At 44.2% G+C, this 461,373-nt stretch carries 400 protein-coding genes, 12 tRNA genes, 5 rRNA genes, 6 pseudogenes, 2 CRISPR repeat arrays, 10 riboswitches and 2 other annotated features (2 of these 437 only partly in view); of the genes and pseudogenes, 330 read left to right on the plus strand and 93 right to left on the minus strand.

The genetic code is table 11. The features are described from left to right. The 32 genes from carB to CHL1_RS01005 form a co-directional block, all read left to right on the plus strand. Positions 1-1,203, plus strand: partial view of a carbamoyl-phosphate synthase large subunit gene (gene carB, locus CHL1_RS00850; protein WP_250934370.1) — the 3' portion only. The gene continues 1,998 nt to the left of window position 1, outside the view; 1,203 of the gene's 3,201 nt are visible here — the last part of the coding sequence; its start codon lies off the left edge, out of view; the stop codon is at positions 1,201-1,203. A gap of 100 nt (positions 1,204-1,303) precedes the next feature. Beyond that, positions 1,304-3,526: a bifunctional diguanylate cyclase/phosphodiesterase gene (locus tag CHL1_RS00855; RefSeq protein WP_250934371.1), complete on the plus strand. Its 2,223-nt coding sequence runs from the start codon at positions 1,304-1,306 to the stop codon at positions 3,524-3,526. A 30-nt stretch (positions 3,527-3,556) separates the two neighbouring features. After that, entirely contained in the window at positions 3,557-5,239 is a 1,683-nt protein-coding gene (locus CHL1_RS00860) for a GspE/PulE family protein (protein WP_250934372.1), read from the plus strand. 14 nt (positions 5,240-5,253) lie between these two features. Next, positions 5,254-6,306, plus strand: a complete 1,053-nt coding sequence (locus CHL1_RS00865) for a type IV pilus twitching motility protein PilT (protein WP_250934373.1) — start codon at positions 5,254-5,256, stop codon at positions 6,304-6,306. Between the two features lie 406 nt (positions 6,307-6,712). After that, positions 6,713-6,816, plus strand: a riboswitch (cyclic di-GMP riboswitch). Positions 6,817-6,990: 174 nt separating this feature from the next. Next, entirely contained in the window at positions 6,991-7,503 is a 513-nt protein-coding gene (locus tag CHL1_RS00870; protein WP_250934374.1) for a type II secretion system protein, read from the plus strand. 339 nt (positions 7,504-7,842) lie between these two features. Next, complete coding sequence (locus CHL1_RS00875; protein WP_250934375.1) at positions 7,843-8,241, plus strand: hypothetical protein; 399 nt, start codon at positions 7,843-7,845, stop codon at positions 8,239-8,241. A gap of 18 nt (positions 8,242-8,259) precedes the next feature. Beyond that, positions 8,260-9,024 (plus strand): prepilin peptidase, encoded by a 765-nt coding sequence (locus tag CHL1_RS00880; protein ID WP_250934376.1) that lies wholly within the window; start codon positions 8,260-8,262, stop codon positions 9,022-9,024. Between the two features lie 30 nt (positions 9,025-9,054). Continuing rightward, entirely contained in the window at positions 9,055-10,239 is a 1,185-nt protein-coding gene (locus CHL1_RS00885; protein WP_250934377.1) for a type II secretion system F family protein, read from the plus strand. Between the two features lie 11 nt (positions 10,240-10,250). After that, complete coding sequence (pilM, locus tag CHL1_RS00890; protein WP_250934378.1) at positions 10,251-11,750, plus strand: type IV pilus biogenesis protein PilM; 1,500 nt, start codon at positions 10,251-10,253, stop codon at positions 11,748-11,750. Next, positions 11,747-12,550, plus strand: coding sequence for a hypothetical protein (locus tag CHL1_RS00895; protein ID WP_250934379.1), 804 nt, complete (start codon positions 11,747-11,749; stop codon positions 12,548-12,550). The genes pilM and CHL1_RS00895 overlap by 4 nt, the downstream gene beginning before the upstream one ends. 104 nt (positions 12,551-12,654) lie before the next feature. Further along, entirely contained in the window at positions 12,655-14,943 is a 2,289-nt protein-coding gene (locus CHL1_RS00900; RefSeq protein WP_250934380.1) for a hypothetical protein, read from the plus strand. Positions 14,944-14,952: 9 nt separating this feature from the next. Further along, the gene (locus CHL1_RS00905; protein ID WP_250934381.1) at positions 14,953-15,369 is read left to right on the plus strand and encodes a type IV pilus modification PilV family protein; all 417 of its coding nucleotides are present in this window, start codon (positions 14,953-14,955) and stop codon (positions 15,367-15,369) included. Further along, entirely contained in the window at positions 15,366-15,878 is a 513-nt protein-coding gene (locus CHL1_RS00910; RefSeq protein WP_250934382.1) for a PilW family protein, read from the plus strand. The genes CHL1_RS00905 and CHL1_RS00910 overlap by 4 nt, the downstream gene beginning before the upstream one ends. A 119-nt stretch (positions 15,879-15,997) precedes the next feature. Further along, entirely contained in the window at positions 15,998-16,429 is a 432-nt protein-coding gene (locus CHL1_RS00915) for an arsenic metallochaperone ArsD family protein (RefSeq protein WP_070371635.1), read from the plus strand. Positions 16,430-16,683: 254 nt separating this feature from the next. After that, on the plus strand, positions 16,684-18,117 hold the full coding sequence (locus CHL1_RS00920; protein WP_148636772.1) for a nicotinate phosphoribosyltransferase: 1,434 nt from the start codon (positions 16,684-16,686) through the stop codon (positions 18,115-18,117). Positions 18,118-18,159: 42 nt separating this feature from the next. Continuing rightward, positions 18,160-19,206, plus strand: coding sequence for an L-threonylcarbamoyladenylate synthase (locus CHL1_RS00925; RefSeq protein ID WP_250934383.1), 1,047 nt, complete (start codon positions 18,160-18,162; stop codon positions 19,204-19,206). Positions 19,207-19,224: 18 nt separating this feature from the next. Then, positions 19,225-19,674 (plus strand): ribose 5-phosphate isomerase B, encoded by a 450-nt coding sequence (gene rpiB, locus CHL1_RS00930; protein WP_228877819.1) that lies wholly within the window; start codon positions 19,225-19,227, stop codon positions 19,672-19,674. Positions 19,675-19,853: 179 nt separating this feature from the next. Further along, positions 19,854-20,195, plus strand: a complete 342-nt coding sequence (locus CHL1_RS00935; RefSeq protein ID WP_228877817.1) for an AtpZ/AtpI family protein — start codon at positions 19,854-19,856, stop codon at positions 20,193-20,195. Continuing rightward, on the plus strand, positions 20,173-20,559 hold the full coding sequence (locus CHL1_RS00940) for an ATP synthase subunit I (protein ID WP_250934384.1): 387 nt from the start codon (positions 20,173-20,175) through the stop codon (positions 20,557-20,559). Before CHL1_RS00935 ends, CHL1_RS00940 begins: the two co-directional genes overlap by 23 nt. Before the next feature lie 77 nt (positions 20,560-20,636). After that, positions 20,637-21,299, plus strand: coding sequence for a F0F1 ATP synthase subunit A (atpB, locus tag CHL1_RS00945; protein WP_148636762.1), 663 nt, complete (start codon positions 20,637-20,639; stop codon positions 21,297-21,299). Positions 21,300-21,323: 24 nt separating this feature from the next. Next, a complete protein-coding gene (atpE, locus tag CHL1_RS00950) occupies positions 21,324-21,626 on the plus strand; it encodes an ATP synthase F0 subunit C (protein WP_026393411.1) in 303 nt (100 codons plus the stop codon). A 72-nt stretch (positions 21,627-21,698) separates the two neighbouring features. Next, positions 21,699-21,950 carry an ATP synthase F0 subunit C gene (gene atpE, locus CHL1_RS00955; protein ID WP_026393412.1) on the plus strand — a complete coding sequence of 84 codons (252 nt, stop codon included), beginning with the start codon at positions 21,699-21,701 and terminating at the stop codon, positions 21,948-21,950. A 48-nt stretch (positions 21,951-21,998) separates the two neighbouring features. Next, positions 21,999-22,250, plus strand: a complete 252-nt coding sequence (gene atpE / locus CHL1_RS00960) for an ATP synthase F0 subunit C (protein WP_026393412.1) — start codon at positions 21,999-22,001, stop codon at positions 22,248-22,250. 60 nt (positions 22,251-22,310) lie between these two features. Continuing rightward, a complete protein-coding gene (atpF, locus tag CHL1_RS00965; RefSeq protein ID WP_250934385.1) occupies positions 22,311-22,817 on the plus strand; it encodes a F0F1 ATP synthase subunit B in 507 nt (168 codons plus the stop codon). After that, a complete protein-coding gene (locus CHL1_RS00970) occupies positions 22,814-23,356 on the plus strand; it encodes a F0F1 ATP synthase subunit delta (protein ID WP_070371627.1) in 543 nt (180 codons plus the stop codon). The genes atpF and CHL1_RS00970 overlap by 4 nt, the downstream gene beginning before the upstream one ends. A gap of 16 nt (positions 23,357-23,372) precedes the next feature. Then, positions 23,373-24,881, plus strand: a complete 1,509-nt coding sequence (atpA, locus tag CHL1_RS00975; RefSeq protein ID WP_070371626.1) for a F0F1 ATP synthase subunit alpha — start codon at positions 23,373-23,375, stop codon at positions 24,879-24,881. 23 nt (positions 24,882-24,904) lie between these two features. Next, positions 24,905-25,795 carry an ATP synthase F1 subunit gamma gene (atpG, locus tag CHL1_RS00980; protein ID WP_250934386.1) on the plus strand — a complete coding sequence of 297 codons (891 nt, stop codon included), beginning with the start codon at positions 24,905-24,907 and terminating at the stop codon, positions 25,793-25,795. Positions 25,796-25,882: 87 nt separating this feature from the next. Continuing rightward, positions 25,883-27,286, plus strand: a complete 1,404-nt coding sequence (gene atpD, locus CHL1_RS00985) for a F0F1 ATP synthase subunit beta (RefSeq protein WP_250934387.1) — start codon at positions 25,883-25,885, stop codon at positions 27,284-27,286. 11 nt (positions 27,287-27,297) lie between these two features. Next, a complete protein-coding gene (gene atpC, locus CHL1_RS00990; protein WP_070371623.1) occupies positions 27,298-27,699 on the plus strand; it encodes an ATP synthase F1 subunit epsilon in 402 nt (133 codons plus the stop codon). A gap of 217 nt (positions 27,700-27,916) precedes the next feature. Beyond that, positions 27,917-29,248 (plus strand): UDP-glucose dehydrogenase family protein, encoded by a 1,332-nt coding sequence (locus CHL1_RS00995; RefSeq protein WP_148636760.1) that lies wholly within the window; start codon positions 27,917-27,919, stop codon positions 29,246-29,248. Position 29,249: 1 nt separating this feature from the next. Then, the gene (gene galU / locus CHL1_RS01000; RefSeq protein WP_250934388.1) at positions 29,250-30,125 is read left to right on the plus strand and encodes a UTP--glucose-1-phosphate uridylyltransferase GalU; all 876 of its coding nucleotides are present in this window, start codon (positions 29,250-29,252) and stop codon (positions 30,123-30,125) included. An 84-nt stretch (positions 30,126-30,209) separates the two neighbouring features. Further along, complete coding sequence (locus CHL1_RS01005) at positions 30,210-31,907, plus strand: phospho-sugar mutase (protein WP_250934389.1); 1,698 nt, start codon at positions 30,210-30,212, stop codon at positions 31,905-31,907. Positions 31,908-32,036: 129 nt separating this feature from the next. Here CHL1_RS01005 and CHL1_RS01010 read toward each other — a convergent pair whose 3' ends face one another. Then, the gene (locus tag CHL1_RS01010) at positions 32,037-33,560 is read right to left on the minus strand and encodes an LCP family protein (RefSeq protein WP_250934390.1); all 1,524 of its coding nucleotides are present in this window, start codon (positions 33,558-33,560) and stop codon (positions 32,037-32,039) included. 283 nt (positions 33,561-33,843) lie between these two features. Between CHL1_RS01010 and rfbD the strand changes: the two genes are divergently transcribed. The 20 genes from rfbD (at position 33,844) to CHL1_RS01110 (ending at position 58,595) form a co-directional block, all read left to right on the plus strand. After that, positions 33,844-34,704 carry a dTDP-4-dehydrorhamnose reductase gene (gene rfbD / locus CHL1_RS01015; RefSeq protein ID WP_070371618.1) on the plus strand — a complete coding sequence of 287 codons (861 nt, stop codon included), beginning with the start codon at positions 33,844-33,846 and terminating at the stop codon, positions 34,702-34,704. A gap of 98 nt (positions 34,705-34,802) precedes the next feature. Beyond that, entirely contained in the window at positions 34,803-35,672 is an 870-nt protein-coding gene (rfbA, locus tag CHL1_RS01020) for a glucose-1-phosphate thymidylyltransferase RfbA (protein ID WP_070371617.1), read from the plus strand. Positions 35,673-35,680: 8 nt separating this feature from the next. Continuing rightward, on the plus strand, positions 35,681-36,247 hold the full coding sequence (gene rfbC, locus CHL1_RS01025; RefSeq protein ID WP_070371616.1) for a dTDP-4-dehydrorhamnose 3,5-epimerase: 567 nt from the start codon (positions 35,681-35,683) through the stop codon (positions 36,245-36,247). A 33-nt stretch (positions 36,248-36,280) separates the two neighbouring features. After that, positions 36,281-37,384 carry a dTDP-glucose 4,6-dehydratase gene (gene rfbB / locus CHL1_RS01030; protein WP_250934391.1) on the plus strand — a complete coding sequence of 368 codons (1,104 nt, stop codon included), beginning with the start codon at positions 36,281-36,283 and terminating at the stop codon, positions 37,382-37,384. Positions 37,385-37,466: 82 nt separating this feature from the next. Further along, a complete protein-coding gene (locus tag CHL1_RS01035) occupies positions 37,467-38,276 on the plus strand; it encodes an ABC transporter permease (protein ID WP_139142364.1) in 810 nt (269 codons plus the stop codon). Between the two features lie 32 nt (positions 38,277-38,308). Next, positions 38,309-39,505 (plus strand): ABC transporter ATP-binding protein, encoded by a 1,197-nt coding sequence (locus CHL1_RS01040; protein WP_228877806.1) that lies wholly within the window; start codon positions 38,309-38,311, stop codon positions 39,503-39,505. A gap of 21 nt (positions 39,506-39,526) precedes the next feature. Then, positions 39,527-41,737 carry a glycosyltransferase family 2 protein gene (locus tag CHL1_RS01045; RefSeq protein ID WP_250934392.1) on the plus strand — a complete coding sequence of 737 codons (2,211 nt, stop codon included), beginning with the start codon at positions 39,527-39,529 and terminating at the stop codon, positions 41,735-41,737. A gap of 116 nt (positions 41,738-41,853) precedes the next feature. Next, positions 41,854-44,679 carry a GBS Bsp-like repeat-containing protein gene (locus CHL1_RS01050; protein WP_250934393.1) on the plus strand — a complete coding sequence of 942 codons (2,826 nt, stop codon included), beginning with the start codon at positions 41,854-41,856 and terminating at the stop codon, positions 44,677-44,679. A 176-nt stretch (positions 44,680-44,855) separates the two neighbouring features. After that, the gene (locus CHL1_RS01055; RefSeq protein WP_250934394.1) at positions 44,856-46,802 is read left to right on the plus strand and encodes a GBS Bsp-like repeat-containing protein; all 1,947 of its coding nucleotides are present in this window, start codon (positions 44,856-44,858) and stop codon (positions 46,800-46,802) included. Positions 46,803-46,912: 110 nt separating this feature from the next. Then, positions 46,913-47,896, plus strand: coding sequence for a glycosyltransferase family 2 protein (locus CHL1_RS01060; RefSeq protein ID WP_070371610.1), 984 nt, complete (start codon positions 46,913-46,915; stop codon positions 47,894-47,896). A gap of 92 nt (positions 47,897-47,988) precedes the next feature. Then, entirely contained in the window at positions 47,989-48,855 is an 867-nt protein-coding gene (locus CHL1_RS01065; RefSeq protein ID WP_250934395.1) for a glycosyltransferase family 2 protein, read from the plus strand. Positions 48,856-48,876: 21 nt separating this feature from the next. Then, on the plus strand, positions 48,877-50,274 hold the full coding sequence (locus CHL1_RS01070; protein WP_070371608.1) for an undecaprenyl-phosphate glucose phosphotransferase: 1,398 nt from the start codon (positions 48,877-48,879) through the stop codon (positions 50,272-50,274). Between the two features lie 190 nt (positions 50,275-50,464). After that, positions 50,465-52,441: a DUF7657 domain-containing protein gene (locus CHL1_RS01075; RefSeq protein WP_250934396.1), complete on the plus strand. Its 1,977-nt coding sequence runs from the start codon at positions 50,465-50,467 to the stop codon at positions 52,439-52,441. A 10-nt stretch (positions 52,442-52,451) separates the two neighbouring features. Continuing rightward, a complete protein-coding gene (locus CHL1_RS01080; protein ID WP_139142362.1) occupies positions 52,452-53,396 on the plus strand; it encodes a glycosyltransferase family 2 protein in 945 nt (314 codons plus the stop codon). 84 nt (positions 53,397-53,480) lie between these two features. After that, positions 53,481-54,056: a glycosyltransferase family 2 protein gene (locus CHL1_RS01085; protein ID WP_250934397.1), complete on the plus strand. Its 576-nt coding sequence runs from the start codon at positions 53,481-53,483 to the stop codon at positions 54,054-54,056. Next, entirely contained in the window at positions 53,998-54,642 is a 645-nt protein-coding gene (locus CHL1_RS01090; protein ID WP_250934398.1) for a hypothetical protein, read from the plus strand. Before CHL1_RS01085 ends, CHL1_RS01090 begins: the two co-directional genes overlap by 59 nt. An 87-nt stretch (positions 54,643-54,729) precedes the next feature. Continuing rightward, positions 54,730-56,433: a hypothetical protein gene (locus CHL1_RS01095; protein WP_070371605.1), complete on the plus strand. Its 1,704-nt coding sequence runs from the start codon at positions 54,730-54,732 to the stop codon at positions 56,431-56,433. Further along, complete coding sequence (locus CHL1_RS01100) at positions 56,430-56,798, plus strand: EamA family transporter (protein WP_070371604.1); 369 nt, start codon at positions 56,430-56,432, stop codon at positions 56,796-56,798. Before CHL1_RS01095 ends, CHL1_RS01100 begins: the two co-directional genes overlap by 4 nt. Beyond that, the gene (locus tag CHL1_RS01105) at positions 56,788-57,138 is read left to right on the plus strand and encodes an EamA family transporter (protein WP_070371603.1); all 351 of its coding nucleotides are present in this window, start codon (positions 56,788-56,790) and stop codon (positions 57,136-57,138) included. Before CHL1_RS01100 ends, CHL1_RS01105 begins: the two co-directional genes overlap by 11 nt. A 71-nt stretch (positions 57,139-57,209) precedes the next feature. Next, the gene (locus CHL1_RS01110; protein ID WP_250934399.1) at positions 57,210-58,595 is read left to right on the plus strand and encodes a DUF3329 domain-containing protein; all 1,386 of its coding nucleotides are present in this window, start codon (positions 57,210-57,212) and stop codon (positions 58,593-58,595) included. Between the two features lie 91 nt (positions 58,596-58,686). Here the strand turns inward: CHL1_RS01110 and CHL1_RS01115 are convergent, their stop codons facing one another. Next, complete coding sequence (locus CHL1_RS01115; protein WP_250934400.1) at positions 58,687-59,697, minus strand: LCP family protein; 1,011 nt, start codon at positions 59,695-59,697, stop codon at positions 58,687-58,689. Beyond that, positions 59,675-59,947 (minus strand): hypothetical protein, encoded by a 273-nt coding sequence (locus tag CHL1_RS01120; RefSeq protein WP_250934401.1) that lies wholly within the window; start codon positions 59,945-59,947, stop codon positions 59,675-59,677. The genes CHL1_RS01115 and CHL1_RS01120 overlap by 23 nt, the downstream gene beginning before the upstream one ends. A gap of 273 nt (positions 59,948-60,220) precedes the next feature. Between CHL1_RS01120 and CHL1_RS01125 the strand changes: the two genes are divergently transcribed. The 7 genes from CHL1_RS01125 (at position 60,221) to CHL1_RS01155 (ending at position 66,185) form a co-directional block, all read left to right on the plus strand. Beyond that, on the plus strand, positions 60,221-60,790 hold the full coding sequence (locus tag CHL1_RS01125; RefSeq protein WP_070371600.1) for a hypothetical protein: 570 nt from the start codon (positions 60,221-60,223) through the stop codon (positions 60,788-60,790). 4 nt (positions 60,791-60,794) lie between these two features. After that, positions 60,795-61,289 carry a hypothetical protein gene (locus CHL1_RS01130; RefSeq protein WP_250934402.1) on the plus strand — a complete coding sequence of 165 codons (495 nt, stop codon included), beginning with the start codon at positions 60,795-60,797 and terminating at the stop codon, positions 61,287-61,289. Between the two features lie 2 nt (positions 61,290-61,291). Beyond that, positions 61,292-62,362, plus strand: a complete 1,071-nt coding sequence (locus tag CHL1_RS01135) for a hypothetical protein (protein WP_250934403.1) — start codon at positions 61,292-61,294, stop codon at positions 62,360-62,362. Between the two features lie 209 nt (positions 62,363-62,571). Beyond that, entirely contained in the window at positions 62,572-63,378 is an 807-nt protein-coding gene (locus CHL1_RS01140) for a transporter substrate-binding domain-containing protein (protein ID WP_338076041.1), read from the plus strand. Between the two features lie 160 nt (positions 63,379-63,538). Further along, positions 63,539-64,204 (plus strand): amino acid ABC transporter permease, encoded by a 666-nt coding sequence (locus CHL1_RS01145; RefSeq protein WP_070371597.1) that lies wholly within the window; start codon positions 63,539-63,541, stop codon positions 64,202-64,204. Next, positions 64,185-64,913, plus strand: coding sequence for an amino acid ABC transporter ATP-binding protein (locus CHL1_RS01150; RefSeq protein ID WP_070371596.1), 729 nt, complete (start codon positions 64,185-64,187; stop codon positions 64,911-64,913). Before CHL1_RS01145 ends, CHL1_RS01150 begins: the two co-directional genes overlap by 20 nt. Before the next feature lie 126 nt (positions 64,914-65,039). Next, positions 65,040-66,185, plus strand: coding sequence for a hypothetical protein (locus tag CHL1_RS01155; protein WP_250934404.1), 1,146 nt, complete (start codon positions 65,040-65,042; stop codon positions 66,183-66,185). Positions 66,186-66,235: 50 nt separating this feature from the next. Here CHL1_RS01155 and CHL1_RS01160 read toward each other — a convergent pair. The 3 genes and pseudogenes from CHL1_RS01160 to CHL1_RS01170 form a co-directional block, all read right to left on the minus strand. After that, positions 66,236-67,303 (minus strand): annotated as a pseudogene (locus CHL1_RS01160) (glycosyltransferase family 2 protein); the annotation flags it as partial. 12 nt (positions 67,304-67,315) lie between these two features. Beyond that, positions 67,316-67,474 carry a hypothetical protein gene (locus CHL1_RS01165; RefSeq protein WP_250934405.1) on the minus strand — a complete coding sequence of 53 codons (159 nt, stop codon included), beginning with the start codon at positions 67,472-67,474 and terminating at the stop codon, positions 67,316-67,318. 289 nt (positions 67,475-67,763) lie between these two features. Beyond that, the gene (locus CHL1_RS01170; RefSeq protein WP_070371593.1) at positions 67,764-67,976 is read right to left on the minus strand and encodes a hypothetical protein; all 213 of its coding nucleotides are present in this window, start codon (positions 67,974-67,976) and stop codon (positions 67,764-67,766) included. Between the two features lie 151 nt (positions 67,977-68,127). On the opposite strand from CHL1_RS01170, the gene CHL1_RS01175 reads away from it, so the two are divergent. From CHL1_RS01175 to CHL1_RS01200, 6 genes are all read left to right on the plus strand, one after another. Further along, entirely contained in the window at positions 68,128-69,003 is an 876-nt protein-coding gene (locus CHL1_RS01175; protein ID WP_250934406.1) for an efflux RND transporter periplasmic adaptor subunit, read from the plus strand. Then, positions 69,003-69,692, plus strand: coding sequence for an ABC transporter ATP-binding protein (locus CHL1_RS01180; RefSeq protein WP_070371591.1), 690 nt, complete (start codon positions 69,003-69,005; stop codon positions 69,690-69,692). The genes CHL1_RS01175 and CHL1_RS01180 overlap by 1 nt, the downstream gene beginning before the upstream one ends. Continuing rightward, complete coding sequence (locus CHL1_RS01185; RefSeq protein ID WP_148636926.1) at positions 69,685-70,857, plus strand: ABC transporter permease; 1,173 nt, start codon at positions 69,685-69,687, stop codon at positions 70,855-70,857. The genes CHL1_RS01180 and CHL1_RS01185 overlap by 8 nt, the downstream gene beginning before the upstream one ends. A 20-nt stretch (positions 70,858-70,877) precedes the next feature. After that, positions 70,878-71,549, plus strand: coding sequence for a response regulator transcription factor (locus tag CHL1_RS01190; RefSeq protein WP_250934407.1), 672 nt, complete (start codon positions 70,878-70,880; stop codon positions 71,547-71,549). An 18-nt stretch (positions 71,550-71,567) separates the two neighbouring features. Further along, positions 71,568-72,881, plus strand: coding sequence for a sensor histidine kinase (locus CHL1_RS01195; protein ID WP_250934408.1), 1,314 nt, complete (start codon positions 71,568-71,570; stop codon positions 72,879-72,881). 244 nt (positions 72,882-73,125) lie between these two features. Further along, positions 73,126-74,814: an HD domain-containing phosphohydrolase gene (locus CHL1_RS01200; RefSeq protein ID WP_250934409.1), complete on the plus strand. Its 1,689-nt coding sequence runs from the start codon at positions 73,126-73,128 to the stop codon at positions 74,812-74,814. Positions 74,815-74,901: 87 nt separating this feature from the next. Here the strand turns inward: CHL1_RS01200 and CHL1_RS01205 are convergent, their stop codons facing one another. Genes CHL1_RS01205 through CHL1_RS01215 form a run of 3 tightly spaced genes read right to left on the minus strand, consistent with a single transcriptional unit; the run spans position 74,902 to position 79,588 of the window. Next, complete coding sequence (locus CHL1_RS01205) at positions 74,902-76,833, minus strand: ABC transporter ATP-binding protein (RefSeq protein WP_250934410.1); 1,932 nt, start codon at positions 76,831-76,833, stop codon at positions 74,902-74,904. Continuing rightward, positions 76,830-79,064 carry an ABC transporter ATP-binding protein gene (locus tag CHL1_RS01210; RefSeq protein WP_250934411.1) on the minus strand — a complete coding sequence of 745 codons (2,235 nt, stop codon included), beginning with the start codon at positions 79,062-79,064 and terminating at the stop codon, positions 76,830-76,832. Before CHL1_RS01210 ends, CHL1_RS01205 begins: the two co-directional genes overlap by 4 nt. Next, the gene (locus tag CHL1_RS01215; protein ID WP_148636931.1) at positions 79,061-79,588 is read right to left on the minus strand and encodes a MarR family winged helix-turn-helix transcriptional regulator; all 528 of its coding nucleotides are present in this window, start codon (positions 79,586-79,588) and stop codon (positions 79,061-79,063) included. The genes CHL1_RS01210 and CHL1_RS01215 overlap by 4 nt, the downstream gene beginning before the upstream one ends. Positions 79,589-79,783: 195 nt before the next feature. On the opposite strand from CHL1_RS01215, the gene CHL1_RS01220 reads away from it, so the two are divergent. The 3 genes and pseudogenes from CHL1_RS01220 to CHL1_RS01230 form a co-directional block, all read left to right on the plus strand. After that, positions 79,784-80,512 (plus strand): AzlC family ABC transporter permease, encoded by a 729-nt coding sequence (locus tag CHL1_RS01220; protein WP_250934412.1) that lies wholly within the window; start codon positions 79,784-79,786, stop codon positions 80,510-80,512. Continuing rightward, complete coding sequence (locus tag CHL1_RS01225; protein ID WP_070371582.1) at positions 80,509-80,844, plus strand: branched-chain amino acid transporter permease; 336 nt, start codon at positions 80,509-80,511, stop codon at positions 80,842-80,844. The genes CHL1_RS01220 and CHL1_RS01225 overlap by 4 nt, the downstream gene beginning before the upstream one ends. Before the next feature lie 38 nt (positions 80,845-80,882). Next, a pseudogene (locus CHL1_RS01230) lies at positions 80,883-81,020 on the plus strand (MerR family DNA-binding transcriptional regulator); the annotation flags it as partial. A gap of 203 nt (positions 81,021-81,223) precedes the next feature. Here CHL1_RS01230 and CHL1_RS01235 read toward each other — a convergent pair. Then, positions 81,224-81,580: a winged helix-turn-helix transcriptional regulator gene (locus CHL1_RS01235; RefSeq protein ID WP_148636934.1), complete on the minus strand. Its 357-nt coding sequence runs from the start codon at positions 81,578-81,580 to the stop codon at positions 81,224-81,226. A 138-nt stretch (positions 81,581-81,718) separates the two neighbouring features. On the opposite strand from CHL1_RS01235, the gene CHL1_RS01240 reads away from it, so the two are divergent. Beyond that, positions 81,719-82,027: a pyridoxamine 5'-phosphate oxidase family protein gene (locus CHL1_RS01240; RefSeq protein WP_148636935.1), complete on the plus strand. Its 309-nt coding sequence runs from the start codon at positions 81,719-81,721 to the stop codon at positions 82,025-82,027. A 236-nt stretch (positions 82,028-82,263) separates the two neighbouring features. Next, positions 82,264-82,740, plus strand: coding sequence for a tRNA (N6-threonylcarbamoyladenosine(37)-N6)-methyltransferase TrmO (tsaA, locus tag CHL1_RS01245; protein ID WP_250934413.1), 477 nt, complete (start codon positions 82,264-82,266; stop codon positions 82,738-82,740). A gap of 2 nt (positions 82,741-82,742) precedes the next feature. On the opposite strand, the gene trmB is transcribed toward tsaA, so the two are convergent. The 3 genes from trmB to CHL1_RS01260 form a co-directional block, all read right to left on the minus strand. Beyond that, entirely contained in the window at positions 82,743-83,405 is a 663-nt protein-coding gene (trmB, locus tag CHL1_RS01250) for a tRNA (guanosine(46)-N7)-methyltransferase TrmB (protein ID WP_250934414.1), read from the minus strand. Between the two features lie 24 nt (positions 83,406-83,429). Continuing rightward, positions 83,430-84,908: a ribosomal protection-like ABC-F family protein gene (gene abc-f / locus CHL1_RS01255; protein WP_250936207.1), complete on the minus strand. Its 1,479-nt coding sequence runs from the start codon at positions 84,906-84,908 to the stop codon at positions 83,430-83,432. Between the two features lie 335 nt (positions 84,909-85,243). Then, the gene (locus CHL1_RS01260) at positions 85,244-86,146 is read right to left on the minus strand and encodes an SPL family radical SAM protein (RefSeq protein ID WP_250934415.1); all 903 of its coding nucleotides are present in this window, start codon (positions 86,144-86,146) and stop codon (positions 85,244-85,246) included. Between the two features lie 177 nt (positions 86,147-86,323). On the opposite strand from CHL1_RS01260, the gene CHL1_RS01265 reads away from it, so the two are divergent. Beyond that, a complete protein-coding gene (locus CHL1_RS01265; protein ID WP_250934416.1) occupies positions 86,324-87,469 on the plus strand; it encodes a transglutaminase domain-containing protein in 1,146 nt (381 codons plus the stop codon). A gap of 194 nt (positions 87,470-87,663) precedes the next feature. Here the strand turns inward: CHL1_RS01265 and CHL1_RS01270 are convergent, their stop codons facing one another. From CHL1_RS01270 to thrC, 3 genes are read right to left on the minus strand one after another with little or no spacing between them, the layout of a single operon-like run. Next, positions 87,664-88,098, minus strand: a complete 435-nt coding sequence (locus CHL1_RS01270; RefSeq protein WP_070371574.1) for an ACT domain-containing protein — start codon at positions 88,096-88,098, stop codon at positions 87,664-87,666. Between the two features lie 4 nt (positions 88,099-88,102). After that, positions 88,103-88,993, minus strand: coding sequence for a homoserine kinase (thrB, locus tag CHL1_RS01275; RefSeq protein ID WP_070371573.1), 891 nt, complete (start codon positions 88,991-88,993; stop codon positions 88,103-88,105). Beyond that, positions 88,986-90,491: a threonine synthase gene (thrC, locus tag CHL1_RS01280; RefSeq protein ID WP_250934417.1), complete on the minus strand. Its 1,506-nt coding sequence runs from the start codon at positions 90,489-90,491 to the stop codon at positions 88,986-88,988. Before thrC ends, thrB begins: the two co-directional genes overlap by 8 nt. Before the next feature lie 149 nt (positions 90,492-90,640). Between thrC and CHL1_RS01285 the strand changes: the two genes are divergently transcribed. Then, positions 90,641-91,894 carry a homoserine dehydrogenase gene (locus tag CHL1_RS01285; RefSeq protein WP_250934418.1) on the plus strand — a complete coding sequence of 418 codons (1,254 nt, stop codon included), beginning with the start codon at positions 90,641-90,643 and terminating at the stop codon, positions 91,892-91,894. Between the two features lie 20 nt (positions 91,895-91,914). After that, positions 91,915-93,123 (plus strand): aspartate kinase, encoded by a 1,209-nt coding sequence (locus tag CHL1_RS01290; protein WP_250934419.1) that lies wholly within the window; start codon positions 91,915-91,917, stop codon positions 93,121-93,123. Between the two features lie 63 nt (positions 93,124-93,186). Here CHL1_RS01290 and CHL1_RS01295 read toward each other — a convergent pair whose 3' ends face one another. Both CHL1_RS01295 and trkA read right to left on the minus strand, forming a co-directional pair. After that, complete coding sequence (locus CHL1_RS01295; RefSeq protein WP_250934420.1) at positions 93,187-94,635, minus strand: TrkH family potassium uptake protein; 1,449 nt, start codon at positions 94,633-94,635, stop codon at positions 93,187-93,189. After that, positions 94,635-96,005 (minus strand): Trk system potassium transporter TrkA, encoded by a 1,371-nt coding sequence (gene trkA / locus CHL1_RS01300; protein ID WP_250934421.1) that lies wholly within the window; start codon positions 96,003-96,005, stop codon positions 94,635-94,637. Before trkA ends, CHL1_RS01295 begins: the two co-directional genes overlap by 1 nt. A gap of 238 nt (positions 96,006-96,243) precedes the next feature. On the opposite strand from trkA, the gene CHL1_RS01305 reads away from it, so the two are divergent. After that, positions 96,244-97,908 carry a GspE/PulE family protein gene (locus tag CHL1_RS01305; protein ID WP_250934422.1) on the plus strand — a complete coding sequence of 555 codons (1,665 nt, stop codon included), beginning with the start codon at positions 96,244-96,246 and terminating at the stop codon, positions 97,906-97,908. A gap of 9 nt (positions 97,909-97,917) precedes the next feature. Next, positions 97,918-99,144, plus strand: coding sequence for a type II secretion system F family protein (locus tag CHL1_RS01310; protein ID WP_250934423.1), 1,227 nt, complete (start codon positions 97,918-97,920; stop codon positions 99,142-99,144). 150 nt (positions 99,145-99,294) lie between these two features. On the opposite strand, the gene CHL1_RS01315 is transcribed toward CHL1_RS01310, so the two are convergent. Continuing rightward, positions 99,295-99,579 (minus strand): hypothetical protein, encoded by a 285-nt coding sequence (locus tag CHL1_RS01315; protein ID WP_070371565.1) that lies wholly within the window; start codon positions 99,577-99,579, stop codon positions 99,295-99,297. Positions 99,580-100,007: 428 nt separating this feature from the next. On the opposite strand from CHL1_RS01315, the gene CHL1_RS01320 reads away from it, so the two are divergent. The 28 genes from CHL1_RS01320 (at position 100,008) to CHL1_RS01455 (ending at position 126,256) form a co-directional block, all read left to right on the plus strand. Beyond that, a complete protein-coding gene (locus tag CHL1_RS01320) occupies positions 100,008-101,198 on the plus strand; it encodes an FprA family A-type flavoprotein (RefSeq protein ID WP_070371564.1) in 1,191 nt (396 codons plus the stop codon). A gap of 45 nt (positions 101,199-101,243) precedes the next feature. Next, on the plus strand, positions 101,244-102,320 hold the full coding sequence (mnmA, locus tag CHL1_RS01325; protein WP_250934424.1) for a tRNA 2-thiouridine(34) synthase MnmA: 1,077 nt from the start codon (positions 101,244-101,246) through the stop codon (positions 102,318-102,320). A 192-nt stretch (positions 102,321-102,512) separates the two neighbouring features. After that, positions 102,513-104,573 (plus strand): hypothetical protein, encoded by a 2,061-nt coding sequence (locus CHL1_RS01330; protein ID WP_070371562.1) that lies wholly within the window; start codon positions 102,513-102,515, stop codon positions 104,571-104,573. Positions 104,574-104,584: 11 nt separating this feature from the next. After that, a complete protein-coding gene (locus CHL1_RS01335; protein WP_070371561.1) occupies positions 104,585-105,268 on the plus strand; it encodes a response regulator transcription factor in 684 nt (227 codons plus the stop codon). Beyond that, positions 105,255-106,538 carry a sensor histidine kinase gene (locus CHL1_RS01340; RefSeq protein WP_250934425.1) on the plus strand — a complete coding sequence of 428 codons (1,284 nt, stop codon included), beginning with the start codon at positions 105,255-105,257 and terminating at the stop codon, positions 106,536-106,538. The genes CHL1_RS01335 and CHL1_RS01340 overlap by 14 nt, the downstream gene beginning before the upstream one ends. A gap of 25 nt (positions 106,539-106,563) precedes the next feature. Beyond that, positions 106,564-107,703, plus strand: a complete 1,140-nt coding sequence (locus tag CHL1_RS01345) for an iron-containing alcohol dehydrogenase (RefSeq protein ID WP_250934426.1) — start codon at positions 106,564-106,566, stop codon at positions 107,701-107,703. A 198-nt stretch (positions 107,704-107,901) separates the two neighbouring features. Continuing rightward, positions 107,902-110,109 (plus strand): DNA helicase PcrA, encoded by a 2,208-nt coding sequence (gene pcrA, locus CHL1_RS01350; RefSeq protein WP_070371558.1) that lies wholly within the window; start codon positions 107,902-107,904, stop codon positions 110,107-110,109. A 30-nt stretch (positions 110,110-110,139) separates the two neighbouring features. Then, positions 110,140-112,128, plus strand: coding sequence for an NAD-dependent DNA ligase LigA (gene ligA, locus CHL1_RS01355; RefSeq protein ID WP_420840483.1), 1,989 nt, complete (start codon positions 110,140-110,142; stop codon positions 112,126-112,128). Between the two features lie 138 nt (positions 112,129-112,266). Then, positions 112,267-112,554, plus strand: coding sequence for an Asp-tRNA(Asn)/Glu-tRNA(Gln) amidotransferase subunit GatC (gene gatC, locus CHL1_RS01360; protein ID WP_148636950.1), 288 nt, complete (start codon positions 112,267-112,269; stop codon positions 112,552-112,554). A gap of 9 nt (positions 112,555-112,563) precedes the next feature. Next, positions 112,564-114,036 (plus strand): Asp-tRNA(Asn)/Glu-tRNA(Gln) amidotransferase subunit GatA, encoded by a 1,473-nt coding sequence (gatA, locus tag CHL1_RS01365; protein ID WP_250934428.1) that lies wholly within the window; start codon positions 112,564-112,566, stop codon positions 114,034-114,036. A 3-nt stretch (positions 114,037-114,039) separates the two neighbouring features. Beyond that, on the plus strand, positions 114,040-115,476 hold the full coding sequence (gene gatB / locus CHL1_RS01370) for an Asp-tRNA(Asn)/Glu-tRNA(Gln) amidotransferase subunit GatB (protein ID WP_148636952.1): 1,437 nt from the start codon (positions 114,040-114,042) through the stop codon (positions 115,474-115,476). Between the two features lie 127 nt (positions 115,477-115,603). After that, positions 115,604-116,329 carry a ribonuclease PH gene (gene rph, locus CHL1_RS01375; RefSeq protein WP_420840484.1) on the plus strand — a complete coding sequence of 242 codons (726 nt, stop codon included), beginning with the start codon at positions 115,604-115,606 and terminating at the stop codon, positions 116,327-116,329. Positions 116,330-116,342: 13 nt separating this feature from the next. Continuing rightward, positions 116,343-116,942: an RdgB/HAM1 family non-canonical purine NTP pyrophosphatase gene (rdgB, locus tag CHL1_RS01380; protein ID WP_070371552.1), complete on the plus strand. Its 600-nt coding sequence runs from the start codon at positions 116,343-116,345 to the stop codon at positions 116,940-116,942. Positions 116,943-116,998: 56 nt separating this feature from the next. Then, positions 116,999-117,484: a metallophosphoesterase family protein gene (locus CHL1_RS01385; RefSeq protein WP_070371551.1), complete on the plus strand. Its 486-nt coding sequence runs from the start codon at positions 116,999-117,001 to the stop codon at positions 117,482-117,484. 26 nt (positions 117,485-117,510) lie between these two features. Continuing rightward, the gene (locus tag CHL1_RS01390; RefSeq protein ID WP_250934429.1) at positions 117,511-118,347 is read left to right on the plus strand and encodes an ABC transporter ATP-binding protein; all 837 of its coding nucleotides are present in this window, start codon (positions 117,511-117,513) and stop codon (positions 118,345-118,347) included. A gap of 76 nt (positions 118,348-118,423) precedes the next feature. Further along, complete coding sequence (locus tag CHL1_RS01395) at positions 118,424-119,206, plus strand: ABC transporter permease (RefSeq protein WP_070371549.1); 783 nt, start codon at positions 118,424-118,426, stop codon at positions 119,204-119,206. Positions 119,207-119,327: 121 nt separating this feature from the next. Further along, positions 119,328-119,401 (plus strand) — tRNA-Gly (locus CHL1_RS01400). 19 nt (positions 119,402-119,420) lie between these two features. Next, positions 119,421-119,497: transfer RNA gene (locus CHL1_RS01405), tRNA-Arg, on the plus strand. A 25-nt stretch (positions 119,498-119,522) separates the two neighbouring features. After that, positions 119,523-119,599, plus strand: a tRNA-His gene (locus CHL1_RS01410). Between the two features lie 26 nt (positions 119,600-119,625). Continuing rightward, positions 119,626-119,702 (plus strand) — tRNA-Gln (locus CHL1_RS01415). Between the two features lie 85 nt (positions 119,703-119,787). After that, positions 119,788-119,863, plus strand: a tRNA-Lys gene (locus CHL1_RS01420). 135 nt (positions 119,864-119,998) lie between these two features. Further along, positions 119,999-120,739: an alpha/beta fold hydrolase gene (locus CHL1_RS01425; protein WP_250934430.1), complete on the plus strand. Its 741-nt coding sequence runs from the start codon at positions 119,999-120,001 to the stop codon at positions 120,737-120,739. Between the two features lies 1 nt (position 120,740). Then, a complete protein-coding gene (gene msrA / locus CHL1_RS01430) occupies positions 120,741-121,283 on the plus strand; it encodes a peptide-methionine (S)-S-oxide reductase MsrA (protein ID WP_175440947.1) in 543 nt (180 codons plus the stop codon). A gap of 19 nt (positions 121,284-121,302) precedes the next feature. After that, positions 121,303-121,671 carry a YccF domain-containing protein gene (locus tag CHL1_RS01435; protein WP_070371547.1) on the plus strand — a complete coding sequence of 123 codons (369 nt, stop codon included), beginning with the start codon at positions 121,303-121,305 and terminating at the stop codon, positions 121,669-121,671. Between the two features lie 362 nt (positions 121,672-122,033). Continuing rightward, positions 122,034-122,975 carry a methionine ABC transporter ATP-binding protein gene (locus tag CHL1_RS01440; protein WP_410171686.1) on the plus strand — a complete coding sequence of 314 codons (942 nt, stop codon included), beginning with the start codon at positions 122,034-122,036 and terminating at the stop codon, positions 122,973-122,975. Next, positions 122,965-123,624 carry a methionine ABC transporter permease gene (locus tag CHL1_RS01445; protein WP_070371545.1) on the plus strand — a complete coding sequence of 220 codons (660 nt, stop codon included), beginning with the start codon at positions 122,965-122,967 and terminating at the stop codon, positions 123,622-123,624. The genes CHL1_RS01440 and CHL1_RS01445 overlap by 11 nt, the downstream gene beginning before the upstream one ends. Before the next feature lie 109 nt (positions 123,625-123,733). Then, positions 123,734-124,546, plus strand: a complete 813-nt coding sequence (locus tag CHL1_RS01450) for a MetQ/NlpA family ABC transporter substrate-binding protein (RefSeq protein WP_148636957.1) — start codon at positions 123,734-123,736, stop codon at positions 124,544-124,546. Between the two features lie 132 nt (positions 124,547-124,678). Next, positions 124,679-124,796: riboswitch (glycine riboswitch) on the plus strand. A 44-nt stretch (positions 124,797-124,840) separates the two neighbouring features. Beyond that, on the plus strand, positions 124,841-126,256 hold the full coding sequence (locus CHL1_RS01455; RefSeq protein WP_250934431.1) for an alanine/glycine:cation symporter family protein: 1,416 nt from the start codon (positions 124,841-124,843) through the stop codon (positions 126,254-126,256). A 60-nt stretch (positions 126,257-126,316) separates the two neighbouring features. Here the strand turns inward: CHL1_RS01455 and CHL1_RS01460 are convergent, their stop codons facing one another. Then, complete coding sequence (locus tag CHL1_RS01460; protein ID WP_250934432.1) at positions 126,317-126,607, minus strand: hypothetical protein; 291 nt, start codon at positions 126,605-126,607, stop codon at positions 126,317-126,319. Positions 126,608-126,795: 188 nt separating this feature from the next. Here CHL1_RS01460 and CHL1_RS01465 point away from each other — a divergent pair, with 188 nt between their 5' ends. From CHL1_RS01465 to cobT, 3 genes are all read left to right on the plus strand, one after another. Beyond that, entirely contained in the window at positions 126,796-127,467 is a 672-nt protein-coding gene (locus tag CHL1_RS01465; protein ID WP_250934433.1) for a response regulator transcription factor, read from the plus strand. Then, positions 127,464-129,089 (plus strand): sensor histidine kinase, encoded by a 1,626-nt coding sequence (locus CHL1_RS01470; RefSeq protein ID WP_228880800.1) that lies wholly within the window; start codon positions 127,464-127,466, stop codon positions 129,087-129,089. Before CHL1_RS01465 ends, CHL1_RS01470 begins: the two co-directional genes overlap by 4 nt. 78 nt (positions 129,090-129,167) lie before the next feature. Next, the gene (gene cobT / locus CHL1_RS01475; RefSeq protein WP_250934434.1) at positions 129,168-130,220 is read left to right on the plus strand and encodes a nicotinate-nucleotide--dimethylbenzimidazole phosphoribosyltransferase; all 1,053 of its coding nucleotides are present in this window, start codon (positions 129,168-129,170) and stop codon (positions 130,218-130,220) included. 102 nt (positions 130,221-130,322) lie between these two features. On the opposite strand, the gene CHL1_RS01480 is transcribed toward cobT, so the two are convergent. Both CHL1_RS01480 and CHL1_RS01485 read right to left on the minus strand, forming a co-directional pair. Further along, positions 130,323-131,042, minus strand: a complete 720-nt coding sequence (locus CHL1_RS01480; protein WP_228880797.1) for a hypothetical protein — start codon at positions 131,040-131,042, stop codon at positions 130,323-130,325. Further along, entirely contained in the window at positions 131,039-131,875 is an 837-nt protein-coding gene (locus tag CHL1_RS01485; RefSeq protein ID WP_070371537.1) for an ATP-binding cassette domain-containing protein, read from the minus strand. Before CHL1_RS01485 ends, CHL1_RS01480 begins: the two co-directional genes overlap by 4 nt. A 200-nt stretch (positions 131,876-132,075) precedes the next feature. Beyond that, positions 132,076-132,349, plus strand: a binding site (T-box leader). 170 nt (positions 132,350-132,519) lie between these two features. Between CHL1_RS01485 and CHL1_RS01490 the strand changes: the two genes are divergently transcribed. The 15 genes from CHL1_RS01490 to rrf all read left to right on the plus strand — a co-directional run bounded on the left by CHL1_RS01490 (position 132,520) and on the right by rrf (position 152,793). Continuing rightward, the gene (locus tag CHL1_RS01490; RefSeq protein WP_070371536.1) at positions 132,520-133,818 is read left to right on the plus strand and encodes a phenylacetate--CoA ligase family protein; all 1,299 of its coding nucleotides are present in this window, start codon (positions 132,520-132,522) and stop codon (positions 133,816-133,818) included. An 11-nt stretch (positions 133,819-133,829) separates the two neighbouring features. After that, positions 133,830-134,267 (plus strand): ACT domain-containing protein, encoded by a 438-nt coding sequence (locus CHL1_RS01495; protein ID WP_070371535.1) that lies wholly within the window; start codon positions 133,830-133,832, stop codon positions 134,265-134,267. A 127-nt stretch (positions 134,268-134,394) separates the two neighbouring features. Beyond that, on the plus strand, positions 134,395-135,042 hold the full coding sequence (locus tag CHL1_RS01500; RefSeq protein ID WP_070371534.1) for a TetR/AcrR family transcriptional regulator: 648 nt from the start codon (positions 134,395-134,397) through the stop codon (positions 135,040-135,042). Positions 135,043-135,213: 171 nt separating this feature from the next. After that, positions 135,214-135,906: a response regulator transcription factor gene (locus tag CHL1_RS01505; protein ID WP_070371533.1), complete on the plus strand. Its 693-nt coding sequence runs from the start codon at positions 135,214-135,216 to the stop codon at positions 135,904-135,906. Next, positions 135,875-137,983: a sensor histidine kinase gene (locus CHL1_RS01510; protein WP_250934435.1), complete on the plus strand. Its 2,109-nt coding sequence runs from the start codon at positions 135,875-135,877 to the stop codon at positions 137,981-137,983. Before CHL1_RS01505 ends, CHL1_RS01510 begins: the two co-directional genes overlap by 32 nt. A 214-nt stretch (positions 137,984-138,197) precedes the next feature. Beyond that, positions 138,198-138,950 carry a DeoR/GlpR family DNA-binding transcription regulator gene (locus tag CHL1_RS01515; RefSeq protein ID WP_070371531.1) on the plus strand — a complete coding sequence of 251 codons (753 nt, stop codon included), beginning with the start codon at positions 138,198-138,200 and terminating at the stop codon, positions 138,948-138,950. Then, positions 138,947-139,888 (plus strand): 1-phosphofructokinase, encoded by a 942-nt coding sequence (gene pfkB / locus CHL1_RS01520; RefSeq protein WP_250934436.1) that lies wholly within the window; start codon positions 138,947-138,949, stop codon positions 139,886-139,888. Before CHL1_RS01515 ends, pfkB begins: the two co-directional genes overlap by 4 nt. Next, on the plus strand, positions 139,875-141,785 hold the full coding sequence (locus tag CHL1_RS01525; protein WP_228880883.1) for a PTS fructose transporter subunit IIABC: 1,911 nt from the start codon (positions 139,875-139,877) through the stop codon (positions 141,783-141,785). The genes pfkB and CHL1_RS01525 overlap by 14 nt, the downstream gene beginning before the upstream one ends. 195 nt (positions 141,786-141,980) lie before the next feature. Further along, entirely contained in the window at positions 141,981-143,417 is a 1,437-nt protein-coding gene (locus CHL1_RS01530; RefSeq protein ID WP_250934437.1) for a YDG domain-containing protein, read from the plus strand. Between the two features lie 191 nt (positions 143,418-143,608). After that, the gene (locus CHL1_RS01535) at positions 143,609-145,162 is read left to right on the plus strand and encodes a hypothetical protein (RefSeq protein ID WP_250934438.1); all 1,554 of its coding nucleotides are present in this window, start codon (positions 143,609-143,611) and stop codon (positions 145,160-145,162) included. A 177-nt stretch (positions 145,163-145,339) separates the two neighbouring features. Continuing rightward, positions 145,340-145,503: riboswitch (M-box (ykoK) riboswitch) on the plus strand. Between the two features lie 232 nt (positions 145,504-145,735). Next, complete coding sequence (locus tag CHL1_RS01540) at positions 145,736-146,665, plus strand: magnesium transporter CorA family protein (RefSeq protein WP_070371526.1); 930 nt, start codon at positions 145,736-145,738, stop codon at positions 146,663-146,665. Positions 146,666-146,727: 62 nt separating this feature from the next. Next, positions 146,728-146,856: riboswitch (FMN riboswitch) on the plus strand. A gap of 83 nt (positions 146,857-146,939) precedes the next feature. Then, on the plus strand, positions 146,940-147,509 hold the full coding sequence (locus CHL1_RS01545) for an ECF transporter S component (RefSeq protein WP_070371525.1): 570 nt from the start codon (positions 146,940-146,942) through the stop codon (positions 147,507-147,509). 483 nt (positions 147,510-147,992) lie between these two features. Further along, a 16S ribosomal RNA gene (locus tag CHL1_RS01550) occupies positions 147,993-149,516 on the plus strand. A 208-nt stretch (positions 149,517-149,724) separates the two neighbouring features. Continuing rightward, a 23S ribosomal RNA gene (locus CHL1_RS01555) occupies positions 149,725-152,588 on the plus strand. A gap of 88 nt (positions 152,589-152,676) precedes the next feature. Then, positions 152,677-152,793, plus strand: a 5S ribosomal RNA gene (rrf, locus tag CHL1_RS01560). Together the 16S, 23S and 5S rRNA genes form the textbook arrangement of a ribosomal RNA operon. 624 nt (positions 152,794-153,417) lie before the next feature. On the opposite strand, the gene CHL1_RS01565 is transcribed toward rrf, so the two are convergent. The 10 genes from CHL1_RS01565 to CHL1_RS01610 all read right to left on the minus strand — a co-directional run bounded on the left by CHL1_RS01565 (position 153,418) and on the right by CHL1_RS01610 (position 167,759). Beyond that, positions 153,418-155,844, minus strand: a complete 2,427-nt coding sequence (locus tag CHL1_RS01565; RefSeq protein WP_250934439.1) for a glycogen/starch/alpha-glucan phosphorylase — start codon at positions 155,842-155,844, stop codon at positions 153,418-153,420. Positions 155,845-155,990: 146 nt separating this feature from the next. After that, the gene (locus CHL1_RS01570; RefSeq protein WP_250934440.1) at positions 155,991-157,400 is read right to left on the minus strand and encodes a glycoside hydrolase family 13 protein; all 1,410 of its coding nucleotides are present in this window, start codon (positions 157,398-157,400) and stop codon (positions 155,991-155,993) included. Then, positions 157,286-157,873, minus strand: a complete 588-nt coding sequence (locus tag CHL1_RS01575) for a hypothetical protein (protein WP_250934441.1) — start codon at positions 157,871-157,873, stop codon at positions 157,286-157,288. Before CHL1_RS01575 ends, CHL1_RS01570 begins: the two co-directional genes overlap by 115 nt. A gap of 7 nt (positions 157,874-157,880) precedes the next feature. Further along, positions 157,881-159,296 carry a glycogen synthase GlgA gene (gene glgA, locus CHL1_RS01580; protein WP_070369676.1) on the minus strand — a complete coding sequence of 472 codons (1,416 nt, stop codon included), beginning with the start codon at positions 159,294-159,296 and terminating at the stop codon, positions 157,881-157,883. Next, positions 159,297-160,409: a glucose-1-phosphate adenylyltransferase subunit GlgD gene (gene glgD / locus CHL1_RS01585; RefSeq protein ID WP_250934442.1), complete on the minus strand. Its 1,113-nt coding sequence runs from the start codon at positions 160,407-160,409 to the stop codon at positions 159,297-159,299. A 15-nt stretch (positions 160,410-160,424) separates the two neighbouring features. Continuing rightward, positions 160,425-161,549, minus strand: a complete 1,125-nt coding sequence (locus CHL1_RS01590) for a glucose-1-phosphate adenylyltransferase (RefSeq protein ID WP_276520467.1) — start codon at positions 161,547-161,549, stop codon at positions 160,425-160,427. Positions 161,550-161,561: 12 nt separating this feature from the next. Continuing rightward, positions 161,562-163,988 carry a glycogen/starch/alpha-glucan phosphorylase gene (locus tag CHL1_RS01595; protein ID WP_250934443.1) on the minus strand — a complete coding sequence of 809 codons (2,427 nt, stop codon included), beginning with the start codon at positions 163,986-163,988 and terminating at the stop codon, positions 161,562-161,564. Between the two features lie 27 nt (positions 163,989-164,015). Further along, complete coding sequence (glgB, locus tag CHL1_RS01600; protein ID WP_250934444.1) at positions 164,016-165,926, minus strand: 1,4-alpha-glucan branching protein GlgB; 1,911 nt, start codon at positions 165,924-165,926, stop codon at positions 164,016-164,018. A gap of 136 nt (positions 165,927-166,062) precedes the next feature. Then, a complete protein-coding gene (locus CHL1_RS01605; protein WP_250934445.1) occupies positions 166,063-166,917 on the minus strand; it encodes a YihY/virulence factor BrkB family protein in 855 nt (284 codons plus the stop codon). After that, on the minus strand, positions 166,914-167,759 hold the full coding sequence (locus CHL1_RS01610; RefSeq protein WP_250934446.1) for a YihY/virulence factor BrkB family protein: 846 nt from the start codon (positions 167,757-167,759) through the stop codon (positions 166,914-166,916). The genes CHL1_RS01605 and CHL1_RS01610 overlap by 4 nt, the downstream gene beginning before the upstream one ends. Positions 167,760-167,962: 203 nt before the next feature. On the opposite strand from CHL1_RS01610, the gene CHL1_RS01615 reads away from it, so the two are divergent. Both CHL1_RS01615 and CHL1_RS01620 read left to right on the plus strand, forming a co-directional pair. Next, entirely contained in the window at positions 167,963-169,885 is a 1,923-nt protein-coding gene (locus CHL1_RS01615) for an aconitate hydratase (protein ID WP_070369669.1), read from the plus strand. Between the two features lie 97 nt (positions 169,886-169,982). Then, positions 169,983-170,663 (plus strand): TIGR00266 family protein, encoded by a 681-nt coding sequence (locus CHL1_RS01620; RefSeq protein ID WP_070369668.1) that lies wholly within the window; start codon positions 169,983-169,985, stop codon positions 170,661-170,663. 82 nt (positions 170,664-170,745) lie between these two features. Here CHL1_RS01620 and CHL1_RS01625 read toward each other — a convergent pair whose 3' ends face one another. Then, positions 170,746-171,633, minus strand: coding sequence for a DegV family protein (locus CHL1_RS01625; RefSeq protein ID WP_070369667.1), 888 nt, complete (start codon positions 171,631-171,633; stop codon positions 170,746-170,748). Positions 171,634-171,837: 204 nt separating this feature from the next. On the opposite strand from CHL1_RS01625, the gene CHL1_RS01630 reads away from it, so the two are divergent. The 16 genes from CHL1_RS01630 to CHL1_RS01705 all read left to right on the plus strand — a co-directional run bounded on the left by CHL1_RS01630 (position 171,838) and on the right by CHL1_RS01705 (position 187,697). Next, entirely contained in the window at positions 171,838-173,979 is a 2,142-nt protein-coding gene (locus tag CHL1_RS01630) for a Tex family protein (protein WP_250934447.1), read from the plus strand. 98 nt (positions 173,980-174,077) lie between these two features. After that, positions 174,078-174,563, plus strand: a complete 486-nt coding sequence (locus tag CHL1_RS01635) for a CarD family transcriptional regulator (protein ID WP_070369665.1) — start codon at positions 174,078-174,080, stop codon at positions 174,561-174,563. Between the two features lie 89 nt (positions 174,564-174,652). Further along, a complete protein-coding gene (locus tag CHL1_RS01640) occupies positions 174,653-175,765 on the plus strand; it encodes a PIN/TRAM domain-containing protein (RefSeq protein ID WP_070369664.1) in 1,113 nt (370 codons plus the stop codon). Positions 175,766-175,949: 184 nt separating this feature from the next. Further along, positions 175,950-177,350 (plus strand): RsmF rRNA methyltransferase first C-terminal domain-containing protein, encoded by a 1,401-nt coding sequence (locus CHL1_RS01645; protein ID WP_250934448.1) that lies wholly within the window; start codon positions 175,950-175,952, stop codon positions 177,348-177,350. Positions 177,351-177,360: 10 nt separating this feature from the next. After that, complete coding sequence (locus CHL1_RS01650; RefSeq protein WP_070369662.1) at positions 177,361-177,765, plus strand: DapH/DapD/GlmU-related protein; 405 nt, start codon at positions 177,361-177,363, stop codon at positions 177,763-177,765. 8 nt (positions 177,766-177,773) lie between these two features. Beyond that, positions 177,774-178,265, plus strand: a complete 492-nt coding sequence (locus CHL1_RS01655) for a 2-thiouracil desulfurase family protein (RefSeq protein ID WP_250934449.1) — start codon at positions 177,774-177,776, stop codon at positions 178,263-178,265. 96 nt (positions 178,266-178,361) lie between these two features. Next, entirely contained in the window at positions 178,362-179,414 is a 1,053-nt protein-coding gene (locus CHL1_RS01660; protein WP_250934450.1) for a D-alanine--D-alanine ligase family protein, read from the plus strand. Between the two features lie 120 nt (positions 179,415-179,534). Then, the gene (locus CHL1_RS01665) at positions 179,535-179,966 is read left to right on the plus strand and encodes a YwiB family protein (protein WP_250934451.1); all 432 of its coding nucleotides are present in this window, start codon (positions 179,535-179,537) and stop codon (positions 179,964-179,966) included. 127 nt (positions 179,967-180,093) lie between these two features. After that, positions 180,094-181,770, plus strand: a complete 1,677-nt coding sequence (gene argS, locus CHL1_RS01670; protein WP_250934452.1) for an arginine--tRNA ligase — start codon at positions 180,094-180,096, stop codon at positions 181,768-181,770. Between the two features lie 2 nt (positions 181,771-181,772). After that, positions 181,773-182,480, plus strand: a complete 708-nt coding sequence (locus tag CHL1_RS01675) for a tRNA threonylcarbamoyladenosine dehydratase (protein ID WP_070369657.1) — start codon at positions 181,773-181,775, stop codon at positions 182,478-182,480. A gap of 356 nt (positions 182,481-182,836) precedes the next feature. After that, the gene (ispF, locus tag CHL1_RS01680) at positions 182,837-183,322 is read left to right on the plus strand and encodes a 2-C-methyl-D-erythritol 2,4-cyclodiphosphate synthase (protein ID WP_070369698.1); all 486 of its coding nucleotides are present in this window, start codon (positions 182,837-182,839) and stop codon (positions 183,320-183,322) included. After that, positions 183,319-184,014 carry a 5'-methylthioadenosine/adenosylhomocysteine nucleosidase gene (locus tag CHL1_RS01685; protein ID WP_148638042.1) on the plus strand — a complete coding sequence of 232 codons (696 nt, stop codon included), beginning with the start codon at positions 183,319-183,321 and terminating at the stop codon, positions 184,012-184,014. Before ispF ends, CHL1_RS01685 begins: the two co-directional genes overlap by 4 nt. After that, positions 184,011-185,198, plus strand: a complete 1,188-nt coding sequence (gene alr, locus CHL1_RS01690) for an alanine racemase (RefSeq protein ID WP_250934453.1) — start codon at positions 184,011-184,013, stop codon at positions 185,196-185,198. Before CHL1_RS01685 ends, alr begins: the two co-directional genes overlap by 4 nt. 14 nt (positions 185,199-185,212) lie before the next feature. Then, positions 185,213-186,022, plus strand: a complete 810-nt coding sequence (locus CHL1_RS01695; protein ID WP_250934454.1) for a transketolase — start codon at positions 185,213-185,215, stop codon at positions 186,020-186,022. 2 nt (positions 186,023-186,024) lie between these two features. Beyond that, positions 186,025-186,963: a transketolase family protein gene (locus CHL1_RS01700; protein WP_250934455.1), complete on the plus strand. Its 939-nt coding sequence runs from the start codon at positions 186,025-186,027 to the stop codon at positions 186,961-186,963. A gap of 134 nt (positions 186,964-187,097) precedes the next feature. Next, positions 187,098-187,697 carry a nitroreductase family protein gene (locus CHL1_RS01705; RefSeq protein ID WP_250934456.1) on the plus strand — a complete coding sequence of 200 codons (600 nt, stop codon included), beginning with the start codon at positions 187,098-187,100 and terminating at the stop codon, positions 187,695-187,697. A gap of 50 nt (positions 187,698-187,747) precedes the next feature. Here the strand turns inward: CHL1_RS01705 and CHL1_RS01710 are convergent, their stop codons facing one another. Beyond that, complete coding sequence (locus CHL1_RS01710; protein ID WP_070369651.1) at positions 187,748-189,238, minus strand: DUF2284 domain-containing protein; 1,491 nt, start codon at positions 189,236-189,238, stop codon at positions 187,748-187,750. A 142-nt stretch (positions 189,239-189,380) separates the two neighbouring features. After that, positions 189,381-189,550, plus strand: a riboswitch (cobalamin riboswitch). Positions 189,551-189,640: 90 nt separating this feature from the next. Here CHL1_RS01710 and CHL1_RS01715 point away from each other — a divergent pair. The 19 genes from CHL1_RS01715 (at position 189,641) to CHL1_RS01805 (ending at position 208,538) form a co-directional block, all read left to right on the plus strand. Further along, a complete protein-coding gene (locus tag CHL1_RS01715; protein WP_070369650.1) occupies positions 189,641-191,128 on the plus strand; it encodes an ABC transporter ATP-binding protein in 1,488 nt (495 codons plus the stop codon). After that, positions 191,129-191,860, plus strand: coding sequence for an energy-coupling factor transporter transmembrane component T family protein (locus CHL1_RS01720; protein ID WP_228879044.1), 732 nt, complete (start codon positions 191,129-191,131; stop codon positions 191,858-191,860). Positions 191,861-191,914: 54 nt separating this feature from the next. Continuing rightward, positions 191,915-192,472, plus strand: a complete 558-nt coding sequence (locus tag CHL1_RS01725; protein WP_070369648.1) for a hypothetical protein — start codon at positions 191,915-191,917, stop codon at positions 192,470-192,472. A 129-nt stretch (positions 192,473-192,601) separates the two neighbouring features. Next, the gene (locus tag CHL1_RS01730; protein WP_070369647.1) at positions 192,602-193,963 is read left to right on the plus strand and encodes a UbiD family decarboxylase; all 1,362 of its coding nucleotides are present in this window, start codon (positions 192,602-192,604) and stop codon (positions 193,961-193,963) included. Positions 193,964-193,976: 13 nt separating this feature from the next. Further along, positions 193,977-195,464 (plus strand): hydantoinase/oxoprolinase family protein, encoded by a 1,488-nt coding sequence (locus CHL1_RS01735; RefSeq protein WP_250934457.1) that lies wholly within the window; start codon positions 193,977-193,979, stop codon positions 195,462-195,464. A gap of 19 nt (positions 195,465-195,483) precedes the next feature. Further along, positions 195,484-196,053: a hydantoinase/oxoprolinase family protein gene (locus CHL1_RS01740; protein WP_250934458.1), complete on the plus strand. Its 570-nt coding sequence runs from the start codon at positions 195,484-195,486 to the stop codon at positions 196,051-196,053. Then, positions 196,037-197,767 carry a hydantoinase B/oxoprolinase family protein gene (locus CHL1_RS01745; RefSeq protein WP_250934459.1) on the plus strand — a complete coding sequence of 577 codons (1,731 nt, stop codon included), beginning with the start codon at positions 196,037-196,039 and terminating at the stop codon, positions 197,765-197,767. Before CHL1_RS01740 ends, CHL1_RS01745 begins: the two co-directional genes overlap by 17 nt. Next, on the plus strand, positions 197,764-198,336 hold the full coding sequence (locus CHL1_RS01750; protein ID WP_250934460.1) for a UbiX family flavin prenyltransferase: 573 nt from the start codon (positions 197,764-197,766) through the stop codon (positions 198,334-198,336). The genes CHL1_RS01745 and CHL1_RS01750 overlap by 4 nt, the downstream gene beginning before the upstream one ends. Continuing rightward, entirely contained in the window at positions 198,329-198,676 is a 348-nt protein-coding gene (gene lpdD / locus CHL1_RS01755) for a prenylated flavin chaperone LpdD (protein ID WP_250934461.1), read from the plus strand. Before CHL1_RS01750 ends, lpdD begins: the two co-directional genes overlap by 8 nt. A 240-nt stretch (positions 198,677-198,916) precedes the next feature. Next, complete coding sequence (locus CHL1_RS01760; RefSeq protein WP_070369642.1) at positions 198,917-199,837, plus strand: AAA family ATPase; 921 nt, start codon at positions 198,917-198,919, stop codon at positions 199,835-199,837. A gap of 33 nt (positions 199,838-199,870) precedes the next feature. Next, positions 199,871-201,637, plus strand: coding sequence for a cobaltochelatase CobT-related protein (locus CHL1_RS01765; protein ID WP_228879010.1), 1,767 nt, complete (start codon positions 199,871-199,873; stop codon positions 201,635-201,637). A gap of 423 nt (positions 201,638-202,060) precedes the next feature. Next, entirely contained in the window at positions 202,061-202,963 is a 903-nt protein-coding gene (locus CHL1_RS01770; RefSeq protein ID WP_228879009.1) for a helix-turn-helix transcriptional regulator, read from the plus strand. A 68-nt stretch (positions 202,964-203,031) separates the two neighbouring features. After that, complete coding sequence (locus CHL1_RS01775; RefSeq protein WP_070369640.1) at positions 203,032-203,490, plus strand: GyrI-like domain-containing protein; 459 nt, start codon at positions 203,032-203,034, stop codon at positions 203,488-203,490. A 14-nt stretch (positions 203,491-203,504) separates the two neighbouring features. Beyond that, on the plus strand, positions 203,505-204,131 hold the full coding sequence (locus CHL1_RS01780) for a GyrI-like domain-containing protein (protein ID WP_070369639.1): 627 nt from the start codon (positions 203,505-203,507) through the stop codon (positions 204,129-204,131). Positions 204,132-204,266: 135 nt separating this feature from the next. Then, a complete protein-coding gene (locus tag CHL1_RS01785) occupies positions 204,267-204,980 on the plus strand; it encodes a lantibiotic protection ABC transporter ATP-binding protein (RefSeq protein ID WP_070369638.1) in 714 nt (237 codons plus the stop codon). A gap of 1 nt (position 204,981) precedes the next feature. Continuing rightward, positions 204,982-205,707 (plus strand): lantibiotic immunity ABC transporter MutE/EpiE family permease subunit, encoded by a 726-nt coding sequence (locus CHL1_RS01790; protein ID WP_250934462.1) that lies wholly within the window; start codon positions 204,982-204,984, stop codon positions 205,705-205,707. A 1-nt stretch (position 205,708) separates the two neighbouring features. Then, complete coding sequence (locus CHL1_RS01795) at positions 205,709-206,461, plus strand: lantibiotic immunity ABC transporter MutG family permease subunit (RefSeq protein WP_250934463.1); 753 nt, start codon at positions 205,709-205,711, stop codon at positions 206,459-206,461. Positions 206,462-206,520: 59 nt separating this feature from the next. Then, positions 206,521-207,198 (plus strand): response regulator transcription factor, encoded by a 678-nt coding sequence (locus tag CHL1_RS01800; protein ID WP_070369635.1) that lies wholly within the window; start codon positions 206,521-206,523, stop codon positions 207,196-207,198. Continuing rightward, positions 207,171-208,538, plus strand: coding sequence for a sensor histidine kinase (locus tag CHL1_RS01805; protein ID WP_250934464.1), 1,368 nt, complete (start codon positions 207,171-207,173; stop codon positions 208,536-208,538). Before CHL1_RS01800 ends, CHL1_RS01805 begins: the two co-directional genes overlap by 28 nt. Before the next feature lie 316 nt (positions 208,539-208,854). Here CHL1_RS01805 and CHL1_RS01810 read toward each other — a convergent pair whose 3' ends face one another. Beyond that, positions 208,855-212,154, minus strand: a complete 3,300-nt coding sequence (locus CHL1_RS01810; protein ID WP_250934465.1) for a YDG domain-containing protein — start codon at positions 212,152-212,154, stop codon at positions 208,855-208,857. Positions 212,155-212,207: 53 nt separating this feature from the next. Beyond that, the gene (locus tag CHL1_RS01815) at positions 212,208-213,215 is read right to left on the minus strand and encodes a hypothetical protein (protein ID WP_250934466.1); all 1,008 of its coding nucleotides are present in this window, start codon (positions 213,213-213,215) and stop codon (positions 212,208-212,210) included. Between the two features lie 307 nt (positions 213,216-213,522). Continuing rightward, positions 213,523-213,628: riboswitch (glycine riboswitch) on the plus strand. Between the two features lie 3 nt (positions 213,629-213,631). Further along, positions 213,632-213,698: riboswitch (glycine riboswitch) on the plus strand. A gap of 65 nt (positions 213,699-213,763) precedes the next feature. Between CHL1_RS01815 and gcvH the strand changes: the two genes are divergently transcribed. The 9 genes from gcvH to CHL1_RS01860 all read left to right on the plus strand — a co-directional run bounded on the left by gcvH (position 213,764) and on the right by CHL1_RS01860 (position 223,799). Further along, complete coding sequence (gene gcvH, locus CHL1_RS01820; protein WP_070369632.1) at positions 213,764-214,141, plus strand: glycine cleavage system protein GcvH; 378 nt, start codon at positions 213,764-213,766, stop codon at positions 214,139-214,141. Between the two features lie 20 nt (positions 214,142-214,161). Further along, entirely contained in the window at positions 214,162-216,804 is a 2,643-nt protein-coding gene (gene gcvT / locus CHL1_RS01825; protein ID WP_250934467.1) for a glycine cleavage system aminomethyltransferase GcvT, read from the plus strand. A gap of 15 nt (positions 216,805-216,819) precedes the next feature. Next, entirely contained in the window at positions 216,820-218,166 is a 1,347-nt protein-coding gene (gcvPA, locus tag CHL1_RS01830; protein WP_250934468.1) for an aminomethyl-transferring glycine dehydrogenase subunit GcvPA, read from the plus strand. Next, positions 218,159-219,625, plus strand: coding sequence for an aminomethyl-transferring glycine dehydrogenase subunit GcvPB (gene gcvPB / locus CHL1_RS01835; protein WP_276520468.1), 1,467 nt, complete (start codon positions 218,159-218,161; stop codon positions 219,623-219,625). The genes gcvPA and gcvPB overlap by 8 nt, the downstream gene beginning before the upstream one ends. 92 nt (positions 219,626-219,717) lie before the next feature. Beyond that, on the plus strand, positions 219,718-220,380 hold the full coding sequence (gene sdaAB, locus CHL1_RS01840; protein WP_148638003.1) for an L-serine ammonia-lyase, iron-sulfur-dependent subunit beta: 663 nt from the start codon (positions 219,718-219,720) through the stop codon (positions 220,378-220,380). Between the two features lie 8 nt (positions 220,381-220,388). Beyond that, positions 220,389-221,267, plus strand: a complete 879-nt coding sequence (gene sdaAA / locus CHL1_RS01845; RefSeq protein WP_250934469.1) for an L-serine ammonia-lyase, iron-sulfur-dependent, subunit alpha — start codon at positions 220,389-220,391, stop codon at positions 221,265-221,267. Between the two features lie 316 nt (positions 221,268-221,583). Further along, positions 221,584-221,966: a binding site (T-box leader), on the plus strand. A 311-nt stretch (positions 221,967-222,277) separates the two neighbouring features. Next, a complete protein-coding gene (locus CHL1_RS01850) occupies positions 222,278-223,366 on the plus strand; it encodes a 2-isopropylmalate synthase (RefSeq protein WP_250934470.1) in 1,089 nt (362 codons plus the stop codon). Further along, a complete protein-coding gene (locus CHL1_RS01855) occupies positions 223,339-223,512 on the plus strand; it encodes a hypothetical protein (RefSeq protein ID WP_250934471.1) in 174 nt (57 codons plus the stop codon). The genes CHL1_RS01850 and CHL1_RS01855 overlap by 28 nt, the downstream gene beginning before the upstream one ends. Before the next feature lie 35 nt (positions 223,513-223,547). Beyond that, positions 223,548-223,799: an alpha-isopropylmalate synthase regulatory domain-containing protein gene (locus CHL1_RS01860; RefSeq protein WP_250934472.1), complete on the plus strand. Its 252-nt coding sequence runs from the start codon at positions 223,548-223,550 to the stop codon at positions 223,797-223,799. A 98-nt stretch (positions 223,800-223,897) separates the two neighbouring features. On the opposite strand, the gene CHL1_RS01865 is transcribed toward CHL1_RS01860, so the two are convergent. Beyond that, complete coding sequence (locus CHL1_RS01865; protein WP_338078308.1) at positions 223,898-224,338, minus strand: Lrp/AsnC family transcriptional regulator; 441 nt, start codon at positions 224,336-224,338, stop codon at positions 223,898-223,900. A 265-nt stretch (positions 224,339-224,603) separates the two neighbouring features. Here CHL1_RS01865 and CHL1_RS01870 point away from each other — a divergent pair, with 265 nt between their 5' ends. Together CHL1_RS01870 and CHL1_RS01875 are read left to right on the plus strand one after the other, a co-directional pair. Then, positions 224,604-225,863, plus strand: coding sequence for a Glu/Leu/Phe/Val family dehydrogenase (locus CHL1_RS01870; protein WP_250934474.1), 1,260 nt, complete (start codon positions 224,604-224,606; stop codon positions 225,861-225,863). Positions 225,864-226,333: 470 nt separating this feature from the next. After that, a complete protein-coding gene (locus tag CHL1_RS01875) occupies positions 226,334-226,966 on the plus strand; it encodes a DUF3786 domain-containing protein (RefSeq protein ID WP_250934475.1) in 633 nt (210 codons plus the stop codon). Between the two features lie 39 nt (positions 226,967-227,005). Here CHL1_RS01875 and CHL1_RS01880 read toward each other — a convergent pair whose 3' ends face one another. After that, the gene (locus tag CHL1_RS01880; protein WP_250934476.1) at positions 227,006-227,581 is read right to left on the minus strand and encodes a TetR/AcrR family transcriptional regulator; all 576 of its coding nucleotides are present in this window, start codon (positions 227,579-227,581) and stop codon (positions 227,006-227,008) included. 250 nt (positions 227,582-227,831) lie between these two features. After that, positions 227,832-230,141 carry a methyl-accepting chemotaxis protein gene (locus tag CHL1_RS01885; protein ID WP_250934477.1) on the minus strand — a complete coding sequence of 770 codons (2,310 nt, stop codon included), beginning with the start codon at positions 230,139-230,141 and terminating at the stop codon, positions 227,832-227,834. Positions 230,142-230,570: 429 nt separating this feature from the next. Here CHL1_RS01885 and CHL1_RS01890 point away from each other — a divergent pair, with 429 nt between their 5' ends. The 4 genes from CHL1_RS01890 (at position 230,571) to CHL1_RS01905 (ending at position 236,680) form a co-directional block, all read left to right on the plus strand. Then, on the plus strand, positions 230,571-231,014 hold the full coding sequence (locus CHL1_RS01890) for a MarR family winged helix-turn-helix transcriptional regulator (RefSeq protein ID WP_070369621.1): 444 nt from the start codon (positions 230,571-230,573) through the stop codon (positions 231,012-231,014). Beyond that, a complete protein-coding gene (locus tag CHL1_RS01895; RefSeq protein ID WP_070369620.1) occupies positions 231,015-232,478 on the plus strand; it encodes an MFS transporter in 1,464 nt (487 codons plus the stop codon). 209 nt (positions 232,479-232,687) lie between these two features. Beyond that, the gene (locus CHL1_RS01900; RefSeq protein ID WP_250934478.1) at positions 232,688-234,220 is read left to right on the plus strand and encodes a histidine kinase N-terminal 7TM domain-containing diguanylate cyclase; all 1,533 of its coding nucleotides are present in this window, start codon (positions 232,688-232,690) and stop codon (positions 234,218-234,220) included. Positions 234,221-234,310: 90 nt separating this feature from the next. Beyond that, positions 234,311-236,680 carry an ABC transporter substrate-binding protein gene (locus tag CHL1_RS01905; protein ID WP_250934479.1) on the plus strand — a complete coding sequence of 790 codons (2,370 nt, stop codon included), beginning with the start codon at positions 234,311-234,313 and terminating at the stop codon, positions 236,678-236,680. Between the two features lie 217 nt (positions 236,681-236,897). Here the strand turns inward: CHL1_RS01905 and mutM are convergent, their stop codons facing one another. Then, a complete protein-coding gene (gene mutM / locus CHL1_RS01910; RefSeq protein WP_070369617.1) occupies positions 236,898-237,710 on the minus strand; it encodes a DNA-formamidopyrimidine glycosylase in 813 nt (270 codons plus the stop codon). Positions 237,711-237,910: 200 nt separating this feature from the next. Between mutM and CHL1_RS01915 the strand changes: the two genes are divergently transcribed. The 3 genes from CHL1_RS01915 (at position 237,911) to CHL1_RS01925 (ending at position 242,303) form a co-directional block, all read left to right on the plus strand. Continuing rightward, on the plus strand, positions 237,911-238,531 hold the full coding sequence (locus CHL1_RS01915) for a TetR/AcrR family transcriptional regulator (RefSeq protein WP_250934480.1): 621 nt from the start codon (positions 237,911-237,913) through the stop codon (positions 238,529-238,531). A 175-nt stretch (positions 238,532-238,706) separates the two neighbouring features. Continuing rightward, positions 238,707-239,405 carry an ABC transporter ATP-binding protein gene (locus CHL1_RS01920; RefSeq protein ID WP_250934481.1) on the plus strand — a complete coding sequence of 233 codons (699 nt, stop codon included), beginning with the start codon at positions 238,707-238,709 and terminating at the stop codon, positions 239,403-239,405. Positions 239,406-239,414: 9 nt separating this feature from the next. Continuing rightward, positions 239,415-242,303, plus strand: a complete 2,889-nt coding sequence (locus tag CHL1_RS01925) for an ABC transporter permease (RefSeq protein ID WP_250934482.1) — start codon at positions 239,415-239,417, stop codon at positions 242,301-242,303. Between the two features lie 29 nt (positions 242,304-242,332). On the opposite strand, the gene CHL1_RS01930 is transcribed toward CHL1_RS01925, so the two are convergent. Next, positions 242,333-242,773 carry a MarR family winged helix-turn-helix transcriptional regulator gene (locus tag CHL1_RS01930; protein WP_250934483.1) on the minus strand — a complete coding sequence of 147 codons (441 nt, stop codon included), beginning with the start codon at positions 242,771-242,773 and terminating at the stop codon, positions 242,333-242,335. 142 nt (positions 242,774-242,915) lie between these two features. Here CHL1_RS01930 and CHL1_RS01935 point away from each other — a divergent pair, with 142 nt between their 5' ends. The 3 genes from CHL1_RS01935 to CHL1_RS01945 all read left to right on the plus strand — a co-directional run bounded on the left by CHL1_RS01935 (position 242,916) and on the right by CHL1_RS01945 (position 245,228). After that, positions 242,916-244,094, plus strand: a complete 1,179-nt coding sequence (locus CHL1_RS01935) for an aspartate aminotransferase family protein (RefSeq protein WP_250934484.1) — start codon at positions 242,916-242,918, stop codon at positions 244,092-244,094. A 127-nt stretch (positions 244,095-244,221) separates the two neighbouring features. Continuing rightward, positions 244,222-244,638 (plus strand): secondary thiamine-phosphate synthase enzyme YjbQ, encoded by a 417-nt coding sequence (locus CHL1_RS01940; RefSeq protein WP_070369611.1) that lies wholly within the window; start codon positions 244,222-244,224, stop codon positions 244,636-244,638. 50 nt (positions 244,639-244,688) lie between these two features. Next, positions 244,689-245,228 carry a cysteine hydrolase family protein gene (locus CHL1_RS01945; RefSeq protein ID WP_250934485.1) on the plus strand — a complete coding sequence of 180 codons (540 nt, stop codon included), beginning with the start codon at positions 244,689-244,691 and terminating at the stop codon, positions 245,226-245,228. Positions 245,229-245,423: 195 nt separating this feature from the next. Here the strand turns inward: CHL1_RS01945 and CHL1_RS01950 are convergent, their stop codons facing one another. Together CHL1_RS01950 and CHL1_RS01955 are read right to left on the minus strand one after the other, a co-directional pair. Beyond that, positions 245,424-245,975, minus strand: coding sequence for a cysteine hydrolase family protein (locus CHL1_RS01950; RefSeq protein ID WP_148637986.1), 552 nt, complete (start codon positions 245,973-245,975; stop codon positions 245,424-245,426). 95 nt (positions 245,976-246,070) lie between these two features. Continuing rightward, on the minus strand, positions 246,071-246,436 hold the full coding sequence (locus CHL1_RS01955) for a winged helix-turn-helix transcriptional regulator (RefSeq protein WP_250934486.1): 366 nt from the start codon (positions 246,434-246,436) through the stop codon (positions 246,071-246,073). A 212-nt stretch (positions 246,437-246,648) separates the two neighbouring features. Between CHL1_RS01955 and CHL1_RS01960 the strand changes: the two genes are divergently transcribed. Continuing rightward, positions 246,649-247,188, plus strand: coding sequence for a nitroreductase family protein (locus tag CHL1_RS01960; RefSeq protein ID WP_250934487.1), 540 nt, complete (start codon positions 246,649-246,651; stop codon positions 247,186-247,188). Here CHL1_RS01960 and CHL1_RS01965 read toward each other — a convergent pair. Beyond that, a complete protein-coding gene (locus tag CHL1_RS01965; protein WP_070369606.1) occupies positions 247,175-247,405 on the minus strand; it encodes a hypothetical protein in 231 nt (76 codons plus the stop codon). The genes CHL1_RS01960 and CHL1_RS01965 overlap by 14 nt on opposite strands. Before the next feature lie 248 nt (positions 247,406-247,653). Here CHL1_RS01965 and CHL1_RS01970 point away from each other — a divergent pair, with 248 nt between their 5' ends. Beyond that, entirely contained in the window at positions 247,654-248,271 is a 618-nt protein-coding gene (locus CHL1_RS01970; protein ID WP_250934488.1) for a TetR/AcrR family transcriptional regulator, read from the plus strand. A 597-nt stretch (positions 248,272-248,868) separates the two neighbouring features. Here the strand turns inward: CHL1_RS01970 and CHL1_RS01975 are convergent. After that, positions 248,869-249,246 carry a TnpV protein gene (locus CHL1_RS01975; protein WP_070369604.1) on the minus strand — a complete coding sequence of 126 codons (378 nt, stop codon included), beginning with the start codon at positions 249,244-249,246 and terminating at the stop codon, positions 248,869-248,871. Positions 249,247-249,574: 328 nt separating this feature from the next. Next, positions 249,575-250,213 (minus strand): type 1 glutamine amidotransferase family protein, encoded by a 639-nt coding sequence (locus tag CHL1_RS01980; protein ID WP_070369603.1) that lies wholly within the window; start codon positions 250,211-250,213, stop codon positions 249,575-249,577. Positions 250,214-250,359: 146 nt separating this feature from the next. Here CHL1_RS01980 and CHL1_RS01985 point away from each other — a divergent pair, with 146 nt between their 5' ends. Next, on the plus strand, positions 250,360-251,340 hold the full coding sequence (locus tag CHL1_RS01985) for a helix-turn-helix transcriptional regulator (RefSeq protein ID WP_250934489.1): 981 nt from the start codon (positions 250,360-250,362) through the stop codon (positions 251,338-251,340). Between the two features lie 117 nt (positions 251,341-251,457). Here CHL1_RS01985 and CHL1_RS01990 read toward each other — a convergent pair whose 3' ends face one another. After that, on the minus strand, positions 251,458-252,237 hold the full coding sequence (locus CHL1_RS01990) for a hypothetical protein (RefSeq protein WP_070369602.1): 780 nt from the start codon (positions 252,235-252,237) through the stop codon (positions 251,458-251,460). A 167-nt stretch (positions 252,238-252,404) separates the two neighbouring features. Between CHL1_RS01990 and CHL1_RS01995 the strand changes: the two genes are divergently transcribed. The 4 genes from CHL1_RS01995 (at position 252,405) to CHL1_RS02010 (ending at position 254,329) form a co-directional block, all read left to right on the plus strand. After that, a complete protein-coding gene (locus CHL1_RS01995; RefSeq protein WP_338076077.1) occupies positions 252,405-252,644 on the plus strand; it encodes a 4Fe-4S dicluster domain-containing protein in 240 nt (79 codons plus the stop codon). Positions 252,645-252,734: 90 nt separating this feature from the next. Beyond that, complete coding sequence (locus CHL1_RS02000; RefSeq protein ID WP_228878932.1) at positions 252,735-253,082, plus strand: hypothetical protein; 348 nt, start codon at positions 252,735-252,737, stop codon at positions 253,080-253,082. A gap of 462 nt (positions 253,083-253,544) precedes the next feature. Further along, complete coding sequence (locus CHL1_RS02005) at positions 253,545-253,880, plus strand: TfoX/Sxy family protein (RefSeq protein ID WP_070369601.1); 336 nt, start codon at positions 253,545-253,547, stop codon at positions 253,878-253,880. Further along, positions 253,808-254,329 (plus strand): hypothetical protein, encoded by a 522-nt coding sequence (locus CHL1_RS02010; RefSeq protein WP_250934490.1) that lies wholly within the window; start codon positions 253,808-253,810, stop codon positions 254,327-254,329. The genes CHL1_RS02005 and CHL1_RS02010 overlap by 73 nt, the downstream gene beginning before the upstream one ends. Before the next feature lie 222 nt (positions 254,330-254,551). Here CHL1_RS02010 and CHL1_RS02015 read toward each other — a convergent pair whose 3' ends face one another. The 4 genes from CHL1_RS02015 to CHL1_RS02030 all read right to left on the minus strand — a co-directional run bounded on the left by CHL1_RS02015 (position 254,552) and on the right by CHL1_RS02030 (position 256,748). Next, positions 254,552-254,818, minus strand: a complete 267-nt coding sequence (locus CHL1_RS02015; protein ID WP_250934491.1) for a glutaredoxin domain-containing protein — start codon at positions 254,816-254,818, stop codon at positions 254,552-254,554. 239 nt (positions 254,819-255,057) lie between these two features. Further along, positions 255,058-255,762: a hypothetical protein gene (locus CHL1_RS02020; RefSeq protein WP_070369598.1), complete on the minus strand. Its 705-nt coding sequence runs from the start codon at positions 255,760-255,762 to the stop codon at positions 255,058-255,060. Between the two features lie 243 nt (positions 255,763-256,005). Further along, positions 256,006-256,569, minus strand: a complete 564-nt coding sequence (locus CHL1_RS02025) for a hypothetical protein (protein WP_070369597.1) — start codon at positions 256,567-256,569, stop codon at positions 256,006-256,008. Next, a complete protein-coding gene (locus CHL1_RS02030; RefSeq protein WP_070369596.1) occupies positions 256,566-256,748 on the minus strand; it encodes a hypothetical protein in 183 nt (60 codons plus the stop codon). The genes CHL1_RS02025 and CHL1_RS02030 overlap by 4 nt, the downstream gene beginning before the upstream one ends. Before the next feature lie 415 nt (positions 256,749-257,163). Here CHL1_RS02030 and CHL1_RS02035 point away from each other — a divergent pair, with 415 nt between their 5' ends. Continuing rightward, positions 257,164-257,535 (plus strand): hypothetical protein, encoded by a 372-nt coding sequence (locus CHL1_RS02035; protein ID WP_250934492.1) that lies wholly within the window; start codon positions 257,164-257,166, stop codon positions 257,533-257,535. Positions 257,536-257,717: 182 nt separating this feature from the next. Here CHL1_RS02035 and CHL1_RS02040 read toward each other — a convergent pair whose 3' ends face one another. The 4 genes from CHL1_RS02040 to CHL1_RS02055 all read right to left on the minus strand — a co-directional run bounded on the left by CHL1_RS02040 (position 257,718) and on the right by CHL1_RS02055 (position 261,642). After that, on the minus strand, positions 257,718-258,881 hold the full coding sequence (locus CHL1_RS02040) for an aldo/keto reductase (RefSeq protein ID WP_250934493.1): 1,164 nt from the start codon (positions 258,879-258,881) through the stop codon (positions 257,718-257,720). A 123-nt stretch (positions 258,882-259,004) separates the two neighbouring features. Continuing rightward, positions 259,005-259,565, minus strand: a complete 561-nt coding sequence (locus tag CHL1_RS02045) for a TetR/AcrR family transcriptional regulator (protein ID WP_187389291.1) — start codon at positions 259,563-259,565, stop codon at positions 259,005-259,007. Positions 259,566-260,132: 567 nt separating this feature from the next. Then, complete coding sequence (locus tag CHL1_RS02050) at positions 260,133-261,017, minus strand: EFR1 family ferrodoxin (RefSeq protein WP_250934494.1); 885 nt, start codon at positions 261,015-261,017, stop codon at positions 260,133-260,135. Positions 261,018-261,045: 28 nt separating this feature from the next. Then, entirely contained in the window at positions 261,046-261,642 is a 597-nt protein-coding gene (locus CHL1_RS02055; RefSeq protein WP_250934495.1) for a TetR/AcrR family transcriptional regulator, read from the minus strand. Between the two features lie 380 nt (positions 261,643-262,022). On the opposite strand from CHL1_RS02055, the gene CHL1_RS02060 reads away from it, so the two are divergent. Then, complete coding sequence (locus CHL1_RS02060) at positions 262,023-262,292, plus strand: type II toxin-antitoxin system RelB/DinJ family antitoxin (protein ID WP_070369589.1); 270 nt, start codon at positions 262,023-262,025, stop codon at positions 262,290-262,292. After that, positions 262,285-262,542: a Txe/YoeB family addiction module toxin gene (locus CHL1_RS02065; protein ID WP_250934496.1), complete on the plus strand. Its 258-nt coding sequence runs from the start codon at positions 262,285-262,287 to the stop codon at positions 262,540-262,542. Before CHL1_RS02060 ends, CHL1_RS02065 begins: the two co-directional genes overlap by 8 nt. An 88-nt stretch (positions 262,543-262,630) precedes the next feature. On the opposite strand, the gene CHL1_RS02070 is transcribed toward CHL1_RS02065, so the two are convergent. Next, positions 262,631-263,143, minus strand: coding sequence for an SOUL family heme-binding protein (locus tag CHL1_RS02070; protein ID WP_250934497.1), 513 nt, complete (start codon positions 263,141-263,143; stop codon positions 262,631-262,633). Between the two features lie 364 nt (positions 263,144-263,507). On the opposite strand from CHL1_RS02070, the gene CHL1_RS02075 reads away from it, so the two are divergent. From CHL1_RS02075 to CHL1_RS02085, 3 genes are all read left to right on the plus strand, one after another. Then, complete coding sequence (locus CHL1_RS02075; protein WP_250934498.1) at positions 263,508-263,897, plus strand: hypothetical protein; 390 nt, start codon at positions 263,508-263,510, stop codon at positions 263,895-263,897. Between the two features lie 581 nt (positions 263,898-264,478). Next, positions 264,479-265,948, plus strand: coding sequence for an AAA family ATPase (locus CHL1_RS02080; RefSeq protein WP_250934499.1), 1,470 nt, complete (start codon positions 264,479-264,481; stop codon positions 265,946-265,948). Further along, positions 265,948-266,829 carry a hypothetical protein gene (locus tag CHL1_RS02085; RefSeq protein ID WP_250934500.1) on the plus strand — a complete coding sequence of 294 codons (882 nt, stop codon included), beginning with the start codon at positions 265,948-265,950 and terminating at the stop codon, positions 266,827-266,829. Before CHL1_RS02080 ends, CHL1_RS02085 begins: the two co-directional genes overlap by 1 nt. A 516-nt stretch (positions 266,830-267,345) precedes the next feature. Here the strand turns inward: CHL1_RS02085 and CHL1_RS02090 are convergent. Beyond that, entirely contained in the window at positions 267,346-268,344 is a 999-nt protein-coding gene (locus tag CHL1_RS02090; protein ID WP_228878906.1) for a GGGtGRT protein, read from the minus strand. Between the two features lie 11 nt (positions 268,345-268,355). Then, positions 268,356-269,048, minus strand: a complete 693-nt coding sequence (locus tag CHL1_RS02095) for an iron-sulfur cluster assembly scaffold protein (protein ID WP_250934501.1) — start codon at positions 269,046-269,048, stop codon at positions 268,356-268,358. Between the two features lie 278 nt (positions 269,049-269,326). Between CHL1_RS02095 and CHL1_RS02100 the strand changes: the two genes are divergently transcribed. The 8 genes from CHL1_RS02100 (at position 269,327) to CHL1_RS02135 (ending at position 276,611) form a co-directional block, all read left to right on the plus strand. Beyond that, positions 269,327-270,724 (plus strand): DUF2284 domain-containing protein, encoded by a 1,398-nt coding sequence (locus tag CHL1_RS02100; RefSeq protein WP_250934502.1) that lies wholly within the window; start codon positions 269,327-269,329, stop codon positions 270,722-270,724. Between the two features lie 116 nt (positions 270,725-270,840). Continuing rightward, positions 270,841-271,596, plus strand: coding sequence for an MTAP family purine nucleoside phosphorylase (locus CHL1_RS02105; protein WP_070369582.1), 756 nt, complete (start codon positions 270,841-270,843; stop codon positions 271,594-271,596). Between the two features lie 2 nt (positions 271,597-271,598). After that, the gene (mtnA, locus tag CHL1_RS02110) at positions 271,599-272,630 is read left to right on the plus strand and encodes an S-methyl-5-thioribose-1-phosphate isomerase (protein ID WP_250934503.1); all 1,032 of its coding nucleotides are present in this window, start codon (positions 271,599-271,601) and stop codon (positions 272,628-272,630) included. A gap of 18 nt (positions 272,631-272,648) precedes the next feature. Further along, entirely contained in the window at positions 272,649-273,380 is a 732-nt protein-coding gene (locus tag CHL1_RS02115) for a glycosyltransferase (RefSeq protein WP_250934504.1), read from the plus strand. Positions 273,381-273,395: 15 nt separating this feature from the next. Further along, a complete protein-coding gene (locus tag CHL1_RS02120) occupies positions 273,396-274,508 on the plus strand; it encodes a DegT/DnrJ/EryC1/StrS family aminotransferase (protein ID WP_070369579.1) in 1,113 nt (370 codons plus the stop codon). Position 274,509: 1 nt separating this feature from the next. Next, the gene (locus tag CHL1_RS02125; RefSeq protein ID WP_228878898.1) at positions 274,510-275,649 is read left to right on the plus strand and encodes an NAD(P)/FAD-dependent oxidoreductase; all 1,140 of its coding nucleotides are present in this window, start codon (positions 274,510-274,512) and stop codon (positions 275,647-275,649) included. Continuing rightward, on the plus strand, positions 275,642-276,106 hold the full coding sequence (locus CHL1_RS02130; RefSeq protein WP_250934505.1) for a glycosyltransferase: 465 nt from the start codon (positions 275,642-275,644) through the stop codon (positions 276,104-276,106). The genes CHL1_RS02125 and CHL1_RS02130 overlap by 8 nt, the downstream gene beginning before the upstream one ends. After that, a complete protein-coding gene (locus CHL1_RS02135; protein ID WP_250934506.1) occupies positions 276,048-276,611 on the plus strand; it encodes a glycosyltransferase family protein in 564 nt (187 codons plus the stop codon). The genes CHL1_RS02130 and CHL1_RS02135 overlap by 59 nt, the downstream gene beginning before the upstream one ends. A gap of 174 nt (positions 276,612-276,785) precedes the next feature. On the opposite strand, the gene CHL1_RS02140 is transcribed toward CHL1_RS02135, so the two are convergent. After that, the gene (locus tag CHL1_RS02140) at positions 276,786-277,526 is read right to left on the minus strand and encodes a hypothetical protein (protein WP_250934507.1); all 741 of its coding nucleotides are present in this window, start codon (positions 277,524-277,526) and stop codon (positions 276,786-276,788) included. 129 nt (positions 277,527-277,655) lie between these two features. Here CHL1_RS02140 and CHL1_RS02145 point away from each other — a divergent pair, with 129 nt between their 5' ends. The 16 genes and pseudogenes from CHL1_RS02145 to CHL1_RS02220 all read left to right on the plus strand — a co-directional run bounded on the left by CHL1_RS02145 (position 277,656) and on the right by CHL1_RS02220 (position 291,598). After that, the gene (locus CHL1_RS02145; RefSeq protein WP_250934508.1) at positions 277,656-278,450 is read left to right on the plus strand and encodes a sugar phosphate isomerase/epimerase family protein; all 795 of its coding nucleotides are present in this window, start codon (positions 277,656-277,658) and stop codon (positions 278,448-278,450) included. Between the two features lie 5 nt (positions 278,451-278,455). After that, positions 278,456-278,648: riboswitch (cobalamin riboswitch) on the plus strand. Positions 278,649-278,755: 107 nt separating this feature from the next. Then, a complete protein-coding gene (locus CHL1_RS02150) occupies positions 278,756-279,712 on the plus strand; it encodes an ABC transporter substrate-binding protein (protein ID WP_228879300.1) in 957 nt (318 codons plus the stop codon). A gap of 94 nt (positions 279,713-279,806) precedes the next feature. Then, positions 279,807-280,838: a FecCD family ABC transporter permease gene (locus CHL1_RS02155; protein WP_228879290.1), complete on the plus strand. Its 1,032-nt coding sequence runs from the start codon at positions 279,807-279,809 to the stop codon at positions 280,836-280,838. A 1-nt stretch (position 280,839) separates the two neighbouring features. Further along, positions 280,840-282,117: a heme ABC transporter ATP-binding protein gene (locus CHL1_RS02160; protein ID WP_250934509.1), complete on the plus strand. Its 1,278-nt coding sequence runs from the start codon at positions 280,840-280,842 to the stop codon at positions 282,115-282,117. A gap of 79 nt (positions 282,118-282,196) precedes the next feature. Next, a complete protein-coding gene (locus tag CHL1_RS02165) occupies positions 282,197-283,558 on the plus strand; it encodes a cobyrinic acid a,c-diamide synthase CobB (RefSeq protein ID WP_250934510.1) in 1,362 nt (453 codons plus the stop codon). Positions 283,559-283,766: 208 nt separating this feature from the next. Continuing rightward, positions 283,767-284,441: a GHMP family kinase ATP-binding protein gene (locus tag CHL1_RS02170; protein ID WP_420840485.1), complete on the plus strand. Its 675-nt coding sequence runs from the start codon at positions 283,767-283,769 to the stop codon at positions 284,439-284,441. 58 nt (positions 284,442-284,499) lie between these two features. After that, positions 284,500-285,129, plus strand: a complete 630-nt coding sequence (locus CHL1_RS02175; RefSeq protein WP_228879276.1) for a precorrin-8X methylmutase — start codon at positions 284,500-284,502, stop codon at positions 285,127-285,129. Then, the gene (cobI, locus tag CHL1_RS02180) at positions 285,123-285,863 is read left to right on the plus strand and encodes a precorrin-2 C(20)-methyltransferase (RefSeq protein ID WP_250934512.1); all 741 of its coding nucleotides are present in this window, start codon (positions 285,123-285,125) and stop codon (positions 285,861-285,863) included. The genes CHL1_RS02175 and cobI overlap by 7 nt, the downstream gene beginning before the upstream one ends. 12 nt (positions 285,864-285,875) lie before the next feature. Continuing rightward, complete coding sequence (gene cbiD / locus CHL1_RS02185) at positions 285,876-287,021, plus strand: cobalt-precorrin-5B (C(1))-methyltransferase CbiD (RefSeq protein WP_250934513.1); 1,146 nt, start codon at positions 285,876-285,878, stop codon at positions 287,019-287,021. Beyond that, a complete protein-coding gene (cbiE, locus tag CHL1_RS02190) occupies positions 287,009-287,635 on the plus strand; it encodes a precorrin-6y C5,15-methyltransferase (decarboxylating) subunit CbiE (protein ID WP_148637940.1) in 627 nt (208 codons plus the stop codon). The genes cbiD and cbiE overlap by 13 nt, the downstream gene beginning before the upstream one ends. Beyond that, entirely contained in the window at positions 287,628-287,879 is a 252-nt protein-coding gene (locus CHL1_RS02195; protein WP_250934514.1) for a hypothetical protein, read from the plus strand. The genes cbiE and CHL1_RS02195 overlap by 8 nt, the downstream gene beginning before the upstream one ends. After that, positions 287,824-288,207: a bifunctional cobalt-precorrin-7 (C(5))-methyltransferase/cobalt-precorrin-6B (C(15))-methyltransferase gene (locus tag CHL1_RS02200; RefSeq protein WP_250934515.1), complete on the plus strand. Its 384-nt coding sequence runs from the start codon at positions 287,824-287,826 to the stop codon at positions 288,205-288,207. The genes CHL1_RS02195 and CHL1_RS02200 overlap by 56 nt, the downstream gene beginning before the upstream one ends. An 89-nt stretch (positions 288,208-288,296) precedes the next feature. After that, positions 288,297-288,485: riboswitch (cobalamin riboswitch) on the plus strand. Positions 288,486-288,963: 478 nt separating this feature from the next. Then, a pseudogene (locus CHL1_RS18615) lies at positions 288,964-289,233 on the plus strand (type 1 glutamine amidotransferase); the annotation flags it as partial. Positions 289,234-289,292: 59 nt separating this feature from the next. Beyond that, positions 289,293-289,676 (plus strand): type 1 glutamine amidotransferase, encoded by a 384-nt coding sequence (locus CHL1_RS02210; protein WP_250936321.1) that lies wholly within the window; start codon positions 289,293-289,295, stop codon positions 289,674-289,676. A gap of 264 nt (positions 289,677-289,940) precedes the next feature. Next, positions 289,941-290,702: a creatininase family protein gene (locus tag CHL1_RS02215; RefSeq protein WP_070369564.1), complete on the plus strand. Its 762-nt coding sequence runs from the start codon at positions 289,941-289,943 to the stop codon at positions 290,700-290,702. A 53-nt stretch (positions 290,703-290,755) separates the two neighbouring features. Further along, positions 290,756-291,598: an MORN repeat-containing protein gene (locus tag CHL1_RS02220; protein ID WP_070369563.1), complete on the plus strand. Its 843-nt coding sequence runs from the start codon at positions 290,756-290,758 to the stop codon at positions 291,596-291,598. Positions 291,599-291,669: 71 nt separating this feature from the next. On the opposite strand, the gene CHL1_RS02225 is transcribed toward CHL1_RS02220, so the two are convergent. Both CHL1_RS02225 and CHL1_RS02230 read right to left on the minus strand, forming a co-directional pair. Next, entirely contained in the window at positions 291,670-292,584 is a 915-nt protein-coding gene (locus CHL1_RS02225) for a chitobiase/beta-hexosaminidase C-terminal domain-containing protein (RefSeq protein WP_250934516.1), read from the minus strand. Further along, entirely contained in the window at positions 292,581-292,733 is a 153-nt protein-coding gene (locus tag CHL1_RS02230) for a hypothetical protein (RefSeq protein ID WP_250934517.1), read from the minus strand. The genes CHL1_RS02225 and CHL1_RS02230 overlap by 4 nt, the downstream gene beginning before the upstream one ends. A gap of 306 nt (positions 292,734-293,039) precedes the next feature. Between CHL1_RS02230 and CHL1_RS02235 the strand changes: the two genes are divergently transcribed. The 4 genes from CHL1_RS02235 to CHL1_RS02250 all read left to right on the plus strand — a co-directional run bounded on the left by CHL1_RS02235 (position 293,040) and on the right by CHL1_RS02250 (position 297,592). Beyond that, entirely contained in the window at positions 293,040-293,714 is a 675-nt protein-coding gene (locus CHL1_RS02235) for a response regulator transcription factor (protein ID WP_250934518.1), read from the plus strand. Between the two features lies 1 nt (position 293,715). Next, positions 293,716-294,726 carry a sensor histidine kinase gene (locus tag CHL1_RS02240; protein WP_250934519.1) on the plus strand — a complete coding sequence of 337 codons (1,011 nt, stop codon included), beginning with the start codon at positions 293,716-293,718 and terminating at the stop codon, positions 294,724-294,726. Between the two features lie 120 nt (positions 294,727-294,846). Then, positions 294,847-295,614 carry an ABC transporter ATP-binding protein gene (locus CHL1_RS02245; RefSeq protein ID WP_250934520.1) on the plus strand — a complete coding sequence of 256 codons (768 nt, stop codon included), beginning with the start codon at positions 294,847-294,849 and terminating at the stop codon, positions 295,612-295,614. Beyond that, complete coding sequence (locus CHL1_RS02250) at positions 295,607-297,592, plus strand: FtsX-like permease family protein (RefSeq protein WP_250934521.1); 1,986 nt, start codon at positions 295,607-295,609, stop codon at positions 297,590-297,592. Before CHL1_RS02245 ends, CHL1_RS02250 begins: the two co-directional genes overlap by 8 nt. 201 nt (positions 297,593-297,793) lie before the next feature. On the opposite strand, the gene CHL1_RS02255 is transcribed toward CHL1_RS02250, so the two are convergent. After that, the gene (locus CHL1_RS02255; RefSeq protein ID WP_250934522.1) at positions 297,794-299,830 is read right to left on the minus strand and encodes a putative bifunctional diguanylate cyclase/phosphodiesterase; all 2,037 of its coding nucleotides are present in this window, start codon (positions 299,828-299,830) and stop codon (positions 297,794-297,796) included. Positions 299,831-300,028: 198 nt separating this feature from the next. Continuing rightward, positions 300,029-300,206: riboswitch (cobalamin riboswitch) on the plus strand. A 184-nt stretch (positions 300,207-300,390) separates the two neighbouring features. Between CHL1_RS02255 and CHL1_RS02260 the strand changes: the two genes are divergently transcribed. The 19 genes from CHL1_RS02260 to CHL1_RS02350 all read left to right on the plus strand — a co-directional run bounded on the left by CHL1_RS02260 (position 300,391) and on the right by CHL1_RS02350 (position 319,470). Beyond that, positions 300,391-301,137: an energy-coupling factor ABC transporter permease gene (locus tag CHL1_RS02260; protein WP_070369556.1), complete on the plus strand. Its 747-nt coding sequence runs from the start codon at positions 300,391-300,393 to the stop codon at positions 301,135-301,137. Then, positions 301,115-301,414 (plus strand): energy-coupling factor ABC transporter substrate-binding protein, encoded by a 300-nt coding sequence (locus CHL1_RS02265; protein WP_250934523.1) that lies wholly within the window; start codon positions 301,115-301,117, stop codon positions 301,412-301,414. Before CHL1_RS02260 ends, CHL1_RS02265 begins: the two co-directional genes overlap by 23 nt. A gap of 35 nt (positions 301,415-301,449) precedes the next feature. Continuing rightward, entirely contained in the window at positions 301,450-302,151 is a 702-nt protein-coding gene (cbiQ, locus tag CHL1_RS02270; RefSeq protein WP_070369554.1) for a cobalt ECF transporter T component CbiQ, read from the plus strand. Then, a complete protein-coding gene (locus tag CHL1_RS02275; protein WP_070369553.1) occupies positions 302,144-302,986 on the plus strand; it encodes an energy-coupling factor ABC transporter ATP-binding protein in 843 nt (280 codons plus the stop codon). Before cbiQ ends, CHL1_RS02275 begins: the two co-directional genes overlap by 8 nt. Then, positions 302,961-304,253: a glutamyl-tRNA reductase gene (gene hemA / locus CHL1_RS02280; RefSeq protein ID WP_070369552.1), complete on the plus strand. Its 1,293-nt coding sequence runs from the start codon at positions 302,961-302,963 to the stop codon at positions 304,251-304,253. Before CHL1_RS02275 ends, hemA begins: the two co-directional genes overlap by 26 nt. Beyond that, on the plus strand, positions 304,231-304,815 hold the full coding sequence (locus tag CHL1_RS02285; protein ID WP_148637929.1) for a precorrin-2 dehydrogenase/sirohydrochlorin ferrochelatase family protein: 585 nt from the start codon (positions 304,231-304,233) through the stop codon (positions 304,813-304,815). The genes hemA and CHL1_RS02285 overlap by 23 nt, the downstream gene beginning before the upstream one ends. 267 nt (positions 304,816-305,082) lie before the next feature. Then, positions 305,083-307,500 carry a hydroxymethylbilane synthase gene (hemC, locus tag CHL1_RS02290; RefSeq protein WP_250934524.1) on the plus strand — a complete coding sequence of 806 codons (2,418 nt, stop codon included), beginning with the start codon at positions 305,083-305,085 and terminating at the stop codon, positions 307,498-307,500. A gap of 165 nt (positions 307,501-307,665) precedes the next feature. Beyond that, on the plus strand, positions 307,666-308,631 hold the full coding sequence (gene hemB / locus CHL1_RS02295) for a porphobilinogen synthase (protein ID WP_250934525.1): 966 nt from the start codon (positions 307,666-307,668) through the stop codon (positions 308,629-308,631). A 309-nt stretch (positions 308,632-308,940) separates the two neighbouring features. Next, positions 308,941-310,239: a glutamate-1-semialdehyde 2,1-aminomutase gene (hemL, locus tag CHL1_RS02300; RefSeq protein ID WP_070369548.1), complete on the plus strand. Its 1,299-nt coding sequence runs from the start codon at positions 308,941-308,943 to the stop codon at positions 310,237-310,239. A 30-nt stretch (positions 310,240-310,269) separates the two neighbouring features. Continuing rightward, a complete protein-coding gene (locus CHL1_RS02305) occupies positions 310,270-311,061 on the plus strand; it encodes a sirohydrochlorin cobaltochelatase (RefSeq protein WP_148637926.1) in 792 nt (263 codons plus the stop codon). Between the two features lie 30 nt (positions 311,062-311,091). Beyond that, positions 311,092-311,850 (plus strand): precorrin-4 C(11)-methyltransferase, encoded by a 759-nt coding sequence (gene cobM / locus CHL1_RS02310; protein ID WP_070369546.1) that lies wholly within the window; start codon positions 311,092-311,094, stop codon positions 311,848-311,850. Positions 311,851-311,854: 4 nt separating this feature from the next. Further along, positions 311,855-312,910 (plus strand): cobalt-precorrin 5A hydrolase, encoded by a 1,056-nt coding sequence (locus tag CHL1_RS02315; protein ID WP_070369693.1) that lies wholly within the window; start codon positions 311,855-311,857, stop codon positions 312,908-312,910. A 26-nt stretch (positions 312,911-312,936) separates the two neighbouring features. Beyond that, on the plus strand, positions 312,937-313,674 hold the full coding sequence (cobJ, locus tag CHL1_RS02320; protein ID WP_070369545.1) for a precorrin-3B C(17)-methyltransferase: 738 nt from the start codon (positions 312,937-312,939) through the stop codon (positions 313,672-313,674). After that, complete coding sequence (gene cobK / locus CHL1_RS02325) at positions 313,671-314,435, plus strand: precorrin-6A reductase (protein WP_250934526.1); 765 nt, start codon at positions 313,671-313,673, stop codon at positions 314,433-314,435. Before cobJ ends, cobK begins: the two co-directional genes overlap by 4 nt. Positions 314,436-314,530: 95 nt before the next feature. Further along, a complete protein-coding gene (locus CHL1_RS02330) occupies positions 314,531-316,033 on the plus strand; it encodes a cobyric acid synthase (RefSeq protein ID WP_250934527.1) in 1,503 nt (500 codons plus the stop codon). Next, complete coding sequence (cbiB, locus tag CHL1_RS02335) at positions 316,030-317,043, plus strand: adenosylcobinamide-phosphate synthase CbiB (protein ID WP_323396009.1); 1,014 nt, start codon at positions 316,030-316,032, stop codon at positions 317,041-317,043. Before CHL1_RS02330 ends, cbiB begins: the two co-directional genes overlap by 4 nt. A gap of 45 nt (positions 317,044-317,088) precedes the next feature. After that, a complete protein-coding gene (locus CHL1_RS02340; protein ID WP_070369542.1) occupies positions 317,089-318,135 on the plus strand; it encodes a pyridoxal phosphate-dependent aminotransferase in 1,047 nt (348 codons plus the stop codon). Then, entirely contained in the window at positions 318,135-318,689 is a 555-nt protein-coding gene (gene cobU / locus CHL1_RS02345; protein WP_070369541.1) for a bifunctional adenosylcobinamide kinase/adenosylcobinamide-phosphate guanylyltransferase, read from the plus strand. Before CHL1_RS02340 ends, cobU begins: the two co-directional genes overlap by 1 nt. Before the next feature lie 88 nt (positions 318,690-318,777). Further along, positions 318,778-319,470: a DNA alkylation repair protein gene (locus CHL1_RS02350; protein WP_070369540.1), complete on the plus strand. Its 693-nt coding sequence runs from the start codon at positions 318,778-318,780 to the stop codon at positions 319,468-319,470. 13 nt (positions 319,471-319,483) lie between these two features. Here the strand turns inward: CHL1_RS02350 and CHL1_RS02355 are convergent, their stop codons facing one another. Beyond that, positions 319,484-321,307 carry an oxidoreductase gene (locus CHL1_RS02355; RefSeq protein WP_250934528.1) on the minus strand — a complete coding sequence of 608 codons (1,824 nt, stop codon included), beginning with the start codon at positions 321,305-321,307 and terminating at the stop codon, positions 319,484-319,486. 283 nt (positions 321,308-321,590) lie between these two features. Between CHL1_RS02355 and CHL1_RS02360 the strand changes: the two genes are divergently transcribed. The 6 genes and pseudogenes from CHL1_RS02360 to CHL1_RS02380 all read left to right on the plus strand — a co-directional run bounded on the left by CHL1_RS02360 (position 321,591) and on the right by CHL1_RS02380 (position 326,410). Next, positions 321,591-322,934 carry a helix-turn-helix domain-containing protein gene (locus CHL1_RS02360; protein WP_250934529.1) on the plus strand — a complete coding sequence of 448 codons (1,344 nt, stop codon included), beginning with the start codon at positions 321,591-321,593 and terminating at the stop codon, positions 322,932-322,934. A 215-nt stretch (positions 322,935-323,149) separates the two neighbouring features. Then, positions 323,150-323,686, plus strand: a complete 537-nt coding sequence (locus tag CHL1_RS02365) for a DUF1697 domain-containing protein (protein ID WP_250934530.1) — start codon at positions 323,150-323,152, stop codon at positions 323,684-323,686. A 99-nt stretch (positions 323,687-323,785) separates the two neighbouring features. Beyond that, positions 323,786-325,177, plus strand: a pseudogene (locus CHL1_RS02370) (tetratricopeptide repeat protein); the annotation flags it as partial. A 134-nt stretch (positions 325,178-325,311) separates the two neighbouring features. Beyond that, a complete protein-coding gene (locus CHL1_RS18460; RefSeq protein WP_420840489.1) occupies positions 325,312-325,755 on the plus strand; it encodes a tetratricopeptide repeat protein in 444 nt (147 codons plus the stop codon). Continuing rightward, positions 325,756-326,202 carry a hypothetical protein gene (locus tag CHL1_RS02375; protein ID WP_250934532.1) on the plus strand — a complete coding sequence of 149 codons (447 nt, stop codon included), beginning with the start codon at positions 325,756-325,758 and terminating at the stop codon, positions 326,200-326,202. Between the two features lie 22 nt (positions 326,203-326,224). Further along, the gene (locus CHL1_RS02380) at positions 326,225-326,410 is read left to right on the plus strand and encodes a hypothetical protein (RefSeq protein WP_250934533.1); all 186 of its coding nucleotides are present in this window, start codon (positions 326,225-326,227) and stop codon (positions 326,408-326,410) included. 117 nt (positions 326,411-326,527) lie between these two features. Here the strand turns inward: CHL1_RS02380 and CHL1_RS02385 are convergent, their stop codons facing one another. The 4 genes from CHL1_RS02385 to CHL1_RS02400 all read right to left on the minus strand — a co-directional run bounded on the left by CHL1_RS02385 (position 326,528) and on the right by CHL1_RS02400 (position 330,752). Beyond that, positions 326,528-327,778 carry an ABC transporter permease gene (locus CHL1_RS02385; protein WP_250934534.1) on the minus strand — a complete coding sequence of 417 codons (1,251 nt, stop codon included), beginning with the start codon at positions 327,776-327,778 and terminating at the stop codon, positions 326,528-326,530. After that, positions 327,765-328,493, minus strand: a complete 729-nt coding sequence (locus CHL1_RS02390; protein ID WP_276520469.1) for an ABC transporter ATP-binding protein — start codon at positions 328,491-328,493, stop codon at positions 327,765-327,767. The genes CHL1_RS02385 and CHL1_RS02390 overlap by 14 nt, the downstream gene beginning before the upstream one ends. Before the next feature lie 3 nt (positions 328,494-328,496). Next, positions 328,497-329,414, minus strand: coding sequence for an efflux RND transporter periplasmic adaptor subunit (locus CHL1_RS02395; RefSeq protein WP_148637913.1), 918 nt, complete (start codon positions 329,412-329,414; stop codon positions 328,497-328,499). 285 nt (positions 329,415-329,699) lie between these two features. Further along, positions 329,700-330,752, minus strand: a complete 1,053-nt coding sequence (locus tag CHL1_RS02400) for a sensor histidine kinase (RefSeq protein ID WP_148637912.1) — start codon at positions 330,750-330,752, stop codon at positions 329,700-329,702. A 138-nt stretch (positions 330,753-330,890) separates the two neighbouring features. On the opposite strand from CHL1_RS02400, the gene CHL1_RS02405 reads away from it, so the two are divergent. Continuing rightward, positions 330,891-331,217 carry a hypothetical protein gene (locus CHL1_RS02405; RefSeq protein ID WP_070369530.1) on the plus strand — a complete coding sequence of 109 codons (327 nt, stop codon included), beginning with the start codon at positions 330,891-330,893 and terminating at the stop codon, positions 331,215-331,217. 81 nt (positions 331,218-331,298) lie between these two features. Next, positions 331,299-331,799, plus strand: coding sequence for an SEC-C metal-binding domain-containing protein (locus CHL1_RS02410; RefSeq protein WP_070369529.1), 501 nt, complete (start codon positions 331,299-331,301; stop codon positions 331,797-331,799). A gap of 189 nt (positions 331,800-331,988) precedes the next feature. Here CHL1_RS02410 and CHL1_RS02415 read toward each other — a convergent pair whose 3' ends face one another. Genes CHL1_RS02415 through murC form a run of 5 tightly spaced genes read right to left on the minus strand, consistent with a single transcriptional unit; the run spans position 331,989 to position 336,876 of the window. Then, a complete protein-coding gene (locus tag CHL1_RS02415) occupies positions 331,989-333,314 on the minus strand; it encodes a patatin-like phospholipase family protein (protein ID WP_250934535.1) in 1,326 nt (441 codons plus the stop codon). 52 nt (positions 333,315-333,366) lie between these two features. Further along, entirely contained in the window at positions 333,367-334,224 is an 858-nt protein-coding gene (locus tag CHL1_RS02420; protein WP_250934536.1) for a DUF4190 domain-containing protein, read from the minus strand. Between the two features lie 57 nt (positions 334,225-334,281). Continuing rightward, on the minus strand, positions 334,282-335,052 hold the full coding sequence (locus CHL1_RS02425; RefSeq protein WP_250934537.1) for a prolipoprotein diacylglyceryl transferase: 771 nt from the start codon (positions 335,050-335,052) through the stop codon (positions 334,282-334,284). Positions 335,053-335,110: 58 nt separating this feature from the next. After that, a complete protein-coding gene (locus CHL1_RS02430) occupies positions 335,111-335,398 on the minus strand; it encodes a DUF4190 domain-containing protein (protein ID WP_070369526.1) in 288 nt (95 codons plus the stop codon). Positions 335,399-335,457: 59 nt separating this feature from the next. After that, positions 335,458-336,876, minus strand: coding sequence for a UDP-N-acetylmuramate--L-alanine ligase (gene murC / locus CHL1_RS02435; RefSeq protein ID WP_228879181.1), 1,419 nt, complete (start codon positions 336,874-336,876; stop codon positions 335,458-335,460). Between the two features lie 263 nt (positions 336,877-337,139). On the opposite strand from murC, the gene purR reads away from it, so the two are divergent. From purR to dusB, 24 genes are all read left to right on the plus strand, one after another. Beyond that, positions 337,140-337,943 (plus strand): pur operon repressor, encoded by an 804-nt coding sequence (gene purR / locus CHL1_RS02440; RefSeq protein ID WP_070369524.1) that lies wholly within the window; start codon positions 337,140-337,142, stop codon positions 337,941-337,943. 200 nt (positions 337,944-338,143) lie between these two features. Next, complete coding sequence (gene spoVG / locus CHL1_RS02445) at positions 338,144-338,467, plus strand: septation regulator SpoVG (protein ID WP_026394661.1); 324 nt, start codon at positions 338,144-338,146, stop codon at positions 338,465-338,467. 80 nt (positions 338,468-338,547) lie between these two features. Next, complete coding sequence (glmU, locus tag CHL1_RS02450) at positions 338,548-339,906, plus strand: bifunctional UDP-N-acetylglucosamine diphosphorylase/glucosamine-1-phosphate N-acetyltransferase GlmU (RefSeq protein ID WP_250934538.1); 1,359 nt, start codon at positions 338,548-338,550, stop codon at positions 339,904-339,906. Between the two features lie 57 nt (positions 339,907-339,963). Beyond that, positions 339,964-340,923, plus strand: a complete 960-nt coding sequence (locus CHL1_RS02455; RefSeq protein WP_070369522.1) for a ribose-phosphate diphosphokinase — start codon at positions 339,964-339,966, stop codon at positions 340,921-340,923. An 8-nt stretch (positions 340,924-340,931) separates the two neighbouring features. Then, positions 340,932-341,558 carry an aminoacyl-tRNA hydrolase gene (pth, locus tag CHL1_RS02460; RefSeq protein ID WP_250934539.1) on the plus strand — a complete coding sequence of 209 codons (627 nt, stop codon included), beginning with the start codon at positions 340,932-340,934 and terminating at the stop codon, positions 341,556-341,558. Positions 341,559-341,661: 103 nt separating this feature from the next. Further along, complete coding sequence (mfd, locus tag CHL1_RS02465; protein ID WP_250934540.1) at positions 341,662-345,093, plus strand: transcription-repair coupling factor; 3,432 nt, start codon at positions 341,662-341,664, stop codon at positions 345,091-345,093. Positions 345,094-345,174: 81 nt separating this feature from the next. Next, the gene (locus tag CHL1_RS02470; RefSeq protein WP_148637904.1) at positions 345,175-346,662 is read left to right on the plus strand and encodes a peptidyl-prolyl cis-trans isomerase; all 1,488 of its coding nucleotides are present in this window, start codon (positions 345,175-345,177) and stop codon (positions 346,660-346,662) included. Positions 346,663-346,908: 246 nt separating this feature from the next. Beyond that, positions 346,909-348,438, plus strand: a complete 1,530-nt coding sequence (locus tag CHL1_RS02475) for a putative polysaccharide biosynthesis protein (protein WP_250934541.1) — start codon at positions 346,909-346,911, stop codon at positions 348,436-348,438. Positions 348,439-348,462: 24 nt separating this feature from the next. Further along, complete coding sequence (yabN, locus tag CHL1_RS02480) at positions 348,463-349,935, plus strand: bifunctional methyltransferase/pyrophosphohydrolase YabN (protein WP_070369517.1); 1,473 nt, start codon at positions 348,463-348,465, stop codon at positions 349,933-349,935. 90 nt (positions 349,936-350,025) lie between these two features. Then, the gene (locus tag CHL1_RS02485) at positions 350,026-350,313 is read left to right on the plus strand and encodes an HU family DNA-binding protein (protein WP_014357319.1); all 288 of its coding nucleotides are present in this window, start codon (positions 350,026-350,028) and stop codon (positions 350,311-350,313) included. Between the two features lie 92 nt (positions 350,314-350,405). Beyond that, positions 350,406-350,645, plus strand: coding sequence for an RNA-binding S4 domain-containing protein (locus CHL1_RS02490; RefSeq protein ID WP_070369516.1), 240 nt, complete (start codon positions 350,406-350,408; stop codon positions 350,643-350,645). Between the two features lie 30 nt (positions 350,646-350,675). Beyond that, positions 350,676-351,008, plus strand: a complete 333-nt coding sequence (locus tag CHL1_RS02495) for an FtsB family cell division protein (RefSeq protein WP_070369515.1) — start codon at positions 350,676-350,678, stop codon at positions 351,006-351,008. Next, the gene (locus CHL1_RS02500; RefSeq protein WP_250934542.1) at positions 350,971-351,984 is read left to right on the plus strand and encodes a Ppx/GppA phosphatase family protein; all 1,014 of its coding nucleotides are present in this window, start codon (positions 350,971-350,973) and stop codon (positions 351,982-351,984) included. Before CHL1_RS02495 ends, CHL1_RS02500 begins: the two co-directional genes overlap by 38 nt. 88 nt (positions 351,985-352,072) lie before the next feature. After that, positions 352,073-352,160 (plus strand) — tRNA-Leu (locus tag CHL1_RS02505). A gap of 44 nt (positions 352,161-352,204) precedes the next feature. Then, positions 352,205-352,281, plus strand: a tRNA-Met gene (locus tag CHL1_RS02510). 23 nt (positions 352,282-352,304) lie between these two features. Continuing rightward, positions 352,305-352,381 (plus strand) — tRNA-Met (locus tag CHL1_RS02515). Positions 352,382-352,399: 18 nt separating this feature from the next. Beyond that, positions 352,400-352,474, plus strand: a tRNA-Glu gene (locus CHL1_RS02520). A 45-nt stretch (positions 352,475-352,519) separates the two neighbouring features. Next, a tRNA-Val gene (locus tag CHL1_RS02525) sits at positions 352,520-352,595 on the plus strand. Between the two features lie 61 nt (positions 352,596-352,656). After that, positions 352,657-354,099, plus strand: coding sequence for a tRNA lysidine(34) synthetase TilS (tilS, locus tag CHL1_RS02530; RefSeq protein ID WP_250934543.1), 1,443 nt, complete (start codon positions 352,657-352,659; stop codon positions 354,097-354,099). Then, positions 354,068-354,604: a hypoxanthine phosphoribosyltransferase gene (gene hpt, locus CHL1_RS02535; RefSeq protein WP_148637901.1), complete on the plus strand. Its 537-nt coding sequence runs from the start codon at positions 354,068-354,070 to the stop codon at positions 354,602-354,604. Before tilS ends, hpt begins: the two co-directional genes overlap by 32 nt. Positions 354,605-354,669: 65 nt before the next feature. Further along, a complete protein-coding gene (gene ftsH / locus CHL1_RS02540; protein ID WP_228879353.1) occupies positions 354,670-356,496 on the plus strand; it encodes an ATP-dependent zinc metalloprotease FtsH in 1,827 nt (608 codons plus the stop codon). Positions 356,497-356,602: 106 nt separating this feature from the next. After that, the gene (locus CHL1_RS02545) at positions 356,603-357,004 is read left to right on the plus strand and encodes a thioesterase family protein (protein ID WP_250934544.1); all 402 of its coding nucleotides are present in this window, start codon (positions 356,603-356,605) and stop codon (positions 357,002-357,004) included. A gap of 8 nt (positions 357,005-357,012) precedes the next feature. Next, a complete protein-coding gene (locus tag CHL1_RS02550; protein WP_148637899.1) occupies positions 357,013-357,783 on the plus strand; it encodes a type III pantothenate kinase in 771 nt (256 codons plus the stop codon). Positions 357,784-357,795: 12 nt separating this feature from the next. Next, a complete protein-coding gene (gene dusB, locus CHL1_RS02555) occupies positions 357,796-358,794 on the plus strand; it encodes a tRNA dihydrouridine synthase DusB (protein ID WP_250934545.1) in 999 nt (332 codons plus the stop codon). Between the two features lie 83 nt (positions 358,795-358,877). Here dusB and CHL1_RS02560 read toward each other — a convergent pair whose 3' ends face one another. Both CHL1_RS02560 and CHL1_RS02565 read right to left on the minus strand, forming a co-directional pair. Beyond that, on the minus strand, positions 358,878-360,182 hold the full coding sequence (locus tag CHL1_RS02560; protein WP_250934546.1) for a bifunctional folylpolyglutamate synthase/dihydrofolate synthase: 1,305 nt from the start codon (positions 360,180-360,182) through the stop codon (positions 358,878-358,880). A gap of 6 nt (positions 360,183-360,188) precedes the next feature. Then, positions 360,189-360,761 carry a 5-formyltetrahydrofolate cyclo-ligase gene (locus tag CHL1_RS02565; protein ID WP_250934547.1) on the minus strand — a complete coding sequence of 191 codons (573 nt, stop codon included), beginning with the start codon at positions 360,759-360,761 and terminating at the stop codon, positions 360,189-360,191. Between the two features lie 201 nt (positions 360,762-360,962). Between CHL1_RS02565 and CHL1_RS02570 the strand changes: the two genes are divergently transcribed. From CHL1_RS02570 to CHL1_RS02585, 4 genes are all read left to right on the plus strand, one after another. Continuing rightward, complete coding sequence (locus CHL1_RS02570; RefSeq protein ID WP_250934548.1) at positions 360,963-361,634, plus strand: DUF1638 domain-containing protein; 672 nt, start codon at positions 360,963-360,965, stop codon at positions 361,632-361,634. 149 nt (positions 361,635-361,783) lie between these two features. Further along, positions 361,784-362,428: a PAQR family membrane homeostasis protein TrhA gene (gene trhA / locus CHL1_RS02575; RefSeq protein ID WP_250934549.1), complete on the plus strand. Its 645-nt coding sequence runs from the start codon at positions 361,784-361,786 to the stop codon at positions 362,426-362,428. A gap of 181 nt (positions 362,429-362,609) precedes the next feature. After that, entirely contained in the window at positions 362,610-364,214 is a 1,605-nt protein-coding gene (locus tag CHL1_RS02580; protein ID WP_250934550.1) for a CTP synthase, read from the plus strand. A 355-nt stretch (positions 364,215-364,569) separates the two neighbouring features. Then, positions 364,570-366,516 carry an NAD(+) synthase gene (locus CHL1_RS02585; protein ID WP_250934551.1) on the plus strand — a complete coding sequence of 649 codons (1,947 nt, stop codon included), beginning with the start codon at positions 364,570-364,572 and terminating at the stop codon, positions 366,514-366,516. A gap of 318 nt (positions 366,517-366,834) precedes the next feature. Here CHL1_RS02585 and CHL1_RS18295 read toward each other — a convergent pair. Then, positions 366,835-366,987, minus strand: a pseudogene (locus tag CHL1_RS18295) (helix-turn-helix domain-containing protein); the annotation flags it as partial. A gap of 226 nt (positions 366,988-367,213) precedes the next feature. Here CHL1_RS18295 and CHL1_RS02595 point away from each other — a divergent pair. Both CHL1_RS02595 and CHL1_RS02600 read left to right on the plus strand, forming a co-directional pair. Next, positions 367,214-368,884, plus strand: a complete 1,671-nt coding sequence (locus CHL1_RS02595; protein ID WP_070369505.1) for a DEAD/DEAH box helicase — start codon at positions 367,214-367,216, stop codon at positions 368,882-368,884. A 95-nt stretch (positions 368,885-368,979) separates the two neighbouring features. Continuing rightward, positions 368,980-370,371: an MATE family efflux transporter gene (locus CHL1_RS02600; RefSeq protein WP_250934552.1), complete on the plus strand. Its 1,392-nt coding sequence runs from the start codon at positions 368,980-368,982 to the stop codon at positions 370,369-370,371. Positions 370,372-370,425: 54 nt separating this feature from the next. Here the strand turns inward: CHL1_RS02600 and CHL1_RS02605 are convergent, their stop codons facing one another. Then, entirely contained in the window at positions 370,426-370,893 is a 468-nt protein-coding gene (locus CHL1_RS02605) for a Mini-ribonuclease 3 (protein WP_250934553.1), read from the minus strand. After that, positions 370,878-372,275, minus strand: coding sequence for a cysteine--tRNA ligase (cysS, locus tag CHL1_RS02610; RefSeq protein ID WP_250934554.1), 1,398 nt, complete (start codon positions 372,273-372,275; stop codon positions 370,878-370,880). Before cysS ends, CHL1_RS02605 begins: the two co-directional genes overlap by 16 nt. 155 nt (positions 372,276-372,430) lie before the next feature. Here cysS and CHL1_RS02615 point away from each other — a divergent pair, with 155 nt between their 5' ends. The 22 genes from CHL1_RS02615 (at position 372,431) to cas2 (ending at position 403,219) form a co-directional block, all read left to right on the plus strand. Next, entirely contained in the window at positions 372,431-372,721 is a 291-nt protein-coding gene (locus tag CHL1_RS02615) for a YerC/YecD family TrpR-related protein (RefSeq protein WP_070369502.1), read from the plus strand. Positions 372,722-372,761: 40 nt separating this feature from the next. Further along, positions 372,762-373,979 carry a pyridoxal phosphate-dependent aminotransferase gene (locus CHL1_RS02620; protein WP_070369501.1) on the plus strand — a complete coding sequence of 406 codons (1,218 nt, stop codon included), beginning with the start codon at positions 372,762-372,764 and terminating at the stop codon, positions 373,977-373,979. A gap of 20 nt (positions 373,980-373,999) precedes the next feature. Beyond that, entirely contained in the window at positions 374,000-374,311 is a 312-nt protein-coding gene (locus CHL1_RS02625) for a PspC domain-containing protein (RefSeq protein ID WP_070369500.1), read from the plus strand. A gap of 1 nt (position 374,312) precedes the next feature. Continuing rightward, on the plus strand, positions 374,313-374,774 hold the full coding sequence (gene tsaE / locus CHL1_RS02630; protein WP_250934555.1) for a tRNA (adenosine(37)-N6)-threonylcarbamoyltransferase complex ATPase subunit type 1 TsaE: 462 nt from the start codon (positions 374,313-374,315) through the stop codon (positions 374,772-374,774). 99 nt (positions 374,775-374,873) lie between these two features. Next, positions 374,874-375,578: a 2-C-methyl-D-erythritol 4-phosphate cytidylyltransferase gene (gene ispD / locus CHL1_RS02635; protein WP_250934556.1), complete on the plus strand. Its 705-nt coding sequence runs from the start codon at positions 374,874-374,876 to the stop codon at positions 375,576-375,578. A 188-nt stretch (positions 375,579-375,766) separates the two neighbouring features. Continuing rightward, positions 375,767-376,729: a thiamine pyrophosphate-dependent dehydrogenase E1 component subunit alpha gene (locus tag CHL1_RS02640; RefSeq protein WP_250934557.1), complete on the plus strand. Its 963-nt coding sequence runs from the start codon at positions 375,767-375,769 to the stop codon at positions 376,727-376,729. A gap of 26 nt (positions 376,730-376,755) precedes the next feature. After that, positions 376,756-377,742 (plus strand): alpha-ketoacid dehydrogenase subunit beta, encoded by a 987-nt coding sequence (locus CHL1_RS02645; RefSeq protein WP_420840490.1) that lies wholly within the window; start codon positions 376,756-376,758, stop codon positions 377,740-377,742. Between the two features lie 12 nt (positions 377,743-377,754). Beyond that, positions 377,755-378,645 carry an E3 binding domain-containing protein gene (locus CHL1_RS02650; RefSeq protein ID WP_250934559.1) on the plus strand — a complete coding sequence of 297 codons (891 nt, stop codon included), beginning with the start codon at positions 377,755-377,757 and terminating at the stop codon, positions 378,643-378,645. Next, positions 378,575-379,657 (plus strand): 2-oxo acid dehydrogenase subunit E2, encoded by a 1,083-nt coding sequence (locus CHL1_RS02655; RefSeq protein WP_250934560.1) that lies wholly within the window; start codon positions 378,575-378,577, stop codon positions 379,655-379,657. The genes CHL1_RS02650 and CHL1_RS02655 overlap by 71 nt, the downstream gene beginning before the upstream one ends. Positions 379,658-379,850: 193 nt before the next feature. After that, on the plus strand, positions 379,851-381,308 hold the full coding sequence (gene guaB, locus CHL1_RS02660) for an IMP dehydrogenase (RefSeq protein ID WP_070369496.1): 1,458 nt from the start codon (positions 379,851-379,853) through the stop codon (positions 381,306-381,308). A gap of 8 nt (positions 381,309-381,316) precedes the next feature. After that, positions 381,317-382,864: a glutamine-hydrolyzing GMP synthase gene (gene guaA / locus CHL1_RS02665; protein WP_250934561.1), complete on the plus strand. Its 1,548-nt coding sequence runs from the start codon at positions 381,317-381,319 to the stop codon at positions 382,862-382,864. 197 nt (positions 382,865-383,061) lie between these two features. Next, positions 383,062-383,655 (plus strand): DUF1819 family protein, encoded by a 594-nt coding sequence (locus CHL1_RS02670; RefSeq protein WP_250934562.1) that lies wholly within the window; start codon positions 383,062-383,064, stop codon positions 383,653-383,655. 1 nt (position 383,656) lies between these two features. Beyond that, on the plus strand, positions 383,657-384,232 hold the full coding sequence (locus tag CHL1_RS02675; RefSeq protein ID WP_250934563.1) for a DUF1788 domain-containing protein: 576 nt from the start codon (positions 383,657-383,659) through the stop codon (positions 384,230-384,232). A gap of 56 nt (positions 384,233-384,288) precedes the next feature. Further along, positions 384,289-387,852: a BREX system P-loop protein BrxC gene (gene brxC / locus CHL1_RS02680; RefSeq protein WP_250934564.1), complete on the plus strand. Its 3,564-nt coding sequence runs from the start codon at positions 384,289-384,291 to the stop codon at positions 387,850-387,852. Positions 387,853-387,865: 13 nt separating this feature from the next. Further along, positions 387,866-391,480 carry a BREX-1 system adenine-specific DNA-methyltransferase PglX gene (gene pglX, locus CHL1_RS02685; RefSeq protein WP_250934565.1) on the plus strand — a complete coding sequence of 1,205 codons (3,615 nt, stop codon included), beginning with the start codon at positions 387,866-387,868 and terminating at the stop codon, positions 391,478-391,480. 148 nt (positions 391,481-391,628) lie between these two features. Then, positions 391,629-392,960 (plus strand): AAA family ATPase, encoded by a 1,332-nt coding sequence (locus CHL1_RS02690; protein ID WP_250934566.1) that lies wholly within the window; start codon positions 391,629-391,631, stop codon positions 392,958-392,960. After that, positions 392,961-393,584: a hypothetical protein gene (locus CHL1_RS02695; protein WP_250934567.1), complete on the plus strand. Its 624-nt coding sequence runs from the start codon at positions 392,961-392,963 to the stop codon at positions 393,582-393,584. Between the two features lie 34 nt (positions 393,585-393,618). Continuing rightward, positions 393,619-396,147: a BREX-1 system phosphatase PglZ type A gene (gene pglZ, locus CHL1_RS02700; RefSeq protein WP_250934568.1), complete on the plus strand. Its 2,529-nt coding sequence runs from the start codon at positions 393,619-393,621 to the stop codon at positions 396,145-396,147. Between the two features lie 17 nt (positions 396,148-396,164). Continuing rightward, entirely contained in the window at positions 396,165-398,195 is a 2,031-nt protein-coding gene (gene brxL, locus CHL1_RS02705) for a protease Lon-related BREX system protein BrxL (protein WP_250934569.1), read from the plus strand. 470 nt (positions 398,196-398,665) lie between these two features. Continuing rightward, positions 398,666-402,022, plus strand: a complete 3,357-nt coding sequence (gene cas9 / locus CHL1_RS02710) for a type II CRISPR RNA-guided endonuclease Cas9 (RefSeq protein WP_250934570.1) — start codon at positions 398,666-398,668, stop codon at positions 402,020-402,022. Next, positions 401,983-402,903 (plus strand): type II CRISPR-associated endonuclease Cas1, encoded by a 921-nt coding sequence (gene cas1 / locus CHL1_RS02715; protein WP_250934571.1) that lies wholly within the window; start codon positions 401,983-401,985, stop codon positions 402,901-402,903. The genes cas9 and cas1 overlap by 40 nt, the downstream gene beginning before the upstream one ends. 7 nt (positions 402,904-402,910) lie before the next feature. After that, complete coding sequence (cas2, locus tag CHL1_RS02720; RefSeq protein WP_250934572.1) at positions 402,911-403,219, plus strand: CRISPR-associated endonuclease Cas2; 309 nt, start codon at positions 402,911-402,913, stop codon at positions 403,217-403,219. A gap of 90 nt (positions 403,220-403,309) precedes the next feature. Next, positions 403,310-404,863: a CRISPR direct-repeat array (repeat unit 36 nt; unit sequence GTTTTGGTTCTCTGATGGATATTGATAAACTTACAC). Positions 404,864-404,912: 49 nt separating this feature from the next. On the opposite strand, the gene CHL1_RS02725 is transcribed toward cas2, so the two are convergent. The 5 genes from CHL1_RS02725 to CHL1_RS02745 form a co-directional block, all read right to left on the minus strand. Continuing rightward, on the minus strand, positions 404,913-405,866 hold the full coding sequence (locus CHL1_RS02725; RefSeq protein WP_338076062.1) for an IS3 family transposase: 954 nt from the start codon (positions 405,864-405,866) through the stop codon (positions 404,913-404,915). Continuing rightward, positions 405,824-406,108 (minus strand): transposase, encoded by a 285-nt coding sequence (locus tag CHL1_RS02730; RefSeq protein WP_070370063.1) that lies wholly within the window; start codon positions 406,106-406,108, stop codon positions 405,824-405,826. The genes CHL1_RS02725 and CHL1_RS02730 overlap by 43 nt, the downstream gene beginning before the upstream one ends. Positions 406,109-406,243: 135 nt before the next feature. Further along, positions 406,244-406,740: a CRISPR direct-repeat array (repeat unit 36 nt; unit sequence GTTTTGGTTCTCTGATGGATATTGATAAACTTACAC). Positions 406,741-406,879: 139 nt separating this feature from the next. After that, complete coding sequence (locus tag CHL1_RS02735) at positions 406,880-407,545, minus strand: hypothetical protein (protein ID WP_250934573.1); 666 nt, start codon at positions 407,543-407,545, stop codon at positions 406,880-406,882. A 171-nt stretch (positions 407,546-407,716) separates the two neighbouring features. Continuing rightward, positions 407,717-409,024 carry a flotillin family protein gene (locus tag CHL1_RS02740; protein ID WP_250934574.1) on the minus strand — a complete coding sequence of 436 codons (1,308 nt, stop codon included), beginning with the start codon at positions 409,022-409,024 and terminating at the stop codon, positions 407,717-407,719. Positions 409,025-409,612: 588 nt separating this feature from the next. Next, on the minus strand, positions 409,613-410,041 hold the full coding sequence (locus CHL1_RS02745) for a helix-turn-helix domain-containing protein (protein ID WP_250934575.1): 429 nt from the start codon (positions 410,039-410,041) through the stop codon (positions 409,613-409,615). 610 nt (positions 410,042-410,651) lie between these two features. Here CHL1_RS02745 and CHL1_RS02750 point away from each other — a divergent pair. The 19 genes and pseudogenes from CHL1_RS02750 to CHL1_RS02840 all read left to right on the plus strand — a co-directional run bounded on the left by CHL1_RS02750 (position 410,652) and on the right by CHL1_RS02840 (position 438,308). Then, complete coding sequence (locus CHL1_RS02750) at positions 410,652-411,896, plus strand: hypothetical protein (RefSeq protein WP_250934576.1); 1,245 nt, start codon at positions 410,652-410,654, stop codon at positions 411,894-411,896. A 43-nt stretch (positions 411,897-411,939) separates the two neighbouring features. Then, a complete protein-coding gene (locus CHL1_RS02755; RefSeq protein WP_250934577.1) occupies positions 411,940-412,149 on the plus strand; it encodes a hypothetical protein in 210 nt (69 codons plus the stop codon). A gap of 105 nt (positions 412,150-412,254) precedes the next feature. After that, on the plus strand, positions 412,255-412,497 hold the full coding sequence (locus tag CHL1_RS18465; protein ID WP_420840491.1) for a helix-turn-helix domain-containing protein: 243 nt from the start codon (positions 412,255-412,257) through the stop codon (positions 412,495-412,497). Between the two features lie 24 nt (positions 412,498-412,521). Next, entirely contained in the window at positions 412,522-412,806 is a 285-nt protein-coding gene (locus CHL1_RS02760) for an STAS-like domain-containing protein (protein WP_250934578.1), read from the plus strand. 716 nt (positions 412,807-413,522) lie between these two features. Then, positions 413,523-413,714, plus strand: coding sequence for a helix-turn-helix domain-containing protein (locus CHL1_RS02765; protein WP_026395803.1), 192 nt, complete (start codon positions 413,523-413,525; stop codon positions 413,712-413,714). Positions 413,715-413,764: 50 nt separating this feature from the next. Next, positions 413,765-414,370, plus strand: coding sequence for a DUF1819 family protein (locus CHL1_RS02770; RefSeq protein ID WP_250934579.1), 606 nt, complete (start codon positions 413,765-413,767; stop codon positions 414,368-414,370). 11 nt (positions 414,371-414,381) lie between these two features. Further along, positions 414,382-414,729: a hypothetical protein gene (locus CHL1_RS02775; protein ID WP_250936323.1), complete on the plus strand. Its 348-nt coding sequence runs from the start codon at positions 414,382-414,384 to the stop codon at positions 414,727-414,729. After that, the gene (locus tag CHL1_RS02780; RefSeq protein WP_250936216.1) at positions 414,617-414,940 is read left to right on the plus strand and encodes a DUF1788 domain-containing protein; all 324 of its coding nucleotides are present in this window, start codon (positions 414,617-414,619) and stop codon (positions 414,938-414,940) included. Before CHL1_RS02775 ends, CHL1_RS02780 begins: the two co-directional genes overlap by 113 nt. A gap of 13 nt (positions 414,941-414,953) precedes the next feature. After that, positions 414,954-416,924 (plus strand): BREX system P-loop protein BrxC, encoded by a 1,971-nt coding sequence (gene brxC / locus CHL1_RS02785; RefSeq protein ID WP_250934580.1) that lies wholly within the window; start codon positions 414,954-414,956, stop codon positions 416,922-416,924. A gap of 19 nt (positions 416,925-416,943) precedes the next feature. Beyond that, positions 416,944-418,479 carry a hypothetical protein gene (locus CHL1_RS02790; RefSeq protein WP_250934581.1) on the plus strand — a complete coding sequence of 512 codons (1,536 nt, stop codon included), beginning with the start codon at positions 416,944-416,946 and terminating at the stop codon, positions 418,477-418,479. A gap of 14 nt (positions 418,480-418,493) precedes the next feature. Next, positions 418,494-422,000 carry a BREX-1 system adenine-specific DNA-methyltransferase PglX gene (gene pglX, locus CHL1_RS02795; RefSeq protein ID WP_250934582.1) on the plus strand — a complete coding sequence of 1,169 codons (3,507 nt, stop codon included), beginning with the start codon at positions 418,494-418,496 and terminating at the stop codon, positions 421,998-422,000. An 11-nt stretch (positions 422,001-422,011) separates the two neighbouring features. After that, positions 422,012-424,603, plus strand: a complete 2,592-nt coding sequence (gene pglZ / locus CHL1_RS02800) for a BREX-1 system phosphatase PglZ type A (RefSeq protein WP_250934583.1) — start codon at positions 422,012-422,014, stop codon at positions 424,601-424,603. 15 nt (positions 424,604-424,618) lie between these two features. Continuing rightward, entirely contained in the window at positions 424,619-426,694 is a 2,076-nt protein-coding gene (gene brxL, locus CHL1_RS02805; protein WP_250934584.1) for a protease Lon-related BREX system protein BrxL, read from the plus strand. A gap of 40 nt (positions 426,695-426,734) precedes the next feature. Next, positions 426,735-427,796, plus strand: a complete 1,062-nt coding sequence (locus CHL1_RS02810) for a CHAT domain-containing protein (RefSeq protein WP_250934585.1) — start codon at positions 426,735-426,737, stop codon at positions 427,794-427,796. A 464-nt stretch (positions 427,797-428,260) separates the two neighbouring features. After that, on the plus strand, positions 428,261-429,283 hold the full coding sequence (locus CHL1_RS02815; RefSeq protein ID WP_250934586.1) for an ATP-binding protein: 1,023 nt from the start codon (positions 428,261-428,263) through the stop codon (positions 429,281-429,283). A 180-nt stretch (positions 429,284-429,463) separates the two neighbouring features. Continuing rightward, on the plus strand, positions 429,464-434,044 hold the full coding sequence (locus CHL1_RS02820) for a protein NO VEIN domain-containing protein (protein ID WP_250934587.1): 4,581 nt from the start codon (positions 429,464-429,466) through the stop codon (positions 434,042-434,044). A 647-nt stretch (positions 434,045-434,691) separates the two neighbouring features. Continuing rightward, entirely contained in the window at positions 434,692-435,993 is a 1,302-nt protein-coding gene (locus CHL1_RS02830; protein ID WP_250934588.1) for a topoisomerase IV, read from the plus strand. A 128-nt stretch (positions 435,994-436,121) separates the two neighbouring features. Next, complete coding sequence (locus CHL1_RS02835) at positions 436,122-436,847, plus strand: hypothetical protein (RefSeq protein WP_250934589.1); 726 nt, start codon at positions 436,122-436,124, stop codon at positions 436,845-436,847. A 261-nt stretch (positions 436,848-437,108) separates the two neighbouring features. Beyond that, a pseudogene (locus CHL1_RS02840) lies at positions 437,109-438,308 on the plus strand (IS256 family transposase). A gap of 227 nt (positions 438,309-438,535) precedes the next feature. On the opposite strand, the gene CHL1_RS02845 reads toward CHL1_RS02840, so the two are convergent. The 5 genes from CHL1_RS02845 to CHL1_RS02865 all read right to left on the minus strand — a co-directional run bounded on the left by CHL1_RS02845 (position 438,536) and on the right by CHL1_RS02865 (position 444,395). Further along, positions 438,536-438,907, minus strand: coding sequence for a DUF6262 family protein (locus CHL1_RS02845; RefSeq protein ID WP_250934590.1), 372 nt, complete (start codon positions 438,905-438,907; stop codon positions 438,536-438,538). Continuing rightward, the gene (locus CHL1_RS02850; protein WP_250934591.1) at positions 438,904-440,880 is read right to left on the minus strand and encodes a tyrosine-type recombinase/integrase; all 1,977 of its coding nucleotides are present in this window, start codon (positions 440,878-440,880) and stop codon (positions 438,904-438,906) included. Before CHL1_RS02850 ends, CHL1_RS02845 begins: the two co-directional genes overlap by 4 nt. A 14-nt stretch (positions 440,881-440,894) precedes the next feature. Further along, the gene (locus CHL1_RS02855) at positions 440,895-442,871 is read right to left on the minus strand and encodes a tyrosine-type recombinase/integrase (RefSeq protein ID WP_250934592.1); all 1,977 of its coding nucleotides are present in this window, start codon (positions 442,869-442,871) and stop codon (positions 440,895-440,897) included. Continuing rightward, entirely contained in the window at positions 442,871-443,995 is a 1,125-nt protein-coding gene (locus CHL1_RS02860; protein ID WP_338078277.1) for a tyrosine-type recombinase/integrase, read from the minus strand. Before CHL1_RS02860 ends, CHL1_RS02855 begins: the two co-directional genes overlap by 1 nt. Before the next feature lie 76 nt (positions 443,996-444,071). After that, positions 444,072-444,395, minus strand: a complete 324-nt coding sequence (locus tag CHL1_RS02865) for a hypothetical protein (RefSeq protein ID WP_250934593.1) — start codon at positions 444,393-444,395, stop codon at positions 444,072-444,074. Between the two features lie 338 nt (positions 444,396-444,733). Here CHL1_RS02865 and CHL1_RS02870 point away from each other — a divergent pair, with 338 nt between their 5' ends. Then, positions 444,734-445,909 (plus strand): NAD(P)-dependent malic enzyme, encoded by a 1,176-nt coding sequence (locus CHL1_RS02870; protein WP_250934594.1) that lies wholly within the window; start codon positions 444,734-444,736, stop codon positions 445,907-445,909. 187 nt (positions 445,910-446,096) lie between these two features. Here the strand turns inward: CHL1_RS02870 and CHL1_RS02875 are convergent, their stop codons facing one another. Continuing rightward, on the minus strand, positions 446,097-447,050 hold the full coding sequence (locus tag CHL1_RS02875) for a GIY-YIG nuclease family protein (protein WP_250934595.1): 954 nt from the start codon (positions 447,048-447,050) through the stop codon (positions 446,097-446,099). Positions 447,051-447,258: 208 nt separating this feature from the next. Here CHL1_RS02875 and CHL1_RS02880 point away from each other — a divergent pair, with 208 nt between their 5' ends. Together CHL1_RS02880 and CHL1_RS02885 are read left to right on the plus strand one after the other, a co-directional pair. Further along, positions 447,259-447,837 (plus strand): TetR/AcrR family transcriptional regulator, encoded by a 579-nt coding sequence (locus CHL1_RS02880; RefSeq protein ID WP_228882190.1) that lies wholly within the window; start codon positions 447,259-447,261, stop codon positions 447,835-447,837. A 13-nt stretch (positions 447,838-447,850) separates the two neighbouring features. Further along, entirely contained in the window at positions 447,851-448,093 is a 243-nt protein-coding gene (locus CHL1_RS02885; protein ID WP_070369488.1) for a zinc ribbon domain-containing protein, read from the plus strand. Between the two features lie 77 nt (positions 448,094-448,170). Here CHL1_RS02885 and CHL1_RS02890 read toward each other — a convergent pair whose 3' ends face one another. The 3 genes from CHL1_RS02890 to CHL1_RS02900 are packed head-to-tail and all read right to left on the minus strand — an operon-like array spanning position 448,171 to position 450,159. After that, complete coding sequence (locus CHL1_RS02890; RefSeq protein ID WP_228882192.1) at positions 448,171-448,935, minus strand: hypothetical protein; 765 nt, start codon at positions 448,933-448,935, stop codon at positions 448,171-448,173. Positions 448,936-448,939: 4 nt separating this feature from the next. Next, complete coding sequence (locus CHL1_RS02895) at positions 448,940-449,794, minus strand: ATP-binding cassette domain-containing protein (protein ID WP_250934596.1); 855 nt, start codon at positions 449,792-449,794, stop codon at positions 448,940-448,942. Then, a complete protein-coding gene (locus CHL1_RS02900) occupies positions 449,791-450,159 on the minus strand; it encodes a GntR family transcriptional regulator (protein WP_026396224.1) in 369 nt (122 codons plus the stop codon). The genes CHL1_RS02895 and CHL1_RS02900 overlap by 4 nt, the downstream gene beginning before the upstream one ends. A 254-nt stretch (positions 450,160-450,413) precedes the next feature. Between CHL1_RS02900 and CHL1_RS02905 the strand changes: the two genes are divergently transcribed. Beyond that, entirely contained in the window at positions 450,414-450,914 is a 501-nt protein-coding gene (locus CHL1_RS02905; protein ID WP_148637878.1) for a leucine-rich repeat domain-containing protein, read from the plus strand. Positions 450,915-451,173: 259 nt separating this feature from the next. Then, positions 451,174-451,584, plus strand: a complete 411-nt coding sequence (locus CHL1_RS02910) for a GlcG/HbpS family heme-binding protein (RefSeq protein WP_250934597.1) — start codon at positions 451,174-451,176, stop codon at positions 451,582-451,584. 195 nt (positions 451,585-451,779) lie between these two features. On the opposite strand, the gene CHL1_RS02915 is transcribed toward CHL1_RS02910, so the two are convergent. Continuing rightward, entirely contained in the window at positions 451,780-453,135 is a 1,356-nt protein-coding gene (locus tag CHL1_RS02915) for a permease prefix domain 1-containing protein (protein WP_228882195.1), read from the minus strand. Beyond that, entirely contained in the window at positions 453,123-453,485 is a 363-nt protein-coding gene (locus CHL1_RS02920; protein ID WP_148637876.1) for a PadR family transcriptional regulator, read from the minus strand. The genes CHL1_RS02915 and CHL1_RS02920 overlap by 13 nt, the downstream gene beginning before the upstream one ends. 213 nt (positions 453,486-453,698) lie before the next feature. Here CHL1_RS02920 and CHL1_RS02925 point away from each other — a divergent pair, with 213 nt between their 5' ends. The 7 genes from CHL1_RS02925 to CHL1_RS02955 form a co-directional block, all read left to right on the plus strand. Next, positions 453,699-454,319, plus strand: coding sequence for an NUDIX hydrolase (locus CHL1_RS02925; RefSeq protein WP_084633412.1), 621 nt, complete (start codon positions 453,699-453,701; stop codon positions 454,317-454,319). 11 nt (positions 454,320-454,330) lie between these two features. Further along, the gene (locus CHL1_RS02930) at positions 454,331-455,407 is read left to right on the plus strand and encodes a hypothetical protein (RefSeq protein WP_250934598.1); all 1,077 of its coding nucleotides are present in this window, start codon (positions 454,331-454,333) and stop codon (positions 455,405-455,407) included. A gap of 62 nt (positions 455,408-455,469) precedes the next feature. After that, positions 455,470-456,387: a DMT family transporter gene (locus tag CHL1_RS02935; protein ID WP_070369481.1), complete on the plus strand. Its 918-nt coding sequence runs from the start codon at positions 455,470-455,472 to the stop codon at positions 456,385-456,387. 396 nt (positions 456,388-456,783) lie between these two features. Next, positions 456,784-458,307: ribosomal RNA gene (locus CHL1_RS02940) — 16S ribosomal RNA — on the plus strand. Between the two features lie 101 nt (positions 458,308-458,408). Next, positions 458,409-458,484: transfer RNA gene (locus CHL1_RS02945), tRNA-Ala, on the plus strand. A 19-nt stretch (positions 458,485-458,503) separates the two neighbouring features. Next, positions 458,504-458,580, plus strand: a tRNA-Ile gene (locus tag CHL1_RS02950). Positions 458,581-458,804: 224 nt separating this feature from the next. Beyond that, positions 458,805-461,373, plus strand: a 23S ribosomal RNA gene (locus tag CHL1_RS02955); it runs 295 nt beyond the window's last position.

The raw sequence follows: 461,373 nt of genomic DNA on the forward strand, positions 1-461,373 counted from the left end.
CGGGAGGTTTTTGATCAGTTGCTGGAATCCTGCCAGATTCCCCGGCCCCAGGGCGAAACCGTCTATACCACGGCTGAAGCGGTGGCCGTGGCTGAAGGCTTGGGCTTCCCGGTACTGCTGCGACCATCCTATGTCCTCGGCGGCCAGAATATGATCATCGCCTACGAACCGGAAGACGTGGTGGAGTACATGGATATTATCACCGCTGTGGAACTGGAAAACCCGGTATTGATTGACAAGTACCTGATGGGCAAAGAGGTCGAAGTCGATGCCATTTGCGATGGCGAGAGCTATTTGATTCCCGGGATCATGGAACATATTGAACGGGCCGGGGTCCATTCCGGTGATTCGATTTCGGTTTATCCGCCCCAAACCCTGGATGCCCGCACCCGGGAGACCATCATTGACTACACTGGCCGTCTGGTCAAGGCCCTGGATATTGTCGGAATGGTCAATATTCAATATGTCATTTATGAAGATGAAGTCTATGTGATCGAGGTCAATCCCCGATCCTCCCGAACGGTGCCCTATATTTCCAAGGTCACCGATATTCCGATGGTTAACATTGCCACCAAGATGATGCTCGGCGACAAGCTGGCCGATCTCGGTTATGCGCCGGGGCTGCAACCAGAAGGCGACTACGTGGCCGTGAAGGTGCCGGTCTTCAGTTTTTCCAAGTTGCAGGATGTTGATACCCAACTGGGACCAGAAATGAAATCCACCGGCGAAGTTTTGGGGGTCGCCAAAACCTTTGCTGATGCCCTGTATAAAGGTCTGGTGGCTTCCGGCCGGAATATGGAGCGTTCCGGCGGCGTGCTGCTGACCGTTAAAGACCGGGATAAAGAAGCAATTGTCGAAATTGGCCGCCAGTTCCATGAAATGGGCTTTACCATCTACGGAACGGTCGGTACCGCCCTGATTCTCAACGAAAACAATATCCCCACCAAGGTGGTTCGCCGACTAGCCGAAAGCAAACCCAATATCGGCGATCTGATTGAGAGTGGCAAGCTCAACTATGTTATTTCGACCTCCAGCAAGGGTCGGATGCCCCATCATGACGACGTCCGGATGCGTCGCAAATGTGTGGAAACCTCCATTGCCCTGCTGACCTCCCTCGATACCGCCCAGGCGCTGCTGGATTGTTTAAAATCCAACCGCACCATGGCCGAAATCGAACTGGTGGATATTAAAGACATTCGCTAAAAAAGCGCTATTCTTAACAAAAGAACTTATTCAATCGCATTGAATAAGTTCTTTTTATTTGGTAGAATGGAAAGAACGATACAAAAAGAAAGGATAACAGATGATTGCTAAATCGAAAAAGATTAAAGCCAGTTTTATTGCGATTGTAACTGTTGTTCTTTTTTTTGCGCTGAGCTGGTATTATGTTACTCTGATCGATAACGCCTTAAAGGCGCAGACCTTTTTATATCTTTCCGAAGTTGGCACCCGGGGGGCGGCTCTGGTTGAGAGCAAGGTCGATAATGAGCTGGAAAATATGGAGACCACCGCCCGACTGATCGAAGCCCATGGCGACTATGATCAAAATGCCATGCTGAAGCTGATCACGCTGCAGGCGACAAAAGGACACTATAAACGGATGGGGATTGCGTTGCCGGATGGTACATCACTGACAACCGATGGTTTGTCAGTGAATGTGGCAGAACGGGATTATTTTAAGGAAGCCATCAATGGCAAAGCAACTGTTTCTGATACTATCAACGATTACACTGATAACGAGCCCATCAATGTTTATGCCGTCCCGATTTTTAAAGAAAATCAGGTGGTGGGACTGGTACTGGCATCGGTCAACACCGAAGATTTAAAAAAATATCTGGAAGTGGAAAGCTTCACTGGGCAGGGGTATTCCTATATTGTTAAGGCCAATGGCGATGCAGTGGTCACCTCGACCCATGCCAATAGTCCCGGTGACTTTGAGAATATTTTAGAGCTGTTAAAAAAAGCCGATCTGCGGGATGGCGACACTTTCGAGACCATTGCAGTCAACATGGCCGCCGGTAAAAGTGGCAGCTTTACCAGTTTTTATGGGGGAATGGAACGGCATACTATTTATAAACCGTTGGCTATCAATGACTGGTATATGATGACTGTGGTACCAACCCAGGTGGTCAGCACCCAAACCCAGCAGATCAGCTGGTATTCCTTTTCGCTGATTGTTGCGGCGCTGCTGGCGATGACCTTGTTGTTTGTGATCATTCTGATTTTTCAATACCGCTCCAAGCGACGGCTAGAGCGGGTTGCCTATGTCGACGAGGTCACCGGTGGTAACAACTGGCAGAAATTTAAACAGGAAGCTACGGAAATTCTGGAATCAAAAAACTGCAATCAATGTGCCTTGTTAACCTTCGATATTGACCGCTTCCGTTTTATTAATGAAGAGTATGGCCATGAAAAGGGCGATCAGGTGTTGCGACTGGTGGTTGGGATTCTGGAAAAGCGGATGGCCAAGCAGGAAACCTATGCCCGGGTTTCGGGCGATCATTTTGCGATTCTTTGCGTCTGTGACGATCAGGATAAAATAACCCGACGGATTAAAGAATTTATCCAGATTTTAAATGACAGGCGAGAGACTATCGGGATTAAGGAAAAGCTGTCCTGTCATTTTGGTATTTATATCATTGAAGATAAAACCGGGAATCTGGAAAAAATCCGAGAAAAGGCCAACATGGCCCGGATTGCTGCCAAGACGGCGGAGAACCAGCGTTGGTTTTTCTATTCCGATGCTTTCCGGAAAAAAATTGGCGAAGAAAAAGAAATTATCGATCAGATGGAAGATGCCCTGGAAAACCAGGAGTTTGAAATGTATCTGCAGCCCAAGTACAATCTCCACACCAACCGCTATTGTGGTTGTGAAGCCCTGGTACGCTGGCGAAACCCCCACAAAGGGCTGATCTCACCCGGGGAGTTTATTCCCATTTTTGAACAAACCGGGTTTATTAAAAAGCTGGATATGTTTATGCTGGAAGAAGTATGTCGCATTCTGAAACGCTGGGAAACAGACGGTTATCCGGAAATTTCCATTTCTGTTAATCTTTCCCGTAAGAATCTTAAACAGAGCGATTTTGTTGAACGGGTTTTAAACATTACCAATCAGTATCGGATCAAGCGCAGCAATCTGGAAATCGAGCTGACCGAATCCAGCATCTTTGAAAATGTTGATCGAATGATTGAGATCGGCGAAGCTTTTCGTCTTTACGGTTTTAAAATGGCCATGGATGATTTTGGCTCCGGTTACTCCTCCATCAATCTGCTGGGTAATTTACCCCTGGATGTCATTAAAATGGATCAGGGTTTTTTCAACAGTCATCTCAAGCGGGAGCAGAATCTGATTGTGGTGGAGTCTGTCATTAAGATGATAAAAAAACTGGGGATGACGGTGGTGGCCGAAGGGATTGAAACCGAAGCCGAGGTCGATCTGCTGCGGTCTTTGGGCTGCGATATTATCCAGGGCTATTATTTTGGCAAGCCGATGACGGTTTTTGAATTTGAAGAACAGATTTTTTAAAATGCCAGAAGGTATTGGAAAAGGAAGATAATGGAAACTAAGAACATTCGTATTGGTGATATCTTAATTAACGCCGGCTTTATCCGGGAAGAACAGCTTCAGGAAGCCCTGGCCTACCAGAAGGTCGATAAAAGCAAGCGACTGGGAGCGATCCTGGTTGAATATGGTTATGTCACCGAGGATCAGCTGCTGACGGCTCTGTCCAAACGGCTGAATGTACTGGTGCTGGATTTAAATGATACTCCCATCGATCTGGAAGCCGCCGCAAAAATTCCCCAGAATATTGCCTTTAAATATACCCTGATTCCCATTGGCGAAGAAAATAACCACCTGGTGGTGGCCATGAATGATCCCCTCGATTTTTATGCCATTGAGGATCTGCGGCTGATTACCAATATGAACATCGATGTGGTGCTGGCCACCCGGGAAGTGATTCTCGAGACCATCCGCAAAACCTATACCGAAATTGAAGCCAAAAAAGCTGCCAAAGCTGCCAACAAAACCGTCGAGGGCAGCAGCCTGTCTTTTGTTGAGGATATCCTCACCAATGAGGGCGACGCCCCGATTGTCAATCTGGTTAATTCGGTCTTGTTAAAAGGCCATAATGCCGGGGCCAGTGACATTCATATTGAGCCCTTTGAAAAAGAAACCATTATCCGGTTGCGGATCGATGGCCTGATTGTTGATTATTTGACCCTGGCCAATAATCTTCATCAGTCGCTGATTGCCCGAATCAAGATTCTTTCCAATTTGGATATTGCCGAGCGCCGGGTACCCCAGGATGGCCATTTCCGGATCCGCATCGATGGGGTTGAAATGAATGTCCGCAGCTCCAGTATTCCCACCGTCTACGGCGAAAAAATGGTCATGCGGTTTTTAAGCATGAACGTCCCCCTGGATCATGCCGGTCAATTCGGGATGAACGATGGGGATTATCAGAAAATCCTCCAGATGCTGCAAAGCCCCCATGGGGTGGTCTATATTACCGGCCCCACCGGTAGTGGCAAAACCACCACCCTTTATATGATTTTGGAAATGCTCAGTCAGCGAAATGTCAATATTGCCACCATCGAAGATCCGGTGGAACGAAACCTGCCCAAGATCAATCAGACCCAGGTCAATATTCTGGCCGGGCTGACCTTTGATGTGGGACTCCGCTCGATCCTGCGGCAGGACCCTGACATTATCATGGTCGGTGAAACTCGGGACACCGAAACCGCCTCGATTGCTGTCCGTTCGGCCATTACCGGCCATCTGGTGCTGTCCACCCTCCATACCAACGACGCCGTGTCGGCGGTAGTTCGGCTCCAGGACATGGGCGTCGAACCCTATCTGGTGGCCAACTCCCTGACCGGGGTGGTGGCCCAACGATTGGTCAAGAAAATCTGTCCCAATTGTCGGGAAGCCTATGTTGCTTCAGAAATTGAAAGAGAGCTGCTGGGAGAACCCCGGCTCACCACCCTCTACCGGGGCCGGGGCTGCCATATTTGTAATAATACCGGCTATAAAGGCAGAACTGCCATCCATGAAATTTTGGCGATTGATAAAACCATCCGCAATCTGATTTCCCGAAAAGAACCGATTGAGGATATTTATAACTATGTGGAACAAACTGGTAAGCTGATTCCGCTTAGAAAAAGTGTTGCCAATCTGACCATCCGAGGAATCACCTCAATGGAAGAATTTCTTAAATTATCATACTATGTAGAATAAGGAGGAGCCTGAGAATGCGTTTTTTAGATCTGGTCAACTATGGTCGCCGCAACGATTGTTCAGACATTCATTTATCCCGGGACCTGCCCCCGGTTTTTAGAAAAAACGGTCGCCTCTATCAGAGCGATTTTGAGCACAACCCGCAGCTGATCGAACAGCTGATTTTCAGCATTCTGACCCCGGCGGAGCGCAAAAAGCTGGAAGATGGAAGTGACCTGGATTTTTGCCATGTTACCCCGGAAGGGCTGCGGCAACGGGTCAACATCTATAAACAGCAGGGCAGCTATGCCGCCGCCATCCGCCTCCTTAACGATACCATCCCCAGCTTTGAGGAACTCAAGCTGCCACCGATTATCCGCAAGCTGGCATCGGAGCCCCGGGGCCTGATTCTGATTACCGGGCCCACTGGCAGCGGGAAATCCACCACCCTGGCTTCGATGATTGACTATATCAATGTCAACCGGGCGGTTCATATCTTAACCATAGAAGATCCGGTGGAGTATAAGCATACCCACAAGCACAGCATTGTTCATCAGCGGGAAATCGGGGTCGATGCCAACTCCTTTGCCGCCGCTTTGCGCTCGTCCCTGCGGGAAGACCCGGATGTTATTCTGGTGGGCGAAATGCGGGACTACGAAACGGTATCGGCCGCCGTCACCGCGGCCGAAACCGGCCATCTGGTGCTGTCGACCCTCCATACCATCGGCGCTGCCAATACCATCGACCGGATCATTGATGTCTTCTCCCCCCACAGCCAGCAGCAGATCCGCACCCAGCTGTCCAGCATTTTAAAAGGGGTTGTCACCCAGCAGCTGGTGCCCCTGGCCGATGGTTCTGGTCGGATGGCCGCTCTGGAAGTCCTAATCGGTACCGATGCGGTGCTGAACTTGATCCGTGAAAATAAAACCCACCAGCTGGCCTCGGTGATGCAAACCGGTGGCCGCGATGGCATGAAAACCCTCAATGCGGACCTGGCCATGCTGGTTCGGGATCAGAAAATCAGCTACGAGGTCGGCCTTGAGTGGGCCAGTGATAAGCAGGAGTTTAATCAGTATTTTGGACGATAGCCGGGCCATTACGATAACTTGGGCATCAAATGCGTAGGGGCGGCTATCAACCGCCCGAACAAAGTTATGTTGCAGCCAAACTCAAGTTTACTCGACGATATTACCAAAAGCACAATAGCTGTATATGCATTCCCCGCAATTCCTTTACAAAAGAACGGTTTATAAACGCTGTAATTCAGGGTGGGTTGCTAAAAAAACAGATGTAAGTCTAAGACGCAAAGCTTCAAGGTCGACGTTATGATGGTGGTTGAAACGCCAGCAAATAGGACAGCAGTTGTTAGTGTTGGATTTTTTTTATGCCTGTTAAGAGTCCCTTTATGCAGAGACTGGGGTAAGAATTGTCACAAATTTGTAAACTTTAACTTGACTTTTTAATGGGTATCAACTAAGATTAAACCTAAGTAAAATCAGAAAAAGGCAAAACAGGGGAAACCCTGGGACGCAAAGCTACAGGGTCTACAGCCGTGGTTAGTCCAATTAACCGCCACGCTACGACAGCCAGCTGCCGCACGGTATCAGTGCGGTTTTTTTTGAGCCCAAAATTGACAATAGGGGAGCAGGATTAAGGCAAAAAACAAGAGAGTGTGAGATAATCATTCTTAGCTGATAACAAGTATCGTATAGAAGTCATCGCCGGCGCAGATGATCATATAAAGCAAAAACGAAGTGTAAGGAGAAATGCAAATGGAGTTAATTAACAAGATACGGAAAAGCAGAAAAGGGTTTACCCTAGTGGAAATTATTGTGGTATTGGTGATTTTGGCGATCTTGGCGGCATTTACGATTCCGGCAATGTTGGGATTTGTGAATGATGCAAAGAAAAAAGCGGCAATAGCGGAACAGCGGGAGATTTACGTGGCAGCACAGGCAATCGCTACAGAGCATTTTGCAAAAGAAGGTTTGAAGGCGGGTGGAACTGCATTGGGTATGACTATAACGAGCGATTTACCTGTAGAATCAGAAGCTACTAATCTTGGTTCAGCGGCTGTTAGCGCTTCTGGGGCAACTGGCGTTGCTTTAGAATTGAAAAACTACTTAAATGGCGATATAGTTGCGAACACAACTGGAACTGGTGCTACAACAAATAATTCAACATGGACTGTCAAAGTTGATGCGAATGGACGTGTTTCAGAAGTTACATACACAAAAGATGGTGTAACGTTAGATCCACTAAAACCAAGTTCCGCTGTTAAATAAATTTAACGTGAGTCCTATGCGCCATAGGATATTTTCTCTCCCTCCCAGGCGCAAGCCCGTCATCGGGTTTGCGGGGGATGGGGAGATTTTTTATTTGTGATTTCCGGCTTAAGAGATTTCAAGCCAGTCATTGACTTGCTTAAAAAGAGTTATAACCGAACGGCACTAACAGCATCGTCAATTGGTGAGTTCTTTACCAACTCCCGCTAAAAAAGCCAAATTTTTACATTCCTTTAAGCCAATCCGGCGGATCACATGGTAAAATTAACCAACGTTTTGTCGTCAATCATCGCTGTCAAATTTTACGATTGGCAGCTTCACATCTCCGGGAGGTAAACCGTGAACCCAATTGCCAAATATCAGTTTCCTCCTGCCAAAAACGAGCTGGTTGCCTTTGATCGGGGGTTTCCCCTGGCGGCGGTCAGCATCCTGTTTTTTGTGGTGGTGATTATTGCGGGTTTGGTGCTGAGTAGCCAGCACAGCACTGATGCCGCCAATGCCCGGCTGGTCTATCTGGCCGCCCAGGCCAGAGCCATTGAGTCGGCGGCGACTGGTCACTACCAGGTGCCGGTGCAGGCTGATCTGCTTGATTATATTGGCGTTGAGGTCAATCAGGATGCGATCATCACCGTAGTCGATGAAAACCGGGATGCCACCATTGATCATATTATCTATCGCCGGGGCGGTCGGGTCACCAGCTATGCTCCCGGAAACCTCGAAGTTACTAAAGAAAATTAATGCGAAAGGAAAACGCCGATGGTTTTACTGATTCAATTTATTCTTTATCTCTATATTTTTGTCATCGGCATCGTTATCGGTAGTTTTCTTAACGTCGTCATTTACCGCTTACCCCGGGAGGTTTCAGTGGCCAAAGGTCGCTCCTTTTGCCCGAATTGTAATGCTCCAATCAAGGGCTATCACAATATTCCGGTCTTTAGCTATCTCTGGCTGCGGGGTAAATGTGCCGATTGTGGCGGGCCTATATCCATCCGCTATCCCCTGGTGGAACTGTTTAGCGGGCTGCTGGCAGTGCTGGTTTTTGCGGTCTACGGTTTTTCCTTTGCGTGGCTGGTGGTGTTTTCCGCCGGGGCGATTTTAATCTGCATTACGATGATCGACTTTGATACCATGACCATCCCCAATGGTTTGATTATCGCCCTGATGGCCCCGGCGTTACTCAGTTTTTTTGTTTTCCCGCAGGTTGGGCTCTTGTCCCGGGTCATTGGCATCTTTATCATCAGTCTGCCAATGTTGGCGCTGGCACTCTTTATCCCTGACGCCTTTGGTGGCGGTGACATCAAGTTGATGGCGGTGGCCGGCTTTATGCTGGGCTGGGGCAACACGCTGCTGGCGGCCTTTATTGGTGTCGTCCTGGGTGGGGTGGTGGCCGTTTATCTGCTGGTTAAAAAAACGGCCGACAAACATATGGCCTTCGGCCCTTATTTATCCATTGGTATTATGACAGCATTATTATTTGGTGATATAATAATAGGATGGTATCTTAATCTGTTTGGGTTATAATAACAAATTTTAGTCAATTTCGGAGGGGCTATGCCTGTTTATAAATATACAGCCAAAAATTTACAGTCCCAGCGTATCAAGGGCACCATGGAAGCCGCATCGCCGGAGACGGTGCGGCGCACCCTGCGGCAAAATAATGAGTTTGCCCTGAAGATTAATGAGGTGCATGAGCACCATAAGGTCTACAAACTCAAACCGATGGAGCTGTCGGATTTTTCCCGCCAGATTGCCAGCATGCTGGGGTCGGGCATCACGATGATCCGGGCCATCAAAATTATGGAAGAGCGGGACATTAAACCAGCCATCAAAAAGGTTTATGGGCTTTTGTATCAGGAGATCCAACGGGGCAATACCCTCTCGTATGCCATGGAGTTAACCGACGGTTCGTTTCCGGAGCTTTTGATTAACATGTATAAATCTGGTGAGGCCAGTGGCCAGATGGAGGGTACCGCCCGGAAAATGGCCGATCATTATGAAAAGGAACACAAACTCCGGGGCAAAATTAAAAGCGCCATGACCTACCCGGTGATTCTCTTTTTTATCACCGTGGCGGTGGTGGTACTGATTTTCACCCTGATTCTGCCCCAGTTTTTTACCCTTTTTGAAGGGATTGAACTGCCAGTGATTACCCAGCTGATGATTTCAATCAGTAATTCCATGACGACCTACTGGTATATCTATATTATCGGATTATTGGTCATTATTGCCTTGAGTGGTTTTTTAGTAACGATTCCCCAGGTCAAAAAAGCTCTGGATCATTTCAAACTAAAAATCCCCAAGATTGGCAAGCTGTTAAAAATCATTTATACCGCCCGTTTTGCCCGAACCCTCAGTTCGCTTTACTCCAGCGGTCTGGCGATGATCAATGCCCTGACCATCAGCGGGGCGACCATTGGGAACAGCTATTTGCAGGGGCAGTTTCCCGAGGCCATCGAACAGGTGCGCAATGGCGAACCACTGTCGGCCTCAATCCAGACCATTGACGGTTTTGATGCCAAGCTGGTGGCGACCATTTATATCGGCGAGGAATCCGGGAATCTCGACAGTATGCTGGAATCGGTGGCCGATTCCTTTGATTACGAGGCTGAAATGGCCACCACCCGGCTGGTCACCTTTATTGAACCGGTGATGATCATCATCATGGCGGTTATCGTTGGTGGGATCATGTTGTCCGTCATGCTCCCAATTATGACCTTATACCAAAATATCGGATAGGAAGGCTCTATATGCAGACACTCGTCTATTTTTCCAATGATGGCATTCAGATCCTCCAGGGGATCGTCAAGAAAGACCGATTGACCATCACCAACTATAAAACATTACCGGTTGAGGCCGGGGCCCTGATTAATGGGGTCATTACCAATGAAGAAGTGTTCAGAGAAACGATCATCGAAGCGCTTAAGGAAAGTCCGAAACTTTTTAAAAATATGAAACTGATCATTGACAGCAGCCTGATCCTCACCAAAACCGTGGAGGTGCCAAAGCTTAAACCCCGGGAACTGGAAGTTCTGGCGGCTGAATTTGATGAATCGGCAGGAAATTATGATGAGTTGGTGGTGGACTATACTCCGATTTCTGGATCAAGCAGCAATCGCATCTTTTGTTGCGGAATTGAAAAGCGGGTCATTGAATCCTATGTGACGCTTTTTGGTAGCCTGAAAATTCAAATTCAGAGCATTGATGTAGGGCTTAACACGATGATTCAGTATGTCACAGCCACCCGGGATTTTCGGGGAATGACTTTTGCCCTCAATATTCTGGATGGGAAAAATCTGGTTTCGCTCTTATTTGAAAATGGCATTTTTATTTTTTCGACCCGTTCCCGTCTGCTGGCCGAGCGGGGTACCGAAGCCTTTGCCCAGGAACTTACCGGAAAACTGTCGTCGTTGATCCAGTTCAACAAATCCCAAAAATCCGAACACCCTTTAAATATGAGTCTCTATGCTGGGCTGGATGAATTTGAACTGGAGGGGCTTAAGGCGTTAAACTTTGATCCAGATCTGAATGTGTTTGCTTTGCCCCAGACACCTAACATAAAGACGGGTTTTGTCATGGACGAGGCGTTTGATTTTGGCAGTTTCATTTATCCCAGTGCCGGATTTTTTTCGGGATCCAGACCGCTCAACCTTTTTGCCAGCTACCGCAAAAGCAATGCCGCAAAAAAAGCCCTGCCGTTTGAATATAAGGTGTTGATTCTTCCCGCCGCCATGATTTTTGTTTTTTTGATCACGTTTGGGGTTTTCTTTGGTTTGAAATACAGTGCCGGGAAACGGTTAGAAGAGATGAATGCCTATATCAGTGATGCCAACAATCAGGCTAAGTATCTCCAGGCCAAGCAGCTAACTGATGAGGTTAACAGCATTCAGGTCGAGATCGCCAACATTGAAACGATTAATGCGGCGATTAACAGTAATCCCGATCTGGGATCAGCGATGATGAACAGCCTGGCAACCCAGGGTAACGGGGTAATAACCCTAAATGCGCTGGCATATGATGGCACTACCGGAGCCATCCATATTGAAGCCACTGCCAATAACGAAAAGGAAGCTGCCCGCTATATCGAACGCTTAAAAAGTACCGCATACTTTACTCAGGTTGATTATACCGGCTATGCCCAGGTCAGCGGAACCCAAACAACCACAACGACAAGTTCCAGCACAACGAACACCATTCTTGGCTATGGTTTTTCGGCTGACGCCTATCTGAAAGCAGGTACGGCCCAATGAAAAAGCTGACGAAGCGAGAAAAGCTGCTACTTTACATTTTAGGTTGTTTTCTGATCGGTTTTTTTGGGATTTATTTTGTGGTCTTGCCAAGTATTCAAAGCTTTCAGGTGGTTAACGATCAGGCTGCCGAGGCCCAGTTTACCAAAGAATCGATGGAAATGGCAATTGATGCCATCCCGTCTACCATGGAGGCCAGGGACGCGGCAACCGTGACAGTGAACAGTATGAAAGCGGGCTTTCCGCAGCAGTTGACCAATGAAGGGCTGGATATGCTGTTGACCCAGTTGTGTCTGGACTACAGTTTATCGCCCCGGGTATTGTCGATTGCCAGTAATGGCATGGCAGATGTGCTGACCTTTATTCCTTATACCTCCGAAGATTCCGCATCAGCAGCAGTGGGAACAGAAAGTACTACCAATACGGCAACAGAGACCAGCACCGAAGATACCACCACCAATAGCACCACAGATGATACCACGAATACAACGAGTACCGAAAGCACTGAGAGCGCAGAAGTCACTGAGGGTGTGGAAAGTAATGAAACTGTCGCTGGGGTTCAAACCCTGATCGGAGTCGTCAACATGGAGCTGACCGGTACCCAGGCAAATTTTTACCGGTTACTTGATGCCGTGGCAACCCGACCGGATATGGTGATTACTGCTTTTGAGATTAGACCAGAAACAACGGGGTCAACCAATACGTCGGGCACATCAGGATCAACAACTGCTGGCATTGCAAAACTTGACGGTGGCAAAGTGGCGATTAATGTGACCTTTGAGGTTTACATGATGGAAAAATAAAGAACGTTAAGTATCGAGTATGAGAAAAAAAGAGTGCAATGGCGATCTGCTTGCAGGTGAAGCGGTTTTTTAGCGAGTGGCGCAAAATAAGGTGGAGGTTTACCATGGCCGATAAAATAAAAGACATTTTAAAAAACCAAAAAGGCAGTTCGTTGGCATTTGTGATCATTATTGGTGTAATTATTATGATCATGGTTGTCTCGTTGCTGTCGGTGGCCAACAGTGACTTTACCTTTACCCAGCAAACGCTCGAGAGTCGACAGGCTTATATTGATGCCAAGTCGGTGATTGAGTTTGGGAAGATTTTTATTAATAATGACATGTCGGAATTAAATGATTATCAACTGGAAAAAACAGAAAAACAAAATCAATTGAATGCCTTAGATTCTTCAGATCCCAATAATCAGGCGCTAATTGCTTCATTGCAAATGCGTATTTCACAGTTAAATAATCTCATTAGCGGAAAAGAAAACGAGTATCCCAAGCAGATTTTTGGAACTAAAAATAGTGTGACAGGGAATATTGACGATATGGATTCATTGATAGCCCGAAGCAACGGTGATACAACACCATTAGCGACCGAAAAAGTAATTCTGGGGGAATGTCATTTAACGGCAAGTGGTGATGGTGCTTCGCGCGTGTATACATTTAATCTTGATGTTCAAGGTTTGCGGCGAGAGCTTAATTATAAGGTTGATATACCGGTGCAAGCTGATGCGGGAACTGGCGGCATTTCAGGACCACCGGTGGAGGACACTGGCGCTCGCAATACGCATATCCATGCGACCGGAAATAAAGTCAAAATTAATATTCAGGGTGAGGGGAACGAAAAAGAGGATTCTGGGGGAGTGCTCAAAGTTGAAAATTATAATCTAAGTTTAGATATTGGAAGAAATAAAGATAATAACAGTAAATTTGAATGGATGAATGGAAAAACACTGGATATGAAGGCCAAAAATATCTATGTCACAGCGCCAATGCCAACAACTGGTGTGTGGCAGGCTGAATTCAATTTGGGGGACAGAAATAAAACAGAGACAATTTGGTTCAAAGAAAATTATGTTCAGAATAACGGTTCAGGAAAAACAAATACGTTTAAAGCCAAAACAATTATTTTCGATAAAAATCTGACAATAAATGATAATACCAATCTAAATATCGAATGTGATACCCTTTGGGTTAAGGGGGATATTCTTATCAATGCTTCTGGTGGAACGAAATCTTCTTTAATTATTAATGCAAAGAATATTATCATTGGGGATTATACCAATAATCTAAATGGCAATGTTAAGGTGGGAGATCGATCGAAAATTGTCTGGTCTTGTAGTGATAATATCTGGATTCGCGGTAATTTAGATCTGCTGACAAATTCGACGGATTTTTCAAATCCGGATAATAGCCTGACAGCAAAAAATATTGCGATTGGACGAGCAACTAATCCAAGCAATGTTACGGTAAAAAATGGGACAAGAGTTATTTGGGATTGCGAAAATTTCTGGCTTCACGGTGATATGACGACGATCACATCAGGCTCATATCAGGAGTTTAAAAATATTGTGTATTTCTATTCAGGAAAAATAAACTTATCCAATAATTGTCAGATATCAGTAACAGGAAAACAAAACTCGAAAAATCAAATTTTTGTGAGCGGAATTATTCCGTTAGAATCAATTGCCTATAATGTTAAGATTAAAAACGTTGAACTCTTTCAGTGCAATGGTGATTTTGGACTTAAACAAAATTCGGTGCTGGAATTAGATGCTCAAAATGTTCTTGTTAAAGGGAATCTAACCGTTAATCGAACCGGAACCTTGAATATTAACACCCAATATCTTGATGTTGCCGGGAAGACCTATGCGGATAATTCATTAATGAATATCAGTGGTAATGGTACACTAAAAGCTCGGTTTAACGGCTATGAACAGTATAATTCAACAGTTAATATGACTGGCGCCGAAAAAATTATCTTAGGAAGCCCGGTAATTTTAAAGTATGATAATCCACCAACTTTAACGCTCAATGTAAAGGCAGACAGTATCTATTTAAACAGTAGCGGCGGAGACATCAAAAAGAAAACGCAATTAAAATATTCAGGAAATAATGATGGAAGTGCTACTGATTTTTATTTCTATCCTGATCCGTTAGTATTTAAAGACTGGGAGACGGATCGAACCATTAAGCCGGGAAAATATCAAGCCGTGACAGGTAATAAACTGGAAGATCTTCCACTGGAACCATTAACATATAACAGTTCTCCAGAATGGCTTCCTTTGGCGGTGACCTTATTAAATCCGACGGAACCAAGTGTCTCAAATGTGTGGTCTTCTGACGACCCAGTTGACCCTGGCGATCCAACAGGGATAAATAAACAGGGAACTGAGAAATATTATTAAGGGGGCGTCATGAATAAGGTTTTGAAGAATAATGGTGGAATTACCCTGATCGAAACAGTTGTTTCAACAGCGATCATTATGATAATTCTCGTTTCAGTTGTTGGCGCCTTGATGTACGGACAAAAGATGATATTCTTTACGGATAGTAAAAACAATGCAGCGGCAATCGGGCAAGATCAGATTGATAAAATGATTGCAGCCTTTGAAGCAGGAGAAACGCCGGGAAGTTATCCCGATTCAATTGATGGACATGCGGTTGACATCGTTGTAAATAGTAATACAATAGATGAAAAGATAGTATATAATATCAGCGTAAGAGTGTATTACAATAGTGGAAATTCTTACGTTGACCTTGTCGCATTGGCCAAGTTTTATAATAACAAGAATAAAGATAAACCCTTTTCAGAGGGCGGTGATTTTGTATGAAGATGCAGTTTAGCAAGCACTATAATAATGGTTTCACGCTGGTGGAGTTGCTTGTCTCGCTGCTTATCTCGGGAGTATTGATATTTACAGTGATAACGGTTTTTTTGATGTCGCAAAAGCTTTATATTCAAGGTGAGGGAGTTTCATATAAACAAAAGAGTATCACCAACGTAGAAACGGAACTCCAAAATTCACTGTCTAAAGCAATTGAAATCAGAGTAGCTCAAACAACTGGTGGTGATTATAGTATCGGTTTCAATGAAATCGGTGATTGTAACATTGGTCCTGGGGAATACGTTTCAGACCAAGTCAAGGATATTCAATTGGAAATAGTTGGAGATACCATGTCTTACAAACTGATCCCGAAGAACAACACCATGTCAACTTTAAGTGGAGGGATTGTTTTAAATAATTTTGATAACCCGGATTTTGAGCATGATGAATTTGTGAATGGATCGTTAAATGAAAACCTACCTAAATATCTAGTTGTGACATTTGCGACACCCTAAATTCAAAGAAAAAGGTCAAAACGCAAAGATTATTTGTATAATAAAATTTGAATTTACAAGCATGTGTTCTCATGCAAAACGAAAAAAAATAAGAAAGTCAAAGCACTTCAGGAGGAAATATGAAAAAAGTAGAATTTTACGAACCAGCTGGCTGTGCCAGCGGCATTTGTGACCCGATGATCGAGGCCGATCTGCTTCGTATTGAGCATATGGTAAAGGATTTAAGAGAACGGGGTGTTTCGGTAACCCGCTACAATGTGATGGATGATATGCCGTCCTTTATGGAAAGCTTTATTGTCAAAGAAGCCATTGCCACCAAGGGGATTGAGTGTTTGCCGTTGACCATTGTTGATGGAAAAATCGAAATGATGGGAAAATACCCCACTGATTTTGCTCTGGCAAAATGGGCGGGATTGCCCTGGAGCGATCTTGAAATTTATGCGGAACGGGAAAAGCGGGGAAAAACTGTGTTTTTGGGCTTTGGTGAGGAAGTGAAAGGGAACGACTGCGATGATAGCGATTGTAGCGGCGATTGTGATAGTTGTGGCTGATTGGTAAAATAATTCGTAAAAAAAATGAAATGCGAGAGCATTTCTTTTTTTTTGCCAAAAATTACCACAAGAATTTATTATCGCAATTGTATATTTATTAACAAGGAGAATATTAGCAAAGGATTTCAGCGAAAACGTGGAAAAATCGGGCAAAAATCGAGATTGACCTGCAAATATTTATATTGAAAAAGTTTGTATTTTACCCTAATAAAGTGGTAGAATAATATGCAATGTGAAAAGAAGGAGAATTTAGTATGCAATTTGACCGAAAGCTTCAGCTTGCAACGGACTTATACCAATTTACCATGGGAAATGTATACGTTCAGGATGGTAAAGAAAAAGAAGAAGCAGTCTTTGACGTTTTTATTAGAAACAACCCATTTGCTGGGGGTTACACTGTTGTAGCCGGATTAGAGCAGGTGATTGAATACATCAAGGGCATCCGGTTTACCAGTGAAGACACGGCATTACTGAAAAAAAATCATCCTGAATTTTCACCCGCTTTTTTAGCTTATCTGGAGAACTTTAAATTCGAAGGGGAAATTTTTGCCATTCCGGAAGGGAGTATTATTTTTCCGATGGAACCGATTATTCGGGTCAAAGCGCCGCTGATTCAAGCCCAGATTGTTGAAACCACGATTTTGAGCATTGTCAATCATCAGACCCTGATTGCCACCAAGGCCGCCCGGATCATTGAAGAAGCCCGGGGCGATGTGGTAATGGAGTTTGGGTTACGCCGAGCCCACGGAACCGAAGCCGGTTTTTATGGCGCCCGGGCCGCCGTTATTGGTGGCTGTGCCGGAACCAGTGTGGTGGAAACCGAAGCAATGCTTAATCGGCCGGCGATGGGAACCATGAGCCACAGTTTTATTCTCAGCTACGACACCGAGCTGGAAGCATTTGAAAAATATGTTAAATATAATCCCGATAATGCCACCCTGTTGGTGGATACCTACAATACCCTGGAAAAGGGAGTGCCCAACGCCATCAAGGTTTTTAAAAAAGCCCTGGCTGAAGGGGCGATTACTGGTCGCTATGGAATTCGGATCGATTCCGGGGATTTGGCATATTTCAGTATTGAAGCCCGAAAAATGCTCGATGAAGCCGGACTTCACGATGCCGGGATTGTGGCTTCATCAGATCTGGATGAACATCTGATCAAAGATTTAAAAAGCCAGGGGGCAAAAATCAATTCTTGGGGTGTTGGCACCAAGTTGATTACCGCCTATGATTGTCCAGCTTTGGGTGGTGTGTATAAACTGTCGGTGATTTCCGGCAAAGCAAAACTGAAGGTTTCCAACGATCCCGAAAAGATCACCAATCCCGGATACAAAAAAATCTATCGTATCTATGGGAAGAGTAATGGGATGGCCCTGGCGGATCTGATTACCCTGGAAGATGAAACCATCAATGAAGATGAACCACTGACTATTTTTCATCCGGTGCATACCTGGAAAAAACGAATCATCAATGATTATTATATCCGGGAACTGCTGGTGCCGGTTTTTATCAATGGAAACTGTGTTTATCAATCGCCGACGATTGCAGAGATTCAACAGCACTTAAAAGATGAAAAAAATAGTTTATGGCCAGCGTTTAAGCGGATGGTCAATCCCCATGTTTATCATGTCGATTTATCTGAGAAGCTTTGGGCGCTGAAACAAAAGCTGTTAAGTGAGGCTGAATAAAATTTAATTTGTGATGATGACTTAAGAAAAATGGATACAATCATGAAAACAAAAATAATAAATATAGAAGTGCTTGATGAGTCGACTTTAGCGGACTTGGAAGCGGTCGCCAGTCTAATCAGAGCTGGGGGCACAGTGGTATTTCCCACCGAAACAGTTTATGGCCTGGGTGCCGATGCATTAAATCCCCAGGCGATTAAAAAGATCTTTGCGGCCAAGAGCAGGCCGGATGATAATCCGTTGATTGTTCATATCGCCAGCCTGGATGAGGTGAAGCCATTGGTTGCCAATATTCCAGCAAAGGCGGAAACACTGATGAAGGTGTTTTGGCCAGGTCCTTTGACAATTATTATGGAAAAAGCGGTCACCATTCCAACCGAGGTAACCGGTGGATTGAATACGGTGGGGGTTCGCTTTCCGGATCATCCGATTGCCCAAGCCTTTATCAAAATGGCTGGCTGCCCGATTGCTGCACCCAGTGCCAATCGTTCAGGTCGCCCCAGTCCAACCCAGGGAAAGCATGTCCTGGAAGATCTGGATGGTCGGGTTGATGGCATGATTCTATCTGCAGATACGGAGCTGGGTTTGGAATCCACGGTGATTGATATGACAGTGGAGCCGCCAGTAGTGTTGCGGCCAGGGGATATTACTCTGGCAGAACTACGAGAAATTTTAGGTGAGGTGGCGGTTTCTGCCAATGTAACCGAAAATGTGGTGCCGGAAAAGATTTCATCCCCAGGGATGAAATACACCCACTATTCACCCAAGGGTGAACTGGTTGTGGTTAAGGGAAGTCCGGAAGAAATCCGGGACAAGATTAACCGGGCGCTTTCGCATCACAAAGGAAAGGCGATGACCATTGGGGTGCTGGCCAGCGATGAAACCATGGGCTTTTATCGGGAAGGCCTGATTATTTCCCTGGGCAGCCGAAATGATCCCAAAGAGATGGCCAAGAACCTTTTTTCACGTCTTCGTACCTTTGATGAATTGGGTGTTGAAAAAATATTTGCCGAAGATATTCCCTTGAACAATGAAACATTGGCATTAATTAATCGGCTGTATAAGGCGGCTGGCTATGCCTTTATATAAATAGGAAGGAAAATAAGAATGAAACTTGCAATTGGATCAGATCATGGGGGACTGGCATTAAAAGCGGTCATTAAACCATTTTTAATCGAACAGGGACACGAGGTGGTTGATTTCGGAACCGAAACAGCCGATTCTTGTGACTACCCCATTTACGGGCAACGGGTTGGCGAAGCAGTCAGCTTTGGAGACTGTGATCGGGGCATCGCAATTTGCGGAACAGGTCTGGGGATCTCCATGGCGGTTAACAAGGTGCCTGGTATCCGGGGTGCTTTGTGTACCAATGAGTTTATGGCTGAAATGTCAAGAGAACACAATGACGCCAACGTCCTGGTGTTGGGAGCCCGAGTTTTGGGCGAGGGTCTGGCATTGCGGATTGTCAAAGTCTGGCTGGAAACGGAGTTTGGTGGAGACCGTCATCAACGACGGATCGATGGAATTACAGCCATCGAAAAAAAATATTCAAAATAACAAAAAAATAGATTTGCTGTATATACAAGTCTATAAAATTGTGATACTATATGTAAAAGATTTCACGGAAAAGGATAAATATTAGCTTTTTCTTTTAGTTTGTAGATTAATTAACAAATGAGATGGCAAAAAATAACAGGAATGTAGCGAAATATTACTGCAAAGGTTTGGAGTGTTGAATGAAGCGGGAAAAAGAGAAACCTTATAAATACCTGGCGATGATCTCACAGATTGGGATATCAGTCCTTGTCCCGGTCGGCATTATGATTTTTATCGGCAAGGTTCTGGATTTCTATTTTCATACTGGCAACATGGTGGTGATTATTTTAGCGGTGCTGGGAGTCATGGCTGGTTTGCGAAACATGTATGTAATCCCCCTGCGGATGAGCGAAAAGGCTCAGAAAATAGCTGAGGAAAATGAGACGGATGAAGAACGGGCCGCCAGAAAAAAGCGTGCCCAAGACTATCGGGATCAGATAAAGAAGGAAGATGCAAACGATGAAAACGATACAGAGTTTTAACAAATTATCTTTAGAAACACGAATAATGATTGAAAGCGGATTGGTCAGTCTTGGTTTGATGCTGTTTAGTTTTCTCACCAAAGATCCCCTGGCATTTGCCCTGGGTGTTCTCTTTGGTGGCGCTTACAGTATTCTCAATTTTCGACTCATGCAATTAACCTTTGACAAGGCAATGAAAATGCCATCGGCGAGGGCTCAAAAATATGTTCAGACCAGATATTTTTTGAGATACCTGATAACCGGTGTTGTTATATATGTGGCAATTATTAATCCCTGGGTAAACATCATTGGTGTGCTGCTCGGGTTGGTTGCCGTAAAAATTTCAGTTTTAATCAATTCAACAGTATCAAAAAAAACGTCTTGATCAATGAGGCGTAAAAATCCAAAAACACAATAGACGTTTTAAATTTTAAAACGTCTGGACAATGAGGTGAAAAAACAATGGAAGGCCCAAAAATTTACGGGTATATCTACGGATTCCCAATCACACAAACACTTGTGAACACCTGGATAATCATGGTGATGATTCTGGTTGTGTGTGCTATTTTGACAAAAAATATGCAAAAGCGTCCAGGAAAAGCCCAAGTCATTGCTGAAACCATTGTCACGGTTATGGATGGTTTAGTCGGCCAAACGATGGGAAAAGATAAGATGAAGTTTGCTCCTTGGATGCTTGCTTTAATCATGTTTCTTGCGTTTTCGAACACGTCTGGAATCTATGGTCTGAGATCTCCGACAGCCGATTTAAACTGTACAGTTGGCCTGGCTTTGATGACATTCTTTATGACCCAGTTCTTTGGTTTAAAATCAAAGGGGTTGGGAGGCTACCTCAAGGGTTTCCTTGAGCCAATGCCGTTCTTACTGCCAATTAATATCATTGGCGAATTTGCCAATCCGGTTTCCCTGTCGTTCCGTCTTTTCGGAAACTTGCTGGGGGGCGGGATTATCATGGCGCTACTGTATTCAGCGTTAGCAGGACTTATGTTCTTCCCGATCGTAATTCCTGTACCATTCCATTTCTATTTTGATATCTTCTCAGGATTATTGCAAAGCTTTATCTTTACAATGCTATCCATGGTGTTTATTTCTGGGGCTATGGATTAATGGGAGAGAAAGGGAGGAAACGGTATGATTGGTGATGCGAATATTGTAGATTTTTTATTGCAGTTTCTCGGCCAGTTTGATGGCATTGATGTGATCAAAGCATTTTCAGCCATTGGCGCAGGGACTGCCATGATTGCTGGGGTAGGACCTGGTATTGGCCAGGGATTTGCCGCCGGTAAAGGTGCAGAAGCAGTGGGAATTCGGCCCGATTCCCAAAGTGATATTATTCGAACAATGCTACTTGGTGCAGCAGTTGCTGAAACCACAGGTATTTATGGGCTCATCGTCGCATTGATTCTGCTCTTTGCGAATCCCTTTATGGGTTAATCGTCGTACTGATTTTAATCACTACGAATCCCTTTTAGAAGGGAAGGAAATTTTTAGGAGGAACGTTTAATTATGGAAGGTTTAGATTTTATTAAAGCGTGTTCAGCCATTGGTGCTGGTATTGCGATGATCGCTGGGGTAGGACCTGGTATTGGTCAGGGATTTGCCGCTGGTAAAGGTGCTGAAGCGGTTGGTCGTCAGCCAGAAGCACAAAGTGACATCGTCAGAACCATGCTTCTTGGTGCAGCGGTTGCTGAAACCACTGGTATTTATGGGTTGATTGTTGCATTGATCTTATTATTTGCAAACCCATTTCTTGGTTAATTAATATTAATTTTAAATTTCGGTTGAAATTAGGAGGAAGAAACACAAATGGAAGGTTTAGATTTTATTAAAGCATGCTCAGCTATTGGTGCCGGTATTGCCATGATCGCTGGAGTAGGACCTGGTATTGGTCAGGGTTTTGCCGCTGGTAAAGGTGCTGAAGCGGTTGGTCGTCAGCCGGAAGCACAAAGTGACATCGTCAGAACCATGCTTCTTGGTGCAGCGGTTGCTGAAACCACTGGTATCTATGGGTTGATTGTTGCACTGATTTTACTTTTTGCCAATCCTTTTCTTGGTTAATAGGTGATTCTGTAATGAAATACGTTAATGCTTATGAATTAGAAAGGGGGCTATAACATTATGGTTGAATACGCAGGCTTAGTTGGAATTGACTTAAAACTCTTGGCGGCAACGATCGTTAACTTTATCATTTTCTTTTTGCTATTAAAAAAATTCTTTTACGAAAAAGTTAAAGATATTATTGCAAAAAGACAAGAGGATGTTTCGGCTGAAATAGTAGGTGCTACCGAAAAGAACGCCGCAGCAGCGAAATTAAAACAGGAATATGAAACCTTATTGGCAGATATCCGGTCAAAAGAACGTGAAATTATTCGTGATGCAAATGTAGAAGCACAGGCTCAAAAACACGATATTATCGAAAAGGCTCATGCTGATGCAAAATTGATCATGGAAAAAGCCATGGCTGAAATTGAAGTTGAAAAACGTAAAGCGATGAATGAGGTTAAATCAAACATCGTGGATCTGTCACTCTTTGCAGCTGAAAAAATTATCCACAAATCCATGGATCAGAAACAGCATGAAAAAATGATTCTGGACTTTATCGATAAGGTAGGGGATGCTAAATGAGTTTAGTAGCGAAAAGATATGCCCAGGCCTTATTCGACACTGCCGTCGATAAAAACATTGTTGATGGAATGTATGATGAGTTTTCTTCGGTCATTGATCTTTTCAAGTCTGAAGCCGGATTAATGAATCTGATGTTAACCCCTTCAATGAATACTTCTGAAAAGAAAGGTGTTCTTGGCCGGGTTTTTGGAGACTCATATAATCAGTACTTGAGAAATTTTTTAAACATTCTTTTGGATAAAAATCGTTTTGAATTTTTGTTAGAAATCCACGATACATTCAAACAGTTGGTGTTACCCTACAAAAACACAGTGGAAGCCCGGGTTCTAACCGTGGTACCCCTGGACGAAGCCCTTCGGGTCGCTTTGGAAGCCAACCTGGCCAAACGTTTTGATAAAAAGGTGATTCTTGAAAATGTCATCGATGATTCAATTCTTGGTGGTGCGGTGGTTTATGTTGGGGATCAGGTAATTGATGGGAGCATCAAAAATCAGTTAAGTCAAATGAAAACGCAAATGAACAGTCTAAGACTACATTAAAAAGAGGTGAGTAAAGTTGAATCTCCGACCAGAGGAAATAAGTCAAATTATTAAAAATGAAATAGAGCGTTATCAAGATAAGCTTGAAGTCGTCGATGTCGGTACGGTCATTCAAGTTGGAGACGGGGTTGCCCGTGTTCATGGTCTTGAAAATGCTATGGCAGGTGAGCTTTTAGCTTTCCCGAACGAGGTTTACGGGATGGTATTAAATCTTGAAGAAGATAACGTCGGTTGTGTTCTTTTAGGTTATGATGATAACATCGTTGAAGGTGACATTGTTCGTTGTACCGGTCGTATTGTGGAAGTGCCAGTTGGTGACGCCATGATTGGCCGTGTTGTTAATGCTTTGGGTTTCCCCATTGATGGAAAAGGCCCAATTGCCACTGACCACCATCGTCCCGTTGAGGTTAAAGCACCTGGGGTAATCGAACGTGAATCAGTAAATCAACCGATCCAAACCGGATATAAAGCGATTGACTCGATGATTCCCATCGGCCGTGGTCAACGTGAGTTAATCATTGGTGACAGACAAACCGGTAAAACCGCACTGGCGATTGATACCATCATCAACCAGAAAGGTGAAGATGTTATCTGTATCTATGTTGCCATCGGCCAGAAAGAATCAACCGTTGCCCAGATCGTGGGACAATTGGAAGAAAACAACGCCATGGATTATACCATCGTTGTTTCAGCCAGTGCTTCACAATTGGCACCACTGCAATACCTGGCACCATACGCTGGGGTTACCATGGCGGAATATTTCATGAATGAAGAACAAAAAGATGTTCTGATCATTTATGATGATTTATCAAAACATGCGGTTGCTTACCGAGCCATGTCCCTGATTCTCCGTCGTCCACCAGGACGTGAAGCCTATCCAGGGGATGTATTTTACCTCCATTCACGGCTTCTTGAACGAGCTGCCAAGCTTAAAGCGGGCGGATCGATCACTGCTCTGCCAATTATTGAAACCCAGGCAGGTGACGTTTCGGCCTATATCCCAACCAATGTAATTTCGATTACAGATGGTCAGATCTTCCTGGAAGCTGAACTGTTCCGTTCCGGTATTCGTCCAGCCGTTAACCCGGGGATTTCGGTATCGCGAGTTGGGGGGTCTGCTCAGATTAAATCCATGAAAAAGGTTGCCGGACCACTGCGAATTGAGTACGCTCAATATCGTGAGTTGGCATCATTTGCCCAGTTTGGATCAGATCTGGACGAAGCGACCAAGGCTCAGCTGGCAAAAGGGGAACGAATCGTTGAGATCCTGAAACAGGATCAATATGATCCAATGAATGTTGAAGATCAGGTTCTGATTCTTTATGCAGCAACCAATGGTTTCCTTTTAGATATTGAAGTTAAAAATATTCGTGAGTTTGAAAAAGGTCTGATTGCATACGCCCAGAAGAATTATGCACAAATCATGGCTAAAGCAAAAGGTAAGGATGGCCTTTCGGATGAGGTTGTTGCAGGTTTTGCTGAATGTATTGAGGCTTATAAAAAAGTTTTCAGTAAATCTGTATAGATTGTCAGCGGAGGTGATTCTGAGTGGCAGAAAATGTACAAGATATTAAACGTCGGATAAAAAGTGTAAACAGTACAAAGCAAATCACCCATGCCATGGAACTGGTGGCTTCGGCTAAACTGCGAAAAAGCCGTGAACTGGCCGAAGGTCGTCGCCCTTATTTTGAGGCCATGATTGAAAGTATGGGACGCATTGTTGAAAAAAGTGGAAGCACCCGAAATGTTTTCATGAACCAGCGTGACGTTAAAAAAGTTGCCTATATTGTCCTGACTGGCGATAAGGGTCTGGCTGGTGGTTACAATGCCAATGTTTGCAAACTGGTTGAGGATCACATAACAAACAAAGAAGATGCTTATATTTATGCCGTTGGATCTCGTGGTCGGGATCATTTCAGAAACCGCGACTACACGATTCAGGGTGAATATCTCGGAATTTCCGAACGACCAAACTTTTTTAATGCCCGGGAAGTGGCGGCAGTAGTGATGGAAGGATTTAAAAAAGGTGACTATGACGAAGTTTATGTTGTCTACACCAAATTTATCTCTACCATTTCACAACATGCCAGCCTCATGAAATTACTTCCTCTCAGCGTGGAAGATCTCAAACCGGCAAAAAAAGTGGAAGCGGTCGAAAATGAAGGAAAAAGCAAAGATCTTACCGTCATGCTCTATGAGCCCGATCCGGAAGAGCTGCTAAATCAGCTGATTCCGAACTTTGTCAGTAGCACCGTCTATGGCGCAATGATCGAAAGTGCCGCCAGTGAACAAGGCGCCCGTCGAACCGCCATGGAATCGGCAACAACCAACGCCAATGAGATGATCGATGGTTTGACACTGAAATACAACCGTGTCCGTCAGGCAGCAATTACTCAGGAAATTTCTGAAATTGTTGGTGGGGCGGAAGCATTGAAATAATAACAATTTGCATAGGGCAGGATCACAATTCCTGCCAGACAGAAAATTATTAAGTGCAAATTAATTTGCACAAGGAGGTTATAGGGAATGGCCCAAAATATAGGGAAGGTTGTTCAGGTTATTGGACCAGTTGTCGATATCAAGTTTCAAAAAGATCAACTGCCAAAATTGAACAACGCAGTAAATATTGAACTCAATGGACACACCCTGGTTGTTGAGGTAGCTCAACAACTTGGAGATGACATTGTCAGATGTATTGCAATGGACTCTACAGATGGTCTGGTCAGAAATCAGGAAGCTGTAGATACTGGAGCATCAATTGCCGTGCCAGTAGGGAAAGCAACCCTTGGCAGAATGTTTAACGTTTTGGGTGAACCAATCGATGGAAAACCCTTTGATACGACTGGCGTGACGATGCACCCAATCCATCGTCATCCACCCAGCTTTGAAGAGCAACAAACCCAACCAGAAATGTTTGAAACCGGCATCAAGGTTGTTGACCTGATCTGTCCTTACGTTCGAGGTGGTAAAATTGGTCTGTTCGGTGGTGCTGGTGTTGGTAAAACCGTACTGATCCAGGAACTAATTAACAATATTGCAACCCAGCATGGTGGTTTATCCGTTTTTGCCGGTGTTGGTGAACGTACCCGTGAAGGAAATGACCTTTACTACGAAATGATGGAATCTGGGGTTATTGATAAAACATCCCTCTGCTTTGGTCAGATGAATGAGCCACCAGGAGCCAGAATGCGTATTGCCTTAACTGGTCTGACCATGGCAGAATATTTCCGTGATCAGGAAGGTCAGGACGTACTGCTGTTCATCGATAATATCTTTAGATTTACCCAGGCGGGTTCAGAAGTATCGGCGCTTTTAGGTCGGATGCCAAGTGCGGTTGGTTACCAGCCAACTCTGGCAACTGAAATGGGTGCCTTACAGGAACGAATTACCTCTACCAGCAAGGGCTCAATTACATCGGTTCAGGCTGTTTACGTACCTGCCGATGACTTAACTGACCCGGCACCAGCGACTACCTTTGCCCATCTGGATGCCACCACGGTACTTAACCGGGCCATCACCGAAAAAGGTATTTACCCAGCAGTAGATCCATTGGATTCCACTTCTCGTATTCTTGATCCCAAAATTGTTGGACAGGATCACTACGACACGGCTCGTGAAGTACAGGAAATTTTACAACGTTATAAAGAACTGCAGGATATTATCGCAATCTTGGGGATGGATGAATTATCAGACGCTGATAAAATTACCGTATCCCGAGCGCGAAAAATTGAGCGTTTCCTTTCTCAACCATTTAACGTTGCGGAACAGTTTACCGGTACTCCAGGGGTTTATGTAACCATTGGCGAAACAATCAAGGGCTTCAAAGAAATCCTTGAAGGAAAACATGATGATTTACCAGAAAGTGCCTTCCTGATGGTTGGGACGATCGAAGACGCAGTTGCAAAAGCAAAAAAATCAAAGGTTAGTTGAGGTGAGTTTTAATGGCTGAAACGTTCAGATTAAAAATCATTGCTCCAACCGGTATCTTTTTTGACGATGATATCGAGCGTATTGTCATCCGGGGAACAGAAGGGGAGTTTGCCGTGCTTGCAGAGCATACACCGCTGACAACCTCAGTAGCCATTGGTACCTTTAATATTATTTTTGGCGATAAAAAAAGTAAAAGCGGCACCCTTTTAGGGGGCGTTGCCACCATTAATCCCAGAGAAACCATTATTTTAACCGATGCAGCTGAATGGCCGGAAGAAATTGATCTTAAACGGGCTCAGGAAGCAAAAGAGCGGGCACTACAACGTCTTAAGGACGACAAGTATGATGCGGCTCGGGCTCAGGCAGCTTTGGAAAGAGCAATTGCTCGTATCAATTCAAAAGAAGGTTTATAATTAAACAATTTATAATAAAAAGACCATCGGGATTCGATCAGGGATCCCGGCGGTCTTTTTTTATTGGGGCAAGTATTTTAATGCGCTTTTTTTTGTGCTATAATTCAAGTTGAAAGTTAAGACCATTGGGTGTCAATCGAGGAATGGTTAAAGTGAGAATGAACAAGGCTGCAATGGAGAGAAAACTTAAGCGATCATGGCAAACGGAGGATAAAGAATGAATATTTGTATTATTGGTTTGGGTATTTTAGGAATAACCTACGGCTCGATTCTGTCCGACTCGGACGTCAATGTCATCTGTGTTGATACCGATGAGGAAACAATCGATATGTTATCCGAAGGCGAATTGCCAATTTATGAACCGGGCTTAAAAGCATTGGTGTCAACCTCAGTATCAACTGGCCGCTTGTACTTCAGTTCGAATATTCAAAGCGCTATCAAAAAAAGTGAGATTATTTTTATTACCTGTGAAGTGCCAACCAATGATCATGATTTTCCAGATCTGCGCTTTATGAAGCCGATTGCCCAGAGCATTGGCAACCATATGGAAACCCCGATAACGGTGGTGATTAAATCCACCGTTCCCCCGGGTACCTGTCAGATCATAAAACAGACCATTCAAAAAACGCTGGATGAACGGGAAGCAGATATTGCCTTTGATGTGATCAGCAATCCTGATTTTGCCCGGAAAGGTTCGATGATCAAGGATTGTCTGGTACCGGATATGGTGGTGATCGGATCGGATTCAAAAGCAGCAGTGGAACGGTTAAAAAGTGTTTATGACAGTCTTCACGTCCGGGAAGAGAATTATGTGATTACGGATCCCCAGAGCGCAGAAATGATCAAATATGGGGTCAACGCCTTTCTGGCCACCAAACTCTCGTTTATTAACGAGATGGCTTTGCTGTGTGAAAATGCCAATGCCAATATTCTCGATGTTTCCAATGGCATGGGTCGGGATGAGCGAATTGGTAAAGGCTTTCTGGAAGCCGGTCCGGGCTATGGTGGCAGCGATCTGCCTAAGGACTCCAAGGCCCTAGTGGAAATCGCTAAAGCCTATGGCGAAGATTTTATGGTGCTTAAAGGTGCCATTAAAGCCAATGAAAAACAGAAAAACAAGATGGTGGAAAAAATTAAGCGGACAATGGGCAATCTGGACGGAAAAACCATTGGCATTTTAGGTTTGTCCTACAAACCGGAAACGACTGACATGCGGGAAGCGCCCTCGATTAATATTGTTAAGGGTTTAGTTGCCGCTGGGGCCAGGATCCAGATTTATTGTCCGGAAGGAAATCAGGAAGCCAAATGGCGGTTACATAACGAAAAAGATGAGATTAGCTATTGTCATAATGTTTATGAAGCGGCTCAAGATGCCGATGCCCTGGTGCTGATTACCAGTTGGCGGGAGTTTAAAGGGATGGATCAGGAGCGGGTTCGCACGGTGATGAAAGATCGCTTTTTCTTTGACTTCAGAAATTTGTTTGGCGATGAACCGCCTAGAGGCTTTATATATTCAGGCTTGGGGATTCCAGAAAGGGAGATAAATTAGCATGAAAAAAGTACGCAAAGCGGTGATTCCAGCAGCAGGATTGGGTACCCGGTTTTTACCAATTACCAAGTCAGTGCCAAAAGAAATGCTGCCAATTGTGGATAAACCAACGATTCAGTATATCATTGAAGAGATTGTGGCATCGGGAATTGAAGAGATACTGATAATCAATGGCCGCAATAAAGACAGCATCATCAACCACTTCGATAAGGTGCCAGAACTGGAAGCCCTGTTAAAAGCCGGTGGCAAAACTGCGGCGCTGGAGCAGGTGGAAGCCATTACCAACATGGCAAAAATCTTTTCAGTGCGGCAGAAAGAAGCCAAAGGTCTGGGGCATGCAGTCCTTTGTGCTAAAGAATTTGTGGGCGATGAACCCTTTGCGGTGGTTTTGGGGGATGATATTGTCTATAACGATGAAAACCCAGCCCTGAAGCAAATGGTCGATGTTTACAATGCCTATGGAGCCTCAGTTATCGGGGTACAGCAGGTGGCACCGGATCAGGTCGACAAGTATGGAATCGTATCCGGTGAGGCGGTCGGTGACCGGGTCTTTCAGGTTAAAGATCTGGTTGAGAAACCGGCCATCGGCACGGCACCATCAACCCTGGCAATCCTGGGACGGTATATTATCACCCCGGGGATCTTTGAGGTGCTGGAGCACACTGGTAAGGGGGCTGGCGGTGAAATTCAACTCACCGATGGACTAAAAACCCTGGCCACCATGGAAAAAATGTTTGCCTACGACTTTGCTGGCAAACGCTATGATGTGGGTGACAAGCTGGGTTTTCTCCAGGCCACGGTGGAATATGGTTTAAGAGACGGTAAACTGGGTAAAGATTTTAAAAGGTATTTAGAAACCCTGTTAAACGACAAATAAACAGCCGATTCCGACTGGCATGAAAACGGGCCGATGCCCCGATTCAGAGACATTCATCCGTAATGGATTGGAGAAAGGAACACGATGGACTATAAAAAAGCGTATCAAAACTGGTTAGATCAGTTGGAACTCAGTGAAGAACTCCGGCAGGAATTGGAAGCCATCACCGATGAAAAAGAAATTGAAGATCGCTTCTATACCGATCTGGAATTTGGCACCGGTGGCATGCGGGGGAAAATGGGTGCTGGCACGAACCGCATGAATATTTACACCGTCGCCAAGGTGACGTATGGCTTAGGAAAGTACTTGTTGCGGCAGGATATTCAGAACTGGGAAAAGGGGGTCGTCATTGCCTATGATTCCCGTCACAACTCCCGAAAATTTGCGGAAGCTACCGCTGGGGTGCTGGGTAAAATGGGCGTTACCGCCTACCTTTTTGAAGAACTGCGGCCCACTCCGGAACTGTCATTTGCTGTCCGCGAGCTGGGAGCCGCTGGCGGGATTGTGATTACAGCGTCCCATAATCCCAAGGAATATAATGGGTACAAGGTCTATGGGCCCGATGGCGGTCAGATGGTAACCGCTTCGGCGGATGCCCTGATTGCCGAAATCGCCAAGATACCGGATGTTTTTGGCATTCCGATGATGACATTGGCAGAAGGCCGTAATCAAAAGGTCATCAAAATGGTTGGTGAAAATATGGATAATGCCTTCACGAAAGCGGTTACCGCTATTTGCAAGCCCAATCCCAACAGTGAATTGAAAGTTGTTTACACGCCACTGCATGGATCTGGTAATCAGCCGGTGCGTCGGGTGTTGGCAGAACTCGGTTATCGGCATGTGACGGTGGTACCAGAACAGGAATTGCCGGATGGCGATTTTACGACCGCGCCCTATCCCAACCCGGAAGACCGATCTGTCTTTACCTTGGCTATGGCGTTGGCCGATGAATGTGGTGCCGATATTATTATTGGCACCGATCCCGACTGTGATCGGGTTGGTGTGGTAGGCCGAAATCAAAAAGGGGAGTTTGAAGTCTTTACTGGCAACCAAACCGGGGCCCTTTTGGTTGATTATTATCTTAAAACCCGCATCGATCTGCCGGATAACAAGGTGGTGATTAAAACGATCGTTACCAGTGAACTGGGTGGGCTTGTGGCCAAATCGCATGGTGCTGGCGTTTTAGATGTTCTGACCGGTTTTAAATACATCGGTGAATGCATGACTGATTTTGAACAAACCGGCGATTATACCTTTGCCTTTGGTTACGAAGAAAGTTATGGTTACCTGGCGGGCAATTATGCCCGGGATAAGGATGCCGTGGTTGCTTCAGCCCTGGTTTGTGAAATGACCGATTATTATAAGAAACAGGGTAAGACTCTTTACGAAGCCCTGATTGAGTTATATGAACAACATGGTTATTTTATCGAAGATGTGGTGGCCTTGACCCTTGAGGGAATCGAGGGGAAAATAAAGATTAATCAAATTATGGAAAAATTCAGACAAGTCAGCTTTCCAGGTTTTGCCGATGCCAAACTGATTTGTTTTAACGATTATGAAGCAGGCATCAGCACGGACATGGTTTCGGGAGTGAAAACAACAATTGATCTGCCCCGATCAAATGTTCTGAAATTTGTTTTTGATGACTATTCCTGGTTTGCCCTGCGGCCATCAGGAACTGAGCCAAAACTAAAGATTTATTTCTCGGTAACCGGGAAGACCAAAGAAGAAGCTGGAGAAAAGAAGGATCTGCTTAAACAGCAGGTAACGGATTTAATCTAAGCGTTACAATCACAGGTGTTAGCAGAGTAAAAGAAGAAAAGAAAGGCGTTATCCCGATGCTTGGGATAACGCCTTTATACGTTTAGGTTTGATAAGTTTTTATAATTAGATTTAGTAAAATAATCTGCACTAATTACTGCTCTCTGAAGACGTGTCATCGCTGCCGCTGCTATTGTCGGTGGTACCTGAATCCGTTGAGCCTGAATCATTGCCTGAATTGGAGCCCGATCCAGAGTCAGTACCAGTACCAGTACCAGAAGCAGAGTCACCTGAACTGGAATCAGATCCTGAAGAACTGCCGCCTGAACTGGAAGCGCCCGAACCGCTGGAGCTTCCCGACGAACCGGACCCTGAGGACTCAGTGTTGGAATAGGATGATCCCGAACTGCTGGAGTTGGAATAGTCACTGCTGCTGTCACTGGAACTGGAATCAGTGTAGGATGAGGATGAGCCGGTACCTGCGAAGTAGGCAATGGCATCACTGATTTCCTTGACCCGGGCTGATGGCACATAAGCTGTATAGTTACTAGAACCCGAGCTGGTGCCTGATGAAACGCTGGTGTTTGAACTGGTGGTGGGAGCGCTGACGTTGGTTCGATTACCAGTACTGGCGGAGGTGCTGTCAGCGCTGGCGTTTTGTGTTGCGGTGGTAGAACTGCCGCTGGTTGATGCGGTGTCCGTTGTGGTGGTCGTCTGAACGGGTCCATAAATAAAGGCATGGAGGGCAATGACGTTATCCACCAGACTGGTTGGTACCACATAAGAAACACTGCTGATCATGGCGGTGGTGGCATGGGCGTCAGTAGGCAATCGGAACTCCAGAAATTGCTTGTCCGGAGAGTCTAAAAAGGCCTTGGCATAGGTTGTGATTTCGCTAATCGAAAGGGTGGTTTTGATGTAGGGATAGACCTTGCTTAATAGACTGAGGCCGGTGGTCATATCGATATTGAAGGCTTTGTCAGCAATTTGTCCGACAACTTCCCGCTGTCGTTCGGTTCGATGGAAATCATCGTCACTAAAGCGGTTTCTGGCATAGGCCAGGGCCTGAACCCCAGTGATGGTTTGAACACCCGTTGTTTCCAAATAGGGGTCAGCCTTGCCAACTTTGTCGTTGACATCGTCAATATATTTATTGGTCCATTCCAATACGTCTTCGTTCTGAACATTGACTTCGACCCCGCCCAGGGCATCAACGGTATCGACCATCGCATCGAAATTAACAATGACATAATCTTTAATGTTTAAATCAAAATTCTCGTTGAGGGTTTTAACAGCCAGTTCCGGTCCGCCATAGGCATAAGCAGCATTAATTTTATCAAGACTTTCATAGGTGTCTTTGGTTTCCGGTATCTGAACCAATAAGTCACGCATTACTGAGGTGACCTTGATGTTGCCGTTGCGGAAATCCATGGAGACGATCATAATCGTATCGGTACGATCCCCTTCAATGTCGCTGCGTCCGTCAACGCCAAAAACAGCAATATTGACGGTATCGATATCGAGGTCGTTATTGACGGCCAATTCGGTTTCATCCATCTTGGGTTCGGCGACCATTTCATTTATCTGGCTGATGGTATTAAAGCCATATACTAGTCCAGTGCCTATTAATGAGACGATCAAAAACAGGATGACTAAAATTATTTTCTTTTTCATGAAGGTTCCTTTCAAATTAGCGAACTAAAATCATATCAACCAATAATACCATAAATTTGCTTAAAAAAACATTGAATATTATTAAGGAAATAATAAATTGTGGGAAAAACAGGATTATGTGGGTAACGGAATAATCTTAAATACCTGAAAGAATCTAGAAAAAAATAGACTTTTATGGGGATATCAAGTATAATGACAATGAATTTTTATGGCTTAACTGCATAAAAACAGCGAAAAATCAGAAAAAAATAACAGTAAAAAGAATGATGAAATAAGGTGAAATATGAAAATTTTATTAACCGGTTCCAATGGACAGCTGGGTCGGGAGTTAACCCGGCAACTCGCGAAAAAAAAGATTGACTTTGTTGGATATGATATTCCCGAGTTTGATATTACTGATAAAGAAAAAATGACGGCCATTATTACCAGTGAACAGCCAACCGTGATCATCAATTGTGGGGCACTGACCAATGTGGACGGCTGTGAAACCCAAAAAGAATTGGCCATGGCCATTAATGCGACTGGCCCCCAATATTTAGCAGAAATCGCCCGGGATCGGGATATTGTGTTGGTTCAGGTTTCGACCGATTATGTTTTTGATGGGAGTGGGATTATTGAAGCAGGTGCGGTACGGCCTTATCGGGAAACCGATCCCACTGATCCCAAAACGGTCTATGGCGAAAGCAAAGCGGCTGGAGAAAAAGCCGTTTCTGAAATAGCGCCCAAGTATTTTATTGTCCGCACCGCCTGGCTGTATGGAGACGGCAACAACTTTGTTAAAACGATGCTGGAGCTGGCTTCAAAACATCCAAAATTGACGGTGGTCAATGACCAGATCGGTTCGCCGACCAGCACCGTTGATCTGGCGGCAGCGATTATTGATTTAATCCATACCGATCATTACGGCATTTATCACGGCACCTGTGAAGGACAATGCAGCTGGTACGATTTTGCCATCGAGATCTTCCGCTTATCAGGGATTGACATCCCGGTGGAGCCGGTAACCTCCGAGCAGTTTGTCCGGCCAGCGCCCCGACCTAAATACTCGGTGTTGGAGAACAAAGCGCTAAACGACCTGCAGCTGAACCAGTTCAGACCCTGGCAGATTTCCTTGGTCGAATATCTGGATAATTTAACGAAGTAAGCATTTAAAAGCGTACCCTTCATGGTTTTGCGGCAACCCGCCTCAGAACTTACGGTACGCCAGGAATCTGAAAATAATTTACAAGAGAAGAGGTTATTATGAAAGGTATTATATTAGCCGGAGGTTCCGGCACCCGACTTTATCCCATCACCCGGGCAGTGTCCAAACAATTATTGCCCATCTATGATAAACCAATGATTTACTACCCCCTGGCAACCTTGATGTTGGCGGGGATTAAAGATATTTTAATTATTTCCACACCCCACGATCTCCCGATGTTTGAACGACTTTTTGGTTCCGGGGAGGAATTGGGGTTGAATTTTGCCTATGAAGTCCAGGAAGCTCCCAATGGTTTGGCCGAGGCTTTTATTATCGGTGAAAAATTTATTGGGGACGATAGTGTTGCCTTGGTTTTAGGGGATAATATTTTCTATGGTCATGGCTTTACGGATACCATCAGAAAAGCGGCAGAGTTGCAAAGTGGGGCAGTTATCTTCGGATACCCGGTAACCGATCCGGAACGTTATGGGGTGGTTGAGTTTGCTAAAGATGGAACCGTCCTCTCCATTGAAGAAAAGCCGGCAAATCCAAAATCCAATTTTGCGGTGCCGGGGCTTTATTTTTATGATAATAAAGTAGTAGAGATTGCCAAAAATATCAAACCCTCGGAACGCGGGGAACTGGAAATTACCACAGTTAATGAAACCTATTTAAAACAGGGGAATTTAAAAGTGGAACTGTTTGGTCGTGGTATGGCCTGGCTCGATACCGGTACCCACGATAGTTTAATTGAAGCCTCCAATTTTGTTGAAACGATCCAGAAAAGACAGGGGCTTTATGTATGCTGTGTCGAAGAAATTGCCTACTTACGAAATTTTATTGATAAAGAACAGTTGTTAAAACTGGCAGAACCGCTGAAGAAAACAGCCTACGGTCAGTATCTGATTCAGCGTGCGACAGGCAAGTAGGTGGACTGATGGCAAAGATAAATGTAATTAAGACAAAAATTGACGGACTGGTGATCATTGAACCATCGGTTTTTGGCGACCATCGTGGTTATTTCATGGAAACCTACAATGAAGAAGAATTTCACAAAGCCGGTTTAACGATGCGCTTTGTTCAGGATAATGAATCTAAATCCGGTAAAGGCGTCTTACGGGGGCTGCATTTTCAGACCAAATTCTCCCAGGGAAAACTGGTACGGGTGACCCGGGGCGAGGTTTATGATGTCGCCGTCGATCTGCGAAATGGCTCACCCACCTATGGGCAATGGGCCGGGGTGTTGCTGACTGAAGCCAACAAGACCATGTTTTATATCCCGGAAGGCTTTGCCCATGGCTTTTTAGTGGTTTCTGACGAAGCCGTGTTTAACTATAAGTGCACTAATTTATATGCCCCGGAATATGATGGCGGAATTCGCTGGAATGATCCGGAAGTAGGGATCCAGTGGCCGCTTGATACAATCGATGAGGTGCTGCTTTCAGAAAAAGACGGACAGCTGCCCTTCTTAAGCGAGATCCGAGATAGCTTAAGATTTGAATAGATTGAATTTGATAGAGATAGAAATGGAGTAATCATGAAAACAGTATTAGTCACCGGTGGTGCCGGATTTATTGGCTCAAACTTTGTAAAATACATGCTCGATCAGCACCCGGATTATAAAATCGTTAATGTCGATGCGTTAACCTATGCTGGAAATCTGGAAAACTTAACGGATATTGAAAAGAATCCCAATTATGTTTTTGAACGTGGGGATATTGTCGACCGGCCGTTTATTCAGAATCTTTTTAACACCTATAATTTTGATACGGTCGTGAATTTTGCTGCCGAATCCCATGTTGACCGCAGCATTGAAGATCCGGAGATCTTTATTAAAACCAATGTGATGGGAACCCTGGTGCTTTTGGATGAAGCCAAAAATCACTGGCAAACCGGAAAAGATGACTGCGGCTACCCGACCTATCGGGACGGTGTTCGCTATCATCAGGTTTCCACCGATGAGGTTTATGGGGCCCTGGGAAAAACCGGGATGTTTACCGAAACCACCCCGATTGCGCCCAACAGTCCTTACTCGGCATCCAAGGCCAGTGCTGATTTGGTGGTCCGATCCTATGGACAGACCTTTAAGCTGCCAATCACCATCAGTCGTTGTTCCAATAATTATGGACCCTATCATTTTCCGGAAAAATTGATTCCGTTGATGATTTCTAACGTGGTGGCCTTAAAAAGCCTGCCGGTTTATGGCGATGGCATGCAGATCAGAGACTGGCTCCACGTTAAAGATCATTGCAGTGGCATCGATACCATTCTTCAAAAAGGGGTGGCTGGGGAAGTCTATAATATCGGCGGCAATAACGAGAAAGCCAATCTGGAGATTGTTAATTTAATTATCGAGAATGTCGGCGAAATGCTCCGCTCGGGAAAATACCCGATTGATAATGATGGGTCAAAAATCAGCAAAGAACTGATTACCTATGTTGAGGATCGTCTGGGACATGACCGTCGGTACGCCATTGATAACACCAAAATCACCACCGAACTGGGCTGGGAACCTTCCTACACCTTCGAACAGGGAATTGTTGAGACCATTGAATGGTATCTAAACAATCAGGAATGGCTGGAACAGGTGAAGTCGGGTGACTACCAGCAGTATTATCAAAATATGTACGGAAAAAAATAAAACTAAGAAAAAGTAGAATAGATGTAAATGAAAAAGCACAGTTTTTGTGCTTTTTCATTTAAAATAAGAATGAGGTGTCAGTTTGTATTTGTTTAAAGATTTAATGGATTATATCAGAGATTTGGTTGCAAATCGGAAACTGATTCAGAAATTTTCCATCAATGATTTTAAGTCCCGGTACGCCGGTTCGTTTTTGGGCATTATGTGGGCCTTTATTCAGCCGACGGTCACCATTGCCGTCTACTGGTTTGTTTTTGATATCGGTCTGAAATCGGCTCCGGCTGGCGGGATGCCGTTTATTTTGTTTTTAATCACCGGGATTATCGTCTGGTTTTTCTTTTCGGAATGTCTGGTTAATGGCACCAATTGTTTCAGGGAATACAGTTATCTGGTAAAAAAGGTAACCTTCAATATTAAAATATTGCCGACGGTAAAAATCATCTCCTCTCTTTATACCCACATCTTTTTTATTGCCTTTGCAGTGGTGATGCTGTTGTTATACAGTCAACCAATCAGCCTGCACTTTATTCAGATCCTTTATTATCTGATCTGTCTGATTGTCTTTTTAACCGGTTTGACCTGGGTAACCGCCTCGCTTCAACCCTTTTTCACGGATATTCTGCAATTTATCAATGTGGGCATGCAGGTATTGTTCTGGGGAACGCCGATTCTTTGGGATGTAAACATCTTTCCGGCAAACTTGCTGTGGATTCTAAAACTGAATCCTTTGTACTACATTGTCCAGGGCTATCGGGAAAGCTTTTTTGGAACCGGCTGGTTTTGGGAACATCCCGTGATGACAGCCTACTTCTGGGGCTTTAGCTTTGTATTGCTGCTAGTCGGAATCGCAGTGTATCGAAAATTAAGACCGCATTTTGCTGATGTCTTATAGAAAATATTGATCACGGATCAGTGGAGGAAATTATGTCAGATGTGGCAATAAAAATAGAAGACGTTACAAAAATATATCAGCTCTATCAACGGCCGATGGATCGCTTAAAAGAATCCATGAGCCTGTTTAAGAAAAAAGAATACCATCATAAATTTTACGCTCTGAATAATATCAATCTGGAAATTAAAAAGGGTGAATCGATTGGGATTGTGGGTAAGAATGGATCAGGAAAGTCGACCCTACTGAAGATTATATCCAGCGTTTTGACCCAGAGCAAGGGTAATGTGTATGTGGACGGCAAGGTATCCGCCCTGTTGGAACTGGGAACCGGATTTAATCCCGAATATACCGGCATTGAAAACATCTATTCCAATGGGCTGATCATGGGTTACAGCAAAGAAGAAATGGATGAACGGTTGGATGATATTGTCAATTTTGCGCAAATTGGCGAATACATTTATCAGCCGGTTAAAACTTATTCCAGCGGTATGTTTGCCCGGTTGGCCTTTGCTACCGCCATTAATGTTGATCCGGAAATACTGATTGTCGATGAGGTATTAGCGGTTGGTGATGCAAAATTCCAGATCAAGTGCATCAATAAAATGGAAGAATTCAAGGCCTCGGGAAAAACAGTGCTTTTTGTATCCCACACCCTGGAACAGATCAAACGTTTCTGTACCAAAGCGGTGTGGATTGATCAGGGTGAAATGCGGATGTTTGATGAGGTCACCCATGTCATTGATATGTACGAAAGTGAAATGCTGAGAGAATCGATGGAACAGAAGGCTCTTGAAGAGGGCAAACAGCTACAGGATAACTACGAAATTGAAGCCCATCTGGGAAAAATCACGGCCATGCATTGTAATAAAGAAACCATAAATACCTTTGATGATTTCATCGTGGACATTGAATATGAGCTATATGATGATCTTTCCAGTGAACCACTAGTAGGGGTGGCCTTTTACACCATCGACCGCCAATATATTTTTGGTCCAAACACCCATTTGGATGGGGTGACGATCCCAAAAACAAAAGGAATCCATCATGTCCGTTATGTCGTGCCCAAGCTGCCACTGCTGGGTGGGAAATACGAGGTCGATATTGGACTTTTTGCCAACAAGAGCATTGTTAATCTGGACTATGAAACAGCGGCCTTTGTAATTGCGGTAGTAGCCGATTATTTTACCGAGGGTCTGGTTCATATGGAACATCAATGGGAAATCATTTAGTTTAAAAGAAAGGCTATGGGAATGAGAAAGAAAACAGTTATCGAACAGGAAGAAATTAAATATTTTATCGACAAAATTGTTAAGGATGAAGTGAGTCAATGTGCCACGGTTCAGGGCTGGGCCTTTAATACCAAGACCAAAGAGCCGGTCGAACTTTATTTATTGGGAAGAGAAGCCGTCGGGGTTCAATTCAAACGGGATTTCAGAATCGACGTCAATAACAAGTATGCCTTACCGGATGATGCCAAGGTTGGCTTTATTATCGAGTTTGATAAAAACACTTATGGTGAAAAACTAAAACTTAAACTAACAGATGACACGAATATTCGCATTGTGCCGATTAACTTGAAAAAGAATTATGATTATCTAAAAAAGCCGAATCTGTTTAATGCCAAACGATTGGCTGGTGTGACAACCCGAACCGTCGGCTATCTCAGTCGCAACGGCTTAAAAAATACGATCCGAAAAATCAAGTTTGAACTGAAATATAAGAATCAGGAAAACTATGATTTTTGGATTGACGTTCATGAAGATTATGACAGGAAAAAAGTTTTGGCAGAAATCAGTGGTTTTTCATATAAACCTAAGGTTTCCATTGTTATGCCGGTGTATAATGTAGAAGAACAATGGCTCAGGGCCTGCGTTGATTCGGTTTTAAATCAATATTACGAAAATTGGGAGTTGTGCATTGCCGATGACAATTCGACGGATGCCCATATAAAACCATTACTGGAAGAGTTTAAAATGCTGAATTCTCGCATCAAGGTGGTTTACCGGGAAGAAAATGGCCACATTTCAGAGGCCTCCAACTCAGCCCTGGCGATCGCCACCGGCGAGTTTGTGGGTCTGTTGGATAATGACGATACCCTGGCCGAATTTGCCCTCTACGAAGTGGTTAAACTATTAAATGAGCACCCGGAAGCCGATCTGATTTACAGTGATGAAGATAAGCTAAGTGAGGACAATAAACGCAGCCAGCCGTTTTTTAAAACCGATTGGGCACCCGACATTCTGCTGGCGACCAATTACATTTGCCATTTTGGGGTCTACCGCAAAACCATCATCGATGAGATCGGCGGCTTTAGAAAAGGCTATGAAGGGGCTCAGGATTACGATCTGGTGCTGCGTTTCACCGAAAAAACGAATCAGATCTTCCATATTCAAAAGATTTTGTATCACTGGCGGATGATCAGTAATTCCACCGCCGTCAACCCGGATTCAAAAGGTTATGCCTTCGAAGCTGGCCTTAAGTCTCTGGAAGATGCTCTGGACAGACGGGGAATAAAAGGGACGGTCAGTCATGGAGCCTTCCCAGGCGTCTATAACATTGAGTATGAAATTGTCAATGCAGGCCTGGTATCGGTGATTATTCCCACCCGGGATAATGCTGCTGACTTAAAAGCCTGTATTGATTCCATCTATGAAAAAACGATCTATGAGAATTTTGAAATTATCGTCGCCGATAACGGCAGTGAAAAAGAAGACACCTTCAAACTGTTTGAGTATTATACCAGAAAATATCCGCAGCAGTTTAAGGTTGTGCGAATTGATATTCCGTTTAACTTTTCAAAAATAAATAACCTGGCGGTTAAGGAATCGAAAGGCGAATATCTACTGTTTTTAAATAATGACATCACCGTGATCACCAAAGGCTGGATGAAACGAATGGTCAGTTATGCGCAGCAGGAACATGTTGGGGCAGTCGGGGCAAAACTTTATTATCCCGACAACACCATTCAGCACGCAGGCGTTCTATTGGGAATGGGCGGCGTTGCCGGTCATGGACATGTGGGATTCCCCCGGGGGGATTATGGTTATTTTGGAAAACTGGTCACCACCAATAACTATACCTCCGTGACGGCCGCCTGTATGATGGTGAAACGGGAAGATTTTGACCGGGTCAATGGATTCGAAGAAAAATTGACGGTTGCTTTCAACGACGTGGATTTCTGTCTCAAACTTTACGAAGCCGGAAAATTCAATGTCTGGCTGCATGATGTAGAGCTTTATCACTATGAATCAAAATCCCGAGGGGCTGAAGATACCTATTCAAAATACAAGCGTTTTAACAGTGAAATCAAATACATGAAAGATCACTGGTTGAACTATATCAAGAATGATCCTTACTACAACCGGAATTTAACCCGGGTTGACGGAAATTACGCCATTTGTGTGGATATTGTGGGTTATGTAAAAGGTAAAACAATTGAAGATGAAGAAAATGAGATTTAACTTAAGTACGCAAAAGATGTAACGAATAAATTGACGATGTAAAATTTTTATGCTATTATCGTTACAACTATCAATATAATGACAACAGGAAAAATTTAAAAGAAAGGAGGAAAAGAATGACGCAGATAAAAAATTTAAGAAAGCAGATTGCGCTGGGAGTGGTGATGGTTCTGGCCTTGCTGACCTTTTTTTCGTATTTTAGTCTGAGCGTGGAGGCAGCAAGCACCACCATCGTGGTTAATCCGGGACATCAGTCAGGAACCGATACCGGGGCCGTTAATAAAACAACCGGTATTAAGGAAGTGGATCTCAATAATGCCTTGGCCATTAAAATTGTCACAACCTTGCGAAATAGCGGTTATAATGCCATATTGAGTCATCAGATTCCCGGAAATCCTGGCTTGCCAACCATGCTGGCGACGACTACAAATAATTCGACAACGGTATGCAGTGCGGCCAACAGCTTAGGAGCAGATTTATTTCTCAGTGTACATCATAATTCCGGGGCGGCGACAGCCAGCGGTTATGAATTCTATTGGAGTAGCTATCATCCATCAGTCGACAACAATGGGATTTATCAGAAAGCCGGTTTATGGAGTGATGGGTCGTTGGCGGATCTCGATGCGACTCCACCGACCATCGCCTTAAAATCCAAAGAGCTGGCCAACCTGATGAATTCAAATTTCAGTAAGAATTTAACCTATGTTCCCAGTCGTAATAAAATTGTGGAACGGGATGATGCCTATACCCGAAAAACAAGTATGCCGTCAGTTTTGATTGAAGCGGGATTTGTGTCAAACAACGCTGAATCGCAGAAATTGGCCGACGGAACCAATCAGCAAAAAATGGCGGATCAGGTTTTAGCCAGCGTCAGTGAGATTTTTGGCGCCGCAACCGCACCAATGACAGCCAGCGGTTTTACAACCACGGTGAGTGGTGATAAAATTACAGCGACGGTTAAGGGCGTTTCGGCACCCAACGGATTGCAGGTTATTTATATCCCGACCTGGAGTGATGATTGTGGTCAGGATGATCTGAAGTGGTATACGGCCACAAAACAAAGCGATGGATCTTACAGTGTGACCATTGATGTAAAAGATCATGGTTATACCAGCGGTGATTACCAATTGCATTGTTATGGTGTGGATTCCTATGGGAAGTATACCTTATTAGGTGAAAGTACAGCGACTGTTAATGCATCTGTGCAGGAAAAAATGAGTGCCAGCAGTGTGACAGCAAGCGTGACAGGGAACACCATTACCGTTAGCGTTAAAGGGATCAAGGCGCCAGGTGGTATCACCGATTTATTTATCCCAATTTGGAGTGAAACCGGCGGTCAGGATGATTTGAAATGGTACACTGCGACTAAACAAAGTGATGGTAGTTATAAGATCACCGTTGATATTAAAGATCACAAATATGATGGCGGAACCTATAATATTCATGCTTATGGAAAAGATAACACGGGATTAATGACATTTTTGGGTAGCACGACGACAACCGTGAAGGTTGATTCAATGACAGCGACCAGTGTCACCGCGGTGGTATCAAACGGAAAAATTACCGCAACCATAAAAGGCATTACAGCTCCTTATGGCATTACCGAAATGTTAATTCCTGTCTGGAGCGAAACCGGTGGTCAGGATGATATTAAATGGTACACAGCAACAAAGCAAAGCGATGGCAGCTATAAGTTGACGCTGGATATCAAAGATCACAATTATGATACAGGAGATTATATTCTTCATGCTTATGGTAAAGACAGTAATGGCAAAATGACCTTTGTCGGAGCGGCAAAAGCTAGTGTTGTGATTGAACCGATGACGGCAACCAGTGTTACCGCCAGTGTTTCGGGTAATAAGATTACAGCAACGATAAAAGGAATTAACGCCCCAGGTGGTATCAAACAAATTTCGGTACCGGTTTGGAGTGATGCTGACGGTCAGGACGATCTGGTTTGGTACCTTGCTGAAAAACAAAGTGATGGCAGCTACATGGTCACAGTCGACATTAAAGATCACAAGTATGTTGGCGGTACTTACAGTATTCATGCTTATGGAACCGAGTTTAGCGGAAGAATGACCTTATTAGGGAATACCTCAGCGAATATTACGGCGACAAAACCGATGACCGCATCAACCGTGAAAGCAGTTGTTAATGAGAATATTATTACAGCAACAGTGAGCGGTATCACCGCACCGAATGGAATTAAAAGTATTTTGATTCCAACCTGGAGTGACATAAATGGTCAGGATGATATTAAATGGTATACAGCCACCAAACAAAGCGATGGCAGCTTTCAGGTGGTAATTGATACCAAGAATCACAATGGTAACAGTGGTACTTATTCGATTCATGCCTATGGTGTTGAATCAGATGGACGATCGGTATTTCTGGGCAATACGTCAGTGAGTGTCCGTTATGTAGAAACCCCGATCATGGGGGCTTCGACAGTGACTGCGGCACAACTTGTAGCCTATTATAAAGGAACTGGAAGTGTCTATCCACAGCTTTACAATGATCTTGGTGTTAATTTAGAAAGATTTGCAGAGCTTTATGTGCAGGAGTGTAATGCCGAAGGCGTTCGGGCGGAGGTTGCCTTTGCCCAGGCAATGCTGGAAACTGGAAATCTTCAGTTTGGTGGGGATGTCAAAGTTTCCCAATTCAATTTTGCCGGGCTGGGAGCCACTGGCGGCGTACCGGGATTTGATTTCGCAGCAGTATACGGAAGTAGCAGTACAGGTCTCCAAACTGGAATTCGAGGACATGTACAGCATCTAAAATGTTATGCCAGCAGTGCAGCGCTCAATCAAACCAAGGTTGATCCACGCTGGAATGATTCCCTGCGATTGCGCGCCGTTTCTGTTGAAGAACTGGCCGGAACCTGGGCAGCTGATACCACCTATGCAGGTAAGGTTAAGGCGATTATGAAAAAGTTTTAGTTGATTAAAAGACGGAGCTGAAGAAATTCAGCTCTGTTTTTTTATATCTTAGACTTGACGCCGACAATGGTTCAATGATAGGGTAGTGAAAAGTCCGGGATTAATTTAAGGTGAGGGGAAATGAAAAAAAGAAGTGCAATTCGATAAAATCGTTGGTGATCTGTTGGGCATTGATTATGTTTGTTTCAGCAGGTCAAATCCTGGCACAGGATGAAATGGAATTTGCTGTTCAGGAAAATGCGTTATCAGAAAAAACGGAAGTACGGACAGACACAAAACCGGCATTGCAACCGGAAAACCCGGAAACAACTAAAGATACTGCAGGCAGTGATAATGCAGATGTAAAGGTTGATGAAGTGGATGCGGTAACAACGAACGATCAAAATCCGGATGAAGAATTGAGTGAAACAGTAAAAACAACAACTGGGGTTAGTGATCTGAGAATCATCATTTCACAAGCGGCAGAGAATAAGACTCAGTTTACGGTCAGTACCATCGGTTGTGCTGGAAAAGCTGAGATTGGCAGGGTTTTGTTTCCAACCTGGACAGCACGGAATGGCCAGGATGACTTGCATTGGTATGAGGGAACCCGGGATAAAAATGGGGAGTTTTGCATCACCATCGATAGTAAAGACCATGGATACGAGACAGGATCTTACTTGATCCATACCTACATCCATGGACAGCAGGGTGAAATACTAAAAGTTGTTGGAAGTAGTTATAATCTTGAAGAATCTCAGCCTGTTATTTCGATGACAGAAGTATTGAATAACTGTTTTAAGGTTCGTATTTCAGGGATAAGCAACCGCAATGGTGTCAGTGATGTTGTTGTACCAACCTGGACACAGATCAACGGTCATGACGATCTGCGTTGGGAAAAAGCTACCTATGTAGGAAATGATACCTGGGAAGCGGTGATAAATATCGCTGATTATAAACAAAGCTATGATACCTTTATCAGCCACGTCTATGTTACCGATAAAAATGGACAACAGAAGTATTTAGGAGCGACAACGAAAATCATTGATAATCCATTTGCGAAAGATCCGTTGGAAGTTACGGCACAACAGCAGGAAAATGATGGATCGAAGTTTGTCATCAGCACTCAAAACTGCAGCAAAAAGCCTGGGATCAAGCAGGTCGATTTTGCGGTATGGTCAAATCGCAATGGCCAGGATGAGATAAGATGGTATCAAGGGGTGCTTGGCGCAAATGGAGAATACCTTGCCTCGGTGGATATTGAAAACCATGGATTTGAAACCGGCCCATTTATTATCCATACTTATATCAAGGGAAATAATGGAGAGACTATTTCTTTTGAAAGCGTTAACTTTACATTGGCAAAGCTTAATCCCATCATCGAGTATGATAAGGCGGTGCTGAATAATACCTTCAAAATCCGGATCAGGAATGTGGGAAGTGAAAACGGTGTGACCGCCATCATGATGCCAACCTGGAGCCGTTCAAATGGTCAGGATGATCTGCGTTGGGAGCCGGCAACCTATATTGGCAATCACACATGGGAAGCCAACATTAATCTGCGAAACTATAACATTATTGTTGATGCGTTTATTTCGCATGCTTACCTGGTTGATAAAAACGGAAAAATGGTTTTTGTTAAGGACTCCAGTAAAACGATTTTACAGAATACGGCAACAGTATATGGTTTTTATAATTATCCGCTGGATAAAAATTATAAACCCAATCCCAGCGATCCCACCGATTGGTTTGGACCACGCTGGGGTGATATTCACGAAGGGGTTGATATCCCGGCACCCTATTATGCCTCCTGCTATGCGGTTGGCAATGGTATTGTCGAAAAAGCCGGTTTTTTTATGGGCTATGGTCGCTACGTCCGAATCCGCACCACTGATCGCTACGGTGAAAGTGTTTCCTTCTTTTATGGACATCTGCAGGAAATTAACGTGGGTGTGGGACAGTCGGTAAGTAAGGGCCAAAAAATTGGCTCAGTCGGGGGCTCTGGTTATAACGCCCAACGAACCTATATCGATAATGCCTATGGACCGCATCTGCATTTTGGAGCAATCGCCAATGCTGATGATGCCTGTGTCGATCCGGAAATATGGATTGACTTTCACAACCCTTACAGCAATGCAAATTGAGATAGTGCCCAAAAGAGAGACTGGGAAAAGTTCCTGGTCTCTTTTTGTTTAGTAAAGGAAGATCCTATGTTATAATAAAACGGATTATGGACAGAATAAAGGAAGGTTTTATGAAGTGTGATGTTTCAGTAATTATACCAAATTTCAATGGGGAGAATTTTATCGCCAATTGTCTGGATAGTATGATGGTACAAAGTTTTAGTACATTCGGACACATGGAAATCATAGTTGTCGACGATTGCTCCAGTGACGGGAGTGTTGATATCATAAAGAATTATGAAAATGTAATGTTATTGGAAAATCCCGTTAATTCGGGTTTTGATAAGTCGGTTAACCAGGGGATTCTGGCCAGTCGTGGAAAATACTGTTTGCTTTTAAATAATGATGTGGTGGCGGATCCTGATTTTGTGAAATATTTATATTTGCATATTGATGATAATCCCCGAACCTTTTCGGTGAGTTCAAAAATGATTCGTTTTTATGAACGGGATAAGCTCGATGATACCGGCGATTTTTATAATATTCTGGGCTGGGGATACAAACGGGGCGATGGCCAATCGGTCAACGCTCATAATAAGCCAACAGCAATTTTTAGTAGTTGTGCCGGGGCGGGGATTTACCGCCGATCGATTCTAAATGAGATTGGCTTGTTTGACGAAGCTTTTTTTGCCTATATGGAGGACGTTGATATCGGATACCGTGCATTGATCAATGGTTATAAAAATCGATATGAACCCAAAGCGATCTGCTACCATATTGGCAGCGCAACCACAGCAGAAGGCCAAAAGTACAGTCCCTTCAAGGTTCAGATTTCAGCCCGCAATAATATTTATGTCGCATATAAAAACATGCCATTTGTTCAATTACTGGTTAACAGCCCGTTTTTATTGTTGGGGTTTATCGTTAAATACATAACGTTTGCCAAAAGGGGCTTTGGCCAGGATTATCGAGCTGGGATTAAAGAAGGTCTGAAAAAGCATCGAATCATGACGAAGGTTCCTTTTCAGTTTCGAAATCTGAAGCATTATTTTTTTATTGAAGTCCAATTGATAGTGAATGTATTTAGACAAGTTGAAAATAAAATAGGCAAGTAAAACAGTTTTTAGATCGGCCCTTCCATATTTGTGGGGGGTATGGTAAAATATAATGTCTTTTGAAAGACAAAATGGCTTAAGAAAGGCTGAAAATGGATTTATCGATTATTATTGTTAATTATAAAACAGAAGAATTGACATCAAATTGTATTGATTCAATTATAAAAAGTAATACCAGAGGATTGTGCTATGAAATTATTCTGGTCGATAATGCTTCTGATGATGGCAGCATCGAAGCCATTGAAAAGCAGTTTCCAGAAATAACGATTATCAAAAACAGCGAAAACCTGGGCTTTTCAAAGGCCAATAACATCGGTATGGCGGTGGCAAAGGGCGACTATATACTCTTGCTCAATTCCGATACCATTGTTGATCTGGATACCTTAAAAGGTGCCCTGGCTTTTATTAAAGATCACAAACATATCGGGGCATTGGGTTGTAAGGTATTGCTGCCATCAGGAAAACTGGATCCGGCCTGTAAACGAAGCTTTCCGACACCGATGAACGGACTTTATCACAGTCTCAATCTGGACCTGACCTTTCCCGAAAGCACCCGTTTTGGGGCCTATAATCTGACCTATGTGGATGAAAATAAAACCTGTTCCATTGATTGTATTATGGGGGCGTTTATGTTGGTTCCCAGAGCCGTAGTCGATACGGTAGGGATGCTGGATGAGGATTTTTTTATGTATGGGGAAGACGTCGATTGGTGTTATCGGATCAAACAGGCCGGGTATCAGGTCATGTATTATCCGGAAGTTCGAATTTTTCATCACAAAAAAGCCAGTGGCATCGGCAAACGAAATCCCAAAGTGATTGCCGCATTTTATGATTCGATGATCATTTTTTATAATAAACATTATCAGAATAAATATAATCGGTTTACCCGGTGGTGCGTGATTACAGGAACGACAATCATGAAAAAAATGGCCTTAGCAAAAAATAATCGCAGAAAATAAAAACAGGGAAGGGAGACAGGCATGATAAAAAGCAATCAGCGTTTTTTTAATTTTATATTGGTGTTGTTTGATTTGTGTGTGGTGACAGCGTCTCTTTTATTTGCCTGGTATATTCGGTTTGTCTCACCTTTCTTTGATGATGGCGTGCGGACCATGAACCTGAGGGCTTATATTGATTTGCTGGCAATCATTATCCCCCTCTATCTTGTTCTTTTTCTGTTCTTTGGCCTCTACAAACCATATCGCAAACAGCGTTTTTTTAAAGAATGCCGGGAAATCGTCTTTGCCAACATTATTGGCATTGCGATTTTAATGTCGGCCTTATTTACCATGAAAAGCATCCATTTTTCACGGTATATGCTGGGGATTTTCTTTATTACCTCTACGGTGATGATGATTTTGGAGCGGGGATCGATTCGCAAAATTCTCCGAATGGCCCGGGAACGGGGTTTTAACATCAAGTATATTATTATTGTTGGTGCTGGTAGTATTGGTCAAACCTTTGCTGCAAAAGTCGCTGGAGATCGTCAGCTGGGTTATAAGGTAACCGGGTATGTTGATGATTATTATCACAAAAGCGATAAAGATGGGATCCCGATCCTGGGAAAAACCCGGGAAATGAATGAAATTCTGGAAGAATATCAGGTGGATGAGGTCATTATTGCCTTGCCGAATACCAGTTTTAAACGAATCGATGAAGTCATTGATATCTGTGAATACCAGGGTGTTAAAACCCAGATTATTCCAGATTATTTTCACTTGATTCAGGGAACAACAGCTTATTTTGATGAACTGGATGGTATTCCATTGATCAATACCCGTTACATCCCCCTGGATCAGCCCTTGAATAAATGGATCAAGCGAGCAATTGATATTATTCTTTCAATTCTGATTTTAATTCTGGTTTCACCAATTATGTTGGTTACGGCAATTCTGGTTAAAGTAACCTCACCTGGGCCGATTATCTATAAGCAAATTCGGGTGGGGATGGGCCGAAGGGAATTCTGGATTTACAAATTCAGATCGATGCGTTGTGATGCCGCCATTCCTGGGGAAATCGGCTGGACCACTGAGAACGACCCGCGTAAAACGAAATTTGGTGCATTTATCCGAAAAACCAGCATTGATGAACTGCCACAGTTCTACAATGTACTTAAAGGGGATATGAGTATTGTTGGACCCCGACCCGAGAGACCCCATTATGTCACCCAGTTTCAACACGAAATTCCTAAGTATATGATCAAACACCATGTTCGGCCGGGGATCACCGGTTGGGCTCAGGTTCAAGGCTGGCGTGGGGATACTTCGATTCATAAACGGATCGAGTGTGATATCGAGTATATCGAAAAATGGACGCTGTGGTTTGATATCAAAGTATTTTTTATGACATTTAAAGCGGTGTTTGAGAGTGGGTATTAAGTTGAATGGAATATTAACAAATAGAAAGATCAATATTTTCATTTTAATAATTTTGTCATTAATATTAGCCGGTTTCAGTGAATTGTTTTTTTTAATGATTGAAAACAAAATTGCGATTGAATCGTTCCAATCATGGTCAGGAATTGCCCAGATTATTCAGACTTTCGATTTTGTCAGGTTATTCTTTTTTATGAGTATTGGAATTGGCTTGAGCATTTTGGTGAATCATTACGGAATGGAAAAATTGGCCGACCGTGCCTATCGATATCGTTTTTGGATTTCGGCGATATTGGGGATTTTCCTTGTTTTTTTTGAAATTCATGGCTCATCAATCTTGTATTGGCAGAATTATTTAACTAATTTAACCAATATTTCACAACCATTGATTGGCATATCAAGAGCAATCCGTAGTGACGAGTGGGCGGTCAATACACCGATGATGCTGTCGCAGTATTATAATCATTCGGGTTTGTTTCCTTATTTCAGTGAAACCATTCGGGGGGCACTAACCGACACCTTTATCATATATGGTCAACCGGTAAGAGATATTGCGATATTTTTTCGACCATTTCATTGGGGTTATTTACTGTTGGCTCCGGCAAAAGGGCTGTCATTTTTTTGGATCGGTCGAACCATTGCCTTGTTTTTAGTATCCTTTGAATTTGGGATGATCCTCACGAATAAGAGTAAATTGCTGGCCTTGATTTATACCCTGATGGTTACCTGGTCTCCCGTTGTGCAGTGGTGGTTTGCCATCAACGGTCTGGTTGAAATGCTGGTTTTTGGTCAACTGGCGTTGATCATGATCACCCTGTATATGAATAATCAGAATTACTATCGACGGTCACTGTATGCCTTGGTGATGTTAATTTGTGCCGGTGGATATATTTTAACCTTTTATCCAGCCTGGCAAGTACCAATGGTATATGTATTTCTGGCATTATTCATTGGCGTTGTGCTGGAAAATCGGAAGCATTTTGTCTGGAATAAAAAAGATATTGGAATTGGCGTTGGTTTGATTCTATTATTGAGTTTGGGCATGATTTATATTTTGTCTAAATCTGGAGGAACAATTGACTCGGTGATGAATACGGTTTATCCGGGAGGAAGTGCTGAAACCGGGGGAAACCAGGGGTTGCGATTGTTTTTATATCCGGGCAACCTGTTTTTTGCTTTTTCACGGGAACTGACGTATGCAAATCCCTGTGAGCTGGCAGTTTATTTTGATTTCTTTCCGTTGGGAATTGTTTTGTCTGCGTGGGTAGTGATAAAACAAAAGCAGCAGGATAAATTCTTGATCCCGCTGCTTTTAATAAATGCCATGATGATAGTATGGTGTTTGTTTCCGTGGCCGGAATGGTTGGCAAAAATCACCTTGCTCAGTTATTCAAAGCCGGTTCGAGCTTTTTTGGCAGTAGGATTCATAAATATTTTATTGTTGATCCGGGCCCTTGCTTTATTTGACGGTGCGTTTTCAAAATGGTTTAAAGTGGGTAGTGCACTGCTCATGAGCCTCGGAATCACGCTATTGGCGTTTAAAACATATGACGGTTATCTTGATCTGAAAATGAGTATGATTAGTTTACTTCTTTTGTTTGGATCATTTTACGTCATCTTAAGTGGAAACAAGGAGTGGGCCCGTAAGACGTTATTGGTGATTGTCTTTGGTATCATTTTTATTGCAGGATTATTTGTGAATCCAGTTGTTAATGGACTGGATGCGATTTACCAGACGAATTTAATCAATAGAATTCAACAGATCAATACGACGGAAAACGGATTATGGATTGTCGATTCGGGAGCGGAAATTGGTTTTCCAGTGATTAATTTTCCATTAATGGCTGGCGCACCAACAATAAACTCCACAAATGTGTATCCGAATCTGGAAAGATGGCATCTACTGGATCCGGATGGATCAGCAGAGGAAATATATAACCGTTATGCCCATATCAGTGTCAATCTGATTAACACAAGTAATGAAACACACTTTGAACTGAAATCGCCAGATCTTTTTGAAGTGAATTTAAATATTATGGATCTGGAAAAACTAGAGGTAACCTATGTTTTCTCAAAACGGGATTTATCGATACTTTCAAATGAGGCTGTAAGCTTTACGGAGTTAGCAGATGAAAACGGATTTAAGATATATATAGTAAATTATAATTAAAGGAGTAATGATGGAAAAAGGACAAAAAACAGCGATTTTAATCCCCTGTTATAACGAATCTAAAACCATTGAAAAAGTAATCAAAGATCATCAGGCAGTCATGCCTCATGCTGATATCTATGTATATGACAACAATTCCAGTGATGGGACTGATGAAATTGCCAGAAAGGCTGGCGCCATTGTGCGCTACGAATATCGACAGGGGAAAGGTAATGTGGTTCGATCGATGTTTCGGGATATTGATGCCGACTGTTATATTATGACGGATGGAGATGATACCTACCCGGCTGAATTTGCGTTGGAATTGGAACAACAAATTTATCAAAAACGGGCCGATATGGCCATCGGCGATCGGCTGTCCTCGACCTATTTCACGGAAAACAAGCGCCCTTTCCATAACATAGGGAATGTTCTGGTACGAAAATTAATCAATGTTTTGTTTAAGGCTGAAGTAAAAGATATCATGACCGGAGCTCGGGGCTTCACCCGAGAGTTTGTAAAATCCTTTCCGGTTACATCAAAGGGATTTGAAATTGAAACGGAGATGACAATTTTTGCCCTGGACAACAATTTTAAAATAGTTGAAGTGCCGATTGACTATCGGGACCGACCAGAAGGTAGTGTCTCAAAACTCAATACCTATTCAGATGGGTATAAAGTGTTGATGACAATTGGAACCTTATTTAGAGATACCAAACCCTATTTGTTTTTCTCGATGCTTTCATTAGTGTTGTTGATTATCAGCGGGATCTTTTTTACGCCCATTTTAATTAATTATTTTGAAACCGGTCTGGTCGACAAATATCCGACCTTGATTGTCATTTCGGCCTTGTGGATCATCGCCATTATCAGTTTTTTCAGTGGTGTTATTCTGCAGGTGTTAAAAAAGCAACATCGTCATAATTTTGAAAGGCATTTGAATCTATTGAATGAGATTTGGAGAAAAGAAGCCTAAGCAGATCGTGTTGACGGCGGTCTTCCCAACGTTGGAATAAGCGAACGTGAGTAATAAAATATAAAGTATAAAGAGGAAAAGCGATTGGAAGAGAGAGAAATCGAATTAACGATATTAATGCCGTGCCTGAATGAAGCGGAAACATTGGAGATTTGCATAAAAAAAGCGATGTCCTTCTTAGAAGATAACAATGTCGATGGCGAAGTGCTCATTGCCGATAATGGCAGTACCGATGGATCTCAGGAAATAGCCATCAGAAACGGGGCTCGGGTTGTCAATATCGAACAGAAGGGGTACGGGAGCGCACTAAGAGGTGGGAGTGAAAACGCCCGAGGTCGATATGTTATCATGGGCGATGCAGACGATAGTTATAATTTTTTAAACCTGATGCCGTTTCTTGAAAAACTGAGAGAAGGCTATGAACTGGTAATGGGAAACCGCTTCAAAGGAGGAATTGAAAAAGGGGCGATGCCGCCGTTGCACAAGTATTTGGGAAATCCGGTCTTATCATTTATCGGGCGGATTTTTTATCCCAGTGACATTAAAGACTTCCATTGTGGGCTTCGGGGCTATAACCGAGCTGGCGATTCAGAGTCTTCAGTTGCAAACGACAGGAATGGAGTATGCCAGCGAAATGGTTGTTCAGGCGACCTTGCATAAGTTAAGAATGATAGAGGTGCCAACGACCTTATCACCGGATGGTCGGTCACGTCCCCCGCACTTAAGAAGTTGGCGGGATGGTTGGCGGCATCTTAAATTTTTGATGATGTACAGTCCCAATTGGACATTTTTGTATCCTGGCATTATTTTATCAGTCATTGGATTGGTGATGATGGTGGCCATTGGCGTCGGGCCCACAAAAATCGGTAATGTGAATTTTGGAATCAATACCATGATGTATGGATCGGCAGCATTGCTGGTTGGGGTTAATATCAGTTTATTTTCAATGTTTACCAAAGCCTATGCATTAAGCTCAGGATTTATACCCAATAGTCCGAAAACCATTGGTATCCTGGAAAAGTTTACCGTTGAAAAAGGCGTTGTAATTGGGGTTTTGTTAACCTTACTGGGGATTGTGGCGACGATTATTGCCTTTGTTATTTGGGGCAACAATTCGTTTGGCAATCTACAGCCAGAATCAATAATGAAAATAACAATTCCGGCGGCTACGCTGATTGCCATTGGTATTGAATTGATTTTTGCCAGTTTCTTTCTGGGGATTTTGGAAATTGAACGAAAAAAATAGGATGGTTTCAGACAGGCTAGAGAAAAGATCTAGGTTGTCTGTTATTTTGTATTGAAAATAATAAGTAATTGAGGAGGTGAAAAGAGGATGTCAAAAAGTTCAGGAAACCTAAAGAATCGACTGTGGTTATTGATCGAAAAATACCGGTTGGTCATTTTCATGATTGGTTTTATTCTGGTCAAACAACTGCTGGTCATTGGCATACCTCTTTTTGCCCATGCCGGAGCCGGACACGATGATCGCTTAATGATCAATATGGCCAATTCGTTAATTCAGGGAGAGTGGTTAGGTTCATACTCGGAAAAGACGTTGGTCAAGGGGCTGTTTTTTCCGCTTTTTTTAGTTGCAAATGATTGGTTTGGAATCCCCTATTCGTTGTCAATTCCAGGAATCTATTCCATCGCATGCGTAATTTTTGTTTTTGGGATCAAACGACTGTTTAAAACTGAATTTCCGCTTTATTTAATTTTTTTGGCGTTGCTGTTTAATCCGATCTCATTTGCCGATGAAACCTTTCTCCGGGTCTATCGAAATAGCTTAACTGCCGCTCAGGTTCTCGTCATCAGTGGCGGGATGTTTGCCGTTTATTTAAACCGCTTTGAAAAAACGGCAGTTCAGCTGGTCTGGGCAGTTATTGCCGGACTGGGTTTGGCCGCTTTATGGCATACCCGGGAAGATGGGATCTGGATTATTCCATTGGTGCTGGGCGTCATTATTATTACCGGCATAACGATTATTCTAAAAAAAGAATTATCAATAAAAGAAAAACTGAAAAAAGGAATGACTACAGTAGTTCCGCTGGGAATTCTAATCGTGTCGACGATTATTATTTCCAGTATTAATTATGCGTATTATGGAATTTACACCACGAATGAGCTCAATGACAGCAATTTTACGAAGGCAATAAAACTCATTTATGCAGTGCAACCGAGTGAAGAAATTGAGCGGGCTTCAGTTCCCAGAAGTACAATGACTAAAATTTATGCGGTATCCCCATCGTTAAAAAGTATAAAAAATGAGTTGGAATCAAGTCTGGATCGATGGTCCTGGTACGAAAAAGATGCTAGTGTAAGACAGGTAGAGGACGGTTTTTTCTTTTGGGCGTTGCGGGAAGCGGTTTCCAACTCAGGGTACTATGATGATGCCGAAACGGCCAATGGTTTTTATGAAGCGGTGACCAATGAATTGGAGGCGGCTTTTAACAGTGGCCAGCTTATGCGTCGACCAACCATGCCATCTGCTTTGATGTCTCCCTGGCGGGATGAATATGGCGAAAAACTGGCCAGCGCTTTTTTAAAAACAACTCAGTATGTCACCGGGTTTAAAGCAGTCAAAACCAGTATGGTTGACAGTATTGATGATGGACAGAATGGGATCTTACTTTTTGAAGACATTACAAATAATGCGGCCCGAATAGAGGGTGAACCAATTCCATTGAATGTAAAAGTCAGACTTGTATTAATGAACAGTATTACTGCGATTTATCAGAGTCTGGGCGAAGTGGTCTTTATGGTGGCTCTGGTAGTCTATGGCCTGCTTTCGTTTTTTGTACTGATAAAAAAAATGCGTGACAAGTATCAGCTAATGGACTGCTGGCTGGTTTTATCGGCCTTGCTCTTTAGTGCGGCTGTACTGGCTGGTGGTGTCGCCTATACCGATATTTCGGCTTATGTAGCCATTTCATATTGGTATCTGGCAGGGGCCTACCCATTGGTTATCGCATTTAATGTTATCGCACTCTATAAAATGATGGAAGTATTTGTAAAAATGAGGTATGAGAGAGAAAAATGAGTAAATCGGATGAGAACAGAGGAACACTAAGATTAAAAAACTATTTGTTTTTACATGCAAGTTTATTATTATATTCAATCGGATCGGTTTTTTCAAAAATGGCCAGCAAAGAAGTATTTCTTTCCTGGGCGTTTATACTTTATTATGGGTTGTTTTTACTGATATTGTTTGTTTATGCCATTCTCTGGCAGCAGATACTCAAACGCTTTCCCTTAACGGTGGCTTTTGCCAACAAAGCGATAACCATTTTGTGGGGAATTGTCTGGGGATATCTGTTTTTTGGAGAAGCGCTGCGCTGGGGGATGCTGTTGGGTTCGGTGATTATTGTTTCAGGAATATATTTGGTGGTAAGTGATGACAAATAACGAATGGATTTATTATGCGCTCTATTTGTTTTCGGTTTTAGTGGCTTCCCTTTCGCAAGTTATTCTCAAAAAAAGTGCCATGATTCATTATGAAAGTCGCATCCGAGAGTATTTAAACCCCTATGTGATCGGGGCTTATTTTTTCTTTTTCGGATCATCGTTGTTAACCACCTTTGCGTATCGCGGGGTGCCATTAACAATGGGACCGGTTTTAGAATCAACCGGCTATATTTATGTTGGGATTCTGGGGATGCTGATTCTAAAAGAAAAACTCAGTCGGCGTAAAATTATTGGCAATGTGTTGATTGTCGGGGGGATTTTTGTTTATGCGTTTATCTAAGGGCGTTGTTTCGAGTGATCATAAACGGATCAAGTGCATGGCGCAAATCGGTGTTTAGAAGGTAGAGTGAAATGATGAATAGTGACCGTTTTGGAAAAAAATATGGAAATCGAGCGATTCAAAATTTAATCGAATCCCGAAAAACGAATCTGATTCTCTTTTGGGTAATAGTAGCAGTTACATTTGCTTACATGGTGTTTTTAAACAGCAAAACCCCTTTGATTGCTGATGATTTTGTCTATACATTTATTTTTGCTACATCAACGCCGGTAATGAGTTTTGGGGATATCGTTACCTCGCAGATTTCCTATTACATGACCTGGGGAGGGCGGGTGGTGGCTGAAACATTGACACAACTCTTCATGTTTTTAGGAAAAGATGTTTTTGATGTGGCCAATAGCCTCTGCTATATTGTCTTTTGTCTGACAGTTTATTTTTTGGCGGTGGGTCGAAGAATCCGCTTTGAATTATTGTTATTGACGACAATATTAGTCTGGTTTTTTATCCCGATGTTTGGTCAGACGGTGATGTGGCTAACGGGATCCTGTAATTATTTATGGTGTGGTACAATTATTTTATTGGCAATCCTGCCATTTCGGCTATATGAAGAAAAACAGACCAAGCTGTTAAACAGCATCTGGTTTGCCTTGCTGATGATACCCTTATTTTTCATCAGTGGGATTACCAATGAAAATACGGCAGGCGGGATGATTCTAATTATGCTGCTGTACTGTGGCGTTAACATTAAACGCAAAATTCGGATTCCTGCATTTGCGTATACCGGGTTATTGTTTTCGATCGCTGGCTTTTTATGTATGCTTTTTGCACCAGGAAACAGTTTGCGGGTAGCAAATGAATCGGCCGTTGCTGAGGTCACCATGATGGTGGGATCAAACCCGCTGATCACCCGGCTTTCATATTTTGCCTATAATCTTTATGCGCTAATGCCGCTGGTGATTTTGGCGGCGATTGCTTTTGTCATGTTAAGAAATGAAAAAGATCGAAAAGCATGGGTGAATTTTGGGATTTTTACTGTGGCAGCTGCAGCAGCGATGTTTGTGATGCTGGCACCACCTAAGTTTCCGCCTCGGGCGATGTTTGGATTGGCGGCATTTCTGATTATTGCTGTGGTATATGCTTTTGGGCAACTCGAAATGACCGAAGAACGGATCAGGAAATTTGTAATCATTCCCGGTTTGGCAGTGTTGTTATTTTACATCATGTCCTGGGGGTACGTGGGCATCGATGCCATTACAGTTAATAAACAATATGTCGCTCGGGTTCAAATCATTGAAGAACACCAAAATGAAGCTCTGATTCAGGTGCCGGAAATTGTACCCCTGTCCAGCCACAATGGGATGTATGGATTAAAGGATGTCCAATTGGATCCCAATCATTGGGTAAACCGTGCCCTGGCTGATTATTTTGGTGTTCCCAATATCGTTCGCCAGCCATAACCCGGAAAAATCAAAGATAATTCATCGCAAAGTAAGCGCAGCAAAATAATAAGCCACCCGTTGTCAAAGACAGCAGGTGGCTTTTATGATTCTAATAGGATAGTTCTTCTTTATCAGATCCGGATGCGTTTGAGCTGCCCTTGACAGCGGTTTTGATCTCATCGCTAATCTCCATGGCAGTATCCGAAGGTGTATAATCGGTTTCGTAGATAAACTGATAAAAAGCTTCAATGTTTTCGGCTAAGGTATTGGGGACAACATAGGACACCCCGTCGAGCATATCCAGGGAAATCAGGTCATCGGTGGGGAAACGACTTTGCTCGATATCTTTTGAAGGCATTAAAGCCAAATTGGCACCATATTTGAGCATCTCGAGGGTGCTTAATGAAGTTTCCACATAGGGTAAGGTCGCCATTACCAGATTATATTGTTCTTGAAGATCCAGATCAAGAGCTTTTGACAAGACCTGCTCAAAAACAACCCGTTGTCGCAGGGTTCGATCAAAGTCGCCATCGCCGACATACCGAACTCGACAGTAGGCCAGGGCTTGGGAGCCATCAACGGTTTGGGGTCCAGTTTCTTCCAGAAAGGGGGAACCGGTTTCTACTTTTTCATTGACATCCATCAGATATTCATTGACCCATTCCAGCTCTTCGTCGGTTTCAATATCGATGGTGACCCCACCGACGGCGTTGACCATTGAAACCATGGCGTTAAAATCAATGGTGACATAATCGGTGATGGTGGTATCAAAATTCTGATTGATCGTCTTAAGGGCTAAATCCGGTCCGCCATAGGCGTAGGCGGCATTGAGTTTATCATATTCGTATTTTTTGTCGATATAAACATAGGTATCACGCATCAGCGAGGCCACCTTGACCTTGCTATGTTCATAATCGGCAGTTGCTATCATGATGGTATCCGTTCGGTCACCTTCAACATCATCACGACCGTCGACGCCGAAAACGGCAACATTAACAATTTTATGCTGTTTGGCAAAGTTAGCCGCTTCACTGCTGATTCCATACTTGCTTAAATTTCCTTTCAGGTCGCTGGTGACATTCCCTAAGAAAAAGGCGTTAACGGCAAAAGCGGTGGCCATCAGAAAAATAATGATCAGCAGAATAGTACGGAAAAACTTTTTTACAAAGCCATTGGATTTTTTCTTTTTTTGGTAATGGATTGGGTAAGATTACCGGCTTTGTTTTTGACTGCTTTGATTTGGGTTTCGCTTTTGTTTCTGATTTAATAGTCTTAAGGGGACGGGTATCAGGCCTTGGATTCGTGTTGGATGTCTTTTTTAAGCCTGGATTTCGTCTGTTTTTAATCACACTCTTTTTTTTATCGTTCAAATTTTTACCTCGTTGGGAAAGAACTCTGTTTGCAGATCGTTTTACAGACGCATCGGTGCCGGTAATTTGCAAAGTGTTTTCCCATCTTTTACTTAAAAATAAATTCTGATTACGCCAATTTACGACTACTGGTAGGCTATTATATCATAAATGTAAATATTTGTAAAAATAATATAAATAGAAAAAACAAACATTAAATCTTATTATACATTTTAGGAAAACTTTGTTATAATAGATGCAAAGATTGATAGCGAATATAGGAGTAGGGTTAATATGGCAAACGAACAGGAACTCAATGAAAAGAATGAGTACTTTGAATATGTAGAATCGCGCATTGAAAATTTAGAAAAACTGATTTTAAAAAAAGATGAAGAGTTAAAATCACTAATCCTCAAAACGGTTCAAAATGGCCCAGCACAACCTGAGAAAAGCGCAGCTGGGGCTACCGCTCTGCGCCCAGAAGCCAACCATTTCGAGCGGGTCTTCGATGATTTGAAGGAAGAAGAATCCCGCTTTTTGAAAAGTGAAGGTGAAATTCCCAATTATAAAGCCGATGAGTTGAATATCCAGCTGGCCAATATTGAAAAGCGGGAAAAAATGGTTCAGGATATGCTGGATTCCTTAGGGACGGCTCTGGCTATTTTGAAAAAGCGACACGAAGAAGTGAATCGAAAAGAAGAGACACTCAATCGTGAATATCAGAAGCTTCAGGAAATTGAAGCTTTGTATCGCAACACAGAAGGTTTGGATGCGCTGACGTCGACCTTTGGAAAAGTAACGATTGATAAGGGTAGTTCACGAGAAAACGATGGAACAATCTTTATAAATGACAGCAAGGAGTGATTTGATGAAATTAAGTTTTGGTAAATGCTGGGGTTTGTTAATTTTTGATATCATTGGCTTGGCAATCGCTGGCTATGCTTTTTTATTGGGTTATCAGGTTTTAATGACACTTGAAAACGCCAATGCTTATATTATTCTGATGGGTTTCTTTGTCGGGATTAAGACAATTGTGCTGGCTTTGTACGATTTAAACAGAAACTTATTGCGAAAGAATATTCCCTTCATCGGCGGCGGGATTACAATTCTTGGCAACGGAATTATTTTTACGATGTGCTTTTTTCTTATTCCAGATGTACCGACAACATTTTTTATTGGTTTGGCTGCGGCGGACTTCTTAATGATAACGCTGTGTCATCTGTTATGGTGGGTTCTGATTGGTAAAGATGATGATTATACCCGAGAACAGAGTGTATCTTCAGATGAAGCACGAATGCCTAAGAAAGAAAAAAGAAGACGGCTAAAAAAGACCGGAGTAATGATCAAAAACAGGAACCGGTAAAAATGGATAAAAATTCAGGGAAAAAAGTGAAAAGCGATAAAAAAACCTGGTTATCCCGAAATGATGAAGAAGAGTCAGAGTACGACAGCATCTTTACCAGTTTGCTGGAAAATGAAAAAAGAGGACAGCAACGCTATGTGGAGTCCCCCAGAGCTGATGAGCCGAGGGCTGTTGCAGAGGAAAAACGCTATCAGACCAGTGATTTTCTCAATGAAATCAAAGAAAATTTAAAAAAAGAAAACAAACCGCCATTAAGTCAAACTGAGGCTATGAGTGGAACCCGACAAAAACAAGTAAGCCAGGACCAATCGTCACAAAAAATGCCAGCAGGATTACCCCCAATGGAATCAGACGGGAAAAAAGCAGTGGGGATTGAGGCAAACTCGCCGATGGGTAATCAAGCACCGGAAGCGACCATGATACTGTCAACTCAGAAGCCGTTAATCGAAGTTCCTAAAAACAGCAGCACGGAGCTGTTTGGTGATTTACCATCAGTTAAAGAAAAAAAATCTGATCTTCAAAAAATGGCAGTCAATAATTTAGGTGCTGCCGGAATTAAAACAACAGAAGTGGATGATAACGAAGAGGGCTTTCTTTCCATTGAACGGCGACTGGGCTATTTGTTTCATGAGATCGAAAAATCAATGAAGGAAACCCAGTATCTCCAGGGGGCTATCAGTGATTTTCAGAAAGAAGTGGAAAACTATGAACCCATTGCCGGGGATGAAAAAATTGTGGCCGCCGGTAATCTGATTCGCGAAAAGTTGAAAATGATTATTGATAAACAATTCGTTGTTGATGAGGTTCTGGATGATCTGATTCGGCTATCCAAACTGATTAATAAACGGATCAATGATTTGGATATCATTGAAGCGGGCCTGAACCAGCGCAAGATTGCATTGGATCAAAAAGATTTTCTTTTGGTTGAAGCCCGAAACCGAGCGCCAGTGGAGAAAGAGGTTGAGATTCTCCCGGAAGAAGTAGTGCTGGAAAATCTGGAGGCCGAATTCATCGTGGCTGAAGGGGACTACGAGTCGATCCGCAAATATCTGACTGAGAATCCGGAAGAATAAACACAATAAGCTGATGAAAAGAGATGATCTGATTGTACGCTGAGCGTGTACGAGCTTGGCGTACAAATGAAGTTAAGCAGTCGTCTCCATATTGATACTAAAGAATAGATTAAACCATCCTTTACTATAATCGATGGTTTTTTTTATTGCGAAGTTTTTATAAAAATGATATACTGCTACCTGTATGAAAGTGGGTGTATTGGCTAAAGATGCACCAAAACTTATTATTATTAGGAGGAAAAGAAATGAAAAGAATCGCAAAGCTTGGTGTTTTGGTAATGGTAGCGGCAATGGTATTTTCATTAGCTGCTTGTTCCAGCGGAACAAAAACTGGCAGTGATACGAAGACATATGTAATCGCTACAGACACAACCTTTAAACCATTTGAGTATGAAAATGAAAAGGGTGAACGGGTCGGAATTGATATCGATCTTTTAGCAGCAATTGCTGAAGATCAGGGTTTCGAATATGAATTAAAGGCCGTTGGGTTTGATGCTGCTCTGGGTGAAGTATCAACAGGTCAATCGGATGGGATGATCGCCGGTATGAGTATTACCGATGAACGGAAAAAAACCTTTGATTTTTCCGAACCATACTTTGACTCAGGTGTCGTAATGGCAGTATCTGCTTCAAATGACACAATTAAGTCTTATGCAGATTTAAAAGGACAAAAAGTAGCAGTTAAAACCGGAACGGAAGGGGCAACCTTTGCTGAGTCAATCAAAGATCAATATGGATTTACAACTGTTTCTTTCCCGGATTCAGCCAACATGTATGAAGATGTAAAAGCTGGAAATTCAGTTGCCTTGTTTGAAGATTATCCAGTTGTCGGCGATGCCATTGCCAGTGGTGTACCACTTAAAATGGTTACTGACATGGAAAAAGGAAGTTCTTATGGTTTCGCTGTGAAAAAAGGTCAAAATCCAGAGTTGATTGAGATGTTTAATACTGGATTGGCTAACTTGAAGGCTAATGGAAAGTATCAGGAAATCCTGGACACCTATATCAAAAAATAATCTGTTAGAAAAAACTTAACACATTATTAATTTGAAATCATCTGTCAGCATACACTTCTGGCAGATGATTTCTCTAAGTTATCTAAAAGTGTTTACTTGCGTGACTTCTTGCGTGTGAGTAAAGACTGTTGGACAACTCAAACTATTGAAGGAGGTTGACGTGAGTATTCCAGAATTAATTGTACAGTATTGGCCCCGCCTGATGGCAGGATTGGTATTAACGGTTGAAATAACAATTATTTCGCTATTTTTTGCAGGTATTTTAGGCCTTGTTTTTGGTCTCTTGTCAGTATCAAAGAAAAAAGGTTTGAGAGCAATTGCTCTGGTATATGTGGATATTGTTCGGGGAACGCCATTATTGGTACAGGCGTTTTTTATCTACTTTGGGATTCCACAGGTTTTGGGAATTCAATCAGATCCGGTAATTTCTGGGATTATCACCCTTAGCCTGAACGCTGGCGGTTATCTCGCCGAAATTTTCCGGGGCGGGATCGAGTCCATCAGCAGAGGGCAGATGGAAGCTGCCCGGAGCCTGGGTTTACCCTACGGAATGGCGATGCGGAGTGTCATTCTGCCTCAGGCAGTCAAAACGATGACACCAGCACTGATCAATCAATGCATTATTACCTTGAAAGATACATCACTCCTTTCGGTCATCGGGGTAACCGAATTAACCCAGACCGGGCGACTGATTATTGCCAATAACTTCCAATCCTTTGAGGTATGGGCGATCGTTGCGGTGATGTATTTTGTGATCATTATGATCTTATCAAAGATCTCAAAACGACTTGAAAGGAAAATGTCTTATGGGAAAAGTAAAAATTAAGAATCTCAAAAAAAGTTTTGGCGATTTAGAAGTCCTGAAGGATATTAACCTGGAAGTTAAAGAGCAGGAAGTGATTTGTATTATTGGTGCGTCTGGTTCGGGAAAGAGCACCTTATTGCGGTGTATTAATGCCCTGGAAGAAGCTAGCAGTGGAACTATTGAGGTCGATGGGAATGATATCACCAGGGCCGATGGTAATATCAACAAATATCGGCAGGATATTGGAATGGTCTTTCAGCAATTTAATCTCTTCCCGCATATGACAGTTTTGAAAAACATTACCTTTGCGCCAGTGGCCCTTAAACTTAAAACCAAAGAAGAAGCTGAAGAAACGGCACGAAAACTACTAAGAAGCGTTGATCTGGAAGAGAAGGCCAATGTTTATCCGGAACAGTTATCCGGGGGACAACAGCAACGGGTAGCGATTGCCCGGGCCTTGGCCATGAATCCGGATGTTATGCTCTTCGATGAACCCACCTCGGCCCTCGATCCTGAAATGGTTGGGGAAGTTTTAAATGTTATGAAACAGCTGGCAAAAGATGGGATGACCATGATCGTCGTTACCCATGAAATGGGCTTTGCCCGAGAAGTTGCCGATCGGGTGATCTTTATTGACGAAGGCTTTATTGTTGAGGAAGGCCCACCCAGCGAAATCTTCGGGAATCCTAAAAATCAGAGAACCATCAATTTCCTGAACAAGGTCTTGTAATGGCAATTGCAAAAACCATTAAAATAGAGTTTAAAAAACCATCTCTTTGAGGTGGTTTTTATATTTCGATGATAACGCTTTAAAATTAAGGGTATAATTGAAAAAAACGATCAGGAGGGGTAAAAAGTGATAGTAAAAGAGTGGTTTATGAATGGGTTTGACTGGATCAAAACAAAGATTATGGAGAATAAGCTGCGAACCGGAGCCTTGCTGTGCCTACTGTTGGCTCTGGCTGGCTTTTTCTTGCCATTTATGAGTGCAAAGATGAGTGCTTCTGTCACCGGGATCATGACTAATACCTTGGAAGTCATTAGTCCGGAGTATGATATGATCAATTTTTCGCTGAGTGACTTTGTACTGCAGGAACCCATTGACGAATTTGAGATCTATGGAGTGCCCCTCGGAAATATCAAAGTATTGGATCATTCGGTGCTTGATATTTTAAGAAGTCCACTGCCTGATAAAGGCTATGTCAGTAGCATCAACGAAGCCTTAGCAAGTCCGGCGTTGGACTACCTGGTAGATCCTCAGGTTCAACAGATTGTGATAACCCGTTTTAATAATGGCGAGGCGATCAATGGGATTCTCAAAGATTTATGGAATGTCATCCAAAGTGCCCGAAACATTGCCAGCCAGGTTAATGATATCACCATTTCGGCCCGGCAGTCCATGGATCAGGTCAATGCGACCATGGCCACCATCGATTCCTATAAAGCCACAGCTAATGGCGGAATCTTGATTCTTTTCCTTGTTGTCATTGGTTTAATGGCACTGATTCTGTATAAACGGGCCAGTATTAAACTGTCAATTTTTATATCCGGGGTTCTGTCAGTGTTGTTTTTAGGAGTTGGAATTGGTACGGCTGTTGCCAATAACCGCATTAATGAACAGCTCAGTAGTCTGGCCAGTCAGGTAAATAGTGGTATTATGGAGACTTTACGGGCGATACTGACGGGTACCTTTGGCGATGTGGGAACTTTTATTGCAAACTATATCAGTGGTCAGGCAAATTTTGTGGCCCTGGCATTTACCCTGCAGTTAGAAGTCGGCTATTGGATTATTCTGCTGGGATTGTTGGGAGCTTTGGTACTATTGATTGTGCTTGCGAAAAAAGAACGGATAATCAAAGATGAAACGGAAATAGAGATAGTCCTTGATGAATCAGCACTAGCAGAAGAAATTGATGAAGCCATTGAAGCCCAGAATGATGAGCAGGTAAGAGTCGTGTTAGATGAAACAACAAAAGGAGCTGCAGCGAAGGACGAAGCATAAATTAATTATCAGCAAAAAAACAAGGATGATCCGAAGATCATCCTTGTTTTTTATTCGACTAATTGTGAGATTTTAATACTTTTGGTATGTTCGATGGGTTCCCAGATTTCGATTGGTTTGATAAAACATAAAACATTAATGGGAATCCAGGAAGCCAGATATAACCAGAAAGAAAAAACCGAAACATTATTAATCTGACGAATCTTTTTACCTTCCAGCCATAATACCATGGCGGTAAAGACCACACTGAAGATGACACCACCAACTGAAAAGAGGATGGCAAAGGTTAAAGCGTTGGACCAGACAGAGGTGGTGACAAAGAGCATACCCAGGATGATAAATGAACAAATGGTATAGATACAGGTCAGCACCTGCATAAAGGGGGAAACCAGAAACATTAGCATATCCAGGGCACAACGGTTTTTATCGTTGATCACGGCATCGATGAGCTGTTGGGAATACTGGTTAAAACATTGAATGGTACCAGTCGACCAACGCTTACGCTGGGACCAGGATTGATCAAAGGCAATCGGGTGCTCGTCATAGGTAATGGCTTCAGGTACCCAGGCAACCCGGTAGCCCTTAATAATGCACTGGGTGGTAAATTCGATATCTTCAGTCAGACTGAACGTTTTAAATCCTTCTTTTTTGATGACATCAGCATGCATCATAAATCCGGTACCATTTAAGGTGGCTGACCAGCCGAGTTTGTGACGGGCCAGGTTCATAAAGCGGTTTAAGGTCCAGTAAAACACGGACTGACAACCAGAAATCCAGGAATCATCCGGGTTCTTGCTGTCCCGGTAGCCTTGGGCAATTTTTTCACCTGATTCAAGAACATTATTCATGGTCGAAACAAAGTGCTTATCGACCAGATTATCAGCATCGAAAACGCAGAAAGCATCATAGATGTCATTTTCGGCAAAAATATAATCAAAAAACTGGGAAAGGGCAGCTCCTTTTGATTTGACTTCTGCTGTACAGGTCATGATTTTAGCACCATGTTCAAGGGCCACTTCTCTGGTATTGTCAGTGCAGTTATTGGGAATCACATAGACATCCATCAGTTCTTTGGGATAATCCTGCTGATGCAGACTTTCGATGAGGTTTCCAATAACCGCAGCCTCATTTCAGGCGGCAACCACCACAGCAATGCGGTTTTTGGGAGGGGAGAGGGTATATTTATTGTGTTTGGTATATCCAAATAAGCCAATTCCGAGATAATAGATACCATAAATAAAAAACGGGATACCTAAAATAAATAACAGAGTAAAAATTTGTGAAACCATCTCTCTTTAATTTCTCCTTTATATTCAGTTACATCGATCGTTTTGAGAACCGAAAACAAGTTGTGTTGTTCGGTTCAAATAACTACCTGATATAGTATAAATGCTTTTTTATCATGACACAACCACCAGGAATGATTATTCATGGTGGTTGTGTGAGTTTATGTTCGTCGCATTTAAGTTGTCTCATTTTAACATGAAACAGACTTTTTATCAAGGATAGGGACTACTTCCTGAAAACGAGATCATCAATATTTTAAGGTTATTCAAAGGTTTGTATCGGTTATTCGGCTTATATATCCTCTAAATTATCTTTGATCAGTCGAGTTCGGGGCATTTCATTTTTATGCATGTTGGCGTAATAGCCCCAAACCATTAGCAATCCAATTGGCCAAAGCAGAAGGCACCACAATAACAACCACCACTTAGAGTAATAAAAGGGTTTTTTTTCTGTGTTATCATCGGGTATCTTTTCTTCCATCATATCTAATTTATCATCTAACATTGTCACATCCTCCTTTAATTTCTTTTATTAACATATAGATACCCAAAAACTGTAATAAACAACAAAAAATAAAATCAATGGGTTCATTTTTAATTCATATTGATTGGTTAGAATGCCGATACTAAATAAATTCAGTAAGTGGAGGATCGACGTGAAAAAAGGAAGTACAAAGAAAATTGTGATTGGTAGTATCATTGGGGTGTTGATGATTGGCGGAGGATTTTTGGGCTATCAGGTACTGGCAGATTCGGCAACGACTCAGTACACAAAAACCACCGTTACAGTGGGTAATATTATTAATGACAACCGTTTTACAGGGGTCATTGAGAGTCAGTCCCGGGAAGCGATTGTTGCGACCAGTACCCTGGAAATAAGTGAGCTATATGTCAGCGAAGGCGAACTGATTGCTGAAGACACTGATCTTTATGAACCCGTCACTGGGGATATCGTCACATCATCTGTGGCTGGAGAAGTCGCCGATATTTTTTATGAGGTCGATGATACGGTGGCTGCCGGGGAGAAAATTATGGAAATCGTTGATTTTAATAACCTTCAGTTAAGCATCAAAGTCGACGAGTATCAGTTGTCAACGCTGAGCGTTGGGGCTCCGGTTACCATTAATATTGACAGCATCGGGCGTAGTGTTCCGGGCACTGTCAGTGAAATAAGCCGGGAAGCTAAAAATGAAAATGGGGTCGCTTATTTTACTGCGATTGTAGATTTTTTAGGGGATCCGCAAATTCGCATTGGCATGAATGCAGAGGTGGTTATTGTAAAAGAGCAGGTCGAAAATGCCGTGATGGTTCCGGTGACGGCTATTTTATTTGGGGAGGATAATATGACTTATGTGCTGGTCAAGGGCGAGTCAACGGATCCCGAGCAGCGCCCGGTAACTACCGGGATTACCGATGGCATTAACATTCAAATCATCACCGGTTTAAGCGAGAATGAGGTGGTTTGTGTGCCCATCCTGGACGTCACCGAGGCAACAACCTTCCAGCGACCAGAAAGCGACGGTGGAATCTGATGAAAGAAAAAATTCTGGAAATGAAAAATCTCGTTAAAACGTATACCATGGGTGATGAGGAGCAGGTGGTTCTAAAAGGCATTGATCTAAAAATCAATCGGGGTGATTTTTTATCGGTGCTGGGCCCATCGGGCTCGGGCAAATCCACCTTGATGAACATTATTGGTTGTCTGGATGTACCCACCAGTGGCAGCTATTATCTGTCCGGAGAACGGATTGAGGATCTGCCGGAGACGGCGCTTTCGCATATCCGTAACCGGGAAATCGGCTTTATCTTTCAGCAGTTCCAACTATTGCCCCGACTATCAGCCCAGAAAAATGTCGAGCTGCCATTGATTTATGCTGGTGTCCCGGAGAAAGAACGACAGCTCCGCAGTGCCGATATTTTAAAACGGGTGGGACTGGCCGAAAAAATGAAAAACCGGCCCAATCAGTTATCCGGCGGTCAGCAGCAGCGGGTGGCCATTGCCCGGGCGCTGGTGACTGAACCAACCATTTTGCTGGCCGATGAACCCACCGGCGCCCTGGATCAACAGACCGGTCATCAGATTATGGAACTGTTTAAAGAACTGTATCAGGAAGGAAAAACCATTGTGATGATTACCCATGATGGCGATGTCGCTAAAAATGGTAGCCGGATTGTGCGGATTGTTGATGGGAATCTCAGCGAGGGGGTATACAATGCTTAAGGAAAGTATTAAAATGGCGTTAGAAAATATCATCAGCAATAAAATGCGCTCCTTTCTCACCATGCTGGGGATTATTATCGGGGTGGGATCGGTGATTGCCCTGATTACCATTGTCTCGGGAGCGACCAGCACCGTTACCGATCAGGTGGCCTCAATGGGGGCTAATACGGTGACCATTCAGGTTCAGGGAACACCGCTGAAACAGGGACTGACCCAGGGGGATGTCACTAAAATTTCTGAGCTTTCAAATATTGAAGGAATTGCCCCGACCATTTCCGGCCAAACGACGGTGGCTTTCGACGGCAAGACCATGGATGAGATCAGCCTCCAGGGAAAAAATGATGTTTACTTTCAAAACACTGAAGATGTCATTTCGGCTGGGCGAATCATTAATCCTGTTGACACTGAAAATAAAAGCCGGGTGGCTTTAATTGGAAATGATATTGCCAACGAACTTTATGTCGGGAAAAACCCCATTGGCCAGGAAATAAAAATCGGCGGCATTACCTATCAGGTCATTGGCATCTTACAGGAATCGGACAGCTTTGCTCAGGCGGATACCAATAAGGCAGTGATGATTCCCTACACCACCGCTATGGGGGTCGTTGGCGCCAAGTACATTAACAGCTTGACTGTTTACATTGCTGATGAGGCTCTGGCGGACACGACCACCCGGCAAATTGAAGGGGTTTTAACCAAAGCTTTTAACGGTGATGATGATGGCTACTCGATTGTAAACATGCAGAGTATTCTAGAGACCATAGCAGAAATGACCAGTATTCTGTCGATGATGCTGGGTGGCATCGCCTCAATTTCGCTGGTCGTCGGGGGGATTGGAATTATGAACATGATGCTGGTTTCGGTCACTGAACGAACCAGCGAAATCGGCTTGCGCAAGGCCCTGGGAGCAGAGCCGAAGCAGATTCAGCTCCAGTTTCTAATTGAATCAGTGGTGCTTTGTCTGATTGGTGGCATCATCGGCTTTGGGCTGGGGGTCATTCTGGCCTGGGTCGTGGCCAACCTGATTGGAACCAGTTTTGCTCTGACGGCTTCCACCGTTTTATTGGCAATCGGCTTTTCCGCTGCCATCGGCGTTGTTTTTGGCTTCATGCCAGCCCGCAAGGCGTCCCGACTCAACCCGATTGATGCCCTGCGCAGTATTTAGGAGAAAAACAGGAGAAAGAAATGTTTCGTATTTTGATTTGTGAGGATGATAACCATATTCGCCGACTGTTTCGGGATGTTCTGGAGAAAGAAGGTTATTCGGTGTTTGAAGCGATTGATGGAGTTATGGCCTTGGATGCACTGGAAAAAAACCACATTGATCTGCTGATCACCGATGTGATGATGCCCCACATGGATGGTCATGCCTTAACCAAAACCCTGCGGGACGGCGGCCTGGAGCTGCCGATCCTGATGATCACCGCCCGGGAAAGCATCGATGATAAAAAATCCGGTTTTAAAGCCGGAACTGATGATTATATGGTTAAGCCGGTGGACATGGATGAAATGCTGCTGCGGGTCTTTGCCTTATTACGGCGAGCCAAAATTGCCAATGAACAGCGGCTGGTGGTGGGAAAAACAGTTCTGGATTATGAAGCCTTGACCTTAAGCATCGGGGATGAAACCATCACCCTCCCTAAAAAAGAGTTTCTGTTGCTGTTTAAACTATTATCGGCACCGAACCGGATTTTTACCCGGGCTCAGATTATGGATGAAATATGGGGCTATGAAAGTGAAAGTGATCACCGCACGGTGGATGTTCATATCAAACGGTTATGGGAAAAACTGGAACACAATCAGGATTTCGAAATCATCACCGTTAAGGGCCTGGGATATAAGTCCCGGGTTTTATAGTGGAGACTAAGGAGTTATATGAAAAATAAAATTTTTCATTCAATTTATACAAAATTTCTGGTGACCTTTTTAGGGGTGCTTTTTTTCTCCTCGACCCTCACCTTTGGCGTGATTTACTGGTCACAACTGGGCAATATTCTCGAACAGCTCCGGGTAGAACTGGTCAATCAGGCCCAGGCAGTTCAGATTCTTAATCAGGAAAAGTTGGGGGATGATGTCATTGTCAATTTATATAGCCAGGGCATTGTGGTGTCCCGGATTGTTGCCAGCTTGGATGAAGTGGGGGTAACCTTAACCGATGCGGAGCAAAAAAAAATCGAAGCCGGGGAGATCGTCTATCTGAATACCCACCAGGCCCAGGATTTACCAATGGCATTGGGAAAACTGGCGGATGGCTATGTGGTCAGTCGGCCGAATCTGGAAAAAAATCAAATTGCTGGCTTTATGGAACTTCAGCGCACCACCATGCTGGTCACCTTGTTGATCGGATCGGTGCTGATTGTCATTGCGGTTGCGATGATTGCCAGACCGATTAAAGCGGTTTCTGAGGCTACAAAAAAAGTAGCCAATGGTGACTTTGATGTCAGGCTAACGGTTAGAGGAAAGGATGAACTGGCCGTGCTGGCGCAAAATTTTAATATCATGACGGCTGCCCTTTCCCGTAATGACTATATCCATCGAGATTTTGTCAGTAACGTGTCCCATGAGTTTAAAACCCCCATCGCTTCGATTAAAGGCTTTGGCAAGCTTTTAAAAGATCCCGATCTTTTGGAAACCCAGCGGCAGGAATATATTGATATTATTGTCGACGAAAGTGACCGGCTATGGAAACTATCAGCTAATGTGTTAAAACTCTCGGAGCTGGAGAATGGGGTTCTGGGTTTGAGAAAAGAAGCCTTTGCCCTGGATGAAGCCATCCGGCGGGTGATCTTGCTGCTACAGGAAAAGTGGGAAGCTAAAAATATCGATTTGGATATCCAGTTGGATGATACAATCTACCAGGGTGATCCCGAGCTGATGGCGATGGTTATTATCAATCTGTTGACCAATGCCATTAACCATGGCCCGACAGCTGGTCACATCAGCATTGCGCTGCACAAAACCGCCAAAGAAGTGGTTATCGAAATAGCCGATACCGGAAAGGGTATCGCTAAGGAAGACCAGAAAAAGATCTTTGATCGCTTTTATAAGGCCGATCAATCCCGCAGTACGCCTGGAACCGGTCTGGGACTCACCATTTCCCAGCGGATTGTGACGCTTCACGGGGGCACCATCGGGGTGGAGAGTGAGCCGGGAAAAGGCAGTCGTTTTTTGGTCAGACTGCCTCAATAAACAGTCACATATCAGTCAGTCCTCGATGCCTAAGTAGACGTTCCAACGGCTTTGCTGTTGAAACAGTTTGCTTAAAGGTCGGAGACTGGCTTTTTTACGTTGTCAGCAGCAGCAAAAAAGGTCAGAAAGACAGCTCTTTTTAAGATGCGCAGGGATTTAGTAATAAATTCTATTGAAGTTCACAAAAAAATAATATATCATGAAATTAGTTTTATTTCGATTACAATAAAGGATGTTGGCTGATATGACAATCTATGATTCGCTGTTTCTTTTATATTCCATTGGACTGGTTATTTCAATCATCTGTATTATCGGTGTGGCGCTTCAAAAACCGTCCGATGAGCAGAAGCTGATGCTCCTGATTGCTTTTTTTGCGTTTTTAATATCGCTGGGATATTGGTTGGGGATTCAGGCCAATTCGGCCGAAGCCATCATAATTGCTGACAAACTGATGTATTTGGGTGGCTGTAGTCTTTATTTTCTGTTCGTCCTGTTTTTTGTCCGTTATTATAAGATTAAGGCACCAATCCTTTTTTTTCCGCTCTTTGGCCTGCTTTGTCTGCTGTTAATTGGGGCGACCCTGACGATGGATCTGCACCACTGGTTTTATCAGAGCTATGCCTTTGTTTATAAAACCGGTGTGCCGGTGCTGCTTAAAGAATATGGCATTCTTCATACCATCTACATGATCATGGAAGCAGCTGTGGTCGTGGGGCTGATTGTGGTGGTGATCGATCAAAGTCGCAAACGGAAAGACAAGGAATGGTGGGAGCCATTGCTTCTGGTGGCGGTACCTTTAATTCCGGCAGCTATTCATCTGAGCAAATTATATCTGCCAATTCAAATTGAGATAGCAGCCATTGGCATTTTGATTTCCGAGCTCTTATTGATTGTGCTGATCTATCGACTCAAGATTTATGATATCAACGATACCGCCAAACAATTGATCATTGATTCGATGGATGATGCCATCATCGTGGTTGATCACAATTACCAGTACAAAGAAGTCAATGAACAGGCCATTGTACTGTTTCCGGATTTTGCCAAAGCCAAAAAAGACACCGGTCTGGCGGAGATCTCCCCGGATCTCGATCAGATCCTCAGAGCGCAAGAAACCAGTTTATGCTATCGTGAAAGCCGGATTTATGAACCGCGGATCAGAACGATCCGCCGCAACAGCCAGATCCGCGGCTATGTGATCTGGTATCAGGATGTCACGGAAGCGGAAAAACGCAAAGAACTGATCCTTAATTACCAACAAGATCTACAGCAGGAAGTGGTGCAGAAAACCGCCCAAATAAAAGAGATTCAGGAACAGGTCATCATCAGTTTTGCCAATATTATCGAAATCCGGGATACCATCACCGGGGAACATGTCCGCCGAACCAGTCTTTACGCCGAAAAAATTGCGGCAGTACTGCTTCAAAATGGCGATTATCCGGAGACCGTTAATGAACACTTTATCCGGCTGCTCTATGCGGCGGCACCGCTGCATGATGTGGGGAAAATTATGGTTTCTGACAGTATCTTGAATAAGCCGGGAAAACTGACAGAAGCAGAATGGATACTGATGAAAAAACATGCCGAAAATGGACAGAAGATTTTAGAAAATGCCCTGTCAAAAATTGAGGATGTAGATTATTATAAGATGGTTTGCGAGGTTGCCAGGTATCATCATGAGCGCTGGATTGGCGGGGGCTATCCGGATGCTTTATCGGGCGAAGCGATTCCTCTGAGCGCCCGGATTATGGCCATTGCCGATGTCTTTGATGCCCTGACGTCGGCTCGGCCCTATAAAGAGATCTATGATTTTGATACGGCCTTTGACATTATCAAAAACGAACGGGGCCTGCAATTTGATCCGATCCTGGTTGATGCCTTTTTGTCAATTCGCAAAGAAATCGAAGCGATTGCGATTGATCAGGGAAACTAAAAAACGTTACATTAAAACAGGGAGCTGTTCGGATCGGTATGTCGACCCGGACAGCTCCCTGTTATTTGAAAGAATCGGTGAGATGAATTAGCTAAGTAGCGGATTAACCGCCAATAAATCTTCGGCCAATTCGTTTTCCAGCTCTTCGGCTTTTTCAAACTGCGAATTATAAAGCTTGGCATAAAAGCCATTTTCAGCCAGCAGATCGTAATGGTTGCCCTGTTCCACGATATCACCTTCATTCATTACCAGAATCAGATCGGCATTTTTAATGGTCGATAAGCGGTGGGCGATGACAAAGCTGGTTCGCCCTTCCATCAGGTTATCCATGGCTTTCTGAATCAGCACTTCAGTACGGGTATCCACCGAGCTGGTGGCTTCATCAAGAATCAGGATTTTCGGATCAGCTAAAATGGCCCGGGCAATGGTCAAAAGCTGTTTCTGACCCTGAGAGACATTGCTGGCTTCTTCATTTAAGCACATGTTATAGCCATCCGGTAGAGTGTGGACAAAATAATCCACCTGGGCGGCTTTGGCTGCCGCTTCCACCTCGGTATCTGTGGCATCGAGACGACCGTATTTGATATTGTCCCGGATGCTGGCATTGTAAAGCCAGGTATCCTGAAGGACCATCCCAAAGAGGCTGCGCAGATCACCCCGGCTGAAGTCTACAATATTGTGGCCGTCCACCAGGATGGCCCCGGATTCGACATCGTAAAAACGCATCAGCAGTTTGACAATGGTGGTTTTGCCAGCGCCGGTAGGGCCAACAATGGCGACCTTCTGACCCTCTTTAATGTGGGCCGAAAAGTCTTTGATAACTGGTTTTTCGGGATGATAACCAAAGTTCACGTGGTCGAAGTCGACCTGACCAGAAACGCTTGCCAGATCAAAAGCCGTAGTGCTTTCTTCCACTTCTTCCGCTTCATCCAGAAAGGCGAAGACCCGTTCGGCGGCAGCGGTGGTTTGTTGCAGAATGTTTGAGATATTGGCAATCTGCATAATTGGCTGGGTAAACTGGCGGACATATTGGATAAAAGCCTGGATATCACCAACGCTTAAGCGACCATTCACGGCCAGATAACCGCCGAGGATACAAACCGCCACATAGCCCAGGTTACCAATAAAATTCATCATTGGCATCATCAGTCCCGATAAAAACTGGGACTTCCAGGCTGAGCTGTAAAGGGTGGTGTTATAATGGTCAAATGTTTCAAAAGAAGCTTCTTCACCGTTAAAAGCCTTAACGACGTTGTGGCCACCGTACATTTCTTCGACATGGCCGTTAATGTGGCCCAGATAGGTTTGCTGTTCACTGAAATGAGGCTGGGATTTTTTAACAATGTTTACCACCACCACAAATGAGATCGGTACGATCAGCAGCGCCACAATGGTCATTTGCCAGCTGATTGAAAACATCATGATCAGTATACCCACCAGAGTCGCCACGGAGGTAATGATCTGGGTGACGCTCTGGTTCAGGGTCTGATTGACCGTTTCAATATCGTTGGTCAGAAAGGAGAGCACTTCGCCATAGCTGGTTTTGTCAAAATATTTAAAGGGCAGACGATTAATTTTGGCAAAAATATTGCGTCGCAATTCATAGGTGACTTTCATCGAAATGCCGGTCATGATATAGCCCTGTATATAGGAAAACAGCGCCGCAATGACGTAGAGACCAAGGAGCAGCAGCAGAATCTGACTGATATAGCCAAAGTCAATGCCCTTGCCATTATCGGCAATCAGATTCATAACCCCTTCAAAAAGAGCCGTGGTGGCATTACCCAGAATTTTTGGTCCAACAATCATAAAGACCGTCGAGGCAACGGCGAAGATCAGCACAAAGAAGAGTCTGATTTTATAGACCGACAGATAACGGGCCAGTTTTTTAAGGCTACCCTTAAAATCCTTGGCTTTTTCGCCGGGCATCATGCCAGCGGGGCCACCGGGGCCCCGGCCCATTCCGCCGCCGCCCATGGGGCCGCGTTTTGGTGTTTTGAGATTATTTTGATCGCTCATATGTTTAGTTCCTCCTCTGATAATTGTGAGGATGCAATTTCCTGGTAGGTGGCACAGCTTTTTAAAAGTTCATGATGGGTGCCCTTGCCAACGATTCGGCCATGATCCAGAACGATGATCTGCTCCGCATGCATAATGGTGTTGATTCGTTGGGCGACAATCAGCACCGTACTGTTACCGGTGTATTCTTTTAAAGCCCGGCGCAGAGCCACATCGGTTTTATAATCCAAAGCCGAGAAGCTATCATCAAAAATATAGATATCCGGTTTGCGCACCAGCGCCCGGGCAATTGATAATCGTTGCTTCTGACCGCCGGAAACATTGCTGCCACCCTGGGCGATTTCCCGCTCGAAACCATCAGGACTGCCTTCGATAAAGTCGGAGGCCTGAGCAACCTGAGCCGCAAGGGCCAGATCGTCATCACTGGCATTTTGATTGCCATAGCGCAGATTAGAAGCGATCGTACCCGAAAAAAGCACCCCTTTTTGGGGAATGTAACCAATCTTTTCCCGCAGATCATGTTGGGTAACTTCCCGGATGTCCAGACCATCAATTTTGACTGCACCAGCAGTCACATCAAAGAAGCGGGGAATCAGATTGATCAGGGTTGATTTACCCGAACCGGTAGACCCGATAAAGGCCGTGGTTTCGCCGGGCTTAGCTGCAAAGCTGATATCATGAAGGACATCTTCCTCAGCGCCTTCATAGCGGAAAGAGACGTGGTCAAATTCGAGGGTGGTCTGGGCGTTCATCGGCAGTTCTTTGGGGGTAGCCGGATCGACAATGCTGGGTTTAACCGCCAGCACTTCCTGAATCCGATCGCCGGAAACGGCCGCCCGGGGAATCATGATAAACATCATTGACATCATCAGGAAGGAGAAGATAATCTGCATGGTGTACTGCATAAAGGCCATCATATCACCAACCTGCATGGCGGCATCAGCGATTTGCTGGGCACCGACCCAGACAACCAGGAGGGTCACACCATTCATGATAAACATCATCGTTGGCATCATAAAGACCATCACCCGGTTGACAAAGAGATTATTGGCAGTGGTGTCCTTATTGACCGCATCAAAACGGTTTTCTTCAAATTTCTGGTTGCCGAAAGCGCGGACGACCATCAAGCCGGTCAGGCTTTCCCGGGTGACCAGATTCAGTTTATCAACCAGTTTCTGAATCAGTTTGAAACGGGGCATGGCGACGGTAAAAACGACCCCAATAAGTAGCATAATCGCCACGACAGCGACAACGATAATCCAACCCATCGAGGTGGTTCGGCGCAGTGCCATAATAATTCCGCCAATGGCCAAAATCGGTGAATAGATGAGAATCCGGATGCCCATAATCAGCATCGTCTGGATTTGGGTGATGTCATTGGTGTTTCGGGTGATTAGTGAGGCGGTTGAGAATTTATCAAATTCGGTATTCGAGAAGCACTGAACTTTTCTAAAAACATCCTGGCGGAGGTTTTGGGAAACCCCGGCAGCGATGCGGGCTGAAAAGAAGCCGATTAAAATTGATGCCAGAGCGGCAATTAACGATAACAGCAGCATCAGTGCACCAATTTTTAAGATATAAAGATTTTGTATGGCACCAACATCGACACCCAGTTCAATATAGAATTGTTTGGTGAATTGAACGGCGGTTTGAATCTGCATCGATTCTGGAGTTTGGGCAGCTTGTTCCCGGGCCTCATCAAAGGTTGATGAAGGCAACTGCGTCAGCATTGGCAGAGCTGCATAAATCTGGGTAAAATCCAGGTCTGTCATGCTTTCGGAGGCGCTGGCATCGGCGGCTCCGGTATCCAGCGAACGCATGTAATTAATAAATGTCCAGGTAGCTTCGCCAAAAATGGGGTCTAGCGTGTCAAAGGTTTCCGCAGTCGGATCGGTCAGCACATAGATACTCTCGGTTTCCAATGCCGGAAATTTTTCCAGGGTGCTCTCATAATTGGGATTACTGGTATCCTCCGGGCTCATCAGCAGATAGTTATCGGCTACCGTTTGCTGATCATCCGCAGTCATAAAGGTTGTCATCAGGGTATAGCCGTCTTCACTGATGGCTTCTGGGGTGGCATGCTCGATCCCGTTTTGCTGGATGCCGACATTGACAATATCGGACATGTAGTTGGGCAGATTCAAATCGGATATCGCTTGCACAAAAAGCAGCACCAGGGTAATGAACAGTACCCCCAGATAGGGTTTTAAATAGCGTGAAAGCTTGATCATGTTGTTTTCCTTTCTGCTTGGTCTTTTTGTTTCAGGCCGCATTGTTTTTGATCAATCTGATCAAAGGCGACCGCTAATTTGTCTAATAAAAGCACCAGCGCCTGGGCATCTTCTTCGCCCAGTAAGGTGGCGGCTTCGTCATAGATTTGGAAGCAGGATTTTGATACATCGGTTTCCAACTGACGGCCAGCGGCAGTGAGGTTTACATAAACCAGGCGGCGATCCTTGCTGGAGGCAATCCGCTCCACATAGCCATGTTTTTCCAACGTCGAGATGGTTTGAGAAACGCCAGGCATGGAAATGGCGGTTTCTCGACTGAGCTGGGAAATTTTAACCCCGGGGGCCAGCGGAAGATTATTAGTCAGGGCTGTTTTTTGTTCCTCGTCATACATTTTTTTAAGGGTTTTTAACATAAAAAACTCATGGGGTTTGAGATCCTGCATAAATTCTTTATGAATCCGCCCCATGCTTGATTTTTTAATGCGATGAAATGCCTTAAAAAGATCGTGTCCATTTAAATTCAATGATAACTCCTTTCGCAGATTAATGATTAACTGAGATAACAGTTAATCACCATAATAGTTAATTTACTTAAGTAAACATATTATAAACAAAGAGCAGAATTATGCAAGGTAAAAAACTTTTGAAAAGCATTAACACAAAAATTTATGCTATAATAGTTCAGTAACTTAAGGAAAATTAAGATAAGGAGCAGAAAATTGAATACAACCAAGAAAAAAGAAGCATTTAAAGAGACCTTAAAATATGCATTTATTCAAACCCTGCCAGTTCTTTTCGGCTATGTTTTCATGGGCATCGCCTTCGGCATTCTGCTGGAAAAAGCCGGATACAATTTCATCTGGGCATTCTTTATCAGTCTGATTATATACGCTGGTTCGATGCAATTTGTGTTGATCGGAATGCTGGGCGGCGGCATGGGCTTGTTGTCGATGATCGTCCTGACCCTGTCGGTGCAGAGCCGTCATATTTTTTATGGATTATCCTTTATTGAGAAATTCAAAGCAATGGGAAAATGGGGCTGGTATATGATTTTTTCGCTGACTGACGAAACCTATTCGCTACTTTGTGGGATGAATATTCCCAAGGAACTGAATGAAAAACAGGTGTTTTTTACGGTAGCGGCCCTGGATCAGAGCTACTGGATTATTGGCTGTACCCTTGGGGCAGTCATCGGCAGCTTCATCGGCTTTGATACTACCGGCATTGATTTTGCCATGACGGCTCTGTTTGTGGTAATTTTTATTGAGCAGTGGTACAGTTATCAATCCCATTTACCGGCCCTGCTGGGGACGATTTGTGGGGTGGCATCGCTTGTTATCTTTGGACCTGGCGCTTTTATTCTGCCAGCGCTGATTGCGGCGGTATGCTTGTTGCTGGTTTTTAAAAACAGCATTAAAATCGGCGAGAATCAGGAGGTGTGTCAATGAGTACAGAATTTTTAACGCCGTTATTGGTAATTCTGGTGGTGGCCGCATGCACCTTCCTGACCCGCTTTCTGCCCTTTGCCCTGTTTGGCGGCGGAAAGGAAGTACCAGCCCTGGTTAAAACCCTGGGCGATCTGCTGCCGCCAGCGGTTATTGCCATTCTGGTGGTTTATTGTTTAAAAGGAGTCAGTGTGATGGTGGCACCACATGGTTTTCCCGAGTTTATAGCAGTTGCCATTGTGGCGCTGTTGCACATTTGGAAGCGTAATAATCTGCTTAGTATCGGCGGGGGAACGCTGGTCTACATGGTGTTGATCCAAATGGTGTTTGTATAGATAGTCACCAGAATCAAAGCAGATGATAAGAGGTAGAAATGTTTAAAATTGGTGAGTTTTCTAAGCTAACCCAGGTATCGATTCGGATGCTCCGTTATTATGACGAAAACAACTTGTTAAAACCGGCGAAGACAGATCCTTTTACTGGCTATCGCCTGTATTCGGTGGAGCAAATTCCGCCGAAAATATTGCCGGGGTCTATCGTTCACTGGCCTATTGGCTGACTGAGCATGGTGGGTTTAGAATGAAAGGAAATAACCGACAGATTTGTCACCGGGGGCCCTGGAATGAGGAAAACCCGGCTCATTACCTGACCGAAATTCAGATTGGATTGGAAAAAGCAAATTAAAACATGGGAGATAGTATTATAGATTTTTAATCAGTTTTTTATGTCCTTGCCCCATGCAGAAAGACTTCCCAGAATCGGAATAAGACGATTCGTGTTTTTGGTTAATTCATACTCGACTCTTAAGGGCATTTCGTTGTATTGTGTGCGGAGGATGAGACCATCCGCTTCGAGTTCCTTCAGTGAGGAAGCGAGCATGGTGTTGGTTACGCCTTTAATTTTTTTTCTTAACGCATTATAACGTGTCGGCCCGTCGTTATACAGTGCACACAGGATGGGAATCTTCCATTTACCTCCAATGATTTCAAGAGCAGCTGAAAGTGGGCATTTTTCTTGGCATGGGCAGATGTTTCCGGAACATAAGGAAGTTGTGTTTTCAGAGATAGTCATTTTTTTCTTATCTACTTTCTATTTTCGTATTTGATCATATTTTTTTGCGTAGTTTACAAGCTATTTAAGTTAGTATTATAATTGTATCAGGTAGTAATTACGGAGTCAATTGCTATACTAAACTTTGGAGGAATTGAAATGGTTATTAATGAAGAAATGAAAAGTGTTATCGAAAACTCGGCGTTCCTGACAATTGTAACAATGTGTCCCGATGGTAGCCCACACCCAATTATTGTTGGAGGTGGTACAGTTGAAGGGGACACTGTTTCGGTGGGCGTCTATGCAATGAAGGTTACGCAGGAAAATATCAAGAAAAACGACTGTGCGATGTTGCTGGCAGCTCAAAAATTTGAAGGTGGAGCCAAAGGTTGTCGTTTTACTGGCAGTGCAAAAGTTATTGACGGGAAATTTGTATTTACGGCAACAAAGGCTGAAGCCCTTATTTAAATCAATAAGAATAATACCGCTATTAAAAAACCACTGATTATGTGAGACCTTGAGAGTCTTTGTAATCAGTGGTTTTTAATTGGACACTAATATTAATGCATTTTTCAGGATTAAAGAGATTTCGATTAAGTTTAGTAGAGGTGCTTTCTTTCAATTATATAATTATGATTCTTATTGACTCTCACATGGTGTCAGGGTCTAGAATAAGAATATAATAAAGTTATGGAGGTAAACAAATGAAACAAGGTTACGTAAAACCAATTGGCACCATTCGTGTTCAGGGGGAGGAGATCTTTATTGAACTGGAAGAAGCCTATCGGGAAGGGCTGGAAGGACTGAACGGGTTCTCGCACATCAATGTTTTCTGGTGGTTCAGTGAGTTTGATAATGAAGCGGCCAGGAAGGTTCTTTCCGGCCCCCAGCCCTATAAACAGGCCCCGGCGGTGATGGGCGTATTTGCCACCCGATCACCAATTCGGCCCAATCCCATTGCCTTGACCCCGGTTTCGGTGTTGGAAATCGACGATCAAAAAGGGATTATCAAAATTCCCTACATTGATGCCAATGACGGCACCCCGGTGTTGGATATTAAACCCTATACCCCCAGTCTGGATCGGGTACAAAATCCTTTAGTGCCACATTGGTGTGAACATTGGCCTAAAAGTGTGGAAGCATCTGGTGATTTTGATTGGGCGACGGAGTTTAATTTTTAAGTTCAAAACGAAGCTAAGCTGGCAATTAAGAACTTTATCTTAATCCCCTGGTCACTAAACATTCTTTCATGCTCGGTTTCAATATTGTCCGGATAGTCCGAGGCGTGAAGATCATTAATCAGGGTGGTGATGGTAAAACCAGATGATTCAAAATACTTTATGGAATCGCGAAACAACTCTTCGCTGTCGGTTTTAAAATAAATCTCGCCATTTTCAGCTAAGAGTTTTTTATACTTTTCCAGTTGTTTAGTGTGCGTCAGCCGCTTTTTATGAAAGCGGCGGCGAGGCCAGGGATTACAAAAATTAATGTAAATCCGCTCGACCCCATCCTCGGGAGCGAGGATCATATCAATCCGTTCAATATCCCAGGACATGATCTGGACATTGTCAATGGCTTGGTTTGTGTCAGCGTAGGCTGCTTGGATGTTGCGTTTTGTCAAACCTAGAACGGCGTCAATCAGATCAATGGCCAGATAGTTGGTTTCGGGATGGCGGCTGGCCAGTTCGGCAATAAAGGTTCCTTTTCCGCAGCCCAATTCAATATGAAGGGGCTGCTTTTTCTTAAATAAGTGGTGCCATTGGCCGCGATGAACCGGCGGTGTGGCCTGAAAAAAGCCACAAGCTTCCAGCTCCGGGCGGGCCCAGGGTTTTGGTCGTAGATGCATGGGTTACTCCTTTGGTAAATTGTTTTATAGTTCTATAATTTTTGTCGCAATATGGTCAATGAAGGATCGGTCATGTTCCACAAAGATCATCGTTGGCGGGGTCTGTAGCAAAAGCTCCTCAATCTGCAACCGGGAGAGGACGTCGATATAATTAAGCGGTTCGTCCCATAAATATAAGTGGACCGATTGACAAAGGCTGCGGGCTAAATAGACTTTCTTTTTTTGCCCCTCACTAAAGCTAGTCAGGTTTTTCTCAAATTGCTCCCGGTTAAATCCCAGCTTTCGCAAAATGGTTTTAAAGAGACTTTCGTCAATCCCTTGGCAGCGGGAAAAATCACGAAGATCACCGGTTGGTAAGTCGGTGTCTTGCGGAATATGCGATAGCTGCAGCTGACTGCCCAGCTCCAGATTGCCGGAAAAGCTGATTGGCTGGCCCAGTAGCAGTTTAAGCAAACTGGATTTACCCGAGCCATTCGGACCGACGATGGCAATCCGGTCGCCCTGGTTGATCGTAAAATTTAAATCGTTCAGAATGGGGCGGTCATCATAGTAAAGGGACAGGTGGTTGGCCGAAATCAGCCGCTCTTTTTGATAAGCCCGGGGCCGTATCTTGAGACTGTCGTTCCAGTCGATATTTTTCATTAACTTTTCTTTTGACTCAATATTCTTTTGCTGACGCTTTTCCAGCGATTTGGAGCGTTTCATCATTTTCGCAGACTGATGACCAATATGGCCCCGATCCGGGCGAAGGCCGGAAACCCGTTGTCCGTTTTTTGACTTCTCAACGGCATTCGACCAATTTTCGGTGCGTTTGGCAGCGGTTTTTAATTGATCGATTTCCTGTTTGAGTTTTTTATTTTGATTGCATTCAAACTGATCCTGACGCTGTTTATTAAGAAGCCAGCTGGAATAGTTGCCTTTTTGAATCTCAATGTTCATTTTGTTAATCGACAAGACGTGATCGACGCAATTATCCAGGAAGGTGCGGTCGTGGGAAACCAGAATAAAACCCGGTTTCTTTTTCAAATACTGACTGACAACACGTCGACCTTCCAGATCGAGATGATTGGTCGGCTCATCAATTAAGAGAAATTGATTTGGTTTTAAAAATAAGGCCGCCAGTAATACCTTGGTTTGCTCGCCCCGGCTCAGGCTGCTAAATGGCCGCTCCAGCAGCGCTGCATCCAGGTTCAGTAGCGACAGCTCCCGCTGCAGTTCCCAGAGCGGGTAATCAGGATAAATCTCATCGACAAGAGTGCGAGTCAGTTGGGAAGGGTTCTTGATTGCAAAAGGAAAATATTCAAAATCGACCGCTGCGGCGATCACGCCGCTATAGTCATAAAGACCCATCAGAAGTTTTAAAAAGGTCGTTTTGCCGCGACCATTACGGCCGATAAAACCCAGTTTCCAGTTTGTGTCGATGGTAAAGGAAACATCTTCAAAAATATTTTCGCAACTGCTTTCGTAGTTAAAGCTTAAATGTGATATGGAAATTTGTGACATCATTGTACCTCTCTTGCCAAGCCAGATAACAGTAGCTTGGACACATAAAAAACCGCAAGAAAATTATCCTGCGGCTCAATGATGGGCAGCCCAAAAAATCCATAAATAAGGAGTTGATGGTGCTAGAGAGGCAGTGCTTTTCTTGTAATTCTCTTGCTTAAGCGCACCAAAACAAGCGGTTTAACCGCAGGTTTTGAAAACACTTTCCAATTGTTTCTTAGCAAGATAAATTACGCATCCTCTTTACTCCTTTTTGTAGTCTGATTACAGTCTAACATCTTTTTTAAAAGAATTCAATCCCAAACCGGGTGATTAGTATCTATTGCTGGATATAATTAGGGCGTTAAAAAGGAAACCTGTTCTTCTGATGGCGGATAGACCTTCAGCTTTTCTTTAATCGGTTTGCTGTAGCTATTGGATAGACCAAAGGACTGACGCAGGGGATTGAGTCGGCCATAGAGTTCGTCTTTATATTCTTTGGGAGCGCCGCCTTTTTTGTAGAGCTTCCACAGGGTATCGTATTTTTCGGGATAGTTGGTTTTAATGAAGTCAAAAAAGGCTGGCTTGGTGGCTCCCCGCAGATACAGGGCGCCGGGCAGCACATAATCGATACCGGCATCCTGGCCGGCGGCAAACAAAGCCGAAAGGGTCTCGGAATCATCGGTCAGCGTGGGAATAATCGGCATCAGATGGTGACCGATGGAGGCATTGGTTTTTCGAAATTGTTTGAGCATTGCAAAACGGGCAGAACTGGAGACAGCGCCGGGCTCGATTTTTTTTCGGACAGCTTCATCTAAAGTCGTCACCGTGGCGGCAACATTGATATAGGTAATCCGGGACAATTGGTCAATCAGGTCATAATCCCGGAGCACCAGGTCTGATTTGGTGGAGATAATCGCCGGGGTCTTATATTTGATCAGGAGCTTTAGTATTTCCGGCATCAGCTGATACTGGGCTTCCGCTGGCTGATAGCTGTCAGTAACGCCACCAATATTGATGATTTCCCGTTTCCAGTTTGGCGAGGCGAGTTGTTTTTCCAGTACGTCGACGATATTGGTCTTGACCGAAATGTTGGTTGTGAAATCAGCAAGGCCGCTAAAACCATGGGTTCCCATGGCATAGCAGTAGCGGCAGCCATGGCTGCAGCCCTTAAAAATATTTAAATCCCAGCCATAGGGAGTTTTTCGCTTCAATTCATGCAGAGCCGTTGTGCAGGTGATTGGGTGATACGTTGGCATAGTAGCCTCCTTAAGATTTCTTTATCCTTACTTAAGTATAGGTCATAAAAGTTTAGGGTGTCCATAAGAATTTGTGGTAAAATTATTTACTGTTTGGCATAAATCTCGGGATAATAAATGCAGATGTTTAAAATAAAGGGTAATAAAGAAAAGAGATCACACAAGGGGGCAACAGGCATGAGCAATCATAACGGAAGAAAAGTAGTTGCAGTCATCATTATTTCAATGCTGATTATTTTACTGGTAGCAGCCGGGGCCTATCTGGCTTTGGAAGATCTGGTTGGCGGCATGGATATCCAGTCATTTTTTGAGGATAGTCAAGCTCAGCAGAATGAAGAAATCGCCGCCAGTCAGCAGCAGGCCTTTGATGGCTATGCCTTTCTTGAGGATAATGAAAAACAGGCCTATGCCAGAGTGGTTGGTATGCTCACCGATTTTGATACCGAGGTGAAAGTCAGTGGAGTCGATACTGAAGAAATCGAGCGGGTTCTGGCGGCCATCGATTATGACTATCCGGAAATATTTTGGGCCGGGGAGTTTTCCTATTATTTTGATGAGGGCAATCAGAAGGTCAGCAAGGTGATGGTTGAATATCCCTACGATGAAGCCGAGAAAGAAAGACGGCAGACCGAAATTGAAGCGGCTTTTCAGGAATACAGCAGGGGTATAAAAAGCGGCATGAGCGACTATGACAAAGTCAAATATGCCTATGAATATGTAATCAAAAACACCATCTATCAGGAAGACCTTGAGGATGATCAAAACATCTACAGCGTCTTCGGGAAAAAGGGCTCAGTCTGTGCGGGTTATTCCAAAGCGATACAATATCTGTTAAAGCGAACTGGGATTGAGTGCTCCTATGTGGCCGGTGAGGCCATTGGCCAGGGGGCCCATGCCTGGAACCTGGTGCGGGTTGATGGGGAGTATTATTATCTGGATGCCACCTGGGGGGAGTTTAACATTGCTGATAACGCTGAGCCGGAAAAGAGCATCTTCTATGACTATTTCTGTGTCACCACGGCGGAATTGCTTAAATCGCATCATCCCGATCAGACCTTGATTGCCTACCCGGAGTTTACCGCTACGGCAGCCAATTATTTTGTCAAAGAAAATAAGCTCTATGACCTCAACAAAAAAAGCGAGGAAAACCGTTTTGTCGGCGATCTGGAAGTAGCCCTGGATACCGGAGAAAAATATTTTCATTATGCCATAACCGATGCCAATACCATCGGCGTTGCTGAAGATCTGATGGATGATGTGCTGGGATCCTATTACTGGTTTTCCAGTGAGGACAGTTTATCAAACACGATCGAGCTTTATTAAAGTGGAAATAAAATTCAAAGTTATCAAAAAAGATAACCTAGTACCGACGATTGTTACATCATGTTGTACGCATCGGAGCGGACACGGCAGAGCCTGTCCGATTCCGCAGCGAACAACAGATTAACAATTGGTCGGTACGGTAGTTTATCGACAACCAAAAGCCCCATTCTGATTTTTCAGAATGGGGCTTTTGTTTATTCCATCGCAATCAGATGAACACCGTGAACGCCGTCCAGAGCTTCCAGTATGGCCATCAATTCATCGATAGTCAAGATCAGATCTTTGCCGTCCAGAGTCACAATCACAATGGCGGCCTGGTTAATGGGGATATCCTGATGAATGGTGATGATACTGGTCTGGTGGTCCCGAAGAATGTTTAAAATATTGGACAGGATTCCGGGCTGGTCATCCAACTTAAACGACAGGGTGAACTTCCGGCCATAGTTTTCCGAAGGCGTAAAAATATAGTCCTTATACTTATAATAGGTGCTGCGGCTGATACCCACCTTTTTGACCGCATCACTGACAGATTTACACTGAGAGGACTCCATGAGGATCCGGGCTTCCACCACCTTGGAATAATAATCGGGGAGGATTTTTTTATTGACAATCAGATAATCTTTGATCATTGGCTTAACCTCCCAAAATCTGGACACCAGTATGATCGGGCGTCAGGGAAATGAGCTGCCAACCTGGTGCTTTTTCTGCTAGATAGGCCTGCATATCCGGCTTAAAACCACGGTTATCCACTGAATTAATAGCCAGAATGGTGGGCCCGGCCCCGCTGATGCAGGTGTTGAGGCAACCCATTTCCCTGGCTTTTTTGGTAATCACGTCGTAATGGGCAATCAGCTTTTTGCGATAGGGCTGGTGCAGGCGGTCCTTCATGCACAGCTTTAAAATATCCTCAGCACCGTTGGCCAAGGCCAGATAGGTCATGGTGGCCCGGGGCAGATTATGGGTGGCATCGGCAAAACTGATTTTTTTAGGCAAAACCTGACGGGCATCGGATGTCGATAATGGAAAGTCCGGCACCAGGGCATAAAATTCATAACAGGGATGCACCAAACTCTTGATATAGGTGTTTTTGCCGTGATCGTTCATCGATACCACCAGGCCGCCAAAAATGGCCGGGGCGACGTTGTCCGGGTGGCCTTCCAGCTCCACCGCTATGTCAAACAGTTCATCCGCTTTCAAGGGCGAGCCAATCAGGGCATTGGCACCAAACAAGCCGCCGACAATGCAGGTGGCTGAACTGCCCAGACCCCGGCTGATGGGGATATCGACAGCGGTATGGATATAAAGGCCCCGGGGACGGTAGCCCACTTTTTTAAAGACCTTCTGCATCGACCGGTAAACCAGATTGGTATCACTCTGATATTTTCGTTCCACCCCCCGGATCGTCAGCTTGCCGTCATTCTTTTCTTCAAAACTGAAAGTATTATAAATCGACAGTGCCAGGCCAAAGGCATCAAAGCCCGGGCCGATGTTGGCACTGGTTCCCGGTACCTGAACCTTAATCATTTTTGTCCACCTGATCGTTTAAAAAATCAAGAACAGCCTGGGACATATCGGTTTTATCGCATTGACCCTGATGCTGATTGGCTTTTTTATCCAGATCCTTTAAAGGCTTGGGAATGGTGGTGCCGGGTTTTTGTGCCAGAATATTTAACAGCTCATAATCGTTGCAGTCACAGTCACCGAAGATGCTTTCATAAACCGAACGTCCGAACTTGTAGGGGCTGGCGGTGGAGACAATCACCGTTTTGGTGGTATCTCCGGTTTCATTGAGATAGTCGTCATAAACCTTGTTGGCAACGGCCGTGTGGGGATCCATCAAATAATGACTGTCGTCAAAAATGGCTTTAATGGCCTGGGCGGTTTCGGTTTCATTGGCAGTACCGGCATAGAAAAGACCGGTTTTTTCCATCAGGGCTTTTGAAGCCTGGTAAGCACCCTGATTTTTAAGCTGGGCCATCAAATCACTGACGGCATCGGGATCGGCACCGGAGACATCGTAAAGTAGCCGCTCCAGATTGCTGGAAATCAGAATATCCATGGATGGTGACGAGGTTTTATAAAAATCGCGATTGCGGTTGTAGTTGCCGGTTTCAAAAAAGTCGGTTAAAACCTTGTTGGCATTGGAGGCACAGATCAGCTTGTTAATTGGTAAGCCCAGTAGCGCAGCATAGTAACCGGCCAGGATGTTGCCGAAATTCCCAGTCGGGACGACAAAATTTATTTTTTCATCCGGCTGGATTTCACCCCGCTTAAGCAGTTCATAATAGCTGTAAAAATAATAAACCACCTGAGGCAGCAGCCGGCCGATATTAATGGAATTGGCTGAGGAAAAGATCACATTGGCTTTAGCCAGTTCGGCCGCCAGTTGGGGATCGTTGAGGATCACTTTAACACCATTTTGGGTATCGTCAAAATTGCCGTCGACACCAACCACACAGGTGTTAGCACCGATTTGAGTCAGCATTTGTTTCTCCTGAACGGTGCTGACCCCATCCTTGGGGTAAAAAACAATGATGCTGATATCCGGAACATTGGCAAAACCTTCCAGGGCGGCCTTGCCGGTATCACCCGAAGTTGCTGTTAAGATCATAATTTTCTGCTGGTTGTTGACGTTTTTCATGGACTCCACCATCAGATATGGTAAAATAGTCAGAGCCATATCTTTAAAGGCACAGGTGGGCCCGTGAAAGAGTTCCAGAAAATAACGGTCGTTGACTTTTTTTAAAGCAACCGGTTCTTGTTCTTCGAATTTACCGGAGTAATAAGCGCCCTGAATCGAATCTTCAATTTGTTTGGCGCTGAAATCATCAAGAAAAGCGCAAAAGATCGCCTTAGCCATCTCGCCATAGCTTTTTCCGATAAATTGGGTTGGGTCTAAATTAATCTGATCAATAAAGTTGGGGACAAAGAGTCCACCATCCGGAGCCAATCCTTGCAGGATGCCCTGGGATGCAGTAACGTTGATGTCTTTGGATCGCGTGCTGTTATAGCCTTTTTTCATGTAATTCCTCCAAAAAATATGGTGTGCCGAGAAAAATCGGAAAAATTTATTCCCGGGAGGGTATTGAATAACCCCTAGCTATATGATAGAATGTTTTCACTGAAAAAACAAGTGTTTTTAGAATAAATACATATACGAGGTGAATTTTATTGAATATCGCACTTTTAGGCTTTGGGACCATTGGTTCTGGTGTCTATGAACTCATCAATTTAAATAAAGGCAAGTTTGCTGGTAATTTTACCGATGTGGAGTCACGCAGGTCAAGTCCGGTCATTACCAAGGTACTGGAACGGGATGCATCCAAAGATTTGGGCGATACCGTCGGAAAAATTGTGACCCACCCCAGTGAAATCCTGGAAGACGAAAGTATTGGTCTGGTGATTGCCCTGATGGGTGGCATGGACTTTGAATATGAAATGATCAAGGAATGTCTCCGGGCGGGAAAACATGTCGTGACCGCCAATAAGGCTGTCATCTCCGAGTACTTTCAGGAATTGTTGACGTTAGCCGAAGAAAATGGCGTGGTCCTGCGTTACGAGGCATCTGTTGGCGGCGGGATTCCGATCATCGGCAGTTTAAAAGAAGAAATGAAAATCAATCGGGTGACCGAAATCAAAGGGATTCTAAACGGAACCACCAACTTTATTTTGTCCAAAATGACCGAAGAAGGAGCCGATTTTGGCGATACCCTGGCCCTCGCCCAGTCGATTGGTTTTGCTGAAGCGGATCCGACGGCCGATGTGGAAGGGTACGATGTCTCCCGGAAGCTCTCGATTCTCTCATCGATGGCCTATGAAAGCATCATTCGCGATGAAGATGTATATAAGCGGGGGATCACCGATATTCGGGCTGCTGATATCGAGATGATCGGATCGATGGGTTACGTGGTCAAGTATCTGGGACACTCCATTTTGGATGAAAAAAATGTCTATACCACCGTGGAGCCGGTGCTGTTTAAGGAAGCTTCGATTATGAGTAACGTCAACAGTGAGTTTAATATCATCTCGATTACCGGGGATATCATCGGCGAGCTGCAGTTTTATGGCAAAGGTGCCGGGAAAGACGCCACTGCCAATGCCGTTGTTGGCGATGTCCTCTATATCCTCAATATTGTCGGGGAACAGAATTTGCCCAAACCGCTGCGGCTTAACCGCCATCTCAATAAAATGGGTACTGACATTTTTAAAGGTAAATATTATTTACGAGCAAATCTGGGTGATAAAGAAATGCTTGATCAGGTGCTGACCGCCGTGGAGACGGTGGTCGCCCGAAAAACCGTCATTGTTAATGATAATCAGGTCTATGTGGTGACAAACGCCATTGCCGCCAATGATTTTAATAAAATGGCAGAAAAATTAAAAGAAACGGTGCCTGAATGTTTTTATGCCCGGATCTATGAATAAGGAAAGAGTGACTGAGGTAAATGCAAGATCTAATCGTACAGAAATATGGTGGCTCCAGTGTCGCCAATGTGGAAAGAATAAAGCGCGTAGCAAGTCGGATTATTGAGACCAAGGAAAAAGGAAAAAAGGTAGTGGTGGTGGTCTCAGCCATGGGCGATACCACTGATGACCTGATCGAATTGGCAAAAAAATCAATGATCATCCCCCCAGCCCGGGAAATGGATATGCTGCTGGCTACCGGTGAGCAGGTTTCGATATCGCTGCTGGCGATGGCGATTCAGGCGACGGGCCACGATGTGGTCAGCTTAACCGGCGCCCAGTGCGGGATTGTTACATCCAATGTTCATAAACGGGCCCGGATTAATGATATTCACACCCATCGGATTGAAAAGGAACTGGCCGCCGGTAAGATTGTCATCGTCGCCGGTTTTCAGGGGATCAACGAAAACAAGGATATTACCACCCTGGGCCGTGGCGGTTCCGACACTTCGGCGGTGGCGGTGGCAGCGGCCTTAAAAGCCGAGCTGTGTGAAATCTATACCGATGTTGATGGGGTCTATACTGCCGATCCCCGGATCGTTGAAGAGGCCTCGAAAATTGATGAAATCTCCTATGAAGAGGTGTTGGAAATGGCCAGTACCGGGGCCAAGGTATTGCATCCCCGGTCGGTCGAAATGGCCGAAAAATTCAAGGTGCCGCTGGTGGTACGATCAAGCTATAATCATAACGAAGGAACCATTATTAAGGAGGAAGTTATTATGGAAAAAGTATTAGTTCGAGGGGTATCTCTTGATGAAAATATCGCAAAAATATCAATCTTTGAAGTGCCGGACCAACCGGGGATTGCCTTTAGACTGTTTTCTGCCCTGGCAAAAGCTAATATTCATGTGGATATGATTGTGCAGAATGTCAACCGGACAGCGGTTAACGATATTTCCTTTACCATCGATGTGGATGAGCTTCAGGAAGCCGTTTCGGTGGCCCAGAAATTTGCCTTTGAGGTCAATGCCCAAAAAGTCGAATACGATCAGGGCGTTGCCAAACTTTCCGTGATCGGCACCGGCATCGTCGCCAATGCCGAAATTGCCTCCAAGTTTTTTGAAGCACTGTTTGAACTGGGCATCAACATCCAGACCATCAGCACTTCGGAAATCAAAATTTCCTGTCTGATTGACAAGGAGCGGGGCAAAGAAGCAATGGTTCATATCCACAAGAAATTCGATATGTAGCAGGCAACAAAAAACCTGAAGCCACAATTGGTTTCAGGTTTTTTTATTTGAATTTGTAGCGAGCTACCCCCGGCGCCAGGTGCGGGGACTAAGCAGAACCAGAATCGGGAATAATTCCAGACGGCCCATGATCATGGCCAGACTCAGGGTGAATTTGGTCAGATTATTAAAGCCAGCATAGTTTCCCATCGGGCCGACCATATCCAGACCGGGACCGATATTGTTAAAGGTGGCTGCAACGGCACTAAAGGCAGTAAGAAAATTAGGGGCTGATAAAGCGGTGATCATCAGAAAAATCACAAACATAAAGGCATAGGTAATCAGATAAACACTGGTCTGGCGGCTGAGCAGGGCACTGATTGGTTTGCCCTCAAAAAGAATCGGCAGTCGCCGGTTGGGGCTGACATTAACCCGGATTTCCTGGATCGTCGTTTTAATGTAAATAGCAATCCGGCTGACCTTAATCCCACCGGCGGTGGAACCGGCCATCCCGCCCACAAACATCAGAAAGATGAGAATAACATGAGAAAATACCGGCCAGGTATCAAAATTGGCGGTAGCATAACCGGTGGTGGTTATGATCGATGAAACCGTAAAAAAGACATCCCGCAACAGCAGGGCAACCGAGCTGTAAAGGGGGCTGACATTGATACAGATCAACACCACAGCTGCCGCAATAAAACCCAGATACCAGCGCAATTCCTCGTTTTTAAAAATATTTTTCATCCGCATAAATAGAACGGCGTAATAGAGATTAAAATTAACGCCAAAAAGAATCATGCTGATGGCCAGCAGATAATCAATGTAGGCGCTGTTGTAGTAGGCGACTGAGTTCGCTTTAATCCCAAATCCGCCCGTGCCGGCGGCCCCAAACGCGTGCAAAAAGCTGTCGAAGATGGGCATTCCGCCCAGAGCCAGCAAGACAACCAGAATACCGGTCATCGACAAATAGATAACATAAAGGATCCGGGCCGAACTTCGCAGTTTAGTCCGGACTTTACCAAAGGTTGGGCCGGGAACCTCGGCGCGCATGATAAAGACATCGCCCGATTCAATTTTGGGCATGACTGCCAGAGCCAGGACCAGCACCCCCATTCCGCCAATCAGATGGGTAAAGCTGCGCCACCACAGCAGTGAGTGGGGCAGGGCTTCAACATCGGTTAAGATGCTGGCCCCGGTGGTTGAAAAACCACTGGCCGTTTCAAAAAAGGCATCAATGGGATTGGGGATGGCCCCGCTCAAGATAAAAGGCAGGCTTCCGAAAAATGACAAAGCCAGCCACGACAGCGCCACGGCCACAAAGCCTTCACGGGCAAAAAAATCCGATCGGGTCGGCTTTTTCAGGCTAATCAACAGGCCGATGGCACAAGTAATCCCGATGCTCAGAAGGAAAGGCCATAAGCCCTGCCAGCCTTCCCGGTAAATCAGTGCCACGACCAGAGATGGGACCATCAGGACTCCGGTAATAAACAATATTCGTCCGAGGATATAACTGACCATTTTATGATTCATTATTGGCCTCGGTTCTTCTCAAAAATATCGTCGATATCCTGAAAATTCTTGTGCTTGGTGGTGACAACAATCACATCATCTTCCGGTAAAATCTGAATGGCACCATGGGGATAGATGATCTTGCCATCACGGACGATACAGGCGATCAGAAGCCCTGGTTTTGTTTTGAGATCAATCAGAGGAATATTCACCTCACAACAGTTGCCCTTGACTTTAAACTGCAAAACTTCGACCCGGCCGTCCAGCAGCCGATAGAAGGCGCTGACATTGGAACCCTGGGAGTTCTCAATTGATCGGATAAAGCGAATAATGTGGTTGGCGATCAGTCGCTGGGGGGTGATAATCGACTGCAATCCAACGTTGTCGAGAATCTTTAGCAAATCAGTTCGATTAACCTTGGTAATGGTTTTTTTGACCCCGCTGCGGTAAGCGTAAATGGCAATCAGAATATTTTCTTCATCGACTCCGGTTAGAGGAATGACGGCATCATAGTCTGAAAAATGCTCTTCATTTAAAAAAGACTGCTTGGTACCGTCGCCAAAAATAATTTCGGTTTGGGGGTATTTGATGGCGAGCCGATCAGCATTTTCGGTGTCAATTTCGATCACTTTTAGCTTCATGCGCATTTTGACCAACCGGGCTAATAAATAGTCGGTCAGCTTGCCGCCACCGATGATGACCGCAGAGTTAATCTTATCGAGATCAGGCTGGCAGAGCTTGCTGAAGCTGCGGACTTCGCCCGGACTGCCGGTCACCATCACATGGTCGCCAGCCCGCAGAATCGTTTCGCCGTCGGGGATCATCACCCGGTCATCGCGGATGACGATACAAATGACCACATCACCAAAGCGGCCTTTGTGGTCTTTGAGTTTGACATCAACCGGGGCGGTGTTTTTTTGCAGGACCACCTCAATCATATTAACCCGGCCGTGCACAAAAGACTCGACTTGAAGGGCCGAGGGGAAAATCAGGGTTCGGGCAATTTCCTGGGCTGCTTCCAGTTCGGGGTTGATAATCAGGGTGATCCCCAGACTTTCTCGCAGAAAGCTCATTTGTTTGGAATACTCCGGATCGCGAACCCGGGCAATGGTAAATTTTGCCCCCAGCTTTCGGGCAGTGATGGCAGCGATGAGGTTGGTTTCATCGTTACGAGTGACCGCTATAAAAACGTCACAGGTATCGACACCGGCTTCGGTTTGAATATCAAACATGGCGCCATTACCGTGAATACCGCTGATATCATAGAGATTAATAAACTGATCCAGCCGGGATTCATTTGGCTCAATCAACATAATATTATGGTTTTCACTGGCCAGATCACGGCACAGAACTTCACCAACTTTGCCAGCTCCGGCGATTACGATGTTCATAGTGGGACTCCTAAGATTAATATGTTTGCAGCGATGCATTGTCTCTCATTATATAGAATCGGCCAGTGATTTGCAATATAAGGTTAAATCAGGAACAATAAGCGGTGCAGGTGCTATCAATTTAGTGAAACAACGGTAAAAATTCCGGCTATGGTTGATTTGTATGGATATTTATGGGCAAATCAGCTATACTGCAAGTATTGAAATGAACGAATAAGCTCTGACATGAGGAGGCGAAATGAAGGAAAATAAATTGGTTTTGGAAATGCTTCTCAGAAACCAGATAATTACCCGAAAAAACATAGCTGAACGAATTGATGAAGCAGAGCGATCCGGGAATTCAGTTTTAGATATATTGATTAAGGATCGGATAGTTGCCCAGGAGCGTTTAGTGACTATTTTTCACAATGAATGGGGATTTGAGTTATATAATCCACAAAAAGATCGATTGGAGCTTCGGGCAATAAAATTCTTTTCAAAAGAACAGGCTAAAAAATATTTGGTTTTTCCTCTGAATCAGGAGGATGAAGATCAGTTGACGGTGCTGATGGCCGATCCTACCGATGAGGAAATCCTGCGCCAGGTGAAACGAATCGCTGATAAACGGCTCAAACTATTAGTCGCCACCCGGGATTGCATCCTGGGTTTGATTGGCAAATACTATCATCAAACGCATGTTTATCGGGACAACATGGATTTAATGAATGCGGGGGGAAATAAAGAAACGGCCCCGGAACCCACTGTCGTCACCTTAGTTAATGATCTGATCGATGAAGGTGTTTCCCGAGGTGCCAGTGATATTCATATGGAAGTCTTTCCTCAGAAAATTCAGGTGCGTTTTCGAATTGACGGCGTCTTAATACCGGTTGGGCTACTTAGCAAAGAAACCTGGAAGGGTGTAATTACCCGGCTGAAAATAATGGCTGGTTGCGATATTGCCGAGCAACGTCAGCCTCAGGATGGTGCTTTCACTACCACATATGAACATCGGCAAATCGATGTGCGACTATCGATTATTCCGACCATTCACGGGGAGAAAATTGTTCTGCGGCTGCTGGATCAAAAGAATTTTCTTGTTTCAGTTGATGATCTGGGTTTTTCCAGTGAACAAAAACGTTTATTAAAGGAATTATTGGAAGCCCCCCATGGCATGATTCTGGTTTGTGGACCCACCGGAAGCGGAAAGTCAACCACACTGTACAGTCTGCTAAATGGGATGGATCCCCGAACACAGAATATTATTACCATCGAAGACCCGGTGGAGTTCCAGATGGACGAAATCAACCAGATTCAGGTGAACGAAAAAATCGGCCTGAACTTTGCCAATGGCCTGCGGGCGATTCTGAGACAGGATCCCAATGTGATTATGGTCGGCGAAATTCGTGATGAAGACACCGCAGAAACGGCTATCCGGGCGGCGATTACCGGACATCTGGTATTATCGACTATCCATACAAATAACGCCATTGCGTCCATCAATCGGTTGATGGATATGAAGATCCCCCTTTACCTGTTGTCGGCAGCGCTCCGAGGGGTAATTTCCCAAAAATTGATCAAGCGCCTATGTCCAAACTGCCGGAAAAAAGCGCTGGCAGGTGAAGCAGAAAAAAAGCTGTTGGGCATTGGGAATCAGGATGTTGCGCTTTTCTATCCAGTGGGCTGTTCACTTTGTCATGGGTCTGGGTATCAGGGGCGCATCGCGGTACAGGAAGTGTTGAAAATCACCAGAAGAATCCGGGAAGTAATTGGTCAAGGAGCGGACTATGATACAATTCGTAAAGTAGCCATTGAAGAAGGGCTTCAGCCCATTGAAGAATCCTTAAAGCGCCATCTCCTGTTGGGAAATACATCCATCAACCAGGGGTTGGAGATTTTATCATTCGAAAATGCGTGGCATCGTTAGGGTGGAGCGATGGAAAAATGGTATTTTTATAAAGCAAAAGATGGGCAGGGTGCGGACGTCAGTGGAACAGTAACCGGTTCAAACCGGCGGGAGGCGGCCCGGGTTCTTCAGGCTCAAAATCTGATTGTGCTGGAAATCAGAGAAAAAAAGAAATGGGATGAATTATTTAATAAAGAGTTCAATATTCGGGTTCGCTCAGTAACCGGCAGTGACTTTAGCCGTTTCTGCCGACAGTTTCATATCATGTTAAATGCCGGAATTCCAATTTTGACATGTTTGGAACTCATTGGTGGTGAGACTCCAAATCCCGGCTTTTCTCGGGACATTTTTGGAGTCCGCCAACGCATTCAATCAGGAGAAAACCTCTCCCAGGCGATGGTCGCCTTTCCCAAGTCATTTCCGTCGTTATTTATTTTTATGGTGGAAGCAGGAGAAACGAGTGGACATCTTAATGAGATCCTGTTAAAAATGGCAGAGCATTACGACACGGAAGAAAAAAATCGGCGTCAGCTCCAACAGACGCTTTTCTATCCAATGGTTCTGAGTATGGTATTTGTATTGGTGCTGATCTTTCTGATCACCATGGTACTGCCAACCTTTGCGGATATGTTTACAGTAATGAATGCCGAACTGCCAGGTCCAACCCGGTTTTTGATGGGACTGAGTCACAGTTTAAGTGCCCGGTGGCCAATCATTCTATTAAGTCTGATGGGGCTGGCAGGCGGTTTTGCGTTCTTTTGCGAAATTGATATGGTGGCAAAGCTTAGGGATCGTTTAAAGATAAGAATACCGCTTGTGGGAGTCTTGAATCATAAAGTCTGTCTGGCCCGGATGGCGACAATCCTGGGTATGTTTCTGGAAAGTGGAATTGATTTGCTGGTAGCATTATCGCGATTGGAAGGTGTAGCGGATAATCGATACATTAAAACAGAGCTGAGTCAACTGCGCAATAAGGTAACGAATGGCGTAAGTTTGAGCCAGGGAATGGCCGAAAGCGATGTTTTCCCCAGACTTTTTTGTCAATTGGTGGCCACCGGGGAAGCATCAGGGTCTTTGCCTGAAGTGCTGGATACCTTGAACCGCATTTATGCTGATGAGGTTCGATCACGAATTCAGCTCCTTCATACATCATTGGAGCCGCTTATTCTGCTGGTGTTCGGAGGATTGGTGCTGTTCATTCTGGCTGCCATTATGTTGCCAGTATTTGATATATATTCGGCGTATTCCAGTATGTAGGTAAAACGTGTTAAAATATTTAAATATGGCAAAAAAAGCTTGAAAAACCTCAAAGTTGTTCGAATATGGTTCATGTTGGACTTGTTATTAACAGTATCAAAAAAGGGCTTTCTCTGTAAGCAGGAGAAAGCCCTTTAAACAAGGTACTAATTAAATATGATTGCGCCCGGATAAAATGGCGTGACATTCGTTGTAATAGAATTTTTTTGCATCGCTGACGGTCAATTCATCGAACAGATGATAAAGGGTGATCGCCAGGGTTTGGGTCGTTTTGATGTCCAGATTGGTGCGTTGGCAGGTTTTTAAAAAGTATCCCATGCAAGCTTCCTTACTCCAGTCATCGCCCCCCAGAAATAAACGACGTAACTCTTCTTTGATTTCTTTTTCGGTCCATTGTGAATCAGTTGAAGAGACGGAATCTCGTGTTTCAGTCATTTAACCAGCTCCTTTCACTTCAGATAAATGCTTGATCGAATTCATTATAGCACAGCTTCAAAAAAACTGTAATGAGAATGGAGGATAAAAATTTTTCTAAGTTTTTGTTAAGCAACGAAGGCAGTAAATGAAAAAAAAATTAAAATAATGCATAAAAAAATTAAAAAAGCACTGGATTTTTAAAATGTAATCGGTTATAATAAATCCATGGTGTGAAAACGTTTTAATTTCCTTTCTTAATTTTCTTGAAAAAGAGGTGTGCATGCATCTCTTTTTTATTTTTTGCCACGTGTTCATTCATATCGTCCAAGCTTAATTTTGGCTTATTCTCTAGATCCATTCCGGTTTATCTGTTTTTTTCTCTTGAAATATTTTCTATTTAAGGTTATATTTAATTTCGAGAGAACATCAGGAAAGTGGGGAATAAAATGAATGCAGTAAAAATTAAAGACGATATTTTTTGGGTCGGTGTGAATGATTATCAAACAACACTTTTCGAGGGGCTTTGGCCAATTGATCAGGAAGGGGTTTCCTATAATGCTTTCGTGATCAACGATGAAAAAGTCGCCATTATCGATACGGTAAAAACCATCAAAGCTGATGAATACATAAAAAAAATCAAATCCCTGATTGGCGATAAAAAGGTAGATTACCTGATTGTTAATCATATGGAGCCGGATCATTCCAGTGGGATTACTGATCTGTTGGCTGAGTATCCGGAGATGGTCATCGTTGGGAATAAAAAAACCTTCCCGATTATGAACAATTTTTATAAAATAACGAAAAACCTTCACGAGGTTGGTGAAGGTGATACCCTTTGTCTGGGAAAACACACCCTTCAGTTTTTCATGACACCGATGGTTCATTGGCCGGAATCGATGGTTACTTACGATGTCACGGATAAGGTGCTCTTTTCCATGGATGTCTTTGGTAGCTTTAAGGCGCCAGTCGGCAGTATTTTTGACGGAGAAAATGATCTGGACGCGTTTGAAGAGCCAACCCGTCGTTACTATGCCTGTATTGTGGGCAAGGTGGCTGGACAGGCCTTAAAAGCACTCAATAAGCTGGGTGGCATTGAAATCAACACGATCTGTCCTTCACATGGATTGATCTGGCGGGATAATCCTAAACATATTTTGGATATGTACATAAAAATGAGCGCCAAAGAAACTGATCCTGGGGTTGTCATCGCCTATGGTTCGATGTATGGCTGTACCCAGAAGGCGGCAGAGACTTTAGCGATTGCCTTAAAGAATGAAGGGGTCAAAGAGGTGAAGCTCTATGATGTGGCTAAAACCGATATTTCTTTTATCGTTTCGGATATCTGGAAATATAAAGGTCTGTTTTTAGGTGCCCCATCTTATTACGGACAGATTTTCCCCAAAATGGCCAATCTGCTTTATAAATTGGGCGAAATTAGAGTTGATAATCACAAAGTCGGTTTTTTTGCCGATTACAGCTGGAGCGGTGGTGCCGATAAAAGCTTTAATGAATTTATTGAGCATGCCAAGGTGGATACCCTTGATGAAATCTTGATGATTAAGGGCACCCCAGACGAACAGGATGTCGCAGATTTAAATGAATTAGCCAAAAAAATGGCAAAAGAAATAATCCAGTAGAATAAAGCGTGAATTCGGTAGAAAAAACGGAGGGGGAAAACATAAATGAAAATCGTTGTGGGCATGTCAGGCGGGGTTGATTCATCGGTTGCAGCATTATTGTTAAAAGAACGTGGTTACGAGGTCATCGGGGTCTTCATGAAAAATTGGGAAGAACAGGATGAATCGGGAGTATGTACGGCCACAGAAGATTATGATGATGTGCGACGGGTGTGTGATGCCATTGACATTCCCTACTATACAGTGAATTTTGCCAAAGAATATTACGACTCTGTTTTTTCTTATTTTCTGGAAGAGTATAAAAAAGGGAGAACGCCCAATCCGGATGTTCTCTGTAACCGAGAAATAAAATTCAAACGCTTTTTGGATTATGCGCTGAAGGTTGTTGGCGGTGATTATCTGGCCACCGGTCACTATTCGCAAATTGATTTTGTCAATGAACAGTACCGGTTAAAAAGAGCTTTTGATCATAACAAGGATCAAACCTACTTTCTTTGCCAACTGGGACAAAAAGAGCTGGCTGATGTGATGTTTCCGATTGGACATCTTTCAAAAGAAGAAGTACGGCATATCGCCGAAAAAAATAATCTGGCTACGGCCGAGAAAAAAGATTCCACCGGCATCTGCTTTATTGGTGAACGCAATTTCACCCAGTTTCTTAGTCAGTACCTGCCCGCTCAGCCAGGCCAAATCGTGGATCTGGCTGGCAATGTGAAGGGGACGCATCAGGGGCTTATGTATTATACCCTGGGTCAACGAAAAGGTCTGGGAATTGGCGGCGAAGGAAGTGGTGAACCATGGTTTGTAGTCAGTAAAGATCTGGAGCGGAACGAATTGGTGGTCGTCCAGGGAGAAAGCCATACGGCCCTGTATTCAAAGTCGCTGGAAGCTACCGAAATGAATTGGGTGGGGGGCTATCCGCCTGCCAAAGAGTTTAAATGCACGGCTAAATTCCGCTATCGCCAGGCTGACCAGGACGTAATGGTTCGGGTAGCTCCGGATCGGATCTACGTTAAATTTGATCAACCTCAAAAAGCGGTAACCCCGGGACAGGTTGTGGTTTTATACCAGGATAATATCTGTCTTGGAGGCGGAACCATTGAATCAATCGAAATGGTTTAAACAGTCAAATTAAATCGATAAAAGAGCAATCTTAAATTAGCTTGCTCTTTTATTTTTTTTGAGTAAAAACCACGGTTTTATGGTAAACTATATTCAGTGATATTCGTATAATGGGTGAAGCTTGTTAAAAAACAAGTGAAATTTGTGAATATAGAGAAAAGATAGCAGGACGACAGGGAAGGATTGTAGAAAATGAAAACGCCGTGTAATAAGTGTGGGAAAACAATCGGTTTTTTTGATAGAAGTTATAAGATAGAAAATGAAAAGTTAAACATAAAGTATGAAGGCCTTTGTAGTGATTGCAATAATGTTTTGAAAAAGGGCATTGAAAAACTGGATGACATGTATCAATGGATGATGAACAACCTTAAAAAAAACAAGGATGTTCAAAAAAATGGATTGGTTTCTGTCGAGGCAGATCTGCTGATCTTACTGGCAGTTGAAGCACTCTTTTCGGTGGCACCAGACTATTATCAATTAGACTCGCCCCTCAATCAAACTTTTATTCGAGCCAAAGAAAGCCGGGGCGTTGATCGGCAACGGGACATTGTCCGGATCGTCCACATATTGTTGCTTTATGGCTTTGAAGCCAATTTAAAAGAGCAGGGTTTGGACACCACCCGAAATTTTATTGCCTACATGATTCAGAACGAGCAATTTTTAGAAGAAGTGGAAGTCAATTGCGGTGTTGAGGAAGAACTGATTAAAGCGAATGTCTTTTTAAGCCGTCGGGGTTTGATCATTGATACGCTTGACAACCCCAAGTTGATCTATATTTCGATCCCCAGTGATTTATTGGTGGATTATCAGGTGCAATCTTCGGAAATTATCAATGAAGTGATTCTCAAAAATGTTTTCTACCCCTGGGATCGGAAGAAAAAGGTCGTTTTGACCCTTGTTTCCGAAAGTGTATTGTTTTCCGTGGCTAACGCCATTGATCGTTTTAACCAGAAGACCAGTAAGCTTCAGGATAAGCTGAAAAAAGACAGTCTGGAGTATTTTAATGACCGGGTTGTGGAGGATCTGGAAAAAATAAAACCCGGCGAATTCATTGAGGCAATCCATTTGGATTGTTTGCTTTTGTGTATCGTCAAAAATCTAAAAAGTCAAAAAATGTTCTCGATGGAAGCGCTGTTTGATCCTAAAGGTACCGCCATTGAGTTGCTATGGGCTTACTATCGACAGAACCTGCGAAATATGGGGATCGACAATAACGAAAAGATTGTCACCTATCTGTTGAAGAACTGTCTGTATGCCGAAGGCTTTAATATCAAACACGGCAATAAACCAAGTGACAAAGGCTGGGGGTTTTTCACTACCAAGGGTTATATTATTTATTTCCGACGTAGCCGGCAGGTGTTTTTCATTTACACGGAAACCTTCCCCAATCCCCTCTATCATCCCTGTAACCGGGTGACTTATGAAAATAAGCAATATTTGCAACTGATTATGAATAATGGCCGCAGTCTCGGGGAAGAACAGCGTGAACTGGATGAACTGATCTTTTACAGCGACGAACCGGAAACCATCACCCAGATGGAACGTTTTTTTGAACGCCATAACCTCTATTATCAGATGGAGACCTTTCTTAAAAAACAGAAAGAAGTACAGCGCAAACGGGAGAAGTATCTGCAGGTACAGCGGATTATCAACCATATTTTCAATGATTTTGGATTTCTTCCCTACTGCATCTATGATGAGTGGTATGTCATTCAAAACGAGCTGAAAAAGGATGATATTCTACTCAATAAGCTTATCGATACGGATGCCGGTCTGAGAAAAAATTACACCCTGGGACAGATTACCTACGCGCCCAAAATCATCGAAGCCTTTAATCGGGGGGCGGAAGCTGTTCAAAGTTCACTCAATATTGTTGAGGATTCAGTGGCCCGGGCAATCCTTTGGGTGGCCTTCAAGGAGGCTGTTACCGAGACATTGTCTCAAGAGTGGGTGCGAATCGCTGGAGAAATTCTGGATAAAGATGATAATGCCCTGTCAGCCTTTTTTAAATACGTAAATCTTAAAAATATCGAGCCGGATAAGGTTTATTTTATGGGATTGTTTATCTACCATCTGATGGATCGGGAAATCCTGCAAGCGGATAATTTTCTGGAGAACTATGAGGGGGCCGTCCGGATTTTCCTGGAATGTCGCCGGGTTATTGAAGAACCCCAGTTAGCTGGGGATATTTTGCCGATGGACGAACTGTTGGAAGAGGTGTTCCCGGAGAAGAAGAACGAGAGCAATCTATAAGGAGAAAAACCATGCGTGTTCTTTTAGTTGAGGATGAAAAACCTCTGGCGGCGGCATTAGGAAAGATATTTGAGAAAAACAAAATCCTGGTTGATGTTGTCAATGATGGGATTGAAGGGAAGCTGCTCAGCGAGAACGATGTCTATGATGTGATTATTCTGGATATTATGCTGCCGGGAATGACCGGTCTGGAAATTTTGCGTTCGATCCGGGAGGCGGGCAAAAATGTTCCGATTCTTTTATTGACCGCTAAAGACGATACCAAGGATAAGGTGAATGGACTGAATATGGGCGCCGATGATTACCTGGTTAAACCCTTCGTTACGGAAGAGTTAATTGCCCGGGTAAGGGCTTTGGGCCGACGACCCTGGGAGGTTTATCAGGACAATGTGATCCACTTTTCAAATATTTCGCTGAACATTAATTCCGGGGAACTGTATGTCGATGAAGTCTTAAACCGACTCACTGCCAAGGAAGCCCAATTACTGGAAATGTTTATCCGAAATCCCGGCATGACCATCTCCAAAGAGCAGATTCTGGACCGAATCTGGGGAATTGAGAGCATGGCGATGGAAAACAGTGTGGAGATTTATGTCCACTATCTGCGAAAAAAGCTGGATAACTCTAAGGCTTATATCAAAACCATTCGGGGCTTGGGTTATGTTTTAAAGGAGAAGGAGAATGTTAAGTCTTAACAAGCTTCGGATCAACCTTACCCTGATGAATACAGGAGTCCTGATCGGACTCCTATTATTTATTTCCATTTTTCTGTATGTCGTTTTGAGTATGGATGTGGAGACAAATGTCAATAACAATCTTAAAATATATTGTTCCCAACTGGCCAATGAAATTGAATATCTGGAACGGCAGGAAGCAGGAGAAGCAGTTACCGAGGAAGAAAAGCAGGGTTATTTTGAATATACCCGCAGTCTCGTCCAGAATAATATCGCTTATGTCATTTTTGACCAACAGTTTGGCGTTCTGGATCAGTCTTATTCGCTGCCGCTTGAAGAGGCCAAACTGGTGGAGATATCGAAACATTATTTTGCTGGTAACAAAGAAAAATATCTGATCAGCAATTATAAACAGGGTGACAAAGACTATAAAATTTGCACCTATGCGGTAGTCAATAAAAATGGCGAATTAAAAATTGTCCAAGCGATGAAAAATATGGCATCGGAACGGTCGCTATTGGGAAATGCTCAGGAAATGGTGGGATTTACAATCCTGATTGGGGCATCACTATCCTTTTTAGGTGGTTATTTTTTGTCTGGCCGATCCCTGATTCCGATAAAAAAGAGTGTTGAACGACAGCAGGAATTTTTAGCGGATGCTTCTCATGAGCTGCGGACCCCAATTGCGGTGATTCAGACAAATCTGGAAGTGGTTAAGGCCAGCACCGATGAAAGTGTGGAAAGCCAGCTGACCTGGATCAATAACGCCTATGATGAAATCCAGTGGATGCAGCACATCGTTGAAGATTTGATGTTTCTGGCCCGGGCCGATTCCGGGGACATGGTGGTACAGCAGGAGCCGGTGGATTTAACCTATGCAATCAAGGTGGTTTGCGAAAAAATGGCGCCCATAGCCGGGAAAAAGGGAATTGCTTTGATCAATAAGCTGGAGGATGATCTGATTATCACCGGGGATGAAAAACAGATTACCCAGTTGCTGGTGATTTTGTTGGATAATGCCATCAAATACAGCGGTGAAAATACCATTATTCGGATCATCGGAAAGCAGACCCTCCAGGGCGTAGCGGTGGAAGTCATCGATCAGGGGATTGGGATTCCCAAAGATGAGATCAATAAGGTAACTCAGCGGTTTTATCGGGTTGACAAAGCCCGGTCCCGAACGGAGGGGGGCACCGGTCTGGGGCTATCGATTGCCAATTGGATTGTGGACGAGCACCATGCTGGCATGATAATCGAAAGTGAAGAAAAAAAGGAACCAGGATTATTTTGAATTTTGATAAGGGGGTAGAGAAAAAATGAGCAGTTTAAAATTTTGCGGCGATGAGATTATCACCGGGCCAGGAACACTGGATGCCATAAAAAAGGTCGATGGACAGCGGTTCTTTTTTGTAACCGGAAAGTCGGCCTTATTCAGAAATGGAACGATCAAGCGGGCCGAAGGGCTTCTAAAAGAAAGTAACAAGGATTATGATATCCTCAGCGGGATCGGAGCCAATCCCAGTGTTTTAGATGTGGAAGCGGGTCTGATTAAGATGAAAGACTTCAATCCGGACGTGGTCATTGCCATTGGCGGCGGTTCGGTACTTGATGCCGCCAAGGTGATGACCCTGATGTGCGAATACCCGGGATTAACGATTGAGGCAATCAAAAATGGTCAGGCACCGGAAAAACGGGAGCGGATAAAACTGGTCGCCATCCCTACGACCTCGGGGACGGCCTCGGAAGTCACCCGGGCAGCGGTGATTACCTTCCCGGAAGAGAAGATCAAAATCGGGCTAAAGACCAAGGCCTTTATACCGGATCTGGCGATTCTGGATGGGGAGCTGGCGCTGTCAATGCCGAACGGTGTGATGGTGGAATCCGGGATGGATGCCCTGACCCATGGTCTGGAAGCCTATATTAATAAGAATGCCGATGACTTTACCAAAACCATGGCTAGAGGGGCAGTGGAGGGTCTGCTTAGGCACCTGCGTCCGTCTTTTGAAAAAGGGGACATCGAAAGCCGCCAACATGTCCATAATTTTTCCTGTCTGGCCGGGTTTGCCTTTCAAAATGCCGGTTTGGGAATGGATCATGGGATTGCCCATGCCTTTGGGGGCCGTTTTGGAACCAGTCACGGGCTCCTCAATGCAATTGCCCTGCCCTTTGTGTTGGAATATAATCAGCGGGATCTCCAGGTAGCTGAGGATCTGGAGAAGTTATCCCGGTTAATCGGCAAAAACATCATTGACGAAATCAAAGCGCTAAATCAAAGCTTTGGTATCCCTGATTCGTTTCAGGCCGCGGGAATCCCGGAAGAACACTTTAAAGCCCACTACGAGGAGTTATTAAAAAATTCACTGCTGGGCTCCACTCAGCGAAATCCCGTGAAGATGGATGCTGCACAAATGGATAAGGTCTTACTTAGCATCTATTATGGGGAAAAGAAATTTTAATAAGGAAACAAATGCGGTAGTTGGAAAACTTGTTAAGGCCCAATCAAGGCAGCAGAGCTTTCTTACCTACCGGTGAAATAAATTAGGTAATTGCAAAATGAAAAAACATCGAACAATCATCGAACAATCATTGCTTTGGGCGCAAAGCTCATGGCAGTTTCGCAATTATCTAGATGAAATAAATATTTAGGAGAATACATGAGTTTATTAGACGGGTTAAACGCTCGACAACGAGAAGCAGCAGAAACCATCGATGGGCCGCTATTAATACTGGCCGGGGCCGGATCGGGAAAAACACGAACCATTATCCATCGCATTGCCCATATTATTGAAACCGGACAGGCATGGCCTTCGCAGATTCTGGCCATCACCTTTACCAATAAAGCCGCCGGTGAAATGCGGGAACGAATTGCCAAAATGAATATCGAGGACAGTAAACGGATCTGGATGTCGACCTTCCATGCCATGTGCGCCCGGATCATGCGAAGTCATGCCCAATGGCTGGGTTATGATGATAATTTTGTTATTTATGATATGGACGATCAGAAACGATTGTACAAGAGCCTGATTAAAGAGTTGGGTCTCAACGACAAATATTTTACCAATCAGTTTTTAAGTGGTGAAATCTCCACTGCCAAGAATAATTTTGTCAGTCCTGACGCCTATTTGAAAGAAAATTCTGGAGATTTCCGAAAAGAAAAGGTTGCTGTTTATTATAAACGCTACCAGGAAAGCCTCAAAGCCAACAATGCGATGGACTTTGATGATCTGATCTACAATACCCTGGTATTATTTAAAGGCTTTCCCGAAATTCTGGAACAATACCAGAATCGCTTTAAATACATCATGGTTGATGAATATCAGGATACCAATCACAGCCAATACGAGTTGGTCAATATGCTGGCCGCCAAATATAAAAATATTTGCGTCTGCGGCGATGATGACCAGAGTATTTATGGCTGGCGGGGCGCAGATATCAATAATATTCTGGACTTTGAAAAAGACTATGCCAGTGCCCGGGTAGTTAAACTGGAAGAAAACTACCGCTCCACCCAAACCATCCTGGATTGTGCCAACAGTGTCATCGCCAGAAACACCGGTCGCAAGGAAAAGGCGCTGTGGACCAATAATGACGGCGATGAAAAAATTATGATTGCCTCTTTTAACCAGGGTTATGATGAAGCCCGGTTTATTGTGGATGAGATTAATGACACGATCAATAAAGGCCAAGGTATCTATGGCGATTTTGCCATCCTTTATCGAACCAATGCCCAGTCCCGGCTGTTTGAAGAAGCCCTGATGCGGGCCGGTCTACCCTATCAGCTAATCGGCGGAACCGGATTCTACTCCCGAACCGAAATCAAGGACATTATTGCTTATTTAAATGTCCTTAGCAATCCCAAAGACAATATGGGCTTTATGCGGATTGTCAATGTGCCGAAGCGGGGGATCGGTTCGGCAACCATTGAAAAGATTGCCGAATATGCCAATTTTAAAAGCTTCAGCCTGATGCAGGCCTTCCATCACGTTGAAGAAATTCCAGAGCTGAGCCCCAGTGTCAAAAATAAGGTTCGGGCCTTTAGTGAACTGATGAAAGAACTGGCAGCGATCCAGGAGACGGCCAGCTTAAGTGAGCTGATCGCAGCAGTGATTGAAAAAACCGGTTATCTGGAAATGCTGGAAACCGGAAAAATGGATAAGGGTGAAAGTCGACTGGAAAATCTTCAGGAACTGGTCTCGTCAGCCACCGACTTTGAGAAAAACAGTGATGACCAAAGCCTCAGCGCCTATCTGGAAACGGTGGCCTTATCGTCAGAAACCGATAAATACGATGGCGATCAGGGCAAGGTGCTATTGATGACTTTGCATAACGCCAAGGGTCTGGAATTCCCGATTGTCTTTATCCCCGGCCTCGAAGAGGGGATTTTTCCCCATGGTCGAGCGATGGATTCGCCGGAGGATATTGAAGAAGAACGGCGCATCTGTTATGTGGGTATTACCCGGGCCATGAAACGGCTCTATATTTCCTGGGCCGCCGAAAGAACCCTCTATGGTCGCCGTCAATTGCAAACCCCGTCCCGGTTTTTAAAAGAAATGCCGGATGCGGTGTGTGTGGAGAATAAACAGCGTTACGAGCGCAAGCCGGAGATTGACATTGAAATGAAGAAAAATAAGACCTTTTCCGAACGGGTGACCCAGTCGAAGGTGGCGATTCGCAGAAATAATGCCAATGCCGTTAACCTGAACAACAGCCCCTCAGAAAATAATTTTGGACTGACCGATAAGGTTAAGCATAAAAAATTTGGCATTGGCACTGTGGTTGAGGTAAAAAGCAATATGATTTCGGTGGCCTTTCCGGGGGTCGGGATCAAAAAAATGGATCCGACCTTTGTGGAAAAAGCATAGTTAATAAGCAGTTAAGGATAGGAAATGCGTATGAGTAAAACCCGAATTGAAGACTTAAAGAAAGAAATTGAAGCTCATAACCGGGCCTACTATCTTGATGATGCCCCCCTGATTTCAGACTACGACTATGATCAGCTGATTAAGGAACTGATTGACTTAGAAACCCAAAACCCAGAGTTGATTACGCCGGATTCCCCGACCCAGCGGGTTGGTGGCAGTCCTTCTGAGGGCTTCGAGAAGGTGGTTTATAGTCGTCCCAAGCTGAGTCTCAGCAATGCCTTTGATGCGGCAGATCTCCGGGATTTCGACCGCCGGGTGCGGCAAACCTGTCCCGAAGCCACCTATGTGGTGGAATACAAGTTTGATGGGTTAACGGTTGTGCTAAATTATGAAAAGGGTCTGTTTGTCCAGGGGGCCACCCGGGGCGATGGGGTGGAAGGAGAGAATGTCACTACTAACCTCAAAACGATCCGGTCGGTTCCGCTGCGTCTTTTGGAACCGAGAACCCTGGAAGTCCGGGGTGAGGTGTTTATGGGCAAGGCTGATTTTGAAAAGCTGAATCAGCGGCGCCTGGCTGAAGCGGAAAGCCCTTTCGCCAACCCCAGAAATGCCGCCGGTTCATTGCGGCAACTGGATCCCAGGCTAACAGCTTCCCGGCCGCTGGATATTTTTATCTTTAATCTGGAAGGGCGGCAGGGTTTGAACCCAAAATCGCATCAGGAGACGTTGAACTATTTAAAAAAGCTGGGTTTTAAAACCAGTGCGGTTAAAACCTTTAGCGATATCGAAGCGATTATTGACTATTGTAGCGAGATGGAAGTGGAACGTCGAGAGTTACCCTTTGAGATTGATGGTTTGGTGATAAAAGTGGATCAATTAACCTATCGGGAGCAGTTGGGTAACACTTCAAAGAGCCCCCGTTGGGCGATTGCCTATAAATTTGCCCCGGATCAGGCACTTACCACCGTTGATGCCATCACCGTTCAGGTTGGCCGTACCGGCGCCCTGACCCCGGTGGCTGAACTTAGACCGGTATCACTGGCCGGGTCGGTGATTGCTCGGGCCACCCTCCATAATGAAGACAATATCCGTAATAAAGATATTCGCATTGGCGATCATGTGGTGATCCAGAAAGCCGGTGATGTAATTCCGGAAGTGGATCATGTGGTGTTTGAAAAGCGATCGGGCAACGAGGTGGTTTTTCAAATGCCAAAACGCTGTCCGGTATGTGACGAACCGACCTTCCGAATTGACGGAGAAGCGGTGACCCGATGCCTGAACATGGCGTGTCCGGCCCAGGTGTTTCGCAAACTGGTGCATTTTACCTCCCGGGATGCGATGAATATCGAAGGATTGGGGCCGGGGGTGCTGCGATTGTTGATGGACGAGCAGCTGGTGAGTAACCCGGTCGATATCTATCATCTCGATCACAAGAGAGCGCAGCTGGTCACCCTGGAAAAGCTGGGTGAAAAATCAGTTGACAATCTTCTGGCCGGGATTGAAGCCTCTAAAAAACGGGATCTATCACGACTGATTTTTGGGTTGGGGATTCCCCTGGTGGGTGCCAGAGGGGCGAAAATTCTGGCAGAGCATTTTAAGACAATGGACAGTTTGATCCTGGCCCAGGCAGACGATCTCAAAGCGATTTTTGAGATCGGTGAAAAAATGGCTGCCGAAATCGTCGATTTTTTTCAGACCCCCACCAATCTTGAAATTATCAGCGGGCTTTCAGCGGCGGGAATCAATATGGTTCAGGAAACCGGTCAGGAGTCCCAGACCCTGGTTGGCAAGACCTTTGTACTCACCGGCACCCTGCCCACCCTCGACCGCCGGGAGGCCAAAGCCCTGATCGAAGCAAACGGTGGCAAGGTCGCTGGCAGCGTCAGCAAAAAAACCGACTTTCTTCTATCCGGAGAAAAATCCGGGTCAAAATACACCAAAGCACAGGAGTTGGGAATTGCAATAATTGATGAAGATGCGTTTTTAGCTCTTGTCACAGGTGGTGGGTTTGATCTATAATGAAGGGTGATTTTTAGAATCAGACTGACAGCTTTGGCTGTTAACATAGCAAATCAGTGCATTTATAGTAAATAAAGTGCGTAAACAGTGACCAAAAGAATAAGATCGAAAGTCAGCAGCAAAGAAAGGATAAGAACTATGAGTTTAACACGAGAAGATGTCACCTACGTGGCCAATCTTGCCCGTTTGGAATTTTCCGAGGATGAAGTGACCGCTCTGGCCGACCAACTGGGAGCCGTGCTGGATTATGCCGAAACCCTCAGCGGACTCGACACCTCCCAAATTAAAGCCACTGAACATGTGTTGGCCGTCCAGAATGTGTTTCGGGAGGACGAAATCAAGTCCTGTCTGAGCAATGAAGATGCGTTGGCCAATGCGCCGGAGAGCGAAGCCGGGTGCTTTAAGGTTCCCCGGGTTATGGAATAGGAGGCAATAATGGAATTATATCAAAAAACCATACATGAAATAAATGACCTTCTGGATAAAAAAGAAGTGACGGTTACGGAGGTAACCCAGGCGGTGGTTAACCGCATTAACGCCGTTGAAAAAAGTACCGATGCCTATCTCAGTCTCCAGACCGAAGTAGCATTGGAAATGGCTCAGGGGTTGGATGCCGAGCTGTCCGTGCGAGCCCAAGGGACCCCGCTGGAAGGGATTCCTTACGGACTCAAAGACAATATGTGCACCAAAGGGATCTTAACCACCTGTGCGTCAAAAATGCTGTATAACTTCAATCCGCCTTATAATGCCGAGGTTTACGACCGGCTTAGCGAAGCGGGGGGGATTTTGCTTGGAAAAACCAATATGGATGAGTTTGCCATGGGTTCTTCCACCGAAAACTCAGCTTACAAAAAGACCCGTAATCCCTGGGATTTAAACAAGGTGCCCGGCGGTTCCAGCGGCGGATCAGCCGTTGCCGTGGCAGCCGACACAGCCTTTTACACATTGGGATCAGACACCGGTGGATCGATCCGTCAGCCAGCAGCTTTTTGCGGAGTAGTGGGGATGAAACCAACCTATGGTCTGGTCTCCCGTTATGGTCTGGTAGCCTTTGCCTCATCACTGGATCAAATTGGACCGTTCACCAAGGATGTCGAAGACTGCGCCCTGGTGCTGAACGCCATTGTTGGTCATGATGCCAAGGATTCCACCTCTCTCAATCTGGGAAAAATCGATTATACCCAAAACCTCAAACAAGGGGTTAAGGGGTTAAAAATTGGCGTGGCCAAAGAATTTTTCGGCGAAGGTCTGCAACCGGAAGTCCGCAAAAGTCTGGAAGAGGCCATTGCCATCTATAAAACCCTGGGGGCCGAAATTGTCGATGTGTCTTTTCAGCATCTGGACTATGCCTTGTCCGCCTACTATATGATTTCCTCGGCTGAAGCCAGCTCCAACCTGGCTCGTTATGACGGTATTCGTTATGGTTTCCGGGCCGAAGAATACAGCGATCTGGTTGATCTTTACAAAAAAACCCGAAGCCAGGGTTTTGGCGACGAGGTAAAACGACGGATCATGCTGGGGACCTATGCCCTCAGTTCTGGTTATTATGACGCCTATTATAAAAAAGCCATGCAGGTGCGAACCATCATCAAAGCTGACTTTGATCAGGTCTTTGGTGGTTGCGATGTGCTGCTGACCCCAACTGCTCCGACCACTGCTTTTGGTATTGGCGAAAAAACCAGCAATCCGCTGGAGATGTATCTGACCGATATTTATACCGTACCGGTTAATATTGCCGGGATTCCCGGGGTTTCAATTCCCTGTGGCCTGGACAATAACGGGATGCCGATTGGGATGCAGCTGTTGGGGCCGATTTTAAGCGAAGAGACGCTGTTAAAAGCCGCATGGGCCTTTGAGCAGGAATCCGGTCTGACGAATTTAAAAGCACCATTGGGAACGGAGGTCTAAATCATGGAATATGAAATTGTCATTGGAATGGAAATCCATGTGGAGTTGGGCACAAAAACAAAGATATTCTGTTCGTGTCCAACCGAGTTTGGCCAGGATGAAAATACCCATACCTGTCCGGTGTGTTTGGGGATGCCGGGAGTCTTGCCGGTACTCAATGAAAAAGTGGTCGAATATGCGACCCGGGCCGGTCTGGCGCTTAATTGCGAAATTGCTCATTTTAGCAAGATGGACCGAAAAAACTATTTCTATCCGGATTTGCCCAAAGCCTATCAAACCTCGCAATTTGATTTACCGATCTGTACTGGTGGTGCAGTCGGCATTGAGGTAGACGGGGTTAAAAAAGATATCGGCATTACCCGCATCCATATCGAAGAAGATGCCGGTAAGCTGCTGCACGAATCGGCCGATGGAACCCTGTTGGATGTCAACCGTTGTGGCGTCCCACTGATTGAGATCGTCACCGAGCCGGATTTGCGCAGTGCCGAGGAAGCCCGGGCCTTTGCCGAAAAGGTTCGGAATATTCTGGAATATACCGGCGTTTCTGACTGTAAGATGGAACAGGGCTCGATGCGTTTTGACGTGAATTTGTCAATTCGGGAAAAAGGCTCCGAAGTGTTGGGAACCCGAACCGAAATGAAAAACCTCAACTCCTTCCGGGCACTGATTCGAGCGGTTCAATATGAAAGCAAACGCCAGATCATCGAGCTCAAAAAAGGTCGGGAAATCATCCAGGAAACCCGTAAATGGGATGATGCCAAAGGGGTTTCCTCATCGCTTCGAAGCAAGGAAGAAGCGCACGATTATCGCTATTTTCCGGAACCGGATCTGGTCCCGATTGTGCTGGAACCGTCATATATCGAAAAAATTAAAAGTGAACTGCCGGAATTGCCGGAAGCTAAAAAACAGCGTTATGTAGAAGAATATAAACTGCCGGAATACGATGCCGGGGTATTGACAACCACTGGTGTTACCGCCCGCTTCTTTGAAGAAGCGGTGGCGCTATATAACGAACCCAAACAGATTTCCAACTGGATGATGGTGGAAATTCCGCCGCTTTTAAAAGAAAATGAACAAAGCATGGAAACTATCACCATTACCCCGGCGCAACTGGTGGAACTTTTGAAACTGGTTAAGGATAAGGTCATCAGCGGAACCAGCGGCAAGGAAGTTTTAAAAGAAATGTTTGTTTCCGGTAAAAACGCCGGAGATATCGTCAAAGAACAGGGTTTGGCGCAGATGAGTGATACCGGCGAACTGGAAGCCATCATCGAAAAAATTGTTGCGGATAACCCCAAATCGGTTGAAGATATCGGGGCTGGTAATGAAAAAGCGTATGGTTTCTTAACCGGACAGGTGATGAAGGCCACTAAGGGAAAAGCCAATGCCCAGGTTGCCAACGAAATTATTCGGGCGGTCGTGGCCAGACATCTGGCTTAAGATGCGATAACGGGAAGCGTATAAAAAACAGAAATTTTGACTAAGGGATTATTGCATCGTTGCAGTAATCCCTTAAAAAATAATTAACGAAAAAAGGAATAATATGGACAATAGTGAGATAATAAAAGTGGAACAACAACGAATCGACGGTCGGGCGGCCCATCAATTACGACCGATGCGGGTGACCCGCAACTTTATTAAACATGCCCAGGGATCAGTGCTGATTGAAGTCGGCGATACCAAGGTCATATGCACTGCGATGGTTGAAGACAAGGTGCCGCCGTTTTTAAAAGGCCAGAAGAAAGGCTGGGTCACCGCCGAGTATGAAATGATTCCGGCATCAACCAACAATCGAAAAAGCCGGGATCGGAATCGCGGTAAAATCGATGGCCGAACCATGGAAATTCAGCGCTTAATCGGGCGGAGTCTGCGATCCGTCATCGATCAGACGATGCTCGGGGAACGAACCATCTGGATCGACTGTGATGTGATCCAGGCCGACGGCGGAACTCGAACGGCAGCAATTACCGGCTCATTTCTGGCTCTTCATGATGCCTTGTCAGGGTTGATCGAAGCCGGAAAAATTGCCGAAATGCCGATTACCAATTATGTCGCGGCCACCAGTGTCGGAATTTATCAGGGCGAAGCCATTGTTGATCTGTGTTATGAAGAAGATTCACATGCCGAGGTCGATATGAATATGGTGATGACTGAAGCGGGTGAAATCATCGAAATACAGGGCACCGGTGAAGAACGGCCCTTTAAAAAGGAAGAACTGCAAAAACTATTGGAACTGGGCGAAGCGAGTATCAAAGAAATTATCGCTTTCCAGAAAGATACATTACAGGATTAACGGGTAAATAATCATGAGAACGATACTGTTAGCGACTGGAAATCAGGATAAGGCCAATGAGTTGAAAGCAATGCTGGGCGATGATTTTGAAGTCATGACGATGAAGGATTTAGATATTGATCTGGATATTATTGAAGATGGCCGGACCTTTGAAGCGAATGCGCTGATCAAGGTACGGGCCTTGCAGCCCTATGTCCAGGGCAAAGATCTGATCATTATGGGAGACGACTCCGGTTTGTCAGTCGATTGCCTTGGTGGGGCTCCGGGAATCTATTCGGCCCGTTATGCTGGCGACAATGTCAGTTATGGCGACAATAATAAGAAGCTTTTAAAAGAAATGGCCAATGTTCCGGAAGGGCAGCGGGGCGCTGCCTTTATTACGGCCATTGCGATGATTTTGCCGGATGGTCGGGAGTTGACCTGTGAAGGACTGGTTCGGGGAAAAATTGCCAGTGACTATTGCGGCAGCGGGGGATTTGGCTATGATCCGCTGTTCATTCATGAAGCATCCGGACGTTGCTACGGTGACATGAGCAAGGAAGAAAAAAACCGCCTCAGTCATCGTGCCCTTGCCATTCAAAAGGCCCGGGAACTGCTGAATCAGGCACGATAAAAAACGGGCAATGGGGATTTTTATTTGTACGAAAAGACTAAGGGATGGGGGATAAAATGAAAATTGGCGTAATGAGCGATAGCCACGGCAATCTGAAAGCTGTAAAACAGGCTGTTGAGGAAATGGGTCCGGTGGATGTGATTATCCATTTGGGGGATTATGTGGAAGATGCGCTGTATCTGCGAACGATCACGAACGCCCCCGTTCACATCTTAAAGGGCAACTTGGACTCGTTTGCTGATCAGGGTAGTATGTCACTGGAAACCACATTAGGTGGGTTTAGAGTGTTTGCCTGTCATGGTCATAAACACGGGGTCAAGAATGATCTGCATCATCTTTACTATGCCGGGTTGGAAAAGAGTGCGCAAGTGATTCTCTATGGACATACCCACCACGCTTACATTGAAGATGATGGCCAGGTGTTGCTGATGAACCCCGGTTCGGTAGGGGCACCCCGCTTGGATGATCCCGCAAGCTATGGGCTGATTACCATAGAAAAAGGGGAAATCGAGGCAAAAATCATCCCGCTTTGGAATGATTGATTGTAGCAGGGAAAAGGAGGCAAGCGATGCTCAGTGTAAGAGATGTATCAATGATCTATCAAAAGGGAAAAAAAGAGGCTTTAAAAAACATCAATTTAGAAATTGCTGAAGGGGAATTCACCGCCCTGCTGGGACAAAATGGGGCGGGTAAAAGCACCTTGATCAATATCCTGGCCGGTAATGTGAAAAAGACCCAGGGGAGTGTCAGCATCGGTGGTTACGATCTTGATAAGAAGGAACTGGAAACAAAAAAAATTATCGGCATCGTCCCCCAGGATACGGGCTATGATTTTGTATTTACTGTTGATGAAGCCTTAAAAAAACAATCCGGTTACTTTGGGATCAAAAACAACAAGGCCTATATTGATGAAGTTCTGGAGGCCTTGTACTTAACCGAAAAACGTAGTGCCCGCATTCGGGATCTGTCCGGGGGAATGCGCAGACGGTTTCTGATTGCCAAGGCGCTGGTTCATAAGCCCAAAATCCTGATTCTCGATGAGCCAACAGCGGGTGTTGATATTGAAATGCGCCATACCTTATATGATTTTCTGGTTAAGCTGCATCAGTCCGGAACCACGATCATCCTGACCACCCACTATATTGAAGAAGCTGAAAAGCTGTGCAAGCGGATTGTGATTATTGATGGCGGGAAAATTATTGCTGATGAACCCAAAGAAGAACTGATGGATGCCTTTTCCCGGGAGTCAATCATCGAGGTTCACTTTGATCAGGCGCTTAATCTGGCTGACTTTGATTTTTTAAGTGACTATCATCCGCGTATTGAAGATAAAACCAGGCTGCAGCTGAAAGCCTCAAAAAAGACTTGTCCAAAGTCTTTAGGCAACTATCGGAGAAAAACTTAGAATTCACCAATCTGGTGGTCGAAAGACCAAAACTGGAAGATATTTATTTAAATATCATTAAACATTAGGAGAGCAAATGAAAAGTAGAGTTTTTTATAACAGAGTTGGATTTGCAACCCTCTTAAATAAAGAAATCCATCGGTTTATGAAGGTTCCGGTACAGACAGTACTGGCGCCACTGATTTCGAATATATTATATATGCTGATCTTCGGGGGAATGCTGCAAACCAGAGAAGTCGGGATTGATGGAATTAGCTATCTCAATTTTCTGGTTCCCGGTTTAGCGACGATGGGAGCAATTTTTGCGGCCTTTCAAAATCCCGCTTTTTCAATGATCTCACAGAAATTTCAAAACACCATTCAGGATCTAAACAGCTATCCCATCTCACTGGCAGAAAAAATTCTGGCTTTTGTCTTTGGTGGAATGTTTCGCGGGGTGCTGGTTGGCATTTTGACTTATGTGGCGACGATATTTTTCGTGGGCTATGAAGTTGCATATCCAATCTTTTTTGTCCTCTCACTGACGGCAACGTCCTTTGTTTTTGCCTCCGTGGGTTTAATTGCCGGTCTGGTACTGGACAATTTTGAAAAGATGAATTTTGCTTTGGCAATTATTATCACGCCACTTACCTATTTAGGAGGGGTCTTTTTTGAGGTTTCCAAACTACCGGGATTTCTGGCCAATCTAATCTATCTCAACCCGATCTTTCCGCTGGTTAATGTTTCCCGATACGCCTATATCGGCGTCTGCGAGGGCAATATTGTGATACACGTTCTTTTGACAATGGGATTGCTGATCAGTTCATTTTTGATTGCGGCCTATATCTTCAAAAAAGGTGTTGGAATTAAAATAGTCTAAGCCTTGTTGCGGTTCAGACTGACCGAGTTTTGAGCGCCCATAAAAAGAAAAAATAATTAAAAAAGAGTTGACAACACTGCCTATTTCAAGTATACTAACACTTGTCTCTAAGAGAGGCAATGCGGGTGTAGCTCAGTGGTAGAGCCCTGGCCTTCCAAGCCAGTCGCGAGGGTTCGATTCCCTTCACCCGCTCCATTTTTGCGAAAAGGATTGAGCGCCTGTAGCTCAGTAGGATAGAGCAACGGCCTTCTAAGCCGTGTGCCAGGGGTTCGAATCCCTTCAGGCGCACCATTTTTTAGTTTGTTTTTATATCGTGGTGGGTATAGTTCAATCGGTTAGAGCGCCAGATTGTGGTTCTGGATGTTGTGGGTTCGAGTCCCATTATCCACCCCATTTTTTTATATCGTTATTATTTTTATAGGGGTATAGCCAAGTTGGTAAGGCACCAGATTTTGATTCTGGCATTTCGTAGGTTCGAGTCCTGCTACCCCTGCCATTTTTATTAAGCAGAGAAAAGAAAAACAGCATCTGACCCATTAACTCAGTCGTTTTAAGACAAATAAATATTAATTAATCTATCTGACCCATTAGCTCAGTTGGTAGAGCATCTGACTTTTAATCAGGGTGTCGGGCGTTCAAGTCGCCCATGGGTCACCATTTAAAAAACAGAACCGCAGCGATTGCGGTTTTTTTATTTTTTGAAAAATTAAAATGACGAAATGGTTGTTTTATAATGGGTTGGGGTATAAAAGTGAGATCAGAAGCAACCGCCCACATCACTAAGGAGCAGCGATGAAAGAAAGAAAAACCGCAAAAAAAATTGTAAAAATACTTGGTATCGTATTGGTAGCTTTGGTTATTGGGATATTGACGTATTTGGGGGATTACTATCATGCCGATCAAACGGCTCATGATGCCCTGATTTCAAGTGATCAGGTGAATGTTCGAGAGGAAGGTAATCTGACGATATTTACGCCAACAGCAGGTCAGGATGAAACAGGCTTTATTTTTTATCCCGGCGGGAAGGTGGAAGACATCGCCTATGCTCCGTTAGTACAGGCACTAGCAGAACAAGGCTATCCGGCAGTGATTGTCGGCATGCCCTTTAATCTGGCGGTGTTTAATATAAATGGAGCTGATGCGGTAATCGAAACCATACCGGAGATTGAGAATTGGGTGATGGTTGGGCACTCCCTGGGTGGGGCGATGGCCTCGGACTATCTGGCTGGACATGAAGATCAGGTATCCGGGTTGGTGCTCTTAGGTGCATATCCCAATGAATCGCTGACTCAAAGCAGTCATCCGGTACTAAGTCTCTATGGCAGTGCCGATCAGATTATTGATCAGCAGGGTCTGGCTAAAGGCCGGGATAAGATGCCGCGGGAAGCCAGCTATTATGAAATTGCTGGGGGCAATCACAGTGGCTTTGGCAATTATGGATTGCAGGCTGGCGATGGTACAGCATCGATCACCCAGGCTGAACAGCAAGTGATCACGGTCGAAAAAATTATGGAAATCTGGAAAGGAAACTGATATGATAAGAGAAAATTTGAATAATAATGTCAGAGAAATCACCTTGGCTGGCGGCTGTTTCTGGGGAACGGAAATGTATTTTAAAGCCATTAGGGGAGTCATCAAAACCGAGGTCGGTTATGCCAATGGCAAAACCCAAAATCCCACCTACGAGGATGTCTGTCATCACAACACCGGGCATGCTGAGGTAGTTAAGGTCACCTATGACAATCAGGTGATCAGCCTACCATTTTTGTTGAGTATGTATTTTGAAGTCATCGATCCGGTTGCCGTGAATCGTCAGGGGAACGATGTGGGAATTCAGTATCGTACGGGTATTTATTATTCGGATCCTGCCGATGAAGCGGTGATCTTAGCGTCGGTTCAGGCATTAAGGATGGAATATGGGGTGCCGCTGGCCATCGAAGTGCTGCCGCTGGAGAACTATAGCGCAGCAGAAGGCTATCACCAGGAGTATCTAATAAAGAATCCCGGCGGGTATTGTCATATTGGCAATCGTGAGTTTAAAAAGGCTGCAGTCGCTCGGGATCCATCCATAAAATAAAAAATGAAAAGAGACTAGTATGAGTATTATTGGGAATATTATCTGGATTATTTTTGGGGGCCTGATTATGGCAATTGGTTGGTTTTTAGCCGGAATTCTTTGCTGCATCACGATTATTGGGATTCCTCTGGGGTTGCAAGCCTTTAAAATGGCGCAGTTGGTATTCTGGCCATTTGGAAAAACGGTCGATTATTCACAGATGGGAACGGGTTCGGTGATCCTGAATATTTTATGGATATTGATTTTTGGTTGGGGGCTGGCAGCGGCATCGGCGATTCTGGGGATTATCTATTGCATTACCCTGATTGGGATCCCGTTTGGACTACAGTGGTTTAAGTTTGCCAAACTGGCATTGTTTCCCTTTGGCGCACAAATTACCGATATTTAAGGTAGGGATTGCGCTATTTGGCTTGACAAGAAAATCAAATCGAGACTATAATAAACGGTGGGTGTGTTTTAACCCACTGTTTTTAATAGGACTTATGTCATTGTGAAGATCGGCAACGGCAATGTGTATTAGACAAAATGATTGATGGGATTACTGTCAGATAGTGGCGGACAGTTTGAAACGTTGTCAAATAGCTAAACAAAGCGGGAATGCCTGATTGGTGTTAAGTTCATTAAAACAATAAATTTATTGAGTGTAGGAGGGTAAGGAACATCGAAACAGAAAAGACGTCTCTGAAACCCATCATTGAAATAAAGGATCTGGGGAAAACCTTTCGTCCCAAAAGTGGCGAAGTAAAGGCTTTGGATGGTATCAATCTAAGCATTAACCAGGGCGATATTTATGGGATTATTGGTATGAGTGGGGCTGGCAAAAGCACCCTGGTTCGTTGTATCAATCTTCTTGAAAAGCCCACCAGTGGTAGCGTTTTCATTGATGGACAGGATATTTCGAAAATAACTGAAAAAGAACTAAGAACGGTGCGTTATTCAGTGGGCATGATTTTTCAGCAATTTAATTTGCTGATGCAACGCACTGCCGAGAAAAACATTCTTTTTCCCCTGGAAATTGCCGGAGTGGATAAAGAAACGGCAAAAAAAAGAGCGGCTGAATTGTTAGAACTGGTGGGCCTGCCCGATAAAGCCAAGGCCTATCCGGCGCAGTTGTCCGGAGGTCAAAAGCAACGGATTGCCATCGCCCGGGCGTTGGCCAATAATCCCAAAATTTTGCTGTGTGATGAGGCCACCTCGGCTCTGGATCCCTCGACCACCAATTCAATTCTTAAGCTGTTAAAAGAAATTAATCATAAATTGGGGATCACGATTGTGATCATCACCCATGAAATGAGTGTGGTGGAGCAGATCTGTAGCCATGTGGCGATCATCGATAAAAGTCAGATTGCCGAAGATGGCGAAGTTGAAGACATTTTCCGGAATCCGAAAACCGATATTGCAAAAAAAATGATTTTTTCCGAGGGCGATCAGGGTTCGGTAGTAATGGGTAAGAACACCTATCGGGTCGTATTTGACGAAAAATCATCCAGTGACTCGGTGATGGCAAAAATGGTTCTGGAAACAAAATGCCTGGTGAATATTCTCCATGCTGATATGAAAAATATCGATGGCTTCGCTTTTGGACAAATGGTTATTCAATTGCCTGAGGATGAGCTGAGTGCGGCCCGGGCCATTAATTATCTGCGTTCACATCAAATTACTGTTGAGGAGGTGAGCGCTCATGTGGGATAGTTCAATGACTGGCCTCATTGCTCAGGGAACGTTGGAAACCCTCTATATGACCTTGGCCTCAACACTCTTGGCCTATCTAATCGGATTACCCATGGGTGTTTTGCTGGTCACCAGCGATTCCGAGGGGATTGTGCCGATGAAGGTAGTCAACCAGGTGCTTAATATTGTTGTTAATATTACTCGATCGATTCCGTTTTTGATTTTACTGATAGCGGTGATTCCCCTGACTCGGATGATCACCGGAACCACTATCGGATCTACGGCTACGATTGTCCCGCTGGTGATTGCCGCAGCTCCGTTTATTGCCCGGCTAGTGGAGTCGTCCATTAAAGAGGTGGATTATGGCATTATTGAGGCCTCTTTGTCAATGGGGGCCAGCCCGATACAAGTGGTGACCAAGGTGATGATCCCCGAAGCAAAACCTTCCTTGATTATTGGGGCGGCGATTGCTACGACCACTATTTTAGGCTATTCAGCGATGGCTGGGATTGTTGGTGGCGGCGGTCTGGGGGACATCGCCATTCGTTTTGGTTACTATCGCTATGAAACCGGGATGATGGTGATTACCGTGGTGCTGCTGGTTTTAATTGTTCAGCTGTTCCAGGAAGTGGGGATGAAAATTGCCCAGAAACAGGATCGCCGAAAATAACGCGTTCGATGATCAGCAGCTGATTATGGTTGACAGCGGAGGAACTTCGTGCTATATTACATATTAATCAACTAGGGATTATATGAAAAGAAATGAAAAGGAGAAGATCATGAAGAAATTAGGTTCAGTATTATTAATTAGTGTTCTTGGTTTGGCCCTATTTACCGGCTGTTCAGCAAAGGGAACAGATGAAAAAACCATCGTTGTTGGGGCCAGTCCAGCACCCCATGCAGAAATTCTGGCGATTGCCAGCGACGTGTTAAAAGAAGATGGGTATACTCTTGAAATCAAAGAATTTACCGATTATGTCCAACCCAATTTAACACTACAGAATAAAGAGTTGGATGCCAACTTTTTCCAACACCTCCCCTACCTGGAAGACTTTAATGTAAAAAACAACACCAAACTGGTGAGTGCAGGCGTGGTTCACTATGAGCCATTGGGTTTATACCCGGGTAAAATTAAGACTCTGGATGCAATTGCCAGCGGTGCGACCATTGCCATTCCCAATGATACCACTAACGAAGCCCGGGCGCTGCTGTTGCTGGAAACCATTGGTTTGATCAAGGTTGATCCCAATGCTGGCCTGGAAGCAACACCAAAAGATGTTATCGAAAACCCGAAAAACATTGTCTTTAAAGAACTGGAAGCAGCACAGCTGGCCCGATCACTGCCAGATGTTGATTTAGCCGTCATTAATGGCAATTACGCCATTGAAGCTGGATTAAACGCCGGTACCGATGCCATTGCCAAAGAAGAAAAAGATTCCCTGGCAGCTCAGACCTATGCAAATATTGTTGCCGTTCGAGCCGGCGATGAAAAAAGTGAAAAAACGTTGGCACTGATGAAAGCACTGCAAAGCGAAAAAGTCATCAGCTTTATCGAAAGCAATTATCAGGGTGCCGTGGTACCAATGTCTTAAGTCAAAATATCCGGGAAGCGTCTCAATTTGAGGCGTTTCTTTTTTTGTTTAAAAACCAGGATGGGATTGATTTTTAAAATAATCTTGCACTCGTTAAATGAATTGTGATATTATTTTAACGCTGCTGTAAAATCGCAGCACTCTGGAGAGTCTCAAAGATGAGCGCCGAAGGTGTACCCCTGGAAAGATCAGTCTGGCAACGACTGAACATTTCAGGCTATCTCTCAGGCAAAAGGACAGAGCAACCCATTGGTGTTGTTCTCCCTCTTCACAATTAAGAGAAGGAGGAACAAAATGTTTCAACAATTGAATGAATTTTTAGTATGGTTTGACGACCTCGTATGGGGTGTGCCATTGATTGTGCTGATTCTGGCGGTGGGGATTTTTTTGACCATCCGCCTGCACGGACTTCAGATCCGCTATTTACCCAAAGCGCTGAAGTACATGGTGAAGAATGAAGAAGGGGGCGAAGGCGAGGTAACCAGTTTTGGAGCCCTGTGTACAGCCCTCTCAGCAACCGTTGGAACCGGAAATATTGTAGGTGTTGCCACTGCGATTGTCGCCGGAGGACCGGGAGCCTTGTTTTGGATGTGGATTGCCGCCTTGTTTGGGATGGCGACCAAATTCGCCGAAGGAGTTCTGGCCATTAAATATCGGGTTATTGAACCGGATGGACATGTCCTGGGCGGACCTTTTTATTATATCGAAAATGGGATGGGCATAAAATGGCGCTGGTTGGCAAAAGTCTTTGCCTTTTTTGGTGCCGGGGTTGGTCTTTTGGGAATTGGAACCTTCACTCAGGTGAATGGGATTGCCAGTGCGGCCAATAATTTTTTTGATCCCAATAATCAATGGACAGTCAACCTTCTAGGCATGGAATATTCCTGGAGTGTGGTGATTACCGGAACCATTGTTACGATTTTTGTGGGACTGGTGGTAATTGGGGGGCTTAAGCGGATTGCCAATGTTTCTCAGATTATTGTCCCCTTTATGATTGTTATTTATGTATTGTGTTGTGCGATTATTTTAATTACTAATGCCGGATTGATACCGGCGGCCATTACTGAAATTGTCGCCAGTGCCTTTGGTTTCCGGGCAGTGGCCGGTGGGGCCTTAGGCGCCGTGCTGGTTGCTATGCAAAAAGGGATTGCTCGGGGGATCTTCTCGAATGAGGCGGGTCTTGGTAGCGCTCCGATTGCCGCTGCTGCAGCAAAAACCAATGAACCGGTGCGGCAGGGGCTGGTTTCGATGACCGGAACCTTTTTAGATACCATCGTGGTTTGTACCATGACGGGATTGGCGATTGTCTTAACTGGATCATGGAACATCGGGCTGGAAGGGGTGGCGGTGACAACCAATGCGTTTCAGGTAGGATTGCCTTTTGCTCCGGAAGTTAGCTCGTTTTTGCTGATGATCTGTCTGGTATTCTTTGCTTTTACCACCATTTTGGGCTGGAATTATTACGGCGAACGTTGTCTGGAATATCTGTCAAATGGAAAAATGAAGGCTGTGTTAACCTATCGCTATTTGTATATTCTGGCGGTCTTTATCGGACCGTTTATGACCGTTTCAGCGGTTTGGACGATTGCAGACATTTTTAATGGGTTGATGGCATTGCCCAATCTGATTGCCTTGATGGCATTAAGTGGGGTGGTTGTTGCCGAAACCCGGGTCTATGTTAAAAAGCTTAAGAACAAAGAAGTGGAATAGTATAACCTAAAAAATGCCCAATGAAAGCGCGCTTTCATTGGGCATTTTAAAATGGGCTTATTAGCGGGTTCTGCCGCCATGATGCATGCCAGTGCCGTCTTGAGGTTGGGTGCCGTCACAGGTGCCATCACCATTGCCGTATTGGTGGGCCGTGCCGTCCTGGGTGCAATTTTCGTTGTCGCAGATGCCGTCGCCATTGGTATCATGGCTGGCTTGACGTCCAATCCGTTGCTGTTCGGTCAAACCATTGCAGGCACCAGTACCAGCGCCGTGGTTTGGAGCTGCCAGAGCGCTACCAGCGGTAGCCAGCATTAAGGCCAGGGATCCGACTAAAATAAGTTTTGTTTTCATTGAAATTCCTCCGTTTTTTTAGTGTGTTCTGTTGTTGTTTGTATTATATGACGGATATATGTCAATACTGTGTCAAAAATAAAATTCATGTGATAAAATAAAAATAATTAAATGGTTCATACTGACACAGTATTGTCATAGTAATTGGGTAAACTTTTATAAATAAATAGAAAAGGGAGGGCATGTGAATGAAGGGGATTCGCATTCTGGTGGCAGAAGATGAAGATAAGCTACGGGAAATCGTTTTGAAATATTTAAATAAAGAAGGCTATCAAGGCTTCGGTGCAGCCGATGGAGAAGAAGCTCTGGATTTATGGGCTGAAAAAAAACCGGATTGCATCATTCTGGATGTGACCATGCCCAAGCTTGACGGTTTTGAGGTGCTGGCAGAAATCAGAGAAACCGATAATGTCCCGGTAATCATGCTGACGGCCCGTAGAGAAGAGGATGATAAAATCCAGGGCTTTGAAGTCGGTGCCGATGACTATGTGACGAAACCGTTTAGTCCCCGGGAGTTGATGGTGCGCATCAAAGCCTTATTAAAACGCAGTGGAGTCGTCACTACCGACAACCAGCTCGATGTCTGCGGAGTGCATTTAAATGCAGAAGAACGGCAACTGATCATTGATGATGAAATCATTAACCTGACTCAGAAAGAATTTGAGGTGCTGACCTTTTTTATCAATCATCATCAGCTGGTCTTATCCCGGGAACAGATTCTGGATCGGGTTTGGGGCTATGATTACGAAGGTGATATCCGGGTAGTTGATACCACCATTAAGCGGTTGCGTAAAAAAATGAATAAAAAAGGAGAATGTATTCAAACCGTCAGAGGGTTGGGATACAAGTTTAAGGAATGAGATCTTCGATATTTTCACGATTGATGCTCTATCTGGGGGCTTTTTTTCTGGTCTTGTGTTTGCTGACCTATTATGTGCTTGGTTCCTATTTTGAAGTCTATTATACCGAGAAAAGAACGGCGGTTTTAATTGACAAAACGAGTCAGGCTGCTGCAATGTACAACCAAGGGGGGTTAACCCCGGAACTGCAAGCGTATATTGATGTCGCCGAAGAAGAAGGAATTGTCATTCAGATTATTAAACAACAAACCGTGACAGAAGAAACGTCTTTGGGAAATGTTTCGCCGGAAAATGGGAGCATCGAAATAGTGGCGATACGTCAAGCATTGGATGGCATGGATCAAAGCGAAGGCTCAGGGCTGACTGTTGTTGAAACGAAACGTCTGGCCGCTGGTGGCGAACACAAGGGTGAGGGCAATGAAGCAGGCGAAGGTGCTGGTGGCGGATCCGGGAATGGCTCAGGATCTGGGAGTGGTGCTGGCAGCGGTGCAGAACATGGGGCCGGAGCTGGGCAACAGAACAGTGTCGAAAACCAGGTCAACGCACATCAGCATGAGGAAAGCTTTGTCATCGTGTTGGGAAGTGATGAGCATCAGGTGGAGTGGCTGACCCATAAGATTGTCGCCAATGACGGTGCCCAGATCATTGGCCGAATTCCCCTTTATTCGGTTCATGAGGTCATTGAGATTGTGGAAAATTTTCTGCTGGTATTTTTAATGATTATTTTCGGCTGTTCGTTGCTTTTCGCCTACTTTTTCTCTCGGGGTATTTCCCGCCCGATTATTTCATTAAATCAGCTTTCCCGGGAAATGGGTAATCTTAATTTTACAAAAAAATATCAGGGTACCAGGAAGGATGAGATTGGCCAGTTGGGTAAAACCTTGAATCATATCTCGGATGAACTGGAAGAGGCAATTCTAAAGCTCCAGGAAGAACTCAATAAGGAGCGAACCTTTGAAAAAATGCGACAGCGTTTTACTGCCCAAGTGTCCCATGAGATCCAAACCCCTCTGGCAGTGATCAAAAGCTATGCCGAAGCTCTGGAAGACGGGATTCTGGAGAATCGTGAGGAAGAACAGGAATATTTTGTGACGATTCAGAAGGAAGCCGATAAAATCAGCGGTATCGCCAGCGATCTGCTGGATCTGGCCCAAATTGAGTCCGGTGCCTATCAGCTCAAGAAGGAAGCGGTGTTCGGAGGTGAGGTCATCGCTTCGGTCGTTCAGCGATTTGTAAACACCTATCCGGAAAAAAATATCGTCTTTAATAATCGCTGTGAACCCCAACAAAAACTTAGCATCGATCGTAAACGGATGGAGCAGGTTTTTTACAATCTTTTGAACAATGCCATTAAACATGTCAGTCCGGCCGATGGGTTGATTCAAGTAAGTTGCGAAACCCAGGGAAATGAGTGGATTGTTTCTGTTTATAATGTGGGTAAGTCGATTCCACAAAATGAGATCAATCAGATCTGGGAGTACTTTTATAAGGCGCAGTCGGATAAAAAAGGCACTGGTTTGGGTCTGGCTATCGTCAAAGGCATCATAATCTGTCATGGTGGCAAGGTGGCTGTGGATAACCGGGATAAGGGGGTGTGGTTTGAAGTGCGGCTGCCACTATAAAAACTTCAAAAATAGAATTTTCAAAAGCGGGAGATGTGATATAATGAGAAAAAACAGTCGAATTGACAGGAGATAAGAATGAGTTTGTTAAATGAAACATTGGAAAAAATCCAACCACTCAATGAAGAAATGATGAAAACAGCCAAGGATCGGGTCGATTTTTTGCTTAAACCAGTGGGCAGTTTGGGAACCCTGGAAGAGATCGCCGTTCAGTTGGCCGGTATCACCGGGGAAATGTATCCGGATGTCAGCAAAAAAGCGATGCTGGTTTTTGCTGCTGATCATGGTGTCTTTGAAGAAGGCGTTGCTGCGGCACCTCAGGAAGTCACCGGTTTGATGGCGCAAATGGTTATGGCCGGAAAAAGTGGCGTGGCTGCTTTAAGTAAACAGGCAGGTGCCGATATTTTTGTTTGTGATGTGGGCATGAATGCTGATTTGGAGCCGAAATCAAAAATTCTCGATAAAAAAATCAGAAAAGCCACCTCAAATATGCGAAAAGGTCCGGCGATGACCCGGGAAGAAGCGATTCAATCCCTGGAAGTCGGCATTGATGTGGCCCAACGGGCGATTAACAACGGCTATAATATTTTAGGTACTGGAGAAGTGGGGATCTCCAACACCACCGCCAGTGCGGCTATTATTTCAGCACTTAGCGGTGTTGATGCCGGTGAGTTGACCGGTGCTGGAGCCAACCTGTCAGAAGAAAAGCAGGTGGTGAAAGCCCAGGTAATTCGGGATGCTATTGCCCTGAACCAACCGGATAAAGATGACGCCATTGATGTGCTGGCAAAGGTGGGCGGATTCGAAATCGGTGCCATGGCGGGAGCGATGCTGGCCGGAGCTACCAATCACATTCCTGTATTAATCGATGGTTTTATCTCAACCACTGCCGCGGCCATTGCCATTGGGATTAATCCGGATGTCAAAGGTTATTTGATTTGTTCCCATGCGTCAGCTGAAAAAGGCGCCGCCTATGCTTCCGAATTTATTGGCGCTAAACCATTCCTGAATATGGGGATGCGTTTGGGTGAAGGCAGCGGTGCGGCCATTGCCTTTAATATTGTCGAAGCAGCCCTGTATATGAATCGTGAAATGGCTACTTACGGTGATGTCGGCCTGGGTGTTGTTTAAAAATTGAAGCAATAATATTAAAGCCCTTCAAAAGTGAAATCTTTTGAAGGGCTTTTTTCAGGCTTGACTGGGATAACATCAGGGATCAAGATAAGATAAGTTTTAGAATTTTGTATGTTTTAACAATTGAATTTGACCAATCATTAAAACTAAACCATAACCAATGGTCAGTGTAACCGGTAATGCCATGGCCGGGAGAGCAAAATATTCCAGCTTTGTAAATGAGGCGAGGATCTCAAAAACAGGTGGAAAAACCCAGGTGATTAAGCGGGTTTGTGGGAAATAGCCAGCCAGGGCACCTTTTGATATGCCCATGACGGTGACAAAGAATAGCAGCAGCACAGCCATTTTCCGGTTTTTGATAATCCGGGGATGAAAAAAAGCACCGGTCATAGCGCCTAAAAAGGCCAATGAACAATGCAGACCAAACCCGATTGCGATATCATCAAACTGTAAACTACGGGTGAATAAGTGACCGTTGTTGACGCTATTTAAGATCATCGGATAGAGGATGCCAATGACACTCATGACAAGGCCGATGATCAGGAGCACCAACAGTCGGCTCAGATAATAACGGGTGTCGTTATTAACCCTGAGTAAAACCAGCTGTTCGGTAACTTGGTTTTCAAGTTCAGCATAACTAAAACCGACAGTGGCCATTATAAAGAAAAGTACGCCAGCCGACTCAGAAAAGCTCGAAACAATCGCAAAAGGCATGATGCCGTAGGCGGCAAACAAATAAATCAGATAGACTAAAAAGGGCAGCAAAAATTTATAAGATTTGAGATAGCATTTGAAATGATAGATTAACAGATTTTTCATTGCTTCATCCCTTCCATCGTGCGCAGTCTGAATTCATCTTTTAACAGCTTCTTGAGAACAGCATGACTGTGATCACTTTGAACAATCAGTTTTAGGCGGTTATGATCCCATTCAGCTCGCTCGATTAAATCCTGAAGACTTGAATCAATTTTCGTCCCAGGCGGGGCTTCGAAAATCAAGATATCATATTTAATTTCCTTTAGGTCGGATAAATCGAGGGGCAGTAACTGGTGATCAGAAATTTCATAAGCATGGTCTGCCAGTTGACTCACGAGAAATCGTTCGTGACAGGACATAATTGTGGCAAGGCCCTGTTGCTGCAGTTCCTGAACCATCTGGATAAATAACTTTTGAGATTGGGTGTCCTGGCCGGATAACGGCTCATCCAGCAGCAAAACATCAGGAGGATCCAGTAAGGCTTGGATAACTGCCACCTTTTGGATCGTACCTTTGGAAAGATGTTTGATCGGAACATCAATCATGTCAGCCATCTCAAAGGCCTGAAACAATTCAAACATTCGGGTGCTGATTTTCTTTTGAGACAGTCCGCCAATCAAACCCATGTATTTAACAAATTCACTGGCTGTCAGATCGATTTTAGGGAAATTCTCGGGGATGTAAGCAAGCTTAACTTGGGGCGCATAGTCAATAGTACCGGCAGAAATTTTAGACAAACCAGCAATTATTTTGAGCAGGGTACTTTTGCCACTGCCGTTATGACCCAGCAAAGCAATGGTGGATTCTTTTGTGATGGTCAGATCGATATTTTTCAGGATTAGTTTTTTCCCGAAATATTTAGAAATGCTATTGAGTGAAATAAGAATATGATCCATGGTAAACTCCTTATCGGTCATTGTTCAGATTAAAACGACGAAAATATAACTAAACAAGTTAATCCTATCACATGTATTTTTAAACGGCAATGATCATACGTTTCAGGATCGCTAAATAGACTGCAAATATAGGCCTGAACAGACGGATCTAAAAAATTCTTGACATTATTTTAAGGTTAGTAATATAATAATTGAAATAATTAAAAACTGTGATTGAGGAAAGTAATTTTCATTAGAGTCTTCAGAGAGTTGGTAGCGCTGGAAACCAATGGCAATGATGTTGATGAAGTTCCCTCAGGAGTTGATTGGCTGAACATTCATGAGTGAAGTAATTTATTCGTATCACCATTAGGCGAATCCGGTGTCCCTCATCGTTAAAATAGGAAGAACGGGGCTAATGTTGGTCGTGTTCTAAAAAGGTGGATTAGTTAATAATCAAATTAGGTGGTACCGCGAGTCAGACTCGTCCTTTTCAATAAGGATGGGTCTTTTTATTTTACAAAGGCTGGAATGATGACTTTGTTTACAGGTAAACAGTAAGGCACTCCCTAATCATAAAGATGCCACAGCACGTGCATCTTGAATTTCACACCCATAACCACAAGCGTTCCGATTTTAAATTAAAGAGAATTTTGGAGGAAAAAATGTATTGGAATAAGAGCTACGAATGCATGCCAAGAGAAAAACTGCAGGAGCTGCAGTTGGAACGATTAAAGCGAATGGTCAATCGGATTTATCACGATGTCCCGTTTTATCGCAATAAATTTCAGGAAAAAGGTCTGATGCCAGAGGATGTCAGCTCCCTGGATGATCTTAAAAAGCTGCCTTTTACAACCAAGGTTGATTTGCGGGATAATTACCCGTATGGGCTTTTCACCGTCCCTCTGGAACAGATCGTCCGAATCCATGCATCATCCGGCACCACCGGTAAACCGACGGTGGTTGGTTATACCCGGAATGACATCGCGATGTGGTCGGAGTTGATGGCTCGCTGTCTGGTGGCAGCTGGAGCTGGTCCGCACTCGGTGATCCAGAATGCCTATGGCTATGGGCTGTTTACCGGTGGTTTGGGTGTTCATTATGGGGCCGAACGACTGGGTGCCTCAATTATTCCGATCTCCGGCGGGAACACCGCCAAGCAAATTATGATTATGCAGGATTTTGGTTCCACCGTCTTGACATGTACCCCGTCCTATGCTATTTATTTATCAGAGGTGCTGGCGGAGTCGGGGATTGATCCGGAAACTTTAAAAATCAAAGCCGGTATTTTTGGTGCCGAACCCTGGTCAGAAAACATCCGCAAAGATATTGAGAAAAAACTCAAAATCAAAGCCTATGACATTTATGGTTTATCGGAAATCATGGGACCGGGAGTGGCCATCGAATGCGAATGTCAGGAAGGGCTGCACGTCTGGGAAGATCACTTTATTCCGGAAATCATTGATCCCAATACCTTGGAAGTACTGCCCTATGGCGAACAGGGGGAATTGGTGATCACCACTATTACCAAAGAAGGGATTCCGATTCTTAGGTATCGTACCCGGGATATTACCCGGATTATTGCCGAACCCTGCAGTTGTGGCCGAACTCATCTGCGGATCAACCGCCTCCAGGGGCGCAGCGATGACATGTTGATTATCCGTGGGGTGAATGTTTTCCCAACTCAGATTGAAAGTGTCTTGCTGGAAATTGGGGAAGTCGAACCCCATTATCAATTGGTGGTGCGTCGGGATGGTTCTCTGGACACCCTGGAAGTTAAGGTTGAACTCAGTGAAGCGCTGTTTTCGGATCGGATCAGTAATCTGGAGAACCTGGAAAAACGGATCCGGGATCGGATTCAATCGACCATTGGCGTGAGTACCAAGGTGGCTTTGGTCGAACCGAAAAGCCTGCCCCGTAGCGAAGGGAAAAGCCAACGGGTTGTGGATCTTAGAAAAATTTAGGAGGAGAAAAAATGATACGACAAGTTTCTATTTTCATCGAAAACCATGAAGGCCGACTGAATCATATATTGAAAATTCTGGCCGAAAATAAGATCAATATCCGGTCTCTGAATATTGCCGATGCCACCGATTTTGGGATCGTCCGACTGATTTTACAGGAAACCGAAAAAGGGATTGAGGTGCTTAAGAAAAATGATATCATTAGCACGGTGACCCCGGTTCTGGCGGCGGAGATTTCTGATGATCCCGGCGGATTAAGCACCCTGGTGAATGCCCTGACTGAAGCAAAAATAAATATTGTTTACGCCTATTCGTTTCTGCCGAAAAAAACCGACAATGCCATAATCATCATCCGGGTGGATGATGATGTGCAGCAAAAGGCCATCGAAACTCTGGAAAAGGTTGCCGAGGTAAATCTGTTGGATCGGGAAACGCTGTTGCTGAAATAATTTAACGGGTGAGGGTAAATTAGAAATATTTATAAATTTCCTATTGACATTCCGCAAAACTTTTCGTAAGATCAAAGGTATGAATTAAATGTAACTAAGAAAATGATTGATACAGGAAAGGCAAACCATGGCAACGTCAAGAAAAGGAACCCAAACAAAGAGTAATATTATTACAACCGCAAAGATTTTATTTTATGAGAATGGTTATAACAAAACCGGTATTCAGGACATCGCCGATCGCGCCGATGTCAAGCTGGGAACCATTACCTATTATTATAAAAAGAAAGATGATATGATCACCGATATCTACAATGTCTTCTTTTTAGCACTGTATGATTATGTTTCATCGGTTTCGGAGAATCTCAACCTTTATACCAAGTATTGTTATGCCCTGGTGCTGTATTATGAAGCGATATTAAATGATGAGCATAACAAAACGTTGTATTATGAAGTACTGGTAAAAAATGTCAATCCTCATGGACGAACCAACATTACCAACACTCTCAATCGCTCCTGTCTGGATTTTCTCAATAAGAATTATATCGAGGCCGATCTGGAAGTTATCGCCCGTTCCGAATATGGGGCCCGCAAAGAATTGTTTATTGATTTTTATGAAAAGAACATCAAATTTACCAGCCGAGCGATGATTTACTTTTTTATCCGGAATTTGTTCCGACTGATGAATTTAGATGGTGAAATGATTGAAAATACCATTCAGCAGGGCTTTGAGTTTTCCAACAAGAACAAACCAGAAGGCATTAAATTTTTAATCTAAAACATTTTTAAGGGCAGCAATCCATTGGAATGCTGCCCTTTTTGCGGTTTGATTGGGGAAACGTTGAGTCGGGTTTGATCGTAAGAATTTGTTAAGGAAATTCAGCGTTTTTTTGACAGAAGTTTGTGTTAAAGTTAGACCAAGATGAAACAGAAAGGCGGAAGCTTGCAAATGAGTATTTTAATCTGCGACGATGAAAAAGAAATCGTTGAAGCCCTGGAGCTCTATTTAAAAAACGAAGGCTATGCGATTTTAAAAGCCTATACGGGAAGAGAAGCCATCGCACTGGTGGAAAAAGAAGATATTGAGTTAATTATTATGGATGTGATGATGCCGGAGATGGATGGGCTACGGGCAACGATGAAAATAAGAGAAACCAAAAATATCCCAATTATCTTTTTATCGGCTAAAACTGAAGATAATGACAAGATCATGGGTTTGACCATGGGTGGTGATGATTACATAACCAAACCCTTTAACCCCATGGAGGTCATCGCCCGGGTCAAGTCGCAATTACGACGCTACAACACCCTCGGTGGTTGCCCCGAAAAAGTGGGAACCTACCGTACCGGCGGCCTGGTGCTGGAGGATGACTATAAACGACTGACAGTGGATGGTGAAGAGGTGAAACTAACGCCGGTAGAATACAAGATCATGCATTTTTTGATGTCGGAAAAAGGCAAGGTCTTTTCGATTGATCAGATCTACGAGAATGCCTGGGAAGAACCCGCTTACAATTCGGACAATACGGTGGCGGTGCATATTCGGCGGATTCGGGAAAAAATCGAGATAAATCCCAAAGAACCAAAATATCTAAAGGTGGTGTGGGGCATTGGCTACAAAATTGAAAACTATCTGGACTGATCAGAAATTTAAAATCACCTGTTCATTTTTGACGGTCGTATTGGTCACCATCAGTTTTGGTGCACTATTTGAAGCCTACTGGTTTAATTGGGATTATCTGGCCAATACCAATAATTATTTGGAGAGTGCAGAACTGCAAAATAAAGTTCTGACCGCCTACGATCATATCGATCAGGTTTATAATTTCTATCAGAGCGAAGAAAATATCCGGGCTGGAAATGCCATTGATCCTGCAGCGATGGAAGCCTATAAATGGGATATCTTAGCGGAGTTGGATCTTAATGATCCGGACGAAATGGGTGTCTCAACCGAATCGGAGATGCTCACTGATCCTGATTTCTGGGAACCTTACGCCGATGAGCTCGAGGCCCAAAAAAAACAACTGATTAACGAGGGGCTGTTTCAGTATGAACGACTAAAAAAAGAATTGGAGCAAACCCAGGGGTTATCCTACGTTATTAACAGCAAAGGGGTCACAAACAGTCAGCCTAAAGACGCTAATCCGGATGATTTGCTTAAACGACGGGTGAATTTCACCTATAACAAGGGGGCGATTTCCTCGACACTGCCTAAGATGGATCAATTCGAACCATTAGACTACGCTGTTGAACCGGATTTTCAGGTCATCATTGGATTTGATGATGCCTATATTGCGGAGCGGGAAGTATTGTATCAGGCTGAACGTCAAGAATTTCTGTGGCTAATGAGTATCTTTGTCGTGTCGCTAATTCTTGCGGCGATCGGTATGCTGCTTTCCTGTATTTCGGCCGGCCGCAAAAAAGACAACGAGGGAGTCCAGCTATTGCCGATTGATGCGTTCTGGATTGACGCCCACTTTTTATTATTGCTGGTGGTGGAAACCCTGGTCGTTGCCGCAATTGTCTTTTTCTATGATCAGAATTTTCCGCGGGTGGTTATGCTGATGCTCTTTGCTGTCGGGGCAGCGTTGGGGTTAAACTTTCTACTGTCATTGGTGCGAATTTTAAAAGATCGCCGTTTTGGGGAGCGATTGTTATTTTTGAAACTGATCAAAAAGGGATGGGGATTTATTAAAAACCAGTTCAAGAAACTGGCTGTCTATTACAATGATGTCATGAAAGGCTCGCCGACAGTTAAACGGTTGATGTTCTGGGCAATTCTGCTGGTGGTTCTGGCACTGTCGGTTCAGGTGCCGATTCTTGGTGTCTGCTCCTTTATTTGCATTATATATCTGCTTTATTTGGGTGGAATAAAAGCAAAAAAATATGATGGGATTCTGGAAGGGTTGGAACGCATAAAAAATGGTGAGGTTGACTATAAACTGATTGGCTATGATGGTGCTTTAGGTGAACTGGCGGATGGGATTAATGCCATTGGCGATGGCATTTCATTGGCAGTGTCTGAAGAAGTAAAAAGCCAGCGGTTAAAAACCGAGCTGCTGACCAATGTGTCCCACGATATCCGGACCCCACTGACCTCGATTATTACCTCCATCGATTTGTTAAAAAATGGAAACCTCGATCCAGAGGCAAAGCAGAAGTACTTGGAGATTCTGGAAAACAAGGCGCACCGACTCAAGGTGCTGACAGATGATTTGTTTGAAGCTGCTAAAGCGTCATCGGGTAACATTGAAGTGGAGTTCCAGGCGGTTGATCTGGAAATGCTGATGACCCAGGGTTTGGGTGAAATGGAAGAAGAACTTGGCAATTCCCAACTGGAGTTTATTACCCAATATCCTAAGGATCTTTTTGTGGTAACGGCAGATGGCCGCCTGCTCTGGCGGGTGATTGAAAACTTGCTTTTTAATATCCTAAAATATGCTCAAAAAGAATCCCGGGTGTATATTGAATTTTCAAAATGTGATGCCGACAAAACTGGAATAGTGGTCTTTAAAAATGTCTCGGCACAACCGCTCAATATCTCTCCCGAGGAACTGATGGAACGATTTAAACGGGGTGATGAAACCAGAAACAGTGAAGGCAGCGGTTTGGGACTTGCCATTGCCAAAGACCTGATGACGATCCAGCAGGGTGAGCTGAGACTGGAAATCGATGGTGACCTATTTAAAGCCGCCATCATCTTACCAATGGCAGAATAGGTCCGACGATAAAAAGTTCACAAAGATAGTATCAGAATCTGATGCTATCTTTTTTTAGTATTGAGAAAAAATGGGTAAGTAATAAACAAAAGCAAAATAGATGACAAAAAATGGATATCATGCACAAATATGATTTATTTTGACTAAAACTGATTTATTATGATTGACAATGGCTGAAAATGGTGATAAGCTTCAGAAAAAGAGGTGATTAAGGATGATTATTGAAGAACGACTGGCAAAAATCCTGCAAATGGTTGAAGAAAAAGGCGTGGTTACAGTTTTAGAATTGTCGGAGACCCTAAAGATTTCGGAATCAACAATCCGCCGGGATCTGACCACCCTTGACAACAAGAAAAAGCTACGAAAGGTTCATGGCGGGGCGGCGGTGATAAACGGCAGTTTTGCAGCCGCTGATTTTGACCTTCAACTCCGGGAAGACCATCATCGCGATGAAAAACAAGCAATTGGCAAATTCAGTGCGGGACTGATTGAAAAAAATGATTTTGTTTATATCGATGCCGGAACATCAACGGAAGCCATGGTTGATTTTATCAATGAAAGCGGCGCTGTATATGTCACGAATGGGATGGTTATTGCGGCAAAACTTGTTAAAAAGGGGTGTCGGACAATTATCGTCGGTGGTGAAATAAAACCCATCACTGACGCCGTGGTGGGAAGTGAGGCCCTTCATTGTCTGGGCAAATATAATTTTTCAAAAGGTTTTTTTGGCACCAATGGGATTGATCGGAAAGCTGGTTACAGCACCCCAGACCCGACCGAGGCCCAGGTTAAAAGGGAAGCTTTCAGCCGCTGTAAGACAGCCTATGTACTGGCAGATCCGTCGAAATTTAATCTGATTGCGCCAGTGAGTTTTGGTAAACTGGAACAAGCCGAAATTATCACAACCAGGCTGGGGAGTGAGAGCTATAAAAAATACACAAAGGTTTGGGAGGTGGATGGCAGATGATTTTTACGGTAACCTTTAACCCGTCTCTGGATTACATTGTGGGGTTGGACGCCTTTCGGGAAGGGGAGGTCAACCGCAGTGAATGGGAGCAACTCTATCCGGGCGGAAAAGGGATCAACGTGTCGATGGTTTTAAAAAACCTGGAGATCAGAAATATCGCCTTGGGTTTTATTGGCGGTTTTACCGGCAAAGAAATTCAACGGCGGATCAAAGATTTTGGATGCTATACCGATTTTGTGAAAATAAAATCAGGTATATCCAGAATCAACGTGAAAATAAAAGCCGACCAGGAAAGTGAAATCAACGGGCAGGGACCCGACATCAGTAAGAAAGAACTTGGGGAGCTGTTTAAAAAGCTGGAATCCATTGAAAAAGGTGATATTCTGGTTTTGGCAGGCAGTATTCCCGCCGCTTTGCCTGAAGATACCTACGAAAGCATCATGAAATTATTAGAAAACCGTGGGGTCAAAATCGTCGTGGATGCTACCGGTGAACTGCTACTTCGGGTGGTTAAATACCAGCCATTTTTGATTAAACCGAACAACCACGAGTTGGGGGAAATGTTTGGGGTTGTTTTGAACAAACGAGAAGATATTATTCTTTACGCTAAACGATTGCAGCAAATGGGTGCACAAAATGTGTTGGTATCGATGGCTGGAGAAGGTGCCATTCTTGTGGATGAAAGCGGCAAGGTTCATGAAATGAAGCCGCCCAAAGGGATTGTCAAAAACTCCGTTGGTGCAGGCGATTCGATGGTGGCTGGGTTTATTGCCGGTTATCTTAAAAGTCAGGATCTGCAGGACGCCTTCCGGATGGGCGTGGTAACCGGAAGTGCATCGGCATTTTCAGAAACCTTGGCGACCAAAGCAGAAGTCATGAAGTTGTTGGATGAATTATCACATAAAAACGAAGGGGCAAGAAAAAATGCGGATTATTGATTTATTAAAAGAAAAGGGTATTGATCTGGCCGGAAAACCAGCCAGCAAGGAAGAAACCATCCAAAAGTTAGTGCAACTAATGGCAAATACCGGAAATATTGCCGATCCAGAGGTCTTTAGAAAAGCGGTAATGGCCCGGGAGACAGAAGGATCTACCGGTATTGGGGAAGGAGTTGCAATTCCTCATGGTAAATCGCCGGTGGTGAAGGATGCCGGTTTGTCCGCCATGGTTGTTCGGGATGGAACTGATTTTGAGGCATTAGATGGTGAACCAGCCTATCTCTTCTTCATGATTGCGGCTCCGGAGGCGGCAAACACCCTGCATCTGGAAGTCCTCAGTCGGCTATCCACCATTTTGATGGATGAAGAATTCCGAACGAAGCTGATTGCATCAGCGGATGTGAAAACATTTTTAAAACTCATCGATGAAAAGGAACAGGAAAAGTATGGTGCGCCAGCAGCGGCCAAAACCCCGGAAATGACCAAAAACTATCAGCTCCTGGCAGTTACCGCTTGTCCCACGGGAATCGCCCACACCTATATGGCAGCAGAAAGCCTGGAAAATAAGGCCAAACAGATGGGGGTTACCATTAAGGTGGAAACCAACGGTTCCGGTGGCGTCAAAAATCAGCTGACCGCCGAGGAAATCAAAGCGGCCGATTGCATCATTATTGCTGCCGATACAAATGTCGAAATGGGCCGTTTCAATGGCAAACCAGTGATTCAAACCAATGTTGCCCGGGGAATCCATAAACCCCAGGAGCTTATTGAAGAAGCTCTGGCAGGAAAGGTGCCAGTCTATTCAGGTGGTGTCCAGAGTGTTGAAGATACTGGTGGGAGTGGCGAAAAAGAAAGTGTCGGCCGGAAAATTTACAAAGATTTGATGAATGGCGTTTCCCATATGCTGCCCTTTGTTATCGGTGGCGGGATTCTAATTGCATTGGCCTTTTTGTTCGATGACTACAGCATTGATCCGTCAAAATTCGGAAGCAATACCCCATTTGCCGCCTTCCTGATGCAGGTGGGAGGGACGGCTTTTGCTTTCATGTTGCCGGTTTTAGCGGGTTACATCGCCATGAGTATCGGTGATCGACCGGCTCTGGCTGTTGGTTTTGTCGGGGGAATGTTGGCGAACACTGGCGGTGCCGGTTTTCTGGGGGCCTTATTGGCGGGTTTTGCCGCTGGCTATCTGGTATTGGGACTCAAAAAAGTGTTCGCTAAACTGCCAGCCAGCCTCGAAGGGATTAAGCCGATATTGATTTATCCCTTCTTTGGTATTCTACTGATTGGCGCCTTGATGGTCTTTATCATCAACCCACCAGTGGCGGCCCTGAATGCGGCGCTCAGTGCGGGGTTAAACAGCATGGGTACATCCAGCAAAGTTATCTTGGGTATTGTCCTTGGGGGGATGATGGCCGTTGATATGGGGGGGCCGGTTAACAAAGCGGCTTATACCTTTGGTTTGGCATCGTTGGCTACTGGTCAGTTTGATATTATGGCAGCGGTGATGGTAGGTGGTATGGTTCCGCCACTGGGGATTGCCCTGGCTACCACCATTTTTAAAAATCGTTTCACTAAAAAAGAGCGGGAAGCGGGCCTGGCAAACTATGTCATGGGTCTATCCTTTATCACCGAGGGTGCGATACCTTTTGCCTCAGAAGATCCCCTCCGGGTGATTCCTTCCTGTATTGTCGGTTCGGCTCTGGCCGGAGGATTATCAATGTTCTTTGGCTGTACGCTAATGGCCCCTCACGGCGGAATCTTTGTCTTTCCGCTGGTGGGAAACCCGTTTGGTTACGTCATTGCCCTGGTGGCCGGATCGGTAGCCTGTATGCTGATGCTCAGGATCTTAAAAAAACCGAAAACCAGCGACAGTGATGAACTGGAAATTGCATAGACAACCCAAATTAAAACCTGCTGTAAAGGTGGGTTTTAATTTGTTCTTTTTATGTAATGATTGTAAACAAATAACAACAAAGTAAATTCTAAACGAACAATGATCGGGTTTCGTTGTGAACAGTGCTGCAAATCGGTATAATTGGAAATGAGTATCTAAGATATTGAGATAATTTATAATACAAGGAAGTATCCAATGAAAAAGACCAAAAGAATCAGGCTGTTTATATGCCTAGTCTTGACGATCATTTTGAATGGTGCGTGCTTTCCAATCGGCATTCTGGCGGAAGACCAAACTGAGCAAGGCCCATTAACGCCAGTGATTGTCTTCTCTACCGATGTTGTTTATACTGGAAATCCCCAGGTTTTGGCAGCTGTTAATCCAGCACCCGATGGGCCTGAGCTTGATTTTGAACGAATCGAGATCACTTACAAAGGGATTTTGTCAAATGGCGAAGCATATCCATTATCAACGATTCCACCGTCAGAGTCAGGTACCTATATGGTATTTGCGGCATATCGGGGCGATGAAAACTATCAAAAAATTGATAATCAAAAAGAAATTAAAATAAAGCCCATTGAGCTTAAAACGTCACAATTCTTCACCGAAAAGCCGATTACCAAGATTTATGACGGCAATACCAGTGTGCCCGAAGTTGCGCTGAAGGGTTTAGGGAATAGTGGCGTTGTTGATGCAGATAAAAATAAGGTGGCATTTAATTATCGAACTGCCAATTTTTTATTTAAAGATGTTAAACCGGCGACTGCCAATCTGGTTATTTTAAAAGAAATCACAATCGCTGGCAACAAGGCCAAAAATTATATTATTGTTGATGAAAATCAGGGAACAAAGCCACTATCAAGCATTGATATATCTTTGGTAGCAGGTATTTTACCAAAACCGGTGGAGGTTTTCCTTGTCGGTCAGGATAAGGTTTATGATGGGACGCCAAACCTTCATGATTATAAACTGACTGTCAACAAAACGGATCTGATCCGGGGGGAGGATTTGGGCGCCTTTGGAGCTGAAAATTTTTATCCCTATTACGGGGACGTGAATACTCAGCAAAAAGACGTGGGCAATTATTATGTCTGGGCAACCGGAGGATTTTACTTATCAGGAATAAACGGAACGAATTCCGACAACTATACAATTTATAGTCAAACGATTATTTCCAAGAGTAAATATGCTATTACCCCAGCCTCAGTAACAGTGATTCCAAATTATGTTTCAAAAATTCAGGGCGAAGCAGATCCGGCACTAACGTATACGGTTTGGCAGGATGATTCAGGTGATGGTTTTGTTAAAGGTTTATATGGGAATGATGTGATGTATGGCGCATTAGAACGGGAAGCCGGAGAGGCGGTTGGCACCTACGATGTTTTGCTGGGAAGCTTGAATAATTCCAACTATCGCATTCGTTTGGCCGATAATGCAGATAAATTTGAAATTATTAAGAAAGAAGATGTGGTTGCGGTCTATGGGGGTAATGATTACAGCAATGGCGGGAATAGTGTGGTAGAAAAAGAAGAAGAATCGCCGGTACCCTATATGGGTATTGCGCTACTGTTACTTTTACTGATTGCTGGAGCCATTTTCTTTGGCAAGAATCGGCTGACAAAAATGGATTAGTGTAAAATAGAATGTAAAGAAAGAGATCTGTTGGAGAGGGCAGATCTTTTTTTGTGTCATGAATTGAATAAAGCCAGAAAAGAAAGTGAATCAGACAGAAAAAAGAAACGTTTACAGCAATTATGTGATAAAATAAATGGTAATAAAACAATAAACGAAACGAATTTTAATCAGTTGGAAAGGAAACGAAAATGAATAATGAAAAATCAGGCAGACGGTTTTGGCGAACCGGATTGATGGCAGTATTGGTTCTGCTCTTGCTGCCCATGGGCATTTGGGCGGAGGTTGATGGAAAAATGGCGACGACCGTATCGATAGCCAGTTCGCCCTCCTCGGTGACGTTTAACACGAATGCTGATGAGCTGGATAAGGCGGTATACAAAGCGATGAACATCGTGGTTGTCGATGGTGATTCGAATAAAATCGCTTTTACTGCCGATGATATCAGTCTTGATTACAATCGACAGGTTGGAACACAAAAAATAACGGTTACCTATAAGGGGAATGATCAGTACGAAACCAGCAATGCAACGGGGACGATTGTTATCAATGATGTGCCCAAAAAAGATACCCGGCTAGTGCTCAAAGCTAATCCACCAGCAGTGGGATATTCCGCAGATACGGCAACCTTGGATAAGGCAGTATATGATGATCTGGTTATCCAAGTGGTAGATGGGGATTCCAATAAGGTAAACTTCTCCCCCAGTGATATTACCCTGACCTACAATCATGCGGTGGGAACCCAGAATGTAGTCGTTGCCTATAAAGGAAACTCACAATACAATCCGAGCCAGGTTAATGCCACAGTTCAGATCACCGGAAAACAGGATAGTAAGGTATCCGTTGCTGCGAAGCCCCCAGCGGTCGCTTATACCAGCGATTCGGCAAAACTGGATTTAGCTGTCTATCAGGCCTTGAGTATCGTGGTTGTTGATGCGGGGAACAACAAAATCAGTTTTACGGCAGCTGACATTGATTTGAGCTACAACCGGGCTCCGGGAAAACAGGATGTAACCGTAAAATATAAGGGCAACGATCAGTTTTCGCCAAGCACTGCCACCGGAAATGTTGAAATTACCGGGAAGGTGGATCCACCAGCACCAACTAAAGAAAACACCTCTATTAATTTGGCCAAACCGCCGATTGAAGCGGCCTATACCACTGATTCAGGAAAATTGGATGCTACTGTTTATCAAGCATTGACCATTCAGGTCGTTGACAGCAAAGGTAAGGCAATTAATTTTACAACCACCGACATCGAACTGAGCTATAACCGGGTGCCCGGTGAGCAGCCGGTGACGGTAAAATATAAGGGGACGGATCAGTTTAACAGCAGTACGGCTACTCAAACAGTAACCATCACCAGTAAAGATGACAGTTCGCTGATTGTTTCCCAAAATCCGCCCAGTGTAGAATACGATGATAATACCAAAAATCTCGATGATGCGGTATATCAGGATCTGTGCGTTGCAGTAGTGGATGATAACAATAATAAAATTGAGTTCAATCGGGATGATATCGAGCTTGATTATACCAGAGCAGTTGGTGAGCAGGAAGTTATTGTCAAATATAAAGGCAATAATTATTTCAAAAGTGCAGTGGCCACCGTTCGGGTAAATATTGTTCAACCGGATTCGCCCAATCCCTGGTTAATCGCCGGTGTAGCCGGAATAATTGGGGCTATTGTGGTTGTTTTGGTGATTATTGGCGTGGTCGTTTATCGAAAAAAGCATAGTGCTTCTTAATTAATTTAGATAGAATGATCGGTTAAAAGGATCTGTTTAATACAGATTCTTTTTTTTGCAGAGTCAGCTATAATTGGCAACATGGTCAAAGGGTTAATTTATAGCGGCTTATCTTAAAAATCATTGACAACGGTGAGATAAAAAGATATAGTTAATTTGGAATAATAATAAATAAAATGTTTCTTTTGTTAGGTGAGGCTCCTATACAGATATGGCTGCTGCCCGGAAACATCGAAAGATGCCAATGGGTCAACAGGTACTATCGAATTAAGGTTTTACTTAATGCAGTTGGGCAATGCCCTATGCTGTATAGTGCCAAAACTCAACGAATGGAGGAATCATTATTTTTGCTGTGCGAAAATCTCCTCCATTAAAGAGGAGTTTTTTATTTTTTAACCAAAGAACCACAGGTAAAGTTGACAAATGGTTTATCATTGGTGCAAATTCGAAAAAAGGAGTGAGATAGGATGGACGCAGACCCTGGAGAGAAGCGTATAAAACAGAATGAACAAAAACTGAGCGCCCAAAATATCTTACGGATCATGGGCTGCTCTTAATAAAAGGAGGAAAGCAATGATCAAAATCTACAAAACAATTGATGGTAAGATTCAAGAAATTGAAACCATTGAAAAGAACAGCTGGATCAACATGGTTAATCCAACTGAAGAAGAATTGCAGTTTATTACCAGAGAATTAGCAGTGGAACCAGATTTTCTGCGAGCTGCCCTGGATGAAGAAGAGATTTCCCGGGTGGAGCTGGAAGATAATAATCAGGCACTAATCACCATTGACGTTCCAGTCATTGAAAAAGATACCAAATTGGTGCTTTACACCACCATCCCAGTTGGGATCATTCAAACCGCTGATAATATTATTACGGTCTGCTTAAGAGGAAACACCCTTATTGATGATTTTACCAAAGGCCGAGTAAAAAATGTCCACACTAATTTGAAAACCCGTTTTATCTTCCAAATCCTCTACCGAGTGGCCAGTCGGTTTTTGATTTACCTGCGCCACATTAATCGGATGAGTACCGATATTGAGCGGCAATTGCACATATCCATGAAAAACAAAGAACTGATTCAACTTCTTGATCTAGAAAAGAGTCTGGTGTTTTTCTCGACATCCCTGAAAGCCAACCAGGGGGTTTTGGAAAAACTGGAACGGGGTCGGATTATTAAGCTTTACGAAGAAGATAAAGAACTGTTAGAAGACGTGCTGATTGAAGTCCAGCAGGCTATTGAGATGTCCAATATTTATGCCAACATTCTCAGCGGAACCATGGACGCCTTTGCATCGATTATTTCAAACAATTTAAATATTGTGATGAAGATATTAACCTCATTAACAATCTTAATGGCGATACCAACGATGATTGCCAGTTTTTTCGGAATGAACGTTGAAGGGTTGCCAATTCCCAACTTCTGGAGTGTGGTATTGATTTCGATTGCCTGTACCGGAGTAGCCGCCTTTGTGCTATTCAAGAAAAAGATGTTTAGTTAGTGCGGGCTAAAAATTATCATTGACAAAGAAATTCAAGCGGGTATATAATTAAATAAATAAATAGTCTGTTTCAGGGCGAGGTGTAAGTCCTCACCGGTGGTGATGCGTAAAAGCGATAAGTCCACGAGCCGAAAGGCCGATCTGGTTAGAATCCAGAACCGACGGTATAGTCCGGATGAAAGAAATGGCGTACAATTTTACGCGCAAAGCCCTTGAAAAGAAATTTTCAAGGGCTTTTTAAGTTGACTGGACAGACAATTGAAGGAGGATTTTTATGAAAATCAAGACAAAACAATTGACCCAGATGGCAGTATTGGCGGCAATGTCCATACTATTGGTTTACCTGATTCATTTTCCGATTTTTCCGGCGGCGCCATTTTTGGAGTACGATCCAGCCGATATTCCTATTTTTATCGGTGCATTTATGTTTGGCCCTTTAGGTGGTCTAATTCTAACTGCTGTTGTTTGTGTTTTGCAGGGAGTGACCGTTAGTTCGGCTAGCGGGATTATTGGAATTCTGATGCATTTTTTCGCAACTGGATCCTTTGTATTGGTAGCCGGAAATATTTACAAAAGAAACAGAACCAGAAAAGGTGCAATCATCGGTTTGGCATTGGGTACGGTCACGATGACAATAACCATGGCGTTATGGAACATTGCCATCACACCGATATTTTTGGGAATTCCGGTGGAGGCAGTTTTACCAATGATTATCCCAGTCATTATTCCCTTTAATCTGATCAAAGCTGGAATCAATTCAGTCATTACCTTTGTTGTTTACAAATCCGTCAGCAAGGTGTTGGGTCTGGAGATTCAAGAAGCAAAGGTCGCAGAAAGTAAATAGTTAAAACTTCATTATACTAAGGAACCTGAAATCAATTGATTTCAGGTTCCTTTTTTGAATTCCCAATAACTGTGAGTAGGACATAACAGAGAACATGAAAAAACTTTCAAAAACTAGTTGACAGGAGGGTGAAAAGAGCGTATACTAATGAAGTTGTCTCGAGTGAGGCAGCGGACACAGCTGAAACATTGAAATGAACTTAAAAGAATTTCAAAAAACAGCTTGACAATCACAAGAAACGACGATATAATAGAAAAGCTTCTTCAGTCGGAAACACTGAAAAAACGACGGAGTGGCAACGGTCATAGAAAAGAGAATAGTACCATAAAACCTGTAAAACAGCCAAAACATCCGCGAGGGTGAATGAGGCTAAATAGAAACAGAGAGATGAACTCTATAAAACATTAACTCGGTAGAGTATAAAATACGCTTTATTCAAAATGAGACAGCATTTAAAAGCCTAACGGCTTTAAATACAAACTTTTTATTGAGAGTTTGATCCTGGCTCAGGACGAACGCTGGCGGTATGCTTAACACATGCAAGTCGAACGAGACGAGATGGAATGACCCTTCGGGGGAATGAAATCTTAGAAAGTGGCGAACGGGTGAGTAACGCGTGGGTAACCTGCCCTATGGAAAGGAATAGCCTCGGGAAACTGGGAGTAATGCCTTATAATACAGTGAAGTCGCATGGCTTTGCTGTTAAACGCTCCGGTGCCATAGGATGGACCCGCGTCCCATTAGCTAGTTGGTGAGATAACAGCCCACCAAGGCGACGATGGGTAACCGGTCTGAGAGGGCGAACGGTCACACTGGAACTGAGACACGGTCCAGACTCCTACGGGAGGCAGCAGTGGGGAATATTGCGCAATGGGGGCAACCCTGACGCAGCAATACCGCGTGAGTGAAGAAGGTTTTCGGATCGTAAAGCTCTGTTATTGGGGAAGAAAAAAGACGGTACCCAAGAAGAAAGTCCCGGCTAACTACGTGCCAGCAGCCGCGGTAATACGTAGGGGACAAGCGTTGTCCGGATTTACTGGGCGTAAAGGGCACGCAGGCGGTTTTTTAAGTCAGATGTGAAAGGTACCGGCTCAACCGGTGACATGCATTTGAAACTGAAAGACTTGAGTATTGGAGAGGCAAGTGGAATTCCTAGTGTAGCGGTGAAATGCGTAGATATTAGGAGGAACACCGGTGGCGAAGGCGGCTTGCTGGACAAATACTGACGCTGAGGTGCGAAAGCGTGGGGAGCAAACAGGATTAGATACCCTGGTAGTCCACGCCGTAAACGATGAGTGCTAGGTGTTGGGGAGACTCAGTGCCGCAGCTAACGCAATAAGCACTCCGCCTGGGGAGTACGACCGCAAGGTTGAAACTCAAAGGAATTGACGGGGACCCGCACAAGCAGCGGAGCATGTGGTTTAATTCGAAGCAACGCGAAGAACCTTACCAGGTCTTGACATCCTCTGACAATCTGAGAGATCAGACTTTCCCTTCGGGGACAGAGAGACAGGTGGTGCATGGTTGTCGTCAGCTCGTGTCGTGAGATGTTGGGTTAAGTCCCGCAACGAGCGCAACCCCTGTGGTTAGTTGCCATCATTTAGTTGGGCACTCTAAGCAGACTGCCGTGGATAACACGGAGGAAGGTGGGGACGACGTCAAATCATCATGCCCCTTATGACCTGGGCTACACACGTGCTACAATGGTCTGAACAGAGGGCTGCGAAACCGCGAGGTGAAGCTAATCCCTTAAAACAGATCTCAGTTCGGATTGCAGGCTGCAACTCGCCTGCATGAAGTTGGAGTTGCTAGTAATCGCAGATCAGAATGCTGCGGTGAATGCGTTCCCGGGTCTTGTACACACCGCCCGTCACACCACGAGAGTTGGCAACACCCGAAGTCAGTGAGGCAACCGCAAGGAGCCAGCTGCCGAAGGTGGGGTCAGTAATTGGGGTGAAGTCGTAACAAGGTAGCCGTATCGGAAGGTGCGGCTGGATCACCTCCTTTCTAGGGAATACAGGAAGTCATGGTACTATTTTCTTTTGTATGACTGGTTCATACAAAAAAGCTTAAGAAGGCATCCTCGGATGCATTTTTTAGCGGGATAAATACCCAAACAGTGGTAGGCGTCCAAACGATCATTGAAAACAGCATAGTGTATAAATAAATGAAATACAATTTCAAAATGTTAACAACATTAGAAACGTAATTTTAGGATCAAGAAGAAAAGAGCACAGGGTGAATGCCTTGGCAATCAGAGCCGATGAAGGACGCGACAAGCTGCGAAAAGCTGCGAGAAGGTGCACATAACCGTTGATCCGCAGATATCCGAATGGGGAAACCCGGCTGGTAGAAGACCAGTCACTGTAACGTGAATACATAGCGTTATGGAGGGAACCTGGGGAACTGAAACATCTTAGTACCCGGAGGAAAAGAAAGAAACATCGATTCCTTGAGTAGCGGCGAGCGAAAGAGGAAGAGCCCGGATTACAACAAATTTACTTTATTAGCTGAACGGCATGGGAAGGCCGGACGAAGAGGGTGAGATCCCCGTAAGTGAAAATAGAGTGAGTGGGTAATCGACGAGTACCACGGGACACGTGAAACCCTGTGGGAAGATGGGGGGCCCACCCCCCAAGGCTAAATACTACTGATTGACCGATAGCGGAAAGTACCGTGAGGGAAAGGTGAAAAGAACCCCGGAAGGGGAGTGAAATAGAAACTGAAACCCTGTGCTTACAAGCAGCCGGAGCGCAAGTGACGGTGTGCTTTTTGTAGAACGGGCCAACGAGTTACGGTATGTAGCAAGGTTAAGTACTTCAGGTACGGAGCCGCAGGGAAACCGAGTCTGAATAGGGCGACAAGTTGCATGCTGTAGACCCGAAACCGTGTGATCTATCCATGACCAGGATGAAGCTTGGGTAAAACCAAGTGGAGGTCCGAACCAGTGTCTGTTGAAAAAGGCTTGGATGAGTTGTGGATAGGGGTGAAATTCCAATCGAACACGGAGATAGCTGGTTCTCCCCGAAATAGCTTTAGGGCTAGCGTTGTAAAGAAGAGTGATGGAGGTAGAGCACTGAATCGGCTAGGGGGCGTAAAGCTTACTGAACCGTATCAAACTCCGAATGCCATACACTTATATACAGCAGTCAGACTGTGTGAGATAAGTCTCATAGTCAAAAGGGAAACAGCCCAGACCATCCGCTAAGGTCCCCAAGTCCAGATTAAGTGGGAAAGGATGTGCAACTGCACAAACAACCAGGATGTTGGCTTAGAAGCAGCCACACATTTAAAGAGTGCGTAATAGCTCACTGGTCGAGTGGTTGTGCGCCGAAGATGAACGGGGCTAAAATCTGGCACCGAAGCGATGGATTATGGTACTACCATAGTGGTAGGGGAGCAATGTCTTGAGGGCGAAGCTTAATCGTAAGGTTAGGTGGACACAAGACAAGAGAGAATGTTGGCATGAGTAGCGAAAGTGAAGTGAGAATCTTCACCATCGAAAGCCCAAGGTTTCCTGAGGAAGGTTCGTCCGCTCAGGGTAAGTCGGGGCCTAAGCCGAGGCGAGAAGCGTAGGCGATGGACAACAGGTTGAAATTCCTGTACCACCTTTAATTGTTTGAGAGATGGAGTGACACAGAAGGATAAGCGAACCCAGCGGTTGGAAAAGCTGGGCCAAGCGTCAAGGCTGAATTGGGAGGCAAATCCCCCGGTTCTTAAGGCCAAGGCGTGACGGGGAACGAAAAATAAGTAGGGAAGTCGCTGATTTCACGCTGTCAAGAAAAGCTTCTATTGAGAGAGAGGGTGCCCGTACCGTAAACCGACACAGGTAGGCGAGGAGAGAATCCTAAGATGAGCGGGAGAAGTGTTGTTAAGGAACTCGGCAAAATGACTCCGTAACTTCGGGAGAAGGAGTGCCCCTTAAGGGGGGCCGCAGAGAAGAGGCTCAAGCGACTGTTTAGCAAAAACATAGGTCTCTGCTAAATCGAAAGATGATGTATAGGGGCTGACGCCTGCCCGGTGCTGGAAGGTTAAGAGGAGTGCTTAGCGCAAGCGAAGGTGCGAATTTAAGCCCCAGTAAACGGCGGCCGTAACTATAACGGTCCTAAGGTAGCGAAATTCCTTGTCAGGTAAGTTCTGACCCGCACGAAAGGCGTAACGATTTGAGCGCTGTCTCGACAACACACCCGGTGAAATTGTAGTACTCGTGAAGATGCGAGTTACCCGCGACAGGACGGAAAGACCCCGTAGAGCTTTACTGCAATCTGGCATTGAGTTTTGGTAGTACACGTACAGGATAGGTGGGAGGCAAAGAATTTGGGACGCTAGTTTCGAAGGAGCCATCCTTGGGATACCACCCTTGTACTATTGGAATTCTAACGAGTGGCCGTAATCCGGTCATCGGACAGTGTCAGACGGGCAGTTTGACTGGGGCGGTCGCCTCCTAAAAAGTATCGGAGGCGCCCAAAGTTACCCTCAGGATGGTTGGAAACCATCTTTTAGAGTGCAAAGGCAAAAGGGTGATTGACTGCGAGAGAGACATCTCGAGCAGAGACGAAAGTCGGGCTTAGTGATCCGGTGGTTCCGAGTGGAAGGGCCATCGCTCAACGGATAAAAGCTACCTCGGGGATAACAGGCTTATCTCCCCCAAGAGTCCACATCGACGGGGAGGTTTGGCACCTCGATGTCGGCTCGTCTCATCCTGGGGCTGAAGCAGGTCCCAAGGGTTGGGCTGTTCGCCCATTAAAGAGGCACGCGAGCTGGGTTCAGAACGTCGTGAGACAGTTCGGTCCCTATCCGTCGTGGGCGTTAGATATTTGAGAGGAGCTGTTCCTAGTACGAGAGGACCGGAACGGACAAACCACTGGTGCACCAGTTGTTCCGCCAGGAGCATAGCTGGGTAGCTAAGTTTGGAAGGGATAAGTGCTGAAGGCATCTAAGCACGAAGCCCCCCTCAAGATAAGATATCTCACCAGAAATGGTTAAGGTTCCTGATAGACGATCAGGTAGATAGGCTGGATGTGGAAGTATGGCAACATATGGAGCTGACCAGTACTAATCGACCGAGGTCTTGATCCAAGAATTTATACACTGTGCTGTTTTGAATGATCACTGCGTGATCATAAAAGACACTTGAAAATGCAATAATAATTAAATAGTTAATTAATCTCGCGACGATGGCGGAAGGGCCACACCTGTTCCCATACCGAACACAGAAGTAAAGTCTTCCAGCGCCGAAAGTACTTGGTGGGCAACTGCCTGGGAGGATAGGACGTTGCGGGATTTTTTTTTAATGAAGTCGTGCAAAAATACAGACATAAATATTGATTCAAGTTCACTTGGAAATCAATGTTTATGTCTGTATTTTTTTATGGGGCGAAGCCCCAAACGGAGGCGCAGCGATAGCTGCGACGGAGTTGCACGGATTCATTAGACGGCAGTAACTTTAAGAGCCGTTTGAGATGAAAGTTTTTTATATTTTCAGGAAGGAGCCATCTGGCGACTGACGCGACGAAGGCGCAGCGCTAGCTACGCCTTCGTCGCATGAGCGAGTAAACGGCAGTAAAGTTATGAGAAAGATATAAGGATACTTAATATCTTTCATTATGAATCTATTTTTTTATGGGGCGAAGACCCAAACGGAGGCGCAGCGATAGCTGCGACGGAGTTGCACGGATTCATTAGATGGCAGTAACTTTAGGAGCCGTTTGAGACGAAGGCTCTTTTTATATTTTTAAGGAAGGAGCCATCTGGCGACTGACGCGACGAAGGCGCAGCACAGCGGAGCCTTAGGAACCGTTTAAGACGAATGTATTTTAGAAAGAAAAATGGCAGACCATAAAGAAACCCCAACCAGATTAAAATCCGGTCGGGGTTTCTTTAAAAAAGGGAAAGGAGGGGGCATAATCTACAGTGTCTTCCAAATATTCTTCTGGTATTCCAGGATTGCGCGATCGCTGGAAAATAGGCCGGAGTATGCTACGTTGCAAAGAGACATTTCAAACCATTTGTTTTTATCCTGATAGAGCTTATTGATTTGATCCTGAGCATTGGCATAAGAGTCAAAGTCTTTTAGAACAAAATAGGTGTCATTATACAAGAGCAGGGAATCGTAAATGCTTTGGAAACTAGCCAGGTGACCAAAGGTACCGTCAATCAGTTGATGCATGATTTTTTGAATTCGCTCATCATTCTCATAAATTTGGACTGAACTGTAACCGCCGTTCTTTTGATAATGAGAAACCTCATCAGCGGACAAGCCAAAGGTGATAATATTGTCATCACCGACGGCCTCATGAATTTCAATGTTGGCACCATCCATGGTACCCAAGGTAACAGCGCCATTCATCATAAATTTCATATTGCCGGTGCCAGATGCTTCTTTTCCAGCGGTCGATATCTGCTCGGAAATATTGGCGGCAGGATAAATAATTTCACCTAAAGAAACGTTGAAATTTGCCAGAAAGACAACTTTGATCTGATCCCGGATATCTTTATCATTATTGACAAGGCTGGCAATGGCGTTAATCAGTTTGATAACTTCCTTGGCAAAATAGTATCCCGGGGCTGCTTTGCCAGCAAAGATAAAGGTACGGGGGACGATTTCCAAATAGGGGTTTGCTTTTAAATGATTATACAAATGGAGGATCTGTAAAGCATTCAGAAGCTGTCGTTTGTATTCATGAATGCGCTTGACCTGGATGTCAAAAATCGATTCGGGGTTTACATCAATATGATTGTTCTTTTTGATATGGTTGGATAAATGAATTTTATTTTCCAGTTTGATGTGATTGAACCGCTCAACAAACGAGGCATCGTTTTTAAAATTCATCAGATTTTCAAGGGCATAAAGATTATTGATCCAGTCGGTACCAATGGATTCAGTAATCAAATCCCGCAGACCCGTGTTACTGTTGATCAGGAAACGACGGGGCGTAACCCCGTTGGTAACAGAACGGAAACGTTCGGGAAAGAGCTTGTAATAACCGTTAAAGGTTTCCTCTTTTAAAATTTTACTGTGAAGGGCTGCAACACCATTCACGGAGTGGCAACAAATTATGGCCAGATTAGCCATGTTGACTTGACCGTCCTGAATGATTGATAATGAACTGATTTGCAGTTCATTAAGTCCCGATTTTATTCTTAAATCTTCCTGGAATTGGCGGTTAATTTCTTCAATAATCATATAGATCCGCGGCAGTAGAAACTTCATCATGTCCACCGGCCATTTTTCCAGGGCTTCAGGCAGCACGGTGTGATTGGTGAAGGTCAGTGAGTTGACCGTAATCTTCCAGGCATCGTCCCAGCTTAATCCTTCTTCGTCCATAAAAATGCGCATCATTTCAGGGCCGCAGAGGGCGGGATGGGTATCATTGATGTGTATACAGATTTTTTCGGCAAAATCATCCAAACAATTGTTGTTATATCGTTTAAAACGTGTAATCATCCGTTTTAAACCGGCACAGACAAAAAAGTACTCCTGTTTCAAACGCAATTGTTTACCATCAAACTTGTTATCATTGGGGTACAAAATTTGAGTAATTGCCTCAGCCTCGGATTTATGACGGACGGCATCAAGGAATTGCCCCTCGTTGAAACTGGGCAGGTCGAACTCTTCAATCGGTTCTGCACTCCACAACCGTAACGAATTGACGGTATTATTGTGGTATCCTTTAATGGGGATGTCGTAGGGGACGGCTAAGATTGGTTCGTAGTTTTCATGCACAAAGGTCAGCACCCCATTGACTTTTTCAGAATGAAGATTACCATAGAACTTTACAACAACGGACTCATTGGGTTTTCTGATTTCAAAGGGATAACCGTGTCGTAGCCAGTTATCGGCCACTTCAACCTGTTCACCATTGATAATTTTCTGTTCGAAAAGACCGTGCTTATAATGGATGCCATTGCCATGAAAGGGAAATCCCAGGGTGGCCGAAGACTCTAAAAAGCAGGCCATTAATCGTCCCAATCCACCATTTCCTAAACCCGGATCAGTTTCCTGACTAAGAATCGTTTCATAATCAAGGCCCAGTTCAGCCATGGCAGTTTTGACCGTATACTCCATGTCCAGACTGTTGACATAGGCTTTGAGTAGCCGGCCAATCAAAAATTCGATGGAAAAGAGATAGACCCGCTTGTGGGGGATCTCATCGTATTGAGATCTCGTTTTTGCCCACTGGGATGCTATTTTATCCATGACAATTTCGGCTAAAGCCTGGTACTGGTCAAGGACTGATGACTCGGAAAGATATTCGCCGGATACTTCTTCAATCTTTTTTTTATAGGCAGATTTAAAGGCTGCGATTTCTTCAAGGCATTGTGATGGTTTCATGAGTATTCCTTTCCTGTAATAAACTAGTATTTTAAAGTTCGCAATTTAATCGATTTTATTTATGGAGAAGGTAAATCTTTATTTTAATACCCTTTATCATCAGAAAAAAACAAAAAAAGATTACGGCTACCCGCAATCTTTTTTGTTTATATGAGCTGACAGGAGTGGGGTGTGACCATTACAATGACAGATGAAAGTGGCTGGAGGACGATGGGGTTCAATGCAACGGCCTCGCCGGAAATCAGGTCTAAACCTTCGCAGCCAGCAAAATCCGGGTGTTTGAACAAGTGAACGGCTCGCGTGTTGCGGTTAAATAGGCAAAAACAGAGGGCATCTTCATTCCGTCGTTCAAAAACGAAAAGATCGTCACTGGCCTCATAGGGTTTCCAGGTGCCGTTTTGAAAGACCGAATGTTCGGTTCGCAGCTTGGTGATCATTCGATACCAAGCGAGGAGATCGGGGTCCTCATTCCCCCAGGGGTAGGTACGTCGGTTATAGGGATCTTCAAAGCCTTGAACCCCGGCTTCATCTCCATAATACAAACAGGGAACCCCCGGAAAGGTAAATTGGATCAAACTGAGTAGTTTTAAGCGTTTTACGGCCAAAGCATACTGGGTATCGTCCAGACGATAGGTTTTATGGCAATGGTTTCCTAAAAATTTATAGGCTTCGCCGAGGACGTTAAGGATTCGTCGTCGGTCATGGCTACCAATCAGGTTCATATTCCCCATAAATTGATCCCGGGGATAGTGTTCATAGAGGGACATCATAATCCGGGCGGCGAGTCCGGAGCTTTTATCCCCAAGGACGAAGTCGATAAAGGTCTCCCGGAATGGATAGTTCATGACAGCATCCAATTCATAACCGGAAAAATAGGTGCGCAGCTCATCATAAGCGACTTTGCGGGAGGCATCCTCCCAGACTTCACCAATCAGAATGCTGTCAGGGTTTTCCTCCAGCATGGCAGCTTTGAGACCCTTGATAAACGGATCCGGCAGTTCATCAGCCACATCCAACCGCCAACCAGAAGCGCCGGCAGTCATCCAGTGACGGATCACACTATCCTTGTTCTTATAGATAAAGGCCTGAAAATTGGGATGCATTTCGTCAGTATTTGGCATCGCATCAACGCCCCACCAGCATGAGTAGGTATCGGGATAATCAGAAAAGATATACCAGGGATAGTAATCAGATTCTTTTGATTGATAGGCACCAACCCCAGGATAATTCCCATAACGATTGAAGTATAGGCTGTCATCACCGGTATGGCTGAAAACCCCATCCAGAATGATGGCGATACCCCGTTTTTGACACTCGGAAGCCAGCCTTTCAAAGCTTTCCTGGGTGCCTAAAGCGGGATCAATGGTCATATAATCACCAGTGTCATAACGGTGATTACTACGGGATTTAAAAATAGGATTCAAATACAAAATGGTGATGTTCAAGCTTTGCAGATAGTCCAGTTTTTCGGTGATCCCTTCCAGGGTGCCGCCAAAAAATCCCAGTATTTGATACCACCGTCTTTTTCCCGGAAATAGTGGGGGGTATCGCTCCAATTGGGATGGAGAATCGCATCCCGATGGAAATTGTTCAGATCAAAGTCGGCACCTCGATGGAAACGATCCGGAAAAATCTGGTACATGATACCTTGGGTATACCAGGCTGGAGACTGTCGCTGCGGGTCATAAACCGTAATTTGAAAAGACGGCGGTTTTGTTTCATAAATCCGCCCTTCACCCCCCAAGTGATCGTGTTGGGTGCCATAGGCATAGGCTCGGCCCCGGGATTCAAAGCTGAAGTCATACCAGAAGATGCCGGGAATTGTGGGCATATCCAGAGTGATCTCCCAATAATTGATATCCCGGGATTTGATCATCGGGTGGGTTACTTCCTGGTTATCAAAAAAGGTTCGCAGTTTTAATTTTTCAATTTCAGTGGCATAAACCCGCAGTGTGACGGCATTGCCAATTGGCAGTGCGCCAAAGGGCGATCGAAAGGCCAGTTCCCATGAATGATGACGAAATTTCATAATCTTATCACTCCATTAATTTATTATAATATGAAAGATAAATATCAGCTGATTGTTTCCAGTCAAAATGGGTGTTATAGGCATTTTTTACCAGTTTTTTATAAGCTGCGGGAGAATTATGATATAGGGATACGGCATGTTGAATGGTAAAAAGCATGTCGTGGGCGTTGTAGGTTGCAAAGCTGAAACCATTACCTTTCTTTGTCTTGGCGTTAAAATAGGTGACGGTATCTTTAAGGCCGCCAGTTTCACGAACGATGGGGACAGCGCCATAACGCATGGCAATCATCTGGGAGAGTCCGCAGGGCTCAAATTTGGAGGGCATCAGGAAGAAATCACTGGCGGCATAGATTTTACGGGACAGCGCTTCATCAAAATCAATGATGGTGACCATTTTATCAGGGTAGTTGTAGGCGATGCTACGGAACAAATTTTCATAAATGGCATCACCAGTTCCCAGAATCACCAGCTGGAGATCCAGCTGCAAAATTTCATGAATAACGTTAGATACCAGATCCAGTCCTTTTTGTTCAACCAGCCGGGTGATCATTGAGACCATTGGGACATCCCCCCGGACGGGCAGATCGAAATACTCCTGTAGGGCTTTCTTGTTTTCCACTTTCTTTTTTTCCGGGTTATCATAGGGAACAAATAAAGCCGGATCGGTCTTGGAATCGTAAATGGATTCGTCAATGCCATTGAGAATCCCGACAACCTGCTGGTCGAGGTGACGAATCACGCCATCCAGTCCTTCACCATAATAAGGGTCTTTCAGTTCAGCAGCATAGGTAGGACTGACGGTGGTGATCAGATCGGCGGCGTACAGCGCCCCCTTCATCAGATTGATTTTTCCATAAAACTCCAAATCTGAGGGTAAGAAGCCCAGGTGGAGATAGGGGCTGATATCATGAAAGCCGTAAACACCCTGATAACGGATATTATGAATCGTAAAAACCACCTTTGTATCGGGAAAAGCCCGGCGGTACTGATGTTTGAGCAGGTAGGCCACAGCAGCAGTCTGCCAGTCATTGCAGTGAACTATATCCGGAGTAAAATCAAGCAGTGGTAGGGAGTCCAGCACCGCTCGGCAAAAAAAGCTGAATCGTTCACCGTCGTCATAATAACCGTAAAGCGAGGGTCGCTTGAAAAAGGCTTCATTATCGATAAAATAAAAGGTCACGCCCTCGTGCTCAGCAGTCAAAAGCCCGCAATAGTGTAGGGTGTCGGACATCCACATCTGAAAGTGTTTGAGGGGCTTTATTTTTTGACGCAGTTCTTCGGGAATGGTGCTGTAATATGGCAGGATTACCTGGGTTTTAACATCGTCAGGAAATGATTTTGGCAGAGCGCCCAGCACATCTCCCAAGCCACCACTTTTTGAAAAAGGGTAAGCTTCTGAAGTGACAAATAGGACGTTTAACATTTAAATTACCGTGCCTTTCTTTAAAACAATGGGCGCATGGGGTTTGCCAACTAAGGTGGTGTGATCGCTGATTCTGCTGTCCTTATCCATAACCACATAATTCAAATTAACATTTCTCCCGATTTCGCATCGTTGCATGATGATACTATTTTGGATATGTGAACCAGCATTCATTTTGGTATCCCGGAAGATAATGCTGTGAGTAATGTTTCCTTCAATGATGCAGCCGCTGCCCACAATCGAATTGGATACCTGGGCCGGATCTTCATAAAGGGTAGGGTGGTTATCTTTGATCTTGGTATGGATGGAATTTTTGCCCAGGAAAAGCTCCTGCATGATCTCATATTCCAGCAGATCCATACTGGTTTTCATATAGTTTTCCAGACAGTTCACCCGTTTGATATAACCGGTATGCTGAGCACCAAAGACTTGCAGGGTGTCAATATTGTATTTGATCATATCAATTAAATCCCAGTCACCCGTGCGTTCACTAAGATCCAGCAACTCCATCAGAATTGATTTTTTGATAAAAAACATTTCCGTAAAAAAATGGCCAGTCGTGCGTTCCCGCTTATAATGAAGACCGCTGACTCGATTTTTTGTAAATTCCAGATAGAGATCATTATCCTTAAGATGATAAAGAGGATCGTCTTTCTTAAAAATCAGGGTAATGTCACTGTCATTTTTTATATGGATATCATAAGCGTTTTTGAAATCAAAGGTAGTGACCAGGTTGGGTGTGGCAATCAGCACATGCTTGGCCCCAGTGGCATCCAGAAAGCCCCGGTTATTTTGAAGATTACGGAGATTAACCTTAATCAGACGTCCGATATGGTAGTTATTTGATCCCGAAAGAATCGAGAGATCCTGAGTTTTTCGGCTCAGAGACCACTCCTTGCCGGTTCCCAGATGATCCACCAGGGAACTGTATTTATGGGAGCCGATGACGCCAATATGGGATAAACCGGAATTGACCATATTGGAAAGGGTAAAGTCAATGAGGCGATAACGTCCGCCGAAAGGCAAGGTGCTCAGGCTGCGATGGGAAAGAAAATCCTTTAGGGAGTCATCCTCGCCATCGACATTTAAGATAAGTCCAGCAACATTTTTCATTTGTTCTCAATCCTTTCAGTTATTGATGACATGTATTTCCGGAGCGGGTTCGGTGGGGTCCGTAATATAGCGGGCATCGCCTTTAATTCTAGCCCGGGCCCCAACGATGCAATTCTCTAAAATGGCACCATCCTCAATGATGGCTCCGGTATGCACAATGACATTTTTCAAGCTGGTTTTTTTATGAATCACCACATCATGGGACAAAATGGAGTTCTCAACTTTTCCAAAAATAATGCATCCATCACAGATCAGACTGTTGCTGATCTTGGCTTGAGGGCCAATAAATTGGGGATGGCGACTGGTGTTATTGGAGAAGATCCGAAAATTACGATCGCTGAGATCAAAATCGCAGTTGCAATCCAAAAGATCCATATTGGCATCATAATAGCTTTGGACGGTGCCCACATCCCGCCAGTAACCGGAGTAAGGGTAGGCAAAAATCTGTTTGCCACTTTCGTGGAGCATGGGAATTACGTTATGGCCAAAGTCGTGCTCCGATTCCCGGTTTCCGGCATCGTCAAGCAGCGCTTTTTTTAATTCTTTCCAGGTAAAAATATAGATGCCCATGGAGGCTTTGTTACTTTTAGGACGTTCTGGTTTTTCCTGAAACTCCTTAATGCAATGATCCTCATCGGTGTTGACAATACCGAAGCGGTGAGCATCTTCCCAGGGAACGTCCATCACGGCAATGGTCAGGTCGGCTTCTTTCTGTTTGTGAAAGGCCAGCATCTTGGAATAGTCCATCTTGTAAATATGATCACCGGACAGAATCAGCACATATTCGGGATCGAAGCGGTCAATAAAATCCAGATTTTGATAAATGGCATCGGCGGTTCCTGAATACCAACGGCCCCCTTTCTGCCCCATATAGGGGGGCAGGATGTGGACGCCACCCTGAACCTGATCCAGGGCCCAGGCTGAGCCATCACCAATATAATTATTGAGGATATAGGGGCGGTACTGGGTCAAAACACCGACCACATCGATATCCGAATTCATACAGTTGCTAAGCGGAAAATCAATAATTCGATATTTTCCGCCGAATAAAACAGCAGGTTTGGCGTTATTAAAAGTCAGTGAGCCGAGGCGGCTGCCTTGACCGCCCGCCAGGAGCATTGCGACACATTCAGTATTCAAAGTGATACCTCCTTAAATGATTTTCCAGATTTCTCGTTGATAGTCGGCAATTGAACGATCGCTTGAGAAAATCCCGGAATTTGCTACGTTGCTGATAGACATTTTAGTCCAAATGGTCGGATTGCGGAAGAGGTGATCGACCTGATTTTGGGCATCGGCGTAGGCACTGAAATCTTTTAGAACAAAGTAGCCATCGTTGTACAACAGCAGTGAATCATAGATCGCCTGGAAGCTGAGCCCATGTCCCAGGGTGCCGTCAATCAGTTGGTGCAGAACCTGCTGAATCCGGGGATCCTGTTCAAAGATGTCGATGGAGCGATAACCGCCGTACTTTTGATAGTGATGTACCTCATCGGCAGACAGACCAAAGGTGACAATATTACTGGGACCAACGGCTTCAAGAATTTCGATATTGGCGCCATCCATCGTACCCAGCGTGATGGCGCCATTCATCATAAATTTCATATTTCCGGTGCCGGAGGCTTCTTTGCCAGCTGTTGAAATCTGTTCGGAAATATTGGCCGCCGGATAGATGATCTCGGCCAGGGAAACATTGAAGTTGGCCAGGAATACGACCTTCAATTTGTCATGGAGCGTCGGATCGGCATTGACCAGCTCGGCAATGGCGGTGATCAGTTTTATCACTTCTTTGGCATAGTAATAGCCGGGGGCCGCTTTGCCGGCAAAGATAAAGGTTCGGGGGGCCATTTCCAGGTTGGGGTTTTCCTTGAGTCGATTATACAGATAGAGGACATGGAGGGTGTTTAACAATTGTCGCTTATATTCATGAATTCGCTTAACCTGGATGTCAAAAATTGAGTGGGGATCGACGTTGACATTGTTGTGGCTGGTCATATAATTGGCCAGCCGGATCTTATTAGCCAATTTGACATCCTCAAACTTTTCATAAAAAACCGGATCGCTTATATAGTTGAGCAGTTTCTTCAGATGGAAGAGGTTATGTTCCCAGGCTGAGCCAATCGATTCAGTAATCAGCGTTTTCAGTTCCGGATTGCTGTTCATTAGAAAGCGTCGGGGTGAGACGCCATTGGTGACCGAGTAGAACCGGTTGGGAAAAACCTGGTAATAACCGTTGAAGGTTTCTTCCCGGAGGATTTTACTGTGCAGGGCGGCCACACCATTTACCGAATGACTCGATACGATCGCCAGACTGGCCATATGAACATAGTTATCCCGAATAATGGAAAGGCTGTGGTTACGCTCCAGATCGTAGGGGAATTCGCTATCCAGCTCCAGCAGAAAGCGGCGGTTGATTTCTTCTATGATCATATAAATCCGCGGCAGTAGATCCTTCATCATATCCACCGGCCATTTTTCAAGAGCTTCCGGTAGGACGGTGTGGTTGGTGAAGCTCAAGGCGGCGACGGTGGTTTTCCAGGAGTCATCCCAACCCAGGCCTTCTTCATCCATTAGTACCCGCATTAGTTCGGGGCCGCATAGTGCCGGGTGGGTATCATTAATGTGAATACAAATTTTATCGCTGAAGCCATCCATCGAATTATTATTGGAACGTTTGAAATCCACAACAATTCGCTTGATTCCGGCGCAGACAAAAAAGTATTCCTGTTTGAGACGCAGTAGTTTGCCGTCAAAGCCATTGTCATTGGGATAGAGGATCTGGCTGATCGCTTCGGCTTCCGATTTGTGTCGGACGGCATTTAAAAAATGGCCCTGATTAAAGCAGGGGAGGTCAAAGGCTTCCAGCGACTCAGCGCTCCACAATCGCAGCGAATTAACCGTTTCATTGCGGTAGCCCTTAATCGGAACATCATAGGGAACAGCCATAATCGGTTCGTAGTTTTCGTGGACAAAGGTCAGATTGCCATTGATGTTTTCGGAATGAATCTGGCCGTAGTATTTAACAATCACCGACTTATCGGGATTGCGGATTTCAAAGGGATAACCGTTTTTAAGCCAGTTATCGGCCACTTCAATCTGTTCGCCATTGATAATACGTTGTTCAAACAGCCCGTATTTATAACGGATGCCATTACCGTGAGCAGGCATTCCCATGGCTGAAGAAGAATCCAGATAGCAGGCCATTAATCGTCCCAGACCGCCATTGCCCAACCCGGGGTCAGACTCCTGGGCAAGAATGGCTTCATAATCCAGCCCCATTTCCACAGAGCACTCCTGAACCAGGTCTTCCACGCCTAAATTACTGAGATAGGACTTCATCAGGCGTCCAATCAAAAATTCGATGGAAAAAAAGTAAACTTGCTTGGATTCATTTTTGTTATAGAGGGAGTTGGTTTTAGCCCATTGCGAGGTGATGCTTTCCATTACCATTTCAGCCAGGGCCTGGTATTGTTTAAGTAGGGACGCTTCAGCCAGACAATTTCCCGAAACTTCTTCGATTTTCTTGGTAAAGGTGGCCTTATAAGCGGCTTTTATTTTTTCTCGTTCTGAAGAATTCATGGTTGTTCCTTTCAATAAAGAGTGTCTTTATTTTTTAGTTTTTGTTTTTTTATTCGGTACCGGTTTGTTTTTGGCGCTTGTCCGGGGGACAACCGCTTTTAAAACGACCATGGCGGAGGGGGGGATATTGATGGAAACCGAATAATCCTGACCATGAAGCGGGATAGGCTGGGCCTTCACGTTTTTTTTCACTTTAAAACCAGTCCCGCCATAGTTGCTGTCATCGGAATTAAAGGCCAGTCGATAATTACTGCCAGTCGGAACGCCAATTTGATAATCGGTATAGCTTAGCGGACAGAAGTTGATAATGGTGATCAGTGTATCTTTGTCCTCGGCACCCATTCGTTTAAAAATAAGAATGCTTTGTTCGCTGTTGTTGGGTTCCAACCACTCAAAGCCTTCCCAACTGTGGTCATCAGTCCAGAGGGCTTTTTCTTTGCGATAAAACTTATTGAGCTCTTTGATGTAGGTATGAACTTCCCGGTGTTTGGGATAATCCAGGAGGAACCATTCCAGGGATTCATCCACTCGCCATTCCAGGAAGGGGGCAAACTCGTTCCCCATAAAGGACAGTTTTTTGCCTGGATGGGTTATTAAATAACCGAAGAGGAGGCGAAACTGGTCGAACTTTTGATTGTAATCCCCAAACATTTTATCAAGGATGGTTCGTTTGCTGTGAACCACTTCATCGTGAGAAAGGGGGAGGATGAAGTTTTCATTAAAAGCATAGGCCATCGAAAAGGTCAACAGATTATGGAAGCGATTCCGAAACATTGGATCAGTTTTCATATAATCCAGGGTATCATGCATCCAGCCCATGTCCCATTTCAAATTGAAGCCCAGGCCACCTTTATCCACTGGCCAGGTGACCATCGGATAGGCAGTGGAGTCTTCGGCCGACATGATGGCAAAGGGAAAATCCCTAAAAATTATGGTGTTCAGTTCCCGGAGAAAGGACAGGGCTTCCAGGCGATCCGTGCCGCCCTGAGCATTGCGGTAAGGTTCGCCATCAAGGCCGTGGTTTAATTCAATCATGCTGGCAACGCCATCGATGCGCAGTCCATCGACATGATAACGGTCAAACCAGAAATAGGCATTGGAGATGAGAAAATCGAGGACTTCCGGTTTGCCGTAATCAAAGACCATCGTTCCCCATTGCTGGTGTTCGGAAAATTCGTATTGACAGGTACCGTCAAAATGCCGCAGGCCTTGATCATCTTTGCAGAAGTGACCGGGCACCCAATCCAGAATGACCCCGATGCCAGCCTGGTGGCAGCTATCAATGAAGTGCATCAGTCCCTGGGGATCGCCATAGCGGCTGGTCGCAGCATAATAACCGGTCAGTTGATAACCCCATGAACCATCAAAGGGATGTTCCATAATTGGCATCAACTCAATATGGGTATAATGCATTTCTACCAGATAGGGAACCAGCTGTTCGGCCAGCTCATGGTAGGTCAGATAGTCGCCGGTGTCACTGCGTTTCCAGCTGCCCAGATGGGCTTCGTAAATATTGATCGGCATTTTGAGCCAATTGGTTTGCATTCTTTTTTGGCACCAGGCGTCATCCTGCCAAGTATAACCGTCGAGTTCCCAGATAATCGAGGCGGTTTTGGGTTTAACCTCACTACAGAAGCCGTAAGGATCAGCTTTATAGGCCAGTTCACCATCTTTTTGGCGAACTGCATATTTATAAAGCAGACCTTGCGAAAGCTCCGGAATAAACAGTTCCCAAATTCCATGGGCGCCGGAAACAGGTTTCATGAGATGCTCAGTGATGTTCCAGTGGTTAAAATCGCCAACAACCGAAACACTCTGAGCTTGGGGGGCCCAAACCCGAAAAGTGACCCCTTTTTCATTCAGGTGGGCACCAAAATAGCGGTAACTGAGAAAACGCCGGTTAATGGCTGAATCTGCATGGGCATCGGTTTTTTTCATGGTATGTGTGTCCTTTCGTTAGTGGTTGGAATCGGGTGAATTAAACACCTGTTATTTTATCACAAGTCCTAGTATTGATCGGGTATCTTTTTAAACAAATAAAATCTTTTTGACAGTCGCATACCCAAAGTCATGGCTAAAAAGGGAAAGACAATTCATTGTTTTGATATAAGGACCAGTACAAATTGATTTTCCCCCCCAGATTCAAAATGACACAAATAAAGTAGATGGCCACCATCAGGGCAAAAAGTCCGCCCAGACTGCCATAGAGCGTACTGTATTTGGTTGAATGATTAATAAATAAGGTAAAAATACGAAAAGCGATATTAAGTCCCAGCGTGGCAAATAGGGCTCCGGGAAGACCATTTTTAATTTTCAAGGGCTGAGCGGGGGCCATGACATAGATCATATTAAAAATAAAGGTTGAAACGATCCAGGAAAAAGCAACCGCAAAAAAACTCAGAACCGGATAATAATAAGTATATAACCCAATTTTCTCAAAAATAACAGCACCGACGTCCGCACTGAAAATATAGGCCACCGCAATCAATAAAATGGCCAGCGTGAAAAGAATCGTAAACAGAAACGAATAGAGCCAGATTTCTCTGAGGTTTCGAGTTTCTTCCCGGCCATAGGTTTGATTGATCCCGATCATGACTGCTCGGGTGGCCAGGGATGAAAAGAAGAAAGCCAGAAGAATCAGACTGTACTGGGAACCGGAAACCTGACTGATCAGGCTGTCTAGTAAACCAGTTACATATTCATAGGAAAGCTCTGGCAAAAATGTTTTTAAAATTTCATAGAGATAGGTTTCGAAGGGTTTGATAAAATTTCCGATAAATGAAATCAGAAAAAGCAGGAGAGGGAAAAAAGCTAACAACAGGTAAAATGACATTTGCGTGCAGATTCCTGAAAAATCGGTTTTTTCGAAATCCTCCCGGATGAAGTTGATCAGTTTCACAAGTTTTAAATTCATGATCCGTTTGATCATTTGGCGGCCTCCGTTTCACAAAATAATGACTGTTTTGTTCCGTAAAGATTCACAACGCCGCCTAAGGTAAGGCTGAAACAGATCAGGTAGACAACAAAAAACAAGGAGAAGGGTCCTTGGAGATTAAAGAAAAAACTGTTGAAATCAAGGACGGTATCGGCAAACAGGGCATAGAGCAAAAGAATGATAAACCAACTGATGCTGACAAAAGCGCCACCTGGCAGGGCTTCCCAAAAACCAAGATGGTTTTTGGGGGCATACATATAAATCAGTGTAAAGATCAGGGTCGGCACAATGAGCAGATAAAGCAGCGTAAAGAGAACAATAAAAACTGCGAAAAATTGCGACAAATTCAGAGCATGAAAAATAAAAGAAAGCAGTTTTTCACCGAATAGATAGAAAAAAACCGTGAAAAAGATAATCAGCAGAAATAAAAACAGATATAGAATCGATTGGATCCAGAGCGCAACAGTGCCCCGGGTTTCTTTTTGGCCAAAGATCCGATTTAAAGAAGTGATCAGGGAATGCATGGCTGAAACGGAAACATATAAAATGAAAAATCCCAGGATCAGATTGGTACCCAATGAAAACGAAATGGTGTTGGCATTCTCCATGGCCAGATTAACATAATTCATTATCGATTGTGGTAGTATTTTTGAAAAGGCAAAAATCAGGGTTTCGTTGACACTGGCGGAAAGCCAGTTGATGAAACTGTAGAGCAGCATCAAAAAAGGAACAAATGCCGACAGGGTTCGGTAGGACATCTGAGCTGAAAGGTTGATAATATTATTCTTTCTTCCCTGGACAAATAAAAAGCGGCTGAAGCATTTAAGAAACGTCATGAGCTCCTCCAAATCCACTTATAAACTTGAATTGATTGAACCACAGTATAACATAGTTTCGATTTAAATTGAAGTCAAACCGCTAAAGTAAAAAATGGAAAGTTGGAAAAAAAGATGGTATAATAAAAATCGATAGTATAGAACAAGCACATCACACCGAAAAATTCAGAAAATAGCAGTATGGAAAGGAAATAGTAAATTAAATGGGAAAAACGTTAACAGAGAAAATTATTGCGGCGCACCTTGTAGTGGGAGAAATGATCAAAGGTGAAGAAATTGGAATTCGGATTGATCAGACCCTGACTCAGGATTCCACCGGAACAATGGCCTATTTGCAGTTTGAAGCCATGGAGGTGCCCCGGGTTAAAACCAAAAAATCCTTGGCCTATATTGATCACAACATGCTCCAGGAAGGCCCGGAAAACATGGATGATCACCGCTATATTCAGAGCGTGGCCAAAAAACATGGCGTTTATTATTCAAAACCGGGCAACGGCATTTGCCACCAGGTTCAGATTGAACGCTTTGGAGTACCGGGCGATACGCTGTTAGGATCGGATAGTCATACGCCCACCGGTGGCGGCATCGGGATGCTGGCCATTGGGGCTGGTGGTCTGGATGTGGCTGTGGCCATGGCTGGCGACCCTTATTATATCACCATGCCCAAAGTGGTTAAGGTGGAATTAATCGGCAAGCTGCGCACCGGTGTATCCTCCAAGGATGTGATCCTGGAAGTGTTACGTCAATGTACCGTTAAAGGCGGGGTCAATAAGGTGTTTGAATACACAGGAGACGGGGTAAAGACCCTGACCGTACCGGAACGGGCCACAATTACCAACATGGGCGCCGAATTGGGGGCAACCACCTCGGTATTTCCATCCGATGAAATGACCCGGGTATTTTTAGAAGCTCAGGGCCGTGGCGGGGATTATATTGAACTATCCGCTGATGCCGATGCCATCTATGATGAAGTCGTCACGGTTGATATGGATGCCTTAGAACCACTGACTGCCTGTCCGCACAGTCCCGACAAGGTGGTTAAAATTTCGGAAATTGAAGGTTTGGCGGTTAATCAGGTGGCGATTGGCAGCTGTACCAACTCATCCTGGTTGGATTTGATGAAGGTGGCTGCCATTGTTAAAGGCAAAACCGTGGCTGAGAATGTTTCGCTGGTGATTGCGCCAGGCTCAAAACAAGTATTGACCATGTTGGCCGAAAACGGCGCTTTGGCCGATCTGCTAAATGCTGGCGCCCGGGTGCTGGAATGCGGCTGCGGACCCTGTATTGGGATGGGCCAGGCACCATCGACGAATGCTGTGTCGCTGCGAACCTTCAACCGGAACTTCTTTGGTCGCTCGGGTACGCCTTCTGCCGATGTCTACCTGTTAAGCCCTGAAGCAGCAGCGATATCCGCCCTGGAAGGGGTGCTGACCAATCCTTTGGGAAAAATTGATTTGCCGGAAATTGCGATGCCGGATCACTTTTTACTGAACGATACTATGGTGATGGCACCGGCACCGGAAGGTGTTGATGTGGAAGTCATCAAAGGGCCAAACATCAAACCCTTCCCAGCCACCCAGCCGCTTAAAAATACGGTTGCTGGAAAAGCCCTAATTGTGGTCGAAGATAATATCACCACGGATCATATCATGCCTTCCAATGCCAAATTACTGCCCTATCGCTCCAACATTCCCTATCTGTCAAACTATTGTCTGGCCCCTTGTGATGCCGAATTCCCACAGCGAGCCCTGGATAATGGCGGCGGTTTTATAGTTGGCGGCTCCAACTATGGGCAGGGTTCCAGCCGGGAGCATGCGGCTTTAGCACCGGTTTATTTGGGGATTAAAGGGGTGGCAGTTAAATCCTTTGCCCGGATTCATAAAAACAATCTCATCAATAACGGCATTCTGCCACTGGTATTTGAAAACGAAGCCGATTATGATACCATTGAACTAAATGACGAACTGGTCATTGAAAATGCTCTGGAGGCAGTTAAATCAGGACGGGCCAACCTGATTAATAAAACCAAAGGGTTAACCTATGTAATGCTGCTGGAAGTTTCAGAGCGCCAAAAAGAAATGCTGTTGGCCGGTGGGTTGATCAACCTGATTAAATTAAAAAAATAATCTAAAATAGTCAGATATAACAAAATAAATCGTCAATTTTGGGGTAAATATCCACTAATTGGCGATTTTTTTATAGTCACAAAACGAGGAGGAAAAAATGAATTATGAAATTAAGGGAGGCAATCTCCCGGTCGTTACGGTTACGCTGGATCATGGGGAATCGATGTTTACGGAATCTGGGGGAATGTCCTGGATGTCAGAGCATATTCGGATGGATACCAATACCAAGGGGGGCCTGATGAAAGGTCTCAGACGGACATTGGCCGGAGACTCTTTGTTTATGACCACTTATACCGCTGAGCAGGGGAACAGTAAAATTTCTTTCACATCCAGTTACCCGGGCGAGATCAAAGCGCTGTCGCTTCAGCCGGGACAGTCGATCATCTGTCAGAAACACAGTTTTCTGGCCGGCGAATCAACTCTCGATGTGGATATGTATTTTAAAAAGAATCTTGGGGTGGGCCTTTTTGGTGGTGAAGGTTTTATTCTGCAAAAACTTTCAGGACCGGGAACGGCCTTTATCGAAATGGATGGCGCAGTGGTTGAATATGATCTGGCACCAGGAGAAGTGATGAAAATTGATCAGGGACATATTGGTATGTTTGAAGAATCAGTGAGCTTTGACATTCAGGCGGTCAAAGGGATGAAAAATGTCTTTTTAAGCGGCGAAGGATTGTTTCTGGCAACGTTAAAAGGGCCGGGAAAAGTCTGGCTGCAAACCATGCCGCTGAGCCGACTGGTTCAGATGGTGGCGTCAAGCTTACCGCCAAGAGGTTAGGCGGTCAATAAATTTTTTAAAACCAAATAAGCGCCATGCCGATACGGTTGTATCCGGCATGGCGCTTATTTGGTGCAATGTTTTATGGAGTCACATTGACATAATTATCCGGCAATTCATCAAAAAACATAATCCCCAGACAATTGGTGCCAATATGAACGGTCAGGGTGGAACCGGCTTTTTCAGGCAGCAAAAAGTTTTTAATCCCCAATTCTTTTTCAAAATATTTACGGGCCTTATCCTGGAGATCGGTCGCCGTACTCTGGATCATCCCGAGGATCTGATTCTTATTTGTCATTTTTTCTTCAACAATGGCAAACAGGGTCTTTAAGGCTTTTTTCTGGCCGCGGATTTTTTCATAGACCAGAATCTCGCCGTCTTTAAAGTATAGGATTGGGACGATTTTAAGCATATCGCCAAGCATCGCTGCATTTCGGCTGATTCGACCGCCCTGAGCCAGCCATTTGATATCGCCGACCATAAAAAAGATCTGAGCGTGGTGGGCCAGAAAGGTCATCGTTTCAACAATTTCGTCATAGGGGCGGTTGAGTTTGTTCAGCTTCAAGCCCTGATAAAGAATCAATGCCGAACCAGTGGTGGCCGAAAGAGAATCGACAATGGCGACTTTGCGCTCTGGATATTTTTCCTGTAAATCTTTAGCCAGCAGCCGGGCGGTCTGGTAGGTGCCAGAAAGCTTTGAGGAGAGTACCAGATAGATGACATCATCACCGTTCTTAAGGTGTTTTTCAATTGTGTTGGTAATATCCAGCGGTTGAATTTGAGCGGTTTTTGGAAAGAGTTTACTATTATTGTTGACAAAATCCACGACCATTTCCGGGGTAATGTTTATGCCATCGAAATACGTTTTATCATCCAGGGTTACGGGAAAGGGTAATATATCAAAATCATAGCGATTCAGAATGTCGCTGTTGGTATCACACATGGAATCCACAATAAATTTTATAGCCATAAAGGTGATGCTCCTTTTCGTTTAGTACAGAATATTTTATCATGAACCTGTTTTCATTACAATGCGCCGATAGGCAGTTTAAACAGTCATTCGGTTATTTTATGGAAGATTTGTGATTATACCAAAAAAATGTTAAACTATTCTTTGATATTCACACCAACTAATAAAAACCTGGAATTAAGAAATTTAGAAATGGAGTATTTTGTGGAACATATTATTAACCAACTGGCAAAAGAATTTTCAATACGCCCCCAGCAGGTGGAAGATACCATCAATTTAATCGATGGGGGGAATACCATTCCCTTTATCGCCCGTTATCGAAAAGAGGTCACCGGAAATTTAAGTGATGCACTATTGCGGGATCTGGATGTGCGGTTAACATATTTAAGAAAATTGGAAAAACGAAAAGAAGAGGTTACCGGTAGCATTTTGGAACAGGGCAAGCTGACCCTGGAACTTAAAAGCGCCATTTTAAAAAGCCAAACCCTTCAGGAAGTGGAAGACCTCTACCTGCCTTATAAACAGAAAAAGAAAACTAGGGCATCGGTGGCCCGGGAAAAAGGACTGGAGCCATTGGCGCTGCAAATACTTGAGCAAAAACTGATTGAAAGCGAGTTGGCCAAAGCCGCTCTTAGTTATATTGATGTCGAAAAAGAAATTGACACCGCCGACGAAGCGCTGCAACTGGCCATGGATATTATCGCCGAAGTAATTTCGGATACAGCTGCTTACCGGGGCGTGATAAGGAAGTGTACCTTTGACAAGGGCCAGATCAAATCCACCGTGGTTAAGGGAAAAGAAGCGGAAAACCCGGAGCTGGAAATGTATTTTGATCATACGGAAGCCATAAAAACCATTAAGGATCACCGCATTTTGGCAATTAACCGGGGCGAAAAGAAAAAAGCCCTGTCGGTTAAACTGCTGGCACCTGGCGAGGAAATTCTTGCTTACCTGAAGAAGGAATTGCTTAAAGCCCAGCCCTCAAGCTATCTGTTAAATGCCATTGATGACAGTTATACCCGGCTGATTGCGCCGGCCATTGAGCGGGAAATCCGGACGGCACTAAAAGAGCGGGCGGAAGAAGGGGCCATCAAGATGTTTGCGCTAAACCTTAAAAAGCTGCTGCTCCAGCCACCCTTTAAAGAAAAAGTCACAATGGGCTTTGACCCGGCCTTCCGAACCGGTTGCAAGATTGCCATTCTTGATGCGGTCGGAAAGGTGCTGGACTATACCACCATCTATCCCACCTTTGGCAAAGGGCAGGCCGAAAAAGCGGAAAAAGAGTTGATCGAGCTGATTGAACGCCATCAGGTCGATATTATTGCCATCGGCAACGGTACTGCTTCCCGGGAGTCAGAGCAGTTTGTGGCTGAAACCATCAAAAAAACCGCAGTGCCAGTCCAATACATTGTGGTCAATGAAGCTGGGGCTTCAGTTTATTCGGCTTCGGAACTTGGCACCGAAGAGTACCCGGATATCAATGTCTCTATCCGGGGGGCCATCTCGATTGGTGGACGACTTCAGGATCCGTTGTCGGAGCTGGTTAAAATTGACCCGAAACACATCGGGGTGGGGCAGTATCAGCACGACGTCAATCAGAAAGAGCTGGAGCGGGTATTGGAAGCAACGGTTGAAGATGCTGTTAATAATGTCGGGGTTAACGTCAACCGGGCTTCGGTAGCGCTGCTCAAGTACGTAGCCGGGGTCAACAAAACCATTGCCAATAATATTTTGGATTATCGCAACAGCGTTGGACCGATCAAGAATAGAAAAGAATTGATGAAGGTCAAAGGGCTGGGCGCCAAAGCCTATGAGCAATGCGCCGGATTTTTGCGGATTGATGACGGTGATAACATCCTCGATAATACTGGAGTTCACCCGGAGGCTTATAAAAGTGTCGAAAAACTCTTGAAATTAAAAGGGATTAAAAAAGAAAAGCTCGGTACCCGGGAACAACAGGATTTGTTTAATGACATGAATTATTCGGAAATGGCGGCCCAGCTCGAAATCGGGATTCCAACCCTATATGACATTGTCAAGGAACTTAAAAAACCGGGACGGGATCCCCGGGAGAATGCACCCAAGCCCCATTTGCGGTCTGATGTTTTATCGATGAGTGATCTGGAAGTGGATATGGAACTGACGGGTACAGTCAGAAATGTCATCGATTTTGGCGCTTTTGTCGATATTGGTGTTCATCAGGATGGTCTGGTGCATATCTCTCAAATCACTGATCGTTATATTAAACACCCGTCCGAAGCAGTTTCTCTGGGGGATGTGGTAACTGTAAAGGTGCTGGCGGTGGATCTGAAACGAAAACGGATCAGTTTAACCATGATTATTTAAAAAAATATTGACAGCGGGATAAGTTTTTTATAAAATAAAAGGCTTCTCCCTTTTTTTGTGTTATAATAACTCCAGAATCGATGATAGGAGTGGTTAAAATGTACAAGATTGGGGATAAAATTGTTTATCCAATGCACGGAGCGGGTATCATTGAAGCAATCGAAGAACGAGAAATATTTGAAGAAACGAAACCTTACTACATCATGCAGATCGTGTCCGAAGGTTTGCAGATTTTAATTCCGGTTGATAAAGTCGATGATATTGGGGTAAGAACCATCGTAAACCAGTCAGTAATTGATGAAATGATCGAGTCGCTAAAATTACCAATGGATGTGATGGAAAAAAACTGGAACCGACGATATCGGGAACATCTCGAACGTTTAAAAACCGGTGATATTTTTGAAGTCGCCAAGGTCGTTAAGAATCTTATCTTACTGGATCGATTAAAAGGCCTTTCAACCGGGGAAAAGAAAATGCTCAATAATGCCCGGAATTTCATCGTCAGCGAAATGGTCTTGATTCAAGATAAGGATAAAGAAGAAATCCTGGATTTGATCAATAGTTCGGTACAAAGTGAGGCGTGAATTTCGCGCCTTTTGTTGTATTTAATAGTTTAATCTTAAGAATTAGGTGCTATAATTTATGGTAATGTTTTAGAAAGGAGGTGAAGATAGTGATACAAAAGATACTTCGCGTGTCATTTGGAATTATTGGAATTCTGGTTGGGATAGCCCTGGCCAACGTATTGATAACCAATTCGTGGATCTTGAAAACCATGCAAATTAATCTTACCCCTGAATTGGAAATTATTTTTTATGCGGCTTTCATCGTTCTATTCGGACTTATATTTTTCATTCTATTTCCACTAATGCTAAAAGGCGTAAAAAAGTTGACGAAAATTGTTGAGGCCAGCATGGAAAATGTCCGTCTCATTGACATTGGCCTGGGCATAGGTGGTTTGGTGATCGGTTTAGTAATTGCCATGCTGATTAGTTTTGCTTTTTCGCAGATTCCCATTCCCTGGATTGGCGGACTCTTAACCATCAGCATTTATATTGTGCTGGGTTATATTGGATTTTCCTTACCGATCAAAAAACGGGAAGATATTCTCCAGGCATTTCAGAGTGCCAAGCGGGAAAAGGACGCCAATGTAACGTTGGGCCAAAAGCGCCCGGCTAAAAAGAAAGGCGCAGCGATTCCCAAACTGTTGGATACCAGCGTGATCATTGATGGACGGATCTTTGATATCTGTAAAACCGGTTTTATTGAGGGACCTCTGGTAATTCCGGTATTTGTGCTCAATGAACTCCAACTGATTTCGGATTCGGCCGATGAACTCAAACGAAATCGGGGCCGTCGGGGTTTGGATATTTTAAATAAAATTCAGACGGATCTGGAAATCGAAGTGCAAATTACTGAAGAGGATTTTGAAGACACCCATGAGGTCGATTCAAAACTGGTTAAACTGGGTAAATCAACCAAAGGCAAGATTTTGACCAACGACTATAATTTGAACAAGGTTGCCACGGTTCAAGGGGTGGACGTGCTCAATATTAATGAACTGGCCAATGCTGTCAAACCGATTGTTTTGCCCGGGGAAGAGATGAAGGTTCTTCTGGTTAAAGGGGGAAAAGAAAACGGTCAGGCGGTAGCTTATCTGGATGATGGAACCATGATCGTTGTTGAAAATGGCAAAAAATATATTGGCTCCTCCACGGCAGTTATTGTTACCAGTATTCTGCAAACAGCAGCCGGTCGAATGATTTTTGCAAAACCCAAAAAATAATGTCATGCAATTATAATTTAAAGTAAACACCAGCGTTTGGGCTGGTGTTTTTATTTGTGTGTTTTTTGACAAATTTATTGTAATTGATCAGGGCTTTACGTATAATGAAATAAGTATTGTTAATAATCAGGGCGGTGCCAGAAAAGGAATTGTCTGAAATAAAGTAGTAAAAATGGGGATCACAATGCAATTACCTGAAGCGTTTAAGGAAAAAATGAAAAATCTGATGGGCGCATCCTATCAGAGTCTGCTGGATTCCTATGACCAGCCAGAGAGCAAGGGGATTCGCGCCAATACCCTGAAGCTTACGCCTGGTGAACTGGCCGATAAATTACCATTTAAGACCCAGGGTGTGAACTGGTGTAAAGATGGATTCTATATTGATCATACGGTGCGGCCGGGCAAAAATCCCTATTATTACGCCGGGCTTTATTACGTTCAGGAACCGACAGCCATGGCGGCGGTCGGAGTGCTTGACCCTCAGCCGGGGGATTGGGTGCTGGATCTTTGTGCGGCACCGGGAGGGAAATCCACCCAAATCGGAGCCCGACTTCAAGGGGTGGGGGTGCTGGTTGCCAATGAGCTGGTTAATTCTCGGGCTGGCGTTCTTTCTACCAATATCGAACGGATGGGGATCACCAATGCCCTTGTGACCAATGAATTTCCGGAACGGCTGGTGGACTCTTTTTATGAGAGCTTTGATAAGATATTAGTCGATGCCCCCTGCTCTGGCGAGGGGATGTTCCGTAAAGATCCTGGTGCTCTGGCTGACTGGAGTCTGGAACGGGTTGACCGTTGTCGGGGAAAGCAAGAAAAGATACTGGAAAGTGCCCATCGTCTGCTAAAACCTGGCGGGGTTCTGGTTTATTCAACCTGTACCTTTTCACCGGAAGAAAATGAACAAATGATCGAAGCGTTTATCGAAAAATATCCGTATGAAGTGGAAACGGTTGAGTTACCCGGGATTACTGATCATGGCCGGGTTGCCTGGACTCGAAAGCAGCAGGAGGCCATTGCAAAAACGCTGCGGATTATGCCCATGACAGTTAAAGGTGAGGGGCATTTTATTGCCAAACTAAAAAAATTGCCAGGCCAGGCGGAAAACCTTGAAGTCAAACAGGGATATGCCAAATCCCGGTTGAAAAAGGCGACGCGTATGGAGTTGCAGGACTATTGTGATTTTGCCAAAAACAATCTCGATCCGGAATTTTATCAAAAAATTGCAGATCGTCTTTATCTTTTGGGGGAACACCTTTATGCCATCCCGACAGGGATTTTACTTGAGCGAATTGCCAATTTAAAACTTTTGCGTCCCGGGCTTCACCTAGGCACCTTTAAGAAAAATCGCTTTGAGCCCAGCTATGCGCTGGCCATGGCGCTTGGCTTGTCTCAGGCCAAAAATAGCTGCAATCTATCTGATGAAGAGTTGGCTTATCAGTATTTAAAAGGTGAGGCATTAAACCTCGCGGCTTCCAAAGGGTGGATTCTGATTGGCTACAATGGCTACCCGCTGGGGTTTGGTAAAGCCAGCGAAGGGTTGATCAAGAACCACTACCCCAAGGGGTTGAGAATCAGAAAAAAATAGGAGAAAGCAGATGAAACACCAGGTGAACGAAAGAAATGTTCACCCCAGTGCGGTGATTGCCGAAGCGGTTACGATCGGAAATGAAACCACCATTGGTGCCGGGGCAATTGTTGGCGCCGGGGTTTCCATTGGAGAAAATTGTCAGATTGGTACCGGTGTGATCATTGAAGCAAACACCAGGGTTGAAGATAACTGTGTTTTAGAGCCCGGAGTGATTATTGGAAAAGATGTGACCATTGGTCATCATACCAAAATAGGAATGGGCGCTAGAGTTACCAACAAGGTAACGATTGGTTCCGGTTCGATTATAAAAATTGGTGAAATTATCTTAAAAGATATGATTTATAAAATGGTATTTAAGCGGGGCGCCTGGATTTACCGGGAGGACAGTTTGGATCACAAAAACGAAGAATGAGGGGAAAAATGAATCAGAAAGACTTTACTTGTTTAAAAGAAGCGTTGGAAAAGAAAAAGAAGATTTTAGTATCCAGCTGTTTGCTGGGAATGAAGATTAATTATGAGGGCAAAGCCCATCCGGTGGATGAATTGCGTCAACTCTTTTTACAGGGACAGGCCATTCCAGTTTGTCCGGAGGTGTTGGCAACCATGCCGATCCCCCGGGATCCGGCGGAAATAGTCGTGGTCAATGGGGAGCGGAAAGTGTATAATAATAAAAAAATAGATGTGACTGAAGAATATCTTCTGGGAGCGCAACGGACTTTAGACACAGCCCGAACATCAGGCGCTAAAATTGCCATTATGAAAAGCAAGAGCCCTTCTTGTGGCTGTGGAAAAATTTATGATGGCACGTTCAGTGAGAATCTGGTTAGTGGGGATGGTATCACCGTCGCCCTATTAAAAGAAAATGGTATTCGGGTTATTTCTGAAGAAGATTTTTTAGAGTGTCTGAAATAACCAGGTCTTTGCGAAGAGGTCGCAAAGCGTTCTGCTAGTTGTTAGCATTGATACAATCATAATAACGAGATCTCGAAAGAAAAGTGAGGAAAAGATATGAAAAACAAACTCAATATCGGCGTGGTTTTTGGAGGCCAGTCGGGCGAGCATGAGGTTTCCAGAGTCTCTGCTTACAATGTTTTAGGGGTTATCGATCGGAGTAAGTATAACATTGTTACCATCGGGATCTCAAAGCAGGGGAAATGGTATTTATATTCAGGTGATACAAAGAAAATCAAGGACGGTTCCTGGGAGCAGGATCAAGACAACCTGATTGCTGATTTTTCAATTTTCTCGCATCCGGAAATCGCTAAAATTGATGTTTTTTTTCCTGTTCTTCACGGACCAATGGGAGAAGATGGCACCATCCAGGGTGTTTTTGAAATGCTCAACAAACCCTATGTGGGGTGTGGGGTGTTAAGCTCAGCGGTGGGAATGGATAAGGTCTTCTCCAAGATTATGTTCCAAAGCGTGGGAATCCCCACCGGCAAATACATCTATTTTCGGGAAAATGAGTGGAAAAGAGATACCGAAAGCAAAATTGCCGAGATCGAAGCGGATCTGGGCTATCCGATTTTTGTTAAACCGGCCAATATGGGCTCCAGCGTGGGGATCAGCAAAGCGCATGACCGAAACGAGCTGGTTGCTGCCATTAATGAAGCATTTATCTATGACAATAAATTGATTCTGGAAGACTTTGTCAAAGGAAGAGAAATCGAATGTGCTGTTTTAGAAGTCGGAGACGTTATTCGGGCCTCAATTCCCGGAGAGGTCATTCCTTCAAAAGAGTTCTATGATTATGAAGCCAAATACTCAGCGACCGAAGATTCCAAGGTGGTCATTCCGGCTGAGCTATCGCAGGAAGTTACCGAAAAAGTCAGAGCCTATGCCATTAAGGCTTTTGAAGCCATTGAAGGTTCCGGCTTGACTCGGGTCGATTTTTTTGTCACTGATGATGAACGTATTTTAATCAATGAAGTAAACACCCTGCCGGGATTTACCAACATCAGTATGTATCCAAAAATGTGGGAAGCCACCGGAATTGGGTATATAGAACTTGTAGATCTGATTATTGCGTCAGCGAAGCGGAAACGCACCACGACCAACTAGGTTGTCCGATTTCTTTATGATGCGTAATCCTAATAAAAACTTAAACGGATAATTTTTCTTGATAAAAAAACCCAACAATGGTTTAATAGTGGGAGAAATTATACCTCTAGGAGGAGACCAATGACTGAAGAAAGAAAAAAAGTGTGGTTATCCATTTCGGGAACCGTCAAAAACGAAGAAGAAAAGGATACCCTGGAGTTCCTGACCGAAGGAGATTTATATAAAGAAGCGAATCGCTCCTGTGTGACTTATCACGAATCGGAAGTTTCCGGGATGGAAGGAACAATCACCACCGTTTGTGTTGATGCGCAAAAAGTATCAGTCATTCGTCTGGGAACCACCAATTCCATTATGGAATTTGAGCGGGGAAAGCGAAACCTGACCTGGTATTCCACCCCTTACGGGGATGTGACCATGGGGATTTTAACCAAGGATGTATTTGTCAATTATAATGAGGATAAAGAGCCCACAAAGGTGTCCATCGATTATGACATCGAAATCGAAGGGATTACCAATTCTCAGAATATTCTAAACATCAAAATCACCCAATAAAAATGGCAGCAATGTCAATCACAGGAGAAGCGCCAGTTGCGCTTCTCCTTTAAATTTCACCTGACCAGGAAAAAAGAGAAAGACTCGATTTATTGATAATAAAAAGAAAAGTGAGAGGAAACAAAGGATGTACATACGTGAAAAGATCACCAAACAGATTAAAACAATCATTGGCGATGCGCTGAATCAAACGGTTGAATCAGGAGCATTAACCATTGAAACGATGCCGGATCTTTTTCTGGAGATTCCCAGAGAAAAAGAACATGGTGAGTATTCGACCAATATCGCCATGCAGTTACCCAAACAGACGAAAAAAGCGCCCCGTTTTATTGCCGAAACCTTGGTTGCCAACATGAAAACGGCAGATTCCTATATTGAGTCAATTGAAATAGCTGGACCGGGCTTTATTAATTTTAAACTCAAACCCTACTGGCAGTATGCGGTTTTAGCCGAAGTGGCAGACTTGAAAGCCGATTATGGGCGAAGTCAAAAAAATACCGGAAAGAAATTTAACCTGGAGTTTATTTCGGCCAATCCCACCGGACCAATGCATATGGGAAATGCCAGAGGCGGAGCCATCGGCGATATCTTAGCGGCAGTGGCCGACTGGACTGGTTACGCCGTCACCCGGGAATTCTATATTAATGATGCCGGAAACCAGATTGTTAAATTTGGTGATTCTTTGGATGCCCGCTACCGGCAATTGATGGGCGAGGATATTCCCTTTCCTGAAGATGGATATCAGGGAGAAGATATTACCGACCATATGAAAGCTTTTATTGCAGCCAATGGTGATGTCCACCAATCGCTGACACCGGAAGAACGCAAACCGATTTTGATTGATTATGCGCTGAACAAAAACCTCAGCCAGATGAGAAGTGATCTCGAAGCCTATGGAATCCGCTATGACGTCTGGTTTTCGGAACAGAGCCTTTATGACAGCGGCGCCATTGAGAAGACCATTGAACTGTTGGGAAAAGGGGGTTTTACCTACGAACAGGAAGGTGCCTTATGGTTTAAAGCCACTGAATTCGGTTCCGATAAGGATGATGTGTTAATCCGGGCCAATGGACTGCCCACCTATTTTATGGCGGATATCGCCTATCACATGGATAAGTTTATTAACCGCGGCTTTAATCGTTGCATCAATGTCTGGGGCGCTGATCATCACGGCCATGTGGCCCGACTCAAAGGCGCATTAACAGCGGTGGGAATTGATGCTGGTAATTTTGACGTGGTCATCATGCAACTGGTCCGCTTGCTTCGAAATGGTGAAGTGGCAAGAATGTCCAAACGCCAGGGAAAAGCCATTGCCCTGACTGATCTCATCGATGAAGTGGGTGTTGATGCCACCCGCTTTTTCTTCAATCTGCGCTCGCCGGACAGTCACTTTGACTTTGATCTGGATTTGGCAATTGAGCAGTCCAATGACAATCCGGTGTTTTATGTGCAGTATGCCCATGCCCGAATCTGTAGCATTATTCGCCAGATGACCGAAGAACTGGATCAGACGATTCCCCTGGATTACAGCCGCCTGGTTGAAAAAGAAGAATTGAATCTGATGGAAATCCTTGCTAATTTCCCGGATGAAATTTTGACTGCTGAAGATAAATTGGATCCCAGCCGAATTACCCGCTATGCGATTGATCTGGCCGCAGCCTTCCACAGTTTTTATAATGCCTGCCACGTTCGGGTTGACGACAAGGCTTTAATGAAGGCCCGAGTTGCGCTGATTGAGGCAACAAAGCAGGTTATTCAAAATGCTCTGGGTATTTTGGGAGTATCGGCTCCGGAAAGAATGTAAAAATGAAAACAGAATCAGGAATCTTTGACCGAACCGAAAAACTGATTGGAAAACCCGGTTTGGAGATTCTAAAAAATTCAAGAATCATCCTGTTCGGGGTTGGTGGTGTTGGTTCTTTTGTGGCCGAAGCTTTAATTCGCAGTGGGGTTGGTTTTTTAACAATTGTGGATAAAGACATCATCGATCCCAGTAATCTGAATCGTCAGATTATGGCCAATGTTAAAACCATCGGTAAGAAAAAAGTGGATGTCATGGCCAGAAGACTGATTGCCATTAATCCGCTTTCGATTGTTCATCCGATGCATAAATGCTATACCCCTGAGAATTATCAGGAATTTCATCTTCAGGACTATGATTATATCATCGATGCGGTGGATATGGTGACGGCAAAAATCGATCTGGTCATTAAAAGTCAGCAAAACAAGGTGCCGATTATCAGTTGTATGGGAACGGGAAATAAGCTCGATGCTAGCCGCTTTAATATTACTGACATCTATGAAACTTCGGTTTGTCCGCTGGCCAAAGTGATGCGAAAAGAACTGCGGGAACGGGGGGTAAAATCACTAAAAGTGCTTTATTCCACTGAAGAACCGATTATCCGAGAAACCCCGCCCGGCAGCATTGCCTTTGTCCCATCGGTAGCCGGTCTTTTGATTGCCGGAGAAGTGGTCCGGGATCTGTTAAAAACTAACAGCGGACATGAGGATTAATATTTTGACAATAGTCACCAGATCAAATAGCTTAAAAGCCATTTAAGTTATTTATTTGGTGGCGTTTTTTTGTTTGCTTTATGTTATAATTTTTAATGAAAATTCAAGTTCAGAGAAATTCACAGGATCGGCCTCGAAGCATACAGCCGGAAAAACAATTTAACCTCTGAATTGAGACAAAAGTTTTCGAAAAAAGATATTATTTTATCATTTGCAAAAATAAAAGTGCTGTTTGGATGGATTCTCAGCGCATTTTGGGATCACCAGATGTAAATTTGTGGAAACGAAAAAAATCTGTACAAATGGCTAAAAATGTGGTTAAATTTATTTGGAAACGAGCTGGAAGGAGTAAAATGATACGGATCGGAATTGGTTATGATGTCCATCGTTTAGTAAAAAATCGATCACTCATTTTAGGCGGTGTAAAAATAGATCATTCTTTGGGGCTAAAGGGCCATTCGGATGCGGACGTATTGGTGCATGCCATTATGGATGCCTTGTTAGGCGCCCTGGCATTGGGCGATATCGGCAAACATTTTCCGGATGCTGATGCCGCCTACAAAGATTGCGACAGTTTGCTGCTACTTAAAAAAGTGGGACAATTGGTGGCAGAAAATGGATATATAATTAACAACATCGATTCAACGATTATTGCACAAGCCCCAAAGCTTGCGCCGTATATTGAAATGATGGTGGAAAATATCAGAATTACTCTGGATTTATCCAGAGGTTGTGTTAGTGTAAAAGCGACAACCGAAGAAGGTCTGGGTTTTACTGGAAGTGAACAGGGAATCGCTGCCAATGCAGCGGTGAGTCTTTTGAAGGGAGAAAAAAGCAGATGATCGGTATTATTGCAGCCATGGACAGTGAGGTTCGTGACATCAAAGCGGCGATGGAAGATGGGATCAAGGTTCATCACGGAGGAATGACTTTTTTTAAAGGAAAACTTCATCAGAAAGAAGTGGTGGCTGTCAAAAGTGGAATCGGAAAAGTTAATGCCGCCATGTGTGCTCAGGTATTGATTGACATTTTTAAAGTAACGGCCATTATCCATGTAGGGGTAGCTGGTGCAGTGCATCCCGAGCTGGAAATTGGTGACATCGTTATTTCTGAAGACAGTTGTCAATATGATATGGATGCCCGGGCCTTTGGTCATCCCCGGGGTGAAATACCAAACATGGATATTACCTTTTTCAAGGCCGATTCAACCCTTATCAAGCTGGCGGTGGCAGCTGCGCAAGATCTTGGTGCGACGCATCGGGTGGGTCGAATTATGACTGCCGATTTAGGTGTGAACTCCAACCAGCTCAAACAAGAATTACTGGAAGAATTCGGCGGTCTTTGTGTGGAAATGGAAGGGGCAGCAGTAGGACAGGTGGCAATGCTCAATCAGGTTCCCTATCTGGTCATTCGTTCCATGTCTGACAAAGCCGATTCCAATCTGACTGATGATTACAAGGCAAATCTCGAAGCATCAATCAAAAATGGGGTAGCCATGGTGCTAAAAATGGTTCAGGAAGTTCCGACGGCATGAAAGAGTTGGCACTCCGCCCGACCTGGGCAGAAATTGACCTGGATGCTCTGACCAGTAATTACGAAGAAATTCGCCGGATTGTCGGGCCTGACGTTAAAATTCTGGGCGTGGTTAAAGCCGATGCTTACGGTCATGGCAGTTTGGAATGTGCCCAAACCCTTTGTGATGCCGGGGTGGATATGTTGGCGGTCGCTTTCATTGATGAAGCCATCGCCCTCCGACAGGGGGGAATTACCGAACAAATTTTATTGTTGGGATATACCTCAAAAGCACATATCCCAGACCTGATCCGCTGGGATGTAATTCCCGGAGTTTATCAGATGGATTTTGCCCAGGCTTTGTCGGAGCATTGTCAGGAAATTGGCATTCGGCATCCCATTCATGTAAAAATTGATACGGGTATGGGGCGCATTGGGATTGGCTGGCGAGAAGCTTCACAAGCAATTGAGGCGATGAATCAATTGGAAGGAATCGAACTTCAGGGGTTGTTTACCCATTTTTCCACCGCCGATGCCGCTGATAAAACCCACACGCAGGAGCAGATTCGACGCTACCGACAGGTTATCTCGGAACTGGCAGAAAAAAATATTGTTATTCCCATTAAGCATATGGCCAACAGCGCCGGGATATTTGATGTGGACGGCGTTCATTTTGACATGGTGCGGCCGGGGATTATTCTCTACGGTCTCTATCCGTCGGCGGAAGTGGATCGGTCAAAAATCAGCTTAAAACCGGTGATGACCCTGAAGTCAACCATTGTTCATCTCAAAACCCTCCATCCTGGCGAAACCGTCAGCTATGGCAATCGTTTTGTTGCTGAGGAGGATCGAATTATTGGCACCTTACCAATTGGTTATGCCGATGGCTACACCCGGATGCTCAATGGTTTGGCCAAGGTCTTTGTTTCCGGCCAGCTGGTGCCGGTGGTTGGGAGCATCTGTATGGATCAATGCATGATCGATTTAACCGATGTGGAAGCGGTTTCCCTGTATGACGAAGTGGAGCTTTTTGGTAACAATATATCTGCGGATGTATTGGCCGACGCATTGGGGACCATTAATTATGAAATCACCTGTATGGTCAACAAACGGGTGCCCCGGGTCTTCATTAAGGATGGTGTCCCCCAAGCTGTCAGGCGAGACATTTTAGATCGGCAAATCAACACAAATAGTGATATTTATTAAAAGAGGAGAATTAAATGGCATTTTTAGAAGAAACCGTTAGGGGAATCCGCAAGGATATTGTAAAAATGATTGGCAAGGCTTCTTCAGGTCATCCTGGGGGATCATTGTCGTCAGCAGAAATTTTAACCCTGCTCTATTTTGAGCAAATGAATGTGGACGAAAACAATCCCCAGAAAGAAGATCGGGATCGTTTTGTGTTATCAAAAGGACATGCGGCTCCAGTGCTGTATGCAACCTTGGCGGCAAAAGGCTTTTTTCCCAATGCGGAGCTGGAAAATCTGCGACAACTGGGCTCCATCCTTCAGGGCCATCCGGACATGAACAAGGTCCCGGGGGTAGATATGTCGACTGGTTCATTGGGACAGGGAATTTCGGTGGCTGCCGGAATGGCATTGGCGGGAAAAATGGACAACAAACCCCATAAAATTTATGCGCTACTGGGCGATGGTGAACTACAGGAAGGTCTTGTTTGGGAAGCCGCCATGGCAGCTTCGCACTATCAGCTGAATAATCTGATTGCCTTTGTGGATAATAATAATCTTCAAATTGACGGTGCCATCTGTGAGGTGATGTCACCATTCCCCATTGATGCAAAGTTTGAAGCCTTTGGATGGAATGTCATCACGGTGGAAGATGGTCATAGCTTTGATGAACTGCGAACTGCTGTGGAAGCAGCCAAAAAATCAGAAGATAAACCAACTGTGATTATTTGTAAAACGGTTAAGGGTAAATGCGTTTCATTTATGGAAAATAATGCGGGATGGCATGGAAAAGGGCCGAATGCAGAAGAAGTGAAACAAGCATTGGCAGAATTGGAGGCATAATCATGGCAGAAAAAAAAGCAACACGACAGGCATATGGTGAATATCTGGTAAAGCTGGGAGAAAAGAACCCCAATCTGGTGGTGCTGGATGCGGATCTTTCCGGAGCAACTAAAACGAATATTTTTAAAAAGGCACACCCGGAACGACATTTCAACGTGGGGATTGCCGAAGCAAACCTGATGGGTATGGCTGCTGGTCTGGCAACGGCCGGAAAAGTGCCCTTTGCCAGTACTTTTGCTATTTTCGGGGCAGGCCGGGCTTATGAAATTATCCGTAACAGTATTTGTTATCCAAAACTGAATGTAAAAATTGCCTTAACCCATGCGGGTATCTCCGTAGGTGAAGATGGCGGTTCACATCAGTCTGTTGAAGATATTGCCCTGATGCGGGTATTGCCCAATATGACGGTGTTATCACCGGCAGATGCCATCGAAACCGAAAAAATGCTGGATGCGGCCATGACAATTGACGGACCAGTATATATTCGTTTAGGTCGCAGTGACGTGCCTGTGCTTTTTGATGAAAGCTATCACTTTGAATTGGGTAAAGCCAGTATGATGAAAAGCGGCAGTGATGTGACCATTATTGCGACCGGTTTAATGGTGGCAGCAGCACTGGAAGCGGCTGACCAGCTAAAAGAAGAAGGAATTTCAGCCCAGGTGATTAATATGGGCTCAATCAAACCGATTGATGTGGATGCCATTAAGCAGGCTGCCTTAACGACAGGGGCCATTGTTACCGCCGAAGAACACAGCATTATTGGTGGTTTGGGTGGAGCCGTTGCAGAAGTTTTGGGTGATGAGGCGCCGGTACCGCTGGAACGAGTTGGTGTAAAAGACCTGTTTGGACAATCCGGCAAGGTGGCACCGCTGATGGAAAAATATGGTTTGACGTCGAACGATATCGTAGCTGCTGCAAAAAAAGTGGTGAGTCGCAAATAAATGTAAACCTCGAAAAAACAGGGTCATGATGACTCTGTTTTTTTGAGGTTACTTAATTTACAAATTGAAATTGTCAAAAATAGGAGTATAATACTTATCATAAGGGCTAATATATTTTACAAGAAGGAGTATTTATGCCACTGGATTTTAAAGAAGCTATCGAAGGACGACGCTCAATATACGAGATTTGTAATGAAAGTACCATCACGGCTGAAGAAATACTGGAGATTGTTGACCATTCGACGAAGCACATACCGTCGGCATTTAACTGCCAAAGTCAGCGGGTTGCAGTATTATTTGGAGAAAAGCATCTGGAATTCTGGGGGATTGTGATGGACATACTCAGAAAACGAATTTTGGCTGATGAGTTTCGCTCTACCGAAAATCGAATCAATGGTTTTGCGGCAGGATGCGGGACATTGTTGTTTTATGATGATACCTCAGTAACGAAAGGACTGATGGAAAAGTTTTTGCCCTATCGGGACAGTATTCCGGATTGGGCTGAACAGGCCAATGGAATGCTGCAGTTTGCCATCTGGACCCAATTGGAAGCCGCCGGTCTGGGCGCCAGCCTGCAACACTATAATCCAATTATTGACAAGGACGTGAAAGATGCCTTTCTGATTCCATCGGATTGGCGACTGATTGCTCAGATGCCTTTTGGGGTTCCTACGGAGATGCCCGTTGCAAAGAATTTTGAACCGATTGAACGGCGGGTTATCGTCGTCGAATAATTAAATCAAAAAAACACGGTTATTCCGTGTTTTTTTGATTTAAATGGCCTTTACTCAAGCAGCAGCAAACCGTAATACTTGACAAACTCATCTTTGGCAGCCAGTGTTTTCAGGGTTTCGCCATTGTTGCGGACGGTTTCGAAAACATCGATGCCAGAGCCCTCCATGGAGGGACGGCGATTTTTGGTATTAAGACAGGGAGCCGTAAGATCGCAGCTGGGGCAGATGTGACAAGGGCCAGCCCAGAAGGCAAAGGCCTTGTGGTAGCCACCGGTAAAGGCTAATCGTTCTGCTTCGAGCATCTTTCGCTGAAATTCACCAGTGCCCGGAATGCCTTTAATCAAAAAGGCGCAGGAATAGCTGGACAACAGCCGTTTCGTTTCTGCCAATGGGATTTCATTGGCCTGACAATGTTTGAGATTGGCCGATGAGCAGCCAAAGGCACATTTGTTTTTGGCAAACTCCGTTACGACCACCGAGTCCGGAGCAATTTCCATGACATCATCAAAGCCAATGGCAAGGAGCGGATGTTTTAAGCGCTGTAGGGGCGATAGTGACAGCGCATCGATAAAGTCAGGCGATTGGCTGGCAAAGATGACAGCGGTATCGGTTTCCAGTGGGATTAAAGGTGAAACATGGAGGCCGGTTTGCTGCAGGTGGGCAATAATGGTGTGGCCGGAACAGACTTGACCGCCGAAATGAAGCATCCGATTAACCCCGGACAATCTGGCCATCAGGGTGGCATGCTCATCAAAGGCATCGTGAAGCATCAGGATACCATCGGGTTTAAGCAGCGGCAGATTTACTGATAATTGTTCGTCAAGCAGTTGCGGGTTACGGTTGATAAACAGACCCGTGAGTAATATCAGTGAGTAGCCGTCTTGACTAGCAACAGCAGCTGTCGGTAAGGGAGGGTCATCCGCAAGGAGGGTGATTTCCAGCTCGGGAAAGCTGGCCAGAAAACAGTCAGCCATTGTTTGGGCACCCGGCCCACCAAGTAGAATTTGTCCGGACAATACCGGAAAAAATTTGACGCATTCTAGTGCCTTCATCCGGGTTAATGCGTGGATTGCTTTTGTTTTGAGGTAATCGATTTGATTTTGGATCTGGAGGGTCGTTTTTTTTGTAGCGGCATTGTTTTTATTTTGCAGCGAAACGTTGAGATCTTGCCATTTTTTAGATTGCAATTGGCGCAGCTTGATGGCATCCCCCAGATAATCCGGACTGGATGTCGACAGATAACGCCGGGTAATGGTGGCATTGCTGTAACAGCCCTGATATTCAAAAAGCAGCCCCAGACTTTCCAGCAGCGGCAGAAAGGATGATAATGCAGTGACATCGGCACCCAGTCGACTAGAAAGGACCTGGACATCGGCACCGCTGTCCCCGAAGGAATCAATAGTTTCAAAAAGATTAAGTTCCAGAGCGGCAAACAAGGCTTCAGAAGCCCAATTGGCCGTCGACAGGTTTTCCAGATACTGACCGCCATGGGTATGGGGATCGTAGGCCGTTAAAAAGGGAGTGGTGTTTTGTTTTGTCATTTGGTTGTCTTCCTATCCTCGATTTGGGTTGCGTTAAGGTTGAATCGATACCTCATTATAGAGCGGTAAACTTTTTTTGGAAAGAAAAATTTTGTTAATCTGTTGACAATTGTCAATAAATTCGCTATGATTGACTCAACTTAATAAAACTACAATTTATGGTGCCTTACAAAGGAGAATAGGGAATCAGGTGAAAATCCTGAACGAACCCATCACTGTAATGGTTTTGTTTTTGCAGATGCCACTGGCAACGGGAAGGCGCAAAAACAGATAAACCAGAGTCAGGAGACCTGCCATGAATTGATATAGTATGAAACGACGGTAAAGTTTCGGCTATCCTTAGGATTACCCTGGGATAGCTGAGACCTTACCGTTTTTTTTATAGAATCACGAGGCGATCCCATGAAACCGATCATCCAACTGGATATTACAGCGCTGACCTTTCCCGATGAACCGGAACCGGCGCTTAAAAACATTAAACTGAATATCAATGCGGGCGAATTCATTGCCATTACCGGTGGTGCGGCATCGGGGAAATCGTTATTGCTTCACACAATTACCTCGGCGGCGCCGAAGTTTTATCCCTGTGCAATTAATGGGACGGTGACGGTAGCGGATCAGAATGTGTCAAAGCTACCGCTCTGCCAAATGGCCGACTATCTGGGCTATATGATGCAGGAGCCGCAAAACCAGATGGTCAATCGACGGGTTACCGATGAGCTGGCGTTTGGGGTGGCGAATCTCAATTTGAGTCAGGATGAAATTGAGCATCGGGTTAATGTGGTCATGGATTTTCTCGGAATCCGGGCGTTTTCAGATCGGACAACCGATGCCCTTTCCGGCGGACAAGCCCAGAAGGTGGTGCTGGGGAGCATTCTGGCGATGAAAACTCCGATTCTGCTACTCGATCAGCCGACGGCCGAACTGGATCCCAAAACCAGCTCGGAGCTCTATCGGCACCTTGGGCGGCTGAACCGGGAGAAAAAGGTGACCACCCTGGTGGTTATGGATAAATCCGGTGCGGTTTTAAAAGATGCCCATCGGGTGCTGGTCATGGAAGCCGGGACGGTGAAAGATTTTCTGACGGTTAGTGAATATCATAAAAAATATGGCTGCCGGAAAAACAATCGTCGGGCGAAGCCGTTCCAGGTGGATGAAAGGTACGACGTGATTAAGTTAAGCGGTGCCTCGCATACCTATAAAGGTGGGATAACCGGCTGCCAGCCCCTGGATTTTAGTCTGAAAAAGGGCGATTTCACAGCGATCATCGGCCAGAACGGTTCGGGTAAATCGACCATGCTCAAGCTCATTGAAGGATTGGTCAAGCCAAGCGCAGGCTCGGTGGAACTGTTTGGAACGCCGGTGACCAGAAAAAATGTTGGGGAACTGCGTCGCCGGGTCGGTTTTTTATTTCAGAACCCCGATGATCAGATTTTTTGCAGCTCGGTACGCGATGAAATCAGTTATGTTTTAAAAAATAAAAACCTCAGTGCGCAGCAAAGTGAACAAAAGATTCAAGAAACTCTGGATCTGATCGGACTGGCGGGTCTCGAGGAAATGCATCCCCAGCGCTTAAGCCGGGGACAACGGCAATTGCTGGCGCTGGGTTCGGTGGTCATTAATGACCCCGAGCTGATCATTGCCGATGAACCGACCTCCGGCTTAAACGCTGCCCAGAGTCAAGTGGTGATGGAAAAGCTGGCCCATCTCAGCGGTCAGGGGGTCACTATTTTGTTGGTAACTCATGATTTGGCAGAGGCCAGAGATTTTGCCAATCGGATTGTGGTGATGCACAACCATCAGTTGGCTTTGGAATTTGAAGCCCCCAAAATGGACAATTATCTGAATGATTTGGTTCGACTGGAACTGATTGAAGGAGGCGATTTTTAAATGTTTAAACTAAAAGAACTGGATCCGCGGCTCAAACTGACCTGGTGCCTGTTTCTGGTTTTAACCGCCCTGGTGTCGCGAAGTATACTTCTCAATGGCATTTTGCTGGGGGTGATTCTGATTTCTGAACTGCTCTCGGAGAAATCCTTGAAAGCTTTTAAAATGCTGTCAATTGTGCTGCTGATTATTGGCACCCAAGTATTGATCATCAATCTGATCTTTGGTCGTGAAGGCGAGCTGCTTTATGCCTGGGGTATTTTACAGATTTACAGTGGTTTTATTGCCACCTCCATCCTGGCTTTTTTAAGAATTGGCATCATCTCATTTTCGGCCTATCAGTTCGGGGTTCATACCGATCCTATGGATATGGCTCAGATGCTGATACACTGGCGGATACCTTACCGCTATGCGATGCTGGTGCCGATGGTCGCCCGGTTTTTCCCGGTGATGATCGGGGAATACCAGTCCATTTGCAATAGTCAATCGGCCCGGGGGGTACCCAATGATACCGTGGTTGAGAAAATCCGCAACCTGCCGGCTTCAATTTTACCGCTGATGTATCGGGCCATGCGAATCTCCAGTGATGCGGCGCTATCGGTGGAACTCAGAGGCTATGGCCGCCACGCAACCCGAAATTTTCAGAAAAAAATCAATCTCCATCCTTTGGAAGGCATGACCATTGTCTGCCTGATGATCGGGTTTGGCGGAGTCTTGATTAAAACGATTTTGTAACAGTTGAAAAACTGTGTAAATAAAAAATAATTGATGCAAAAAAAGGAGCATAACATGCAAAACGAACAAGCAATTGGAAAAAGAAGTATTTTTAAAACAGACACCAAATCTTTAATTGGTGCCGTCGTCATGGGGATCGTCTTTGTGATCGCCTGCCAGATTACCGGCCAGATCGATAACATGCTGCCCTGGGGAAAAATGGGAATGTTACTGATTAATGGAACCGTATGGGCATTTTTTACCGGCATTTTAACCCTGCTTTACAGACAGCCAGGTGGATTGATTGCCGCTGAAGTGGAAGCCCTGATTTCAATCATGTATACCCCCCTTTGGCCAACCTTTATCTTTGCCAACGGCATTGCGTCCATCTGGGTATCTTTCGTGGCGGTAAAATGTGACATGACCAAATGGTCGCATCACATTCTGGCTCAGGGTGGTGTTTGTGTTTTAGGAAATGCCATTGTGGGAGTGGGTCTGGTTTTGATTCTAGGTCTGCCGGTAAGTGTTGCGGCGGTATCCAGCCTGATAACCATCGCTGTAACCTGGCCATTGGCAACGCTGGCAGAAAAGAAAGTTTATGATGCCTTGCTGAAATCAGGTATGGTAAAATAATTCTGGTTAAGCTAAAAATAAAATAACGAAATTTTAACTGCTTTGGTATCTGTTTTTGTAAAACAGGTGCCAAAGCAATTTGTAGTTTTACAAGTAGTTTATTCAATCGCAATTAAGGAGAAATCGAAGATGAGTCAGGATTTACGTGTGTTTTTAGAACAGTTGGATAAAGATGGTGAAATCTGCCATGTAACAGAGCCCGTCAAGCGGGAATATGAAATCAGTACCTTGATGATGGAGCTGGAAAAACAGCGGAAATATCCGGTGATGTGGTTTGATCAGGTGGAAGGCGGCGATATTCCAGTGGTAACCAATATTCTCGGTACCAAGGGCCGGTTTGCCAAAGCGATGGGCGTTAAAACCGAAGACCTGTCGTTTGAGTTTGCCGAACGGATCAAGAATCGTTTTGATGATGTTAAGGTGGTCGAGAACCCACCCTGTAATGCTCATTTGATTACTGGCGATGACGTTGATTTAACTAAGCTGCCAATTATCACTCATTTTCCCATTGATGCTGGCCCCTATATTACCTCTGGTCTGACCGTGGCCAAAGATCCGGAGACTGGCTGTGAAACGCTGGGTTTTCATCGGCTGCAGTTAAAAGGAAAAAACAAGCTGGGAATTTCCTTCCATTCCCGTCAGCGGATGTGGGAATTTTTCAGAAAGAGTGAAGAACGGGGCGAAAACATGAAAGCCGCCATCTGTATTGGGGTTCATCCTAATATTGCCTTGGGTTCGCAAGCTTCGATTCCTTATCATCTGGGAAAATACGGTGCCATCGGTGGATTATTTGGCGAGCCTCTGGAAGTTTCCCCCTGTGCCACCATGGATCTCAATGTGCCTACCTATGCCGAAATTGTCCTGGAAGGGGAAGTGCTCTGCAGTGTTCGGGAACCGGAAGGACCTTTTGCCGAATACACCAATTATGCCTGTTTCCGCAGCACCGAAAATGTTTTCCAGGTCAATGCCATCCGCTACCGGGAAAAACCGATTTTCCACGATCTGACACCCGCCATGAGCAGTGAGCACATTACCATTGTCTCAATCCAGCGGGAAGGGGATATTACCAAGTTCTTAAAACAGAATCTGCCCAACATCAAGGCGGTTCATTCGCCCTTATCTTCCTGCGGTATTTTTCACTGCTATGTGTCGATGAAGAAAACGGCTGAAGGTCAGGCGCAACAGGTTATGTTAACCGCTTTAGGCATGGACCATCATATTAAAATGGTCATTGTCGTGGATGAGGACGTCGATGTCTTCAATGAACAGGAAGTGCTGTGGGCCATGGCCACCCGACTGCAGGCCGACAAGGGCGTCATGATCTTCCCCAATATGATGGGCGAAACCCTGGACCCTTCCACCGGCGACGATGGTCTGACGGCCAAAATGGGCATCGATGCCACCAAACCGCTTAGCGGTTACTCACCCAAAATCGATATCGATGAAAATGTCATTGAAGACATCAAACGATTATTTAAATACGTAAAATAGAAGAAGGCCAAAGATGATAAAAATTGCGATTGACACTGGTGGCACCTTTACCGATTACACCTCGGTGGGCTGTTTCGGGGACCAGGCTGAACAGCGGATTGCCTTGAAAAACCCCACTAATCATGATCACCCGGCTCAGGGGATTCTGGCCGGGCTTAAAGAATTGGCGGTGGCTTGGGGAACCGATCTGGAAAAACTACTGGCCCAGACCGAAAAAATTTCGTTGGGGACGACGCTGGCTCTCAATGCCCTGCTGGAGAAAAAAGGGGTTAAAACTGCCCTGTTCACCACCGAGGGATTTCGGGATGCCCTGGAAATTCGCCGGTCCCAGTTGGCTAATCAGTGGGATCTGGCCATTGAAAACCCGATGGTGCTGGTGCCGAGGCGGCTGCGCTTGGGGATTGAACAGCGGATGGACTATCAGGGTGAGATCATTAAACCGCTTAACGAAGCTGCCGTTCGGGCAGCCTGTCAGAAATGTCGGGAAGCTGACGTAAAAGCCATTGCGGTGTGTTATCTGTTTTCATTTCTTAATCCAGCGCACGAAAAACGGACGGTTGAAATTATCCGGGAGGAACTGCCCGATGTTTTTGTGTCGTTATCATCAGAAGTCTCACCCCGAATCCGGGAGTACGAGCGCACCACCACCACGGTGATCAATGCCTATTGCACCCCGGTGCTGGCCGATTATCTGAAGAATGTCAAAAAAGAACTGGCTGCTTTTGGCTGGGATAAGCCGGTTCATATTATGAAAAACAGTGGCGGTCTCAGCGATTCGGGGGCCCTGGAAAGCTTTGGGGTACAAACCCTGTTATCCGGTCCGGCTGGCGGTGCTGTGGGCAACGAAGCCCTGGGTAAAACCCTGGGCCGAACCCATACGGTGTTGGCGGACATGGGTGGAACCAGCTTTGACCTTCATGTCGTCAGCGGCGGGGTCAATCAACTAGTGCCCCAAACCGAGCTGGATGGCTATCCCTTAAGCATACCAATGATCGATATCCGCTCGATCGGCGCTGGCGGTGGCAGTATTGCCTATGTCGAAGCCGGGGGACGGGTGCAAATTGGTCCGGATTCCGCCGGTTCGATTCCTGGCCCGGCCTGTTATAACCAGGGCGGTGAGAACCCCACCGTTACTGATGCCCTACTGGTGCTGGGACTCATCAACGGCGATAATTTCCTCGGCGGCAAGCTGCCACTATCCATGGAACAGGCGGTTAAAGCGATTAAGGAAAAGGTCGCCGATCCTTTAAATCTTTCGGTGCAGGATGCCGCCCGGATTATCTACAGCATCACTGCCGAAATGATGGCCGATGCTCTGCGGCTGGTGACGACCCAGAAAGGGAATGACCCCCGAATTTACAGCCTGATCAGTGCCGGTGGCGCCTTTGGTCTGTTTGCCGCCCGGATTATGGAATCCCTGCAAATGCCGGAAGCCCTGATACCGGTACAGGGACCGGTCTTCTGTTCCTGGGGAATGCTGGGAGGCGGCCTGCCGTTATGACATCAACCAGAGTATTCTGATGGAAAAAAGAAATTGGGATGCCAAGCGCCTGAACACCATGGTTGCGGCGATGAAAGCGGAAGGAACGGCGCAGCTTAAACGACTGGGGGTAGCGAAAAACCGCCAGCGCTTTGATCTGATGCTGGAAATGCGCTATGTCAGTCAGCACCACGAGATCTCGGTGCCCTGGACCTTGGGTGAATTCAGTCCCGAAAGCATCAAAGATGTCGAGCAGGCGTTCTATCAAACCCATGAAGCCATTTATGAATATGCTGAAGTCAAGGATTGGGAAATCATCGATCTGCATCTGGCCTGTTCCGAATGCGATCAAGCGAATATCCTATTCCCCACTACAATAGCCATAACTGGAGTGACTACCAAAACCGTTGCCGGGGAAGTCTTTAACAGTCACGGTGAGATCAGTGTCCCGGTTTACCGCGAGGGCGATTTAACAAAAGGCATTAACGGTCCGGCGTTGATTGATTTTGTCTATACGACCTTGATTGTGCCCCTAGGCTTTTTCTGTATTCAGGAAGATGAAGGCATCTTCGCGCTCAGAAAGGAGGCCACCCATGAATCAGCGAACTGACGATATCATTAACCGCACCGTCATTATGAACCGGCTCGACAGCATCACCAGCGAAATGGGCATCGCCCTGGAGCGCTCGGCTCATTCCCCGATTTTTGCTGAAGCCTGCGATTTTGCCTGTTGTATCTGCGATGCGGCTGGCGACCTGGTTTCCCAACTCAGCGGTATTCCAATTCTGGCTACCGCCGGGTCTTTCAGTGTCAAAGCGGTACTGCGGAAATTCGGTGGAGCCATCGCCGACGGTGACGTGTTTATCATCAACGATCCTTACGACGGCGGCAACCATCTACCGGACATCGGCATTATTACGCCTGTATTTTACGAGGATGAGCTGTTGTTTTTCTGCGTCAGCCGGGCTCACCACGGCGACATCGGTGGTTCCACCGCTGGCAGCTACAACCCCAAGGCGACGGAGATTTTTCAGGAAGGGTTGCGGATTCCGCCGACCCGGCTGATGAAAAACAAGGCAATGCTTACCGATGTACTGGAATTGATCTGCCTGAATACCCGAAATCCCGAGATGCTAACCAGCGATTTTCTGGCCCAGATCGGTTCCAACCGGCTGGCGGCTAAACGGATCAAAGAGATGTTAAGTACCTATTCAATCGCTACCGTTAAAAAAGCGGTTCAGGAATCATTGCTTCAGACCGAAACCCTGACCCGTCAGCGGATTGCCGCGATTCCTGACGGCACCTACAGCGCGGTAGACTATATTGATGATGACGGTTTTCAAACTGAACCGGTCAAAATCGCCGTGACGGTGACCATCAAGGGGGATCGGATGGTGGTGGATTTTACCGGCACTGACGCCCAGGTCAAAGGCTTTATCAATACTTCAGTGGTAACGGCCACTTGCGCTTCTGGGATCGCGGCCTTATGGTTTTTGGGCAAAGACATTCCCAGAAACAGCGGTGCTTTTCGCTGCATCGAAGTCAATCTGCCCGCGGGTTCGCTGGTCAATCCCCGGCTTCCGGCGCCGATGACCCTGTGCACCCTGACTCCGGCCAGCGAAATCATTGGAACGATTTTTAAAGCCCTAGATCAGGCCCAGTCGGGTCGGGTATCCGCCGGCTATCATCGCTATCTGGGACCGTCTTTTTATGGCGTTGATCCCCGGAATGATCGTTATTATGTTGGCTTTTCCTTCTGCTCGTTAGGCAGTGGCGGGGCCATGGCCGGCCACGACGGCAAACCCTATATGGCCACCTTATCGAACTTCGGTGGGGTCAAGGCCCCTAATATCGAATCCAACGAGGTCCAGTACCCCCATCTGACCCTGCATCATGAGATGGACCATGATACCGCCGGGGCTGGTGAATACCGGGGTGGCAGCGGCATGAAATACGCCTTTGAGATCACCGCTGAAACAGGTGATGTAGTTAATTTTGGCGACGGCATTAAATTTGCCCCCTACGGCCTCCGGGGTGGTCATCCGGGCAGCCTAAACCGCAGCGTCTTTGTTCATGACGGCGAACAGATTATCATGGAAAGCAAAGAAGCGCCCCGCCATGCAGTGAAGGGTGATCGGATTTATTTAAACACCAGCAGTGGGGGCGGCTGGGGCGATCCGCTCAAGCGATCGCCGCAAAAAGTTTATGATGATGTCCAAGACGAGATCATTTCCAGAGAAACCGCTGAAGCAGTTTACGGGGTCATCATTGGTGACACCGGCATCGATTTTGAAAAAACAGATAAACGGAGAAACAATTCATGAAAATTGCAGTGGGAATTACCGGCGCATCCGGGGTTGTTTACGGCATCCGGCTGCTGGAAGCCTTAAGGGATACTGAACACCATGTCTCACTGGTCTTAAGCGAATGGGGCAGTAAAACCATTGGTCTGGAAACCAGTTATACTGAAGACTATGTGCTGTCCCTGGCCGACTGCGTCTACGACAGCCGGGATATGGCGGCTACCGCTGTGTCCAGCGGTTCCTATGGTATCGACGCTACTGTGATTGCGCCCTGCAGCATGAAGACCCTGGCCGGGATCGCCAACGGTTTCAGCGACAACCTGATCGTCCGGATTGGCGATGTGGCATTAAAAGAACGCAAACCACTGATTCTGATGGTGCGGGAAACGCCTTTGACGCTGATTCATCTGCGTAATATGACAGCAGTTACCGAAGCTGGCGGAATTATTCTGCCACCAATGCCGGGCTTTTATCACAAGCCCCAATCGATTGATGATGTGATTAATCAGAGTGTCGGCAAGGTCTTTGATATGCTGAAGATTCCCCACAACCTGTTTACCCGCTGGGGTCATGAGGCTGATCATGAGTGAGCGCATCAAACTGACCCAGGGTAGCGGAAAAACGGCGCTGCATTATGAGTTGACCCGGGTAGGAAATGATTGGCTGATTTTGCTCACCGGCGGGGATGCCCATATCGGCTGTACTGCCATTGGCGATGATGGTCGACTTTGCAGTTACACCCCTCAGTCCCATAAGGATGATGCCCTGGCGATACCGCTGGCTAAAAAAGTTTCCCAAAACTTGCATTGCGTCTGCACCGTGGTGGCCGGATTCCATCTGGATGATATTACCCGGGAAGAAATTGCCGAGGTTGTTGCGAATGCCGAACAGGGAATGACGCAAGTGCTGGAAGCGATCGAAAAAAATTGAAAGCAAGCTAACAAAGAGCAATCCTCAATTTGGGGATCGCTCTTTTTATGGGAGGCGCAATAATTGGTTATAAATGAATGACCATGATGGAGTGGTTTAAGCTTAAAGGCTAAAAAAGATATAAATTTTTGTTGTTTTGCATTTTTTCTAACCATTCCGCTGGGTTTTGTGTTATATTCAAATCATTCTAAATAAATCGTTGCAGAATGAGTGCAGAGCATTAGCGAAAGGAAAAAAGAAATGAGATTAACACAGGAACTATTAAAACAGGGAATCAGCGAGAAACTGCTCGATGATATAAAGTACTTCAAACATTTTTATAAACTGGAAGATCGCCTTCAGGACCGGGTTCCCAGTACTGAAACCGTTTTTTATGGCAAGGACATCTGGTCGATGTGCATTACCGCCATTTTAGAGGGAGAGAACATCCTGCTCTCCGGCCCCAAGGCCACCGGGAAAAATGTTCTGGCTGACAATATTTGCGAGCTCTTTAACCGGCCCCAGTGGAACACCTCATTCCATGTCAACACCGATAGCTCCAGCCTGATTGGTACCGATACCTTTATTGATAACGAGGTTCGATTGCGTCGGGGATCGGTCTATGAGTGCGCCATTAATGGCGGCTTTGGGGTGTTTGACGAAATCAATATGGCCAAAAATGATGCTCTGGTGGTGCTTCACTCGGCGCTTGATTACCGCAAGGTCATTGATGTGCCGGGTTACGAAAAAATCAAGCTCCACGATGCCACCCGCTTTATCGGCACGATGAACTATGAATATGCTGGCACCAAAGAGCTTAACGAAGCCCTGGTCTCCCGATTTATGACCATTGATATTCCGCAGATTGAAGAAGACACCCTGATGATTATTCTAAAAGAATATTTCCCCGATGCCAATCCGGAAATCCTGCCGCAGTTTGCTGGGATCTTTCTGGATCTTCAGGCAAAATCGAAAAACTCCGAAATTTCAACCAAATCGGTGGATCTCCGGGGGATTATCGGTAGCTTAAAAACCATCCGTCGGGGGCTCAAACCAATGCTGGCCGTGGATATGGGTGTTATCGGCAAAACCTTTGACCAGTTTGAAAAGGAAATTGTCCTGGATGTGATAAAAACCCGGATCCGGGAGAGTTGGGAAGCATCTGATGTCTTTACCCACTAAAACGCCACAATCCAGGGAAGGGAGGAAAGCGCTGTGAAGGATGCCAAATGGATTTACGAAGACTATGAGTTTGACAATCGGGTGGCCAACCTGATGTGGACTATTTCCGGCGATTATGACGAAAACATGGACAGTGGTGAGAAAAGTTTTATTTCCAAAAATGTCGCCCTTTACCATGCTGTCACCGCCGGGGGACGACGCAAATACATTAACTGGCCAGCCGTTAAAAAATACGTCATCAGTCGCCATCGGGCCGGTTTTAATAAGGATATTCTCTTAAGCCTGATTGCCATGGGCAGTGATGTGGTGGTGGAAGAAAAGATTATTGCCGAACGCCCCGGGGTTTATGATATCCGTAAAAACGCCTATGACGATATTCTTTCCAATTATTACAAGCTCCACACCGATGATCTGCTCGAAAAGGTTCGCCACGCCATGATTCTTGAAAAAATCGGCAAAACCCCGATGGTCGATACCGAGACGCGGAGTATTGCCAATGACCTAATGGCATTACAGAAGCGGGAAGATACCATCGAATTGCTTAAAGGCATTGAAGATCTTTATATGAAATATTTCCCGCTGTTTGTCGAGGGTGAGGGCGGTGAAGCTTACGAATCCGGTCACAATAAAAATCATATCCGTGGTGATTTTTCGGACTTTATGCTGGAAGAAATGTTTGAAGATCCCGAAGACCTGGATATTGAAGCCTCGATTGAAGAAATTGCCGAAGCCCTGCTGGGCGAATCCCAGGGCGATATGGCCAGCCTATCCAATGACGCCGACAACCGGATTTTGCGGGTTCAGGAAGAGGACATTGAAAAAATCTATGAAAAGGTGGCCTATTATTACGGCAACTCTTTTTTAGAAATCAGCGAGGTTAAAAAGCTGCAGAACCGGGTTTGTAAAGGGGCTCACGGCAGTTGTCGGATTCACATGACTGATGGCGTAATTCGTAGCGATAGTGATAATGAATTTCAGCAAAAATATGTACAGCGCCATCAGGTTAAAAATACTGATGTGTTTCGGGCCAACTACAAGGTGTTCAAGCGCAATATCAATAAGCTGCGGGAGAGCATGTCCCGGACCCTGGTGCAGGAGGAAATTGTCGACGCCATCCCGTCGGATTCTGGCCAGCTGATCCCCAGCAAACTGTGGCGGATTGGCCGCAGCAGCAACAATAAGGTCTTTGTCAAGAATATCGATAATAACAAGGGCAGCTTTGTGGTGGATATTCTCATCGATTCCAGCGGTTCCCAGCGGCGTAATCAGTCCAAGGTAGCCATTCAGGCCTATATTTTGGCGATGGCCTTAACCCAGTTGGGGCTACCCAACCGGGTGCTGGGTTTTTCAAGTTTCTTGGATTATACGGTGATCAAACGCTTCCGGGATTACGAATCACCGCTTTCAGCCAATGATAATATTTTTGAATATTATTGCTCCGGAAACAATCGCGATGGTTTGGCCATTAAGGCGACCTGTGAAGATTTGATTAAACGCCGGGAGGATAACAAGATCCTGATTGTGCTCAGTGATGGACGGCCCAACGATATCAAGGTTGGTAAGGGCCAGGTCAATGATTTAGCCGAGGCCTACCGGGGCCGGGTGGCCATTGCCGACACCGCCCGGGAAGTTCGTTTTGCCCGGCAGCAGGGGATTATGGTGCTGGGCGTTTTCACCGGCAAGGAGCAGGATCTGATGGCCGAAAAGCTGATCTATGGCAAGGACTTTGCCTACATCAAGGACATCAATCGTTTTGCCGATCTGGTTATAAAATATTTAAAACAGATTATTGTGAATTAAAACGTAACGCAGTTCTTGTGACAGCGTTGAGTTGGAAGACAAGCTCAGTACCGGCCAATTGAATTTCTATTGTGACCCAGGGGTCTGATCCTTTGTGCGAATGAATCCGACAGGCAAGCCAGTCCGCTCATGGCCACACAATCAGAAGTGCTAATTTTCAGCACTTCATTTCGACTTTGGATATAGCTTAAACGCTGTCCCGTGTGGGTAGCGTTTTTTTTGTAGGGTAAAAAAAATGACAACATCAGTATTTTTAGTATACTATAAGTATAATTGAAGTATTGATGGTGTTTTAATATGCGAAATAGAGGGTTCAATGAATGGATAAACTAACCCGAAGAGAATCGGAACCAATATAATAAGATAAAATTGAAAGAAAAACGCCGAACAAAAATATTAACAGTCAATTTGGAGGAAGTGCTCGTGCAGGTCAATCGCTTGTTTGAAATGGTCTATATGCTCATCGAAAAGAAAAAGGTCACAGCCCGGGAATTCGCCGATTACTTTGAAGTATCCATGCGCACTATTTATCGGGACGTGGAGGTTCTGAGTGCGGCCGGGATTCCCATTTATACTGAAAAAGGCAAAAGCGGAGGAATTTGCCTGTTAAGTAATTATGTCATACAAAAATCCGTATTATCGGAAAATGACCAAATCAATGTACTTTCATCGCTTCAGGGCATGAAGGCGCTCAATGTGCCGGAGGTGGAGCCGGTGCTCAGAAAACTGGCAGTCTTGTTTGAAAAAAACAATGCTGATTGGATTGATGTGGATTTTTCGAATTGGGGCAGTGGTTTGGAAGAGCAGGAGAAATTTAATCACCTGAAAAATGCCATATTAAAATACCAGCGTATTCGGTTTGACTATTACAGTTCCTATGGCGAAGCGACCACACGGACGATTGAGCCCCTCAAGCTGCTCTTTAAAGGACAGGCTTGGTACCTGTACGGATTTTGTCTGAGCAAAGCAGAAAACCGCTTTTTTAAGGTCAGCCGTATCAGAAATCTGGAAGTTCTGGCAGAATACTTTGTTCGGGAGACTCCTCCCCAGGTGGACTTTGAGCTGTTTAAGAGAACACCCCAGGAGTTTTTACTGGTTCTTAAAATTGAGGCATCGATGGCTTTTCGGGTCTATGATGAATTTGATCAGCAGGCCATAGAAAAGCAGGCAGATGATAGCTTTATCGTTTCAGTCAGACTGCCGGAGGATGGCTGGATTGAAGGGTATTTATTGTCCTATGGGGATGCGGTTGAGGTGATGGAGCCCTTGTGGTTGCGGGAGCAGATCAGAAAAAAACTGGTCAATAGTTTAAAAAAATATGTTTAATATGACATCAGATGTCATATTAAAGGGTGTATACTGAAGCTATCTTATGAAGGAAAGAGGTATACATTATGGAATATGAATTAGTGCAATTGGACGAAAAAAAAGTGGCGGGACTAAGAATTAGAACCAGTAATACCGATCCCCAGATGGGTGAAAAGATTGGCGCAACCTGGCAACAGTTTTATGGTGGTGGAATTGATGCATTGTTAAAAGGTAAAACGAATGAAAAGTGTATCGGGCTTTATACCAATTACGAAAAGGCTGAGTTGGGTGCTTACGATGTTATGGTCGGCTGCGAGGTAGAAAACGGGGTTCTACAGCCCGAACAGGTCACGATTGAAACCATTATGCCTGGAAACTATGCAAAATTTATTGTCCATGGAGATGTTCAAAAGGCAGTGGGAGAGTTTTGGATGAAGCTCTGGGAGATGTCCCTTGACCGGAAATTTGGCTGTGATTTTGAGGAATATCAGCCAGGCGAAGACATGGAAAACGCCGAGATACACATCTATATCTCGCTTAATTAAAAGGAGGTTTATTCGTGGAAAAGGTGGAATATAAAAAGCAGTTTAAGGACTTGTACCTTCCCAAGAGGCAGCCGTTAATCATTGACGTGCCAGCAATTCCCTTTGCCCTAATTAAGGGCGAGGGGGATCCAAACGGAGACGAATTTACTGAGGCGGTGGCCGCCCTTTACAGTTTTAGTTATGCCGTTAAAATGTCACATAAGGGCAAGACGGTTCCCGAGGGGTATTATGATTATGCGGTTTTCCCCCTTGAAGGAGTCTGGGATCTGGTGGATAAGACTAAAGACAGCACCGACAAGAGCAATTATGCTTATACCATTATGATTCGTCAGCCGGATTTCTTAACGGCTGATTTGGCCAAGCGATTTCTTGATGAGGTGAAAAAGAAAAAGCCCAATCCCTGGCTTGAGGGTCTTCAGGTTGAAGAGCTAAATGAAGGACTTTGTTGTCAGATGCTGCATCTGGGCAGCTATGATGCTGAGCCGGCCAGCTTTGAACGGATGGAAACTTTTTGCAAAGACCATGGCTATTTGCGGATTGATAAAACCCACCGGGAAATCTATTTGTCAGATCCCCGCCGGACAAGCGTGGATAAACGTAAGACCGTACTGCGGTTTAAGGTTAAAAGGAACGGGGAATGACTGACCAGTTTTGACAGGATTCTTCTTTCTGCGCCCTCTACATTCAGGTAGTGATTATTTTTGAGTGAGTTTCTAATCCTTATAAATTCCTTATAGTCTCCTGATATAGTTGCTTTATCGAAAGGAGATACAACTATGTCAAATATGATTCTAACTACTGAAGCGCTCACAAAAACATATCAGGGGCAAAACGCTGTGGATAGACTTTCGCTTTCTATCCCGGAAAATACTGTATACGGATTGCTGGGGCCTAATGGGGCGGGAAAATCCACTGCCCTGAAAATGATAACCGGTATTGCAAAGCCGTCAAAAGGAGAAATACGATACAAAGGGAGGCCGTGGCAACGAAAAAATTTGTCTGAAATCGGCGCATTGATAGAAAGTGCCCCGCTGTATGGAAACCTCACAGCCTACGAAAATCTGCTGGTGAGAACCACAGCGTTAGGCTTACCGAAAACCCGAATTGACGAGGTGCTACATATCGTAGATTTAACAGGCACAGGAAAAAAGAAAGCTCGGCAATTTTCGATGGGTATGAAACAGCGCTTGGGTATTGCCGGAGCTTTGCTGAACCACCCCAAGCTGCTTATTTTGGACGAACCAACCAATGGACTTGACCCGATGGGTATTCAATCACTACGTGAATTGATACGCTCATTCCCTGCACAAGGAATCACCGTTATTCTGTCAAGTCATATTCTATCTGAGGTTGAGAACACAGTGGATAAAATCGGCATCATTGCCAATGGGCGGTTAGGCTATCAGGGAGAACTTCCCAATGATACCGCTTCACTAGAAGCCCTGTTTATGGATGTTGTTCGCATGAGCAGTAACAGGGAGGCTTACTAGAATGGTAAATATTATAAAATCCGAGCTTATAAAGGGACGCCGCAGTTTTGGCAGAAAAAGCTTAGTGCTTTTCCCATCGCTAGTTGCGCTCATGGCTATTGTATTGATGGGCGGGGCATTGACTCAGATAGGTGCGTATAACTGGTGGTATATGATATTCCTTCCGGTCACGGTGGCATTGATTTGCATTAATCTGATCGAGCCAGACAAAAGAATGCAGTTTTTCAATGTGGCTACCTTGCCTGCACCGAAGGGCCGTGTGTGGCTTGCAAAGGTTTGGACGGGTTGTTTTTATATTTTCATTGGTAATCTCATCGTTTTTGGTCTGACCACCATTTCCGGTCTTTTCTTTGGTTCTCAGTATCCTATTTGGCGGGGACTGGCTGCCGCAGTTGTCTTAACAATTGCATGGGTATGGCAAATACCTTTGGGAATGTTCTTATCCGCCAAGCTAAATTCGGTGGTGACTTTTTTGGGGATTCTTGGCGTAAATATAATTTGTTCGATTCAAGATATTGCTGGCGGCCGTTTTTGGTTTATTCCATTTGCAATACCTGCCCGCTTAATGGCACCCATACTGGGGATTAATCCCAATGGTGTGTTGATGGCTCCTGACAGCCCGCTCCATGATAGTAGTGTGGTGTTGCCCGGCATACTCATTACTTCCGTTCTGCTTGCAGGATCACTTCTGTTAACAAAGATCTGGTTTAATGGAAGGAGTGAATAGAATGAAAAAGTTTAGCATGCAACTATCTTCTGATGCCATCAGGCTATCCAAAACCCCTTTTTTTATCGTTCACCTTGCTATTCCTGTATTGGGAATTCTAGTCTTTACGGTATACCAAAGCATGACCATTTATCCTCCGGAAAAATTTACAGTAAACTATTATCAGGTGTTAACACTCATCTATCCGCTCTTAGCGGCATGGATTTGCTCAATCCTCACCGAACAAGATGTGGAAGCCGGAGGAGGGTTCCTCCTTTTGAGCGCCCCATCACGGATGAAGAACCTGCTGTCTGAACTGATCTTTTTGATTCTTGGCGGTCTTGCAGCATGTCTGATAGTTACCCTGGGCTACAGTGTTGTGGCGGTAATCAGGGTACCGGGTTTTTCAGTTCCTCTTTCTCTCACGCTTTGCATGGCTTTGCTTATTTGGGGCTGTGCTGTTTTTGAATACCTGTTTCACACCTGGCTGGGCTTTCAGTTTGGTCGGAATGTGAGCTTTGCAGTGGCTGCTGCGGAAATTCTTTTTTCTACGCTTATGCTTACAGGGCTTGGTGAAACCATTTGGTTTTATGTTCCCAGTGCCTGGGGCGTCCGGCTTGTCAGTCTGTTGTCCAGGTATTGGACGCAGGGCGATATGCGCACAGTACCCGCTATGCAGTTAGGCATAGTCGTAGCTGCAATAGTGACTTTGCTGATGCTGGCAGTTCTGTTTGTATGGTTTCACCGTTGGGAAGGGAGAAAAAACGATGAATAAATGGTCGGTTGTCTTCTTATCCCGGATCATTGTATAATTAAGAATACAGGGGGGATACGATGGCACATATTTTAGCTGTTGATGATGAACCAGAAATTCTGGCTTTTATAAAAACGGCACTGGAGCGGGAAGGTCATTTGGTGCAAACAGTGACGGCAACCTGTAAAGTATCGCCGGAAATGGCTCGTCTTGCCGACTTGATTTTACTGGATGTCATGATGCCTGGTGAAGATGGATTTTCCTATTGTAAGCGTATCCGAGACACAATCGATATACCGATTCTTTTTGTTACAGCGCGAACGGCTGAAGATGATTTGGTGCACGGTCTTGGGCTTGGCGCTGATGACTATATTCAAAAGCCGTTTTCGGTTGCGGAGCTACGGGCACGGGTGGCCGCACATTTACGCAGGGAATCCCGCAGTCATCTACACACGTTGCGCCTGGGGGATTTGGTATTGGATGTGTCCGGAAAGCGGGTGCTATATAAAAATATCGCCATTGCGTTTACCAAAAGTGAGTATGCCATCTGCGCCACCTTAATGGAACATGCTGGACAGGTGTTTTCCAAAGGCCAAATATATGAAGTGGTTTTTGGATATGATGGAGAATCAGACGAAAGTGTCATTGTGGAGCATATTAAAAATATCCGTGCAAAGCTAAAACCCTATGGAGCTGAGCCGATAGAAACCGTATGGGGGATTGGATACCGTTGGAAAAGAGAAAAGCAATCGGTTTAAAAGGCTATTTCACTCGCACGCTACTGCTGTTTTTTGTCGGAATCGTTGTTATCTTTGCATTGGCATTCATCATCCTTTTTCTTTGCATGGAAGCTGGCGTTATTGCGCCAGCCAATGCAGGAGAGAGGGAAGCCAGGGTGGAAATAGACCGGCAAAGCGAGAGTGGGATGTTCACAAATGATTTAGAACCCACTTTGTACGATTATATCTATTTTGACAAAGAGGGAAATGTAAGGGCATCTTCCCTGGAGGGAAGTACCCTTTCACAGGAGGTTTCAAGATATACAGCTGAAAACGTAACCTATGGAACAGGCGTGTATGTATTCTATGAGGATGGAAGCCGTTGCCTTTTCACTTGGCGCTATGTGGCTAGCTTTACCAATCCAACATTGCAAAACGTTTTGCCCAATGCGGAACTGATCATGTTGTTTTTGGCAGTTATGGCATCGGTCTTATTTTTCCTGCTTTTTGTTCGTAGCATGGGTCGAAAGCTGGGTAATAAGTTGGCCTTGGTAGAAAATGCCAGCAAACAAATCGCACAGCAAGACCTGGATACACCAATCACCACATCTGTGGGCATAAATGAATTTAACCACGCGCTGCAATCAATGGACGACATGCGGAGCATTCTGAAAGATACGCTTATCAGACAATGGGAATCGGAACAGCAACGCAAACAAGAAATTGTCGCCCTTGCCCATGACATAAAGACACCGCTGACAGTAATCAATGGTAACGCCGAACTACTTTTGGAAGATACTTTGGAAGAGAAACAGGCAGCGCTGGTTAATTCTATATTTAGCGCAGGAATGCGGGTACAGCAGTATGTGGGTGCTTTGCAGCAGGTATCCATTATTGATATGGATAATGAAGTAATGGAGACGATTGATATTGTCCCAATGTTGGGCGAACTTAACGCGATTCTATCTCCACTGGCTAAAGATAAGTCAATATCGCTCGAGTATGTGTATAGCGAGAATTTACGCCCAATAATGGTTTACCCTTCCATGCTGGCCCGCGCGCTGATCAACATTGTCGAAAATGCGATACGCTTTACTAAAACCGGAGGATATATTACTATTTCTGCATGCCAAAATGAACAGGAAACATTATTTAGCGTTCAGGATCAAGGGCCTGGCTTTTCAAAAACAGCGATACACCATGCAAAGGAAATGTTCTGGCAACAGGATACAAGCCGGACAGGTAGTCGAAATTATGGAATTGGCCTTTCTATTGCCGAAAAAGTGGCACAAAAACATTCAGGACAGTTGTTCTTAGAAAACACCCCACAAGGTGCCTGTGTAAAAATTGTTGTCTCTTCTAAACAGTGTCGGCAATAGTTAATCCAAAACATTGGCCCAGATGGCAAGACACCTTCCTAAAGGGCGCTTTTCTTTTTCGGACGCTGTCTCCAGTACTGGAAGTTATGATAATTAACCTGATTTACTTCACACAATTTTTTTCTGCTCTAATCCGCTGCGCTCCTAGGCTTCTATACTCCCAACCCATTTTTTATGATTTATCTCTTTTTCACTGTTTAACATAAAAATCACCTTCAGCTTTATACTGAGGTGATTTTAGCAGATTCTATTCTGTTTGGGTATGTGGGATACAATTGACGCTTACAATTGAATCTCTTGAATCTGATTGCTGGATTTAGTAGGCGAACAGGACGATAGTAGAGCCATTGTAATCGATCAACTCACTGGTAAAAGTGGATAACGGCTTCGGAGCGGTACAAATACTAGTAGCTCCCGAACCGCCAAAAAGACTTTTGTAGAGGTTGCCGGAACTGTCCTGATAGATCAGGTATTCTTTACTGTCATTATCTTTATAATAGGTAGGGTTGATCGGTGCTCCACTGCCTTGAAGGGTTACCTTCGATTGGCTCTCAGGTGCCCATTCTTGATTAGACCAAAAATAAATCATTCCATCAGAACCGACCGCCAATGGCGTGCCATCCGCATCAAGGCCAAAGACCTGGTAGCCTGATAAAATATTTGCACCATCATAATTAGTTGTGTTAAGTAGGCTAAAGTCTTTAATGGCAGTTGCATCTACAGCAGTCGTAGCGGTATAAATTTTTCCATCGGAGCCAAGTCCGTAGAAGGTTCCAATACCGTCAGTGCTGTATGTACACATAAAGAGTTTCATCCCGTCTGGCATGGTCAGGGTTTGGTAATCGCCCCAAGTTTTACCCCATGAAGACCAGCTACTATCACTGAAACTAGCGGTAACCAAGCCGCTTTTCGGTAGAATCTTGCCAGTTGCAGTTTTTGTTTCCATCTGATAATTACCGGCATCAGTCCCGCTCAGGGTGGGGGTTAAGCGGATCTCGTACCAACTATCATCCGGTGTGACGGCTGAAGTTGGTGCATTTCCAGAATAGTATTCCCCGCTACAGGCAGCTAGCGACACGGTATCACCTGCAACAATCCCGGAATATGAGTCGGTGGCGGGGCTGATTTTCGCATCGATGACTATGGCCGAAGTCTTGCCATCCCATTTTTTAAGGGTTTCCAGCTGGAGGCTGTCGTCGTAAGATAACATCCTTTTGTCGATACTGGCCGTGATTGTACCAGTATTCGGGGGCGGGGCCAGATAATTGGTGGAATTAACCGTATAGGTTATCGTGACCGGCTTATTGGCACCGGCATTTTTATCATTAAAGGTGGCAGTCGCGGTGACTTTGGCTGTTTCACCTGAAAGGATGCCGTTAACGTCAGATGTGACATCCTGATCTTGAATATAAACGCCATTGAGTTTTACTGTTTGAGTGCTGTCGTAAGTTTTAGATGCGTAACTCGAAATATTATCAGGCAAGGCCCCGGTATAATTTAGCTGAATCGGATTGATCTTACCGCTACTGATCAGGGGATCGATCAGGTAATTGCCGGCATCAGGGCCGGAAAGCGAAAAGCTGGTAGTGATAGTACGGTTACCGGCATCGGCGCTATCATAATGGCTTGAAGCCGTCGCGGTGACCTGCTCGTTGCCGATAATCCCGGTCATGCCAGTACCGCCCGTGATGGTGGTGAGAGTAGAGCTGGCACTGACGTTGCCATCATAGTCTTTCTCGGTTTGTAGCCCCATCGCTTCAGCGGTAACCGATAGTTTCTTCTTGGTAATGCTGCCGCCATTTGTCGTGCCGGTTAAGCTGGATTGGTTATCAGCAAAAACATAATTGCTGGCTGAAGTGCCTTCCAGAGTAATGGTGTACTTGATGTAAAGATTAGCTGCATCTGAGGGCTTACTGGTTTCAGTTTGACAAGCGCTGTCGGTATAGTATTTTGAGTCTACTTTGGATAAAAGTGTTTTGCCTGCTTCAGAGGCAAATAGACCGTTGTTATCGCTGCAGCTGACATTTACATTCAGTTTAGCGGTGCTGGTACCGTCATATTCTTTTGTTTTTTCTGACACGGTTCCGGTATTTAGCGTCAGTGGGGTAATGGCAGCGGTTTTGCTGTGATCATCGGGCAGTGGCTGATAATTCCCGGCAGCATCCCCAGAAAGGGTGTAGCGGATGGTTATTGGCTTAGCGGGGCCAACATCCTTGCCGGTATCATAGGTGGCGGTTGCGGTGACTGTCACCTTGCCGGTGTCAGCAGCGGCAATATTGCCAGCCAAGATGGGCATATTATAAATTGGATTGCTGTTATTTGGCCCGGCAAAGGCATCAGCGGTGCTGTCGTAGGCTTTGGCCATCGGGGTGGGAGCGACTATTGACAATGGCCGTGCGGTGATACTGGCGTCGTTGATGGTTTCGGTTGCGGTGATCTGATAGCGACGATTGGCCGAGCTGCTGTCAATTGAATAGCTAACCGTAATGGTTCGGTTGCTGCCGACGTTTTGATTATCGTAGGCAGCGGTGGCCGAGACGATAATGTTGGGGTCGGCTGCGACACCGGTTGCTACGCTGATCACGTTATTGCCAGCTTCAATTTTGCCATTGCCATTAAACACGTCAGTGGTGCCATCATAGATTTTGCTTTTATTGATATTCAGGCTGGTGCAAGAGACCGTCAGGATTTTTTTAGTAATGGTTCCGGTACCCGGGTGTTCGGCCGGGGCGCTATAATTACTGGCATCGGTTCCCGTAAGAGTATAGTTGCAGATTACCGGTTTATTGGTTCCCACGTCAACCGCATCGGTTTGACCAGTGGTGTTCTGATAGGTGGCAGTCCGGGTGATTGTAAGATTATCAGAGGCAAGCTGGCCAAGGGCTTCAGTAATTTCGGTGTTAAGGGTTGCCGTCCCGTCAAATTCCTTTGCGATGGGTGCTACCGGACTACTCAGGACTTTCTTTCCAATCTCGCCCTTGACCGTCGTGGACGCCGGGGGATTGTATTTGCCGGCATTGGTTCCCGATAAACGGTAGGTGATCGTGATGGTTTTATCTGCTTCGGCATTTTTGTCGCTATAAACAGCGGTAGCCGAGACCTGGACATCATCGCCAGCAACAATTCCAGTGATGGCTGCTGCATCGAGTAGCTGATTGGTTACATCGGTGGCGGTATTGCCATCATAGGTTTTAGATAGGCTAACAGTTGGGGCAGTGGTCACACTCAGACTGATTTTGCTCGGTGGGGTATAACCGCCACCGCCGGGTTGGGGTGTGGGTTCTGGGATCACGGGCGGCACTACTACCTCGGGGTCAACCGTATAATTATCGGGAGCCTTTTCAAAGCTGACATTGTCTGAGGAAATCTCGGCTTTGCTGATCCTACCGCTACCAGTGATATTAGTGGGTGCCGACAAGGCCAGGTTTGTTACGGCGGTGGTACTACCAAGTTCAATGGCGGTATTTTGACCGTCTTCGCCGACATCCAGGGTTTTAATGCTGGTCTGCCCCTGGGTTTTAATCACCGCATTGGGAGCATTGACTGTGACTGAATCGAACTCGCCTTCAAGAATCAGGGTTTCGCCAGCAGCGTTTTCGCTTAGGACAACTGGCACTCCATCAAGGCCGGTGGCAACAATCCGGACACCGCCGTCAGGAGCCTGTTCAATCAGAATTTTTGAATAGTCGCCACCGTTAATGTGAATACTGTTTTTGCCGCCGCCTGAACCCGTAGTTCACCGGAAACAGTGACATTGTTCAAGGTCACGTTACCGTTGCCTACGGCCTCATCAATGATCAGATTGCCATCAATTGTTAAGTTCTGAAGCGTCACATCACCGGTAGTGATAATTACATCCTGATTGATCGATTCGCTTCCGCTACTTGGTCCATAGCTACCGGCTTTACTGTAAATGGTTGATTGGGTCAGATCTTCAAGCTGGTTCATCGCCTTTTGGATAATTGCAATGGCGGTGGTGATTTCAGCGGAACTGCTTTGCTCATCAATCTTGTTTTGAGAAACAACAGATTGCAGATTATTCCAGGAAGTTTTGCTAAAGTCGGATTCGTTTAAACTTTCAATTTGTTTTATCAGGGCAGTGTAGGCACTTAAATCGGTGCCAGTCGTGGCATCCTTGACAATTTCCAGTTTTAATGCTTCAAGACGAAGCGAGCTGCCAACGGTACCAAGCTGTTCACCATCGAGGAACCATTCTTCCGAAGCGGATGGCAAGTCGCCAATATTCTGGACATGACCGTGGTAACGGACGTGATAACCGGATACCTGTTTGCCGGTGGTGTCAAGCAGAACAATTTTGATCGCTTCAATGCGCAGTCCCTTGCCACGGGTGCCAGCATAGTCGCCGTTTTTGGCCCAAGTGCTGGGATCATTTTCATCATAGAGCCAGCCGAGGTTTTGAACATGGACGTTGTAACGTAGTTCAATCTCCGAGGCCACGTCCGCATCGGGTTTTAATTCGAAGCCTTCAATTCGTTTACTCTGGCCAACAGTGCCAATTATCTCCGGGCTTTCGATCCAGGTGTGATCGGCAGGATAATCACCTAAGTTTTCAATGTGGCCGCGGGATAAAACCGGAATGATGTCAGTCTCGGCAAAGACCGTTTGAATTGGGATGAAGAGGGCAAATAAGAGCAGGGTAAGTAGTGTTTTTTTCATGAATGTTCTCCTTACAGGTTTACGCTAAATTGAGTGAATATCGTATCGCATCATCACTTGAATTCTACATTTAAAGCTAGTTTATTCTAACAGATATTAAAGTGTATACGCATAACAATTCACGAAGAAAACAGCCGTTTCGCGAAAGTGGGCGGCTATTCGGGTAAAGGACAGTTACAATAAAAATAGCCACCGTTTGAAATAATATGGTTTCAGTGGTTGACAATTACCGGGGCAGCAGTGTATACTCACAACAACTTGATAAATAGATCAGGCTGAAGAATACAATTAAACGATGGTATGATGAATGATGGATACGGGAGAGACTGCAGAGTGTGCAGCACCGAAGGAATAAGCTGGTATTAGCCATAATATCGGAGATGATCTCAGGTAAAGAGGACCGCATCTGGACATCTCTCTGGAAAGCGAAGACGCACCGAAGGGGCAACTTTAAAACAGGAATCTCTCAGGTCAATAACAGAGCAGAAGGCACTAGCTTTCTGCTTTTTTTGTTTTTTTGTAAAATTAGAAAAATGGAGGATTGAAAAATGAGAATTGTTGAAGGGTTGAAGTATTCAAAGGATCATGAATGGGTTAAAGTAGAAGGCAATCGGGCCACCATTGGGATTACCGATTACGCCCAACATTCCCTGGGGGACATTGTTTTTGTTGAATTGCCGGAAGTGGGTGATCATATCGATAAGGATCAAACCTTTGGGGTGGTCGAATCGGTTAAGGCGGCTTCCGATATTTATTTGCCGGTGGCCGGAACGGTCGAGAAAATTAACGAAGCGCTGAATGATGAGCCAGAGCTGATTAATACCGATGCCTTTGAAAACTGGTTGATTTGTGTTGAAATGGATGATCCCACAGAAGTTGATGACTTGATGGACGCAACCGAGTACGAAGCGTTTTGTCAGGAATAGAAAGCGTGCGAGATCAGCAAATGGGAGATTTAAAACACACCGTATTATATGACAATCACGTCAAAGCCGGAGCCACCTTGGTAGATTTTGGGGGCTGGGAGATGCCAATTCAGTATCCCCATGGCATTGTTGATGAGCATCTCCATACCCGGATTAAAGCGGGCATCTTTGATGTTTCACATATGGCCCGCTTCATCATCACCGGAAAAGAGGCCACCGCTTTTTTACAGTATGTCCTGACCAACAATGTTTTTGCGCTGGATCTGCTTCAGGCCCAGTATACGATGATTCCCAACAAAAACGGCGGTGCCATTGATGATGCCTACCTTTACCGCTTTTATGAAGATCGCTACCTGCTGGTAGTGAATGCGGCCAACGCCGACAAAGATTGGCAGCATCTGAATAATGAAATCAAAGCCTTTGATGCCCAAATAACAGATCAATCCGCTGAGCTGGCGATGATTTCACTGCAAGGCCCGGAAGCCAAGAATATTTTAAAAAAATTGACCGGAAGCGAATTTTTGACCGAACCCCTTAAGAATGCATTGGGAATTCTTAATTACCACGGGGCCCCCCTCCTGATTGCCCGAACCGGCTATACGGGAGAACCCCTGGGTTTTGAACTGTTTGCCAAGGCGGAGCAAAGCCCGGAAATCTGGGAAAAGCTGCTGGGATTGGGTGCCATGGCCGTCGGTCTGGGGGCCCGGGATACATTAAGACTGGAAGCCGGTCTGCCGCTATATGGACACGAACTGGGACTGGATAACGAGGGTCAGGAGATTCCGATTTTCTCCTGTCCACTGGCTAAATTTGCTGTCAGCTTTGCCGAGGATAAGGGTAATTATCTGGGGCGGGAACCACTTCGGGAACAGTATTGCGGCTTTAAGGCCATCATGGAACGGGATTTTAGCGATTTATCCAAACTGCCCAGAATTGTCAGATCGTTGGCGATTACCGGCAAAGGTGTAGCCCGGGCCGGATGCAAGGTTTTTAAAGATGGCAGGGAAGTCGGCGTGATCACCAGTGCCACCATGGTACCCTATTTAAAAGCCGAGGGCTATGGACTGGATAGCAAGATAACCGATGAAAAAGCGATGCGTGGGATTGGTCTGGCGCTGCTTGATGGCGATGTCGAAATCAATGATCCGGTGGAGGTCGAAATCCGCAACAAACGGGTGGCGGCGGTGATTGTGCCATATCATTTAAAAAGTGATGCGCCCCCGTATGCCCGCCCGATTCTTTATGGCGTGGAGGTAACAAGACAGTTTGAAAGCGCCGCCAATTATCCCGGCAAAGCCCTCAATCTGCTAAAGAAGAGCCTTGACAATACCCATCACCGGCAGTATGAAACCATTAACCTGATTCCGTCGGAACAGGCTCATTCGTCAGCGGTACGGTTGTTATCAGTGATGGATCCGTCGTTTCGCTACGCAGAGCACAAAAAAACCAAATCCTTTTATGATTATGACGTTTTTTATTATCAGGGAACAGCTTTTATCGACGAGATTGAATATTTGCTGATGGAAGAATTCAAGCAGTACTTTAACTGTGCCGAGGTTGAAACTCGGGTAATCAGCGGGCAAATGGCCAATACGGCAGTCTTTAGTGCTTTGATGGATTACAAGAATCGGGTCAACCGTAAGGTTGAGGCCAAGCGGTTGGGCTATATCCTGAACAATCATATTATCCGTGGTGGTCATTTAAGCGCCCAGCCAATGGGTGCCCTGCATGACTATATCGCCGTCGATCCCCGGACGGAAAAAACGGCAGTTGTCAATTTCCCGGTGGAGCCCGATAACCTCTTTAAGATCGATGTCGAAGAAACCAAAAAGGTCATTGCGACGTATCGTCCAGAATTAATTATCTTTGGTAAGAGCATGGTTCTGCACAAGGAACCGGTACAGGAAATACGCCAATTTATCGATGATCAGAAGCTCAATGCGGTGATTATGTATGACATGGCCCACGTCCTGGGACTGGTTGGTGATTATTTCCAGGATCCCTTTAAAGAAGGGGCTGAGCTGGTGACTGGTTCCACCCATAAAACATTTTTGGAACCCAGCGTGGGGTCATTGCCCGGAAATTATGACAAGGATGATTATAAGTATGGCCTTTGGGAAACCATCGAGACTCGGGCGTTTCCAGGCAGTGTCAGTAACCACCATCTGGGCACGATGTTGGGTCTGTTAATGGCGGCCTACGAAATGAATTATTTTAAAGATGATTATCAGCGCACTGTCATCGAGAATGCCAAATATTTTGCCAAAGCGCTGGCTGAAGCTGGTCTTGATGTGGCCGGTGATCCACAGATTTCCTATACCGAGACCCACCAGGTGGTGGTGCGGGTTGGTTATGGTATCGGTCCGGAAGTGGCGAGACGTCTTGAAGAAAGCAATATCATCATTAATTATCAGGCAACACCGGAGGAAGAGGGCTTCACTGCTTCCGGTGCAATCCGCATTGGTGTTGCTGAGATGACCCGCTTTGGCTTTACCAGGGAAGCCTTTAAAGAGACGGCTGAGCTGATGGCCGATGTGATTTTGCGTAAAAAAACAGTGGCGGAAGACGCTAAAAAGCTCCGCAGCCAGTTTACTACAATGAAATACTGCTTTGATGATGAAGCGATAGCAGAACAACTTGAAAAACTGAAAGCCACACTTTAAAGGAGGAAAACACCGATGGCATCTTATTTATCAACAACCGGAGAAGAACAACAGGCGATGCTAAAAAAGCTGGGTCTGACATCCCGGGACGCACTCTTTGCGGACATCCCCGGGGCAGTCCGGCTGGACCGGGAACTGGCGTTGCCGGAAGCCCTGTCAGAAATGGAGTTGATCACCCTGATGCGGGAGCTGGCACAAAAAAATACCAACCTGGACAGCTACGCCTGTTTTTGGGAGCCGGGGCGTATGATCATTTTATTCCCAGTGTTGTTGGCAAGTCTGACCTCCCGACAGGAATTCTACACGGCTTACACACCCTATCAGCCGGAAATCAGTCAGGGCACCCTGCAGGCAATCTTTGAGTTTCAATCGATGATCTGTGAGCTGACCGGAATGGAGATTGCCAATGCGTCAATGTACGATGGCGCCACGGCACTGGCCGAAGCGGTGGCAATGGCTGTCAGTCAGACGGGTCGGGACGAAGTTCTGATTGCCAGCACCGTTGCTCCCGAGCATCGCCAGGTGGTGCAAACCTATGCCCGCTTTAAAAATGTGCAGGTGAGAGAAATTGGTTTTCAAAATGGTACCATCGATTTAAACCAGCTTGAAGCCTTATGCAGCGCGCAGACTGCTGCGGTGATTGTGCAAAGTCCGAACTTTTTTGGCGCTATTGAAGAGTTGAACCAGGTGTCAGCCCTTGCCCATCAACAAAAAGCCTTGTTTATTGCTGCCGTCGATCCCATTTCTTTGGCAATTCTTAGATCTCCCGGCGAATTGGGGGCCGATATCGTGGTTGGAGATGGTCAGTGCTTGGGGAATCCAATCAGTTTCGGCGGGCCGGGACTGGGTTTTATGGCAACAACCAAGGCTCTGATGCGAAAATTGCCTGGTCGTGTGGTTGGAGAAACCACTGACCATGACGGCAAACGGGCTTTTGTCTTAACCCTTCAGACCAGAGAACAGCATATCCGGCGGGATAAGGCGACGTCCAATATCTGTTCGAATCAGGCTCTGAATGCCTTGGCAGCAACGATTTATCTGACGTTACTGGGCAAGGCGGGGCTAAAAGAGGTGGCTACCCTATGCCTTCGTAAAGCCCATTATCTCTATGACAGGCTGATTGCCACCGGAAAATTTACCCCGGCTTTTACAGCCCCATTCTTTAAAGAGTTTGCAGTTATCGGCACAACTGCACCGGAAGACTTAAACAAAGATCTGCTGGGGGATGGAATCATCGGCGGTTATGAATTAAAAAAGGCCTATCCGGAGTTTGAGTATGGCTGGTTGCTGGCGGTCACTGAAAAACGAACCCGCCAGGAAATGGATCAGCTGGTAGAAAAGGTGGTGAAGCATTGTGATTAAACAAGAAGCGCTTATTTTTGAAAAGTCGGTTCCGGGAAGAAAAGCCGATATTCTGCCAATGTGTGATGTTCCCGAGCTATCCATTGATTCCATGATCCCTGAAGCGTTTTTACGTACAGAAGAAGTGGCCTTACCGGAGGTCAGCGAGATCGATACAATCCGCCACTTTACGGCCCTGTCGCAGCTGAATCATGGGGTTGATTCGGGTTTTTATCCCCTAGGCTCCTGTACCATGAAATATAACCCCAAAGTTAATGAAGCGGTGGCTCAGTACCGTGGTTTTACCGGGGTTCACCCCTATCAGCCCGAGCAGACTGTTCAAGGCTGTCTGGAAGTGCTTTATCAAACCGATCGAATGCTGGCAGAGATTACCGGAATGGAACGGGTATCGCTGCAACCCGCGGCTGGCGCCCATGGCGAAATGGCGGGACTGATGATCATTAAAGCCTATCATCAGCACCGAGGTGATACCAAGCGACAAAAAATTGTCGTGCCGGATTCATCCCATGGCACCAATCCGGCTTCGGCGGCGGTTGTTGGTTTTGATGTCATCGAGGTGAAGTCCAATCCGGCTGGTGGGGTTGATCTTGAAGCACTGCAGGCGGTGATGAGTGATGAAATTGCCGGACTGATGCTGACCAATCCCAGTACTCTGGGCTTGTTTGAAGAAAATATTGTCGAAATAGCGAAGATCGTCCATCAGACAGGAGGCCTGCTCTATTATGACGGTGCCAATATGAACGCCATCATGGGCAAAACCCGCCCGGGTGACATGGGCTTTGATGTGGTACATCTCAATCTCCACAAAACCTTTAGCACACCTCATGGCGGTGGCGGCCCGGGTTCAGGTCCGGTGGGAGTCAAAAAAGAATTGGTTCCCTTTCTGCCAGGGCCGGTAGTGGAAAGCGGCACCAATGGCTATTATCTTGATGGTGACCGGCCGCTGTCAATTGGCCGGGTTAAATCGTTCTATGGTAATTTTTTAGTGGTCGTTAAAGCGTTTTCCTACATCCGTTCATTAGGGGCAAAGGGACTACGGGAAGCTTCAGAAATGGCGGTGCTAAATGCTAACTATATCCGTGCTGGGCTCTGTGAGGATTATGAATTGCCATTCGGAAAAACCTGTATGCATGAAGTTGTTTTTTCAGCTCAAAAGCAGGCAAAAGCCGGTGTGTCGGCACTTGATATTGCCAAGCGTCTGATTGATTTTGGCTATCATCCGCCGACGATCTATTTTCCGTTGATTGTCAAAGAAGCACTAATGATTGAACCAACCGAAACCGAAAGCAAAGAAACCCTGGATGCTTTTATTGCGGCGATGAAACAGATTGCCCGGGAAGCCAAAGAAAATCCTGAAGTAGTAAAATCGGCACCCCATGATACCATTGTCGGGCGGTTGGATGAGGTAAAAGCAGTACGTAAACCAGTTCTTAAATTCAGTCAGAAGGCGGATGCTTAAAAAAGAGTGTTCAGGGTAAGAAAATAAAAAAGATGGCATCGTTGAGGAGAGGTAATTAAAAGTCTGGCTGATGCCAAAAGAGTGAGGTTGGGATGAATGTATTTGACATTATTGGACCGATTATGGTGGGCCCCTCCAGTTCCCATACGGCCGGAGCGGTGCGGATCGGAAAAATCGCCCGGGCGGTGTCCGGTGGGCAGCCAGCGACGGTGACGATAGAGCTCTATGGTTCGTTTGCCCAAACCTATAAGGGCCACGGAACCGATAAGGCAATTATTGCTGGCTTATTGGGGATGGCTCCGGATGATGAACGCATCAAAGACAGTCTGGAGCTGGCTCGGGACCTGGGCATGGCCTTTAAATTTAAAAAATCCGGCAACAAAGCGGTTCATCCCAATACGGCTCTGATTGCAGCGGTTGATTCACAGGGCAAAAAAACCATTGTCCAGGGATCATCGGTGGGTGGTGGCCGAATTGTGGTCAACCGGATTAATGAGATCAATGTCAAGTTTAATGGCGAATACTACACTCTGCTGGTGCCCCATCATGATACGCCGGGAATGATCGCGGCAGTGACCAATTTGCTGGCTGATCAGGGGATCAACATTGCCGAGATGAACATGTATCGCTCCCAACGGGGCGGTGAAGCAATGATGGTGATTGAAACCGACCAGGCCATTAACGAAGAACTGGTCAGTTTAATTGAAGCGGTGAACTCTGTAAAAAAGGCGGTTTTAATCAAACCAATCTATTAGGAGCGAAGATGATAAGTTATGATTCCGTACAGGAACTGGCAGACAAGGCGACAAAAAAAGGAAAACCTATTTCGGCCTTGGTTCTGGCCGATCAGGCGCTGCAGATGGAAAGATCCCAGCAAGACCTGATCGAAGAAATGAATAAAAGCCTGCAGGTGATGGCCGAAGCCGCAAGTAAAGGCTTAAACAGCGGGAGTAAGTCAGCCAGTGGTTTGAGTGGCGGGGATGCGCTTAAAATGAAACAAGCCATTCATGCTGGCCAGTCCCTCGGCGGGATGGTGCTCAGCGAAACGCTGGCTAAGGCCCTGGCCATTGCCGAAGTGAATGCCTGCATGGGGCGAATTGTGGCAGCCCCCACCGCTGGTTCCTGCGGGATCATTCCGGCTCTTTTGCTGACCTTGAAAGAAGCATACGATTTAACCGAAGCGCAGGTGGTGATGAGTCTTTTTACCGCCGCCGGGTTGGGTATGGTAATTGCCAAAAAAGCCAGTATATCCGGGGCTGAAGGTGGCTGTCAGGCCGAATGTGGCAGTGCTGCGGCGGCAATGGCTGCAGCGGCAGCGGTTGAGCTGATGGGCGGTACCCCGCAAATGTGCGCCCATGCCTGTGCCATTGCCATAAAAAGCGTACTGGGGCTGGTCTGTGATCCGGTGGCCGGGCTGGTCGAAGTGCCCTGTGTCAAGCGCAATGCCAGCGGGGCGGCCAATGCCCTGATTGCTGCAGAAATGGCCCTGGCGGGTATTGAGAGTGTCATACCGGTGGATGAGGTGATTGCCGCCATGAAAGACATTGGGGATGCGATGCCGAAAACGCTCAAAGAAACGGCAGAAGGCGGACTGGCCGACACCCCCACAGCGAAGAAAATGGCCCGGGAGATTTTCCGCTAATTCTGGCCGGGATCATTATGTGTAACGGACAAGCAGGCAATCAGATTACAACCAGACATGGCATGGATGGCGGTGTAAAAAGATTGGGCGTTTTTAGAAATAAAGAGCATTGTCTTTCATCTTTCTTTAACATCTGCTTAAATAAATGAAAAGTTACAGAGAAAGTTAAGCTTAACAATTTATAATTTGTGAAGTGAGAAAAGTTTCGACATCTTTTTTCACTTCACTATCATTGGCAGCTGTTTATAAACGGCTGCTTTTTCTGCTTTATTGGGTTGACAAACGGGTTTGATTCGTTTATGATGAATAAAATATCAGAAAGACGTAGATGCGGAATAGTAGTTGTTGGATGATTTGCAGAGATCTGCTGGGTGGTGTGAAGCAGAAATCAGAAGATGATGAACTCACCTCGGAGTTGCTTGCTGAAACAGCGCCGATAGAGTCGGCGAAAATTAGGTTAAGACGGAAGCCCACCGTTACAGGGGATGGATATCGGTTTTATTAAGCCCGTATTGAAGATTTATAAAAAGAGTGGTATAGCAGATTTTTCGTCTGTCTCGTTTGAGACAGGCGTTTTTTTATACACTAATTTTAGACGAAAAAGAATCTTCAGGGGCAGTAAAGGGTATCGATAAAGTGCATGCAGTCTTCTGTGTGAATAAGAGTGGTACCGCGGAAAGCTCCCTTTTCGTCTCTGATTGAGATGATAAGGGAGCTTTTTTTACCCCAAATTAGGTAATTAAGAAAGTGCCGTGAGCTTTGCGATCAGTTTCGCACGAAACACCAGAAGAAATCGCGATGCGAATTTCTTCGAGGTCGCGGGCAGTCGCCAACTACAAGCAAGCTTGTGATTGGCTCGTTGCCTTCGCGAATTTCTACACTGTACGGCGGACAGTTCGATGAACTGTTCGCCTACACGTTAAAAAATTGTTTGTGGAAACTGAGCACAAAGCAATCATTGTTCTTTGTTTCTAAATTATCTAAACTATATTCATAAAAGGAGAAAGAGTATGTCACGAAAAATTTATGTTTTTGACACCACCTTAAGAGATGGTGAGCAGGTGCCGGGGGCCAAATTGAATCTGGCCGAAAAGCTGGAGGTGGCCCAGCAGATTGCCAAAATGAAGGTCGATATGATGGAGGTAGGCTTTCCGTCGTCATCCCAGGGGGATTTTGAGGCCGTTCGGGCGATTAGCCGAAAAATCGGCCAGGACGTCTGGATTGCGGCCCTGGGTCGGGCGGTGGAAGCAGATATTGATTGCATTTATGAGAGTATCCGGGCGGCCGAAAATCCGTTGATTCATATTGTTTTGGGTTCATCAGGTGTTCACGTCGCCAAGAAATTTAAGAAAACACCGGAGCAGGTTATCGAGATGGGTGTCGGCGCAGTTAAATATGCCAGCAGTCTGCTACCCCAGGTTCAGTATTCGTTGGAAGATGCCAGCCGCTCGGAGTTTGAGTATCTCTGGCAAACCATTGAAGCGGTGGTTAAGGCTGGTGCCACCATCATCAATGTGCCGGATACGGTGGGGTTTGCCATTCCCGAGGAATTCGGTAAGCTGATTTATCGTATCAATGATCGGCTGAAAAATCTCGACCCCAAGGTGATGCTCAGTGTTCATTGTCATAATGACACCGGTCTGGCCACTGCCAATACCCTGGCAGCCGTTAAGAACGGTGCCGATAAGGTGGAATGTACCATCAATGGGATCGGTGAGCGGGCTGGAAATACCGCACTGGAAGAAGTGGTCATGGGAATTTCGCTTCACCCGGCTTATTATGGTGGACACACCACGGTGGACTCCAAAAAAATCTACGAAACATCACGGATGGTCAGTGCCACCATGGGGTTGGATATTCAGGTGAACAAGGCCATCACCGGAGAAAATGCCTTTGCTCATTCCTCGGGAATCCATCAGGATGGGCTGCTCAAATCCAAGGATGTTTATGAAATTATGGATCCACAAACCATCGGAGCACCGGCAATGGAAATTGTCCTCACTGCCAGATCAGGCCGACATGCGTTTATGCACGTCACAAAGCGTCTGGGTTTGATATTCCTGAGGTCTCAGTGGCAGCCATCTACCAGCAGTTTTTGACGATGGCCGATGCAAAAAAAGAAATCTACGACAATGATGTCCTGACACTGCTGAAAAACAGTGGCGTTCCCAGCAGTGCTACGAGCCCGGAATTATGGCAGCTACTTGATTATCAGCTACAGGTGAGACCGGAGGGTTACCAGTAGCAACAGTTAGGCTGGTAAAAGGTGAGCAGGAAGTGGTGAGCAGCCGCAGCGGATCCGGGGTTATTGATGCCCTTTATGGAGCGATTATGGAAGCTATCGGGGCGCCCATTGAACTCATCGATTACCGGATCAACAGCCTCAGTCGGGGCAAAGGGAGTCTGGGCAAGGTCACCGCCCAGATTCGCTGCGATGACCAGTTGTTCTCGGGTAAAGCCATCGAACAGGATGTGATGCGGGCCAGTGCCCTGGCACTGATTAATGCGGTCAATAAGATGCTGCTTAAATAAGTAAAAATTAACGGAAAAAATCTTATGGTAAGGGCTTAAAAAATTAACACGGGCTTATCAGCAGATGATCGGAGGCAATCAAAATGTTTGCCTCCGATTTATTCCAAAGCAAACTCAATCCCCCGATGCTCCACCGAAGTTGAAAAGACAATCAGGGTTTTAGTTCGGCCGAATCGTTGCAGTTCGCCGATGAAGCCATCCAATTCGCTGGTGCTGGGGAAAAGAACTTCCAGTAGCATCGAATAATCACCGGTGACACAATTGCATTCGATCACATTATTGCAGCCCTGGATGTAGGGATAGAACTCTTTTTTGCGGATCGGTTCAACCTCCAGATTGACAAAGGCCTTGATATGATAGCCCATTTTGATGGGATTCACTACCGCCTGATAGCCGCTAATATAATTATTCTTTTCCAGTTGTTCGATCCGGGAAGAAACCGCCGGTGACGAGAGATAGACCTGAGCGACCAGTTCTTTGATTGAGATCCGGCCGTTTTTCTGGAGCAGATTTAATATCTGCAGATCGATGGCGTCCAATTGTTTGTTTTTCATTATTTAGTCTCCTGAATTATTGAAAATAATTGAAAATGGATTATTAGTGTAAAATAGTCGATGTTTGTTACAATATTGTAACATAATTAAATTAAGTAAAGAAGTGAAAAAACTTTTTAAATTAGGTGAATACACTTAAAATAATTAGGTATCATCGTTTTGTGTTGAGTTATTGACAATGTAAATGCTTTAAGTTTATGATTGTTTTCAGTTGATGTGCCGCAACAAATTATAAGCAGGAGACAAGTGTATGAGCGAATTCTATGATCCCTATTCGAACGTGGTAGATGTAATGACAGAGGCAATGGAAATTGGCGGGATGAATCAGTATATGTTTGATATCATTAAAAACCCCCAAAGGGAAACAAAGGTCTATTTGCCGGTGGAAATGGATGATGGAACGGTACAGGTTTTTGAAGGCTATCGAGTTCAGCATTCCAATATCCGGGGGCCGTTTAAAGGCGGGATCCGCTTTCATCAGGATTGTAATTTAAATGAAGTCAAGGCCCTGGCCACCTGGATGTCGTTAAAATGTGCAGTCGTTAATATTCCCTACGGTGGGGCTAAAGGTGGGGTGCGGGTTGATCCCAATACGCTTTCTCAACGGGAACTGCGCAAACTGACCAGACGTTACGCCTTTGCCATCGAACCGCTAATTGGTGCGGATATGGATATTCCAGCACCAGACGTTAACACCAACTCCCAAACCATGGCCTGGATTCTGGATACCTATAGCATGCTAAAAGGTAAGCCCTGCCCTGGGGTGGTCACCGGAAAACCCTTGGAGCTGGGTGGCTCTAAAGGACGGAATTCGGCCACTGGCCGGGGCGTGGCGATCAGTACCAAACTGATTCTGGAACGGGATGGCAAGCAGCTTGCGGATGTTTCGGTGGCAATCTCGGGGATGGGCAATGTCGGTGGGAATGCCGCCCGGATTCTTTTTCATCGGGGCAGTAAAATTGTGGCCTTAAGTGATGTTTCGGGAGGAATTTACTGCGAAAACGGTTTGGATGCTGATGAAATATCGGAGTTTCTGGAGCTTACCGGTAAGCAGTTAAAAGATTATCAGAAAGCGGGGGTCCGTCATATTTCCCATGAGGAAGTCCTGACCTGCAAATGTGATGTGCTGATCCCGGCGGCGCTGGAGAACCAGATCAATGCTGAAAATGCCGAAAAACTGCAGTGTTCTTATGTCATTGAAGGCGCCAACGGTCCGACCAGCGTGGCCGCCGATGCGCTATTGGAAGAACGGGGCATCGTCCTGGTGCCGGATATTTTTGCCAACAGCGGTGGGGTCATCGTTTCTTATTTTGAGTGGGTTCAGAATATTCAGATCTTAACCTGGAACCGGGAGCAGGTCAATAAAACCCTGGAGAAAATTATGTCAGCCGCATTTATTGAAATTCTCGAAGAAAGTCAGCAATCCCAGTGTTCATTGCGGATGGCGGCCTATATCATCGCTCTGAAACGGTTGATTTATGCTGAAGAGATTAAGGGGATTTTCCCCTGATTGACAAGGACATTTGATCAAGCTTTAGGAGACAGCTTTCTTTTCAACCTTATTTCAAGGTTCATGGACTAAATTATTAAGGTAATAACATCCACCTCACCCAAATAAAAAACAGCGGACTTTATATCAGTCGGCTGTTTTTTCTTTTTTGCAAATATTTGTCCGATCTGACAAGATTAATTTAGAATCAATAGCTAAACGTTATACTCGTTGTATGATTTTAAAAAGAAAAAACATCCAAGTGACGGCGGTGGAGCATGTTTTTTGAGATGAGAAAAAGATAGTGATTGAATGGATTGTTGTTGACAAAATAAAGAAATGAAGATAATATATTTATGAATAAATTCATAAATGAATAAATTCAAGATAACTGTTAATTGCTGATTAAAGAATAATAAATTGCGAAGCAGCGGGTTAAGCTCCTGCTACTTTGTAAACGCTAAGCATAGATAAAATGGAGGAGACTGAAGATGGAACAAGATAATTATAAAAATGTATGTGAATATTGGCGACTAAAGGCGCTGGAGTTTGACTATGAAGAACGTTATGCGGCCTTAGGACTGCCCGGATACAATGAAAATAATTTACCGATTACTTATTTTGGTGTCAATTACGAGATTAACCGAGTGGATGCCAGAATTCATAATCTTGAAAATCCCCAGGAAGAGGTGGATTTTTATACTCAGTCAGCTATTTATCATTTGTTTTATTTTTCGAAAGAAGCACCGAGAAATTCTGGTAATTTTATTCCTCTTCATGAACTCCGGGGTGCAGCACCATTTAGTCCGGCCTTTAAAAAATCAACCCTGATGCCTTTTGCCAAAACCTTTGAAGGGAAAACAGAGCAATTGATTGAGGCGGCAGAAAAACTGGGGTTTGAACGGTTACCAAATTCAGACGCCGGATTTCAGGCCATGGCCTTTGTCTGTATGCCAATTCGATTTTTATTTTGGGATGGCGATGAGGAGCTGCCAGCTCAGGCCACTATTCTTTTTGATGAAAAAATCACCGAATTCACGCATGAGGAAACCGTCATCGGCATTGGCGGTGATCTGGTGAATCGGCTTGTCGATGCGGCAGGTTTAAAAAGATTATTAAAATAAGGTCCATAAGAGACACCAAGCTGACGTTTTATTGCCGTATTATTTTGTTAAAAGTCCATTCATAAACAGTTTCAATTTATAGTTGAGGTTTTCCTCAAAAGAAATTTTTGCATGACTGGTAAGGGCAGATTTGATTAAACCCATAAACAGTTCGGTGATCATTTCAATGGGTACATCATTTCTGAAATCGCCATTTATTCGCCCTTCCTGGATTATGGCTACCAAGATATCTTTAAATTTAGTTCCATGGGGTGGCCCCATCAGAGAAAGATGGCGATTGCATAAGTTAAATAATTGCTGATTTTCTTTAAAAATTTTACCGATGGTTAACAGAATTTGAGAGATTTTTTCCGGAGGACTCATGGAAGAGCGATTCAGTTCTTCCAGGGAGTCCTTTGTTTCATCCAGATTTTTTGTCAAAACATATCTCAGAACATCTTCTTTTGAATGAAAATAATTATAAAAGGTGCCCGTGCCAATATCTGCAGCCGATGCAATTTCAGCGATGGTTGTTTCTGCAAATCCTTTTTCAATAAACAGTTTCATTGTCACATCGACGAGAGTAGTGAGTACCTGGCGTTTTTTTCGATCTCTGCGACTGATTTCTTTTTCCATAAATTTACCTTCCTAAATAGGCGTCGTGATAGACCCGATGATACTTTAGTCCGAATGATGATTCTTTGTCTAAGCTATATCCTAGCGATTTTTCATAACAAAGTCAAGAATGAACGGCAATCTGAAGAAAGATACCTTAATTAGAATGAGAGATTTACAGATTATCTGATTTGTATTACATACCAACGCAAAAACCACCACTTAATGTGGTGGCCTTGCGTTGGTAGTGTAATTGACAAATTATTGTGGATTATCTCAGTTGAAATTGATTAATCATCTGTTTTAATAAAACCGATTGGCCGGATAATTCTTCACTGGCAGCGGCACTTTGTTCGGCGGTGGCTGAGTTCTGCTGAACAACCTGGGCAACTTGTTCGACTCCCAGGTTGATTTGGGCAATGCCTGTGGCCTGTTCATTGGAGGCGGTGGCAATATTGCCAATCAGACCGGTAACTTGATCGATGCCACTGACAATTTCATCAAGTGCTGCAGCTGTTTCATCGGCAATTTTTGTTCCTTCCTGAACCTTTTGGATGGACCCTTCGATCAGTCCGGTTGTTTCTTTGGCGGCATCGGCACTGCGGGCAGCCAAGGTCCGGACTTCTTCGGCGACGACGGCAAAACCTTTGCCGTGTTGTCCGGCCCGGGCCGCTTCAACCGCCGCATTGAGCGCCAGAATATTGGTTTGGAAGGCAATATCATCAATGACTTTTATAATTTTAGAAATATCATCAGAGGACTTGTTCATGTCGATCATCGATTGCTGCATTCTGATCATTTGAGTAGTACCCTTATCAGCGTTTTCCATGACGTCAGCGGCCAATGCTCGGGCCTTATTGGCATCAACGGCATTGTGTTTCGTCTGGTCGGCGATTTCAGCGATGGATGCGGTTAACTCCTGAATCGAGCTGGCTTGCTCGGTGGAGCCCTGGGCCAAGGATTGACTACTGTCAGCAATCTGGTTGGCACCGGTATTAACTTGTTCAGCCGCATTGTTGATGTCACCAAGGAGATCATTTAACTTTTTAATAATCGCATTAAGCGAAATAGAAATGGCATTGAAATCGCCTCGGTAGACACGCATGTCATCGATGCTCAGATTGCCGTTGCCGATTTCTTCAGTCACAGCTGAAATTTCAGTTACGACCGTTCTGAAGCGGCTGCCCATGGTGTTGACGGCGGTTTTCAGGGCATCGAAACGGCCTTTGTAGGTGCCAGTTACGGTCGCGTTTAAATTTCCTTCAGACATATCATTCAATGCTGCCGCCACTTCGTTAATGGGTTTTGAAATTTTTGCAAGGATTCCATTCATGCCCTTAATCAGTTTTTGCCAGGAACCACTAAAACGGGTTTCATCGGCCCGGACCTCCAGCTCGCCCTGAATTGCGGCTCGGGTCAGCTGGGTGGCATCAGCGATGAGATCACCAATGGATTCTTTCACACAGATTAAGTTCTTTTCGATGGTCATAAACTGTTCGTGGGTGGCATGGGTGTATTCATCGGGTATCTGAATGTCTAGATCAAAATCCAGGTTACCGAGTGATAATCGTTCCAGATTTTGCTCCAAACGGAGTACTTCTTTTTTGGTGTACTGGGCTACGCTTTCATTTGGTGTTGTATCGTGAGAGATTTCCAGATAGCCGATGGTAGAGCCATCTTTATCAAGAATAGCAGCCGTGTCCATGCGATAATAGCGGCCTTTGAATTCAAAGGGGTATTCGGTTCGACCGCTTTTTTTAAATGCAGTAACGCCACAATTTTCAGTCTTGCAGATCTCTAGATTACAATCAGAACAGGCGTGACCATACATATCTTCCCGATGTTCGGCAGTGCCGGTTTTTTTCATCAAGTCACCCAGTGCTTTATTGAGAAAGGTGATTTTCAAATCATTGTCAACAGCGGTAACACGGTAAGGCATAGCATCCAGGATTGCTGCATAGAAGTCTTTTTCATAGGCCAGTATTGCGATGGCCTGATTGGTCCGGTTGATCGCATTTTTGAAATCACCACCCAAAGCATCGGTGTGATTCTGATCCAAATCAAATCCTGGCTTGATGCTTTCTGGCAGCATTGCCAGATAATCGACGAGATTTACCATTGCGGTTTGCATACGTTGCAAACTGTTCCCCAGCAGATCTTTTTCGGATTTTGGGGTTATCGTGACGGAAAGATCACCAACACCGATCCGGCTTGCAATATCTGCCTGAGATTTAATATTCCCGGCGATTTCCGTTAAGGTGTAACCTAATTGACCCAGCTGGTCGTGGGTCAGTGTTGCTTCATGGTCTATGTTGACATCACCGGCAACGATGCGATTGGCAATTTTAGTTAGCTGAGTTATTTGGTTCGAGGTTTTATTAAAACCCACTAAAATCACGCCAACGATGACAAGCAATCCGAGTGCATAAATCAGGATTATGCTGTTTGGGATTGTAAAATACTGGTCGAAGTTCAGGCTCAGGACATACAGTGATAAGCCAACGGTTACTAGAAAAATAAAAGCAACAGGCAAAACAACTGTCAGTAGAATCCTCGACACCAAGGTTTTTTCATACTTCATGTAATACTCCTTTGATCATAAATTAAAATGTGTTTAAACAATAATTCAGGTCATTTTTCACCACTTTTCCTTGAATGATTTTACCGCTGATCTACGTTTTGTAGATGCTGTTACTCTTCACAGCCTGGGTATTCAATCGAATCTGCTTACGTACCTCAAATATTATATCCAATCATTTTAGTAAATTCAATTTAATTTTTTGTTTTAAATGAATTTAATTCATTGTGACGTTATTGCAATGGGGAGAAGTATAATCAGAAGTGGATAAAATAGACAGCATGTAACATATTTTATGAGAATGATTCGGTAGCAGCGATCAGATTCAAAGAATCGCTGAGCAAGATATGGAAACGTCGGCAAAAAGTTGACAACTCAACGCAAAGGAATTATAATAATGTTGACAAGTCAATATTAGAAGGAGTAGGACAATTGGAAATTGAAAACATGCATTTTATTATGCTCAATAATAAAATATTTCGCAATAATCAGATTCAACTGGACAAGGTAATGAAAAAATATGGCTTAAGCAGTGGTTCAATGCCCTATCTTTTTATTCTGGAGAAAAATGAGGGTGTCAGTCTTCATCAGCTCAGCCGAAAAATCGGCAACGACAAGGCCATGACCACCCGCACGATTAAACGGCTGATTGAGCTGGAATATGTTTATAAAGTCGGTAAAGATGGGGATTGTCGGGCCTATCAATTGTATCTGACCGAAAAAGCCAGAGCCGTATTACCCAAGATGCACAGGGATATTCAGGAGATCGTGGACTTGATCTCAGTCGATTTAACCCCGGAAGAGAAGGCTGTGACCCTGGTAGCGATGAAAAAAATCTTTATGCGAACCCAGCAGCTCAGGGCCGAGGAGGAATAAATGGAAAAAAGTTATGAAAAAAATAAATGGCCGATTCTGCTGATTGTAGTGATGTCGACCTTTATGGCAACTCTGGACAGCAGCATCGTCAATGTCGCGCTGCCTCAGATGGCCCGGGCAATGGATGTCGATACCGCACAGATTCAGCTGGTGGTGACCAGCTATCTGATTGTTATTGTCGGAATTATTTTGATCTTTGGAAAACTGGGAGACATGCTGGGCAAGACCAGAATTTTCACCTTTGGTATTGCCATGTTTACCCTGGGGTCACTGCTCTGTGGGATTACCAGTTCCTTTCCGGTGCTGATTGGTGCCCGGATTGTTCAGGCGGTTGGCGCCGCTGCAACCATGGCCAATAATCAAGGCATTATCACCCAGGTTTTTCCGGCCACTGAGCGGGGCAAGGCCCTGGGTTTAACCGGCACATCCGTAGCCCTGGGATCGTTGGTTGGCCCCGGATTGGGAGGCATCATTGTCGGGGCCGCCAGTTGGGAATATATCTTTCTGATCAATGTTCCAGTGGGGGTAGTGGTTCTATTCTTTGCCCTTAAGCTGCTGCCAAGAAGTAATAAAAAAACCACAGAGCGGTTGGATGTGCTGGGGGCAGTTCTGTTCATGTTCAGTATCGTGCCCTTATTTGTGGCCCTGGGGCAGGTACCCAGTCTGGGCTTTTTAAATCCGTTGATCCTAACGGGCTTTATCGTTTCAATCCTGTCGTTTATTGCCTTTATCAGGGTCGAAAAAAAACGGGAAAACCCCTTGATTCCTTTGGCTATCTTTAAGAATAAATTATTTTCACTAAGCATCTTTTGTGCGTTTATTACCTTTGTGGGGCTTTTCTGCAACAGTATTATTCAGCCCTTCTATCTGCAGGATGTGATGATCTACTCACCGGAGCAGGCGGGGCTGGTTATGATGATTTTCCCTTTGGTTTTAACCGTTCTGGCACCACTCAGCGGTCATGTTTCTGATAAAATTGGCTCAGAATTGTTAACCTTCATCGGTCTGTTGCTGATCAGTCTGGGTTTATTTTTAATGGCGACCCTGACGGAGCAGTCTTCCCTGATGACCATGGTTATTTTTATTGTCATCTTATCAGTGGGGATGGGCTTGTTTCAGTCGCCAAATAATTCCCTGATCATGTCGACGGTAAGTAGACATCAGTTGGGGATTGCCGGGAGCATCAATGCCCTGGTAAGGAATATGGGGATGGTTTGTGGGATTGCATTGGCAACCACCTTGCTTTATGGCAGCATGAGCGGGGAGTTGGGCTACCGGGTCACCGATTATGTGGTTGGCCAAAATGGCGCCTTTATTAATGGTATGCAAATCGTTTATACGACAGCGGCAGCGATCTGTCTGTTTGGCGCGGTATTAACGCTATTGCGGCTGATTGGTAAAAAGTCCCGGGTACGGGAGGAAGCGATGGTTCCAGACAAAGAGATGCGGCCAAGTCAGGACTGAGTCAATAATGGATAAGAAAAACAGCGGGTTTGGGTTGACCGCTGTTTTTTTCATTTCTTGTGCTTTGTTAGTATTTAAAGTATAATTCATCTTAATTGGTAGGGACATCTCCCGCTTGTTTATGTGTTCGAATCCAAGTGGGATAATCGTACGTTTGATAGAGGCCACATCAGACAAATGAACCAGATCAGGAGGTCTAAAAAGCAAAAATGATTATTAAATTTGTCAGTATTTATCTATACATTGGGGTTCTATTGCTTTCCTTTATGTTTATCAATTCGTTTGTTCGGGGTAAATCAAGCTATGCCAAGGCATTTGGGGCACTCAGTCTGACCTTGCAGATTTATCTGCTGGGTTATCTGGTGGAAATCAATGCCAGCTCGCTTCAGGATATGTATTTTTGGAATCAGGTGCAATATTTCGGGATTCCGTTTTTTCCGGCGTTGTGGTTAATGGTGAGCATGTTGTACACCGGCAAGGGCAAATTCTTCCAGGGATTTGGCGGTCTGGTGGTCTTTGCGATTCCGATTTTCACATTTCTGCTGCGCCTATCCAACGACTGGCATCATTTATATTACAGCCAAATTGGGATTCATCAGTTTATGGGGGTCAACTACATGTTGTTGATCAAAGGCCCCTGGTATTATGTTCAGACGGCCTATGTGTTGATTACCCTGGTTTTATGTACCTGGTTTTATTTTCAGCGTTTTCGAAACAGCACTGGTGATGAAAGAATCCAGTTCAGACTACTGCTGCTGGCTTCGGTATTGCCATATCTGGCATTGCTGTTGGTAACGGTGAATCTTTTCGGCATCGGGATTGACTACACGGCATTGATTTTGCCGCCCTGTGTTTTGTTAATCAATTTATCCTTAACACGCTATAATTTTCTGGAAATTAAAGATCTGGCCCGGGAACGGGTTTTTGAGGATAGCAGTGCTGGCCTGATTCTCGTCAATCGTTTTTATCGGGTTGTCGACTTTAACGAAGCCAGCATCACGTTTTTTAGTTGGTTCAATGCGTCGCTAAAAGAAGACCAATTGGAAATTCTGTTGGCGAAACATCCGGATTTGTGGGAGCGTATCAAGAATTCGGAGGATCAGGTTTGTCATTTCAGTGTTGCCAAAGAAGACCGTTATGTTAACATCAACACCCGCAGTATTCAAAACAAAAAAGAAACTGTTGGTCATCTGATCACCTTTGAAGATGTCACGGAGCGGGAAAGTTTGAAACAGCGGCTGACAGAAATCGCCAATACTGATGAACTCACCGGTCTCAATAATCGACGACGCTTTAGGGAGTGTGCCGAAAAGGCCGACCAGCAGGCCCGATCCGTCCAGGAAACGTTGTCAGTGCTGATGATGGATATCGATTTTTTTAAGAAAATCAACGATTCGTATGGTCATCATGGCGGCGATGTCGTACTTCGAAATTTTTCAGCGATGCTTAAGGAGGCCTTCCGGGGTACCGACATTGTCGGCCGGATTGGCGGAGAAGAGTTTGCGGTTGTGTTGTTAAACACCGATGCTGAAAAGGCCTATGCAAAAGCTGAGGATTTCCGGAAAGCAGTGGCACAAAAGACCACGATATTTGGAGAAAAATGCATCACGGTGACAGTCAGTATTGGCGTGGCAGAACGTGATCAGACAACCACTGATTTTGATGCCCTGATTAATCACGCCGACCACGCCCTCTATCAGGCCAAGCACTCGGGAAGAAACCGGACAGTTATCGCCCATTGAGACAAAAACGCTGTTTTTAAATTCGTTTCGGCTAATAAGTTGAACGATGAAAAATCGATTACGTATTGAATAAAAGAAAAGAGGAGAACAATGAAAAAATCAGTCATTACGCTATTGCTTGTTTTTGTGTTGGCCATGGGGGCATCGGCGTTGCTGCCAAAGACGGCTGATGTGACGGATCTTGCGACGATCAAGGTTGGAGTTCTGCTTCCGGAAACCGGTACCTGGAAGGCCACCGGGACGGCTGCCAACAAAGCCCTTGAGGCAACACTGCCGTATGTCAACCGCTACCTCGCCGACCAGGGCCTAAAAATTGAGCTTGAAATCCGTGACACCCAGAGTGATCCGGGCACCGCGCTGGCAGAACTGGAAAACCTGAAAAATTCCGGAATCACAACGGTAATCGGTCCGATGATCAGTGAGGAAGCCTTGGCGGTGCTGGACTACGCCAATACCAATGGAATGCTGCTGCTCAGTCCGTCGGCAACGGCCAGAGAACTGTCATTGCCGGATCACTTCTTTCGAATGGTTGGCACCGACAAAAGTCAGGTTGATGGTCTCACCCGGATCATTAAAAATGGCCAGCAGATCGACAGTCTGATAACGATCTTTGTTGATGACACCTATGGTCGGGGCTATAACGATTATCTGAATGAAATGGCTTTTGCCCAGAACATAGAGGTTCTTGGCTCAGTGGCAATTACCGCTGAGAGCGCCAAAAATCCCACCGTTTCTGAGACAATTAAGTCATTGGCAGCCGGAGCGAGCAATACGTCGACGGCGGTGGTCGTGGTGGCGCCCAGCCAGATGGCGGCTGATTTGATTGTCAATCTCTTAGATGATCAAAAGCTGTCGGCAATGAAATGGTATGCCAGCGCTGATATTATCGGTAATCAGACAATTGTTGAGAACCAGAAAGTGGCGGCTTTTCTGGAACAAACAGCAATGGAGGGGTTAACCCTGGGAGATCAGGGCATTGATCTTGATGCCCTGCCTTATCTGCGGGCTCGACTTGATGGTGCCAGTGACGATTCCCCCTATGCCCTCACAACATGGGATGCCTTATGGCTGTTGGCCGATACCTACGGCGTGGTTGGAGCAAACCCCGAGTATGAGGTTTTAAAATCCGGATTGGTAACCCAGGCGGCAAACTTTCGAAATGCTTTTGGCTCCTTTAACACGATGGACGAAAATGGTGATACCAAGGGCTCAAAGTATATGCGCTATGTTTGCATCAAAGAGGGTGATGCCTACCGCTGGAAGTGTATGGGCCATGTTGTCAGCCTCGGAGCCGGCGAGCCGATTGTTCAGACGATTGAAGAAAAAATTTCGCCAATTGGTGGCGAAGTCAAAATAGGCGCATTATTGCCGCTAACGGGAAACCGGAGTGAGAATGGTGAAGAAATAAAAATGATCCTTGAATATGCGGTGGATCAGTTTAACAATTATGCAAAAAGCCGCAACACGGATTTAAGCCTGACTCTTATGGTCGAGGATACAGGCAGTGACAATGCTCAGGCCGTTGCGGCAGCTAAGACCCTGACGGCGCAGGGAATAAATAGTATTATTGGACCAATTAACAGTGCTGAGTTAGAGGCTGTTAAGCCGGTGTTTGATGCAGCCGGAATTACTGCCATTTCACCGCTCTCATCAAGTATGGCACTGGCTCAGACCGATCGGCTCTATCGTCTGGTGCTGAATGACGGGGTTGAGACCAAAGCGCTGTCGACGCTGTTAGCCCAGCGGGGGATTGACGAGCTGATTATCCTTTATGCGGATGACAGCTATGGCCAGGCGATGGTCAATCAGATGAAAGCCGGTTTTGCCGGTGAGGTGGTAGCCCTTGGTTACGATGCCACCAATCCGGATCTGGCCATGCCGGTATCGATGGCAGAGGCGGCACTGGTAACCAGTGATCCAGCTAAAACGGCGGTTCTGACGGTTTCGTACAATGAAGTGGTGGAGCTTTTTAAAGCGTTGCCAAAAGACAGTAACTTACGTCAGCTTAAATGGTATGGTACCGACAGTTCGGCTTCGTCAAAGGCCCTGCAAAATGATTCGGAGGCTGCCGAAACGGCTGCCCAGCTTGATTACACAACAATTGATTTTAGTCCCTATGGGGATAAGTTTGATCCTCTTTATTACGTTATCAACGACGAACTGGAAGTTGACGGCCCGCTTAAGGAAAGTCTGATCAGCTCCTTTGACGGGATTTGGTTACTGGGTTGTGCCTATCTTCAGGAAGGCAGTAACGTAAGTCCTGAGGTACTTAACGGATATCTTGCCAAAGCTGGCTTTCATGGTCTTGGTGGGGTGCTCAAACTCGATCGGAATGGCGACCGACAGATCGGTTACTATAAATTCTATCATCTGATGCCAGCAGCGGAGGCATATTATTGGGAAAATAATGGCCTATACAGCCAGGATCTGCTGAAGCCAGGCGTGCTGGAGATGAAATAGCCGTCAGCACCGACACGATTTAAAAACGTTGGCTCCTTCGATTGACCAGATCACGTTATCAAGAAAAAACCGTCTCCAGGAGCGCTTTTGTGGGCGCCTGGAGACGGTTTTTTAATTCTTGGTGTGGTTTTGTGGCTGTTGGCCGGGCGGATGCATAATTTTCCGGCAATGTTTAATGACAAAACAGTTATAAGTAATCATATGGAGCCGATGGCGGCTAACCCTTCTTTTTCTGGCAGGTTTTACAATAATAGGTTCCCCGGCCACGAACCATTTCTTTGGTGATGGTTCCCTGACATACCGGGCAGATTTTTTGGGTATGGACGTTTAACTGCAGCTGAAACAAACCGGTAATGCCATTGGCATCAAAGGAATGAATGGTGGTGCCGCCCTGGGCGATGGCCTGTTCCAAAATTTCCCGGGATATGGTGATTAACTCGGCCACCCGCCTTTTACTGAGACGTTTTCCCGGGGTACGGGGATCGATTTTAAGCGTAAAACAGATTTCATTGGCGTAAATATTGCCGATTCCAGTCATAATGGTTTGATCCAATAGCAAGGTTTTAATCGGCAGATTGCTCTTATGTATTTTGGCATAGATCGTTTCAGGATCGGCATCCCAGGGCTCGGGGCCAAGCTTGGCAAGCGGTAGATCCTGACGATAGGTGTCTTTGTTGACCAGTTCCAGACGACCAAATTTACGGGTGTCCTGATAACGTAATTCAGAGCCATCACGAAAGATAAAGCTCAGGTGTTCATGCTTGTTTAGCGGCGTTGATGCGTCGACGATATTATACTTGCCTTCCATTCGTAAATGAGAAATAAAGGCATCACGATCCAGAATAAAGATCAGATATTTTCCGATCCGATCAATATCGCAGATGGTTTGGCCGGTTAAGGTGTTGGCAAAATGATCGGAATCTCCGGTGACAATCGGATCATAATAAACCTGGATTTCTTTAATTGTTTTGCCAATAATAAAATTCTTAAGCGTTTGGCGGACGGTTTCGACTTCTGGTAGTTCGGGCATAAGATTCACCTGCTTTAATGGATTTTGACGTACTCATCATGAGTATACACCAACGAAAACCATTGCGGCAAATGAAAAAAGAAATATGACGAAACAGCCCCAATTATAAATGGCTCCAGGAAACCGCTAAGGATTGACAGCAGGGGTTTATCATGATAACATAACACTGTTATCTAAAATAGTTAGACTAAAGGTGCAAAATGGGGAATGAAACAGAAACACGAGAACGATTGTTAGAAGTTGCCAAGGATGAGTTTCTTGAATTGGGCTACGAAAAAGCGTCAATGCGAAAGATTTGCAAAAAAGCCGGGGTTACAACGGGAGCCTTGTATTTCTTTTTTAAAGATAAGAACGATCTGTTTGCGGCATTAGTTAAAAAAGTTGCTGATGAAATAAAAATGATCATTATCCATCATACTGAAAAAGAGCAGGCTATTTATGTGGATGCAAAAACGACCCCAGAGGCATTAATTGCCGATGGGATAGAGCAGGGGCGAGAGTTTGTAACCTATATGTATGCCAATAAAGAGGCGTTTATTTTACTTCTCAGTAAAGCCAATGGATCAGCATATGAGAATTTCTATGATGAACTGGTCGACTTAATGGAAAAAAACACGTTGCAATTTTTAGATCACATAAGTTCTGAAAATGACAAAGAAAATGAGATCAATCCCTACACCATGCATTGGCTGGCGCATCTGGAGACGTCGTCCTTTGCTCAATTGCTGACCCACGGATTGACTTTAGAAGAAGCCTTAATTCAAGCCGAGGTCATTGCCAAATACCTGACCGGAGGTTGGCTGGCGATACTAAAAAAGTGATTTGATAAAATTTTAAATAAAGAAAAATACGATTGAATTCGAATCCGGAATTCAATTTTATTTTTTAGATTAAACATAACACTGTTATGCTACGCAAACATCAAATTGTTTTGGCTAATCTACAATAATAAGTTTCAGAAAAACCATTGATATTTAAAATATGAAAGGGGCAAAAATGTTTATTGAAGTGAATGATATTAAAAAAAGTTATGGCGAAGGAGGCAGCTATGTCCAAGTGCTTAAAGGGGTATCCACAGGCATTCAAAAGGGTCAAATCTGTGCGATATTGGGGCCAAGCGGATCGGGGAAATCGACCCTGCTTAATACCATCGGCGGGTTGGATACCATCGATAGTGGCAGCATAAAAATAAGTGATAGTGAGATTTCTAAACTGAATCCCAAAGAATTATCGCTTTATCGACGAAATTTTCTGGGTTTTATTTTTCAGTTTTACAATCTTGTTCCCAATCTTACGGTTAAAGAAAACATCCAGGTTTGCGAATACCTGACAAAAACACCACTGGATATCAATGAACTGCTGGAAGTATTGGGGTTAACCGAGCATCAGAAAAAATTTCCCTCCCAATTATCAGGAGGGCAGCAACAGCGGTGTGCCATTGCCAGAGCACTGATCAAGAACCCCGAACTGTTATTGTGTGACGAACCGACCGGAGCGCTGGACTATCAGGCATCTCGGGAGATTTTGATGCTGATTGAGAAGATTAATAAAAAATATGGTACCACCATGCTCATTGTTACCCATAATACTGCGATTAAAGAGATGGTTCATCGTGTCATCAAAATCAAAGACGGTCAAATCAGTCAAGACTACGCCAATACGGTATTAAAACCGGCCAGTCAACTGGAATGGTAGGTTATTTCAATGATTTTGAATAAGCGAATCATCAGGGAGTTAAAAGAAAACTGGGCACGATATGGAGCATTGGCATTTTTAATCATCTTTTCGCTGGGGTTGGTCGTGAGTATGGCTGGCTCTACGGATGTGGTCAATTATACGATTGATAAAAATAATGAAAAGAATCAACTGGAAGACGGAGAATTTTCGGTTTATGTTCCCCTAACCGAAAACCAGCAGCAGGAACTTGAAAAAATGGGCGCAAGAACCGAAGCAGCCTTCTATGTTGATTTGTCCGGTCCAGAGAAATCGGTTCTCAGGATTTTTAAGAATCGAAATAGTATCAATACTATTGAGCTGGAAGAGGGACGACTGGCCGATCAAAGGGGTGAAATCGTTCTGGAGAAACACTATGCCGAAAAGCATGGAATAAGGGTTGGCCAATCTATTGAGGTAGATCAAAAGAATTATCTGGTGACCGGGATCGGAACAGTGCCGGATTATTCCAATGTTGTCCAAAATGTTTCGGACGTGTTGGCGGATTTAAAACAATTCAGCATCGGATTTGTATCTGAGTCGGAATTTAATCAACTGTTAGCAGAAGATATCAATGTTGAATATAATTATAGCTATAAATTGGATGGGAAACTGACTGATTCAGAACTAAAAGAAAAATTAGTTGATCTGGATTTTGATAAAACAAAGGTCGCCAATAAATATATGCAAGAAATCATCGATACCATTGAAAAAGGCAAGAATGATTTATCCGGTGGCGTTAATGATCTGGCAGATGGGACGCAAAAACTGGCAAATGGAGCCAACTCACTCAAACAGGGAAGCAATGAATTGGCAGAAGGAGCAGGCAGTCTGGTAAGTGGCACCGATCAATTGAGCTCAGGTTTAGAAGAATTGACAAATTACAATGCCACTTTGAATAAAGCAGCTGACGATGTTTTTCAGGGGATGATTGCTCAGATAAACAGCGAATTTGAAAAGATGGGGATGACAGTCACCGTTACCGGCGACAATTACCGGTCCGTGATTGACGGCTTGACCAAAGCCCTTGACGGCTCCGATACGAATACGGTGATCGTACTTAATACCATGAAAGCGCAACTGGATAGTTACAAAGACTTTAAAGATGGACTAACAGCCTATACCAATGGTGTCGAATCGGCCTATTCCGGGTCGGTGGAATTGTCTGCGGGCGCAGATAGCCTGTATCAAGGCAGCAAGGACTTGGCAAATGGGGTCAATACCTTGAGTAATGGCTCGGCCGAATTAAACAGTGGGATGGGAGAACTTAAAAATCAGGTCACCAATTTTATCAATGAAAATATGGATTATCAATATGTCAATCTAATCACTTTTTTAGAAGCTGATGATAATCAACGGATTACAAGCTGTAAAAGTGATGCCGCCATTAATAAAAACTCAGCGTTAATTGCAGGAGTGATGATACTCACCTTAATTGCCTATATGATTTCAGTATTTGTGATTCATACCATCGATAAGGAAAGTGCCGTGATCGGGGCGCTCTATTCAATGGGTTATGTAAAAAAAGAACTACTCAAACATTTTATGATCCTGCCGATGCTGGTTGTCACTGCATCAGCACTGCTGGGGACCGGCTTAGGGTTTATGCTGATTGGCGAAAATATTAAGGAGAATGTTGCCTACTATTCTTATCCCGGATATGCCATGGTATTTCCACCCTATCTTTTGATTTATGGTGTTTTGCTACCGATCCTGATTGCTTTGCTTGTCAATTATACAGTTATCAACAGCAAACTATCCTTAGCGCCGCTTAAATTGCTCAGACGGGAAAAGAAACAGCATCAGCTGACAAGTATCGACCTGAAGGAGATGGGTTTTATTAATCGCTATCGGATTCGACAATTATTACGTGAAATCCGGGGAAACATCACCCTGTTTTGTGGACTTTCTATTGCTATTCTACTGATGGTTTTTGGCTTTAGTATTTATGGGAGTATTAGTGCCTATGTCAATAATGTGGCATCCGACGTTGAGTACAATTATCTTTACTTGCTGAAGTATCCCATGGAAACGGCCCCCACTGATGCCACTAAAGCTTATACCGAGTCTTTAACCGCAGACCTTTATTTGACCGGGGGGGAGATGGACGTGACGGTTCAGGGTATTGATGATCAAAACCCCTATTTTGATTTTTCGCTGGATGGCGAAAAAAATGAGGTGGTCATTTCTGACTCAGTTGCTAATAAGTTCGGTTATCAGGTCGGAGAGGAGATTACCCTTTTCGATAATCTGACCGATCGAAATTATAATTTTAGGGTTAAAGCGGTGGTAAATTTTGCCAGTGGTCTCTATATTTTCATGGATATTAAAGATATGCGTGAGCTGTTTGGACAGGAAGAGGACTACTATAATACCCTGATGTCTGATCAGGAACTGGATATTGAAGCCGGAAGAATTGCCACGGTCATAACGGTCGATAAAATGGTCGCTGCGGCCAGACAAATGTTCACCATGATGTATGGGTTGGTAATTACCATTCTGGCCGCATCGGTACTGCTTTTTGCGATTGTGATGTATTTACTGGTAAAAATGATGATTGATAAATCAGCCTTCAGCATTTCGTTAATCAAGGTGTTTGGTTATAATGAACGGGAAATAAAAAAGCTATACCTGGGCACCACCTTTTATACGGTTGCGCTCACGACCCTTATTGCCATTCCGGCCTCTAAAATGATAATTAATAAGATTTACCCTTATATGGTATCCAATGTTTCAGCTGGCATGAATGCCACCATGTCACCCCAATCCTATCTGATCATGGTGGCGATTATTTTAAGTGCTTACGCCATCGTGAATTTTATGGTTGGCAGACATTTAAGAAAGATTTCCCTGGTAGAGATTTTAAAGGAACGCGAGTAGCAGGGGGGACTTAATTATAGCAACCGGGCTTAAGATTCCTGATCAAAAGCGGCCAAAATGACGTCAAGGGTATGAAGGACATTCATTTTCTCGTCATTGGGAATGTTATCAAAAATATCTGCAAAAAAAGTATCGTTATTGCTTTCAATCGTTTCAAATATAACCATACCAGATTCAGTCAGGGATATGTCAACACTGCGCCGATCTTCAAGTGAAGGGATGCGTTGGACATATCCCTTTTTTACAAGTCCGTCCACGGTGCGGCTGGTGGTGCTTATATCGATGGCCAGGATGACGGCTAAGTCCTTTAAAGAAATGCTTTTAACACGGCCGATTTCCACTACGGCATGGCATTGGGCCAGGGTCAGAACGGCGGCGCAGCAGCTGCCATTATTTTTTTTCAAGAGTCCCAGTTTTCGCTCCAGGATTCGTATTTGTTCTCTAAATTGTTTTGGTTGTGCTCGATTCATAACAGCCACCTCCTTTAAGCTGTGTTTATTGTAGCATGTTTGATTTGCGCTTGCAATATTTGATAAAAGCAATAGTTGTTACTTGCAATTAAAAGAGCCGTATGTTACAATTACAAACAAATTTGAAAGGACGTGTAAAATAATGAATCAGACCATTAAAAAAGCTGACAACTATTTCTTAAAAACATATAATCGTTATCCGATTGTATTAGAATCCGGGGAAGGGGTTTATCTCGTTGACGATGCAGGAAAAAAATATCTTGATTTTGCAGCGGGCATTGGCGTGTTTGCCTTAGGTTATCAAAACAAAAAATATAATGAAGCCTTGAAAACCCAGATCGATCAACTCATTCATACCTCCAACTTGTTTTATAACAAGCCATCCGCTGAGGCGGCCGAGAAGTTTATTCAGGTATCGGGAATGGAGAAGGTGTTTTTTACCAATTCCGGAACAGAAGCCATTGAAGGGGCGCTAAAGATTGCCCGTAAATTTTATTTTAATAAGACTGGCAGTCCCGCAGGCGAAATCATTGCCATGAATCACTCCTTTCATGGCCGCAGCATGGGGGCGTTGGCGGTTACCGGACAGCCAAAATACCAGGAAGCTTTTGGTCCGATGATGCCAAATATCAAGTTTGCCCAGTTTAATAATCTGGCCAGTGTCAAAGCGCAGATCAATGAAAAAACCTGCGCCATATTAATGGAAACCGTTCAGGGCGAAGGGGGCCTGTATCCGACCACCGCCGAGTTTTTAAGCGGGGTGAAAAAGCTTTGCGAAGAATATGATCTGTTGTTGATGCTGGATGAAATCCAATGCGGCATGGGACGGGTGGGAGAAATGTTCGCTTACCAGGCATATGGCGTCATCCCAGATGTGGTGACTTCAGCCAAGGCCCTCGGATGCGGAATTCCTGTCGGGGCGTTTGCGGCCCGGGGAAAAGCTGCCGCGGTTTTAGAACCGGGGGATCACGGTACCACCTACGGCTTTAATCCCCTGGCGGGAGCTGCCGTTTCGGTGGTTTTGGATATCTATGAGGAGACGGATTTGCTGACTCATGTCACAGCAGTCAGCAGCTATCTGGAAGCGAAACTCGATGAACTGGTCAGGGACTATCCGGGAGTCAAAGAACGACGCGGGATGGGTTTAATGCAAGCCCTTGAACTGGATCGACCGGTTGCAGATGTCATCGCCAAAGCCCAGGAACTGGGACTGATTATCATCACCGCCGGACCAAATGTATTGCGATTCCTACCGCCCTTGGTGATCGAGAAGAAACAGATCGATGAAATGATTGGGATTTTAAAAGTTTGTTTGGATTAAATGTAAATTTATCCCGACTTTGTCCGGGGGATACGATGGAAAATTCGATGCCATCAACATCTTTTGAAAAATTGCTGAATTTTATGATAAAAAGTAGTAGAATAAAGAAAAACAAGGAGAGTCAAGAATGATTTCTTATCGCAAAGAGTTGCATTTTAATTTGCCCAGACGAAGAGGATTGGTCAATATTACCAGAGATGTTGAGAAAGCCCTGGCAGAAAGTGGCATTCAGGAAGGGCTGATTTTGGTCAATGCGATGAATATTACGGCCAGTGTTTTTATTAATGACGATGAGAGTGGCTTGCATCAGGATTATGAGCTCTGGCTTGAAAAACTAGCGCCGGAAAAGCCCTATAGTCAGTATCGGCATAATGGTTATGAAGATAATGCCGATGCCCACTTGAAACGAACGATTATGGGAAGAGAAACTGTGGTAGCCGTCACCGCCGGCAAGCTGGATTTTGGCCAGTGGGAACAGATTTTTTATTTTGAATTTGATGGCAAACGGGATAAGCGGGTGCTGGTCAAAATCATTGGCGAGTAAAAAATTTAGAAGTCTGAATCCAACCAGCATAAAGAAGGAGCGTGAAATAGATGAAGAGCATTCTACTTGTCATTGATTACCAGCAGGATTTTGTGGATGGGGCTCTCGGCTTTCCCCAGGCGGTACTCCTTGAGGAACCGATTGCCCAAAAAATAATGGCATATCGCCAGAAAGGCCAGGAAATTCTATTTACCTATGACACCCACACCGCCGATTATCTGAATACTCAGGAAGGCAGAAATTTACCGGTTGTTCACTGTATCAAAGGAACCCCCGGTTGGGAGCTTTATGGCAAGGTGGCAAAGCTGCGGTGGGATACCGACACCTGTATTGAAAAGATCGCCTTTGGATCGCTGGAGCTGGCTGAGTTTCTGGCGGCCAACCAGTATGACCAGGTCGAGCTGGTGGGGGTGGTGTCAAATATTTGTCTGATCTCGGATGCTGTGCTGGCCAAGGCGGCTTTGCCGGAAGCGGAAATTATTGTTGATGCCAGCTGTGTCGCCAGCAATGATGATTGTTTGAATGCGGCGGCTTTGGATGTAATGGCAAGTATGCAGATCCGCATTATTAACCGAAGAGCAAATGGGTAATAGGTCAGTTCTTTAAATCAATTTTTTGAGGTATAATAAACCCAAAATGAGGCGACAACAATGGCGACCAGTAAAGGATTTGCAGACTCTGTCTTGGATCAGGGCATGACATTGGGATATTTTGTTTGTCATGCCCCATTGGAAGTAAGAACGTTACCTTCGGCAACAGCGCTGGTGATAAAGATCAGGCGATCTTTAGGAATTGGATTTGATAAAAGTATGGGTATCCTTCACATCAGCAAAGGTGTTTTGCAAAGCAGCCATAAAAGCGGCGTGAACAAGGGCAGCAGGAACCGGAGTATTTTCCCAGAGCAGATCTCTAGTAGTACAGGCATCGCTCAATAATTCTATTGCAAATCCCAGTCGTTTGGCAGAACGAACCGTTGTGTCAATACACATATGGCTCATCATGCCACAGATCACCAGTTGCTCAATCGACAATTCCTTAAGCAGTTGTAATAAATCCGTATTAAAAAAACTATCCGGGGTATGTTTGATAACCACCCTTTCACCAGGTAAGGGTGATACCAGGGGATGGATTTTGACCCCTTCGGTATCAGCGACGAAAAAAGGGGCGATCGGGCTTTGGTTGATGTGTTGAACATGAAAAACCGGGAGCCCTTTTTTCCGAAAGAGCGCCAATGCGCTTTGGGCGTTTTGGGCAGCGGCATCAGTTTGATTGAGTTCAAAACGTCCGCCGGTAAAATAATCATTTTGGATATCAATTAGGATCAATGCTTTTTTCATTTCTTAAACCTCCTTGTTTTTGACAGTATAATTCATCTTGGATAGGAGGTAAATTACCCACTTTTTTGTGGGTAGGCTGATAAATGCCCGGGCAATTAGCGGGGATAACAAATTCCTTTTTGATCCAAAACTGCAGTCAGATGATGTTCAACCATATAGTCAATACCAACGTCCTGCATAATTTCAATGGCTTTAAGGATCTGCTTGCCCCGTTCGGTGAGATAGTAATCAACATGAAGCGGATAACCGGGGGCATTTTCTTTGGCGACAAGGCCAAAATGGCGAAGTTCTTTAAGCTGCTCCAGGAGCATCTTTTGACTGATGCCGGCGATGCTTTTCTCCAGTTGAGAAAGCGTAACAGCACCAGTGCGCATTTGAAAAATGATAATGGTTTTCCATTTGCCTTTGATAATGTCGTGGACAATTTCAAGCGGACAGGTGTAGTCCGTGCGGATTTTCATAGATAACTCCTCTTTTTAACGATCGGCTTAGGTTTATGCACTAACCGATCGGAATTGAATCTGTTGGGGGGACAAAGTTAAGGGCGCAAAACCTAGCGTAATTTAAGATTATTATAACAGATTCAAAAAGTAACCATAATAAATAAAATAATAACCACGTTATTTACCGGGCCAAAAGCGGTATAATAAACAAAAATAATCGGGAGGTAATTATGGAGTTTCAGGAAGTTGTAGAATTAAGAAGAAGTGTCAGAAAGTATGATCCGGATAAAAAGGTAGATGAAGCCACGTTAAATCAAATTTTCGAGGCGGCGATTTTGGCGCCATCATGGAAAAATTCGCAAACAGCCCGGTATTATGTTATTCAGAGCGAGGAAACGCTGGCAAGATTTAAAGAAGCCTGTCTACCACCGTTTAACGCAAAGAATTCGGCAGATGCACCCGTGTTGATTGTGACCACCTTTGTCAAAAATGATTCTGGCTTCAACCCGGATGGTGAACCGACCAATGAATTGGGAAACGGCTGGGGACTTTATGATCTGGGTTTACACAATGAAAACTTGATCCTTAAGGCAATCGATCTGGGCTTGGATACCTTAGTCATGGGTATTCGAGATGCCGATAAAATTCGGGAAATGCTGTCAATCAGCCAAGATGAAACCATCGTTTCGGTGATTGCACTGGGTTATGGCGCCCAGGAACCTAAAATGCCCAAAAGAAAAACAGTTGCAGAGATTGTCAAGTTTTTCTAATTTGGCAGCGTCGAGATGATTCAATACTGGCCATTCGCATGTAGGAGTCATTACCATCTTTTGTTTTAAAAGAACTGACTTCAAAGCTGTTCAAAGACGTGCTGTTGGATGTCTGATCAGTTTGGGAGGAAGAATCACCACTGCTTTTTGTTCCGGAGGTACATCCGCAGAGCAAAAAGAGGGTAAGCACAAGCAAGAGAACCAAGAACTTTTTCATGTAAATGCTCCTTTCTTTTGTGATCAGGAATCACTTTGATAGTATTATTCTACCCACCGCTGACTATTTAAAACGTCAAGATATTCGGCTTATGCCGTTATAAACCAACAGAGTGGTCCCCGCAGCCTCTTTAAGTGTGCAGCTTGAGGCGGGGATTTTTCTAATTAATGCGCTTGACAAGTGAACAAGTGTTAACTATTATTAGGTTAACACTTGTTCACTTGTGGTACATGATTAAAGGAGTGATTATGGATACTAAGGAGCGAATATTATATATTTCGTTGGATTTATTTGCGCAGAAAGGTTTTTCAGGCGTATCAGTAAGAGATATTGCAAGTGCTGTAGGTGTGCGTGAGAGTGCGCTATATAAGCATTTCAAAAACAAACAAGACATTTTAGACAGTATCATGGTGAGCATGAAAGAGCGAATCGAATTGGTTTATCAGGAAAATGAAGTTCCCGAGGTAGTTACAGAAGACGTTGCACAGGCATATAAGGAATTATCACTTGAAAAATTATGTGAAATATCCTGGAATCTGTTTTCTCTTTTTACGAAAGATCCGTTAGTATCAAATTATAGAAAATTATTAATGCGAGAACAGTTTGGCAATGAACAGGCAGCCAGACTGTATGGTGAGACCTATTTATTAGGGGCGGTTCATAAACATGGTAAGACGTTTGCCAAGCTGGTTGAAGGTAAATTGTTCAGGGAAGAAAATCCGGAAATCATTGCGCTTCAATTTTATGGCCCGATTCTTTTACTGTTTCAACAATACGACTGTAATCCTGAGAACGAAGAACAGATTAAGGGTTACTTAAATGAACATATAAGAGTATTTGGGGAAAATTACAGCAGGCAGGTATGATCATTTGAAGAAGAAAAAAGTTATTATGATTATTAGCGGAATCTTAGTTGTATTGGCGTGATCGCAATAAAATTTAATCTCGAATAGAAAAAAGCATCGGCACGATTTGAAACACACCAGAATAAAGTAGAAACATCATATGGAAGAATAGCCTATATTGATGAAGGCGAGGGCGAAGTCATACTGAGCTGTCATGACATCTGCGGCTACGATCAAGCCTATGATACACTTGCGGATAAAACCGATGATTATCGAGAGAAAAAATATGTGTCCATGGCAGTGCTTGCGACAATTAGCCTATCAAGTATGTTAATCGGAGCAATTGGCACGGGATTAGTACAATTGATTATTTTGGTGTTACTGAAAGGTTTAGCGTATTTGCGGCAACCGCTTTTACGGCCATTTTGGGATTATATGTTTTTTATGGCATTGATTATTAAAAAAAAAGGTTTGACAACTTAATAATTTGAATAATTCATGAAGTAGCAAGTTAGCATCTGGCACTAAACATTAGTATAACAAAAAGTCAGCTGGTTTAGCTGACTTTTTGATAGTTTCAAACGAAGAAAAATGCTTCGTTTCGTGTTTGTGTTGCTTCTAGTTGTAAATCAGTTCCGAAACGACAATGGCATGGGCCTGTTCCTTGAGCTGGTTCATGTGCCATACCCAGGTTAACGGGCTGGTTTTCGGGTCAGGCGCCGGATGTCTAGCCAGAAGGCACCCCATGATCTGATCGAGCCGATTGCGGGCCGACTGTTCGACTGTCCGCAGGTGTTCGCCGAGTTTATCCTGGAAAAACAGCTCCAGGAATAAGTGTTGCTTATGCTCTTTGAGATAACGATAACGCAGCGCCTCATATTTTCCGATTTCTGACTGGTTGATGACATGAAACGCATCAAGGGTATTGTTGTCGAAATACTCATTTTGAATGACGGGTGTTAGGGTCGGGTCGATTTTGGATTGATCCGAGTTCATTAAATCCTTCTCCTTCAAATGTGCAAACCTTTCCGAAAGCGATGTTGCAATTTTCGAATTTACCGAGATTTTTTAAGCGACTCAATTTGCGTGAGTCCATGTTTTTGACCGGGAATTTCTCAGACGCAAACTTTTCTCGGCCTGATTTTTTCGGTCGTGAAATATTTTTACCCAAAACTCAACCGGATATTTATTTTTCATCGTTAATTCGGTATCTTTCGGAATGAAGTAAAGAAGGTTTTAAGAATTAAATTCAAGGTTCAGAAAGTCGTGCAAAACAGCCATCCCGTATGATCGATGGCGCTGTGCTATTTATTACAATAGTCGCTCAGTTGTTATCGCCAGACGGCAAGGTCGCCATGAGGGCAAAAAAATGCTTGGGCTCGCCGGAACTGAAATAATCATACCAGGCGGCTAGGGTGTCTGCCTGAAAAAGATCCAAATGCTCAATGATCTGTCTGGCCCACAACAAAGCGCCGGTGGAACTTGCCGTAATCAGGTTGTGATCGGAAACCGATGGCTGGTCGAGATAAAATTCCTGGCCTTTATAAGCGGGACAGAAGATTTCAAGAAATCCCGGGCCATTGCTGGTATGCGGACGATTATCTAATAGCCCAAAGTTGGCAAGCGCAGCAGTTGCCCCGCAGATGGCCCCTACTGTCGCACCGGAAGCGAGAAATTCGCTGGCTTTTTTAATGATTGCGCTATGCTTGGGGTCGTTCCAGGTATCGGCACCCGGCAAGAGCAAGACGCTTGTTTTGCTCATCACAAGCTCATCAATCAGGCAATCGGGTACGACTGTCATCCCGCCCATGGTTGTAATCGGTGCTTTGGTAGCGCAAACTGTTTTGAGCGAGACCGGTGGGGCGCCCTTTTTAAAAAAGCGACCAGAATTAAGCTCTGCCGTAACATAGCCCAGTTCCCAGTCGGCCAAGGTATCAAGAACGTAAACATAGATCGTAAACATAAATTTCCTCCATTTTCATTGTGTTTTAAAATGTAAACAGGTAATGCCTGGTTGCTCTTTTATTATACCTTGCAATTGTTGACAACAGTATGGCCATAATTTACAATGAAAAAAAGAAAGTTAAAAAATTGAAAGGCGGCGATCCGATGAAAGTGGACCGGCTGATTAGTATTATTATGATTCTTCTTGAAAAAGAGCGGATCGGCGCACAGGAGTTGGCAGATCTGTTTGAAGTGTCCCCCCGCACCATTTATCGTGACATCGATGCGATCAACATGGCGGGTATTCCTGTTTGTTCGACACCGGGAGTGGGCGGTGGCTTTGCCATCATGGATACGTACAAGGTTGATAAAAAAGTATTTTCGACGGCCGACCTTTCGGCGATCCTGATGGGTCTTTCTAATCTTTCAACAATGATTCGGGGGGATGAACTGGTAAACGCCCTGGCCAAAGTTAAGAGCTTTATTCCCGCCGACAGCGCCAAAGACATTGAACTGAAGGCAAATCAGATTTATGTCGATTTAAGTCCATGGATGGGCAACCGGAATATACAAGCCTATTTGGAAATTGTCAAAACAGCGTTACAGGAACACAAGCTGCTATCCTTTGACTATGCCGACCGCCATGGCAATAAAACCGCCCGAACAGCCGAGCCGTATCAGCTGTTATTAAAAAGTAATCATTGGTATTGGCATGGGTATTGCCACAAACGAAGTGATTTTCGCTTATTCAAACTGTCCCGCATCTCAAACCTGCAAATGGAAGAAAAAACGTTTGTACCACGAGAACATCACAAACTGGAGTTGGATTTTTCGGATACGCTGGCGACGATGCAGACAAAAATTAAAATCCGCATTCATCAATCGATCCTCGACCGGGTTCTTGATTATTGCCCGTATGAACACATTTTGCCAGACGGCGATGACCATTACATTGCTTATTTTCCCTTCATCGAGAACGACTATTACTTCACGATTCTTTTAAGTTTTGGCGATAAATGCGAGTGCTTGGAGCCGCCCCATATCCGTGCGGAAATGAAACGCAGAATCCAGGATATTGCTGCTTTATATGAAAATGCGGACAGGGAGCACGAATCAGGGGGCGGGCTAGTGATTAAAGAAGAATAAGCATAAAAATATCTATTTGTTGAGAGGAAACGGGTGAGATTTCTTAAAATTTAGATGCCAATTATCGTATTTGTCGTTTTTGAAATGATTGCACTGGGTTTTGAGGGCGCATTTTTATTATTCAAGAATAAATTCTCCTTTTTCGACACTGGTAACGGATGGCGTTCCATCTAAGGTGACATGCATCTGTGCTTCATAAGACTTCCATTCAAAATCGGACCAGCTAACGCCTTGAGTGGTGGCATTACTTTTACCTGTTTCTTCATTGCCAGTTGTTTCAGTCTGTCTTTCCTGTCTTTCCTGACTTTCTGCCATCATCTTTGCAGCCATTGCCATCGCATACAGCTGCGGACTTGTCTCCATTAATTTTTTCAGGTCAGAACTGGACACTTTTCCGCCCGCAGAAATTTTGGCGGCGATTTCAATCGCTTCCGCTAAATCTTTGTAGGCATTGGCCCAGGATTCACTTTGTTGTTTGGAGACCGCCAGATTATGGGCCAGATTACGTTGATTAAAGGCCGCTTCCCGATCCGCCTGGGCCTGCTGGTCGATTTCCGCTAATTGCTTTTTTACATCATCAGAAAGCTGGATATCGACACCGTTAACGGTAAGATAGCCTCTTGAAATAGCCCTGCTAACCATTGCGGAATCAGAAAAATGGATAACAAAACTGTTTGCTTTCTCGCCCTTGGTTATTCCAAGCGAGTCTTTTCCTGATGTGGCACGCATTGTCTCGTCACTTCCCGGCGTTTCATAGGCTTCTTTTGAAATACTAAGCGTATCCGTTTTTTTTGAAACAGACTGACTGGATGATTGGCTTTTTTTTATTGATTTTTGACTTTCTGTCATTTGATTGTAGCTGCTATAGAAATTTTTAACAACAGAACTTATTTTCATCGAAACATTGCCCCCTTTTTGCAAATTGGTGTGTCTTTATATTCATTATCTTTTCTATTATCGGCAATAATTATAATTTTGTTAGTATTGCCAACATTGATTTGTTTGTGTTTCAGGTGTCAAACTTATCTCAGATCATGTTTTATAGCTTTATAATTTGAAATATCATGTACTTTGGTATTGGAACAATTCTTGCATTTGATTGCAAGGATAACCGTGCATTTTGTAAATATATTTGTCCCATTACAATCTTTTTAAAACCGGCGAGTTATTTCTCACTGCTTAGGATTAAAATAGATGAAGAAAAGTGCAACGGCTGTGGCCGCTGTAAAAAGGTATGTCCGATGAATGTTGAGATGACAAATAATTCTCGAAAACGGATAAATGGAACGGAATGTATTCTGTGATTCAAATGCATTGAGGAATGCCCCAAAAAGGGACTACACATATAGAAACAAGTAAGCCTTGCATTTCGTTTTGTCAAGGAAGCGAATTTCTTGTTACTTGAGCGCGACATGCAAGTGGATATCCACAATCCGCCATTGCCTATTACGATCGATGTGACGTTGTTTAGTGAAGATGTTTCCTATGATAAAATTGCTGAAGTTGCCAAAGCTTTGGAAACCATCTTAGTTGAAAACGACATTCCCATTGTTGACTACAATATTCGTATTTTGCCATTGTCCGATAAACCGCAAAATAAAGATCAAGCGGTTTCGTGGGTCAATTCACTTTCGATTTCTGATTTCCCAACAGCGCTAATGAATTCGGAAAATCTGTCACAGGTGATGGATCAGTTTGAAATGAACCGGGTTAATGAGGTAAATGAAAAAGATAAAAAATGAATGAGTATCAAGAAGATGGTTATTGTGTGGTTGTGAATTCTGTCTAATACAGAAATTGTCAGAGATAAGTTTGTAATTGCGGTCTGCCTATCAGTAACTACCATTGCTCAATCCGAAGAAAAAATGATCTTGCATCACAGAGGGGAGTATCCAACAATTGAGACGGTACTGGGGAAAGCAATGGGGGCACTATTTGGTTACAAATGGTTTCAAAATATTGTGAGACCAAAAGGCTGATGGATGGTATAATTAATCAAATATGGGTCAGTTTATGATAAACACAAGTCGATGAAATGTAAAAAAACAGCACCTTTGTCTAACCGGAATATGACGAACGAAACGTCCCCGAGTTATGCCTGTGTTATGTGAAGGAAAACGGGAAAAGCGGGCGCTGGTTAAAATAATTGGCGCGTAAGGTAGTTTGTCGGCTTGTATCTGACCAGAATATAAAAGGAGACAACAATGGCAACCAGTAAGGAATTTGCAGAGTATGTTTGTGATCAACTAATGGCAGCGGGAAACGTCAGCTGCAGAAAAATGTTTGGCGAATATGGCATCTATCTTGACGAAAAAATTGTGGGTCTGATCTGCGATAATCAGTTTTTTTTAAAGAAAACCGAAGTGGGACGGTCCATGATCGAAGAACACCTGACAACCGTTGAGGAGGGGCTGCCATACCCCGGGGCCAAGCCACAGTTTTTGATTGAATCATTGGATGACCGGGAGTGGCTGGGGGAATTGTTGCGGGCCAGCTATCAGGAACTGCCAATGCCCAAACCCAAGAAAAAGAAAAAATGATGAATCAGCAAGCATATAAAAAGACTTACAAACCATTGGTTTTGTGGCTTCTGTTCTTTCTGGCAGCAAGCACCCTGATGCCAATGGGGATCAACAGAATAATGCAGGAACACTTAAAGATTACTTGGGGGGCGGGTGCTGAGGTTAAAATGATCCTGATGTTCATGGTGCTTGCCATTGATGGATTAATGTGGATGATTTATGCCGGTGAATATGTCTACTGGATTAATGGCGGACCCAGCTTTGAAGAAGCAAAAGCAGCGGGCAGTGAAAAAAGAAAAGCATATGCAGAGGCGCATTTAAAGGTGTTTTTAAAAATGACATTACTTTGCTGTATCTACCTTGCAATCAGTTTGCTTTTTCGATTTCCGATGGGGATTGATATTGTTGCGATCACAGCAGCTGTTGTTGGCGCAGCGATTAAGACCATGCCGATTCGCTTTGATTAAAATCGTTGGTCACATTTGATGTGAGGCAGTCACAGCCAATCTGCCATAGCGGCGATATATTGTTTTTAACGACATTAAAGCTTCGACAATCCGAAACAATCAGCGCAATGAAATCTTCATGATGCGCCAAACAACCGCAGCGTGAGGCATCAAACCATCTTTATGGATATTTTTGACGGCATAAAAAAACGGCTAGTGTGTGATAGCCGTTTTTTTTATGCATTAATCCTTTTTTTCGTCAATCAAGTCAGACAGTTCGCCTTCCTCGTCGAGTTTTTTCAGGTCCGAAAAGCCGCCAATACAGGTTTCCCCGATAAAAATAAAGGGGACGCTATAGTGATGGGTTTCTGCCTGTAACTGATAACGCAGGTCGTCATTCTTAAAAATATCAACATCGGTGTAGGCAATTCCACGTTCATCAAGCAGTTTTTTGGCACCATTGGAATACGGACAAAACGGCCAGGTATACAATTTTATTTCTTTTTTCATGGGTCTCCTTTCTTTACATCATCAGGGATCAATGTGATGGTATTATTCTACCCACCACTGGTCACTTAAAACGCCAGTATTTTTCAAAAAAACGTTTCAAAAACCGGGTGGCAAAACGGAGGTATTCAAAAACGGAGAAAATAAAACAGGTTATCAAGCAGTTTAGGATAAACCGAGTTAATGCGGTAAATGAAGGCGCTAAAAAGTGAACACATACCCGGAAGAGAGCAATTGTAGTGTTACGCTTGTCGGGATATGTTCATATGGTGGCGGATATTGTTTTTATTAAAAGACGCCAGCAGGTCATCCAGCTGTCGCTCCATCGTTTGAATCACCTGTTCCTCGTCCTGATAGCTAATCACTTTAAAGACATTCTCAATCTCAACGACGCCATAGTTGTTGTTCAGCTGCTTGTTCAAAAACGCATTCATCAGACTGTCGGCGACGGACTTTAAGACGTCGACATTTTTATCAATCGCTTTGATCTGTTTGATCGTTTTTCCCCGATTGAACAGAAAATCCAGCTGGGTAATACTGATCAGGTAGGACGCACTGTAAAAACTCAGCCATTCGCGAACCTGCCGGTTAAACGCCTGTTTTTCAACGGTTTCAATCAGTTTTTCAGGTGTCAGCCCGTTATAGTCAATGTTGTCGAGCAGCAGCAACTTAAAATTGACATTGAGTTTTCTGGCATTATTCCAGATTTCGGCAATCAACCGTCGGCGTTCGGTGGCATAACTGACAATTGCGACAATCAGACTGACGAGCGATCCGGTAAAGATGCCAAAAAGAAACGAATTGTAGTTATCGAGGTTATTAAGAATATGACTTTTAAACGGGTCGACAACTAAATCGGGGATTATATCGTCAATCGCAAAAATCGCAATTGCAGATAAAACCGTCAGAACTAGGGTCACAATCGTACTGTACTTAAATGTCTTCATAAACAACGCTCCAGATTTTTTTATTTATTATAACTAAGTTTATTTTAATTGTAAATCCATTGATTAAAATAAAATTCGTAAAAGCGAAGGTTATCAGTAAGGAGTCTGGCGAGTTTGATAAACCCTGCAAGCGTTGCGTTATCAAGGAGTAGCGAATTGTCAAGTTTTATCGAATTTGTCGTCACTGTGGAATACGGATGCGTGTTGATTTTGACAACCATACTCTGTATGATGTACAAGCGATCAACGTGTATATTTTATATACTCGCCGGAAATGGTTGAAATGGGACAGATGGTGCACCAGGTGCGTGGTTTATAAACCAGTGACAGGATCACACCGATAAACGTGGTGGTCATCATCATGGAATAAAAACGGTAGGACAGATGCGTCAACCAGGCTGGGAGCCTTTCAAATGTGATCAATTGAGGCATTTCAAATGGCAGGGGAATCACAATCAGAAAACGCAGGTATTCCAAAGCGGGTGAAAAGCCTAATCCAACACGAATGGTGGTCATGGTGATAAAGGTTAGGCTGATACCAAAATAGATAAGCATAATCCATTTTATCTTACCCTGGATAAAAAAGGCTGGCGTTTTCAACGATAATTTCGAAGTAAGTTTACCGGTCGTGCTCAGCAGGCTGGCCCGGGGGCAGTAGCCTTGGCACCAGGTCTTTTTACGGTTTCTAAATAATAAAATAAAGGGTAATATCATACAGATGAGACCTAAAATGGCAAAGTGAATATTGACAAACCCCAAAGCAAAATAAGTCAGGACCAGGAGGAATAAGAATTGATTGTTTTTCATACAAAAGCACCTGTAATTAAAAACGAAGAACGGGTCATAAAACCAGGAATGGTTCCATAAATACCAGTTCGATGGGGTTTGGCAGTAATGGGCCAACTGCCGTTGAGACAGCTTTGCAGTTTGTAGTAAAAAAGCCCCAATGCGCCACCGAAAAGTGAGCCTATTATTTTAGTATACATTTTATACCTCCGAAAAAATTGATAAATCAGGTGAATGTCTCTTATTGTATCAAAGGCTTTTTTGAAATCGGTGATTAGATCACAGTAAATAAACGGATAGTTCAGAAGCCCTGATGCCAGGGGGACTTATGCTGATTTGAGAGATACTCCACAAATGAACCGACGCCAAGTATTTGCAGTTGAATAAAACATCAAATAAGGATATGATTTTATCAACTGGAAAGGAGTCGTTGACAATGCCAAATATCAAACCAGTCTCGAACCTAAGAAACGATCCGGAAGTATTGCGGGATGTTGCGGTGGCAAACCAGTTTTTTTAACAAAAATAGTCGAGCCATGGGAAGATCACTGGCATTGGCAAAGACAACAAAAAAGGCTCTGTTTATTGAAAATGAAAAAGGAGGGATCAGAAATAATGAAAGACAGAAAAAATATTCTATTTCTTGCCATTGGCGTGCTGCTCTCAGTAGTTTCGAAACTGTTGCAATTTGTTTATCAAGCGAAGATTGGGGACTTCATTGTTATACCGGCAGCGGTATTTTTTGTGTTGGCGATTTTGCACTCGTTGCCAGCTTTTAAAGCCCTGTATCGCACCGCTAAAGGAGCCCGACAAGCCAATATTATGGCAACCCTGGCTTGTTCGGCAGTGGTGTCATTTCAGATTATGATGATCCTGATTATCGGCAATAACAATTGGTTGGGGTTGTTACTGCTGGTGCCATTTATAGCACTGGGAGCTCTGTTTGGGGTTAAATGGTTTCAAAACATTGTGAAGCCAAAAGGCTGAGGTGGAGGAGGTTCGTTGGCAGATTTAGCGGGAAGAACAAACGTTGTTACAATCCTTTCCGATAAGTGTTGCGGGTTTAGAGAATTTCAGCGATTCTGAAACGACAAAAAACCTGCCACTCGCTGGTAACAGGTTTCCGTAATTTTATCTTGATATTTTTGATTGAATTGATAAAAACGACGCTACAATTTCATAAAGCGTTTGATTAAAAATCGGGTTGGCTTATAATAAAAGCCTTCCATGGTTTTGGCAACAGTCGCCAGCTCATCTCTTATTTTTATATTCTGGGGGCAATGGCTTTCACATTTCCCGCATTTTGAACAAAGAGATGCATTACTCGTCTGGCTTTTGACACTGGTTTGCATAATATACTTGCTAAGCGCCGCTGTTTTTCCTTCAATCTCCCGATCATTATAGGTTGAGAAGCACGTAGGAATGTCAACACCTTTCGGACACGGTAAGCAATAATTACATCCGGTACAGGGGATTTTTATCTTTTCGCTAAGTATTTGGGTGACCTGATTAAACAACCCGAAATCAGCCTCAGTAAAGGCATTGGCTTTCGCCTGGGAAGCGACTTTAATGTTTTCTTCAACCATCGCCTGTGAATTCATGCCCGATAAAACAACCGTAACTTCGGGATGATTCCAAATCCAACGAAGGGCCCACTCCGCTGGGGAACGCTTCACGTAAGCATTGTCCCACACCTTATAAACTTCCTTGGGCAGATTGGTAACTAGCTTCCCCCCTCTTAAGGGTTCCATGATCATCACCGGCAACCCTTTGGCAGCAGCATATTCCAAACCGCCTTTGCCAGCCTGTTTATTTTCATCCAGAAAATTATATTGGATCATACAAAATTCCCAGTCATAGGCATCCACCAGTTTTATGAATTCATCCCGGCCGCCATGGTATGAAAAACCAATATTGATAATCTGCCCGGCCTGTTTTTTTTCCGCGATCCATTTGAGAATCCCTAAATTGACCAGTCGCATCCAGATATTGACATCGGTAAGCATGTGCAGGAAATAATAGTCGATACGATCAGTTTGCAGCCGTTCCAGTTCGGCATTGAAAATCTTATCCAGATCTTCATATTTCTTTACTAAATATGGGGGCATTTTGGTGGCAATTTTTACCCGGTCACGATAGCCTTTGGCCAGAACCCGGCCTAAAGTCGCTTCGCTTTTGGGATAAATATAGGCGGTGTCAAAATAATTGACGCCATTTTCAATGGCATAGATGATCTGTTGCTCAACCTCTTTTTCATCTTTGGCAAAACGCATACACCCAAATCCCAGGGCAGAAAGTTTGTCGCCATTTTTAGGATTGATTCGATAATTCATATACATAGCTCCTTCATTAATTCATTATAATCGCTTTTGATCACTTTTTTCTGATTCCATTGTATCTTAACTGTAATGATGTACAATCAATATGACTGATTAGTCATTCATTTGCAAAAAAAATTAGTTTTTAATGCTGTCCCATAGAAAATTAAATGATGTTTCAACAAACCCGTCGTCGGCTGCCAAACTGGGGTTATCAATAAAATAATAGGTGTTCGCATTGAGGATACCCATCAGCAGATTGCTCATATAATCCAGACTGACATTTTTGATAATTTCCTGCTCAATTCCTTCGGCAATTAATTCCATGATATTATTAAATTTACTTAACCCTTCTTTCCGGGTGGTTTCCCCGATACAGGAAGCATTACAGAACTGTTGAAAAAATAAAAATTCGTCAGTATGATCAAGGCTCCAGCCGATGTAATTAATATAAATCCGTTTGAGTTTGCTTCTGAAAGTCGATTCTTGTTCAAGCCCAAGGGTTAAACGCCGGGTCAAGGATTCTTTGCAGGTCAAATAAAGCACATTAATCAGTTCTTCCTTGCTTCCGAAATAGTTGAACAGTGTTCCGGTTGCCACCCCAGCCTCTTTTGTAATCCGAGCGGTCGGGGTGTTATCAAAACCATATAAATTAAAAAGTTTTAAGGCTGCTCTTAATATTCTGTCGCGCTTATCCAATTCATACCTCCTGACCAATCTTTTTCTGAATCTTGATGATGTTGATTATACTGCAAAATGACTATTCAGTCAATTAAAATTTCTGACATACTTTGCTTTTAAACTTTTTTATCTGCCTTCACGAAATAAAAAGATTTGGGATAACCTGCTTGCCTATTGGGCTCATAACAGATGCAGCTTCAGTAGATCGCCAGCATGGATTCTTAGCTTATTCTGGATTTAAAAAATCGACCCAAATGAAATGGATAACGTTGTTGAAGGAATTGTTGGCAGATAAGCGAACTCAGCGGATCGTGAAGATTCAAAAGAAAATGGGGAGAGTAACCGCCAAGTGAGTCGGTTCTGGGGCTGGGCAAGATGATGGTGGAGGCATTAAACGGATGCATATTTCTAAAGCTTTAATTGAGGAGCAGCTTACTTTGATGGAATAAATGGCTCGTTGTATAGTCGGGATATGACGAACGAAACGTCCTGGATGTTTCTCGGATGTCTCTGCCAATCTGATTCCAGAGGAGTTTGAACTGTTCAAGCTGCCGTCCTACACGATGATGGATTTTTTTTAAACTATTACTCAGCTTCGCTAAAATATTTTATAAAATGCTTATAATAACCCTTTGATTTTTCGGTGACATAGTTGCCGTCAATCTGAGGGTTATTCAATAGTTGATCAATATTAAATCCACCGGTGTAGGGGTCTAATACGCAGCCAGACAGATGTTTAGCTTTTATGGCGTGATTGGGACAGGCGTAAATACAGCGCATACACCAAATGCAATTGGAACCAAAAGAGATGCCATCTGCCGCTTCAGAAATATTATTGGTTGGGCAGTCACGGACGCATTTTTTGCAGTGCGTGCAATTAGCCGAAGCGGCCAGGCCTTTCGCAAAGTATTGGGCTCCATAATGTTCTTCCCCATAGTAAAGAACCCGAAGCAATTTGCTTAGAACCCCATTTATTTTTAAGTGTTGTTCCTGTTCATTGAGGGTATCGTTGACGATGTGCTCTACTTTTTTAACGGCAGCCTGGTATAGCTGTTTATTTAGTTGATCGTCATATTTAATATACAAGTTGCAGGGCATGGCAATGATAGAATTATGGAAGACCCGATAGCCTTTTGCTTCCATTGTTTGGATAACCCTATCGGATGCCCCCTGGTTAAGGTAGTGTGGAGAAGAGGCGGTTTTGAAGACAAAAGCTTTTTTCCCCGTGCAGCTGGGCAACATCTGGGCAAACTGGTCGGTAATACCCGAAGCGCCAAATCCCAGAACGGGATGACCGACTCCAATCAGATCAAAATCATTGATGACTGATGTTTTTTTATGATTTACAACATCCTCAATCCGAAATAGTTCAACTTCTACTTGGCTACGTTTGTAGGACTCAACTAACAGCCGGGCAATGATTTCTGTATTGCCGGTACCTGAAAAATAAAAGATCCCGATTTTTTTCATTTTTAATAGTCCTCCTTGGGTAAAAACCTTAAATCCTTGAGATTAATACCGAATTGATAAACTGAGCTTCAAAATCTCCAATGACAGCATCAAGCTCGATGTTTTCACTCATCACCAGATAGGATAGGACACCATCCAGTGCTGACATCAGGGTCAGGGCACTGGCACGGGTATTGTGTTCAACAAATTGTCCGCTGCTGATGCCTCGGTCATAGAGTGCTTTGATAAAGTCGCTGATATGCGTATAGTAATCTGCGTACGCTTTCCACATTTCCGGGGTTGCAATGGCTTTAATCATGGTTAAAAAGAAAAAAGTAAGCTCCTTCTGGTGCGATAACCAGTAAGCGACATAGCTACGGATGTAAAATTGAAGCCCTGCTACCGGGTCAGATTCTTTTAAAGCGAGGTGAACATACTCATAAATTGGTTCATTCAGCTTTTCACTGGCATAAAATAAAATTTCGTCTTTGCTGCCAAAGTGATGATACAAGCCACCTTTACTGATTTGCGCTTGTTTGGCAATGCTCTCCATGGAGGCTCCTTCATAACCCTTATCAAGAAAAACCTCAACGGCAGCATTGACGATGTCATTCATCCGTTTTTCTTTTGTTTCCCATTTAGCCATAAAAATTCCTCCTTTAAAAAACCGACCGTCGGTTTTATTTTAAAGCGATGTTCTGATTTTGTCAAGATGATCTTTTAACGGCAAGGGTTCAATTCATTTCAAGCACTTGGATTTCGTCTCGTCATAAAGGTTTATATGACGTGGAGACGTTTTGTTTGTCATGCCAGTCAGTCGATGTCAGGCAAGTTAGAACAACAGCAGATGAAACAGGAAAGAGCAAAGTAAGCGCAGAAAAACGTTCCTAGACATGCAAATGGATAAAAGTGGTGCCTTTGATTAGAATAATGGGTGAATAAGATGTATGTTGTAATTATATTTAAGGACAAAGTCAATAAAATGGGGTATAATATCTTTAAATATTAGATAAGGGGTGACAAATTATGGCACAAACAAATCTCAACATCCGTATGGATGAAGAATTGAAAAAAAACTTTGATATGATTTGTACAGAACTGGGCTTAAATATGACAGCAGCGATCAATGTTTTTGCAAGAGCGGTGGTTCGTAAGCATGGAATTCCCTTTGATTTGACGATCAATGATGATTTTTTCTATAGTGAAGCAAACGTGGAAAGATTAAGAAAATCCATCAAAAGTCTTGAGGCTGGCAAGGGAACCATTCATGAGCTAATTGAGGCTGATGATGAATAAGGTCTGGACGGATGAGGCCTGGGAAGATTACCTATATTGGCAAAGCCAGGATAAAAAGACATTAAAGCGAATCAATGTACTGTTGCAGGATAATGACCGGAATGGTTATGAAGGAATTGGAAAACCAGAACCATTAAGGCATGAATTTCAGGGTTTTTGGAGTCGCCGAATTGATGACACCAATCGTATTGTATACCGAATAAAAGACGGTCAAATTGAAGTTGTGCAATGTCGTTTTCACTATAAATAAACGGATAAAGCAAACGGATTGGCTAAGCGAAACGTCCCCCGGGTCATGCACGACAGGTCTTTTTTTCAGCGCTTTAATAGTGTGGGGTTTAGAGGGGCTTCTCGAGATCAATCAACAGTTCGTTGTGTCTTAAGAACAAAGGCGTAAAGGGGGAATTATAACGGGCCAGACGGAAATTGCCATGGGTCTTAAGATTCTTTTCCTGAAGCCATTGGAGTAATTTTGATTGGAGTTCAGCAAGCTTTTCTTTTTTCACGGAACCGGAAAAAGTAATGGTAGCAACGGTTTTTTCATCGATTTTATTAATGGCAATTCTTGAATTACCCGGTTCTGGGGGCGGTTCGTTGGCATATTTAGCGGGAAGAACAAATGCCGTTATTGAAATACCTGTTCCGAGTTCATTTAACACCGGGACAGTCATTGCTATTTTCTGATGTTTGGAATTGTTCCCGTTGATGTAATCAAAAATCTGATTAAATCCACTGGCGTTTTCACTTTTTTTATCTTCGATCGAAGCCGTCAGATAACTTTTGTAGGCGCGAAGCTCGAAATCATTATCTTTCTCAATCACTGCGTATTCTGGGGTTTCATAATTTGGCATGATCTTTCCTCCTTGTGGTTTATAAACTATTGTTACCCCAAATTTGGTTTTTATACGACTTTTTTAAAACGGCTGATCATTTTTGCAACTACAGCAGTTTGCTGTTGAAGATAACATCAAATAAGGGTATGATTTTTTCAACAGGTAAAGAATTGTTGACAATGCCAAATATCAAACCAATCTCAGATCTAAGAAACACTGTGGAAGTATTGCGGTGGAGTGCCCATAGTAAATTGAGTCGGGCCACGGGCTGGGAAAGGCGATGGTGGTGCTTTTATTAAAATGAGAGTTATGACGAAACGTCCACATGTCTCTGTGAGACACCGTTTGTGGCAAGGTACTGTGAAATCAAAGGAGAAATCATATGGACAATTACACGGATGAAGAATTGAGCGAAGCACTTCGGGAAGTATCTAAAACGATCAGCAACTGTGAAAAGATGCAAAAGAAATTTGCGGAAGGAACTGCTCAGTATTCACTGCTTAGAAATAGAATCAAAGCAATGATTATTTCAAAGCTACTGATTGAAAGTGAACTATCCCTAAAGGACCAAATGAAAGAAGAACTGGGGCAGGTTACAAAAGAAGAATTAACTGAAGCACTCAAGCCAGTGGTTTCAATTATCAGTAAGTGTGAGAAAGCACAGGAGAAATTTGCAGAAGGAAGCCCTCATTATCGTCGGTTTGAAAATTTAATCAAGACCATGGAAATTGCGAAAGCTCTGATTGAGAATCGGCTTACTTGGTTGGAATAAGTGATAGTTTATGATAAAAACAAGGGGATGAAAAAAAACAGTTCTTTTGTATAGATTGAATATGACGAACGAAACGTCCCCGCGTCATACCCGCGTCATACCCGCGTCATAAAGAAAAATCTAATAATACCTATACGAAAAAAAGCAGGGGCAAACCCTTTCACCCCTTCCGAAATATATCATTAAAGTGAATTACCCTTACTGGGACTGAAGTTTTGATCATTTTCGTGAGGCACAAGAATGGTTAAGCTTGGCCGTGGGTGAAAAAGAAATATGACGAACGTAGCGTCCCATATCTGCTGGCTCTCAACGACGATAAGTTAACAAAAAATGCAACGGGACATCCCGTGAGGAAAGAAATTTGAGAATGAAAAAAATCTATAGAGCTGTAGGTTTGTCAAGCAGACAATTGAAGCGGTTAACGGTAGTAGCTTTGGTGTATTGCGTTGGATTTAGGATTAAGTAAGTTGCAAAAAAGAAGTATCACCTTTTGCTATAAAAAGTTGTAATTATTTCCGAAAGATGATATACTGCATCTGTAAAATTGCAGTGCAATGATATCAAAGAAAGGTGATAATATTATGTTACAAATGTTGACGTTAAACAGATTTAGAGCTTTTTCGAATTTAGACAATATGCAGATAAAACCACTTACAATTCTATGTGGTGTAAATAGTGGCGGGAAAACTTCAATATTAAAGAGTCTTCTTTCACTTAAACAAAGTTATGAGAATTCGTCTTCTAAAAATGAAATGACTTTAAATGGGCCGTATGTGATTAATGGGTTGATGAAAGATACTCTTTATAATGGAAAGGGCGATTCTTTCTCAATAAAGAATAGTTTTAGAGTTGAGTTTCATGGAAAGAGATATGTTACTAATTCAAAACAAGATATAACAACAGCAAAAGAATTGGGTAAAATTACAAACCATACGCCTAGCCAAGTTAGAGCTTTCGATATTAATGTTGTTTGCTCCATTAAGAAAGGTGTTGTTTCCGATTTATGGGATACTAACTTCATCGATAAATATGAGGTGAAAGTAACACCAATTTCGCAAGATACTAGAGAGTTGACAGCTGGAGTTTTTAAAATTAACATGAAGTATCAAACTGGTGGACGCGGTAAGTACAATATTCAATTAGTAAATTTCCCAACGATTTCAGGGAAAAAAGAAAATCGAACTCTAAAAGGATGCACTTGCTACTTTAATGGAATGAGACTCACTAATTTATTCTATCCAGAATCAGGAGTTCAATTGAGCGATTTTTTAACTAATATTTATTCAGTTTTTAGAATTGTGTCGGATCAATACTCTGGTATCAAGTACCTTGGGCCATTAAGAGAAAACCCACAAAGGCAGTATCTGATTAGTAATAACTACCAGTCATCAAATAGTACTGGGGCTGATACACCATTTTTGTTGGCAAAAGAACAATTAAAAAAAGTAGTTGAAGAATTATATCCTCCAGTTCAGGAAGACAATTTTGACTTAAAAACAAGTCCAGTGAATAAAAACCTTCTAGAAGGAGTAAAATTATGGATGAAGTATTTTGAGTTAGGGTCTCTTGATATTGATAATAAACAGGATGCGTTACAATTAAATATTAGGGCGCATAATATTGCTGATGTTGGTTTTGGGGTAAGTCAGACTCTTCCAATTATTGTACACGGATTATCCTTAGATTTTGAACAAACGTTGCTTTTAGAACAACCTGAAATTCATTTACACCCTAGAATGCAAATGAGAATGGCTGATTTTCTGCTCTCATTAGCACAGACTAATCATGGGGTAATAGTAGAGACTCATAGTGATCATATTATTAATCGCATAGTCCGTCGCGCACTGGAAGCTGAAGATGATAAATTGCTTGAGAACATCGCAATATACTTTGTTAAAAATTCTACAGAAGGTTCATCTGCTGAAGAGATTAAGATAGACCGCGTAGGGGGAATAACTCAATGTCCAGAAGAGTTTTTCAACCAATTTGCATCTGAAACGAGTCATATTTTTAAAGCTGGAATAGGGAATATGAGAAAGGCGGAGTTATAATGCCTTATGCCGTACTTTCAACATGTTTACTTAATAATGATAGTTGTCTTTCACATCAGGAAGAGCTATTACATTATGAAAGATTGGAATCATTGATAAAAAGGTTGGATTTGCATACAGTATTTAAATTTCAATATTACAGAAAAGCTCCATATGATGGGTATAAAATGGAAATACCAAATTATAAAAATTATGCAACGCTTAATAATTTGGTTACAATAAATATTTTTGCTACTATACAAAAAATGCTGGTAAATGAATATATTGATTTAGAGGAATATACACCTGCCTTTTTACCAGAGGAATTTTGCATGCCAGCTACTGACTCATCAGTGGCATTTCGATGTTATTTAAATTACTTAATTGGAAAAGATGCGGTATTGTTTATTGGTGATAAAAACTTTCAGATTCCAAGACCAGTCCAAATATCTAGTGACAGATTAACAACAATTAAAACTTCTACTTTTGTTGAAATTGAAATAAGCAATCTTTTGCTGCCATATCTAAAAAACGATTTAGATAACGACTGCATTTTTCCGCGAAAAGAGTTTTGTGCAAATTATAATACATATGTAAAAACTAGAATTAAAGACGAAAAATTATCGGTAGATGAACAAAAAGCACTGTTTATCGATATCGGCAACATTGTAGCAACTTATAACGGATACGTAAAAGATAAAAGACTTAATAAATCTAATAAATCATCTGATAAATTAAGGTATATATATAAAAAAGAATTCGGAAGAGTTTTTTATTTATCAATTGATGTTGAAAGTGGCGGATTTGAAGTTTTTGATCATAAATTTGAACATCTTGGTCAGTACAATTTCAGTTGTGAGTTGTCAAAATCTGCTGAACCACTTCATCATACGCTCAAGTAGACTGTGCCTGACTCTTGTGTATTAACTTATGATTGCCTGAAAAATTATATTGGAAATCTGGAGATTTTGAAAAGTAAATGCTGTTTTCAAAATAATCGACGATAAAGTTGTTGTAAATAATGAGATGGAGAAATGAAATATGAGTAATTACAAAACTTTTATTGATGCCGGAAGAAATAACAAAAATGGAAATAAGGAATTTTGGTAATGTCAGCTTGAAAGATTTTGAGAATATGAATATGTACGATTTTAATGAATTCGAAAATTGATATAACTTCTGATGGATGAAGTTTTTAGATAGGCAAGCAAAAGATTTTAGATAGGGCTGGATTTGTTATTGATATGCGTTTTAAAATCATACAAAGCACTCCCGTGATTTAATCAGTTAGGTTCGAAATATAAAAAAACCCAGGTTTTTAAGCCTGGGTTTTCTTATGAATTTGTGTCTTGCGACTAAAATCAACCTCAATCGCACTAACCTGAAATCCCATGATCCGTAATAAACAGTGCTATACCCTACTTACTTGCTTCCTCAATCGCCACCGCAACAGAAACCGTCGCGCCAACCATTGGATTATTCCCCATTCCGATCAGACCCATCATTTCAACATGGGCAGGAACCGATGAAGAACCGGCAAACTGAGCGTCAGAATGCATACGGCCCATGGTGTCGGTCATCCCGTAGGAAGCTGGACCAGCGGCCATGTTGTCCGGATGCAGGGTTCGGCCAGTACCGCCGCCAGAGGCCACGGAGAAATATTTTTTGCCTTGTTCCAGGGCTTCTTTTTTATAGGTGCCGGCAACCGGATGTTGGAAACGGGTCGGGTTGGTGGAGTTTCCGGTGATGGAAACGTGAACACCTTCATAATGCATGATGGCCACGCCTTCCTGGACATCGTTACAGCCGTAGCAGTTAACGGCAGCCCGTTCGCCGTCGGAATATGGGGTTCGTGAAACGATGTTGAGTTCACCGGTGGCGTAGTTATAATCAGTTTTAACATAGGTAAAGCCGTTGACCCGGGAAATAATCAGAGCTGCGTCTTTACCCAGACCGTTTAAGATAACCCGCAGCGGTTTTTGACGTACCTTGTTGGCCGAGCGGGCGATCCCGATGGCACCTTCAGCCGCCGCAAAGGATTCATGGCCAGCCAAAAAGGCAAAACATTCGGTTTCTTCTCGTAAAAGCATCGCGCCGAGGTTACCGTGACCTAAACCAACCTTACGTTGTTCGGCAACTGAACCGGGAATACAGAAAGCCTGTAAACCTTCGCCGATCACTTCAGAGGCGTCAGCCGCATTGGTAATGCCGCGTTTAATCGCCAGAGCCGCACCTAAGGTGTACGCCCAGCAGGCGTTTTCAAAACAGATTGGCTGAATGCCTTTAACAATGCCGGCCACATCAATGCCTTTTTCATCACAAATTGCTTTTGCTTCTTCTAAAGAGGCAATGCCATTGGCAGCTAAAACTTCTTCAATTTTAGCGATTCTTCTTTCATAACTTTCAAATAATGCCATGTGATTTCCTCCTATTCTTTTCTTGGATCGATGTATTTGACTGCATCGTCGAATTGTCCGTACTTGCCAGAGGCTTTTTCCAAAGCGACGGCTGGTTCAACGCCGTTATTGATACTTTCCATCATTTTTCCAAGATGAACGAAGGAGTAACCAACGATTTCATCGTTTTTGTTTAAGGCCAATTTCTGGATATAACCTTCGGCAATATCCAGGTAGCGGGGGCCTTTGGCAAGGGTACCATAGGTGGTTCCAACCTGGCTGCGCAAACCTTTGCCCAAATCTTCAAGTCCGGCGCCAACCGGCAGGCCGCCCTCGGAGAATGCCGTTTGGGTACGGCCATATACGATTTGTAAAAACAATTCCCGCATGGCGGTGTTAATTGCATCACAAACTAAATCTGTATTAAGAGCTTCTAAGATTGTTTTACCTGGCATAATTTCAGAGGCCATCGAAGCTGAATGAGTCATTCCCGAACAACCGATGGTTTCAATCAGACATTCCTCGATGATGCCATCCTTTACATTAAGGGTTAATTTACAGGCGCCCTGTTGTGGGGCACACCAGCCAATACCATGAGTTAAACCTGAGATGTCGGTAACATCCTTTGCCTGAACCCATTTTCCCTCCTCTGGGATTGGGGCACAACCGTGGTTTGCGTTATTACCAACGGTACACATTCTTTTAATTTCGTGAGAATATTCCATTCATTAATCTCCCTTCAAAAAATTACTCCTTTAATTATAAACTTAAAATTTCAAAATAAACAGGTAATATTTTGTCATTTTTACGAATCGGGGAAAAATACCCGAATAGGACAAAAAGTTTAATTGATGAAATGGCGAAATCGATGTAGAATAGGGCAAGAACCTAAAATAGGTGAATTTTATCTTTGGTTCGGGAACTTATCTTAAAAATTTATTAAATGAAACGATAGATAATTGGTCGATTGATCTGCGGATTGATTGAGAAGGGATGTAAACGAATGGAATTGAAAAATAAACTTAGCCTGGGAGCAAAAAGAGTGGAGTACTTAATGGATGAGTATTTCGACCGGGACAAGACGCTGGGCTTTTGTAAGGCATGCCCGAATTTTTCCAAATACTGGTCCTGCCCAACTTACGCATTTGATGAAGCAATCTTTCTAAAACAGTTTAAATACATGCACATCATCGGCAGACAGTTTGAGGTCTCCCGGGAAGATTTAAGAAATATCCGTGATCCTCAGGCGGTTAAAGACTACTGCACTGACAAACTCCAGGCGATCAAGGTGATGACCTGGAAAACCCTGCTGGAAATTGAAAACGAAGTTGATGGGGTGATCGGTCTGATTCCCGGCAATTGCCCGATCTGCGAAACCCAGGGGCTGGCCTGTGCCAGAAAAACCAATGAACCATGCCGTCATCCCGGCATGATGCGCTTTTCATTGGAGTCGCTTGGCTTTAATGTGGCCGATCTGCTTAAATATGAGGTCGGCATGACAATCAAGTGGGGCGATACCTACCGCTTGCCGGAGGTGCTGACCTCGGTATCGGCAATCCTCTGCAATGAAGAAATTCCCAAAGAAATCCTCAAAAAATATTTTCCCGATAAAAAGAAGAGCTGGGAACGGGACAAACACCGGGCGCCAGTGGATGAGTTCCAGGTTTCGGAAGTCATCAAACCGGAAGAGACCATCCATGGTGGCAGAGCGGCGGTTGCCGCCAGAGCCAGGATTATCGATGATGAAATTCCAGCTTATCGGCCCCAGAAAAGCTGGGTCGGCTATAAGGCTGATAAAAACCCTGAGGAATTGGCTATGAAAAAGGGCTATACGGTCACCATTCAGGGTGAAGAAGACGTGATTCCGGAAATGACAGCACAAGAAGTGGAAGCACAAAAAATCTACGAAGAAGACACGGCCCCGGAAGTTAAGGCAGAAGAGGTGCTGGTAGAAGTGGTTACCCTAACGGCCGAACCGGAACCGGAAGCTCCCGAAGTGGTGATTGAGGAAGAAGACGACAGCAAGTATCAATGGCTGGGCTTTAAGGCTAACCTTGATGATGACGAAATCGTCAAACGTCCAATCCCAAAAATGACCGAGCTGATTCTCGATGGCGAAGAAATACCGGCGGAAAATGAAGCGACTGAGCCAGCCGGGGAAGTGTGTCCGGATCTGGCTGTACCCCAGGTCGAAGAAGCGGCAGCTGAAGCAGCAGTGACCGAACCAGCAGTCAGCTGTGTTGCAGTTGAAGAAGCGGTTTCGGAAGTGAGTGAAGAGACAGTCGCAGAAGAAGAGGACGACAGCAACTATCAGTGGTTGGGCTTTAAAGCCAGCCTTGATGACGAGGAAGAAACCATTGTCACCAAGTCAACCCTGGCAACCCTGGTGATTCCCGAATAGAATAATAGTAACGATCGAGATTGTGTTTGGGATGGGCTTTGGCCGTCCTGGACACAATCTAATTTATATCACGGCGCTTTTGCAACGATAAAAAAACAATTTGAAGGAGAGAAATGATGTATTATTCAGCAGACATTGGTGTTATTGGCGGTTCCGGTCTTTATGAACTCAGTAGTGATGTGAAAAAAATTGAAGTGGACACCCCTTATGGCAAGCCATCGGACGATATCAGCCTGGTCAAAGTAGGCGAAAAAACCGTGGCCTTTTTGCCCCGGCACGGCAAAGAACATACCCTTAACCCGTCAGAGATTAATTACCGGGCCAATATTTATGCCTTAAAAACCCTGGGGGTCAAAGCGATTATCTCGCCCTGCTGTGTGGGGAGTCTTAAGTTTGATATCAAACCCGGCGATTTTGTGATCACCGATCAGTTTATCAATATGACCTCCGGCCGCAAGGATACCTTTTTTGAAAAACCGAAGGTCAATCATCTCAGTTCGGCCCATCCATACGATAAAAACCTGCGGGTGCTGGCGATGGAAGCGGCTAAAGAATGCGGAATTACGGCGCATTTTGGCGGGACAGTGATTGTTATTAACGGGCCCCGTTTCTCAACCGTGGCTGAAAGCCGGATGTTTGCGATGCTGGGTGCCGATGTGGTTAATATGACCCAGTATCCTGAAGGCTATCTCTGTCTGGAACAGGAAATCCCGGTGGTGAACATTGCCCTGACCACCGATTACGATGCCGGGCTCGAAGGCCATCCCGACATTAAACCAGTCACCAACGAGGATGTGATCCGGGTTTTAAACGAAAATGCCGAAAAAGTAAAAGCGTTGATCTTTAAGCTCATCGATAAATTAGAGGTGTAGGCTTGAAACCTGTTTATTTTGAAGAGGGGAAGCTAAGGCTGATTGATCAGACCAAGCTTCCCACGGAGTTCATTGTTTATTCCTATACCGATTATCGGGAAATTGCCAAAGCGATTGTCGATATGATTGTCCGGGGCGCACCGGCCATCGGGGTAACCGCTGGCTACGGTGTTTATTTTGGTGCGTTGGAATATCAAAACGAGCCAAAAGATGTTTTTTATGTTAAAATGAAAGAAGTTTGCGAATTACTGGCATCTACCCGTCCCACCGCCGTGAATTTATTCTGGGCGATTAAGCGGATGGAAGATGTGATGGCGACCAATGCCGATAAAGAACCGGCCGAGCTGGTGGCGATTTTAAAACAGGAAGCCGATGCGATCTGTGCCGAGGACATTCAGATGTGCCGGGACATGGGCAAGCATGGCGCCGAACTGATCCACGAAGGTGATACCCTCTTGACCCATTGCAACGCGGGTGCTCTGGCCACCGCCGATTACGGCACCGCCCTGGGCGTGATCCGGGCCGCCCATGAAGCGGGCAAGAATATTTCTGTCTATGCCGATGAAACCCGGCCGTTTTTACAGGGTGCCCGGCTGACGGCCTATGAGCTCCACGCCGATGGCATTCCGGTAACGTTGATCACCGACAACATGGCTGGCTGGATGATGAAGCTGGGCAAAATTGACGGCGTCATTGTCGGCGCCGATCGGATTGCGCTAAATGGCGATGTCGCCAATAAAATCGGTACCTATTCGGTGTCGGTACTGGCCAAGGCCCATGGCATCCCAATGTATGTGGCCGCACCGACCTCGACCATTGATTTTGCGATGCAGTCCGGCGATGAAATTGTCATCGAACAACGGGATTGCCGGGAAATCAGCCATATTGGCGGGGTTCAGGTGGCACCCGACGGGGTCAATATGGAAAACCCGGCCTTTGATGTCACCCCCCACCAGAATGTCACGGCCATCATCACCGAAAAAGGAGTGGTCTATCCGCCTTATGATCTAAATATTCCCAAGCTGAACGAATAAAAAGCAAAAGGATGACGCATGAAAGTAAATATATTATTTCCCGTTCTCGATGAAGAACGGCGCCTCGAAAAAGGGATTTTAAAAACCCTGATATTCCTTAAAAAAAACAAACTGTTTGATTATCAGCTGACCATCATCGATAATGGCTCCACCGATGCCACCGAAGCCATCAGCCGCCGCTTGTGTGAAAAGTATAAAGAAGTCGAATATCTAAGAACCCCAGAAAAAGGGGTCGGTGTAGCCCTGCGAACCGGTGCGGCAGATAACAGCTGCGAAGTGATCGGCTATATGGACATTGACCTGTCCACCGATATCGAACATCTCAGACAGGTAAAGGATATTTTTGAAAACCAGCCCGATGTAAAAATTATTAAGGGGTCGCGGCTGATGAAAAATTCGGCCGTGACGGGCCGCAAGCTATCAAGAGAATTGACCTCCCGGGGGCTTAATAGCCTCTTGCATGTGGTGTTTAAAAATAAGTTTACCGATGCCCTCTGTGGTTTTGATTTTTACCGCAAAGACACCTTTGATCAGTTAATTGCCGCTTCCAGCCAGGACAATGGCTGGTTTTATTGCGTGGAGCTGCTGTTGCGGGCTGAGCGCCAGGGCATCGCCGTTTATGATATTCCGGTAATCTGGAAAGATGATTACGATACTAAGGTAAAGGTTGTTAAAACTGTGGTATCCTATCTTAAGCAGATCAAATTTTTAAAGTCAGAGTTTATCAAAGAAGATCGAACAAAAGGCTGACAGCAAGGAGTTAAGATGAAGGTACCAGCAAACAATTTACTACGTCATTTTGAAGAACATCAGCAAGAATATGAAAACAAAGCCCTGGAAATCTTAAGAAGCGGCAGCTACATTCTCGGGGATGAGGTGGACCGCTTTGAAAAAGATTTTGCCAGCTATATCGGCACCAGTTACTGCGTTGGCCTGGGCAACTGTTTAGATGCCCTGTGGCTGTCGTTTCGGGTCTTGGGCATTGGCGCCGGTGATGAGGTCATTGTTCAGGCCAATACCTATATTGCCAGCGTCATGGGCATTACCATTAACGATGCCACCCCGGTTTTTGTCGAGCCGGACGCCTTTCATAGCATCGATGCGGACAAAATCGAAGAAAGAATTACCGACAAGACCAAAGCCATTCTGGTGGTGCACCTTTACGGCACCTGCTGCGAAATGGATAAGATCGTGGCGATTGCCAAAAAGCATAACCTTTATCTGGTAGAAGATTGCGCCCAGAGCCATGGCGCCACCTATCAGGGTCAGATGACCGGTTCTTTTGGGGATATCGGCTGTTTCAGTTTTTATCCATCCAAAAATCTTGGCGCATTTGGTGATGGTGGGGCGATTACCACCAACAGCCCGGAACTGGATCAGGCCTTTCGGATGTATCGGTTTTACGGCAGTGAGAAGCGCTATTATAATAAGGTGGTCGGCACCAATTCCCGGCTCGATGAACTTCAGGCCGGGCTGCTAAACGTTAAGCTTCGTTATCTGGACGCGCTTAATGCCGACCGCAACCGGGTTTGCATGACCTATCTTAACAAAATGAACAACCCTGTAATTGCGCTGCCAAAGCTGCGGGTCCAGGCTACCACAGTCTGGCATCAGTTTGTCGTGACCACGCCCTATCGGGATGAGCTGAAAGATTATCTGGAAACACAGGGCATTGGCAGTATTATTCACTACCCGATCCCACCCCATCTGTCGGAAGCCTATGCGTATTTAAAGATCGGCCCGGGCAGTCTGCCGATTACCGAAAAACTGGCCGACGAGGTTTTATCGCTGCCGCTTTTTTATGGGATGACCGACGCTGAGATTGATACGGTAGTGGCTGCCATCAATGCTTTTGTGCCCAAGGCATTGGAGCAATAAGATGACCGCAAACAAAAGCAAATGGGACAAGATCATTATCGGCGCCGGGCTTTACGGTCTTTATGCCGCCAAGCTCTGTGGCGAGCGGGGCGAGCGGGTGCTGGTGCTGGAATGGGAAAAATCCCCCTTTCAGCGGGCCACCTACATCAACCAGGCCCGGGTTCACATGGGCTATCATTATCCCCGGTCTTATGCCACGGCCATCAAATCAGCCCATTATTTCAACCGTTTTATCAAGGATTATGATTTCTGCATTCACAGTGCCTTTGATCAGGTTTACGCCACCAGCGACAGCTTCAGCTGGACCAACCGGGAACAGTTTGTCCAATTCTGTCAGGCCGCCGAGATTCCCTGTGAAGAATTAATGCCCGACAAGTATTTTAAAAAGGGCCTTTGTGACGGCGCCTACCTGACCAAGGAATATACCTATGACGCCGGGATTCTGGGGCAGTTTTTTGTCGATGCGCTGACCGGAATGAAAAATGTTGAAATCAACTATGGCGTTCGACTGCAGCAGATTGATAAGGGGCCAGACAGCTACGTCCTGACGCTGGAAAGCGGTGCCGCTTTAGAAACGGGCTTCCTGCTTAACGCCACCTATGGTTCCACCAATCAGATTCTTAGTCTGGCCGGTTATGAGCCCTTTAAAATTAAGTATGAGCTCTGTGAAATCATTCTCTGTAAACCCCAGGACAAACTCCAGGAGGTCGGCATTACGGTGATGGACGGGCCTTTTTTTTCGGTAATGCCCTTTGGCAAAAGCGGCTATCATTCCCTGACTTCAGTCACCTTTACCCCCCATGTTTCGTCCTTTGACAGCCTGCCGCAGTTTAACTGTCAAACAAAGAGCTGGGGATATTGCAGTCCCGAACAGCTGGGCAATTGCAACGATTGCGTCGCAAAGCCCCAATCCGCCTGGCCCTACATGTCCAATATGGCTGAGAAATATCTAAAGGCCGAGTACGGTTTTAGCTACGAGGGCTCACTCTATTCAATGAAGCCGATCTTAAAGGCTTCCGAGGTGGACGACTCCCGGCCGACGGTGATCCGCAAGGTCAGCGAAAAGCCAACCTTTGTCTCGGTATTATCGGGAAAAATAAACACGGTTTACGATTTGGATGAGGTACTAAAAAATGACTAGACAGCAAGAACAGAAGGTGACCGTTCGGGACAAAGAAAAGAACTTTGTTTCGGCGGTGATCTATATTTATAATGATGAAGAGCGAATCCGGGATTTTCTGGAAAAAATCAATGCGGTTTTAAGTGCCAATTTTGAAAACTACCAGATCATCTGCGTCAATGACGCTTCGGATGACAACAGCCTGGCAGTGATCCGGGAGATTGGCAAAAGCATCAAAGGTACCGTCATCAACGTCGTCAACATGAGCTTTTATCAGGGCGTTGAGCTGGCCATGAATGCCGGGATTGATCTGTCGATTGGGGATTTCGTCTTTGAATTTGATAACATGGTGATGGATTATGATGCCGAGCTGATGATGGATGTCTATTACCACAGCCTGACCGGTTTTGATATCGTCAATGCCGCCCCGAAAAAATGGGTACCGCAAGACCTCGCGACTTTTTTATGCGGTCTTTAACCGGTATTCCCGCAGCCCCCATCCCCTGCGAACCGAAAACTTTCGGGTGTTGTCGCGCCGGGCGATTAACCGGGTCCATTCGATGAGCAAGACGATTCCCTACCGTAAGGCGGTTTACGCCAACTGCGGCCTGAAGATCGACACCATCGAGTACGACAATGACCGCTCCTGCACCAAGGGCTACGATAAGGAAACCCGCTATCAACGCAAAGAAATGGCCGCCGATTCGCTGATTCTGTTTACCAATGTGGCCTATAAGATGACCCTGCTGGCAGCGGTCTTTATGATGGTAGCCACCTTTGGCATTGGCATCTATACCCTGGTCAGCTATGTTACCGAAGACGTGGTGTCCGGCTATACCTCGATGATGCTGGTGATTGTCTTTGGCTTTTTCGGCGTCTTTGTGATTCTGGCGGTGATCATCAAATACTTGTCGATGCTGATGGAGCTGGTTTTCAGCAAACAGAAATACACCATCGAGTCGGTGGAGACGATCAGCGAGTAAGATCAAAAAGCTATTTGTTGTCTCAAGATAACCCAGTACCGACAATTGTTACATCATGTTGTACGCATCGGAGCGGACATGGCATCGCCTGTCCGATTCCGCGGCGAACAACAGATTAACAATTGGTCGGTACGGTAGTTGAGCGATAACCCTAAAGGTTGAGAAGAACGTTGGTTATTGAATTTCGACTTCGGCCTGGGGATCAAAGGGATTGGTTCGGATCGAAAAAGAGTACAAAAACGGATAGGACTTGCGCTGGTGGTTCATATACAGCAGCCATTCCACCAGCAGCAGTTGGTAGGCCCGTTCAATATCGGTCATCAGGTGGCGGTAATCATTGTCATTGAGCGTTAGCAGGTTTTTGCGGCTGGACAGTTCCTGCTCAGCATGAGAAAGTGACATGATCAGGTCGGTAAAGGTTTCATGCTCAACCAGAAACGGGTTTTCCAGCAGTTTTAAAAAAAGCTCCCGGTGCGACGTTAAAAATTCGCTGAGATTCGTAAGGCAGGGCCCGGAAAAACTCAGATGATAGCGAATCCCCTTCAGATTCTTCAGGGCGTTTTTATAATCCCGGTTATCCCACTGCGGTTTGATCAGCAGAAATTCGCGAAAATCTGGGAGGTGTTGATCTTCCCGGGAAAAGAACTGCATCAGTTCGACACCAGCCTCAGAGAAGAAAACACTGAGCACCATGTTGACTTTTTTGAGCCGTTCTTTTTTGTCTTTATCTTCAATGACCTTATGAAAAATTACCGAAACCAGCAAGACTTCAATCGGTAAAAAGGCAATGTCGCCCAGCAGATACAAAAAGATATGATGGGAATCCTTGAAAATCAAAAAATGCGAATAGTAAAGAATGGCGGATAAGGCGATAAAGCCAATGCCGATCAGAATGCCTTTGTAATATTTTTTCATGAATACGCTCCAATTTTAGTATTAGAGATATTATAGCGCAGTTTTTAAAAGATGACCAGAGTGGCAATTTGAAGGGCATGGGTAAATATCAGCAAAAAAACTAAATTTATTTGAGAATGCGAGGCCATTATGAAGTATAGTATGTTTTCCTGGTTTGGCTATTTTATGAAATTTGAAGACCGCATCAAAATCATTGCCGATGCCGGTTTTGATGAGGTGATGATTTCCTGGGAGGATGAGTTTGAGCCCTGGGCCTTAAAAAAAGAAGAATTCCCGGAGTTGGTTCGAAAAAACGGTTTGGGGATCACCAATATCCATGCCCCCTTTATCGGCTACAGCGACATCTGGACCGCCTCCCGGATGGAGATAAAACCCAAGCTGCAGATGTTCAAAGATTATCTCAAAGATTGCCAGGCTTTTGAAATCCCGGCGATGGTGATGCACACCAATGATCTCGATGAATTTGAGCCGGATCTCGATAAAGGCCTGGCCTTCTTCTCCGAGCTGGCTGATGCCGCCGAAAAATACGATGTCGATCTGGCGGTGGAAAATGTTTCCCGCCAGCATCTGCTTTGTTATCTGCTCGATCAGATTAATGCCCCCCGCTTTGGGATGTGCTATGACAGCTCCCACGATTTTCTGGAAGAACAGAACTGCGGCCGGATTCTAAAAAAGCATAAAGACCGGCTTAAGGCCCTGCACCTGTCCGACAATGATTTTAAGGCTGACCGTCACTGGATTCCCGGCGAAGGCAGCATTCCCTTAGATCAGGTAATGGCCGAAATTCTGACCGTGCCAACGATTACGACCATTTCCTACGAGGTGCTGGCCAATGAAGACTGGCGGGAAAAGGAACCGCTTGATTTTGCCCGGGCGGTGCTTGAGAGTCTGGCCATAAATGATGAAAAACCACCGCAAAAATAATCAATTGAAAAGTTGCCGATTCTATGATACACTGCCACTAATATAAATAAAGAAGTGATGAGGAAAGAGGTGGAAGACCTCTACAGCCCCCGCTACTGTAATTGCCAACGAGATTTTTGTGCCACTGTCTTTAAGGATGGGAAGTGAGAATCAAGAATACGCATAAGTCAGGACACTCATAATCATTGATATTCTTCGGTGGGAAGAACAGGATTAAACCGTTTGTTTAGTATCCAGCCTCCACAGGAAGCTGGATTTATTTTTGCAAAAAAAATGCAAAAAAATAAAGAAAAAGAAGGACGAAAATGAAAAAGAAAAGCATGCGAAATTGGTTGGTGATTCTTGCTGTGATTGCTTTAATGGTATCCTTTACCGGCTGTCAGCCAGGCAAAACGACAGCGGATGAATCAGGCGTCGAAACAAAAAGCGGCTCGACTACTTACCCGGTCACGGTAACCGATAATGCCGGTAATTCAGTGACCATTGAAAAAGAACCCCAGAAGATCGTCTCATTGTCTCCGGCAACAACCGAAATCCTGTTTGCCCTGGATCAGGGGGACAAGGTCGTCGGACGGACCAAATACTGTGATTACCCCGAAGCCGCTTTAGCCGTGACCGATATTGGTAGTTTTAACGCACCAACCCTGGAAAAAATTATTGAGTTGGCACCGGATATTGTGGTGGCCTCGGATTTTGTCTCCGATGATATCAAACAACAGTTGGAAGCCACTGGCGCCAAGGTAATTACCTTTAATGCTGCCAATATTGACGGCGTCCTGGCCAATATTGTTCAGGCTGGCGAGGTCACCAATGCCAACGACAAAGCGACTGAAATAGTTAAAAAAATGCAAGCTGACCGAGAAGCGTTAATCGAAAAGGCGAAGACTGCCAAAACCCAAAAGTCAGTTTTCTTTGATATCGGAAAATTCTATACCGCTGGTCCCGGGTCCACTTTGGATTCGATGCTGACCGATTTGAACGCCGTCAATATTGCCGCTGATGGAGCAGAACAATGGCCGCAGCTCAGCACCGAAGAAATCATTGCTGATAATCCGGATGTTTATATTTCGCTTTATACCAAACCGGAGGATGTTAAAGCCACCGCTGGTTTTGATAAGATCAATGCGATCATTAATGATCAACTGATCTACTTTGAATACCTGACCCCGGAAAGTGATATGATTCAGCGGCCCGGTCCCCGAATTATTGAGGGGATGGCCTTAATTGCCGAAAGCATTTATCCGGAAATATTTACCAAATAAGTTTGTCTGATGGGGCGAAGGCTGTTCGCCCCCTGGTTTTCTTAAGTAGAGAGACTCAGGGGGTGAACAGACAAAACGATTAGTGGGAGAATACATGAAGAATACCGTCAAGAAATATGGCATCATCCTGTCCATTGCCATGTGCATCATCATCATTTACGTCTGTACCTTATTGGGGGTGGCATCGATTTCTTTTTGGGATGCCAATAAAATTCTATTGGATCAGATTTTTCATATCGATCTTGGGATGGAAAATATCAGTGACGGGGCCATTGCGATTATCTGGAATGTCCGTCTGCCCCGGATTATTTTGGCCTTTATTACCGGTGGAGTGCTGGCTATCTGTGGCGCCGCCTACCAGGGCATTTTTAAAAACCCTATGGCCGACCCCTATATTTTAGGAGTGTCCTCCGGGGCGGCGCTGGGGGCGACGATTGGTATTGTCATGAATTTTTCCAGCAGTTTGTTCGGAATGAATGGTACGGCGATTTTAGCCTTTGTTGGTTCCTTTACCACGATTCTGGTGGTTTATAATATTTCCCGGGTTGGGCGCAAGGTACCGGTGGCGACACTGCTGCTCAGCGGGATTGCCATTGGTCAAACCATCAGTGCGATTATGTATCTACTGATGATTTTTAATCAGGAAGAGATGACCCAGATTATGTTCTGGATCATGGGTAGTTTAAACGGCAAGGGCTGGGATCAGGTTTTAACAGTCCTGCCCTATGTGCTGATTGGCGGGATGATCATGCTGACTTCAGTGCGGGAGCTCGATATCATGCTCCTGGGCGAGGAAACCGCCACCCAGCTGGGCGTCGATACCGAACGGTTAAAAAAGAAAATTCTGATTACCTCGTCCCTGCTGACGGCGGCGGTGGTTTCGGTAACTGGGATCATCGGCTTTGTGGGACTGGTGGTGCCACATATTGTGCGGTTGGTAACCGGGCCCAAACACCGGGTACTCATTCCATTCTCATTGCTCTTTGGCGGGGCGTTTCTGATTCTTTGCGATACCCTGGCCCGAACGGTGGCCGGGCAGGAAATTCCCGTTGGGATTATCACCGCCGCCTTTGGCGGGCCTTTCTTTGTCTATCTGCTTAGAAAACGCAAGCAGGGAGGTGCCTGAGATGGAACGATTAATGCCAAAAGTCATGCTGGATTTTAAGGATGTGGTCTCCGGCTATGGTGAAAAAGACATCCTGCAGGGCTTTAACGCCACCATCTGCCAGGGTGAGTTTGTCGGCCTGATCGGTCCTAACGGCACCGGGAAGTCGACTCTGCTCAAATGTTTGTCTGGTCTGTTGCCGGTGAAATCCGGGGTCATCACCCTGGAAGAAAAGGACAATACCAGCTATAGCCAACGGGAACGGGCCCAGATGATTGCAGTGGTACCCCAGTCCTTTGATATCGACTATGATTTTACCGTTGAGGATATTGTTCTGATGGGACGAAACCCCTACTTAAGTTATCGGACCAGGGAAAGTCAGAATGACTACCACATTGTGACGGAGGCGATGCGGGCTACCAAGACCCTCCCGTTTAGAAAACGGCTCTACAATAATCTCAGCGGCGGGGAAAAACAACGGGTGATTATTGCCCGGGCGATTGCCCAGGAACCGGACATTATTCTGTTGGATGAACCGACCTCGGCCCTCGATATCCACCACCAGATTGAAGTGATGGAGCTGATTCGCGATCTCAATCTGAAAAAATCGATGACGGTGGTGGCCGTGCTGCATGATATTAATCTGGCGGCCCGTTACTGTAACCGCCTGATTTTAATGAAAGACGGCAAGGCGATTGTCGATGGCATCCCCAAAGATGTGATCACCGAAGAAAACCTTAAAAAAGTCTATGAGATGAAAATGTTTATCAAGGAGAACAAGCTGTTTGGAAAACCGGAAATTATTCCCCTGCGGGTGATTAAAGAATCGGAGGACTACCGCAGCTTGCGGATTCATGTGATTTGCGGCGGCAACAGGGCGTCCCAGGTGCTTGAAGAACTCGAAGCCATGGGTCATCAGCTCACCGCCGGGGTGGTCAACCAGGGCAGCGATGATTGGACTATCTGTGATGTACTGGGGATTCCGATGATTGAAGAAAGCCCCTTTACGGTCATCAGCAGTGAAAAACAGGTTAAAAACCTGGCCGTTATGGCTAAGAGCGACCTGATTCTGATTTCTGATCTGCCCTTTGGCCACGGCAACATTACAAATCTAAACGGTCTGGAAAAGCTACCGGGGGAGATATATTTCCACCGCAATTGTCTGAATAATGATTTTACCGAAGGTCAGCTGCAAAAGCGGCTGGAAGCGATCAAAAAGCACAAGACGGTTAATGAAATTGATGATCATCAGGAATTTATTGAAATAGTTAAAGCCTTGACGCTAATTGAAGATAAATAATTTCGTATTAAACGGTTTTTAGCGGTCGATCAGTGAATGCGAATAACGAGATATGTCATTGGAAAAAGGAGACACAATTATGAATTATTTTATGCTGGCCGGAGCCAGCAGTAACGTCGGCAAAACAACCGTCACCATGGGCATCATGGCAGCCTTCAAGAAACGGGGACTGAGGGTAAAGCCCTTCAAAACCGGGCCGGATTACATTGATCCGATGTTTCACCGCTTTGTAACCGGCGAGCCGTCCATTAATCTGGATACCTGGATGTTAGACGAAGAAACGATCCGGGGGTTATTCTCCCGTCGTCTGGCAGAAAAAGATCTGGGTATCGTTGAAGGGGTGATGGGTCTTTATGACGGCCATAGTTTGGAATCGGATGTCGGCAGCAGCGCCTATCTGGCTAAAACCATTGATGCGCCGGTGATTCTAATCATCGATGGTCGGGGCATGGCCAAAAGTGCGGCGGCAATGGTTAAAGGCTATGTCGATTTTGATCCCGATACCAAAATTGCCGGGGTCATCATCAACCGGATCTCAACCGAATCCCATTATCTCTTATTAAAAGAAATGATAGAAGCCTATAACGATGTGACCTGTCTGGGGTATTTCCCCAACAATCCCGATATTGTTATGGACAGCCGTCATCTGGGGCTGGTGCCAGTGGAAGAGATTGCTGATTTCCGGGACAAGGTGGACAAGGCCGGTGAGCTGGCTGAAGCCCATATTGATCTCGATACCTTATGGAAAATCAGCCAGCACGACCAACTGGTCGATCCGTTTGCCGATCCCTTTTCAGACTATGCCACTAAATATCAGGGGTTGCGCATTGGTGTGCCCAAAGACCGGGCCTTTAATTTTTACTATGATGACAATTTTATGGCGCTTAAGCATGCCGGGGTGGAAGTGGTCGAATTCAGTCCATTAAATGATGCAAGTCTACCTGAATCACTCGACGGCCTATATATCGGCGGCTTTCCGGAAATCTTCGGCGCCGAGCTGGCAGCCAACACCGCAATGATCGCCGATATCAAAAGTAAGCTGGAAGCCGGACTACCCTGCTATGCCGAGTGCGGCGGGCTGATGTATTTAACCAACTCGATGACCTTAAACAGCGGTGAAACCAATCCGGCAGTGGGCTTTTTCGAGGCCGATGCCCAGATGACCAAACGGCTGCAGCGGTTTGGCTATGTCAATATCGCCGCCTATCTGTGCGGCAAAACCATCGAGATCCGGGGACACGAATTTCATCACAGTCTGGTGAGTACCACCGAAGCCTTGCCGACTGCCTATGTGATCACCAAAAAAGGTAAAACCTGGACTTGCGGCTATCGCCAGAAAAACGTTCTGGCTGGCTATCCTCATATTCATTTTTACAGCAATCCGCTGTTTTTAACCAGTCTCTTAAATGTGGCTCTTGAGCACCAAGCGGGGCAGGCATGAGGCGGGTTACAGTTAAAACCCCGGGCACCTGCGGCATGAATACATCCAGGGCTGGTATGATGGCAGCCCCTGTCTGGTATCCAGCCCGATTGACCGTTATTCCCGGATTATTCTTGAAGAAGGTCCGGGGAATATTGAGTGTCTTAAACTCAAAACAAAAAAACTGGTCGAAGCAGTTTTCCGGCACTTCGCAATTCCCCAGCCGGAAATGGAGCATTTGCATGTTACCATGACCAGCGAGATTCCGCTGGAGAAAGGCATGGCCAGCAGTACCGCTGACATTGCCGGCATGGCCGCCGGACTTTCGGCATATTTTAACTTGGGTCTGACCCCCAAAGAGATCGGTGCCCTGTGCACGACCATTGAGCCCTCCGATAATTTGATGTTTGAAGAATTAAATTTGTTTAATCATATCAGTGGCTCGGTGCTAAAGGAATTTGACGGCACCGTGTCGGCGGACATCCTGATTGTTGATTTTCATGGCGGCATTGATACCATGACCTTTAATGAAACCCAGGATGACTATTCACCAGAGGATTTAGAAACCTTTGCCGAAATTGTCGCTCAGTTTGAACAAGGGGTGCGCACCAACAGCCTGAAAGATATCGGCGCGGCTTGTACCAAGAGCGCTCTGCTTAACCAGAAACGGTTAAACAAGAACTATCTGAGTTGCCTGATTGATTTGTCCCGGGATTTTGGCGGATTGGGCACCGTCATCGGCCATAGTGGCACGGTGATTGGGATTATGTATGACAAGGGTGATTTTCAGGAAGAGGATTTCCACAAGGCCTTTAAAAAATTTGTTCCCGATTCGGTTTACGCCGAAATCTATCACAATCGCCTGATCCCCGGCGGAATAAAAATTATCACCGAAACGGTGTAAAAATAGAGCATCGATTGATGCAATAAATAAAAAAATTCATTTACGAAAGCGAGACAAGATGGAATACATTAACAACCCGAGAGAAATTGAAGAGCGTAGTTTTGAGATTATTACCGAAGAACTGGGAGACAAGGTTTTCCCGGAAGCGATTGCCCCGATGGTTAAACGAATCATTCACACCACCGCTGATTTTGAATATGCCGATTTATTGGAAATTTTAAATGGTGGCTATGAAAGTGGGATGGAAGCCTTGAAACAGGGCAAAAAAATCTACGCCGACACCCGGATGATTCAGGTCGCCGTCAATAAAAAAGCACTGGCCGATCACGGCATTGAAATTGTTAATTACGTTCATGATGCCGATGTCGCTGCTGAAGCGAAAGAACGTGGCGTTACCCGCTCAACTGTCAGCATGGAAAAAGCCTTAAAAGACGACAGCGTCGGTATTTTTGCCATCGGTAATGCGCCAACTGCGCTCTATACATTAATTGAACAGGTCAAACAGGGTACTGCCAAACCAGCCTTGATCATTGGTGCCCCCATCGGTTTTGTCGGTGCAGCCGAATCAAAAGAAGCCTTGGATCAGATTGACAGCCCGGTCATCCGAATCAACGGCCGTAAAGGTGGCAGTCCAGTAGTGGCTGCTATTCTTAACGCCATGCTTTATCAATTGGGAAGGGAATGGTAAAGATCATGAGTGCAGCAAAAAAAGGAATTTTTTACGGCATCGGAGTCGGTCCCGGCGATCCGGATCTGCTGACCGTTAAGGCGGCTAAGGTTTTAGATGCCTGTGATGCGGTGATTACACCGGTAAAAAAAATGGGCAGCACCAGTGTTGCCTTTGAAATAGTTAAAAGCCACATTTCCGATTTATCAAAAGTCATTGAAATGAACTTCCCAATGATTTCCCTGTCTCAAGAACGGGAAGCTCTTGAAAAACAGTGGCAGGAGAATGCCGACGAAATAGAGGTACTCCTTAACCAGGGCAAAGATGTCGCCTTTATTACCCTGGGTGATCCAATGGTCTTTAGTACTTATTCCTATGTGATGGAATATCTGTTAAAACGCAACATTGAAGTGGTCACCCTGTCCGGGGTGCCGTCATTCTGCAATTTAGGTGCCCAACTGAATATTCCGCTGACCCAGGGCGAAGAGTCGTTAGGGATTGTAGCCATGACTCAGCCGGAGGAAGAAATCCGGGCAATTCTGGATGCCCACCAGAACATTGTGGTGATGAAGATTTCTGCCAACAATGCCTGGATGGCAGCGGAGCTGGAAGCCCGAGGGCTGGAGAAAAGTTTTGTGCTGGTGTCCAACATTGGCATGGAAACCCAGCAGGTGATCCGGGATATTGAGGTGTTAAAGGGTAAGATTCCTTACTTATCGACCTTATTAATCAAGAAGAATTATCCCCTTCAGTAAGGGAGGGTTTTGATGTTTAATAAAACCGTCGAAAAAAATGGCAAAATAATGCGTTATGGTTATACCACCGGTTCCTGTGCGACGGCGGCCACCAAAGCCGCCCTGCTGATGTTTTTAAATCAGCAGAAATGGGATACGGTAAAAATCAATACGCCCAAAGGCTGGCCCCTGGATCTGGTGCTTCATGATCAGACTTTTTCCGAGTACGAAGCGTCCTGTTCGGTAGTCAAAGACGCTGGGGATGATCCGGATGTGACCAATGGCATTAAGATTTTTGCAAAGGTGATCCCATCTGATCAGGCCGGGATCACTTTTATTGCTGGCATTGGCGTTGGGACGGTGACCTCGGTGGGACTGAGCATCCCCCCGGGCGAACCGGCCATTAATCCCACCCCCAGAGAGATGATCGCCCAGGAAATTCGTGCGGTTCTGGATTCTGATGCCATCAAGCATCGGCCCGATTTACCCAAAGGCTGGCAGGTGGAGCTGTCGATTCCCCAGGGAGTTGAGCTGGCCAAGCGCACCTTTAATCCCAAGCTGGGGATTGAAGGCGGACTGTCAATTATCGGCACCACCGGCATTGTGGAACCGATGAGTGAAGAGGCCTGGAAAGCTTCATTGAAATTGGAACTCTCGGTGCTTCATGCCAAGGGCTTTAATGAAATCATCTTTGTGCCCGGCAATTATGGCAAAGACTTCTCGGAGGAACTGGGGCTTAATGAAGATGTGCTGGTTAAGACCAGCAATTTTATCGGCTTTATGCTGGATGAGGCCGAGCGGATGGGTTTTGATAAAATTCTTTTAATTGGGCATCTGGGTAAGCTTGTCAAGGTAGCGGGCGGAATATTTAATACCCATAGCAGCGTGGCTGATGGCCGGATGGAGATTCTGACCGCCCATGCCGGTATCCTGGGTGCATCCCGGGATACCATGGCAAAAATCATGGCCGCCAAAACTACCGACGAAGCCACCGATATAATCCTGGCCGAAAATCTGCCGGACTATTTTAATCAGCTGGCCGAAGTGGTAAAGAAGAAAGTCACTGATCGGGTTTATGGCACTATTGATATCGAAGTGGTGCTGTTTTCCAAGATCCATGGCTTTTTAGGACAAAGCAAAGACGCAGAAGAGTTGAGGAAACGATTATGTACCCATTAAAAATTATTGGATTGGGACCGGGGCATCCGGATTATATCTTACCGATCGCCTTAAAAGAAATTGCCGCAGCGGAAGTGATTCTCTGTGGCACCCGCCACGCCGAAAGTTTTGATGCCAGTGGCAAGGAGATGCTTTTTATCGGCAAGGGAACCCCTCTCAGTGAGCTGATGGAAAAGGTTGCTAAGGGCTATCAGACCCGCAAAACCGCCCTGGTAGTTTCCGGGGACTGCGGTTTTTATAGTCTGCTGACCTATGCAAAAAAATTGGTGCCGGAAAAGGACATTGTCTGTATTCCTGGGATCAGCTCACTGCAGTATTTTTTTGCCAAACTGGCTATTAGCTGGGAGGATGCGAGGCTTTTGAGCTTGCACGGTCGGGATCAGGATTTGGCGGCGGCGCTGGCAGAAAACAAAAAGCTGGGTATTCTTACCGACAAAAATAATAATACGGCCTTTATTGCCGGAATCCTGCAGACAGCCGGTTGCGAGAACAGTATTCTTTATGTCGGTGAAGAGCTGTCCTATCCCAATGAAAAGATCACCCGACTAACGGTGGCAGAAGCCCTGACTTATCAGGAGGAAGGACTGGCAGTCGTGGTGGTGATCAATGAGTAAGATAGCAGGATACAAGGACGAGGCCTATATTCGCGGCAAGGCCCCAATGACCAAACGGGAAATCCGTATTTTAACCATTTCGCTACTGGGAATTGAATCGGGTGACGTGGTGGTGGATATCGGCGCCGGTACCGGCGGTCTGACCATGGGAAGCGGCCTATGCTGCAGAAAATGGCAAGGTCTATGCCGTGGAAGCCAAAGAGAAAGCACTGGAGCTGGTGCAAAAAAACAAAGACCATTTTAATGCCGATAACGTGGTGATTATTCCCGGCAAGGCGCCTGAGGCGCTGGCTGAAATCAAAGAGCCGGTAGACCGAGTCATCATCGGCGGTTCCGGTGGGAATATGGAAAGCCTTTTTCAGTGGTGCAAAGCCAATACCCGCCCCGGCGGCCGGGTCATTGCCAACTTTGTGACCCTGGAGAACGCCGCCCAGGCCACCACGTTGATGAATCAGTATTTTGACAATGTCGAACTGATTCAGGTCGGTATCAGCCGGGGCGAAGGCATCGGTGGTTTAACGATGTTAAAGGCCGCCAATCCAATTTTTATTATTACGGGTGATGTGAAGTAAACAACCGTTTCGGTATATGTGAAACTGGTCGGTAAGCTTGCGACAGTTTCAAAATTGCTGAAAAACTGCTATTGACAAGCAGCAGTTTTTCGTGTAGAATGAATTCAATTAAATAGTGAACTTGTCCTATATTCAAGGGAAAAAGGTGTAAATCCTTTGCTGTAATCGCAGCTGTAAAACATGATGACCGTCTCATAACCACTGTTAAGAAATTAGCGGGAAGGGAGATGGAAAGTTGATTGTTGAGCCAGAAGACCTGTTTGTAGTGATTTCTTAACAACCTCCGATTTAGAGGACTTTAAGAGCATTATATTTAGATTTGTAAGTATGATTCTTTTATCCTTCTCCGTTGGAGAAGGATTTTTTTTCGTCTTGCCGTCGGTGACGATCGCAAGCGAACCGGGAAGTGTGTGATTTCCGGCAGTTGGTTACTTTCTCCTAGCCAATTTTAGAATCTCTTCGAATAAAGGGACATCTCCAAGTCAGTATTTAATACCCTTCCTCGGGGATGGTGTGTGACATCCCCGAATTTACCTTGCTTTCATTAATTTACATTTTTGATAGAAAACATTATTCCTCTGCTTAGATTTTTCTGGCCAAAAATTTGAGCACCAATAAAAGAAGTGCATTTTCTTATGGATGCGCTTTTTTTATTGGAATAAATTTCTTTTAATAAAAAATATTTTTGAAAAAGCGCCGAAAATGGTATACTTGCTATAAAAAATACTGATAACTATTCAGATAGGAAGGTCACAGATGAGAATTCACTATTTACAGCACGTCGCCTTTGAAAATCCCGGCAGTATTCTAAAATGGGCCCAAGCCAACAATTATCCCGTCACTGCGACACAATTGTATAACGATGAAGCGCTGCCGGAGGTGAGTGATTTTGATTGGCTGGTGGTGATGGGGGGGCCGATGAACATTTATGAAGAAGCGCAATACCCCTGGCTGAAGGCCGAAAAAGCATTCATTAAAGCCGCTATTGAAGCCAACAAGGTAGTCCTAGGACTGTGTCTCGGCAGTCAGTTGATTGCGGATATCATCGGCGGGAAGGTCGTGAAAAATAAGCAAAAAGAAATCGGTTGGTTTCCGATCACGTTTTTGAAGAAGCCAAAGCATCGCCACTGTTTGCCTTTTTCCCGGACAATCCAGTCGTGTTTCACTGGCATGGGGACACCTTTGTCGAGTTGCCGCCGGAGGCCACCGTCATTGCAGCCAGTGCCGCCTGTCAAAACCAGGCCTTCGTCTACCAGAAACGGGTTTTTGGCTTTCAGTTTCATCTGGAAAATACCCAGGCAATTATTAAAGATCTGATTAAAAATTGCGGCGATGAAATGATCCCCAGTGATTTTGTACAGCGGCCGGAGGAAGTCATGGCCCACCCGGAATACATCCTTCAGGACAATCTCTGGATGGCAGCTTTTTTAGACCAGCTGAAACTACTGGTTGAAGCTGACCGGATTTAATAAAAATCTTTATTCACAACAACTGACTGGTGAAAAAGTGGGTAAATATAAATCAGAATCTATTTAAGCAATTCTAAAATTCAAAAGAGTTGATCAAAAATTGCTTTGCGTTTAGTTTCCACAAACAATTTTGTAACGTGTAGGCGAACAGGCGATAGCCTGTACGACGTACAGTGTAAAAATTGTTTCGTGCGAAACTGAATGCGAAGCTCACGGCACTTGTGCAAAAGTCTAAGAAACAATTTGATTGAAAGGAATTTTATAATGAAAAAGGTAATGCTTAACGAAATGACCGCCCTGGAAGTTCAGGAGCTGTTAAAAAATGCCGATCAGGTCACCGCCATTGTGACCTTTGGATCCTGCGAGAGCCATGGCTGGCATTGCTGCCTGGGGCCGGACTTTTTTGTGCCCTCCGAGGTGGCCAAACGCGTGGCGCAGAAGCTTAACAATGTGGTAGTGCTACCCTGCGTTCCCTTTGGGACTTCGATTCATTATAACTCTTACCCGATGTCAATCACCTTGCGCTATGAAACCGAGATTGCCATTGCCGAGGATATCTTTGAGAGTCTGATTAACAATGGCATCAAACACATTTATATTCTAAATGGTCATGACGGTAATATTCCGGCGCTCGAAATAGCCGCCCATAAGGTCAAGGATCGCCATCGCGAGGCAAAATTTCTTTATCTGCCGGATTGGTGGACCAAGGTTGGCCCGATTATGGGTGACCGCTTTGAAGTCTGGAACGGACTGGGCCATGGCGGTGAAGGCGAAACCTCGATTATGATGGCGCTACGCCCGGAACTGGTCAAGCTGGAAGATGCGGTATCCCAGGTACCGGAAAATGTCATTAAGATCAATGAAAAGGTTGACATTATCTGGGATATCAAGGAACTCACGGCCACTGGGGCCACTGGCGACCCCACAAAAGCCAGCATAAAAAAAGGCGAGCAAATGCTTGAGATCTTTGTCGATTTGGTGGCCAGCGCCATTGAAGAAATGAATAGCCGGGGTTGGGAGTATTAGTTTTTTGGTGGTAAAAGGATAGTTCTGATAAAATGAAAAGAGGTGGTTAAGTAATGAAAAAATTAATGGTGCTACTGACAATGCTTGGTTTAGTCGTGTTCCTGTCGGGCTGTTCGCTGATCCCGGGAATTTTTGGCAACAAGTCAGAGTCGGTAAAAAATCAGGAAATCACTCTGGCCTTGTCGTTTGGTGAGAAAACCGGCACTTATACGGGTCAATTGGTCAAAGGTTTACCCCAGGGGAATGGTGTCTTTACTGTTTCCGACGAGGATGAAGTGGCCTGGACCTATGAGGGCGAATGGGAACAAGGTCATTTTCAGGGGAGCGGGCAAACTGTCTGGGAAGATGGGTTTATGCAGGAAGGCTACTACCAGAATGATTTGTTAAATGGGCCGGGACAAGAATATCTTAATAAGAATCTCATATATGATGGCAATTACACTGATAATCGTTATGACGGACAGGGTACGCTTTACAACTATTATGGCGAGGTGATTTACGAAGGTGATTTTGACATGGGCTACTATAACGAGACGCTGGTTCAGCGAAAGGTGCGCCTGGATCCGTTTAAAGCGCAAACCGCAGAAATATCCTACGCCGAAATCGTTGATAACGCCAAAAACGAAACTGGAAAAAAAGTCAAGATGACAGGGCGGGTTTTTCAGGTTTATGAAAATTATGAAAATCAGCAATACTTCTGTGATTTTATCATGGATGTCAATGATGATCCTAATCAGATGGTTCAGGTTTATTATCGCTTGAATTCGGGTGAAGCACCGCTGGTTGAAGGTCAAATGGTAACGGTCTGGGGTACCGTTGAATACCTCTATACCTACACCACCGATGGCGGCGAGGAAAACACCATTCCTAATGTGGAAGCCTGGAGTGTGGAATAGAATTTAATAACTGTAACCCAGAAAAACTCCCGGTCATACGACTGGGAGTTTTTAGTATTGGCAGTAGTGCGCTAATTCAGGGTAATAATATCGGATCCGGCAAATTGGAAAGGTAAATGATATTGACCGCTACCGATATATTCAGCAGCGGCATAGTCCCACCAGGGTTTGCCTTCATGACGGAGCCGCATCTGATTATCACCAGGGGTTCCAAAATCAAATTCAATCAGGATATCACCTGCATTGTAGCCTTCAACCGTAAAATTAAGAACCTTGATGGTGCCGCCGTTATCAGTGGTTGAAACAACACTATAATCACCGGTTGCATTGCTCAGAGGGTTGGGGATGTGCTCGGTATAGGTCGTTTGAGAAATCGACAACGAATTGCCATAATCGGTTTTATACCATACTCCATAGATTCTGTTAATAAATTCTTCCGGGGTTAGCACAGACTGGGTATTGGCTTGGGGGGCGGTCAGGATGTATTTTCCTTCAATCGTTGCACTGGAAAAGCCTTTATCGCTCACTGCGACGGCTTTAACCGTGGTTTCGCCAAGGGGTAGGGGAATGGCACTGGTGTATTTTGGCGAGGTCTTGTCGGGGACATTGCCATCAACGGTATAATAAATCGTATAACCAGAGTTACCCTTGATGATTTCCAGGTTTTGGGTACCCTCATAGCTGCCCGGAGCCAGGTTGAAACTGGGCGGTTTAACCAGATAGCTGTCCTGGTTTTGAATGTAGCTTTGATCCCCGGTTTCTTTGGCGGCCCGTTCCAGTAAGGCCAGAATCTCAGCTTCGGATTTTCCGGAGGTTGCATAGGAACTGAGCAGTTCGTCATAGAGTTTTTTTAGTTCATCCTGATCGGTGGTTTTCTCAATTTTTTCTTCACTGGTCAGATTGGCTGAGGCAAACTGATTGTACAGGAAAAAAGTGAGGCCACCAAGAATCAGAATACTGCCAACAATTGCCAGGATGATAATCAATTTTTTTTGCTTTTTTTTGGTGGTGGAACAATTGGTGATGAGTGGTTTTGATTTGAGTCGACCTCAGTTCGCTCCAGTTCAGCCCAATTTAATTCGTCATGAGCTGATTTGGCGTCATTGCGGTCAGGTGAGTGTTCGTGATCAGTCATTTTTACCCCTCCTTGTCCGGGTTGGAATCGAAACACGTAAAAATTCTGCGCTACAAAAGTTAAGAAATGGCAGGGAATTGATCATCCAAATAATTAACCGTGTCGTTATTAAATCTATACCCATTTACCGGATTTTTATATAGTTGTTATTGACGAGTTTTAAAAAATATGAACAATCTAATCAGTTGGATTTTGAAATCTGCTTGATTTGCTTTATAATAGTGAATAACTGGCAACGAATCATGCGTGTTTCGCCTTGATCATGAGTATTTTGTCTGCCGGTGAAAAAATGATTGGATGGATTATATGTATAAAATACTAATTATCGAAGATGATCAGATTATCGCAAATGCGTTAAAAAATCATTTGGAAAAATGGGGACTTGAAGCAGTGACTATCGATGATTTTCATTATATTTTGGATGAATTTGTGACTTACGATCCCCAGCTGGTGCTTCTGGATATCTCACTGCCATTTTTTAACGGCTACCACTGGTGCAGTGAAATCCGCAAGATTTCCAAGGTGCCGATTATTTTTATTTCCTCCACCAGCGACAATATGAATATCGTAATGGCCATGAATATGGGCGGGGATGATTTTATTGCCAAGCCCTTTGATCTGACGGTGGTGGTGGCAAAAATTCAGGCTCTACTGCGGCAGAACTTACTCCTTTCAGGGTCAGTCAACCTGCTGGAACATAAAGGTACGATTTTGAATCTCGGTGATGCCAGCCTGAGCTATGCGGATCAAAAAGTGGAGCTGAGTAAAAATGAGTTTAAGACCCTCCAGATTCTGCTGGAAAACAAGGGCGAAGTGGTTTCCCGGGATGTGATTATGAAACGGCTCTGGGACAGTGACTGCTTTGTGGATGACAATACCCTGACGGTTAATATCGCCAGGCTCCGCAAAAAACTGGATGAGGCCGGATTGTCGGATTTTATTGCCACCAAAAAAGGCGTCGGTTATTTGATTGGAGACTAAGATGAAAATTTCATTTATTTTTAAGGCTTATTTAAAAAGCAGGATCAAGATAATCGCAGCCTTTCTATTAATGATGTTGGTCTTTGCGCTGGTCTATGCGCTCTACTATCTGCCGCTGGAGCCGATTGTTTACAGTGCCGAATTAGTAACGGCACTGGCAGTCGTTTTTGCCAGTATCGATTTTTGGCGCTTTTATCAAAAACATCAGCGTTTGAATGCAGCAATTAGCGGAGCCACTGCCGGGGTAGGGGAATTACCAAAGCCCCGGGATTTACTGGAAGAGAATTATCAAACTCTGATTCGGGTGCTGGCCGAGAGTCGGGCTGAACTGATCTCCCAGTTTGATAACCGTCAAACCGATATGATCGACTACTATACCTTATGGGCCCACCAGATTAAAACCCCGATCTCGGCCATGGGGGTGCTACTGCAGACCGAAGAGGGGGATCGGGAACGGATCAGTGCCTATCGGCAGGAACTTTTTAAGATCGAACAATACGTGGAGATGGTGCTGCAGTATTTACGGCTGGAAAGCATGTCCGCAGACTTGCTGCTGGTTGAGTATGATCTGGGGGATCTGGTCCGACAGGCGGTAAAAAAATATGGCATTATTTTTATCAATAAAAAAATATCGCTGGAGTTGGCAGAACTCGATTGCTGGGTTCTGACTGATGAAAAATGGCTGGTCTTTGTGCTGGAACAGATTATTTCCAATGCGCTGAAGTACACCAATCAGGGTAAGATTTCCATTTATCTCGATCACCAGGCAGAAAAAACCCTGATCATCGAAGACACCGGCGTCGGCATCCGAGCCGAAGACATTGCCCGGATTTTTGACCGGGGCTTTACGGGTTACAATGGCAGAATGGATAAAAAATCCACTGGGATTGGTCTTTATCTGTGTCAGCAGGTGTTAAATAAGCTCTCGCATTCGATCACGGTAGCCTCCCAGGTGGGGCAGGGTACCCGGGTCAGCATTGATCTGGCAACCCGAGGATTTGAAGCGCTCTAAGCCAATCTTACAAAAGTGTAAGATTAACAATCGAAATGTAAGGCAAAGCGATGGCTGGCTCTTTTCTTTTTCGTTATACTTTGGTTATCGATAAAATAAAATAAGATCAGGGGAGAAAAAATGCGATTACTCGAAGTAAAGAATTTAAAGAAAATTTATACCACCCGCTTTGGCGGGAATCAGGTTCAGGCCCTGTCCAACGTCAGCTTCTCGGTGGAGCAAGGCGAGTACGTGGCCATTATGGGGGAATCCGGTTCGGGAAAAACGACCCTGCTCAACATTCTGGCCTCGTTGGATAAGCCTACCAGTGGCGAAGTATTTCTTGATGGAAAGAACATCGTCACTATTAAGGACAGTGAGATCTCGGCTTTTCGGCGGGATAATCTGGGTTTTGTTTTTCAGGATTTTAACCTGCTCGATACCTTTTCGATTCAGGATAATATTTTTTTGCCGCTGGTGCTGGCTCAAAAAAATTATAAGGAAATGGACAGTCGACTGGGTCCGCTGGCGAAACGATTAAACATCGAAGAAATTCTAAAAAAGTTCCCCTATGAGGTTTCCGGTGGACAAAAACAGCGAGCGGCTGTGGCCCGGGCTTTGATTACCCAGCCCAAGCTGGTGCTCGCCGATGAGCCGACTGGGGCCCTGGATTCCAAGGCGGCAATGAATCTGCTAAAGATTTTTTCGGCCATCAATGAACTTGGTCAGACCATTCTGATGGTTACCCATTCGGTGGCAGCTGCCAGTCATGCCAATCGAGTCTTGTTTATCAAAGATGGCGAAATCTACAATCAGATCTATCGGGGTTCGATGAGCAACGATGATATGTATCAGAAGATCTCTTATACATTATCGGTGCTGGCATCCGGAGGTGAGGATTGTGAATAAGTTCTTTTACCCCCGGCTGGCACTGGTTAACCTCAAGAAAAACGGAAACACCTATATTCCTTATATTCTGACCTGTATCGGATCGATCATTGCGTTTTATACCATGGTTTCGATCCACAGTAACAAAGGCTTGGATCAAATGCCCGGATCTACGAATTTAAAAATCATACTTTTTCTGGGCATCATCGTAATCGGTATTTTTGCGGTGATCTTTCTTTTCTACACCAATAGTTTTTTGATCAAGCGGCGCAAAAAAGAACTCGGGTTATACAGCATCCTGGGCCTGGAAAAAAAGCATATCGCCCGGGTGTTATTTTATGAAACCGTCTTTGTGACGGTGATCAGCCTGAGTCTGGGACTGATCGGCGGCATACTGATTGGCAAATTGCTGTTTTTATTGCTTTTGAATATTGTTCATTTCAAGAGTCCCTTAAGTTTTCATATTGATTATTGGGGGCTGTTAATCACTACCGGGGTGTTTCTGGTCATCTTTGGCTTGACGCTCCTGACGAATTTTTTACAAGTAAAACTCTCAAACCCCATCGATCTTTTAAAAGGCGGACAGCATGGGGAGAAAGAACCAAAATCTTCCTGGATTGTTACCGTGATCGGGTTTGTTTCCCTGGGGGCGGGTTATGGAATTGCCCTGTCGGTTAAAACACCACTAGAGGCACTGATGCTTTTCTTTGTAGCGGTAGTATTTGTAATCATCGGAACCTATGCCCTATTTATCTCTGGAAGCATTACCCTGCTAAAACAACTGAAAAAGAACAAAAAATTTTATTATCAGTCCCGCAATTTTATTTCAGTATCGGGGATGATTTACCGGATGAAACAAAACGCCGTGGGGCTGGCCAATATCTGTATTTTGAGCACCATGGTTTTAGTCACCCTGTCGACAACGGTATCCTTGTATGTCGGTCAGGAAGGGATGCGTCGGGATTTTTATCCTATGGATGTCAGCATTATCGGCGAAGCAGGCAACACTGACTTCGATGAAGTCAAAGCGCTGGTTGAATCAGAAAAAGAAAAATTAAAGGTGAGGAGTAGCGATGAAATTTCTTTTGATTTGGCTCGTTTTCGAGCTTTTCAGGAAGGTAGTCATTTTCTGAAGGATATGGTTGATGATGAAAGCACCGATGCCAGGTATTACGAAAGGATCTCGAACATAACCCTGATTCCCTTGGACGACTATAACCGCTTAACCGGTGGGAACAAAAGTCTGGCTGAAAATGAAATGCTGATCTTTTCGGTGGGTGACGATTATGGCCAAGCGACCATTGTTTTTGGCGATGCGCAGTATCTGATTACTGAACAGCTGGAAGCCATTCCAATGGACTTTAAAAAGACTCAGGATATGGGCCAAACCTACTACCTGATTGTCAAAGATGATGCAGTTATGGAGGCCGTTTATCAGACCATGAAAAACGACGATGATCCCCAGACCACCCTCCATGCCCTGATGTTTAATCTCGATGGGGACGAGGACACCCTCAACACCTTTTCCGCTAAACTGCGGACAGCGGTGACCCAGAGCAATCCGGATATCAACATCCAAAACCTGTATGAAGCATTGACGGAATTGTATTTCTTTTTTGGTGGATTTTTGTTTCTGGGGGTATTTTTAGGATCACTCTTTATGATGGCCACGGTGTTGATTATTTATTTCAAACAGATTTCCGAAGGCTATGAAGACAGTGAACGGTTTGAGATCATGGAGAAGGTGGGAATGGATAAAACCGAGGTTAAAAAAACCATCCGTAAGCAGATTCTGATGGTGTTCTTTTTGCCCCTGGCCGGTGCCATTGTTCATGTGGCTTTTGCCTTCCCGGTGATCACCAAAATGCTGGCTGCCTTCCGGCTGACCAACGTAACGCTGATCTTTTTATGCACTCTGGCTGGTGTTGTCGTTTATGCCCTGGTTTATACCGGCGTCTATCTGCTCACCGCCAGATCATACTATAAGATGATTCATTAAGAACAACTGCGGCAACTAAAAAATCCCCAATTTCAGGGGATTTTTGACTATCAAAAAAGATAACTTAGTACCGACAATTGTTACATCATGTTGTGACCTAGGGGTCAGACCCTACGCATCGGGGCGGACATGGCAGAGCCTGTCCGATCCCGCAGCGAACAACAGATTAACAATTGGTCGATACGGTAGTTTGTGCGTTTCCTATTTCAGGGGATTTTTTTGAAGTAGTGCTTCCATGTCTTTAACGCTCATGGGTTTGCCAAACATAAAGCCCTGAATGCAATCGCAGTTGTTGGCTTTTAAATAGTCCAGTTGGGTGCTGTTTTCAATACCTTCAGCAACAATATGGGCATCCAGGTTATGACCCAACGAAATGATATCGCCGACAATGCGGATTGAGGAATCCTGATCGGAGAGATCATCAATGAAGGATTTGTCAATTTTTAAGGTGTCGATTGGTAGCCGCCTTAGATAACTCAGGGATGAAAACCCGGTGCCAAAATCGTCCAGGGAAATTCGGACGTTTAATGCTTTGATTTCATTGAGCATGTCAATGGTTTCTTCGATGTTATCGATAAAGAGGGATTCGGTAATTTCCAGTTCCAACTGCCTGGGATCCATGCTGGTTTCGGAAAGAACGTTTTTAACCGTGTCGACAAAGTTTTTGTCCCGCATCTGCACCGCTGACACATTCACCGAGACGCAGAGATTCTGATCAAAACGCATATCCAGTTCCTTGAATTTATGACAGGCGGTCAGAAGCACCCAGTGGCCGATGCCGATGATCAGCCCCATTTCTTCAGCCAGGGGGATAAAGTTCATCGGAGCAACCCGGCCATAGTGGGGGGAGTCCCAGCGGATCAGGGCTTCAAAGCCGCGGATGCGATGATCCTCGGCATTAAACTGAGGCTGATACTCAATGAAAAATTCCTTATTCTCATAGGCTTTCAAGAGCAGGGATTCCATTTGAATCTTATTAAGAATTTCTTCTTTCATGTCCGGTCTGAAAAATTGGATGTTATTGCGGCCCAGCTCTTTGGCCTTGTACATTGAGGTATCGGCACTGTTAAGCAGCTCAATGGGATCCTTGCCATCCTGCGGGAAGACCGAGATACCGAAGCTGGCACTGACTTTAAATTCTGAGCAGCTGGTTTTGATTTTATCACATAGTTCATTGCGCAGGCTTTCCACGTAGTTGTAAGCAGCATCTTCTTTGATATTCCGCTGAATGATCAGGGCAAATTCATCGCCGCCCAATCGGCCAAGTAAATCATCTTCATGAACGAGCTCCTTCAAACGCTTGGCAGTATACCTTAAATAGTCGTCACCATAGAGATGGCCCATGGTATCATTGATTTTTTTAAAATTATCCAGATCGATAAAGACAATAAAAAAGGATGCCTTTTCATTTTCGGAAAGATTAACGAGCAGATGCAAGCGTTCCAGAATCATTTTGCGATTAGGGAGCTCGGTCAGACCATCGTAATACGCCAGAAAATGGAGCCGCTCTTCGTTCTTCCTTATTTCTTCATTGAAGGCCTGAAGTTCCTGATTCTGAACGGTCAGTGTCTTTTTGGTAAGGATTAGTTTTTTGTAGAGCCGGGCAATTTTTTCTTTTTGCGAAGTAACCGCATTCAGACGAACCACGGCTTTATCATAGCGGTTCAAATTCAGATAAAAAGTTGCTGAAGCCAGGCAGAAAATAAAGCAGAACAGCAGATTTTGAATTAAAAAATAAACCGGGCTAAAAAGAAATCCGTCAACTGGCAACAAAAAGGTGACATACAAGCCGCAGACAAAGGTGGTTATGGCAATGTAATAAAGCATCGTTATTTTTAATCGCATCAGTGAAAGGATAATCATCACAAACGAAACAGACCATACTGCCGGACCGATAATCTGGTAGTATTGGACGACGATAAAAGCCAGAGTGATGGATTGGGTGAGTGAAACGAGATGATCAAATAAATTGATGGCCAATTCTTTTCGGGAAATGAATTCAAAGCTTAGCCCCAGCAATAAAAATATCCCGCTGTTTAACAGTACCTCAAATAAATTGCCGTCCCAAAAAAAGTACACAACAATGATATTGGCCAGGGCGCCCAAAAATAAAAGGGGCGACGCCCACATACAGGTGATTAGATTTTGATAATATAATATTTGGGCAGGATCATCTTCGGCATTTAATAAATCGAACACAACCGGTATGGTGCGCTTGAATTTAATGTTATTCATCATACCACCTCTTTACCATTAAAGAATTACAAATATGCTGCTCTATTGTATCATTTTTGGGATCTGATTGCGAGTGATAGAACGCTAACTAAAAAAATATCTGCAGTGATTTCAGGAAAGCCGTTTTTTAGCCTTAAGGCATCTAAAAAAACCTGTACTTTTGTCATATCCATGTTATAATATAAACACAATTAAATAAGAAATGTAAAAAATCATTTAGGATGAAAATTTCATTGAGGGAATCTGGTTAGAATCCAGAACGATCCGGTCACTGTAATTAGTTAGGTCTCCTTAATATGTCACTGGGCACGTATTGTCTGGGAAGGCAAGGGGAATAAACGCTATAAGTCAGGAAACCTACTAAAATGATGTACTAAAGTGTCCTTCCAGGGAAAAGGGAAGTTAGTAACATTAACAAAAGTTGGTTCTTTGGCGTTTAGTTATCGAATTGATGAATACGTATAATGATGAAACCTTTTTTCCCATCGTAATGTGGGTAAAAGGTTTTTTTTTCGGAAAGGTTTTTCAAGAGGTTATAAAAAATATGGAGGGTGATCGTTAAGATGAAAAAAGCAAAAAGAACCATGACCGTTGCCGGTATTGTGTTTTTTATGGTCGTTCTGGCATCACAGCCAGTCAACGCCATGCATATCATGGAAGGGTTTCTGCCGATTGGCTGGGCAGTCTTCTGGTGGATATGTTCTCTGCCGTTTATCGCATTTGGATTATATCAGGTGGGAAAAATATTTAAAGATAAACCCGAACAAAAAGTGCTGTTAGCCATTGCCACGGCGTTCACCTTTGCTTTATCAGCGTTTAAACTGCCATCGGTAACTGGCAGCTCTTCACATATGACCGGGATTGGTTTGGGTGCCATTGTACTGGGTCCCTTTGCCACTGTAGTGGTTGGTACCATTGCGCTATTGTTTCAGGCGCTGCTGTTGGCTCATGGCGGACTGACAACCCTGGGCGCCAATGCCTTTTCAATGGCAATTGTGGGATCTTTTGTGGCTTATGGGATTTACAAAGGTTTGTCAAAACTCAACGTGCCGAAGGCCTTAACCGTTTTTCTGGCGGCGTGTTTAGCCGATCTGGCAACCTATGTAACCACTTCCATCCAATTGGGCCTGGCTTTCCCGGATCCGGTTGGTGGGATTGCCGCTTCAATGGTTAAGTTTTTAAGTATCTTTGCGATTACCCAGATACCGCTGGCCATTATCGAAGGTATTTTAACCGTCCTGGTAGTTAATGCTATTTACCAATATAAAGAAAAGGGGATTATTTCCAATGAAACTCTCACTGATAACTAAAATTATTCTGGTTTTGCTGATTGGCGCCCTGATTGTTATCCCTCAGATTGCTTTGCCGGACGCTGAATTTTCGGGAGCCGATGATGCCGCCGGAACAGCTATCACCACAATCGATGAAAATTATGTGCCCTGGTTTGAAAGTTTGTTTGATCCCGGCGATCTGGAAGAAAACCTATTTCATTTCCAACAGCTGCTAGGTGTCGGCGGTCTGGGAATCTGCTTTTTATACCTTTATAAAAAATCGAAAAAAAATGAAAAGGCTGATAAATCAGCTTAGCCAAATATTAACAGCATCTTTAGAAGGAGACGGACATGATTGATCGTTTTGCCCATACCAATAAACTCAGTAATGCCAATCCTACTGTCAAAGTAGTGGTTTCATTGGTCATGCTCCTGTCAGTCTTTTTTATCAATCAACCCCTGTATATGGCAGGGGTTTTTGGTGTTATGGTGGGTTGTACCCTGCTGTGGGCAAAAATTCCGGTACGGATTTATCTGCATACCTTGATTTTTGATTCGCTCTTTGTTATTCCCGGAGCCCTGGCGTTATTGTTTACGATTTCAAAAGGTGGCGGCGATTATTTATGGGCCGTTAACTTTTCCCAGTTCACCATCGGCATCACCACCACCAATCTGGTGCTGGCCAGTCTGGTTTTCTGCCGGGCCATGGCCGGTGTTTCTTGTATGCTTTTTTTAATTTACACCACCCCGGTAATGCAGATCGCTGGCGTCATGAAAAAAGCCCACATCAGCAATACGTTTTTAGAGATATTTATTTTAACCTATCGCTTCATCTTTGATTACTGGGATAAAATCAAACTGATGGCCACCGCCCAGGAACTGCGGTTTGGCTACCGTAATGTAAGAGTCGCACTGCAATCCATCGCAATGATGTTAAGCAATTTATTTCTCATGGCCATCCAGAGCTACGAGGAAATGACAAAAACCCTGGAGCTTAAGCAATATCAGGGAGACTTTCATGTAAGCTATCGGAAAGGTTTTAAAAATGATTAAAACAGAAAATTTAACCTATCAATATCCAGATGGCACCACCGCTCTCAAGGGGGTGTCGATTGACGGCAGCCGGGGCAATTGCATCGCCCTGATCGGAGAAAACGGAGCCGGCAAATCGACCCTGATGTCGGCCTTGATTGGGCTACTCAAGCCCACCGGGGGAACCGTTTTTTTTAAGGATCAACCTTTATCCTATCAGAAAAAAAAACTTTATGAATTTCGCAAATCGATTGGGCTGGTCATCCAGGAATCGGATAAGCAGGTCTTTTATTCCGGCATTTATGACGATGTGGCCTTTGCCCTGCGAAACATGGGCATGGCAGCGGAGCAAATCGATCAGCGGGTGCAGGCGGCCATGGAAGCGACCGGCATAACGCAGTTGGCTGACCGACCAGTTCACTATCTCAGTTATGGACAAAAGAAACGGGTGGCCATGGCCGGGGTGTTAGCTGTTGAACCGGAGATCATTCTGATGGATGAACCGACCCTGGGACTCGATCCTAAAAGTAAGGCCGGGGTTAAAGCGATTATTGAAGGCGCTTTGGCCAAAGGCATTAAGATTATTTTATCCAGCCATGATATGGATTTTATTTATGAATTTTGTGATTATACTTATGTGCTCCATCATGGCGGGGTACTGGTCGAAGGTGAAACCACCGACGTTTTTAAAAACACCGAAGCCCTGGAAACGGCCAGTCTGGAACAGGCAACGATGACTCGCCTGGAACAGTGTCTGGGGATTAAAGGGTTTCGCAGTATTGCCGCTCTGGAAGAAGCGATCAGGAATCAGAAAAAGGAGGTTCAAACGGATGAAACTGGTAGTAGCGGGCATTAATCATAAGGATACACCTTTAGAAATTCGGGAGAAAGGGGCTTTTCTCCATCGCACCCTGAATGAAGCGATTCGTACCCTTTTAAAAGAAAAGGATATCGCCGAGGTGATCATTCTGTCGACCTGCAACCGCAGCGAGATCTATGTGTCAACCCGCCACCCTGAAGCAGCTGGAAAGATCTTAACCGATTTTTATCTCAGCGAAAAATCAGCAGAACTGGCGCCCTATCTGTTTGTCAAAAAAGAGCGGGAAGCGATGGTTCATCTCTATGAGGTGGTCACCGGTCTCGACTCGATGATTCTGGGTGAGGACCAGATCCTTGGCCAGGTCAAGGATGCGCTGGAAAAATCTCAGGCAATTAAAGGCTGTGGCAAATACCTGACAAAAATGTTTCGCGAAGCGATCACTTTTACTAAAAAAGTAAAAACCGATTATAAAATTTCCGAAACCCCCTTATCTTTAAGTTCAACCGCTGTGAAGCATATCAAGCGGGAGTATCCTAAAGATTATGGCGATAAAAAAATACTGATCATCGGTTCGGGAAAAATGGGCGTGCTGGCACTGCGCTATATGAAGGCCGAGGGTTTTCAGAACCCCTATATGACCAACCGCACCTTTCATAATATGGATCAGTGCGAAGCGATTCATGAAAACGTCCAGACGATCCACTATGAAGACCGCTATGCGATTATTCCTGAAATGGATGTGATTATTACCGCCACCGCATCACCCCATGTTGTTTTAAAGGCCGATGAAATGAAGCCGCTCCATAAACCGCTGACAGTGATCGATCTGGCGCTGCCCCGGGATGTCGAAGAAGCCGTTGGCAATTTGCCGATGGTTACGCTGCTGACCATTGATGATTTTAAAAACATCATGGATGAAAAGATGGCCTATCGGGTCAAAGTCGCCGAAAAAATAGCAGCCGAAATTCAGGATGAAATCGATGGACTGTTGTCCTGGGTGACGCACGCCAAGGTTGACAACATGGTCCGGGATTTAAACGAAACCTCCCGGCAACTGGCCGAGGAAACGATTGAGAACCTTTGCGGAAAATTAAACCTGACCGAAAAAGAAGAAGTCTATCTGGCCAAAGTAATCCGCTCTAAATTTAGGGAAATGGTGATGCCGCCGATTAAACAGCTGAAGTCGCTGGAATGCGAAGAGGAAATTATTGGCATTGAAAAAACCGTGACCTACCTGTTCCCGGGTATTCAGGACAAAAAAACATTGGCAGATCAACAAAATGATGACACCGCTGTTATTTAATTTAAAAAACAAAAAGGCCCTGGTGGTCGGCGGCGGGAAGGTGGCCGCCAGACGGATTGTCATCTTATTGGAAAACGGCATGCAGGTGATCGCTGTGAGTCCGGATTTTTCTGAGGGGATTATTAAAACAGAGAACAATCAGCTGACCCTGATAAATGCTGGCTATCACAAAGATCAGTTGGCTGACATTGATCTGGCGGTGGCGGCAACCGATAATCGTGCCTTGAATGGGCAGATCAAAAAGGACTGTCAAGCCCAAAAAATCTGGTGTAACCGGGTCGACGATCCCGATGATTCGGATTTCATTTTTCCCAGCGTCATTCGCCGGGGGGACTTAACCCTGTCGGTCTGTACCGAAGGGGCAAGTCCCTTCTTAACGAAGCAGATTGTTGCTGAGTTGGCCGAGCACTATGATGACAGCTACACCGAAAAAACCGCCTTATTGCGATTGCTGCGCCAGGCTGTTTTAGCCGGCGATGGGTCGCCGAACGAAAAAACCGCAGAACTTAAAGCCTTGTCCCGATGTTCCAATGCGGAACTCAGGTCAAAACTAGGAAAATAACTGACAAACGAACAATGGTTGCTTTGATGTCAGTTTCACAAACAATTTTGTAACGTGTAGGCGAACAGTTCGTAGAACTGTACGACGTACAGTGTAAAAATTCGCGAAGGCAATGAGCCAATCACAAGCTTGCTTGTAGTTGGCGACTGCCCGCGACCTTGAAGAAATTCGCATTGCGATTTCTTCTGGTTGTTTCGTGCAAACTGGCAGCGAAGCTCACGGCACTTTCGTTAATACCGGACAATAGATGAATTGGAGATAAGATAAATGAATATAAAAGTTGGAACACGGGGCAGCACGCTGGCCCGCACCCAAAGCCAGTGGCTGATTGATGTACTGGCGAAAACCCATCCGCAGGTAAACTTTGAGATGGTGATTATTAAAACTAAAGGTGATCTGGTTCAGGATAAACCGCTTGATAAAATTGGCGACAAGGGCTTGTTTACCAAGGAGTTAGAAGATGCGCTACTATCCGGTGAGATCGATATGGCCATCCACAGTATGAAGGATATGCCGTCAAAGCTGCCGGAAGGCCTGGTCTTAACGGTGCCACCGGTTCGGGAGGATGCCCGGGATGTCCTGTTGACACCCCATCGGATTACTGCCCTGGATGAGTTGCCCAAGGGTGCTGTGGTGGCCACCGGCAGCAAACGGCGAATTGCTCAGCTGCAGAAACTGCGGCCGGATGTGGAAATTGTGGGTATTCGTGGTAACATCGATACCCGAATCCGCAAAATGCAGGAGCAGCAATTGGATGGCATCATTCTGGCGGCAGCCGGGTTAAAACGGATTGGCCGCTTGGAAGACTCAGCCTACTACACCGTCGCACTACCGGAAACCACCTTTATTCCGGCACCGGCCCAGGGTATTCTGGCGGTGGAAGTCCGGGAAGACAATCAGACGGTTAACGAACTGATGGCAGTCATCAGCGATCAAAATACGATTGTTCAAATGAGCGCCGAACGGAGTTTTTTAAATGCCTTAAACGGGAGTTGTCATATTCCCGTTGGCGCATTTTGTGAAATAGAAGCTGAAGAAATTACAGTATACGGACTGTATGGTCTGGAAGATGGGAGTCGGGTGGTGACCCGATCCATAAAAGGTGCACCTGAGGAGGCAGAAAATTTGGGAAAACAATTAGCTAAAGCATGTTATCAGGCAGTGCATGAAAAACCGGGAAAGGTCTATCTGGCTGGAGGCGGTTGCGGCGATCCCGGCCTACTGACCGTTAAAGCCAAGGATATTTTGACCAAAGCCGATGTGGTGGTATATGATGCTCTGGTTAATGAAAGCTTTTTAAACGATGCCCGAGCTGATGCTGAAATTATCTATGTCGGCAAACGGGCGGGAAACCATGCCATGCGTCAGGAAGATATCAATGCCCTGTTAGTCCAAAAAGGCCAGGAAGGTAAATTGGTCCTGCGCTTAAAAGGCGGCGACCCCTATGTCTTTGGCCGGGGTGGCGAAGAAGGGGAAGACCTCTATGACGCTGGGGTACCCTTTGAAGTGATCCCCGGGATTACCTCGGTTATCGGCGGACTGGCTTATGCCGGGATTCCGATTACACATCGGGACTGTGTATCATCGTTCCATGTTATTACCGGACATTTAAAATCGAACGCCTACGACGGTTCATCAGATCTGGACTGGCCGGTGCTGGGCAAACTCAAAGGCACGATCGTCTTTTTAATGGGCGTTAAAAATCTGGAAAAGATCTGTGACGAACTGGTTAAAAACGGCATGAATCCGGAAATGCCAGTGGCTGTGGTCCATCGGGCCTCCACCCCCTATCAGCGGGTCGTAACCGGAAACCTGACCACCATCTATGATATTGCCGCGGAAGCAAAAATCACGGCGCCGAGCCTGATTGTGGTCGGCGAAGTCGTGAATAAAAGGCAAAAACTGCGCTTCTTTGATGAAAAACCATTGTTTGGCAAAAACATTATCGTCACCCGGTCCCGGGAACAGAGTTCTCAAATGGTTGAAAAGATCACGGAGTTGGGTGGCAATGCCATTGAATTCCCAACCATCAAAATTGTCCCCATTAACGAAGCCGCCTGTGACGAAAAGGTGAAGTGCCTTAAGGACTACAGCCATATTATTTTTACCAGCATCAATGGCGTGGAAGTCTTCTTCGATTCGTTGGCCCGCTGTGGCAAAGATGCCCGAGCCTTTGGCAACCTGCATATTACCGCGATTGGCGAAGGTACCAAAAATGCCCTCTTAGCCCGGGGCCTGCAAGCCGATTTTGTGCCGGATAAATATGTCGGCGAAGAACTGGTCAGCGGTCTGGTGCCGCTGCTCACTAAAGACAGCCGGGTGCTGATCCCCCGATCTAAAAATGCCCGGATCTATGTGGTCCAAGAATTGTCAAAAATCTGTCCAGTCGACGAGGTTCAAAGCTATGAAACCATCCGCGAAGATCATGCCACAATTGATCCGCTGGCAATGTTAACTAACAAAGAAATTGATTATATTACCTTTACCAGTTCCACCACCGTCGAGTTTTTTGTCGAAAAAATTGGCGCCGCCCATATTGATGCCATTAACACCGCAAAATGCGTATCGATTGGGCCCCAGACCTCAAAGAAATGTGTTGAGCTGGGTATCACTGTCGATATCGAAGCCGAAACCTATACCATTCAGGGCATGCTGGATGCGATTTTGAAGGATTCACAGAAATAAAACTTGAGTAAAAGAGCTGAAGTAGTACCGACAATTGGTTACATCATGTTGTACGCATCGGAGCGGACATGGCAGAGCCTGTCCGATTCCGCGGCGAACAACAGATTAACAATTGGTCGGTACGGTGCATGCAAATAACTAGAAGTAAATTAGGAGGTCAGCAATATGTTGCCAACACGATTACGAAAAAATACGGCGGTTCGGAATTTAATCCGGGAAACCCAGCTGTCCATGAATGATGTGGTTTATCCGTTGTTTATAGTAGATGGACAGGGAGTGCGCAAAGAAATCGGCTCGATGAAAGACCAGTACCACCTGTCTTTGGATATGCTCGGGGCGGAAACCCTGGCACTTAAAAAACTGGGCATCCGTTATGTCATTCTGTTTGGTGTCCCCGATGAAAAAGATGGCGACGCCACCCCCGCCTTCGTTGAAGACGGCCTGGTTCAGGAAGCCATTCGGGTGATTAAAAAGGTTGATCCGGAAATGTATGTGATCACCGATGTCTGTTTGTGTGAATACAAGAGCGACGGCCATTGTTGTTTCTTTGAAGAAAACGGTGAGATCCGCCGGGCTCAGACCCTGGAAACCTTAAGCAAAACGGCGCTCAGCCATGCCGAAGCCGGAGCTGATATGGTCGCCCCTTCGGACATGATGGACGGCCGCATCGATCATATGCGAGAAACCCTTGACCGAGCCGGTTATGAATCGATTCCGATCATGGCTTATTCGGCCAAGTTTGCTTCCAGTTTTTATGGCCCCTTCCGGGATGCCGCCAACTCGGCCCCAGCCTTTGGCGACCGCCGCAGCTATCAGATGGACCCGGCCAATTCCCGGGAAGCCTTAAAAGAAATGGTTCTGGATATCGATGAAGGAGCTGACATTGTGATGGTTAAACCGGCCATGCCGTATCTTGATATCATCGCTCAGGGCAAGGAACTTTCTTATTTACCGATGGCCGCCTATCAGGTCAGCGGCGAATATGCCATGATCAAAAATGCTGTCGATGCCAATCTGATGGATCGCCGGGCGATTTTTGAAAGCCTGATCAGCATCAAACGGGCTGGCGCCGACATCATCATCACCTATTTTGCCAAAGAACTGCAGGCGATGCTGAAGGATTATCAGTGACAACTAATTATTAATATGTCAGGAATCTATTTGTCAAAGCAAACGTAGTACCGACAATTGTTTGGAACGGTAGGGATTGAACACCTGAGTTACACATGAAAGTGAAATAATGATAGGTATCTGCAAAATTTAATAATATCGAACAATAATTGCTTTGGGCACAGTTTCCACAAACAATTTTGTAACGTGTAGGCGAACAGTTCATCGAACTGTCCGCCGTACAGTGTAGAAATTGTTTCGTGTGAAACTGGGCCCAAAGCTCACGGTACTTTCGCAATTACACTTGAAATAATTATTATTGGAGAGATTATGAATCGAGAAAAATCAGAACAATTATTTATCGAAGCCGAAAAATATATCCCCGGCGGCGTCAACAGTCCGGTGCGGGCCTTTAAATCAGTGGAGATGCCACCGGTTTTTATTGACCATGGTCAGGGTGCTAAAATTTATGATGTCGATGGCAACGAGTATACCGATTATATCTGTTCCTGGGGGCCCCTGATTTTAGGTCACGCCTCACCGGTTTACTTTGACGGGATTCAGGAAATGCTGCAAAAAGGCACCAGCTTTGGCGCCCCAACTGCCATTGAGGTTGAGGTGGCCAAGCTGATCACCGAAGCCTATCCCTCGATGGAAATGGTGCGAATGGTCAGCTCCGGCACCGAAGCGACGATGAGTGCGCTGCGGGTCGCCAGAGGTTATACCGGCCGGGATAAGATCATTAAATTTGAAGGCTGCTACCATGGCCATGCCGATGGCCTGCTGGTTAAATCTGGTTCCGGTACCTTGACCTTTGGCGTTCCGACCAGCTCCGGGGTGACCCCGGGCACAGCTAAAGATACCTTAGTAGCAACCTATAACGACATTGCCAGCGTCAAAGCCCTCTTTGTCGAAAACCCCGGCGAAATTGCCGCCATCATCGTCGAACCAGTGGCCGGTAACATGGGCGTTGTTCCACCCGATCTGGATTTTATGAAAGAGCTGCGGGTCATTACCGAAGCCGAAGGAACAGTATTGATTTTTGATGAAGTCATTACCGGATTCCGTCTGGCTTACGGTGGCGCCCAGGAAGTCCTGGATATTAAACCGGATATGACCACGCTCGGTAAGATCATTGGTGGTGGCATGCCGGTTGGTGCCTACGGTGGACGTCGGGATATTATGGCTACCGTAGCCCCCTTAGGCGGTGTTTATCAGGCGGGAACCCTATCCGGAAATCCCATCGCCATGAAAATGGGACTCAACACCCTGACCTACCTCCGGGATCATCCCGAGGTTTACACCGAAATGGAAGAAAACGCCAAGCTGTTAGAAGCCGGTTTTAAGGCCAACATTGAAAAAACCGGTGTCAAAGCCCAGATGGTCCGTTTCAAAGGGATGACCTGCTGCTTCTTTACCGATGTCCCCATTGATGGCTATGCTGCCGTGATGACCTCGGACACCAAAGCCTACACCAAATATTTTAAAGCCATGCTGGACGCTGGCAACCTGATGCCGCCAGCCCAATTCGAAGGTATTTTCCTCTCCGCCGCCCACACCAAAGCGGACATTGAGAAAACCATCGAAGATCACTACCAGGCATTACTGTCTTTATCTGAATCAAAATAGAAATAATAACATAAATAGGAGAACCACTTAATGGAAAAAAAAGCGTTACTGGTCATCAGTTTTGGTACATCTTACCCTGAGACCCGAAAAAAAACCATCGAGGCTACCGAGAACCGCTTAAAAGAAGCATTCCCGGACCATGATTTTTATCGAGCCTTTACTTCTCGTATGATCATCAACAAACTGAAGAGCCGGGACAACGAATCCGTGGATACCCCGCAAGAAGCCCTTAAAAAGCTGAAAACAGCTGGTTATACCCACGTGCAGTGTCAGACCACCCATATCATCAACGGTTATGAGTATGACATTACCCTAAAAGAACTGAAGGCCTTTGAAAAAGACTTTGCATCCCTGACCCTGGGCCGACCGCTGTTAACCACGGTTGAAGATTACGAAGAAACGGTGGACATCGTGATGAAACAGATGCCCAAGCTCAAAAAAGGCGAAGCCCTGGTTTATATGGGCCATGGTAGCGATCACCACGCCAATTCCACCTATCCCTGCCTGGATTATATGTTTAAAATGAAGGGCCATGAGGATGTTTATGTGGGGACGGTCGAAGGTTTCCCGGAACTGGAAAACATTGTGCCGTTACTTCTGGAAAAGAAATATAAAAAGATTTATCTGGCACCCTTTATGCTGGTAGCCGGTGATCATGCGATTAATGACATGGCCAGTGATGAAGAAGATTCCTGGCGAACCGTTCTTGAAGAACAGCGGTTTAAAGTCGAATGTATCCTGGAAGGCCTGGGTGAATATACCGGCATTCAGAACATGTTTTTAGATCATTTAAAGAAAGCACAACCCGTTACAGAAATGTAGGGACATTATAGAGTTTAGGAGAAATATTTTATGAATACAGTGTATATGGTGGGTGCAGGCCCAGGAGATCCGGAACTGATTACCGTTAAGGGTCAACGAATTGTCAACGAAGCAGATATTATAATTTATGCCGGTTCTTTGGTCAACAAAGCCATTATTGCCGGACATAAGCCAGATGCCGAAATTTTTAATTCTGCCTCAATGACCCTGGATGATGTGATTGCCGTGATTAAACGGGGCACGGAAGAAGGAAAGAAAATTGCCCGGGTTCATACCGGTGATCCTTCTATTTATGGTGCCATCCGGGAACAGATGGACCGCTTGGACGAGCTGGGCATTCCCTTTGATGTAATTCCCGGGGTCAGCTCCTTTGTGGCCTCAGCAGCCGCCCTTAAAAAAGAATTTACCCTGCCGGATGTATCCCAAACCGTTATTTTAACCCGTTTGGAAGGTCGAACTCCGGTGCCGGAAAAAGAAAAGCTGGAAGATCTGGCCTCCCATCAGGCGTCGATGTGTATCTTCCTGTCGGTTCAGATGATTGACGATGTGGTGGCACGATTGATGAAACATTATGCCCCAACCACCCCGATTGCGATTATCCAACGGGCAACCTGGGAAGATCAGAAAATTGTCATGGGAACCCTGGAAACCATTGCCCAGAAAGTAAAGGACGAAAATATTACCAAGACCGCCCAAATCTTAGTGGGGGATTTCCTCGGCGATCAGTACAGTTTATCCAAGTTGTATGATCCCAGCTTTACCCACGAATACCGTCAAGGGGTTGAATAAAACCGTGAAAACTGAAAAATGGGCCATTGTCACCCTGTCAAAGGATGGCATGGTTTTGGCGAACCGGTTGGCAAAACATTTGGATGACCGGGAATGTCAGATCTACACCAAAGAAAAATACGCCAACGAAACCACAAAAATTATCACCACCGATATTACTACCTTTATGGGCAGTATCATTGGGGAATACCAGATCATCTGTTGCATTATGGCAACCGGCATTGTGGTTCGGGCGATTGCCCCCCATCTGGCACATAAATCCTCCGATCCGGGGATTCTGGTGATGGATACCAATGGCGAGTTTGTCATTAGTCTGTTGTCCGGCCATCTGGGTGGTGCCAATGACGCTGCCCGGCTGGTCGCCAAACGGCTGTCGGCCCAGGCGGTGATTACTACCGGCACTGATGTTAAAGGTACCATGGCGGTGGATGTACTGGCTCAAAAAATTCATTGCACCATCGATAATTTTACTGATGCCAAGGATGTCACGGCGCTGATTTTAAATGGCGATCCGATCGCTTTGGTTAATTCGGAAAACTGTGATCTGGATGCGGTGGTGCTGCCCCAGAACATTAAAACAGTCGTGGATTTAACTACAATCAATCAATATGCCGGGGCGATCATTACGACGCTGGATACCCAAAAAATTGATCTGCCAATACCAAGCGTCAAGCTGGTGCCAAAAAAACTGGTACTGGGGGTCGGTTGTCGCCGGGATACCCCGGGCGAGCGGATCATTCAGGCCATCACAGAGACACTGGCCGCTTTGAATCTCAGCGAGAAAGGGATCAAGTCCCTGGCTACCATCGGTCTGAAAGCAGATGAACCGGGAATTATCGAAGCCTGTAGCTTCTTTGCCGCAAAAAAGGTGATCATCCCCAATGAAATGGTGCAAATGGTCCAAAGTCGTTTTGAAGCGTCCGATTTTGTTTTTAAAACCACCGGTCTTTACGCCGTTTCCGAACCCTGCGGCTTTGTCGCCTCCGGCTTCGGAAAATGTCTGCTGGAAAAACAGAAACTGGGCGGTATTACCCTGTCGGTCTGGCGGGATGAAAATTGAAAACCTTGTATATAAAAGGAGAAAAAATGAGCAAAATTTATGTTACCGGGATTGGTCCCGGTCTGTATGAACATATGACCGAGGCGGCCAAAGCCAGCCTGGAAGATGCCGATATTATTGTTGGCTACAAAACCTATATCGATATTATTGCCGATTTAATTGGCGACAAGGAAGTTATGTCGTCAGGGATGCGCCGGGAAATTGATCGCTGCGAAAAAGCCCTGGAGTTGGCTGAACAGGGCAAAAAAATCTGTCTGGTCAGTAGCGGCGATGCCGGTGTTTTCGGAATGGCTGGGATCATGCTGGAAATTGTGGAAGCAAAAAACAGTGACGTTGAAGTTGAGATCATTCCTGGTATTTCGGCTGCCAATGCCGCTGCTTCAACCCTGGGCGCTCCGCTGATGCATGATTATGCCGTGATCAGTCTCAGTGATCTGCTGACGGATTGGGCGGTCATTGAAAAACGGCTGCACTGTGCCGGTGAAGGGGACTTTATTATTACCCTCTACAACCCCAAAAGCAAGGGCCGTCCCCACAATATTGAAGCTGCTCAGGAAATTCTGCTGAAATATAAAGCGCCGGAAACCCCAGTGGGGATTGTACGTAATGCCAAGCGTAAAGATGAGTCGTATGTGATCACCACCCTCAAAAAAATGAATGAAGCAGAGATTGATATGTTTTCGATGGTGATCATCGGTAATTCCAAAACCTATGTAACCCGGGATCAATTAAAAATGATTACCCCGAGAGGTTATCAGCTTTGATTCTGGTATTGGGAGGAACCCTTGACAGCCGAATATTAACTGAACTTCTGCTTGAAGAGGGAAAAGAAGTCTGCTATTCATCGCTGACCAATATCGCCACCGATCAGATCGCAGAAAACCCCCTCTTAACAAAGATTTCAGGACAATTGGATGCTGGTACCCTGCGGGAAACCATCACCATTTATAATATCAATCTTTGTATCGATGCCACGCACCCCTATGCCCGGGAAATTTCTGAAAACGCAATCTGGGCCTGTGATGCCATGAATATCGATTATATCCGGCTGGAAAGACCATCACATATTGACGAGGGAAGCGATATTATCGCTTATCATACCTACGAAGATGCCCGGGACTATCTGATTGGCGCGATGGGAAAAAGTGATCGCAATATTCTTTTGACCACCGGTAGCCGACAACTGGAAGCCTTTGAAGGGTTGCCGAAAGACCGCACCTATATCCGGGTCCTGCCCACGGCTGGAGTCTTAAAGAAATGTGAAAACCTGGGTTACAAGCCCCGGCATATCCTGGCGCTTCAGGGCCCTTTTTCGGTGGAGATGAATGTCGCCACTATGAAAGAATATAAGATCGGCTTTGTTGTCACCAAAGACAGCGGCGACGTTGGCGGCATCCCCGAAAAGGTCGCCGCTGCCCGACAGGTTGACGCAAAAATTTTATTCATCCGCCGTCCCGCCGTCGCCTATCCCCGGGTGATCACGTCCGTTGAAGACGCCGTCGTTTGCGCATTGAAGAATCATTAAGAAATCAGGTTTAGATAGATATCGTATTAGAAATTTAACGTAGGGGCGATCCGTGATCGCCCGCACACTGTGCTTATAGAGAAAAAGGAGAAATCATGGCAAAAAATATTATGTTTATGGGCACCGGGTCGTCAGTTGGAAAAAGTCTGATCACTGCCGCCATGTGCCGGATTTTAGATGACCACGGCTATCAGGTGGCGCCCTATAAATCCCAGAATATGGCCCTTAATTCGTTTATCACCAAAGACGGCAAAGAAATGGGCCGGGCTCAGGTGGTTCAGGCCGAGTGTGCCCGGATCGAACCCCAGGTCGAGATGAACCCGGTTTTGCTTAAGCCAAATTCCGATGTTGGCTGTCAGGTCATTTTGATGGGAAAAGCCGAATTTAATATGGATGCCATGGATTATCACGCCCATAAACCCAAACTGGTGGAGATTGTGGTTTCGGCTTACGATTCGCTGGATAAAGACAAAGACGTCATTGTCATCGAAGGGGCTGGCAGTCCGGCTGAAATCAACCTGCGGGACAATGATATTGTCAACATGGGACTGGCCGAGCTGGTGGATGCGCCGGTTGTGCTGATTGGCGATATCGACAAGGGTGGCGTGTTTGCCTCGATTTATGGTACAATTATGTTACTGCAACCGGAAGAGCGAGCCCGGATAAAAGGCTTTATCATCAATAAATTCCGGGGCGATGTGGAACTATTAAAACCCGGTATCAAAATGATCGAAGACATGGTCAATGTGCCCTGTCTGGGCGTCATTCCCTATAAGCGCTTTGTCATTGATGATGAGGACAGCGTCAGTGAACGGTTTGATAATCAATCTGAAGGTCTGATCACGATAGGGGTGGTCTACCTACCGCATCTGTCGAACTTTACCGACTGCACCGCCTTTGAAATGCACCCCGATGTGAAGGTGGAATACTATCGAAATCAGCGGGAGTTACAGTTGGCCAACCCGGATCTGCTGGTTATTCCCGGCAGCAAGAATACCATTGATGACACCTGTCACGTGATTAACAGCAAGATGGGTGATGAAATCCATCGGCTCCATGACTGCGGCGTCCCGATTGTGGGCATCTGCGGCGGCTATCAGTTGCTGGGCAAAGAAATTCGCGATCCCTTCCAGGTCGAATCAACCAAGGGCAGTATTGAAGGCTTGGGGCTGTTAAACATTGTCACCACCATCGAAGCAGAAAAGCGGACCGTTAGGACAGCTGGCAAGGTTCAGGGGAACTTCATGGGAATGGAGCTGGCTGACATGGAAGTGGAAGGTTACGAAATTCACATGGGCATCAGCGAAGCGCTGGATCATGCCAAACCGTTTGCCATTCTTGATGACGGCACCATCGATGGCGTGATTGCCGAAGATGGCACCGTCATGGGAACCTATCTTCATGGTATCTTTGACAACGACGGCCTGCGGGAAAAAATCATTGAAGCCCTGCGGGTCAAAAAGAATTTGGAAGCTGGCCCAGCGGCCTTTGATTTTAAGGCTTTTAAAGAAGAACAGTATGATTTGCTGGCCCAGACGGTGGAAGCTAATCTGGATATGAATAAAATAATGGAAATAATTGGAGAAATAGCAAAGTGAATCTGATTGAAGGACTTCCCCTGGGTTTAGGGGGAGGCTTTTGGTTTTTACTGATCCTCATCGGCGTGGTGTTGGATTGGCTGATCGGGGATCCTCCCTGGCTGCCCCATCCGATCATTGCCATCGGTAAAACCATCGGCTTTTTAAATAAAAAACTGAATCACGGCAAGCATCGCAAGGCCAAAGGCTTTTTGCTGTTATTTTTAGTGCTGGGCCTGACCGGGGCAATCGTTTTTGGGCTGCAGTGGCTTTTATATAGCATTAATATTTATCTGTACATCATCTTTAACCTTTATCTGATTGTCACCGCCCTGGCAGCGAAAACCCTGGCGGTTGAAGTGAGAAAGGTGATGACTGCCTTAATGGGCGGCGATATTGAAGTCTCCCGGGTTCAGGTTGGCTATCTGGTGGGACGGGATACCTCGGAACTCAAAGAAAAAGAAATCATCCGGGCGACGGTGGAAACCACCGCCGAAAATACCATTGATGGGGTTCTGGCACCAATTTTCTATCTGCTGCTGGGTGCCTTAATACCGGTGCCCTGGCTTAATCCCGTGATGCTGGTCATGCTTTATAAGGCAACCAACACCCTGGACTCAATGGTCGGCTACATCCAGGAACCCTATAAGGACTTTGGCTATGCTTCGGCAAAATTTGACGATCTCATCAATTGGATTCCAGCCCGCATCGGCAGCATCTTTATGCTGGTTGCCGGAATGTTTTTGGGCTATACTTTCAATGATGGCTGTCGTATTTTTAAACGGGATCGTCACAACCACAAGAGTCCCAACTCGGCCCACCCCGAATCGGTGGTGGCTGGACTTTTAGGTATTCAGTTGGGCGGCACCAATCAGTATTTTGGACAGGTGCTGGAAAAGCCGACTATCGGTGACCCCAAAAGCCCACTGGAAATTCTCGATATCCGGGAAACCATCACGATCATGTACGGCAGTGAGGTTGTCCTGATGGTTTTTGCCACCTTGATGGCGGTGATTATCTTTTCTTTATAAGACAATTGGTAAAAGCAGCGAAACTAAAATTATGGGAGCGTCACGATGAATAAACACGGCGGATATCAGGGCGAGAATAAAAAAATGCTGGATTTCAGTGTCAACATCAATCCTCTGGGAATACCCCAGGGCATCCGGGAAAAACTGATTGCTGGCATTGATGAGCTGGTAAAATATCCGGAGATCACTGGGGTATCGGCGATAAAAAAGATTGCCGCTGATCTGGCGGTACTGCCTGAAAATATTATTCTTGGCAATGGCGCCATCGAGCTGATCTATCTTTTTGCCCGCAGCATCGGGCCAGGAAAGGCACTGATTGTGCAGCCTACCTTTAATGAATATGAACGGGCCTTGAAGCTTTACGGTTGGGAGGTCACTCATCATGTTTTATCAGAGAAAGACCAGTTTACCATTGACCCGGAAGTATTAGTGTCAGTGATTAAAAAAGAAGAGCCCCAGGCAGTCTTTATCTGCAATCCCAATAATCCCACTGGTCGGGTTTATAGCAGTGACTTTATCAGAGCAATGTTAGAGCATTCAACGCCAGAAATCAGCTGGTTTCTGGATGAGTCCTTTCTGGATTTTTCTGAGCAAAGTAGCAGTCTGGCATTGGTTAAAGAAGCAAAGCAGTCAGTCTTTATTCTCAAATCGTTGACAAAGTTTTATGCGCTGCCAGGGCTCCGCATTGGTCATGGGGTCGGAACACCGTCGATGATTAAGAAGATGGAAAGCTTCAAAGAGCCCTGGACCATCAATGCCCTGGGTTTGATTGCAGCGATCGGGGTATATGACGAAAAAGACTATGCGGCCAAAACCAAAACCTATATTCAGAAGGAACGCCACCGGGTTTTTGAAGCCTTGAGCCAGATTAACACCATCAAGGTTTATCAAAGCGGGACTGATTTTCATCTCTGCCGACTGTTACAGGGCACGGTGGCAGAGCTGCAGATTGCCCTGGAAAAAGAAGGCATGTCGCTGCGTACCTGTGAAGATTTTATGGGTCTTGACGACTCCTATTTTCGGATTGCGATCAAAAAAGAAGCAGAGAATACCAAGCTGTTGACTTTTCTTAAAAACTGGAGGAATGAGTAATGGGACAGTTAATATTTGTCACCGGCGGGGCCCGCAGCGGCAAGAGTACCTATGCCGAAAATTTAGCCCGGGAATCAGGCCAGCCCGTGGCTTATATTGCCACGGCGATTGCCTTTGATGATGGCATGAAAGACCGGATTGCCAAACATCAGGCGCAGCGGCCGAATCATTGGGGCACGATTGAACAATATAAGGATTTTCAGACAATTGCCGAGAATCCCATTTTTAAGCAAGCCAGGGTCGTCCTTTTTGATTGCCTGACCGTGATGACGACTAATAATATGCTCGATTTTCCGGTCGATTATGATACGTGTTCAATGGAGACGGTCGGCGAAATTGAAGCGGCGATCAAGCTGGAAGTCGAAAAGCTGCTGGATGTTTGTCAGGATAAAACCCTGATTGTGGTTTCCAATGAGGTCGGTCTGGGCCTGGTGCCAGCTTACAAACTGGGCAGTTATTTCCGGGACATTGCCGGACGGATGAATCAGCTGGTGGCCGGTCGAGCCGACGAAGCCTATTTACTGGTAGCGGGCTTACCAATGAAATTAAAATAAATGACAGCAGGAGCCTATTTGCGCTGGCAATCACGATTGCCAGCGCAAAGGGCTTTTGTTTTGTCTGAAATAACAGGGAGAGCAGATCATGAATCAAAAAGAATTACGAGATGAGTTAGTGGCTTTATCCGAAGAAAAGTATCAAAAATTTTCCAGTCGTTTGACACCGGGAACGGATACGATCTTAGGGGTACGCCTGCCAGCGCTTCGGAAGATCGCCAAACGGATTGCCAAAGCCGACTGGCGGGCTTATCTGGAAACCGCCCGGGATGACAGCTTTGAAGAAACTCTGCTCCAGGGAATGGTAATTGGTTATCTTGACGTGGAACTGGATGAACAGCTGGCACTAATCAAATCCTTCATCCCCAAGATTGACAACTGGTCAATTTGTGACAGTTTCTGTACGGGTCTGAAGTTCACAAAAAAACATAAAGAGGAGGTATGGCTGTTTTTACAACCCTACCTCCAGTCAAAAGAAGTTTATGAGATCCGTTTTGGGGTGGTGATGTTTATTACTTATTTTGTGGAAGACCGATATCTGGAGCCGATGTTTCGAAATTTCAATGCCATTGACTGCGACAACTACTACGTCAAAATGGCCGTGGCCTGGGCCATAACCAGCTGTTTTACAGTTTTTCCGGAAATGACGATGATTTATCTGAAGGCCAACGATCTGGATGACTTTACCTATAATAAGGCCTTACAGAAAATCATAGAATCGCGGCAGGTTAGTCCGGAGATGAAGGTGCGGATACGCTTTATGAAACGAAAAAAGAAATAATGATAATCAGTAATCAGATATCCAATCCGGCGTTATAACCGGCGGTGGTGGCGGTATAAAGGGTTCCCTGGCTGGTGGTGCAATCACCGATACAGATAACCGTATCAATCAGATCGGCAAATTTGGATACTTCCGGCAGATTTGGTTTGACCCCCAGAGAAAGAATCAGGGTATCAAAAGGTATTTCTTTTTGACCGGCACTCCCTTCAATCAGAACGGTATGATCCCCGGCCTTAATCAGTTTGTGATCTGCCAGGATGGTCACATTTTCTTTTTTAAGCAGCTGCAGCAAAGCCGTCATCGGAATTGGTGAAGGTTCAAGCATTTTCTTTTCACTGACCATTTCGACAATTGTGACATGTTTACCTTTTCGGGCCAGATCCAAGGCAGTTTCACATCCGGTTAAGCCACCACCGGCGATGACGACATTTTGACCGACGGAAACCGCTCCGGATTCAACATCACCGACCCATACCACGTCATCTCCTTCTAAACCGGGAATAGCTGGGATATTGGTTTCGGCTCCGACGGCAATAATCAGGGCATCTGGTGACTCGGCCAGAATGTTTTCGGGGGTTGCCGTAGTGGACAATCGCAGCGAAACATTGGAATGACGGCTGGTCATGCGGATTGCCCAGGCCAGATAGCTTTTAAGATCAGCCTTGAAATCCGGAGCAACCGCTAATCGTAGCGTCCCCCCGAGACAGTCGTTTTTTTCAAAAAGAACCACCTCATGACCCCGGTCTCCGGCTGTTCTGGCGGCTTCCATCCCGGCCGGACCACCGCCGATGATGACCACCTTTTTCTTGTGATCCGCCAGGGTGTTGGTATCTTTTAATTCACATTCCCGGCCCGCCTGGGGGTTAACGGCACAGGCTACCCGCAGCGGTTCCATACCATGAGTACGATTCAGGCACAGCACACAGCGGATACAGGGACGGATTTCTGCTTCATTCCCGGTACGGGCTTTATCGACACTATCGGGATCGGCAATAACGGTGCGGATCATCGCACACATATCGGCTTCGTTGTTTTCAATGATATCGGCTGCCAGATCCAGATCAATGGAACCAACGGTGGTGATTGGAACATGAATGCCTGGGGTTTTTTTAATACTGGCGGCGTAATGGGCATTATAACCACGTTTTAGATAGGTCGGTTGGGTGGTGATCGGCACCATTTCGTCATCCAGTAGCATCCCGGCGGAGACATGAATCAGATCGATTTTGTCCTGGATAAGTTTAATGAATTCAATGGTTTCGTCCAGTTCGACACCTCCGGGAACCAGTTCAGCGGCACTCAGGCGAAATTCAATGGCCAGCTTATGGCCGACCTTGCGGCGAATGGCATCGAAGAGTTCACAGGCAAAGCGGGCCCGGTTTTCGATACTGCCACCATATTGATCGGTGCGGTGATTAAAGAGGGGTGAGAAAAAATTACTGACGAGAATGCCATGGCCGCCGTGGATCAGCACCATGTCCATACCGGCTTTCATGGCCCGCTCGGCGGCATTGGCAAACAGGTTAATCCAGTTATTTATTTCTTCCTGGGACATCATGTCAATGGGTGATTTGCCTTCCTCAGGCATGTCATGTCCCATGGCAAAGCCTGCCAGTTCAATGGAGGCTTTGGCGCCATAACGATGAACCGTGTCGGCCAGAACCGCTAAACCGGGGACCACGTTGTCATCGCCGATGTTCACACAAAAACCGTTCATGTGTCCAAAGGGCGGGGTGACCATGGAGATTCCGACAGTGACAATTCCGGCGCCACCCTTGGCCAGAGCCCGGGTCCACTCGATCAGCTCCGGGGTCACCAGTCCTTCCGGGGAAGCCAACCGCGCATGCCGCCGGAGCGGTTTCGATCCGATTTTTTACAATCATATTACCAATTTTAATCGGGGTGAAGATCTTTGCGTATTTGGAATTCATTTTAAACCTGCTTTCTTTTTGTAAATCGTTTACTTAAATTAATTTTATCAGGAATATCAGTTAAAACAATGTCAATAAAGCAAAAAAATCAAGTATATTTATTGCAAAATGACAATGAATGAATTTGCATTTTTATCGTTAAATGCGTATAATATGAGCTAAAATAAGCGGTTAAAAAGCAGGTTAAAAATGAAAAATAGTAAAGACAGCAAAAATACATACCGAATTCGGGTGAAAAGTTTTGGGGATGATCCGGAAGAAAATTATAAGCTTAGAGGCTACTGTTTACAAAAACGGCGTTTCGAAGCAAAAAAAGCGAAACTGACCGAGGCCTTATTATCATGCGGGGGTCTGCAGCAGATCATTGATATCGGCTATCAGGTGCTGGGAAATCCGATGTTTGTCAGCGATATGGGCTACAATGTGCTGGCGTTTAATAAAAATGCGGTAGTTGGTGATCCGTCCTGGCCGGCCGCCAAATCGGAAGAAGAATTTGCAGCCTATGAACGGATCAAAAAACTTAATGATAGCGGTGTATTTGAAAGGCTCTATAGCAGCGAAAGCCCCTGTATTGAACATTTTGATTATGCTCCGACCCGCTGGATGGCTACAAAAATTGCAATCAATGGAGACAATATCGGCCATGTTGCTGTGGTGGAGTCCAACAAAGTCTTTACGCAAATGGATTTTGAGCTCCTGCAATGGCTGTCCCGAATCGTAGCCAATGAGCTGCAAAAAGAGCCGATTCGGAGTGGTCAGTTGGCTGGCGAGTTTGAGCATTTTCTGGTTGGTATGCTTGAAGAAAAAATCATCAAAGCAGAAACAATTAAAAAACAGGGAAACAAACTAGGCTTAAAGGCAAAAAAATATTGTTGTCTGGTCACAGTCAGTCCGGAGTTAAACACAGCAAAAAGAATGTCGCTGAGTTATATCAGAAGCATAATCAATCGTATCCTGGGGACTGAAAAATCTATTTTGTATCAGAATAAAATTACGGTATTGTTACTATGTGACAGAAAAGAAGCCCTTTCGGCTACTGCCAAAAGTAAACTGACTGAATTCTTAACCAGCAATCAGATGAATGCCGGTGTCAGCGCTTGTTTTTCGGAGTTGGCAGGGCTTAAAGACCATTACAATCAATCCATAAAAGCATTGGAATTGGGGGTCGCCATCAACCCCAAGCAGAAGCTTTTTTATTATGATGCGTATGCCTTTTATTATTTGCTTGAAATGGCGGGGGATCAAAACCGCTTAAAGGACTTTTGCAGTGGCGCATTAACTGATTTAATGGACTACGATCAAAAGTACCAAACAAATTACTGCCATAATCTGATCATCCATCTGCAGAACGACGGTAATGTGACCAAGACCGCCCAGTATTTTCAAATTCATCGCAATTCGATGAAATATCGTATCAAAAAAATCGAGGAAATTATGGCAGTGTCACTGGCAGATAGTGAAATTAAATTTTCATTGATGATGTCGTTCAAACTGCTGACTTATTTGGGTGATGATATTTTACTGAAGGTTTAAGCTAGATGTGAACACTTTATATTTATTAGGCACTGTCTTATAAATAAAGTTTCACAGGTTGTTTACGGGGTTAAGAGTTTGAGTGTAAGTGTTTTTTTGAATAGCGATTTTAAACGTCTGACTGTTTGTTGGGCGTTTTTTTCTATCATTTGTTTCTCTTTAGTGATACAATAAAGCCATTCGAAGCGACTCAATAAAAAGGAGATGCTATTATTATGGTGTATGTTGCCTTATTACGAGGTATCAACGTGGGCGGAAAAAATAAAATCGGAATGAAACAGTTAAAAGAGACCTTTCTTCGCTTAGGTCTGGAATCGGTGGTGACGTATATTAATTCCGGCAATGTAGTTTTTGTCGATCACCAGACCAAAGATGTGTTGGAAAAGAAATTGCGTCAGGAAATTTATCAGGAGTATGATCTGGATATTCCGGTATTAATTCGCAGTCTGAATGATTTTGAATGCTTAATGAAAATCTTGCCAGCTGACTGGAAAAATGATGATTCCATGAAATGCGATGTGTTGTTTTTGGAAAGTGGCTTGGACGAAACTGCAGTGATGGAAAAATTGACTGTCAAACCCGGTATTGATACAGCCTTACAAGTCACCGGTGCAATTATCTGGTCGGTCGCAAGAAAAAATGTCACCCGTAGCAGCTTGACCAAAATTGTCGGTACCGATCTTTATAAAAAAATGACGGTGCGAAATGTAAACACCACCCGAAAGCTCTATGAAATGATGAGAAATATTTAGATGGGATTAAGGCTGCTCGCTAAATTTTTTGATTAGTATGAATCTAGTCGATTACAAAGAAATAATTTTATTCCATCAGAATACCAAAGGAACGAAGCAATGAAAAATTGGAATCATCTACCCTCAGGCCCAATCGAGCTCACAATTGAAAGCGAAGCGTATCTGGAGCTCGCAAAAGACTATCTCTCAGAGTGCCAATACGAGGATGCGAAACAGGCGCTTGAGGTTGCCGTTAGAAGCATAAACCCACAGGCGGAATATCTGTTTGGAATTCTTTATCAAAATGCGCTTGGTGTTGACAGGGACAACGAAAAGGCGCTTTTTTGGTATCTTCGTGCGGCGGACCATGGCTACGCACCCGCCCAAATTGCTGCCGCTTGCTTGCATATTGATAAAGACAATGGGCTAACGGATTATGCTGAGGCCTACCGGTTGCTCACATTGGCGGTTCATAAAGAAGTTACTGATGAAAACGCTGAGTCGCTGTCTGCGGACTTTCCTCATGTAATAGAATGCTTCGATGAAGATGAGCGCTGGATGGCGGTGCAGGAAGGCTATGCAGAGTATCTGCTGGGATGGCTACATGGTGCCGGTCTTGTTGGGGCGATCGATCATGCAAAAGCCATCAGCTGGATGGAAAAGGCCGCAAAAAAAGGATTCCGGGCAGCTGTCTTTGAGCTTGCACAGAAAAGTGAATATGGTATTGAGCGCAACGAAGTCTGGGCGAAAAAAGCGCTCGAGTATGGCGAATACGCCCCGCTTATTGGTGTCGCACGACGATATCTGGATAATGATGGCACCCCGCAGGACAGTAAAAAAGGCCTGTCAATTCTCACAGAACTGGCCGACAAGGGCATCGGTAGCGCCCAGATCGCACTGGCGGAATACCTGATCAAGGGAAAAAGCATTCCCAAAGATGCGGATAGAGCACTTCATTATTTATTGCTGGCGGCCAAAATGGTCGATGCCAAATTAATGACTGGTTTGGGCATTGCATTGTACAAGTCTGAAAAACCAGAGATAGATTTTGCCATAAAAAGCCTGGAGCTGGCGGTGGCTGCAGGGGATGATCAGGCGCTGGTTGAACTCGGGAATTTGTACTTTGACGGTGCGGGAGAAATGACGCCGGATCAGGAAAAGGCCTTCACATATTTTATCCAGTCCGCCAAGAAAGATGTCCCCAGGGGTTGGGAATTGGCGGGGTACTGTTTGTATGAGGGTAAAGGGGCTTTACAAAACAGGCGTGAAGCCTTGGGGTGGTATGAAAAAGCGGCCAAGTATGGTCTTTATAACAGTTATTACATGATGGGCATGATTTACGGCTATGATGAGACCTTATTTAATTATGAGAAAGCGGTTAGCTGTTTTGAAAAAGCGGCAAATTTGGGGCAGAGTGATGCGCTCGTACGACTGGGAACCATGCATCTACACGGCGTCGGTACGAACCCACCGGATCGACAAAAGGCTTTTTCATATTTTAACCAGGCATCGCAGGCGGATAACAGCCTCGGCTGGGAATGGGCAGCTTACTGCCATTATTGGGGCTACGGTACTAAAAAAACCTGCAGAAAGCCCAGCAATTTTATCACAAGGCCGCTCAAAAGGGCTCGAGCCATAGCCAGTACATGCTGGGTTATATTTATGGATATGATGTCACACCGCCTGATTTTAAAAAGGCGGCTTGCTGGTTTGAAAAAGCAGCGGAGCAGGGTCACCGCGATGCCCAGCTTAAACTGGGCTTTTACTACCAACAGGGGCGTGGTGTCAGGCAAAACTATAAAACAGCATTCAATCTATTTACCCAGGCGGCGGCCCAAGGTCATGCTACCGCCATGTATAATATCGGCGATGCCTTTGAAAACGGGTTTGGTGTGGAAAAGGATGAAAAACAGGCGTTTGGCTGGTATCGCAAGTCTGCGGAGCTGGGTGACAAGTGGGGGATGTTTGGTGCCGGCCGACTGCTTTTTTGCGGCATCGGCACACCGCCAAATCAGGAAGAAGGCCGACGCTGGATAAACAAAGCCGCCAAAGCCGGTTTGCCGGAGGCCATTAAATGGAGACCTCACTAGATGCCAGTCGCAACCTTAAAGATAAAAGAGGAAAGTAGCATGGACATATATCAATTTGACGAAGTTGCCTATCGGCGCATAAGGCTTCCGTGGCTGCTGCTGGTTTTGTTTCTGTCATTCACTGTGGATGGTATACTGATCGGGATCTGGCAGACCGGGGTCAGCCCGGAGGCAAAATATTATTGGGATGTCGGATTTGCGTTCCTGTGCTTCATCAACCTGGTGTTTGTGAAGGGTGTGGCGCTGTATCATTATTGGCATACAAAAAAGATGCGTTCGCGAAGTTATGTGCGGCTTGAAAAAGATGCAGTTGTTCATTACCTGCTGAGGACACGCATGTCCCACTGGCAGGTGGAGACAGCCAAGGAGACAAGCTTCTGCCGCAGACGGCAAGGCGGAATACCTTTTCGCCGACACCGTTTTTATCCGGCTGGTGAAGACTATTAAGCGGCGACCAAACGGAAGCATCGTGATTGAAGGAATCATTGAAAGCGAAACGCTCAATGAAGGCTGGGAAGAATACAGCCCTGAAGACGGAAAAGCGTTAATAAAAATGATCAAAAGGCATAGGATTCCCGCTTATTATCAAGGGATGGATGAGATCATTAATGCGCTTGAGAGGCTTAGGTTAAAAAAAATACCGTTAGGATCATAAAACGAATGATCAAAAAATCAAAGCTTCACCCAAAGCTTGAATTGAAGCTTTGGGTGAAGCTTTTAAAATTATCAGATCAATTTTGCAAAAATCCGCAATCCAGATAAAGCAGAGGAACTACTCATATCGCAGCGCATCAATCGGATCCAGTTTGGCGGCCTTATTGGCCGGATAAAAACCAAAGAAGACGCCGATGGCCATCGAGAAGCAAAGTGCAATGATCATTGGGCCAATGGGGGGTGTTGATGGGAATTTCATCAGGGTACTGCCTGTTATCCCCAAAACGGAGCCGAGGCCAACGCCAATGATTCCACCGATTAGACAGATAATCATCGCTTCGATGATAAACTGACTGCGGATCGCTGAATTACGGGCCCCTAAAGCTTTGCGGATACCGATTTCCTTGGTTCGCTCGGTGACGGATACCAGCATGATGTTCATAACCCCAATGCCACCAACGAGCAGCGAAATACCGGCAATTACTGAGATACCCAGGGATAAGGTGCCGAGCATACCGGTGGCTTCACTGGCAATGGCTTCCAGGCTTTGGGCCTCAATGGTGTAGTCGGATAATGAACTCATCCCTTTAATAAAATAATCCTTGGTGGTCTGAGCGAAGGCAGCTGAGTCGGTATTGGAAGTGGCCATGATGGTGAAGCTTTCGTAACCTACCGTATTAGCCGTTTCCGGATTCAGGGATTTGGCGGTGGTGATCGGAATAAAGCACTCGACCCGGGTATCGTCACCCATGTAAAACAGGGGGTTGTCGATCACCATTTTTTCGTAGACGCCAATGACCGTATAGGTTTCATTGGTGGATTTGGTATCGACCTGGATTTCTTTGCCGATCACATCGCCATCAACCCCGACCAGATTATTGCGCAGGGTGGTATCGATGATGATGACGTTGCGGGTGCCTTCCATATCCCGGTCGCTGATAAAGCGGCCCTGAACCAGATTGACGTTGTTAACCAGACCATAGTCCGGGCTGGCGCCGGTGATACTGACATCTTTATGAATGAAGCCACTGTTTAGCTGTCCCGAACCCATCCCGGTAGAAAAACTGATGGCCTTGATCTGATCGGCATAGGTATTTCGAAATGCATCCAGTTCTTCCTGGGTAATCCGATCGTCTTCCTGCAGGGTGGATTGGGTATCATAATTTTTAGGCGACAGTGAAACCATAATATTTTTGCCGCCGATTTTATCCATGGTTTTGGTGACTGATCCGGTCATGGCCGAACCCAGGGTGGAGATGGCCATCACCGAGGCAATCCCGATGATGATCCCCAGCATGGTAAGCAGTGCCCGCATCTTGTTGGCCCGCAAGCCCTCCAGGGCCAGTCGAATATTTTCAAACAGATTCATAGGAGCCCCCCAATTGATATTGATTATTTTTACGGTTATCGACGATCGAACCATCCCGGAGACGGATGGTTCGTTCGGTTTCTTCAGCCAGTTCGGCATTATGGGTGATCAGAATAATGGTTTTTCCTTGTTCCTGATGGAGTCGATGGAAGATGTCCATAACCAGACGACCGGTATGGCTATCCAGGGCACCAGTCGGTTCATCGGCCAGAATAATGGCCGGATCGTTGGCCATCGCCCGGGCGATCGCCACCCGCTGTTTTTGACCACCGGATAATTCATTGGGGCGGTGATGGGAACGACCACTCATTTCCACCAGTTGCAGAAATCCGCCGCCCCGCCGCGACCGTTCACTGCGGGGCACCCCGCCGTATAGCATTGGCAGAGCGACGTTTTTTAAGGCGGTGGAACGGGGGATCAGATTAAAGGTCTGAAAGACAAAGCCAATTTTTTTATTGCGGATTTGCGATAAGCCATCGTCCCGGACATTTTCCATCGGCAGATGATCCAGATAATAGTGTCCTTTAGTGGGGCGATCCAGGGCCCCGAGGATATTCATCAGAGTGGATTTGCCGGAACCGGAAGCGCCGACAATCGATAAGAATTCGCCTTCATAAACATCCAAATCAATGCCGTGGAGAATTTCCAGCTCGTTGGGGGTTCCCAGATAATAGGTTTTGACAATCCCCCGCATTTCGATAATTTTCTTGCGCATTGTTTAGACCCCGGCTTCCACAGAAACAGCCATTCCCGGTGATACGGTTTGTGGTTGGGAAATAATGGCCAGTCCTTCACTGAGCTGATCGCCGGCGATTTCAATGAGTGAATCGGTTTCCAGTCCGGTGGTGACCGGAATCGCTTCAACGGTATAGGAGCCTTGTTCAACAGGGTTTTCTTTGGCAATATAAATCGAAGTCTGACCGGCATCATTGACTACCAGCGCTTCGAAGGGAACACAGAAAACATCGGCCCGTTCTTCACTGACAATGCTTAAGCGGGTGGTCATCCCAATTTTTAGTCCAGTGACGTCAGCCGGTAGATCAACTTCAACCTCAAATTCGGCCTTGGTGGCGGCAGCATTCGCAGCAGCATCGTTTTTAATGGCGGTGGGGGCGATTTTAGAGAGATTTCCTGGGAAGACCTTATCGCCGGTGGCATCGGCTTTAACCAGAACTGGCATATTGTCGTGGATGTGATTCAGATCGGCTTCTTTAACCTTGCCGCGAACTTTCAGATCATTGGTGTCCTCAATGGTAAACAGTTCGCCATTGGCAGGGTTTCCTTTAACGGCATTCATGGCCGTGATGGTGCCGCTGGTGGTGGCTTTCACATAGCTGTAGCTGTCATCGGCTTTGTTATAGAGCTGACATAACCAATCGTCTTTGGCCACCCATTGTCCAACTGAAACATAAATTTTTTCGATATTATCATTGCTGGTATCACTAACTTTGACCTTGGTATAGCTTTCAATCACGCCTGTGGCTGAGATTGTGTTTTGCAGGGTGGCCTTGGAAAGGGGGGTGGTTTTAACCGCAACCGCCGGGGCGGGCTGAGAATTGGCATAAACATAGGCACCCCCGCCAACCAATAGGGCTACCCCGAGCACAACACATAAAATAATTCCTTTTTTCTTCATAACTTCTCCTTCTTTGTTTCTTGGTTTGGGATTTGGAAAACGAGTTCGTCGCTATCACGATTCGTATTATTGTATTAAGTAATTAATACAATAATACGAATCGTGATGATTGTCAAGCACTTTTTATAATTTTATTTAGTGTTTTCAACTGTTTCCACAGAAAAACACATGATCACCAATGACTTTAAGTATAATGGTTAATTATGAAGAGCAAGTTACTCAAATTCTTAAGACTTTTTGACAATAAAAAAAGACCCTGAATGAGAGTCTTGAATAGTTGGATGATTACTGATGAATCGGCAGAGTCAGTTCGACCTTAAACAATTGGTTTAGCTGATAATAGTCGATCCGGCCCTGATGGCGGGTAATGATTTTTCGGCAGGAGTCCAGACTGGAACCTTCAGTATCAATGATTTTTTTGCCGACAGCGGCGGGATTATTAATGGTTTTATTACGCAGAATCAGACAGAGTTCGTTTTTGTTGAGGATCAATCCAAAATCAATGGGTTTATCGGGGTCGGCGTACTTAATAATATTGGAAGTCAGATAGTCAAAAATCCGTTGCAGCTGTTCCAGATCAACCCATAAAGAAAAATCCCGTTCAATACAGTTTTCCTGGATCACCTCATAGCCCGCTTCTTCTAGAGCCTTGGTGGAAGCGCTCAGTAATTGATGAATTAGGGGTTTTCCGTTATAGACTTTAAACTGATAGTAGCCCTTGCCATTGTCAGTGAAGGCGTGCTCAAAAAGATCGTCGATAAAATTGATGACCTGATAAGCTTTTTTCAGAGCAATCTTTAAATAAGCTTCCTTTTTTGAGACGTCATGTTCATCAGGGTTCTGAATGCGTTCGAGATATCCGATGATACCAGACAAGGGAGCGTGGATTTTATTGGAAACAGAGGTGATGATATGATGATTTTCCATTTTAGCCAAGGATTCAGCTTTGGATTTAGCCTCATACAGATCTTGAATCAAATTAATATTATTGGCAAGGTCAGTGAGCTCATTATTTCCCTGTAGCGGGATATAAGATTCAAAGTTTGCTGCGGCAACGCGTTCAGATCCTTTTTGGAGCGTCTTTAGATAGCTTAATTTTTTTCGAATGAGACGGGACATGATAATAAAAGCCAATAAATTGGGTATAAATGTAAACAAAATGCTGATCAGTGGGTTGCCCTCTAAAATAGGTAGGAGAATCAGAATTAATAACACACTGATGATCGCCGCACTGATTAAAGTCAGACTCAGATAGCGTATCAAAACGGGGACCAATTCTTCATCGTGTTGAGGTTGGTTGCTTTTTATCTGGGCTTGGTCAGGGTTGTTAGTTTTCAATTTATTATTCCTTTCTGCATGTATTGATCATATAATCATTGTAAACTGGAATGGGATTATTATCAACAACTGCTTTAACTTAATTACAGGTGTTGGCTGAATGCTGATGAACAAAGAAGGGTTCAATAGGAGGATAAAATGAAGAAAAGAATTGGATTATGTATCGTAGTTATTGTGGCAATGGGGCTATTGGTTGGCTGTAACAGCAATTCCAAGGCAACAAACGATGAACTGGCGGATAGTATCAGCTTTACTGCTACCATTGACGAAGTCAGTGACACAGAACTGCTGGTCACGGTGTTGGATAATGAGAATTTTAATCAGGCCCGGGTTAATATGCAGGGGTTTGACAGCCTTGATTTTGTGCCGGAGAAGGGTCAGACAATTAAACTGACCATCAAAAATCAGGTCGGTATGAGCGAGCCACCGTTTGTAAATCCCGTCACCATCGAACTGGTGAAGTAATTGCGGGGTTTAGCAGAAAATGGTTTAACTCCTGGTGTTTTTGGGATATAATATGCTTAGATTACTATGAGGAGAAATTGAATGAGTTTATACGAAGCGTGGAAGAACTACATCGAAGAGAATTGCAATACTCAGGAAGAGCAAAATGCCTTTTGGGAAAAATACTGTGCTGAGGAAAAAGTCCTCTACCAGAAGATTCTGGGTGAGAAAATCACAGTCGTTGAAGGCCGGTTTGAAGATCTGGCTAACGAGAGCAAGATGGTTCCACCCCAATACATGGGTTTTTTGGATGGAATCAGCGAAAGTCTGATAACCCCCATTGATCTGGAATCGATTGAACTGGATTCGCAAATTAGACTGGAAATCGATTTTGCAAAACTTTATAAAAATATGCTGGCAGTGCCGGCTGAGTGGCTTTATACTTTGGAAGAATGGAATAATTTTTTTACCGAGGATGAACGCCTTGAGCTGGAAAAAGAATACAAGCGTTCAAAAACAGTGGTGAACGAAGTGAAAGTGGGCCGCAACGATCCCTGTCCATGTGGTTCCGGAAAAAAATATAAAAAGTGCTGCGGCCGTTAGCACATTAAAAAAAGAGCGAACGCTCTTTCAGACTGTCAAAAAGCTAACCCAGTACCGACAATTGTTAGATCATGTTGTACGCATCGGAGCGGACACGGCATCGCCTGTCCGATTCCGCAGCGTACAACAGATTAACAATTGGTCGGTACGGTAGTTTATCGACAACCTCAAAGAGCGATAGCTCTTTTTTTAGTGGTTGATAATTTCATGGATGTAGAAAATAGTTATCATGGAGAGGGCAATATCCGGCGAAAATTTGCTCAAAAAGGTCGACATCCGCTCGGGACTGAGATCACCCCGGATGCTTAAAAAGACGATATAAAAGGTGATGAAATTGTAGCGGAGATAACTGCCGTTAGAAGGGGTTAAAAAAGTTCCGATAATTTTGGGGTTATCCAATAGGGTGAGGTTTTCATCCAGAAGGCGATTCAATTCTTTGAGAATAGCCTGGATGAAAAAATCAATGGAATAATTTTCCAGACGGGGTACCCCCATACTTTTTGCGGTAATTTCCAGCATTCCAAGGCTAAGCGGTTGATTTTTAAACGATGTTTTCTTTAACAAATTTTCCAGTGCGTCCAAAACGTCACGTTGGCTGGCGGCACCGGGTAAGTTAAGTAAGGCCAGCATTTTTTGCAACTGTTTTTTATTTGAAAGCGGCTGTCCCAAAGTATCGATAAATTTTCTGAAAAAGGTATTGCTTTTTTTAGTGTTCAGATAATAGTGCTTACCATCGAGTGCCCCAAACACTTTCATGGCATCCAGATAGCCGAGTTGGATATTCTGTTCAATCTGACGGGTATCAAAATTTAAGATCCCGCCAAGAAATTCTGAGTTATTAACCGTAATGATCTCAGCATTATTATCCCGCACCCATTTGCGCATCCCGGGAGCCGGGAATTCCACTGAAATAATCTGAGAAAAATTCTGTTCCAGCATAAAATTAATTGGGACATTATCAAAGAATCCCCCATCGAGATAGGTTTTACCATCGATTTCTTGTTTTTGAAAAATCGGCAGGGCAGCACTGGCCAGCAGGTAGTCAATCAGCTGGCCCTGGGGAATATCGTCAATCATCAACTGCCGTGGTTTCAGACTGGTAATGTCAACCGTGACCAGTCCGAAACGAATCGGTGAGTTTCGGATGCTATCTTCACAGATTAATCGGGTCAGATTGTGGCGCAGTGGCGAAATGTCCAAACCGTCTGAAAATAGCGCTGTTAAAAAACCATTGCGAAAAACATCAAAGCTTTCTTTTGACCACTGGTCAACGTAGGTATTGGTCATTTTTTCATTTAAATCAAGCACCTGGTTGATGGTGAGATTGGACCAGAATTCCATGGCAATGTCATAATCATCCTGGGCAATCATGGCAGCATTTAGGGCCCCGACCGAGGTTCCGATGACAGCCCCTAGAGAATAATCACATTCTTTAAGGGCTTTCCAGACACCCATTTCAAAGGCACCTTTGGCACCGCCACCACTGAGAACCAGACCATACTGTTGTTGCGACATTGAATATTCACCTCGCTGTAATCAAGAAATGAAAGTTAAAGAACCGTTTCGATTAGTAATACATCCCGTTCATCAGACCACCCAGCATGCCCATGCCGCCTAATCCCACACAGGCAATGCAGGCAAAGATCATCAGTACCGTAAAGGCCATCCCGATGATGGAGCAAATCAAACCAGCCATCGCCATTCCGGTGGGCAGGCCCTGCAGCTTTCGCTCTTTCATGGCGATCATTCCAAAAATCAGGCCCACAGCACCGGTCAGCAGGCCGCTACCCATCAGGGTGATAAAGCTGACAATCGAGAAGATCCCCAGGGTCAGGGCCAGGATTGACTTGGAATCGTAAGTTTCAGCGATAACTTCTTCCGGATGACGTTCATCGTAGGCATCACGATTGCGGATAATAAAAACAAAAATTGGTCCCAGGAAAGGGAAAATGATGCTGAGAACCAGATAAAGCACCCGGTGATCTTTATCATAGATGCTGTAAAGCCAGAATTGAGCAGCATAATAGTAAAAGCTCAAAGCCAGGGACAATATAATCCCCATAAAGGCCCCTAAATAGGGAATAAATCCAAGAATGGTCATGACCACGGTTAGGGCCAGTCCCATCAGCGGAAGAAAGAGCTTGGCGTAGGGAATGTGCCAGGTGCTGATGGAGACATCATCGTTGATCAGTTCGCCCATCAGATAGTTACTGGCTAAGGGAATCCAGGCCAGCCAGGGGTTATCAAGATTTCTGTTTTTGGCCATAGTATAAAGACCAAGGGAATTAAAAACATAGCAGATCAGGCCGATCACCAGGCTGACGACTAGAATAATACCAAGAACGGACATAATAACTGGCATAATTGCCATAAAACTGTCAGGCTGGGAAGAAATATCTCCCAGATAATCGTCATACATATGCATAACAAAACCTCCTTAAAAATCTAATATCCTCATTATACCCTAAAGTCATTTAAATAACTATTGTTTGATCTGTTTTTCATAAAGTTGCTGGGGGATCTTCATTACAAATAAGAAGCCCAAACCAATAACGAGCAGGCTGATAAATTGAGAAGTTGAGAGAAATCCGATGGCCCCTCGGGGATCGGCCCGAAAAAATTCATTGATAAAACGAAACAGTCCTGAGGCGAGCAAGTAAACACCAGTGGTCAGACCAGGAACCTTGCTTTTCCACAGCACGGTGATAAGAACCAGCGTCAGAATAAATAGAAAGACTGATTCTGACAATTGGGCTGGGAACAGACCGATTCCCGATGGCGGATAAGCCCCCACTGGATAGTAAACGGCTCCGATCCCCTCGTAGGGAATCCCATAGCAGCAGCCATTGAAAAAACAGCCGATCCGGCCAAAGGCCTGGGCCAGCGCCAGGCAGGGAACGGCGATGTCGAAAAATTGAATGGTATGCAGATGATAAATACGGGTATAAAAATAGCCTCCCAGAATGCCGCCGATCAGTCCCCCATAAAACACCGCACCACCGGTAGCAAGGCGAATCAGGGCGGTTTCGGGGTTGGCGAGCAGGTTGGGTAAATCGACAATAATGTAGAGTATTTTGGCCCCGGAGATGCCGCCGATGATCCCAAAGAGACCGAAAAACATCGCATCCATGGTGGTGATGCCATATTTTCGGGCGGTGTAGACGCCCAATAAAAACGCAGCGCCGGTTCCCAGCAAAAATAAAACGCCAAAGGTAGGGATGGCAACGTTAAAGAAATGAATAATTGGATGCATAATCGTCCCTCATGATATAAAAAAAGGACGAATGCTCGTCCTTTTAGAAAATTAATGCTCAGGAATAAAGACCCGCCGTACCGATGATGCCGACACAGGCCACACAGGCAATAAAGGCCAGTGCACACAAGCCCAGACCGATGATGTTGAGGACTAAACCGGCAGTGGCCATGCCATTTGGTTTAAAACCTTCCAGCTCTCCGGCTTTGCGAATTTGGATGGCAAAGATCAAACCGATAATGGCACAGACAATACCAATAATGGTAAAGTAGCCCAAAAAGATACAAACCAGGGATACGATTCCCAAAACCATGGATGCGATGGCCTTATTATTATACTGTTCCATATAAGCCTCCTAAAGTAAAAATAGTACTCTCTTTAGGATACTCCTATTAGGAAGAAATGTCAAGAATTATGAATCTCTTTTAACTTATCCACCAGATCAAAGGCGACGTGATTGATGGTTTGGGAACCGGCCACCAGCACCAGATCATTCGGGCAGAGGTGGTCAGTCAGGTGCTTGACGATATCCTCAAAAGCCGAAATGGTAACAGTCGGAATGCCATATTTTGCTTCAATGGCTTTTTGCAGATCTTCGGAATAGATGTTCCAGTCATTGCCTTCCCGGTCGGAATAAATATCGTTGAGAATGACATAGTCGGCTTTGGCAAAAGCATCGACAAACTCATCAAAGAAAAAGAAGGTTCGTGAATAGGTATGCGGTTGAAAAACAACCCACAGTTTGTTGTGCTGATAATTGAGACAGGCATCCACAACCACCTTTAGTTCAGTTGGGTGATGGGCGTAGTCTTCATAAACGTTGATGCCGTTGACTTCCCCCCGGAATTCGAAACGGCGCTTGGCACCGCTGAATTTTGCCATGGCAGCAACAGATGTTTCCAACGGAATGGTGAGGAAATCCCCGCAAATAATGGCAGAAAGGGCGTTAAGAACATTATGCTCACCGGGAATAATGAGTTGATAGTGACCATAATATTCACCCTTTTTATAGACATCGAAACTGGGCTTACCGACCTTATCATAAACAATATTGGCAGGGTACCAGTCGTTAGTTTTATTTAAACCGTAGGTAACCACCGGACAGGCTAAATCAGCCACCACGTCCAGCACATCCTGAGAATCGCCGTAGGCAATCATCAGACCATCAGCTGGCAGGATTTTACCGAATTTAGTAAAGGACTCCTTGATTTGTTTGATGCCGTCCTTAAAGTAATCCAGATGGTCTTCTTCAATATTAGTAATGATGCCAATGGAATGAGACGTTGTCAGGAAGCTGTCCACATATTCACAGGCCTCCACTACAAAAAAATCTTTGCCATCAATGACGGCATTGCCGCCGAATTCATCAAGTTTGCCGCCAATGCTCAGGCTGGGCCGCAGACCGGCGTGATGGAGTAGACAGGCAACCATTGAGGAAGTCGTTGTTTTGCCATGGGTTCCGGAAACCGCAATGGTTTTATCAAAGATATGGGAAAAGAGTCCCAGGAAACTTGAACGTTCAATTTTGGGAAGATTCAAATCGGTGGCTTTGACCATATCCGGGTTGTCATCATGGATGGCCGCAGAATAAACAACACAGTCGGTGTCAGCGGGGATATTATCATAACTGTGTCCGATATGGACCTTGATGCCCAGACCTTCTAGTTTTTCAGTATAGGAGGAAGCAATCATATCCGAACCCTCAATGGAAAAACCTTGGGACAAAGCCATCGTAGCCAGGCCACTCATGCTGCTCCCGCCAATTCCAATGAAGAATAATTTATTGATGGGTCGGTTGAATTTGTTTTCTAGTTGTGATTTCAAATAATCAGCTCCTTTATTTGGTGATAAAATCTTAAACATTTCTTAATGAATTAGTTGTAAGTGTTCGCTTGTTGGTTAAGGACGGGAACGAAATAATCGAAATATCATCCAAAATCAGGAAAAACACTTTAAATCGAATTATAACATAGGTGTTTCCGCTGAGTAAAGATTAAAAAAAACTTGCACTTTTGCGGAAATATGAATAATATTATAGATATTGAGAATAATGTTCGGATTTTAATCGAATCCTTCATAGGTGGAAAATGAAAAAAAATGAAAGAATCAGTGTTATCACAAAAATATTGTCAGACCATCCCAACGAGGTATTCAGCTATAATTATTTTACCGACTTGCTGGAGGCTGGTAAATCCAGTGTTTGCGAAGATGTGGCGATTGTCAAAAATGCCATAGAACTGACTGGTACCGGTTATGTCGAAACCTATTCCGGAGCATCTGGCGGGGTGGTTTATCATCCTCAGGTCACCAGAGAAGAGGAGGTCAGCATCCTCAAAGAAATAGCTGACCAGCTTCAGTCGCCAGCCCGAAAAATTCAGGGGGGGTTTGTTTATTACAGCGACATCCTCTCAAATCCCCGCTATTCTAAAAATATTGGCCGGATCATTGCCTCAAAATATGGTCAAATGGGGATTGAGTATGTTGTCACTACTGAAACTAAAGGTATTCCGGCAGCTATGGAAACGGCCCATTATCTCAATGTGCCGATGGGGCTGATCCGTCGTTCCAACCGGGTAACTGAAGGGGCAACCACCAGTGTCAATTATATTTCCGGCTCCTCCAATAAAATCAAAACCATGTATCTCAGCCGCCGGATTGATCTTAAGGATAAAAAAGTGCTGGTCATCGACGATTTTATGAAGGGCGGCGGAACCGCCAAGGGGATGACCAACCTGATGGAAGAGGTGGGTGCTGAAGTAATGGGAATCTGTGTTATTTTTGTGACCCGATCCCCGGCGGAAAAACTGGTTGAACAGTTCACGCCACTGATTTGGATGGATGATGAAAACCTGGAATCGGGGTTGCGGGTTTCGCTGCATTTAGAAAGCTGAAAATTGAAATAAGATTGATGTCACATTTTATAATTTAATCGATTGGCAGTACCTGAAATTCAAGAAATTATTTGTTTTTTTTACCCTTTTAGAAAATAACTAAGAATGGAAAAATTTTAAGGTTTTTGTTTTAATATAGTTGAATTTGTGTTAGTATATACCTAGACATGTGACTTTATTTCAAAGGGGAGGCTTACGAGATGGAAATAACAGACGTAAGAGTACGGAAAACGTATCCAGAGGGTAAAATGAGAGCGATTGTCTCAGTTACTTTTGATGACCAATTTGTTGTTCATGATATTAAGGTAATTGAGGGTCAAAGCGGATTTTTTATTGCAATGCCCAGTCGAAAAACGCCGGACGGCGAATTCAAGGATATTGCACATCCCATTAACATGGGTACCCGTCGTGAAATGCAGGAAAGTGTCCTGCGCGCTTACGAAAAGGCCATAGAAGAGGATAATCAAGTAACCAATGAAGAAGAAGCAGCAGTTGAATTAGAAGTAGATTACGAAGAAGAATAAAAATTAAACAAAAAAAGTTAAAAAGGGGGAAGCGTTTCCCTTTTTTTGTTGTTAATTATTATAAATGTTTGGAGAATAATATGAACCATTCACGAGTTATTATCTTGGCAGCCGGAGAAGGATCCCGGATGCGCTCCCAGAAGCCCAAGGTACTTCATCAGGTTTGTGGGGAGAATATTCTGGATTATGTGATAGCGGTCAGCAAGGCTTCAGGAATTTCAGAAATTGGCGTAATTATTGGGTTTCAAGCCGAACAGGTTAAAGCAAGCCTGTCACCAGAGATTGCCACCTATTTCCAGCAGGAACAATTGGGGACGGGACATGCAGTGATTCAGGCGCTGCCCTTTTTTGATGAACTGGAGGGAAATCTGATTGTGCTGGTCGGCGATGCGCCACTGATTCAAGAAGAAACCCTGACCGGCCTGATTGCTGCCCATGAAAACGGTGGTTATGCCGCCACGGTGTTGACGGCGGAATTTGCAGAGCCCAGCGGTTATGGCCGGATGATCAAAAACAGTGCTGGTGAGCTGCTTAAAATTGTAGAAGAAAAAGATGCGACTCCGGTTGAAAAACAGATTAAAGAAATTAATTCCGGGATGTATTGTTTTGATGCCCAGAGTTTAATTCTGGCGCTTAAGGAACTAAAAACCGACAATATTCAGGGTGAGTATTATCTCACCGACGTTATTGAAATCCTGCGGAGAATGGGAAAAACGACCGGCACCTATGTGACCCCGGATCCTGAAGACATCCAGGCCATTAATTCCCGGGTACAGCTGGCTGAAGCCGAAGCAGTGATGCGAAAACGAATCAATAATAAACTGATGGAGACGGGCGTGACCTTTATCGATCCGGCCACCACCTATGTTGGCGCTCGGGTTATTGTTGATCAGGACACGGTGCTCTATCCCGGGGTCATACTGGAAGGTCAGACGAAAATTGGAAAAGATTGTGTCATTGGTGCAAATAGTCGGTTAGTTGACGCAAAAATTGGGAATAATGTTACTATTCAGAATTCCACAATACTGGATAGTAGCGTTGACGAGTACACCAGCGTTGGACCATATGCATATATTCGGCCGGGAAGCCAGATTGGTAAGCATTGCAAGGTTGGTGATTTTGTGGAAGTTAAGAATTCCACCATGGCAGATGGCGCCAAAGCCTCTCACCTGACCTATATTGGGGACGGGGATGTTGGTGAGAATGTCAACCTCGGCTGCGGGACGGTGTTTGTCAATTATGATGGCAAGAAAAAATACCGAACCGTTGTCGAAAAAGATGCCTTTGTTGGCTGTAACACGAATCTGATTGCCCCGGTTACGGTAAAAGAGGGGGCCTATATCGCCGCCGGATCGACCATCACTGACGATGTTCCGGAAGATAGTCTGGCGATTGCCAGAGCCCGACAGGTCAACAAGGTAGGCTATTTAAAAAAATAGCCGTTCACATCATTTATAATAGAAAAATTGAGAAAATTAAGAAGAGGTAAGAAACGCATGGATGGAAAGTATAGTGGAATTAAGATTATTGCTGGGAACTCAAATATTGCTTTGGCACAGGAAATTGCCGAATATTTAGAAGTTCAGCTGTGTAACGCTGAGGTGGTTTCCTTTAGTGACGGGGAAATCGGCGTTAATGTCTTTGAATCGGTTCGGGGGGCAGATGTTTTTGTAATTCAGTCGACTGGAACCCCAGTAAATGAAAATCTGATGGAATTACTGATTCTCATTGATTCCATGAAACGTGCTTCGGCCGGACGAATTAATGCTGTAATTCCTTATTATGGTTATGCCCGACAGGATCGGAAGGCTAAATCCCGGGATCCCATCACAGCTAAACTGGTGGCAAACCTGTTAACCACTGCTGGAGCCGACCGGGTTATCACCATGGATCTTCACTCCAACCAGATTCAGGGGTTCTTTGATATTCCCCTGGACCACTTGTCCGGTAGCGCTTTGATTACAGAGTATTACCGTGAAAAGAAACTGGAAAACATGGTTGTGGTTTCCCCGGATGTGGGCAGCGTCAAGCGTTCCAGAAAGCTGGCCAGAAGTTTGAATTGCCCGTTTGCGATCATCGACAAGGAACGTCCCCGCCCCAATGAAACCGCAGTTATGAATGTTATTGGGGATGTTAAAGGGAAAAACTGTATCATGATTGATGATATGATTGATACAGCGGGAACGATCACCTCCGGGGCTAATGCGCTGATTGATTTGGGCGCCAGTTCGGTCTTTGCGGCCTGCAGCCATGGGGTGTTTTCCGGTCCGGCGATTCAGCGGATTCAGGATTCGGCTATTGAAGAACTGGTTACCCTCAATACCCTGATTATTCCCAAGGAAAAACAGATCGACAAGATAAAGATTTTATCCACTGGAACTCTTTTTGGTCGGGCGATTGACTATGTCCATTTTGGTCGATCACTGAGTAAGCTTTTTGTGGGAAGATACGTTTAGGGTTTGCAATGCATCTGATTGTTGGATTGGGAAACATTGGCAAAGAGTACGATGGAACCCGGCATAATATCGGCTTTGAAACCCTTGATTATCTCAGTGATAAAAAAGGGATTGCCATCACCAAGAAAGAACAGCATGGCTTAACCGGGGTCTATCGTGAAGCAGGGCATAAAATTATGCTGGCCAAGCCGACTACCTACATGAATAACAGTGGACTTTGCGTGGCTGGGCTGATGAATTTTTATCAGATTCCGCTGGAGAATCTGCTGGTGATCTATGATGATATCGACCTGACGATCGGGGATGTACGGATTCGCCAGCGGGGCAGCGCCGGAACCCATAACGGGATGCGATCGATTATCCAGCATCTGGGCAATCCCGATTTTCCCCGCATCCGGATCGGCATCGGCCGCCCCCGACTGGGCTCGGAGTTGGTGCACTATGTGTTGGGACGTTTTCCTAAAAGCGAATTTCCAGCCATGGAAAACGCCGTGTTGGAAGCGACCAAAGGGGTGGATATTTTTGTCAAGCAGGGTGTTGATCTGGCGATGAACCAGATCAATGTGCGAAAAAAGACTGAAAGATCTAAAGAAGATAAGACTAAAGAATCCAATGTACCGGAAATATCAGAGTAAAAGACGATAAAAGAGCAGGACTTAGACGTGCGAAAAAGAATACAAAACAGGGGCCCGGGTTTAAAACCCGGGCTATCCGTGTTTTAAAATGAAAGAAGAGAGTATGGAATTACTTTATCAAAACCTGTTAAAGGGTGAAACGATCCAAACCATTTTGAATAACCTGACCCCGGGAGAAATCATTAATCTTTCTAATGTTAACAACAGCTTTAAAGAAGTGCTGACCGGGCTGATTGTAAGCCAGCAGCCAAGGCGAGTTCTGTATGTTACGGCAACCGATTATCAGGCCCAGAAGACAGCTGAGAATCTGGAGAGACTACTCGGGGATCAGGTGCTTTATTTCCCGGCCGAGCCAATTCATGATTATTTTGCTGATGTCCACAGTCAGGAAATTAATCATCAGCGTTTGCGGGTATTCGAAAAGTTATTATCTGATGACCATTTTGTGGTGGTGATGGGCGCAGAAACACTGTTAAAAAAACAAATGCCCCGAGAGAGATTTAAAGAGCTGAGTTTTTCCCTGGCAGTGGAGGACAGCTGGGATCCGGTTGAATTGACGAAGCGCCTCTTTGAATTGGGGTATGAGTCAGTATCCCAGGTCGAGGCCCGGGGCCAGTTTGCTCGCCGGGGCGGGATCATTGATGTGTTCTCCACGACCGGTGGGGAAGCCTACCGGATTGATTTTTTTGGTGATACCATTGAATCGCTTAGAACCTTTGATCCCCAAACCCAGTTATCAACCGACTCGCGTAATCAGGTGACGATTTTTCCGGGGCGGGAAATTATTCTGGCGGATGATGAGCGCGTAAAAGCCCAAAAGCAGATTAAAAAAAATTATGGTGATATTCCCGGTTATCAGACGCTGGTTGAACGGCTCAACGAAGATCCGGGAAGCCACGACGAAACGCTCTTTGCCTTTATCAAGTCTGAGGGAATGCTCACCGATTATCTGGGAGCTGCGCTGGTGATCTGGGATGAGCCGCCCCGCATTAAGGAAGCCCAGACCGTTTTTGTCAATAAGTTGCACAGTGATTTTCAGACCCTGATGGACGAACAGTTGATGTTTTCAGAAGAAAAAAACAAATTTAATTCTTTTTCAAAAATTGAGAAAGTGCTGGAGATCCAGGCGCAGTTAAAGCTCCATTTATTTACGTCCCGGGGCAAAAAAGGAATAAGCCTGGATTTAGCGGTCAAAGAAAACGATGCGTTTTTAGGTCAAATGCCGCTATTTATTGAATTTGTTCAAAAAAAGCTCAAACAGGATGCGATCATTCATTTACGGGCCCAGGATGAAGCGGGTATCGAAAAGCTAAAAAAAATATTGACGGATGCGGATATTCACCGCTTTACCAATCAGGCCCTGCCGGGAGTTCAGCTGGTCACTGGCGAAATCAGTGGCGGGTTTGAATTGACAAATGAAAAGCTGATTTGTATCAATCAAAGTGAAATCATCAAAGAATCGACCCAGCGGAAAAAAAGCCGCCGTCAAAAGGGGCGTAAGATCGATTCCTTTACCCAATTGAATCAAGGGGACTTTGTAGTTCATGATACCCACGGCATCGGGGTCTACCGGGGGATTGAACAATTAAAAATCGATGAGACGATTAAAGATTTATTGGTCATTGAATATGCCAATGAAGCCAAATTTTACTGTCCGGTGGATCAGCTCGATGCCATCCAGGTTTATGTGGGAACCGGCGAGAAAAAGCCGAAGATCAACCAGTTGGGGACGAATGACTGGAGCAAGTCTAAATCCCGGGTCAAAGCGGCTGTTGAAGAAATGGCCGATGAGCTGATTGCATTATATGCCAAACGCCAGAATTTAAAGGGCTATGCCTTTGGTCCGGATTCCAGCTGGCAGCAGGAGTTTGAAGATTCATTTCCCCATGAGGAAACCAACGACCAGCTTCAGGCGGTGGATGAAATCAAGGAAGATATGGAATCTCCCCGACCGATGGATCGGCTGCTCTGCGGGGATGTCGGTTATGGTAAAACCGAGGTCGCTTTGCGGGCGATCTTTAAGGCGGTGATGGAGGGCAAGCAGGTAGCTTTTCTGGTGCCCACCACTATTTTAGCGCAGCAGCATTACCAGACGGCGCTGGAGCGCTTTAATAAATATCCAGTCAGCATTGGCCTGCTCAGCCGCTTCCGGTCAAAATCTGATCAGGATAAAACCTTAAAACAACTGGCTGCCGGTCAGGTGGATCTGATCATCGGTACACACCGGCTTTTATCAAAAGACGTGATCTTTAAAGATCTGGGCTTACTGGTTGTTGATGAGGAACAACGCTTTGGGGTTGGTCATAAGGAGCGGATCAAGCAACTCAAAGAAAATGTCGACGTCCTTACCCTCAGTGCCACCCCGATTCCCAGGACCCTGCACATGTCAATGATCGGGGTTCGGGATATGAGCGTTATCGACGAGCCCCCGGCGGGCCGTCGACCAGTTCTGACCTACGTAATGGAATACAACGAAGCCATTATCAAAGATGCGATTGAACGGGAACTGGCCAGGCGGGGTCAGGTCTATTTTGTTCACAACCGGATTCATGATATCTTTGAAGTGTCCAGAAAAATTCAAAAACTGGTTCCGGAAGCCCGAATTGTCGTGGCCCATGGCCGGATGACTGGTCAGGAACTGGAAGACATTATGATTGATTTCTTGGAACAGGAATTTGATGTCCTGGTGACCACCACCATTATTGAATCGGGACTGGATATTAAAAATGCCAATACCCTGATTATCGACAATGGTGATTATATGGGGCTGTCCCAATTATATCAGCTCCGGGGCCGGGTGGGACGGTCGGATGTTCAGGGTTATACTTATGTAACCCATCGGCCCAAGGTGCTCTCAGAAATTTCCCAGAAACGCTTAAAAGCCATCAAAGACTTTACCGCTTTTGGTTCGGGCTTTAAAATTGCCCTTCGGGATCTGGAAATCAGAGGCGCCGGCAATATTCTGGGAGCGGCTCAGTCCGGTAATCTGGCCACCATTGGCTACGAGCTTTATTGTCGGATTCTCGATCAGGCCATCCACGAACGGTTGGGAAAAGAAATGGATTTCTCAGCCAGCGAACTGTTAATTAACCTCAATGTCAGCAGCTATATTCCTGAAAAATATATTGCGGATGAGGAATTAAAATATGATATCTACAAGAAGCTGTCATATGTCAAATCCCAGGCAGATTATGACGAACTGGAAGATGAACTGTTGGATCGCTTTGGGGAAATTCCGGATGGGGTTTATAACTTGATGTCACTGGCAATGATTAAACACCTGGGCCGAATGCTGGGAATGACTGAAATCCGGGAGCGCGGCAATTCAGTGTTATTCACCTTTGACAGTGCCAGAGAAATACCCATTCCTGATCCGGAACTGATGAAGGAACTGTTTAATCGCTATAATATTAAGTTTAATGCCGGTAAAGGCGATCAGATCCGTTGGCGGATCGTATTAAAACATGAGCGGGACCAGACCTATCTCAAAGCCCTGGGTGAATTTCTGGGCCAACTGGTTCCGGCGAAGAATTAAGGTAAAGTCCAGTTGTCGTGTGTTAAACTGGGCAAGGTCTTAATTATATGATATTAATAAAAGAAGAGGAGAACAACAAAAATGAAGAAATCTCGTATTCTGGCTTTGTTGCTGACTGGTGTTATCAGTGTCAGTCTTTTTGCCGGAGGTTGCAGTTTGGTTAAGGTAAATCCTGAACAGGATAAGAAGGTGGAGATCGCCGTTATTGATGGTACCCCCTTGTTAAAAGAGAATTTTAACAACTACATGGCATATTACCAGATGTATTTTGATGCCAGTGGTATGACATTCCCCACCGATAAAGAGCTGACCCAGTTGAAAAAAGATATCCTGGACGATTTGGTACGGGTTGAAACCCTCACCGCCAAAGCCAAAAAAGATGGGGTGACCGTCGATGAAACCGGGATCGCGGCCAATGCAACCAGTATGCTGGAATCACTAAAAACAACCCTGGGCGAAGAAAAATATGCCGCTGTTTTAGAAACGTATAACACGGATGCCGCTTCTTTCGAGGCATTTTTAAATAAATTCCTGTTGGATTACAGCTATGCCAACACCATGGAAACCAATTATAACAACACCTTAAAGGCGGACCCCAGTAAAGAGCTAAATACAGTTGTTGGAACCGTTGGTAAGGATGAAGTAAAAAAAGATGTTTATAACTATCGGTTGGCCAACGAGGAATTACTGACCTATTATCAGACGCAACAGGCCCTTAAAACTGATGATGAAACCATGAAAACAACCAATGAAACCATCTTTAACACCATTGCCGAACAAAAAGCGCTGGCTCAGTATGCCGAAGAAAAGAAACTGACAACGGATCAGACAAATATTGATAGCTATGTGACTACCCAGGAAGCGTTTATCAATTATCTGTTGCCAGGGGACGAAGCACTGCAACAGTTTCTTGATACAAAATTCTTGACCATTGCTCAATTTAAAGAATTTATGAAACAGGATGCCACGGCATCAGCCGTTTCTAAAGCAGTACAGGCAGATCTGGAAAGTACTGTAAAAGTGACGGATGGCGAAATCAAAAAATACTACGATGAAAACAAAGCTTCCTACGATACCAGCACCGTTTCCGCCAAACATATTTTAGCCAGCGAGCAAGCCTTGGCGGATCAGGTTTACGCTGAAGCCAAAAATGCTAAAACGGTCGAAGAATTTGATGCGATTATGGCTAAATACCAGACCACCGAGGGAATTCAGGAAGCTGCCGATCTGGGGGCGTTTACCAAGTCAACCATGGTATCTGAGTTCTCAGATGCCGCCTTTGGTATGGATGTCAATACCGTCAGCGAGCCAGTTAAAACCGACTATGGTTACCATGTCATTTATGTCTATGATAAAAAAGATGGAGAAACTCCGAGTCTGGAAGATAAAAAAGAAGAAATAACCGAAACATTGAAAAGCGAAAAAGTTACGGAAGAATTTGATAAGCTTAAAACCAAGTTGATGAACAAATTCAAAGTAAAAATTAACGACATTGTTACTCCGGCTGACGCTTATCTGGAAGAGTTAAAAACTGAATTAAATGTCAAAGTATATGAAAATAAAATCTAGTATCATCTAAGCATAACCCACAAAAAGCACTGAGTTTCAGTGCTTTTTGGTTGTGTATGAATAGTTGATAAGATATAATAAAAAACAATCTGCAAAACGCCATTGGGTGTTTGCAACACTGTAAAAAAAGAGGTTTATCTATGTCTGAGCGAACATCAAATTACTTAAAGGGTGCCAGTATCCTGGTTGCGGCAGGGATCTTATCGCGGCTGCTGGGCCTCTTTTTTTAAGATTCCCCTGTACCAGATGGTAGGTAGCTATGGAAATGGGATTTACGGAAATGTCACCAGTATCTATAACCTGCTGTTGATGGTTTCGACGGTGGGCTTTCCGGTGGCCATCTCTAAAATGGTGTCTGAGAGCATTGCTCAAAATGAATATGCCACCGCCCATCGGGTATTTAAGCTGTCGATCCTGATTCTGACAGTTTTGGGGACGTTATCGAGTTTATTTTTATTTTTTGGAGCGGAATGGATTATCGAAACGGCAAACTGGACGGCAGAAAGCTATCCGGCTTTGGTGGCCATTGCTCTGGCGCCTTTGTTTATCGCTTTTGTATCGGCCTTTCGAGGCTTTTTTCAGGGATTCCAGATCATGACTCCGACCGCTGTTTCCCAGATTCTTGAGCAGATTGTCCGGGTTTTTCTGGGTGTTTTGCTATGTTGGGTTTTTGTGGGTCAATTTGGCATTGGCCTTGGCGTCGGTGGAGCGGTTTTTGGGGCGACTGCCGGTGGTCTGGTGGCGGCTATTTTTTTAGCGTATCTGTACTACAATTTTGCAACAAAAAATAAACGGCTGCTTAAAACAAGAACCAAAAAACGGCAGCGTTCCAACCGGGCCCTGCTGAAACGGCTGGTGATCATCTCGATTCCGGTGACCTTGACATCGGCCCTGGTAGCGATGTTTTCGACGGTTGATTCGTTTATCTACGTATCCCGCTTGGCGGTTGCTGGTATTGATGAGGTTACCGCCACAATGATGTTTGGTGATTTTACCAATGCTGAAATATTGATTACCATTCCGCTGATTATTAGCGGTAATCTGGCAGTAGCAATGATCCCGGCGATTTCGGAATCCTTTGCGATGCGGGACCGCAAAGCCATGAATCAAAAAATTGTGTTGGCGATCCGGGTCATTCTGTTGGTCGCTTTTCCCTCCTGTATTGGTTTGTCGGTGCTATCCTACGGCATTTTTGATCTGCTTTTTCCGGGATCACCCTATGGGGGCTTTATTTTATGCACCTTTTCCTATGCAACGATTTTTATGATGCTTTCCAATACCTTTCAGAGCATCCTTCAATCCATCGACCGGTTTCGCATTCCGCTGATCAATCTGGGGGTGGCCATTATTATCCGCTTTATCACCGGCTGGATATTTTTGTCGATTCCCTTTTTCAATATTCAGGGGATTGTCATCAGCAGCATGATTACCTTTATTTATCTGACAGCGACCAACTACGCCTCGGTTAAGCGTTACACCCATATCAAGGTGGATTTTATCCACACTGCCTTAAAACCATTGGTTGCTGCCATCGTGATGGGAATTGCCGTGTTTTTTGTCTACAAGGGAATTGCAGCCCTGCTGGGTGGATTTATGGGGATTATCATTGCGGTATCCATTGGTGTCTTTATTTACTCCTTTGTGCTGGTTTTAATCAAAGGTATAACGGCAGACGAAATCAGAGTATTGCCGGGAAGTCGCACCCTGCTTCGCTTTTTTCATTGGCTCGAGCGATTGGTGCCCGGTCGTAAAAAAAGGCGGATCAGACATCAATAACCGATCAAGAAAGGAAACAAACACATGCATCATATTGATATTGTTGGATTAGGCCCGGGTAGTCCCGGCCAGATCACCCTGGAAACATTAACGTTATTAAAAGACGCAAGTCCTAATTTTTTTAGAACAACGATCCATCCGGTGATGGATTTTATTCGGCAGGAAGCCATCACTTACCAAAGTTTTGACTGTTATTATGAGCAGGAAAACTCGTTTGAAGCGGTTTATGATCAAATCGTTGCGACTCTGATTGAGACTGCCAAGACAAATGAAAAATTGGTTTATGCAGTTCCCGGAAACCCGCTGTTTGGTGAAAAAACCGTTGAGAAATTGATCGTTGCAGCCAAAGCTGCTGGCATTAGTTATCGGATTTATCCCGGGGTGAGTTTTGTCGACGTGACGCTCAACAGTCTGGAAGCGGATCCGATCAATGGGCTAAAAATCATTGATGCCTTTGATTTATTCAAAAATCCTCCGGATCCTCGAATTGGCACCTTAGTGACTCAGGTGTACGATCGACATATGGCTTCGGAGCTCAAACTCCAATTAATGGAAATCTATGACCCGGAAAAAAGGGTGGTTTTGTTGATTAACTCCGGGATTCCCGGGGCTGAAAAATCAATGGAAGTTTACCTTTATGAACTTGATCGCATCGATGACATCAATCATTTGACCAGCCTGTTCATTCCCGCCGAAATTGATGTCTATCAGGGATTTCAGGGCACCGTCGAGCTGATGAAAGCACTGCGGGCAAAGGAAGGCTGTTCATGGGATCGCAGCCAGTCGCATGAAAGCTTGAGAAGCTATCTGCTGGAAGAGAGTTATGAGGTACTGGAAGCCATCGATAATCAGGACTGGGATAATCTGGCTGAAGAGTTGGGCGATGTTTTGTTTCAGATTGTCTTCCATGCTGAAATTGCCAGTGAGGCCGGTCGTTTTAACATCAACCAGGTGATTGCTGGAATCAATGAAAAAATGATCCGGCGCCATCCCCATGTTTTTATCGACAAGGCCAGCTTTGATCCGGATCAGGTCGAAACCAACTGGGATGCCATTAAACGGCTGGAAAAGGGCGAGTCGATAGCTGCGCAGGAAAATCCCGGACTGGCATCTGAAATGAAAAAAATTCCCAAAGCTCTGCCGGCTTTAATGGAGGCCTATAAGGTTCAGAAGAAGGCGGCTAAAGTCGGCTTCGATTGGCCGGAGCCAACGGCTGCCCTGGAAAAAATCGATGAGGAAACACTTGAACTAAGAGCAGCAATGGCGGAAAATGATCCCCAAAAGGTTGCTGAAGAACTGGGAGATCTGCTTTTTTCAGTGGTTAATGTATCCCGATTACTCAAATTACAGCCCGAACTGGTATTAAGAAAGGCGACAGAAAAATTCATTGCGCGCTTTGGAAAAATGGAAGAAGTTGCCAGTCAAGAGAATAAATCACTAAATGACTATACTTTTGAGGAATTAGATGAGGCCTGGAATCGGTCAAAAGGGCTTTAATAGTGGAAAAAGCCGAAAAAAACAAAAAAAACTTGTAATTTGCTGGTGAACACGCTTATAATATTACAATAGAATACTGGAAACTATCAGATGGAGGAAAAAATGAACAAATCAGAATTAATTGCCCAAATGGCAGAAAAGTCGGGTTTATCAAAAAAAGATTCAGAAAAAGCATTAGGTGCTTTTTTGGACACAGTGGTAGATACCTTGAAAAATGGAGACAAGGTGTCATTAGTAGGTTTTGGAACCTTTGAGGTTAGAGAACGTGCAGCACGTACAGGTCTTAACCCACGAACAAAAGAGCCCATCGAAATAGCAGCCTCTAAAGCCCCTGGCTTTAAAGCGGGTAAAGGCTTTAAGGATGAAGTAAATAAGTAAGCAAAGTTACAGAAGCCGGGGCGATGCTCTGGCTTTTTGTTTTATCAGTGGTTTTAGTTTTAAGCTTTTTGATTTAGAATAATGAGGACTACATGAGAATTGATAAATATTTAAAAAACGCCAGAATTATTAAACGTCGAACCGTGGGAAAAGACGCCTGTGACGGCGGGCGGATATCCATTAACGACAAGGTGGCTAAACCGGGTGACCAGGTGAAACCCGGAGATATTATTACCATCCGTTATGGTGACGGAGAACAAAAGGTGGAGGTTCTTGAATGCCTGGAACATGCTCCTAAAGATAAAGCAGGAGATATGTATCGGGAATTGTAGGGCAGGCCTGCCGGAAATGAAGAAGCGAAGATGAATGAAAAAACGAGAAACCTGATCAGACGTCGAATCATCATTGCCCTGGCAATTATCGGGACAATTTTGTTTACCGTCTACATCTATCTGGCCAATGCCATAAAAATCTATGAGTTGGATCAGCAAAAGATCCAAATTAGCCAAGAAATCGAAAATGAAAAAATAAGAAGTAATCAATTAGATGAACAGGTTAAACAGATGGGCAGCAAGAATTATGTGGAGAATTTTGCACGGCGATATCTAGGTTTATATTATCCGGATGAAACCATCGTCATTGTGGAAACCCAGAAAGATGCTGCAGAAAGCGATGGGCAAACAGTTGAACAATAAATGCAACAGTAATTTAGATGGTAGTGAACTTGATTTGATTGAACGAAAAGAAAAAAAACGCCATCTGGCGGTGATTGATATAGGTACTAATTCCACCCGAATGCTGATTTTTCGAAATGACCAGGGAAAACTGGTGCGGGTCAACAAATCGGTTCGTTATACCCGGATGGGCCAGGGAGTCAATCAAACCGGACGGCTTCATCCCGATGCCGAAAAAAGAAATATGGAAGCCCTGGAAGAGTACAAAAATATCGCCGCCGATTATGGGGTGGAAGCGTTTTATTTGTTTGGTACCAGTGCCATGCGGGACGCCGATAATACAGCGGCCTATCTTGAGGCAGTTAAAGAAAAACTGGGATTCGAAATTGAGGTGATTTCTGGTGAAGCTGAAGCAGAGCTTGGTTTTGTTGGGGTGTCTCAGTGCTTTGAAGAAAAAATTCTGATTTTTGACATTGGTGGCGGTAGTACCGAATTTATTTATGGCGAAGATAATGAAATAAAAAGAATGATGAGTATTAATCTGGGCTGTGTTCGCTGTACCGAAGAATTTATTTTTTCTGATCCACCAACCTTTCAGGAATTGGAGCGGATGAATGAGAAAATTTATGCCGAGTTTGAAAAAAAGACACATGGATTTTTGCCGACCAAACCCTATAAACTCATTGGTATTGGTGGAACGGCCACCAGTTTATCAACGATCAAACAGGAACTGAAGACCTATTGCAGTGAAATGGTTCATCAGAGTACCATTACGAAAGATGAGCTGGAACGTATGATTGATAGTTTAGCCAGTAAAACCATCAAGGAGCGACAAAATATGGTGGGGCTGGAAGCCAAACGGGCTGATATTATTTTAGCCGGGGCTTTTTTACTTTTGAATATTTTTAAAATCACTGGGGAAACTGTTTTTACCGTCTGTGATTATGATAACCTCGAAGGCGCAGCATACCGCCATTTTGTCATGGAAAATAAATAGAAATATTTTTTTCAAAAAAGCTTGACATTATCTATGGATGGGCGTATAATAACACTTGTCCCTTGAGCAAGGGGACGGACGAAAAAGTGCCGGGGTGGCGGAACTGGCAGACGCACAGGACTTAAAATCCTGCGGTCCTTTCGACCGTACCGGTTCGATTCCGGTCCTCGGCACCACTTTTTAAAATGGTCACTTGATAAACTTGCTCAATTACTCACATCGCGGGATGGAGCAGCTTGGTAGCTCGTCGGGCTCATAACCCGGAGGTCGTAGGTTCAAATCCTGCTCCCGCAACCAAATATACAAATCCTTTTTTTCATGGCGGCGTAGCTCAGTTGGCTAGAGCATACGGTTCATACCCGTAGTGTCAGCGGTTCGACTCCGTTCGCCGCTACCATAAAAAAAATAAATCAGTGGCCCCTTGGTCAAGCGGTTAAGACACCGCCCTTTCACGGCGGTAACAGGGGTTCGAGTCCCCTAGGGGTCACCAATTAATTTGTATCATCACAACCGAATAGTTTCCAGATTATTTCGTGGTCGCATAGCTCAGCTGGGAGAGCACCTGCCTTACAAGCAGGGGGTCACAGGTTCGAGCCCTGTTGCGACCACCATTTTTTTTATCTATTTTTGTTAAAAAATTAGAATCGAGAATTTTATTGAAGTGGTGAAACCATGGAGAAAAAAGTAATTCAATACATTGAAGAACAGGGAATTTTAGAGGCTGGCGATCATGTTCTCATCGGCGTATCCGGTGGAGCAGATTCGCTGGCTTTATTGTATTTTTTGGACAAATATGCCAACCAATTTGAAATAACCCTCGGTGTGGCTCATCTTCACCATGGTCTTCGGGGGGAAGCCGCTGATGCCGACGAAGAGTTTATAAAAGAATTTTGTCGAGCGCGGAACATCCCCTTCTTTTCGCGACAACGAAATATCCGGCAAATATCACGAATCGAGAAAATATCAGTAGAAGAAGCGGGACGGAAAGAACGTTACGACTTTTTTAGTGTCATCGCAGAAGCCCATGGTTATAATCGGATCGCGATGGGCCATCATATCAATGATCAGGCGGAAACGATGCTGATGCGACTGATTCGGGGTACCGGGGTCAAGGGTGTTTCGGGCATAAAATCCAGTCGGGACAATTTATATATCCGGCCTTTTCTGTGTCTGGAGAAAAAAGAAATTCTGGCGTATTGTAAAATTCATGAGCTGGCTTTTCGAACCGACGCTACCAATTTTCAGCGAGACTATACCCGCAATAAAATCCGTTTGGATATTATGCCGATGGTTTTAGAAATCAATCCCCGGGCGGAAGTCCATTTTAATGAATTTACAAAAATTGCCTATGAATATGAAGCGTTTTTTGAGAAATATGTGGATCTGATTGAAGATCGGATTCTGGCTTCTGAAATAAACCGGGTAGTTATTAATCGTGACGTGTGGTTGGGTGAGGAACCGGTGGTTCAGAAAGAAATTTTACGGCGGGCTATTTTTAAATTTAAGGGTAGTTTAAAGGAAATTGAGTACAATCATATCACTGCATTTTATAGTTTATTAAAGAGCGACAAAACGATCTGGGAAATCCACTTCCCGCATGACATTCAAGTTAGCCGCCGTTATGATCGGGTTATGGTATCAAAAAAAGAAACGCAGACAGATGTTATTATAACACCCAAACCGATTCTGGAAAACAAAACCTACCTATTTGCTAAAGAGCATCTGATCGTCGAAACGAAACGGGTTACTCCGGCTGAATTTAAGGATAAAAGGTGTTTTTTTTCGAAAGAAGTGGAAAATCATTGTGAAAAATATTTTGATTATGATAAAATAAAAGGCATATTGGTTTTGCGTAGTCGTCAATCAGGAGACTATTTTTATCCTCCCGGTCTACTGGGAAAAAAATCCATAAAAAAATATTTTATTGACAAGAAAATCGATCGCAATCGCAGAAATGAAATTCCGCTACTGGTGGTGGACAACGAGGTCTTATGGATTTTGGGCTATGCCATCAATCAACGATTTTTGGCCAATGATGATACAAAAAAAATTAGGGTAACATACCTTATGTTAGGAGAAAAATGTGATAGCCGATATTCAGGAAATTTTGGTTGATGAAAAGGCATTGGAAAAGCGTGTCGCAGAACTTGGAGAAAAGATTACCGCAGATTACCGGGGAAAGTATCCCATCTTGATTGGTATTTTGAAAGGATCATCGGTTTTTATGGCCGATTTGATTAGAAAAATTCCGATTCCATTGGAGATTGATTTCTTAAAAGCCTCCAGCTATGGCGCCGAAGCCCGGAGCTCTGGAATTGTTCAACTGGAAGCGGATCTATCGATGGATGTCAAAGGCCGGAGTATTTTGCTGATTGAAGATATCGTTGATACTGGCAATACCCTGAAATATTTATTGAATCGCTTTGAAAGTCTGGGGGCCGCGGATGTGAAGGTCTGTTCGCTACTGGATAAACCGGAGCGTCGGGAACAGCGGGTTATAGCGGATTATATCGGCTTTGAAATACCCAACGAATTCGTAGTTGGATACGGATTGGATTATGCTCAAAAGTACCGGAATCTTCCCTTTATTGGGATTTTAAAACGAGAAGTATATGAATAAGCATAGTGGAAAAAAGAAGAATTTGAACATGAGAGGAGTGATGTTTTTTGAATAAATACCTTAAGATGATTGGGTTTTATTTAGTAATTCTATTGATCATTATTGTCGCTGTAACCTTTTTAAACCCCATGAAAGAAGAGGTTAAAACGATTGTTTATAGTGAGCTGCTTACCCAATTGGAGAATAATCAGGTAGCAGAACTGGAAATAAACAACTCAAATGTCACCGGCGTTCTACGAAGTGGCGAAGAATTTGAGGCAGTGGTACCGCAATATGTAATAGACGAACAGGTAACACCGTATATTTTGAAAAACGATGTGAAAGTAACCATTACCAAGCAGCAGGATTCCTGGTGGATTTCCTTAATTCCATCAGTGGTGTTGATTGTTTTAATGGTGGTGTTTTTTCTTGTCTTTAGCCAACAGGCTGGTGGTGGCGGCGGGAAGGTAATGTCCTTTGGAAAAAGTCGGGCAAAACTTCACGTTGAAGGGGAAACCAAGGTGACCTTTAAAAACGTCGCTGGTGCCGATGAGGAAAAAGAAGAGTTAGAAGAAGTTGTTGATTTCTTGAAAGCTCCGGATCGCTACCGGAAATTGGGCGCCCGGATTCCCAAAGGGATTTTATTAGTTGGACCTCCGGGTACTGGGAAAACCCTTCTGGCCAGAGCGGTGGCCGGTGAAGCGGCAGTGCCGTTTTTCACCATCAGTGGTTCGGATTTTGTCGAGATGTTTGTTGGGGTCGGAGCGTCCCGAGTTCGGGATCTTTTTGAAAATGCCAAGAAAAACGCCCCCTGTATCATTTTTATTGATGAAATTGATGCGGTTGGTCGACATCGTGGCGCTGGTCTGGGTGGCGGACATGACGAACGGGAGCAAACCCTGAATCAGTTACTGGTTGAAATGGATGGTTTTGGTATCAACGAAGGCATTATCATTATTGCCGCTACAAACCGTCCGGATATTCTTGACCCAGCCTTACTGAGACCAGGGCGTTTTGACCGCCAGGTAACGGTTGGTGTACCGGATGTAAAAGGTCGGGAAGAAATTCTCAATGTCCATAAAAAAGATAAACCCCTGGCACCTGAGGTCGATCTGGCTACCATTGCCAAAGGGACACCGGGCTTCACCGGGGCAGATCTGGAAAACCTGATGAATGAAGCTGCCCTTCTGACGGCCAGACATAGTGGTAAATTGATTACTATGGTCGAGTTGGAAGAAGCCATCAAACGGGTGATTGCCGGTCCTGAAAAGAAAAGCAAAGTGATCAACGAGGATGATTTACATATCACGGCTTATCATGAAGCCGGACATGCGATTGTCATGCATCTTTTACCCAATTGTGACTCGGTTCATGAGATTTCGATTATTCCCCGGGGGATGGCAGCTGGTTATACCTTGTCACTGCCGGATGATGATCGTCAGCATATGAGTAAAAGTAAGTTGTTGGAAAATATCTGCGGTCTGCTGGGTGGACGGGCGGCTGAAAAAATCGCTCTGGATGATATTTGCACCGGCGCCAGCAATGATATTGAACGAGCAACCAAGATTGCCAGAAGTATGGTAACGGAATGGGGCATGAGTGAGCATCTGGGGCCAATGACTTTTGGACATTCTGACAGCGGCGAAGTCTTTCTGGGTCGGGATCTGGGACGTTCCCGCAATTACAGTGAGGAAGTTGCAGCGGTCATTGATAAGGAAATCCGTACGATTGTGGAAAATGCTTTTGAACGGGCCTGCTCGATTCTGGAAACACATCAGGAAAAGCTCGAAGAGATTGCCACTCGCCTGCTGAGAGATAAAACCGTCACCGGTGAAGAATTCAAAGCGCTGTTTGAAGAACAGCCGGAATCAGAAAAAATGGTAGAAGTTGAGATCGAAGCTGAAATTGAATAATTAACACGTAAAAAAGCCGTTAATATAACGGCTTTTTTTAAGATAAGATGCTTAAAATATGAACGATGAAATCAGTTGAATTTGACAAAAAGACATGGAGGATGAAATGGAAGAACTGAAAGTTGGAACCAGTTTTGAAAAGAAATTTTTTGTAAATAAAGAAGATACGGCCCTGGCCTTAGGCAGCGGCGGCGAAGCGGTGCTGGCCACGCCCCGACTGGTAGCCTGGATGGAGAATACAGCCTTTGAAGGGGTGGAAACGACTCAACCCGATACCAGTACCACCGTGGGAACCTTCATCGAATTAAAACATCTATCAGCTTCACCAGTGGGAGTCGAAATTCGGATTAAGGCGACGCTGGTATCGATTGAAAAACGGGCCTTGAATTTTGATATCGATGCATGGGATAGCGTGGAAAAAATTGGCGAAGCGATTCATCAGCGTTTTATTGTGGATAAAGCCCGCTTCAACGAGAAGGTTGCAAAAAAACTGGAAACCAATCTTTAGGAGGAAACATGATTTTAGGTATTGATGTCGGAAATACAAATACAGAACTGGCGGTTCTGATCGGCGATGAAATCCCCTATTCATGGCGCTTTGTCACCAAAACACCGCGAACCTCGGATGAGTACGGAGTGCTGATCAAATCCTTTTTCAGAAATTCAGAAATATCGGTGGACAAAATCAGCAGTGTCATTATTGCGTCAGTAGTGCCAAACATCATGTACTCACTGATCAATGGCATAAAAAAATATATCGGGGTGGAACCGATGGTGGTGGGGCCGGGTATTAAAACCGGAATGCCCATTAATACCTCGGATCCATCGGAAGTTGGAGCTGACCGGATTGTCGATGCGGTAGCTGCCTATAGCATTTACGGCGGACCGTTAATCGTCACCGACTTTGGAACGGCCACTACCTTTGATTATGTTACCAGGGAAGGGGCTTTTGCGGCGGCGGTGACCACCCCGGGGATTCAGATTTCCATTGATGCGCTGTGGAAAAATGCCGCCAAGCTGCCCAATATTGAAATTAAAAAACCGTCATCAATATTGGCCCGTGATACGGTAACCAGTATGCAGGCGGGTTTGGTTTATGGTTATATTGGTCAGGTGGAGTATATCATTGAACAGATTAAAAAAGAGACTGGCGTTAAGGATATGAAGGTGGTGGCAACCGGTGGGTATGGCCGTCTGTTTTACCAGGAAACAAAATCCATCAATGTTTATGATCCGCAATTGTCCCTTAAAGGGCTAAAGATTATCCATGATAAGAATTTCCGGTAAACAGGATTAACGATGAAAACAAAATCTGCAAGTGAACAAAAAAATAGCGTTCTGAAAATTGGGGATGTTTCAATCGAAACCCCTCTTTTTTTGGGGCCGATGGCTGGCTACACCAACCTGCCGTTTCGGCTGATGGCCAAAGAGTTTGGGGCTGGAGTGGTTTTTTCAGAAATGATCAGCGGTAAGGGACTTTATTATAAAGATCATAAAACTGCCGATTTAATGCTGACCTGCACTACTGAAGCACCAGCGGGGATTCAATTGTTTGGCTCCGACCCGGATATTCTGGCACAGGTCGTCAGGGATTATATTAATGCCACCGATTATGCATTTTTGGATTTTAACGCCGGTTGCCCGGCTCCCAAGATTACTAAAAATGGCGAAGGCTCAGCCCTGTTAAAAACACCGGAGTTGTTTTTTGCGGTGGTAAGCGCATTGGCAGAGGCCTCCCAGAAGCCTCTGATTGTCAAAACCCGCATTGGCTGGGATGATCAGAGCATCAACATCCGGGCCATTGCCGAGGGGGTGGAAGCTGCCGGGGCGGCGGCCCTAACGATTCATGGCCGCACCCGGGAAGCTTATTACTCCGGCTTGGCCAATTGGGATATTATTGCTGAGGTCAAGAAAAATGCCGGGATTCCGATCATCTTAAATGGCGATATCAACAGTGGTGAAGCGGCCCAAAAGGCCATTGAATTAACCGGCGTCGATGGGCTGATGGTTGGTCGGGCAGCCATTGGTAACCCCTTTGTTTTTCGGGAAATTAAGCACTATTTAGATACTGGCGAAGTGCTCGCCAAACCGACGCCTGAAGAACGGGTCCAGGTCGCCATTAAACACATCGATTTGTTGGGGCTGCTAAAAAACGAGGAGGCTGGACTCCGGGAAATGCGTAAACATCTGGCGGCCTATACCAAAGGTCTTCCCCATGCCACGGTGATTCGCAATGAGCTCTTTCATGCTCCGGATAAAGCAGCGGTGATCCAATTGCTGACTTGCGCACTGAAATAATAAAAAGAGTGACCTCATAAAAAAAAGTAGGGGTGATCCGAGATCGCCCCTACTTTTTAATTAATGTTGTGAAAATTTTAAGCTTAGTTTGATAGTAAATTTTTCCGGATCAGGGTGCGGGCTTCACCAATCATATAAAGGGAACCCACAAATACATTGACCTCGTTTGTTTTGGTCAGGTTAATGCTGTTTACGGCATCATCCATATTGTCGTAGAAATCGACGCTTTTGCCATAGCTAGTGCTGATTAATGCGGCCATTTTATCGGCTGGCATGGCCCGGTCACTGTTGGGCGTCAGGGTGTGAATGGTACTGGCGATGGGCACCAGATAAGATAAGGATTCTTCGATGTCCTTATCTTCCAGCATTCCAAAAAACAGGTTGATCGTACGGTTGGGAAAATATTGCTTCATATTATTGACAAAGGCCTGGATCCCATTACTGTTGTGGGCACCATCGATGAGGATCACCGGATTTTCCCGAAAAATTTCAAAACGCCCCGGAAAAACAACATTAGCCAGCGCTTTTTTTATCTGACTGGAGTTGATTGAATAGCCTTTGCGAATCAGTAGGGCAATGACTTCCAGCGCGGTCAGGCAGTTCAGGGATTGATGATCACCCAGCAGTTTTAAGGAGAAGCCATCCAGATAGAGATGATCGCCCAGGTATTTCAGGGTCTGATTGTGGGTGGTATGGCTTAGAATTGAAATGTCATCGGGGTTAACCAAAACCGTATTGGCATTTTTGGACTCCGCAAAGTCAAGAATGACTTTTAAGGCTTCGGGATCCTGAGGATAGACAACGACATCAGAGCCCTCTTTGATAATGGCAGCTTTTTCATAGGCAATTTCAGCCAGGGTGTTTCCCAGGTAGTCGGTGTGATCATTGCTGATCCCCATGATCACTACCGCCAATGGATCTTTGATGATGTTGGTGGCATCAAGCCTTCCGCCCATTCCAACTTCAAGCACAACAAAGTCCACCTGTTTTTCATAAAAGTATTGAAGACCAACGGCGGTCACCATTTCAAATTCGGTCGGGTGGGGTTCGCCTTGCTCCAGTAGCACTTCGATCCGTTCCTTGACAAAGGTAGTGGCGGCGACCAGACTGTCATCATCAATCGGTTCATTGTTTAACTGGATCCGTTCATTAAAGGCTTCCAGAAAGGGAGAGGTAAACAGACCGGTGTTGTATCCGGCGGTTTTTAAGACGGTGGCGATCATGGTGGAAGTGGATCCTTTGCCGTTGGTACCGGCAATGTGAATAAATTTAAGCTTATCCTGGGGGTTGTCCATGGCATTCAGTAGGAGTCTCATGCTGTCCAGCCCTAACCGGGTGCCAAACTTATGGGTTGCTTCAATGTAGCTGATGGCTTCGGTAACGTTCATGTTAAATTAGGCCTCCTGAATTGGACAACAATTGACACATTTTTCGGTAACCATGAATTGGACGCTTTTATCATGCTCTTCCATGGGGATTTTGTCAAAAATAAAGTCTTCACGAATCAGTGCAACAGTGATACAATCGTCACTGACAGTTTCCAGAAAACGGTCATAATAGCCGCCAAAGCCCATCCGGTGGCCGGAGGGTGAGAAGGCACAACCAGGAACCATCACGAGATCAATTTTTTTAGGATCGACAATTCGCATACATTCGGCACGAACTTCGAGGATTCCATAGTGGCCCTCTTCCAGATCTTCGGGAAAATTAATCAACTCTGACAGGGTAACGGTATGATCTTCGATGTTACAGATGGGAACCACGATGTGTTTACCATCGGCCAGGGCTTTTTTGATAAAATCATGGGTATAGATTTCAGTGCCAAAGCTGACATAGGCCATAATCCAATCGGCGTTTTTATAAAGATCACTATCCAGGAATTGTTCGATAATTTTTGCATCGGTATCGGCACAATAAATTTCTTTACGGCGTGCCAGAACTTCTTTTCGGAACATACTTTTATCCATTTTCTTCTCCTAATATTAAGATTAATTGACGATGATATTATAACATAAAGTCGGTTGCCGACAAAAAATTATCGAGGGGAAATTTTATCTGTATTTTTTCTTGAAAAACAGGGATTCTTGGTTATACTGGAAATAGTGCAGAAAAATAGTCCATAAATAATACGCTTGAAAGCGTAAACAGAAAAAAGGTGTAAAAAATAAATGAAGCGATTATTAATTGCCTGCGAAACCATCAAGGATGAGGTTGAACTGGCATTGAAAAAAAACGGTGTAGAATTGGATACCGTCTGGATGTCCAATATGCTCCATGACTCTCCGGAACGATTGAAAAACGCCCTTCAGGAAGAAATAGACAAAGCTGAAGAGGAATATGATCAACTCTTGTTTGCCTATGGCAATTGCGGCAACGGATTGTTGGGCTTAAAAAGTAACACGGCCACTTTGATTATTCCCCGTTATGGGGATTGCATTGATATCCTGCTTTCAGAAAAAGAAGAGCTGGAGCGGATTCGAACATCGACTTACTTTCTGACTGAGGGCTGGTTGCGGGGGGAAAAGTCCCTTGATAAAGAATTTGCGCATAACCGGGAAAAGTACGGCGAAAGTCGGGCCAGGAAAGTCATGGATATTATGTTTCGGAACTATAAAAACCTGATGTTGATTGATACTGGCGCCTACTCAGTCGATAATTCGCTGCCCCGGGTGAGTGATATTGGTGAACTCATCGGACTGGAAGTGGTGGTCGATCAGGGGAGCATTTCACCGCTTGAAAAATTGGTAACCGGCCAGTGGCAGGAGGGCTTTTGTATTATTCCACCTGGTCAAATGACCACCCACGATGACTTTGATGAGGTAACAGTTCGAAACAGGTAGGATAATAGTATTTTGGTTGGATAAACACCTGTTTTGATCTTTGCATGATTGAAATAGGTGTTTTTGTGATGTGAGACCTGATTTCACAAAATTTTAAAAGTATGGTATAGTGATAAAAGCGAATGATTGAGTAACAGAAAGGACAAAATATGAATCAGTTTAGAGAACCGATGAATGCAGTAACCCATTTAATTGGTGCAATATTATCCATCTTTGGCATTATTGCGATGTTGATTTTAATTATTGCAAAGGATAATCTGACCCCATTGACGCTGATTTCGGTACTGGCTTTTGGAGTGGGACTGATCTGCCTATATGGCACCAGCTTTAGATACCATGCATCATATGGCAGTAAGGAAGAAATTCTGCATCTGAAAAAACTGGATCATGCCATGATCTTTATTCTGATTGCGGGAACCTACACCCCATTCTGCCTGCTTTGCTTAACGGGAACCATGCGGGTAGCGATGATGGTGGCAATCTGGGGGGTGGCTCTAATCGGGATTATCCTTAAAGTGGCCTGGATCAATATGCCCCGGTGGCTGGGCACCAGCCTTTATATTTTTCTGGGGTGGTTTGCGCTATTTGTGTTAGGGCCGCTGTATCAGGCGTTGCCTCGGCCGGGTTTTGTGCTGCTGGTTGGCGGTGGGGTCATGTATACCATCGGCGGGGTGATTTACGCCGTCAAAAAGCCAAACTTTGGTAAAAATTTCGGCTTTCACGAATTATTTCACATTTTTGTAATATTAGGTTCTCTGTGTCATTTTATTTGTGTTTTTTTCTTTATTCTTTAAGAAAAAAATGGTATCATAAAAAAATTGATAGTTAAAACAAAATTATTATTGTATTTTATAAAAAAACTGTTAAACTAGTAGTATTGTTAATTGCATCACTGCAAAAAAAAACTCATTTTTTGCAGTGATTTTTTTGTTGAAATAATACGAAAATGTAAAAGAAAAAGGAGTCGGTAAATTAATGCAAACAAAGTATATTTTTGTCACTGGTGGTGTAGTATCTTCTTTAGGAAAGGGCATTACGAGTGCTTCATTGGGGCGGCTGCTTAAGTCCAGAGGGCTTAAAGTGTCGATTCAGAAATTTGATCCCTATTTAAATTTTGATCCCGGAACGATGAGTCCTTATCAGCATGGGGAAGTTTTTGTGACTGATGATGGCGCCGAAACCGATTTGGATCTGGGTCACTACGAGCGATTCACCGACGAAAACCTGTCCAAGTACAGCAATGTCACCACCGGAAAAGTATATTGGAATGTTATCTCAAAAGAACGTCGCGGCGATTACCTGGGCGGAACGGTTCAGGTTATTCCTCACATTACCGATGAAATAAAAGATGGTATCCTGCGGGTCACGGAGTATAGCCATCCCGATGTCGTCATTACTGAAATCGGCGGAACCGTGGGGGATATTGAAAGTCTGCCCTATCTGGAAGCGATCAGACAATTCAAGGGCGATCTGGGGGCTGAGAATGTTTTGTACATCCATGTAACCCTGCTGCCTTTTTTGGGAAAGGCTGGTGAACTGAAAACAAAACCAACCCAGCATTCGGTAAAAGAACTCCGCAGTATCGGGATTCAGCCGGACATTATTGTGCTCCGTTCCGAAAAAGAGGTGGAAGAAGGCCTTAAGGGGAAAATTTCACTGTTCTGTAATGTCGATAAAAAAGCGGTGGTTGTTAATATGGATGCCGCTGAACTTTATGAAGTACCCTTAATGCTGGAAAAAGAAGGCCTGGCCGAATTGGTTTGCGAAAAACTTCATATCGAGTGCAAAGAACCGGATTTGACCGAATGGAAAGACCTGGTCAAAAAGGCTAAAAGTCTGGAAAACAAGGTAACCATCGGCTTAGTTGGAAAATATGTGGAACTTCACGACGCCTATTTATCGGTAGCCGAAGCCCTGCGGCACGGTGGGATCGGTAATAATTCGGAGGTTAACATCAAGTGGATTCACTCCGAAGACATCAATGAAGAGAATGTTGATCGGGTACTCAAAGATCTGGACGGCATCATTGTTCCCGGCGGCTTTGGTCACCGCGGGGTGGAAGGCAAGATCCACGCCATTCAATATGCTAGGGAAAACAAGGTACCTTTTTTAGGACTCTGTTTGGGTCTGCAGCTGGCTGTTATTGAGTTTGCCCGCAATGTCGCCGGACTTACCGGAGCCCATAGTATTGAACTGGATCCGGAAACGCCTTATCCGGTGATTAACCTGATGGAAGAGCAGAAAAAAATTATTGATATGGGCGGTACCATGCGTTTGGGATTATACCCCTGCGAATTGTTGGAAGGCTCCAAAGCTATGGAAGCCTATGGTGAGAAAAATATCAGCGAACGGCATCGTCATCGCTATGAAGTGAATGATGATTTCATTTCTCAACTTGAAGAAAAAGGGTTGGTTTTCTCAGGAATGTCACCTGACCGGGTGCTTGTTGAGATGATTGAAATTAAGGATCATCCCTGGTTTGTGGCCACTCAGGCGCATCCGGAGTTTAAATCCCGACCAAACAAACCGCATCCCCTGTTTCAGAGTTTCGTCAAAGCTGCTTTAGCCACAAAAAAATAGTGGATAAAAAAATCAAGATCCCAGATCTTGATTTTTTTTATGGGTGAAGACACAAGATATATTAACAGAAAAACTGTGGATAACTTACAAAATGTGGATAGGATTCGGATAAAGCTGTGGAGAACATTGGTTTTACCTGTGGACAATGTGGATAACCTTGTTGACTATTGGGAGAACCCCCCAATAGCGCCAATGTAATGGGAAAACAATGAACAGGTCAATTGTTAATAAAAAATAGTTGATTAGACACAGGCTGTGGAAAATAAAATATGATTGTTTTGGAGCTGAAATGGGGATATAATGAAGGTCATTCAAACAGTTACGTTGAAAATTAAAAAGATACAAGGTGAATTAAATGCATAAATATGGTTTTTTTAGAACAGCCTGCGCTGTTCCCAAACTTAAATTGGCAGACTGCCAATATAACCTCAGGCAAATGATTAGTCTGGCAGAAAAGGCCTGGGATCAGGGCGTGGAAGTGCTGTTGTTTCCGGAGTTAGGGATTACCGGCTATACCTGCGGTGATCTGTTTTTTCAGCGGGAGCTACAGAAAAACGCCGTCAAGGCTCTGGACAGCCTGTGCCAATGGTCAGACGGAAAAAAAATGCTGCTGGTGGTGGGTCTGCCCCTGGCCATTAATGGCAGTTTGTACAATTGTTCAGCGCTGCTAAACGATGGTAAAATTCTGGGGATTGTGCCCAAAACCTATATTCCCAATCATCAGGAGTTTTATGAAAAACGTTGGTTTGCTTCGGCAAAATCATTGAATCAGACAGAAATTCCAATCGGTTCCCAAGCGGTTCCGATTGGGACGGATTTGCTGTTTAAGCATGTTCATCGGGAAGAATTTGTGGTGGCCGTCGAAATTTGTGAAGACCTATGGGTGCCGATCTCACCGGGCAGCTTTCACGCTCTGGCTGGTGCCACGGTGATTCTTAATCCCTCTGCCAGCAATGAGGTGGTGGGCAAAAGTGATTATCGCAGGGAACTGATCCGCTCCCAATCCGGACGCTGCAATGCAGCTTATCTCTATGCCTCAGCAGGGTTTGGGGAATCCACCAGTGATCTGGTTTTCGGTGGTAATGCGATGATCTGTGAACGGGGGATACTACTTAAAGAACTGCCCAAATTTAACCTGGGTAATGAATTGCTGATTTGCGATATTGATGTGGAATCACTCAATCATGACCGCCAAATGCAGCATGGCTTTGGCGATTCGGTGGATCTGCTTAATAACCGTTTTTACCGAACCATTACCTTTGAAACTTCGGGCACCAATGATTTTGATCGGGAGGTCAACCCGCAGCCCTTTGTTCCGGCAGATCCCAACCGTCGCAGTGAACGCTGTGAAGAAATCTTTAATATTCAAACCATTGGTTTGGCGACCCGCCTGGCTCATATCGGTAACGCCCCGATGGTGGTGGGGATCTCCGGGGGACTGGATTCCACCATGGCGCTGCTGGTCTGTGTCTCTGTTTGTGACCGCTTTGGTATTCCCCGGGAAAAAATTCATGCCGTCACCATGCCGGGCTTTGGCACCACTGACCGCACCTACGACAATGCCGTAGCCCTGATTAAGGGTCTCGGTGCCAGTTTCCATGAGATTTCGATTGTGGCGGCCTGTACCGCTCACTTTAAGGATATCGGCCACCCCATTGATCTTCACAACGTCACCTACGAAAATTCCCAGGCTCGGGAACGCACCCAGATTCTGATGGATCTTTCCAATAAACTGGGGGGAATTGTTATTGGGACCGGGGATCTTTCGGAACTGGCACTGGGTTGGGCCACCTATAATGGCGACCATATGTCGATGTACAGTGTCAATGCCAGTGTGCCAAAAACCCTGATCCGCTACCTGGTGGAGTGGGTGGCCGACCATTCGCCCGAAGCAGACATTCGCAAAATTCTTTATGATGTTCTGGCGACCCCGGTTTCTCCGGAACTGCTGCCGCCGGATGCTGATGGAAAAATTGCCCAGAAAACTGAAGAAACCGTTGGACCATACGAACTTCACGATTTCTTCATGTATCAAATGGTTCGTCATGGTTTTTCACCGGAAAAAGTCTATTTTCTGGCCTGCAAGGCCTTTGACGGCGTCTATCGTAAGGCAGTCATTTTTAAATGGCTGAAAAACTTTTATCACCGTTTCTTTGGCCAGCAGTTTAAACGAAACTGTCTCCCCGATGGACCCAAGGTCGGGTCGGTCTCCTTTTCGCCACGGGGTGACTGGCGGATGCCCTCGGATGCTCATGCAACCCAATGGCTTAAGAGCCTGGAAAAAATGGAACCAATCGGTTAAGTTGATAAAAAAAGAAGCTGTCCGAAAACAGCTTCTTTTTTTAGGATTCTTTTTGGCGTAATGTTGGAGCAAAACTTCGTGTTTGAAGTTAATAAAATCGAGAATTTCCCGCTTGCCTTCTTCGCTGGTCATGGCGTATCCGAACAGCCCCAGCAGGTCTTTCATATCCAATGGTTTAACTAATTGTTCAGCTGAGTTTAATGAACCCTCAGATTTGAGTTTAGCATCATTGAGAGATGTGGCATTGTCAGTCCGACAAAGCAGATAATCAACCGATACATCAAAATAATCGGCAATTTCAACCAGCAACTGGTTTTCAGGAAGGTTTTTATCCTTCTCATACTTGGAAATTGAGCTCTTGTTTAAATCAAAATGCTCAGCAAAATCTTGCTGGGTCATGTCCTTATTAATGCGTAGTCGTTTTAATCGGGTACCAAAAGTAGACATCGTGTTTCCTCCAAAAATATTCATAAACTCAGTATGAACGAATAAGATAAACACATGATATGTGTATAACCATATTATACACTATTCGTATACTTGATGGCCAGAAATTTTATACAAAGGTGCAAAACCGGAAATAATTCAAATACCACATGAAACAGAAGCACTATTTCTTAATGAATCTAAAACAAACTTGCTTTATTCTTTAGTTTGGTTTAAAATAAGATGTTATATATTCGAGAAAGGATACTAAATGAAATTTACAGAATTAGAAATTAATGAACAACTACTGCAAGGCATCGAAGAAATGGGCTTTGTAGAAATGACCGAAATCCAGGAGCGAGCGATACCACAATTGATGATGGGAGGAGACCTCATTGGAAAATCGCAAACCGGAACAGGAAAAACTGTTGCCTTTGCAATTCCAGCCATTACAAAGCTTGACCCTTCCATAAAGAAAGTACAAGTTTTAGTTCTATGCCCAACCCGTGAGTTGGCTGTACAGGTCTCAGACGAGTTTAGAAAAGTAATAAAATACCAGAAAGGCGTAAAAGTTCTGCCGATTTTCGGCGGGGCGTCCATTGAAGGTCAAATCAGAGACCTTAAATCCGGGGTTCAGATCGTCGTTGGCACCCCCGGCCGGGTAATGGATCATATGCGTCGAAAAACACTGAAACTGAGTGATGTTTCGATGGTGGTACTGGACGAAGCGGATGAAATGTTAAACATGGGATTCCGGGAAGATATCGAACTGATTCTCGATGAAATTGACCATGATATTCAGACGGTGTTATTCTCAGCAACGATGCCAAAACCGATTTTAAAAATTGCTGAAACTTACCAGAAAGATCCGGTAATGATCGAAATTTCGCCGAAAACGATGGTCGCAACCAGCATTGAGCAGAAATACTTCAATATCAGCGATCACCATAAGTTTGAAGCGTTAACCCGTTTACTGGATGTTTACAAACCTCAGCGTTCACTTATTTTTTGTAACACCAAAAAATATGTCGATGAAATCACCGATGATCTGAAAAAATTGGGTTATTCAGTCGACAAGATTCATGGTGACATGCGCCAGATGTCCCGAATGGCGGTATTAAAAGATTTCAGTCGCGGTAAACTAAATATCCTGGTGGCAACCGATGTGGCGGCCCGGGGTATTGATGTGGATGACGTTGATATCGTCTTTAATTACGATGTACCGGATAATGAAGAATATTATGTTCACCGAATTGGTCGAACCGGCCGGGCTGGTAAAAGCGGAATTTCCCTGACCCTGGCACGATCAAGAGATCAGTTCAGACTCAAGAAGATTACCGATTACACTAAAAAAAGTATCGAACGGGATCTGATTCCTACCAGTGAAGTCATCAATGATATTAAAATTGCCCACTTCCACGAACGTTTTAAGATTCGGGCCGATAAAGGTACTGAAAAGGGCAGTCTGGATACCTATTTAAAAATTATTGACGAACTGGTTGAAAAAGGATATACTGCCGAAACCATTGCTGCTGTGTTGTTGCAGGCCCAGTTACCGCTGTCAGAAGCTGAAGATCTTAATACTGTCGAACGACGTCCCAGACGGAATGATGGTGGTCCTCGCCGGGATGGTCGGGATGGACGCAGCCGTCGTGATGGCGGATCCAGAGATGGTGGTTCTCGTCGGGCTGGCCCAGAAAAAACCAAACGGTTGTTTATCAGTGTCGGTGAAAAGGATCATGCCCAAAAACGGGATATTCTGGGAGCGATCTGCGGTGAATGCGGAATTCCATCGTCAGCAGTGGGTAACATTGACATGTATGACAAGTTTACCTTTGTCGATGTGGATGAAGAGCAAGCTAAAAAAGTCGAAAAGAAACTAAACGGCAAAATAATCAAAGAACGTAAAGTAAAAGTAGAAATTTCTAAAAAGAAGAAGTAATTAGATCTTAAATGGAACCTGGGTGTGAGGCTGACATTGTCCTTGGATCCGGGTTTTTTGATACAATAGTTAGAAAAAATCAGAGGAGGTGCCCTATGAAAGACACAAGAACAGAAAAAAGGAACAAATTGGGCGTCGTTCCCATTCCCAAGCTGCTTTTTTCAATGTCCATACCAGCAATTATTTCGATGATGATTCAGGCTTTATATAATATTGTCGACAGTATCTTTGTGGCACAAATCGGGGAAGAAGCGCTAACGGCGGTTTCTCTGGCGTTTCCGATTCAGATGATTATTATCTCCTGCTTTGTGGGCCTGGGAGTTGGGATTAATTCAGCCATATCCAGGCGGCTGGGTCAAAATAAAAACAGCGAGGCGGCCAACGTGGCTGAGCATGGTTTCCTATTGGCGGTTTCAATCGCCGCCGTGTTGGGAATCCTGGGATTCTTTACGGCGGAAGCGTTTATCAGTCTGTTCACCGATAACGCCAACATCATTGCTCAGGGTCGCGCTTATTTGATGATTGTTACGGTGTTTTGTTTTGGTAGTTTTATTACTCAGGCTGCTTTTTCAACCTTACAGGGAACCGGTGAAATGATCCAACCGATGGTGGGCCAGATTATTGGTGCGGTGACCAATATTATTTTGGATCCGATTATGATTTTCGGGTGGTTTGGTTTCCCTGCCCTGGGGGTAGCCGGTGCGGCCATTGCCACGGTCATCGGTCAGCTTTTTGGGATGGTTTATATGCTGTTGATTGTCTTTAAAAGCGGAAAGTCATATCTCAAACTGGACTATCAGGTGTTTCACTATGAAACAGAAATCGTCAAGGACATCTTTAAAGTCGGCTTGCCAGCGGCGATTATGCAGGGATTGGCCTCGTTGATGATTACCGGATACAATCTGATCCTGGCCGGATTTGGGATGTCAGCGGTGGCAGTTTTCGGTGTTTACTTTAAAATTCAATCGATCATCTTTATGCCCATCTTTGGATTGGGACAGGGGGTCATGCCCATCTTCGGCTTTAATTTTGGGGCCAGAAACCGGGAACGGTTCAATGAAACCCTAAAGGTCGCAATTACTGCTGCCCTCTCGATCATGATCATAGGCACAGTACTGTTCTGGATTTTCCCGGCTCAGATTATGATGGCTTTTAATCCCTCATCCGAAATGATGGAAATCGGGGTGAACTGTCTGCGCAGCATCAGTCTGGCTTTTCCGTTGGCGGGAATTTCGATTATGCTCAGTGTCAGTTTTCAGGCCATCGGCAAAGCCTATGTCAGTATGATTGCTTCCTTTATCCGCCAGATGGTGGTGCTCTTGCCGGTTACTTACCTGCTGGCTCAGGCTGGCGGTCTGGACTGGCTCTGGTATGGATTCTTCATCTCGGAAATCGTTTGTCTGGCTTACGAACTGTTTATGTTCCGGTGGTATCAGCGAACCATCTTTGACACCTGGGAGGCGGCTCCGGTCACCGTACAAAACTAATGCAATAAAAACGAAAAGCTCTGCTTCAGGTATTTGTCTGAAGCAGAGCTTTTGTTAGTTGAGGCTTTGGTTGATGATCGCAATGCTCTGAACAATCAGGGCATTCATCCGCTCCGTCTCACCGCAAAGAAAAAGGTAGCCAATCAGGGTTTCAAACCCGGTGGCATAGCGGTAGTCAGACGGGTTGGCATTCTTGGGAACCTGAGAGGCGGTATTACGGCCCCGTTTAAAGATCCGCTGCTCGGCTTCGGTAAGCTGCGGTAGCAACTCCCGAATGATTTGGGCCTGGGCACTGGCCCGGACATAGTGGATGGCGGTTTTGGTCATGAAGTTGACGTTCTGGTGACCACAGCCCAACAGATATTTTCGAATCATATCGGAATAAATTCCATCGCCGAGATAGGCCAAAGCCAGGGGATTCATGGCAGCGGCCTGTTCCCGGGTGTAGTGCCTGTCGATGGTGGCCTTTATAGTTTTGAGATTTTCGGTGGGTTCGGGGGTAAGGGTTAGGCTTTTTTCCATTTAACACCTTCCCGGGTATCCTCCAATACAATGCCTTTAGCCAGCAGTTCATCGCGGATTTCGTCAGCCCGCTTAAAATCCTTGGCTTTACGGGCGGCCTGGCGCTGGGCGATCAGATCTTCTACCGCCTCATCCAGATTGGTTTCTTTTTCTTTTACCGCCAGCCCTAAAACACCGGTGAGTTCGGCAAAAGTATTCTGGCCAGCTATGATTGCCGGTTGGGAAGAAGTGGCATCAAGGTTGGAATTTAAATCCCGAACCAGCTCAAAAATTACGGCAATGGCATCGGCGGTGTTGATATCGTCGTCCATGGCAGCAATAAAATCGTTTTTGTATTTGGCCAGGGAATCAATCCAAACCTGCTCGGCTTCGGTGGCTGACTTAGTAGTGGCAAATTCCAGCAGGAAGTCCATCTGGAATTTGGCGGTATATAAACGCTCCAGGGCACTGGCGGCCTGTTTTAGCAGCGGTTCGCTGAAGTTGACCGGGCTGCGGTAATGGGCCATCAGTAAAAACATCCGAACCGCTTCCAGATCGAAGGTTTTGGCAATATCCCGGACGGTAAAGAAGTTGCCCTTGGACTTGGACATTTTCTCGTTGTCGATATTAATGTAGCCATTGTGGACCCAATAGTTGGCAAAGGGTTTGCCGCAGCAGCCTTCCGATTGGGCAATTTCATTTTCGTGGTGGGGGAAGATCAGATCCTGGTAGCCGCCGTGAATATCAATGGTTTCACCGAGATGTTTTTTGGACATCGCCGAACATTCAATGTGCCAGCCTGGTCGTCCCTGACCCCAGGGACTTTCCCAATAGGGTTCGCCGTCTTTTTTCTTTTTCCAGAGGGCAAAATCAAGAGGACTTTCTTTTTCGTCATTGACGTCAATTCGGGCACCGGATTTTAAATCATCAATGGATTGTTTGGACAATTTACCATAATCGTTAAAGGCATCGACACGGTAGTAGACATTGCCATCGACGTTATAGGCCAGTCCCTTTTCTTCCAGGGTTTTGATCATGTCAATGATTTCTGGCATGTGCTCGCTAACCTTGGGATGGACCGAGGCCCGTTTGATGCCCAGGGCATCGGCATCGGTGAAGTATTCCTGGATGTATTTTTCAGAAACATCGCCCGGCGAAATCCCTTCTTCGTGGCTGCGATTGATGATTTTGTCATCGACGTCGGTAAAATTCTGGATAAAGGTGACCTCATAGCCGGTATATTCCAAAAATCGGCGGAGCACGTCAAAAACAATGAAGGGACGGGCGTTGCCGATATGAAAATAGTTGTAAACAGTCGGGCCGCAGGAATACATCCGCACCTTGCCCGCTTCAATCGGGACAAAGGTTTCTTTCTGCTGGGTCAAGGTATTATATAATTTCATAAAGTTCAACCTTTCAATTTATTTATTTACAGCAATGTGTTATGATAACATATTATACACTAAAGATAAGATTAAGTGTCAATGGATAAAATTTTTTAGGAAGAAAATTTCTTTATCATCCCAGATGAATAACAAGAAATGAAAGAGGAATCTCCATGGAAGCAAATGCAAAAAGAAAAGTCCTGGCCCAGGCGATTTTAGCCCTTGAAACCGAAGAGGATTGTAATCTGTTACTGGAAGACCTGTGTACCATCAAAGAAATCGAAGACATGGCTCACCGCTTTGAAATTGCCTACTTGCTGTCCCAGGGAAAAACCTTTATTGATGTCGAAAAACTGACCGGAGCCAGTTCGGCCACCATCAGCCGGGTCAACCGCTGCCTCAAACACGGCAAAGGCTACCGCAACATCATCGAAAAAATGAAAAAGGACCGTACATTGGAGTAGTCTTATCTAAAATTTAATATTAAAGGAGTTGAGTGTAGTGATGAAAGCTGTGAAAAAGTCGAAGAAGTTGGACAACGTTTGTTATGATATTAGAGGACCGGTGGTCGAAGAGGCGGATCGCATGGAGCGGGACGGCATTGACATTATTATGCTCAATACGGGCAATACAGCCCCCTTTAATTTAAATGCCCCGGATGAAATTATTCAGGATATTAAATATAACATGAAAACCGCTGAAGGATACTGTAATTCCCAGGGCATTTTTTCGGCCCGAAAGGCCGTGGTTCAGCATTATCAGACCAAGGGACTGATGGATCTGAAGGTCGATGATGTTTTTCTGGGTAATGGGGTCAGCGAACTGATTCTTTTTTGTATGCAGGCGCTCTTGGACAACGGGGACGAAATTCTGGTGCCAGCACCGGATTACCCGCTGTGGTCGGCTGCCGTCAACCTGTCGGGTGGCAATGCGGTCTATTATACTTGTGATGAAGAAGACGACTGGAATCCCAATCTTTCGGATATTGCCAGTAAGATTACCCCCAATACCAAGGGGATTGTCGTCATCAACCCCAATAACCCCACTGGCGCCCTTTATCCCCGGGAGATTTTAGAGGGAATCGTTGATCTGGCGGTGGAAAATGATCTGATTATCTTTGCCGATGAAATTTATGACCGGATTCTCTATGATGATAATGTTCATATCCCGATGTCAACGCTCACCGAAGATGTATTGGTGGTGACCTTAAACGGCTTGTCCAAATCCCATCGGATTCCTGGCTATCGGGTCGGTTGGATGATTTTAACCGGCAATAAGGAGGGGGCAAAGGACTATATCGAAGGCATCAAGATGCTTTCCAATATGCGAATGTGCTCCAATGTTCCGGGACAGCATGCGATCCAGACCTCACTCGGTGGCTATCAGAGCATGAATGACCTGCTCAAGCCCGGCGGACGGCTCTATGAACAGCGGGAGATTGTCTGTAAGCGGATCAATGCGATTCCGGGCTTATCCTGTGTCAAACCCAAAGCCGGATTTTATGTCTTTCCTAAAATTGATACCGAAATGTTTAATATCACCAGTGATGTCCAGTTTGCCCTGGATTTTCTAAAAGAAGAACATGTCCTGATGGTTCAGGGTACCGGTTTTAACTGGCCTCACCCGGATCATTTCAGAATCGTCTTTTTACCACACCCTGAAGATCTGATTGAAACCATGGATCGGTTGGAACGGTTTATGGCAACCTACCGTCAAGAGTAACGTTTAAGAATGGAATAATAATGAAAAAACAATTAGTGAAAAGTAAAAAAAGGGCCATTCTGGCCGGTGTCTGTGCTGGTCTTGGCGAATACTGCAACATTTCACCCTGGGTCTTCAGAGGGCTTTTCCTGTTGCCCTTTGTGCTCCGATTCGTGCCGGGAATCCTCAGCATCATTGTCTATATTCTCCTGGCAGTGGTTCTCCCCGGGAATAAGCGGATTGAGAATCAGGATGTCGTTGAAGTGGATTATGAAATCATTGATGACAACAGCGACGAAGAGATCATTGATTTTAGCAACGAAAAGACGGGATCCGAAGAAAAGGTTGATTAAGATGTTGGAGAAACGAATTATTTCAAAATCAAGTCAGGATACGTATGATTTTGCTAAACAGTTGGGGGAAGCGATACGCTTCCCCCTGATTATTTTTTTACAGGGTGGAATGGGCGCTGGAAAAACCCTGTTTTCAAAAGGTTTTGTAGCGGGTATGGGTCTTTTGGATGAGGTGACCAGTCCCACCTATACCATTGTCAATGAATACGGCAACCCGCCCCGGGTTTTTCATTTTGATTTATACCGGCTCCAGGATCCCGATGAGCTCTATGAGATGGGCTTTGATGACTACCTCAGCCGGGGGTGTACGCTGTTGCTGGAGTGGCCGGATCTGGTCTTGGACGAAGCGTTTGAACCCAGGTTGGAAATCAGCCTGGTATCAAGGCTGGAGACGCCTGACCAGCGGGAAATAATTTTGAGAACCGATAATCAGAAAGTGGCGCAGATATTAAATGCACTGTAGAAAAATTGCAAAGCATCAGTCGGCAAAAACGCAGGCATAACCGGGAGGTTGTCAGTGACTAAACGTGTTAAGTGAATAATGAATGATAAGGTGGCAAATATGGAAAACGTGTTAACCAGTGTGATCATCCCTGCTGCCGGATTGGGTCGGCGGATGAAGGCATCTGTCAGCAAACAGTATCTGCAGTTAAACGGAAAACCGGTTTTAGCCCATACCCTGGATGTTTTTGAAAAATGTTCGCTGATCGACGAAATTGTGCTGGTCATCAATCCCGAAGAACAGCAGCTGTGTCAGGATCAGGTCATCGGGGTTTATTCCTATAGCAAGATCAAATTAGTGGCTGGCGGCGAGACCCGGCAGGAGTCGGTTTATGCCGGACTAAAGGCGGTGAATCCCCAGACCCGGATTGTTCTGATCCACGATGGCGCCAGGCCACTGATCGGCGAGTCGGTCATTTGCAAGAGCATTGAAGAAACTATTAAGTATCGAGCGACGGTGGTGGGGGTGCCAGCCAAAAACACCATCAAGGTGATAAGTGACGATGGCTTTGTCGAAGCGACCCCGGATCGAAATTATCTGGTGGAAATCCAAACCCCCCAAACCTTTGATTACGATCTGATCAAAGAGGCCCATCAGAAAGCGCTTGAATCGGGAGTATCCGGGACAGACGATGCCTTTCTGGTGGAATGGCTGAAGGTTCCGGTTAAAATCGTGGTTGGTGACTATACCAATATCAAAATCACCACCCCGGAGGATTTAACCATCGCTGAATCGATCATTAAACGAATGGCCGAAAGCCAATGATCAGACAAAAAAATTAAGAGTTTATTAATAGAAATAAAGAATGAGGTGAAAAATGCTGTTATTTTATGCAGTTTTTCGCTTCATTCTTTATTTATTGGGGAATAAAAGATATAATGGAAAAGTATGAAACAAAATGCTAAGGGTTATTCACCTTTTTAAAAATAAATAGTGAAAATGTGGAGGAAACCATGATTGAATTATCAGAAGAACTTCTATTAAGAATGTATTATAAAATGAATCAGGCCCGATTTTTTGAAGAAAAGCTGGGGGAACTGGAGGAAAAAGGTCAGGTTCATGGTACGGTTCATCTGGCTATGGGTCAGGAAGCTGCTGGGGTGATGGCCTGTCTGGCCCTGGAAGAGGGCGATCTGGTGTCGTTAAGTCATCGGGGTCATGCCCAGGCGATTGGTTTTGGCCTGGATGTCAATCTGATGATGGCGGAATGTCTGGGGAAAGATACCGGCTACTGTAAGGGCAAAGGCGGTTCAATGCACATTGCTGATGTCGAAAATGGCAACTTGGGGGCCAATGGTGTGGTTGGTGGCGGTTTTGGCCTGTCCTGTGGGGCGGCACTGACGCAGAAATACCAGAAGACTGGGAAGGTTGTATTGTGCTTTGCCGGGGACGGTGCCACCGATACGGGCAGTTTTCATGAATCCCTGAATCTGGCCTCGATCTGGAAGCTACCGGTGGTTTTTTTCATCGAGAATAATCAATACGGGATGTCAAATCCGGTTGAAAACCACATGAATGTTGAGAATATTTCTGACCGCAGTGAAGCCTATAACATTCCGGGTCTCACCATTGACGGTAACGATTTTCTCGATGTTTATAATACCGTTACGAAAGCGTTGCGCTATGCCAGAGCCGGGAAGGGGCCGGTGCTGATTGAAGCTAAAACCTATCGCTTCAGTGGCCATTCCAAAAGTGATAAACAGCTTTATCGGGAAGAACAGGAAGTAAAGGAATGGCGAAAAAAAGATCCGCTGTTGAAGATGAAAGAGTACCTCCGGGAAAATCGGATCTTTACTGAAAAGCAGATTCAAAAAATGGAAAATGAAGCCATTATTTCCATTGAACAGGCGGTGGAATTTGCTAAAAAAAGTCCATCACCGCAGCTTGATACAATTTTAGCAGATGTATATGCGTGAGAGGTTGAAGAATGAAAACAAATGATATGACAAAAATGACCTACCGCGATGCCATCCGTCTGGGGATAACCGAAGAAATGCGTTTGGATCGGGATGTCATTTTTTTAGGTGAAGATATTGGTGTTTATGGTGGCGCCTTTGGAGTCTCGAAAGGTTTATTGGAAGAGTTTGGTGAAGAGCGAATTCTGGATACCCCGATTTCTGAAGGGGCGATTGTCGGAACCGCCGTGGGGGCGGCAACCACCGGCTTGCGCCCGGTTTGCGAGATTATGTTTATGGACTTTATCACCCTGGGTTTGGATGCTCTGGTGAATCAGGGCGCTAAAATGCGCTACATGTTTGGCGGCCAGTCCCAGGTGCCGATGGTATTGCGATTGCCAGCCGGTTCCGGCGCTGGTGGTGCGACTCAGCACAGTCAGAGCCTGGAAGCCTGGTTATGCCATGTACCGGGACTGAAGGTGGTGACCCCATCAACCCCGGCTCAGGCCAAAGGGCTGATCAAAGCGACCATCCGGGATAACAATCCGGTCTGTTTTATTGAACATAAGATGCTCTACGATTCGGTGGGTCTGGTTCCCCTTGACGAGGAGTATACCCTGGAAATCGGAAAAACCATCGTTGAACGGCCCGGGAAAGATGTCACCATCGTCGCCTATGGAACCACTCTGGCCAAAGCCATTGAAGCCGCTGATTTTTTAGAAGAGGAAGGAATTCGGGTGGAGATTCTCAATCCCCTGACCTTATATCCCATGGATATGAAACCGATCATCGAATCGGTTATTAAAACCGGTTGTCTGATTGTGGCCCATGAGGCCGCTAAAACCGGTGGGGTCGGTGGCGAAATTGTCGCGCGAGTCGTTGAGAGTGAAGCCTTCGACTATCTCACAGCGCCGATTGTCCGTCTGGGTGGCCTGGATGTTCCGATTCCCTTTAATCAGGAATTAGAGTCAGCTGCGGTGCCCCAGCGCAATGATTTCGTTCATAGCGTCTATCGTCTTCTGAATCGGGAATAGGGAGCGGACTCAATGATGGAAAATGAAATAATCTTACCGAAAGAGACGTTGGATATGACAATAGAAAACTCGACAAATGCCGAAACGATTAAAGAAGCGACCCTGGAACATGATCAAAAAAGTAAAAAAGCGTTGTCAGAAGTAAATACTGATAACGAAGAAACCGGCCAAACAGACGTAGTGGCAGGTAAAAAAATGGTAGATCAAGAGGCAGAGCGTTGTGACGATAGTCAACAGGAAGAAAATCTGGAAGAAAAACTAACGGCCGCCATTGCAGAACTGGAGCGAAATCTGGAAGAAACCATTAAAGAAGGGATCAAAGAGCGACCGGCAGAAGCCATTCGGGGAATCATTAATGATGAAGTGATTGAAGAACCGGAAGAGGCGACGGTTGAACCGGATCCCCGGATGGGAAAGGTTCGAGCGACCCCAGCTGCCAGACGGATTGCCCGGGAATTTAAGGTGGACATTGAAAAGGCCACGGGAACCGGACCAAACGGCAGAGTTGAAATTGATGATGTGAAAAAACTGGTGGTTATTCAACCGGGCACCTTTGACTACAAGTCAAAAGAGCCGGTGGTGATCGGTACCAGTCTGGATAAAATAGCCGGAAATCCCAAAAATTTGTTTACAACACCCGGAAAGCTGGAAGAAATCCCGGTCAACAAAACCAAACCCCGAAAAAAACTGAGCGAGATGAATCAGAAAGTTGAAAGACTCCCGAATCCGGAGCTGGACTTTGTTCCCTTTGTGGATGCCAATGATACCGCTCTGGAAGAAAAAGATACGGATGTCGTGACAAAAATTTCAGAACTGGATTTTGTCCCGTTCGTTGATTTTAAAGCGGAGCCGCCTCCGGGAAGAAATCATTGTCAAGCCAACGCCAATGCACGTACTTCGTGAAAATGAGCGCGACGGGCTGGGTTTAAAAAATAAAAAATCCCGGGGATTAGCAAGAAAAAAACAGGAGCCGGAGAAAAAGACTGAGATTAAGTCAGAAAAAACCGCGCTTCCAATTACTTCAGAAACAGCAGAGTCTGAGATTAAAATGGATAAACCGACAGCTGTTGACACTCAAAATCCGGAGACAGAATTGGCGGTTGTTGCAACGGATCAGAGCACTGTAAGCGACGAAGTGCTGCAAACACCAGCAGAGCATGCGATTGAAATAGCTAAAGAACCGCTTGGGGAAGCAGAACAGCCTGTCAGTGATGAAGTAAGTTGTGCGAAGAATAATCGGAATCAGGGGGTTCGATCCAGGATAGTCAGAAAATATCGGATTAAAAGCGAGGAAGAAACAGCGGTCATCAGTTTGACCACAGAAATTGATATGACTGAAATCAAGGATCTCCGCAAGAAGATTACCAAAAAAATTGAGGAACAGGCTAAATACCGCTGCACCTATACCGATTTTCTGCTTCTGGCAACAACCCGGGCTTTGGTGAAACATCCGCTTCTTAACGCCCGGCGGGAAGACGCAATTGTTGTGCCTCAGGATTATGTAAATATGGGTTTAACAGTGGAATCCGATGAGGGTTTGATTGTTCCGGTGATCAAAGACGCTCAGACGATGAGCTTTGTGGAAATCGTCAAAAGTCGGGGTGATCTTTTAAAAGCTGTTAAAAACAAACATCTCTCGCACGTGCAACGGGAAGGCAGCACCTTTACCATCTCCAACCTGGGGATGTATGGGATCCGGGAATTTACCGCCATCATCAACCCGACGAACAGTGCGATTCTCAGTGTTGGTGAAGTGGTTCAACGAATCCGGATTTTTCAGGGGGAACCGGTTGTTCGAGCAGTGATGAAAATCAGTCTGAATCTGGATCAACGGGTGGCCAATGGGGTCGAAGGCGCAAAATTCCTTCAGGCTGTTAAGGCTGACATGGAGAATCCCTCACTATTATTGTTTTAGTCTTAAAAATTGTCAGAATTAAGAAAAGATAACGTTACCAAAAAAATAATCATTGTCACATTTAAGCAAATTGTGTTAGACTAAACAGCATAATATAAGATTACAGAACATACATGAAGCAGATGAAAAGCAATGGCCAATTGTCTGCTTTTTTTGTATCTAAGCGAGTGTTAAATTTGAAAGGAGTACAAGGTTGGAGAAGATTTTAAAGGAAGGCATTACCTTTGACGATGTATTGTTAATCCCAGGGAAGTCCGAAGTGTTGCCAGGAGACGTTAACACCGGCACCCGTCTGACAAAGAAAATTGCTCTGAATATTCCCATTATGAGCGCCGGCATGGATACCGTCACCGAAGGACGATTGGCCATTGCCATGGCTAGAGAAGGTGGTATCGGGATTATTCATAAGAACATGACGATTGAAGAACAGGCTTTTGAAATTGATAAGGTAAAGCGTTCAGAAAACGGGGTTATCGTTGATCCGTTTTTTTTATCGCCGGAACATAATATTGGAGATGCGCTGGAACTGATGTCCCGCTACCGAATTTCTGGTGTTCCGATTACCATCGAAGGAAAATTAGTGGGAATCATCACCAACCGTGACCTGCGTTTTGAAAGTGACCCGAAAAAGAAAATCAAAGACGCCATGACAAAAGATAATTTGGTGACAGCGGAAGAGGGCACCACCCTTGAAAAAGCTGAAGCCATTTTGAAACAATACAAAATCGAAAAGCTTCCGATTGTGGATTCCGAAAATAATCTTAAGGGTTTGATCACCATTAAAGATATTGAAAAAAGCATTAAATACCCGAATGCCGCCAAAGACTATCGAGGACGACTGATTGTTGGTGGTGCCGTTGGTATCAGCAGCAACACCTTCGAACGGGTTGACGCCCTGGTAGCCGCTCAGGCTGATGTCATCGTCGTGGACACGGCGCATGGTCATTCCATTGGGGTCGTCAAAACGGTTAAAGCGATCAAGGAAAAATACCCCGATGTACAGCTGATTGTTGGAAACATTGCTACCGGTGCTGCTGCCAAAGATTTAATTGAAGCTGGCGTGGATGCTCTTAAGGTCGGGATTGGCCCCGGCTCCATTTGTACCACCCGGGTTGTTGCCGGGATTGGTGTTCCGCAAATCACGGCCATTCTGGACGTGGTTGAAGTCGCCAAAGAATATGATATTCCGGTAATTGCCGATGGTGGGATCAAGTATTCCGGGGATGTCGTAAAAGCCATTGGAGCTGGAGCTGATGTGGTGATGATTGGTAGTCTCTTTGCCGGTACAGATGAAAGTCCGGGAGAAACCATCATTTATCAGGGCCGAAGCTTTAAAACCTACCGTGGTATGGGCTCTTTAGGGGCCATGAAAGACGGTAGCTCGGATCGCTATTTCCAGGAAGGCCAGAAAAAACTGGTGCCTGAAGGGGTTGAAGGTAAGGTTCCCTACAAAGGACCGCTGGCCGACACCGTTTATCAATTAGTTGGTGGCCTTCGTTCCGGGATGGGCTATTGTGGTACCCCGACCATCAAGGATTTACGAGAAAAATCGCAGTTTATGAAAATAACCAGTGCCGGTCTGATTGAAAGTCATCCGCATGATATTTCTATCACCAAAGAATCACCCAACTACAATAGCGCTCAATTTTAGGAGAATTTATGATTAAAAAGCATTATCAAGATGAGATCATTCTCATTGTGGATTTCGGAGCACAATACAATCAGCTCATTGCCCGACGGGTTCGTGAAGCTAAAGTGTATTCAGAAGTTGTTCCTTATGACATCACCCCCGATGAGATTCGCAAGAAAAATCCCAAAGGGATTATCTTTACTGGCGGACCTTCCAGTGTTCATGAAGCAGGAGCTCCCCAATGTGATCCGGAAATTTATAACATGGGCATTCCCATTTTAGGGATCTGTTACGGCGCTCAGCTGATGGCGGAGCAGCTAAAAGGGGTTACCGACTCAGCCGATATTCGGGAGTACGGTAAAAAGGCCTTGAATTTTTCACAAGACTCGGTGCTGTTTAAAAATATTCCGGATGGATCAACCTGCTGGATGAGTCATACCAACTATATCCAGACCATTCCGGAAGGATTTTGTATCACTGCCACCACCGACTCGTGTCCGACCGGGGCGATGGAATGTCACGAACGCAAGCTCTATGCGGTTCAATTCCATCCTGAGGTGGAACACACCCAATACGGCAAAGAAGTTTTAAATAACTTTATCTATGATGTCTGTGGCTGTGAAGGGTTATGGACCATGCATAATTTTGCCCAGGAACAGATTGAAGCCATCAAAGAACAAGTCGGTGACCGGCGAGTGCTGTGTGCCCTTAGCGGCGGGGTTGATTCGTCAGTGGCAGCGACCCTGGTTCACCAGGCCATTGGTGATAAGCTGACCTGTATTTTTGTTGATCATGGCCTGCTTCGAAAAGATGAAGGCGATCAGGTTGAAGCGATCTTTAAAAACCGCTTTCACATGAACTTTATCCGGGTGAACTGTGAAGATCGTTTCCTTAGTAAATTAGCTGGCGTCAGTGATCCGGAACAAAAACGAAAAATCATCGGGACAGAGTTTATTCGGGTCTTTGAGGAAGAATCGGGCAAATTAAACGACATCGACTTTTTACTTCAAGGAACCATTTATCCGGATGTGATTGAAAGCGGCACCAAAAATGCAGCAGTCATCAAAAGTCATCACAACGTTGGCGGATTGCCCGATGATGTTGATTTTGAACTGATTGAACCACTTAGAAACCTCTTTAAAGACGAGGTTCGAGCAGTCGGTGAAGAAATCGGACTGGATCACGATCTGGTCTGGCGGCAACCTTTCCCGGGGCCAGGTCTGGCCATTCGGGTAATGGGTGAAGTCACCAAAGAAAAATTGGATATCTTAAAAGAAGCCGATTTTGTCTTTAGAGATGAGATTGCCAAAGCCGGTCTGGATGAAGAGATCTGGCAATACTTTGCGGTGCTGCCAGGAAACCGTAGTGTCGGGGTTATGGGTGATGAACGAACCTATGACTATACCATTGGCCTGCGAGCCGTTACCTCGGTTGATGGTATGACTTCAGACTGGGCACGCATCCCGTATGATGTGCTGGAAAGCATCTCCACCCGAATTGTTAACGAGGTAAAACATGTCAGCCGGATTGTCTATGACATTACCAGCAAGCCACCTTCAACGATTGAGTGGGAATAGGGTTTTGAATTGCATTTCTCGGCTATAAATTCTGTTTACAGGGATTAAGAGAATAATAAGACGCTAAAAAATTAGCAAGTGGTTATGATAAAATGCATAAATTTGTGCAATCATAGGCACTTGTTTTTTTGTTTATCAATAGTTAAAGAAGTGGTACAATAATGACAGTATCTCAAAAACCGAATTGGAGGAAGACCATGGCATACAGCGCCGGAATGGTTTCAAGCCTATTTTGGCTCAGCGAAACCCGAAAAACAGCCCAGCTTTTGAAAGATGGCACCGACGTTAAGGCGATCCGGGTTCTCGCCCAGACGGAAAATATTTATCAGGTTAAAAATGAAATACGGGCCCGAAAAATAGCCAATGTCATCATCAAGCGTCTCCACAGTCTGCCCGTTGACTGTTTTGAATTGATTGTCACCGGTGATATTGCTACCGTTAAACTGATTATTCTGATCAGCATTATGAAGACCGATCGGCTTTTTTTGAGTTTATTCATCAGGTGTATCGCCCGGGCGATTCTTTTAGGGGAGACAGTCATCACCGACCTAGCGATCAACAGCTTCTTCGATGAAAAAAAACAGCAAAACGAAACCGTGGCAGCATGGACTGAAATGACCACCAAAAAGTTAAAGCAGCAATATATAAAGAATCTTCTTGACGCAGGGGTGATTCAAAATGAAGCAGAGCAAAGAAAAATTATCATTCCCCTGGTTGACTACAACCTGAGAAAACTACTGGAAGATCATGGCTTCACACCTTACCTGAATGCCATAACCGGAGAGGCGTAACATGAAAAATATCGAAACTCGATTGGATCAAATCGAAGCAAAAATCACCAATGAGGATTTTTTAAAAAACAAAGGCCTGGGCAATGAAGTGGGTTACTACATCTTTGACTATGCCCCCCAAGACGAACTAAAGGTCAGGCAGCACATTGCTTATCTCAAAGCGAAAATTAACAAATCAGCCAGTGGCGTAAAGATTGTCGAGTATGACCTCTACCAACTGGTGATCAGCGTTTTAAAAGAACGGGGCTATCTGGAAAAGTGCTTCCAGTTTGAACAAACAAAAGGCCTGGACTATACCTATCAGGCCATAATCAAAATGCTCCGTTTGACCAGCAAGACCAATCTGCTGGTCAACTATATTGTTGAGCATACCCAAGCTCATTCCGTGGTTTTTATTACTGGGGTGGGAAAATGTTATCCGATTGTCCGGTCCCACAATGTCCTCAACAATCTTCATCAGGTGCTGGACTCCGTGCCAGTGGTGATGTTTTTCCCCGGTGTTTATTCCGGCCAGGATTTACAGCTCTTTGGTACCATTAAAGACGATAACTACTACCGGGCCTTCAAACTCATTTAAAGCTGCCCGTTATACCCGCCTAAAACTTGTTAAATAAAAAAATTTGGAGGAAAAAGATGCGTATTGCAGAGATGTTTGTCAAACCGATTGATCGGGATATTAAAGGCGTCATTAAAGTCGGCCAGGACGACGATGTCAACATTTATCAGGAACTGGATGAATATGTGGTTACCAAAGAGTTGCTCAAACATTTCCGCAGCTTTTTCGAAAGTTATAAAAATGGCATCGCTGGCCATACCGATAAAATGGGGGTCTGGATTTCCGGCTTCTTTGGTTCCGGTAAGTCCCACTTTCTCAAGATTTTATCCTATCTGTTAGAAAACAAAGACGTCAACGGCAAAAAAGCCATCGAGTTTTTTACCGATGGCAGCAAGCTAAATGATCCGATGATTATGGCAAACATTCGCCTGGCCGAAAATGTCTCAAGTGACGTGATCCTCTTCAATATCGATTCCAAAAGCGAATCCAACTCCAAATCCGCAAAAGATGCCATCATCGATGTCTTTATGAAGGTTTTCAATGAAATGCAGGGCTTCTGCGGTTCACTGCCCTTTCTGGCTGATCTGGAACGTAAACTCGCTGATGACGGAAATTTTGAAAGCTTTAAAGCCGCCTATCGTCAAGCTTACGGCAATGCCTGGGAAGATGCCCGGGAGGACTTCTATTTTATTCAGGACGAACTGGTGGAAGTTTTAGCAAAACAGGGGATTATGAGTGAGGAAGCCGCTCGAACCTGGTGTGAGAAAGCTGCTGACACCTATACTCTCTCGATCGAAAAATTTGCCAACCTGATCCGACACTATTGTGACAAAAAGGGTAGTAACCATCATGTCGTCTTTATGGTCGATGAAATCGGCCAGTACATAGCTGATGATGCCCGACTGATGCTCAATCTTCAAACCGTCACCGAAGATCTGGGCACAGCCTGTGGCGGTAAGGCCTGGGTGATCGTTACCAGTCAGCAGGATATTGATGCTGTTGTCACCGTCAAAGGCAATGACTTCTCGAAAATCCAGGGTCGCTTTGATACCCGTCTCTCGCTGTCCAGCGCCAACGTTGATGAAGTCATCCGCAAGCGGATTCTGGAAAAAAATCAGGCCGGGATGATAACCCTGCAGCTTTATTACGACCAAAAAGAATCGGTGATCAAAAACCTGATCACCTTTTCCGGCGAAGTCGAAAAAAAGCTCTACCGCAACCGTGGCGAGTTCGCCGGGGTTTACCCCTTTATCCCTTATCAGTTCAACCTGTTAGGACAGGTTTTAACCGCCATCCGTAATCACAGCGCCTCCGGAAAGCATCTGGCCGAAGGGGAACGCTCGATGATTGCCTTGTTCAAGGAATCGGCGATGTCTCTGATGGAAGCGACCGAAGGAGCGCTGGTGCCCTTTTATACCTTTTACAACGCCCTGGATCAATTTATTGACCACACCCACCGCATTGTCATTAAGCAGGCTGAAGAAAATACCCTGCTGAAGCCGCAGGATGTGGAGTTGTTAAAGATTCTCTTTATGATCAAACACGTCAAAGAGATTAAAGCCAATACCGAAAACATCACCACCCTGATGGTGTCAAACGTTGATGATGACCGGATCAACCTCAGAAAAAAAGTAGAGGCCTCGCTAAGCCGCCTGATTGCCCAGACCCTGGTTCAGAAAAACGGCGAGGTCTATATGTTTTTGACCAACGAAGAGCAGGATATTAACCGGGCGATTCAGAATGAAGCGGTGGAAATGGGCGAAATCATCAACGAAGCCGCCGCGATCATCTTTCAGGGTATCATTAAAGAAAACAAATACCGCTACAATAACCGCTACCATTTTCCCTATAACCAGATTGTCGATGGACGGTATTTTAAGAACAACCAATCCGAGGAAATGGCAGTTCAGATTATTACCCCCTATCATGATGACGACTACAAAACCGAAACCCTCCGGATGCTGTCGGCCCAGAAGCCCCAGGTGCTGGTGCACCTCCCCGGCGACGCCACCTTTCTGGATGAAATTATCGAGCAATTGAAAATCAGTAAATACTTGACTAAAAAAGGAGTGGAGCTGGAGAAGAACTTTGCCAGCATTAAACGGGCTAAAGAGGATGAACTCGGCGAAAAGAAACAGCGGATCCGGATTTTTATTGAAGAAGCGATTAAACATGCTGATATTTACGTGTCTGGCGATAAGACCAATATTCCGGCCAAAGACCCGGAAAGCCGGATTAATGATGGATTAAGTAAGCTGGTCAATGCCCGCTACAACAAGCTCTATTATATGGAAACCCAGCCCCAGTCTGCCGATATTGAGCAGCTTTTCAAGTCAACCGGCCAGATTGTCATGGGCGATTCCAATGCCCCGGCGGCCAACAACCTGGCGCTGGAGGATCTATTAAACGCCATTGAGCTGCTGTCCCGGCACACCAGAATTTCCTTAAAATCCCTGATCAAACATTTTTCCGATGCCCCCTACGGGTTTATTGACTGGGACGTCCGTTGGTTGGTCGCGATGCTCTTTAAACAGGGAAAGGCCAGCCTGATTTTAAACAGTGAAACCCTGTCCCCGGTCGAAGCCGACCCTAAAGATCTGCTAAAGCTGCTGACCAAAACCGAGTTTGCCGACAAACTCTTAATTGAAAAACGGGAACATCCCACTGAGGTACAGATAAAATCGGTTAAAGAAGTGATGAAGGGTCTCTTCGCGATGACAGCTATTGAAGATGAAGAAGACACCATTATCAAAACCTTCAAATCCCGGGCAAAAAGTAAACTTAAAGAAATAGATGCACTGCTAATAGAATACCGCTTTGAACGACGTTTCCCGGGTAAGGCCATTCTTTTAAGTGGAAAAGCAATGCTGGAAAGCATCATAAATATGACCAATGCCCTGATATTTTTCAAACATGTCCATGACCACCGCGATGACCTCCTGGATCTGGGGGATGATCTGGAACCAATTATCAGCTTTTTTAACAGCGAACAAAAAAAGATTCTCAAAACCGCCTTTAACTATCTGGATATCTATGAAAACAGCAAAAACTATATTGTCGATGAGGAACTTAGGGATACCATTGCAGAAATCAGGCAGGTTGCCCAGAAGCCCAGCCCCTACAATGACATTTTTAAACTACCGGACGCTCTAAGCCGCTATGCCAAACGCCATAGTGCCCTGATTGCCGTTGAAGTCGAACCGATCCGGGCGCTTGTTTTAAATGACGAAAGAGATGTGCTGGCCCAACTGACACTGATGGAAGTTAAGGAAAAATTTGAAAGCCGCTATATTAAAACCTTTCGGGAACTGATCGATAAGCTGGAAGGTTCCAACGAAATAGCGACGGTAAAAAATATCCGTTACGAAAGCGAAACCCTGAGAGAACGCTTTATTCATGAGATTGTGGATTACAAAAACGCCATCGCGGTGGTTTACCCACCCTCACCGGTCGGGGGCGAAACGGTAGCGGAGCCACCACCTAAAAAAATGAAGATCGTCAAGCTGAAAGCCATGCAAATTCCTACGACCATCACCATCGAAAAGGAAAGCGACGTGGAAGACTTTATCCAGACGGTGAAAAGCGAATTATTAAAAGAACTGAACTGCAGCGATGACACCATCATCAATCTGACCATTTAAGGGAGCCCAGCATATGAATAAGACCGCCATTAAAGAATTTGCCGTTGGGGCGCGAAAAAAACTGATTGCCTCGGTTAAAGACAAGGCCGGAAAAATAGGGATTACCGAAGACAATATCACCACGGCCATTACCACCGGTAGCGGCTTTGCCGTGTTTCCCACCCATTTTGGGACGGAAACAAAATTGGCTGGCAAAGAACTGCTGCAACGGGAAAACCTGATCAGCCAGATCAAAGAAAAAGGCTACAACACCGTCATGGAAGAGGTAGCCTATACCTGGTTTAACCGGATCATCGCGATCCGCTTTATGGAAGTCAACGACTATCTTCCCACCCGGGTGCGGGTATTGTCCTCAGAAACAAAAGACAAGTTTGAACCCGATCTGGTAACGCTGGCGCCCGATATTGAACTGGATTTTACTGCTGCTGAAAAGGATGAGATCCTGAGTCTTAAAATGAAAAACGAGTTGGATAATCTTTTTCGGATGCTTTTGATCAGACAGTGTAACGCCCTTGGAGAAATCCTGCCGGAATTGTTTGAGAATACTTCAACAGCCAACCGTCATTATACCGAAATTCTGCTGGATATTTCCTATACTAAAGAAGACAGCGTGATTCGGGATCTGCTTAAGATCGATGAGGCCGATTTTCGGGATGCGGTTGAGATTATCGGGTGGATGTATCAGTATTATATTGCTGAACCCAAAGAGGTTCTTATTAATGCGAAAAAAACCTATAAATCTAAAGAGATACCATTTGTCACCCAGCTATTTACTTCGGATTGGATCGTTCGGTATATGGTGGAAAACTCATTGGGTAGGCTATGGCTGGAAGGCCATGATAACGCCAGTCTGAAAGCGGACTGGAAATACTATCTGGATGAAATCGAACAGGAACCGGAGGTACTGGCACAGCTGGAAATCCTGTGCCAGAATGGAAAAAATCTCAGCCCGGAAGACATTAGAGTGATCGATCCTTGTATGGGCAGCGGTCATATCCTCGTTTATGCTTTTGAAGTGCTGATGCAGATTTATGAAAGCTGCGGTTATACCCAGCGGGATGCCGCCAGACTGATTATTGAAAAGAACCTCTATGGCCTGGACATTGATGACCGGGCTTTTCAACTAGCCTATTTTGCCGTGATGATGAAGGGGCGAAAATACAACCGCCGGATTTTAACCAGTAGAATAAAAACAAATATTTGTGTTATTAATGAGAGCAATGAGATTAAATCGGAACTGAGCAACTTTATTGCAGATGGGAATGAAAGTTTTTTAAAAGATACCCAAGCGCTTATTGAGGTGTTTACGGATGCCAAAGAATACGGTAGTATTCTGGAAATGCCGCTGCTGGATTTTGAGGCATTAAGCAAAAGGATAAAAGAGATTAATGAAACGGTTTATGACAATATTATGGATCGGATTGCTCAGGATGATATAAGAAATCGCTTTGTACCTTTGCTAAAACAGGCAGAGATTTTGGTGAGCAAATATGAAATAGTCTGTACAAACCCACCATACTTGAACACAAAATATATGCCAGCCAATTTAAAAAAATATATTGAAGCAAAATATTCCGACTATAAAAGCGATATGTTTTCAGCATTTATGGTTAAATGCAGTCAAATATGTAAAAAGAATGGTCATATTGGGTTAATTACGCCTTTCGTTTGGATGTTTATCAGTAGTTATGAAAAAACAAGAAGTTATTTGATCAATAATACCACAATATCTTCTCTAATTCAGTTAGAATATAATGCGTTTGAAGCTGCCTGTGTGCCAGTATGTACATTTACATTGAGAAATTTTTGTTCGAATATACCAGGCGAATATATTAAACTTTCGGACTTTAAAGGTATTGATGTTCAAGCACCTAAAACGTTAGAAGCAGTTAAGAATAGAAATTGTGGTTATAGATTTTCAACAAGACAAGAGAATTTTGAAAAAATTCCTGGAATGCCAATTGCTTACTGGGTGAGTAAAAGAATATATCAAATTTATGATAGTGCTAAGATACTTGCTGATGTAACTAATGTAAAAAAAGGTTTGGCAACTGGAGATGTGGAATTATTTATAAAATATTGGTATGAAGTAAATATTCAAAAAGTATCATTAGATAAAAGAAGTAACTTTTGGTATCCATGCCATAAAGGTGGTGATTTTAGAAAATGGTATGGTAATTTTGAAAAAATAATTAACTGGAATAATAATGGCGAGGAAATAAAGAACTTTAAAGATAAGAATGGAAAATTACTATCAAGACCTCAAAATTTAGGATTTATGTTCAAAAAAGGGATAGCATTTTCCAAAATTACATCAGCAGGAACAAGTTGTAGGGTAATGATGGGAAATGAAATGTTTGATGATGCTGTCCAAGGTTTTTTTGTTAAAGATGAGGAACTTTATTTTTCAATATTAGGATTATTAAATTCAAAAATAGTAAAATATTTCTTAGGTTTCTTAAATCCTACAATGAACAAACAATTATATGATCTAAATCGTATTGCTGTGTTATTGCCTACAGAGGACTTTAGATTGGTAATAAAAAGCACTTTAACTTTTTGTCAAGATGATTGGGATTCATTTGAAACTTCCTGGGATTTCAAACGACATCCTCTATTAGTACACGAAAATCGCTACTATGCATCATTCGAAAATGATAGAGTTTTCCGAAAAGATGAAGAGGCTCATATCCCATACAAACATTCGCTTGCTCTAGCTTACAGCAATTGGGAAACCTTTACCGAAAACCAATTCGCCCAACTCAAAGCCAACGAAGAAGAACTCAACCGGATCTTTATCGAAATTTATTGTCTGGAAGACGAGCTTACTCCGGAGGTTGAAGATAAAGACGTCACCATCCGCAAGGCCGATCAGGGCCGGGATATCCGCTCTCTGATTTCTTATGCAGTGGGCTGTATGCTGGGTCGCTATTCTCTGGATATAGAAGGTCTTGCCTATGCCGGTGGGGACTGGGAAGCCGAACAATACACCACAATCATTCCAGATGCGGACAATATCATTCCCATTACCGATGAGGAATATTTTGATGATGATATGGTGGCTCGACTAGTCAACTTTGTCAAAGTGGTTTATGGGGAAGCATCTCTGGAAGAAAATCTGGACTTTATTGCCGGTGCCTTGGGGAATAAGGGCAACAACTCCCTAGAGATCATCCGGAATTATTTCCTCAAAGATTTCTATAAAGACCATCTTAAAATTTATCAGAAACGTCCGATCTACTGGCTCTTTGATAGCGGCAAAGAAAACGGTTTTAAAGCGCTAATCTATATGCACCGTTATGATCAGGACACAGTCGGCCGGGTGCGAACCGATTACCTTCATAAAATCCAGGCCAAGTTGGAAGATAGTCTTAACCACTGCAATGTCATCCTCGCTAGTGAAGCTCCAGCCGCGGAGAAAGCTGCAGCAGTGAAGAAAAAAGAAAAACTGATCAAGCAACTGGCCGAAACCAGGCTTTATGACCAGGCCATCGCCCACATCGCCCTGAGCCGCATCAAAATCGATCTGGATGACGGGGTCAAGGTGAACTACGCCAAATTCCAGGATGTCGAAGTCGCCAGTGAAGGGAAGAAAGCGGTTAAGGTTAATCTGCTGGCTAAGATATAAACTCTTTCGGCAAAATGACCGATCGGTGTAAGGGCAAAATTTACACGACCTGAAAATGGTGATAGAATAGTTTAAATAGAGACATAAAAAAATGCCGATAAAATAAGGCTTTAACAATCTAAGAAATTTCAGAAAAGAGGTATATGTGATGAAAAAAGAATGGACGCTCCATGTTGAAAACTTTGCTAAAATTGTTTCAGCCGATATAAAAATAGCACCGCTGATGTGTTTTGTCGGAGATAACAATAGCGGAAAAAGCTATTTAATGAGCTTGCTGTGGGGCTTGTTGACTTACAGCAAAGATTATTTTCCGTCCAAACCATCGGAGTCGGCCAGTTATAAAGCCTGCGAAACCTTTGTAAAAAAGAATATTGGCAAGGACATGCAATTATCAAATTTGGAAATACAGATTTTTATTGACTGGTTTAACCAGATATTGGCAAAAAATGCTAAAGCATTAACAAAAAAAATATTCAACTATGAGATGGAAATCGGGAAAATAGAAATTCGTGACTATTCGATCAAAGATTCTTTATCAATGAAGTGGAACAATGATGGGGTACGCTATTCATTTAGGAATAATACCATCACGATTCCGTTAAAAGAAAACCATACCAAAGAAGATATTTTTATAACCTGCGTTTATTTTTGTTGGAATATTGTCATGGAAGGAATCGCCGCGCCTCTTTATACACCGGTTGTCAAAGGCCGAAGAAATGGCGAGCCGGTTTACCTGCCAGCCTCTCGTACAGGGTTTATGCTAACCTATTTGCAGCTGCTGGATGCATCGTTGACCAACAGCTTTTCAGGAACGGATGAAACGGGTAACAGTAGCACCTTGACCATGCCCTACGTTGATTTTCTGAGATTGATATTAAAATTTGAAAATGTCAGCAAAATCCCGAAAAAGAATGAGCAATTGATCGAGTTTATTGAGGAGCGGATGATTGGCGGAAAAATAGCAATCAAAAAAGAATACGCACCGACTTTTAATTATATACCAGCGGGATCAGAGAAAGAGCTTCCCCTTTATATTTCATCCTCGGTGGTGGCTGAGGTTTCGCCCTTGCTGTTATTGTTAAAATCAAATATTCAATTTAATACCATGATTATTGAAGAACCAGAAGCGCATTTGCATCCAAGACTCCAATGGGAGATGGCAAAATTGATTATAAAATTAGTGAATAGTGGGATCCCAGTTTGGCTTACCACCCACAGTGATACCATTTTACAGCATATCAACAATATGATAAAACTGGATAACAATGCGGATAAAGCTAAATTGATGGAAGAATATTCTTATTCAGAAGACGATATGATCAGCAGAGAAATGATCACGATGTATCAATTTAACTCCAACAATAAGGGAAAGACCACTATTGAATCGCTGGAATCGAACGAATACGGCTTTGTTGTCCCCACTTTTAATGCAGCATTGGAAAACTTGGTCAATGAAGTATATGCATTTCAGGAGGATTAAATGATATCTGAGACAAGAATTCAGTATGCACTGGATCATTTTATTGCAGAAAAATATTTTGATGCGGAATCGGAAGAATATCTACTAAAAGAAATGTGTGATAGTGGCAAAAGTGAATTAAAAATCAAAATCACTGGGGATAATCTCTGTATTCAAGATTTTGATAACCGGGGTAAATGTAATTTTGTTAGACCAGACAAAACAATTGGTATGAATAGAAGTGTGGATCACTTGATTTTCAGAAAAACAGATGATCAGTGGGAACTGCATTTGATTGAAATGAAGAGTTCTATCAAGAACAGAAAATGGATTGAGGTCAAGCAGAAATTTAGAGCCAGCTATTTAAATGCCAAGGCGATTGCAGCTTTTATTGGAATTACAATTGATAAAGTGATACTGTATACAACATATGAAAATGCTGAAATTACAGACCGGCCGGGTAAGACAACAGATTTGAAAAGCTACGCACCGAAACTGGGAGAAAAATTAATCGACATCAAAAAAGAATGGGACACTGGAATTGTAGAGCTCAATTTTGGTCAATATGATGCATTTCGACATACCAAAATAAAAATGATCAGATCTGATGATCAAACTACGTTACTGGGGGAATACTCGATATAAATGCATGGGTTTTGAAGTGATAAGGGAGTGACGTATGAATCTGCAAACCATCCAAGAACAAATAAATAAAAAATTTCAGGGAGATAGTCGAAGGCTTGTTTTCTGGTACGATGATAAGGGCGAGTTTATCAATGATGTTGATAGTCTGGTCTTGGACAATGCAACGATCTATCGTTTAACCGGGGACAACACGCTATACACCAAGTTTTTATTTGAGTGTGAGGATCTGACCAACAATTACCTGATCTATGCACCCTTCCCTAAGCCAGCGGACAAGGATAACCATTTGGCAGATACTGCTTATTATTCCCGGCAATTTTTCACGGATCGCGTTTCGCTGCTGTGCAGTACCTATGCTATCCCGGAAAAGTATCAGGAACAGCTTTCCCATTACGGAAAATTCTGGAAATCCAATGAACGGATTGATAAGTTTGTTGCTTTAGGGATTGAAGAATATAATCCGGAAATCATTGAAATCGGACTGCTTGCCGTGATGGCAGGAGAGACAACCCCCAGTCTGGATGAGATTTTGAAAAAAATGATTAATCGTGGTGGATTAAAAGAGAACAAATATTTGGTTGAATTTGAAAAAATGGATCTGTTGTCCAGTTTCTGGGCCTTGTGTGCTAAATATTATGGTTATACAGAGGAAAACAAAAGCTTTGAAAAGTTGGTTGCCACGCTTTTGGTTACCCATACTGCCAATTCGTTTACCGGGGAACTGCCAAAAAGCTGGCAGCCTTTTGTTTCGCATAAGAAAAACGATGTAGCTATTTTTGTGTCTAATTTTATGAATAATATTTACTTGCAGGATCGCTATGATGAAATCGCCAGAGAAATTGGCCGGAAATTAAAAATCGATGATTTTTTGGCTTCGGTTCCGACTGAGAAATATTTTGAGTGTGACACCTTCGCAGCCTTTGATGTTCTTATCATCAAGGCGGTGGTCGAAGACCTGGTCAATCGGGGCGCCCCGCTGCCAGAGGAAGACCGGGAAATGATCAGAAACCGTAGCGCCCGAAAACACTTTTCCAAAACCTATCAGCACCATTACAAAGCTTTGGATAAGGCCGATCAGCTGGTTGGCGGTATTCAGGCATTTTCAAAAGAACTGCTTGAAGTAGGGAATGCTGATGGATTTATTCAGATGTATGCCACAAAATGGGAGAGCATCGACCGCTATTACCGCGGTTTCTATACAGCTTATGACAAAATCCCGGGCGATGAGGCATTGCATCAATTAAGAGGCTGGGTTGAAAACTTGTATACGAATGACTATCTGTTGAAGTTGTCGATTGCCTGGGCGGATACCCTGGAAAAGGTCAGTGGCTGGCATCAATTGGCTGGCGAAAAACAGTGGCATTTCTATCAACGGCAGGTCGCAACGGTGGTAAAAAGAGAAGTAACCGTGGTGATTATCTCCGATGCCCTCCGTTATGAAGTTGGGGTTGAACTTGATAAACGACTGAATGAGCGGGCAAACACCAAATCGGAAATCAGTCCGATGATTTCAGTGTTGCCATCTTTTACCCGCCTGGGTATGGCGGCGCTGCTGCCGCATCAATCCCTGACCATTAATTCAGCCAGTGAAGTGCTGGTCGATGGGATGCCCTGTTTATCCAGTGAACAGCGGGAGAAGATCTTAAAAACCCGTCATCCGCGATCGCTTGTTGCCAGCTATCAGGCGGTGATGGCGATGAATCGGGAGTCCGTCCGCAAACTGATGACCGGACAGGAGCTGATCACGATCTATCATAATCAAATTGATGCCCGGGGCGATCATATGGCCACAGAAAGTGAAGTGTTTATGGCAGTAGATGAGACGGTCAGTGAACTCATGAATTTGATTCAAAAGCTGACCGTCGATAAATCGATTACCAATTACATCATCACCGCCGATCATGGCTTTATTTACAAGCGGGATAAATTGGACGAAAGTGATAAGGTAACATTGTCGAAACAGTCCGGCGACTTTATCAATAAGCGGTTCATTCTTTCTAATGAATTGCCGGACTTAAAGGGCACGTTGACCTATCCACTGGACTATGTCGGAACCCAGAACAGCGATGTATTGGTTACCGTTCCCCGCGGTGTCGATATTTTCAAAACCCCGGGCGGCGGGCATAACTTTGTCCACGGTGGCGCCAGTCTTCAGGAAGTGGTGATTCCACTGATAAAAGTCAAGACCGAAAAAAGAAAGCAAAACGTCGAAAATGTCGAGGTTGTCCTAACCTCGGTGACCCGCAAGATTAACAACCTGATTGTCTATCTGGATTTTCTTCAAAAAGAGGCTGTTACCGATCGTCTGCGGCCAGCCAGGATTGAAGTTTACTTTGAAAACGCGTCCGGCGATAAAATATCCGACCGGGAAATCATCGTGGCGGATCGAAAAGACCGGGACGTTGATAATCGCATGTTTAAAGAAAAATTTATCTTTAGAAATCAGAAGTATTCAAAAGATGAAAAGTACGATCTGGTCATGAAGGATGTCGGATCGGAGATGGAAGTGGCACGACATGAATTTATCATCGATATTGCCTTTGCAGATGATTTCGGATTTTAGAAAGTAAGGATGACTAAATGAATGCATTATCTGAAAAGCTAATCGAAAATTTTGCTGGGAAAATCGTGCGCAAGGATCTGACCAAAAAAATCAAAGAGGGTGTCAATGTCCCCATTTATGTACTGGAGTACCTGTTGGGGATGTATTGCTCAACCACTGACGAAGAGCTCATTACCCAGGGGATTGCGACGGTGAAGAATATTTTGTCGGATAATTTTGTCAGGCCGGATGAAGCACAGAAGATTATTTCAAAACTTCGGGAGCGTGGCTCTTATACGGTAATTGACAATGTTTCGGTAAAACTGAATTTTCGCAATGATGTCTATGAAGCGGAGTTCTCCAATCTGGGCATAAAAAATATCCCGGTGCCGGAACAGTATGCCTCGGATTATGAGCGGTTACTTTGCGGCGGAATCTGGTGCATTATTCAGTTGGAATACTTTTTTGATGAAGGGGACAGAAGCCGATGTCCCTTTATCATTCAAAAGCTGACCCCCATCCAGATGCCAAACCTGGATTTAGATGAAGCCATTCGCGGCCGGGAACGCTTTACCAAGGATGAATGGATTGATGTGCTGCTGCGCTCGATTGGGATGGAACCAGACAAATTTAATGACCGGGTGAAATGGCTGCTATTAACCCGGATGATTCCCCTGGTTGAGAACAACTTCAATCTTTGTGAACTGGGCCCCAGGGGGACAGGAAAGTCCCATGTTTATAAAGAAATCTCGCCCAACAGCATCCTCGTTTCTGGCGGTCAAACCACGGTCGCAAATCTTTTTTACAATATGTCCAACAAAACAGTGGGACTGGTGGGAATGTGGGACTGTGTCGCCTTTGACGAAGTAGCTGGGATTGCCTTTAAAGATAAAGACGGCGTTCAGATCATGAAGGATTATATGGCTTCGGGTTCGTTTTCCCGGGGTATGGAAGAAAAGAATGCCTCAGCTTCGATGGTGTTTGTCGGTAATATTAATCAGAGTGTCGATGTGCTCTTAAAAACCTCGCACCTCTTCGAGCCCTTCCCCGAGGCGATGGCTTGTGACAGTGCTTTTTTTGATCGGATGCACTGTTATGTTCCCGGTTGGGAGATTCCCAAATACCGACCGGAATTTTTCACTAACGAGTATGGTTTGATTACTGATTATCTGTCTGAATTTTTGCGGGAGCTTCGAAAAACATCCTATTCAGACATGTTTGACCCTTATTTCAAACTGGGGAATAATCTCAATCAGCGGGATGTGATTGCCGTAAGGAAGATGGCGTCCGGCCTGATGAAATTAGTCTATCCCCATGGTAAATGCGATAAGGATGGGGTTGAGGAAATCCTCCGTCTGGCTCTTGAAAGCCGTCGTCGGGTCAAGGAACAACTGAAAAAAATTGGCGGCATGGAATTCTATGATGTGAATTTCTCCTATATTGACAATGAAAGCTTTGGTGAAGAGTTTGTTCCGATACCGGAACAGGGCGGCGGGAAACTAATCCCCGAAGGTTTGCATAAACCCGGGCAGGTTTATACTGTCAGCCGGGGAAAATCCGGGATGATTGGCGTCTTTAAGCTGGAAACTGAAATGGTTGCCGGCTCTGGCAAATTTGAACGGACCGGTTTTGGATCGGATCGCGACGCCAAAGAAGCAATTGAAACCGCCTATCGCTATTTAAAGGCCAACAGTCGCAATATCAGCGGTACCATCAGCATGACCACCAAAGATTATCTCATGCATTTACAGGATTTGAACGGACTCGGCATCACCAGTCAGTTGACCCTGGCAGCTTTGGTGGCCCTCTGTTCGGCGGCGATGAAAAAACCGGTGATCAGCAGCCTAGCGATTCTTGGCAATCTCAGTATGGGGGGAACCATTATGAAAGTGGAAGAACTGGCTAATGTACTTCAGGTTTGCCTCGATAGTGGGGCCAAAAAGGTGCTGCTGCCGATTGCTTCCACCGTGGATATGGTCTCGGTGCCACCGGAACTGATGGGTAAATTTAATCTGATTTTTTACCAGAGCCCGGAGGATGCAGTGTTTAAGGCGCTGGGAGTGGAGTAGAAAAAGAAATAATAAGAAAGCCTAAAATACAGTTCTTAGACCTGTGTTTTAGGCTTTCTTTTTTTATTATTTATGCTGACTGATAATTTCCGAAAAAGTATTGATGGTAACTGGATAGAATTTGCCTAGAAGTTTTCAAGAAAACGAGTAACAAGTTGCATAAATATCAATAAAGGAATATAATTAAACCAGAAAACATATTTAATAAACAACTTTCATTTGTTGAATAAAAAAAACACCCCGTAAGGTGCTTGTCTTAAAAAAGGTGGATTGCTTGACGGTTACCACCATACCCCACGGCGACCTCGTTAGAAGTGCCTTATCTTAGAACTACTGATGGATATTGATAAACTTACACTAAATCAATAAAATTATCGATGGATATTGATAAACTGACACATTAGTAATTCTTTTCAATGTAATTGTATACGATTAAAAATGCATTGTCAATCTGTTTAAGGAGAAAAATTATGATAAAATACCGTCTGGGTCTGGATATCGGCATTGGTTCAATCGGTTGGGCAATTATTTCTGGCGATTCAAAAGCGGCTCGAATTGAAAATTTTGGGGTGCGGATTTTTGAATCGGGAGAACTCGATCAACTGGGAAAAGATCGAAAAAGTCAGCAGCGAAGAGGCTTTCGGGGGACAAGACGGCTGGTGCGACGGAAGAAACACCGAAAAGATCGGGTGAAAAGGCATTTGCAGAATATTGGTTTGATCAAAATTGAGGCGCTAAATCAGTATTTTGAGACAAATAATCAGGATATCTATGAAGTCCGAGTAAAAGCTATGGATGGGAAAATCAGTCCCGAAGAGATTGGTGCTTGTCTGATTCATTTTGCCAATAATCGGGGCTATAAGGATTTTTATGCCCAGGAAGGCGAAAAAAACGATCTTGATGCGGAAGAAGAAGCAGATTATGAAGCCCTGAACAATTTTGATAAGCTCTATAAGTCAACGAATTTCAGAAGTCCTGCGGAGTGTATTCTGACGATATTTAAAAAGGACGGGCAGTGTTATCCCGATTTTAGAAATAATAATTTCAAGGAAATTCATTATTTAATCAATCGTGAGTATTTAAAAAATGAAATGCACCAGATCCTGGCAGAACAAAGCAAGTATTATGGATGCCTGTCGCCAGCTAATATTGAAATGCTGGAGATCATTATCTTTAAACAGCGGGATTTTGAAGATGGTCCTGGAGATGAAAATGAAAAATTCAGACGTTACTCAGGATTTCTGGATTCAATTGGAAAATGTATGTATTACAAGGATTGGGATAGAGGTTTTCGCAGTACGGTTATCTCGGATGTTTATGCGGTGACCAATACCTTGTCCCAATACCAATTCCTCGATAGTGCAACAGGAGAATATCATTTAAATCCAGTGGCGGCAAAAGAATTGGTTCATTATCTGCTTAAGTCAGGCAATCTCACGATGACTGAAGTGAAAAAGATTCTGAAGAATTATAATTTAATTCTGAAAAAAAGCGACTTATCTGATGATGCTGCTCTTTCAAAGGCCATTAAGTATCTTAAAACGATCAAGAATGCTATTGAGACTTGCGGTTTGGATTGGAATAGTTTTATTGGTGAAGTTCAGTTTGATGTGGAAAATTATTCAAAACTGCATCAAATGGGCGAACTGATTTCGAAATATCAAACGCCTAAACGGCGAAAAAACGAACTCAAGAAATTACCATGGATGACTGAACCATTGCTAAAAGAACTGTGCTCAAAGAAAATAAGTGGTACCAGTAATGTCAGTTACAAATATATGTGTGAGGCAATCCAGGCTTTTATGAACGGCGAAACCTACGGGAATTTTCAGGCTAATAAATTAAAAGAACGGCAGGAAAATATCAGTCAGGAACATCGAAGTATGCTTTTAAAAACCCTCGATGATCCAGAAATAAAAGATAATCCAGTGGTATTTAGAGCTATCAATGAAACCAGAAAATTGATTAATGCCATTGTTCGAAAATATGGCAGTCCGGAGTATATCAATTTGGAGGTTGCCAGTGAATTGAATCGGAGTTTTTCGGAGCGCGTAGAAATTCAAAAATATCAAAAAGAAAATGAGAAAAGTAATGACAAAGTAAAAAAAGCAATCGCTGATCTTTTACAGATTGAAGAGGGGGATGTGAGTGGGACTCAGATCGAGAAGTATAAATTATATTATGAACAGGATTGCAAATGCCTTTACTCGGGCAAACCCCTTAGCGACATTGGGTTGGTCTTACTGGACAAAACCCATCGCTATGAGATTGATCACATTGTCCCCTATTCACTCATTCTGGATAATACCCTGAATAACAAAGCACTGGTGCTTGGCAATGAAAATCAGGTTAAAAAACAGCGGACGCCCCTGATGTATATGGGTAGTCAGCAAAAAGAAGATTTTATTGCCCGTATCAATGAAATGCATAATAAAAAGCATAAACAGATATCGGATAAAAAATACAAATACCTGATGGTTGAAAATCTGTATGATGAGAAAACACTTGGTATGTTAAGGGATTGGAAATCAAGAAATATTAACGATACCCGTTACATCACCAAATATTTGATTACTTATCTGAAATCTAATTTGCAGTTTAACAGCAACCGCCGGGAACCGGTTTATGGTATTAAAGGTGGAATCACGTCCAGATTCAGAAAGATATGGCTGCGGGATACAGATTGGGGCAAGGACATAAAGGATCGGGAATCATATCTGAACCATGCGGTGGACGCTGTCGTTATTGCCAACTTGACACCGGCCTATGTGGAAATTGCTTCAGACAATATAAAACTGAACCAGATAAAAAGGCGATACCGAAATACCACCAATGATGAATATCAGGATTATTTAAAACGTTGCATCAGCAAAATGCAAACTTATTATCATTTTTCACCGGAATATACGGAAAGACTGTTAACAAAAACAAACCGTGTTCCTTCGTTTGTCGATCAACTGGAAAAAGAAGTGGCCATACGTTTTGATGAAGTAAACCCGGAGTTGTTTGAAGAACGAGTGCAAGAATTCTATGGTGATTTATCAGATTTTGTGATCAAGCCCCATCTACCCATCGTCTCTCAGAAACAGGAACGGAAATTTCGGGGATCAATGGCGGATTCAAATCCTATAAAAGTGTGTGAAATCAATGGGGTTTTGATGAAAGTCAATCGCAAGAGTATTGGTGATTTAAAACCTAAAGATATGGCATTTTTAAGAACAGCAGATACGGATTTGATTGAAAGCCTGAAAGAAGTTTTTGAGACGTTTCCAACCGTTGATGCATATCTCAAGGCGCACGAATTAAAGCAGTTCAAAACCAAGAAGGGGCAAATAATCAATCGGGTCTCGGTTGTTCAAGGTACAATTAGCAACTATTATAAAAAAGAGATTGGGGAGCATAATTATTCCGTTCTTGGGGGAATGAAATATTATTGTATTGAAGTGTATCAAAATAAAAAAGGCGAAACAGCCATCTGGGGGATCAAATACACGGATCTAGTCAATAAAGATAAAAAGCTTTGGGTAAAAGAGACGGCGTTGCCAGAAGACTACAGAAAACACGTGATGTATTTGTTTAAAAATGATTATATTGAGGTGTTTAATAAGAAGGGAGAGCAGAAATTTTCCGGTTTTTATAAATCGATTTTCAATATAAATCAAAATCTGCTTTACTATGCGTTAGCAACAAAACCTTTGCAAAAAAGAAAAGCCCTTTCTATTTCGAAAAAAGATTCACTAAAAAAATATGATATCGATATTCTAGGCAACAAAGGTGGTGAAATCAAATGTTCCGCACCCTTATCATTAATACCGGCGAAAAAATAACCGTAAAGAACAATTGGCTGATCGTATCGGAAAATGAGGAGGAAAAGAAAATCCCACTCTCTGATATTTATTCTATCGTCATTGATAATCCCCGGACCACTTTGACTATTGCGGCTTTAAATGCGATTACCCAATGCGGTGCCCATGTCTTATTCTGCGACGAAAGTCATTTGCCAGTTTCTCATACTTACCCGATGAATGGGAGCTATGCCCCTTTTGGAAAACTGAAAATGCAGATTGAAATGACGGAGTTCTTCAAAGGACTGCTGTGGAAGACGATCATCCAGGGGAAAATTCAAAATCAGGCAAAGGTCTTGTCTCTGTGCAAGGTGCCAGATGAGCATGTGCAACGGATGCTGAAGTTCAGGGACGAGGTTGACTATGATGACGTCACCAATCGGGAAGGGATTGCCGCTAAATGGTTTTTTAATCGGCTTTATGGAGCTGGTTTTGTCAGAGATCATGATAATACCATTAATGCAGCGCTTAACTATGGCTATACCATTATTCGATCGTCCGTTGCCAAAACTCTGGCCGTGTTTGGCTTTAGCTGTACATTGGGTATTCACCATATTAACCGTCACAATGGTTTTAACCTGGCAGATGATTTGATGGAGCCACTCCGACCATTGGTGGATTTATGGGTTGACCAGAATCAGGAAGAATTGGTGTGTGAACTGACAAAGGAGAACCGGCGTGATCTTGTTAACCTAGTCAATCACACCGTGCTAGTGGGCAAACGAAAATATCATTTGCGATATGCGTTAACGGAGTATATCTCCAGTTTGACTTCAGCAATTGCGCAAGAAGATGTGACTTTATTGAAAATTCCAGAAATTCAAGTGAATGATATTTTTTTCAAGGGGAATGATGGTGAATAATAGAGTTATGCGAATTATAGTAATGTTTGATTTACCAACTTTAACGAAAAGTGATCGCCGCGAGGCATCTTTATTCCGAACAAACCTGATCAAGAATGGATTTTTTATGGTGCAATTATCAGTATACTGCCGAGTAACCCGTAACCATGATGATGCCAGAAAAAATATTGGAATCATCAAATCCTTTCTTCCGCCCCACGGTTCGGTAAGGGTTCTTACAATTACTGAAAAACAATATGCTTCTATGCAAATATTAATAGGCGATAAAACGGCATCCGAAACATTTCTCAATACGGAAGATATTCTGGAACTCTGAAATCGCATATTAATGCGGTTTTAGGTTATATCAAAATAATAATGGATTATGATTGCAATTAGCTAAAAAACATGTTAAATTGAATTTAAGGTTTTGGTTCTCTGATGGATATTGATAAACTTACACAAAAAAATATAAAAGAAAGGAGGTATTATGTTTTGGTTCTCTGATGGATATTGATAAACTTACACTTTAACACAAGCGAAGAAAATATGATTTTGGTTTTGGTTCTCTGATGGATATTGATAAACTTACACGGAGGTGAAGAGGATGCCATGCACAATAACGTTTTGGTTCTCTGATGGATATTGATAAACTTACACCGTATTTATTGACGAGAGTTTTAATGTTACGTTTTGGTTCTCTGATGGATATTGATAAACTTACACGAAATGTTGAGCGGTTACTTAAGACCAACAGTTTTGGTTCTCTGATGGATATTGATAAACTTACACTTTGGCCGGAAAGAGTATGAGTTTAACGGAGTTTTGGTTCTCTGATGGATATTGATAAACTTACACGAAATCCGGAAATCGATGGAGGCATGGCATGTTTTGGTTCTCTGATGGATATTGATAAACTTACACCTTGGCGTGCAAGAAAAACATGCGGGTGGGGTTTTGGTTCTCTGATGGATATTGATAAACTTACACAAAATGAAAGATCTAAGAGTCAGTCATCTGGTTTTGGTTCTCTGATGGATATTGATAAACTTACACAGGTTCGTATCGATTATCAGTCGGCATAACGTTTTGGTTCTCTGATGGATATTGATAAACTTACACACGGATAAAGAGTGAGATTAAATATTTGCGGTTTTGGTTCTCTGATGGATATTGATAAACTTACACACATTGAATAAGGCTTCTAGACGATGGCCCGTTTTGGTTCTCTGATGGATATTGATAAACTTACACTGGTGATGCAGTGGCCGGCGACGTATACCTGTTTTGGTTCTCTGATGGATATTGATAAACTTACACAGCATCGATAACCTTTTTAAACACAAACATGTTTTGGTTCTCTGATGGATATTGATAAACTTACACTGACCAGATTAGTAAAATAATTGCTGGACTGTTTTGGTTCTCTGATGGATATTGATAAACTTACACGGACGACACGGGCATAGTAGTGGCGGCAATGTTTTGGTTCTCTGATGGATATTGATAAACTTACACAAATAAATAGGCGGCCTTTCGACCGCCCCTGTTTTGGTTCTCTGATGGATATTGATAAACTTACACCCGCAGCCGAAACAAAACCCAAAGTTGATGGTTTTGGTTCTCTGATGGATATTGATAAACTTACACCGTCGGTTTCGATGTTATGAAGCTGGATAAGTTTTGGTTCTCTGATGGATATTGATAAACTTACACGCCGGGGGGATCGTGAATATAAGATTATACGTTTTGGTTCTCTGATGGATATTGATAAACTTACACTTTTTAGTTCGCAATATCTTCCAATGGTTTGTTTTGGTTCTCTGATGGATATTGATAAACTTACACTATCGCTTGAAGAATTTCAGCAGGTCGAGGGTTTTGGTTCTCTGATGGATATTGATAAACTTACACTTGTAAGCGGGAAGACTTTTTATAACATTGGTTTTGGTTCTCTGATGGATATTGATAAACTTTGGTCCTATGTCAAGATTTAGTACAAATTAAAATGAGAATTTGACACCCACATTTTAACCTGCTATTTGTAAATTTTCATTTTGTGTTTTAGTAAAAAGTTTTTCAAAATTATTCGGCGACATATAATTACAATGACTGTGGATTCGAGTTGTATTATAAAAGGTTTCCAGATACTCAAAGATCAGCCGGTAAGCATGGTTATAATCAAGGATTTTAAAGCGATTGAGCCATTCACGTTTAATAATGGCATGAAAGGATTCAATGCAGGCATTATCCCAGGGATATGCCTTTTTAGAATAACTTCGCTGCATTTTTGCCGTTGCCTTCTGGTATTCTTTTGAAACGAACTGACTGCCGCGGTCACTGTGAATGATCAATGGCGCATCGAGATTTCGACGGCTTTTAGCTTTATTAACAGTGTCGATTACACAGGAAACTTCCATTGTTTTTGACAGCGTCCAGGCAATGATTTTTCGAGAATACAAATCCATGATACTGGTTAGATAAAAAAATCCGTCCATTGTCCAAATATAGGTAATATCGCTGCACCAGACAGCATTGGGGCGTTCGGGATTAAATTGTTCGTCAAGAATATTTCTGAGTTTTTTACTGAAGTCAGAATCTTTAGTCGTGATCGTATAAGGTTTGATCCATTGAGCTTTGATACCCATTTGTTTCATGTATTTGCCGACAGTCCGCTCAGCAATTATTTCACCGCTCTGTTTCAATTTTTCGGTGATTTTCGGAGCTCCATAATTTTGCTTTGAGTCGTTATAAATGGTCTCAATTTTGGTTTTAAGAACTTCCTGTCGTTTTTGGGTATTCGATGGTTTTCTGTTAATCCATGATCGATACCCGGTTCGTGATACACCCAGTTTTTGCAGCATTCCGGAGACGGAAACCCGGCGCTTCTCGTGATGAGCAGCTTCCGCCTTTTTAGCAATCTCAACATAAATCGCTTCGGTTATTTTCCCAGAATGCCGATGGCCTTTTTTAGGACATCCAATGCATCTTGGGTATCACGCAACTCGCGTTTTAAACGCGCGATTTCTTTACTTTCATCCGATGCATAATTACCTGAACCACGACATTCAATACTGCCGCTGTCCTGAAGTTCCTTGCTCCATTTTCCCAGCGTGCTGTAACCAACGCCGAGATTTTCAGCGCATCCACGCAGACCGAGTTCCTTGTGTTCTTCATAGTACCGGACTGCATCCAGTTTGAATTGTTTATCATGTTGTTTTGCCATAATGAGATCCTCCTTCAGTACGATTCTTTTATCGTACCATGTTTTTATTAATTTTGGATTTTCTCATTTCGATTTGTACTATTTTTATTCTAGCACCACTTACACATGTTTCTATTATACATTACATCATTATTAGTTTTGGTTCTCTGATGGATATTGATAAACTTACACCCGAATCCACGATATAAATAATATTGCACCGTTTTGGTTCTCTGATGGATATTGATAAACTTACACTCCCAGATGTGACGATTAAACAAGGAGATGGTTTTGGTTCTCTGATGGATATTGATAAACTTACACCAGACCATCAACATATATATACATATTGCCGTTTTGGTTCTCTGATGGATATTGATAAACTTACACGATAACTGCGACAACTCTTTATGCTTGGAAGTTTTGGTTCTCTGATGGATATTGATAAACTTACACCGGGGGGAGGTGAACATAAAAGCGTTAAGCGTTTTGGTTCTCTGATGGATATTGATAAACTTACACTGATATTGATGTTGTCATGGATCGTGAAGGTTTTGGTTCTCTGATGGATATTGATAAACTTACACCAATGGCGCCCATGACATCGCTGCCCACCAGTTTTGGTTCTCTGATGGATATTGATAAACTTACACCGCCCTTTGTGACATGTGTATTCTGCAATAATTATTTCCTCATTTATGTCAAATACTTCATAAGTGCCTCAAAAGATGACGTATATCAGGTTTGATCAAAATTGATATACAGCATCTTTGAGGCACTTACCAGATCAAATCACTTTCTTATAAAATCCTGCTTATCTGCAGAAATCGACTTGACCACCTCAACATCAATGGCCACATCAAAATATTGAGCATCATACAAACGGTTTAAATAATCCTGATAAAATTCAAGGAGTGGCGGAAAGGATGCGATGATTTCATTTCGGATTTTATTGATGTTTTCCACCGAATCATCCGGGGTGCGATCTAAGTCAAGGTAGGTGTTCAGCAGTTGAATGGCGGTTTCCGCATGATGACTGGCATATTGCGGAAAAACCTGAAGGTCTGGTTCTTTGTTTATTTTATCTCGAACTTTTGAAACAACCGCTTCCAGATCTTCGAGGATGACTTCCTGCGAATAGAGCGATTCCCGCCGTTTGGCAGTTTTTAATAAACCGATTAGTTTTTGAAGCCTGGCCTGTTCCGCGATGTTGCGATCCTGAAGTGTTGCTAAATTGGGATTTTCAGCCGCGTCAAACATCGCAAGATCCTGGGAAGGGGATTCGATAGTTGGGCGCTTGATTTTTTCTGGTGGTTCATGTTTTACCCGAAAAACGACATAGTAGATCACAAAAACGAATAGGATCATTAAAAATGCGCCCCCGAAAAAGAGCGACAATTGGGTGACCGATGAATTTTCTAAAGTAAACAGATTACTGAAAAAGGCTGAAGTGTTCATGATGGACAATACCCCCTGATATGAATTGATAGAGCATTTTAAATTACCCCGTTAAGCAAGAAAAGCGCCAAAAGCAGGCGCTTTTCTTTTAAATTTCACTCGGTAGAAAAGGGAAGAACCCGACCAAAATGCGTCGATCTCAAATAGTCAAAATAAGCAAAGGCTGTAAAATCAGACTTCTTCAGGGTCTTCGGTGCTGGTTTCAGAAGGGGTAGGTTGAAGCTGAGTGGCAAACTCGGTTATCAAATCCTGATTCTGTGGTTCGCTATTTTCAGCAGTGAGTGGTGTACTGACTGTTATCGTAGGGGCCTCAGTCGGTGTTGCCATTTTGCCGCCTAAAAATCCCGAAATCAACGACTGCAAATTAATGCCAGTGCTTTCGGAGATACCTTCGGTCACTTGGGACATGGTATTGACGATGTCTTTGACCATTTTGGTAGAATTACCATCGCCATACATGGTAATGCGATCGACGTTGTTAAGTGGTGCAGCAACATTGCGGGCAACTTCGGGAAGGGCATTGAAGTACATTTCCATGATGGCGGCATCACTGAATTTCTTCATGGCCTCAGCTTTGGCATCAATTCCGGCAGCTTCGGCAAGACCTTTGGCCTTGATAGCGGCGGCCTCGGCAAAACCCCGGGCTTCAATGGCGGCAGCTTCCTGCTCTTTGGCATAGCGATCAGCTTCGGCCGCCAATCGATTGGCTTCAGCATCTTTGGTGGCAATAAACAGCTTTGCTTCAGCATCCTTTTGTTTCTCAAATAATTCGGCTTCAGCTTTTTGGATACGCTGGTAGCGTTCAGCATCGGCAGTTTTATTGATTTCTGCTTTTAATCGTTGTTCGCGAACTTCAACTTCTTTAGCGGCCAACTCGATTTCTTTTACCTGTTTAATAATATTAGCTTCCTGGGTCTTTGTCTCGATTGTTTTTCGCTGTTCTTCCTGCTCGATTTGGTAAGCGGCGTCGGCCTGGGCCTTCGTCAGATCAGACTGACGTTTTAATTCGGCTTTGCGGATATCCAGATCGGTATTTTTCTGGGCAATTTCCAGATCGGCTTTAATTCTGGCATCGTTGGCAATTTTAGCCGCTTCTGATTCGGCAATCGCAACTTCTTTCTCGGCGTTGGCGCGGGCAATTGCGGCGCCTTTTTTGATCTGCGATTTATTTTCGGTACCAAGATCTTCAATCACGCCAGCCTGATCGCGGATTGACTGAATGTTGAAGGAAATTATTTCAAGACCCATCCGTTTAAGATCCGGAACAGCGTTTTCCTGCACCTTTTCGGAGAAGGATTTTCGGTCGGTCAACATATCTTTGAGATCAAGTGAGCCAATGATTTCTCGGACATTTCCCTCAAGGACATCTTTAACCTGAGGAATGATTGAATCAGTTGATTGGTTCAAGAAATTCTCGGAAGCAAGTAAAATGGCCTCTGGTGACGAACCGATCTTGATCTTTACCGCGCCATCCACCATAACATCGATTATCTAATGTAGTTAAAATTTTGTAGCTTTATAAAGCTGTTATCACAACGTTTATATGTATTTATTGTAACCATTAACTAGTCTCAAATCAAGTTGGTTTATTTCAAAATCGCAACTCTCGATATTTTATAAAGCAGGTAGATATCTTTTAAAGTCTGTTCTTCATGAGTAATCCGAGATTCCCTAATACATTTCCCTACTGATTTCGTCTCCTTTCTATTTGCAATAAGAGAAGTATCACACAACTATCATTTATTATTCTAATAAGTGATAAAATCAAATAAGTGATAAAATCAAAGCTACGCTGAAATTTATGGGCAGAAAATCAATGTAGCCCATTATTAGTTTTAAAAATTCATTCTTACTACTTCCTTGTCTTTCATGGACTTCAAATAGAAGATCGTTAAATTCTTTTACTTTTCTTTTACGTTCTTGTTCATCCATCTTTCGAAGTTATTTAGGATAGTTCTAAATTTGTCTGGTGTTTTATAGTCATCGGACAAACGAGCTACCTTTAAAATGCTAATTGATTCGTTGAATTCGAATAAATTAATAAAATTTGTTTCGTGCTGGTGCTGCTTAACATAGTGATATTGAACATCTTTTTGATAATTCTAACCAGGTAGTAGTTGTGTTGGAGAGAATTGCTTTTGACAGAATGAGCAGTCTTTTATTCATTTTTATACTTTTCAATTTCAACAATGATGTTGTAAATCCTTTTCTGCTCAAAAAAGTTTTTGAAAGAATAATTTCATAACATTTCTCAGCAATTTGATTTTCAGAAGGATTAACAAAATCGATTTTTTCAAATAATTGTGAAAGAGAGATTCCCAAAGATCGCGTAATTTTTTCTATACTCTCAATGGTTGGGTTTTTCTCGCCTCGTTCAATTTGACCAATATAGGTTGGATGACAATGTGATCTTTCGGCAAGTTGTTCCTGACTAAAACCAAGCTTTTGTCTATAATTTCGTATACGTTTGCCTAATTTAGTTGTTAAATCGCTCATAGACCCACTCCTTTTTAGTATAGTCTATAAGTATCTTTTACTACTTTCTACATACTATTGATATCATATTGGAATATTGGTATACTATAAGTATATATGCTAGATTTATGATACTAAAAGTATTTCTATTAAGGACTTGAAATCTTTACTTCGGAAGCCTTTTTAAAGAAACGAAGGCTATTTAGTTAATTGTGTGAAAATAACAAATCTAGGATATAATTCGGTTTAGCCTATAAAAAGGGGATAAGCCACAAGTGATTGTTTTTCCTTTAAATGCGCAAAAGAGACAATTAAATTATAATGAGTATTTCGGGTGCGATTTACCAGCGGGGCTTTCGTTAAAATGCTTTCGGAGTTTCGTTTAAATAATTCCGATCTGGTCCAATAATCCAATTCTTTGAGAATACATGAATTACTCAGCTCGATCAAGGAAGCTTTGCAGCGCTATCCTTGACTGATCACAATTTTATATGCTTTATGTGTTTAATGGTTAAGATTCCGTTTGTAATAAGTCGAATCAAGTGAAACTTAAATCTGGTTCCGCTGAGACTAATCACCGGTTTTTCAAGCCGAAATATTCAATTAAAATTTGTCATAAAATGAGGGAATAATGAGCAATGAAAAAATTCATAAAGACTTATCCCATTTGTCGGAAAGTCAAATAAAGGAACTAATCTATCGATACTATGAAAACGAAAATGTAAAAACCTTACTTGTAGAATTTGATGTTCATGTACCTCCTGGTAAACTAGTCAAATTATTTCCTCCTGTTTCTCATCAGGATTATCCATGCCCAAATTGCGGGGCACTCCTATATTCAAATCAAAAATCTAAAACTAATAAAGTGCCCACAAGTATCCATGAGCTTTTTTGTTTAAATTGTGGTCACACGAATAATTTGTCAAATCATTGTACTTGCGAATATTGTTTATCCCTAAAAAAAATAGAGAAAGAGCGAATAGAAAAAGATCGACAAGATCGAGAAAAAAGAATCAGTAAAATTCATGAAGTCATAGAAAATGCTTTTAACATCAACAATAATATACCTTTGGATTTTGATGAATTATGTTTTAAGCATAAAGTATATTTGAGCGCAATTTGCAAAGCGTTGCTTGTTGAAAATTATACATCAACAAGACAAATTCAGCCTTTTGAACTCTTAACTTATATCAAACCACTTTCACCTTCAGATCAGTATACAACATTGATGTATTCTGAATTAGTTAAACAAAGAATATTAATTCCAAGTCCGATTTCTGACATAACAGCTTTCGTTTTGGAAGATCAAAATGGAAATTTCAATTTTCTAGATGATTTTCCATATGAATTTTGTCTTGATAAAACATGGTATATCATTAATGTAACTTGTAATGAGGGATTTGATTCATTAATAAAAAAAATATTGTTGGGAAATTATTATTCTTCTGAAATAAATTCATCGGAAGCATTGGTATTGTGGAAAGATATTGCGAAACAGGAGTGCATTTCATATTTTGAATATCAATTAAGTACTGTCCATTTTAACACTCAATTTGGGAAGAAGACAAATATCATTATTGAGAAGCTTCTTGAATATTTCTCTGTTTCACAAGTATATGCATTAATCTGGAAAGAAGTCGCAAGTGCATCAAAAGCTTATCTTGAACATCGGTTTTCAAAGAATTATGCTAAAAATATCGCTATTCACGGAGTAGAGCGATACGGTGAACGTGCTCTGGAAAATGGATGGGAAATTATAAAGTATTCGCGAAATAGAGAAGTTCCGCAGAGTATCTTAAGTTTGGTTTTATTCAATTTAGTACTTTTAATTTATGATGATGGATTTAATGAGCCCCCTAATATCAAGCTACTATAATAACTGTCAATGAACCCTACTAATAACCTCAAGGAGGAAATCAATGATGACGAAAACATTTTGCGAAACATGTCATGAAATAGTAACCTATATAGTCAAAGAAGCGTGGATTGAAAAGAAAATCAAGGGATCTTCATATAAATTTCGGGGATTAAAAGCTTATTGCACTGAGTGCGGAGGGGCTCTATTTGTTGCAAGTATTCACGATCACAATCTTAATATGTTGGAAAATGAAATTGATTACGGAAACTGAAATGAATAGAAATAGTGTTGGGCTTAAAATTAAGATGATGTGCGATAAAGCATGTTTAAGTCAGAAGTGCTTTGCGGAATATTTAGGAATTGATCAAAAAAAATAATAAAATTCGAAAAAGGTGAACTTCAATTAAGTATCGATCAACTTGAAAAAATATGCGACTTGTTTAGTTGTTCATGTAACGATTTAATGGAAGGAATAACAGATGAGCTGCAGCAAGATTACTATTTTGATTTTAGTACAATAAGTAGTGATGATCTTACAGGAATCTCAAGGATTAATAAAATTGTGCGTAATTCAAAAGAAATGAATATTTTATTAACTGGCAGGCTAGTACAAAGATGAAATTATTGAAATAAAGGAATTGATATGATAGAAATTAAACTGAAATATTTATGTAAAAATAAGCATCCCATGTCAAGATCTGAGGCAAGACGCATTATAGAGAGTTCAAATGCTGTCAAAGAGATTACCATTGATTTTGAAGATATTGATAACATTGGTCAGGCATTTTGTCATGAAATATTTGTTGTATTTCAGAACAAAAACCCAAAAATGAAATTAAATTTTGTCAATGCAAATAATGAAGTCATGGGAATGATAAAACGAATTTTAAACACGGAAAATTGCTTTAATAATAAAAATGTGAAGTAGCAAAATATGAATTGTTTCACAGAATGTGTTTGAAATTTAATGTGTAATTTTCAATGAATCCAAATATAAAGGATTCTTATCGATCAAATTGACAAATCTTCATAAGTAACACTCCTCCTATTCTTTTTTTATGATTTGCAAGTCAAATTGAACAGCGTAATGATATTAAATCGGAAACGTTCATATTTTGCATTCTGCGAAATTTTTGATTTGATTTATTGATTTTATACTTAAAAGATTCTACTTTGTGACATACGTGCGCTTTTTTTGATTATCAGTTCTTTTTCTTCAATACTATATTCTCTCCATAGTTTGCAGTATTTAAACTGTATTTTGTTCATAATATTCTCCTTTTTTTATATAGCGACAGCTTTTTTTACATTTTTGTGTTGATTTTGTGCTGGCTGTAGTAAACGGGTAGGTAGCCTACATCTGCATTGACTATAAACCAAGAACAGAGATCGATGTATTATTGCAATTTACATAAATTATTTCCACCTGAGATTGACATTGTGCATTGATATTGCTAAAATTGATTAATAGGAATTAGTTGGATTTATACTTATTACATGTGATTATGTAGATTTGATTGTTTCGCTCTAATGATGATATTTATATGCAAAATAAATATCAATATCAGAAGAACTTAAATTATACTGCTGGATAGAAATAACCAGACTAGTGACAGTTTGTTTGGCTTTTTAAGGAGGAGAAAAATGACGAATGCACCTGAAAAATGGTCAAGTCTTGAAGAAGTTGCCGAACACCTCGGCGTTAGTAAGGATACAATTCGCAACTGGATAAAAAAAGAAGCGATTCCTTATCGAAAGGTGGGTAAGCAATACAAATTTAAAATATCTGAAATTGATGCTTGGGTAGATAGCGGCAAAAGTGCCGAGATTGAATAAGCTGCCGATGACAAGAGTCAACGGCGCATATAAGTGGGTGATTGATTAATATGGATACAACAATGATGTATAACGGCAGCCTGACCGCCGAGCAATTTCTATTCTATGAAATAAGAATTGTCTCCAAACAGTACCATGAGGGAAAATCGATAGACGAAATCGTTGAAGTCATAAAATACGATAATTTATTTCAGTACCCGACTGAACGAAAGATATCAAAATTAGCGCGAGCCTGTCATCGGAGAATTCTGGCCCTTGACAATGACAAACTGGTTTATGAGTTGGCAAATGCACCTGTTGAAGTGGCAAAGCAAATAAATCTCTATGCGATGATGCGCTATAACCGCCTTGTCCGTGAGTTTATGACCAGCCTGATTGGCGAGAAATACCGTCAGCATGATTTCTCCTATAGTAGGAAAGACATCAATGTCTTTTTTTCACGGTTGCGAGAGCAAAACGATAATATCGCCACCTGGAGTGAGCAAACAATAGCGAAACTCAAACAAGTACTGACCAAATGCCTGATCGAAACAGAGATGCTCGACAATGTTCGCGCTTGCGAGCTAAACCCTATATTTATCAGTGCGGAGCTTGAAAACGGGATCCGTGAGAATAACGATTTAACCGCCCTTGCGGCATTTAATTGTTTCAGGTAGGAGTGAAGACAATGACTGATATAAAACAAGAATTGGATCGAATTAAAGCGCGAATCTCCGATACAAACTTCCTTGCCAATAAAGGGTTATCGAACGAGGTCGGGATTCACGTATTCAAGTATGCACCGCAGCATGAGTTAATCGTCCGGGATTATATTGAGCGACTGGTCAACAGTTCATCCGATGAATTTCGGATTATTGAGAGAGACATGTATAAGATTCTTTTGGAAATTTTGGCTGAAAAGCGTGTGCTTGGCAACGTACCAGGGCTTGAAGAGAGAAAAAGGCAAGGACTACCTCCTTGCTCAGTTACAGAAGATCGCTACCCAGGAGGAATTTCTGGAAAAGATGAAATATGAGCCGCACAAATATGGTGATGTGCTGTTTTTGACGGGAATTGGGAAAGTGTACCCGTTTATGAGGTCACATAAGATGCTCGATACAATGCAGCAAGCATTCTCAGATATTCCAATTGTGATGTTTTATCCGGGAGAGTTTAACGGGCAAAGCTTAAACCTGTTTGATAAGTTCCATGACGGGAACTATTATCGGGCATTCAATCTACTTTAACAGGGGGAAAGACATGAAAATTCAAAATATGTTCCAAAAGGATATTAACCGTGATATTAACGGCGTTATTAAAGTAGCTCAAGATGATGAAGTAAGTCTCGTTCAGGAACTTGATGAGTATATCATCACGAGAGAACTACGACGACATTTCAGCACTTTTTTTGATAACTATGCCAAAGCCATCGATCATCCCACGGACAAAGTTGGAGTCTGGATTTCTGGCTTCTTTGGAAGTGGTAAATCTCACTTTCTTAAAATTCTGTCTTATCTTCTGTCAAATGCTAAAGTTGGAAATAAAAAAGCAGTTGATTTCTTCGAAGACAAGTTTGACGATCCGATGATGTATGCCACCGTCGTTCGTTGCACAAATATCCCTACTGAGTCAATTCTCTTTAATATCGATATTGAAGGCCCCATTAACAAAGACAAAACCGCCGTCTTAAGGGTTTTTACCAAGGTTTTCTATAACCATCTTGGCTTTTACGGTGAGGACTTAAAAATTGCCAAACTCGAACGCTTCATTGATGAGCAGGGTAAGACCGAGGCATTTCGGATGGCTTTTGAAGAAATTAACGGGGCATCATGGTTGGAGAGCCGGGCTGCCTGTGCGTTCTTTGAGGATGATATCGTGACTGTCCTGCAAAGTGTCCTCGGCATGAGTGAAATTTCTGCCCGCAACTGGTTCAACGGCGAAGAAAATACTGATATGAGCATCAAGCAGTTGGTTGAGGAAATAAAATCCTATGTTGACAGCAAAGGGAAGGACTTCCGTCTGCTTTTCTGTGTCGACGAGGTTGGACAATACATTGGTGACGACAGCGACCTGATGATCAACCTGCAATCCATTGTTGAGGAAGTCGGCAGCAAGTGCCTAGGCAAAGTCTGGGTAATGGTCACGAGCCAGGAAGCTATCGATTCGGTAGTAAAAATCAGCGGCGACGATTTCTCGAAGATTCAGGGCCGTTTTAACACCCGTCTCTCATTGTCCTCAGCTTCGGTGGATGAGGTCATAAAGAAACGTATTCTTAAAAAGAATGCAGAAGCCGATGGGCTTCTGCAGCTTGTTTACGACAAAGAACACGCTGTTCTGAAAAATCTCTTTACGTTTAATGATGCGATACTGGACATCAAGGGATACAGCGATGGCGCTGAGTTTTCAGCGACGTATCCATTTGTACCTTACCAGTTCATTATTATCCAAAAAGTCCTTGCCGAAATACGCACGCATGGCAACTCCGGTAAACATCTATCCGGCGGTGAGCGTTCAATGCTGTCCGGTTTTCAGGAGGCGGCGCAGAAGGTACAGGGTAACGATGAGAATGCTATTGTGCCATTCTCACAGTTCTACGATACGGTTCATACCTTCCTTGAAAGCTCGATACGACGGGTAATTGACCGATCCCAGAATGCCGCCGACAAACATGACGGTTTAGAGCAATGTGACGTAAGCGTTTTGAAACTGCTTTATCTTGTCCGTTACATCGAAGACATCAAGGCGAACATCGACAATATCGCCATTCTAATGGTGGATGATATCCGAACCGACAAGATCAACCTTCGCCGTGAAATAGCTGCATCGCTGGAGCGTTTGGTTGCACAGAATTACGTCGCACGTAATGGTGACACCTATTCATTTTTGACGGATGAGGAGCAGGACATCGCCATCGACATTCGCAAGACGTCGGTTGTCAGCGGGGCGATTGTTGGGATTATCGGACAGACGATCTTTTCCGATATTTACCCTTCTAAGAAATATAAGTTCAACAAGTATGACTTCGCCTATGACCAATATATCGATGAAACCCTTGTTGGTTCGGCTACTGGTGGTGTTCGCCTCCGTTTTGTTACCATCGCCAGTGACTATTACCACGCACCTGAAGCTAAGTTGATAATGGATTCGCAGGCCAACAACGAAATAATTGTCCGGCTTTCCAGCACGGTACAATACTTCGAAGAACTCGAAACTGCGGCAGAAGATTCGTAAATACATCAAACAGAAGAATGTGTCTCAGTTACCCGAAAGTATTCAGGATATCATCCGTAAACGTCAGGCTCAGGCGCGGAAACTTGAAGATAGTGCTAAAATACAAATTGAAAAAGCGATCGTAGAAGGTACGTTTTTTATCTGCGGTGAAAAAGTTGAGCTGAAATCTGGGGATGCTAGAGGTAAGCTTGATGAAGCCTTGAGACAATTGATCGAGAGTGTGTATTCCAAGCTGAATCTGGTGAATGTATTTCAAGAGAGTGATGCCGACATTCTTAAGATTTTAAACGGCGAGCCAGAACAATCCAGCTTTCCTGGTCAGGGAGCAAATAATGAATTTGCCCTTAATGAGGTAAGTCAATGGCTGGAGGAACGCTATCTAAGTCACGTCCCTGTATCGATGGGTGACGTGCAGCGACGTTATCAGGCCATCCCATATGGATGGCGTGAGGTCGATATCGCCGCGATTATGGCACGACTGATTGTTTCACAGAAGATTGAAATACGCTATGGCGGCGCTGTTGTGAGCAAGGATGACAGAAACCTTGTCGGGTATCTGCGTAAAAAATCAGAAATCGAAAAGGCTGCCGTGAGCCGCAGAATTGCCCCGAGTGAGGAACTGATGCGTAAGAGCATTGCCTTCCTGCGCGAATGGCTCGGACAGATGGGTATTCCCAAAGATGAGGATGGTCTGATCAACTTCGTAAAAGACACCCTTGAGCCAAAACTGGCGCACTACGAAAAACTCATTGACGAATACAACCTCGACCGTTATCCCCAAAAAGAAGTAGTCACAACCGCCCGCGACCTGATTTACGACATACTTTCGCAGAAGCGCGATAATGTCGCCCTCCTTACACGCCTGATTGCTAGACAGGATGATCTTCGGGATAGTTCTGAAGATATGGAGGAGGTTGAAACGTTTTTTAAAACTCAACGATCGATATTTGATGCAGCCAGACAATTACAGCGTAATTTACAAAATGAACGCGATTATTTTGCCACCGATGTTGACGCCAACGAAAAAATCAAGTCGATTGCTACTATCCTTGAGATGGCTAAGCCCTATGCCCGGATCAAAGACCTTTCTGACTTGATGCAGGGAGTAAGGTCCGCCTACGAAACGCTGCTTGCTCAGAAGAAAGAAGAAGTCCTTGCGATCATCACCCAGTGTCGGGGCGATGTCCACACGCTGGCAGGAGTTGGAAGTCGGGCTAATAATGAAGTAGTAAAATCCGATGACCGCTTCGCTGAATACCAGCAGCAAGTTGCCAGTGCAACCAGTCTCACGACCCTTGACGCAATGATTACCAGGCTGCTTAGCTACAAAGACCAGGTTTGTAAACGGATTGAAATGATGCTCCATGAAAACACGACACCAGCTAAAGCCGGTGAAAAAACGCCGAATCCCCAGAAAATTGCGCAAATACGGAGATACGATGTATTCCCGGCCAAGCGGCTGACCTCGCGCGAGGATGTCGAACAGTATCTTGATGGGATCCGCAAAAAGCTGTACGACACGCTTGAGGCAAACGACAGTATTCAGATTAACTAAGCGAGGAAGTGACTATGAACAAGAACGCGATTCAGAAATACGCCATTTGGGCGCGGAACGAACTCATCGAACAGGTCAAGCAGCGCGCCTACCAATATGGCATCAGCGAAACGGGTTACGGTGACGAGCACGCCACTGTTGTTGCCGGACGGGTGCTGTCCGCCGATGAGAAACATCAACGCCACGCCTTTGTCGAAGAAATAAAACAATCCAGCTATAAACAAGTTGTTGAGGAAGTGGCCTATACCTGGTTCAACCGCTTTGTCGCCTTGCGTTATATGGAAGTGAATGACTATTTGCCGACCCATATTCGTGTTTTTTCTGACGCTGGTGGCAACTTCAATCCGGAAATCCTCGCAAATGTCTTGCATCTCGACCTTCAGGGCTTGGATAAGGCAAAAGTATCGACACTGCTCAACGCCAACGCTACCGAGGAACTTTACCGATATCTTTTACTGACACAGTGCAACGCCCTGAACGAGCTGTTGCCGGAGATGTTCGAGCGCATGGGGGCCTATACCGAAATGCTCCTGCCTAACAATATTCTCAAGCCTGAAAGTGTGATCGGGCGGCTGGTGAATGACATTCCCGAAGAAGACTTCCGCGACGCGGTACAGATTATCGGTTGGCTGTATCAGTATTACAACACCGAGCCGAAGCAGGCGGTGTTTGATGGTCTGAAGAAGAACGTCAAGATTACGAAAGAGACTATCCCTGCTGCGACACAGCTATTTACCCCAGACTGGATAGCTAGATATATGGTGGAGAACTCCTTGGGGCGCCTATGGTACGAGGGACACCCGGATGAAACATTAAAATCCAACTGGAAGTATTATCTTGATGAAGCAGACCAGGAAGAAGCGGTTCAGGCTCGGCTCGATCAAATTCGTGAGGAATATAAAAACCTTAAACCTGAAGAAATTAAATGCATCGACCCTTGTATGGGCAGTGGGCATATACTTGTTTATATGTTCGATGTTTTAATGCAAATTTATGAAAGCAACGGCTATAACCCACGTGATGCGGCGGTCAGTATTGTTGAGAACAACCTTTATGGATTAGATATTGACGAACGAGCCGCCCAGCTTGCTTATTTTGCAGTCATGATGAAAGCTCGTCAATATGACCGACGTTTCTTGTCTCGTGGTATTAAGCCCCATATCTATGCGATTGATGAAAGCAATGGTATCACCACAGCACCTATGCACGATATGGGTTTAAATTTAACAGAAAAAGAGTATGAACTTGCAGTAAAACAGACAATGCAATTGGTGGAAGAGATGCACGATGCTAAAGAATACGGAAGTCTTCTAAACATAACGCCTTGTGACTGGGATTTGCTTCGTCGCTTTGCTGTGCCTCGTAATGTGAGCGGTCAAATGATGATTGATATTCACGGTGAACAAGAAGCATCCAGGCGTCTACAGCACCTGATCGATATCGGGGAAGCCATGGAACAGAAATATGATGTGGTTGTGACCAATCCGCCTTATATGGGGAATAAAGGGCTGAATAGCAAGCTGTCCGAATACTTGAAGACAAACTATACTGATTACAAGAGCGATACATTCTCAGCGTTTATTGTTCGTTGTGGTGAAATGGCGAAGTTAACCGGCTTTGTCGGAATGTTCTCGCCGTATGTTTGGATGTTCATTAAGAGTTACGAAAAACTCCGCAATCTGCTATACACAACGAAGGAGATCATCACGCTGATTCAGTTTGAGTATTCAGCGTTCGAGGAAGCGACTGTCCCAGTATGCACGTTTGTCGTGCGGAACGGTAAAACAGGAGCAACTGGAGAATATTTGCGGCTTGTGGACTATCGCGGCGGTATGGAGGTTCAGCGTGTAAAGACTCTTGAAGCTATAGCCAACCCGCAATGCGGCTACCGCTATACCGCCAACGCGGAGAACTTCGAAAAGATACCCGGTTGCCCGGTGGCGTATTGGGTGAGCAATCAAATTTTATCAGTATTTGAAAAAGAAAACAAAGTATTCGACATTGCGAAACCAAGAGTGGGGCAAAACACAGGAGATAATGAGAGATTTTTAAGATTGTGGCACGAAGTCTCAAACACCAAAATAGGGTTCAATACTCCTCATTCAAAAATTGACGAACAACCTTTCAAATGGATCCCTTATAGTAAGGGTGGTCCTTATCGCAAATGGTATGGTAACTATTTCTATCTTATAAACTGGAGTGACAATGGGAGAGAAATTAAAGAATATGCCGTAGTCCGAAATAACGGAAAGCATTGGTCACGTTATATTCAGAATTTAGATTTTCTCTGCTGTGAGGGAGTGACTTGGTCAGATATTAGTTCTAGCAAGTTCTCTTGTCGATATTTACCGCAAGGATTTATCTGTGATGTTAAGGGGTCTTCTGCATATCCACATCACTCAGTGTTGCCAATATATATGGCAACACTCAATTCAATGTTCGCTGAAGAATGCTTGCGTATCCTCGCTCCAACAATTTCATTTCAGACTGGTGATATATCAAGGATACCATTTCCTTCTGATTCTGAAAAATTTCCGATTATTCATAAATTGGCAAGTGACTGTGTTATGCATTCAAAATCCGACTGGGATGCATTTGAAACTTCATGGGATTATAAGCGGCATCCGCTTCTCTGCAGTGTGAGAACAGTAAATGCGTCATTCGACAAATGGGAGCACGAAACGGCGGAGCGGTTTGATACCATCAAAGCCAACGAGGAGGAACTCAACCGTATCTTCATCGACATCTACGGCTTGCAAGATGAACTCACACCGGAGGTTGAGGAAAAGGATGTGACCGTGCGCCGTGCCAACTTGGAGCGCGAGATTCGGTCGCTGATCAGTTATGCCGTTGGTTGTATGTTCGGGCGCTATTCGCTTGACTGCGAGGGACTTGCCTACGCGGGCGGTGAGTGGAGTGAGGCTAAGTATCACACGTTCCCAGCGGACAAGGATAATATCATCCCTATCTGCGACGACGAATATTTCGACGATGACATCGTCGGGCGGTTCGTGGACTTCATCGAAAGCGTCTACGGGGCGGATACATTGGAAGAAAATTTGAAATTCATCGCCGATGCCTTGGGTAGTAATGGTACGCCACGTGAAGTCATACGGAACTATTTCCTTAAAGATTTCTTTAAAGATCATCTCAAAATCTACCAGAAGCGACCGATTTACTGGCTCTTTGATAGCGGCAAAAAGCACGGCTTCAAGGCGCTCATCTATATGCACCGCTACACGCCGGATTTGATCGCCAAGCTGCGGACGGACTACGTCCACGAGCAACAGGAACGCTATCGCACCCAACTTTCTCACATTATAAGCGAACTGAATACCGCTTCAGGTGCAGAACGCGCTAAGCTTCTAAAGCAACAGGATAAGCTAACGGAGCAACTGCGTGAAATTACCACCTTTGAAGAAAAGGTTCACCATCTCGCCGACCAGAATATTTCAATCGATCTTGACGACGGCGTAAAACAGAATTATAAACTTTTCGCCGATGTTCTGGCGAAAATTTAATGGAGGATATCATGCTGTCAGAGACAATTAAAGCACGGCTTGCGGAGCGCTTTGCCGCATCCTTGCCGGAATTTCATAAACGCCGAATTATCTTCTGGTCCGACCAGGATGGCGAGTTTGTCGAGTCGTTTGACGATCTGGGGCTTGACGGTGTGACGATCGTGAAACTTACGGGGAAAAATAACTTCGCCATCAAGAAGCTGCTTGCAGCGGACGATCTGACGGGTGACTACCTGGTCTATGATCCACTCAGCTATGAGTCAGATCAGAAGGATGACTGGCTACTTGATATCAGGCTTTATAGCGAGGTGTTTCGCGCCGATTTTGTATCAATCCAGATGGAAGAACTGCTTGTTGAACCGACCACAGCGATGCGCAAGACCATCAAGTTATACGCCAAGTTTCTAGAAAACAAAGACCGCAAGGAGAAACTTCGCCGAATCGGCAGAAGCTACCAGACACCACTCCAGCTGCATATCGACGTGATAGCAGTGCTATGCGGTCTAAACGGTGGCTCCGCTCAAGATGTAATCATTGCCGTACTGTCAGCAGGGTTGGAGAAAGAAAATAACGTCCCACTTGTCAACATTGAGAAGTTCGGTAATATCAAGGCATTCTGGCAGTTGGTACAAAAGTACACGGGATTTGTTAATGCGGAAGACCGCCCGCTGTCTGACCTTGCCGCGCATATTTTAATCACAGCCCTGTTGCAGACACTACCAGCTTCCGCATTGCGCGGTTTGGAGCGGTTTGTAACAGATTCAGGAAAGGCCTACTGCTATCAGCTTGTTCACGAATGGCAGCGTAGTGATGGCTGGGAGGATTTAGTCGAGATCTGCAGTCATGTCGAGGGCGAACTTCGCCTTGCCGAGCGTTTTGATAAGATCGAGATTCCAATACTGTTAAAAAGCGATACCTTTCCTGCCATCAATGAGAGCATCTTGAAGCGTTTCTATGGAGAAATCAATGATCGGGTTATCAAGGTAGAGTTGATCCTGGAAGCGGTGGAGAACCGCCGGACATCGGGGTGGTATAACCTAACGGCCGATTACCTCGAAAGCCTGTATTGTATCGCCAAGATGCAGGAGTTTTACCTTGCTCACATCGGGGGCTTTCACCTCGTCGAGCCAGCAAAGATCTGGAAACTCTATACAACCGATGGTTACCAGATGGATAGCTATTACCGGCAATTCCATTACTTTTTCGGCAATACCTTAAAAGCCCCTAACCCACATCTGGAGGATCCATTGAAGAAATGCTCCGACGTTATTGAGGGCTTATACCACCATTGGTTCCTGAAAGAACTCACCCTAAATTGGACAAATGCCATCGCAGGGGATTTGGATTCCCTCGGCTATGTTTCTGAAATAAATAAGCAGCGGGACTTCTATCGCAACTACGTTTCCCCGAACGTAAGCAAGGGTAACCGCGTTTTTGTAGTAATTTCGGATGCGCTACGCTTTGAGGTTGCTGTCGAACTTTCCGAAGTCCTCAGCCATACAACTAAAGGCAAGGCGACGCTTGAAGCGATGCAAGCAGTATTTCCGAGCATTACCAAGCTTGGAATGGCGGCGCTACTTCCTGGGAGAGAACTGTCTGTCAGCGATAAAATGGAGGTATCCATTGATGGCAAACCAGCGGGAAGTACGACTTGTCGTGATGCGATTCTAAATAACGCAAACCCTAACAGCGTCGCCGTAACCTATAAAGACTTACTTCAAATGAAAAAAACAGAACGCCGCGCCCTGGTACAGGGTAAGGAAATTATTTATGTTTACCACAATATGATTGATGCATTGGGTGATAAGCTTGCTACTGAAACGAAGGTGTTTGAGGCATGCAGCGATGCGATCTCAGAACTGAATGCCATTGTCAAAATTATTGTCAACGATTTGAGCGGTATCAACATCCTTATTACCGCTGATCATGGTTTTCTCTATACCTACAATCCGCTTGAGGAAAGCCAGAAAATCAGTCGTCAGACCTTTAATGGCGAGGTTTACGAACTCGGTCGGCGGTACGCCCTTGTAGCGCCTGGAACATCTGCTGATTATCTTTTGCCGGTCAAAACCGAGCGTGAAATTGGCGGCATCCCGATGAAAGGTTATGCTCCCCAGGATACGGTTCGCATTAAAGTCCAGGGTGGCGGTCAGAATTATGTTCACGGCGGCATCAGTTTACAGGAGATGGCCGTGCCGGTGATTGTTTATAAAGGGATGCGCTCTGGTTACAAAAATTATGTTGAGGTTCAAAATCCCGGGCTGTCAGTGCTTTCGGAGGGGCGAAAAGTAACAAACCTGGCTTTCCCGCTCGATTTCTTGCAAAAACAGCCTGTCGGAGAGAAAGTACAGCCGTGCAGTTATACCGTACATTTCACCGATGATGAGGGCGTTCCAGTCAGCGATACGCAGACGGTTATCGCTAACAGGGTCAGCAACAACCCTTCCGAGCGCGTATTCCATGTGAGGTTTATATTTAACGAAATAAAATACAATAAAAGTAAAATTTATCATCTTATCATCGCAAACGATACGGATGTGCCGGAAGAGATCGAGTTTAGCATCGACATCGCGTTTGCCGATGACTTCGGATTTGGCCTTTAAGAGGAGGATTTCGCAATGGATTTAGAAAAGACAAACTATACACCGGAAATTGATGACGTGAATGCGGTCATTAATCGGAAACTGCGTGAGCATTTCGATGGTAGGATAGTCCGTAAAGATTTGACCAAGGCGATCAAGGAAGGTGCGAATGTTCCTGTCTACGTCCTGGAGTTTTTGCTTGGGCAGTATTGCAGTTCCGACGATCCGTCGATCATTGAGGACGGGGTAAAAAACGTGAAACGAATCCTCTCTGAGAATTTTGTGCGCCCCGATGAGGCACAAAAGGTGCTATCGGCCTTACGCGAACGTGGCAGCTACACGGTTATTGACCGTATCACGGTTGGTCTGAATATCAAACTCGATCGATATGAAGCTGACTTTTCAAATCTAGGTGTTCGCAGCATACCCATTTCGTCGGACTATGTATCTAAATACGACCGCCTGCTATGCGGTGGCATATGGTGCATTATTGGTCTGGAGTATGAGTTCGTTGAAGAAGATAAGAAGTCCACACCAATTCGAATCATGAAACTCACGCCTATTCAGATGCCGCACATTGATATGGATGAAATCAAAAATGGTCGCCGGGCGTTTACAAAAGACGAATGGATTACTGTCCTGCTTCGCTCCACCGGTATGGAAGCTGACCGGTTCTCAACCAGAGAGAAGTGGCTGCAGCTGGCTCGGATGCTGCCACTGATCGAGAATAATTTCAATCTTTGCGAACTGGGGCCCCGCAGCACCGGCAAGTCACACCTGTATAAGGAAATTTCACCAAATAGTATTCTCGTTTCCGGTGGGCAGACGACGGTGGCGAACCTTTTCTACAATATGTCGAGTAAGACCGTTGGGCTTGTAGGGTTGTGGGATTGTGTCGCTTTTGACGAGGTCGCAGGCATCACGTTTAAAGACAAAGATGGTATTCAGATCATGAAGGACTATATGGCTTCTGGCTCTTTTGCCCGGGGCAAGGAGGAAAAAGCAGCGTCAGCTTCAATGGTATTTGTCGGAAATATCAACCAAAGCGTGGAGGTGCTACTGAAAACCTCACACCTGTTTGACCCGTTTCCTGAAGCAATGGCTTATGATACGGCGTTTCTTGATCGGATGCATTGTTACATACCTGGCTGGGAGATTCCGAAATATCGTCCCGAATCGTTCACCAATGACTATGGTTTCATTACAGATTATCTTGCCGAGTTTATGCGGCAAATGCGAAAAGAAACCTTCGGCGATGTATGTGATAAATATTTCCGGTTTGGGAATAACTTAAACCAGCGTGACGTTATTGCTGTTCGCAAAATGGTGTCCGGCTTTACTAAGCTGATCTACCCGAATGGGGAGTTCAGCAAAGAGGATATTAAGGAAATCCTCACTTTTTCCCTTGAAATGCGCCGCCGTGTTAAAGAACAATTGAAAAAAATTGGTGGGATGGAGTTTTATGATGTGAATTTCTCCTACATCGACAACGAGACCTTTGAGGAACACTATGTCACAGTATCGGAACATGGGGGAGGTAAGATTATCCCTGAAGGTTTGACAAATCCAGGCAATGTCTATACTGTTTCGCAAGGTAAAAGCGGAATGATCGGCGTTTACCGACTTGAAACGCAAATGCTCCCAGGCAATGGCAAGTTCGAGCGCACCGGTTTAGGCTCTGATCGTGATGCAAAAGAAGCTACCAACACGGCGTTTAACTTTCTGAAAGCGAGTGGTTCGCACATCAGTGCCTCAATTAGCACAACCACAAAGGATTATATCATCAATTACCAGGATCTAAATGGTGTCGGGATGACGAAATACCTGACGTTGCCATCTGTTATTGCCCTTGCCTCTTGTGCCCTCGGCAAACCGACGCTATCAAGCCTTGTGATTCTAGGTGAAATCAGCATTAGTGGCACGATCCAAAAAGTTGAGGAGCTGGCGAGCGTCCTGCAAGTCTGTCTCGACAGCGGAGCAAAGAAGGTGCTGATACCAATAACCTCAGCTTCCGAACTCGGTACGGTACCGGCTGATCTCATTGGCGCATTCAGCTTGATTTTTTATACAACACCGCAGGAAGCCGTGTATAAGGCGCTGGGTGTGGAATGATTCGGAATAAGAAGGAGTGCAAACTAGAGGAGGAAATAATATGGCTATGATTGATACATATAAGAACAATCTTATAAGAAAACGACAGGAGATTGTTAAGTTATCTTCAGATAAAGCTAAGGAAAGTGGGAAAATTCAGCAACTAAAAACAAAGATAATATCGGCAAAGTCTGCTATTTCACGATCAAAGCAAACATCCACAATTAAATCAAAGCTTTCAGAAATTGAACGCCACGAGAAGTCCCTTGCTGCGATTGATAAAAACATAGCCAGAATTGAAGGAAAGATTGCTGCAAAGGAAAAAGAAATTGCCGCAGAAGAAAAGAAGATCCTACAAGAGCAGAACAAAATCGACACTCAACGTATTAAGGCTGAGGAAAGCCGCCTAAAAACATATAATCGGAAGATGGAGTCATTTAACCATTCATTGCAACAGCAGAATGACATTCAAACGCAGCTCGCTGACGAGATAGAACAACTAAAATATGTACCAGAGAAAATCACAGTTCTTTTTTTTGCTACGAACCCACATAATACAGATAGGCTTCGCCTGGATGAGGAGGTTAGGTCTATACAAGAAATGATAAGAAAATCAGAGCATCGAGATTCCATCATATTTGAAAGTCGTTGGGCAGTGCGACCGTTGGATATTCTTCAAGCAATAAATGAATTGAATCCTGATGTTGTTCATTTTAGTGGACACGGGGCTTCTAAGGGTGATTTGGTTTTTGAAAATGCTGATGGGACGGCAAAGGTAGTATCGAAAGAAGCAATAACTCAAACAATTATGACTTCTTCAGATAAAATCCATCTTCTCTTTTTCAATGCGTGTTTCTCATTTGAACAGGCACAATTTATTACGGAATATGTTGATGCAGCAATAGGTATGACAACGTCGATTGGTGATAAGGCAGCAGTCGCTTTTGCAGCACAATTTTACTCCTCACTAGGCTTTGGATTTCCTGTTCAAAAAGCATTTGAGCAAGCGAAAGGTGTACTTATGCTTGAAAGTCCTAATGAAAAAGATACACCTGCATTGTATTTGAAGGATGGCGTTGATGCTAATATATTATATATAGTTCGTCCAAATGGCACTAACTAAAATTCAATTAGAGCCTATCATTCCAGACTGTAGAAAGAAACAGATCAATACAAGACTTTTTTAATTTTATCGAGATTTTTTAATTATTCCATTTGTCAAACTAAGAGGTATTCAATTTCAGACAAATTTTCTAAAACTGATAATTCATAATACAATAAATAAAAGTGTGCTTTCAGATTTATAATGAACCAAGACAGCCGTTGATTTAAGTCTTTTGAAGCTTTTTTCAGAGATAATAACTTTTAGTGTTTGTATCAAAACCGGTATGAAGATTGAAACAATCATGCAGAGATTAACACAATTTAATCATCTCAGAAGATAGTGTACTTAGGGGTTTGCAAAATCAAAAAGAGTATGCAGAGCTGAAAACCGGGATTGACCAGTTTTATTAAAAAAATGAACGCCACTTAGATCAAGGTATCATACCAAATTTTTCAATATACTAATAGATGGGAGATTAAATTTTGATATGTGAAATTCCAGCACTTGAGACTTTAAAAGCTTTGAAGTTCGCTAAGGATTTAGATGAATTAATAGTGGATGAGGCATTTACTTTTAATGCTAATATGAAATGGGTTCGTCCATTTGGAATGCTATTAACTGCTTGTAGTATTAAACAGTTTCGCGAAAAACATATAGATATTCCATTTAATTTCGAATGTTATACTACAAATAAGAGTATATCGTATGCTTCACACATGGGCTTTTTCAAATCCATTTCGGAAAGGCTTGAGATTGGAAAAGAGCCTGGAGAAGCTATGGGCAATGATAATTACATTCCAATAACGGAGATAAATACAAATCAAATTCTTAAGGACGAAGTGTCAAAAGGTAGAATGATCGAAATGGGAGATGCAATAGAACTAAAAGCTTCAGAACTGGCAAAGATAGTAAGCAGAGATAATAAAGAATTTCATTCATTGCTGACTTATTTAATTCGTGAAATTTTAAGAAATATACCAGAACACGCTGATTGTAATAAGGCATGGATTTGCGGTCAATACTGGAGAGACGGTACTGCGGAAATTGCAATTGTTGATGAAGGCATTGGTGTTTTGAACAGCCTTCGACGAAATGTAATACACAGAGAATATATAAGAAATGATGAAGAAGGACTCAAGTATGCTTTAAAAGCGGGAATATCGCAAGCTTTCCAACCTTCTAAATCAAATGCATCTAACAATCCGTGGGCAAATTCGGGATTTGGCCTTTATATGGTAAGTGAGATTTGTAAAGAATTACAAGGTTCTTTTTGTTTAGCTTCGGGGGAAAAATATCTTAACATAAATTGTGATGGGAGTACCAGCATTGGTAATACAGCATTTAAAGGAACCGCCGTTAAAATCACTGTATCTACAAATGCCCTTCAACGTAGTCAGGACATAATTAATAAGATAGCAAAGCAAGGTGAGGGACAAGCAAGAACAATTCGCAATGCTTTTAAAAAAGCATCAATGCCTTCAAAGGGGCTAATTGAGAATCTTTGATTAAGTAGCAGTGATAAGTGGTTTATGGTCTCTCTATACGGTCATTTTAGAGCAGGCTTTGAGAAGGTTACCTCCATTATAATAAACAAAATATCTCAATGAAGGGGGCAAAATTGAATACACAAGAAATTGAAGGGACAATACTGGATTTAATTAATTTAAAACAAGAGGAATTCTATAATGAACGATAAAGTTAGTAAAGCAATAGAGACAATGAAACAGGGGTATAACCTTGACCCTAATCGTATTCTAGCAGATTACCGTAAAGAAACTGCCGAAATCAGAGGTTATCACGGTCGTGAATTGTTAGAACTACTTCAAAACGCAGTAGACGAACTTGGTGGTACAGAAGACCGCTCTGTCTACATCTCTCAAAAGGATGGCATACTAAAGATTTGCAATAACGGAAATGTTTTCACATACGATGGCTTTATTTCGTTAATGTATTCAAACCTGAGTCCGAAGCACAATAAAGCTGAATATATTGGTAACAAAGGTACGGGATTTCGTTCCATTCTCAACTGGGCGGATAGCGTTCGGATTTATAGTGGTGATTTGTCTGTGGAGTTTTCCGACATATATGCTACTGAGTTGCTGGCTGAACTCATGAATAATGCTACGGTCAACGCATTTTACCAAGAGCATGAAGATCTTCGTATAGCAACACTTGTAGCACCAAGAGTAATTAAAAAACTTCCGAGTAAAGACTACGACACAGTGATTGAAATTAATCTTAAAAACGGTATAGTTGATGGAGTAATCAATCAACTAAATCAACTAAATACTAAAACACTTCTTTTCCTTGAAAATCTAGAACACTTGACTGTTGAAATTGAGGAAAATCTTTTTACTTATCGCAAAACTATGAGCGACTCGGAGCGTGGTATTTCAAAAATAAAAATTGTAACTGCCGTTAACAGCGAAATTACTGAATCCGAAGAATGGTTGGTTATATCTCGAGAAGGTAATTTTGAAAAGCAAAAGTATGGACTGATGATTGCATATAAACCTGATATGTCCGTCAAGCCAAATGTGCTTTACAGCTATTTTAAAACAAAGGTACAGTTTCCAGTTCCGGCACTTGTTCATGCGACTTTTGACTTAAATGCAGATAGGAACCACCTTGCCGAAACAGAAGCAAATAAACATATCCTAAAGGCAATTTGCGATACACTTGTTGAATTGGCTTTACTGACTGCTGCGGAGGTTGTTAATTACGTGCCGCTTGGTTTACTCTCAACAATCGGGGATTTCCCAATTGACCTAAGTTGGGATGAATTTTCAATTCGTGATTATTATTTTGATGCCATAGCGGCAAACCGTGTTCTCCCCACTGTCAATGGCACATACATTTCATTTAATGAAAGACCACGGTTTTATGATACTACAATTGCTGATTATTTAGCAGGAGAGGCTTTTGGGAGCCTTTTGCTATACACTGACAATTCAGCGGTAAGTGGTATGCTGAAGGCGATTGCTAAATATAAAAGCACTTCCCTTAAATACAAATACTCTGAAATCACTAATGGGATAAATATTGTACTGCCTACGCTCACTGTTAAGGAACGTGCTGCTCTGTGGCTTATTTTTATTAAAGAATACGGAAATGAGATTACCCAAGTAAATAAACCAAGCTTCGCTCTGGATGCAATCGGTAAGACAGTTAATGACAACCAGCAAGTATTCTTACCTACTGATGGTACGGTATTTCCTTCGCCTCCTAGCTTCACAAAAATTGTGTTTTTAAACAGAGATCTCGTTACAGCTTTGCGCGAATTACGTGGCAAGGAAGGAACACTTAGAAGTTTGGCCAATGAATTGTCGAAATTCAACGTTAGGGAATATAACCTTGCAAACATTATTAATGCTGTGATTTCCAGACTTCGAAGCCGAGAGCATCAAGCCAGCAAGAAAACCCGAGGCTGTTACGAATATACTATTGAATGGCTATGGAAATTATGGAACGCTAATGTGTTAAATAATGAGATGGCCGCAATATCAGCGATACCATTAATAAATCGGAATGGAACAGTAAAAAATGCATCGGATTTATATTGGGGTCGTGATTTTGGCAATGAAATAGTCGAAGAATTGTTTGGTGGTATGGATGACTATTTTGTCGGACTTCCACAGAGAATAGCGTTGTCCGAGACATCAAAGCTACAGTATGTTGAATTCTTATCCGCATTAGGTGTTTCTTGTTATCCAAGGAAAGAACACATCCAGTTGCGCCCTGTTCCTCAAGAATATAAAGAAGTCATATATTCAAGTATAAAGAAATATCCCTTAATTGCAGAAGACAACCACTACCAAAATACACAGGAGTTCCGCAGTGCTCATTTTACTTATGCATCCGTAATTACAGTTGAGCGAATTAAAGAAATTCTTGATAATTCAAGCACAAAAAGTATTATTTCATGGATAAGAAATGATGAAAGCCTATGGCAATTATTAGCTGTTTACGAGCCAAGCTCAAGCAGAGGCTATGTTAGCAACAACAATCAGCAAAAGAGCAGAGAAGTGAGCGGAGAACAATTAGCTTCATATTTACGCTTTGTTTTTTCAACAAGTAATTGGATAGAAGTAGATGGCAAAAGATACTCACCAAGACAGTGCATATTTGTAAACAAGGTTAAAACCCTATTTGCTCCGCTTGTCGTTTCACCTGATTTAGATTTTTTTATTGAAAATGAGAATCGTAAAATCGCCGAAATGTCAGTGGTTCAAGACATTTTAGCACGAATAGGAGCTGCTACTGAGTACTCTGAATTGGAAATGGATACATTTTATTCGTTGTTATTAAAGCTACCAGAAGTGGATGCAGATGGCGATATTAGCAAAGCGCTTTATACATCTGTTTTAAAATCGGGAGGATTGAAAAAGTTTGATCCAGGAAATCATGTTTACAAACAGTTCTTACAGGACGGAAAGGTATATTGTAAATCCTCGAAATCATTTGAGACGATAAAATCTGTCTATTATCTAACCGAAAAAACTGTGAGCAGAGAGATATTGAAGGATTTTAATCTTATTGCTATCCCTAATAGACAAAGTCAGGAGAATATAAAGCGTTATTTTGGAGTGTCTCCTCTAAAAATAAAGGGGTCAGTAGTTGGTGAGCCAATTATTCATCCAGATAGCGCCTCTTTTGAGCAAGACTTTAACGATTTTATTTGCTACGCCTTCTGCTTACGTGTTGATACGGCAAAACAAAGTGAAATATCTACTGTAAAGGCTTTACGGGCTCACTTATGCACGTATATTTGTGCTGACTATGGTAAGGGAGAGGTTGTTTTAGGAGAGAACTCATACATCAGGGGAAAAAACTGTGTTTATGTACAAGCTCCTATTAGCTGTCATAATTTGAAACAACTCAAGAGTAATGTGGATTTCTGCTCAGCTATTTCCGAACTTTTTATGACCGCCATTGATATTCAGGATGACACTCTTTATGGTTATGTTCGGTCTTTATATGAAAAGGAGCCGCATAACAGGAATGCAATGATACTACATGATTTTGACGATTTAGAAGTTCTAGAAAGGTCGCGTGAAACACTTAGCAGAACACAATCTGAAAAAGAAATGTTTATTGCTGCTTGTGTACTTATCGGAAGTGATGCAATAATAGATCAAATAAGTGGTGAAATTGACAGAATCAATTTCAGTGATTTTCCCTCTATGGACAATGTAGGTGCCGTTATAAATATCTTAAAATTGCTTAACGTTGATGTAGAAGATTTTAACGAAAAGTCAGAAATTTTAATTGATTTGCGTCAATATTATAGTAACGTGTTAAACTCTCTCATCGTTGATAATGAGGAAAGATATAAAAACGGATTGTTTGCATCGCTTAAAAGCGAAGCATTAAATAAAAAAAGGACTTTCTTAAAGCAGTACCATCAGTTCAGGGTGTTTCAGTTTACTCCGATGAACAGCGTTAAATACGATTGCTGGGCTGAGTTTGAAAATCAGTTTGGTTCGATTATTAATGCCGAATCTAATGGTGTTGCTAATCTCGAATGGAAAACTAATAAAGATCTATTCATCAGGGATAAAGATGTGGCAATAGTAAATGATATGCTCGTAGATTCCGAGTATGAAAGTCTCCTTTACTTCGGTATTTTTGATGAACTAAACAAAGCCTATAACCAAAAGAAGGCTGATATTAATGTTGCTCAAGAGCGAGAGGCTACGATTTTAAAGGCTCAAACAGCGTCTAGCACACCAATAATTCCTATCGATTCTGTTGCTCCAATAAAAGGAAAGAACGGCAATAATGCAATATCAAACCGCACAGGAAGTCGTATGGCTGGAATGAAGCGTGAGCGGAACATTTCGGATTGGGGAGCCTTTGCTGAGAGACTTGTATATGACCAAATGAGGATAAAATATAATGATGTCGTCTGGGTTTCAGAAAACGCCAAAAAGGATGGAGTAAACCCAGACGGTATCGGTGGCTTGGGCTATGACCTTAAATATACAAACGCAAATGGTAAAACAGTATATGTAGAAATCAAGTCAGCTGCCGGATCAAATATTACATTTGTTATTACAGAAAACGAACTAAATTTTGCAGAAGAGAACTCTAACCAGTATGAGGTAATTCTCGTAACTTCAGTAATGAACGATGAAGAACGAAAGGTCTATCAGATTTCTAACCTGTTCAATTACGCTGAAGGCGAAGACCGTTTTTGTAATTCAAAATTTAATATTTCGGGAGATAATTACACCGTTCGTTGCCAGATATCAAACTCTAAATAGAAAGAGTCTATTACGCATATTCAACCGAAAAATTTGGGCGAATTCCATTGTCAAATAATTCCTAAATACGCTCTAGACATCGAAACGAGGCTATATTGACCACTCAAGATATTGTATGAGTGATTTCCTTGAACAGTCATATCTTATAGACGTATTCCCATGAACGTAGAATTGTAAAAAAAATCGCAAGACATCAATACGAGCGATCCGTTCCACGTTGAGACCGTAGTATTGATGTCACGGGTAGAAAAATAAATGTCTTAAAAGTCCAGTATTACTGGGCTTTTTTTTTTTTGTGCTATAATTTTATTATCTGTAAACAGGTGAATTATTGCTTCGTTGGAATCGATCCAAAGGGTTGATTTTTGACCGTGCAGTGTGATTTAGACGTCAGTGCTTAATGAGAAGTTGATATAGCATGTTTTCAGTTTTTAGGGCTTGTTGAGTGGTTGATTTAGATGCTTTCCGGATTTGGTGAGGTTGAGTGGTTAGGTTAGATGTAAATTTCCGAATTATGATATGCCCAGTCTCGCAGCAAGAAATTTGATATTATAGATGAATACTTTATTGTCGGCGGGAAGTACGACATTTTTGAGATTGACGAGGTACTGTTCAAATATGACCAACCGCTGTTAGGAGGGTGAGCCGTGGATTACTTGTGGTTAATAATACTCATTTCTATTGGCGCAGTTTTGGCGATTGCAGTGGGGATTAATTTGAGGAACAAAACAAAAAACAATGTTGAGAAAGTCATTGATGAGACAAACTTATTGCCGTTAGTTGCAGAAGCGACAGATATAAAGCAAGTTCAGGGATTTGGGATAACCATACCGCTTGAGTTTTTACCTGCAACAACCCAATTTGACGGAAAAAGCATGTTTGAAATTACCGACAATATTATTGTAGCTCGAATTTCAGAGCTAATATCCTTTTCATCACAAACGGGTACAAGGACGTTTGAGAACAACGTACTCAACTCTATTAAAAGCACAGAATTAGTAAAAATGGATATTCCTTTTTCACGACTCACGAAGTCGAAAGACGTGGTAGGTGCCGCAAGAGGTTATATTCACGAAGGTAAAGGTGTAGCAGCACAAGCAAATTTAACTAAAGTTGATATGACGAAAGTTACAAAAGCTACCACCATTGCTAATGGTGTGGCAAATGTAATGAACGTTGGTTCTTTGGTCGTCGGGCAGTATTATATGTCCGAGATAAGTTCTAAATTAGAAACTATAACGAAGAGTATAGACAAAATTGGAGATTTTCAAGACAGAGAATTTAAGAGCCGTATTTTATCTGTGCTTACCCTTGTTGGAGAAATTTCGCAATTCAGTTCTGAAATTATGGAAAACGATGAGCAAAGAATTTTAAAGCTTGCGACATTAGAGAATTTAAAGGCTACAGCGACTGAACTACTCGGACAAGTTAACATTACAATATCTGATATTACGCAAAAGACACAGAGACCAGATTTTAAAGAGTATCAATTTAAAGTTGATGATTTTCAGAAACTTTTGGGATATCAGAATGCTCTGATTACGATCATGGAGGAGATTAGCAAATTGACGTATTTGTTAGGTAAAGGTTCAATCTCAACTGAGAGAAGCTATTCTACATTTAATAAGTATCTCAAACAGTCAGTTCAAACAAGAAATCTCCTTGGACAATGGCACGATAGTCAGTCCAATTCATTACGTATCGATTTAGAGAAAGAACGAATAACGAAGGCTGGTTTCGAAGCTGTGGTTTCTGCAATACCTAGCTTGTTTGATGATAAATTTAAATATAACGAACTCAGCCAAAGCCTTGTAAGCGAAATAAGCACCCAAACAAAAAATATCCCCGAAAGGCCAGTCGAACCGAAACAAATCTACGATAATGATGTGGAAATCATAATAAAGGAAGGTAAGTTTTACTATCTGAACGAATCGTCTATCAGTGTCTAAGAGACAGGCGAGTGGTCTATTTAGTTAGTTTGCGTTTTATAAGCTTAGCGTGAGGTCAATTTAGATGTATTTCGGTTTTCCTCGGGTTGTTTGTTCAGGGTAGATATTTTATGGGAAGGAGAAAAAGTATGGAGTGGATACAAGTAGTCATTAACGTGGTACTTACTATTTTATTAGGGTTGTTCATAAAAAATTACCTGCCCTCATATATGGACGAAAAAGGAAAGAACCTTGCGACTAAAGAGGATATTCAAGAAATAACAAGAAAAACCGAAGAAGTCCAAAAAGAATTCAAAGAAGGGTTTGAATATTTTTCTTCAGATTTGAGGTTTAAGTATGATTTTTATCATAAGCAGTATTCTGAATTATATAGTAAGATTTATGCAATTGTTATTCAGTCAGAATATGTAAGACGCTTTATTCAAATCACAAAAGGGCAGGAACATTCTTTTGAAGAAATACCATTCTTTGAAGTCACCCCAACGCAGAGAGTTAATCAGCAGCTAAAATTGGAAGTGGGAAAACCAGTGGCATTCAGTCAAAGTTCTGAAGAAATAGAAACTCCTATATCACAATTTAATAAAAGACAGCTGTGTGATTATATAATCGAGAATGGTGAATACGCTACGCAGGAACTACTTAAAATAGCTGTTTCATATCGTTTTGCCTACAGCCACTACGAAGGTAATCCTGAGGTAAAAAATTCTTCTTGCGCAGATGCTGCCAATGATGAAGAGTTTAGATTGATTCGAGATATGGTTTGCTGCATTGTTAAAGAGTATAATTATTTTAGGAAAGAACTAAAGATGAACTACAATCATTCTGAGCTTGAATCAGGTATTCCACAGTTGTAATATGCTGAAAACAAGAGACGTTTCAAAAATTGTGTAAACCTTGTGGTTGATGTAGAATAAATACATTAGCCAGGAGGTTTTTATTATGGCAAGAAGAAACGGTAAAGGGCAATAAATGATATGTTGATTCCTGGCGGAGACTGTAAATAATTTTGTGTCAGAGTAGAATGACCTTCCAGATTAATGGTAAAATAAAATTAATCTGGGAGGATTTTTATTATGGCAAGACAACGAAAACTGACCAAAGAATGACAAGAACTAATTAAGCAGCTGCTGGCAACATATCAACCAGAGGATGCAGGAGATGTTCAGGATATGCTGAAAGATCTACTGGGTGATACCCTTCAGGGAATGCTGGAAGCGGAAATGGAAAATGAACTCGGCTATTCACGTTATGATTATGCCAACAAGGAAACAGACAATCGACGAAACGGATTCAGTAAAAAAACAGTAACTTCTTCGATGGGAGATCTGACCATCGATATTCCAAGAGATCGAGATGGTGAATTCGAGCCACAGGTGGTAAAAAAGCATCAGACGGACATCTCAACGATAGAGGATCAGGTTCTGTCAATGTATGCAAAAGGAATGACAACTCGGGATATCACCTAACATCTGCAGAATGTTTACGGGGTGGATGCTTCACCCACGATGATTTCAAAAATGACGGATAAGATTCTGCCCATTGCCAAAGAATGGCAAAATCGCCCATTGGCCAATAAGTACGCGATTGTATTTATGGATGCGATTCATTACAATGTCCGTCAAGACAATACTGTTATTAAAAAGGCCGTTTATATTGCGATTGGCACTCGGCTGGATGGTACGAAAGAAGTCATGGGTATGTGGGTCGGTGGCAACGAGAGTGCTAAATACTGGCTGGGCGTATTAAATGAAATCAAGAATCGTGGAACAGAAGATATCCTGATTGTCTCCGTTGATGGGCTATCCGGTTTTGGCGATGCCATTCATGCGGTCTTTCCCAATTCGGAGATTCAGCGCTGTATCATTCATCAGATCCGTTATTCCACTCGTTTTGTTTCATACAAAGACATCAAACCATTTTTGTCCGATCTGAAATTGGTTTACCAGGCGGCTACGGAAGATGTCGCTTTGCAGCAGCTGGATGCACTGGAAAACAAATGGGGAAAGAAATATTCCAGTTCGATCCGCTCGTGGCAGAATAACTGGGCAGATTTGTCCACTTATTTCAAATATCCGCCGGAATTGAGAAAGTTGATTTATACGACCAACGCAATTGAAAACTTTAACCGGCAGCTCAGAAAAGTGACCAAGTCAAAATCAATTTTTCCGACAGATGATGCCCTCTTTAAAATGCTTTATCTGGCTATGACGGATATCACTAAAAAATGGAACGGCAGACCAAGAGACTGGTCGAAAATTTTGGAACAGCTTTTAACTTATTTTGAAGGCCGAATCAGCCTCGTCGACGTCGAATAGGCCCGTCCATCTCAAAGGCTGCCAATATTGATTATTGACAGCCTTTGAATCATGGGGCAAAAATAGACTTGAAATTTAATCTGCACATCTGTTTTCCATTTTAATATTTTCCATTAACCTGGAATTCGCAAGAGCACAAAATAATTTACACTACCCTTGAAAAATTTTGCAGATCAATTCATTTTTATATCATTATATAGGTCGATTATAGCATTAAATTTCTATTATTAATATTCATCACCATACCTCTTTTCCAGAATGCTTTTTAAGTTCTTAATTTCTTTCTCCAAGTCTTTAATCCGCTTGCTTTGTGCTTCAATAATAACATCTTTATTTGCATCAGACATTTCACGCTTAACCTGCTTTGGAGAAGACAATCCGGCTTGTTGATTTCTAAGCGTATTAATACGGTCAAAATAGTGATCATAAAGGTATTTTTTTGAAACATTGGATCTTTCAGCAATGCTGTTGAAAGAGATTTTCTCTTTATTTTTCACAAGTTGTTGTATTGTTTTATCAACTCGTTCCTGACACTCTTTAGCTCTTTTTTCTCTGAATTCAGCTAAGCCCTTTGTATTTCTTTTGTGATCTCCAGTCATTGATTTTCTCTTTCCTCTCCAGTATATTCTCTACCTTTTTTTCCTGCTTTATGACGAATTTTACCGTTTTTTAAAATAGCCAAGATATCTTCGTAATGGTGCTTAATATCTTTGTTTTTTTCAGCCCAAATTTCTTGCCCTAGCTTTTCTGCGCGTTCGATCAAAACTTTTAATTCCTCTATTTCATGTTCATATGCGGGAATGAAATCAGGTGTAGTACAAAGATTGCGACAAGTTAGACAAGGATTCATTTGAGTACAACATTCCTGACTAGACGGTTTCATGCAATAACCTAAAGGTGTCCTGACTGCATCGAGATTGTGACGAATATATTCCCATTCGATGAGATCTTCGTTTTCAATTTTTGAGATTTCTATTTTTTTCATTTTACCGAGCTTATCAATTTTAAATAATCCATCTTTGCATTTTTCTTTCCACTCCTCACGCAATTTCTCATCTAAGATTTTTGCATAAAAAAGCGTCGAAGCTGATGATTTATGAGCAAACCATTTTTGAACAAGTTGGAGATCCATTCCGTTGTTAACCAGTGATACGCCTTTTGTGTGCCTAAATGCATGATTGTTAAAATGAAATGTGTTACCCTTGTTATCTGTGATATTATAAACTTCAGCAAGCTTATTAAGTGCTCTGTTTATTGCTCCAGATGTAGGGCAAAGTCCTTTTCTTGTTCCTGAATATCGAACGAATAACAGGTGATTAGGATTGTTGTCATCTGTACTTTTTGATTTAGTTTCCTCAATAACAATTGATACAACATGTTGAATTTCATCAGTAATCGGGACACGGTGATTCAGAACTTGCGTTTTTTCTATATCCCCACATAAGTACCATCCTTGTGTTGTTTTTTCTAAACAGGTATCATAGCGCAAATTGAAAATATCAGATATACGCCACCCGCTCGCTCGCAATAGAATAACGACCGGGATGTACTCAGGTGGATAGAGGTTTTCCAAGTCTTTATCTAATTGCCTTAGCACGTCTTCGGGTATATGTTTCATATTTTCATAATTTCTGACAACTCGTTTGGGAATATCTTCTTTGAAAATCAAATGTGAACTCGGCTTTTCTGGTGCTTCATCACATTCAGAACGTTCAATATATTCGAGAAATGCTTTTAATTGAATTAAATTTCTTTGTGCTACCGTAGTTGTGCCTTCTGAATATTCATGTACAAAGCAGATATAATCTTCCATATGTTTTCGTGTTAACTTCGTTAAATCGTTCCATTTTGGTTCTTTTTCATTGATATAGTTGAAAAAAGTTCTAAGACTTGCGATTATGCTCTGACAAGTGGCCTGCGAGAGATTTGTCATTTTGAATGAAACATATCTCTTTGCCAAATTTCGAAAAACTAATGCAATTGAGGAAAAATTTAGTTTGTATGAAGAAGCAGTATTAGTCAGTTTATTAAAACTGGGTATATTTCGGCAATCCCATACGTCTTTTTCGTATTCATTTCGCATATCATAGAAATCGATGAAAAAAGAGTGTAACGCATTCACAAAACTCATATGTTTTGAATCAGAAAACTGGGCTTTATCATTTATTTTAAAGCCTTTATTGACAAGAAATAGCTTCCACTGCGAGATAAATCTGTCCCACTGAAGTTCAATGACGCTATTGATTTTGGGATAAAATTTATTAAGGAATTCTGCATAGCTTTTGAACTTGCCGCTATAACTCCTAATTGTACCTAATGATATTTCTTGATTGATCAACTTCTGTGCAAACATATATTTGATCTCGCTTTTGATTGAATCACTAAAGTATGTGAATTTGATATTGGTTTTTTCTCCTTTTTTGATCATTTTCTCATTAGGGCGTAAATCATCAAAAAAGGAATTTTTTATACTCCAAATGTCATTATTCCAATATTTGTTTGTTAAAAATGTTAAAATTTCTTGTTCTTTTTCATTAGTTTGAATGATTTGCTTATCAATCGTAGCGATCATTGCTTTTTGCCCTCCTAGTTATTACCGATGTCTCTTTCTTTGCCAATATATTCTCTGCCTTTTTTTCCTACTTTATGTCTTATTTTACCATCCCTCAAGACATTCAGAACATCTTCATAACGTTGCTTAAGATTCTCACTCTTAGCAGTCCAAGTCTCTTGTCCTAGATTTTTAGCGCGTTCGATCAAAACTTTTAATTCCTCTATTTCATGTTCATATTGAGGAATAAAATCAGGTGTAGTACATAGATTACTACAAATCAGGCAAGGAATTGTTTGACTTTGACATTTTTGCTTTTTAGGTTTCATGCAATAGCCCAGAGGCATTCTGACCGCATCGAGATTGGCACGGATATTTTCCCATTTAATTACGTCTTCGTTTTCCGTTTCAGAAAGTTCTATTTCTTTTATTTTTTCGTGTTCATCCATTCTAAATAAGCCGCGACTGCTTGCTTCTTCCCACGCTTTATGCATTGACGTATCCAGGACTTTTGCATAAGTCAGCGTCATTTCGGGAGAACGATGCGCCAGCCATTTTTGAACGTGTAGAATATTCATTCCGTTATTGATAAGTTCTACAGCTTTTGTGTGTCGAAAAGCGTGATTTTTAAAATGAAATGTATTGCCTTGATCATCTGTAATGTTATAGCTTTTAGCAAGTCGATTAAGTGCATTAGTTATCATCGAAGATAAAGGACAGCGCCCCATTCTTTTTCCTGAATATCGAACGAATAACAGGTGATTGGGATTGTTGTCATCTGTACTTTTTGCTTTAGTTTCCTCGATAACAATTGATACAACATGTTGAATTTCATCAGTAATCGGGACACGGTGATTCAGAACTTGCGTTTTTTCTATATCCCCACACAAGTACCATCCTTGTGTTGTTTTTTCTAAACAGGTATCATAGCGCAAATTGAAAATATCAGATATACGCCACCCGCTTGCTCGCAATAGAATAACGATCGGAATGCAATCTGGGGGAGAAATGTTTTCTAGATTTTCTTCTAGTTGATACAGCACTCCTTCTGGAATATATTTAACAGCTTCCTTATTTGCTTTAGCTTGTTTAGGAATATCTTCTTTGAAAATTAAACATGAAACCGGTACTAATGGTGCTTCATCATATTCAGAACGTTCGATATATTCAAGGAAGGATTTTAATTGAGATAAATTACTTTGTTCTAACGTAATTGTGCCTTTTGCAGCTTCTTTTGCAAAGCAGAAATAATCTTCTATATGTTTTCGTGTCAGCTTCGTTAAATCGTTCCATTTTGGTTCTTTTTGGTAGATATATTCAAAAAATAATTGAAGCCTTATGCGAATAACATTTCCATATCCCAATGAAACATCTTTTGATTTAAATTTTAAATATTGCTTCACTAAATTTCGATAAGTTGATGGAAATGGCGTAAAATCAAGTTTGTAATTGGAGTAAGTGTTAGTTATTTTAAAACCAGGTATATTTCGACAATCCCATACATCTTTTTCGTATTCATTTCGCGTATCGTAGAAATCAATAGCAAAAGAATGTAGCCAGTTTACCAAGCCCATATTAGCTCTATCAGAAAACCGGCCTTTATCATTTGTTTCATAGCCTTTGTTGACAAGAAATAGCTTCCACTGTGAGATAAATCTGTCCCACGGCAGTTCACGAATGCTGTCAATTTGGGGGTAATTCATTTTTAAAAATTTTGCACATAGTTCGAACTTAGTACTGTAGTTCCTGACAGTATTTAATAATACTTCTTGAGTAATCAATTTCTGTGCAATCATATATTTGATTTCAATTTTAATTGAATTATTAAAGCCAGTAAAATCGATGTTGTTTTTTTGTCTTTTTTTCTCTTTCCGGTCGGTGCGGTAATCATTGAAAAACGGATCTTTTGTATGCCAGATGTCATTATTCCAGTATGCATTTTTTAAGAATGTTAAAATTTCTTGTTTTTTTTTATCGGTTTGAACGATTTGCTGATCAATCGCAGCAAGCATTATTTATTGTCCTCCTTGTTTTTACTAAATTTCATATGTGCTTCTGCTTTTTCCCATTCTTCACGCATTTCTTCATCATTTGGATGTGAGTATACTTGCATAGGTGTTTGAACATTAGACCAACCTCCGCGCAGTCTTATTTTTTCAAAGCCCCATCCTTCTTTGCGCAATGTATCGAAGTGCGTATGTCGAAACATATGAGGAGTGACGTTTATTCCTGTTTTCTTTTTTAACCTTTTAAACAATGCGTCAACATCAGTATATTCCAGCGGTTGATATTTATTTTTGCCCGAAAGTTTTATGAAAACAAAATTTGTATCAACCTCATCGACATGCAATTCAACTAGGTATTCAAAAAACAGATCCATTAAATCAGCCGATACATCTATTTTTCTCGGGCTGTTGACTGTTTTGATTTCTGCAAGGTTAGGTAATTCACCTCTGTCTTTTAAATCGATTTGTCTCGCATCTGTAATAAAATCTTCAAGATACAAGGACAGACATTCACCAATTCGAAAACCGCTTTCCCAAAGCAACTGAATTAGGAATCTATCTCTAATATTTGAGCAAGCATCAATTAATTTGGAAATCTGGTCTTTTGTTAAAACACGAGGTTGTTGTTTCGGAGCCTTGACCTTCAATATCCTAACATCAAAATCTTTGTTTTTATTAATGTGATACAAATAGTCTTTAAACCCTCTACGAGAACCAGAAACTTGCTTTTTTATTCTCTGCGACACCTTTATCGAGTAGTCCTCAACCCTCAACAAATAGTCGTAAAACTCTACAACACTGGAGATGTATGTGTTAACAGTATTTGGTTTCAAAGCGGCATGTACCGGTTTTATTGACACAACTTTTGCGTTTCGAGTTGGAGTCTGCAACCATCTGACAAATTCAGCCATATCATCAATTCCTACATTGAGATAATTAGCGTCCTTTTGTTTTAGAAATTCAAAATACGCCTTCAGGTGGTAGCAATATGCTCTCAGTGTATTCCTTGATCTTCCTGCATTATCTTTAAACTTCAAGAATCTATGAATTGATTCAATTGGAGTGCCATCGTCATCAATGACCATATATCGAATATCACCATTCGGAATAATCACTTTTTGAACCCACACGTAATTCACCTCATATTCAAGTTTTATAGTCATTCTTATTATACTATATATACTATATTATTGCATCTAGTTTATATTAATTTATTGTAAAAAATATTAGCTCGGGGATACAATTAACACCGTAAAGTCTATCATCTATCATACTATAGTTTACATCGATGAAGTTATTGGTTGGTACCGATTCCCCGGTTTTGACATCGACAGACATCATTTTGAGATCCAGTTTATCAACGCGTTCAAGAAAAGGAATCTTGATACCCGCTTTACCGATAATGACCCGCCGCTTGATACCAGATATGACATAGGCCGTATCGGGTGGCGCTTTGACGTAGCTCATCATTAGCAGGGAGATAACCAACAATACGACAATAACTGGGATAATCAGTGTGAAAATTGACATTTGTGCCTCCTGAGATAGGTGATTTTGAGATCAAACAAACAATCGTTGCTGTGAGAATTCATCAATCGCACCATTTGGCGAAAGAAGTTCATCAGGATGTGATCTCAATGAAATTATTATATAGTAGCTTGGATTCAAAGTCAAAGAACAAAAAACGATACAGTTTGTTATAATATTAAATGTTATAATCGGAGAAATGGTATAATAAACACAAAATGATAAGCATGACGGAGGAAATCAAGTGACAAAACCATCGGAATAAAACAAAAAATCAATTGAGAAAGAAAACAGATATCGATAAAAAGAAGAAATTATTGGTGAATAAAAAGGAGATTACAATGGGAATTCAGGAAGAAGCACTAAAGTTGCATGAAGAATGGCAGGGTAAGCTGAGTATTGACAGCAAGGTTCCGGTCAAAACAAAATACGATCTGTCAGTGGCCTATACCCCAGGGGTAGCGGAGCCCTGCCGCATGATTCATAAAAATAAAGAAGATGTCTATAAGTATACCGGTAAGGGCAACATGGTGGCCGTAGTCACTGACGGTTCGGCAGTGTTGGGCTTGGGCGATATTGGCCCGGAAGCCGCCCTGCCGGTGATGGAAGGAAAAGCGGTTTTGTTTAAGGAATTTGGCGGCGTGGATGCCTTCCCGATCTGTATACCGTCGAAAGATGTGGAAGTGATCATCAAGACGGTTAAGATGATTGAACCGGTTTTTGGTGGTATTAATCTGGAAGACATTGCCTCGCCCAGATGTGCAGAGATTGAAAGACGTTTAAAAAAGGAGCTGGACATTCCGGTTTTTCATGATGATCAGCATGGCACGGCAGTGGTGACGACGGCAGCGTTGATGAATGCATTAAAGGTTGTCGGTAAAAAATGGGACCAGGTAACCGTGGCCATGAGCGGCGCCGGAGCAGCCGGATCGGCGATTATCAAGATGCTTCTCAATATGGGGGTTAAGGATATCATCGCCTGTAGCAGCAAGGGTATCCTCTCAAAAGACGAAAAGTACAGTAATTGGGTTCATCAGGAAATCGCTGAGATGACCAATAAAGATCACAAAAAAGGGACCCTTGCCGACGCCATGAGTGGTGCCGATATTTTTATCGGGGTATCAGCACCGGGCATTGTCACCGCCGAAATGGTTGAAACCATGGCTGAAAATGCCATTGTTCTACCAATGGCTAATCCGGATCCGGAAATTGACCCTCAACTGGCCATTCAGGCCGGGGCCCGGGTGGTGGGAACCGGACGGTCGGATTATCCCAACCAGATTAATAATGTGCTGGCGTTTCCGGGTATTTTCAGAGGCGCATTGGATGCCAGAGCCAGTGACATCAATGAAGCGATGAAGGTTGCTGCGGCAAAAGCCATTGCTGACTTGATTGCGGAAGATGAATTAAGTGCTGACTACATTATTGTACCAGCCTTTGATCCCCGGGTAGGAAAAGCGGTGGCTGAGGCCGTATACCAGGCAGCAGTGGATTCGGGTGTTGCCAGACTGAAGTGAGGTTGGCACGGGTATTTATACGTTTATATTAAATCTGTTTGTCTAAACTGAGTTACAAAAAAACAGGTGGTTAGAATGATCGGTTTCTCTGATCAAACATAACCACTTGTTTTTTATTGTGAAAAAGTAGAAACTTAACCCCTAACACATGTTTGGAAGTCTTAAGCACATTGAAATAGTGAGAGCGTTATAATATTTTTAAAATACACTCTTCTGGCAAAGATTGAAGTTCTGAAAAGAGGATGTTCTGAAAATCAGTATTGGCTTTTTCGTCCCATTTGCAGGCAAATTTAGTTTTTGTCTTGAGGCCTTCATCGAAAAAGGTATCAATTTCAACCGGTGTAAGTGTCGAAAAATATTTTTTCAGGATGATGTTACTTTTTGAAACAAAAAAGAGTTTTTGGCCATCACGAACCGGTATCTTTAAAAGGATATCGCTTGTCACGAGCTGTTTATAATCATGCAGAACATGATTAATATAAGTCAGTCCCGAGATAAGATCACGATAATGAGAAGCTCTTTCGAAATTGAATTGGGTAGCTTCTTCATTCATGCAGAGCGTCAATTGATTGATTAAACGCTGCATCTTTTTCTCATCTGAGAAAACCTGGCTTAAGGATTCCCGATTTTTGAAAAAATCTTCTGGACTCATGACCTCGGGCAGCGTGTGGTATTTAAAAGTAAAACGATTTGTATCTTGAACAATGGGAAAGAGATGCGTAAACACCTCAATCATTGTTTGAACCAATTGTTTTCTTCGAAAAGGTCCAAAAGTATCATCTTCTCGTTCCAGTACAATGGACATCGCATGAGAGTGGCCTGGCTTGGCAAGTTTGAGATAAAAATAGCGCCGATCATTTTTCATTTGCGAATTAAAATAAGGCTTGAGCTCCTTGATCAGCTGACATTCCAGCAGTCGGGCTTCTAAATGGGTATCGGTGACAAAATAATCGACATCGTCAATAAAAAAGACCATTCGTTCAATCTTTGCTTGCTTGGGGGATTTGGTGAAATAAGATTTCACTCTTTTTTTCAGACATTTACTTTTTCCGACATAGATAATTTGACCAGTGGAATCCAACATCCTATAAATGCCTGGAAGTGCGGGTATCTGGTTTAATTTTTGCTTTAAATGGCTCATCGTTTCGGTTTCCATATCATTTTTATTTTAGTTATGGCTAAAAAATAGTTCATTTTTTTTACCTGCCTATACAATAACATAACAGCAGCTAATCTAACCTTGATCAGTTTAAACTTTTGAAGAAACTCAACAAAAAAAGTAAGTCCTTGACATCGTGGACAAAAACAATTACAATAAGTATAAAGTCAATGAGTTTGGAGTCAGTGAAATGAAAACGAAACGTCAAATCCAAAAAGAGGCAACCCGAAAATTGATTTTGGATACCGCCTACCAAGTGTATGCAGATGAAGGGTTTAGTGCTACGACCAATCAAATAGCCAGGGCGGCTAATCTTTCCCATGGTACCATCTTTGTTCATTTTCCAACGGTAGAGAATCTCATTATTTGCCTGCTTGAACGTTTTGGTTTAGAAATCAATGCGCAGTTTCACTTTCTCGCGGAAAAGGATGAAAGTCTGGAGACTTTTTTGGCGGCCCATATTAGTGTTCTGATTCGGTATGAAGATTTTTATAAACGGCTAATTTCCGAGATTAATGTTCTGCCTCAGGAAGCAAAGTATGTGTTCATAAATATCCAATCAGTGGTTTCATTTCATCTTAATCAGGTGATTGAGCGTGATCAGGAAAATGAGACCATTAAAGAAATACCGATGCACATAGTCTTTAACAGTTGGTTAGGTTTGATACACTATTATCTGACCAATAGCTATCTTTTTGCAGCTGGGTCAGTGCTTACGGACCATAAAGATGAATTGATTTTGAACTATATAAAATTAATTAGAAAATAAAAGGAGGAAACAGATGAAAACTTGTATAGCATGCGGAATGCCGATGAAGAAAGAAAGCGACTTTGCGATGGGTGACACCAGTAAGGCGTACTGTATCTATTGCGCAAAGGAAGATGGCTCGATGCAATCATTTGAAGAAAAAAAACAGAGTCTGGTAAATTTTACCATCAAAACCCAGGGACTTGACAAAGCTGTTGCAGAAAAGGCGGTGGAGAACATGATGCGTCAACTGCCAGCATGGAAAGCGTTTTTTTAGAAATACGAACGAAACGAATGGAAAAAAGTAGCCGTGCTGGTCTCAGATAAAATGAACCATCACGACTACTTTTTTGATTAATTCTTAATTCCGATTTTTCTAATCAGTACCCAGGTTGATCCAGTTGCGATTATACTAAAAATTAGCAAGGAGAACATGCCGATAAAGGGGTTATGGGCGGAAACACCCATGGCCATGTCTAAAAACTTCAGCAGGATGGTTGATATCTGGCCAGAGATGAACATATCGATGAGTGGCAAGACCACAAAGACGATGATATAAAAACCAACGATATAAGAGATTTTCTGTTTTTTATCCATCCGATAGAGGGCGACGGTAATAAAATAACCGAGGGCTTGAGCAGCAATAAAAAGCACCGTCAGAAAAAGAAAACTGATAAGATATTCAGATAGACCGCTAAATTGAATAGTTCCTGTGGATTGATAGATCATACTCAATAAACTGGAATAGGCAATGCCGCTTGCTGGCGAATCAATTAACTTTCCAAGCGCCAATAGCAGCAGTGAAAACAAGGCCATCGCCACAGCCAATGTTACGGCGACGTAGATCCGATTCACAAATAAAGATTTTCGGGAGATACCGTTTTGCAGGGCAAACAGAAAATTTTCCTTAAAAGCGTTCAGGCCGCAAACGAATAGAAATACGGCGGGTGCCATATCGAGACCGGCGATTTGGCTGGATTGATTCGTCGTCAGGATATCCGATGAAAAGGTGATTTGCATCGGAACCAGCGCCATCACCGCCAGGATGACGGCACAGAAGATTAAAACAGCGTTTCGGTGATCCGCAAGCTGATATTTATAAATTGCATGTAGTTTCATTACGTTACTCCTCATTGGTTAGTTTGATAAATAATTTCTGTAAATCCAGGTTGGTTATCTCAATTCCATCAGGCACGGTACGCTTATCAAGAGATCCAATAATAGTGACGGTTTTTAATCCGCCCAGTACATCGGCGCCAATCACTTCCTTGTCGGCAATAAAGGCATCCACCTGTGTGATTGCGCCGGTAACCGAGTAACCCTTGCTTAATAAAGCTTCACAGGATTCGTTCACCAGAATTTCACCGTTTTTGATAATCATGACATACTCCAGCAGATTGGCGATTTCATCGATTAAATGGGTGGAAATAATCGCTGTGAATGGATTATCGCTATATTTTTCGATCAGTAACCGGTAGAACATTTCCCGATGATTGGCGTCCAGGCCCAAAACCGGTTCGTCAAACAAGACATAGGGGGTGTTAACCGAAAGGGCTATGATGATTTTAAAAATGGAAGTATAACCAGTCGACAACGAGCGGATTTTTTTCCTGGTGTTCAGTTTAAATTGCCCGGCTAAGTTGAGTGCATAGTCCAAATCAAAATCCTTGAAAAATTGTTTCGTCCACTTGAAGGCTTCATTACAGGTCATGCTCTCGGGATACAGATTATTTTCTGACATCAGATAGAGCAGCCCTTGGGTCATATCATTTTCAACGCTTACCAGACCATCGATGGTAACTTGGCCGCTGTCGGCAAAGAGCCGATTGGTGATAATATTCAAAAGCGTCGATTTTCCAGCGCCATTTCGCCCCAATAATCCATATATTTTGTGGGGCTCAAATGTCAGGTTTACCTGATTTAAAGCTAATGTGTCTCCAAATCCTTTTGTCACATCATTTATTTCTATTCCGTTCATTCCTGATAACCTCTTTCTACCATTCCCAATATTTCTTCATTGGTGATACCTAATTTTTTTGCTTCCTCGATGAGTTTTTTAATATAATGATCGAAGAATAATTCTTTGCGTTTGTCCCGCAGTTTTGAAACTGCACCGGGAGCGACAAACATCCCGACACCGCGTTTTTTAAAAATAATACCCTCATCAACCAATATCGAGATGCCTTTGAGCGCCGTGGCCGGATTGATTTTATAACTGACCGACAATTCAGTTATGGATGGAATCTGACCACTTTCTTCAAAAGCCCCTGTTAAGATGGCGTCTTCAATACCATCGGCAATTTGAACAAAAATCGGCCGTTCATCTTCAAAATTTATTTGCAAAGGGATACCCCCTTTCGGAATATTGGTTAGTTAGTTGACTAACTAACCATAGTGCTATTGTAATGCAAGTTTGTTTGCTTGTCAATAGCAATTATAAATATGATTTAAAACGAACTGAGCATAAATATTTTATTCAAAACCGTTTTATGCTATACTCACAAAAGAATATAAATGCTTACCGCTTAATGATGTGAGTTGATTTGAATTTTATAGTAAGTGACAAATTTAAAAACGAATGAAGAGGAGCAAATTTTATGTATGAATATTATTACAAAAAGCAAGATTTTGGCATGTGTCTGACGGAGGCAAAAGGTGAGGGTGAAGAAGCGTTTATTCCTGCGGACAAAGATATATTAATTGTTGCGGATGACATTTTTAAAGGCCATAAAGAATTGGTGCGGGTTGAGTTTCCGGATACGGTTATCGAGATTGGTGGTTTTGTTTTTGATGGATGCAAAAATCTGAAGCAGGTCAAGCTGCCAGCCAACCTTAGAGATTTTTGGCAATATGCCATGACCCGTTGTGGGATTGAAGACATCGAAATACCGGGAAGTGTGACCCGGATTGCTTCGTTTACCTTTAATCAGTGTGATCAACTAACAACGGTAAGAATCAATGAGGGAACCAGAAAAATTCTTTCCTGGGCATTTAAAGATTGTAATAATTTAACGGATGTCTATTTACCAGCGACCATCGAGGAAATCAGTGACAAGGCTTTTGAGGGCTGTCCGAAAGTTGTGTTACATCGAAAGTGATTAAAACGTGAACAAGTGTTAGCAAAACGAACGGTAATTTGCATATAAAATGAACATTTTTTAATGCATGATATCAAATTTATGGTAAAATATTGTTCTTTTTAGTTGGCACAAGAATTGCTCTATCTTAAGCGTGAGTATTCTTTATTTTAAGTGGCTTCTGATAATTAATGGTTTTTATGGGTATACTATGAGCATTCATGAGTTGAATCAGGAAAGCTAAAAAAAAGAATACTTACTAAGAAAGTGGAGGAAAAAAATGACAAAAACAGGGAAATTTTTAGACATGGCAAAGAAAATGGCAGAAGCGGCTGCTGAAAAAGCGATCCAAATTGATGTGCCTATGGTTATCGCAATTTGTGATGCAGGCGGAAACATGGTGTTATTTAACCGAATGGAAGATTCTTTATTGGCCAGCATGGACATTGCCACCAATAAAGCTTATACTGCTGTTGCTCTTAAAATGGGCACCGATCAGGCCGCAGAGTTGGCTAAAGAAGCCGGTCAACTTTTTGGTATTGCATCCTGTGACAAAGGCAGAATGGTCGTATTCGGGGGTGGTTTCCCAATCGTCGAAGACGGTAAGATCATCGGAGGAATCGGCGTCAGCGACGGAAGCGTGGCTGAAGATATGACCGTTGCTCAAGCGGGATTGGATGCGCTGAAATAAGTCGGTAAATTGCTTAACTGATCCAGTTCATCGAAAAACGCGTGTTGCATTATGCTTGCAATTGTGCAGGTTTGATCCTGTTAAGTTAAAATGATAAGAAATAAATATTAATTTAAACTGACCAGCCATCCCATTCGGACAGGCTGGTCAGTTTTTTTAGTCATTGATTCAATTGAATCAGTGAGCTGCAGGTGGCTAATTAAAGCCAAAAACAATCGGGAAAATAAAGGCGACAATAGCCAACCAGATGGCATAAGCATAGAGATAGGATGTCTGCCAGTTTTCGATTTGGGTGAAATCAATTTTTTTAGCGAAAAAGCGGCCATAAAGCCAAGCCAAACCGGCCAGATTAATTAACAGAATCAGATTTTCGCCCAGTGCCGCCAGTTTGTTTGGGGTGATTCCAAAGGCGGATAAGCGCAAGAGGATGGCGGATAAGGCGACCGCATCGATAATCATTGCGACAACAATCAGGGCCAGATTCAGATAATCAAAGAGCTTGTTTTTGGCGTAGGGATTTCGGGCCGATATGGTGTAAAGAACCAATCCCAGAACCAATACCAGCATAAAGTCAAAGGCGATCAGGTAATCTCTTTCCATAAAAGGACTTTTCCCGGAAACGACCAGAACCAGCAGAAAGGCAAGCATGATAAACAGGAAAAGCGGACTGAATATTTTGGCCAGAATCGGAGCAAAATTTTCGACCACACTCTTCTTGGTCTCGACCAGATAGACGGTGATCATCGCCACCGCAGCGGCTCCATAGACAATCAAATAATTCTGAATAAACCAACTGGCATCAATTTGAATGGCAAAAAACATCGCCTGGGTAAACATCGCCAAAACGATAAGTCCACAAAAAATAAGGGTGCCATAGATTATGGCTTCACCGGTGAAACGAATAAAATTCATCCGTCCCTGGCTACTACGCCATTGTATACCGAGATAGGCAACCCCAGTGACGAGCCATAAAAATAATGGCAGATGCAGGGCGGTCAGTAACTCGGTACTATTTGGGGGATACGAAGGATAAGCGTTGATCAGGAGGGCTGCACCGGCAAAAATGCCTAAAATCACGGCGGTCATTTTCAAATTCGCTTTGTTTTTATATAGAAAAAACAGGGCAATCAAGGGCAGAATGAAAAAACTCAAATTTTTGAAATAAAACAGTTGGTATTGGGGGTCATTGAAGCTATAACCGAAAAGCTCCGGAATTTTGAAAAAGGTGCCAGCCAGAAACGAGAACAGAATGACCAGCCCGATAGTGCGCTTGTTTTCGCTTGAAAAGCCGGTAGGTTCGGGTTCTAGCATCAATTGTTTCCAGAGGTTTTCGGTATTTACTTTGGAATATTCCCGGGAAACCGAATGGGTATCGCCAAAACGTTTGACACTGATTAAAAAGGCTTCTTCCGCTGATAATCCGGCGTGAATCAGATCTTCAATTTCATCGTGTAGATGGCTTTCCAATTCAATAATGTCCGTTTCCTTAAAATGCCCCTGACTTCGCAGGCAGTCACTCCAGGCGTGGATGTTTTTTTCTAAATCATACATGGCAAGCAGACCTCCTTGTTGATAATTTCAAACCAGGTTTTAGAGAGGGCAGTATGGATAATTTCCCATTGTTTCATTTGTACTTCCAGTTCAACCAGTCCTTCCTCTTTAAGTTTATAATATTTTCGCTTCCGGCCACCATCAGAATTATTCCAATACGACTCGATAAAATTTTTTTCTTCAAGACGATGAAGAACCGGATAAAGCATTCCTTCGGACCAGACGAGTTCGTCTCCGGTTAATTCTTTAACCTTCTTGATAATCGCATAGCCATAGCTGTCATTCTCTTTTAAGATGGATAGAATAAAGGGGGTTGCCGAGGCGGCAATTAAATCCTTTGATACATTCATTAATAACCTCCTGAATACATAGATCTATTAGGTATGCTTGTATTATACATAGAACTTCTAGGTAATGCAAGTCTTTTTGCAATTGCGATTGTAACGGTTGATTTTCAAGGGTGCGATTCTATGTTAGAATAGAACGTATAAAATAAAAGAAGACGAATTGGTAGTGTTATAATAATCAAGCACAGTTTAAATAGAGTGTTGAGGTGGAATAAATTGGAACGAGAAGACTTTTACAACCGCCGCCCGGGAATGATTGGCGAACGAAATTTCAGTCAGTATGCGGTACTGGTGATTTTGGTGGATACTGCAACAGGGCCGGCATTACTTTTTGAAAAACGCTCTGCGACATTGAATCGTCAGCCAGGTGAAATCTGTTTTCCGGGTGGACGACTGGAAGAAGGTGAAACGCCCCAGGAAGCGGCAATCCGGGAAACCATGGAAGAATTGTTGGTGGATCGTGGGCAAATCGAAATACTGGGACCAGGAGATGTTTTTATTTCGCCATTTAATATGATGATCCATCCGTTTATTGCGATCCTAAGAGATTATAATTATGGTTTCAGTCATGAAGAAGTAGCCGATGTATTTACTGTACCAGTCCGATATTTTCAGGAGCATGCACCAAAAAAGTATTTTAATCATTTGAGTCACGAACAACCAAAGGATTTTCCCTATGAATGTATTCCTGGCGGAAAGAACTATCCCTGGGTTAAAGGTAGCTATGAGATAAATTTCTATTCTTATAAAGAGGATGTGATCTGGGGGATGACCGCAACGATTGTCGAGTCCACGGTGGAATTGATCGGGAAGTACCATTTGCTAACAAACGTGTAAGGAGAGATAAAATGAAGCTTACAAAATTGCTGACCAGTGTCATTGCGATGATGCTGACCTTTGCTTTTATTTACCAGTCCATGGTTAATGGAAGTCTGGACTTTTCAGCTCAAAATCCGGATATTTATGCCTATGGATGGTTGGCTGGGCTGTCTTTGTTGCTCATCGCCGGAACAATTGGGGTTGCATCAATAAATAATGAAGATCGTAAAATTTTGTTGACGGCCGCAAAATTTTATTTTGGATGTGCCATTGTTACGTTTCTGTTTGCAGGAAATGACAGTATGACGGCAGTTACGACTGTGTATGCGGTATTAGCGGGAATTGTGTTTCTGGTAAATGGCTTGATGACCAAGAATGAAGATGACATGGAATACGGTTGGGACGAGAAAAGATCCTGGGGCAAAAGGAAAGTTGAGATAAAAAAACAATCAAAAGACAAAGATGTCTGGGGAAATAGCAATATTCACGGGAAAACAAAAAAAGATAAAAAAATAAAGTCGCCTCGAAAGTCAGGGGTGTTTGCAATCATCTGGATCAGTATTGTTATTATTTCTGGGATCTTTTTTGGTGTTGCTTTTCTGATGGATGAAGAAGAAAGCCAGGATGATTATGACTACTCAGAGCAGATAAAAAGCGAAGAAACGCTGACCCAGGAGCCAGCCAGGATTTATGGTCCCGGCGAAACATGGACAGTTGACGGGGATTTTTCGTTGGCGTTTAAAGCCGCCAATGAGACAGACTATCGAAATGAGTATGCAGAAATAAATCCGGACCAGGTAGTGGTACTGACCTATGACTATACAAACATTGGCCATAAAAAAGATGTGATGGATTTATATATTTCATCAGTCAGCTTTTATGTGATCGATGAAAATGGCGAGATTGCAGAAACCTATCCAGTGACTGGAATGTCCTATCCTCAGGAAATTCCGATTGGGGCATCGAGTTTGGGATCTCAGGAAGCATTCGGGTTGAAAAACCCCAGTCAGGAAGTGATGGTTTATGTGGAGGTCTATGGGAATGACTATGTGCCCTATGAAGCCTTCTTTAAACTGCCGGTTCAACATTCGGTACCAACCGTTTAAATAAACACAAAAAATAGCGGCCAGGTACAGGTGGCAATAACAAAAAATGAAACGAGGAAATAATGAAGAAAATCTATCTCTATGTTTTTTTAACCGGAATGCTGTTCGGATCGATGGAAGTTGCGCTAAAAATTGGGGGAGCTACATTTAATCCCATTCAGCTGACTTTTATCCGCTTCTTAATTGGAGGACTTTTTCTGTTGCCCTTTGCGATCAGTGATCTCAAGAAAAAACAGATTAAACTCAGCACGAGTGACCTGGGGTATCTCTTTACACTGGGCTTAATCTGTATCTGCTTTAGCATGGTACTTTTTCAGATTGGCTTAATGGGGATTAACGCCAGTCTGGCAGCGCTAATATTCTCGATCAATCCGGTCTTTACGATGGTCTTTGCCCATTTTATCGTCCATGAAAAATTCACGAAAAAAAAGGCGATCGCCTTGACCATTAGTATCGTCGGTTTGATCATTGTGATGAACCCCCAAAAGTTCATCTCCGGTGAAAATAATATCTGGTTTTTATTAATGACTCTGGTGGCAGCGATTGCCTTTGGACTGTACACTGCCTATGGCAAAAAAAGAATTGGTGTAATCGGTGGTGTGGCTCAGAACAGTTTTAGTTTTCTGATGGGTTCGGCGGTATTATTGATTATGTTGATTGCTAGTGGACAACCAGTTTTTCAAGGTGTTAGTCTGGGAACCGCACCATTGTTATTTTATTTGGGTGTCTGTGTGACGGGGATCGGCTATTACTTTTATCTAAAAACCGTTGAAGTCGCTGGCCCGTCGACAGCTTCAGTAGCGTTCTTCATTAAACCGATGGTTGCGCCGATTTTTGCACTGGTAATCCTGGGAGAAGCGATTACCTTAAATATCGGGGTTGGACTGATTTTTATATTGTTTGGATCCTTTATTAATCTCACTGATGGAGATAAACTGGTTAGGATGTTTCGGCTCGAAAAAGTCTTTTATAAACAGTAAAATAAAAGACATATTTTTTCAAAAACTTATTGACAAAGAGTTGAAAAGTCTTTATACTAACAAAGTCGTCAAAAACAGCGGCAACGAAAACACAGCAACATAGAAAACAACAAAAAAGAATTTCAAAAAACAGCTTGACAATCACAAGAAACGACGATATAATAGAAAAGCTTCTTCAGTCGGAAACACTGAAAAAACGACGGAGTGGCAACGGTCATAGAAAAGAGAATAGTACCATAAAACCTGTAAAACAGCCAAAACATCCGCGAGGATGAATGCGGCTAAAATAGAAACAGAGAGATGAACTCTATAAAACATTAACTCGGTAGAGTATAAAATACGCTTTATTCAAAATGAGACAGCATTTAAAAGCCTAACGGCTTTAAATACAAACTTTTTATTGAGAGTTTGATCCTGGCTCAGGACGAACGCTGGCGGTATGCTTAACACATGCAAGTCGAACGAGACGAGATGGAATGACCCTTCGGGGGAATGAAATCTTAGAAAGTGGCGAACGGGTGAGTAACGCGTGGGTAACCTGCCCTATGGAAAGGAATAGCCTCGGGAAACTGGGAGTAATGCCTTATAATACAGTGAAGTCGCATGGCTTTGCTGTTAAACGCTCCGGTGCCATAGGATGGACCCGCGTCCCATTAGCTAGTTGGTGAGATAACAGCCCACCAAGGCGACGATGGGTAACCGGTCTGAGAGGGCGAACGGTCACACTGGAACTGAGACACGGTCCAGACTCCTACGGGAGGCAGCAGTGGGGAATATTGCGCAATGGGGGCAACCCTGACGCAGCAATACCGCGTGAGTGAAGAAGGTTTTCGGATCGTAAAGCTCTGTTATTGGGGAAGAAAAAAGACGGTACCCAAGAAGAAAGTCCCGGCTAACTACGTGCCAGCAGCCGCGGTAATACGTAGGGGACAAGCGTTGTCCGGATTTACTGGGCGTAAAGGGCACGCAGGCGGTTTTTTAAGTCAGATGTGAAAGGTACCGGCTCAACCGGTGACATGCATTTGAAACTGAAAGACTTGAGTATTGGAGAGGCAAGTGGAATTCCTAGTGTAGCGGTGAAATGCGTAGATATTAGGAGGAACACCGGTGGCGAAGGCGGCTTGCTGGACAAATACTGACGCTGAGGTGCGAAAGCGTGGGGAGCAAACAGGATTAGATACCCTGGTAGTCCACGCCGTAAACGATGAGTGCTAGGTGTTGGGGAGACTCAGTGCCGCAGCTAACGCAATAAGCACTCCGCCTGGGGAGTACGACCGCAAGGTTGAAACTCAAAGGAATTGACGGGGACCCGCACAAGCAGCGGAGCATGTGGTTTAATTCGAAGCAACGCGAAGAACCTTACCAGGTCTTGACATCCTCTGACAATCTGAGAGATCAGACTTTCCCTTCGGGGACAGAGAGACAGGTGGTGCATGGTTGTCGTCAGCTCGTGTCGTGAGATGTTGGGTTAAGTCCCGCAACGAGCGCAACCCCTGTGGTTAGTTGCCATCATTTAGTTGGGCACTCTAAGCAGACTGCCGTGGATAACACGGAGGAAGGTGGGGACGACGTCAAATCATCATGCCCCTTATGACCTGGGCTACACACGTGCTACAATGGTCTGAACAGAGGGCTGCGAAACCGCGAGGTGAAGCTAATCCCTTAAAACAGATCTCAGTTCGGATTGCAGGCTGCAACTCGCCTGCATGAAGTTGGAGTTGCTAGTAATCGCAGATCAGAATGCTGCGGTGAATGCGTTCCCGGGTCTTGTACACACCGCCCGTCACACCACGAGAGTTGGCAACACCCGAAGTCAGTGAGGCAACCGCAAGGAGCCAGCTGCCGAAGGTGGGGTCAGTAATTGGGGTGAAGTCGTAACAAGGTAGCCGTATCGGAAGGTGCGGCTGGATCACCTCCTTTCTAGGGAATACAGGAAGTCATGGTACTATTTTCTTTTGTATGACTGGTTCATACAAAGACAGAAGCAACGTGCATAAAATTTAATACGTTTTAATACTTGGGGGGGTGTAGCTCAGTTGGGAGAGCACCTGCCTTGCAAGCAGGGGGTCAGGAGTTCAAGTCTCCTCATCTCCACCAAATTTTAAAACAAACAGATGGGCTTGTAGCTCAGGTGGTTAGAGCGCACGCCTGATAAGCGTGAGGTCGGAGGTTCAAGTCCTCCCAAGCCCACCATAAAATCAAAAAGGATCGTATTTTTCGTCAGAATCCTTGAGTAATCAGGGATGAATTCAGCCGAAAAATGCGTTAGCTTTTACATCAGTCACACGCTAACGCTTAGTGACCTACCAAATGTTATCACATTTGGGTAAAAGCGTCGATCATTGAAAACAGCATAGTGTATAAATAAAAAGAAATACAATTTCAAAATGTTAACAACATTAGAAACGTAATTTTAGGATCAAGAAGAAAAGAGCACAGGGTGAATGCCTTGGCAATCAGAGCCGAAGAAGGACGCGACAAGCTGCGAAAAGCTGCGAGAAGGTGCACATAACCGTTGATCCGCAGATATCCGAATGGGGAAACCCGGCTGGTAGAAGACCAGTCACTGTAACGTGAATACATAGCGTTATGGAGGGAACCTGGGGAACTGAAACATCTTAGTACCCGGAGGAAAAGAAAGAAACATCGATTCCTTGAGTAGCGGCGAGCGAAAGAGGAAGAGCCCGGATTACAACAAATTTACTTTATTAGCTGAACGGCATGGGAAGGCCGGACGCAGAGGGTGAGATCCCCGTAAGTGAAAATAGAGTGAGTGGGTAATCGACGAGTACCACGGGACACGTGAAACCCTGTGGGAAGATGGGGGGCCCACCCCCCAAGGCTAAATACTACTGATTGACCGATAGCGGAAAGTACCGTGAGGGAAAGGTGAAAAGAACCCCGGAAGGGGAGTGAAATAGAAACTGAAACCCTGTGCTTACAAGCAGCCGGAGCGCAAGTGACGGTGTGCTTTTTGTAGAACGGGCCAACGAGTTACGGTATGTAGCAAGGTTAAGTACTTCAGGTACGGAGCCGCAGGGAAACCGAGTCTGAACAGGGCGACTAGTTGCATGCTGTAGACCCGAAACCGTGTGATCTATCCATGACCAGGATGAAGCTTGGGTAAAACCAAGTGGAGGTCCGAACCAGTGTCTGTTGAAAAAGGCTTGGATGAGTTGTGGATAGGGGTGAAATTCCAATCGAACACGGAGATAGCTGGTTCTCCCCGAAATAGCTTTAGGGCTAGCGTTGTAGTAAAGAGTGATGGAGGTAGAGCACTGAATCGGCTAGGGGGCGTAAAGCTTACTGAACCGTATCAAACTCCGAATGCCATCCACTTATATACAGCAGTCAGACTGTGTGAGATAAGTCTCATAGTCGAAAGGGAAACAGCCCAGACCATCCGCTAAGGTCCCCAAGTCCAGATTAAGTGGGAAAGGATGTGCAACTGCACAAACAACCAGGATGTTGGCTTAGAAGCAGCCACACATTTAAAGAGTGCGTAATAGCTCACTGGTCGAGTGGTTGTGCGCCGAAGATGAACGGGGCTAAAATCTGGCACCGAAGCGATGGATTATGGTACTACCATAGTGGTAGGGGAGCAATGTCCCAGGGGCGAAGCTTAATCGTAAGGTTAGGTGGACTGGGGACAAGAGAGAATGTTGGCATGAGTAGCGAAAGTGAAGTGAGAATCTTCACCATCGAAAGCCCAAGGTTTCCTGAGGAAGGTTCGTCCGCTCAGGGTAAGTCGGGGCCTAAGCCGAGGCGAGTAGCGTAGGCGATGGACAACAGGTTGAAATTCCTGTACCACCTTTAATTGTTTGAGAGATGGAGTGACACAGAAGGATAAGCGAACCCAGCGGTTGGAAAAGCTGGGCCAAGCGTCAAGGCTGATCAGGGAGGCAAATCCCCTTGATCTTAAGGCCAAGGCGTGACGGGGAACGAAAAATAAGTAGGGAAGTCGCTGATTTCACGCTGTCAAGAAAAGCTTCTATTGAGAGAGAAGGTGCCCGTACCGTAAACCGACACAGGTAGGCGAGGAGAGAATCCTAAGATGAGCGGGAGAAGTGTTGTTAAGGAACTCGGCAAAATGACTCCGTAACTTCGGGAGAAGGAGTGCCCCTTAAGGGGGGCCGCAGAGAAGAGGCTCAAGCGACTGTTTAGCAAAAACATAGGTCTCTGCTAAATCGAAAGATGATGTATAGGGGCTGACGCCTGCCCGGTGCTGGAAGGTTAAGAGGAGTGCTTAGCGCAAGCGAAGGTGCGAATTTAAGCCCCAGTAAACGGCGGCCGTAACTATAACGGTCCTAAGGTAGCGAAATTCCTTGTCAGGTAAGTTCTGACCCGCACGAAAGGCGTAACGATTTGAGCGCTGTCTCGACAACACACCCGGTGAAATTGTAGTACTCGTGAAGATGCGAGTTACCCGCGACAGGACGGAAAGACCCCGTAGAGCTTTACTGCAATCTGGCATTGAGTTTTGGTAGTACACGTACAGGATAGGTGGGAGGCAGAGAATTTGGGACGCCAGTTTCGAAGGAGCCACCCTTGGGATACCACCCTTGTACTATTGGAATTCTAACGAGTGGCCGTAATCCGGTCATCGGACAGTGTCAGACGGGCAGTTTGACTGGGGCGGTCGCCTCCTAAAAAGTATCGGAGGCGCCCAAAGTTACCCTCAGGATGGTTGGAAACCATCTTTTAGAGTGCAAAGGCAAAAGGGTGATTGACTGCGAGAGAGACATCTCGAGCAGAGACGAAAGTCGGGCTTAGTGATCCGGTGGTTCCGAGTGGAAGGGCCATCGCTCAACGGATAAAAGCTACCTCGGGGATAACAGGCTTATCTCCCCCAAGAGTCCACATCGACGGGGAGGTTTGGCACCTCGATGTCGGCTCGTCTCATCCTGGGGCTGAAGCAGGTCCCAAGGGTTGGGCTGTTCGCCCATTAAAGAGGCACGCGAGCTGGGTTCAGAACGTCGTGAGACA

The sequence above is a fragment of the Acetobacterium wieringae genome (genome assembly GCF_023700225.1).
GTDB classification, from domain to species: domain Bacteria; phylum Bacillota; class Clostridia; order Eubacteriales; family Eubacteriaceae; genus Acetobacterium; species Acetobacterium wieringae.

Coding starts and splice junctions, on each gene's coding strand:
- cbiD (WP_250934513.1), top strand. CDS start 285,876: ATGTTTAATAAAACCGTCGAAAAAAATGGCAAAATAATGCGTTATGGT.
- pglZ (WP_250934568.1), top strand. CDS start 393,619: ATGAATCTGCAAACCATCCAAGAACAAATAAATAAAAAATTTCAGGGA.
- CHL1_RS01270 (WP_070371574.1), bottom strand. CDS start 88,098: ATGATCAAAGATTATCTGATTGTCAATAAAAAAATCCTCCCCGATTAT.
- CHL1_RS01095 (WP_070371605.1), top strand. CDS start 54,730: ATGTCAAAAAGTTCAGGAAACCTAAAGAATCGACTGTGGTTATTGATC.
- CHL1_RS01345 (WP_250934426.1), top strand. CDS start 106,564: ATGAGCAGTTTAAAATTTTGCGGCGATGAGATTATCACCGGGCCAGGA.
- CHL1_RS00995 (WP_148636760.1), top strand. CDS start 27,917: ATGAATATTTGTATTATTGGTTTGGGTATTTTAGGAATAACCTACGGC.
- lpdD (WP_250934461.1), top strand. CDS start 198,329: ATGAGTGAGCGCATCAAACTGACCCAGGGTAGCGGAAAAACGGCGCTG.
- atpC (WP_070371623.1), top strand. CDS start 27,298: ATGGCTGAAACGTTCAGATTAAAAATCATTGCTCCAACCGGTATCTTT.
- CHL1_RS01055 (WP_250934394.1), top strand. CDS start 44,856: ATGTTTGTTTCAGCAGGTCAAATCCTGGCACAGGATGAAATGGAATTT.
- atpF (WP_250934385.1), top strand. CDS start 22,311: ATGGTTGAATACGCAGGCTTAGTTGGAATTGACTTAAAACTCTTGGCG.
- CHL1_RS02350 (WP_070369540.1), top strand. CDS start 318,778: ATGAATCAAAAAGAATTACGAGATGAGTTAGTGGCTTTATCCGAAGAA.
- CHL1_RS02145 (WP_250934508.1), top strand. CDS start 277,656: ATGAAGTATAGTATGTTTTCCTGGTTTGGCTATTTTATGAAATTTGAA.
- CHL1_RS02425 (WP_250934537.1), bottom strand. CDS start 335,052: ATGCATCCAATTATTCATTTCTTTAACGTTGCCATCCCTACCTTTGGC.
- CHL1_RS01070 (WP_070371608.1), top strand. CDS start 48,877: ATGATAAAAAGCAATCAGCGTTTTTTTAATTTTATATTGGTGTTGTTT.
- CHL1_RS01915 (WP_250934480.1), top strand. CDS start 237,911: ATGGGGAATGAAACAGAAACACGAGAACGATTGTTAGAAGTTGCCAAG.
- CHL1_RS18460 (WP_420840489.1), top strand. CDS start 325,312: ATGCTGGGTTATATTTATGGATATGATGTCACACCGCCTGATTTTAAA.
- CHL1_RS02930 (WP_250934598.1), top strand. CDS start 454,331: ATGAAGCTTACAAAATTGCTGACCAGTGTCATTGCGATGATGCTGACC.
- pilM (WP_250934378.1), top strand. CDS start 10,251: ATGCAGACACTCGTCTATTTTTCCAATGATGGCATTCAGATCCTCCAG.
- CHL1_RS00885 (WP_250934377.1), top strand. CDS start 9,055: ATGCCTGTTTATAAATATACAGCCAAAAATTTACAGTCCCAGCGTATC.
- CHL1_RS01050 (WP_250934393.1), top strand. CDS start 41,854: ATGACGCAGATAAAAAATTTAAGAAAGCAGATTGCGCTGGGAGTGGTG.
- CHL1_RS01305 (WP_250934422.1), top strand. CDS start 96,244: ATGAAGGAAAATAAATTGGTTTTGGAAATGCTTCTCAGAAACCAGATA.
- CHL1_RS01455 (WP_250934431.1), top strand. CDS start 124,841: ATGTTTCAACAATTGAATGAATTTTTAGTATGGTTTGACGACCTCGTA.
- pth (WP_250934539.1), top strand. CDS start 340,932: ATGCATCTGATTGTTGGATTGGGAAACATTGGCAAAGAGTACGATGGA.
- ftsH (WP_228879353.1), top strand. CDS start 354,670: ATGATTGGGTTTTATTTAGTAATTCTATTGATCATTATTGTCGCTGTA.
- CHL1_RS01075 (WP_250934396.1), top strand. CDS start 50,465: ATGAGTATTGGAATTGGCTTGAGCATTTTGGTGAATCATTACGGAATG.
- CHL1_RS02195 (WP_250934514.1), top strand. CDS start 287,628: ATGAGTAAGATAGCAGGATACAAGGACGAGGCCTATATTCGCGGCAAG.
- CHL1_RS02595 (WP_070369505.1), top strand. CDS start 367,214: ATGAAATTTACAGAATTAGAAATTAATGAACAACTACTGCAAGGCATC.
- CHL1_RS01700 (WP_250934455.1), top strand. CDS start 186,025: ATGGCAGAAAAAAAAGCAACACGACAGGCATATGGTGAATATCTGGTA.
- CHL1_RS02240 (WP_250934519.1), top strand. CDS start 293,716: ATGAAAATTTCATTTATTTTTAAGGCTTATTTAAAAAGCAGGATCAAG.
- CHL1_RS02745 (WP_250934575.1), bottom strand. CDS start 410,041: ATGAGCGATTTAACAACTAAATTAGGCAAACGTATACGAAATTATAGA.
- CHL1_RS01635 (WP_070369665.1), top strand. CDS start 174,078: ATGTACAAGATTGGGGATAAAATTGTTTATCCAATGCACGGAGCGGGT.
- CHL1_RS01905 (WP_250934479.1), top strand. CDS start 234,311: ATGAAAAAATCAGTCATTACGCTATTGCTTGTTTTTGTGTTGGCCATG.
- CHL1_RS02865 (WP_250934593.1), bottom strand. CDS start 444,395: ATGTCAATTTTCACACTGATTATCCCAGTTATTGTCGTATTGTTGGTT.
- CHL1_RS01240 (WP_148636935.1), top strand. CDS start 81,719: ATGGTTATTAATGAAGAAATGAAAAGTGTTATCGAAAACTCGGCGTTC.
- CHL1_RS02395 (WP_148637913.1), bottom strand. CDS start 329,414: ATGAAGAAAAAAGGAATTATTTTATGTGTTGTGCTCGGGGTAGCCCTA.
- glgA (WP_070369676.1), bottom strand. CDS start 159,296: ATGTTAAACGTCCTATTTGTCACTTCAGAAGCTTACCCTTTTTCAAAA.
- CHL1_RS02670 (WP_250934562.1), top strand. CDS start 383,062: ATGGCATACAGCGCCGGAATGGTTTCAAGCCTATTTTGGCTCAGCGAA.
- CHL1_RS02120 (WP_070369579.1), top strand. CDS start 273,396: ATGAAGGTACCAGCAAACAATTTACTACGTCATTTTGAAGAACATCAG.
- CHL1_RS01490 (WP_070371536.1), top strand. CDS start 132,520: ATGTATTGGAATAAGAGCTACGAATGCATGCCAAGAGAAAAACTGCAG.
- CHL1_RS02140 (WP_250934507.1), bottom strand. CDS start 277,526: ATGAAAAAATATTACAAAGGCATTCTGATCGGCATTGGCTTTATCGCC.
- CHL1_RS01730 (WP_070369647.1), top strand. CDS start 192,602: ATGAGTCAGGATTTACGTGTGTTTTTAGAACAGTTGGATAAAGATGGT.
- CHL1_RS02375 (WP_250934532.1), top strand. CDS start 325,756: ATGCCAGTCGCAACCTTAAAGATAAAAGAGGAAAGTAGCATGGACATA.
- CHL1_RS01875 (WP_250934475.1), top strand. CDS start 226,334: ATGGAACAAGATAATTATAAAAATGTATGTGAATATTGGCGACTAAAG.
- CHL1_RS02760 (WP_250934578.1), top strand. CDS start 412,522: ATGATAGAAATTAAACTGAAATATTTATGTAAAAATAAGCATCCCATG.
- CHL1_RS02615 (WP_070369502.1), top strand. CDS start 372,431: ATGGAAGCAAATGCAAAAAGAAAAGTCCTGGCCCAGGCGATTTTAGCC.
- atpE (WP_026393412.1), top strand. CDS start 21,999: ATGGAAGGTTTAGATTTTATTAAAGCATGCTCAGCTATTGGTGCCGGT.
- CHL1_RS01995 (WP_338076077.1), top strand. CDS start 252,405: ATGTACTTTGGTATTGGAACAATTCTTGCATTTGATTGCAAGGATAAC.
- CHL1_RS01165 (WP_250934405.1), bottom strand. CDS start 67,474: ATGGTTTCACAAATTTTTACTCTGTTATTTATTTTAGGTATCCCGTTT.
- CHL1_RS00880 (WP_250934376.1), top strand. CDS start 8,260: ATGGTTTTACTGATTCAATTTATTCTTTATCTCTATATTTTTGTCATC.
- CHL1_RS01945 (WP_250934485.1), top strand. CDS start 244,689: ATGAAGAGCATTCTACTTGTCATTGATTACCAGCAGGATTTTGTGGAT.
- CHL1_RS02220 (WP_070369563.1), top strand. CDS start 290,756: ATGAAAAAATTAATGGTGCTACTGACAATGCTTGGTTTAGTCGTGTTC.
- CHL1_RS01605 (WP_250934445.1), bottom strand. CDS start 166,917: ATGATCAAACGGATCATGAATTTAAAACTTGTGAAACTGATCAACTTC.
- CHL1_RS02040 (WP_250934493.1), bottom strand. CDS start 258,881: ATGAATTATCGAATCAATCCTAAAAATGGCGACAAACTTTCTGCCCTG.
- CHL1_RS00900 (WP_250934380.1), top strand. CDS start 12,655: ATGGCCGATAAAATAAAAGACATTTTAAAAAACCAAAAAGGCAGTTCG.
- CHL1_RS02155 (WP_228879290.1), top strand. CDS start 279,807: ATGAAGAATACCGTCAAGAAATATGGCATCATCCTGTCCATTGCCATG.
- CHL1_RS01065 (WP_250934395.1), top strand. CDS start 47,989: ATGGATTTATCGATTATTATTGTTAATTATAAAACAGAAGAATTGACA.
- CHL1_RS02495 (WP_070369515.1), top strand. CDS start 350,676: ATGAATGAAAAAACGAGAAACCTGATCAGACGTCGAATCATCATTGCC.
- CHL1_RS01330 (WP_070371562.1), top strand. CDS start 102,513: ATGAAAACGCCGTGTAATAAGTGTGGGAAAACAATCGGTTTTTTTGAT.
- CHL1_RS01665 (WP_250934451.1), top strand. CDS start 179,535: ATGACTGAAGAAAGAAAAAAAGTGTGGTTATCCATTTCGGGAACCGTC.
- CHL1_RS02410 (WP_070369529.1), top strand. CDS start 331,299: ATGAGTTTATACGAAGCGTGGAAGAACTACATCGAAGAGAATTGCAAT.
- CHL1_RS01235 (WP_148636934.1), bottom strand. CDS start 81,580: ATGACTATCTCTGAAAACACAACTTCCTTATGTTCCGGAAACATCTGC.
- mfd (WP_250934540.1), top strand. CDS start 341,662: ATGGAATTACTTTATCAAAACCTGTTAAAGGGTGAAACGATCCAAACC.
- CHL1_RS02875 (WP_250934595.1), bottom strand. CDS start 447,050: ATGAGCCATTTAAAGCAAAAATTAAACCAGATACCCGCACTTCCAGGC.
- CHL1_RS01195 (WP_250934408.1), top strand. CDS start 71,568: ATGAAAAATAAAATTTTTCATTCAATTTATACAAAATTTCTGGTGACC.
- cysS (WP_250934554.1), bottom strand. CDS start 372,275: ATGAAATTATATAATACCTTGACCCAGCAGAAAGAAACCTTTGTCCCG.
- CHL1_RS01695 (WP_250934454.1), top strand. CDS start 185,213: ATGGCATTTTTAGAAGAAACCGTTAGGGGAATCCGCAAGGATATTGTA.
- pfkB (WP_250934436.1), top strand. CDS start 138,947: ATGATTTTTACGGTAACCTTTAACCCGTCTCTGGATTACATTGTGGGG.
- CHL1_RS02265 (WP_250934523.1), top strand. CDS start 301,115: ATGAAACTCTCACTGATAACTAAAATTATTCTGGTTTTGCTGATTGGC.
- tilS (WP_250934543.1), top strand. CDS start 352,657: ATGGAGAAAAAAGTAATTCAATACATTGAAGAACAGGGAATTTTAGAG.
- pcrA (WP_070371558.1), top strand. CDS start 107,902: ATGAGTTTATTAGACGGGTTAAACGCTCGACAACGAGAAGCAGCAGAA.
- CHL1_RS01790 (WP_250934462.1), top strand. CDS start 204,982: ATGGTAAATATTATAAAATCCGAGCTTATAAAGGGACGCCGCAGTTTT.
- sdaAA (WP_250934469.1), top strand. CDS start 220,389: ATGATAAGTTATGATTCCGTACAGGAACTGGCAGACAAGGCGACAAAA.
- CHL1_RS01705 (WP_250934456.1), top strand. CDS start 187,098: ATGCCACTGGATTTTAAAGAAGCTATCGAAGGACGACGCTCAATATAC.
- pglZ (WP_250934583.1), top strand. CDS start 422,012: ATGCTGTCAGAGACAATTAAAGCACGGCTTGCGGAGCGCTTTGCCGCA.
- thrC (WP_250934417.1), bottom strand. CDS start 90,491: ATGAAAAAAGGCTATAACAGCACGCGATCCAAAGACATCAACGTTACT.
- CHL1_RS01310 (WP_250934423.1), top strand. CDS start 97,918: ATGGAAAAATGGTATTTTTATAAAGCAAAAGATGGGCAGGGTGCGGAC.
- CHL1_RS01515 (WP_070371531.1), top strand. CDS start 138,198: ATGATTATTGAAGAACGACTGGCAAAAATCCTGCAAATGGTTGAAGAA.
- alr (WP_250934453.1), top strand. CDS start 184,011: ATGAAAGAGTTGGCACTCCGCCCGACCTGGGCAGAAATTGACCTGGAT.
- CHL1_RS02545 (WP_250934544.1), top strand. CDS start 356,603: ATGGAAGAACTGAAAGTTGGAACCAGTTTTGAAAAGAAATTTTTTGTA.
- CHL1_RS02880 (WP_228882190.1), top strand. CDS start 447,259: ATGAAAACGAAACGTCAAATCCAAAAAGAGGCAACCCGAAAATTGATT.
- CHL1_RS01965 (WP_070369606.1), bottom strand. CDS start 247,405: ATGAAAAAGTTCTTGGTTCTCTTGCTTGTGCTTACCCTCTTTTTGCTC.
- CHL1_RS02050 (WP_250934494.1), bottom strand. CDS start 261,017: ATGAAAAAAATCGGGATCTTTTATTTTTCAGGTACCGGCAATACAGAA.
- CHL1_RS02340 (WP_070369542.1), top strand. CDS start 317,089: ATGAATAAACACGGCGGATATCAGGGCGAGAATAAAAAAATGCTGGAT.
- CHL1_RS02260 (WP_070369556.1), top strand. CDS start 300,391: ATGAAAAAAGCAAAAAGAACCATGACCGTTGCCGGTATTGTGTTTTTT.
- CHL1_RS01785 (WP_070369638.1), top strand. CDS start 204,267: ATGTCAAATATGATTCTAACTACTGAAGCGCTCACAAAAACATATCAG.
- CHL1_RS02035 (WP_250934492.1), top strand. CDS start 257,164: ATGAAAGACAGAAAAAATATTCTATTTCTTGCCATTGGCGTGCTGCTC.
- CHL1_RS02475 (WP_250934541.1), top strand. CDS start 346,909: ATGGTAGGTAGCTATGGAAATGGGATTTACGGAAATGTCACCAGTATC.
- atpE (WP_026393412.1), top strand. CDS start 21,699: ATGGAAGGTTTAGATTTTATTAAAGCGTGTTCAGCCATTGGTGCTGGT.
- CHL1_RS01265 (WP_250934416.1), top strand. CDS start 86,324: ATGAGCAATCATAACGGAAGAAAAGTAGTTGCAGTCATCATTATTTCA.
- tsaE (WP_250934555.1), top strand. CDS start 374,313: ATGTTGGAGAAACGAATTATTTCAAAATCAAGTCAGGATACGTATGAT.
- CHL1_RS01425 (WP_250934430.1), top strand. CDS start 119,999: ATGAAAGAAAGAAAAACCGCAAAAAAAATTGTAAAAATACTTGGTATC.
- CHL1_RS01795 (WP_250934463.1), top strand. CDS start 205,709: ATGAAAAAGTTTAGCATGCAACTATCTTCTGATGCCATCAGGCTATCC.
- cas2 (WP_250934572.1), top strand. CDS start 402,911: ATGCGAATTATAGTAATGTTTGATTTACCAACTTTAACGAAAAGTGAT.
- CHL1_RS01955 (WP_250934486.1), bottom strand. CDS start 246,436: ATGAAAATCCGCACGGACTACACCTGTCCGCTTGAAATTGTCCACGAC.
- CHL1_RS01540 (WP_070371526.1), top strand. CDS start 145,736: ATGATCAAAATCTACAAAACAATTGATGGTAAGATTCAAGAAATTGAA.
- CHL1_RS01100 (WP_070371604.1), top strand. CDS start 56,430: ATGAGTAAATCGGATGAGAACAGAGGAACACTAAGATTAAAAAACTAT.
- CHL1_RS02135 (WP_250934506.1), top strand. CDS start 276,048: ATGCCGCCCCGAAAAAATGGGTACCGCAAGACCTCGCGACTTTTTTAT.
- CHL1_RS01080 (WP_139142362.1), top strand. CDS start 52,452: ATGGAAAAAGGACAAAAAACAGCGATTTTAATCCCCTGTTATAACGAA.
- CHL1_RS01395 (WP_070371549.1), top strand. CDS start 118,424: ATGAAAAGTAGAGTTTTTTATAACAGAGTTGGATTTGCAACCCTCTTA.
- sdaAB (WP_148638003.1), top strand. CDS start 219,718: ATGAATGTATTTGACATTATTGGACCGATTATGGTGGGCCCCTCCAGT.
- guaA (WP_250934561.1), top strand. CDS start 381,317: ATGATTAAAAAGCATTATCAAGATGAGATCATTCTCATTGTGGATTTC.
- gcvPA (WP_250934468.1), top strand. CDS start 216,820: ATGGCATCTTATTTATCAACAACCGGAGAAGAACAACAGGCGATGCTA.
- CHL1_RS02080 (WP_250934499.1), top strand. CDS start 264,479: ATGTTACAAATGTTGACGTTAAACAGATTTAGAGCTTTTTCGAATTTA.
- CHL1_RS01290 (WP_250934419.1), top strand. CDS start 91,915: ATGCAAGATCTAATCGTACAGAAATATGGTGGCTCCAGTGTCGCCAAT.
- cobJ (WP_070369545.1), top strand. CDS start 312,937: ATGAGCAAAATTTATGTTACCGGGATTGGTCCCGGTCTGTATGAACAT.
- CHL1_RS01645 (WP_250934448.1), top strand. CDS start 175,950: ATGCAATTACCTGAAGCGTTTAAGGAAAAAATGAAAAATCTGATGGGC.
- argS (WP_250934452.1), top strand. CDS start 180,094: ATGTACATACGTGAAAAGATCACCAAACAGATTAAAACAATCATTGGC.
- CHL1_RS00910 (WP_250934382.1), top strand. CDS start 15,366: ATGAAGATGCAGTTTAGCAAGCACTATAATAATGGTTTCACGCTGGTG.
- CHL1_RS00905 (WP_250934381.1), top strand. CDS start 14,953: ATGAATAAGGTTTTGAAGAATAATGGTGGAATTACCCTGATCGAAACA.
- CHL1_RS01885 (WP_250934477.1), bottom strand. CDS start 230,141: ATGAAGTATGAAAAAACCTTGGTGTCGAGGATTCTACTGACAGTTGTT.
- trmB (WP_250934414.1), bottom strand. CDS start 83,405: ATGCATCTACGACCAAAACCCTGGGCCCGCCCGGAGCTGGAAGCTTGT.
- CHL1_RS02245 (WP_250934520.1), top strand. CDS start 294,847: ATGCGATTACTCGAAGTAAAGAATTTAAAGAAAATTTATACCACCCGC.
- hemL (WP_070369548.1), top strand. CDS start 308,941: ATGAATCGAGAAAAATCAGAACAATTATTTATCGAAGCCGAAAAATAT.
- CHL1_RS01720 (WP_228879044.1), top strand. CDS start 191,129: ATGTTTAAACTAAAAGAACTGGATCCGCGGCTCAAACTGACCTGGTGC.
- CHL1_RS00935 (WP_228877817.1), top strand. CDS start 19,854: ATGAAGCGGGAAAAAGAGAAACCTTATAAATACCTGGCGATGATCTCA.
- CHL1_RS01045 (WP_250934392.1), top strand. CDS start 39,527: ATGAGAAAGAAAACAGTTATCGAACAGGAAGAAATTAAATATTTTATC.
- pglX (WP_250934582.1), top strand. CDS start 418,494: ATGAACAAGAACGCGATTCAGAAATACGCCATTTGGGCGCGGAACGAA.
- CHL1_RS01740 (WP_250934458.1), top strand. CDS start 195,484: ATGGAAAAAAGAAATTGGGATGCCAAGCGCCTGAACACCATGGTTGCG.
- rfbB (WP_250934391.1), top strand. CDS start 36,281: ATGAAAACAGTATTAGTCACCGGTGGTGCCGGATTTATTGGCTCAAAC.
- CHL1_RS01315 (WP_070371565.1), bottom strand. CDS start 99,579: ATGACTGAAACACGAGATTCCGTCTCTTCAACTGATTCACAATGGACC.
- CHL1_RS00970 (WP_070371627.1), top strand. CDS start 22,814: ATGAGTTTAGTAGCGAAAAGATATGCCCAGGCCTTATTCGACACTGCC.
- CHL1_RS01880 (WP_250934476.1), bottom strand. CDS start 227,581: ATGGAAAAAGAAATCAGTCGCAGAGATCGAAAAAAACGCCAGGTACTC.
- CHL1_RS02895 (WP_250934596.1), bottom strand. CDS start 449,794: ATGAACGGAATAGAAATAAATGATGTGACAAAAGGATTTGGAGACACA.
- CHL1_RS01660 (WP_250934450.1), top strand. CDS start 178,362: ATGAAAAACAAACTCAATATCGGCGTGGTTTTTGGAGGCCAGTCGGGC.
- CHL1_RS01980 (WP_070369603.1), bottom strand. CDS start 250,213: ATGTTTACGATCTATGTTTACGTTCTTGATACCTTGGCCGACTGGGAA.
- cobI (WP_250934512.1), top strand. CDS start 285,123: ATGGTAAAGATCATGAGTGCAGCAAAAAAAGGAATTTTTTACGGCATC.
- glgD (WP_250934442.1), bottom strand. CDS start 160,409: ATGAAAAATGTTGCTGGACTTATCTTAAATGTCGATGGCGAGGATGAC.
- CHL1_RS01610 (WP_250934446.1), bottom strand. CDS start 167,759: ATGACGTTTCTTAAATGCTTCAGCCGCTTTTTATTTGTCCAGGGAAGA.
- CHL1_RS02625 (WP_070369500.1), top strand. CDS start 374,000: ATGAAAAAACAATTAGTGAAAAGTAAAAAAAGGGCCATTCTGGCCGGT.
- cbiE (WP_148637940.1), top strand. CDS start 287,009: ATGTACCCATTAAAAATTATTGGATTGGGACCGGGGCATCCGGATTAT.
- CHL1_RS02850 (WP_250934591.1), bottom strand. CDS start 440,880: ATGATCGCTACGATTGATAAGCAAATCATTCAAACTAATGAAAAAGAA.
- CHL1_RS01390 (WP_250934429.1), top strand. CDS start 117,511: ATGCTCAGTGTAAGAGATGTATCAATGATCTATCAAAAGGGAAAAAAA.
- atpB (WP_148636762.1), top strand. CDS start 20,637: ATGGAAGGCCCAAAAATTTACGGGTATATCTACGGATTCCCAATCACA.
- CHL1_RS01190 (WP_250934407.1), top strand. CDS start 70,878: ATGTTTCGTATTTTGATTTGTGAGGATGATAACCATATTCGCCGACTG.
- CHL1_RS02305 (WP_148637926.1), top strand. CDS start 310,270: ATGGAAAAAAAAGCGTTACTGGTCATCAGTTTTGGTACATCTTACCCT.
- brxC (WP_250934580.1), top strand. CDS start 414,954: ATGAAAATTCAAAATATGTTCCAAAAGGATATTAACCGTGATATTAAC.
- CHL1_RS01200 (WP_250934409.1), top strand. CDS start 73,126: ATGACAATCTATGATTCGCTGTTTCTTTTATATTCCATTGGACTGGTT.
- CHL1_RS02095 (WP_250934501.1), bottom strand. CDS start 269,048: ATGGAATATTCTCACGAAATTAAAAGAATGTGTACCGTTGGTAATAAC.
- rfbD (WP_070371618.1), top strand. CDS start 33,844: ATGAAAATTTTATTAACCGGTTCCAATGGACAGCTGGGTCGGGAGTTA.
- CHL1_RS02090 (WP_228878906.1), bottom strand. CDS start 268,344: ATGGCATTATTTGAAAGTTATGAAAGAAGAATCGCTAAAATTGAAGAA.
- CHL1_RS02890 (WP_228882192.1), bottom strand. CDS start 448,935: ATGAAACTACATGCAATTTATAAATATCAGCTTGCGGATCACCGAAAC.
- CHL1_RS01800 (WP_070369635.1), top strand. CDS start 206,521: ATGGCACATATTTTAGCTGTTGATGATGAACCAGAAATTCTGGCTTTT.
- CHL1_RS02470 (WP_148637904.1), top strand. CDS start 345,175: ATGAAGAAATCTCGTATTCTGGCTTTGTTGCTGACTGGTGTTATCAGT.
- CHL1_RS00940 (WP_250934384.1), top strand. CDS start 20,173: ATGAAAACGATACAGAGTTTTAACAAATTATCTTTAGAAACACGAATA.
- CHL1_RS02175 (WP_228879276.1), top strand. CDS start 284,500: ATGGAATACATTAACAACCCGAGAGAAATTGAAGAGCGTAGTTTTGAG.
- CHL1_RS01340 (WP_250934425.1), top strand. CDS start 105,255: ATGTTAAGTCTTAACAAGCTTCGGATCAACCTTACCCTGATGAATACA.
- CHL1_RS01525 (WP_228880883.1), top strand. CDS start 139,875: ATGCGGATTATTGATTTATTAAAAGAAAAGGGTATTGATCTGGCCGGA.
- brxL (WP_250934569.1), top strand. CDS start 396,165: ATGAATGCATTATCTGAAAAGCTAATCGAAAATTTTGCTGGGAAAATC.
- gatA (WP_250934428.1), top strand. CDS start 112,564: ATGGAATTATATCAAAAAACCATACATGAAATAAATGACCTTCTGGAT.
- CHL1_RS01975 (WP_070369604.1), bottom strand. CDS start 249,246: ATGAACTCGGATCAATCCAAAATCGACCCGACCCTAACACCCGTCATT.
- CHL1_RS01105 (WP_070371603.1), top strand. CDS start 56,788: ATGACAAATAACGAATGGATTTATTATGCGCTCTATTTGTTTTCGGTT.
- CHL1_RS02360 (WP_250934529.1), top strand. CDS start 321,591: ATGAAAAATAGTAAAGACAGCAAAAATACATACCGAATTCGGGTGAAA.
- purR (WP_070369524.1), top strand. CDS start 337,140: ATGAAAAAAAATGAAAGAATCAGTGTTATCACAAAAATATTGTCAGAC.
- CHL1_RS02285 (WP_148637929.1), top strand. CDS start 304,231: ATGATGACACCGCTGTTATTTAATTTAAAAAACAAAAAGGCCCTGGTG.
- CHL1_RS01850 (WP_250934470.1), top strand. CDS start 222,278: ATGTCACGAAAAATTTATGTTTTTGACACCACCTTAAGAGATGGTGAG.
- CHL1_RS02215 (WP_070369564.1), top strand. CDS start 289,941: ATGAAAAAGGTAATGCTTAACGAAATGACCGCCCTGGAAGTTCAGGAG.
- CHL1_RS01495 (WP_070371535.1), top strand. CDS start 133,830: ATGATACGACAAGTTTCTATTTTCATCGAAAACCATGAAGGCCGACTG.
- brxL (WP_250934584.1), top strand. CDS start 424,619: ATGGATTTAGAAAAGACAAACTATACACCGGAAATTGATGACGTGAAT.
- trhA (WP_250934549.1), top strand. CDS start 361,784: ATGAATCAGTTTAGAGAACCGATGAATGCAGTAACCCATTTAATTGGT.
- CHL1_RS01135 (WP_250934403.1), top strand. CDS start 61,292: ATGGATAAAAATTCAGGGAAAAAAGTGAAAAGCGATAAAAAAACCTGG.
- CHL1_RS01480 (WP_228880797.1), bottom strand. CDS start 131,042: ATGAAAAATCTGTTAATCTATCATTTCAAATGCTATCTCAAATCTTAT.
- CHL1_RS02430 (WP_070369526.1), bottom strand. CDS start 335,398: ATGGAACAGTATAATAATAAGGCCATCGCATCCATGGTTTTGGGAATC.
- CHL1_RS01970 (WP_250934488.1), top strand. CDS start 247,654: ATGGATACTAAGGAGCGAATATTATATATTTCGTTGGATTTATTTGCG.
- CHL1_RS01920 (WP_250934481.1), top strand. CDS start 238,707: ATGTTTATTGAAGTGAATGATATTAAAAAAAGTTATGGCGAAGGAGGC.
- CHL1_RS01960 (WP_250934487.1), top strand. CDS start 246,649: ATGGAGTTTCAGGAAGTTGTAGAATTAAGAAGAAGTGTCAGAAAGTAT.
- CHL1_RS01295 (WP_250934420.1), bottom strand. CDS start 94,635: ATGAATCATAAAATGGTCAGTTATATCCTCGGACGAATATTGTTTATT.
- CHL1_RS01205 (WP_250934410.1), bottom strand. CDS start 76,833: ATGAGCGATCAAAATAATCTCAAAACACCAAAACGCGGCCCCATGGGC.
- CHL1_RS02775 (WP_250936323.1), top strand. CDS start 414,382: ATGACTGATATAAAACAAGAATTGGATCGAATTAAAGCGCGAATCTCC.
- trkA (WP_250934421.1), bottom strand. CDS start 96,005: ATGAACATCGTAATCGCCGGAGCTGGCAAAGTTGGTGAAGTTCTGTGC.
- CHL1_RS01470 (WP_228880800.1), top strand. CDS start 127,464: ATGAGATCTTCGATATTTTCACGATTGATGCTCTATCTGGGGGCTTTT.
- CHL1_RS01435 (WP_070371547.1), top strand. CDS start 121,303: ATGAGTATTATTGGGAATATTATCTGGATTATTTTTGGGGGCCTGATT.
- CHL1_RS01150 (WP_070371596.1), top strand. CDS start 64,185: ATGGGAAAAGTAAAAATTAAGAATCTCAAAAAAAGTTTTGGCGATTTA.
- atpD (WP_250934387.1), top strand. CDS start 25,883: ATGGCCCAAAATATAGGGAAGGTTGTTCAGGTTATTGGACCAGTTGTC.
- CHL1_RS02735 (WP_250934573.1), bottom strand. CDS start 407,545: ATGAACACTTCAGCCTTTTTCAGTAATCTGTTTACTTTAGAAAATTCA.
- CHL1_RS01615 (WP_070369669.1), top strand. CDS start 167,963: ATGGGAAAAACGTTAACAGAGAAAATTATTGCGGCGCACCTTGTAGTG.
- cobU (WP_070369541.1), top strand. CDS start 318,135: ATGGGACAGTTAATATTTGTCACCGGCGGGGCCCGCAGCGGCAAGAGT.
- CHL1_RS02580 (WP_250934550.1), top strand. CDS start 362,610: ATGCAAACAAAGTATATTTTTGTCACTGGTGGTGTAGTATCTTCTTTA.
- CHL1_RS01140 (WP_338076041.1), top strand. CDS start 62,572: ATGCACCAAAACTTATTATTATTAGGAGGAAAAGAAATGAAAAGAATC.
- CHL1_RS02730 (WP_070370063.1), bottom strand. CDS start 406,108: ATGGCAAAACAACATGATAAACAATTCAAACTGGATGCAGTCCGGTAC.
- CHL1_RS02385 (WP_250934534.1), bottom strand. CDS start 327,778: ATGAATCTGTTTGAAAATATTCGACTGGCCCTGGAGGGCTTGCGGGCC.
- CHL1_RS01185 (WP_148636926.1), top strand. CDS start 69,685: ATGCTTAAGGAAAGTATTAAAATGGCGTTAGAAAATATCATCAGCAAT.
- CHL1_RS01010 (WP_250934390.1), bottom strand. CDS start 33,560: ATGAAAAAGAAAATAATTTTAGTCATCCTGTTTTTGATCGTCTCATTA.
- CHL1_RS02100 (WP_250934502.1), top strand. CDS start 269,327: ATGGAATTGAAAAATAAACTTAGCCTGGGAGCAAAAAGAGTGGAGTAC.
- brxC (WP_250934564.1), top strand. CDS start 384,289: ATGCGTATTGCAGAGATGTTTGTCAAACCGATTGATCGGGATATTAAA.
- CHL1_RS01650 (WP_070369662.1), top strand. CDS start 177,361: ATGAAACACCAGGTGAACGAAAGAAATGTTCACCCCAGTGCGGTGATT.
- CHL1_RS01750 (WP_250934460.1), top strand. CDS start 197,764: ATGAAAATTGCAGTGGGAATTACCGGCGCATCCGGGGTTGTTTACGGC.
- CHL1_RS02560 (WP_250934546.1), bottom strand. CDS start 360,182: ATGAACGTTACCGAAGCCATCAGCTACATTGAAGCAACCCATAAGTTT.
- cobT (WP_250934434.1), top strand. CDS start 129,168: ATGAGTTTGTTAAATGAAACATTGGAAAAAATCCAACCACTCAATGAA.
- CHL1_RS01060 (WP_070371610.1), top strand. CDS start 46,913: ATGAAGTGTGATGTTTCAGTAATTATACCAAATTTCAATGGGGAGAAT.
- CHL1_RS01575 (WP_250934441.1), bottom strand. CDS start 157,873: ATGAAATTTCGTCATCATTCATGGGAACTGGCCTTTCGATCGCCCTTT.
- CHL1_RS01710 (WP_070369651.1), bottom strand. CDS start 189,238: ATGACAAAACAAAACACCACTCCCTTTTTAACGGCCTACGATCCCCAT.
- CHL1_RS01985 (WP_250934489.1), top strand. CDS start 250,360: ATGAAAGTGGACCGGCTGATTAGTATTATTATGATTCTTCTTGAAAAA.
- CHL1_RS02170 (WP_420840485.1), top strand. CDS start 283,767: ATGGAGCATTTGCATGTTACCATGACCAGCGAGATTCCGCTGGAGAAA.
- CHL1_RS01460 (WP_250934432.1), bottom strand. CDS start 126,607: ATGAAAACAAAACTTATTTTAGTCGGATCCCTGGCCTTAATGCTGGCT.
- CHL1_RS02820 (WP_250934587.1), top strand. CDS start 429,464: ATGAACGATAAAGTTAGTAAAGCAATAGAGACAATGAAACAGGGGTAT.
- pglX (WP_250934565.1), top strand. CDS start 387,866: ATGAATAAGACCGCCATTAAAGAATTTGCCGTTGGGGCGCGAAAAAAA.
- CHL1_RS01450 (WP_148636957.1), top strand. CDS start 123,734: ATGAAGAAATTAGGTTCAGTATTATTAATTAGTGTTCTTGGTTTGGCC.
- CHL1_RS02130 (WP_250934505.1), top strand. CDS start 275,642: ATGACTAGACAGCAAGAACAGAAGGTGACCGTTCGGGACAAAGAAAAG.
- CHL1_RS01815 (WP_250934466.1), bottom strand. CDS start 213,215: ATGAAAAAAACACTACTTACCCTGCTCTTATTTGCCCTCTTCATCCCA.
- CHL1_RS01005 (WP_250934389.1), top strand. CDS start 30,210: ATGGACTATAAAAAAGCGTATCAAAACTGGTTAGATCAGTTGGAACTC.
- CHL1_RS02055 (WP_250934495.1), bottom strand. CDS start 261,642: ATGGCTAAATGGGAAACAAAAGAAAAACGGATGAATGACATCGTCAAT.
- CHL1_RS02885 (WP_070369488.1), top strand. CDS start 447,851: ATGAAAACTTGTATAGCATGCGGAATGCCGATGAAGAAAGAAAGCGAC.
- CHL1_RS02640 (WP_250934557.1), top strand. CDS start 375,767: ATGATTGAATTATCAGAAGAACTTCTATTAAGAATGTATTATAAAATG.
- hemC (WP_250934524.1), top strand. CDS start 305,083: ATGAATATAAAAGTTGGAACACGGGGCAGCACGCTGGCCCGCACCCAA.
- cbiQ (WP_070369554.1), top strand. CDS start 301,450: ATGATTGATCGTTTTGCCCATACCAATAAACTCAGTAATGCCAATCCT.
- CHL1_RS01950 (WP_148637986.1), bottom strand. CDS start 245,975: ATGAAAAAAGCATTGATCCTAATTGATATCCAAAATGATTATTTTACC.
- CHL1_RS01210 (WP_250934411.1), bottom strand. CDS start 79,064: ATGATCAAGCTTTCACGCTATTTAAAACCCTATCTGGGGGTACTGTTC.
- abc-f (WP_250936207.1), bottom strand. CDS start 84,908: ATGTCACAAATTTCCATATCACATTTAAGCTTTAACTACGAAAGCAGT.
- cobM (WP_070369546.1), top strand. CDS start 311,092: ATGAATACAGTGTATATGGTGGGTGCAGGCCCAGGAGATCCGGAACTG.
- CHL1_RS02070 (WP_250934497.1), bottom strand. CDS start 263,143: ATGCCAAATTATGAAACCCCAGAATACGCAGTGATTGAGAAAGATAAT.
- CHL1_RS02485 (WP_014357319.1), top strand. CDS start 350,026: ATGGAGGAAAAAATGAACAAATCAGAATTAATTGCCCAAATGGCAGAA.
- CHL1_RS01320 (WP_070371564.1), top strand. CDS start 100,008: ATGAATGCAGTAAAAATTAAAGACGATATTTTTTGGGTCGGTGTGAAT.
- CHL1_RS01130 (WP_250934402.1), top strand. CDS start 60,795: ATGAAATTAAGTTTTGGTAAATGCTGGGGTTTGTTAATTTTTGATATC.
- CHL1_RS02105 (WP_070369582.1), top strand. CDS start 270,841: ATGTATTATTCAGCAGACATTGGTGTTATTGGCGGTTCCGGTCTTTAT.
- yabN (WP_070369517.1), top strand. CDS start 348,463: ATGCATCATATTGATATTGTTGGATTAGGCCCGGGTAGTCCCGGCCAG.
- CHL1_RS02015 (WP_250934491.1), bottom strand. CDS start 254,818: ATGAAAAAAGAAATAAAATTGTATACCTGGCCGTTTTGTCCGTATTCC.
- CHL1_RS02755 (WP_250934577.1), top strand. CDS start 411,940: ATGATGACGAAAACATTTTGCGAAACATGTCATGAAATAGTAACCTAT.
- CHL1_RS01385 (WP_070371551.1), top strand. CDS start 116,999: ATGAAAATTGGCGTAATGAGCGATAGCCACGGCAATCTGAAAGCTGTA.
- CHL1_RS00855 (WP_250934371.1), top strand. CDS start 1,304: ATGATTGCTAAATCGAAAAAGATTAAAGCCAGTTTTATTGCGATTGTA.
- CHL1_RS02390 (WP_276520469.1), bottom strand. CDS start 328,493: ATGCGCAAGAAAATTATCGAAATGCGGGGGATTGTCAAAACCTATTAT.
- CHL1_RS00895 (WP_250934379.1), top strand. CDS start 11,747: ATGAAAAAGCTGACGAAGCGAGAAAAGCTGCTACTTTACATTTTAGGT.
- CHL1_RS02905 (WP_148637878.1), top strand. CDS start 450,414: ATGTATGAATATTATTACAAAAAGCAAGATTTTGGCATGTGTCTGACG.
- CHL1_RS02565 (WP_250934547.1), bottom strand. CDS start 360,761: ATGGATAAAAGTATGTTCCGAAAAGAAGTTCTGGCACGCCGTAAAGAA.
- CHL1_RS01535 (WP_250934438.1), top strand. CDS start 143,609: ATGAATAATGAAAAATCAGGCAGACGGTTTTGGCGAACCGGATTGATG.
- CHL1_RS02030 (WP_070369596.1), bottom strand. CDS start 256,748: ATGTATACTAAAATAATAGGCTCACTTTTCGGTGGCGCATTGGGGCTT.
- CHL1_RS00870 (WP_250934374.1), top strand. CDS start 6,991: ATGGAGTTAATTAACAAGATACGGAAAAGCAGAAAAGGGTTTACCCTA.
- CHL1_RS02275 (WP_070369553.1), top strand. CDS start 302,144: ATGATTAAAACAGAAAATTTAACCTATCAATATCCAGATGGCACCACC.
- CHL1_RS02835 (WP_250934589.1), top strand. CDS start 436,122: ATGGAGTGGATACAAGTAGTCATTAACGTGGTACTTACTATTTTATTA.
- CHL1_RS01505 (WP_070371533.1), top strand. CDS start 135,214: ATGAGTATTTTAATCTGCGACGATGAAAAAGAAATCGTTGAAGCCCTG.
- CHL1_RS01935 (WP_250934484.1), top strand. CDS start 242,916: ATGAATCAGACCATTAAAAAAGCTGACAACTATTTCTTAAAAACATAT.
- CHL1_RS01625 (WP_070369667.1), bottom strand. CDS start 171,633: ATGGCTATAAAATTTATTGTGGATTCCATGTGTGATACCAACAGCGAC.
- CHL1_RS02765 (WP_026395803.1), top strand. CDS start 413,523: ATGACGAATGCACCTGAAAAATGGTCAAGTCTTGAAGAAGTTGCCGAA.
- CHL1_RS01655 (WP_250934449.1), top strand. CDS start 177,774: ATGAATCAGAAAGACTTTACTTGTTTAAAAGAAGCGTTGGAAAAGAAA.
- CHL1_RS02600 (WP_250934552.1), top strand. CDS start 368,980: ATGAAAGACACAAGAACAGAAAAAAGGAACAAATTGGGCGTCGTTCCC.
- rfbC (WP_070371616.1), top strand. CDS start 35,681: ATGGCAAAGATAAATGTAATTAAGACAAAAATTGACGGACTGGTGATC.
- CHL1_RS01925 (WP_250934482.1), top strand. CDS start 239,415: ATGATTTTGAATAAGCGAATCATCAGGGAGTTAAAAGAAAACTGGGCA.
- CHL1_RS01260 (WP_250934415.1), bottom strand. CDS start 86,146: ATGCCAACGTATCACCCAATCACCTGCACAACGGCTCTGCATGAATTG.
- CHL1_RS01760 (WP_070369642.1), top strand. CDS start 198,917: ATGAGATTAACACAGGAACTATTAAAACAGGGAATCAGCGAGAAACTG.
- CHL1_RS02605 (WP_250934553.1), bottom strand. CDS start 370,893: ATGGAAAAAAGCCTAACCCTTACCCCCGAACCCACCGAAAATCTCAAA.
- CHL1_RS02330 (WP_250934527.1), top strand. CDS start 314,531: ATGGCAAAAAATATTATGTTTATGGGCACCGGGTCGTCAGTTGGAAAA.
- CHL1_RS02020 (WP_070369598.1), bottom strand. CDS start 255,762: ATGAAGACATTTAAGTACAGTACGATTGTGACCCTAGTTCTGACGGTT.
- CHL1_RS01040 (WP_228877806.1), top strand. CDS start 38,309: ATGTCAGATGTGGCAATAAAAATAGAAGACGTTACAAAAATATATCAG.
- CHL1_RS01465 (WP_250934433.1), top strand. CDS start 126,796: ATGAAGGGGATTCGCATTCTGGTGGCAGAAGATGAAGATAAGCTACGG.
- atpE (WP_026393411.1), top strand. CDS start 21,324: ATGATTGGTGATGCGAATATTGTAGATTTTTTATTGCAGTTTCTCGGC.
- gcvH (WP_070369632.1), top strand. CDS start 213,764: ATGAGAATTGTTGAAGGGTTGAAGTATTCAAAGGATCATGAATGGGTT.
- mutM (WP_070369617.1), bottom strand. CDS start 237,710: ATGCCCGAACTACCAGAAGTCGAAACCGTCCGCCAAACGCTTAAGAAT.
- CHL1_RS02255 (WP_250934522.1), bottom strand. CDS start 299,830: ATGATGAATAACATTAAATTCAAGCGCACCATACCGGTTGTGTTCGAT.
- CHL1_RS02125 (WP_228878898.1), top strand. CDS start 274,510: ATGACCGCAAACAAAAGCAAATGGGACAAGATCATTATCGGCGCCGGG.
- CHL1_RS01900 (WP_250934478.1), top strand. CDS start 232,688: ATGATTATTAAATTTGTCAGTATTTATCTATACATTGGGGTTCTATTG.
- CHL1_RS01335 (WP_070371561.1), top strand. CDS start 104,585: ATGCGTGTTCTTTTAGTTGAGGATGAAAAACCTCTGGCGGCGGCATTA.
- CHL1_RS02160 (WP_250934509.1), top strand. CDS start 280,840: ATGGAACGATTAATGCCAAAAGTCATGCTGGATTTTAAGGATGTGGTC.
- glgB (WP_250934444.1), bottom strand. CDS start 165,926: ATGAAAAAAACCGATGCCCATGCAGATTCAGCCATTAACCGGCGTTTT.
- CHL1_RS02065 (WP_250934496.1), top strand. CDS start 262,285: ATGAATAAGGTCTGGACGGATGAGGCCTGGGAAGATTACCTATATTGG.
- CHL1_RS01530 (WP_250934437.1), top strand. CDS start 141,981: ATGAAAAAGACCAAAAGAATCAGGCTGTTTATATGCCTAGTCTTGACG.
- CHL1_RS01500 (WP_070371534.1), top strand. CDS start 134,395: ATGGCAACGTCAAGAAAAGGAACCCAAACAAAGAGTAATATTATTACA.
- mnmA (WP_250934424.1), top strand. CDS start 101,244: ATGAAAATCGTTGTGGGCATGTCAGGCGGGGTTGATTCATCGGTTGCA.
- CHL1_RS01685 (WP_148638042.1), top strand. CDS start 183,319: ATGATCGGTATTATTGCAGCCATGGACAGTGAGGTTCGTGACATCAAA.
- CHL1_RS02675 (WP_250934563.1), top strand. CDS start 383,657: ATGAAAAATATCGAAACTCGATTGGATCAAATCGAAGCAAAAATCACC.
- CHL1_RS01110 (WP_250934399.1), top strand. CDS start 57,210: ATGATGAATAGTGACCGTTTTGGAAAAAAATATGGAAATCGAGCGATT.
- CHL1_RS01170 (WP_070371593.1), bottom strand. CDS start 67,976: ATGTTAGATGATAAATTAGATATGATGGAAGAAAAGATACCCGATGAT.
- hemB (WP_250934525.1), top strand. CDS start 307,666: ATGTTGCCAACACGATTACGAAAAAATACGGCGGTTCGGAATTTAATC.
- CHL1_RS02920 (WP_148637876.1), bottom strand. CDS start 453,485: ATGAATGTATCAAAGGATTTAATTGCCGCCTCGGCAACCCCCTTTATT.
- CHL1_RS01180 (WP_070371591.1), top strand. CDS start 69,003: ATGAAAGAAAAAATTCTGGAAATGAAAAATCTCGTTAAAACGTATACC.
- cas9 (WP_250934570.1), top strand. CDS start 398,666: ATGATAAAATACCGTCTGGGTCTGGATATCGGCATTGGTTCAATCGGT.
- CHL1_RS02690 (WP_250934566.1), top strand. CDS start 391,629: ATGAAAAAAGAATGGACGCTCCATGTTGAAAACTTTGCTAAAATTGTT.
- CHL1_RS02870 (WP_250934594.1), top strand. CDS start 444,734: ATGGGAATTCAGGAAGAAGCACTAAAGTTGCATGAAGAATGGCAGGGT.
- CHL1_RS01895 (WP_070369620.1), top strand. CDS start 231,015: ATGGAAAAAAGTTATGAAAAAAATAAATGGCCGATTCTGCTGATTGTA.
- CHL1_RS02420 (WP_250934536.1), bottom strand. CDS start 334,224: ATGCATATGTATGACGATTATCTGGGAGATATTTCTTCCCAGCCTGAC.
- CHL1_RS02585 (WP_250934551.1), top strand. CDS start 364,570: ATGCATAAATATGGTTTTTTTAGAACAGCCTGCGCTGTTCCCAAACTT.
- spoVG (WP_026394661.1), top strand. CDS start 338,144: ATGGAAATAACAGACGTAAGAGTACGGAAAACGTATCCAGAGGGTAAA.
- CHL1_RS02005 (WP_070369601.1), top strand. CDS start 253,545: ATGGCAACCAGTAAGGAATTTGCAGAGTATGTTTGTGATCAACTAATG.
- CHL1_RS00925 (WP_250934383.1), top strand. CDS start 18,160: ATGAAAACAAAAATAATAAATATAGAAGTGCTTGATGAGTCGACTTTA.
- cas1 (WP_250934571.1), top strand. CDS start 401,983: ATGTTCCGCACCCTTATCATTAATACCGGCGAAAAAATAACCGTAAAG.
- CHL1_RS02165 (WP_250934510.1), top strand. CDS start 282,197: ATGAATTATTTTATGCTGGCCGGAGCCAGCAGTAACGTCGGCAAAACA.
- CHL1_RS02230 (WP_250934517.1), bottom strand. CDS start 292,733: ATGACTGATCACGAACACTCACCTGACCGCAATGACGCCAAATCAGCT.
- CHL1_RS02740 (WP_250934574.1), bottom strand. CDS start 409,024: ATGGTGGATGGCGCGGTAAAGATCAAGATCGGTTCGTCACCAGAGGCC.
- CHL1_RS02620 (WP_070369501.1), top strand. CDS start 372,762: ATGAAAGCTGTGAAAAAGTCGAAGAAGTTGGACAACGTTTGTTATGAT.
- CHL1_RS00920 (WP_148636772.1), top strand. CDS start 16,684: ATGCAATTTGACCGAAAGCTTCAGCTTGCAACGGACTTATACCAATTT.
- CHL1_RS01445 (WP_070371545.1), top strand. CDS start 122,965: ATGTGGGATAGTTCAATGACTGGCCTCATTGCTCAGGGAACGTTGGAA.
- glmU (WP_250934538.1), top strand. CDS start 338,548: ATGAACCATTCACGAGTTATTATCTTGGCAGCCGGAGAAGGATCCCGG.
- CHL1_RS01715 (WP_070369650.1), top strand. CDS start 189,641: ATGAAACCGATCATCCAACTGGATATTACAGCGCTGACCTTTCCCGAT.
- CHL1_RS01930 (WP_250934483.1), bottom strand. CDS start 242,773: ATGAATCGAGCACAACCAAAACAATTTAGAGAACAAATACGAATCCTG.
- CHL1_RS01225 (WP_070371582.1), top strand. CDS start 80,509: ATGAGTACAGAATTTTTAACGCCGTTATTGGTAATTCTGGTGGTGGCC.
- CHL1_RS02910 (WP_250934597.1), top strand. CDS start 451,174: ATGACAAAAACAGGGAAATTTTTAGACATGGCAAAGAAAATGGCAGAA.
- rpiB (WP_228877819.1), top strand. CDS start 19,225: ATGAAACTTGCAATTGGATCAGATCATGGGGGACTGGCATTAAAAGCG.
- CHL1_RS02645 (WP_420840490.1), top strand. CDS start 376,756: ATGACAAAAATGACCTACCGCGATGCCATCCGTCTGGGGATAACCGAA.
- ispD (WP_250934556.1), top strand. CDS start 374,874: ATGGAAAACGTGTTAACCAGTGTGATCATCCCTGCTGCCGGATTGGGT.
- CHL1_RS01725 (WP_070369648.1), top strand. CDS start 191,915: ATGCAAAACGAACAAGCAATTGGAAAAAGAAGTATTTTTAAAACAGAC.
- CHL1_RS02695 (WP_250934567.1), top strand. CDS start 392,961: ATGATATCTGAGACAAGAATTCAGTATGCACTGGATCATTTTATTGCA.
- CHL1_RS01735 (WP_250934457.1), top strand. CDS start 193,977: ATGATAAAAATTGCGATTGACACTGGTGGCACCTTTACCGATTACACC.
- CHL1_RS02500 (WP_250934542.1), top strand. CDS start 350,971: ATGCTGCAGAAAGCGATGGGCAAACAGTTGAACAATAAATGCAACAGT.
- CHL1_RS01545 (WP_070371525.1), top strand. CDS start 146,940: ATGAAAATCAAGACAAAACAATTGACCCAGATGGCAGTATTGGCGGCA.
- CHL1_RS02490 (WP_070369516.1), top strand. CDS start 350,406: ATGAGAATTGATAAATATTTAAAAAACGCCAGAATTATTAAACGTCGA.
- CHL1_RS01565 (WP_250934439.1), bottom strand. CDS start 155,844: ATGAAACCATCACAATGCCTTGAAGAAATCGCAGCCTTTAAATCTGCC.
- rdgB (WP_070371552.1), top strand. CDS start 116,343: ATGAGAACGATACTGTTAGCGACTGGAAATCAGGATAAGGCCAATGAG.
- CHL1_RS02570 (WP_250934548.1), top strand. CDS start 360,963: ATGAAGCGATTATTAATTGCCTGCGAAACCATCAAGGATGAGGTTGAA.
- CHL1_RS00860 (WP_250934372.1), top strand. CDS start 3,557: ATGGAAACTAAGAACATTCGTATTGGTGATATCTTAATTAACGCCGGC.
- CHL1_RS02365 (WP_250934530.1), top strand. CDS start 323,150: ATGGTGTATGTTGCCTTATTACGAGGTATCAACGTGGGCGGAAAAAAT.
- CHL1_RS01485 (WP_070371537.1), bottom strand. CDS start 131,875: ATGGATCATATTCTTATTTCACTCAATAGCATTTCTAAATATTTCGGG.
- CHL1_RS01990 (WP_070369602.1), bottom strand. CDS start 252,237: ATGAAAATAAGTTCTGTTGTTAAAAATTTCTATAGCAGCTACAATCAA.
- CHL1_RS02455 (WP_070369522.1), top strand. CDS start 339,964: ATGGATGGAAAGTATAGTGGAATTAAGATTATTGCTGGGAACTCAAAT.
- CHL1_RS01675 (WP_070369657.1), top strand. CDS start 181,773: ATGAAAACAGAATCAGGAATCTTTGACCGAACCGAAAAACTGATTGGA.
- CHL1_RS01595 (WP_250934443.1), bottom strand. CDS start 163,988: ATGAATTCTTCAGAACGAGAAAAAATAAAAGCCGCTTATAAGGCCACC.
- CHL1_RS01745 (WP_250934459.1), top strand. CDS start 196,037: ATGAATCAGCGAACTGACGATATCATTAACCGCACCGTCATTATGAAC.
- CHL1_RS02855 (WP_250934592.1), bottom strand. CDS start 442,871: ATGCTTGCTGCGATTGATCAGCAAATCGTTCAAACCGATAAAAAAAAA.
- CHL1_RS02075 (WP_250934498.1), top strand. CDS start 263,508: ATGGACAATTACACGGATGAAGAATTGAGCGAAGCACTTCGGGAAGTA.
- rfbA (WP_070371617.1), top strand. CDS start 34,803: ATGAAAGGTATTATATTAGCCGGAGGTTCCGGCACCCGACTTTATCCC.
- thrB (WP_070371573.1), bottom strand. CDS start 88,993: ATGATTAAGGTTCAGGTACCGGGAACCAGTGCCAACATCGGCCCGGGC.
- CHL1_RS01940 (WP_070369611.1), top strand. CDS start 244,222: ATGATTTCTTATCGCAAAGAGTTGCATTTTAATTTGCCCAGACGAAGA.
- CHL1_RS02915 (WP_228882195.1), bottom strand. CDS start 453,135: ATGTATGATTTAGAAAAAAACATCCACGCCTGGAGTGACTGCCTGCGA.
- CHL1_RS02415 (WP_250934535.1), bottom strand. CDS start 333,314: ATGTCGCAACAACAGTATGGTCTGGTTCTCAGTGGTGGCGGTGCCAAA.
- CHL1_RS02060 (WP_070369589.1), top strand. CDS start 262,023: ATGGCACAAACAAATCTCAACATCCGTATGGATGAAGAATTGAAAAAA.
- CHL1_RS02810 (WP_250934585.1), top strand. CDS start 426,735: ATGGCTATGATTGATACATATAAGAACAATCTTATAAGAAAACGACAG.
- gatB (WP_148636952.1), top strand. CDS start 114,040: ATGGAATATGAAATTGTCATTGGAATGGAAATCCATGTGGAGTTGGGC.
- CHL1_RS01125 (WP_070371600.1), top strand. CDS start 60,221: ATGGCAAACGAACAGGAACTCAATGAAAAGAATGAGTACTTTGAATAT.
- CHL1_RS01870 (WP_250934474.1), top strand. CDS start 224,604: ATGAGCGAATTCTATGATCCCTATTCGAACGTGGTAGATGTAATGACA.
- CHL1_RS01620 (WP_070369668.1), top strand. CDS start 169,983: ATGAATTATGAAATTAAGGGAGGCAATCTCCCGGTCGTTACGGTTACG.
- CHL1_RS01115 (WP_250934400.1), bottom strand. CDS start 59,697: ATGGCCACCGCTTTTGCCGTTAACGCCTTTTTCTTAGGGAATGTCACC.
- CHL1_RS02025 (WP_070369597.1), bottom strand. CDS start 256,569: ATGAAAAACAATCAATTCTTATTCCTCCTGGTCCTGACTTATTTTGCT.
- CHL1_RS00865 (WP_250934373.1), top strand. CDS start 5,254: ATGCGTTTTTTAGATCTGGTCAACTATGGTCGCCGCAACGATTGTTCA.
- msrA (WP_175440947.1), top strand. CDS start 120,741: ATGATAAGAGAAAATTTGAATAATAATGTCAGAGAAATCACCTTGGCT.
- CHL1_RS02405 (WP_070369530.1), top strand. CDS start 330,891: ATGAAGAAAAGAATTGGATTATGTATCGTAGTTATTGTGGCAATGGGG.
- CHL1_RS02550 (WP_148637899.1), top strand. CDS start 357,013: ATGATTTTAGGTATTGATGTCGGAAATACAAATACAGAACTGGCGGTT.
- CHL1_RS02085 (WP_250934500.1), top strand. CDS start 265,948: ATGCCTTATGCCGTACTTTCAACATGTTTACTTAATAATGATAGTTGT.
- CHL1_RS02650 (WP_250934559.1), top strand. CDS start 377,755: ATGATGGAAAATGAAATAATCTTACCGAAAGAGACGTTGGATATGACA.
- gatC (WP_148636950.1), top strand. CDS start 112,267: ATGAGTTTAACACGAGAAGATGTCACCTACGTGGCCAATCTTGCCCGT.
- CHL1_RS02845 (WP_250934590.1), bottom strand. CDS start 438,907: ATGACTGGAGATCACAAAAGAAATACAAAGGGCTTAGCTGAATTCAGA.
- CHL1_RS02115 (WP_250934504.1), top strand. CDS start 272,649: ATGAAAGTAAATATATTATTTCCCGTTCTCGATGAAGAACGGCGCCTC.
- CHL1_RS00915 (WP_070371635.1), top strand. CDS start 15,998: ATGAAAAAAGTAGAATTTTACGAACCAGCTGGCTGTGCCAGCGGCATT.
- CHL1_RS02150 (WP_228879300.1), top strand. CDS start 278,756: ATGAAAAAGAAAAGCATGCGAAATTGGTTGGTGATTCTTGCTGTGATT.
- ligA (WP_420840483.1), top strand. CDS start 110,140: ATGAGTAAAACCCGAATTGAAGACTTAAAGAAAGAAATTGAAGCTCAT.
- tsaA (WP_250934413.1), top strand. CDS start 82,264: ATGAAACAAGGTTACGTAAAACCAATTGGCACCATTCGTGTTCAGGGG.
- CHL1_RS02235 (WP_250934518.1), top strand. CDS start 293,040: ATGTATAAAATACTAATTATCGAAGATGATCAGATTATCGCAAATGCG.
- CHL1_RS01775 (WP_070369640.1), top strand. CDS start 203,032: ATGGAATATGAATTAGTGCAATTGGACGAAAAAAAAGTGGCGGGACTA.
- CHL1_RS02770 (WP_250934579.1), top strand. CDS start 413,765: ATGGATACAACAATGATGTATAACGGCAGCCTGACCGCCGAGCAATTT.
- gcvT (WP_250934467.1), top strand. CDS start 214,162: ATGGGAGATTTAAAACACACCGTATTATATGACAATCACGTCAAAGCC.
- hemA (WP_070369552.1), top strand. CDS start 302,961: ATGAAACTGGTAGTAGCGGGCATTAATCATAAGGATACACCTTTAGAA.
- CHL1_RS02750 (WP_250934576.1), top strand. CDS start 410,652: ATGAGCAATGAAAAAATTCATAAAGACTTATCCCATTTGTCGGAAAGT.
- galU (WP_250934388.1), top strand. CDS start 29,250: ATGAAAAAAGTACGCAAAGCGGTGATTCCAGCAGCAGGATTGGGTACC.
- CHL1_RS02935 (WP_070369481.1), top strand. CDS start 455,470: ATGAAGAAAATCTATCTCTATGTTTTTTTAACCGGAATGCTGTTCGGA.
- dusB (WP_250934545.1), top strand. CDS start 357,796: ATGAAAACAAAATCTGCAAGTGAACAAAAAAATAGCGTTCTGAAAATT.